The organism is Neisseria sicca, from assembly GCF_017753665.1.
In the GTDB taxonomy this organism is placed as follows: domain Bacteria; phylum Pseudomonadota; class Gammaproteobacteria; order Burkholderiales; family Neisseriaceae; genus Neisseria; species Neisseria flava.
In genome coordinates, this window is the sequence record NZ_CP072524.1 from 633,944 (window position 1) to 1,095,316 (window position 461,373).

Here is a 461,373-nt window from a genome sequence, read left to right on the forward strand (position 1 = left end):
AAGAAGTATTGCACCGCCGCGTGGTCGGTCAAGACGAAGCCGTGCGTGCCGTGTCCGACGCCATCCGCCGCAGCCGCTCAGGCCTTGCCGATCCGAACAAGCCTTACGGCAGCTTCCTGTTCCTAGGCCCGACCGGCGTGGGCAAAACCGAGTTGTGCAAAGCCCTGGCAGGCTTCCTGTTCGACAGCGAAGACCACCTCATCCGTATCGACATGTCCGAATACATGGAAAAACACGCTGTTGCCCGCCTGATCGGCGCGCCTCCCGGTTATGTCGGCTACGAAGAGGGCGGCTACCTGACTGAACAAGTGCGCCGCAAACCGTACAGCGTGATTCTTTTGGACGAAGTGGAAAAAGCCCATCCCGACGTGTTCAACATCCTCTTGCAAGTATTGGATGACGGCCGCCTGACTGACGGACAAGGCCGCACCGTGGACTTCAAAAATACCGTCATCGTCATGACTTCCAACATCGGCAGCCAGCACATCCAACAAATGGGTACGCAGGATTACGAAGCCGTGAAAGAAGCGGTGATGGAAGAAGTGAAAGCCTACTTCCGCCCAGAAATGATCAACCGTATCGACGAAGTGGTCGTGTTCCACGGACTGGATCAGGAGAATATCCGCAACATTGCGAAAATCCAGCTCAAAGGCTTGGAAAAACGCCTAGAAGCGCAGCACCTGCACCTGAAAGTGGACGATGCCGCCTTGGATTTGATTGCCAAAGCCGGTTTCGACCCCGTGTACGGCGCACGTCCGCTCAAACGCGCTATCCAGTCGGAAATCGAAAACCCGCTGGCAAAAGCACTGCTCGAAGGCAAATACGCGCCCGAAAGCACGATTCATGTGAAAGAAGAGGGCGGCAAGCTGGTGTTTGCCTGATTTGAGCGCAGTTTGAGATAAAGTAATGAAAAAAGGTCGTCTGAAAACCTGATTACGGGTTTTCAGACGACCTTTCGTCTTAGGGTTTCGATATTTCACATCGGCAACGCGGTTTTATAAATTTTGCAAACGCTCGACCGAAGGGGCGTAGTAATATGCGCCTGATACAGCAGTAGAAAGATGCTTGAGCAGAAGGTCGGTTTTGCCGTCGGCATCGCCGAACATGTGCAAAAGCTGTACTTCGATGTTGTGCAGGGTGTGGCAGTAGGCAGTGAACATCAGGCCGTGTTCGCCGCTGATTTTGCCGAAGGGCAGACTGCGGCGGACGATTTTCAGACCCACGCCGTTTTCCTTCAGGTTGACGCGGCCTAAGTGCGAATCAGGCAGGCGAACGTCTTTGCTGAATTCTTCGTTGGCTTCTTTGCTGCGGCCGACGCTGGCTTCTTGTTCGGCAACAGGTACGGCATCCCATTTTTTCAGGTCGTGCAGGTATTTTTGCAGCAGGACGTAGCTGCCACCGGCATCGGGTCGGCCTTCGGGGATAATGGCGACATCGCGGACGTTTTCATCGCCTTGCGGATTTTCAGTGCCATCGACAAAGCCGTCCAGTCCGCGGTCTTCATACAGGCGCAGACCGTGTTCTTCGGTGGCGATGCTGATGCTGTCGCCGAACGCGGCAAAGACGGATTGGGCGAGCGCGTAGGCGGCGTTTTGGCGGTAGGCTTGGATGTGGATGTAAATATCGTGTTGGGTCGAAGGGGCAAGGCCGTTGCCCATGACGGGAAAAGGCTTGATTTCGCTGCCTTCTTCCGCGTGTCCGAACGCTTTCCATGCGTCGCTGCCGAAGGCGATGGTCATGCCTAAAATATCTTCGGGAAAGCGGGTTTTGAGTTTCTCCAAGGCTTCAAGCGAGCTTCGGCAGGTGGTTTTGATGTCGTCGTAGCGTCCGTCGCGAATGTCGGCTTCGATAAATATGCCAGCTTGGGCGTGGTCGGGAATGATGGCGGTTTGGGGGTGGTTCATTGCGTTTCCTTTCGGATTTTATGGAGTTTTTCAGGCGGTATTATAGCACTTAAGGTTTTCAGACGACCTCGTCTGAAAGGGGGATTATGATAGAATCCGCCGTTTGTGTTTTGATTTTCAACAGGTTCGCTTTATGTTTGGCACGATGTTTCTGATTATGATTGTATTGCTCCAACTTTTCACGTTCGGGCTGGGGCGTTCGTTGCAATGGCTGTTCGCGCCGGTGGTCGGGAAGGCGGGCAGGCGTTGGCTGATGGGCGTGTCGTATTTCGTGACCAACGGCTTGCTGGCGGGGCTTTTGTTGGAGTTGGGACATTTTATGTTCCGCATGATGGCGTTTTGGATGGTGTTGCTGCTGTTTGTGATGTATGCGGCACTGGCGACGTTTCTCCTGTTTCTGCTGTTGCGCAAATTCGTGGCAAGCCGGTCGCTGTCGCGCAGCCTGCGGCTGTTTGCGCCTCTGTTTGTGTTCGGCTTGATCGGCTTTGGGCTGTACAACGCCTATACGCCCGTCGTCCGTCATCAGACCATCGTGATTGATAAGAAAATGGACAAACCGCTGCGCATCGGCGTGGCAAGCGACCTGCACTTGGGGATTTTGTTCGGCGCGCGGCAACTGGATAAGCTTGTCGACATCATGAACCGCGAAAAAGTCGATTTAATCCTGTTGCCGGGCGATTTGATGGACGACAACGTCGATGCCTACCGCAAAGAGAATATGCAGCCGCATCTAGGTCGTCTGAAAGCGCCGCTGGGCGTTTACGCGACTTTGGGCAATCACGATATGTTCGGCGACAGCGCGCGCATCCGTCATGACCTCGAAGCGGCAGGCATTACCGTACTCGGCAATCAAGTGTTGCAACACGATGCGTTCCTGCTCGTCGGCCGCAATGATGATTTGGATCACGACCGTCCGTCTGTCGCGCAGTTGCTGGAAAACCACAATACCGACCAGCCTGTTTTACTAATGGACCACCGCCCGACCGAAGTCGAGGCGCACGCCACGCTGCCTATTGACGTTCAAGTTTCCGGCCATGTCCACAACGGTCAAATCGCGCCGGCAAACCTGATTGTGCGTACTTTATACCGTCTTGCCTACGGCTACGAGGAAATCGGCGGAAGACACTTTTTTGTTACGTCCGGCTACGGTTTCTGGGGGATTCCGCTGCGCTTGGGTTCGCAGTCGGAAGTGTGGGTGATTGATGTGAAGGGAAGTAATTTATTGAAATGAAGATATAAGGTGTATGAAAAAGGTCGTCTGAAGCAAAATTCGGACGGCCTTTTTTATGACTTATGGGCAAAAAAATCTATTTGGGCTATAATACCATCAAACTAAATCAACTCTGCGGATTGGTTTTCGTTCGCGAAAAATCTGCAAAATACTCAACACATTACTTCAATAAATAATCAAGGATGAGCATTATGGGAATCATTAGTCTTATTTTCATCGCCGTGATATTGGGCTTTCTGCTGATTAATTTCAAACAAAAGCTCAGCCGTTGTAAAAAAGATTACCAAGAATCTTTCGTTGCATTGCGTATCGCTTTGGCGTGTAGGCACCAGGCAGTCAGACATGTTTTAGATGCGTCAAAAATCTACTTGGGGCGCGAAGGTGGCGATATGGATAAAGGTTTGTTGTCCGCCTGTGGCGATGCAGAAGCGGTATTGAGCCAGGCATCCAAATCTTTTTCGCCGGAATCGCTCTCCCGCCTGTGCAATGCGGAAGCAGAATTAAACAAATTGCTCCGAAGCTTGCAAGAAGCTTTGGAAAAAAACTTAAAACAACGACCCGACGAAGGGTTGAAAAGCCAGCTTGAAATGCTGGATGCGGCTGAAAACGACGTTGTTTCCACGCGCCGTGCTTACAACCGTTCCGCAGAACGCTACAACCGCATACTGAGAAAGTCCATGAGCGGAATTATTGCGAAAGTATTGGGTTATCATGTCAAAGCAAGCCTGATTAAATTTGAAGACAACAATGGCCCTCAAATGAGCAAACATTTACTCGCACGCTCGTAATCCTTGTTCGAAAGTATGACGAGTTTGGATGGGAACCCCTTTATTGTCATCATCCCTCGTGCAATAAAAAGGTCGTCTGAAAACCTGGAACATGGTTTTCAGACGACCTTTGTTTTTCAAAACGGAATCAACCGCCGCATGCGCCGCAGCAGCCGCCTTCGCTGTGGCCGCCGCGTTTTTCTTCGTTGTTGACTACGGGCAGCTCGACTTCTTCAGATTGTTCTTTTTTGTCTTCGGGCAGGTCGTTGACTTTGATTTTGTTTTCTTCTGACATTTTAGGCTCTCTTTAAAAAAGGGTGGAAAGGTGTGCCAAGATACCATCGGGCGGCGGATAAACCAAGTCGGATTTAAGATTTTTTGCGATTCGGTTTGATGAATCGCAAATCGTGCCGGGTTAGGATGGTTGATGTGCGGCTGATATGATGACGGGACGCTTGTTATAGTGGATTAACTTTAAATCAGGACAAGGCGACGAAGCCGCAGACAGTACAAATAGTACGGCAAGGCGAGGCAACGCCGTACTGGTTTAAAGTTAATCCACTATATCGCGTCCCGCTTGGGTTTTCAGACGGCCTTTGGGCATCAGTTCAGGCGGTTTTTCTTACCGAACCAGACAAAACCGATCGCACCCAAAACAATCATCGGAACGCTCAACCATTGTCCCATCGACAAGCCCAAGGTGAGCAGGCCGAGATAGTCGTCGGGCTGGCGGGCGTATTCGGCGATGAAGCGGAAGAAGCCGTAGCCGCCGAGGAAGAGGGAGGCGACTTGTCCGGTCGGACGCGGTTTTTTGGAGAAAATCCATACGACGATGAAGAGGCAGATGCCTTCCAGCGCGAATTGGTAGAGTTGCGAAGGGTGGCGCGGCAGCATGTGGTATTGCTGCATCCATTCTGCCCAAAGCGGGTTGCGCACGGCGGCATTGAGGTCTTCTGCGCGTGCTTGCGGGAAGCCCATTGCCCAAAAGGCGTTGATGTCGGTAATACGGCCCCAGAGTTCGCCGTTGATGAAGTTGCCGATACGACCGGAAGCCAAGCCCAGCGGAACGAGCGGCGCAACAAAATCCATGGTTTTCAAGGTACTGATTTTGTGTTTGCGGCTGAACAGCCACATGGCGATGACGACGCCCAAGAAGCCGCCGTGGAACGACATGCCGCCTTCCCAGACTTTGATCATGTCAAGCGGATGTTCGAGGTAGTATGAGAATTTGTAAAACAGGATATAGCCGAGTCGTCCGCCGAGTATGACGCCTACAACGCCCCAAGTCAGGAAGTCGTCGAGCATTTCTTGGGTAAAGGCGGTGTTGCCTTGCTTGATGCGGCGGCGTCCCAGCCATAGGAAAAGCATAAAACCGACGATATAGCTGAGGGCATACCAGCGGATGGCGACTGGTCCGATACTGATTGCAATGGGGTCAAACTGCGGATGTATCATCATGATGTGTGTTCCTTATTGGAAGGGCGGTTTATGTGTTTTTAGCCCGACAAAGGTCGTCTGAAAATCCCGATTTGAATTTTCAGACGACCTTTTGTGTGATGGGGAGAAATAATTATCGTAAATCATCGACAACGTTCAAGACAGCCGACAACATGGCTTCGCCCAAGCGCAGGGAGCGTTGACCGTTCCAGCCGAAGTCGTCGTCGGGCAGGTTGGCGTTGTCTTTAAACGGCATTTCCAGCGTATAGGCGAGGCAGTCGAAATGGTTGCCCACCCAGTTGGTCGCGAGCGTCATGTTTGCCTGACCGGGTGCGTCTTTTTCATAGCCGTATTCGTCTTGGAAGTCGGGGCTGGCGGAGAGCAGGGCGGCTTTGAACTGCGTTTCCAGCGCGGCGATGCGCGGATTGTAGTTCGGCACGCCTTCCGTACCGGCGACAAAGACAAACGGCAAGGCTTCGTCGCCATGAATGTCCAAGAACAAATCCACGCCGGTTTCCAGCATTTTTTCGCGCACGAGGAATACTTCCGGGCTTTTTTCCAAAGTCGGGGTTTCCCATTCGCGGTTGAGGTTCGCGCCGGCGGCATTGGTGCGCAGGTTGCCCAAGACCGAGCCGTCGGGGTTCATGTTCGGCACGATGTAGAAAGTGGCGCGGTCGAGCAGGATGCGCGCGGTCGGGTCTTGCGGGTCGAGCAGGCGGCCGAGCAGACCTTCTATAAACCATTCCGCCATCGTTTCGCCCGGATGCTGGCGCGCGATAATCCAAATTTTCATGTCGCTTTCGACTTGGTTGCCGATGGTCAGCAGATTGATATCACGGCCTTGCACGGTGCTGCCCAAGTCGTCGATGCGGCAAAGCCCGCTGCCTTGCGCGTCACCCAAGAGGTTTAAATGCTGCTCGTGGGAATAGGGTTCGAAATAGGCGTAGTAAACGCTGTTGGACAAGGGCGTATGGTTGATGGTCAACACGCCGTTTTCGTATTCGGTCGGGACGCGGAACCAATTTTGCCGGTCGTAAGAGGCGCACGCCTGATAACCTTCCCAGCCTTCGGGATAGGCCGAATCCGCCGCGTTTTCAAAGTGCATTACGCAATTTTGATACGCCGCACCTTGCAGGCGGAAATAAAACCATTGGGCGAAATCGGAAGCGTTGTCCGGACGCAGCTCGAGGCGGATATTGGCGGGGTTGGTCAGGTCTTTGACGACGACGGAGCCGGCATCAAATTGAGTGCTGATTTTAATCATGGGAGAGTCCTCGGTATATCGGGCAAACCGGATAACCGTTGTTTGAGAAAATGTTTGGGCGATACCGTATCCGTCGGCGACGGCAAACCGATATGCCCGAATCCGTTGATTCTACCATTCCGATGGGCGCATCCTCAACCGATAAGGGTTGCGGAATGTTGTTTCAGACGACCTTTGACGTTAAGATAAGGCAGTTTGGCTTTAAATCATGGCAAGACGGCAAAGCCGAAGAAACTAGCGGAGCCGATTTGTACCGATTCCAAGCGAATCCGCTATAATGATTAAATTGTTAATAATGAGGCACGATTATGAGCGAATCCCACTCCATTTCCGCAGCCGACAAAGCGCGCATTTTAGCCGAAGCCCTGCCGTATATCCGCCATTTTTCCGGCTCCGTCATCGTCATCAAATACGGCGGCAACGCCATGACCGAGCCTGCTTTGAAAGAAGGCTTCGCCCGCGATGTCGTCTTGCTCAAATTGGTGGGCATCCACCCCGTCATCGTCCACGGCGGCGGACCGCAAATTAATGAAATGTTGGAAAAAATCGGTAAAAAAGGCGAATTCGTACAAGGCATGCGCGTGACCGACGGCGAAACGATGGACATCGTAGAAATGGTGTTGGGCGGTCATGTCAACAAAGAAATCGTCTCGCTGATTAATTTACACGGCGGACGCGCGGTCGGTGTCACCGGACGCGACAACCACTTCATCAAAGCGAAAAAACTGCTGGTCGATACGCCCGAGCAGGCAGGTGTGGACATCGGACAGGTCGGCACGGTCGAAAGCATAGACGTACGCCTGATTGAAGGCTTGATTGAACGCGGCTGTATCCCTGTTGTCGCCCCCATCGGTGTCGGCGAAAAAGGCGAAGCGTTTAACATCAACGCCGACTTGGTCGCAGGCAAACTGGCGGAAGAGTTAAACGCGGAAAAACTGCTGTTGATGACCAATATCGCCGGCGTGATGGACAAAGAAGGCAACCTCTTGACCAACCTTACGCCAAGCCGTATCAACGAATTAATCGCAGACGGCACGCTCTACGGCGGTATGTTGCCCAAAATCAGCTCTGCCGTCGAAGCGGCAAGCAACGGCGTTAAAGCGACACATATCATCGACGGCCGCCTGCCCAACGCGCTTTTACTGGAAATTTTCACCGATGCGGGCATAGGCTCGATGATTTTGGGCGAAAGTTCATAACGACCCGCAGATGAGTCAAGGCTTGCCGAACAGCAGGCCTTGTAAATGCCCGAATACTAAATACACAAAAGGTCGTCTGAAAACCTGTTTCAACGTTCATAGAGAATGCTGAAACGGATTTTCAGACGACCTTTTTGCCATTTTCAATCCTATTGAGGCTGCACGTTGAAAGGCATATCGATTTTCTGCCATTGCGCGCTTTCGTAGTCGAGCGCGGCGGCGATTAGGGGGTGTTGTTCGAGCCAGTTTTGGCTGATGCGCAGGATGAAGCCTTTGCCGGTTTCGTCGGCGCGCAGTTGGGTTTGCGGCGGCAAATCCAAAGGCAGGCGGGCGCGGCAGAAGAGTGCGGCGAGGCGCAGGGAGAGGACGGCGTACCAAAGCATTTCGCTGCTGCCGACGATGTCCGCCATTTTTTTCATGTCGCCGCGGTGTCCGATGACCAGTTGCGCGAGTATGGTTTGCTCTTTACGGGAGAATCCGGGCATATCGGCGTTTTCGAGGATGTAGGCGGAGTGTTTGTGGTAGCCGGTGTGGGCGATGTCGAGTCCGATTTCGTGCAGTCTGCCTGCCCAGCCGAGGTATTGTTGCCATTGGGCAAGGTCTTGGACGGTTACGTTTTTGGCGTGGCACAGGCTGTCCATAAAGGCTTGCGCGGTTTCGGCGACGCGTTTGGCTTGGTTGAGGCTGACGTGGTAGCGGTTTTGGAACTCGGCGGTCGTCTGATCACGCATGTCTTCGTTCAAACCGCGTCCGATCAGGTCGTAGAACACGCCGTCGCGCAAGGCGGCTTCGGTAACGGTCATTTTAGTGAGTTCGAGCTCTTCAAACGCTGCCATCATGACCGCCAGTCCGCCAGCGAACACTTCCACGCGTTCGGGTTTGAGGCTTTCGAATTTGGCTTTTTTGACGGAACCGGCTTCAATGATGCGGTCGGCAAGATGGCGCATGCCTTTGTAGGTGATATCGGCTTCTTGTGGAAACTCGGCGGCGATGAGGTCGCGGATGGATTTGGCGGTGCCGGATGTGCCGATGGCGAAATCCCAGCCTGTGCGCTTCATCATTTTGCTGATGCGCTGGATTTCGTTGCGTGCGGCGGAGATGGCGGCTTGGAAATCTTTGGCGGTGATTTTGTTTTGGAAGAAACGCAGGCTGTACGTGACGCAGCCTAAGGGCAGACTCTCGGTTGCGAGCGGGTGCAGGTCGGAGCCGATAACAAATTCGGTTGAGCCGCCGCCGATGTCGATGACGAGCATTTTGTCGCCGTTGGGCGGAAGGGTGTGAACGACGCCGGTGTAAATAAGACGGGCTTCTTCACGGCCGGCAATGATTTCGATGGGGAAGCCCAGTGCGGCTTCGGCTTTAGGTAGGAATTGGGCGATATTTTTTGCTACGCGGAAGGTATTGGTCGCCACGACGCGCACTTGTTCGGGTCTGAACCCGCGCAGCCGTTCGCCGAATTTTGCCAAACAGTCCAAGGCGCGTTCTTGGGATTCTTCGCTGAGGTTTTTATGTTCGTCCAAACCGGCGGCAAAGCGCACCATTTGTTTGAAGGAATCAATGACTTTTAGTTGTCCGTTGTTGTTTTCGCAAACTTGGAGGCGGAAGCTGTTGGAACCTAAATCGACGGATGCCAGGACGTTGGTAGGCGTAGTGGTCATGAAAAAATACCGGTGGATAAACGAAGGTCTAATGTTACTCTGTCCCGCCGTTGATTGACAATATCGCAAATCAACTTTAAACCGCCGCAATTCTGCTTCAGGTCAATCCATTTATAAATGATGCACGCTGCCTTTGATTCTGCACGGAGATATTCTTATAATATCCGCTTTGCAAACGTCAAAAGGTCGTCTGAAAACGAAAATAGGTTTTTCAGACGACCTTTAAACCGACTAAACGAATGACACTACACATGAAAACGGAAAACCTTATCCTCACACCCGAATCCCCGTCCCGCCGCCGCTTTTTACTGGCAGGCGGCGCATTGCTGCTCAGCCCTGCCGCTGCGCTCGCCGGCGCGCAACGTGAAGAAACGCTTGCCGACGATGTCGCTTCGGTCATGCGCAGCTCTATCAACAATGTCAATCCGCCGCGTCTCGTGTTTGCCGATCCAAACGAAGGCGAACGCTGGCTGGCGGCGATGTCCTCCCGCCTTGCCCGCTACGTTCCCGATGCGGCAGAACGCCGCCGCCTGCTGGTCAACATCCAATACGAAAGCAGCCGCGCGGGCTTGAATACCCAAGTGATTTTGGGTTTGATCGAAGTCGAGAGCGCGTTCCGCCAATACGCCATCAGCGGCGTCGGCGCGCGCGGGCTGATGCAGGTCATGCCGTTTTGGAAAAACTATATCGGCAAACCTTCGCACAACCTGTTCGACATCCGCACCAACCTGCGCTACGGCTGCACCATCCTGCGCCATTACAACAATATCGAAAAAGGCAACATCGTCCGCGCTTTGGCGCGCTTCAACGGCAGCTTGGGCAGCAACAAATATCCCAACGCCGTCTTAGGCGCGTGGCGCAACCGTTGGCAGTGGGGTTGAACCGCGGTTTATAGACGGCTGCGGTCTGTGCAAATGCAAACCCTTTTGAATCCTGTATAATCCGCACATCTATCAATTTCAAAATTTCAGACGACCTCTGAATCCTACGGGGTCGTCTGAAAAACCGTTTATGGCAAAAGACAACCGCATCCAAATGTTCCCGCACGAATGGCGTGCCAGCACCACCCTCTCCGGCGTTTACGCACTGCGTATGTTGGGGATGTTCTTGGTTCTCCCCGTTTTGTCCTTATACGCCGCCTCATTGCCCGGCGCGGAAAACAACAAAACCTTGGTCGGTCTGGCAATGGGCATCTACGGATTGACACAGGCTTTGCTGCAACTGCCTTTGGGCATCGCCTCTGATAAATTCGGACGCAAAAAAACCATTTATGTCGGACTGATTGTCTTTGCCGCCGGTAGTTTTCTCGCCGCCGCCGCCAACTCATTGCCCATGCTGGTTGCCGCGCGCGCCATTCAAGGGGCGGGCGCAGTCAGTGCCGCAGTTACCGCGCTGCTTGCCGACTTGACCCGAGACGGCGTGCGTACCCGCGCAATGGCGATGATAGGCTTAAGCATCGGCTTGACCTTTTCCGTCAGCCTTGTGGTTGCCCCAATGATTGCCGACATTATCGGCGTTCCCGGATTGTTTATGCTGACCGGTATCCTGACCGTCATCAGTATAGGCGTTGTCGCTTGGATGACCCCCGATCCCGAAGTATCCAAGCTGCACGAAGACACACAGGCGCAGCCCTCGCGCATGGGCGAAGTCCTTCGCGACCGCCAGCTTCTCAATCTCGATTTCGGCATTTTCGCGCTGCATGCCGCACAAATGGCGTTGTTCACCGCCCTGCCTTTTGCCATGACGCAGCTTGGTTTGGAAAAAATCCAGCATTGGAAAGTCTATCTGCCCTCGACCATTACAGGGCTGGTGATTATGATCCCCCTCATCATCATCGGCGAAACCCGCAATAAGCTCAAACAAGTCTTCATCCTCGGCATCGCCTGCATCGCCGCGGCGCAAATCGGCTTATTGTTCGGCATGCACTCGATTTGGCTGATTACCGCCTATCTGATTGTTTACTTTATCGGCTTCAACGTATTGGAAGCCAGCCTGCCGTCCATGGTGTCTAAGATTGCGCCATCCGATTTGAAAGGCACGGCAATGGGCGTTTACAATACCATGCAGTCCGTCGGGCTGTTTGTGGGCGGAGCAAGCGGCGGATGGCTGTTCCAACAATATGGCTTTGCAGGCGTTTTCACCTTTTGCAGCGCGTTGATGCTGCTATGGCTGGTCATCGCCGTACTCGCGCCCGCGCCCAAACCCGTCAAAAACCTCAGCTATCCCGTCAGCCCCGCATGGCAGGAAAAACACGATTCGCTCTACCAAGCATTGTCCCAAGTCGAAGGCGTCGAAAGCATTACCTTCAGCGCAGACAAACAAACCATTTACATCAAGGCGTTGCAAAAAGGATTTGACCAAGAGGCCGCCGAAAACATCATCACAGGAGTTTAAAAAATGTCATTAAACAAAGTCATCCTTATCGGCCGTCTCGGTCGCGACCCCGAAGTCCGCTACATGCCCAACGGCGAAGCCGTCTGCAATTTCAGCGTCGCCACCAGCGAAACTTGGAACGACCGCAACGGTCAACGCGTAGAGCGTACCGAATGGCACAACATCACCATGTACCGCCGCCTCGCCGAAATCGCCGGACAATACCTGAAAAAAGGCAGCCAAGTGTATCTGGAAGGCCGCATCCAAAGCCGTAAATACCAAGGCAAAGACGGCATCGAACGTACCGCATATGACATCATCGCCAACGAAATGAAAATGCTCGGCGGCCGCAACGACAACAGCGGCGGCGCACCTTACGACGACGGCGGTTACAACCAAGGCGGCTACCAACAACAAGCGCCGCAACAACAATACCAAGCCGCCCCGCAAAACCAAGAGCCTCCCGCAGCCCCCCGCCGCCAAGCTCCCGCCGCACCGGCTGCTCCAGTTGAAGACATCGACGACGATATTCCCTTTTGAATTCTGTATACTTGAATTTTGTAAAAAATAAATCATCAAAACCCAGAGAAACCTTATATAGCAAGGTTTCTCTTTTTTTACACATATTTTGACTTTTGTTATCTTCTTTGTTAGTATTTATATATATTAACTCTGTAAATTTAGTAGATATGTATAGACTAGAAACAATCCTGTTTTCAAATGGAGAACGCTTTTCCCTGTTAGTTAATGAGAAAACTGGTATACCTGATTTTTATTCAACCCTATGGGTAACAGTAGAACTACGTAATCAATCCGCAGTAAATACCATTAGAAATAAACTAGGAACCATACAATGGCTAATGAACTGGGAAAAAGAGAATAATCTTGTTATTAGTGATCTAATTCATAAAGAGATACTCTTAACAGAAAATCAATTAGAATCTCTTATTCAACATATGAGACTAAATGTAAAAAAGCAAAAAAATGTAATTAGTACAAAAAAAAGTGTGTCAATGAAAGGTCGAACTCAATTTATTGATATTTACTCGTCTGTATCCCTTAGTCACCAATATAATAGGCTAACAACACTTTCAGAATACATATTATTTCTATCTAAAGTAATAAGTGTATCTAACGAATATATCAAAAAATTAACAAAATTACTTACGCTAATTAAAGGAGTAAGACCTAAGAATCATAAAGCATTATCTATCAAACCAGAAAGTGAGTTACCCGATGGATTGTTAGATGAGTTTATGTCTATTGCGAACTTTTCAAACCCTAATAATCCGTTTCAAGATATCGGAATAAGAAAAAGAAACCATTTAATGTTTATTTTACTGAAAGAATTAGGAATTAGAAGAGGAGAACTATTATCACTTCAAATACCATTTATCGATATAGGGACTGCTAAACCATCGGTTACAATAAAGCGAACGCATGATGATAAATTTGACACAAGAAAAATTCAGGCAGTTAGTAAAACTAAAGAAAGGCGCTTGCCAATATCACAAAAGATAGCTCAACTACTTAATGATTATATTATGAATTATCGTTCTAAAGTTCCCAATGCGAATACACATCCATATTTGTTTGTAACTCATCGAAAAGGAAAAACTCAAGGGAGTCCAATTAGTACAAGTTCTTTTGACAACGTTATTGTACCAACGATGAAAAAGGTAGATCCAAGATTCTCTATTATTCATCCGCATATTTTTCGTCATGAATGGAACTTATATTTTTCACGAAAAGTAGATAAGAATAATAAAAATTTAAATCATGATTCTTCCCATAAAGATTTTATCTCCCCTGAAAAAGAGGCAAAAATAAGACAGCATCTCATGGGGCATACGTCAGAAAAATCAGGTAATTTCTATAATCAACGTTATATTAGAGAAAAAGCTAACAAGATATTATTAGAACTTCAAATTGAGTTTCAAAAAAAGGTTGATGATTATGAATCATAATAAAATTATTAGACAATCTAGAGATGGATATGTATTTGATGAAAACGAAAATTCTTGGCATATAAGCAAAGAAATAAAGATTAATTTTTCTAAACACATATTAGGAATTAATAAAAAAACATTAGAAGGGTTTAGAAAGACATTAGCAATATATGCCGAAAAATATTCAAGTTATCACGTATCTCACATGTACCAACAGTTCCAACGATTAGTAATTTCAACTAGATTAGAAAATATTAGCGTGCCAATAATCTTGGATTGGAAAAATAAATTAGGAAAAGAACGTGAATGGTATTTAGGTTCATTAAAAGGTTTTTTGCTCTCGTGGTACGAGTATGGTTATTATGGAGTTGATAAAGCTGTTGCATCTCTACTAGAAAGCTTTACTTTGAGTGGAAATGATAAAGGTAAATCGGTAATAATGAGATGCCCTTATACGGGAGCATTTACTGAAAATGAAATTTTAGCTTTAATGACAGAGCTGGCTAGACTTTGGAAAGAAGATCTTATTTCATTTGAAACATATACATATATCCACTTACTTCAAGCTACTGCAAGAAGACCTATTCAAATACGACATTTAAAATTTGAAGACTTGAAAAAAGAAGCTTCTCAAGGAACATGGAATTATTTCCTAAATATACCTAGTGCTAAAAAGAGAGGTGGGTTATTTAGAAAAACATTTAAAAAGATTGCTATTACAGAGGACTTGTATTTAGTTCTCTTAAACTTTTTAGAATATCAGTATAAAAAATTGCTTAGCCTAGTTGATGAAACATTTATATCAGATTATAAAATGAAATTACCAATGTTTATTGATTGGCGTTTTCTGAAGAATAATATAAAAAATAGGAATTTTGATCTTTCATTATTAGAATTAGATATTTTTCATTACTCGAGCTCTTCATTAGAACTAAATGTATTACGAAAATTCTGTATACATCAAAAAGCTGTTTCAGAGCGAACAGGTGAAATTATTCATGTTAATGCAAGACGTTTTCGTCATACAAGGGGGACTAACCTAGGGAGAAAAGGAGTTGGTGCAGCGATTATAGCAGAACTACTAGATCACTCAGATACACAAAATGTGAAAGTCTATACTGAAAATACAGCGGATACAGTGCAATATATTGATCGCGTTATGGGTGCTGAAATGGGAAAACTAGCCCAAGCATTCGTTGGCAGAATTATTTCTAATTTGAATGAAAGTGAGAGAGGATTTGATCCAACATCTTTAATAACTAATAACGGAGTAGATACTATAGGCGCATGTGGGACGAATGATTTTTGTATAACTGGTTATGAGACTTGTTATTTATGTCCTAAATTTAGACCTTTGGTTGATGGTCCACATCAACAAATATTAAATAAACTGTATAAAGAGAAAGAAGAACGTTTAAGAAGAACTAAAAGTATAGATTATGCATCTTCTAAGGATCGTATTATATTGGCTGTTGAATATGTTGTTCAAGCGTGTAATGAAATGAAAAAAAATATGGAGGCTCATTAATTATGAATAATACAATTTTTTTCCAAGTACATGAGAATCCAAAATCCAGTTTAGAAAATTTTATCACTTTCTGTAGAAACAAACTTACAGCTTTCGGAAGTGATTGTTGGGACAATAATCAATGGAGAGATACCTTTAATCTTCACAACATTCAAGTTCGTTTTTCCACAGATAGGGTTAAATCTACATCCTATCAATATGAGCCGTTATCTGAACCATTTATTGATTTTGCTAAAGCATACATTCGTTATGTTTACTCTCAGCAACCAGTTCGTCAATTATCACGGCATCTTGAGTCATTACGTATGGTTGAAATGGCTTTATACAATGTAAAAGACAATTGCGATATATTACAACTCGATAATTTAGTCATTAATGAAGTTGAAACCCTTGTATTGAAAAAATATAAAAAAGATACTGAATCAGTCAATAAATTAGGATATCAACTTGAGAAGTTATTTGATTTTTGTCGTGAAAATGGTATTACTCCAAATTTGTCTTTATGGAATAACCCATATAAACGTCCTAGAGATTTAACGATATTGCTTGATGAAAGAGGAAAAGAATACCGTTCAAGTAAAATGCCAACAGATGAAGAAATGATGTTGGTAGCCAAACTCTTTCATGATGCACCAAATTTAGATAAAGAAACTGAGTATTATACAGCAGTTATGGCTCTACTTATGGTTGCTCCATCTCGTTGTTCTGAGTTGATGTCTTTATCTGTTAATTGCTTAGAATGGGAAGAAGATAGCCTAGGAAATAAGCAATTAGGTATTCGATGGATACCTGCAAAAAATGGAAAAGAGGGTTTGAAATGGGTTCCTAGTAGCATGCAAGATGTGATTATTGAAGCAGTCAAACGTTTAACAGATATAGGAGCTTTAGCAAGAAAAGCAGCAAAGTTTGCGGAAGAAAATCCGAACACGGTAATGATATCACCAGATCAAGGTATGCAAGTATCCCATTATTTACCTCAAAAACCTTTAACTGAAATAGAAATAGGTAAGGTTTTAGAAATTAATGGAAAGCATGGGATTAAAACTAAGTGGTTTGAAAAGTTAATGAAAGAAAATAGTGGTGTTATAACTCCCAATGTTTTAGGGAAATACTTATACGAAAAATATACCTCAAAATTCAATTACTGGCCATATATTGATAAAAATAAAAACGTTAAAGCTTCTGAAGCCTTATTATTATTCAGAGAAAATGAATTTCATGATAATTTTCTCCCTAAAAAATTTTCTTTTATATTACCAACAGTAAATCTTATTAATGATAGATTCTGCTATTCTGATACACGCCCTAAAACATCATTATGGGAAAAGCATTGTATAACTACTTCGAAAGGAGAGTTTGTTAGATTGCTATCACACAATGCAAGGCATTGGTTAAGTACAAAAGCTGAGAGAGGTGGAATGGATGAATTAACTTTAGCGAACTGGGCAGGGAGGGCTAGAATTGCAGATAATAAGGCTTATGATCACAGGACAGAAGAAGAAAAAAGTGAAGCAGTTCGGAATTTACTTATTCCCGAGGATGCTTCACTGTTAGATAAAATTCATTTAAATCTTCCAGTAACCTATGAAGACTTAGGAAAAAATAGAATTGGAATTGCAACTATAACAGAAATAGGCATTTGTGAGCATGATTATGCAATGTCGCCATGTTCTCGCCATGGGGATTGTGAAACATGTAAAGAACTCGTTTGTATTAAAGGATTAGAATCATCTTTAGAAATATTAAAGCTTAGAGAAATTCAACTTACAGAACAATTTAATAAAGCGAGAGAGCATCATAAATTAGGTGTTTTTGGTGCAGATCGGTGGATAAGTAATTTGGGATGGAGATTAACACATATAAAAACTAAAATTGCATTTCTAGAAAATAGGGAAATTCCAAATGGATCATTATTACGAATTCCTGATGAGTATGACCCTTCCCCAGTTAAATTAGCTTTACAGGAAAAAGGAATGGATGTAGACATTCTAAAACCAGAAACGGCTAAACTTGATGATGATTTATATAGGTTAATGGAGATGTAGTATGCCTAAAATTCTTATTACAGAAGAAAATTTGGAAGATATCATTATGTTGATTAAAACCTGGGAGGGGAAGTTAACATGGAATTTACTTTGCTCTAAAGTTTCAGAGTTATTGAATATTAAGAGTATTGAAAGACAATCACTAGCTAATTATCCAGATATACAAGAGGCATTTAGTAAACAAAAACAGAAGCTTAAAGAAAAAGCAAAAGCTAACCCAGAACCGAATGTAACAATGGATTATCTGCAAAAGCAAGTTAAGAATTTAAAAGCTCAGGTACAACGTTTGGAAGAAATTAATGAGCGATATAAACAGCAATTTATTGTATGGCAATATAATGCATATATGCATGGTATGACCCAAGTTACTTTAAATAAGCCTCTTATTGCTGTTAACCGTCAACGTAGGTAATTTATAGGATGTAAGGTAAATTATTTTTACTATAGTAGTCTCTACAAAAGATCGTCTGAAAATCAATTTTCAGACAATCTCTTCACACCTATTAAACTTCTTGATGGGTAGAGTAGAAGACAATTTTCGTCAACATCTACTTCTTCCGGGCAGAGAGATACAGCAGTTTAATGGCGCGTCAAACACTATTATACTGAACTACTTTCCGCTCAAGCCCGCACCGCAGCTTGCAGCAGCCTCCACTAAATCTTAATTTTGTTAACAATATGGATTCGCTCAGCTTCGCTCACGTCTTGCCGGAGACAAGCACGCGGCCATGTATGCAAAAATTTAAGACTGCTGCATGATCATTAATCCCAAAGGTATTCCAAAAATAATTGTCCAAACTGGTTATCGGAACAGGAGCGCGATTGAAGTGTAACGCGAAATTTCAGGCAATCTGCATACCTCGCAATGACTGTGGCTGTCTAAACCCCGCCATTTCAGGAATGAACCATGCCCAACACCCCCATCTCATCCGAACATCCCCACGACAGCACCCTATCCCCCTGCATGCTCACCGACTGGACATTCACGTGCTACCACACGCCCGGTAAATCCGAGTATGCCGTGGTGTACGGCACAGTCGTCCAAGATGGTTCGGGACGTTTTACCGCAGGCAGCCGAATCCGCACCTCGCCCGTTACCCTATGGGCGGCACCGCTGGCTCATACGCACAACTCGGTATATTGCCTGCCGGAAGGTGCAGGTTGCTTTTGCGACCTGCCTGCAACCTTGCAGCCTGCCATCGACTGTTTGGGTATCGACCCTGCCGAAGCGGCCGTTATCCTGCAAAACGCCTTCATGCAGCCTGCACATACCTTGCCTGAAACCGCCTGTTTCGGCGTTCCGGTGATGCAGCCGGCAGGACAGGGCGATTGTCCGGTCGTCATGGAACGCCACATCGCCGAATTGCCGTTCTACCTGTTTTGGCGGGACAGCAGCATCGGTTCGGCCCAAAGCCTGATAGACGGACAAGCCGCCGTGTTTCTGCACGATTGGAACGCATTCTGCCGACGGTTTGTTCGTACCGGCAGACACCGCGGCCAAACCGGCCACACAGGCGACAAAGCCGCAGATGGCCAATACAGCTATTTCGGCCTGCCGATTGTGCATACGCCAGGACAAGACAATGCCCCTGCCGTACCGGAAGCCGACATCGCCAAACTACCGTTTTACACCTATTGGCACACCGCCTGCGCTTCCGATGTGCACCGGTTAGCAGACGGCAAACGCGTTGTGCCCCTTGCCGATTGGGAAGCCTTCTGCCAACGGTTGGTATTGACCGGCAGATAGGCGGGCAAAAAAAGTGCAGGCTGCTTTTTATCGCCCCAACTCCGTTTCAGACGACCTCTAAAGCAGCCTGCACCTTATTTTTCATTGTCAGATGACCAGAAACCGAGTATCCCATGCCTCAAACCTATTTCACAGCCGACTGGCACTTCTCCCATCCCAACATCGCCCGATACTGCCCGCAATTTCGCCTGCAAAGCGATAACGCCGACGAGTTGAACGAATACCTGATCGACTGCTGGAACCGCGTCGTTACCCCGCAAGACACTGTGTACAACCTCGGCGATGTCTGCTTTGCCAAAAAGCCCGCACACATCGAAGCCGTGCTGCAACGGCTTAACGGGCAACACCATTTGATTTACGGCAACCACGACTACCTGATTCGGCAAAACGAAGCACATTTCCTCAACACGCGCAAAGCCGACGGCCATCCGTTGCTCTCGTCCGCCAGCCATTACCTGCGGCTCAAACTGCCCGAAATCGGCAATACCGCGATTTTGTGCCACTATCCCTTATACGAATGGGACGGCATCCACCACGGCCTATACCACCTCTACGGCCATCTGCACGACCGCATGGCCGCCGTCAAAGGGCGTGCCCTCAATGTCGGCTGGGATATGCACGGCCGTTTCCTGACCGAACAAGATATTGACAGCTTCCTGCGCGACCTCCCTGCCGTTCAGTATTTCGACGACAAGCAAAACGTTATTGTCGGCAACAGCACGGAAGATGCGGCTGCAAAAGTTCGGGCGAGATTGACAGCATTGAATGAATGAGCTTTTATTTTAGAGATGAATTTTCAGGTAGCCTTGAATAGTGCAGGCTGCCTGAAAAACAGTCGGCAAAACAAAAGGACGGGTTTTCAATCCGTCCTTTTTGCATCAGCAATACCGCCAAGTGTCCCGCATGAAATGAATGATCTCGTTTAACGGCACAGGCGTAAGCGTAAACTGCTTGTCCCTCCTGTTGTGTAGGAAAACGTTGCGTTGTTTACACCACAGGTTGAGAAAAATAAGCCTGCAAGACCTCAAACGGCGTATCGCCGTTCAAACTGCGGTGCGGCTTCACAGTGTTATAGAAATTAACAAAGCGGCACAACTCCTTTTGCCGATGTTCCGGACTGTCAAACGACTGTTTCTCATGCCACATCTCCATCAGGGTACGGATAACCCGTTCCGCCTTACCGTTGGTCTGCGGACGGGCAACCCGGGTAAACTTTTGACCAATCCCGTTCTCGTAACAGGCTACACCGAAAGCATGGTTGGCCGAGCCTTTATATTCCGTACCGTTGTCGGAGTAAACGCACTCAATCAGGTATGGGCAGGGACCAATCAGGTGTTCGGTCAGAAACTTGGCGGCACTGTCTGCGGTTTTGTCCGGCAAAATGGCGGCGTATAGCTCCCTTGAAAAATCGTCGATAGCGATAAACAGGTAATCCCGCTTATCGGTGGCTTTCTGCCCTTTGAGCAGCGGCAGCCGTTTGGTATCGAGATGTACCGGCTCTCCAGGGTAGGATTTATTGTAGCGTTTGGTCTGCCTTTTGAGTTTTTCCTGAATGCCGCGTTCTACCTTGGCCAGGCGTTTCATTCCGTACTTTGCCTGTTTGAAACGGTTGTTGGTACTGGTTTGGGGTTTGAGCAGTCTGCCTCTTGCGGCTTTAAGTGCGCGGTAAATAGTGATGCGGCTGACTTGGTAGTGGCGTGCCGGGGAGGTGACGCTTTCCTTCCCCTGCGTGTAGGCCAGCCAAATGGCTTGGCGGTGGTGCGGGGTGAGACGGGTGTTTTTGTGCATGTTCATGTTTCAGTATTCTCCTGGAAATACTGTAAACAACGCTACTAGTTTCTACAAATAAGGGATCCGGGCCGCCTTTTAGGCGGCAACAGGCACACTTAGCCTGTTAGCCGCTTTCAACAGGTTCAAACACATCGCCTTTAGATGGCTTTGCGCACTCACTTTAATCAACCCGAAATAGGCTGCCCGGGCATAGCGGAATTTACGGTGCAGCGTACCGAAGCTTTGTTCGACCACATAACGGGTTTTCGATAAATACCGGTTACGCTTCGTTTGATTTTCCGTCAGCGGACGGTTACGGTGGGCTTTGCGCATAATGCCGTCCAACAACTGATGTTCTTTCAGATGTTGCCGGTTTTCCTTACTGTCATAGCCTTTATCGGCATAGACGGTCGTACCTTCGGCTATCCCTTCCAGCAAAGGTGACAGGTGGTTGCACTCATGGGTATTGGCGGGGGTGATGTGCAGTTTCTCAATATAGCCTTCCGCATCGGTGCGGGTATGTTGTTTGTAACCGAGTTTGTATAAATCGTTTTTCTTTGTCCAACGGGCATCTTTATCTTTGCTTGGTGTGGTTTGGCCGCTGACGTGTCCTTCCTCATCAACTTCTATGGCCTGACGCTGTTTGCTGCCGGCAGTTTGAATAATGGTGGCGTCAATGACGGCGGCGGATGCTTTCTCTACTTTTAGGCCTTTTTCGGTCAGTTGTCGGTTAATCAGTTCCAGCAGTTCGGACAGGGTGTTGTCTTGCGCCAGCCAGTTGCGGTAGCGGCATAAGGTGCTGTAATCGGGGATGCTCAACTCGTCAAAACAGCAAAACAGGTTGAAATCGATGCGGGTGATGAGGCTGTGTTCGAGTTCGGGATCGGAGAGGCTGTGCCATTGTCCGTAGAAGCGCAAGAGCGACGCGAACGAATGAAAAAACAGTTCGCCGACTAAAATATAGATGTAGAAACCTTAAAAGGCCGTCTGAAATACTATTTGCACTCATTCCCGATTTGCCGCAACGGATGTTATCGGGCGGATTGGCAAAAGCGGAATTGCCCGCCGTCCGCACAGGCTTGGGATTCATCGATCGCAAGCTCGGCGGCTTTCTCGAACTGGGCTGGTATGCTTATCAAATGAAGCTCATCGGCACAGGCAACACCCCGCAGCCGAAACGCTCCGCGTGGGCGGAACTGTTCCGCCTGCTGAAAAACATCCGCCAACACCGCCTGCGTTCCGAACGGGCGTAAAAAGTGCGGTGGAATTTTTGCAATTTTTCGCTTAAATTCCATCGCTTGCAGCTACAAAAGTGCGGTCTATTTTACGAATTTTTCTTTATATTCCCCAATAGTAATCTGCGCCCTTCAAATTCCTTGCCGGCAATTTCCAAAGCGAAGCGTTCTTTGTCGGCGTCGCGTACTTTGTCGTGTATGGCACGTAATTCCTGCACGCTAGCACCCAATGCCTTGACGATTTCATCGCCCATTTTCATGGAAGAATAGAAGGTTTCGCGCACTACGAAATCCGCTTCCGCTTTCACTAGGGCCAGCGCATTGCGTCTGTCCCAGGCGCGCACGAACACCTTGGCGTTCGGGTTGATATGATGAATATTTTCCACAATTCTGACCGCACTTTCTCCGTCGTCCACGCATACCGCTACGATGTCGGTGTGTTCTACGCCGCAGGCATGCAGCACGTCGGCGCGGGTGGCTTCGCCGTAATAGACTTTGAAACCGTATTCGCGTGCGACGTTGATGGTGTCGGGATCGTTGTCCAGAATGGAAATGGTGGCACCGTAGGCTAGCGGCATTTGGCTGACCACCTGCCCCATGCGCCCGAATCCGATAATCAGCACGTTGCCGTTGAGTTCGTCCGCATGTTCTTCCACATCATCCACTGCCGCAGCTGCGCGGGGTTCTTTGAAATAGCGGTCGAACAGCATAACGCTGAAGGGTGTCATAATCATGGAGAGCACCACGATTGCCGTCATATTCGCTAGCACTTCCGCATTAATCGCCCGTTGTACGGCAGCGGAGGCGAGTAATACGAAGGCGAATTCACCGCCCTGCGACATCAGTACGGCGCGGTGTATCGCGGTGCGATGGCTTGCTTTGGCAAAACGCGCCACTCCATAAATGGCAAGGCATTTCAAGATAATCATCAGTACAGTGGCGGAAAGAATTACCTTCCAGTTATTGAGCACCGTTGCCACATCCAGCGACATCCCGACAGCTAAGAAAAACAGCCCGAGCAAAAGGCCTCGGAACGGTTCGATATCCGCTTCAAGCTGATGACGGAAGTCGGATTCCGACAGCAGCACTCCCGCCAGAAACGCACCCATCGCCATAGACAGACCGCCCAGCTCCATTAAATAAGCCGCACCGAGTACCACCAGCAGCGCGGCGGCAGTCATCACCTCGCGTGCTTTGGATTTTGCCAGAATTTTAAACAGCGGATTGAGCAGCCAAATACCTGTCGCAATCAACGCTGCCAAAGAAAGCGCGGCAACACCGATTTTCTGCCATAGCGGTACGGCATCGGCAACGGCATTGGGATTATCGGGTGCTAGAAATGCTACAATCGCCAGCATGGGCACAATCAGCAAATCTTCAAACAGCAAAATGGAGACAATGCGCTGACCTTGCGGTGTGCTGATTTCATGACGTTCGTCCATAATCTGCATGACCATTGCGGTGGAGGTGAGTGTAAAACCTACCGCCGAAATAAACGACATCACTAAAGAAAAACCGTAAGCCAGCCCGATTTGGGTAAGGAACAGACTGGAAAACGTCACCTGCAGGGTACCCAAGCCGAAAATCTGATTACGCAATTTCCATAAATGCGACGGCTTCATTTCCAGCCCGATCAAAAACAGAAACATCACCACGCCGAATTCCGCAATATGCAAAATAGCGTGGGAATCGGTAACGAGCTTTAATCCGAAGGGTCCGATAACCAGCCCCGCAGCCAAATAACCCAGAATCGAGCCTAGACCTAAACGTTTAAATAACGGCACGGCAACTACCGCCGCCCCCAATAACACCACCACGTGCAATAAATCGCCGTCAGCTGCTTCTACTGCCATAATTCCTGCCTTTGTTAATTCATAAAAATTTTTGTATTATAAAGGAAAATCGCCGTAACACAAAAAAGTCGTCTGAAAAATGGATTCAGACGGCGTTTAGCATTTCAGGCAGCCTGAAACCCCCAAATCTCACACCGCAAAATGCGGTATCACGTTTTCGGCGAAATCCTGAATGGTTTCCAGCGCGCCGCGCCGTGTGGGTTTTAAGTTCACGGTAATGTGTGCCACGCCGTCGGCCTGCTGTTTCTGCCAAAACTCGACGATGCTTTTGGCGCCGCCGCGCAGGTAGATGTTATTGTAGAACTCGGCGGGCGCGTTCGGGTCTTCCAAGAGTTCGACGAAATTCGCCACGCCAAAGGGTTTCCAGGTTTCGCCGTCGCCCAATTCTTTGAGCGTGTTGACGATGTCGCCCAGTTTTTCGGGGGCGATGCCGTACCAAATCCATGCGTCGCTTTCGCGGGCAATCCATTCCAGCTCTTGGCGGGCGCGGCCAATGGCGAGCATCGGCAAACCGTGTGCGGGTTTGGGCACCAAGTCCAAATTGCCGCTGAATCTGCCGTAGTGTTCGCTATTGAACGCGGGGAATTTTTCCTGCGTCAGGCGGCGGATGATTTGCCACGCTTCGCGGTAGCGTTCGGCGCGGTTGTTGAAATCGGAGGCAAAGGCGGGGTATTCGGTGGGGCGGTCGCCGCTGGCCAAGCCGAGCAGGAAGCGGCCGCCGCTGATTTGTTCCACCGACGCGGCTTCTTTGGCGGTGAGCACCGGTTCGCGCAGCGGCGACACATAGCCCGCCGAGCCGAGCGCAACGTTTTGGGTGAGCGCGGCGAGATAACCCAGCGTTACCGACGGGTCGTAAATCTGCGCGACATCGCCAAAACTCGGGTCGTAAAACGGCACATCGCGCACCCACAGCGTGGCAATGCCGCTTTGGTCGGCGGCTTTTATCACGGTGGCGAAGTCGTCCATTTCGGGCACGGGGCTGTCGGGATAGCCTTTGAAGGGCGCAATCAGGCCCAATGTGAGTTTGCCCGGTTGGAAAGTGCGGGCGAAACCGCGATGGTTTTGCAGGCGTTCGGGTAATTTCAGCGCAGTCATTGTTTTGCTCCTTGTGATGAGTTTTTGCACGGGATGAAGTATATTTGTTTTATTCGGGAATGTGCTTCCCTAATCTCGGGCAAGAAAATACCAAATGTAGGTCGGGCATTGATGCCCGACATTTTTAAATTTACCTGTATTTGTCGGGCATAAATGCCCGATCTGCGCAAGAAAAATTTATGGAACTCAACAATCTCAACGATATGACCGCCTTTGTCGCCAGCGTAAAAAGCGGCTCGTTTACCGCCGCCGCCAAACAACTCGGGCTCACGCGTTCCACCATCGGTAAACGCATCGCCCGCCTTGAAGCGCGGTTGAACGTGCGCCTTTTGCAGCGCAATACGCGCAACCTTGCGCCCACCGACGAAGGGCGGCTGTTTTACGAGCGCTGCACCGCCGTGTTGGAAGAGCTGGAAAACGCCGAGCAATGCCTCGCCCAACGCAGCATCGAGCCGCAAGGCCGTCTGAAAATCAGCGCGCCGCTGGTGTTGGGCAAAACCATCTTGCCGCCGCTGTTGGCGGATTTTCTCCACCGCTATCCGCAAACCAGCATCGAACTCTCGCTCACCGACGACTACGCCGACCTGATTTCAGACGGCTACGATCTCGCCCTGCGCAACGGCAATCCGCCCCAATGCGACAGCCTGATCGCCCGCACCGTCGGCAGCCAGCAAATGCTCACCTGTGCCGCCCCCGGCTACCTCGTTCAACACGGCACGCCGCAAAGCCCCGACGATTTGGCACGCCACCAATGCCTGCATTTCCTACACGGCGGCCGCGTCAGCCGCTGGCGTTTTCAACAAAAAGGCAAAGAAACCGCCTTTCAGGGCTGCGGACGCTTCAGCGCCGACAACGGCGAAGCCCTGCTGGAACTCGCGCTGTCCGCATTCGGCATCGTGCAACTGCCGCATTATCTGGTGCAAACCGCCCTCGATTCAGGCAGCCTGAAAAGCGTTTTATCCGATTTCCAACCCAAACCCGTGCCCGTGATGGCGGTGTACCCCAGCCGCAAACAGCTCTCGCCCAAAGTGCGGGCGTTGGTGGATATGATGGGGGAAGCGTGGGGGAAGGCCGTCTGAGATGCCGCCGGCCATTCCAAAAAAGCTGCCTGAAAAACAAAAAAGGCCGTCTGAAAACCTAATTCCGGGTTTCAGACGGCCTGAGACCTTTGCAAAATCCCCCAAAATCCCCTAAATGTCTTGGTGGGATTTTGGGGGATTTTGCAAAGGTCTCATGTAAAAATAAATCGATAAGGTCTATAATTGGCGCGCAATCCATCATTTCACAGAGACAAATTATGCACACACAAAATCTTATTATCGGCTTTGGCAAAGCGGGCAAAACGCTGGCGGCAGATTTGGCGAAACACGGGCAGCAGGTCGTGCTGGTGGAACAGTCGGCGCAGATGTACGGCGGCACTTGCATCAACATCGGCTGTATTCCCAGCAAAAAACTGATTGTCGAGAGCGAGCAGCGCGGGCATAACGCCGACAAAGCGGCAGTGTTTGCGGCGGCGATGAACGCGAAAAACACCCTGATTCCGAAATTGCGCGCCGCCAATTTCGCCAAACTGGACAATCTGGACGGCGTAACCGTGCTCAACGCGCGCGCCGAGTTTCTCGACGATCGCACGGTCAAACTGACTGACCCAGACGGCGGCGAGCAAACCCTTACCGCCGAACGCATTTTCATCAACACCGGTGCCACCCCGCGCCGCCTGGGTGTGGCGGGCGAAGACAGCCCGCGCGTACTGGACAGCACCGGTGTGCTCGCGCTGAACGAACGCCCGCGCCGCCTCGTCATCATCGGCGGCGGCTACATCGGCTTGGAATTTGCCTTTATGTTCCACGCTTTCGGCAGCGAAATCACCATTCTCGACGGCGGCGACCGCTTCCTGCCGCGTGAAGATCACGACATCGCCGAAGAAATGCTGCGCGTATTAAACAGCAAAGGCATCAAGGTGTTGCAAGGCGTGAAGATTGAAGCGTTCCGCGACAATACGGCGGACACCAGCGTCATCACGTCGCAAGGCGAATTTACCGCCGACGCGGTGTTGGTGGGCGTGGGGCGCGTGCCGAACACGCAAGGATTGGGCCTGACAAACGCGGGCATCAAAACCGACCAGCGCGGCTTCATCCTCGTTGACGACCATCTGCGCGTGCAAGGCAAAAACCACATCTGGGCGATGGGCGACGTGGCGGGCAGCCCGATGTTCACCTACATCTCGCTCGACGACTACCGCATCGTGCGCGAACAGCTTTTCGGCGACGGCAAACGCAACCGCGCCGACCGCACCCCGTTCCCGACCGCCACCTTTACCGAGCCGCCGCTCGCTCATATCGGCTTAACCGAAACCGCCGCGCAGCAATCGGGGCGCGAGGTGAAAGTGTTGAAACTGAAAGCCGACGCAATTCCGAAAGCCAAAATCCTCAACCAAACCGACGGCCTGCTCAAAGCCGTGGTGGACGCGCACAGCGGCGAAATTCTCGGTGTAACCCTGTTCTGCGCCGAAGCGCACGAGATTATCAACCTGTTCAAAATGGCGATCGATCACCGCATCCCCGCCACCTACATCAAAAACCAAATCTTCACCCACCCGACCATCGCCGAAGGGCTGAACGATTTGTTCGCGGGCTGCTAAAAAACTGGTTGTAAAACGACCGCACTTGATACGGAAATGCCGTCTGAAAGCGATTTCAGAATCGGTGCGGGTATGTTGTTTGTAACCAAGTTTGTAGAGGCCGTTTTTCTTTGTCCAGCGGGCATCTTTATCTTTACTCGGTGTGGTTTGGCCGCTGACTTGTCCCTCCTCATCAACTTCTATGGCCTGACGCTGTTTGCTGCCGGCGGTCTGAATAATGGTGGCGTCAATGACGGCGGCGGATGCTTTCTCTATTTTTAGGCCTTTTTCGGTCAGTTGGCAGTTAATCAGTTCCGGCAATTCGGACAGGGTGTCGTCTTGCGCCGTCGGTTGCGGTAACGGCATAAGGTGCTGTAATCGGGGATGCTCAACTCGTCAAAACGGCAAAACAGGTTGAAATCGATGCGGGTGATGAGGCTGTGTTCGAGTTCGGGATTGGAGAGGCTGTGCCATTGTCCGAGCAGGACGGCTTTGAACATGGACAACAGGGGATAGGCGGGACGGTCGCGGTGGTCTCGGAGATAACGGGTTCTTTGACGGTTCAGGTACTGTTCGATCGGTTGCCAATCAATCACCTGATCCAACTTCAATAGAGGGAAGCGGTCGATGTGTTTGGCAATCACGGCTTGGGCGGTTTGCCGGAAGAAGGTGCTCATGGAAAATCCTCTAAATGTCTTGGTGGGAGTTTAGGGGGATTTTGCAAAGATCTCGGTGTATAGGAAGGAATTTGGCGGTAAAGTATTTGCGATATTCCTTATGCTTTTATCAAATTGCTGTTCAGAGCTGCTATGGAGCGTTTTGATGTTGATTGGCATATCGCTTTGCAGCCATTTTGTCATTGCGCGATGACAAAACGATAGCGAAATAGTGACAAAATGTGCGCGAGATTATAACGCCGTGTAAAAAATAAGATCTAAAATTTGGTCTTTTTCACTTTATTTTTACATATTTATGCGATAAATTGAAATATTAAAATCAACTAATTGATTTTGAGCGATTATACAATTTACATTTTTCTATAATATAGAAACAACCCTTTTAAAACAGAATTACATAAAAGGTCGTCTGAAAATCGGTTTTCCGGTTTTCAGACGACCTGTTTATTTTATATATCGCAAGTTGACCCAAATTGAGAGCCCGACAGCCTTCTGCATTGATGCATAATACTGAACATGATCTTGCACGTTCTACTTATTTATAGTGGATTAAATTTAAACCAGTACGGCGTTGCCTCGCCTTGCCGTACTATTTGTACTGTCTGCGGCTTCGTCGCCTTGTCTTGATTTAAATTTAATCCACTATATAAACAAAAAGGGTAAGTTTAAGCCGGTTCTGGTTTCGGTTTCGTTACCTTGTCCTGATTTAATCCTAATCTATCCCATATAATCTTAGATTGATTTCGAATAGGAAAATACATTTGCACCAAAATTGTTTCAATGTAAAACCATTTAAGCAGAAAGTTTTAGGATGCTTACTTGTGAAGTTGAGGCAAATGAAAGCTACTTGGGTTATCATTGAAAATCATAAAAAGCAGTTGCAGAGCAGTTGGGAAAGTTGTCGTGTTTAGATTTTGGGAGTGAGACAGTGAGTTATACAGCTTCACCAAACACAGCTAACTATCTTTTTTTATCAATTTTAACGCGTTATCTAGGATAGTATTTATGAGCAAACAGGTAACCTACAACCAACACCCCGAGCAGCAAGCCCGCGACATCATCGATCAAAAATTGGAGCAGGCAGGCTGGGCGATACAGTCGGTGAACCACTTTAATCCCAATAGCAATTTGGGTGTGGCAGTGCGTGAATATCCTACCGACAGCGGGCCGGTAGATTATCTGTTATTTGTTGATCGAGAGCCGGTTGCCATTATTGAGGCTAAAGAAGAAAACTTTGGTCATAAGCTCAATACGGTTGAAGAGCAAAGCGCGCGCTATGCCGACAGCAAACTCAAACATATTCCGCAAGCGGATATTGCTTTTTTATATGAAAGCACGGGTGTGATTACCCGTTTTACCAACCGCAACGATCCCGCCCCGCGTGCCCGTGAAGTATTCAACTTTCACCGCCCCGAAACGCTACAAAAATGGGCAAGCGAAGGCAAAAACACCCTGCGCGCCAAACTCAAGGCTATACCGCCACTCAATCCTAACCATCTGTCTGCGGCGGCGTTAGGATTGCGCGATTGCCAATTAACCGCCATCGAAAATATGCAAGATTCCTTGGCAAAAGATTTACCGCGCGCCTTGATTCAAATGGCCACAGGTGCAGGCAAAACTTATACCGCCATCAGCATTATGTATCGTTTGCTCAAATACACAGGCAAACGCCGCATCTTGTTTTTAGTCGATACCGTCAATTTGGGCGAACAGGCCGAGCAGGAAATGTTAGTTTTTACCCCGTCTGACGACAACCGCAAATTTACTGAACTCTACAACGCTCAAGTGATTAAATCGCCGCACATTCCCAACGGCGTAGAAGTCTGCATTTGTACCATTCAGCGCATGTATTCGCTATTAAAAGGGGAAGAGCTGTCGATACCGGATGACAGCATGGAATTGGAAGAATGGGAAAACCGCTTAAAAGAACCATTGCCTGTTGCCTATCAACCGGATCTGCCACCCGAATTTTTTGATTTTATTTTTATCGACGAATGCCATCGCTCCATTTACAACCTGTGGCGGCAAGTGTTGGATTATTTTGATGCTTATCTGATCGGCTTAACGGCCACACCGGACAACCGCACTTTTGGTTTTTTCAATCAAAATGTCGTCAGCGAATACAGCCACGAGCAAGCCGTTGCCGATGGCGTAAACGTAGGCAATGAAGTCTATCTGATCAATACCAAAATCAGCCTGGATGGCGGCAAATTCAAAGCCGAAGAGCTGGTCGAACACCGCGAACGCACCACACGCCGTAAACGCTGGCAGCAACAAGATAGCGATGAGGCCTATACCGCCAAGCAACTCGACAGGGATGTTGTCAATCCAAGCCAAATCCGCACCATTATTCGGACGTTCCGCGACCAATTGCCGGTGATATTCCCAAATCGTCAAGAAGTGCCCAAAACCTTGATTTTTGCCAAAAACGACAGCCACGCCGACGACATCATCAAAATGGTGCGGGAAGAGTTCGGGCAAGGCAACGAATTTTGCAAAAAAATCACTTACAAAGCCAAAGACGATATTGTGGGTGAAAACGGCGAAATCATCGAACAAGGCGAAGAACCCAAAACCGTCTTAGCGAATTTCCGCAACAGCTACAACCCGCGCATTGCCGTTACCGTCGATATGATTGCCACGGGAACCGATGTCCGCCCGCTCGAATGCCTGCTGTTTATGCGCGATGTCAAAAGCCGCAACTATTTCGAACAGATGAAAGGGCGCGGCACACGCACGCTTGATAAAGAGGGCTTGCAAAAAGTCAGCCCTTCCGCATCTTCAGCCAAAACCCATTATGTGATTGTCGATGCCATCGGTGTAACCAAATCCCTCAAAACGGCAAGCCAGCAATTAGACACCAAGCGTTCCGTCAGCTTCTCCGAATTGTGCAAAGCCGTCGTCTTCGGCGGCGCATTTGATAGCGACAGCATTAGCTCATTGGCGGCACGCCTTGCCCGTTTAAACAAACAGCTTGATGACGAACAACAGCAGCAAATCACCGCCATTACTGGCGGCGTCCCATTACCGCAATTGGTCAAAGACCTGTTTCACGCCATCAACACCGACGAAATCCATCGGGCAGCTTGCGAGCAAGAAGGCATTTCCATTGATGAGATGCCGTCTGAAAAAACCGTTTTACAGATACAAAAACAACGCGTCAAAGCCGCCGCACGTCCGCTTTCCATGGAACTCATCACCACATTGGACGAAATCCGCAAACAAAACGAGCAGAAAATTGATGCCGAGATTGATGAAGTCATCCACGCAGGCTGGGCGGAAAATGATGAAACCCTGACCCAAGATTTTGCCGAATGGATACGCAGCAACAAAGACGAAATTACCGCCTTGCAGATTTTCTATAATCAGCCTTATCAACGCCAAACCTTAAGCCTAGCGATGATTAAAGAGCTGGCAGCCGCCATTAAAAAAGCCAAACCGAAATTGGCATTTAGTCACATCTGGCAGGCGTACGCGCGTTTGGATAACGTCAGCGAACAGGTAGAAAGCGAACTCACCGCCTTAGTCAGCCTTGTTCGCCGAGTGATTGGCATTGATGACAAAATCACGCCGTTTACCAAAACCGTGCGTAAAAACTTCCAAACATGGACGTTTGAACACAACCGCCGCGCCGACAAACCGCTGACCAAAGAGCAAATACGATGGCTGACCATGATTCGCGACCACATCATCACTTCCTTTGTCATCGAAGAAAACGACTTTGAACTTACTCCGTTCAACCAACACGGCGGCTTAGGGCAGGCTTATGATGTATTGAGTGAAATTGCGGCCAACGACCAAGACTTTAACACCCTATTAGACGAGATTAACCGACAATGGACAGCATAAAAATAACCACAGAACAGCAGTTGCCAGAAGGGTGGGAATACGTTCCTTTTAATATGTTTTTTAATGTCGTATCTATAAGTGATAAAAAAATCTCTCAAAAAGAATATCTTGATAACGGGAAATACCCTGTAATTGATCAGGGAAATTTATTTATTGGTGGATATTCAAACGATGAAAGTTTGATCTTAAAAATAAGCAGTCCTGTAATAGTCTTTGGCGATCATACAAAATGTTTTAAATACGTTTCTTTTCCATTCGTTGCTGGTGCTGATGGAATCAAAGTTTTAGAGCCCCAAAATGGTATCTATCCTAAATATGCTTATTATTATTGTTTATCAATAGATTTGACTGATCGAGGCTACTCTCGCCATTTTGCGTTTTTAAAAAAATGCCAATTTTTAATAGCCCCTATTGAAACCCAACAAGCCATCGTCAATAAAATCGAAAACCTGTTTGACGAAATCAACGAAGGCATAGGTCGTCTGAAAACCGCAGCGCAACAAATTCAACAATACCGCCAATCCCTGCTCAAAAACGCCTTTAACGGCGAGCTCACCAAAGAATGGCGCAGCAAGCACGCAGATACCTTGCCGTCTGAAAACGAACTGCTCACCCAAATTCAGACGACCCGCGAAAAACACCACGCCCAACAGCTTGCTGACTGGCAAACAGCCGTCAGCCAATGGGAACAAAATGGAAAAGAAGGGAAAAAACCGAGCAAGCCCAAAGCACCGACACAAGCGGTCAAGTTTGAAGAAAATTTTGCAGATTTGCCGAGGGGGTGGGGGGTAGTGAAATTAGACAAAATTGTGAAATATATTACTGATGGGGATCATCAAGCACCACCAAAATCATCTAATGGCATTCCGTTTATCACTATTTCTAACATTGATAAAAAAGATTTCAGCATTAATTTTTTTGATACTTTTTTTGTTAACGAGGATTATTACAATCAAATATCCGAGTTAAGAAAACCAAAAAAAGGTGATATTTTATATACTGTTACAGGTAGTTTTGGTATTCCGGTAATGGTGAATTTTGATAAAAAATTCTGTTTCCAGCGGCATATTGGTCTAATCTCACCCTTAGAGCAAATATCTGCTCAAAGATGGTTATTTTATATTTTGCAGAGTCCACAAGTCTTTAAGCAAGCTGAACAATTATCAACTGGAACAGCTCAAAAAACAGTTGCATTATCTAGTTTGAGAAATTTTGAGATTCCATATTGCTCTCTAGTAGAACAAACCCAAATCGTTGCCATTTTAGAAAGCAAACTCACCGCCTGCGACCAACTTGCCGCCGAACTTGCCAAACAACTCAAACAAGCCGAGCTGCTCAAACAGGCCGTCTTAAAAGCGGCTTTTTCAGGTAATCTTTTGAATAAATAAATTAAAGAGAAAACGAATATGACCACAACGCAAAACCACACTTCAAATGCCATCGTCCAAAAGGTTTGGAGTTTCTGCCATATGCTGCGCGATGACGGCGTGAGCTACGGCGACTATTTGGAACAAATTACTTATCTGATTTTTTTGAAAATGGCGTTTGAATACAGCCAGCCACCCTACAATCGTGATGTCGGCATTCCGGAAGAATACAACTGGCAAAGTCTGACCGATCGCACGGGCGCGGAATTGGAAAGTCATTATCTCGCTTTGTTGCGCGATTTAAGTATGCGCAAAGGCTTGCTTGGTCAAATCTTTGCCAAGGCGCAAAACAAAATCCAAGACCCTGCCAAATTATCCCGTTTGGTGGCGATGATTGATGAAACCAAATGGACGCGCTTGGGTGTGGATGTAAAAGGCGATATTTACGAAGGCATTTTGGAAAAAAATGCCGAAGATACCAAATCCGGCGCGGGGCAATACTTTACGCCGCGTGCTTTGATTCAAGCAATTGTCGAATGCGTCCGCCCGCAGCCGGATACTCTGATTGCCGACCCGGCAGCAGGCACCGGCGGCTTTTTATTGGCGGCATACAGCTATTTGGAAAAACACGCCAATCTAAACACCGACCAAAAAGAGCGGTTAAAAAAAGGGACGTTTTTCGGCAATGAAATCGTCGCCAATACCCGCCGTTTGTGTTTGATGAACCTGTTTTTACACGGCATCGGCGAAATGGACGGCGATAGCCCGATCAGCTCCGATGACTCCTTGGTTGCGCCAAGCGCACGCAAAGTGGACTTGGTTTTAGCCAATCCGCCATTCGGCAAAAAAAGCAGCATGACCATTACCAATGCCGAAGGTGAAGCCGAAACCGAAGATTTTGTCTATAACCGCCAAGACTTTTGGGCAACCACTTCCAACAAGCAAGTTAATTTCTTGCAGCATATTTACACTATGCTCAAAAACAACGGGCGGGCTGCCGTGGTCGTACCCGATAATGTGCTGTTTGAAGGCGGCGCAGGCGAAACCGTGCGTAAGAAACTATTGCAGATGACAGATTTGCATACGATTTTGCGTTTGCCAACAGGTATTTTCTACGCCCAAGGCGTGAAAGCAAATGTGTTGTTCTTTGATAACCGCCCCGCACAGGAAAAAGCCGTTACCCATGAAGTCTGGGTGTATGACTACCGCACCAACGTGCATCATACGCTGAAGAAAAAACCGATGCAGTTGGCGGATTTGCAGGATTTCATTACCTGCTATTGCCCCGAAGACCGTTCAAAGCGCGCAGAAACCTATCATGCCGAAAACAATCCCGACGGACGCTGGCGTAAATTTGGTATCGATGAAATCAATCAGCGCGAAAAAACCAGCTTGGATATTTTCTGGCTGAAAGACCATTCTTTAACCGACTTGGACAATCTGCCCGCCCCCGATATTTTAGCCGATGAAATCATTGAAAATATCGAAGCGGCTTTGATGAGTTTTCGAAGCGTTGCCGAGCAGTTGGCGGATTAGTCAGACCATCAATTAATAGACTAAGGCAACTGCCGAATCTCATTACAACTTCAATGATTTTGTGAATTAGCTTGCTAAGTAGAGGTATAAAAGGTCGTCTGAAAATCGGTTTTACCGATTTTCAGACGACCTTTTCCTTGTGTGTCGCAAATCAGGTATAACTTAGCTTGCACATACCCGTTTAAAAATAAGGTTATCTCATCCTTCTGAACCGCATGGCTACAAACTGTTTGACACAATTATCCAAAAGATATAATATTTCTTATATATGATTTTTATTATATATTTTTATTTTTAGATGAATCACTCTCAAACAAGGAGCAATTAAATGAAACGTAATTTAGGTACTTTGGATCGCACTCTCCGTATTATCATTGGAGTAGCCTTAATCGCCGCCGCTGCAACAGGTCAAATCGGCTGGTGGGGTTGGTTGGGCATCATCCCGCTGGCTACCGCCTTGATAGGAAGCTGCGCGTTGTATAGCTTATTGGGCATCAATACCTGCCACATCAACAAAAAATAAAGAAGGCAAAATATGAGTAAAGAAGGACAACTTCCACGAATTACTCCTGCTAAAGCAGCAGCGAAAATCCGTGAAGGCGCGATAGCGGCAGACATTCGCAGCCAAGCAGAATATCGGGGTGGGCATATCGGCGGCGCATTGTCCCTACCACCGGAGCGGCATCGCGACAAACTGCCCGACAACGCTGCGCCCTGTCTGATTTTTTATTGCTTGGGTGGCAAACGCACGGCGCAGGCAGAAGCAGCATTGGTGGAACTTGGTCGGGGACGCGAGTGCTACATTCTTGAAGGCGGTTTACAGGCATGGAAAGCTGCCGGTCTCCCCATAGTTGCCGAACACGCCGCGCCGGACATCATGCGGCAGGTGCAAACCATCGCGGGCGGGTTGGTTCTGTTCGGCGTGTTGGCAGGTTGGCTGGTGTCGCCTTGGTTTTATCTGATAGATGCGGTAGTTGGCGCAGGCCTGTTGACAGCCGGTTTAACCGGATTCTGCGGCATGGCACGACTGCTGGCTAAAATGCCATGGAACCGTTAAACAGAGGTCGTCTGAAAGTTGCCGCTGCGGCAGTTATGACTGATAATGCGACCTTCACATTTGCCGAAAAGGGCAAACCATGACCACTGCCGATAATCAACCGCCCTACGAAGAAGCCACCGCTTTCCTTAAGCTACTGGCAAACCCCAATCGCCTCGCCGTACTGTGTAAGCTGCACGAAAGACCGCACAATGTAACCGAATTGGCTGAATCATCCGGTCTCCCTCAAGCGGCGATGTCCAGTCAATTAGCCCTGTTGCGCGAGGCCGGATTGGTGTCTTTTGAAGTGAACCACCGAGAGCGGCAATATTACATTGCCGATTCACGAGTTAACGAGATGATACAGCTGCTGTATTCTCTTTTCTGTGCAGGAAAAGATTGAAATATGGTTGTACCACCTTGGAGAGACTATTCGGAAAAATTAAGCTAAAAGGTCGTCTGAAAATTTTTCAGACGACCTTTTTGTTGTGTTTAGTAATCTACCCTTTGCACTATTGCCTAATGCCTAATGAACCTGAGACCTTTGCAAAATTCTCCAAATCTCCTAAACTCCCACTAAGACATTTAGGGGATTTTCTATGAGCATCTTCTTCCGGCAAACCGCACAAGCCATGATTGCCCAACATATCGACTGTTTCCGACTGTTAAAGTTGGAGCAGATGATTGATTGGTAACCGATCGAGCAATACCTGAATCGACAAAAAAACGTTATCTCCGAGACCATCGCGGCCGTCCCGCCTATACCCTGTTGTCCGCATTCAAAGCCGTCCTGCTCGGACAACGGAAAACAGCCGAAAATCTGTGTTGGAATTTTAACTGTTGGGTAAAAAGGGTTATAGTGGATTAAATTTAAATCAGGACAAGGCGACGAAGCCGCAGACAGTACAAATAGTACGGCAAGGCGAGACAACGCCGTACTGGTTTAAATTTAATCTACTATATTTCGCAAAGGTCTTGGCTATTCTTGAAAATACCAGGTCGTCTGAAACGCTATTTGAGATTTCAGACGACCCTTATATTTTATAGCTTCAATCATTTTTGTCTAAATGATAAATTTGGGCAACAGCCTCTACAAGATCACTGTCGGTTGAGCCTGCTTTATTGAGAGTTCGGGTAGGGGAATGGAGCAGTTTGTTGGTCAATTGGATAGAGAGGCGTTCAAGGACTTCTTCGGGGGATGTACCTTTCGCCAGTTGCTTCATTGCATTTTCCAGCACTTGTCTGCGGGCGCGTTCGCCCTCATCGCGAAGTGCGCGGATAAGCGGAACGCTTTGGCGGCTTTTTTGTTGTTGGATAAATTCGCCGACTTTTTCTTCAACCATGGCTTCGGCGGCCGCGGCGGCTTTTTGCCGTGATTCTTTACCGCTTTGGACGATGTTCATCATATCGTCGACGGTATAAAGATAGGCATCTCCAAGTTCGCCCACTTCTGCTTCGATGTCTCTGGGGACGGCCAAATCCAATAGGAAAACAGGCATGTTATGGCGTTGTTTCAAAGCGCGTTCAACCATGCCTTTGCCGACCAATGGCAGCTGGCTGGCAGTTGAAGAAACGACGACATCGTATTCGTGCAAAATTTCAGGTAGGTCGGTCAGCAGGCGAGGTTCTGCAGTAATACCGAGTTTGTCGCACAATTCTTGCGCACGGGGCAGGGTACGGTTGGCGACGGTAATCAGTTTGGGGTTTTTCGCGGCAAAGTAGGTAGCCACCAATTCAATCATTTCGCCTGCGCCAATAAATAAAACATTCAAATCGGCAATATCGGGGAAAATTTGTTCCGCCATTTTGACCGAGGCGGATGCCATAGATACGGAATTTTCACCGACGGCGGTATCGGTACGGATTTCTTTGGCTACTGAGAAGGTTTTTTGGAACAGCGCATTGAGATGTGAATTGATGCTTTCCTGCTCTTGGGCGATACGGACGGCATCTTTGATTTGCCCGAGGATTTGCGGTTCCCCCAATACCATGGAATCCAGCCCGCAGGCTACGCGGAAGGCGTGTCGGATGGTTTCGTTGTTGTCTAAAGTGTAGAGATAAGGACGGATTTCTTCGATAGGGAGATTATGATATTCGGCGAGCCATTCAATAATCCGCTCGGTATCGCCGACGCAATAAAGCTCGGTACGGTTGCAGGTGGACAGAATGACGGCTTCGTCAGCAGCCGGACTGTGTGCCAAAGCACGAACGGCATCGGGGAGATGCTCGGCGGCGAATGCTAATTTTTCGCGTATGCTCAGGGGCGCAGTTTGATGGTTGAGTCCGACGGCGGTGAGTTGCATGGGGAGGGTGTTTTGCGGAATGGTGTGTGTCGGGCGGTATTATAGCCCAATTCAGGTATGAAATGAACGGATAAAGAGGAGCGGATAGGTGGCGATCGTCTGAAATTTTATGTGTCAGCGGTTTTAAGTTTTCAGACGACCTGTTCATCTCACAGATAAAAATGTTTGCCGTTGTTCGGGTTGCTTGCTTTCAAATCGTTCAACATCCGTTTGAAATCCAAGTCGTATTGTCCGCTTAATTTTTCCGCGCGTTTTTTCAGCTTGTCGAGGTTTTGTTCTTTCGGGCTGCTTTGAAATGCCATTACTGCCATATTGCCGTGGCTTTCGGCGGGCAGTTCCAACACGCGGCCTTCGAAGACGTTGAGCAGGCGTTCGACGAAGCGTTGGTAGCGTTTGTCGCCGCTCCACCAGTTGGTCACGAACACGCCGTCGGGCGAGAGGGCGCTGCGACAGTCTTGGAAGAAGGGTTCCTCCACCAGCGCATCGATGATTTGTTCGCCGTCGAAGCCGTCCACCAAAATCACGTCGGTATTGTGGCGGAACACTTTGATGTATTCCGCGCCGTCCGCTTCGACGATTTCGAAGTTTTCCCCTTCAAACGGCAACTCGAACAGGCTGCGTGCGACGGCGATGACCTGCGGGTTGATGTCCACGGCGGTTTGCTTGGTGTCGGGTAAATAACTATCTATCCAACGAGCGAACGAGCCGCCGCCCAAACCGATTTGGGTGATGTGTTTCGGCTTTTCTTCAGCAAACAGAAGCCAGCCCATCATTGCGCGACTGTACGACAAAACCAGTTCGGCGGGATGGTCGAGGTTCATCGAGCTTTGGATGGTGTCGCTGCCCAGATGTAACGAGCGGATGTTGCCTTCTTCAGAAATGCCGACTTCGGGCAGGTCGGACTTGGCGGGGCGCAGGCGGCGGTAGGGGTGTCGTGGCATGGTGTAGGACGGATGGAGGGGAAAGGGAAGTATTTTATCAGAGTGTCGTCTGAAATGCTTTTTGTGCGGTTGTTTTTCAGACGACCTGGCGGTTATACGTCTGAGTGGCTTGGTTTATATATGGGGTAATCATTACGCCTGAAATAAATTTCTTTTTAAATCAGATATTTTTTATAAAAATTTACTTTGTTGGCAACAAGTTCTTGCCAAGCGGGGCAGTTAACGGCATAATTCGGCTTCTTTGCCGGTATAGCTCAGTTGGTAGAGCACCTGACTTGTAATCAGGGGGTCCCGAGTTCGACTCTTGGTGCCGGCACCAGTTTATCACTGAAGGTGCCGCAAGGTATTTCAGTAAGCCGGTATAGCTCAGTTGGTAGAGCACCTGACTTGTAATCAGGGGGTCCCGAGTTCGACTCTTGGTGCCGGCACCAATCAAACAGCCCGATTGTGAAAGCAGTTGGGCTGTTTTGCGTTTGCCGTTCGGACGGTAGCGGTATGGTGGCAGGGCGGCGGGCATTTCACTATAATAGCCCGTTTCCATTTAAAAGGTCGTCTGAAAAAGGCGGAACACATTCCAATGATTACTGTGAACACACTGCAAAAGATGAAGGCGGAAGGCGAAAAAATCGCCATGCTGACCGCCTATGAATCCAGCTTTGCCGCGTTAATGGACCATGCCGGCGTCGATGTTTTGCTGGTGGGCGATTCCTTGGGTATGACCGTGCAGGGACGCAAATCCACGTTGCCCGTCAGCTTGCGTGATATGTGTTACCACACTGAAAATGTCGCGCGCGGTACGGAAAACGCGATGATTGTCAGCGACTTGCCTTTTGGTGCGTATCAGCAGAGTAAAGAACAGGCGTTTGCCGCCGCTGCCGAACTGATGGCGGCGGGCGCGCATATAGTCAAACTCGAAGGTGGCGTTTGGATGGCGGAAACCACCGAATTCCTGCAAATGCGCGGCATTCCCGTCTGCGCCCATATCGGCTTGACCCCGCAGTCCGTGTTTGCGTTTGGCGGATATAAAGTGCAAGGGCGAGGCGATAAGGCGGAGGCCTTGTTGGCAGATGCGAAAGCACATGACCAAGCGGGCGCAGCCATTGTATTGATGGAATGCGTGCCGGCGGAATTGGCGAAAAAAGTAACTGAAACTGTCTCTTGCCCGACCATCGGTATCGGCGCAGGTGTGGATTGCGACGGACAAGTTTTGGTTATGCACGATATGCTCGGCATTTTCCCGGGGAAAACCGCTAAGTTCGTCAAAAACTTCATGCAGGGTAAAGACAGCGTCCAAGCTGCCGTTGAAGCCTATGTTCATGAAGTCAAAGCCAAAACCTTCCCCGCTTCAGAACATTCGTTTGCTTGATACCCTCAACTGAAAAAGGTCGTCTGAAAAGGTTTTCATCGTGAAAACCGAATTTCAGACGACCTTTGTTTGTCCGTGTTCCCAGCGTATAATCGGCGCGTGATTTTCGGGCTGGCAAAACACAGCGGCTGTGCGCCGCAATCCCGAAAAAGATAAAGGACATTTTCCACCATGCAAATCATTCATACCATTAAAGAATTACGCGAATGGCGCAAAAACGCAGGCAGCGTTGCCTTTGTTCCGACTATGGGCAATCTGCACGAAGGCCATCTCGCCCTCGTTCGCGAAGCCAAAAAACGCGCCGACAACGTTGTTGTCAGCATATTCGTCAACCGCCTGCAATTCGGGCAGGGCGAGGATTTCGACAAATACCCGCGCACCTTGCAGCAAGACGCCGACAAACTTGCCAACGAAGGCGTAGCCGTCGTGTTCGCGCCCGACGAAAAAGAGCTGTATCCCAATGTCGAGCAACGTTTCAACGTCGAACCGCCCAACCTTCAAAACGAATTGTGCGGCAAATTCCGTCCTGGGCATTTTCGCGGTGTCGCTACTGTCGTGAGCAAACTGTTCAACATCGTCCAACCCGATACCGCCTGTTTCGGCAAAAAAGACTACCAGCAGTTGGCGATTATCAAAGGCTTTGTCGAAGACCTGAATTTCAATATTGATATCGTTCCTGTCGATACCGGACGCGCCGCCGACGGACTCGCGCTTTCCAGCCGCAACCAATACCTCAGCGAAGCCGAACGCGCCGAAGCCCCGCGCCTGTACCGCGAATTGCAGCGTGTTGCTGCCGAACTCAAAAACGGTAATCTTGATTATGTCGGATTGGAAACGGAAACCGTCCGCCGACTGACCGAGGCAGGCTGGCTAGTCGATTACGTCGAAATCCGCCATGCAGAAAGCCTCGCCGTCGCACGCACCGGCGACAAAGCCCTTGTCGTCCTCGCCGCCGCCCGCTTGGGAACGACGCGTCTGATTGATAATTTGGAAGTCAGCTTGGCTTGATTGTTGGCATAGAAAAAGGTCGTCTGAAAACCAAATGTGTTTTCAGACGACCTTTTGTTTGCTTTATCGCTATATTTTGGAATATGGATAGCCGATATTATTCGACGAAACTAGATTTTAACAAAATAGATCTTGAGACTTAAAAAGTATAGTGGATTAAATTTAAATCAGGACAAGGCGACGAAGCCGCAGACAGTACAGATAGTACGGCAAGGCGAGGCAACGCCGTACTGGTTTAAATTTAATCCACTATAAATAAAAGAGCCGATTTAGTCCTCTATTTTTTATAACCTACCTGTTCACAGCCTGTATTGCCGTTTTTGCTTGTTGACTTGGCTTTAGCAGATTCTGCATCGGTACATTTGTAGGCATTGCCCAAACTATCCATCCAAACGGAAAGTTTGTAATCAGTACCGGTTTTCGGAGTAGCGAAAAGATAATAAGCCCTGCTGTTTTTAGCGTCCTTATTTTTCATTTCACCGCTGAAGTCGTATTTGGCAGCGACCTCGGGCGCAGCTTTGTAGGCCTTAACCAATCCCGTATCTCCCTCAATTTCATCTTTTATTTTAAGGGTAGGATTTTTGACTAATTCGGTTTTTAAGGCATTGTTAATAGCAAGCAGTTCCGTATGCGCTTGAGATTGATAGCCGCGTTCGATGTAATGGATATAGGAAGGGTAAGCGATGGTACTGAGGATGCCGATGATAGCAACGACAATCAGCATCTCAACCAGCGTAAACCCTTGAGATTTAGTGATAGACGTATTCATGATTTTATCTATTTATTTTATTCGTTGGCTACATAAGATTGTAGTATAACCACCGTATTTTCGTTTTCCCCCCATGCTTTGGCGGTAACGCGGTAAATGGTACGGTTGTCGGTAGAATTGGTGCTTAGGTATTCGATGATATAACGCGCATCTTTTTTCGCACCACTATTTACACCTGGATATTTTATTCCGTTAATATCAATGTATTTTGTTTCTTTTTTATTGTCTTCTCGAATCCATGCTTCATCTTTTGAACTACCACTGACGGTAATTGTTCCTGAAGCAATAGTGTAGGTTCCCGCTGTAACATTAGCAGCTTTACACAATCCTTCGGCACAATCATCAGTAAATGGTTTTTTACCGTCTTCGATTTCATAAATGTGGTTCTCACCTTCACGCAATGCTGCTTCCGCAAGCGTAGTAGCAAACTTGTGGTCGGCATCATTAGTACTGATTCGCTGCTCAGTGTTGTAGGACTGGGTCGCGGTAACGACGAGCAGGGCGATGACGATCATGATCATCAGGACAATGAATAATGCGAAGCCTTTTTGTGCAGAGGCTTTAGCAGGATGGTTTAAAGTAATCGGTCTGCGCATTTGTTTCCTCCGCGTACAGTCGCGTTGATTCGATAGATTTGGACTTCATTTTTATCATTGTTTTTGCCTACATTGATACTGTTACCTCCGTTCAACAGGATCTCGATGGAGGCAGGTGTTTCTTTATTGGAAAAATCTTTAGTATATTTGAATTTTTCGTCTTTTTCCTGACTTGTTCCCTGATTTTGTGCATTTCCAGTAGTGGTGGTGGGGGTAGGGGCTGATGCAGCCTCACTTCCTTCAAAAGTCTCAGGGCATCCTTCAGTATAAAAGTAATGGATGTCCATATTTTTTATTCCCTTGATCAGCAACTGCGGATTACTCCATGTACCGTTGTCAGCCAGTTGGAAACGGTACAAACCTTCTTGCCCGTCTACCGTACCAACAGCATAAGCATTTACCTCATGTTTCATGATTGAAATATTGCCAGCTTGAGAACCATCTGTTTTTAAGAATTTTTTACCATCGGTAATTTGCTCTCCTGGTTTGGTAATATTTGTGCAACTGCTCGCTACTGCTGTTGCCGCGGTTGGTGATGTGGCATCTATACCATATTGGAAAATCAGTGCTTTACCGCTCTGTGCAAAACCAGTCGCACCTAGAGCATTTGTTTCTCTAACGGCAGGAAGGGTTTGTCCGTTCTTGAGCGTGAAGAACTCTTGGGAACCAAAGTCTTCAATAACAGCTTTAGCATCATATGCCGACATATTGAAACAGCCGAAGTTTCCCGCCATACGGGCATCACGTACGATCTGATTAGATGCGTTACGCAAATCCTGCTGAACATTTAAGCGCGCTGTGGCAGCAGTATTCAAACTGCGTGCAGTGAAATAGCCTGAGCTGACGGCCAGCAGGACTATCATGCTTAATGCGCTTGCCACAAGGAATTCAATCAGGCTGAAGCCTTGCATACCTGCTTTTACCGGAATGTGTGGGCGGTTTTTATTATTCATTATCTTTCCCTTACGCGTACTTGGTAGGTGTAAACAATAGAGTCTTCGTGTCTTTTTATGCCGCTTGCTGCTTTGTCGCTTTCTGCATCTTTAAGCCATAACACTTTAATAACAGTATCAGCATCTGCCTTTTTGTCACAATGAGAATTAAATGATCCATCATAAGTAGGTTCTTTATTAGAACTGTCTTGGCAGATTTCATAATGAAATTCGGATTCAGGTAAAGCAGCACGCAAGGCTTGATCGAATTGTGCGATTTGTGCTTTTGCTAAACTTTTTTTGCTCATGCTGGTTGTGGGATCTAATTTTTCGTTTTTGGGATTATCACTAGAGCCGGCAGTAATGTAGTCATCAATGTATGTTTTACAAAATCCACGCTGACTATTGTTACGAGTGCATTCTTCCAGCCTTGGATTAATCAGCATACCTTCAACTAAGTTTTGAGTGAGCTGGGATACGATGGTTTGCCCTTCCGCTTCGCGTACGCTGGAAACGGTACGCAACTGGATGGCGAGCAGGGCGAGTACGCCGATTGCGAGGATGAACATGGCCACCAAGACTTCAATTAAAGTCATACCTGCTTGGTTAGGTTTGTAAAAATCTGAATAACGGGTTTTGGCGAAACTCGCTTTGCTCGTTTTCAGACGACCTTTTGTATGTAATGTTATGTATTTCATAGGATGGTATTTTTATTTTTTGGGTTCGGGACTTTGAGATTCTGAATATTGGCAAAGGGGGCGCGAATCTGATTTGGCGCAGATTTCGACGCGACCACTGCTGTCGATAAGGACGATACTGGCGCGGGATTTTTTGGTTTCTTCGGTCGTTGCGGCTTTATCAGTCATACTAATCTTGATATAACCGTCGGCGTATTTGAAAGTCGTTGATTTATCGAGTGTTTTAGAGGTGGTATAGCCGAATGTGCCGTTGGGCATAAATGACCAAAATACGGCCTCACCGTCATCGGCATTATCTTTTCCAAATGCGACGTGTTGGAATGTATGGGAAACTTTGGCAGGGTCGGTACCATTGAGGACTATGGAGCGCAGGGAGATATCGCTTGTGTCATTCTTATAGGCTTTGTCTCGGTTTTTATCGGCATAGGCGAGCAGGCCGCTGCTTTTTTGGCTGTTGTCGCATGTACCGTCAGCCAGACCGTGTTTTCTAATTTTTACGGGACAGACATAGACAGGGAGATTGAGACGGACTGCTTCGGCTCGTGCGAAACGCAAGAGGTTTGCCACCTGCTCTGCCTGACTGGCAGCGCGGCGGGAGGCAATCCATTCGCTCATATTGGGAAGGGCGATAGTGGCCATGATGGCGGTAATAGCAATCACGACCAACAATTCGATTAAGGTAAAACCTTTTTGTTGTGCGTACATGAGTGGTAAAAACGTCTAGAGTTAAGTAATGTGTTTTATCATCCGGCTTAGAATGTTTTTATCGCCGGTAATTATGCGGTTTGGCTCATTCTAAACGATATTGGGATGAATTGCCTAATAAAATATGAAATTTGCTTGGTTTTTAGGCTGATTTGTCTCAATCTTCCATCAATGCGGATTCGGGAATGTAGGCTGCATTGTCGAATTTGGTAAATTGCCCCATCCAAGTGAGGAATACTTTCCCGACAGGACCGTTACGGTGTTTACCGATAATACATTCCGCGAGACCTTTCATGGGCGATTCTTGGTTATAGTATTCGTCGCGGTACATAAACATAATCAGGTCCGCATCCTGCTCGATGGCACCGGATTCCCGCAAGTCGGACATCATTGGGCGCTTGTCGGTGCGCTGTTCTACGGTACGGCTCAACTGCGACAAGGCAATGACGGGCACTTGCAGCTCCTTCGCCAAGGCTTTGAGGGAGCGCGAAATTTCGCCGAGTTCTGAGGCGCGGTTGTCCGAACGTCCTGATCCTGCCATTAATTGCAGGTAGTCGATAACGATTAAGCCCAATTTTCCGTTGAACTGGCGCGCAAGACGACGGGCGCGGGCGCGCAATTCGAGTGCGGTCAAGCCCGGTGTTTCATCAATATACATAGGCGCATCGGAAAGCTTGACCACAGCTTCATTCAGACGACCCCAGTGTTCATCTTCCAATCTGCCCGTTTTCAAAACGCTCTGATCAAGCCTGCCCACCGAACCCAGCATACGCATCACCAGTTGCGCGCCGCCCATCTCCATCGAAAATACGGCGACAGGCAGCTTGCCCTCTACGGCAACATGTTCCGCGATATTGATGGAAAAGGCAGTTTTACCCATAGAGGGACGACCTGCCACAATAATCAAATCACCGGGCTGGAGACCTGAGGTTTTTTTATCCAAGTCGATAAACCCTGTTGACACACCGGTAACTTCATCCGGATTATCGCGTGAATAAAGCATGTCGATGCGCTCGACTACTTCCTTCAAAAGCGCAGGCATTTCGAGAAAGCCCTGTTTGGATTTAGCCGTACTTTCTGCAATTTGGAACACCTTGTTTTCCGCTTCATCTAAAAGCTGCCCGGCATCCCTGCCTTGAGGATTGTAGGCACTACGGGCAATTTCAGTACCGACTTCGGCAAGTTGGCGCATGATAGAACGCTCGCGCACGATTTCGGCATAGCGGCGTATATTCGCAGCGGACGGCGTGTTTTGCGCCAAAGTAATCAGGTAATTGAATCCGCCCGCCGCCTCTAGTTCCTCATTGCGCTCCAAACTTTCCTGAACGGTAATCACGTCGGCAGGACGGCTTTCATTAATCAGATTGGCGATGGTGCGGAAAATCAGGCGGTGTTCGTGTCGGTAGAAGTCTTCACCGGTAACTACATCGGCGATTCTGTCCCAAGCCGAATTCTCAAGCAAAAGACCGCCCAAAACGGATTGCTCCGCCTCCATAGAATGCGGCGGCAGCGACAACGCGCTGACTTCGCGGTCTTCAGACGACGTATCGGGATAATCGTTCATGGCGGCAATCCTAAATGAATGGAAATTGGAATCTGCTATTATAGCGCAGCGCAAGTTTAATTGGTTTTCCTGATTTAAAGCAGGTAAAATAACGATGCTGTTCGGTTTATCCCGAGCAGCGGACACTACCAAAATACAATCATATAAAATAATTTAGGAGCACTAAAATGGAACATAAGCTGCCACAACTGCCTTATGAACTGGACGCATTGTCCCCGCATCTGAGCAAAGAGACTTTGGAGTTCCACTACGGCAAACACCATCAAACCTACATCACCAATCTGAACAATCAAATCAAAGGTACCGAATTTGAAAACCTGCCTTTGGAAGAGATTGTGAAAAAATCTTCAGGCGGTGTGTTCAACAACGCAGCGCAAACTTGGAACCATACCTTCTACTGGCTGGGTTTCACGCCTAAAGGTCAAGGCAAACCTTCCGGCGAACTGGCCGCCGCCATCGACGCCAAATGGGGCAGCTTCGAGAAATTCCAAGAAGCATTCTCCGCTTGCGCGGCAGGTACTTTCGGCTCCGGTTGGGCATGGCTGGTGAAAACCCCTGCCGGCGAATTGGATTTGGTTTCCACTTCCAACGCGGCCACTCCGCTGACCACTGAAAACACTCCGCTGCTGACCTGTGACGTATGGGAACACGCCTACTACATCGACTACCGCAACAGCCGCCCCAACTACCTGAAAGGTTTCTGGGAAATCGTCAACTGGGACGAAGTCGCCAAACGCTTTGCTGCTTAAATAATCGGTTGATATGAAAAGGTCGTCTGAAAACTTGGATTTGGGTTTTCAGACGACCTTTTGTTGTTGCTTATAATTTCCCCGTTATTTTAGAAATGTTTAAAATGGACGAAACTTCAAAAACTTGGATTAGTGGCTGGCAATAAGAGGAATGGCAGCACAAGTTTGGTAACACGATATATGCCTACTTGATTCTGCCATAGGCAACCGAAGCAGATGCAACTTGTTTAAACACTTTATAAACGGATTTTAAAAAATAAACGTCGTCTGAAAGACTGTCTCTTTCAGACGACGTTGATGTTTTATCGTGGATTAACTTTAAACCAGTACGGCGTTGCCTCGCCTTGCCGTACTATCTGTACTGTCTACGGCTTCGTCGCCTTGTCCTGATTTAAATTTAATCCACTATACAACTGTTTAAACACTTTATAAACGGATTTTAAAAAATAAACGTCGTCTGAAAGACTATCTCTTTCAGACGACGTTGGTGTTTTAAATATTGATTAAAACGGAGTCATTAAGCCAAGCCTTTTTTCTCCAGATAGCTTTCGTAATCGCCCAGATAGTGCTCGTAACCGCCCTTGCCGTCCAGCTCGATAATCTGTGTGGCGAGCGAGGAGACAAACTGGCGGTCGTGCGACACGAAAATCAGCGTACCGTTGTATTTTTCCAGCGCCATGTTCAGCGATTCGATGCTTTCCATGTCCATGTGGTTGGTCGGTTCGTCCATAATCAGCACATTGGGTTTCAGCAGCAGGAGCTTGCCGTAGAGCATACGACCTTTTTCACCGCCGGAGAGAACTTGCACTTTTTTTACTACGTCGTTGCTGCCGAAGAGCAAACGCCCCAAAGTGCCGCGGATGACTTGTTCATCGTCGCCTTCCTGCCCCCATTGGCGCATCCATTCGCTCAGGTTCATATCGACATCGAAGTCGTTTTCATGGTCTTGCGGATAATAGCCGACGTTGGCTTTTTCCGCCCATTTGATGGTGCCTGCATCAGGGGCGATACCTTCGGCGTATTCGGGTTTGAACGCGCCGGCAAGGAGTTTCAGTAAGGTAGATTTACCCGCGCCGTTGGGGCCGATGATGGCGAGTCGCTGACCTGCTTCAAGGATGAAGCTCAGGTTTTTGAACAACTGGGTTTCAAAGCGTTTGGCGAGATTTTCGACTTCTACCGCCTGACGGTGCAACTTGGCTTTTTCATCGGCTTCAAAGCGGATATACGGGTTTTGGCGGGTGGAAGGCTTGACTTCGACCATTTCGGCTTTGATTTTGTCTGCCTGTTTCAGACGACTGGTTGCCTGACGGGCTTTGGATTTGTTGGCAGAGAAGCGAGCGACGAACTCTTGCAGCTCTTGCAGTTTCTCTTTTGCCTTGGCGTTGTCTTTCAGGGCGCGTTCGCGCGATTGGGCGGAGGCGAGCATGTAGTCGTCGTAGTTGCCCGGGTAGATGGTGATGGTGTTGTAGTCCAAATCCGCCATGTGTGTGCAGACTTCGTTCAAGAAGTGACGGTCGTGCGAGATGATAATCATGGTGGAGTCGTATTGGTTCAACACGCCTTCCAGCCAGCGGATGGTGTTGATGTCCAAGTTGTTGGTCGGCTCGTCAAGCAAGAGAACATCAGGTTTGGAGAACAGGGCCTGCGCCAGCAATACGCGCAGCTTGAAGCCCGGGGCGACTTCCGCCATGGTCGCATTGTGCAAATCTTCGGAAATGCCCACGCCGCTCAACAGTTCGGCGGCGCGCGCTTCGGCGGTGTAGCCGTCGTACTCGGCGAACTTGGCTTCCAGTTCGGCGGCTTTCATGTAGTCGTCTTCGGTGGCTTCGAGGTTGGCGTAAATCGCGTCGCGTTCGGTCATCGCCGCCCACATTTCGGTGTGCCCCATCATCACCACATCCAGCACGCGCATGTCTTCGTAGGCAAACTGGTCTTGGCGCAGCTTACCCAAGCGCACGCCGTTTTCAATCGCGACTTCGCCCGCTGTCTGTTCCAAATCGCCGCCGAGGATTTTCATGAAGGTGGATTTGCCCGAACCGTTCGCGCCGATCAAGCCGTAGCGGTTGCCTTCGCCGAACTTGACGGATACGTTTTCAAACAGCGGCTTCGCGCCGAACTGCATGGTAATGCCGTTGGTAGAAATCATTATTGGTAAAACCTTTATAAATATAGATAAACAGGGTGTTATAATCGCCGGCGATTGTAGCATATTTTGTATAGGTCGTCTGAAACGGGGCGGAGGAAATGGAAACCGAAAAAATCTATTACGCCGTGATTATTCTGTTGTGCGCCGCATCCATGCTGCTCAGTCCGTTTTTCTACATCCGCCGCACACGTTCGGGCGCAGAATTACGCCACGCACCTCGGCAATGGAAGCCGATTATTATTGCCAATTTGGTGATGATCATTGCTTTGGTGGTGTGGTGGATATGGTTTTGATGATTTGATGAAAGGTATAACAATGAATAAATTGATTTTAAGCACATTACTGCTCGCATTTTCAGCCGTAGCAACAGCATCTCCCGTATTTGAATGTATCGACAAATCGGGGCGTAAAACCTATACGCAGACCGGCGGCAAAAATTGCAAACCGGGCAATATCGGCAGACCTTCGGTTTATACCTCCGCCGCACCGTCTGCACACTCGGCATCAGCAAGCGCTGCTTCAAGAAACTCTCCTTCCGAACAAATGCCACCTCCACCGGCAGGTGCAACGCCCAGCTCATCTTCGGCGCAAAATGAATTGGCTCAGGTACAGAAAAATCTGGAAGAGGGCAAACAGGTTCGTTATGGCAACGAGCGCAACTACGCCCGCTATCAAGAACGGATTAAGAGTCTGGAAAATCAAGTGAAAGCTGCGCAGGAGCGGGTTAATGCAGCAAATAGCATGGGCGGAGAAGGTGAGATGATGCCTGAGTATTGATGGAGGAAAAGATGTCAATAAAAAGGTTGTCTGAAATACCGTTTTCAGACGACCTTTAGGTTTGTTTTAACGAGGCATGCCGCGTTCCCATGCGCGGCGGGCGCGTTTGCAGGCAAGCTGTTCTTTCCAATTCATGTAGCGTGCTTTAAAGCGGGCTTTCATGAAGTCGTCGAACTTGCGCTGTACGGTCAGGTTCCACAGGCTATGCGCCTTAACCGACCAGCTTTCATCCCATGCGCGCAGGGAGATGGAGAATGAGCCGTCAAGGTATTTCATCCAATGCCACCAGCCGGTCGGCATGAACAGGGTGTCGCCGTATTCAAGGAAGCATTCGATGCCTTCGATGCCTTCAAGTTCGGGGAAACGTTCCGTATCGGGATTGTCAACGTGGTAGTCTTCCAGCGCGTAAGTGGCGAAAGGAATGCGGAACAGACGCTCTTTCCATTTGTAATCGAACAAGATGATGTGTTTCTTGCCGAAATGCGTGTGGAAGATGTGCGCCATATCGATGTCGTAGTGCAGGAAGGTTTCCGAGCCTGCACCGCCGAAAAACAGGGTAGGGTATCGGTCTAAGAATCCGCCCATCAGCTCTTTGGGGAAAACGTAATCGTTCAGCAAGGCGGGAGCGTGTTTGATGGGGTCAAATAAGAAAATCCGCAAATCCGTCGGCTCGCGTTTGATCAGATCGATATAGTCGCTGAAGCGCATTTCTGTGCTGGCGGCGTTAATCGGCGCGGAAGGGTCGGCTTTGGCGCTGTTGTACAAGGGAACGACGATATCGCCGACGGTTTCTTTCATATAGTCCAGCGACCATTTGTCGCGGGCGGGCCAGTTGCGGGTCAGTCCTTTGATCACGACAGGACGGCGGGGCTTGAGATAGTTTTGATAAAAATCTTCGCGGCTGATGTTTTCTACAACATCAATCGGAGTAAGTTTGAAACCCATAAGCAAATCTCTTTTTGGAATGTAAGACTGATTTTAAGTGGATACCTCGGAAGGTGGCAAGCGATGTTTCAGACGACCTGATTCGAATCAAAAATCGTGGTTGTGATATTATGGCGATATAAATATTCCGTCCGAAACGCTTATGAACGATGCAGACGATTATTTGGGCAAAATGCCTTTTTTCATTGTATTCCTCGACCCGCTGCACACCGACTTCCACAGCAGCGGCAAGCCTCTGAACGAATACATCGCCCGCCATCCGCTGATGCACGACAAGCTGCACCGCCCCGCTTTTGCCGCCAAAGTGTTGGAAATGGCGGCAAACAGCAGCAATATGCGTGTATTTGTCCGCAAAGCGGATGCGCTGATTAAGCATCCGCTGCATTATATTGTCCGTAACGGCGTTTTCCGAACCGAAGAGCAGATGTGGGCGTTTATCAATTCGCCCGAAAACATTGCCGCCGTCAAACAACCCTAAAAGGCCGTACCCCCATGCTTTTGTTTATTGATAACTATGACAGTTTCACCTACAACATCGTCCAATATTTCGCCGAACTCGGTCAGGAAGTCGTCGTCCGCCGCAATGACGATATTACGCTTGAAGAAATCGAAGCTTTGAAACCGCAATATCTCGTTATCGGGCCGGGTCCTTGTTCGCCGAAAGAGGCGGGCATTTCCGTCGCCGCCATGCGCCATTTCGCCGGCAAGCTGCCGATTATGGGCGTGTGCCTCGGGCATCAGACGATAGGCGAAGCGTTCGGCGGGGATGTGGTGCGGGCAAAAACGCTGATGCACGGCAAAGTTTCGCCCGTGTTCCATTTGAACAAAGGCATGTTTAAAGATTTGCCCGATCCCGTTACCTGCACGCGTTATCACAGCCTTGTCATCGCCCGCGATACGCTGCCCGATTGTTTGGAAGTCACCGCATGGACGGAAGATCAGGAAATCATGGGCGTGCGGCACAAGGAATACGCCGTCGAAGGCGTGCAGTTCCACCCCGAAGCCCTGTTGACCGAACACGGACACGATATGTTGAAAAACTTTTTGGAAGAATTTAAAGACTTCCAAGCGTCCGCTGCTTAAACCAAACGTCGTCTGAAAACTTTCAGACGACGTTTGACGTAAAAATACCCGTAAAAAGGATTGAACCATGATTACACCGCAACAAGCCATCGAACGCTTAATCAGCAACAACGAATTGTTTTACGACGAAATGACCGACCTGATGCGCCAGATTATGAGCGGGCAGGTGCCGCCAGAACAAATCGCCGCCATCTTGACCGGATTGCGGATTAAAGTCGAAACCGTATCGGAAATCACCGCCGCCGCCGCCGTCATGCGCGAATTTGCCGCCAAAGTGCCGCTGAAAAATTCAGACGACCTCGTCGATATTGTCGGTACGGGCGGGGACGGTGCAAAAACCTTCAATATTTCCACGACTTCCATGTTTGTCGCGGCGGCGGCAGGCGCGAAAGTCGCCAAACACGGCGGGCGCTCCGTTTCCTCGTCCAGCGGCGCGGCGGACGTGATGGAGCAGATGGGCGCGGTATTGAACATTACGCCTGAGCAAGTCGCCGAAAGCATCCGTCAAACAGGCTTGGGCTTTATGTTCGCCCAAAACCACCACAGCGCGATGCGCCACGTCGCGCCCGTGCGCCGTTCACTCGGGTTTAGAAGTATTTTCAATATCTTGGGACCGCTGACCAACCCTGCCGGCGCGCCAAACCAGCTCTTGGGCGTGTTCCACATTGATTTATGCGGCATCCTGTCGCGCGTATTGAAACAGCTTGGTTCCAAACACGTTTTGGTCGTGTGCGGCAAAGGCGGTTTGGACGAAATCACGCTGACGGGCAAAACCCGCGTTGCCGAGCTGAAAGACGGAGAAATCCGCGAATACGACATCAGCCCCGCCGATTTCGGTATCGAAATCCGCCGCGATTTGGACGAAATCAAAGTCGCCAACGCGCAAGAGTCTTTGGAAAAAATGGATGAAGTGTTGAGCGGCAAACATGGTGCGGCACGCGACATCGTCCTGCTCAACGCCGCCGCCGCGCTCTATGCCGGCAATGTCGTGCCTTCGTTGGCGGACGGTGTCAAAGCCGCCGAAGCAGCCATCGATTCAGGCAAGGCAAAAGCGAAAAAAGAAGAATTTGTCCGCTTTACGCAGCAATTTGCCAAAGAGTAAGCAAAGGTCGTCTGAAAACGGGAAGCCAGTTTTCAGACGATTTTTTATAGCAACTCTCGAATATTCGGATATTGATAAGGCGTTTATTTATGTTGATGCTTCCTTCAAATCGTCTGAAACCGTTTTTTCAGACGACCCATATCCTCTTAAATCAGATTTAACTATCGGATTTTAATGATAATTGGGAATGTGGTTGCATTGAAGGCGGGGGCGGTTTGTTATATAGTGAAATAAAAAAACAGACCGGATGATTGAGTCGGGGCGTTTTGCGTGCTTTATATAGTGGATTAACTTTAAACCAGTACGGCGTTGCCTCTCCTTGCCGTACTATCTGTACTGTCTGCGGCTTCGTCGCCTTGTCCTGATTTAAATTTAATCCACTATAAAATAAGAGTTGGTTGGCATTTGTATCGGGCAGGGTTGGGATGATGCGTTGACGGTTGACGGCAGCGTCCGCAGACAGCCTGATATTTCAGAAGATTTTTGTTTCATTTGAGTCTTGGATATTTGTCCTATGACAACAATACAGGCAGATGAGGTGAAGATAATGAACGGTGTAACCAGTGCGCAATTTATTTCCGCAGGCATTCATTTTTATCCCAGATGCGGCTACAAGCGGCTGTCCGAGCAGGCGATCGCGGAGCATTTGAATTCGAATTTGGAAACGTTCAACAGGATGTTTGCCGATAAAGACGAATTTGTGAAGGCGATGTTGATTGAGTACAGCAATCGGGCTTTGGGGCGGGTGTCGTTCGATTTTGCCCAAAATATCGAAGATACGGAGCGGCTGTATCAGATTGTCTGGCGGCTGGCGGTAACGATACGCGAGCATTTGGCGTGGATACACAGGATGCTGCTGGACAGCGAAGAAGGCGTGGATTTGATTACCAAAGCGTTGAAAAAGCAGCATAAGATGCTTGCCTGCGGGATGATTCGGCATATCAAGAAGTGCAACGGCAGGGAAGATGTGCCGGAATTGGAATTGTTGAACCAGTTTGAGTTTCTCAACGGCGCGGTTATTTCGCCGATGATTATGAACACGCGCTACCGTATGTTGGGGATACTGACCGAGGAGATGAACGGGCGGCATGACGATTTGCTGACTGATTCGTCCATCCACCAAAGGATAGATTGGGCGTTTGCCGCGCTGTTTCCGCAATACCGTCCTAAGGCTCGTCCGTTTTGACGATTAAGGTGTAACGCAACATGAAAAAAGCTGTTATTGCTTCTCTTGCCGTCGCGCTGGTTGCGGGCGGCGCGTGGTATGTCCTTCAAAACCAAAAAGAAACTTTGCCCGCATGGATTGCGCAATCCAACGGGCGGCTGGAGTTGAACCGCATTGATGTCGCCAGCCTGTATCCGGGGCGGGTGAAGGCGGTACTGGTGGAAGAGGGCGCAGACGTGAAAGAGGGCGATATTCTGGCGGAACTGTCGTCTGAAACCAGCAACAGCCGTTTGGAAGAAGCGCGGGCGGCGGAATTGCGGCAAGAAGAGGCGGTTGGGCGCGCCAAAGCTGCCGAAGCGCAGATGAAACAGACGGTTGCGCGCGCGCAGGCGAATGTGGACGCGAACAGGCAGCAGCTGCGCGTGGCGAAAATGGAGCTGGATAATGCACGCAAATTGCTTGCCGACCAGCTGGTGTCGCAATCGGAAGTTACCAAGCGTCAGGCGGATTATGAGCGTGCTGTCGCGGCGGTCAAAGCGGCAGAAGCGGCGCGGGACGAAGCGCGGGCGACGGTGGCGCAAAGTGCCGCCGCACAAGCGGAAGCGCGCGCCGGTGTCGAACAGGCGAGGGCGGCAGTCAAAGCGGCCACATCCGCCAACGATGATATGAATATCCGCGCACCGATAGCCGGCAGGGTGGAATACACCATTGCGGAAGCGGGCAACGTGGTCGCGGCGGGTTCGAAAGTGGTCAGCCTGCTTGATCCTGCCGATGTTTCGATGAATATTTTCCTGCCGACCGACAGCATGAGTCGTCTGAAAGTCAATGACGATGCGCGTATCCGTTTGGACGGCATTGACGCGGTGTTCCCCGCCAAAATCAAATTTATCGCGACGGACGCCCAGTTTACGCCCAAGTCGGTGGAAACGGTCGATGAACGCGCGAAGCTGATGTTTAAAGTGAAATTGCAAGTGCCGCGTGAGACGGCGGTGAAATACAACCGTCTGCTGAAAGGCGGACTGACGGGCAACGGTTTTGTGAAAACCGACGACAAAGGGGCATGGCCCGCCGAGCTGGCGGTGAGGTTGCCGAATTAGCATCTGACGGATTCGGACGGCCTTGATATGAAAACAAAGGTTTATGGCTAAAAGAGGTCGTCTGAAAACGGGATTTTGCTTTTCAGACGACCTCTTTCCCTTTAAGCATCACCACTATAAAAAGAACACATATCTGGAAGCGCAGACCAACGCGTCTCCATCAAATCAGGACAAACAAAATGAAAACCAAAGCATGGCGCATTGAAGAAGGTGCGCCTTATCCGATGGGCGTGTCGCTGACTGAGGAAGGGGCGAATTTTGCGCTGTTTTCCATTCATGCCGAAAAAGTCGAGCTGTGCCTCTTTGACAAGGGAGGGGAAACCCGTTTGGAAATGCCTTCGCGGCGCGGGTCGGTGTTTTACGGCTTTGTGCCGGAAGTCGGGGCAGGGCAGCGGTATGGTTTTCGTGTTTACGGACGCGCTGATTCGCCGGGCGGCTCGTGTTTCAATCCGAACAAATTGTTGATTGACCCGTATTCCAAAAAAATCGACGGCAAACCAAGTTACAAGGATGATGAGGAAATGGCATGGTTTCGTCCGGAAGACGAGCGGGACAATGCGGCGGTGGCGCCTAAAAGCGTGGTGGTGGGCGACGATGATTTCGATTGGGGCGACGACCGCCGTCCGAACCATCCGTGGGGCAGGACGATAGTGTACGAAGCCCATGTGAAAGGCTTTACCAAGCAATTCCCCGATTTGGAACACGCGGGAACGTATCAAGCGCTGACCGATCCGCGCGTGATTGATTATTTGAAAACTTTGGGCGTTACCGCCGTCGAGCTGCTGCCGGTACACCAGCATTTGGACGAATACCACCTGCAAAAAATGGGCTTGAGCAATTATTGGGGCTACAACACTTATTCCCATTTTGCCGTCGAGCCGTCTTATGCCGCCGATGCCGAATGCGCAGCGGAAGAGTTGAAGCAGGCGGTCAAAGCCTTGCATCAGGCGGGCTTGGAAGTGATATTGGATGTCGTGTACAACCATACCGCCGAGCAGGATGAAAAAGGCCCGATGCTTTGCCAGCGCGGCATAGACAATGCTTTGTGGTATTGGCTGAAGCCCGACGGCAGCTATGAAAACTGGTCGGGCTGCGGCAATACGTTGAACATCGTCCGCCGCGACGTAACCCGTTGGGCGGCGGACAGCCTGCGTTATTGGGCGGAAACATTTCATGTGGACGGTTTCCGTTTCGACTTGGGAACGGTATTGGGGCGGGAACCCGATTTTCAGGCTTACGGACGCTTTTTTCAGGTGGTTTACCAAGACCCCGTGTTGGCATGCTGCAAACTGATTGTCGAGGCGTGGGACATCGGCGAAGGCGGCTATCACTTGGGCAATTTCCCGCAGCCTTTTGCTGAGTGGAACGGACGTTTCCGCGACGATATGCGCGCGTTTTGGGTGTGGGAAAGCGGCAATTTGGGTGCGTTTGCCGAACGTCTGGCAGGGTCGTCTGATATTTTCAACCACAGCGGTCGCCATCCTTCTGCCAGCATCAATTTCATCACCGCGCATGACGGCTTCACACTGCACGATTTGGTCAGTTACAACGAAAAACACAACCATGCCAACGGCGAAGACAACCGCGACGGGCATAACGAAAACATCAGCTACAACCACGGCATCGAAGGCGAAACCGAAGATGCGGCGGTTTTGGAAGACCGCTCCTACACCGCCAAAGCCTTGCTTGCCTCGCTGTTCCTTGCCAACGGTACGCCTATGCTGCTGGCGGGCGACGAGTTCGGCAACAGCCAACAGGGCAACAACAACAGCTACTGTCAGGACAACCCGATAACTTGGCTGGATTGGCAGCAGGCGTATGAAGCATTGCGAGGCTATACGCGGGACTTAATCCACCTGCGTCAAGAAATTAAATTACTGGGCGATGACGTCTGGTGGGAAAAAGAGCGCGTCGGCTGGCTCAATGCGGAAGGCGAACCGATGAGCGAGCTTTGTTGGCACAATCGCAGCGCAAAAGCCATGCAGATCGTTTTGGACAATGAATGGCTGCTGTTGATCAACGCCAAACGTAGTCAACAAATATTTAACCTGCCTCAAGGAAGTTGGCAGCTTTCTTGCGTACCATCTGAGAAGTTTAATTACAATCAGGACGGCAAACTGACAGTTGAACATATGGGTATTTGGATTTTGCAGCGTAAAAATACATCGCCGAATATATGACATATGTCAGTAATAGGATGTTTTTCAGAGAAACCCTATTATTTACACTGCCTCAGTTATAATGCCGAAGATGAGTAATAAATTTACCTGATTGACTTGCTTAACGGAACATAAAGGCATACGGCTTTTCAGACGACCTCAGACCGTCATAAATACACAAACCGATAAATTCCCCGCTTCATCACCCCATCCTCAACAGAGAAAGGCTATCATGGCTAAGAAAAAACAACCCATTTCAGGTTTTGATTATGTCATGCCGAAACCGGATGCCGAAACCATCCGCAAGTCGATCGTCTATAAATTGATTTTCATTTTGGGCGTCGATCCGAAAGAGGCGACCGAACACCAATGGCTCAACGCCGCCATGCTTGCCGCGCGCGACCTGATTGCCGAAGATTTCCTGCAAACCCGCCGCGCCCACATCGACAATGGCAAACGCATGGTTTACTACCTTTCCATGGAATTTCTGTTGGGACGCGCCTTCGTCAACGCTTTGATTAACGAAGGCGTTTATGCCGAATTTGAAGAGGCGTTCAAACAATTGGGCAAAGAGTTTGCCGATGTCTGCGAACAAGAACAAGACCCCGGCTTGGGCAACGGTGGTTTGGGTCGCTTGGCTGCCTGCTTCCTCGACTCGCTCGCCACCTTGCGTATTCCCGCCATGGGCTACGGTATCCGCTATCAATACGGTATGTTCAAACAAGAAATCGTGGACGGTCAGCAAGTCGAAAAACCCGATTTGTGGCTCGACCAAGATTTGGCATGGCAGATCGGCCGTCCGAACAAACAATATGCCGTCAGCTTCGGCGGACAAGTCATCAATATGGGTGATAAAAAAGAATGGCATCCGAGCGAAGAGATTTCCGCGATGGCATACGATGAAATCATCCCCGGCTACGGCGGCGACATCGCCAACCCGTTGCGCCTGTGGACGGCACACGCCGGAAACCGCTTCGACTTGTCGGACTTCAACCGCGGCGATTACGCATCCGCCGTCCGCGCGCAAAACAGCGACGAAAACATCTCGCGCGTCCTCTATCCGAACGACTCCACCGACAGCGGCCGCGAACTGCGCCTGAAACAGGAATATTTCCTTGTTTCCGCATCCGTACAAGACATCGTGGCGCGCCACAAATGCCGTTTCCCCAGCATCAAAAACCTTGCCGACAAAGTCGCCATCCACCTGAACGATACCCACCCCGTGCTGGCGATTCCCGAGCTGATGCGCATCCTGATTGACGAAGAAGGCATCGCGTGGACCGAAGCATGGAATATGTGCTGTAAGATTTTCTCTTACACCAACCATACCCTGATGAGCGAAGCCTTGGAAACTTGGCCGGTTGATTTGATGGGCCGTCTGCTGCCGCGCCATTTGGACATCATCTTTGAAATCAACGCCTACTTCCTGAACGCCCTGCGCGCCATCGGCAATTTCGACGACGACTTTGTCCGCCGCGTATCCATCATTGATGAGACCCACGGCCGCCGCGTCCGCATGGCATGGCTGGCAGTCATCGGTTCGCACAAAGTCAACGGCGTGGCGAAAATCCACTCCGACCTGATGACCACTTCCATCTTCGCCGACTTTGCCAAAGTGTTCCCCGAACGCTTTACCAACGTAACCAACGGCGTAACCCCGCGCCGCTGGATCAACATTGCCAACCCCGAGTTGACCCGTTTCCTCGACAAACATTTGGGCGAACAAGACTGGCGTCTGCATTTGGACAACCTGACCAAGCTCAATGAAAAAGTAGACGATGCGGAAGTACAGGCAGAATTTGGTGCCGTGAAAAAAGCTGCCAAAGAACGCCTCGCCAAATACATTGAAACCGAATTGGGCATCAAAGTAAACACGGACGCGCTGTTTGACATTCAAATCAAACGCATCCACGAATACAAACGCCAAGCATTGAATTTGATGCACATCGTCGACCGCTACAACAAAATCTTGGAAAACCCGGATTTCGACTGGCAGCCGCGCGTCTTCATCTTTTCCGGTAAAGCCGCATCCGCCTACTACATGGCGAAAAAAATCATCCGCCTGATTAACGACGTAGCGAAAACCATCAACAACGACGAACGCATCCGCGACCTGATTAAAGTCGTCTATATCCCGAATTACAGCGTCAGCCTCGCCCAAATCATCATCCCCGCCGCCGATTTGCACGAACAAATCTCGTTGGCAGGCACGGAAGCTTCCGGTACCAGCAACATGAAATTCGCCCTCAACGGCGCGCTCTGCATGGGTACGCTGGACGGCGCGAACGTCGAAATTCTGGAAAAAGTCGGCGCGGACAACTGCTTTATCTTCGGTAACACCGTCGAGCAAGTGGAAGAAATCCGCCGCAACGGTTACGACCCGTTAAGCTACATCGAGCGCGACAACGACCTGCGCCGCGTCGTCAACCAAATCAGCAACGGTACGTTCTCACCGGAAGAACCGAACCGCTACAACGACGTCCTGCAACCTTACGGCGATTTCTATCAACTGATGGCAGATTTCCGCAGCTACATCGACACGCAATACAAAGCGGACGAACACTACCGCGATGTTGCCGCGTGGCGTAAATCCGCTTTGATCAACATCGCCAATATGGGCTTCTTCTCGTCCGACCGCTCCATCGCCGACTACTGCCGCGATATTTGGTACATCAAGCCGCTGACTTTGAAAGAGCTGCCTAAACACCAATAAAGTGGATATCGATTAAGCAGTAAACAGGAACAGCCGATATGGGAAAATATCGGCTGTTTTTTATTGTGTAATATTTTAAGAGAGGCTCATAATATTATTCTTTTCCAGGAGGATAGGTGAGGATAGGTATTTAGATATAAAATAATTATAAATAAATTGATGTGTTATCCCAAAAGCCTTGATTTGCCCACTCTTTTGACGAACGGCCATTTTTTTGGATTAATGTTAGTTGTATAAATTCAAACACTTATTTACAATGTGCAGTTTTGGTTTAAACTGCTAAACCTATATTTCGAATTATCCGAACAATAAAAATTTCAAGGAACATTTATGCCGTTGCTGTCGATTGAATTCGCAGTATTTTTTATTGCTTTTCTGCCTCTTTATTGGGCATTTTTCCGTATGCCGTCGGTGCAGAATGTTTTGCTTCTGCTGGCGGGTATGGGTTGGCTGTATCACTTGAATCCCATCTTTGCCGCCGTGATTGCCTGCTATTCGTCCTGTGTGCATCTGCTCGGTCTTTTGATGTCGTCTGAAAAGGAAAACGTGCGGAAATTTTGGCTGGGCTTCGGAGTAGCGTCGGCTCTGGCGGTATTGTGTTTCTTCAAATATTTCGACTTTTTCCGCCCGTTTATCCGCCAATACACGGGGCAGAGCGAGATTGTCGATATCTTGATGCCTTTGGGGCTGTCTTATTACACGTTTCAATCTTTGGCTTATTTGGTGTACTGCTGCCGCCATCCGATGGGCGACCGCTTTGCGTGGCATGAGTTGCTGCTGCATTTGAGCTTTTTCCCGACGATTACTTCCGGGCCGATTATCCGTGCGGCGGCGTTTAAAAGCATAGACGGCGAACAGGCGGGGGCTTTGGAACAGATTCGGACTGCCGAACCGCGCGCATTGGTGCGACCCGCGCTGGCGGTGTGCTTGATTTTGCTGGGTATTGCAAAGAAATGGTGGCTGGCAGGTGCGCTGGGAGACGGCTGGGTATCGCCCGTTTTCGAGAATCCCGCCCAGTTTGACGGCTGGGGCGTGTTGTCGGGTGTGTACGGCTATACTTTCCAGCTTTTCTTTGATTTTTCAGGCTATTCGGACTTGGTTATCGGGATGGCGATGCTGCTCGGTTTCCGCCTGCCGAAAAACTTTGCCGCACCGCTGCGCGCATTCAATATCCGCGACTTCTGGAACCGTTGGCACATCAGCCTTTCCACTTGGATACGCGACTATATTTATATTCCGTTGGGCGGCAACAAACACGGCTTCATCCTGACGCAGTTCAACTTGTTGCTGGCGATGGTATTGTCGGGCGTTTGGCACGGCTACGGCTGGAATTTCCTGCTTTGGGGCGCGCTGCACGGCGTGGCATTAATTTTGCTTAACTGCGGCGACAAAATATTCGGTCGGGACGGTTCACGTCGTCTGAAAATCTTGCGTCCGCTTGCCTGGTTTGTCACTTTTCATTTCGTCTGCTTCACTTTCGTCGTGTTCAACACCGGCAGCCTCGCCGATACGCAGATGGTGTTTGATGCCTTATTTGCCAACGAAACAGGTTGGGCTGCGCCGAATCAGGCGGATATCCTGCTGCTTGCCGCGTTTGGTCTGATGATTTTGCTCTACCCGTATTTGCTTCGCCTGTTTGACGGCGCAGTGGCGGCATTGGAAAAAATGCCGATGTGGCTTTGGTTTATACCGCTGACGCTGGCGCTGGTGTTGATTATCGTATTGGCGCCGTCGGGCATTCCGGGCTTTATTTACGCCGACTTTTAAAAGGACATTCAGAATATGAAACGCTTTATTTCCCTGTTTGCTTCCCTTTTGGTTTGCACTTTCGGCGCGGCGTGGTTCAGCCAAGACTCCATCAATGCCTATTGGCAGCAGACTTATCATCAGGCTTCGCCGCTGGAACCGCTGTCCGAATATGAATGGTGGCGCACCGGCGCACAGTTGCAACAAAACGCTTACGCTTTTTCAGACGACCTCAAAGCACGTTTGGCAGGACAGCCTACGCTTGCCGAACCGGAGCCTCAAATCGCTCAAAACGACGGGGCGTCTGAACAAGATGCACTCAATGCGTCCGAACCGCATGAAAAAAACCGTCCCGCCGACGGACGCCAACCTCAAACGGCACAAAACGGCGGACAGCCTGACACGCACCGTCTCCCTATCGCCCCGCCCGCCAATATCGTTCTTGGACAAGGCGACAAGGTCTTTTTTGCGGGCGACTCGATGATGCAGGGCGTTGCGCCTTTTGTCGAAAGAAGCCTGAAAAAACAATACGGTATCCAGTCGGTGAATCTAAGCAAACAAAGCACCGGACTGTCCTATCCCAAGTTTTTCGACTGGCCGAACACCATCGAGCAGACGCTTAAACAACAAACCGATATCCGCCTTTTGGTCGTCTTCCTCGGTCCTAATGACCCGTGGGACTTCCCGAAAGGCAAAAAATACCTGAAATTTGCCTCGCCCGAATGGTCGGAAGAATACCTCAGCCGCGTCAACCGCATCCTGACCGCCGCCGAGCAACACCATGTCCAAGTCATTTGGATGGGCATTCCTTATATGAAACAGGCAAAACTTAACAAGCAAATGCGATATCTCGACAAACTTTTAGCAGACGAGATCAGTCCAAAAGCCTTGTGGATACCGACCGACAAGCTCCTCAGCAACGGCTCGGACACCTACGCCGACTCGGTCAACATCAATGGAAAAATCATCCGCTACCGCAGCAAAGACGGCATCCACTTCTCTGCTGAAGGACAAAAACTGCTCGCGGATAAAATCATGGAAAAAATCGTTTTTCAGACGACCCCTGAAATGAACGGCGAAGAACGCACGGAACAATTATCCGCACGTTAAGCCCGTATCGGCAACAAAAGGACGGCGTTTTGTTTATCCAATGCCGTCTTTTTCGTTACAATAGCCCTCCGCCGCGTCAAAAGACGTCGTCTGAAAACCACACACAGGAAACTCATGAACATCAAAACCCTGTCCGTATCCCTTACCGCATTGTGCCTGTCTGCCGCCGCACCCGCTGCCGATATGCTGCTGGAAAATTACGGCAGCAGCCGTCCCACATGGCTCTCCAAGCTCAAAAAACTCGACCGCAGCTCGGACGGCAAATTCCGCATCCTCCAAATCGGCGATTCACACACCGCCGGCGACCTTTTCACCGAACAACTGCGCCTGCGTCTCCAACAAAAATGGGGCGACGGCGGCATAGGCTGGGTTTACCCCTCTACCGTCAAAGGTCAGCGCAGCTCAGCCGTCCGCTATGACGGCTCGTGGCAAACCGTCAGCAGCCGCAGCGTTTCAGACGACTTCCCCTTAGGCGGCATCATCGCCAAAGCCAACGGCAGCAGCGTTACCATCAGCGCCAAAGACGGCAGCAGCGGCGAAAGGCAGATTTCCGTTTTCGCCAAACCCGTCCTGCCCGAACAAACCCTGTCGTTCAACGGACGCGAAGTTCCCGCCGGAAACAGCGGCTGGCAAATCATCCGCAGCAACAGCCTCCTTCCGCTGACCCTCAGCAGCTCCATGCCTTGGGACATCGGCTACATCAATATCGAAAATCCCGGACGCGGCGTAACCGTTTCCGCACTCGGCATCAACGGCGCGCAACTGACCCACTGGTCCAAATGGCGTCCCTCTTGGCAGGATGACCTTGCCCAAACCCGCGCCGACCTCGTTATCATCGCCTACGGCACCAACGAAGCCTTTGCCCGTGATTTGGACATCACAGCCACCGAACAAAGCTGGCGCAGCTACATCCGCCAAATCAAACAAAGCCTGCCCGACGCGGGCATCCTGATTCTCGGCGCACCTGAATCCCTTAAAAGCACTTCAGGAAGCTGCGGCACACGCCCAACCACTTTAAGCAGCATCCAACAAATGCAGCAGCGCATTGCCCGTGACGAAAAAATCATGTATTGGTCGTGGCAAAACGCGATGGGTGGAGAATGCAGCATGAAAAGCTGGATGAACCAAGGTCTTGCCGCCAAAGACGGCGTCCACTTCTCAGGCAAAGGCTACCGCCAAGCCGCCGACCGTCTCGCCGACAGCTTGATACAAATGGCGGATTAAACAAAAGGTCGTCTGAAAAGTTTTCAGACGACCTTTTGCTATATCAAGCTATCGTTGTATTTTCATTTAAGGCTGAAAACCGTAGGCAAAACAGAAAGACCTTCACTTGGAATTTGAGCTTAGCACCACCATAGTGAGTACCGATCCGAATCTTGGTTTGAACGATGGGTAGGTCGTCTGAAAGCAGATTTCAGACGACCTTTGCTTGAAAAATGCAGGTTTTTCGGCTTCCTTTATCCGATTCGGAATAAGCGTTATAAGAAAGTATTCTTTGTGTTTGCCGTAATTTCACTTAGAATGCTGCCCTCGCACACTTTTTCTTCAGGAGAAGATTATGTTGAAAAAATTCGTACTCGGCAGCATGACCGCATTGGTTTTGGTAGCCTGCGGCGGAGAGGGCGGCAGCGCGTCTTCTTCTGCTCCCGCCCAATCTGCCAACGCTTCCGGTTCTTTAATCGAGCGTATCAACAATAAAGGTACGATTACCGTCGGTACCGAAGGCACTTACGCGCCGTTTACCTACCACGACAAAGACGGCAAGCTGACCGGCTACGATGTGGAAGTTACCCGCGCTGTGGCGGACAAGCTGGGCGTGAAAGTCGAGTTTAAAGAAACGCAATGGGATTCGATGATGGCGGGTTTGAAGGCGGGACGTTTCGACGTGGTGGCAAACCAAGTCGGTCTGACCAGCCCCGAACGCCAAGCGACATTCGACAAATCCGAACCTTACAGCTGGAGCGGAGCGGTTTTGGTTGCGCGTAACGACAGCAACATCAAATCCATTGACGACATTAAAGGCGTCAAAACCGCGCAGTCTCTGACCAGCAACTATGGCGAAAAAGCCAAAGCCGCGGGTGCGGAACTCGTACCGGTGGACGGTTTGGCGCAATCGCTGACCCTGATTGAACAAAAACGTGCCGATGCGACGTTGAACGATGAGTTGGCAGTTTTAGACTATCTGAAGAAAAACCCGAATGCGGGCGTGAAAATCGTTTGGTCTGCGCCTGCCGATGAAAAAGTCGGTTCCGGCTTGATTGTCAATAAAGGCAATGACGAAGTCGTGGCGAAATTCAGCACGGCAATCAACGAGCTGAAAGCTGACGGCACGCTGAAAAAACTGGGCGAACAATTCTTCGGAAAAGACATCAGTGTTAAATAATTTTCTTGCTTCGCTGCCGTTTATGACGGAAACACGCGCCGACATGATTGTCAGCGCGTTTTTGCCTATGGTCAAAGCCGGTTTTATGGTGTCGCTGCCGCTGGCGGTGGCATCGTTCCTGATCGGGATGGTGATCGCCATCGCCGTGGCTTTGGTGCGGATTATGCCTGCGGGCGGCATCGTGCGGAAAATCCTGCTGAAACTGGTGGAAACTTATATTTCTATCATCAGGGGGACGCCGCTGTTGGTGCAGCTTGTGATTGTGTTTTACGGGCTGCCGTCCGTCGGCATTTTCATCGATCCGATTCCTGCCGCCATCATCGGCTTCTCGCTTAATGTCGGCGCATACGCTTCCGAAACCATACGCGCGGCGATTTTATCCGTGCCGAAAGGGCAGTGGGAGGCGGGTTTCTCCATCGGCATGACCTATATGCAGACTTTCCGCCGCATCGTCGCGCCGCAGGCATTCCGCGTCGCCGTGCCGCCTTTGAGCAACGAGTTTATCGGCTTGTTTAAAAACACCTCGCTCGCGGCGGTGGTAACGGTAACGGAATTGTTCCGCGTCGCTCAGGAAACGGCAAACCGTACCTACGACTTCCTGCCCGTCTATATCGAAGCCGCTTTGGTTTACTGGTGTTTCTGCAAAGTGCTGTTCCTGATTCAGGCGCGCTTGGAAAAACGCTTCGACCGCTATGTCGCCAAATAAGGGAAAGCCATGATTAAAATTCGCAATATCCGCAAAACCTTCGGCGAAAACACCATTTTGCGCGGCATCGATTTGGATGTGGGCAAAGGGCAGGTGGTCGTCATCCTCGGACCTTCCGGCTCGGGCAAAACGACGTTTTTACGCTGCTTAAACGCGCTGGAAATGCCAGAAGACGGGCAAATCGAGTTCGACAACGAGCGACCGCTGAAAATCGATTTTTCCAAAAAAACGACAAAGCACGACATTTTGGCTCTGCGCCGCAAATCCGGCATGGTGTTCCAACAATACAACCTTTTCCCGCACAAAACCGCGTTGGAAAACGTGATGGAGGGTCCGGTTGCCGTACAAGGCAAACCTGCTGCCCAAGCGCGCGAAGAAGCGCTGAAATTGCTGGAAAAAGTCGGCTTGGGCGACAAGGTTAACCTTTATCCCTACCAGCTTTCCGGCGGTCAGCAGCAGCGCGTCGGCATCGCCCGCGCATTGGCGATTCAGCCCGAGCTGATGTTGTTTGACGAACCCACTTCCGCGCTCGATCCTGAATTGGTGCAAGACGTATTGAACGCCATGAAAGAATTGGCGCAAGAAGGTTGGACGATGGTCGTCGTGACCCACGAAATCAAGTTTGCGTTGGAAGTCGCCACTACCGTCGTCGTCATGGACGGCGGCGTCATTGTAGAGCAGGGCAGTCCGAAAGAATTGTTCGAACACCCTAAACACGAACGCACGCAGAAATTCCTGCGGCAAATCCGTAAAGATTCGGCGGATTATCGACATTAAGCCGTTTCGTTACATCAAAGGTCGTCTGAAAACAGGCATAGTGAGTTTCGTTAACACTATTCGCCGTTTTCAGACGACCTTTTTTCCATCATGGATTCACGTTGAAGCGCTACGGCATCAACGGACGGCGACATATAGTGGATTAACTTTAAACCAGTACGGCGTTGCCTCGCCTTAGCTCAAAGAGAACGATTCTCTAAGGTGCTGAAGCACCAAGTGAATCGGTTCCGTACTATTTGTACTGTCTGCGGCTTCGTCGCCTTGTCCTGATTTAAATTTAATCCACTATAATGCTGTTTTCGCTATAAAATACCGCCTTTCCCATTTTTCCGCCCGTCCCTTACCATCATGATTGAAATCAAGAACCTCACCCTGCAACGCGGTTTGAAAGTCCTGCTCGACAAAGCCAACGCCACCGTCAATCCCGGTCAGCGCGTCGGTTTGATCGGTAAAAACGGGACGGGCAAATCCAGCCTGTTTGCCTTAATCAAGGGTGAAATCACTCAGGATGGCGGCGATGTCTCGATTCCGAAAAATTGGCGGATTGCTTCCGTTTCCCAAGAAACCCCCGACTTGGACATCTCCGCGTTGGACTACGTTTTGCAGGGCGATGCCGAGTTGCAGGCTTTTCAGACGACCTTGGCGCAGGCGGAAGCGCAAAATGACGGCATGAAACAGGCGGAATATCATGCCAAATTGGAAGAAATCGACGCTTATACTGCGCCGGCCCGTGCGGCGAAATTGTTGAACGGACTCGGTTTTTCACAAGAAGAACACAGCCGTCCCGTCAAATCCTTTTCCGGCGGCTGGCGTATGCGCCTGAACCTTGCGCAAGCCTTGATTTGCCGCGCCGATCTGCTCTTACTTGACGAACCGACCAACCACTTGGATTTGGAAACCGTTTTGTGGCTGGAAAACCATCTTGCCTCTTTACCCTGCACGCAAATCATCATTTCCCACGACCGCGATTTTCTCAATGCGGCCACCACTCAAACTATTGAATTGTCGCAGCAAAAACTCACGCAATACGGCGGCAATTACGATTTTTACCAAACCGAACGTGCGCAGCGTCTCGCGCAGCAACAAGCTGCTTATGTCAAACAGCAGGCGCAAATCAAACATCTGCAATCGTTTATCGACCGCTTCAAAGCCAAAGCCACCAAAGCCGTTCAAGCGCAAAGCCGCATGAAGGCATTGGCGAAGCTCGAGCGCATCGCTCCCGCGCATCTGGACAGCGAGTTTTCCTTCGAGTTTTACAATCCCGACCATCTGCCCAATCCCTTGCTGAAGCTGGAACACGCTGATTTGGGGTACGAAGGCAAAACCGTCCTGCACAACATTACCCTGTCGCTGGAAAGCGGTGCCCGCTACGGGCTATTGGGTGTTAACGGCAGCGGTAAATCTACGTTTATCAAAGCCTTGGCAGGAAAAATTGATTTGCTCTCCGGCAGCATCATCCGTTCCGAAAAACTCAATATCGGTTATTTTGCCCAACACCAACTCGATACCATCCGCGCTGACCAAAGCCCTGTTTGGCACATTCAACAGCTTTCTCCCGAAGTGCGCGAACAAGAAATCCGAAATTTCCTCGGCGGCTTCAACTTTGTCGGCGACATGGCGTTGCAGAAAACCGAACCTTTTTCCGGCGGAGAAAAAGCCCGCCTCGCCCTCGCCATGATTATCTGGCAAAAGCCAAATCTGCTGCTGCTTGACGAGCCGACCAACCATTTGGATTTGGATATGCGCCACGCCTTGACGCTCGCGTTGCAAAGTTTCCAAGGCGCCTTAATCGTCGTGTCGCACGACCGCAGCCTGCTCGAAGCGACTACCGACAGCTTCCTCCTGATTGACAAAGGTCGTCTGAAAAACTTTGACGGCGATTTAAACGATTATCGTCAATGGCGGTTGGCGCAAGAAAACGCCACAGCAGCGCCTGCGGCTTCCGCACAAAGCCAAAACCGCAAAGACACCAAGCGTATCGAAGCGCAAATCCGTCAAGAAAAAGCCCGACGCGGTAAGCCGATACAACAGAAAATCGACAAAGCCGAAAAAGAAATGGCGCAGCTTTCTGAAATTCAAACGGTATGTGAAGCATTTTTGGCACAAGAAGAAGCCTATTCGGACGAAAATAAAACAAAATTACAACAAACACTCACACAGTTAACAGAAATTAAAGTAAAATTAACACAAATAGAAGAAAACTGGCTTTTGTGGCAAGAAGAGCTGGAGCAAATCCTGACGGAAATCGACGAAGAATTTACACAACTATAAATATCCCGTTGCCCGAGTTTCCGTATCTGCCTTCAGAAGCTGATAAAAATATAGTTTGGCATAGTGATTTAATATTGCCGGACTGCATAAAAACAAAAATAGGTCGACTGAAAACTCAAACTACGGAAAACATATGCGTTCACGAATCAAGCAAGGAGCACTCATCGTTGCATCCTCCCTCATTTTGGGCTTATCCCTTCACACTGCAGCAGCCGTCTTCAGTTGCCATTCAGGCAATAGTAAAACCTATACATCCGAACCTTCGGGAAACTGCACAGGTGCAGACCTGCCCAAAATCAGCAGCCATCAAGGTGGCGCATACCGTCTGAAAATCAACAAATTAAGCAGCGATACCGAAGAAAAAGCAGCCAGACCCAAAAAGACGCGTTCAAAAGAAAAATCGCGGGAAAAAGCGCAAGAGCAAGATGCAAAGAGCAAAAACGCCAAATCACGCGCCAAAAAATCGGATAAAGCCGCACAAACGTCGTCTGAAAACGAGTGAAGCAGTTTTCACTAAAACGAATAAGACGGTTTGCACAGTTTCAGCTTTAAAAGCCAGCCGTCCTATTTGAGAGAATAAGCCAGGATTGTTATACTATTACATTTGAATACAATATTTATCGAACAATTACTTATTTCACATTACGACATTACCATGAAACAATCACTCTACGCATTGGCAGCTTCATTATTGATGCTTCCCGCCGTATCCGGCGCACAAGCCTCCCCCAAGATCTATACCTGTACAGTCAACGGCGAAGTTGTCTATACTTCCCGCCCATCGGGAAATTGCCATTCGGCAGATTTACCGACCATAGGCAAATACAGCAGCTCGCGCTACGACGCTCCTGCTTTTGAAATGTCGGAACCTGCTGCTGAAGCTCCGTCGAAACGAGCCGGTAACGCAAAACCCGCCCCTAAAAATCCCGCTAAGGCAAATCCCGCGCCTGCGCCCATTCGTCCTGCTCCTGAAGTTGCTGCAACGCCTGCGCCCAAGTCTTCCGGCAGCACTAGCCGCCGTTCGATTTTGGAAACGGAATTGAGCAACGAACGTAAAGCGTTGGGTGAAGCGCAAAAATCTCTGGCTCAAGCCCGCGTAGCCAAAGGCGGTCATGTCAACCAACAGGAAATCACCAGTCTGCAAAGCGCGGTGCTCGACCGCCAACAAAACATCCAAGCCCTGCAAAGGGAATTGGGGCGAATGTGATAATTTAGATAACCGGGTAGAAGCTTTAAACTAAATATAAGAAGGACATTACACTTGTCCTAAATGAAGTTCTATGAAATAAATCCACGAACACAAAAGGTCGTCTGAAAACGGATTTTTCGGTTTTCAGACGACCTTTTCGATTTTTTTGCTTATTTAAGGATACGCAATATAGGCGTAAGCCGAGTGGTTGTGTATTGACTCGAAGTTTTCGCTCTCGACGATGAAGCTTTCGATGCGTCCGTCGGCAATCAGCGCGGTGGCTACGTCGCGCACCATGTCTTCCACGAATTTCGGGTTTTCATAGGCTTTTTCGGTAACGTATTTTTCATCGGGGCGTTTGAGCAGGCCGTAGAGCTGGCAGCTTGCCTGCGCTTCGACGCAGTCGATGATTTCCTCGATACCGACTTCGGCGTTGGCGGTCAGGCTGACGGTAACGTGCGAACGTTGGTTGTGCGCGCCGTATTGCGAGATTTCTTTGGAACACGGACACAAAGAGGTCACGGGCACCATCACTTTCAAATTATGGCTGTATGCGCCGTTTTTGATTTCGCCCGTCAGGGTAACGTCGTAGTCGAGCAGGGATTGGATGCCGGAAACAGGGGCGGATTTTTTGCGGAAGAAGGGGAAGGAAACGCTGATTTTGCCGGAATGGGAGTCTAAAAGCGCAACCATTTCGGCAGTCAGTTTGTGCAGCCTGTCGAAATCCAAAGCCTCGGTTTGTTGCTCCATCAATGCCACGAAGCGCGACATATGTGTGCCTTTTTGGTCGGCGGGCAGGAAAACCGTCATGGTTAGGCGGGCGACGGTGGATTGGCTGCCTTCGGCGGTATTTAAAGTAATCGGGAAGCGAAGGTCTTTGATACCGACCTGGTTAATCGGCAGATTGCGTAAATCGCGGCTGGATTGCACGTCTGCAATGGCGTTCATGCGTTGTTTGTCCTTAATTGTCGGATTGCTGGGATGTGTGTCGTTTGGAAACGGATTCATGCCGTCCGTTTTGCAAATGCGAGATTATATCACTTGCAAACCGTGTCCGCATTGATTGTTTCTATTTTTCGGATAGTGATAAAATCCTGAATTATTCATATCTTTACAAGGTTGAGCCGAGATGAAATTCGCCACCAAAGTCATCCATTCCAGCTACGATTGCGACGAACACAACCGCGCGCTGATGCCGCCGATTTATCAGAACAGTATGTTCGCGCTGCACGAAATCGGCGAGCAGGTTCCCTACCGCTATTCGCGCCTGAGCAATCCGACCCGTCAGGTTTTGGAAGACACGGTTGCCGATTTGGAACGCGGGGCGGCGGGTTTTGCCTTTTCCAGCGGTATGGCGGGCATCGATGCCGTGTGGCGCACATTCCTGCGTCCGGGCGATACCATCGTTGCCGTGGCCGACATTTACGGCGGCGCGTATGACTTGCTGGTTGACGTATATAAAGCGTGGGGCGTGAACGTCGTTTTTGCCGATTTGGGCAACCCCGACCGCTTGGACGAGTTGCTTGCCGCGCACAATGTGAAACTGGTTTGGCTGGAAACCCCGTCCAATCCGCTATTGAGATTGGTGGACATCAAAGCGCTTGCCGCCAAAGCCCACGCCGCCGGGGCATTGGTCGGCATCGACAACACCTTCGCCACGCCGTATCTGCAACAGCCGCTGGAGATGGGCTGCGACATCGTGTTCCACTCCGCTACCAAATATCTTTGCGGACACTCCGACGTATTGATGGGCATCGTCGCCGTCAAAACCAAAGAACTGGCGAAACCGCTGCACGACATGATGGTGCATGCCGGCGCGATTGCCGGCCCGATGGACTGCTGGCTGGTGTTGCGCGGCATCAAAACGCTCGCCTTGCGCATGGAGGCGCACTGCAAAAACGCGCTTGACATCGCCCGCCGCCTTGAAGCCCATCCCGCCGTGGAAAAAGTGTTCTATCCCGGACTGCCGTCTCACGAACATTACGAACTGGCGAAAACCCAAATGCCCAAAGGCATAGGCGGCGTGGTAACGGTTTACCTCAAAAACGATACGCGCGAAGCGGCAAACAGCGTGATTAAAAACATGGATATGGTCAAAATGGCGTCCAGCCTCGGCGGTGTCGAAAGTCTGGTCAACCATTGCTATTCCCAGTCCCACAGCGGCGTGCCGCATGATGTGAAAATGGAAATGGGCATCAAAGTCGGCCTGCTGCGTTTCTCCATCGGTATCGAAGACGCAGATGATATTTGGAACGATATTTCCAAAGCTTTGGATACGACGCTGTAAGATAAAGAGGTCGTCTGAAAAGTGCGTAGCGGGTTTTGCTAAAGCGGTTTCAGACGACCTTTTAGCTGACCCCACGTTAGAAAGGCAAAATCATGAAAACCCTGATCCCCACCCTTATGACCGCAATCATTCTGACCGCCTGTACTTCGCCTGCTGAAAAACCGCAGCAGTCCCAACCTGTCACGTCGTCTGAAAAACCATCCGAACCGCGTCAAGCGTCAACGTCGGCTTTGGCGGCGAAATGGTTTGTGGTTTCTTTCGACAAATTCACCGAAAAAGATTTGGCGGGCAGAACGGCTTTTTTGGATTTGAGCAAAATGCCCAAGGCGCATGGCAAGATGGGTTGTAATCATTTAATGCTTCAAGCAAAAGAAGTCGGTTCGGGCAAAATCAATTTCGGTCCGATTGCGACGTCGATGATGTTGTGTGAAGACATGAAGCTGGAAGAGGCTTTCTTGAACATGAGAAGCGTGTGGAACTATCGTTTCGACGGCGCTGATTTGATTTTGGAGCAAAACGGCAAAACCATGCGCCTGCGCCGTCAGCCGTAAATTTTGAGTTTTATAGTGGATTAACTTTAAACCAGTACGGCGTTGCCTCGCCTTAGCTCAAAGAGAACGATTCTCTAAGGTGCTGAAGCACCAAGTGAATCGGTTCCGTACTATCTGTACTGTCTGCGGCTTCGTCGCCTTATCCTGATTTAAATTTGATCCACTATAGTTCGGCTTAAAGGTCGTCTGAAAACCGGACAACCAGGTTTTCAGACGACCTTTCGCCAAGCGAACGGGTATAATATCTCCTGTTTCCATCCCGCACACACAAGGATCCCCATTATGGCAGCCTCGCCCGAAGCAAAGTTCACCGAAGAAAAAATCCTGTGGATCAAACACCATACGCCCAAACTGATGACTTTTGCCATCAGCCGCCCTGAATCCTACCGCTTCTCGGCAGGACAGTTTTCGCGGCTCGGGTTTCGCGACGGCGAAGGCTTTATCTGGCGCGCGTATTCCGTCGTGTCCGCCGAATACGCCGACACGCTTGAATATTTTGCCGTTTTGATCGAAGGCGGCCCCATGTCCGCGCGATTTGCCGTGATGAAAGAGGGCGACACCATACTGCTCGACAAAACCGCTACGGGCTTCCTCCTGCCCGAACGCTTCCCCGACGGCAAGGACTTGGTCATGCTCTGCACCGGTTCGGGCATCGCGCCTTTCCTTTCCATCATCGAGCAGCCCGAAATCTGGCAGCGTTTCGAACGCTTGATTTTGGCGCACTCGGTTTCTTTCGCCGATGAACTGATTTTCAGACGACGTGTTGAAGCGTTGAAAGACCATCCGCTGATTGGCGAATATTTCCACAAATTCCGCTTCGTCCCCATTACCACGCGCGAGGAAACCGAAGGCGCGTTGAGCGGCAAGCGCATTCCCGAGCTGCTGAAAGACGGCAGCCTCGAAACATACGCGGGATTCAAGTTCACCAAAGCGGATACGCGCTTTATGGTCTGCGGCAATCCCGCCATGGTCAAAGACACATTCCAAGCCCTGATGGACTTGGGCTTCGCCATGCACCGCAACCGCATCCCCGGCGAAATCATGATGGAAAACGGGTTTTAAGCCCTTTGAAAAAGAAAGGATTTTCCTTGTCCAAACGCAACATTTTCCCCGTTGACAAATCTTTGGAGCAACCCGAACGCGTGATGCTGGTCGGGGTGATGTTGAGCGCGGATTATTCGGGCGCGAACGAAGTGCGCGAGCGGACTTTTCAGACGACCTTGGACGAGGCGGCGGAATTGGTCGCGGCGGCGGGCGGCGAGCTGGTGTTGCGGGAAACTGCCAAGCGCGACAAGGCGCATACGGCTTATTTCGTCGGTACGGGAAAGGCGGAGGAGCTGGCGGCGGCGGTGAAGCTGCACGACATCGGCTTGGCGGTGTTCAACCATGAATTGACGCCGACGCAGGAGCGCAATTTGGAAAAAATCCTGCAATGCCGCGTCCTCGACCGCGTGGGTCTGATTTTGGCGATTTTTGCCAAACGCGCCCAGTCGCAAGAGGGTAAATTGCAGGTGGAGCTGGCGCAGTTGAACCATTTGAGCGGGCGGCTGGTGCGCGGCTACGGGCATTTGCAGAGCCAGAAGGGCGGTATCGGCTTGAAAGGGCCGGGCGAGACGCAGTTGGAAACCGACCGCCGCTTAATCGGGCAGAAAATCACGGCATTGAAAAAACAGTTGGCGCAAGTGAAAAAACAACGTGCCACGCGCCGCAAATCGCGGATGGAAGGTCGTCTGAAAACCTTTGCCATCGTCGGCTATACCAACGCGGGCAAATCCAGCCTGTTCAACCGTCTGACCAAGGCGGACGTGTTGGCGAAAGATCAGCTTTTTGCCACGCTGGATACGACGGCGCGGCGTTTGTTTTTGTCACACGAGGCGGGTGTGATTCTGACGGATACGGTTGGTTTCGTCCGCGATTTGCCGCACAAGCTGGTGTCGGCGTTTTCGGCGACGCTGGAGGAAACGGCTTTGGCGGATGTGTTGCTGCACGTCGTCGATGCGTCCAATCCCGATTTCGAGCGGCAGATGGACGATGTGAATGTGGTTTTGGAAGAAATCGGCGCGGATGAAGTGCCTCAGCTTGTCGTGTACAACAAAATCGACCTGCTGCCGGAAGGCGTGCGCGATGCGGGCGTGTTGCGGGACAATTCGGGACGCGCCGTCGGCGTGAATATTTCGGTGACGAAAAGTCTGGGCTTGGACGCTTTGCGCGAGGCGATGATTGAACGGGCGTTGGAAAACGGCGGAAAGGGGTCGTCTGAAAACTGCGAAGCCGAATAAAAACAAGGTGTTTTGACTGTCGTTGTTTCTGTATATAGTGGATTAAAATTGCAATGATACGGCGTTGCCAACGCCCTTATGTACTACCCGTACACGGCGGGCGTTGACGCCTTGTCTCATTTTTATTTTAATCCACTATAGAAAGGGCGGCGGGTCAAATTTCGATTTCGATCATCGTTTGCCGCCGTGTGTTTCAAAAGGTCGTCTGAAAAATAAAGGCCGTTTGGAAAACAAAGATAAATCAGGGAGGGTTTATCTTTATTTCCAAACGGCCGTTTAAAGGGTTTACCGCTTAGAAAGGAAGGAGGCGGCGTTTTTTCATAACGTTTTCGTAAATCATCCATGCCGCCAAGCTCAGGTAGGCGACGCTGGACAGGATGCCGATAACGGCAAAAATAGGTAGCAGGCGGTCAATCATGATGTTTTCCCGAGTAAGTAGTTAATGGAAATTTTTGTGTAAAAGCGTAATGTTTTGTATTTTTTACCGCACTGTTTGTACGGAATATGCGCATAGTATGCAGCTTCAAATTGAGTCGGTCAACAAAAATGTAGTACGTTTTTTCAAAAAAGTTCCATTTTTACATTAAAATAATCGGTAAATTCGCACGATATGCGGTATCAGAACGTAACCGTTCGTCTGTTGATGAGCGGTTATATTATTGAAAAATATAAATAAAAGTAATAAAAATATGCAAATTGTTTTAAAATAAACGTTTTGTAAAATATTTTTAAAAATCTGCTAAAAAGCGACACTTTAATAAAGTTTACATTTCTAAACATTTTAAATCCAAGTTTGAAACGGCAAACCATCTGCCGGCACACCATTAGGCACATATTATGAATCAAACGGAAAGAACCTGTTTCCATTGCGGTCTGGAAGTCCCCGAACACCTCCATTTGACCGTCCGCTACGAAAATGAAGACCATGAAACCTGCTGCGCGGGTTGTCAGGCGGTGGCGCAGAGCATTATTGATGCAGGTTTGGGCAATTATTACAAACAGCGTACCGCCGACGCGGAAAAATCCGAATTGCCACCGCCGGAAGTGTTGTCGCAACTGAAATTGTACGATTTGCCCGAAGTGCAGGCGGATTTTGTCGAGGTCGGGGAAGGGGATGAACGCGAGGCGGTGTTGATGCTGGGCGGCATTACCTGCGCGGCGTGCGTATGGCTGATTGAGCAGCAGCTTTTACGGACGGCGGGCGTGGTGCGCGTGGATTTGAATTACAGTACGCACCGCTGCCGCGTGGTGTGGGACGAGGGCAAAATCGCGCTGTCGGATATTCTTTTGAAAATCCGTAAAACGGGTTATACCGCCGCGCCTTATGATGCGCAAAAAGTCGAGGCGCAGGCGCAGAAAGAGCGCAAACAGTTTATCGTCAGGCTGGCGGTGGCGGGTTTGGGCATGATGCAGACGATGATGTTTGCCGTGCCGACGTATCTTTACGGCGGCGACATTGAGCCGCTGTTTTTGGAAATCCTGCACTGGGGCGGCTTTTTGATGGTGCTGCCCGTCGTGTTTTACAGCGCGTTGCCGTTTTACCGCGGCGCGTGGCGCGATTGGAAAAACCGCCGCGTCGGCATGGATACGCCGATTGCGATTGCGGTCGTGATGACCTTTGTCGCGGGTATTTACAGTCTCGCCGTCAACGCGGGGCAGGGGATGTATTTCGAGTCCATCGCCATGCTGCTGTTTTTCCTGTTGGGCGGGCGGTTTATGGAACAAATCGCAAGGCGCAGGGCAGGAGATGCGGCGGAGCGGCTGGTGAAACTCGTTCCCGCGTTCTGCCACCGTCTTCCGTCTTATCCCGACAGCGAGGAAATCGAAGAAGCGGCGGTTGTACAGCTTCAGGCGGGCGACGTGATCGTCGTCAAGCCCGGCGAAGTTATCCCAGTGGACGGCACGGTGTTGTCCGGCGAGAGCGAAGTGGACGAAGCCATGCTGACGGGCGAAAGCCTGCCCGTCGTTAAAAGGTCGTCTGAAAACGTTACCGCAGGCACGCTCAACACGGGCAGCCCGCTTGTTATCCGAACCGACCGCACCGGCAACAACACGCGCCTGTCGCACATCGTCAAACTGCTCGACCGCGCGCTCGCCCAAAAACCGCGCGCCGCCGAGCTTGCCGAGAAATACGCCTCCAGCTTCGTGTTCGGCGAGCTGCTGCTTGCCATCCCCGTTTTCATCGGCTGGGCATGGTATGCCGACGCGCAAACCGCCTTGTGGATTACCGTCGCGCTGCTGGTCATTACCTGCCCGTGCGCACTATCGCTTGCCACGCCGACCGCGCTTGCCGCCTCCACAGGCGCGCTTGCCGACGACGGCGTGTTAATCAGCGGCAAACAAAGCCTCGAAACACTCGCCCAAATCGACGATGTCGTGTTCGATAAAACCGGTACGCTGACCAAAGGACAACTTTCCGTCAGCCGAATCATCCCCTTAGGTCGTCTAAAAACAGAAGAAGCACTCGCCGCCGCACAAGCCCTAGAATATCAATCCGAACACCCCATTGCCCGCGCCATCTTGAACCACACGCTTTCAGACGACCCCGCCCCTGCGCCCGAATACACAGTCTCCCAACGCGTCAACCGTATCGGACAAGGTGTCAGCGCGCAAATGACCTATAAAGGCGAAACCCAAGTTTGGGCATTGGGTCGCGCCGATTTCGTCGCCGGAATAGCCGGTGTGTTGCCTGACGAAGCCGCCAACATCGAACACGCAGGCAGCATGGTGTTTCTCGGCAACCAAAGCAGTTTTCAAGCCGTCTTCCTGCTCGAAGACCAAATCAAAAACAGCGCCGCCGCCATGCTCAACATCCTCAAACAACAAGGCATCCGCACGCACCTACTCAGCGGTGACCGTACAAATGCCGTCGCACAAGTTGCGCAGGCACTCGGTTTGGACACCTACCGCGCCGAAGCCTCGCCCGAAGACAAGCTCACCTATGTGGAAGACTTGCAGAAACAGGGCAGAAAAGTCTTGATGGTCGGTGACGGCATCAACGACGCCCCCGTCCTCGCCCAAGCCGACGTATCCGCCGCCGTCGCAGCAGGCGCAGATGTCGCACGCGACGGCGCCGATCTGGTCTTGCTCAACGACGATTTGAACATCCTGCCCGCCACCATCGCCCAAGCCCGCCGCACACGCGAAATCATCCGCCAAAACCTCGCCTGGGCAAGCGCATACAACATCATCGCCGTCCCGCTCGCCGTCTTAGGCTACGTCAAACCCTGGATCGCCGCATTAGGCATGAGCATCAGCTCGCTGTTTGTCGTGGGCAACGCGTTGAGATTGTTGAAGAAAAGAAAATAGTTAGTTAGTGAAGAAAGAGGTCGTCTGAAAAACCGGATTTTGGGTTTTCAGACGACGTTTTTTATTTGGTTTTTTTAAAAATGGATTGGGCGATGGTTTTTCGTGGGCAAAGCCCACGCTACAGTTGGATTGTGGATGGAACGTGTGGTTTGTTTGAACACATGAAGAAAGGTCGTCTGAAAGCCGGATTTTGGGTTTTCAGACGACGTTTTTATTTGGGGTTTTAAAGACAGGTTGGGCAGCGTTTTTCGTGGGCAAAGCCCACGCTACGATTGGGTTGTAGATGGAATGTGTGGTTTGATTTGAACGCATGAAGAAAGGTCGTCTAAAAACGGGAAATCTGTTTTCAGACGACCTTTATTGCAACTTATTCAAACAAAACTTATTCCGCCAATTCGGTTTGCTGGTGCGACATGAGTTCTTGTCCGACATTGGTCAGGAGGTTGAGGTAACGCTCGTACTGCTTGAGGATGTCGGCGATGAGTTCGCGGCGGTTCATGTATTGCACGTCGTAGCCGCTGCGGCCGTCGAAGAAGTAAGTGTAGGGTTCGTAGGTCGTGTTGTGGCGGATATGCGGGAGGTGGCCGTCTTTGATAAGCTGTTCGGACACTTCGCGCTTGATGGTTTTAATGCCGTACATGAAGTCGCGCAGGGACTCTTTGTGGATGGTAAATTCGACGGCAGGCTCTTCGCGGTCGAAGTGGGTTTGGATGTTGACGCTCAGGCCGTATTTGTCGGACAGCTCCTCGCCCAGTTCGCGCATGGCGGGCAGGGCGGTAGTTTTGAGGAATTTGAGGATGTCTTGTTCCTGCGTTTGGTTCAGCATACGCTCGAGCCTGTCCTGCCAGTTGTCGCCGCTCCAATAGACGCTGGAGGGGGTGACGGCGGTCGTGAAGTATTTGTGGTCGGCGTTTAATCCGCGCCATAGGCTGAAACACATGATCAGCATGAGCATGGCGAAAGGCAGGGCGACGATGAGGGTCATGGTTTGCAGGGTGGGCAGCCCGCCGAAGCGTAAAAGGACGATGGCGGCGGCAGACATCAACAGCCCCCACATCACTGCCTGCCAGCGCGGGGCGGTCAGGCTTTTGTCGCGGGATGCGATGTTGTTGAGAACGTAAATGCCGGAGTCGGCGGAGGTGATGAAGAAGAGGGCGATGACCATGAGGCTGACAAGCCCTGTGAGGGTCGGCAGGGGGAGGTATTCGAGGAAGCGGAAGAGGAGTTTTTCAGGCGTGCCGGTCAATGCGCCGAGTGCGCCTGCTGCGGTGTGGTCGTTAATCCAGATGGCGGTGTCGCCGAAGATGGTGAACCAGATGACGCAGAACAAGGAAGGAACTGCCAAAACGCCAAAAATAAATTCGCGTATGGTGCGTCCGCGCGAGATGCGGGCGATGAAGAGTCCGACGAAAGGCGCCCAAGAACACCACCATGCCCAGTATAAGATGGTCCAGCCGCCGAACCATTCGGTGTGGTTTTGTTCGTAGCTGTACGTTTTGAAACTGAGTTGTATGAGGTTGCTCAGGTAAGTACCGAGGTTGTCGTTGAAGGCGGAGAGCAGGTGGAGGGTCGGGCCAGTAGCGAGGACGAAGACCATCAGTACAAAAGCAAGGGTCAAGTTCATCTCACTCAACATTTTGACGCCTTTACCTATGCCGGAGGCGGCGGAGGCAACCGCCAAACCCATGACGGCGAAAATCACGATGGTTTGTACGGAAAAAGTGTTTTCGCTTATCCAGCCGATTTGTGCCAAGCCCGCACCCAACTGCGCCGCGCCGAAACCGAGCGTGGTGATGATGCCGAACAGGGTGGCGACCAGCGCGAGTATGTCGATAATGTCGCCTGCCTTACCGTCGATTTTCTCTTTTAGCAGCGGATAAAAGCAGGAACGCAGGGAAAGCGGGAGTTTGTAGCGGAAGGCGAAATAGGCGAGCGCCAACGCCATGGCGGCGTAAACCGACCAGGCATGTACGCCCCAGTGGAAGAGGGTGTGGAGCAACGCATCCTGCTGCCTTGCGCCGCTGCCGCCTTCGGTAATTGGGGACAGATAGTGGGTGAGCGGTTCGGCGACGCCGAAAAACATCAACCCGACCCCCATACCCGCCGCGAACAGCATGGCGAGCCAAGACCAAAAGCTAAATTCAGGCTCTTCTTCGTTGCTGCCCAGCTTGATGTTGCCGAAGCTGCTGACCGAAAGTGCGAGCAGGAAGAAGAAGAAGGCTGAAAACGCCAAGATGTAAAACCAACTGAAGTTTTTGAAAATGCCCGTTTTGGCGGCATTGAGGACGGTTTCAGCCTGCTGCGGAATCAAAAGTGCGATGCCGATGACCAGCAGCACGAAGGACAGCGTAACGGAAACGACGAAGGGATTGAACGAAGAGCGGTTGCGTAAGAAATGAAATAAAGACAAACCTTGACCTCCTTTGAGATGGTGAGGCAGGCGGATACGGGCGCAAGGCTGTATATGGTTGATTAACAAAAACTGGGAATAAAACATGGTCTGTCGGACAGAGTCCGAGACTTTCCCGATTTTTGGTAATCCACTATAAAACGCAGACAAAAAACGAATGGCGTTTAAACCGTCCTGCCGGATGAAAAAAACAAGGGGAAAAGGGAGTAAAAACGCACAGATGAATGAGCCGTAATGAGAGCCGGATGAGACAAAATGGATGATGATTATTTCTTTGTTTGAAGGAATAATAACAAAATCAGGGGATTGTTTCAAATTGGGAAAGGTTTTGCGAAATCTCAGTAAGATTTTATTGCCGATAAAAACAGGTGGAAGGTCGTCTGAAAGCTGTGAAGTTGATTTTCAGACGACCCGTCCATATGCCGCTGCCTCTCAAAATCGGGTATGATTCCCTCTTTAAATCAGGAGCCTGACTATGCAGACCCAAGCCGTTATCCGCCATATTGCCGACTGGCTGAAAAACTATGCCGCCGCCGCACACGCCAAAGGGTTTGTCGTCGGTGTTTCCGGCGGTATCGATTCCGCAGTCGTTTCCGCCATCGCGGCACGGACGGGGTTGAAAGTCCTTCTACTTGAAATGCCCATCCGCCAAAAAGCCGACCAAGTCAGCCGCGCGCAGGAACACATCCGCCGGTTGGAACAGGCGTTTTCCAACGTCAGCGGGATGCGTGTGGATTTGACGCCGACTTTCGATACCTTTGCCGCCGGTGTCGAGGTCGATGAAACCGAGTTCCCCGCCAAACAGCTCGCGCTTGCCAACGCCCGCAGCCGCCTGCGGATGCTGACGCTTTATTATTATGGGCAGCTAAACGGTTTGCTGGTTACCGGCACGGGCAACAAAATCGAAGATTTCGGCGTAGGCTTTTTCACCAAATACGGCGACGGCGGCGTGGACATCAACCCGATTGCCGATTTGACCAAAACTCAGATTTATCAAATTGCCGCCGAACTGGACATCGCTGAGTCCATCCAAAAAGCCGTGCCGACCGACGGACTTTGGGATACCGAGCGCACGGACGAAGAACAGATGGGCGCAAGCTATCCCGAACTGGAATGGGCGATGGGCGTTTACGGTACGCACCGCCCCGAAGAATTTGAAGGCAGGCAGCGCGAAGTCTTGGAAATTTACACCCGCCTGCACAAAGCCATGCAACACAAAGTCAATCCGATTCCCGTCTGCAAAATTCCCGAAGAGATGCTGAAATAAGCAAAAGGTCGTCTGAAACCGGTTTTCAGGCGACCTTTTCAAAACAAAGAGGGTTGAAATCGTCAAATATTGCTCCAAAATATCGAATGTGCTTACAGCAGGTTGCATAAATTACCCGAACTTATCAAACCCGCCGTTTTGTGTAAAAATACTGCAATGGAAAAAATTACTCACCAAAATCTACATCCTCTACTTTCCAAAAGCCTGACCGATACCGATTTCGTCCTTATTCTCAATGCCTTAATCAAATTCCTGCGGCGCGGCGGCAAAAAACAGGCGGAAGAACGTTTTGACCTGATTATCGCCACGCTCAAACAAGACGAAGCACTCGCAAAAAACTTCAGCGGTCGTTTTTACCACTGGCTTTCGCAAGTCCATATCTATCCCGCGCTGATCAAACTCGGCATCTTCTCGCGCCACAGTTTTACCCGCGAGATGGGCATACGCATATACGAACGCTTCAGCCCGTCCTATAAAGACTTCGCTAACCTGCGCGAAGTATTCCTCTATCTTTTCCATTCGGAAAACGACGACAGATGGCTGCAAACCCTCAGCATCCGCCAATGGTTGAGCTTGTACGACCTTATCCGCACCAGCGTCGATCCCACCTTACTGCAAAACGCCTGCCGCCAGTTGGTTGACGCTCGCCTGCGCGCCATCGAAATGCTCGCCATTTGGATTGCGTCCGAAGCCCTCGAGCCCGACCTTATCCGCATCGCCCCGCGCCTGCTCGAAGCCGATTCGCCCTTCGTCGCCCTCCAACGCGAAACCGCCAAAATGGTCGAACACTACCGTAACGACACCAGCCCTTACGACACCGCACACCTCGAAGTCATGTTCGACCAGTGCAGCAAGCAAATTGACTATCTGCGTCGCAAAGGAACGGGCGCAGGCTCAGGCTCGTCCGTCAAAGTCGCCCACCTGCTCGAACGGCTCCAGCAGACCATAGGTCGTCTGAAACTGCTCACCGACATCCAAACCGATGCCGGCAACCGCAACCGCCTCACCATTACCCTGATGAATTCCCTCATCTACGCCGCGGTCGAGCAATACAGCACCCGCCATCTGCGCCGCAGCAGCATCCGTATGCTCGCCCGCAGCATTACCGAAAACAAAAGCCACCACGGAGAGCATTACATCACCCGCAACCGCAAAGAATATTTCAAAATGTTCTACTCCGCGGCAGGCGGCGGCGTCATTATCGCCCTAATGGCGCTGTATAAAATCCATATCGGCTCACTCGGCTTCAGCCCCTTCGTGACTTCTTTTTTAGCAGGGCTAAACTACGGCATAGGCTTCATGATCATCCATATGCTGCACTGTACCGTCGCCACCAAACAGCCTGCCATGACCGCCGCCAGCTTCGCCGAACAAGTCGATCTCAACGAAGGCGGCAAAGCAGTGGACAACAAACTCGCCAAGCTCCTTATCGACGTATGCCGCTCCCAAAGCGTCGCCGTCTTCGGCAACGTTTCCATCGCCATCCTTTTGGCGTGCGCCATATCGTTCGGCTATGCCCATCTGTACCAACAGCCCATACTCGATGCACACACCACCGCCTACCAGTTCAAATCCATAGACATCATCAATCATCCGACCCTATGGTATGCCGCTATTGCGGGCTTGTGGCTGTTCTGTTCCGGCATCATCGCAGGCTTCTTCGACAACCGCGCCGACTATCTCAACCTGCGCCAACGCCTGCCCTTCAATCCCTTATTGCGCAAAATCATGCGCCCCAAACCCCGCCGCGTACTCGCCGCCTACATCCACAAACACTACGGCTCGCTGGCCGGCAACTTCATCTTCGGTATGCTCTTGGGCATGACCGGCTACTTCGGACACCTCCTCGGCCTGCCGCTGGACATCCGCCATGTCGCCTTCTCCTCCGCCAACCTCGGCTATGCCGCCGTCAGCGGCAATGTCGGCTTTGGTACATTTATGCTCGGCATTTGCAGCGTCCTCGCCATCGGCTTGGTCAACCTCATCGTCAGCTTCACCCTCGCCCTCTTCGTCGCCCTGCGTTCGCGCGGCACGAAAATCGGCAGCGTCGGCAATTTGTGCAAAAGTTTCTGGCAGCAGATTAAAGCCAACCCGCTGATATTGTTTTTCCCAGTGGCGCCGGTTCAGACAGATAAAGACGGCGGGAAAGATACTGCCAAAGAGGGTGAGGACAAACACTAGCTTGTAAGAACAGCCTTGCCTTTATTCTTACTCAAGTCTTCCATTTGAATGGATACAAAAAGGTCGTCTGAAAACCAAAAATCCGGTTTCAGACGACCTTTCTTTATTTCAATACGCTTATTTTTCCATTTTCAAGCCGAAGTGCAGGTAGGCGCGTTCGGTCGCCATTCTGCCGCGCGGGGTGCGTTGCAGGAAACCTTGTTGGATAAGGTAGGGTTCGATAACGTCTTCGATGGTGTCCGTGGATTCACCGATGGCGGCGGCAACGTTGTCAAGACCGACGGGGCCGCCGCTGAATTTGTGCAGGATGGCTTCGAGGAATTTTCTGTCCATGACGTCCAAACCTCGCGCGTCGACATCCAGCATGCTTAAAGCGGCATCGGCGACGGCGGCATCAATGACGCCGTTGTTCTTCACATCGGCAAAATCGCGAACGCGGCGCAGCAGGCGGTTGGCGATGCGGGGTGTGCCTCGGCTGCGTTTGGCGACTTCCATCGCGCCTTCTTCACCCATGTCGAGTTGCAGTAATTGGGCGGAACGGCTAACAATCGTGGCAAGATCCTGATTTTGATAAAACTCCAAACGGGCAACGATACCGAAGCGGTCGCGCAGCGGGTTGGTCAGCATACCTGCGCGGGTGGTTGCGCCGACGAGCGTGAAGGGCGGCAGGTCGATTTTGACGGAACGGGCGGCAGGGCCTTCGCCTATCATGATGTCGAGCTGGTAGTCTTCGAGCGCGGGGTAGAGGATTTCTTCGACGACAGGGCTGAGGCGGTGAATTTCGTCGATGAACAATACGTCGTGCGGCTCAAGATTGGTCAGAAGGGCAGCAAGGTCGCCGGCGCGTTCGAGGACGGGGCCGCTGGTTTGGCGCAGGTTGACGCCCAGCTCTTTGGCGATGATGTGCGCCAATGTGGTTTTGCCCAGTCCGGGCGGGCCGAAGAGCAGAGTGTGGTCTAGGGCTTCGCCGCGTTTTTTGGCGGCTTGGATGAAGATGGCGAGCTGTTCTTTGGCTTTGTCTTGTCCGATATAGTCGTCCAGCGTTTTAGGGCGCAGGGCGCGCTCGAGCAGCTCTTCCTGTGGGGAGATGCTTTGTGCGGTGATGATGCGCTGGGGCTGGGCGGCGGTCAGGTTGTCGGTTTGCAGCATGGGTTTTCCGGTGGGTTCGGGGTCGTCTGAAAAGCGGTTTGCTGTTTTCAGACGACCTTTTTGAAAGGGATTCAGCCGCGTGTTTCGCGCCAAACGAGGTAATCGCGCAGGGGCGGCATGGGCGGGTTGATGCAGTGGGGGCAGATGCCTGTGGTGTCTTCGTCGTCGCTGTCGATGTGGTAGGCGTTGGGGTCGAAGCGCACTTGCTGCATCACCGCCTGCGCCAATGCCTGCGCCTGAACGACATCGAAGCTGAATTTTTCAAGGATTTCGTTCAGCAGGCGGATTTCGCCTTCGCTGAATTCTACGCTGTGTTTGAGGATGAGGCGTTGGTAATCTTCGTTGTTGATTTTGGGCAATAAATCGGTTTGTAGGGTCATGGTTTTTATGTTTGGAACGGAATGACTGAGAAGCAGATTATAGCGGATATGGCAGCGGCTGTTTCAAAGGTCGTCTGAAAGTTGACGGGCTTTAGCGGATGCTGGGATAAACCTGTTCAATTCAGTATTGATTATCTGAGCATCACGGCTGTCAAAAAAATCGCCGATAAGTATGGTTTTTTCCTGATAATCGAAAGACCATGCGCCTTATTTGCATTTTTGGATATGTAAGATATTGGGGATATCGTTTTTTGGTTGTTTTATACCATTTTGGTAGTAGTTTTTGTTTGGGTACTTAGCTTCCCTTCCTCTTGCAACAGGAGCTTTGGGAATATTGTCACGAAACTGCCATTCGGAAATTTCTGATAGCGGAAAACTACGCCAACGTCCAATGGAGAACAAGGTGTATCCATGAGACAGGGTATGGTTACGGATCTTGATGTTTTCACGTACGAAAAGTTGCCAGAGAAGGCTGTAAACCAGTGAGCCGACTAGGTAGAAAGTAAAAAGTATATGGATAAGAATTATTATTGGATCAGTGAAATAATGCTCTTCAAGGTAAAACGGCGCGATGCATGTAATAGCAAAGGAAAATATAAGAAATAGAGCGGTAAAACCGATTTCCTGAGAGTCATGTACAACACGAGCAGACACAGTAATGCCGTCGGGCGCGCGTTCGATTTTATAACGTGAAGATGTCATTAAGAGCTTCCTATTTTTCTGTCTGATACGCTTTTTGCAAAGGAGTAATTTCTGCCAACCGCGCCCGGTCGATTTCTTCGGCGATAAGGTGGGCTTTTTCCTGCGCGCGGCATTCGGCGGCGATTTTGCCTGAATCCACTTGGTTGGCGGCTTCGAGCAGGGCGAGCCAGTGCGCGCGTTGCGGGTAGGGGGCGTTTTCGCGGTTCAGACGACCTTGTTTGTCGGCAATGCTGACGTTCAGGGCGGCGGCGAAGCGTTCGGGTCGTCTGAAAGCGTCGGTTTTTTGCAAAACCTTCAGAATGGTTTTGCTTTTGAGCTGCCCGACTTGGTGGAACATGATGTGCCAGCGGCAGACAAGTTCAGCAAGCTCGGCGCAGTGTCTCGGCACGCGCAGCTTCTGATTGACTTCACGCACGGGTTCGACGCCGGCGAGGTCGTGTCCGTGGTGTTTGGGCAGGATGTCGGGCGGGGTTTTGGCTTTGCCCAAATCGTGCAGCAGAGCGGCGTAGCGTTCGGGCAGGCTCAGCCCCATATCGGCGGCGCGTTGCAGCGTCATCAGGGTATGGATGCCGCTGTCGATTTCGGGATGATAGTCGGCGCGTTGCGGCACACCGAAGAGGGCATCGACTTCGGGCAGCAAGACTTTGAGCGCACCGCATTGGCGCAATACTTCAATCATCCTTCTGGGATTTTTTTCCATCAAACCTTTCGCCAACTCCTGCCAGACGCGTTCGGCAACCAAAGCATCCGCTTCGCCGTTTTCCACCATCTGCCGCATCAGCTTCATGGTTTCTTCGGCGATTTCAAACCCGTAGCGCGCGGCAAAGCGGGCGGTACGCAGGATGCGGACGGGGTCTTCGGCAAAAGCGGGCGAAACATGGCGCAAAATACCTGCCGCCAAATCCTGTTGTCCGCCGAAAGGGTCGATGATGAGGTCGTCTGAATTCTGCGCCATTGCGTTGATGGTCAGGTCGCGGCGCATCAAATCCTGCTCCAGCGTAACGTCTTTGTCGGCGTGGAAACTGAAACCGGCGTAGCCCTTGGCGGTTTTGCGCTCGGTACGGGCGAGGGCGTATTCTTCGTGGGTTTCGGGATGGAGGAACACGGGAAAATCTTTGCCGACCGGCTGGAAGCCCTGTGCCAGCATGGTTTGTGCGTCAGCGCCGACGACCACCCAGTCGCGGTCTTTGACGGGCAAACCTAAAAGATAATCGCGGACGGCGCCACCGACGAGGTAGGTTTTGATGGTGTGTGTTTTCTGAGTCATTGAATTGGTCTTTGGTAACAATCAGAATGTCTTGAAGCATGGTCAGATGGGCATTCTGTCTGCCATCATGTGAATAAAGGTCGTCTGAAAAACGGTTTGGCGAAATTCGCTCTTTATTCTAGCGAAACGCATTGCACTCGTTTTCAGACGACCTTATGGCAAAACGTAAGGTTTATTTTGCCGCTTTGTTGCCGTCGACAATCTTCAGTCCGGCTGAAACCAGGCTGCCGATGTCAGCCACGTTGGCAGGCATAATCAGAGTTGTGCTTTCTTTTGCCAAATTGCTGAATGCTTCGACATATTGCTCGGCAACTTTCAGGTTGACGGCTTCGGAGCCGCCTTCTGCGCGGACAGCCTCGGCGATTTTGCGGATGGCGTCGGCGTTGGCTTCGGCAACCAGGCGCAAGGCTTCGGCTTCACCTTGTGCGCGGTTGATGCGGGCGATTTTTTCACCGTTCGACGCGTTGATGGCGGCTTGCGCTTCACCTTCAGACTGTTGAATTTCCGCTTCGCGCTGACCGCTGGCAAGGTTGATTTGCTCGATTTTGCGGCCTTCGGATTCGGCGATACGGGCACGTTTTTCACGTTCGGCGGTAATTTGCGCCTGCATAGAACGCAGAATTTCTTGCGGCGGAACCAAGTCTTTGATTTCGTAACGCAATACTTTCACGCCCCATGCGCCTGCCGCTTCGTCGAGCGCGGAAACGACGATGCTGTTGATTTCGTCGCGCTCTTCAAACGTTTTATCCAACTCCATGCGACCGATAACCGAACGCAGCGTGGTTTGGGCGAGCTGGGTAATCGCCATGATGTAGTTGCTGGAGCCGTAGGAAGCGAGTTTTGGATCGGTTACTTGGAAATAGATGATGCCGTCAACGGTAAGCTGAGTGTTGTCGCGGGTAATACAAACTTGGCTGGGAACGTCCAAAGGCACTTCTTTGAGCGAATGTCGATAGGCGACGCGGTCAACGAAAGGAATCAGGATGTTTAGACCGGCAGTCAAAGCGTTGTGGAATCTGCCGAGGCGTTCGACGACGTAAACTTCCTGTTGCGGCACCACGATAAACGACTTGAAGCCGAAAATCACGACGACAATCAGCAGGATGACGGGGAAGCTGTATAGAAATTCCATTGTTTTTCCTTTTAGATCACAACAGGGCGGATTACTGAATCAATTCAAACGAATGAGTAAAACATTACCGTTTTTACCGGTAATCACGGCGGTAGAGGTCGTCTGAACGGCATCGGCATTTTCAGCCTGCGCCTGCCAGCGCGTCCCCCGATAAGAAACTTCATAACAATCGCCGTGAAGGCGCTGGAGGATATGAACGGTCTGTCCGATGTCCAAATCATCATTCAATTCTTGGCGGGGCGCAGTTTTTTTGAACTTGCCGTGTACCAGCCAGATACCGGCGGCGGACAAAACAGCTGCCGCAGCAACGGCAATCGAAGTATCACCAGTCAGCCAATACACCAAACCCGCACCAAACAAAGCCGCGCTGACCACCAAGAGATACACGGTGCCGACAAACAGCTCGACAATCAGGACGGCGGCAGCGGCAATAAACCAAGCGGTCATGCGGGATTCCTCTCATTATCAATGTGTAGGGACAGGGTTCATCATAGCCGTATCGCGGGAAATATTCAAACGGCTTTGACTCGGGAAAGGTCGTCTGAAAACGGGGAAGGTCGCTTTCAGACAACCTTTACTTCACATGAGCCTCAATCCTCTTTTTTCTCCAACGCGGCAAAGGCGGCCTTCATGGTCGGGTTTTTGCGCACCAGTTTTTTGACGGTAAGGTCGGTCGCTTTGTTGTTAGCAAGGCGCAGGTTGTTTTCTGAAGAGAGCAGGGCTTCTTTGGTTTTTTGCAGGTGGCTGATGGTTTTATCGATTTCGTCAATGGCGGTTTGGAACTTTCGGCTGGCGAGTTCGTAATTGCGGGCGAAGTCGGTTTTGAACTTGTCCAAGTCTTCTTCAAAGTGTGTGATGTCGATGTTTTGCGCGCGCATTTGTGCCAATTCTTGTTTGTATTTCAATGAATTGAGCGCGGCGTTGCGCAGCAGGGAGACGATGGGGATGAAAAACTGCGGGCGCACGACATACATTTTCGGATAGGCGTAAGACACATCGACGATGCCGTTGTTGTAGAGGTCGCTGTCGGCTTCCAAAAGTGAGACGAGGACGGCGTATTCACAGTTTTTTTCTTTGCGGTCTTTGTCCAACTCTTTGAAAAAGTGTTCATTTTTCTTTTTGGTGGCGGTTTCGTCGTTTTCGTTTTTCATCTCGAACATGATGGAGATGATTTCGTTGCCTTCTTCGTCGGTTTCGCGGTAGATGTAGTCGCCTTTGCTGCCGGTTTTGGCGTCGTTGTCCTTGCCGAAGACGGCTTGGGGAAAGGCGGTGGTGCGGATGCGGTTGAATTCGGTTTCGCAGTGCTGCTCGAGGCTTTCGCCTATCATTTTGGTGGACTGTTTGGCTTTGAAGTCTTTGTAGAAGGCGATGGTTTCGTCTTTTTGTTTGAGTTCGGCTTCGTATTTTTCGCGCAGGCTTTGTTTTTCCAACTGGTTTTCTTTGGTTTGCAGCATGAGCTGGGTGTTCAGATTGCCCAATTCGCGTTCTTTTTCGGCAACGGCTTTGGTGATTTCTAGCTCTTTTTCCATGTTTTTCGCCGTTTCCAGCGATTTTGCCTGCGCTTTCAGTTCTGCAATTAATTTGTCTTGCTCGGCGATTTGCGCTTTCAGACGACCTTCGATTTCGGCGGCGGCAAGTTTGCTGTCTTTTTCGTAGGCGTTGATTTGGTTGGACAGGGCGGCGATTTCGTGGTTTTTGTCGGCTAGGATTTTGTCGAACTGATTTTGCGCCTGCGCTTGGGCAAGCTGCATATCGCTTTGAAACTGCATCTGCGCCTGTTGCAGGCGTTCGTGGATTTCGGTTTGAAATTCTTGGGTGCGGACTTGGTTCAGGATGTCGGCGTAACTGGCTTCGTTGACGGTAAACGCGGTATGGCAGTGCGGGCATTTGATTTCGTGCATGGCGGGTTTCCCTTTTGTTTGAGAGTGGGATTTTAGCAGAAAGGTCGTCTGAAAAAGTTTTAGCAAAACTCGCTGCGCTCGTTTTGGCGAAACCCTCACGGGTTTTCAGACGACCTCGTCGCTTTACATTCAATCGCAAGCTGCGTTGCCGACATCAAGGCAGAAATCGTGAAACTCGTTGAGCGTGCTGCGGTGGCCGATGCTGATGATGATGCTCTGCGGCAGTTTGTGCTTTAAGGCGCGATAGAGCAGGGCTTCGGTCGGTTCGTCCAAGGCGGCGGTGGCTTCGTCGAGCAGGATGACTTTGGGCTGCGAGAGCAGGGCGCGGACGAAGGCGACGCGTTGCAGTTCGCCGGGGGAGAGCTTGTGTTGCCAATCGTCGGTTTTGTCTAGTTTATCAATGAGATAACCTAAGCGGCAGGTATTCATGGCTTCGGCTAGTTCGGGATGCTGTTTGTCGATGTTGGGATAACAAATCGCGTCGCGCAGGCTGCCTTGCGCCGTGTACGGGCGTTGCGGCAGGAAGAGGATGTCTTGATGCGGCGGACGGCTGACTTTACCGCTACTGCCGAACGGCCAAAGCCCCGCCAGCGCGCGCAGCAGCGAGGTTTTGCCGCAACCGCTCGGGCCGCGTATCAGCAGGGAATCGCCGCTTTTGAGGTTGACGTTGATGCCGCTCAACAGGATTTCGCCGTTGTGGCGGAACAGGGCGACGTTTTCCAGCGAGAGGTCGTCTGAAACTTCGGTAATGTCGGGTTGCTGCGCGCTGTGTTGTTCTTCCGTACTCAGCAAGAATCCGTACAGACGTTCCAGTCGGGCGCGGTAGGCGGTGAATGTGTTGTAGAACATCCGAAAGAAGGACAGGGCGTTTTGCAGTCGGGCGAAGGCTTGGACGGTCTGCTGGATGTCGCCGATTTTGATTTGCCCGGCAAACAGGCGCGGGGCTTGCAAAATAATGGGGAAGAGCTTGATTCCGTTGGTAAACATATCATTAAAGCCGCTTAAGCAGACGCTTTGGCGGGCGATGCGCCAACGGTTGCGGATGATGGCCTTGAAGCGGTCGGCAAGCTGGTCGTGTTCGTGTTGTTCGCCGCTGTAAAACGCCACGCTTTCGGCGTGGTCGCGCACGCGGATGAGGGAGTAGCGGTAGTCGCCGTTGAGCTTTTCGTTTTCATAGTTGTAACGAATCAACGGGTTGCCTATCCACATGGCGATAAAGGTCGCCAAAATTACAAACATATAGACAAACCAAACGATGCCGTGCGGAATGTCGAAGCCGAACACGGTCAGGATGCCCGCCAAGCCCCACAAAACAACGGCAAACTCCAGCGAGGTAACGACCGAATTGACCATGCCGCGCACAAATTCTATGGTCGAGGCGATGAAATCCTGCGCGTCTTGTTGGATACGCTGGTCGATATTGTCCGGCGCATGGCGGCGCATTTGCAGGCGGTAGTAGTTTTTGTCGGCAAGCCAGCGCGTCGTCAGCACTTCGTTGAGCCGCTCCGACCATTTAATCGCCAAGCCTTGATCAAGGAAGTCGTTGACGACGTTGTTAAACGCCCGCACCAACACCACGCCCGCGTTCATCGCTGCAAACATCCAAAACGCGGAGGCGTTTAAATCCTGCATCGAGTCGTAAAGCCCTTTGGACATGAAGGTACTCAATACATTCAGCCGCACTTCGGTTAACAGCAGCGCAATCATCGCCGTAATCAGCAGCAAGACTTTGACCGCGCTTTTCGGCGTCAGGCACAGCCGCAGGATATAGGCGAACTCGCGCCCGAAGCGCGTTTCGCGTGCCAAAAACAGAATCACCGCCGATGCGGCGGCGACCATCAATAAGGTCTGTAACAGCCAAGACGGCGTGGAATAAAGCTCGGTTTGCCATTTTTGCATGTGCGTTGTCTCTTGAGGCAGGCAGTGGGCAGGGGTCGTCTGAAACCCTGATTCTCCGCTTAATAAAATAATTTACAATTACTATGGATAAAGTTTTGATTGATGTTGTATTTTTGTTTTTACAAATAGTTAGCATCACTTTTTATAGAAAGGCAGAATGTTATCAAATATAATTCCGCAGCAAAATTACTTTGTGATTTTTAACGCTTATTGCAATAAAAATAACCCACCTCAAAGATAGAAGGAATCTATGAATAGCAAATTAGCCCTGATGCCGCTTTTGATTATGAGCGCGTTTTCTTATGCCGCCGATGAAGCGACACCCGAAGCCCCTATGCAACAGCAGTTGCAGGAAGTCAATGTCCGCGCCGACGCCAAACGCGTCAAAGCCGCCCGCTCTTACTCCATCGCCAGCGACGGCGACTTGCGCGACCGCGTAAATTTGGGCGTATTGGGCAAAGCTAATGCCTTTACCGCGCCGATTACCGTCGTCAACTACGACGAACAAGCCCTTAACAACACCGAAGCGCGTACTTTGGTGGATGCCGTAGCGAAAAAAGACGCTTCCGTTTGGCAGTTCGGCGGCGAAAGCAACACATTGACCGGCCTGTATTTCCGCGGTTATCAGCTTGATGCGCGCCAATTCAGCGTCAACGGTTTGGCGGGCATGTACGGCACGCAAGGCACAGCCAGCGTGCAAGTCGGCTCCGCACAACTGATTAAAGGCGCGTCCACCGCCGTAAACGGCATGGACCCTGAAGGCGCGGTATCCGGTTCCGTCAATATCGAGACCAAAAAAGCTGCAGATGAAGGCAACCGTAAAATCGGTTTGGGCTGGTTCAGCAACAACCGTGCTCAAGGCACATTCGACTTGGGTCAACGCTTCGGCGAAAACAAAGAATTCGGCGTGCGTGCCAACGGCAAGCTGCGCCACGGCGATACCCCGCGCCACGGTTACAGTGAAGACAACAAAGAATTTGCCTTGAATGCCGACTACCGCGGCGAAAAACTGCGCGTGGCGTTCGATTCCATCTACGCGAAACGCAAAACCAACGGCGGCCGCGCGCGTATGCAGGATATTCAAAACGCCAGCGGCCGCTTGTTTGACGCGCCTGAAGGCAAAGTGAATCTGGCGCCGAGCTGGCAGGCTCAAAACACGCGCGGTCAGACCAATATGCTGACCTTCGAATGGGATGCGTTTGAAAATGCCCAAATTACAGGCGGTATCGGCTACAACAATGCGCGCTATTATGGTAATTTCGCCTCTCCGACCGTTACGAGCAGCGGTTTAACCTACAATTCAGGTCGCGCACGTTTGACCGACCAGCGTTTCAAAACGCTCAGTATGAATCTGACTGCACGTGGCGAATTTGAAACCGGTCCGGTAAGTCACAACTGGAGTGCCGCATTTGACCGTATCGACCGCAAACGCACCACTTATCAAGGTGCACGTCAAACACGAAGCAGCGTTATCGATCCGAGCCTTGATATTCCAACTCAATTGGCAAAATTGGATTCCAACTTAGGAACGGCATGGAGTGCAACGCCTTCAGTGGATACCGTGATCAAAGTAAATAGTTTGGCGGTATCTGACACGCTGGGTTTTGTCGACAACAAATACCGCCTCACTTTGGGCGGACGTTTCCAAGCCGTCGAGCAGAAAAACAAATTAAACGGCCGCAAAGCGGATGCGAGCCGTTTCAGCCCGATGTTGATGGCGGCATGGGTTCCGCAGCCTGATTTGGTAGTTTACGGAAACTATATGGAAGATTTGGAGCCGTCCGACATCCGTACCGATGATGACGGTCATGTCACGATGGCAGATCCGCGCGTCAGCCGCCAATTTGAAGTCGGCGTACGCAAAAACTGGGGCGACTTTGTAACCACTTTAAACGCGTTCCAAATCAAACGCCCTGGCTACTGGCGTGGCAACACGACTTCAGGTACTGATTTCGCAGCGCGCAAAAATGCAGGCTTGGCTTATAGCGGTTCGGAGCAAGGCATGGAGCGCAGCCGCGGTATCGAGTTCAATACCTATGCCAACTTGTTGAACAAAACCCTGCGTCCGACTTTCGGTCTGATGTATCTGCAATCAACCGTAAAAGATTATCCGAATTTCGCTGACAATTTGGTTAACGGCGTACAAGTCGCCAACCCGCGCGTGATTGCCAAAGCAGGCGTGGAATGGGACACCCCGTTTGCCAAAGGCTTGACTTTAAACGGCAACGTTTCGTACTTCGGCAAGTCTTACCAAGATACGCAAAAACAATACGCTTTCCCGTCCTATACCTTGGTTGATGTAGGCGCGCGCTACAAAACCAAGCTGGGCAAAAACACCTTGACCGTCAGCAGCTCGGTAGAAAACCTGTTCAACAAAAACTACTGGCAGGTACAGCGCGGCCAATACGACCGCAGCTTCGCCGTCGTCGGCATGCCGCGTACCTACTGGCTGAAAGCGGAATTGGATTTCTAATATCGAACAGGCCAACCGGCAAAGATGAAGGTCGTCTGAAAATCCCCAATCAGGTTTCAGACGACCTTTTTGTATCGTGTCTGCATTTTATGTGCGGCAAAATGAAACGCGCTATATTTTGCTGGCTTATCCAATCATCAGGTTTTCGGCAGGGTAACGCCGGTTTGCCCCATGTATTTGCCGTTGCGGTCTTTGTAGGAAGTTTCGCAGATTTCGTCGCTCTCAAAAAAGAGGACTTGTGCCACGCCTTCGCCAGCGTAGATTTTGGCGGGCAGGGGGGTGGTGTTGGAAAACTCGAGGGTAACATAGCCTTCCCATTCCGGCTCGAACGGGGTGACGTTGACGATGATGCCGCAGCGGGCGTAGGTGGATTTGCCCAAGCAGACGGTTAGGACGTTGCGCGGGATGCGGAAGTATTCGACCGTGCGCGCCAGTGCGAAGGAATTGGGCGGGATGATGCAGCAGTCGTCTTCGACGGTAACGAAGTTTTTCGGGTCGAAGTTTTTGGGGTCGACGATGGTGCTGTTGATGTTGGTGAAAATTTTAAATTCGTTGGCGCAGCGGATGTCGTAGCCGTAGCTGGACGTGCCGTAGGAGATGATGCGCTGTCCGTTGGCTTCTTTGATTTGGTTCGGCTCGAAGGGGTCGATCATGCCGAATTCTTCGCTCATGCGGCGTATCCATTTGTCGGACTTGATGCTCATAATTTTTTCCTTGTTTCTTGCGGTTTTCAGACGACGTCTGCGGGGAGGTCGTCTGAAAATGCGGGACGGGGTTATTTGGTTTTGGGCAGGTTCACTTCTTTAATGATGCCGTTTTCGCATTTCATGATGAAGACGGGTTCGCCGTTTTGCGAAGCGGTGAATTTGCCGTGTGCCAGGCCTTTTTTGAACGTGCCTGACAGTACCATGTTGCGGAACTTGGTGCTGTTGGAATTGAACGGCTCGATGAAGGTTTCGCGGTTGAAGGCGACGGTGTAAACGCCTTGTCCGTCGAATTTGCCGTTTTTAAACGCGCCGGTGTAGCTGCGTCCGTCTTGGCAGCGCCATGTGCCTTTGCCGGCGGGTTTGCCGTCTTTGCCGACATCGCCGTCGTAGGTGCAGCCCGGTTCCTGATAGGAAGTCAGGACGGCGGCTGAGGCGGGGAGGGTAAGCATAATGGCAAGCGGCAGGAATGCGAAGTGTTTAAACATAAGGTTGTCCATTGGATTTAGGTTTCAGACGACCTTTTATCGTACAAAGGTCGTCTGAAAAATTAGTCTTGCCAGCCGCCCAAATAGGAAACCAGCTCTTCCAACATGGTGCTGACGGATTCCGCCATCAGGATTTGTGCGGCGAAGGCAAGGCTGGCGGCATCGTCGCCGTTGCTCTCGGCTTCTTCCTGCAATACGTCGAGGTATTGGATGCGCTTGAGCGTGAAGTCTTGCGTGAGGATGAAAGCGATTTGTTCGCGCCACACCAAGCCGAGCTGGGTCACGGTTTTGCCGTTTTTGACGTGTTGAACCACTTCATCGGCGGTCAAATCTTGTTTGGATACTTTGACGACGGGAACAACATCGCCCACGCCTTTGAGTTCGCAATCGCTGTCCAATTCAAAACCGCCTTCGCAATGCCCTCGCAACAGCCATTCGGTCATCAGGGAAGAGGGCGATTGCTTGGTATTCGGCAGCGAGGCTTCCAAACCGCCCAAGGCTTCGCGCAGCTTGGTCAGGATGTTTTCCGCTTTGGTGGAAGCCGCATTGTTGACGAGCAGATAGCCGTGGCGGGTGTTGAACACTGCTTCAGTGCGGCTGCTGCGGGTAAATGCGCGGGGCAGCAGATCGTCTGTAATTTGTTCTTTAAGCTCTTGTTTTTCCTTGCGGCCGACATTGCGGGCTTCATTGTTTTGGATTTCCGCAATCTTTTCTTCCAAAATATCGCGGATGACGCCGGCAGGCAGGACTTTTTCTTCTTTTTTCAGGGCGACGCGCAAAGTAAAGTCGGCAGGGAAAACGAGTTCGGGAGAGAACGAAACCGGTGCGGCAAAACCTTCGCTGGACCAGTCCAAACCTTGGCAGCGGGTAAATTCAGCCTCTGCAAGTTTGTCGGCAAGTACGTCCGCTTCGGGCAGCTTTTCTTTGTTGAGCGGATAAAAACTGATCTGCTTGAACCACATGGTTTGTTTTCCTTTTCATTAAAAGCGACATTATACAGGCAAAGCCGATACAAAGATAAGGAGCAGAAGGGTTGTCTGAAACCAGTTTGACCATAAAAAACGCCTAACCCGTTGACAGCGTTTTAACGCTTATGTATAGTTCGCAACTCGGTTACGCGCCCATCGTCTAGAGGCCTAGGACACTGCCCTTTCACGGCGGCAACCGGGGTTCGAATCCCCGTGGGCGTGCCAGATTTTCAATAAACCTTTACTAGAGAATAGTAAGGGTTTATTTTTTATCTTTGGGAATGGATGGGGTTGGGTGTTGGCTGTTTCATGCAGTCATTTTAGCAGGGCATTTTCTACATATTTAGAGACCTTTGCAAAAAAGCCCTTCCCCCGACAGCCGAAACCCAAACACAGGTTTTCGGCTGTTTCTGCCACTAATTGCTCCTGATTTTACCCAAATACCCCCTTAATCCTCCCCGGATACCTGATAATCAGGCATCCGGGCCGCCTTTTAGGCGGCAACAGGCACACTTAGCCTGTTAGCCGCTTTCAACAGGTTCAAACACATCGCCTTCAGATGGCTTTGCGCACTCACTTTAATCAGCCCAAAATAGGCTGCCCGGGCGTAGCGGAATTTACGGTGCAACGTACCAAAGCTCTGTTCGACCACATAACGGGTCTTCGACAAATACCGGTTACGTTTGGTTTGCGCTTCCGTCAGCGGACGGTTGCGGTGGACTTTGCGCATAATGCCGTTTAACAACTGATGCTCTTTCAGATGTTGCCGGTTTTCCGCACTGTCGTAGCCTTTGTCGGCATAGACGGTCGTACCTTCGGCTATACCTTCCAGCAAAGGCGACAGGTGGTTGCACTCATGGGTATTGGCGGGGGTGATGTGCAGTTTCTCGATATAGCCTTCCTCATCGGTACGGGTATGTTGTTTGTAACCGAGTTTGTAGAGGCCGTTTTTATTTGTCCAGCGGGCATCTTTATCCTTACTCGGTGTGGTTTGGCCGCTGACTTGTCCTTCTTCATCGACTTCTATGGCCTGACGCTGTTTGCTGCCGGCGGTTTGAATAATGGTGGCGTCAATGACGGCGGCGGATGCTTTCTCTATTTTTAGGCCTTTTTCAGTCAGTTGGCAGTTAATCAGTTCCAGCAATTCGGACAGGGTGTTGTCTTGCGCCAGCCAGTTGCGGTAGCGGCATAAGGTGCTGTAATCGGGGATGCTCAGTTCGTCAAAGCGGCAAAACAGGTTGAAATCGATGCGGATGATGAGGCTGTGTTCGAGTTCGGGATCGGAGAGGCTGTGCCATTGTCCGAGCAGGACGGCTTTGAACATGGACAACAGGGAATAGGCGGGACGGCCGCGGTGGTCTCGGACGTAACGGGTTCTTTGACGATTCAGGTATTGCTCGATCAGTTGCCAATCAATCACCTGATCCAACTTCAATAGTGGGAAGCGGTCAATGTGTTTGGCAATCATGGCTTGTGCGGTTTGCTGAAAGAAGGTGCTCATGGGAAATCCCCTAAATGTCTTGGTGGGAATTTAGGGGATTTTGGGGAATTTTGCAAAGGTCTCCGCTCATCTGAGTTCTTAGCAACGAATAATCATGTAGGAAATCGTCGCGTTGTTTACACTTTTTCTACGGCGGACAGCTTTTGTTTTTGCTTGAATGATTCTTAGGCAGCTATCCGGCATTATCAAGAACAGAGCGGGTTTCCCGTGTCTATCGACATTCTTGACAATGCCGGATAGCTGCTCAAACGGGTCTTCAAGCAAAAGCCAAAAGTGTAAACAACACTGTTGATTTCTACAGATAGCCGTCTGCTTTGCATTTCACAATGTTTTTGAACATTTTCAGACGACCTTTGTGCTTCGATTTACAGCCATTGTGCCAAAGATTCGGTATCCAAGTCCCATTGCCAGATGCCGTTGTCCGTGCCGTCCAATCCGCGCAGGAAGAGGTATCGGATGGCGATTTTGGGTAACGGTTTGCCGCGCAGTTTGAAATAGCGGGCTACGGCGATGGCGTAGATGAGCGCTTGCAGGTAGTAGTGGTGGTCTGCTACGGCTTCGTTCATGGCTTGTTGCGTATAAGCTTCGGCGTTGTCGCCCAGATGGTTGGATTTGTAATCGATGATGCACACGAGGTCGTCTGAATCTTGGCAGACCATGTCGATGAAGCCGTTGAGAAAGCCTTGTACATCTTGGAAATCCAATCTTTCTGCGGCTTCGATACATTCCGGCGGCAGTGAACTGTTTTCGCGGGCAAACCAGCGGCGCAGGTCATGGAGTTTAAAGTCTTCGGTGTAGAGGGTGAATCCCATTTCAGGAAGGCGGCGTTCGGGTGGGATTTCAGACAGGCTTTGTGCAGAAAGGCGCGTTTTACGGCAGGTGTCGAGCATTTGTTTGACGGCATCTGTCCAGAGTAGGTCGAAGCCGTAGCGGGTCAAGGTTTCGGCTATCAGGTTGCTTTGGTTTTCGGCGCTTTGGGCAAAGTCGAATTTTTCCAACATTTCATGCAGACAGACGCCGGCGTTGGCGCCGCGCGGGAAATGGTGAATGTCGGCATTTGGGAGGTCGTCTGAAACGGGGAGGGTGTTTTCAGACGACCTTTCTGTTTCGGCGGCGGTTTCTGCGGGGTCGAGGGCGGGTTGTAATTCTTCGCGCTCGTCGTCTCGGGTTTTGACTTGGCGGCTGAGGCCGGTAAAGCTGGTATGTCGGATAAACTGAAATCCGCGGGCGGGGATAACGGCGGCTTGATAGAGGTCGTCTGAAAGTTGGCGGTTTTGCGCGGCAGCGGGTTGCGGCGCGTCTTCGGAAAAGCTGAAGTCGGTATGTTCGGGGGGATTGTTGAGGAAACGCAGCCAGTTGTTTTTCAGCATTTGTAGCTCGCCTAGGGCTTTGTTTGCTTTGCGCTCTTGGTCATAGGCTTGGCGGGTATCCGCCCGATTGCTGTCGGCGCTGCCTTCAAGCAGGTAGGCGAAAGGGGAATCGGCGGTATCGCCGCAATGGGCGGCATAGAGGACGAGCTGCTCTTCGGCGCGGGTCAGCGCAACGTAAAGCAGGCGCAGGCGTTCTGCCATTTCTTCGTCGGCAAGGTGGATGCGGTCTTCATCGTTAAGTTGCGTTTTGGCAAGCAGTTCCGTGGTGTGGGCGGCGGAGTGGAGGATTTGCCAATCGGCGGGCTTCATGTCTTTCGCGTCCCAAACGAAAGGGCAATAGACCAAAGGATATTGCAAACCTTTGGAGGCATGCATGGTCACGATTTTGACCAGTGCTTCGTCGCTTTCAAGCCGTAAAAGCCCTGATTCGCCGACGGAACGGTCTTGCGCCAGACTGATTTGGTCGTTGAGCCATTGGTGCAGGGCGGCGGGGCTGAGGCTTTGTCCTTCTTCTTCGGAGAGGCATTCTAAAAGCTGATGGAAATTGGTGAGGCCGCGCTCGTCGCCACGTGCAAGCAGTCCGGTTTCGATGCCGTGCAACGAGGAGAAGTATTGCAACGCGGCATAAATCCCGCTTTTCCGCCAAATGGCGACGGATTCGGCGGCGGTGTTTATCCAGTTTAATAATTCGGCTTCGTTGCGGTTGAGTTGATACAGGGCTTGCGCGTCGTAGCCGAACAATGTGCCGGATAAGACGAAGCGTAACGAGCCGATTTGTCCGGGATTTAGCCAGTAATCCAACAGCGCGGCAAGGGCGAGGGCTTCAGGCGTGGTGAAAACCGATTCCCTTGAGAGCAAAACGCTTTGTATGCCGCGCGTTTTCAACGATTTTGCTACCATCACTCCTTCGTTAAACGTCCTGACCAAGACGGCAATGTCGCCCGAAACGACCGGTCTGTCTTTGAATTTCAGACGACCTTCGGCAGCTTCGTTGAGCGTGTGGGCAATTTCGTCGGCGCAATATTCGGATGCACGGCGGCGCAAGATGTCTTTGTTGAGCACTTCGTCGTCTTTGCCGTTTAGCCAGCGTATCTGTATGGCGGTGCGGGGCGGCGAAAGCCGACTTTCGGAACGTGCGGCGCCGACTTCGGTATAGTCGATGCCGTCCAAGACGAAAGGGCGGTTTTTGCAGCGGAACAATGCGCCTATGCCGTTAATCAGCTTGGCATGGCTGCGGTAATTGGTCGCCAGTGTGTAGCTGTGTTGTGCGTCGGCTGCGGCTTGCAGATAGGCGTAAATGTCGGCGCCGCGAAAGCTGTAAATTGCTTGCTTGGGGTCGCCGACTAGGAATAAAGGCTTGTTTTGGCTGATGAAGATTTTTCGGAAAATCTCGTATTGCAGCGGGTCGGTGTCTTGAAATTCGTCAATCAAGGCGATGCGCCAGTTCTGCGCCACCGCCTGAGCCAGCGAGTCTGCCTGCGGGTTGTCGGTCAATGCGTCGTAAACATCCAGCAGCAAATCGTCGAAACCACGTTCGCGCTTGGATTTTTTCTGTTCGCTCAGGCTGGCATTAAGATGGTCGAGCAGGTCGAGGTGGAGCAGGGTAAGCGTCTCTTCTTCGGCTTGCGCAATGGCAGCCGAATCTGCGCCGAGATTCGCCAATATCTGCAAATCGGCAAAGGCGGCAGCATCGGGCGTATTGCCTTTTTTGACTTTGGACGCTAAAGCTTCTACGGCAAACATGGGCAGCTTTTCTGACGTCGTTTTGCCAAAAGAAGGAAGGGCATCGGATTGGGCGGCGGATTGGAGTTCGAGAAAGACGGTTTTGAATGTTTTTTCACGATATGAGTTGCTATCCAATATCGGACGAATGCGCCAGAATGTTTCTTCCAAAGCATCCAGTTTGGAACGTACTTTTTCCCATGTTTTCCGAAAGTTTTCCTGCGCGGCGACTAAGTCTGTTTCAGGTCGTCTGAAAACCAAATACGGACGGCTGACGAACTTTTGTATTGCCGCCAGCATGGTTTGCGGCGTTTGGCGGTGTTCAAATACCAGCTTCGCTAGAATGGGATCATTGACGATGCGGTCGCGCCAAAAATCTTGGGCAGGAATCAGCAGGCGGTCACGGTTGTCTTCGGTCAACTCGACATCCATAGGCGCGCGGCACAAAAACGCATAATCGCGCAAAATGCGTTGACAGAAACCGTGAATGGTATAAATCGCGGCGTTGTCAAATTGTCCGATGGCGGCTTTGAGGCGGACAATCAGTCGCGCCCGACTTTCTTGAGCCAATGCCTGTTTGAGCAAGCCGGTCAAAAACACATCACCCAGATGATTATCTCGGCAGTATGTTTCGAGGTCGTCTGAAAGATTGTCTGTATCTTCCACGCTTTCCAAAGCCTGCAATACTTCGTCCAAACGCGCGCGCAAACGGGTTTTCAATTCCGCCGTCGCCGCTTTGGTAAAAGTAACGGTCAAAATGCTTTCGACCGGCATCTGCTCAAGCACGACCAAGCGCGTGAACAACGCTGCAATGCCGTAGGTTTTGCCCGTACCGGCAGAGGCTTCAATCAGATTGGTGCCTGATATGGCGATGCTTAAAGGATCGAAGGCTGGAATGGGGGCGTTGGCAGGCATGGTAAAAGGAGAATGAGTTAAGGAATAACAGGATACAGAGATAATTTTGCTCTTGCGCTTTAGATTGGTTCCCAATCTTCACCGTTTAAATCGGCTATATTTTTCGCTATTGCCGAAGCGTTGTTGGATTTGTTGTCCGACTTGCCGAGACGGACAATATTGTTCTGTCTTATCATCAGGTAATTTTATAGTGGATTAACTTTAAACCAGTACGGCGTTGCCTCGCCTTAGCTCAAAGAGAACGATTCTCTAAGGTGCTGAAGCACCAAGTGAATCGGTTCCGTACTATCTGTACTGTCTGCGGCTTCGTCGCCTTGTCCTGATTTTTGTTAATCCACTATATTCTGTGTATACGATACCAAAATGCTTGGTATTGGAGCATAACATTGGAATTGAAAAAAAAAGGTCGTCTGAAGACAAGTATTTTCCTAAACGGAGAAATGATTTTCAGACGACCTTTTTAAGCAGAGGCTTTTTTCATCTGAGTACGGTGGTTATTTACCTATACCCGTGCCGCTTCCAATGCCTGCGCCAAGTCGGCAAGCAAATCATCGATATGCTCGATGCCCACGCTCAGGCGTACCATATCGGGACTGACACCCGCTGCGGCAAGTTCGGTATCGTCAAGCTGGCGGTGGGTAGTGGTGGCGGGATGGGTGGCAAGCGATTTGGCATCGCCGATATTCACTAAGCGCAGGAAGAGTTGCAGTGCGTCGATGAATTTTGTACCCGCTTCGCGTCCGCCTTTAATGCCGAAACTCAGCAAACCGGAGGCTTTGCCGCCGTAGTCGCGGTCGATTAAGTTTTTGTACGGGCTGTCAGGCAAGGCAGGATAGTTTACCCATTCGACCTGCGGGTGTTTCTTTAAGAATTCGGCTACTTTCAAGGCGTTTTCACAATGACGCTCCATACGCAGGGCGAGGGTTTCCAAACCTTGCAGCAGTAAAAATGCGCTGTGCGGCGATAGGGCGGCACCGGTATTGCGCAGCGGGACGACGCGGGCGCGGGCGATGTAGGCGGCCGCACCAAAATGCTCGCAGTAGTTTACTCCGTGGTAAGACGGGTCCGGCTGGTTGAAGGTTCGGTCAAAACGCGGATTGCCTGCCCATTCGAATTTGCCGCCGTCGATAATGGCACCGCCAATCGTTGTGCCGTGGCCGCCGATATATTTGGTCAAGGATTGGATAACGATGTCGGCACCGTGTTCGATGGGGCGGAACAGCGTGGGCGTAGCGACGGTGTTGTCCACCATCAGTGGCAGCCCTTGAGCGTGTGAGGCTTGGGCAAATGCCTGAATATCGACGACATTGATGGCGGGATTGCCGATGGATTCGCAATACACCAGTTTGGTTCGGCTGTCGGTATTGGCGGCGATTTCTTCGGGTTTGGCAGGATCGATAAAGCGCACTTCTATGCCTTGGCGCGGCAGGCTGTGGGCAAAGAAATTGTATGTGCCGCCGTAGAGGGTTTTGGTTGCGATGATGTTGTCGCCTGCTTCAACCAATGTTTGAACGGCATAGGTAATTGCCGCCATACCGCTGGCAACAGCCAATGCGGCAATGCCTCCTTCCAAACGGGCGACACGTTCTTCCAAAACGGCGGTGGTCGGATTCATGATGCGGGTGTAGATATTGCCCGCAACATCAAGGTTAAACAGGTCTGCGCCATGCTGCGTGTTGTCGAAAGTGTAGGAAGTGGTTTGGTAAATCGGGACGGCAGCGGATTTGGTGGTCGGATCGGATTGATAGCCTGCGTGCAAGGCGATAGTTTCCCGTTTCATATGAATATCCTTGTAGTGAATTAAACGTTAATAAATAGAGGCCGTCTGAAAAAACGTAGATTGTTTTTCAGACGGCCTGTTTCTTGCTTTATTGCGGTGTATTGTCTTCTGTCGTTACGTTTGACTCGGTAGTGTTTTCTTCATCTGAAGCTGACGCGTCTTCCGGCTCTTCCGCTACCCGCTCGAGGCTGACCAGTTGCTCGCCTTCGTCCAGATTAATCAGGCGCACGCCTGCTGCGGCGCGGCCGGTTTCGCGGATTTGTTCGACTTTGGTGCGGATGAGGACGCCGCCACTGGTAATCAGCATCAGGTCGTCGGTTTCGCCAACCAAGGTTGCGGCGACCAAATCGCCGTTGCGCTCGCCGGTGTTGATGGCGATATTGCCTTGTCCGCCTTTGTTTTTGCGGCTGTAATCGGCAATCGGGGTACGTTTGCCGTAACCGTTGGCGGTGGCGGTCAGCACTTGCAAATCGCTTTGTGCGGCTTCTGGTGCAAAGGTAATCAGGCTGACGATTTTGCCGTCGGCAGGCAGGCGCATACCGCGCAGGCCACCGCTGCCGCGACCGGACGGACGCACGCCGTGTTTGCCGCTTGGCAGGGCATTTTCGTTGTCAGCGGTTTCGTCTTCGAGGTCGTCTGAAATTTCGGTTTCGATATCGGCATCTTCTGCTTCGTCGTTACCGGATTTTTCCCAGTATTCGTTGAAACGGATGGCTTTGCCCAAGTTGGAGAACAGCATGATGTCGTCCGAGCCGCTGGTTTGCGCGGCGCCGACGAGGTAGTCGCCTTCTTTGAGCGCGATGGCTTTGATGCCTTGGCTGCGGACGTTTTTAAAGGCTGAAAGCTGGACTTTTTTCACCATGCCTTGTGCGGTGGCGAAGAAGACGTATTGGTCTTCGGGGAACTCGCGCACGGCGAGGATGGCGCTGACTTTTTCGCCTTCTTCCAACTGGATGACGTTGTTAATCGGGCGGCCGCGGCTGTTGCGTCCGCCTTCGGGCAGCTTGTAAACCTTAATCCAGTGGCACTTGCCGAGGTTGGTGAAACACATCAAATAGTCATGCGTGTTCGCAACGAACAGGGTTTCGATGAAGTCTTCATCTTTGGTGGCCGCCGCCTGTTTGCCGCGTCCGCCGCGACGCTGCGCCTGATAGTCGGTGGTCGGCTGGGTTTTGATATAGCCGCCGTGGGTCAGGGTAACGACCATTTCGCGTTGCGGAATCAGGTCTTCATCGGCAATGTCGCCGCCGAACGGGTTGATTTCGCTGCGGCGCTCGTCGCCGAAATTGGTTTTGGTTTCTTCCAATTCTTCGCGGATGATTTGGGTGATGCGTTCAGGTTTCGCCAAAATGTCCAAAAAGTCGATGATTTTTGCCATGATGTTTTTGTAGTCGCCGACGATTTCTTCTTGGTCGAGGCCGGTCAGGTTGCGCAGGCTCATGCGCAGGATGGCGTCGGCCTGGATTTCGCTCAGATAATAGCCTTGTTCTTGTAAGCCGAGGTTGGCGGGCAGGCCTTCGGGACGCGCCATGCGCAGGTCGAGGTCGGTACGGCTCAGCATGTCTTCCACCAAATCGCTGCGCCATGCGCGGGAGAGCAGTTTTTCTTTGGCTTCGGGCGCATCGGCGGATTCTTTAATCAACCGAATCATCTCGTCGATATTGGACAGGGCGACGGCTTTACCTTCGGCGATGTGGCCTTCATGACGCGCTTTTTTCAGGCGGAACAGGGTGCGGCGGGTAACGACTTCGCGACGGTGGCGTAGGAATTCCGCCAAAATCTGTTTCAGGTTCAACAGGCGCGGCTGACCGTCAACCAAGGCAACCATGTTGATGCCGAAGCTGTCTTGAAGCTGGGTGAGTTTGTAGAGTTGGTTTAAAACGACTTCGGCGTTTTCGTTGCGTTTCAATTCGATAACGACGCGCATACCGGATTTGTCGGATTCGTCGCGCAGGTCGGATACGCCTTCCAACGTTTTTTCGCGCACCAGTTCGCCGATTTTTTCCACCAGCTTGGCTTTGTTCACCTGATACGGGATTTCGTCGATGATGATGGCTTCGCGTTCGCCGTTTTTGCCTATGGGTTCGATATGGGTTTTACCGCGCATGACGACGCGGCCGCGGCCGGTTTTATAGCCTTCGCGCACGCCGCTCAAGCCGTAGATGGTTGCGCCGGTCGGGAAATCGGGGGCTTGCAGGATGTTGATCAATTCGTCGATTTCGGTTTCGGGTTCGTCCAAAAGACGCAGACAGGCGTTGATAGTGTCGGTGAGGTTGTGCGGCGGGATGTTGGTCGCCATACCGACGGCGATACCGGACGAGCCGTTGACCAAAAGCGCGGGGAAGCGGGTCGGCAACACCAGCGGCTCGTGTTCGCTGCCGTCGTAGTTTGGGCCGAAATTGACGGTTTCTTCTTCGATATCCGCCAGCATTTCATGGGCGATTTTCGCCATGCGGATTTCGGTATAACGCATCGCCGCGGCGCCGTCGCCGTCAACCGAACCGAAGTTGCCCTGACCGTCGATTAAGACGTAGCGCATCGAGAAATCCTGCGCCATGCGCACGATGGTGCCGTAAACCGCGAAATCGCCGTGCGGATGGTATTTACCGATGACGTCGCCGACGATACGCGCCGATTTTTTGTAGGCGGCGTTCCAGTTGTTTTTCAGCTCGTGCATGGCGTAAAGCACGCGGCGGTGCACCGGCTTCAAACCGTCACGCACATCGGGCAGCGCGCGGCCGACAATCACGCTCATGGCGTAATCGAGATAGCTTTTGCGCATTTCGTCTTCAAGGCTGACGGGCAGGGTTTCGAGTGCGAATTTATGGTCGTTGCGTATAGTTGCGTCGGTCATGGTTTTCTTTATTTCGTATGGCAAAAATTAGCTCGAATTTTAGCATAAAAACGGCTTGGACAGGGCGTTTTGCAGCGTAATGCGGCGAATCCAGGCAACTTGCAGAACGATGGTTGTAAAATAGACAAAAGGTCGTCTGAAACTTTTCAGACGACCTTTTGTCTTGGATTGCAAACGATGCTTAAGCGCGTTTGCGGAATTCGCCGGTACGGGTATCGATTTCGACTTTGTCGCCGTTTTCGATGTAAGACATCACTTGGATTTCAGTGCCGCCGACCAGACGTGCGGTTTTCATCACTTTGCCGGAAGTGTCGCCTTTAACGGCAGGCTCGGTGTATTCGACTTCGCGTACGATGATGGTGGGCAGCTCGACAGAAATAGGGTTACCTTCGTAGAAGGTTACTTCGCATTGGTCTTCCATACCGTCAACGATGAATTTCAACGCGTCGCCGATGTTGTCGGCTTCGATTTCGTATTGGTTGAATTCTTCGTCCATGAAGACGTACATAGGATCGGCAAAGTAGCTGTAAGTACAGTTTTTGCGGGACAGGATGACGACGTCGAATTTGTCGTCGGCTTTGTAAATGGTTTCGGAAGCGGCACCGGTCAGCAGGTTTTTCAGTTTCATGCTGACTTTGGCGGAAGAGCGGCCGCCTTTGATGTATTCGGTTTTTTGAACGACCATAGGATCGTTGCCGACCATGAATACGTTGCCGGCGCGCAGTTCTTGTGCTGTTTTCATGTATTGTCCAATCAAATCGGTTGTAAATAAACGCGCTATTTTAGCGTATTTTTTTATACTTTGAAATAAAGGCAGCGAGTTTTTCAGGGGCTGACGGCTGCTCGAAAAGACAACGGCTCCACTCCCCTGCGCCTTGCCGCCAGTCGTTTTGATGTTGTTGCAGGATTTGCCAACATTCGAGGCGCTGCGTTGCGGATAATGCCTCTCCGCCGTTGAGGTCGTCTGAAAGGCGGCGGTGTGCCGAGGCGGTTTCGGGCGTGTAGAAGCCGTGTGCCTTATCCCAAAAGGCGTGGAGTTTGTCGAGATGGACGTTTTCATCTTGCGGATAGATGTGCCAAAAGAAGGGTTTGCCCGCAAGCTGGGCGCGCACGAAACTGTCTTCGCCGCGTATCACGGCGCAGTCGGCTAGGTGTAACAGTTTGTCGAAATCCTGTTGCGGCACGAAAGGGATTTTGACGAGGCGGACTGAGGTCGTCTGAAAAACATCGCCGTCGTTTTGTAGCGCATCTTGCGGAATAACGCCGCTTTGTTTGAGGCTGTCGATAATTTGCGTACCCGCCAGCAGTAGGGTCAGCGGGCTGCCTGCCTGTTGCCACATGTCCAGCCACTTCGCCCAAATATCGCTCCGATAGCCGAAAAGCAGCCATTCGGGCGCGTTTTTCTCCGGCAGCATCAGCCGCCGACGCAGGGCTCCGGTATCGAAACGGACGGCATCACGGTAATCGCGTTCGCGTATCAGCCCGCCGCTTTTTTCGCTGAAACCCATAAACCAAAAATATTTTTGAACGCCCTCCTGCAGCGAAGGCATCAGATGCAGCCTTTCATTGCTTTCTTCCGCGCTCAAATACTCCCAATTCAGCCAAAGCGGTTTGTGTTGGCGGATGATGTGCAACACATTTTCGGGCAGATCGCAGGCAAAAGTTTCGATAACGATATTGGGAACAGGTGCAGCATCGATGTCTGCTGCATCGGAACGCCAAGTGCGGACATGAATATCCTGATAAACGCAGGGAACATCAGGCAAATCTGGGCAAAGCGCACGCAAGGCGGACACATCGTCCGTCCACAAATGCACCTGCCAACCGAGTTCACGATGCAAAACACGGGCAAGCCGCAGGGAAACGCCGATGTCGCCGAAATTGTCGATGACGTTGCAAAAAATCCAACAAACAGGAAAAACGTGTGTATTCATAAAAGACTTGAGGTCGTCTGAAATCGGTTTCAGACGACCTTTTCAAAACTAAAACGCGCCGAAATAGTGGAATAAATACACAATCAGCAAAACGATTGGAATAAACAGCAGCATGGTTTGACGTTTCAAATCAAACTCTTGTTTAAGATGATGCTTGATGGTGTCGAGAAGGACGAATTTGAACAAAAACGTCGCTTCACAGGCAAGAATGATGCCGTTGATTAAGTGCTGCGCCTCGTCTTCGGGCGGATTGACGACGAAAATAGCAAGCGTGATTAAAGGTATCAGGCAGATGATAAGCCAGCGGATGATAAGGATTTTGGACATGGTGTGTAATCAGTTCAAAATAATTGGAAGAGGGCGGTTATTTATGTCTGATTTCCCAACACTGATGGATTTTCTTGTTGCGGAAATCGTCGGGGACGGATTGTTTGGAAATGTCTTTGACGGCGTATTGTTCTGATACCGAGTCGTCCAAGGCGAAGCTGCGCAAGTTGTTGGAGAAGTACAAAATGCCATCTGAAGCGAGCAGGTCCATCGCGCCGTCAATCAGTTTTTTGTGGTCGCGCTGGATGTCGAGGATGTCGAGCATCTTTTTGCTGTTGGAGAAACTGGGCGGATCCATGACGATGAGGTTGAACTGTTTGCCTTCGGAGGCGGCGTTTTGCAGGTATTGGAACACGTCGGCGCGGACGATTTGGTGTTGTTCGGGGCTGATGCCGTTGAGTTCAAAATTGCGTTTCGCCCAATCGAGATAAGTGTTCGACAAGTCGACAGTTTCGCTGGATACCGCGCCGCCGGTGGCTGCATAGACGGTGAAGCTGCCGGTGTAGGAAAACAGGTTGAGGAAGCGTTTGCCCGCTGCGGTTTCGCCGACTTTTTTACGCGTGTTGCGGTGGTCGAGAAAGAGGCCGGTGTCGAGGTATTTGTCGAGGTTGACCCAAAACTTGCGGCCGTTTTCGGTGATGACGAAATCGTCGCCGGTTTTGCCGGTTTTCTCGTATTGCTGCAAGCCTTTTTGGCGTTCGCGGCGTTTGAGGTGGATTTGTTCGGGCGCAAAACCGGTAACGAAGGCGACGGCTTCCAATACTTCGGCAAGCCATGCTTCGTATTCTTCGGGCTGCATCAGCCAGCCGGTATCGTATTCCTGAAGGTGGATTTGGTCGCCGTAAACATCGACGGCAAAAGGGAATTGGGGGATGTCGCGGTCGTAAATGCGCCAGGCTTTGATGCCGTTGCGTTTCGCCCATTTCATGAGATGTTTGATGTTTTTGCCCATGCGGTTGGCGAAGGGAGTTATGTCGGTCATGGTTTCAGACGGCCTGAATGAGTATTGGGAAAGGTTTGGATTTTAACGCACTTGATGCCTTTTTGCTTGACCGTTATCCATAAAATCGATATTATCCGCCGTTCGCCTTTTTATACGAAGCCATCGTCTTCCAACCTAAACCGCCGTTTCGGGTGCGTTTCTTTTATTGCTTGCTTATTTGCCAAGCCTTTCTGTGCAGGTTGTCGTCGATGTTAACCACAAGCAAGATGCTTGCGACAACCCTGTAACTTCACATTTCCCGTATCGTTACTTTCCTTTGCTTCAGGTCGTCTGAAAACCGTTCAGACGTGCGCGTTGTTGTCTTTTTAGGATAGCCATGTCTATTAAATTTGCCGATTTGAACCTTGATAAAAACATTTTGTCCGCCGTAAGCAGCGAGGGTTACGAAAGTCCGACGCCGATTCAGGCGCAAGCCATTCCGTTTGCTTTGGAAGGCCGCGACATCATGGCTTCGGCGCAAACCGGCTCCGGCAAAACCGCCGCCTTTCTGCTGCCGACTTTGCAGCGGCTGACCAAGCGCAGCGAAAAATCGGGCAAAGGCCCGCGCGCGTTGGTGTTGACGCCGACCCGCGAATTGGCGGCACAAGTCGAGAAAAACGCGCTGGCGTACGCTAAAAATATGCGCTGGTTCCGCACCGTCAGCATCGTCGGCGGAGCATCTTTTGGCTACCAAACCCGCGCCCTGAGCAAGCCGGTTGACCTGATTGTCGCCACTCCGGGCCGTCTGATGGACTTGATGCAAAGCGGCAAAGTCGATTTTGACCGTTTGGAAGTGCTGATTTTGGATGAAGCAGACCGTATGTTGGACATGGGCTTTATCGACGACATCGAAACCATTGTCGAAGCCACTCCGACCGACCGTCAGACTTTATTGTTCTCCGCCACTTGGGACGGTGCAGTCGGCAAACTGGCGCGCAAACTGACGAAAAACCCTGAAGTCGTCGAAGTCGAGCGTGTGGACGACCAAGGCAAAATAGAAGAGCAGTTGCTGTACTGCGACGATATGCGCCACAAAAACCGCCTGCTCGACCACATCCTGCGCGACGCCAACATCGACCAATGCGTGATTTTTACGTCCACCAAAGCCATGACCGAAGTCATCGCCGACGATTTGTACGAAAAAGGTTTCGCCGCCAACTGCCTGCACGGCGACATGCCGCAGGGCTGGCGAAACCGCACGCTGATGGATTTGCGCAAAGGCCGCTGCAAAATTTTGGTTGCCACCGACGTTGCCGCACGCGGTATCGACGTGCCGACCATTACCCACGTTATCAACTACGACCTGCCGAAACAGGCGGAAGACTACGTTCACCGCATCGGCCGTACCGGACGGGCAGGGCGCACGGGTATTGCGATTACCTTTGCCGAAGTGAACGAATACGTCAAAGTGCACAAAATCGAAAAATATATCGACCGTAAGCTGAACGAAGTAACCGTCGAAGGCATGGAGCCGACCCGCAAGCGCAAATCCGCAGGCGGCAAACCGAAAGGCAAAGGCGGCTGGGGCGATAGAAAATCCGGCGGCTGGCGCGGCGATAAGAAACCGGGCAAAGAAGGCTTTGGTGGCAAATCACGCAGCGAAGGTTTCAAAAAAGAAGGATTTAAGAAAGGCGGCGAAGGCTTTAAAGGTAAACGTAAAGCCAACGATTCTTTCGGCTCGAAACCAAGCCGTCCAGCGAAAAGAGGCTGATGCTAAAGTCAAATCAATAGCGGATATTAAGCAGTATTGATACCTCGTTGTCCGACAAAAAAGGTCGTCTGAAAATTGATTTCAGACGACCTTTTTATTATGATGAAACGGAGGACGGCAATGGCCTGAGATAGATGGTTTCAATGATGGCATAAAAAATTTATACCGGCTCATGCGCCCATTGAGGAAGCGTGGTTTTCTGTTTGCAAAATGCAAATAACCGCTGTCCGCTGAATTTCTCAAACATCAGTTCCACACCGCTTTGCAAGCGCAGAATCAGGGCGGAAGGTGTATCTATTTTGATAAAGTCAATGCGGTGCTGTACCAGTTTTGCAATAGTCGAATACAAATCAAGCTTGTCTGCATGATTGAAAAACCAGGGATTAAGACTTAACCAGCGTCCGCCGTTTAATGGCTCTCCAGGTTGGAAATCAGCACGGATTTGAGTAAGGCAGTCGTCTGAAAAATGCAGCTCAATATTGCCATAAAGCCAGATATTCCATCCTTTTTTCACTAAAAGCCCTTTAGGAACACATTCGGGGGCGGGAAACATTTGTAAAATCATTTCTGCAGTTTGTCCGATTTCCAAATAATCAAATCGGCCCGTGGTCAGAAAGTCAAACATATCGACAGAAATCGGAAAGTGGTAACGCATGGCAAGCTTCAGACGAGGTAGGAAGGATGGCGTTATATTAGTTCAAAAGTTAAATGCAATCAATTCTTATTTCTATTTTTATTTGTTTTCACTATTTGAGGACATTTTATTTTTTGTACAATTTAAAATTAAGAAACTTTCATCAATACCGTCATTTCCGCATAGGCAGGGATATGAAAGTTTGAAGTAGCAGCAAACCCTGAATATTTTCATAAAATCAAGTTGTTTTCGCAGGGAAGGTCCAAGCTACAAATAAAAGAAGGTCGTCTGAAAATTTTCAGACGACCTTTTGTTTCCATTCAGGGCAATTAACGGCTGCGTTCGATAAAACGGTAATAGGTTTCGCCGTCTTGGACGTAACCCAATTCCACACGGGCAATTTCAGAAATCGCTTCTTGACCGTTCGCCAAATCATCGACTTCCGCAGCAAGGAACTGGTTGCGCAAAGTGAGCGTCTGGTTTTTCTCCTCCTGCACGGAAAGTTGTTCCTGCAATTCTTCCGTATGCCCGATACTGCCCTTTCCAAACCAAAGGCTGTATTGGCAGTAAGCGAGCGCGATGGATAAAACAACAGTTACCCACTTCATACATCAATACCTTTTCTTATTTGCCCAGTTGATAGAATGCGGCTTTGCCGGGGTAGTAGGCAGCTTCTGCCAATTCTTCCTCGATGCGCAGCAGTTGGTTGTATTTCGCCATGCGGTCGGAGCGGCTCAATGAGCCGGTTTTGATCTGCATACAGTTGGTAGCGACTGCCAAGTCGGCAATGGTGCTGTCTTCGGTTTCGCCCGAACGGTGGCTCATTACACTGGCGTAACGGCTGCGTTTTGCCAAGTCAACCGCTTGCAAGGTTTCGCTCAAAGTACCGATTTGGTTGACTTTGACCAGCAATGCGTTTGCCACGCCTTTTTCGATGCCTTCGGCAAGGATTTTCGGATTGGTTACGAACAAGTCGTCGCCGACCAGTTGTACTTTGCTGCCGAGTTTTTCGGTGAGGAGTTTCCAGCCTTCCCAGTCGTTTTCATCCATACCGTCTTCGATGGAAATAATCGGGAATTCGTTAACCAAGCCTTCAAGGTATTCGGCAAATTCTGCGCTGGTGTAAGAACGGCCTTCGGCTTCCAAGTGGTATTTGCCGTCTTTGTAAAACTCGCTGGATGCGCAGTCCAAAGCAAACAAGACATCATCGCCTGCTTTGTAACCAGCAGCTTCGGTTGCTTCAACCATCAGTTGCAGGGCTTCTTTGTGGCTGTTCAGATTAGGTGCGAAACCGCCTTCATCGCCAACAGTAGTCGGGAAACCTTTGCCGTCACACAGTTTTTTCAGCGCGTGGAAAATTTCGGCACCGCAGCGCAGGGCTTCGCGGAAAGATTTCGCGCCGACAGGCATAATCATAAATTCTTGAATGTTCAAGCTGTTATTGGCATGTTCGCCGCCGTTGATAACGTTCATCATCGGAACAGGCAAAGCCATAGGACCGGCGCCGCCCAAGTAACGGTAAAGCGGCAGACCTGAATCTTCGGCAGCCGCGCGGGCAACAGCCATAGAAACTGCCAAAGTAGCATTCGCACCCAAATTGCCTTTGTTTTCAGTGCCGTCCAGCTCGATCATGATTTTGTCGATGTAGGACTGTTCGTTGGCATCGATACCGATCAGTGCTTGGGCAATTTGGTTGTTGACGTGTTCAACTGCTTTCAATACGCCTTTGCCCGAGTAGCGGGATTTGTCGCCGTCGCGAAGTTCCAAAGCCTCTTTTTGACCGGTAGACGCACCGCTCGGTACGGCGGCACGGCCCATTACGCCGGACTCCAGCAATACATCGCATTCTACGGTGGGGTTGCCGCGTGAATCCAAAATCTCGCGGGCAAAAATATCAACGATTGCACTCATGAATATTCTCCAAATGAGGATGAAAAAAGAAAAGTAGCTTTGTTACATTTCAGACGACCTATGATTGCCGCTGAAAGTATATCAATGGCGATTATACCGATAGCGATACCAGAATCGCGATGAAATCGACTGTAAGTTTGTTTCACGTCAACATCGGTTTGCACAAAAAATAATATCTGCTCAAGCAGCCTCGCATTTTAACAGTTTTTGAAGTTTCAGGGCAGGGGAGCTTACCGAGAATGCTTTGTTTTAGACAGAGAGGCTGTCTGAAAACGATTCGAATGAGCATTTAACCAGCCGATAATATTCAATATCTTTTCGAATTTTGGGATAAATGAGGATGTTTTTAAGGGGTTGGAGAGCAGCATTGTCTAATCTGTGATAGCCGCTGCTTTCAATAATGCGAACCATATTTGAGAGATTATTTAAAGCCCTTACGCCGAGAATGACTTGTCCTTTCTCTCCATTTTCTAGGAAATAAACAGGATATTTGGGAACAGGTATATTGGCAACTTTGTTGGAAAAACAAAATCGCTATCAAAATTTCCGGGCATTTATCATCGTGTAAAAAAATAACAAAGTTCTTGCAAAATTTTGTCAAGGTTGGCATTTAAATGCTATAATGCCGTGCATCTTGCACAAACTGAAAGACTGAGCATCATGCGTATCGTAGAAAAAGCCTATACTTTCGACGATGTTTTGTTGGTTCCTGCACATTCAACCGTGCTGCCACGAGACGTTAAACTTCAAACCAAGCTCACCCGCGAAATCACGCTCAACCTCCCCTTACTTTCCGCTGCAATGGATACCGTTACCGAAGCACGCCTCGCCATTTCCATGGCGCAAGAAGGCGGTATCGGCATTATCCATAAAAACATGACGCCCGAAATGCAGGCGCGTGCCGTTTCCAAAGTGAAACGCCATGAGAGCGGCGTGGTGAAAGACCCTATTACGGTTGCGCCAACGACGCTTATTCGTGAAGTATTGGAAATGCGCGCACAACGCAAACGCAAAATGTCCGGTCTGCCCGTCGTTGAAAACGGCAAAGTGGTCGGTATCGTTACCAACCGCGACCTGCGTTTTGAAAACCGCCTCGACCTGCCCGTTTCCGCCATCATGACCCCGCGCGAACGCTTGGTTACCGTTCCCGAAGGCACAAGCATCGACGAAGCGCGCGAACTGATGCACGAACATAAAGTCGAGCGTGTTTTGGTCTTGAACGAAAAAGACGAGCTTAAAGGCTTGATTACCGTAAAAGATATTTTGAAAACCACCGAGTTTCCAAATGCCAACAAAGACTCCGAAGGCCGTTTGCGCGTAGGCGCGGCTGTCGGCACAGGCGGCGACACCGAAGAGCGCGTAAAAGCCTTGGTCGGAGCGGGAGTCGACGTCATCGTCGTCGATACTGCACACGGTCATAGCCAAGGCGTTATCGAGCGCGTGAAATGGGTGAAAGAAACCTATCCGCACATCCAAGTCATCGGCGGCAATATCGCAACCGCCAAAGCCGCTTTGGATTTGGTCGCAGCAGGAGCAGACGCCGTCAAAGTCGGTATCGGACCGGGTTCGATTTGTACCACCCGTATCGTTGCGGGCGTAGGCGTGCCGCAACTGACTGCCATTCACAACGTTGCCGAAGCCCTCAAAGGCACCGGCGTTCCACTGATTGCCGACGGCGGCATCCGCTTCTCCGGCGACATCGCCAAAGCCTTGGCAGCGGGCGCATACAGCGTCATGCTCGGCGGCATGTTTGCCGGTACGGAAGAAGCACCGGGCGAAATCGAACTCTACCAAGGCCGCTCGTACAAATCTTACCGCGGCATGGGTTCTCTGGGTGCAATGAGCCAAGGCTCCGCCGACCGCTACTTCCAAGATAAAACCGACAGCACCGACAAATATGTCCCCGAAGGTATCGAAGGCCGCGTTCCCTACAAAGGCCCGATTGTGAACATTATTCACCAACTGACCGGCGGCCTGCGTTCCAGCATGGGCTATTTGGGCTGCGCCAATATCGCAGAAATGCACGAAAAAGCGGAATTTGTAGAAATTACCTCCGCCGGTATGAGCGAATCCCACGTTCACGATGTTCAAATTACCAAAGAAGCACCGAACTATCACCGCTAAGGTAAAGTGAAAAAAGGTCGTCTGAAAGTTTCAGACGACCTTTTTTATTGTCTGAATAATGCCCTAAAAATCAGATTGCTTCACCGTTCTGCTTAGCCTCCAGAAGCTCCCAGCGTTCCAATTTTTCCAAGAGCAGTGTTTCGATTTCTTCGGCACGGTTTTGCAATGCGCCGGCTTTTTCGTAATCTTTGAAAATTTCAGGATCGGAAAGTTGCGCGTTGATTTCCGCCTGTTCGGTTTCCAAGGCGGCGATTTCGTCGGGCAGGGCGTCGAGTTCGCGTTGTTCTTTGTAGGAAAGTTTGACCGTGCGGTTGGCTTTGGGTTTGGCTTTTTCCGGTTCTGCGGTTATTTTCGGCGCAGCGGTCGTCTGAATTTTCTCTTCGCGTGATTTTGCGTCGATATAGTCCTGATAGCCGCCGATGTATTCTTTCAGACGGCCTTGTCCTTCGAAAACAATGCTTTGGGTAATTACGTTATCAAGGAACATACGGTCGTGCGAGACGAGGAATACCGTGCCCTGGTAATCGCGCAGCAGGTCTTCGAGCAGCTCTTGGGTGTCGATGTCCAAGTCGTTGGTCGGTTCGTCCAAGACCAGGATATTGGCGGGGCGGGTAAAAAGTTTTGCCAGCAGGAGGCGGTTACGTTCGCCGCCGGAGAGCGATGAGACGGGGCTTTGCGCGCGGGCAGGGTGAAACAGAAAATCTTCCAGATAGCTCATGACGTGTTTTTTCTTGCCGCCGATTTCGACGTAATCGTTGCCTTGTCCGAGCGTGTAAAACACGGTGTCGTTTTCGTTCAACGCGCTGCGGAACTGGTCAAAATAGGCGACTTCCTGCTTGCTGCCGATGCGGATTCTGCCGTAGGTCGGCTGCAATTCGCCCAGAATCAGCTTGAGGAAGGTGGTTTTGCCGATACCGTTTGGGCCGATTAAGCCGATTTTGTCACCGCGCTGCAAGATGGCGGAAAATTTGTCCATGATGACTTTGTCGCCATAGGCAAACGAGGCGTGTTCCAGCTCGGCGATGATTTTGCCGCTTTTCTCTCCGCTGTCGAGCTTGAAATTGACCTGTCCTTGCACGTTGCGGCGTTCGGCACGTTGGCGGCGCAGTTCTTCCAAACGGCGCACGCGTCCTTCGTTGCGGGTACGGCGTGCTTCGATACCTTTGCGTATCCACGCTTCTTCCTGCGCATGGAATTTGTCGAAGAGGCGGTTGTGTTCCGCTTCTACTGCCAACTCTTGCGCTTTTTTCTCGCTGTATTTGGAGAACGAGCCGGGATAGGAGCGCAGAATGCCGCGGTCGAGTTCGACGATGCGCGTAGCAATATTGTCCAGAAAACGGCGATCGTGGGTAATCACGACCAGGCTGCCTTCAAACGCTTTCAGCAGGTTTTCCAGCCAGATAATCGCGTCTATGTCCAAATGGTTGGTCGGCTCGTCCAGCAGCAATACGTCGGGCTTCTGCACCCAAGCCTGCGCCAGGGCGACGCGTTTTTTCTGCCCGCCGGAGAGGTTGCCGATTTTTTCGTTTTCCGGCAAGCCGAGTTCGCTCAAAGTCTGCTTCACCGCCGCATCCAGCTTCCAGCCGTCCTTCGCTTCGATTTCAAGCTGCAATTCATTGAGTTCTTTTAATAAAACGTCGTCTGAATTGTGTTCCAAATCATGGCTGACGCGGTGGTAACGGCGCAGCAAATCGCGGATTTCGCCCAAGCCTTCGGCGACGGTGTCGAATACGGTGGCTTCCTTGTCGAAAAACGATTCCTGCGGCACATAAACGATTTTGAGGTTGTTTTGAACGATAATCTGCCCGTCGTCGAGCTTCTGCACGCCGGCGAGGATTTTCAGAAACGAAGACTTACCCGCGCCGTTGCGACCGATTAGGCCGATTTTTTCACCGCTGTCGAGTTGGAAGGAAGTTTTGTCGAGCAAGGCGACATGGCCGACGGTAAAGGAAGCGTTTTCTACGGATAAGATGTTCATAAGGCAGATTGAGAAAGATGAAAGGGTATGGATTTTAAACGATTTTGAAGGTTTCTTTGAAATCAGGCAAAAAGGTCGTCTGAAAAACGAAAATCCGTTTTCAGACGACCTTTTTTATATCAGGCTTCGGGTAATTCCATGTCTAAAACGGTTTGCTCCTGCTTGGCGCGGAAATCGGCAAGTTTTTGCGCCAGCTCGGGATCTTCGTTGGCAAGCAGCGAGATGGCGAACAGGGCGGCGTTGGCGGCGCCTGCTTCTCCGATGGCGAAGGTGGCGACGGGAACGCCTTTGGGCATTTGCACAATGGAGAGCAGGGAGTCTTCGCCTCGCAGGTATTTGCTGGGTACGGGAACGCCCAATACAGGGACGGTGGTTTTGGCGGCAACCATGCCGGGCAGGTGTGCTGCGCCACCCGCACCGGCGATGATGGCTTTGATGCCGCGTTCGCGGGCGGTTTCAGCGTATTCGAACATTAAATCAGGGGTGCGGTGTGCGGACACGACGCGGGCTTCGTATTCGACGCCGAACTCTTTGAGAAACTGCGCTGCCTGCTGCATGACGGGCCAGTCGCTGTTGCTGCCCATGATGATGCCGATTTTGGCCATATTTGCTCCTATTGTATAAAACATTATTCAATGAATGATTTCAGACGACCTTCGAATAGGGGGGAGATCGTCTGAAAAGTTATCGTTGCTTGATACTGATAGCGGCGCGTTTGGCAGCTTCGCTATCGGGATAGCTCTGTATCAGCTTGCGCCATGTGTTGCGGGCGATGTCTTTCTGTTGCAGTTTGTATTGGCATTGTCCGATGCTGAAGAGCGCGTCGGGGGCTTGCGGGCTGCTGCGGAAGCGGTTGGCGTAGCGTCCGCCGATTTCGATGACGGATTCGCAGTGGCCCATGCGCTGTTGGCTTTGCAGCAACAGATACATATTGCGGCGCGCAATATCGCTGCCGTTACCGCCGTCGGCTTCCTTCAGAATGGCTGCCGCCGCCCGGTAATTCTCGCTGCGGTAGTATTTGGATGCACGCTCGTAAAGACGGGTTTCGTTTAGGGTAAGCGAATCTGTTTCGGTCGGCGCGATACCGCCGTTCTCCAGATAATGTTTTTTGAGCTTCTGGTCGTCCAAGCGTTGAGACACGGTTTTCTTAGCAGGACGGGAGTGGATTTTGTTTTGCTGCTCGATTTGCTGCAAACGAAGGTTTACTGCCTCCATTTCCCGCTCAATGCGTGCAACCTGTACGCCCAAATGGTCGATTTGTGTCTGTTCGTCGAGCTTGGGATAGGGGATGGATACTTTCTGCGGGCTATCGGGAATATCCGGCAGCGAAAAAGTGTCGTCTGAAGACGGGGATGAAACGGAAGTACAGGCGGCGGTAAAGGCAATGGGGAGCAGTCGGATAAGCAGGTTTGTTTTCATCGGTTTATTTTTTCAATAGAAGGGTCAATCCGTCGCCGACGGGTAGGGTAATGGGAACGATACGTTCATCTTCGGGCAAGCTGCGGTTGAATGTTTGCAGTATTTTCAAGCTGGGCGGGGAGTGTTCGTCGCCCTCATGCAAGACCCGGCCGTTCAGCAAAACATTGTCGATGGCGATAATGCCTCCCTTACGTACAAGCTTCAGGCAACGTTCGAAATATTGCGGGGTAGGGGGCTTATCCGCATCTATCAGGGCCAGGTCGTAACTTTCCGCTTCGCCTTGCGCTATCAGGTCGTCCAAAGTCAAAAGGGCAGGTTGCAGGTACAGCGAAATTTTGTGTTCCACCCCTGCCGCCCGCCAAGTTTCGCGCGCTATGTCGGTAAATGTTACGTTGATGTCGCAGGCGGTAACTTTGCCATGCTCGGGCAATGCAAGCGCGACGGCGGTGCTGCTGTATCCTGTAAACACGCCGATTTCCAAATATTTTTCGACACGGATAAGCTGCGCCAACCAAGAAAGTAGGGCGGCTTGTTCGCGGGCAATGGCCATATTGCCTAATCGGTGTGAAAGCGTGCGCTCGCGCAATGCGGCAAGGACGGGATGCTCCGCTTGTCCGATGGTATTGAGGTAGTCCTGTAGTCCGGCAGGTGTGTTGGATGTGCGGACGGTCATTTCGGCACGATCAGTCTTGATAGTATGTGTAGGGTTTTTTGGCGACTTTGGCAGCCTCAAACTCTGCCTGCTCTTGCGGATTTAATTCGACATCCCAAAGCAGGTGGCGGTTTTCTAGGCGTTGCGTTTCCAGTTGCGGATTGTCTTCGATAAGTTTGTCGAGAAACTGGGTGGCTTCGGATTTGTAGTGGTACATTTTGTACGCTCCGTGGGGATAGGGTCGTAAAAGACGGGTTTTGTTATGCGGTGATATTATAGCGGATAATCCTAATGCAAAGGTCGTCTGAAAACGCATTTTGTGTTTTCAGACGACGGCGGATTCGCATTTGAAGTGCAACTTTCCCTAACAGGAAAAGGCCAGTATGCGGTAGCATACGGCCTTTCCTGCAAGAAAGATTGCCATGAGCTACACACAACTGACCCAAGACGAACGATACCATATCCAATACCTGTCCCGCCACTGCACCATCGCCGAAATCGCCAAACAGCTTAACCGACACAAAAGCACCATCAGCCGCGAAATCAGACGGCACCGCACCCAAGGGCAGCAATACAGTGCCGAAAAAGCCCAGCGGCAAAGCCGGACTACCAAACAGCGCCAGCGAAAGCCCTATAAGCTTGATTCGCAGCTGATTCAACACATCGACACCCTTATCCGCCGCAAACTCAGTCCTGAACAAGTATGCGCCTACCTGAGCAAACACCACCAAATCACGCTCCACCACAGCACCATTTACCGCTACCTCCGCCAAGACAAAAGCAACGGCGGCACCTTGTGGCAACACCTCAGAATATGCAGCAAACCCTACCGCAAACGCTACGGCAGCACATGGACCAGAGGCAAAGTGCCCAACCGCGTCGGCATAGAAAACCGACCCGCTATCGTCGACCAGAAAACCCGCATCGGCGATTGGGAAGCCGACACCATCATCGGCAAAGGACAGAAAAGCGCATTACTGACCTTGGTCGAACGCGTTACCCGCTACACCATCGTCTGCAAATTGGATAGCCTCAAAGCCGAAGACACTGCTCTGGCAGCCGTTAGGGCATTAAAGGCACATAAAGCCAGAGTGCACACCATCACTATGGATAACGGCAAAGAGTTCTATCAACACACCAAAATAGCCAAAGCATTGAAGGCGGAGACTTATTTTTGCCACCCTTACCATTCTTGGGAAAAAGGACTGAATGAAAACACTAACGGACTCATCCGGCAATATTTCCCCAAGCAAACCGATTTCCGAAACATCAGCGATCGGGAGATACGCAGGGTTCAAGATGAGTTGAACCACCGGCCAAGAAAAACACTTGGCTACGAAACGCCAAGTGTTTTATTCTTGAATCTGTTCAAACCACTGATACACTAGTGTTGCACTTGAAATCCGAATCCAAGGACCTTTTTTCAGATGACCTTAAAAGAAGTAATTCGCCAGCAGCAAACCGAATGCCAAACTGAACACCATGCTCAAGAGGCCGGGAATCATAAAGCTGTGGTTGAAAATAAATTTGCCGATTTTGGTCGAACCCGTGCTGTCAAAATCAATCGCCGCGATAATCGGACCGTAGTTCGGGATGAAGAAATAGCCGTTCACCGCGACAAACGTGCCGATGATAATCGGAGCGGGAATGCCCAGCGAAATACCGATGGGGAACAGCGTTGCAACGGTCGCCCCTTGGCTGTTGACCAAGACGGACAAAATGAACAGGGCAAACGCAAAAGTCCACGGCGCGGTTTCGACCAAATGCGACACGGTTTCTTTGACTTCGGCCAAATGACCGTGCATCAATGTGTCGCCCAGCCATGCCACGCCGAATACGGCGATAACGGCGCGCATCCCCGCATGGAACACCGAGCCTTTGGTAATCGCGTTACCATTCGGTTTGCAAAGCAGGATAATCAGCGCGGCAGCGGAAAGCATGACGATTTCGATGGTGTGCGCCATGCCCATCAGTTTAGCCCCTTCTTCCGTTTGGAAGGTCGGGCGCAACTCCGGTACGGCACCCATGACCACCACCAGCAACGCAGCAGCAAGGAAAATCCCGACTGAAAGTTTCGCCTCTTTGCTGACGGGCGCATTGGATACTTCAACCGAATCTTTTTCATTGGCTTTTACATATTCCGGGTCTTTCAGCAACGCCTGATAATGCGGGTCGTCTTTCAACTCTTTGCCGAGCTTGTTGACGAATACGCAGGCGAGACCGATACCGAGAATAGTTGAAGGAACAGTCACTTTCAGCACATCAGCCATGGTAATGTGTTGAGGCTCAAGGTAGGTAACGCAGGCAACGACCGCGGCCGCAATCGGGCTGGCAACAATGGCAAATTGTGACGCGATGACCGCCATCGTCAACGGGCGCGACGGGCGGATACCGTTGCGGCGGCTGACTTCGGCAATAACGGGCAATACCGAATATGCGACATGTCCTGTACCTGCCAATACGGTAAACAGGTATGTGACCGCAGGCGCGATGAAGGTAATGTATTTCGGATTGCGGTGTAAAACGCGGGTGGCGATTTTAATCATGTAGTCCAAGCCGCCGCTTGCCTGCATCGATGCGGCGGCAGAAACGACCGCCATAATCATCAGCATCACGTCAATCGGCGGACTGGTCGGCTCAAGATGAAAACCAAAGGCCAAAACCGCCAGCCCGACACCGCCGAGTACGCCCAAACCGATACCGCCGACCTGCGCGCCGATTAAGATACACACCAGTACGATGGCGAACTGGATAAAAAACATTGTGGACATGAACACTCCGTAATTTGAGGATATAAAGCAAATATCAGCTTCAGGCTAGTCACACCAATACCGATGGAGCAAATATTCAATATTTTCAACAGACAAAAAGACAAAAAGAGGATGAAGTCATTTGCCTATAAAATACAAAAACTTCATCTTTTAATATGGTAGGAATTATAAATCAGGCAGATTCGCTTAACAATATTTTACTGTAATAAAAATACATTTATTTCACTTGACCAGCGCTTTTCAGACGACGTTTACGGATATTATGCTGTATGATTCGCCAAGTTCTTTCATCATTACGTTAAACTCATTTCACTCTATAAAATGACAATATGAAATCCATCTTCATCTGGCTGGTAATATTAGCGGGCGCGCTTGGTCTGTTTTATTACCAGCAAAATCGCTATTTCTTTTCAGATGACCTTATCCACCCGCAAGCCGGTCAAGACCGTTCGTCCGTAGAATCTTTAAGCGGCTTGGGTTACCTTAATTTTTTGCGTGCCGCTGCCGGTTTGAATTCTCTGTCGAATTCCCCGGTATTGGAACGCTCAGCCCGAAGGCACGCCAAATATCTGCTGATCAATCCTGAAGACGGCCATGACGAAAAACATCGAAACAATCAATTTTACACAGGGTACAAGCCCTCCGACCGCGCCCGCAAGGCCGGCTATTATTTCGATGGGGTTCATGAAAACATCAGCACGGGCGAGTACCGCCATCAGGATGGATTTAAAAACACACTTGTCCTGCACGAGCAAACCGATGCCCTGATGACAGCCATTTACCACCGTTTTTCTTTGCTTGATCAAAATATTGACGAAGCGGGCGTAGCTGTTGAGCATGGCAACGGAAAAACCGCCGTCGTCGTCAATCAGGGCAACCGGGAATTCAATCATTGGTGTTCGTTAGGGCGATCTTATCCGGAAGCAGGCCGCCGTTTCTATAAAAATTCTTGTTTCAATGGCTCTATCGTTTACGCCGACGAAATTAAAAATCAAACAAAATTAGCGTATATCGCTTATCCGAAGGGAAATTTTGCCGCGCCGGATTTTTACGGCGAACATCCTGATCCCATGCCCGGTTATGAATTTACCGGAAATCCCGTCAGCATTGCATTTTCAGACGATGGGGGCGAAGTCAAGATGCTGTCGTTCAAACTTTATCAAGGCAAAAACGAAATCGACAAAACCAAAATTTTGGATAAATACACAGATCCAAACGGACAGTTGACCGACAAACAATTCGCGCTTTTCCCACTATCGCCGCTCGAATACGACACTGCCTACCGCGCCGTATTCGAATACAGTCAAAACGGTAAGAAACAGAAAGCAGAATGGACATTCAAAACCAAAAAGCCCGATTATCCTTATTTTGTCGTTAATGGCGGAGAAACGCTTGCCGTCAAACCGGATAACATTTATTTCATTCATTGGAAAAATCACTGGTGTCTTCGCGAGTGCGAAAAAATCACATTCCGCCCGCGAGGTGATGCAAAGCTTGAGGTTTTGGAACGCAAACCCGGAGGCTTCCTCGTGCGCCTCAAAGGAAAAACCGGCACAGCCGTGCGCCTGATGCCGAATGAAGAAACCGAAAAAGCAGTTGTCCTGCTTATCGAGTAAGCCTGATAAAGCAAAAGCCAAAAGGTCGTCTGAAACAGGCGTTTCCGTTTCAGACGACCTTTTATCGAAATTAACCTGCAAAACTGATAGAATGACCCGACTTCAAGTTCAGCAACCCTTGCGCAGCCACGAGCCGTCATCACAAAATCAATGCCAATACCCGCTAGGCCTTCATTTCTATCGCTTTAATGGTTTCGGCGTTTTTAATATTTGCAGGACTGATGATTTACCTTTGGGCTTAATCGGGCAGACGAGGATAAATTTGATACGCCTGTCCCTTTATTTATTTAATTTTGCTGTTTGCTGCGGCCGGGGGCGTTTTTTCCATCAGAGTTGCGTGGCTGCGTAAAAAATCCGGAGTATGACCGTGAACGAAAACAACCTCATTCCGACGGAAATCCGTTTGTCGAAAGACCGTGCATCGTTGACGCTGCGTTACGATGCTGATGAAAAACCACTTTCCGCAGAGTTTTTGCGTGTTTATTCGCCCAGTGCGGAAGTGCGCGGACACGGCGTAGGGCAGGAGGTTTTACAAACCGGAAAGGCAAGCGTTACCGTTGCTGATTTGGAGCCGGTCGGTAATTACGCCTTGAAAATCACTTTTTCAGACGGCCACAACAGCGGTTTATACGACTGGGCCTATCTGCACAAACTGGCGCACAATTACGACGCGCTGTGGGCGGACTACCTGCGCCGTATGGAGCTGACTGGTGCGTCCCGTATTCCTTCTCCTGACGATTTGAATGCCGAACCGAAATCCGGCCATACCTGCGGCAGCGGAGGTTGTGGCGGAAGACATTGACGAAAAGGTCGTCTGAAAATATGGAGATGCAATTTTTAGGTACCAAAGCAGGCTGCGCACGACGTTTTAAGATGGGACAGGCGAAAAATATATTTCCTGCGTCGAAAATGCTTGGCGATTTCGACGTATTCAATATCTGAATTCACATTATTTTAATTTTAAATTTATCAAAAGGCAGGCAACATGAGCGACCACAAAACCCATTTTGGTTTCAGTACCGTAGATGAGAACGAAAAGGCAGGCAAGGTAGCCGAAGTATTCCATTCGGTAGCGAAAAACTATGACATTATGAACGATGTGATGTCCGGCGGTCTGCACCGTGTTTGGAAGCATTTCACCATCAATACCGCACGCTTGAAAAAAGGCGACAAAGTATTGGATATTGCCGGCGGTACGGGCGATCTGTCTCGAGGCTGGGCCAAACGAGTGGGAAAAGAGGGCGAAGTCTGGCTGACTGACATCAATTCTTCGATGCTGACCGTCGGACGCGACCGACTGCTCAACGAAGGGCTGATTCTGCCCGTATCGCTGGCTGATGCTGAAAAATTACCGTTTCCCGACAACTATTTCAATCTTGTTTCCGTCGCCTTCGGTCTGCGCAACATGACACACAAAGATGCCGCGCTGAAAGAGATGTACCGTGTGTTGAAACCGGGTGGCACGCTGCTGGTATTGGAGTTTTCCAAAGTCTATAAACCGCTGGAAGGCGTGTACGACCTGTATTCCTTCAAGCTGCTGCCGGTTATGGGCAAACTGATTGCAAAAGATGCCGACAGCTATCAATATCTGGCTGAATCCATCCGTATGCATCCCGACCAAGAAACTTTGAAACAGATGATGCTGGACGCAGGGTTCGACAGCGTGGACTATCATAATATGAGCGCAGGGATTGTAGCATTGCATAAAGGCGTGAAATTTTAGGGAATAAAATTCTAAGATATCCATAAACAAAAAAAAGGCCATCTGATAATTAAGATGGTCTTTAAAATACTACTATCGAATAAATTTGACATAATATACATTATGCGAATTTATACATTATGCCTTACTTTGTAAATGTCCATCCTGCATGGTCATTACTCTTTCAAACCGCGTAGCAAGCTCATCATCATGAGTAACAACAATCAGACTTGTATTTAATTCTGTTTTCAGATCCATCATCATGTCCAAAATGTTTTGGGCATTTTTCCTATCTAAATTACCTGTCGGTTCATCAGCCAGAAGGCATTTGGGGCGTGTAACTAAGGCTCTTGCGATAGCAGCGCGCTGTCTTTCACCTCCTGACAGTTCGCTTGGACGATGTAATATCCTTTGTTTCAATCCAACTTTTTCGAGCATATCGGCAGCTTGTGTTTCTGCTTCCGCTTTGTTTTTTTTGCCGATTAAAAGCGGCATCATTACGTTTTCAAGTGCAGAAAATTCAGGCAGCAAATGATGGAACTGGTAAACAAAACCCAGATAATTATTGCGCAATTCTCCCAGTTGTCTCTGAGACATATCGCTTATGTCTTGATTCATCAGGGTAATTTTCCCCTCTGATGGTTTGTCCAAACCGCCTAAAATATGTAAAAGGGTTGATTTACCGCTACCTGACGAACCGATAATACTGATACCTTCTCCTTCTTTTACTTCAAGATTCAGGTTTCTCAATACTTGTACGTTTAATGAACCGTCCCGGTAACTTTTTCCGATATTTGTGCATTTCAATACTATATTGTTATTCATATCGTAAGGCCTCCGCCGGTTGTGTTTTGGCTGCACGCCAACTTGGATAAAGTGTGGCAAGGAATGCCAATCCTAAAGAAATACAGGAAATAACCGCCACATCCCGCATGTTTACGTCGCTGGGCAAATAGTCGATAAAATAGATTTGCGAGTTGATAAGGTGAACACCGAAAATTTTTTCAAAGAATGCAACGATTTTGCCGACATTCCAACCGAGTAATACGCCGCATACCACGCCGATAAGCGTTCCAAAAAAGCCTGCAAAAGCCCCTTGTACCATGAAAATTTTCATAACTCCTGATGGCGCAAGACCCAATGTGCGCAAAATGGCAATATCGGCTTGTTTCTCCGTTACCGCCATCACTAAGGACGATACCAAATTGAAGGCTGCAACGGCGATAATCAACGTCAGGATGATGAACATCATGCGTTTTTCCAACTCTACTGCTTCAAAGTAGCTGCGGTTATTGAACGTCCAGTCTCTAACCCAAATTGAATCTTTTTTGGAAGGCGGGATTAAATTTACAGTAAACGAGGGAGCATTTTGCGGATCAGCCAGTTTCAGGCGCAGCCCGCCGAAATTTTCACCCAATCTATACAATACTTGGGCATCTTGGATATGCGTCATCGCCAGGGAATTGTCTACTTCATATACGCCTGTTTTGACTAAGCCTACGACGTTGAACTGTTTCAGACGAGGTACGACGCCTGCGGGGGTAACATTGCCCTCAGGGGTGATAACGGTAACTTTTCCTCCGACTTCCGCGCCTAAAGCTTGAGCCAGGCCTTCTCCTAAAATAATATCGAAGTTACCGGGTTTCAGACTGTCGAAACTGCCCGCAGGCATATCTTTTCCATAATCTACAACATTCTTTTCTTCGGATGGTAAGATACCGCGGATTTGAACCCCTCTAACTTCCCCCGCATTGGCAAGCAAGGCTTGATCGGATATGTAAGGCGCGCTTGCCAGCACTTCTTTTTTATCTTTGACGATTTCACGAAGGTTTTGCCACCCTAACCCATTGCCATTATCGTAATAACCGATTTCAGCATGAGGGGCGACATTCAGTAACTGCCCTCTGATTTCCTTTTGAAAACCGTTCATTACAGACAGTACGGTAATCAGAGCGGTAACGCCTAATGCAATACCGATAATTGAAATCATGGTGATAAACGACATGAATCCATTGCGTTTTTTCGCCCTGAGATAGCGAAGTCCGATCCATGTTTCCAAAGAAACCATCCGAATGCTCCAATGTATGTTGAAAATCGAATATTGTACCGTAAAATACCGCCCTAGTCCGAGTCATTCCGATAAGCCGACATCCGTATGTAAATGCCGACGGTCAAATTGCCAAGTACCGTAAATTTCGCCCTGAAGCTTGCATAATCCGTCATATGGCCTTATTCTGAGCAAACGGTACACACTACCGATATTAAAAAAGGAAACAACCTCATGAAAATCAGTAAAATTTTGGTTTTGCCCATCATTGCTGCCGGCTTGGCTTTGAGTGCCAATTCATACGCAAAAGAAATCAAAATTAGTTCAAATAACACATCTTACTCTGATGCAGACGTCCAAAAACTGGCTGCGACTGCAGTCGGGATGGGTGTTAAAGAGCCTGTCAGCCTGAATGCGGGTAGCGGGATTGTTACCGTATCCGGCAACAGCGCGACAACCTGTACATTTAAAGTCGGCAGCGGTTCGTCTCCGCAAATTCAAGGCGTAAGCTGTAAATAATTTATCCGATTGATTTCGTTACATCATTTTTTCATAACAAAGGTCGTCTGAACATTTTCAGACGACCTTTGTCATTGTTAGCGTTGATTGCCCTACTCTTCCATCGAATCGGTTTTCAACATACGCCGTTCATATACTGCCTGTGCCAAAGTACCAGCATCGACGTATTCAAGCTCTCCTCCTAAAGGAATGCCTCGCGCAAGGCGGCTGACTTTATAGGGCAAAGGTTTGAATAGTTCTGCCAACACATAGGCCGTCGCATCACCTTCGGCGGTAAAGTTGGTTGCAATAATGATTTCTTCAACTTTGCTGTTTTGTAGGCGTGCAACCAGTTTGTCTAAAGAAATATGAGAAATATCCATACCTTGGGCAGGACTGACCTGTCCCATTAAAACGAAATAAAGTCCGTCATGGCAATTGGCGGTTTCCATATTGGAAACATCGGCAGGCATATGTACTATCATCAGCCTGCAGGGATCACGGTTGGCATCCGAACAAATCTCACATAAATCACTTTCGCAAAAATTGTTGCACATCCGGCAATGCTGAACCTGCAACAAAGCGTATTGTAAAGCCTCAACCAAATTTTGGGCTTCCTGCCGTTTATGCTGCAAAAGTTGATGTGCCATCCTTTGTGCAGACTTGGGACCGACATTGGGCAGAACTTTCAAAGCGTTAATCAGGCGTGTCAACGCATCGGGTGATTTACTCATTTTTTCAGACGACCTTTGAGGGATTTGTAAACGAAACGGTCGGGAATATCCGACCGTTTGCTTAAAATGTGCCGTTTTATTCGGCAGAATTATCCAGTTTTTGCGAACCTTGAACCTGCTCAATCTGCTTACTCAGATATTGCAGCAACCGGCTGAATATATTGGCAGATTGATTTTGTACCAAAGCCTGTTTGGCAGCGGGAATTTGTGCAGAAACATTTTCCGGTGCAGCAATGCTTTGAACTTCCATAATAACCGGCGAAGGCAACCCTTCCAACAAAGCAAAAGCCGGTTTGCCATTCGCAGGGCGGGCTTTGATCAATTCGTTGTAGGCTTCGGGCGGCATGGATTTTCGAGCGTCCTGTGCTGACAACTGCTCAACGGGCGACCATTGTAAATCTACGTTCTTTCCTGCTTTCAAGTCCGCCAAAGTTTCTTGCGCTTTCTTCTCGGCAAGTTTTACCGATTCGCTACGGATATAGGCAGTCTGAACTTTATCTCTCGCTTCGGTAAATCCGGCTGTTTTTTCTTCACGGACTTCTTTGGCGCGAATGACCCAAACAATATTGTTGTCAATATTGATAATGTCTGAATTGTGTTTTTTCTTCAAGACATCTTCGCTGAATGCCGCGCTAATCAACGCATCGGGCATACCTGCCGCTTTGGCATCGGCCTGCGTCAGCCATTGATCGGAAGTTTCGATTTTCAAACCTAGTTTTTTCGCCGCCTCATCTAAGGAATTCGGATGGTTAAAAGCTTCTTCAGCAAGCTTTTCTTTGGCGGCATTAAAATCGGCGGAGGCTTTTTTAAGTTTCAAAGCAGCCTCAATGCGTGCTTTTTCTTTATCGAACTCAGGCTTGGGGGCATTTTGTGGCAATGCGGCAACTTCTTCGTCGAATACTTTTTTGACCTCATCCGCACTGACGCTTTGTTTCTCCGCCAAATGAGCTGCATTAAGGGCAACGTATTCAAGCTTCACGGCTTGGGGAATCAGATAATCTTTTTTATGCGCTTCATAATAACGTTGCAAAGTGGCATCATCCGTTTTGACTTGTGCCGCAAATGTTTCCGGTCTGAATGTAAATGAACGGATGGTACGGTTTGACTGAGTCAGCTTAATCAGCTGCTCTGCCTGAGAATCGCTGATAATTGCCCCGTTTTGAACCAAGTTAATCAAATTTTGCAAGGCAAACTGCTCGCGCAAATCATCAATAAATTGGTCTTCGGATATATGGCGTTGGCTCAGATATTGCGTAAACAATGCTTGACTGAATTTACCGTTGGCATCATGAAATGCCGGATCATCGACAATAGCCTGTTTAACCTGATCCATAGACACATCTATGCCCATCATCTTTGCGCCCTCTTTCAGATAGGCACGCTGAACCAGCCCGCTAAATATGGCTTCGCGGCTTTGCCCGCCGCCTGCGGCCTGATCCGCCTGTACGGCATTATTCAAGGTATAGTCGCTTATTTTTTCGCTGCCGACCTTGACGATATAGTCGGAGCCGGAGTTTCTCGCAGTTTCAACACCAAAGCCGATAAAGGTCAACGCAATCAGACCCAGTAGGATTTGGGCGGGAGTTTTATATTTTTCAACGGTATGGAACATATTGGTTTGAGGGCGTAATGGTTAATGGCAAACGCGCATTGTAGCGTTTTTTCAAGGACTCCGCATCTTTCAGACGACGTTTTATTCCGAAAAAATCTTCTGATAGTTTTCGACAGAAAATCCGACGTAAACCCTACCCTCTTTACGCAAAACCGGACGCTTGATCAAACTTGGATTTTCCGCCATCAATCGAATCGCCCCGTCCGGATTATTTTCGGTAGCTTGACGGTCGGTATCGTCAAGTTTGCGCCATGTCGTACCACGTTTGTTGAGCAGGATTTCCAAAGGAACCTGTTCCAGCCATTGACGGATAACTGCCTCGCTTGGGGCGTTTTTCTTAAAATCGGAAAATTCGTACACAATATTATTTTCAGCCAACCAGTTGCGTGCCTTTTTAACAGTGTCACAATTTGTGATTCCGTATAATTCAATCATGCTGTTTCTTTCTTGCTGATGCTTGGTAAGCTCTCATTTTACTACATTCCCCAAGTGAAATAAGCTAGAATACCTATCCGCAATCCCTTAATCGGGAAACAGGTTACAGAAGGATTCCCTATGCAAAGCCGTTTACCTTTTTTCAGCGTCATCCGTGTCAGCGGAGAAGATCGCGCTTCATTTCTCCATGGCCAACTATCCAATGATATTAACCACTTACCTATAAATCATGCCTGCTACGCGACTTACAACACACCTAAGGGGCGTGTTTTGGCGAATATGGTTGTATTAAACCGAGGAGAAGATTTATTGCTGGTTATGGCGGCGGATTTGGCTGAATCTATCGTGAAACGGCTACGTATGTTCGTATTGCGCGCCAAAGTCGAATTTACCCCCCTACCCGATTTTGCCGTTGCAGGTATGCTCGATGAAAGCTGCCCTGCTACCCCGCCCGACTCACCCAGCCTTTCTTTCGAGGCATTACTGGAAAACGGTGTATATACCATTCCCCTGCCCCATAAAGGTCGTCTGAAAATCGGTGAGGCGTCGCTGCTGCCCGAATATGATGCCCAAGCCGAAAATGCGTGGAATCTGCACGAAATCCGCAGCGGCTATCCATGGATTTCTGCTGCGACCAAAGAAACCGCTGTTGCGCAAATGCTCAACCAACACATCATCGGCGGCGTACATTTCAAAAAAGGCTGTTACCCAGGTCAAGAAATTATTGCGCGCGCCCAGTATCGAGGCCAAGTAAAACGCGGGCTGGCGGTATTGAGCGGAGATTCATTGGAAGCAGCAGGTATAGGCGTGGTTTCCGAAGGTGCGGAAGCCGGACAAATCATCAACACTGCGCTAACTGAAAATGGCAGCTTAAGCCTTGCCGTCATCAAGTTTTCCGCAGCGCAATCTCCTCTTACTGATGCAGACGGTAACATATTGAAGCAGCAAAAACTTTTCTTTTTCGTTTCTGAAGAATAGCCCGTCCGCGATAACAAGGTCGTCTGAAATCTTTCGGAATAAGGTTTTAGACGACCTTTTATCTCCTCCTTACATCCCGTTTCGACGGCTGTTATATAATTCTCCCACACACACTCCCCTACTCTTTCCCCATGAAACTCAACCCCCAACAGCAAGCCGCCGTCAAATACCTCGGCGGGCCTCTGCTCGTGCTTGCCGGCGCCGGCAGCGGTAAAACCGGCGTGATTACGCAAAAAATCAAGCATTTGATTGTCAATGTCGGCTATCTGCCGCATACCGTCGCCGCGATTACCTTCACCAATAAAGCCGCCACGGAAATGCAGGAGCGCGTCGCCAGAATGCTGCCCAAATCGCAAACGCGCGGGCTGACGATTTGCACGTTCCACTCTTTGGGTATGAAGATTCTGCGCGAAGAGGCGAACCATATCGGTTACAAAAAAAACTTTTCCATCCTTGATTCCACCGACAGCGCAAAAATCATCGGCGAACTCTTGGGCGGCACGGGAAAAGAAGCCTTATTCAAAGCGCAGCATCAGATTTCCCTGTGGAAAAACGATTTAAAAACGCAGGAAGACGTGCTTCAGACGGCCTCAAACGCTTGGGAAGAACAAATCGCGCGCGTGTATGCGAGCTATCAGGAAACTATGCAAAGCTATCAGGCAGTGGACTTCGACGACTTAATCCGCCTGCCCGCCGTGCTGTTGCAGCAAAACAGCGAAGTGCGCAACAAATGGCAGCGGCGGCTGCGTTATCTGTTAGTTGACGAATGCCAAGACACCAACACCTGCCAATTTACGCTGATGAAGCTGCTGACCGGCGCGGAAGGCATGTTTACCGCTGTCGGCGACGACGACCAGTCCATCTACGCTTGGCGCGGCGCGAACATGGAAAACCTGCGCAAAATGCAGGAAGATTATCCACAAATGAAAATCATCAAGCTGGAGCAAAACTACCGTTCCACCGCGCGGATTCTCAAAATCGCCAACAAAGTCATTGAAAACAATCCCAAGCTGTTCACCAAAAAACTTTGGTCGCAGTTCGGCGAAGGCGAAATCGTCAAAGTCGTCGCCTGCCAAAACGAGCAACACGAAGCCGACTGGGTCGTCAGCCAAATCGTCAAGCAGAAGCTGGTCGGCGGCGACAAAACCCAATACGCCGATTTCGCCGTGTTATACCGTGGCAACCATCAGGCGCGGATTTTTGAAGAAGCATTGCGCAGCGCGCGCGTTCCTTACCAACTCTCCGGCGGGCAGAGTTTTTTCGACAAAGCCGAAATTAAAGACGTTTTGTCCTATTTGCGCCTGCTTGCCAACCCCAACGACGACCCCGCCTTCCTGCGCGCCGTTACCACACCCAAACGCGGCATCGGTGATGTAACGCTGGGCAAGCTCAACACCTACGCGCACGAACACGAATGCAGCCTGTATGAAGCTGCGCAAAACGAAGAAGCCCTTGCTTTGCTGAACAACACCAACCGCCAACACTTACAAGCCTTTATGGATATGTTCGGCAGCTACCGCGCCAAAGCCGAAACCAGCGAAGCAGGCGAACTCATCAACGGCCTGCTCAAAGAAATCGACTACGAAAACCACCTGCTTGCCAGTGAAGAGGGTAAAGCTGGCGAAATCAAATGGCGCAACGTGAGCGACCTGACCGGCTGGTTGGAGCGCAAAGGCGAACAAGACGGCAAAAACATCATCGAACTTGCCCAAACCGTCGCCCTAATGACGCTCTTGGAAGGCAAAAGCGAAGAAGAAGTCGATGCCGTCAAACTCTCGACCCTACACGCCTCCAAAGGCTTGGAATACCCCTACGTTTTCCTCGTCGGCTGCGAAGAGGGCATCCTGCCGCACAACGACAGCATCGAAGAAGAAAACGTCGAAGAAGAACGCCGCCTGATGTACGTCGGCATCACCCGCGCCAAACGCCAGCTTACGCTGACCCACTGCGTCAAACGCAAAAAACAAGGCACATGGCAGTTCCCCGAACCCAGCCGCTTCATAGACGAAATGCCGCAGGAAGACATCAAGATTTTAGGGCGCAAAGGCGGCGAACCGATTGTGAGCAAGGAAGAAGGCAGAAGTCATCTGGCGGGGATGCTGGATATGTTGGCGGCGAAAGGGAAAGGCTGAAACGAGAGATGGACCAGCAAAAGGTCGTCTGAAATAGGTTGCACATGGTACGCTTCTTTAATTTGTAGTGTTCCGGATTCCTCCTGTCAGCCTGAAAGGACAACAAATCTGTGTAAGCCTCAATAATTCAAAAGCAGCGTTGTCGAATGTAAAATACATGGCTATAATCCGCACTACAAGTTTTCCGACGGATAGCGAAAAGTCTGTCTTTCGGCTGCTCTTTTCAATTAAGGTTTTATTAAATAATGTCTTTGTTGGTTAAGGAAAAATACTAACCTTTCTTAACTGTATAGAAGATTGAAAATAATGAAATTTTTTAACCGAGTGCAGTCGGAAGACTTGCCCCACTAATCGGGGATAAAAATCAAACGGCCTTGATGGTTCATCCCATCAAGGCCGTTTTTACGTCATGTGTATTTTCAAGGTTTTTTCGATATTGAATTAAGCGCAAAACAAAACAGATTCGAGTGCGTCAAATCAAGCTGCTAGCGCATCAAATGCTCAACAAATGCCCAATAAGTCCAGATTTCCACCCTCTCCTTTTACGCTCCAAATCCATCATATCAAATCAATCCCGCTTACCGGATTGGAGGCATTTTCATATACGGTAATCAAACACTTTCCCACTTTCATCAAACACAATTTCCAAATAAGGTTTATCGACATAAAGAGGTCGTCTGAAAATCTGCCATTTCATTTTTCAGGCGACCTCTTGTTAGTACAACTCAAAAACCTCGTTATTGCCAACAAGGTTCTCAAGCTATCTTACCCGACGCGGTAAAACGCCAAGCTGCCCAAAAGGTTGGGGAAATGTTTGACCTGTTTGTTGCCCGTCATGACCGCGCGCTCGAGGACGCGGATTTTGTTTTTGGCACACAATAAATCAAAGTCTTTGAGCGTACACCAATGGATATTCGGCGTGTCGTACCAATGGTAGGGCATGCGTTCGGAAACCGGCATATGACCGCCGATGGCGATTTGGAAGCGGTTGCGCCAGTAGCCGAAATTCGGGAAGCTGACAATCGCCTGTTTCGCCACGCGCATGAGGCAGCGCAGGATTTTTTCGGTGTTTTGCATGGCTTGGATGGTTTGGCTCAAGACGATAACGTCAAAGGTCTGGTCGCCAAATTCAGCCAAACCCTGCTCCAAATCGGCTTGGATGACGTTCACGCCGCGCGACATGGCGGCGATGACGCTGTCGGTGTCGATTTCGATGCCGTAGCCACTGCATTTTTTGTGTTCCACCAAAGCTGCCAGCAATTCGCCGTCGCCGCAGCCCAAGTCCAAGACGCGGCTGCCTTCGGGAATCCAGTCGTAAATCAACTGCAAATCGTCGCGCAAATTCATGATCGGCAATCCTTATCCACATTGTTCATATAAGCCGCTACGGCGCGCATATAGGCTTCGTCTTCCATCAGAAAGGCATCATGGCCGTGGTTGGATTTGACTTCGATATACTGCACCGGCTTGTGCGCGGCAATCAGCGCTTTGACCAGCTCTTTGGAACGCGCGGGCGAGAAACGCCAGTCAGTGCTGAAGCTGGCGACAAAGAATTTCGCTTTCACATTTTGCAGGGCGCGGGTCAGGCTGTCGCCAAAATCCGCCGCCGGATCGAAATAGTCCAAAGCCTTGGTCATAAGCAGGTAAGTGTTGGCATCAAACCGTCCGACGAATTTGTCGCCCTGATAGCGCAGATAGGATTCCACTTCGAATTCAACGCCAAAGCCGTATTGATAGCCGTTTGAACGCAAATCGCGCCCGAATTTTTTACCCAAACCGTCTTCGGCAAGATAAGTAATGTGTCCCATCATGCGGGCAATCCGCAAGCCCCGTGCGGGAACGGTATTGTGGCTGCGGTAATGTCCTTCGTTGAAATCGGGATCGGTCAAAATCGCCTGACGCGCTACATCATTAAACGCGATATTTTGCGTCGAGAGTTTCGGCGCAGACGCAATCACTAAGGCATGGCGCACGCGCTCCGGATAGGAAATCGTCCACTGCAAAGCCTGCATGCCGCCCAAGCTGCCGCCGACAACCGCCGCCCATTGTTCGATGCCGAGATAGTCGGCAAGCGCGGCTTGGGATTTTACCCAGTCCTTCACCGTAACTACCGGAAAATCCGCGCCGTATTCCCTGCCCGTTTCAGGATTGATCGACAAAGGCCCGCTGCTGCCGTCGCAGCCGCCCAGATTGTTCAAACCGACCACGAAAAAACGTTCCGTATCAATCGGTTTGCCGGGTCCGACCATATTGTCCCACCAGCCTGTGTATTTATCCTCCGCCGAATGCCTGCCCGCAACATGATGGTTGCCCGACAGCGCATGGCAGATTAAAACCGCATTGTTTTTTTCGGCATTCAGCTCGCCGTAGGTTTCAATCATCAGATCGAAACGAGGCAAAGTTTTACCGTTTTCCAAAACCAGCGGCATCTCAAACGGAATTTTTTGGGGCGTTACAATGCCCACCGAGGCATTTTGACTCATATCCTGTTCCAACAAATGCGGCGAAAAGCGTTATTATATAGCAAACGGCATGACTTTTTGACACGGTCGGACAAGCAGCCTGATGCGCTGAAACATCCTTCCCCATGCCGCCGCAACCGAACCATACTTTTTCAGACGACCTCCTCACTTCCCGATATGATAGGCAGACTTTTCCGCATATTCTTCTTTTTCGCACTTGCCGCGCTGATTATCAACCGCCTCTTCAGCCGCAAGCAAAAACGCGCCCTGCGCGATGTCACCAAAATTAGCGCATGGGTGCTGCTCGGCGCAGCTACAGCAACGCTGTTTTGGTATCTGGTCATGCTGTATTTCAAACACATTCCGGATTCTTATTGACGGATGTTGATAGCCAGACAAAAGGTCGTCTGAAAACCCAAATTCAGGTTTCAGACGACCTTTTCACGCATATTGTAGTGGATTAACAAAAATCAGGACAAGGCGACAAAGCCGCAGACAGTACAGATAGTACGGAACCGATTCACTTGGTGCTTCAGCACCTTAGAGAATCGTTCTCTTTGAGCTAAGGCGAGGTAACGCCGTCCTGGTTTAAAGTTAATCCACTATAAAAACACGGGGGATTACGACATTACCAAAGCGGCTGTCTCAACTCAACGTTTAGAATCCGACTTCTCCTTAAACTCCGTTCCGACGAACATCCGTTTCGGATTGCCGCGTTCCACCTGATAAAGCTGGCTGTGTTGCGCGCGGGCGTAATTGCCGGTCTGCCCAGCATGATGTTCCGCCAGCTTTTGCGCCAGCAGGGTCAAAGCCAATTTTTTGTTGGCATGCTGGCTGCGTTCGCTCTCAACGCGCACGGAAATACCGCTTGCTTTATGAGTGGCGCGGACGGCACTTTCAGTTTTATTGACGTGCTGCCCGCCTTTGCCACCCGAACGGCAGGTTTGAAACTCAATCTCGCTTTCAGACGGCATTTCAGGCATGTCAGGCATACGGAAAACGCCGATATACCAGTTTTTGCGCGGATGTTTCGGACGGACGGGGCTCGCGCACACCCATTGGAGCGAACCTTGCCAACGCTGTGCCAAAGTTTCGGCATGATTGCCGTCCACTTTAAGCATCGCAGACATAATGCCGTGTTTATCAGCGGTTTCGGAGATGATTTCCACTTCGACACCTTCCGCCTGCGCCTCGGCAAGCAGCCCGCCCAATACGAAACGGGCAAAGATGCGGCATTCGGCAGGTCCTTGAGCGGTAGAAATTTGTAGATAAATCGTTTGTAAATTTTGCTTCATATTTATTCTCCGCATCCGCCGCTGGTTTTGTAAGTTAAAACGGGTTTGAACCGGGCGACCAATTCAATCAGACCTGCGTTTTTCATGGCTGAAATGACGCTGTCTATGCTTTTATAAGCCTGCGGAGCTTCTTCAAAAATCAAAGCCTTATCCTGACAAACGACCACGCTGCCGAAGGCGGTTTGGCGCAGGCTGTCGGCGGAATATTTGTGCGACAGGCGACCTTTGCATTCGCCGCGCTGCCACTTCCGTCCTGCGCCGTGTGCCAATGTGTTCAGCGAAATTTGGCAATCTTGGGTCGGCAGAACCAGATAGCTGTAATCGCCGCGCGAGCCGGGTATCATGACCAGACCTTTATCGGCAGGCGTTGCGCCTTTTCGGTGCAGCCAGCCGGTTTGCCCCGCGATTTCGGTTTTCTCAAGGAAATTGTGATGCACGTCGAGCAGGCATTCACCTTCCGTGCGCCAGCGGTCGAGCATTCTGGCGGCAATCAGACGGCGGTTTAGACCGGCGAACTCAAGGGCTGCCTGATGTTCGGCAAGATAGTCCGCCGTAGCCTCGCTGCCTTCCGCCAAACCTCGATGACCATAGGCTTCGATGTGGCGTCGCAAAATTTGCTGCCCCAGTCCGCGCGAACCGCTGTGTACCAACAGTTGCAAACGGTCTGAATCAAAGTCAACGGGAAGCAAGTCATCGCGGTAAAAGGTTTCGACGGTTTGCAATTCGGCAAAATGATTGCCGCCGCCGATAGTGCCGACTGCGAGGTCGTCTGAAAATGGAAAATCAGATGCGGCTTCTCCGAGTAAGGCTTCTTGTTCGTCTTGGCTCAAAGGCGTATCGATGTTGCCAAGCTGCTTGGCGAGTTTGGCGGGTTTAAGCTTGGCGGCGGATAAATTGGTTTGCCAAAACGCCATGCCGCAACCGATATCGTTGCCGATGAGCGCAGGGTAAAAATGGTGTTCGCTGAAAAATGCCGCACCGACGGGATAACCGCGCCCCGCGTGCAGATCAGGCATACCGGCTACGCGCAACATGTGCGGCAGCTTGGCGGTGGTTTCGAGTTGAGCGACGGCGTTGCCTTCAATCCAGGTTTCTGAATCAGCGATGATGTGAATATGATGGGGATGTTGATAATTGCCCATGTGTATGCTTTCTTTAAAACGGACAGATGGCAAAACGAGTCCAAACCGACGGCTTAAAAGATAAACGTGGTTTGAAAATATACCGACTGCCGTCTGAGGTCTTCAGACGACCTCTGTCCGATTGATGGGAAAGCAGCCCAAAGCGGGCGATAGGGAAAATGCGGGAACGCGTTGTCCGAAAATCAGACCGACGCTTGGGCTGCAAAGAATGTGATTGAGCGGATTGAAGTATTGCGTGTCATGGCTGCTCCTTTCTTTGCATGTGAAAATTGAAAACAGGCGGATTATAGGGGAAATGTTTGAAGCATTGCAATAAAACTGCGTTTTTTAGCATAACCGCTCTAGCAGCATAGGTACAAAACTTCGAATAGACAAAACGGTACATTTGAAACACGTTTTGATGCAATGCCTGAAAACTTACCCCAAAAGTTACCCCATAAATGGTAAAAACCCAAGCATACGCCAGCATAACCAAGGCAATAAAAAAGCCTTAAAACCGTTAATGCTCAAGGCTTTATGCGTATTACAGGATACTGCTGAAAATTGGGTATGGTGGAGGTGGGGGGAATTGAACCCACCTAGCCCGTAACCAGTAGTATGTGTATAGACAAACGCCCTTGATTTAGGGCGTTTTTTATCTGTTCATATATAGTCAATTAAAATCAAAATAGGACACTAGCGCATCGTCAAATCGGGCGTAATCAGACAAAACGGTTCTCAGATACCGCTTAATATTCGCCCACACCTTCTCAATCGGGTTGAGCTCAGGTGAATAAGGTGCAAGAGGCAATACCTTATGGCCCAATTTTTCCGCCATTTCCCGTAAGACACCCATACGGTGAAATCGTGCATTATCTAAAATAATCACCGATTTCTGAGTCAATACGGGCAGTAGGCATTGCTGAAACCACGCTTCAAAAAAGACTCCGGTCATCGTATTTTGATAAACCATCGGAGCAATCAGCCGGTTGCCAACTTATGCGGACACCAGAGATAAGCGTTGGTATCTTTTTCCACTTATCTGCGCTTTCACTATTTGCCCTTTCAGGCTGCGGGCATAGGGGCGGAACAGGTAGCGGTCAAATCCTGTTTCATCCAAATAAACACGTTGGTAGTCGGAAAATTCGGCCAGCTGTGTCAAATAATGCGTTACTTTGGCCGGGTCTTGTTCTTTGTAAGTGGTGGTCTTTTTTTGCGCGTCATCCCCATCTGTTTGAGCGCATAGTAAACGGCGGCTGGCGTACAATCAAAATGTTTGGCGATTTCATGCAGATAGGCATCCGGGTGTTGCCCAACATATTGAGCCAGTTTTTGCCTATCCAATTTGACGGCATTTAGACTGGTAACTTGATGTTTTAGGCTGCCTGTTTGTTTTTTAAGGCGAATCCACAGGTAAAGCGTGTTTCTTGACAGGTTAAACGTTGCTGCGGTTTGGCTGATGTTTTTGCATTGTTCGTAATAGTTTAAAGCTTTGTTTCTTAAGTCCGCAGAGTATGCCATGGTTAGACCTTCAAAGTTGAGTATTGTACTATTTTGTTTTTAATTGACTATACTACTGGCTGCGGTCATTTGTGCCACGATTTGTGCCAAACCCAACGAGGGTATTCCCAATCGATACTCAAATCGACCAATGCAAGAAAAAAACTCAAGAACTCGGAACCAGTGTGCTACAGATTTTCCGCGACAAACATATCAAAGATACCAAGCAGCGCAAACTACTACAACACGAACTAACTGAACTACTACACCGTTGGTATACCGTCTTTTTTGAGCTGACTGAATCCGGATAAGCCGACTCAGACAGCAACTTTCTACTTAAACGGCTGTCTGGCAATGGTGAACGGAAACAAACCTTGTTCATTGGAGCTCGATAAACTCGCTTTTGCACCAAGTATCGAAAATCTCTGCCACCGACATTAATAGCACCTTAATTAGCATAAGTAATTGTGTTACCTATATTTTATTAACATTAACAAATTCAATTCTTATTACCTTCTACGCAAATTTGTCTCTCTGAGACCTTTGAAAAATACTCCTCTTCCTCATTTCCCCCCAGCAGCCGAAACCCAAACACAGGTTTTCGGCTGTTTTCGCCCCTAATTGCGCCTAATTTTACCCAAATACCCCCTTAATTCTCCCCGGACGCCCCATAATAAGGCATCCGGGCCGCCTTTTAGGCGGCAACAGACACACTTAGCCTGTTGGCCGCTTTCAACAGGTTCAAACACATCGCCTTCAGATGGCTTTGCGCACTCACTTTAATCAGCCCGAAATAGGCTGCCCGGGCGTAGCGGAATTTACGGTGCAGCGTCCCAAAGCTTTGTTCGACCACATAACGGGTATTCGACAAATATCGGTTGCGTTTGGTTTGCACTTCCGTCAGCGGACGGTTGCGGTGGGCTTTGCGCATAATGCCGTCCAGCAACTGATGCTCTTTCAGATGTTGTCGGTTTTCCGCACTGTCGTAGCCTTTATCGGCATAGACGGTCGTACCTTCAATGCCCTCCAGCAAAGGCAACAGGTGGTTGCACTCATGGGTATTGGCAGGGGTGATGTGCAGTTTCTCGATATAGCCTTCCTCATCGGTACGGGTATGTTGTTTGTAACCGAGTTTGTAGAGGCCGTTTTTCTTTGTTCAACGGGCATCTTTATCTTTGCTCGGTGTGGTTTGGCCGCTGATTTGTCCTTCTTCATCGACTTCTATAGCCTGACGCTGTTTGCTGCCGGCGGTCTGAATAATGGTGGCGTCAATGACGGCGGCGGATGCCTTCTCTACTTTTAGGAGACCTTTGCAAAAATAGTCTATTAACGAAATTTGACGCATAAAAATGCGCCAAAAAATCTTCAATTGACTAAAACCTTCCTAATATTGAGCAAAAAGTAGGAAAAATCAGAAAGGTTTTGCATTTTGAAAATGAGATTGAGCATAAAATTTTAGTAACCTATGTTATTGCAAAGGTCTCTTTAGGTTTTTTTCGGTCAGTTGGCGGTTAATCAGTTCCAGCAATTCGGATAGGGTGTTGTCTTGCGCCAGCCAGTTACGGTAGCGGCATAAGGTGCTGTAATCGGGGATGCTCAACTCGTTAAAGCGGCAAAACAGGTTGAAATCGATGCGGGTGATGAGGCTGTGTTCGAGTTCGGGATCGGAGAGGCTGTGCCATTGTCCGAGCAGGACGGCTTTGAACATGGACAACAGGGGATAGGCGGGACGGCCGCGGTGGTTTCGGAGGTAACGGGTTCTTTGACGGTTCAAGTACTGTTCGATCGGTTGCCAATCAATCACTTGATCTAACTTCAATAGCGGGAAGCGGTCGATGTGTTTGGCAATCATGGCTTGAGACCTTTGCAATAACATAGGTTATTAAAATTTTATGCTCAACACCATTTTCAAAATGAGGAACCTCCCTGATTTCTTCCACTTTTTTCTCAATATCAGAAAGGTTTTAGTCAATTGAAAATTTTTTAGCACATTTTTATGCGTCAAATTTCGTTAACAGACTATTTTTGCAAAGGTCTCGGCTTGTGCGGTTTGCTGGAAGAAGGTGCTCATGAGAAATCCCCTAAATGTCTTGGTGGAAATTTAGGGGATTTTGGGGGGATTTTGCAAAGGTGTCTCCCTCTACCCAACCTCAAATTCTCTGCATTAGAATAGTATATTGATCAAAAGGAGAACACATGACTACCTACTTCGTCTCTCGTCATGCAGGCGCGATTGAATGGATAAAGCAACAACCACAATGGCAAATAGATGAATTTACCTCACACCTGGACGCAACAAGAATTCAAGCGGGCGATGTGGTTTTAGGAACGTTGCCCTTGGACTTGGCTGCAGAAGTGTGCCATCGCGGTGCCAAATTTTATTTTTTAATTTTGCCCCAGCAGTTTGCAGAACGAGGCAACGAGCATACTGTAGCAGCCATGTCTGCCGCAGGCGCAACCTTGCAACGGTTTGAAGTCAAAAAAATCACCGAATAATTTTTCAGGCTGTCTAAAAAATCTCAATCAAGGAGAGTGCAATGAAATACAAACGCAGAGTTTTAGTCGCTGTCACCGGTATGTCGCCACAAATTTTAACCGAAACCGTCTACGCCCTGTATACGCAGCAAAATTGGCTGCCTGATGAAATTTTTGTACTGACCACACAAATTGGTTATAACAATATCATGCGTACTTTGATTGGTGAAAATGGCTTTTTTGCGCGTCTTTGCCAAGACTACAAGCTGCCTGAAATTCAGTTCGGCGAACGGAATATCCATGTTATCCACGATGCCGACGGCGAAAAACTGAGTGATATCCGCACACCTGAAGAAAACAATTTAGCAGCAGATATGATTGTGAATTTTATCCGCCAACAATGCGCCGATGATAAGACCGAGCTACACGTTTCCATCGCAGGCGGACGAAAATCTATGGGATTTTATATTGGTTATGCACTATCTTTGTTTGGTCGTCCGCAGGATAAACTGTCGCACGTTCTAGTCACCGAAGGATTTGAAAACAACCCGCTTTTTTTCTATCCGACCCATTACGACAACTATATTTCCAAAAAGCCGTACGACCCCACTTGCATAGAAACCATTAACACGCGTGAAGCCAAAGTAATGCAGGCAGAAATTCCGTTTGTACGCATGAGTTACGGTTTGCCAAATTTGGCGCAAAATAATGTGAGCTACTCCGAAGCAGTACAGCTCTTACAAAACAATTTAAAAGCTGACCGCATCATTTTAAATATCAAAGATTGCACCATTCAACTTGGGCAGGACAAACCCATTAAAATAGCCGACAAACGTTACTTTTTTGCCTATACCGCATTAGCGCGGTTTCATTTGCAAAATAAAAGCATCAAGCTGATAAACCAAGCAACCTGCTATGACAACATTAAAAACAACAAATGGCAGCTTGGCGTATATCCCGAACTGGATGATTTTCAAACATGCTATTGGGACATCATGCAAATCAACGAACCGTCTCTCAAAAATGCTCCGAATCGTCAAGATCTATTAGAGCAGGCACGCAATAGCGCCTTGCAAAGTTTGCGCGAACTACCTTCCAAACTCCGCACCATCTTAACGGAGAACTTTTCAGAATACGTTGCAGAACAATACGGCGTATTTAGCACAGGTACACGAAAAACAACGCCAACATACTATTTAAAAATGCCGGCAGAAAAAATTGAAATTGTAGGGTCATAAAAAAAATAATTTTTTAAACCGTCTACCCTATTCCTACTTTTATATGGAGTCTTACATGTCCCAAACCATCATTGCCCTAAGCACCGCAGAGCAACTTGCTGCCGCTACTCCCAAAAAAGAACAACAGGCAGTAACAACCTTTCCTCAACAAATGCAAACTAAACAGTCCAGTAATCCGCCTGGTAACATGACAGACTACACACTATTGTTTGAAATATTCAAATTCGCCGCCTGGGGCTTAGACAACAAAGACTATCAAGAAAAAGTAAACGAACTGCTTTACCTTGCGGCACAACGTGGTACTGAATTGTCAAACTCCGCTCAAAAAAACAAGAAACAGGGCGAACACGCCTATCAGCTGACGCAAGAATTAGAAACCCTATTCAAAAAAGACAACCAGACAGCTCTAAACGCTTGGTTTAATGAGCAGCAAGCCCGTCCCGAACTAAGCCAACGCATCAAAAAACACTTAGCCATCAAACTGGACAAGCTCAACAAGAAAAAAGACAAGAGAAAATCCTTCACGCCCACACAAGGCTGCCTGGTACGCCCTCCCCAATTTACCCAACATCATCCCAACAGCCTGCGCCACCTGCCCCAACATTCCAACTGGGAAATCGTCATTGACGAAACAGGCATGGAATTTGAGCGAGCGGAGGATTTATCCATCGACGACTACAGCTTAGGCCGCTATGTCGCGCTTGCCATTCCGCAAGGCAGAGCCAAATTGGACAAACTGCCCGAAACATTCCACGCCGCTGAAGAAAAGCCCGAGCTGCTGGACAAAGTCATCAACAACATCCTCTCACAGCCGGTAGGCGTATTGGGCATTACGGCCAAAGACCCGCTTTCATTCAACCGCCCGCGCTGGTTTAGCGGTGTGTACCGTTTACTGCAACTTGCCTTGCGCCTGCTGCCGCTACCCAACGAAGGCAGCAAGCAGGTACACGTATTTATCGAACAACGCGGCGGCTTTAATGCCGACACCGACTTGCAGGTTTTAAAACAACTGCTGTTAAGCGAATTGCAAAGCATAAACGAAGCCCGTTTCAGCCAGCTGCACCTGTCACTGGAAATCTCCCCCAAAGGCAAACACCCCTATCTCGCCCATGTTGATGCACTGGCGCACTGCTGGGGCGGTTCGTCTGCCAAACAACGTTTGATAAAAGCCAAATTCAAAGGACATTGTTTCCTTACCCCGGAAAGCGGTGATTTAGAGCGCATTTATGCCGCACTCGACGGCAAAACCGCCCTGTCGTCGCACGACTGGTTTCAAGCAGTCTGCGCCCTGTCCGGCGAACCCGAACACAGCCTCTTACGCGAAGCCATGCAGCAATTGGGCGAACGCTGTCGAACACAGCCCGAAATCTGGCAAAACTACCTACAGACAGTCCGCCATCGCCTAAACGAAAAAGACTACCATCCCCAAGCCTTAGATGAAATCTTAGGCTGGCTGCAAACCTACGCCCCGGCAGAAAACAAACTGCCGCCACTATTACAACTGCGTTTTCAAGCAGCCCGGCTTGCCGCCGACAACCATCAGGGCAGAATGCGTCTGGAAGCCATACAAAACCTGCTTGATTTGGGCAACCAACTGAAATACGAAGCCGCACCCGAAGTCGCGCAGGTATACAACCGCCTGGCGGTAGCCACCACCAACATATACGAATTCGACTACGCCGAACAAATTCTGCAACACGCGCTCAAACTGCCTGAAATCGCCGTCGGTCGGCAGCAATACGGCAGGCTTCTATCAGGCATGGGACAGATACACGCCTTCTCGGGAGAACACCAAACTGCCGCATCCTTTTTTACCCAAGCACTTGAAACATTTGAAAAACTATCCGACCCTGCTGCAGCACAAAAAGACATCCGTCAAACCCGCCTATACCGGCTGCACAACGCCCTGGACGCAGGCGAAACATGGGAAAACATACAGCCGCTCGCCACATCTGTTTTCGGCAGCGATTTAGACAAAGCCGCCAACAAATTTTCAATCAGCCCGGACGACCGCTTTACCCATCATGCCTTATTGCGCCTGCTTGCCGCCTATCCGCAGCAAACCGCATCCGCGCAAAAAACCTATTTGTACAATCAAGCCCACTGGCAAAGCGAAGCAGGACACCCATGGCAGCTTATCCACCTGTGGCGCGGCTGGTTGGCGCATTTTGCAGGCAACGACATCATTGCCACCGAAGCCTTTAACCATGCCCTAGACGAAGAAGCAGACGGCCTGACCCTGCAATGGATTGCGCTGACGACTGCCGTATTGGCAGAACGGCTCGAACTGGGCAAATCCAGCCCCTACTCCATTGCCGCCGAAGCTGCTCGTCTGAAAACCGCGTTCCCCCAAGCGCCGCACGCAGCCTTACAGACCTTGCAGAAAAGCGAAGCACAACCCGAAAAACTGCTTGCCGCGCTGAAAGCCTGCCTGCCTTTTAACTTTAAATAAAAAAGCACGTATCGACACAACACGCCCTTTTTCAAACAAACCGAATCCCCCAAACAAAGCGAGACCGCCATGTCCCAAATTCCACACTACTTCATTATCCTTTCCGAACACAACATCGCCGAATACCGCGCCTGCCTCGATTTACAGCCCCAAAACGTCCACCTCATCGTAACCGAATGGGTGGCAAGTAAAAACGCGCACACCCGCTTCAAAACCACGCTCGAGCAAAGCGAGCAATTTCAAGGCAAGATCCACGAAATCGGCTTTCAAAGCGGCAGCGAACTTATCGGCGAACGCGCCGAAGAAATCCAAAGTTGGCTGGACGCCGTCTTCAAAGCCTACTGCGCCGAACACCACATTTCAAACAACGCCATACTCAACATCACAGGCGGCACAAAAATCCTGTCCCAACTGCTCGCCGCCCAAACCGGCATATGGCAGGAGCTGCACTACCAAGCCTTCCAACGCGACAGCAACCAAATCTACATAGACCGCCTCAATCCCGACAACCTGGTATTTCTGGGCGAAATCGTCCTATCCAATCAATTCTCCTTGCGCGATGGCTTGAAACTCTATGCCGACGAAATCGGCAAACATAGCCCCAACCCCATTGCCAAACATCCCGACAGCCTGCCCCTTGCCCACATGCGTTTTGCCGCCCAAAGCATGCAGCAGCCTGAAAACGGCAACCTGTTCCCTGCCATTATTCCTGTATTGAAAGAAGCATGGACACAAAAATATCCCAAAGACCAAAAAGAAATCCTGCTCGAATGGCAAAAGTTCGGGCTTGCACAACCCGACGAACTCAAACCCTTCCTTCAAAGGCTGATCAACCTGATTGACCCGCAAGACCGCATCCGCCTAGACGAAAAAGGACTGATCCTACCCCTCCAATACAACAAAAAAAGCCAAATAGGCCGTCAAATTCACTACTGGAACAAATGGATAAGCGGCGACTGGTTTGAACAACTCATTTACACATGGTTTAAAGAAAACGGCGTAAAAGACGAAGAACTGGAGACAGGCTTGCAACTGATACAAGGAGAAAGTCAGGGCAACGAAACCGACATTTTGCTGTTCCGTAAAAACCAACTGATTTTTTGCGAACTCAAATCCGATTTAAGCTCCGAAAGCAAGCTGGCAGACCCGCTAAGGCAAGTGATCGACCAAAGCCTCAACATGGGCAAAGTACGCCGCGTCCTGATTTTGTCGCCCGTCATTCAAACCAATGCCGGTTGGCAAAAATGGACGGAATTCGAGCGCAACTGCGCCGCCAAAAACATCCAAATCATCATCGCCCGCGACAAAGAAGCGCTGAAAGCCCTGACAAGCTGACATCGAAGTCTCTTGACCATGGAAACGTCGTCTGAAAACGTTAAAAAACATTGTGAAATGCAAAGCAGACGGCTATAATCCGAAACACAAGTTTTCCGACGGATAGCAAAAAGTCTGTCTTTCGGCTGCTCTTTTCAGTTAAGGTTTTATTAAATAATGTCTTTGTTGGTTAAGGGAAAATACTAACTTTTCTTAACCATATAGAAGATTGAAAATAATGAAATTTTTTGACCGAGTGCAGTCGGAAGACTTGCCCCACTAATCGGGGATTAAGACGTATAACCTAAATACGTAACCTTAACATCATGTCGGAAGACTTGCCCCACTAATCGGGGATTAAGACATTATGTCCTATGCTATTTTGACTCATATGCTGGCGTCGGAAGACTTGCCCCACTAATCGGGGATTAAGACTATTTACCTTTCTGCCTTGCGGCATTAATCCTTTGTCGGAAGACTTGCCCCACTAATCGGGGATTAAGACAATGGCTATGATTTCATTATTGCAGAGTTTTGGTGTCGGAAGACTTGCCCCACTAATCGGGGATTAAGACGTAGACACTTGGTTGAACAGAGCAACTGCAACAGTCGGAAGACTTGCCCCACTAATCGGGGATTAAGACTGATAATCATGATTTGAATAGCCAAAGAGAACCAGTCGGAAGACTTGCCCCACTAATCGGGGATTAAGACTACTGCTTCCCTGTCTAAAGGTATTCTTGTTTTAGTCGGAAGACTTGCCCCACTAATCGGGGATTAAGACACATGCACATACTTCAACAAAAACATCGGATTGCGTCGGAAGACTTGCCCCACTAATCGGGGATTAAGACTCCCAGCGGTGAATTAATCAAAGATGTAACCAAAGTCGGAAGACTTGCCCCACTAATCGGGGATTAAGACTGCTGCCTGTTTATGCATAAGCAGGAAAGTTTTGGTCGGAAGACTTGCCCCACTAATCGGGGATTAAGACGGCGGACGAGAACTGTTTGGCGGACTATATGGCGTCGGAAGACTTGCCCCACTCATCGGGGATTAGGACTCGGGTTCTTGGGTGCAGCCATACAACGCCATTCGTCGGAAGACTTGCCCCACTAATAGGGGATTAAGACAGCCATTAATTCCATGTGATTTTCTTGCCCTTTATGTCGGAAGACTTGCCCCTCTAATCGGGGATTAAGACCCAGCGCGCATTGGTGCTTTAATACCGTTTTTAGTCGGAAGACTTGCCCCACTTATCGGGGATTAAGACCGCGACCCAAACGGGCATAGGCTTCGTAAGGTAACGTCAGAAGACTTGCTCCACTAATCGGTCTTTCAAGCTTTTCAGACGACCTCAAACCAAGGTCGTCTGAAAATATTGGAAATCCTACCCCACTCATTGGGGATTAAGACGCAATCAAATTAACAAAAGTATCGGTTTAATTGTTTGCCCCATTCATCGGGGATTAAGACATGTAGGCTTTACAGGCAAACTCTTCCAGTTCAGTCAGAAAACCTGCCCCACTCATCGGGATAAAAATCAAACAGCCTTGATGGTTCGTTCCATCAAGGCTGTTTTTGCGTCGGGTGTATTGTCAAGCTGCTTGGATAATGCGGTATTGCCCGTTGCCGAATACGGTTTCCTTGCCCAAGTGCAGCCATTGCCCGATATACAGCATTTGCGAGAAGGCGGGCGAAAGGCCGGTCAGCTGCCATGTACCGATTGCGCCGCTAAGGGGTGTAATCTGCTTTTGACGGTTGGAAAAACGGCGGTGTTCGTGCCATGAAAGCCGGGGCGGGACGCCTTGTCCGCCGATTTGGGCGGACAGCTCGGCAGCGTTTGCATTGTTGCCCCAGTGCAGATGGGCAAGCGTCAGATAGCGGCGCAGGAGCTGGCGCAGGAAAACCGCCTGCGTCAGTTCGGTTTCCCGCAAAATCCTGCCTTTTTGCTGAATACGCAGAGGCGTCAGCAGCTGAATATGCGCTTGGGAGGGATAGCGTTCGGGCAGCCTGATATGGTTGTCGTGCAGCGCGATGGGGCTGCCGCGTTCGCTAATCGTCAGAAAACTGCCGTCCGCCTGCTGTACCGCAATGCCGCTCAATTCGCCCTTGCCCGCATTTGCCCCCAACCCTTTGGCAAAAGCCTGGGCAAAGACGGCGGCAATCAAAGGCAGGCTGTGCCGCGCCCTGCCGAACAGCACCAAATCAAACGCATACCCCGCGCCCGCCGGAAAATGCGTGGGCGCAACCAGCGGCGTTTCAATCAAATAAGGCGGCGGCGGACTTTGGCGCACGCTGCCGGGCAAGTCGGCACAAGGCGCCGGCTCGAAAATCTGCGCATAGGGGCAATCGGAAAGATGCGGCGTTTGAGGCGTGTCGCAGGTACAGGCAGCAGCCAAAAGCGCATGCCCGAACACACCGCGCAAGGTCGAAGCCGCATAGGACGGCAGCTGCAAATCATGCCTCAGCGTGAAATGCAAACGATAACGGGCTATGGGCAATTCCGAAGGAAGATTAAGCGGATTCATGGCAGACAGACAAATAAAAAATGGCATGATACGGCGTTTCAGACGACCTGAAAATGCGAAATAGAGAGAATGAAAACAATCCTACCCTTCGGGACAAGGATGCAACCGCCAAAATAGCGAAACGAGCTGATACGGAAAAACAAATTTGTGTTCTTAGTATTTCACGCCGCATAAGCCTAAAATTCACTTCGTTGTTTTCGACAACGTTGCTTTTTCTTTATTAGTCCCAATGCGCCAACACTATCTTTTTGCTTACGACATCACTTGCCCCCGCCGCCAAGCACGCGTACGCCGTTTATTGCAAAGCTATGCGGTAGGTATGCAGAAATCCTTATTTGAATGCTGGCTGACCGCAGACGAATTAATGCAACTTAACGGCAAATTGAGTGAATTATTGGATTCAAATGATACGCTGCATTATCTCGCCTTAAGTCAGTCAGACAATGAATGGCTATTTAGCACAACCAAACCGCTTCGCTACGATGTTTTTATGGTGGTTTAGTATTTGAAACCGCCTACAACATTACACAAACAACAACACGGAAAGGAAAAAAAGATGCAAAACCTAGACACGATTTTTGTAACCGTCAAAGACATTGCGCAAAAAAATCCGAAACTTGCCGCAATAGTCTGCCTATTCGGCATCGCCATAAGCGCAGTCGTCACCGTCAACGAAACATCAACAAAATAAGGAGAAAACCATGTGGCTAGCAATTTTGAAATGGGCTATTAAATTTTGCATCGGCAAGATTGTCGACAGGATATTCGCCTCCCTCATGCCTATACCCGTATAGCTTCAATCCGAAAGGCAAATTCATGACCACGCTCTACCTGGACCGCAAAAACCTTACCTTGCGAGCAGACGGCGATGCTTTAGTGTGTTACGAGAACGATGGACGTATAGCAACCGTACCGCTCAAAGTCTTACAGCGAGTCTGCATACGCGGGGATATAACCCTATCGGCAAAGGTTTTAAGCAAATTGGGCGAAGCTGGCGTCGGCGTACTCATATTAAATGGGCGGCAAAACCGCCCTGCCCTCATGCTGCCCAACTGGAAACTGGATGGAAAAAGACGTGTCGCGCAATACGCCCTGTCGCAGGATAAGGCAGCAAGCCTTGCCGCCGCCCGAAACACTGTTGCCGCCAAACTATCCGCACAACAGCAGCACTTGCAGCAAATGGCATGTTCGGACAATCGGAATGCAGCTTGCCTGAACAACCACAGCCAAGCCCTGGCAAACCTTGTCGATGCCATTTCAAGCAGCCCCGACATTGCCGCATTGCGGGGCATAGAAGGTGCTGCCGCCGCACGTTATTTCAGCGCATGGGCAAGTGTACTGCCCGAAAACTGGCACTTTACAGGACGCAACAAACGTCCGCCGCGCGACCCGCTCAACGCAACCCTGTCCCTCGCCTACACCCTGCTGCACTTCGACATCGTCAAACATCTCTACCTAAGCGGATTAGACCCCTTTATCGGCTACTACCACCAGCCCGAACACGGTCGCGAATCCCTTGCCTGCGATTTATTGGAACACCTGCGCAGCCTATGCGATGTCTGGGTGCTTTCCCTGTTTTATCAAGAAACCCTGACACCGGAGGATTTTTCAACCACCGCGCAAGGCTGCCTGATGAGCAAAAACGCACGCATCAAATTTTATCCAGCCTACGAAGCAACCGCCAAGCAATGGCGGAGCCATATCCACCAGCTTTGCGCCGACTATCTAGCCATCCTCTCCCAATACAGTGGACAGCCTGAAATCCAATTAAGCGGACTTACCACCTTAGAATAAAAATGCGCCACCTCATCGCCTACGACATCGCCGACCCTCGCCGCCTGCGAAAAGCACACCGCTATTTAATACAGCACGCCATCCCTCTGCAAAACAGCGTTTTCCTGCACATCGGCAGCAGTGATCAAGCAAGGCAATGCTTTGAAACACTTTGCAAAATGCTCAACGCCAAGCAGGACAATTTACGCTGCTATCCCCTGCCCAACGGTAGCATAATTCATGCACTGGGCAAACCAGCCTTGCCCGAAGGCATCATCTTGGGCGGCGTGGGCAAACTGTAAGCGCGAAGCCGCCTTTCAGACGACCCCGAACTCACACAAACCCTCCGCCAACAAAAACAGCCTTGATGCAATATCAAGGCTGTTTTGCTATGTAGAAACGTCGGAATATTTGTCGGATTCAAGAATCCGACCTACGTTTTCAGACGACCCAGGCTTGAGGTCGTCTGAAAAGATTGAAAGACCGATGCGAGGGGCAAGTCTTCCGATCAACGGTTTATGTCTATTCGTCGGAAACACCGTTGTCTTAATCCCCGATACGTGGGGCAAGTCTTCCGACGTAGGACAAGCATCACCGAGCGGCTCAAAAAGTCTTAATCCCCGATGAGTGGGGCAAGTCTTCCGACCTGAGACCGACACCTACAAGGAAGTTCCTATGCAGTCTTAATCCCCGATTAGTGGGGCAAGTCTTCCGACTTACTGAGATTTGCGGGACGTCAGCACTTAACGTCTTAATCCCCGATTAGTGGGGCAAGTCTTCCGACTTAACCAATTAGGTGTAATGGATAAAGGATCATGTCTTAATCCCCGATTAGTGGGGCAAGTCTTCCGACGTATGCGTGTGCATGACCAATACGGCAATAAAGTCTTAATCCCCGATTAGTGGGGCAAGTCTTCCGACGCCATCGCTGCTGAAAACGGTATCAAGCCGACCGGGTCTTAATCCCCGATTAGTGGGGCAAGTCTTCCGACTGTACCAACCCCTGATGAATGGGCGGAATACGTGCGTCTTAATCCCCGATTAGTGGGGCAAGTCTTCCGACCAAGCACGACTGGTGGTTCTGGTTATTGGCTAACGTCTTAATCCCCGATTAGTGGGGCAAGTCTTCCGACGAAAAACACGGCTATACTACACTTGATTCATTTGTCTTAATCCCCGATTAGTGGGGCAAGTCTTCCGACCATTTTGCGAGCGTAATAATGTGCATAATTGCTTAAGTCTTAATCCCCGATTAGTGGGGCAAGTCTTCCGACTCAAAGACTTGGCTGAAAGCGAAAAAATCGGTTCAGTCTTAATCCCCGATTAGTGGGGCAAGTCTTCCGACTTATAAAGAGGCTGCAAAACGCGGTGAAGTTGGTGTCTTAATCCCCGATTAGTGGGGCAAGTCTTCCGACCTATCAAGTTGCGTCCTAAACGTGAGCAGTCTCAGGTCTTAATCCCCGATTAGTGGGGCAAGTCTTCCGACTTATCAACTCTCTATTGAAGAATCTCCCGTTCATGTCTTAATCCCCGATTAGTGGGGCAAGTCTTCCGACTAAGCATACCGATGTTTACCGCGTGCTGACCACGTCTTAATCCCCGATTAGTGGGGCAAGTCTTCCGACAGATCCACGTCGTCTGGTAGATGGTGAATTAGGTGTCTTAATCCCCGATTAGTGGGGCAAGTCTTCCGACGAATGCCCGAGTGGGGGACGGGGTGTCAAGATTAGTCTTAATCCCCGATTAGTGGGGCAAGTCTTCCGACTGCATTGTGTCGCTGTATCGTTCATAATAATCTCTGTCTTAATCCCCGATTAGTGGGGCAAGTCTTCCGACATATGGCATTGGAAATATCAAACCGCCTGAAAGAGTCTTAATCCCCGATTAGTGGGGCAAGTCTTCCGACATCAAATGCTGATTGTAAGGGAAGATTGTGCGCGTCTTAATCCCCGATTAGTGGGGCAAGTCTTCCGACAAAGCAACCCGTTCATTTTGAAGCCGGAAGAATAGTCTTAATCCCCGATTAGTGGGGCAAGTCTTCCGACGCATAAGTGGTGGAACTCTCTCCCTTTGCGGCAAGTCTTAATCCCCGATTAGTGGGGCAAGTCTTCCGACAAAACTGAGCCGCTTTTTGTCAGCGGCTCAGTAAGTCTTAATCCCCGATTAGTGGGGCAAGTCTTCCGACTGGGACGCACCGACCAAAGAACAATGGGACAGCTGTCTTAATCCCCGATTAGTGGGGCAAGTCTTCCGACTGCACGCAGTCAAAAAATTTCATTATTTTCAATCTTCTATATAGTTAAGAAAAGTTAGCATTTTTCCTTAACCAACAAAGACATTATTTAATAAAACCTTAACTGAAAAGAGCAGCCGAAAGACAGACTTTTCGCTATCCGTCGGAAAACTTGTGATACGGATTATAGCCGTGTGCTTTGCATTCGACAACGCTTTTTAACCGTTTTGCGGCTTTAGGTCGTCTGAAAAGCTTGGGCTTCGATAAAGCCGAAAATCTATTCGCCGCGCAGCTTCGCCAGGATGGGTTTCAGCTCTTTGCCGCGCTTGTCGGTCAGCCATTTCGCGTATTTTGCCATCATCTTTTTGACGGCAAACGCGTCAGCAATTTCTTTTTTCTCTGCCGCGTTGAAATCGGGGCTTTCTGCGGCGGTTTGCAGGGCTGCCTTCCATTCTTGATAGAGTTTGTCGTGTGCTTGGTTGCCTATGATCTTGTTTGGTTGCTCCTCCATTCGTTCTTGCCATGTTTGGATAAACTGTTGATGCGCTGGCATGGCGGCAAGCTCGGCGGCTTTTTGTTGCGCGGCCAGGGCTTGGTTTTGTGCATCTTGAATGTTGCGGATGCTTCGTTGTGCTTCTTCGGCTGCTTCTGTGAAATAGCCGTAGCCGGATGCGGTTTTGCTGCCTGCGCCTTGTGTCTGCAAGGCTTGAAACAGTAGGTTTTGGGCGTATGCCGCCCATGCCTGCGCGCCCGGTGCGCTTTCGATGACGAAATAGAAGCTGCCTTGTGTGGCGATTTGCTGATTGGGGATGGGGGATTCCATTTCGTCGGCTTCGGGTTGTTTGCCGTTGTAGTATTCTTGGTGGTGGGTGGTGATGATTTCTGCGGCAAAGGGCGGGGTGTTGGCGGGGATGAACCATGCGTCGTGCCAAACAAGTGCGCCTGACTTCAGGCTGCCTGAGTCGCTGTCGTCGCCGAACAATACGGTCAGGTGGGCTTTATCCAGTCCGAGGCTTTCGGCATGGCTGCGGGCGATGCCTTTGACGGAGGAGCCTGCGATGAGGGGCATGCCGTAGGTGTGGCTGGTGCTGATGCCTGTTTCCAGTACGCCTGCGCTGTTGAGACCTGTATAGAGCCTGCCTGAAATGCCGGCGGCAAGTGTGGCGAAGCGGTCGGTATCGGAAGTGGCCTGCACCCAGCGTGTGAAGGCGAGTGCGTACAGGCTGTCTTTTTTGGGAGTGGGAATTTTGACGATTTTTTGAATCAGCTCTGCTTTGGCTTGTTTGTTGTCTTTGTCCCACTCGGTCAGGCCGCGCTGCATGAGCAAACCGGCATGCGCATCTTTTAGGTCGTCTGAAATGAGTTTTTTCAGGCTTTCCCGCATGAGTGATATGGTCATGATTGTCCCCCTTGTTCGTCTTTGGGTTTGGGCAGCAGGGCTTGGGTGTAGCGTTTGAGGCTGGAGGCGGCTTCTATGGCTTGGCGCGTGAGGAGTTGGTAATGCGATAAGTCTGCTTCTAAGATTTTCTTGTGCAGGCTGTCTTTATTTTCGCCCAACAATTCGGCAATGTGCGCCAGTAGGAGCAGGTGCTCTTCTTTGCCTTTGGCTTGTAAGAAGCCGATGGCTTGGGCAAGCCCGGATTGCAGGATCATGGTGGGGAAATTCAGCGCAAGCGTGCGGTATTCTTTGACTTTTTCGTTTTTCTCTTTGACTCTTTGAATCAAGCCTAATGCGCGTTGGGCGTATTTTTGCGAGCGGATGTGTTGCATGTTATTCCCCTTTTGTCAGGTCGTCTGAAAGTACGAGACGACACAGGCCGCGTCCGACTGTATGTTTGCCGCCGATTTGGATTTGGGTTTCGCCTGCGGGAATCAATGCGGAGAGTTCGTCTGCGCTTTTGGCGTTGCGGCTGTGGCGCGATTTGTCAATGGCTAAAATGCCGTACAACACGCTTTCGGCAGGCAAGTTTTCTTCCGACCAGAGCGCGCCTTCTTTGACGATGCGTGTTTCGCGGTCGATTCTGATGCGCATGCGGATTTCGGTTGCGGTATCGGCTAAGAAGGAGAATGTGCTGTCGGGCAGGATAATGAAGCGTTGGCAGAGCTGTTCGCGCCATGCTTCGCTGTTTGCCGTGTTTTCAGGATAAACGGTGGCGGAAATGTGTTCTGCCCATTGTTTGGCTTCGGTACTGGTTTCGCTGCCGATGTCCAAATCTTCCAGCGCGATTTGGCTGCCTGAAACGCGCAATACGGTGTTGTCCGGTACGGAGGCGCTATCTTTTAAAACGGGTACTTTGGGGCCTTCCGGCTGCAACCCGCGTACATCGCGCGCATAGCGTTGCAGGATAAAGGGGCAAGTGGCAAAGGCGACTGTTCCTGCAAACGAGCGGATCGGAAGCAGCAATAGATGTGCATCGCCAAAGGCGGCGGCGCTGGCGTGAATATTTTCTTTGTCGGCTTGGCTGTCTGCGCCAAACAGGGCTTGAATGTCGTCTTGGTTTAAGTGCCATTTTTCTTTGGCTTCATCACGCAATACGCCTTTAAGCGCGCTGCCGGGGACGAGCGGCAGATTGGTGGCGCGGCTGCGGGCGATAGGCAAGTCGACAGCACCGATGCCTTGACCTGTGCCGACGTGGAGGGCGGATAAGGCATGTAGGTGAAAAATGCGGGTGTTCATTTTGGTTTCCTCGTTTTGTAAATATGAAATAGGTTGTCAGGTCGTCTGAAAATCAAATGCTCTGCCACGGGGCGATCAAGCCGATGCCGAAGCCGTCGCGACGGTCTTGTTCGTTGTCGCTGAATGCCTGCCATTGGGCTTGGGCGAGTTCCGCCGGGTTGCCGCTTTGTATTTCAAACCAATACACTGCGCCTGCCGAAACGGCTTTTCGCATGGCTTTCGGTGCATGCTGCTGCAAATCCCAACCTGAAACGGGCAGCCAACGGTCGATAGCGGTGGCGCGGAGTTTGACTTGCAGGTTGGTATGCGGGAGTGTGCCTGTTAAGGTTTGGCTGTCCAACCAGCCGGGCAGCCAGCCTTTTTCAAACAAGGCAGGCGTCAGCAAGGTGAGCGTCAATCCGTTTGTATATGCGTATTCGGGCTGTTTGAATACGTCGTCTGAAATTTTATTCAGTCGCGACAGTCTTCCTTCTCCGCCAAAACGCACTACGCTGTTATCTTGCAAATCGGCTGCCGTACGAATGACGAAACCATAGCGGTGGCTTTCCCAGCCCTGATGATGCTTCCGCGCAGATTCGGCAAAGTCATAGGCGGCTGTCTGGAACAAACGCCCGTCTTCGGCTGCAAGTGTTTCTCGGTTTATGCCGACATGGGTACGCGTTTCGATCGGCAGCGATTGTGCGCCGCGTTTGTTTACGTCTTCATGCGTTAATTTTCCGCCGTTTTGCCAAGCCAGCAGATCCGCCAAATCCCAATACGTTGCGCCGCTTTGAGGTTTGCCTTTGATGGGCGACTGGATTTGTACAGGCAATAAATCGACATGTGGGAAATCCGCCGCTGTATCGCTGCCAAAGGCTTGAGGCGCGAGACGGACGAGTTCGGTTTGATCTGTCTCTTTGTTTTTCAAATACAAGGCGTTGGCTGGTTTAGGCAATAGGATTTTCAGGTCGTCTGAAATGTCTTGTTTCGCTAAAAATGCGCCCTGTACGACAATTTGGCGCAATTCATCAACTTGTACGTCTGACAACTTGGCTCGATTGCCTTGGGTTTTGCCGTCCCAATCGCAACCGTTTTGCCGCATGATTTGCGTGCGTACCAAGCCTGCGGCGGCGGAGGGTAAAGGAAATTGAATATCATCGGTATCCGACTGCGCTCCAAACGGTTTGCCACTACGAAATACCAACGGCGCAAGTGCGTCTAAAAAATAGCTGTTCATGATTGCGCCTCCTGTCCTAAATCGTTTTGTGTTTTGGCGGCAAGCCAGCGGGCGATGATGAGTTCGGTTGCCAGTACATTTAATGCATCTGCGTCTGGACGCGCATTCAGTCGTCTTTTTAAGGCTTCCTGAACTTCATCGTCCAATTTTCCTCCCTCCATATCGCGTGCCTTGTCCAACATACGGGCAAACTCGGCTTGGCGGATATTTTGATGTAATTCGGATGATAAATCGTTAGACGGGGAAAAATCGATCCGCATAAAAATATCTCGGCTGTCGTAAGCAATTCGGCTGCTGATTTTTTTCTCCCGATACCATTTTTTCCATTTTTCAAATGCTGCCAAACCTGCTTCATCACTCCATTGCACACGCCAATCGCTGTCTGAGCCTGAACGTACAGACAGGGTAATCCCCAATCCATTGCGCTGTTGATCGGCAGAATAATTGTCGCCTTTTGCCACTTTTTCCGCGTGTTTTGCCAAACGGCGTACATTGCCGAGCGGCGTACTGATGTGGCAAATCGCCAAACCGACGGACAATGTGGGCGTTTTTTCTGCTTTCAAAACATCTGACACTTTTTTCAGGCAGGCTGAAAATGCTTGCCGCAACGCGTCCGCGCAATCAACCGCCTTATCCAATGCGACAAAGCCTAATACATCGTCGCCGCCCGCATAAACACATTGCGCCCGGAAATCGCGCATTTTCGCAGGTACACTTTCAGCAAAGGTTGACAAAGCCTCGGTAATCGCTTGATGCTCTCCAATCGTTTTCGCACGATCCAACAACTCGCCCATGCGGTCGCCGTCTGCCAGCAACATCGCCCAGTAGCTGCATGGTTCGCCATATTTGTGCCAAATCGGTTTTAGGGCATTTTTCAAATTTGATAATTTTTCTGATGCATCCGCATTGTTTTTATTGTCTGACAAAGCAGCATCCAACCGGTTTCGATACAGCAGCTGCGCATCAAACGGAAAATCTGCGTAAATGTCTTGATTGCCCTTTACACGAGTCGCTAAATTCAGCGCAATTAAAGGTTCGTAAGCATCGCAAAGTTTGCTTAACTCATTTTCAGGCAAACCTTGCAGCCAAGCATCTGCGGCTACACGGGTAACGGGCGTAAACTGTTCGCTATTGCCGCCCAAACGCTTCACAATTCCTGCACAATCCAACTGCTCCGACCGGCTCAAACCCAGCTTGCGCCTTACTACATCAGACAAGTCGGCATCGCCGTTGGCTTTTTCCAGCAATACGGTTTCACGTGCACCATCCAGTGAGGATTTGGGCAGCATAAAACGCTCATCCCAAGCATTACTTGCGCCGGTAGATGTGAAATCGCGCGTTGCTTTACGCGCCGCTAAACCTGATGCAGCACGTTGGCTTGCATCTGAATAACCTTTTTCAGTTATCCGCGCCCATGCAGCCTGGATTTCCAAATAATCATTAAGTTGCATCTGCCAAATTTCATTGCGCAAGGTCACATTCAAATCCTGTGGCGCCTGCAGCTCCCGCAGCGCCTGTCGTGCTATGGTTTCAAACCGTGACTGTGCTGCCGCTTTAGCCTGTTCGACCAAATCGCGCACGTCTGCATCATCAGCCGCATCAACCTGTACTTGAATTTTGTTGCCGACTGAAAAATTATCGTCCATCCGGTCGCAAGGTTCTAAACGGTCTTTGGTCGCCTCGTCCACAAACGGAAACACCATCTGCGCTCCAGCTTCAAACAAACTCTTTGCAGCAGCCTTCGCCATTTCCGACAACAGCCAAGAACCGCTCCATAGATCACGACTCCGCCGAGCCGAAGCAATGAATTCCTGTACAGGACCGATGGATAGGGTTAAAACGTATTGAGTCATTTCGTTTTCTCCAAAATCTGTTTTACTTCTGGACTACTGTTCGGCAACATAATCACCATGCCATGCCATTGACCACTATCATAAACGGGGCGGCTGAATATGGTTGCCAAATGTCGTGAATATTCATCATTACGTCCAAGCAGTCGGCGAAACTCTGTTTTATCTTTACGTCGTGTTTCTTTCCATTCATTGATTGCATCGATCCAAGCATCTTTGACTTTTTTATCGCTACCTAAAAACAAAATTTTGCAACCCAATTCACGCATTTCTTCAGTTGGAACCAGTTTTATACCTTCAGCCTTAAAAGCACCGCAACCACGCCGAGTGCGCCCACCTAGCCCTCCTAAAGTTACCCACCAGCGTAAAGTTTCCAAAACCTGCTGCTTATCTGTTTCGTTTGTCTTTTCACTCAAACGCCATTGCACAATCCATTGCAAGCCTTCTTTGCCCAATTTCATTTCAGGTAGTCCTGTCTTCGTCTTGCGTGCTGTAAACAACGCATAGCCTAAAGGATCGTTTAAACCTTTTGCATAATCAGAAAGTGAAGCTTCTTTCAGTTTGTTTTGTATCTGTACACGTAAAAATACTAAACTTGCCGCAGCCTCTTCGCCAATACCCCCCCATAAACGAAACTCTGCTTCACGCAACCTTTTCCCGCTCAAATTCCATTTTTGCTGAGCCAACAATCGCCACCAAAAACGCAGTTGCCCGCGAATTGCGGTTACGCGCACGGGCAATTTATCATCACTTTCACGCGCCACTACACCACCACCATGCAAAGGTGTAACCAACTCACAGTAAATTTCCTGCCATTCTTCCTTGCTTTCAGGCAATTCTTTGGGCGGTTCAAAACCGGGGATCAGCAAAGCCATTTCTTTATCCTTTATTATTTAATCAATAAGTTGTCTTTATAACAGAACCAGTAAAACTTTTCATCACGCACAAATTTGTCAGGTCATGTTCCAATATGCTTGGTATGCCGACAAACCCGCCTTATTCCTTTTTTGTTAATCCGCCATACAAGGGATTTTAATTGTGATTTACTATAAAATGATGCTTTCTTAAAGGAAGATACCCCTTCCAAATGTTTCAACACACAAGGCTGCACATAAGGCGCCGCCCTACCAGAAGGGGTTACGCCCCTCCCAAACAAACCCAAATCCTACCGCCCCGAAGGACGGGGTTTCAACCATTAAGGAAATTCTGATGAATCCGCAAAACGAAACGGCCATTTTGTCTTTTTGGCACAAGCTGGAATTTTTCACGCCTTTCGATGCAAAAATCCAAGAGGGAAAAGATAAAACAAACAAAACCCTTACGCTTGACCAATTATCCAAACTTGCCGTCGGCGGACAAAAAAACCTATCTGTTACCCAACTGCTGAAATCCGAATATCCCAATCAATATCTCGTTTGCTCAAAAATTTATCTCAACTTGTTTGATTTTGGCTGTTTGAGCAAAAGTATTCAAAATCTGCTGCAAGAACAGTTGAGTGAAAATGAGCAATATACCCAAGAAGCCATGAGCGCCGATAAAGGCGAAACGTGTTATGCCAGATTACCAATCAACGACACAGGCGAGTTCGACCCCGCAAATATAGAAATCTCAACCGCGCCTTGGGCAGTGGGTTTTAGTATGGCGAAAGGTTTGGACAGTTTGAATTTTGAAGCGTTTGAAACAGATTGCAGCAAGCTGTTGGAGAAGCTGGACGAATTGTGCAAACAGCATTTAGCCGTGCAGAAAATTGAACAGCCCGAAGTAATACGGGCCGTACTGTCTCCCGCCTTGCTGCTGGACATTGCAGGCCGCCTGAAAGAATGGGCATACGGTTACTGTCCCGAACCTATGCCCACAATCCGTATCATTTCCGAATGGCAGGAACAACCGAAAAAATCCTCCGATAAAACGCCAAAAGATCAAAAGCACGCCGAAAGAAACGGACAAAATCATAAAAGCGATGAAGACGTCGATAACTTGCCCGATGAAGAAATCGGCATTTTAAACAGTTTCTACGCGCAGGACATCCACAGTATCATCCGTCAAATCGGTGAAGGTCAAAGCAGCGCGGCATTGTCGGCTTATCTCGGCACGAAACCCGACCGGCCCGCAACCGATTTGTACGGCACGGAAGGTAACAAAATCATTTGGCGGCATTTACGCCCCAAATATTGGAACAGGGGGCGCTGGTTAAGTGAGCCGCAGCACGGTTTAAGCCTGATGCAGCAGTTTGCGGTAAATACATTCTTTCTGGAAGGCGAACAGCCGGTTTTTTCGGTAAACGGCCCGCCGGGAACAGGGAAAACCACTTTGTTGCGCGATATTTTTGCCGAAAACATCGTGCGCCGGGCCACACGGCTGGCCGAATTGGCAACGGCGAAAGATGCTTTTTCGGGTACTGAAAAAGTAAACGGCTCAACCGTTTCCCGCCTCAAGCCGGAATTGGCGGGATTTGAAATGATTGTGGCATCATCCAACAATGCCGCGGTGGAGAATATTTCCCGCGATTTGCCGAAGAAGTCATCACTGGGTGCAACCTATTGTACAGGCAACCATCCGAGCTATGTTTATTTGGACAAAATTGCGCGCAACCTGTTTGCCAAAAATAAGCAGAAATACGATGCCCTGCCGCCTGATGACGATACTTGGGGATTGTTTTCTTGTGCCTTGGGCAAAAAAGGCAATCGGGAGAAGGTACGGCAGGGATTGTTTTTCGTCCCCCAAAATCATGACGAATGCAAAGGATACGATGAAGCGCTGCACCAAAGCATTTGGAAATGGCGCAGCGGTTATCAAGGTATTTCGTTTGCCCAAGCACAAGAAAACTTCAAACGGCAACTCGATATTGTCGAGCAGAAATTGAATGATTTGGACGACTATTTCATTCTGCACGAAGAAACCGTCTTAAATCCCGAAACAAACCAAGCCGCATTGCAACAACAGTACGGCACATGTGCCAAGTCCGTCCAAACCGAAAAGGAAAAACTGAATGACGCCCGGCAGACACGGATAGAAACCCAAACGGCCGAACTGCAAGGCATTCCGGTTCATTCGGACTTTATCCTAGCCGTATCCGATGCGAAAAGCAGGCTGCAAGCCGCAACCCAAAAGGTAAGCATGCCTTTAACGGATGAAGACGGCGAACAGCGCGCCTATTGGCAGAATCAAATCGAATCGCTGAAACACAGTTATCCAGGCTTCTTCATGCGCCTGTTTAAGCGCAAACAGTGCAGGGAGCATCGGGAACGCCTGGCGTATTGTTACGAACAATTGTCGCAACTGCATTTGGCCGCCGACAAACGCAAAAAATCAGCCAAGCAGGAATATGAACATTGCACACAGGCGGTGCAGGCTGCCCAAGCGGCGCTGTTGCAAGAACAAAAACGGGTGTACCAAAAAGAAATAACCGCTGCCGAAAATGCCGAAAAAGTGGCAGAAGGACGTTTGAAAGCGGCACAGCGGCAATTGGAACAAGTCGGCATACGGCTGGCACAGCGGCAAGAGAAATGGAATGCCTATCGGCAATACCAAAACCGGTTTGCACATATCAGGCTGCCTGAAAAATACGATGAACTGCAAAACGATGACTTTCAAATCGCGGGTTTGTGGCAGGACAACGAATTAAACGACGCCCGCAGCCGTTTATTCGGCTGCGCCTTGCAGTTGCACGAAGCATGGCTGGCGGAAGTCGCCATTAACGGCGGCGGGTTTGGCAGAAACCTGGTCTTAATCAGCAAATTCCTGCAAGGCAGTGCCGGATTGAACAAAGAACAAACGCTGTTGATTTGGCAGAGCCTGTTTATGGTGATTCCCGTGGTATCCAGCACTTTTGCATCGTTTGCACGGCAGTTCCGCGATGTGGGCGCAGGCTGCTTGGGCTATTTGTTTATAGATGAAGCCGGTCAGGCGGTTCCGCAGGCGGCAGCGGGCGCAATCTGGCGTGCCAAACACGTCATGGCGGTAGGCGACCCCATCCAAATCGAACCGGTCTTTACCACACCGCCGCCATTGGTTCGTACCCTGGAAAGGATTGCCGCCCTGCCCGACTGTGCCAATGTCTCGCCGACCGAGGTTTCGGTACAGATATTGGCAGACAGGTGCAATGCCTTTGGCGCATCCGTTTTGCGCAAAGGAGAATCGGATGCCACATGGATAGGAAGCCCCCTGCGCGTCCACCGCCGCTGTGCCGACCCCATGTTCGGCATCGCCAACCAAATTGCTTACGACAACAAAATGGTTTTCGGCAATACCGATCCTGCCAAACGCCTGCCGCCCAAACAGGATTTTTATTTGGGAAGCAGCAGCTGGGTTCAGATAGCCGGTGAAGCGGCATCGCGGCAATTTGTTCAGGAACAGGCTGATTTGGTGATACGGATGCTGACCGAAATTGTGCGGCATTCAGGCGGCCTTCCCGATTTATACATCATTACGCCTTTCAAGCAGATTAAAACCGAATTGTGCAGGCAGATTGCCGGCAATGCCGCATTAAAAACCATAAAAGGCCTGCAACAATGGTGCAGGATGCGCATCGGCACGGTACATACTTTTCAAGGTAAAGAAGAAAAAATGGTTTGGCTGGTTTTAGGCTGCGATGCAAAAACGGACGGTGCGGCACAATGGGCGGCAGGAAAACCGAATCTGCTGAATGTGGCGCTTACCCGTGCCAAGCATTATGTGTTTGTGATTGGCGATAAAGACCTTTGGGCGGGCAAAAAATATTTTGATGTTGCTGCAAAAAATCTGCCGCAAATCGATGCGCGGGAATTTTATTCACGGGCGGAACAGCTCTCAGACGGCTAGGCCCCGCACAACGAAATCTCAGCAAAATTTCCTTAATGATTGAATGCGGGATAGGCAGGGCCGCCTGTTTATCTATCTTAAGCAATTAATATTAAATGTTTCAACCCACAGGGCTGCACATAAGGCGCGGCCCTGTGAAATAAAAAGGGGCTGTACTAGATTAGCAGATATGTTACCCTCAAAATAGGTATGGTAGTGAGCATCAGGATTGCCATATTCTATTCACTCCATGTTCTTTTTCTGACGGCATAAAACGGATTGAGTGACCCTATCCCCAAAATCAACGGGTGGGCGTTGTGTGGTACTTCGCGGCGGCAATATATCCGCTCCTTTTCTGTTTCCAGTATCAGGCAATCGCCTCAATTCCCTTGTTCTTAACGATAGTAAGCAGCTTTAAAGCCGCGCCGCTTGGCTTTTTGATACCCCGCTCCCATTCGGAAACTTGGTTTTTGCCGATGTTTAGATACATGGCAAAAGCGGCTTGAGATAATGCTTCACGCTCTCTGATTGCCTTGATGTCTTCGCCGCTCAATGGTTTGATTTCGGTCAGGCATGATTTGTCAAAATCGCGCATTGTTTTTTTGTCAATAACACCGATGTCGTGAAGTCCCTGCATGGTTTCATGTATTGCTGCGAAAATCTCGCTTTTGTATTTCATGGCTGTATCTCCGTGAAAGTGCCGTTTGATTTGGCTTGTTCTATGTCGGTTTCCGTCATTGCCAAGATGATGGCGGCGGCTTTCTTTAATTCTGCAAGTTCTTTATCTGTGATGTTTTCTCGGTCGTTCTTGGCAAAGGCAGTCATGAAAAACGCCCGTTCCCCACGCCTGAAAAATATCAGACTACGATAACCGCCGCTTCTGCCTTGTCCTTGCCTAGCTATGCGCTGCTTGATAACACCGCCGCCTAAATCTGCGTCTATCACTCCTTTACCTGCCCGCTCTACCGCTTCTATCAGATCGGAATCGCTGATTTTGTGCTTCTTGGCAAATTTCGTTATCCACTGGTTTCTAAATATCCGCATGGTTTTCTTTCGTAATGCTTAAGATGATAGTTTATTCTGCCGTTTCCTGCAATATGCCTGAATGTGCTTTCAATTCATCAAGATAATCAGCCCATGCCTGCACCATATCGGCGCGTTGTTCTAAATATTTCGCATGGTTGTAGGCTGCTCTTGTCGTGTTGGGGTCTTTGTGGGCTAGTTGCCTTTCTACCCAATCGGCGTTATAGCCCATCTCATTCAATATCGTGCTAGCTGTATGTCTAAAGCCGTGCTGTGTGGTTTTTTCCAAGAATCCTAAACGGTCTAATGCTTTCCGTATTGCCCCTTCGCTCAAGGGCTGTTTTTTGCTGGTGTTGTAAAACACATATTCATAATGCCCCGTTACGGGTTTCAAGCCGTCAAGTATTGCTAAGGCTTGGCGGCTCAAGGGGACAATATGGTCTATCTTGTTTTTCATGTTTACGCCGTCTTTATAGTATTGCTGCGCCTCCCAATCAATTTCACACCAGCGCAATAAACGCAATTCGGCAGGGCGGGCAAACACATAAGGGGAAAGCTGCAATAGGGCGCGTGTTTGCGGAAAACCTGTGTAACCGTCAAAAGCCCGTAACACTTCGCCTAGCTTTTGTGGGTCTCTAATGAAGCGGTAATGTTTCTGCTCCACTTTTGCCAATTCCCCCCGCAATTCGGCGGCGGGATTGAACAGGCTCAAGCGAAGTTTCACGGCATATTTGAAAACTTGATTTACTACGTCATAAACTTTCTGTACCTTGTCATATTTCCCCGCCGATTCCAGCCTCTGCAACAGTCCTAAAACCTCAAGCGGCATGATTTCGTCTATTTTGCGTGTTGCAAGGTCAGGGAAAATATGAAGCTCAAGACTGCGGATAACTCTTTGTGCATGGTCGGGCTTCCATTTATTCGGCTTCGCTACTTGGTCGCTGTGCCATTTGCGCGCAATAGCCTCAAATGTGTTTTTTTGCCGCTCTGCCTGCCTCTGTACTTTGTCTTGCTGGTGTAGCTTAGGGTCTATCCCTTTTGCTATCAGTCCGCGCAATTCTTCGCGTTTTTCTCTTGCTTCTTTTAAGCTGATTTCAGGATAGACACCCAGTGGCATTTCATCGCGTTTGTTGTCGCTTGGTCGGTAGTAACGAAAACGCCAGTATTTGCCGTTTCCCCTTGCTTGAAGATATAACCCTCCACCGTCTGATAATTGATTCGGCGGTTGTAGTTTTTTGCATTGGCTATCTGTAAGCGGTAGCGTCTGTTTAGGCATTTTTAATCCAGTTTGGGGTAACTTTTAAAAACTCATTAAGCCATTGTTAATAATTGGTTTTATGGATTTTTTGGGTAACTTGTTTAAAAAAATAGGACTAATCTGCCTACTTTTTGGGCTTGTTTTTTGGGTAACTCATGAAAAGTTACCCTATAAATTGCGAAAACTCAATCATACGCCAGCATATTTAAGGTAACAAAAAAGCCTTGAAACCGTTAAGGCTCAAGGCTTTATGCGTATTACAGGATACTGCTGAAAATAGGGTATGGTGGAGGCGGGGGGAATTGAACCCACCTAGCCCGTAACCAGTAGTATGTGTATAGACAAACGCCCTTGATTTAGGGCGTTTTTTATCTGTTCATATACTACTGGTTGCGGTCATTTGTGCCACAATTTGTGCCAAACCCAACGAGGGTATTCCCATTGATACTCAAACCAACCAATACAAAAAAACAAACCGCTCGGTGCCAAGTCTCGGGTCGGTCTTTCAGACGACCTTCATTATTGCTTTGGCCGTATTCGGTCTGTTGCATCAACTGTCCGGCAGCATCGTAGCCGTAGGCAGTAATTTTGCCGTCCCAGCCGGTTTCTTGGATCAGGTTGTCGGTCGGGTCGTAATCGAGACGGTAGGTTTCGCCGTTTTCGTTGGTGAGGACGGTCAGACGGCGGGCTTTGTCGTAGGCGTAGGCGAAGGTATGGCCCAGCGCGTTGGTGCGTTTGAGCGGCAGTCCGTCCACTGCGAGTTCGTAGGCGGTTTTGGCACCGAGTCCGTCGATGTGGGCGGTCAGACGGTTGAGGCGGTCGTATTCGAAGGTTTCGTGACTGCCGTCGGGATAGTCGGTACGGACGGGGTTGCCTGCTGCGTCGTAATGGTGGCGGGTGGTATGGCCCAGCGCATCGGTAACGGTTTCGAGATCGCCGTATTCGGTGTAACCGAAACGGGTGGTTTCACCGGTACAGTCGGTAAAGCAGACGAGCTGGTCGAGGGTATCGTATTGTAGGCGTCGGGTTTTGCCTAAGGCGTCAGTAATGGTTTCGGGCAGCCATTGGGCGTTGTAGTCGTAGCTGGTGGTGTAACCGGCGGGGTCGGTGATGCTGATGAGGTTGCCGCGTCCGTCGTAGGTATAGGCGGTAATCCTGCCTGCGGGATCGTTGACGGCAACCGGCAGGTTGAGGGTTTCGTGGTAGTCGATTTGGGTGCTGCTGCCGTCCGGCGCGGTGATGGCGATGACGTTGCCTTCGGTATCGTAGAGATAGCGGGTTTCGCGTCCGAGCGGGTCGCGTTCTACGGTAATGCGGCCGTAGTCGTCGCGTTCGCTGTCGCTGCGTTGTCCGTCGGCGTCGATGCGGTAGACGAGTTCGCGGTTTTCGTCGAAACCGTACACTTCCGTCCGCCCCAATGCGTCGGTAACGACGGTATGGTCTTTGCGGTAGTCGAACGTCCATTCTTCGCCGAGGTTGTTGCTGCTTTTAAGCACTTTGCCATCGGTGTCATAACGGTCGTATTCGTAGCGGGATACCAGTCCGTCGGGCTGGCTGTGTTCGACCATGATGTGGTTGCGGTAGGCGAAACCGCGCAGTTTTTTGCCGTCGCGTCCGTAAACGGCGGTCAAATCGCCGTAGCCGTCATAGTCGTAGCGCACCAGTTCCTTGCCGTTGAAGGTGACGGAAGTGAGGCGGTGCGCCGCCGTCGGGGGAGGCGATTTGGCAGAGGTCGTCTGAAAGTTGGTTTTCAGACGACCTCTATGTCAACTGCTAATGAGATTGTTAAAGAACAAATGTTTCAGACGACCTCAAAGAAGATAGTGAGGTCGTCTGAAAAACAGAAACCGCGTGCGTGCTTACCGCACACACCCTACGTCAGGACTGAAGGTTTTGTCCGGGCTACGGCTTGCTATGATTCACTAATAGCATCTATCCATTTATTTTCCAATAACCATTTTTCAACATCATATAAGAAATTAGGGTTAATTTTTTTAAGTATAGGAAATTGTCTTTCTTTTTTCTTCATGGTTTCAAAAAAATATCGATAAAACTCCTTACCTAGTATCTTTCTTTGTGCATCTATATCTTTTTTAATAGGTATAAAATCTTCTTCATAAACAACAATGTCAAATCCAAGGGCATTATAATTATCTTCTTTTGAATATCGAGATTTAGATTTCCAGCCGCTATCTTTTTCTAAACACCTGAAACATAACACTAAATCAAAAGGAAATTCAGTATATTTTTTCAGAATAGGCTGTAAGCCATTCTCTATTTCGCTATCTAATATACTAACTTTACTCCATTTTGGAGAGTCACTCGTAGTTCGTATTTCCATATTCATCTCCTTATCTTAAAAACAAAATAAAACTAATGCTTACATTTATTTCCCGCTGGTAATTTACCCCTTCTCTTAATATATTTAATAATTTTCAACCTTTCCCAACGTTGCATAGCCTTCTTAGGCCCCTTCATGACTCTTATATATTTTAAATTATTTCTATCTAACCATTTTTGAGAATACCGACGCTGAACACCTTTTACAATATTTTTTGTTTCCCCAATTTTCCAAATATCTCCTTTTTTCAACCATATCTTACCCACAGGCTTACGTTTACCCCATTCCATTACAGGGTAAAAACCATCTTTTCTTGCAACAAGATAATAAAGTTCTTTGAGTCCTAAAGGATCAATCCAACTTTGTGTATTGGGGGAAAATTGATAGAAATTTTCTCCTCCTACCAAACCTATCACGTCTTGGCTTACAAAACGTCCTGTGTCTGAATCGTAATAGCGGAAATAGTTATAGTGGAGTCCTGTTTCAGAATCATAATACTGGTTTTGAAGTCTGAACGGCTGATGCGCATCCTTGTAAACCCGCCCGTCCTTTTTCAGACGACCCCAGGCGGTGTATTCGCCGTACCATAACAGATTGCCGTGGATGTCGGTCATCTCGCGCGAGATGCCGATTTGGTCGTTGTGGAAATAGGCGAGGTATTGCGCTTCGTCTTGGTTGTTGCTGAAGACTTGGGCTAAGGGTTCGTAGCTGTCTTGGTCGGTGTAGATATAGGTGTAGCTGCCTTTGTAGGTGTATTCCTGCAATAGGCGGCTGCCGTCCCAGACGAAATGGGTACGTTTCGGAGCGGTACTCGTCCAGGCGAGTTTGTCTTGGCGCTCTTTGGAGAGGCGGCGTCCGAACGGGTCATAGGCGTATGTCCAGATCTCGGTATTGCCGGCGGGCTTTTTGATTTCGGCGCGGACGAGTTGGTTTTCTAGGTCGTATTGGTAATATTGGTTTTCGCCATTGGGCAGCTGGCGGTAGATCAAATTGCCCAATGCGTCGTAGGTGTATTCGATGCCGTTGTATTCTTTGAGGCGGTTGCCGCTGACAGGGTTAAGGTGTGCAGGTGATTTCAGACGACCTTGAGTTTTGGGGTCGTCTGAAATCGGAGCGGTCGTTTTGCCCTCTCCCCGGCCCTCTCCCACGGGAGAGGGAGTAAATGTGCAGGCTGCTTTTGAACCGTTTTGGAGCTTTGAAAGCAGCCTGCACTTTTTCAGGTAGCCCGAAGGGGGTGTGGGCAGCACATACCTACCTTGCGTCGGGACTGAAGGTTTTGCCGGGCTACGGCTTACTGATTAATATTTCACTGCCACTAACGATATTTTTTTCTCGGGTCTTTGAAAGTTCCTATAAACTTCAAATCATTGTAAAGTTTACCTGGATTTTCTTCATAAAATGTTGCATTAGAATAGTAATATAAAGAATTACCTTCATTTATTCCTTTCTCTTTTGCTACTTTCACAATATCTTTTATAACTTTATTGGAGTGTGCCCCAACTTCTTCTGCTAACACTTCAACTGGCACAATTTCTCCATTATCTGTCTGGAATGCCACAAAATAATCAGAATCAATAAATGAAACTCCAAAATCTGCAAAAGCTGGACAATGAGAATCTGAGTCCTCCATTCCATCTGTATATTCATTAAACTCATCAGGTGTTTTAAAAGATGTCCCCATCCACACAGAAATCATATCTTTAGTTGTTATATCAATCATATTAATAGACTGTAATTCAAAATGTTCTATATTCTTATTAATCCCAATAACTGTCTAAATTATTCAATTCCTTCCACTCTTCCAAAGAATAAAGAAAAGGCAAAGAAAAGTTTTCCAATATTTTTTCTTTTAAATTTTCTGACACCATAAATGCTCCTGAATAATTATGATTGGAAGACAATAAAATATCCTTATCCGAATTAGTATATGCCTCCAGCGAAAAACCTTTTTCATCTCTTCCTAAATCCGGGTAAACAATTTCATTCTCAATTTCCCAGCTAACTATTCTTACCAAATAATAGATTTTATTCGTCAATAGCTCGCCTTTTGTATTGACAATAATTACCTTGCTCATACCAAAATCATGATCAAACCCGTATTTTTTAATAAATTCCAAAAAACGCGCTGACATGATAAAGAAATCATTATATGGAAGAAAATCAAAAGTAACACCTCTTGCTTTCTTTAAGCAGACATAAACTTTTTCAGGCATTGGAGGAATTTCTTGTCCCTTTACGAACCAACTCCATGGAAAGTCAAAATCAGGATGCGTTTTTTTAGGGTTAAACTTCTCTGATATACCTAGAACACCACTACTTACACGTGGTAACCCCATTTTTTCTGCTTTATCCATGCTTTGTAGGGCATATCCCCATACTAGTAATTTTTTCATAATATCCTCCTAATCTAATCGTTTAGGCGAGTTGGTAGATCCGCATCCTCCAACGGATAAAGACTTACTTAAGCGTTTTTTCAACCTTTTTTGTAAATTCTGTACACGTTTTCGTGCTTGTGCTGCTGTAATCTTTCCTTGTTGGAATTCGCCTCTTATTTTTTGCAACTCGCGACTTACACTATCATTGTAGTTCTTATGAGACCCTTGATGGAAAAATTCTCTAAGTGCGCCTCGAGCATCCGCTTCGGTTGAAGGCATATACAGACCATTAGTCCAACTATCTCTGCCTAATCCTTTGCCTTTCATGCCGATACTGTTAAAAAATGCTTTGTTTTCTTTCCAAACTGCCTGTGGAATTAAATGGTGCGTCTGCCAAGAAGAATCTGGGCGGAACATTCCCTGAGATTCCATGCTTTTACGCAAGCGATAGCCACTCTCTCCCAAAGGATCAACCCATTCTTGAGTATTGGGCGCAAATTGATATAGGTTCTCCCCACCAATTAATTTAATCGGGTCCTGATTCACAAACCGCCCGGCCTCAGGCTCGTAATACCGCATCAGGTTGTAGTGCAGCCCGGTCTCTTCATCGAAGTATTGGTTCTGCAATCTGAACGGCTGATGCGCATCCTTGTAAACCCGCCCATCCTTTTTCAGACGACCCCAGGCGGTGTATTCTCCGTACCATAACAGATTGCCGTGGATGTCGGTCATCTCTCGTGGTATGCCGATTTGGTCGTTGTGGAAATAGGCGAGGTATTGTTTGCCGTCTTTGGCGTTGTCAAAGACTTGCGCCAGCGGTTCGTAGCTGTCTTGGTCGGTGTAGATATAGGTGTAGCTGCCTTTGTAGGTGTACTCCTGAAGCAATCGCGTTCCGTCCCAGACGAAGTGGGTGCGTTTCGGGTCGGTGCTCGTCCAGGCGAGTTTGTCTTGGCGTTCTTTGGAAAGCCTTCTGCCGAACGGGTCGTAGGCGTAGGTCCAAATTTCGGTATTGCCGGCGGGCTTTTTGATTTCGGCGCGGACGAGTTGGTTTTCTAAATCGTATTGGTAATATTGGTTTTCGCCGTTGGGCAGCTGGCGGTAAATCAGGTTGCCCAATGCGTCGTAGGTGTATTCGATGCCGTTGTATTCTTTGAGGCGGTTGCCGCTGCTAATGTTGCTGCCCTTCCCTTCGGCCGCTTTGTCGGAAAGGATGTTGTGGGCGGGGTCGAAGGCGAAGGTTTCGCTGCGGCCGCTTTGGCTGTTGCGGGCTTCTTGAATGCGTCCGATTTTGTCGTAGATGTAATTGAGTACGCCGCTTCTTTGATCGGCGCTTTGGATCAGGTTGCCGGCTTTGTCGTAGGCGCAGCAGCGGTTAAGTACGTTACAACAAAGGTCGTCTGAAAGTTGGTTTTCAGACGACCTCTATGTTAACTGCTAATGAGATTGTTAAAGAACAAATGGTTCAGACGACCTCAAAGAAGGTTTTGAGGTCGTCTGAAAAGTTTTAGTAATTTTTGTCAGACGGCCTCACAGTGTTGATTACGTGTATGCTAGGAGCACCTATTACTCATGTAGACTACACTTGTTAAATAAAAAATAAGATTCAAAGTTCGTTATATTTTAATGGTAAGCATAAAGATTCCATAAAGCTTTTAGCTTTTTCAGAAACAAAAACTCCTAATCTATCCCCTGTACCATGATAAAAATCCGATTCATTATCAATAACATAATCCCATTCTTGAGGAGATTTTTTATGAAAACTAATAAAATCATTAGCTTTTATCCACCACAAATTTGGCATTTTGTCTGCAATTGATTGATTGTGCCTACCTTTATCAATTACATCATCAATGGAGTAATATTTTTCAAAATAATCTTCTGAAAGATTTTTCCAATCACACTTAATAATTTTATTTTTGACTGCAAGAATTGCAGTAAATCCAGTTAGTCCTGAAGTAAATAAAGAATCTTTAATTTTCTGGGAAACTATCAAGCTTCTATTCGATACATAGGCCTCTGGTACATCAGGACCTAGTCGATCAATATATATTTCAGGGCTAGGAACATTTCTAGTTTTTTTAGAGGCATGTCCTTCCCATAAAATATGAGCAAAATCGCCGTAAATATCAGTTTTTTCAGAAAATGAGGAAAGATCGCTATAAACTTCAAATAATTTCATAATTATTACCTTTTACAAAAAATCTATTATTTTTTTCCAATTATAAAGGCAGTTGGCCCATTTCGTTTATATTTTCTAACATAATTTCTAGTTGCTCTAGGAATGTTGTGTTGTTTCATCATAACTTGTATTTGATCCATTATGTCAGATAATTTGAAATTAGGATTATTACTAAACCAAGTTTTCCATTGCTGGTTCCAACCTCTCCTATGTATATCATCATGTTTTTTTGCATCAATACGTACTATTTGCTGATCTATAAATTGCCGTCTTGCCTTTTTACTTTTAAGTCCACATTGTTCTAATTGAGCTACAAAATCTTCATCTTTAAGCATTTCTTGAGGAACAGTATGATGATCTCGCATCGCATTAGGCCTTTGTGATCTTAAGCGGTGGTTTGGCTTTCTATCCAAACCTAAAGGATCTAGCCAATCTTGCCCATTAGGAGCGAACCAATAAAGATTTTCTCCGCCAGCTAATCCAATCGGGTCCTGATTGATGAATCTACCAGTGTTTGGCTCATAGTAACGGAAGAAATTATAGTGCAGCCCGGTTTCTTCATCATAATACTGGTTCTGCAATCTAAACGGCTGATGCGCATTCCGATAGACGCGTTCATCCTTTTTCAGACGACCCCAGGCGGTGTATTCGCCGTACCATAAGAGATTACCATGGATGTCGGTCATCTCCCTCGGTATACCGACTTGGTCGTTGTGGAAATAGGCGAGGTATTGCTTGCCGTCTTTGGCGTTGTCAAAGACTTGCGCCAGCGGTTCGTAGCTGTCTTGGTCGGTATAGATATAGGTATAGCTGCCTTTGTAGGTGTACTCCTGCAATAGGCGGCTGCCGTCCCAGACGAAGTGGGTGCGTTTCGGTTCGGTGCTCGTCCAGGCGAGTTTGTCTTGGCGTTCTTTGGAAAGGCGTCGTCCGAACGGGTCGTAGGCGTAGGTCCAGATTTCGGTATTGCCTGCGGGCTTTTTGATTTCGGCGCGGACGAGCTGGTTTTCTAAATCGTATTGGTAATATTGGTTTTCGCCATTGGGCAGCTGGCGGTAAATCAGGTTGCCCAATGCGTCGTAGGTGTATTCGATGCCGTTGTATTCTTTGAGGCGGTTGCCGCTGATAAGGTTGGGGTTGGCAGGTGATTTCAGACGACCTTGAGTTTTGGGGTCGTCTGAAATCGGAGCGGTCGTTTTGCCCTCTCCCACGGGAGAGGGAGCAGATGTCGGGATGTCGAGGATGTTGTGGGCGGGGTCGAAGGCGAAGGTTTCGCTGCGGCCGGTTTGGCTGTTGCGGGCTTCCTGAATGCGTCCGATTTTGTCGTAGATGTAATTGAGGACGCCGCTTCTTTGGTCGGCACTTTGGATCAGGTTGCCGGCTTTGTCGTAGACATAGCGGCGGTTGACTGCGCCGCCGGCCAGCGGGTTTTGTTTGCCGCTCCAGACGGTACGCTGGCTTTTCAGACGACCCATGGGGTCGTAGTCGTACAGGCTGCTGATGCTGCCCTGCGTCCTTTGGATTTCTCGGTGCAGTTTGTCGCGTTCGATGTCGCTGACGACTTCGCCGTCGAGGCTGATTTGGTGCAGGTGTCCGCTGCCGTAGTACAGGTAATCGATATGGCGGCCGTCGGGCAGGATGGTGCGGATGCGGTTGCCTAACGGGTCGTATTGATAGCCTACGGTGGCGCTTTGGCCGTTATGGACGGTGGTTTCGCCGATGAGGCGGTCGAGTTCGTCGTAGGCGAGTTCGACGCTGCTGTGTTGGTTGCGGGCTTTGGTCAGGTTGCCGGTAATCGGGTCGTAGTCGAAACGGGTGCGGCTGATGCCTTCGTCTTTGCTTTGTCCGTTGCGGCTGGAGACTTTGCGGCTTTGTTTTTCGATCAGTTGGCCGAGGATGTTGCGTTTGAAATGGTGGATGTGCCAAGTTTCGGGACGCTCTTTCAGACGACCTTCATTATTGCTTTGGCCGTATTCGGTCTGCTGCACCAGTTGTCCGGCGGCATCGTAGCCGTAGGCGGTGATTTTGCCGTCCCAGCCGGTTTCTTGGATCAGGTTGTCGGTTTGGTCGTAATTGAGACGGTAGGTTTCGCCGTTTTCGTTGGTGAGGACGGTCAGACGGCGGGCTTTGTCGTAGGCGTAGGCGAAGGTATGGCCCAGTGCGTTGGTGCGTTTGAGCGGCAATCCGTCCACTGCGAGTTCGTAGGCGGTTTTGGCACCGAGTCCGTCGATGTGGGCGGTCAGACGGTTGAGGCGGTCGTATTCGAAGGTTTCGTGACTGCCGTCGGGATAGTCGGTACGGACGGGGTTGCCCGCTGCGTCATAGTGGTGGCGGGTGGTATGGCCCAGCGCATCGGTAACGGTTTCAAGATCGCCGTATTCGGTGTAACCGAAGCGGGTGGTTTCGCCGGTACAGTCGGTAAAGCTGACGAGTTGGTCGAGGGTGTCGTAGTGTAGGCGTCGGGTTTTGCCTAAGGCGTCGGTAATGGTTTCGGGCAGCCATTGGGCGTTGTAGCCGTAGCTGGTAGTGTAACCGGCGGGGTCGGTGATGCTGATGAGATTGCCGCGTCCGTCGTAGGTATAGGCGGTAATCCTGCCTGCGGGATCGTTGACGGCAACCGGCAGGTTGAGGGTTTCGTGGTAGTCGATTTGGGTGCTGCTGCCGTCCGGCGCGGTGATGGCGATGACGTTGCCTTCGGTATCGTAAAGATAGCGGGTTTCGCGTCCGAGGGGATCGCGTTCTACGGTAATGCGGCCGTAGCTGTCGCGTTCGCTGTCGCTGCGTTGTCCGTCGGCGTCGATGCGGTAGACGAGTTCGCGGTTTTCGTCGAAACCGTACACTTCCGTCCGTCTCAATGCGTCGGTAACGACGGTATGGTCTTTGCGGTAGTCAAACGTCCATTCTTCGCCGAGGTTGTTGCTGCTTTTAAGCACTTTGCCGTCGGTGTCGTAACGGTCGTATTCGTAGCGGGACACCAGTCCGTCGGGCTGGCTGTGTTCGACCATGATGTGGTTGCGGTAGGTGAAACCGCGCAGTTTTTTGCCGTCGCGTCCGTAAACGGCGGTCAAATCGCCGTAGCCTGAATCGACTTCAGCAAACGGCAGCCGTGCGCCGCCGTCAAGGGAGGCGATTTGGTAGAGGTCGTCTGAAATTTGGTTTTCAGATAACCTCTATGTTAACTGCTAATGAGATTGTTAAAGAACAAATGATTCAGACGATCTTAATAAAATATTGAGGTCGTCTGAAAACAGGTTATCTCTACTCAACAACCCAATCGATTCCTGATTAAACAAACTGCCAAGTTTGAGGTTCGTAGTAACCGTATCAAGTTGTAATGTAGATAAGTCTCCTAGTTTCCTTACACTAATATATCCGTAATCGTAGAGAGGAAATCTAAAATAATACCTAAATATAGATCTTAAAATTCAATGTAATCATCATTATCCATGTAATAATTTAGAGCATCAATAAATTGATCTTTTGTAAAATTTGGATACCGTTCATCTAAGTCATCGTAAACATCCATAAATACATCCCCACTACATAAAATATCTAATCCATTTTCGTTTACAAAATCAGGAAAAACTTCTTTTCCATCCATTATTTTTGGGCCGTTATCCAAATAACAAACCGTCTCTAAATCAAGAATACTCTCATCTTCATCAGAAGAAATATATATGTATGGAAATTTGGCAAATTTATCAGTATCATCATCATTGAATAATCTAGCACAATCAATAACTTCTGATATACTAATTTTTCTTCTATAAAATTTATCTAAATTCATTTTTTGTTCCTTCTATGATTAAATTAACATTTACCTAATGGTTTACCAGTGCGACCGTTTAATTTTCCTCGTCGACCTGGTCTACCACCTCCCCATATACTTCTTCCGCCTTTTCTTTGTGGGTGATATAGACCATGATTTCTTCTATGGTCATTATAATCAACCAGTACCAACCTTTTTGTACCCTCATGATGATGCCACGTTAGTCCCTGTTTATTTTTACCTTTTCCCCAATTGGGACTTGAACTCATATCTCCAGATTTCATCCATTCTTTTAATTCAGGATAACGATTAAGCATATCCCGTTTAAATGATGGATTAGATTCCATTTTTTTAATAAATGCCTTATTTGCATCATTAAATTGCACAGCATCACTTGAATATCTAATTCCTGAATCTAACTTATGGTCAAAGAAAATATGGTATTTCCCATTATTAGGTCGAGTAGCTAATCCTAACGGGTCAACCCAAGCCTGTACACTCGGAGCAAACCAATAAAGATTATCCCCACCCCACAACCCAATCGGGTCCTGATTCACAAACCGCCCGGCCTCTGGCTCGTAATACCGCATCAGGTTGTAATGCAGCCCGGTCTCTTCATCGAAGTACTGGTTTTGCAATCTGAACGGCTGATGCGCATCCTTGTAAACCCGCTCGTCCTTTTTCAGACGACCCCAGGCGGTGTATTCGCCGTACCATAAAAGATTGCCATGGATGTCGGTCATCTCCCTCGGTATGCCGACTTGGTCGTTATGGAAATAGGCGAGGTATTGTGCTTCGTCTTGGTTGTTGTAGAAGACTTGGGCTAAGGGTTCGTAGCTGTCTTGGTCGGTGTAGATATAGGTGTAGCAGCCTTTGTAGGTGTACTCCTGCAATAGGCGGCTGCCGTCCCAGACGAAGTGGGTGCGTTTCGGGTCGGTGCTCGTCCAGGCGAGTTTGTCTTTTCTTTCCTTACTCAGTCTTCGCCCGAACGGGTCATAGGCATATTCCCAAATCTCGGTATTGCCGGCTGGCTTTTTGATTTCGGCGCGGACGAGCTGGTTTTCTAAATCGTATTGGTAATATTGGTTTTCACCGTCGGGCAGCTGGCGGTAAATCAGGTTGCCCAGTGCGTCGTAGGTGTATTCGATGCCGTTGTATTCTTTGAGGCGGTTGCCGCTGCTAATGTTGCTGCCCTTCCCTTCGGCCGCTTTGTCGGAAAGGATGTTGTGGGCGGGGTCGAAGGCGAATGTTTCGCTGCGGCCGGTTTGGCTGTTGCGGGCTTCCTGAATGCGTCCGATTTTGTCGTAAACGTAATTAAGGACGCCGCTTCTTTGGTCGGCGCTTTGAATGAGGTTGCCGGCTTTGTCGTAGGCGTAGCGGCGGTTGACGGCGCCGCCGGTCAGCGGGTTTTGTTTGCCGCGGGGTGTTTGTGTGCCGTTCCAAACGGTACGCTGACTTTTCAGACGACCCATGGGGTCGTAGTCGTACAGGCTGCTGATGCTGCCCTGCGTCCTTTGGATTTCGCGGTGCAGTTTGTCGCGTTCGATGTCGGTAATGACTTCGCCGTCGAGGCTGATTTGGTGCAGGTGTCCGCTGCCGTAGTAAAGGTAATCGATAGGGCGGCCGTCGGGCAGGATGGTGCGGATGCGGTTGCCCAACGGGTCGTATCGGTAGCCTACGGTGGCGCTTTGGCCGTTGTGGACGGTGGTTTCGCCGATGAGGCGGTCGAGTTCGTCGTAGGCGAGTTCGACGCTGCTGTGTTGGTTGCGGGCTTTGGTCAGGTTGCCGGTAATGGGGTCGTATTCGAATCGGGTGCGGCTGATGCCTTCGTCTTTGCTTTGTCCGTTGCGACCGGAGACTTTGCGGCTTTGTTTTTCGATCAGTTGGCCGAGGATGTTGCGTTTGAACCGGTGGATGTGCCAAGTCTCGGGACGCTCTTTCAGACGACCTTCATTATTGCTTTGACCGTATTCGGTCTGTTGAACCAGCTGTCCGGCGGCATCATAGCCGTAGGCGGTGATTTTACCGTCCCAGCCGGTTTCTTGGATCAGGTTGTCGGTTCGGTCGTAATCGAGACGGTAGGTTTCGCCGTTTTCATTTCAGACGACCTCTATGTTAACTGCTAATGAGATTGTTAAAGAACAAATGGTTCAGACGACCTCAAAGAAGGTATTGAGGTCGTCTGAAAAACAGAAACCGCGTGAGTGTGTACTGCACATACCCTACATCAGAACTGAAAGTTTTGTCTGGGCTACGACTTACTAAACGGTTTTAGGCTATTTAGGCTTGCATCTATTTATCTATATTTCTTAATATCCTGTAAGGTAATTATATTATTTCTTAAATCATCTAAAAATAACAATTGAATTTCATATTCACGTTTTAAATTTTCCTCCTCTATTTTGCCATCTTCAGAGTATGGGAAATTCGCTAAAGCATCTTTCCAGTTAATTACGTTTTCAGCACATGCAGCAAAGTAATAACTATCAGATGATTTTTGTTGTATACCTAGTAACATATTTCGAATCGAAGCTAATAATTCTATAGTTCCTTGTGTTTCTACCATATCATTTAATGGATCATCATCATCCCAATTTATATCTTCTATAGCTTTTTGAGAGATTCCAATATTTATTTGGGAGAAATCATACCAACCAGCTTTAATGATAGCATCACAGAGTTGGTAGTTCACATTTGAATTAGTTATTTTAGTCATATTTTCTTTTATTTTTTTCTCAATGATCAGTGCATTACAGCACCAAGCTGCAAATTTACATTTCTTTTGTAGATCCATTTGATCTAAAAGAGATTGTACTTTTTCAATATGTAATTCTATATTCATAATTCATCCTTTCATCAATCATATACACCACCAGCACCGTCAACACTTGGTTTACATCTTGAACAAGGTGCATTTCTTTGTTTACTGCCCCAAGAAATTCCTTTTCGAGTAACTTTTGTGTCATCTGGTATATTTCGCATGATTGATATTTTTTACAACATATTTTGATAAGGCGAATGTTCCGCTGTGGTCTTCTTTACTTTGGGCTTCCTGAACGCATCCAATTTTATTGTAGACGTAATGGAGCGTGCCACTTCTTTTGTCAGTATTTTGAATCAGGTTACCTGCTTTGTCGTAAGCGTAGCAGCGGTTAATTACGGCACAACAAAGGTCGTCTGAAAGTTGGTTTCAGACGACCTCTATGTTAACTGCTAATAGATTGTTAAAGAACAAATGGTTCAGACGACCTCAAAGAAGATGGTGAGGTCGTCTGAAAAACAGAAACCGCGTGCGTGTGTACCGCACACACCCTACGTCAGGACTGAAGGTTTTGTGCGGGCTACGGCTTGCTAGAAAATTACTTTTTCACAGCACGAATTTTTTTCAACCCATTCTCCAAAATAGTAACTTTCTCGGGAGGAGTTCCCCTATCCAAAGCATTCCACCAGTTATTTACTGGTTTAACGAATAATTGAAAACCTTCATCCGTTAAATTTGATTTCTTAATAATTAAATCATTTTTTACTGATCCATCTTGATTAAAAGGATTTATATTTACCAACAAATCATTTTCTATTAAAAATTTCATCAAAGACAAAGACATTTTTTTTATTGCTTCTTGGTAATCAACATCTTTACTTCCTGAAATAAATGCATCAAAATCAAATAAAACTATATCATTTACTTCCATAAGATTCCTTCCGCACACACCCTACGTCAGGACTGAAGGTTTTGTGCAACGGCTTGCTTTTCACGCTTTTAAATTCCGGTGGTGAATTTTTTGAAACTCATCCGAAATAAAATCTCCAAATTCTGCAAACGATTCAATAGGTAAATTAAAAATTTCTGGTTTACGACGAATAAGAAAACTTAAAATATGATAATGGCTATTGGGTGTTTCAAGCAATTCAATGCTCTTAAGTATTTTTTGCCTAGCATCCTCTTCATCTATTTCTTGCTCGATGGAAAAGTCTGCATTGTGAGCCAATCCCATAGCAGGATTAATGGAAGTAATTTCACTTGGGGTTGGATCTTGGTAATCGGGATCTTGAGCAATTATCCTCCAGTCTGACTCTAGCTTTGATTCAAATAAGGTATGGCAGTCTAAAACGGTTTTGAATAGAATTGGGTAATTTCCAGCATTTTTATAATCGAATGGCTCAACTGGGCTTGAAGTAAACAAATCAAAAATTCCTACAGTGGCACCAAGCTTATTTTTAGCGATTATTCTACCGTAACCGAATAATTTATCAGCTATTTTAAAACAAAATAAATCACCATTCTTAAGATATCTATATAAAGTTCTGTTTTTTTCCCAATTAAAGATTTTCATAATACTTTTCCTTTTCTATAGCATAGAATGTTAAATTATTGGAAGATTTTTACAACCATTTTTGAGAATATGGTCTCTTCCTGCAACCATTGCTTTTTGTCTTTTGGCATCACGGGTCTTATTCTCAACAAATGAATGACATTTATTTCCTCTGGTTTTAGTTTTTTTAGGATTAAAATTACTTTTCTGACCTTTTTTAAGTTTTTTTCCTGTCAGTGTTCCATGTTGTCGAATACAGCCTTCCTCATATCCACGGGCGGTTTCGTAATCCAAATCGCTATATAATTCTACTAAGCGTTCTGTTCCAACTAATCTTCCTGATTTCCTGTGTTGTTTTGCACGCGTCTTTATATTATCCGTAATACCGATATAAAAAGGTTTACTATCCCCTGGCCTATACAATCCATAAACAGAATATTTTTTTAATCCCAATGGATCTAACCAAATTTGAGCATTGGTGGCAAATTGATAAAAATTAGCTCCACCATCTAACCCAATCGGGTCCTGATTCACAAACCGACCGGCCTCGGGTTCGTAATACCTGAACAGATTGTAATGCAGCCCTGTCTCTTCATCGTAATACTGGTTTTGCAATCTGAACGGCTGATGCGCATCCTTATAAACCCGCTCATCCTTTTTCAGACGACCCCAAGCGGTGTATTCGCCGTACCATAGGAGATTGCCGTGGATGTCGGTCATCTCCCTCGGGATACCGACTTGGTCGTTGTGGAAATAGGCGAGGTATCGCCCTTCGTCTTGGTTGTTGTGAAAAACTTGGGCTAAGGGTTCGTAGCTGTCTTGGTCGGTGTAGATATAGGTGTAGCAGCCTTTGTAGGTATACTCCTGAAGTAATCGTGTTCCGTCCCAGACGAAGTGGGTGCGTTTCGGATCGGTGCTCGTCCAGGCGAGTTTGTCTTGGCGTTCTTTGGAAAGGCGTCGTCCGAACGGGTCGTAGGCGTAGGTCCAGATTTCGGTATTGCCTGCGGGCTTTTTGATTTCGGCGCGGACGAGCTGGTTTTCTAAATCGTATTGGTAATATTGGTTTTCGCCATTGGGCAGCTGGCGGTAAATCAGGTTGCCCAATGCGTCGTAGGTGTATTCGATGCCGTTGTATTCTTTGAGGCGGTTGCCGCTGATAAGGTTGGGGTTGGCAGGTGATTTCAGACGACCTTGAGTTTTGGGGTCGTCTGAAATCGGAGCGGTCGTTTTGCCCTCTCCCACGGGAGAGGGAGCAGATGTCGGGATGTCGAGGATGTTGTGGGCGGGGTCGAAGGCGAAGGTTTCGCTGCGGCCGGTTTGGCTGTTGCGGGCTTCCTGAATGCGTCCGATTTTGTCGTAGATGTAATTGAGGACGCCGCTTCTTTGGTCGGCACTTTGGATCAGGTTGCCGGCTTTGTCGTAGACATAGCGGCGGTTGACTGCGCCGCCGGCCAGCGGGTTTTGTTTGCCGCTCCAGACGGTACGCTGGCTTTTCAGACGACCCATGGGGTCGTAGTCGTACAGGCTGCTGATGCTGCCCTGCGTCCTTTGGATTTCTCGGTGCAGTTTGTCGCGTTCGATGTCGCTGACGACTTCGCCGTCGAGGCTGATTTGGTGCAGGTGTCCGCTGCCGTAGTACAGGTAATCGATATGGCGGCCGTCGGGCAGGATGGTGCGGATGCGGTTGCCTAACGGGTCGTATTGATAGCCTACGGTGGCGCTTTGGCCGTTATGGACGGTGGTTTCGCCGATGAGGCGGTCGAGTTCGTCGTAGGCGAGTTCGACGCTGCTGTGTTGGTTGCGGGCTTTGGTCAGGTTGCCGGTAATCGGGTCGTAGTCGAAACGGGTGCGGCTGATGCCTTCGTCTTTGCTTTGTCCGTTGCGGCTGGAGACTTTGCGGCTTTGTTTTTCGATCAGTTGGCCGAGGATGTTGCGTTTGAAATGGTGGATGTGCCAAGTTTCGGGACGCTCTTTCAGACGACCTTCATTATTGCTTTGGCCGTATTCGGTCTGCTGCACCAGTTGTCCGGCGGCATCGTAGCCGTAGGCGGTGATTTTGCCGTCCCAGCCGGTTTCTTGGATCAGGTTGTCGGTCGGGTCGTAATCGAAACGGTAGGTTTCGCCGTTTTCATTGGTGAGGACGGTCAGACGGCGGGCTTTGTCGTAGGCGTAGGCGAAGGTATGGCCCAGCGCGTTGGTGCGTTTGAGCGGCAGTCCGTCCACCGCGAGTTCGTAGGCGGTTTTGGCACCGAGTCCGTCAATGTGGGCGGTCAGACGGTTGAGGCGGTCGTATTCGAAGGTTTCGTGACTGCCGTCGGGGTAGTCGGTTGAGATTGTTAAAGAACAAATATTAAATATTTCAGACGACCTCAAAGAAAGTATTGAGGTCGTCTGAAAAGCGGAAACCACGTGCGTGCGTTCCGCAAATACCCTAATATCAGGACTAAAGCTTTTGTACGGGCTATGACTTGCTTAATAAATTTATTGAATATTCCAATTAAAAATACTTAAATGGATAAACATTAAACAAATTATTACTTATACTATTTACTGAATTTATAAACTCAGTTTTTATATTATCCGTAAGTGTCTCTCCCTCATCTAATAGGTGTTCTAAATCTCGGTATAACAAAGCCAACTGGATAAATTGTGGGAAACCTATCCCTAAATTTGTAAATCCAGATTTGGTATACTCTCCAGCATCATGATTATAATGAAAAATGGTATTATCTATTTTATTTAAAAACCATCCATCTCCCTGTCCCGCTTGTCCAATACCCCAAAAACACCTTGATATTTCGGAATAATTACACTCTAAGTATCTATTTTCATTTAAAGCCTCTTCATAATTAAAAAGAGAAATATCAGGTATTATTTCTACTTCCTGATACTTAGCAATAAATAACAAATAGTTATTATCCAGCTTAGGAAGTTTATCTAACTTTTTAATTTCTACTTTACGTTTAATACATATATTAAAAAAATCATCGGGAAATAATTTTAATTTGAACATAAAAGTATACTCCATAATTTTTTTGGATAGAAAGATATTTTCTTCAATATTTTCCTAATCCTTTTATTATTGTTTTTTAGATATTGTAGCCTTACCGTCATTATTTTTTAAATTTAGTAAACTACAACTTCACAATCAGATTCTCCAAAAATATACTCAATATATTCATTTAATTCTTTATCAGGTCGATATATTATAATTAGATTTTTAATACCATTTTGATAAATTTTTTGATTTTCTTGAAAATAAATAACTAATTTATCAGAATAAATTTCTACCTTTTTGAAGCCACCTACCCCTGAATATTGTTGACTATTAATTTCATAATAATAGTATTCTAAGTCATCAACTTCTCTTTGCAAGATTAAGTAATTATCAGGATTAGGTTTTTCACTATCTGCAAATGCAATAGTAAGAATATCATCTTCTATTTTGTAATACGTATTTCTTGAAATAATTTCCATAAACAATTCCTTATCATATTGTTTCTTAACATTTTCTAGGTGGAGGTGTTTGTCGTTTTTTTCCAGCTGGGCGAGGTGCTTTACGAGTTCTTTTTTTACTTTTTCCTGCTTCCCATGGTTCAGTCCCTGGAGCTTCATAAATTATCCTGGCCCCCGTTTTTTCATGTGCTCTATTCATAGCCCCTTTACAACTAGGACATGCTGGGTACTCTCCTTTAATTCTCACTGTATCTCCAGGCTTCAAGTGCGGCGTTAAATCTCGCATCGCTCTATTTTCTGTATGAGTGGCCAAAGTTGATCTAGGAAAACCTAATGCCTTTTCCTCTGGAGTCATACCTCCACTTTGATAGGAACGTGGCTGCCCCACAAGATTACCCTTACTATCAAAATGACTAACAATTGCATTATGTGTACCTTTCCCAGAACCGAATTTTGCTAACCCCCAAGGGTCAAGCCACATAGCCGCATTCGGCGCAAACTGATACAGATTCTCTCCACCCAACAGTCCAATCGGGTCCTGATTCACAAACCGCCCCGCCTCAGGCTCGTAATAGCGCATCAGGTTGTAGTGCAGTCCAGTCTCTTCATCGAAGTATTGGTTCTGCAATCTGAACGGCTGATGCGCGTTCCGATAGACGCATTCGTCCTTTTTCAGACGACCCCAGGCGGTGTATTCGCCGTACCATAAGAGATTACCATGGATGTCGGTCATCTCGCGCGGTATACCGACTTGGTCGGTGTGGAAATAGGCGATGTATTGTTTGCCGTCTTTGGCGTTGTCAAAGACTTGCGCCAGCGGTTCGTAGCTGTCTTGATCGGTGTAGATATAGGTGTAGCTGCCTTTGTAGGTGTACTCCTGAAGTAATCGCGTTCCGTCCCAGACGAAGTGGGTGCGTTTCGGTTCGGTACTCGTCCAGGCGAGTTTGTCTTGGCGTTCTTTGGAAAGCCTTCTGCCGAACGGGTCGTAGGCGTATGCCCAAATTTCGGTATTGCCGGCGGGCTTTTTGATTTCGGCGCGGACGAGTTGGTTTTCTAAATCGTATTGGTAATATTGGTTTTCGCCGTCGGGCAGCTGGCGGTAGATCAGGTTGCCCAATGCGTCGTAGGTGTATTCGATGCCGTTGTATTCTTTGAGGCGGTTGCCGGCGGTAAGGTTGTGGTTGGCAGGTGATTTCAGACGACCTTGAGTTTGGGGGTCGTCTGAAACCAGGGCGGTCGTTTTGCCCTCTCCCCAGCCCTCTCCCACGGGAGAGGGAGTAGATGTTGGGATGTCGAGGATGTTGTGGGCGGGGTCGAAGGCGAAGGTTTCGCTGCGGCCGGTTTGGCTGTTGCGGGCTTCCTGAATCCGTCCGATTTTGTCGTAAACGTAATTAAGGACGCCGCTTCTTTGGTCTGCACTTTGAATCAGGTTGCCGGCTTTGTCGTAGGCGTAGCGGCGGTTGATGGCGCCGCCGACCAGCGGGTTTTGTTTGCCTCGGGGTGTTGGTGTGCCGCTCCGGACGGTACGCTGGCTTTTCAGACGACCCATGGGGTCGTAGTCGTACAGACTGCTGATGCTGCCCTGCGTCCTTTGGATTTCGCGGTGCAGTTTGTCGCGTTCGATGTCGCTGATGACTTCGCCGTCGAGACTGATTTGGTGCAGGTGTCCGCTGCCGTAGTACAGGTAATCGATATGGCGGCCGTCGGGCAGGATGGTGCGGATGCGGTTGCCTAACGGGTCGTATTGATAGCCTACGGTGGCGCTTTGGCCGTTATGGACGGTGGTTTCGCCGATGAGGCGGTCGAGTTCGTCGTAGGCGAGTTCGACGCTGCTGTGTTGGTTGCGGGCTTTGGTCAGGTTGCCGGTAATCGGGTCGTAGTCGAAACGGGTGCGGCTGATGCCTTCGTCTTTGCTTTGTCCGTTGCGGCTGGAGACTTTGCGGCTTTGTTTTTCGATCAGTTGGCCGAGAATGTTGCGTTTGAAATGATGGATGTGCCAAGTCTCAGGACGGTCTTTCAGACGACCTTTATCGGTACTTTGGCCGTATTCGGTCTGTTGGACCAGTTGTCCGGCGGCATCGTAGCCGTAGGCGGTGATTTTGCCGTCCCAGCCGGTTTCTTGGATCAGGTTGTCGGTTTGGTCGTAATTGAGACGGTAGGTTTCGCCGTTTTCGTTGGTGAGGACGGTCAGACGGCGGGCTTTGTCGTAGGCGTAGGCGAAGGTATGGCCCAGTGCGTTGGTGCGTTTGAGCGGCAATCCGTCCACTGCGAGTTCGTAGGCGGTTTTGGCACCGAGTCCGTCGATGTGGGCGGTCAGACGGTTGAGGCGGTCGTATTCGAAGGTTTCGTGACTGCCGTCGGGATAGTCGGTACGGACGGGGTTGCCCGCTGCGTCATAGTGGTGGCGGGTGGTATGGCCCAGCGCATCGGTAACGGTTTCAAGATCGCCGTATTCGGTGTAACCGAAGCGGGTGGTTTCGCCGGTACAGTCGGTAAAGCTGACGAGTTGGTCGAGGGTGTCGTAGTGTAGGCGTCGGGTTTTGCCTAAGGCGTCGGTAATGGTTTCGGGCAGCCATTGGGCGTTGTAGCCGTAGCTGGTAGTGTAACCGGCGGGGTCGGTGATGCTGATGAGATTGCCGCGTCCGTCGTAGGTATAGGCGGTAATCCTGCCTGCGGGATCGTTGACGGCAACCGGCAGGTTGAGGGTTTCGTGGTAGTCGATTTGGGTGCTGCTGCCGTCCGGCGCGGTGATGGCGATGACGTTGCCTTCGGTATCGTAGAGATAGCGGGTTTCGCGTCCGAGCGGGTCGCGTTCTACGGTAATGCGGCCGTAGCTGTCGCGTTCGCTGTCGCTGCGTTGTCCGTCGGCGTCGATGCGGTAGACGAGTTCGCGGTTTTCGTCGAAACCGTACACTTCCGTCCGTCTCAATGCGTCGGTAACGACGGTATGGTCTTTGCGGTAGTCAAACGTCCATTCTTCGCCGAGGTTGTTGCTGCTTTTAAGCACTTTGCCGTCGGTGTCGTAACGGTCGTATTCGTAGCGGGACACCAGTCCGTCGGGCTGGCTGTGTTCGACCATGATGTGGTTGCGGTAGGTGAAACCGCGCAGTTTTTTGCCGTCGCGTCCGTAAACGGCGGTCAAATCGCCGTAGCCTGAATCGACTTCAGCAAACGGCAGCCGTGCGCCGCCGTCAAGGGAGGCGATTTGGTAGAGGTCGTCTGAAATTTGGTTTTCAGACAACCTCTATGTTAACTGCTAATAAGATTGTTAAAGAACAAATAATTCAGACGACCTCAAAGAAGATAGTGAGGTCGTCTGAAAAACAGAAACCGTGTGCGTGCATACCGCACACCCTCTACGTCAGGACTTAAGAGTTTATACAGGCTACGGCTTGGATTTAAGCGAGCGACAGCTTCTCAATCCTCATTAGCAAAAAATTCATAAGTATCTATCTCCTCTTTTACGAAGACTATAACAACTTTACCTTCAGGTATCCTTTTTTTGGACATGCCACCTATGGAAATACCTAAAGTAGGAAATGTAATATATGCTTTTCCATCAATGCAATCATATTCTTCTTTTAATTTTTTAATATTTTCAGGCTCAAAAAGATTTAAATTATCAAATATTGGATTCAGATGTTTACTACAAATAATGCTAACTAATTTATTATTTTTATATTCTAATGTGCAGGCATCTCTATATTCAGAAGTAATTTTAAGAATGTTATCTTCTATAACCTTTGCTGCCTTTCCATATTTAGCAATAATTTGCTCCATCGTATTTCCAAGTTGAAAAAAACGATTACCTAAATCTATGCCTTTAAAAGGAATAATTTTAACTTCATTCACTTGCATTTTCCAATGACCTTTCTTAGTTTAGATGCTTGATATTTAGTGATTAATTTCTGTCTAACGGCTTCTCGCACCATCCTTCTCAATCTCTTATCATATTTATCTATAAATTTCCTCTTAGTCTCAATAATATCCATCTCCATAGCCAAATCCCATCGACCTTGAAGGATAAATTGTCTTTGTTGCGCTCTCCAACGACGAGCAGTAGTTGAACTCCCTGTACTTGACATGCCTCTATGATCTGCTTTATCCATATGATACGCAGGTGCAGAACCATAAGATGGTCTATTTGGTAAATCTTTATATGCTCCCCAAGCTGGAGAGTGATTAGTTTCTCCTCCTTTATGGCTCCCTCTCTCTCCTCTGTAAGTTCCTCTACGTGCTAAACCTAAAGTATCAATCCACCCAATAGAATTCGGTGCAAACTGATATAAATTATCTCCACCAATTAATTTAATCGGGTCCTGATTCACAAACCGCCCGGCCTCAGGCTCGTAATAGCACATCAGGTTGTAATGCAGTCCGGTCTCTTCATCAAAGTATTGGTTTTGCAGTCGGAACGGCTGGTGCGCATCCTTGTAAACCCGCCCGTCCTTTTTCAGACGACCCCAGGCGGTGTATTCGCCGTACCACAACAGATTACCATGAATGTCGGTCATCTCGCGCGGGATGCCGACTTGGTCGGTGTGGAAATAGGCGAGGTATTGTTTGCCGTCTTTGGCGTTGTCAAAGATTTGTGCCAGCGGTTCGTAGCTGTCTTGGTCGGTATAGATATAGGTGTAGCTGCCTTTGTAGGTGTACTCCTGAAGTAATCGCGTTCCGTCCCAGACGAAGTGGGTGCGTTTCGGTTCGGTACTCGTCCAGGCGAGTTTGTCTTGGCGCTCTTTGGAAAGCCTTCTGCCAAACGGGTCGTAGGCGTATGTCCAGATCTCGGTATTGCCGATTGGCTTTTTGATTTCGGCGCGGACGAGTTGGTTTTCGAGGTCGTATTGGTAATATTGGTTTTCGCCATTAGGCAACTGGCGGTAGATCAGGTTGCCCAGTGCGTCGTAGGTGTAGCGGCGGTTGAACACAATACAACAAAGGCCGTCTGAAAGTTGTGCTTCAGACGACCTATATGCTGACTAGTAATGAGGTTATTAAAGAGCGAATATTTCAGACGACCTCAAAGAAAGTATTGAAGTCATCTGAAAAAGCAAAAACCGCTGGTATGCGCACCACACATATCCTACATCAGGACTGAAGGTTTCATGTTAATTATTAAGTATTTTGAATAAAGAAAATACCTGCTTGACTTCCAGATAGAAGTTTTTTCTTAACATTTTGGTCATAATAAAAATAACCAATACCATTCTGAAAAATATGTAACTTTTTATCTATATCTTCTTCTAATAATTGCAAGCAAAAATTAAACTTAGGAGGAGGATATATTATATCTTGCTCAAAATAAGGATTACCAAAAATTTTGGATACATCCAATCCCATCCCATTATCTTCAAAGAATAAATGTTCAATTTCATTGAATTTCGCATCGGCTTCTTTATCAACTTCATCAAGTCTTTCAAAAAATTTTCTTTCCAAAGAAATACTTCCTAAATCTTGCTTGCCGATATCTTGTTCCCTTTCATAAAGAACAGCACAACTAAAACCATCATTTAGTAAAATTAAATCATCCTGACAATTAACAGTATATTTGGATGAAATAGAGTCTTTTACTCCTCCCAGTGCATGCTCCTCTATGGAAATAAAAACAGAGATATAATAATTTCTACGAGGGAATACATTTTCAGGTAAAAAGTCAGAATAAAGAGTAAACAGATGCGTTTGATAGGCATCAGAATTTGGAACTTTAGGCCATAATTCTAACGGAATATGTTCAGCTCCTCCTCCAATATAACCAATACTATGTGGCGTTTTGGAAGAAGTAAAAAGTAATTTTGACATTTAAATTTCCTTAATAGCATTTATGTTTTTTAGCAAATTTTATTGCCTGTTTACGCATTTGTCTTAGTTGATTTTGTGTAATAACTTTTTTATTTTCAACTAAGACCTCCTGCATTGCTCTATACATAATTCTAATTTCGTCTTTACCACGTTTAAAATAATCATTCCTTCCCATTCCTTTTGCAGCCCTTAGCCGAGCTTCTGCATCATGAACCGCTCTATGTAGATCTTTTGTAAGCCCCATTGCCGGATTACCTTTAGCTCCTTGACGATTGGTAATTGTCGTTAAAGGGCTATCCTTAAGAAAGGCATTTCGTAACATTTCATGAGCATCAAGATTGTCTCCTACATGTTTTTTTGAGCCATAGGGAGCAACACCCCCAAGTTTAACTAAACCCCATGGATCAATCCAATCCTGAGTATTCGGTGCAAACTGATACAGGTTATCACCACCAAAAAGCCCAATCGGATCCTGATTCACAAACCGCCCGACCTCAGGCTCGTAATACCGCATCAGGTTGTAATGCAGCCCGGTCTCTTCATCGAAGTATTGGTTTTGCAATCTAAACGGCTGATGTGCGTTCTTGTAAACCCGCTCATCTTTTTTCAGACGACCCCAAGCGGTATATTCGCCGTACCATAAGAGATTGCCGTGGATGTCGGTCATCTCCCTTGGTATGCCGATTTGGTCGGTATGGAAATAGCTGAGGTATTGTTTGCCATCTTTGGCGTTGTCAAAGATTTGCGCCAGCGGTTCGTAGCTGTCTTGGTCGGTGTAGATATAGGTATAGCTGCCTTTGTAGGTGTACTCCTGCAATAGGCGGCTGCCGTCCCAGACGAAGTGGGTGCGTTTCGGTTCGGTACTGGTCCAGGCGAGTTTGTCTTGGCGTTCTTTGGAAAGGCGTCGTCCGAACGGGTCGTAGGCGTATGTCCAAATCTCGGTATTGCCTGCGGGCTTTTTGATTTCGGCGCGGACGAGTTGGTTTTCTAAATCGTATTGGTAATATTGGTTCTCGCCGTCGGGCAGCTGACGGTAAATCAGGTTGCCCAGGGCGTCGTAGGTGTATTCGATGCCGTTGTATTCTTTGAGGCGGTTGCCGCTGATAAGGTTTGGATTGGCAGGGGATTTCAGACGACCTTGAGTTTGGGGGTCGTCTGAAATCGGGGCGGTCGCTTTGCCCTCTCCCCGACCCTCTCCCACGGGAGAGGGGGTAAATGTGCAGGCTGCTTTTGAACCGTTTTGGAGCTTTGAAAAGCAGCCTGCACTTTTTCAGGTAACCCGAAGAGACTGAGGTCATTTGAACAGAAACCGCGTGCGTGCGTACCGCACGCACCCTACGTCGGGATTGGAGGTTTCATGCGGGCTACGGCTTGCTACCTATGAATTTGAAAATTTTATGTAGACCACGGCTTTCTGACACTTTATGCAAATACAGCTTGCATTTTAAAGGTTATCCAACATTCAGACCTACAGAAAAGGTATTTAGACAGACTACGTTCTTACTTAAATTTCAAAAGGTTCCTGCTCAACCAAATCCACATAATTAGGATCCTCTTCTTTTTGGGGTGCTCCTATCCAGCCACCTTTTTCCTTTACATAGGCTGATTTCCTATAAGAAAATTTTTGGATAATTCTAGAAATATCTTTATCTAAAGCTTCTTTTGTATTCCAGGTATTTGAGCATTCTCCACAACCAAAAAAATCCTCATTATCACCAGTAATATGCGCAACCCAACCAGTACAATGTTGCGTTGGACACCTAATAACAAAATCCTCTACTGGTATTTTTGATTTTAAATAAGAATCTTCGGTATAAGCCGTACTGTTATGGCATACAGGGCACTCTACCATAACAACTTTTAATCCTGTTTTCATCATTTGATTAACAAAATCTTTATCATTCTGAGTTAATTCAGACTTATTACCACAGTATGCACAAACTATAAACATTATTTCCTCCTAATTTAAACCATATGGGTTATGACCGGGCTCATACCAATGCAACATCTTATTATATTTTTTATGATAATCAGCCTTCATTAATGTAAGATTAGAATATCTATTGTTTCCACCACGGAAAAGAGGTTTTTTATGGTGAACAACAAAACCATCTGGCACTTTACCTTTCTTCATTTTTTCGATGTCATCATCAGTACACCCAAAGGTCGTTTTAGTAGCCTCTGGTGTTCTTGCTAGTTTTTTGAGATAACGCTCCCTCACTCCTCCTGATCTATCAAATCTCGCTCTTAATTGTGCAACCTCCGCTACACTTCTAACCCTATATCTATTTTTAGCCAACCCCCAAGGATCTATCCAGCCTTGTATATTAGGCGCAAACTGATACAGGTTCTCCCCGCCAAACAACCCAATCGGATCCTGATTCACAAACCGTCCGGCCTCAGGCTCGTAATACCTGAACAGATTGTAATGCAATCCAGTCTCTTCATCGAAGTATTGGTTTTGAAGTCGGAACGGCTGGTGCGCGTTTTTGTAAACCCGCTCGTCCTTTTTCAGACGACCCCAGGCGGTGTATTCGCCGTACCACAAGAGATTGCCGTGGATATCGGTCATCTCGCGCGGTATGCCGATTTGATCATTGTGGAAATAAGCGATGTATTGCGCTTCGTCTCGGTTGTTATGGAAGACTTGAGCTAAGGGTTCGTAGCTGTCTTGATCGGTGTAGATATAGGTGTAGCAGCCTTTGTAGGTGTACTCCTGAAGTAATCGCGTTCCGTCCCAGACGAAGTGGGTGCGTTTCGGATCGGTGCTCGTCCAGGCGAGTTTGTCTTGGCGTTCTTTGGAAAGGCGTCGTCCGAACGGGTCGTAGGCGTAGGTCCAGATTTCGGTATTGCCTGCGGGCTTTTTGATTTCGGCGCGGACGAGCTGGTTTTCTAAATCGTATTGGTAATATTGGTTTTCGCCATTGGGCAGCTGGCGGTAAATCAGGTTGCCCAATGCGTCGTAGGTGTATTCGATGCCGTTGTATTCTTTGAGGCGGTTGCCGCTGATAAGGTTGGGGTTGGCAGGTGATTTCAGACGACCTTGAGTTTTGGGGTCGTCTGAAATCGGAGCGGTCGTTTTGCCCTCTCCCACGGGAGAGGGAGCAGATGTCGGGATGTCGAGGATGTTGTGGGCGGGGTCGAAGGCGAAGGTTTCGCTGCGGCCGGTTTGGCTGTTGCGGGCTTCCTGAATGCGTCCGATTTTGTCGTAGATGTAATTGAGGACGCCGCTTCTTTGGTCGGCACTTTGGATCAGGTTGCCGGCTTTGTCGTAGACATAGCGGCGGTTGACTGCGCCGCCGGCCAGCGGGTTTTGTTTGCCGCTCCAGACGGTACGCTGGCTTTTCAGACGACCCATGGGGTCGTAGTCGTACAGGCTGCTGATGCTGCCCTGCGTCCTTTGGATTTCTCGGTGCAGTTTGTCGCGTTCGATGTCGCTGACGACTTCGCCGTCGAGGCTGATTTGGTGCAGGTGTCCGCTGCCGTAGTACAGGTAATCGATATGGCGGCCGTCGGGCAGGATGGTGCGGATGCGGTTGCCTAACGGGTCGTATTGATAGCCTACGGTGGCGCTTTGGCCGTTATGGACGGTGGTTTCGCCGATGAGGCGGTCGAGTTCGTCGTAGGCGAGTTCGACGCTGCTGTGTTGGTTGCGGGCTTTGGTCAGGTTGCCGGTAATCGGGTCGTAGTCGAAACGGGTGCGGCTGATGCCTTCGTCTTTGCTTTGTCCGTTGCGGCTGGAGACTTTGCGGCTTTGTTTTTCGATCAGTTGGCCGAGGATGTTGCGTTTGAAATGGTGGATGTGCCAAGTTTCGGGACGCTCTTTCAGACGACCTTCATTATTGCTTTGGCCGTATTCGGTCTGCTGCACCAGTTGTCCGGCGGCATCGTAGCCGTAGGCGGTGATTTTGCCGTCCCAGCCGGTTTCTTGGATCAGGTTGTCGGTCGGGTCGTAATCGAAACGGTAGGTTTCGCCGTTTTCATTGGTGAGGACGGTCAGACGGCGGGCTTTGTCGTAGGCGTAGGCGAAGGTATGGCCCAGCGCGTTGGTGCGTTTGAGCGGCAGTCCGTCCACCGCGAGTTCGTAGGCGGTTTTGGCACCGAGTCCGTCGATGTGGGCGGTCAGTCGGTTGAGGCGGTCGTATTCGAAGGTTTCGTGACTGCCGTCCGGGTAGTCGGTACGGACGGGGTTGCCCGCTGCGTCGTAGTGGTGGCGGGTGGTATGGCCCAGCGCATCGGTAATGGTTTCGAGATCGCCGTATTCGGTGTAACCGAAGCGGGTGGTTTCGCCGGTACAGTCGGTAAAGCAGACGAGCTGATCGAGGGTGTCGTAGTGTAGGTGTCGGGTTTTGCCTAAGGCGTCGGTAATGGTTTCGGGCAGCCATTGGGCGTTGTAACCGTAGCTAGTGGTGTAACCGGCGGGATCGGTGATGCTGACGAGGTTGCCGCGTTCGTCGTAATCGTAGGCGGTAATCCTGCCTGCGGGATCGTTGACGGCAACCGGCAGGTTGAGGGTTTCGTGGTAGTCGATTTGGGTGCTGCTGCCGTCCGGCGCGGTGATGGCGATGACGTTGCCTTCGGTATCGTAAAGATAGCGGGTTTCGCGTCCGAGGGGATCGCGTTCTACGGTAATGCGGCCGTAGCTGTCGCGTTCGCTGTCGCTGCGTTGTCCGTCGGCGTCGATGCGGTAGACGAGTTCGCGGTTTTCGTCGAAACCGTACACTTCCGTCCGTCTCAATGCGTCGGTAACGACGGTATGGTCTTTGCGGTAGTCAAACGTCCATTCTTCGCCGAGGTTGTTGCTGCTTTTAAGCACTTTGCCGTCGGTGTCGTAACGGTCGTATTCGTAGCGGGACACCAGTCCGTCGGGCTGGCTGTGTTCGACCATGATGTGGTTGCGGTAGGCGAAACCGCGCAGTTTTTTGCCGTCGCGTCCGTAAACGGCGGTTAAATCGCCATAGCCGTTGTAGTCGTAGCGCACCAGTTCCTTACCGTTGAAGGTGACGGAAGTGAGGCGGTTGACGTAGAAACGTTCGTCTTCGGAAATAAATACGTCCCGTTCCCCGGCCGGGTCGAAATCGGGATCGTTGTCGTGCAGACGGATGGAGGAGAATACAGGTTGGAAGTGTCGGCCGCTGCCGTCGTAAATACTGTGCGGCAGCCCGTTGTCGTCGTAGCAGAGGCGGATATGGCGGCCGTTGCGGTCGAGTTGTGCGACCAGTTGGAAAATGCCGCAGCCGGAATCGACTTCGGCAAACAGCAGCCGTGCGCCGCCGTCGGGGGAGGCGATTTGGTAGAGGTCGTCTGAAATCTGTGAAAAGAAGATTTGTTCGTAAGGATCAAAATAGGCGTCATCCAGACCGTAGGGATCTTCTTCGGCGGAAGCAGGTCTTGGTGCAGCCTCTTCTTCATATAAATCGTCTTCATCATCGTCGGCTGCTGAATAAGGCTCGTCCGCTTCGTCACTGATATCCGGCAACGGAATTTCCCTGCCCTGTTCATCAATATAAAGGAATCCGTCGGCAGTACGGACAAGACGCATGGAGAACGGCAGCGACCACCCCTGCCCCAACCAGCCGTTTCCTATTTGGTCGGAATAGTAGCTGCGCTGCCAAACAAGTGGAAGCGGGGAATCGAAAGCAAAGTCGGTCTCGGTATCGTCAAATAGGACTTTGATACCGAGCACTGCATTTACGGGGTTACCAACATTTGTGGCAGCAGCTACCTTACAAGGAATACAGTGGCCATGACCCGAGGTAACCACCCCGCCATCGAAGCCCATACCCATGCCGCCGCTAAAACCACTGACCATTTTACGGGAAGGCGGCTTGGGGCCCGGCTGACCGGGTATCATGGACGCAAGGGAAACCAGTTCGGATATGGCATCAACTGCATCGGCTGCAGCAGAATCAGGCGCAACTATGGAAAGGGCAGTGGAAGCAACATCGGCAACCATTTCTATCACATCGACCGGTCCTGCGGCATTGGTCAGCGGCTCGGGTGGATTGGCAGAGCCTTGAGACACCATGGCTGGTGCGGCTGGTTTAGGAATGAGAACACCGAAAGTGTTACCGAAAGAGGCCATGCACTTACTCCCTCCGTCGAGCTTCTATTGCTTTTAAAATGAAAAACCTGAGATCTCCACAGGTTTGAAGATTAAGGCAAAATTAATTTCTGATATTTTAAAATGGGTTTGTTTTCGCTGATTATAACAAACAACATACAGCAAATAAATTGTATTATACGACAGTAAAATAATAAAAAATGTTCCGTAAATATCTTTTTTACATAACTTAATTACCTTACCTATTATTTTAAATAGAAAAAAATATATTAATACATAAACCAAAATTATGGTAAAGTATATATACGCATCAGCCATATTGGATATGGTTTAAGGCAAAGGCATAATTAATACCTTAAGTAACTTTATCTTTTGTTAATTTTACACTGCGCGATTGTTATTTATGCAGCAAATAGAAACCTACTTTTTCGGAAAATTAAATCAATCTCGTGATTTTATTGTTTCTGACAATCTCCAAGCTAACGATAAAAACTTTTGGGATGGATGGTTTGGTCGTTGTACCAACCAAGATAAGTTAATTCCATTTACCCGAAAGGTACTTTTCGCATCTCGTATTTGGCTGTTTTGTATTAAACTGCCTGCGAACATAACCTATACAGGTATAACTGCCCTTAGCTCCGACCAAACAGGTCGACAATATCCTTTTATATTATTTCAAAAGCCTTACACTCCTTCCGAACAGTTAAAATCTATTAATTTCTTTTATAAAAATATAGATTTTTTTAACCAAACATTGATTAATGGTAAATGTGTTTTAAAAGATTGCTTAGATACAATTCACAAACCTACCAATCCGCTATCTGAATCTTTCCTCATTTTTTTATCCAAAACAGATAACATCGGTAGCTTTTGGATGGAATGCGAAAGTGGTAACCATATAGAAAGAGACGGGGAGCCGACGTGCTCTCTGTTTAATAAAATATTTGGATTATAAGTAGATGAGTACATTTCCTCTATGGGCTGAACCAATTTCCGCCGACACCCCTGAAGGGGTAAATATTGAATATGATAGCCGCTTTTTAGAGCTTCAAAGCGCTGCCGAAGGAAAACCGGAACGTCAATATGGTGACACCATCATTCCTGCTGAAGAACCTGATTGGGCTACAGTAGAGAAGCTATGTAATCAACTGCTGGCTGAATCAAAAGACCTCCATGTTTTAGCCTATTACACACAGGCTCTTACCGCAAAACACGGGCTGGTTGGCTTTTGCGCTGGCTGCGAAGCCATCAAAACCAATGTGGATCTATATTGGAAATCCCTATATCCCAAACTCGAAGATGAGGACGGCGAACCCGACCCGTTTTATCGAATCAATGCATTAAGTGCATTCACGACACTTGATGGCATCGCCAAAGAAGTATTTTCAGCCAAATTATTAGTAAATGGCCTGACCCAACAGCCTATTACCGTTAAAGAAGCAGTTTCTGTCTTGCAAGGCAATGACCCTCAAAGTTATCCGGGCGGCAAAGAACGTTTGATGCTCGATATTAGGGTAAGTGCTGATACCGGCAAACCGGAATTGATTGCCTTAATCCAGGCATTAGACCATCTGAAAGATATTCAAAACACTTTCTCGACCCAGCTGCAAGACGAACACTCACTCAATTTTGAAGTGATTCAAAAACCGCTCACCCTGATCCACAAAGCCATCAATTACAACGATGGAAGTACCCCGCAGCTGCAACAGGCTGAACAAACAGAACAACCCGCTGAAACACCCGTTTTGACCGTTGCCCAAGAGCAATCAACCCTTCAAGAAGCGGATGCTTGGCGTCGTCTGAATATCAAAAATCGTGCTGATGTCGATTTGGCTTTGGAAAAAATCTGTATCTACTTCGAAACGCTGGAACCCAGCCACCCTGCCCCACTATTTATCCGTAGGGTACAGCGACAAATGAATATGAACTTCTACGACATCATGAAAGATATTAGTCCTGAAAGCATTGCCAATCTGGAAGTTTTGATCGGGAAGCAGGACGAAGAAACGGGAACTTCCAACGAATAAGCTAGTCTATCCGCAATATTTAAAGTTCGTTTAAATAAACAACTTTTATCATTTAAAGGTCATTGAATATGTCACGAAACAAATCATCCGGACAAAAATTTATTGCCCGCAACCGGGCACCTCGCGTACAGATTGAGTACGATGTAGAACTTTACGGTTCTGAGAAAAAAATTGAGCTTCCATTCGTTATGGGTGTGATGGCAGATTTGGTCGGTAAACCCGTAGAGCCGCTACCTGAATTGGCCGAACGTAAATTTTTGGAAATTGACGTAGATAATTTCGATGAACGCATGAAAGCCCTCAAACCGCGTGTCGCATTTAATGTCAAAAACACGCTTACCGGGGAAGGCAACTTGAATGTAGAACTTGAATTGGAAAGCATGGATGATTTCTCTCCGGCAGCAATCGCCAAAAAAGTAGGTCCTTTAAACGAACTCCTACAAGCGCGTACAGAGCTTGCCAACCTGCTTTCATATATGGATGGTAAGAGTGGTGCTGAAGAATTAATCGGAAAAGTCTTGGGAGACAGCGAGCTGCTGAAAAGCCTTGCAGCTGCGCCTAAAGCGACACCCAAAGACGAGCAGTAATTTCAGATGAAATCAATAAAGTGAGCGTGAATCATGACTGAAAAGCAATTAGATATCCAAGGGGATAGCGGCGCGAAAAGCGTATTTGCCGCAAATGAATTTGAACAGCTGCTGCAAAAAGAATTCAAACCCAAAACCGAAGAAGCTAAAAGCGCTGTAAATAATGCTGTGGCGACACTGGCCCAACAGGCCTTACAAAATGCCATTACTATTTCAGACGACACTTATCAAACTATCGAAGCAATTATTGCCGAGCTCGACAGAAAACTCTCTGAACAGATTAATCTGATTCTGCATCATGAAGATTTCCAAAAGTTGGAAGGCGAATGGCGCGGCCTGCATCATTTGGTTACCAACACCGAAACTGATACTTTATTAAAAATCAAGGTATTGCCCATTTCTAAAAAAGAAGTTGCCCGCAACTTAAAACGCTTCAAAGGCACTGCTTGGGACCAAAGCCCCCTATTCAAACGCGTTTATGAAGAAGAATACGGTCAATTTGGTGGCGAACCTTTTGGCTGTTTGATTGGCGACTACTATTTTGACCACTCTGCACCCGATGTAGAAATGCTCAATAGTCTTGAAAAAATTGCTGCCGCCGCACACTGCCCATTTATTGCCGGCGCATCTCCCAAATTAATGCAGATGGAGTCTTGGCAGGAATTGGCCAATCCTCGTGATTTAAGCAAAATTTTCCAAAATGCCGAGTATGCCCCATGGCGCAGCCTGCGTGATTCCGAAGATTCGCGTTATATCGGTTTGGCCCTGCCACGTTTCTTGTCCCGTCTGCCTTACGGTGCCACGACAAATCCTGTCGATGAGTTTGACTTCGAAGAAGAAACTGAAGGCGCGGATCACAACAAATACACATGGGCCAATGCGGCTTATGCAATGGCGGTAAATATTAACCGTTCATTCAAATATTATGGTTGGTGTACCTCAATCCGCGGCGTGGAATCCGGCGGTATCGTTGAAAACCTTCCCTGCCACACATTCCCGACGGATGACGGAGGCGTGGATATGAAATGTCCAACCGAAATCGCCATCAGTGACCGCCGCGAGGCCGAATTGGCAGCATTGGGATTCATGCCGTTGATTCACCGTAAAAATACCGACTTGGCCGCGTTTATTGGTGCTCAATCACTGCATAAACCGTCTGAATATTATGATCCGGATGCTACCGCCAACGCCCGGTTGTCTGCGCGTCTGCCTTACCTGTTTGCGTGCTGTCGTTTCGCGCACTATCTGAAATGTATCGTACGCGACAAAGTCGGTTCGTTCCGCGAGCGTGAAGACATGGAACGTTGGCTAAACGAATGGATTATGAATTATGTAGATGGAGACCCGATTAACTCCACTCAAGAAACAAAAGCCCGTAAACCGTTGGCCGCTGCCGAAGTGGTTGTGGAAGAAGTTGAAGACAATCCCGGATATTACACTTCCAAATTCTTTCTGCGCCCGCACTACCAACTCGAAGGCCTTACCGTTTCATTGCGCTTGGTTTCCAAACTGCCTTCGGCTAAACAGGAATAGTCGGGTTTGGTTTATTTAGGTGGGCATGCTCATGCCCTGTTGTTGAATCCCTTAATTTTTTAACCTTTTAACAAGGAGAGTAAAAACATGGCTATTGATATGTTCATGAAAGTTGAAGGTGTTAACGGCGAATCAAAAGATTCCAACCACAAAGACTGGACCAACATCGAAAGTTTTGACTGGGGTGCCGAGCAACCTGGTTCGATGACCAGCGGTGGTGGCGGTGGTGCCGGTAAAGTCAATTTCAATGACTTGACCGTAGTTGCCGCTATTGATAAAGCCGCTCCGACCATTCTGAAAAACTGTGCTACCGGCCAACACTTGAGCAAAGTAGAAATTTCCGTATGCAAAGCCGGTGGTGAACAGATCGAATATTCGCGCACCACTTTGGAAGATGTCTTGGTAACCGGCGTAAAATTCATCGGTGTACAAGACAACGATGCGCTGAAAATGCGTTATTCATTCCAAGCTGCCAAAGTGAAAAACCAATATTGGGAACAAACCGATAAAGGTTCTAAAGGCGCTGAAGTTCAAATGGCCTTCAACATCAAAGAAAACAAATCCGCATAACCACTATGCGCATTTAACTGCAGAAACCTGGCTTAAAAGGCGTTTTAAGTCAGGCTTTATTACAATAAATTTACTTTTCAGACGACCTCCGTCCTCCTGAAAAGTTAATCGGGTTTCAACTATTACACACTTTATACAAATAAATAAGGAGTTGCTGGGATGGATTTGAAGACTAAATTAACGGACATGATTGAGCTTGTACGTTCAAATCCTGACAATCAGGAACATCGTTTGGCATTGATTCAATACCTCTGTCTGAGTGCCAAATGGGAACAGGCTTTAAAGCAAATCGGGCAATACCAAAAACTGTTTCCCGATACTCAAAAGCCTCTGATGCTCTACCTTATTGAAAACATTTCTGCCGAAATGCGTCGTCAAGCAGTCTTGGAAACACAGCAAAAACCCAAAACTCTGGAACAGCACGCCAGCAAACTCGATATTCTTCAAAAACAACTCTCTTTAGTTGCTCATGTTGCAGAGAAAAAAAACTCTGCCCTCACTGCCGACTACGAAGCCTTATCCGACTGTATCAACGGTACACCAGCGCACATCACTTATCTTCTAGCAGATAAATCGGTTGCCGAAACCGACAGCAACTGGATTATGGATGGCGACGTACGTACTGCTTTTGTTTATGAATTCTTCTATCAAGGCCACTACTATTGGCAAACTTGGGACTCTATTGAAAGTATAGCTTTTAAAGCACCAAGCTCGTTGCTCGACATCATCTGGAGGTCGTCTGAAATCAAATTTACCGACGGCGAATGCATTCAATGTACCAGCCCCGCCCGCTATGCCGTTTTACCGGACGCAGAAACCGAATGGTCGGATATGTTGATGAACTGTTCGCAAACAGACTGGATAGAAGTAGCCGAACAGCTCTTTACAGGCATGGGTCAAAAAACCCTGTATACCGACAGCCATGATTTTGGTCTCTTGGATATTCGTAATATCAAATTCGGACAACAGCGTTAAACCTTACCCATCCTCCGACTACCGCAATCAATCATGTCGCAATTCAGAAACCAACTGCTGCCTTCTTTGTTTGACAGACTGACAGATGAAGAACCGCGCAAGAAAAAAGAAGCACGCCCAGATCAGGTCATCAATCTTGATCAATATCGGCAGGCTGTTCTGCGCGATATTCTTTACTTACTGAATACCTGCAACATGCAAGCGGAAAGTATGGAGAAAGATCTGCCTGTCAATGTACGCTCTTCCACACTCAATTACGGCATACCGCCCCTGTCGGGAGTGAATTTCTCCGACATAGAATGGCAGAACGTAGAACAAAACATCAAACAAGCCATCATCGACTTCGAACCACGTCTCGAAAGCAAAACCCTGCAAGTTATCGTAAATACCGTAGACGATGATGACGATGCTTTACACAACAAACTTATTATTGAAGTCAAAGGTTACCTGAAACTCAATCCTTATCCCAAAGAGTTCCTGCTACGAACCAGTATGGATGTTGAGACCGGGTTGTTTGACTTGTTAGATGGGGGAAATAGGTCTTGAATAACAAGTTATTGTCTTACTACAATAAAGAACTGACCTTCCTGAAGGAAATGGGCAGGGAATTTGCACAGCAATACCCCAAAATCGCCTCCCGCTTGGCACTGGATACAACCGACATCCCCGACCCTTATGTCGAAAGGCTATTGGAAGGTGTAAGCTTTCTTACTGCCCGCACCCAGCTCAAGCTGGATGCGGAATATCCCCGTTTCGTACAAAGAATCTTAGAAGTCGTTTACCCTGACTTCATCAATCAGAAACCGGCGGCAGCTATTGTCAATTTGGAACCTACCGGTCAATACAACGCCGACGTGATCAATCTACTGGAACGTGGCAGAGTATTGCGCTCATTACCCATCGACGAATTCAAAGTAAGTTGCCCGTTTTCCGTAACCAAAGCCACTGAAATCCTACCTTTACGCATAGAAAAAGCCAAATATACCGATTCGCTCGGCTATTTACCAAGTACGCTTCCCGCGCTCAAAGCATCTGCCGGGAAAAAAGTGCAATCTGCCTTACGTTTGGACTTCTCGCTCAGCGTACCGGGCGCATGTTCGGAAATGTTGCCGGATGAATTATCTGTGTTTTTAGGTACGGAGCTTTCTAAGTCATCTGCACTGCTGTTTTTACTGGCCTCAGAATGCGTAGGCGTCGTTTGCCACAGTTATGAGAACCCCAAACAATGGTATTACCCGTTGTCCTCCAAACCGGAACATCGGGGATTTCGGGAAGATGAAGCCTTATCGTTTAATTTGGACAAATCCGTCAGTGCATTCAGGATTATGCAGGAATACGCGCGTCTGCCGGAAAAATTCCTGTTTATCGCTCAAAAAGATATCAAACAGGCTGTCCGTCAGGCTGAGAATGACGGACATTTACCCAAAGTGCCCGAACATTTGGAAGAAATCGTAAATGATAAGGGCGTCAATAAAAAAATCATTACTTACCGCAAACGCTATTTCAGTCTTTCATTTTTATTCAGCAACAAAATACCTGAATTGACAGAACTGATCGGCGTAGAGGATTTTTCTGTCAATGCGGTGCCGGTGGTGAATCTATTCAGAAAAAAAAGCTCCCGCTTTCCTGTAAATATCCAAGATCAGGAACACCACGTCATCATCGACCGTACGCAGCCTTTGAATTATGAAGTCTACGCCATCGAACAAGTAAAAGGTTTTGACACCAACAACCGTCAAACCGTTGCATTTTCTCCGATGTACAAAGCGCCGGATATGGGACTCTTCCCCGAAGCCCAAACTCAGCATGCTTATTTTTCAGCACGGCGTGCAGACAGAGTTCCATCAGAAAATTCTGTTAAAAATGGCTTCCGTTCTTCCTACTTGGGCAGTGAAGTGTTTTTGTCTCTGGCCGACAATCGGGATTACGCCTTCAATTCTGGCATACAACATCTTTCCGTAGATGCTTGGTGTACCAGCAGGGATTTGCCACTGATGATGCCGCGCGACGGAGAGTCTGATTTCCTGATTGAAGGCTTCCTGCCGGTTAACTCTATCAAGCTGATTTCTAAGTTAACACGTCCTCAAGCGGCTGTGAGTGAGGATCGAACGCTTTGGTCGTTTTTAAACCAATTAAGCTTGAACTATCTGTCATTATTAAACATCGACCAAGAAGATGCACCCGTCACCTTAAAAGAGCTTTTAATGGTGTTTGTTTCTTCCGAAAATGATTTGCTGAAAAAACAGATTGAATCGATTACACGTGTTGAGACTTCCATTGTGAACAAGGTAGTCCGTCATTACGGAGTTGCAGCACCTGTTCGAGGCATCAAAATCACGGTTACGCTGGATGAAGCGCAATTGGGCGGTATCCATCCCTTCCTATTCGGCTCGGTTTTAAACCATTACTTCCAACGTTTGGTGTCGATTAACTCATTCATACAGCTTCAAATTGACACGCTCCAACAAGGACATATGGCTACTTGGCCGACTGCTGTTGGAGAGAGGGTAATCGTATGAGTCCGGTTAACGCTCAAACAGATTTTGGCGACGCATTGGACGATACATGGGACGAAAAACTGACTGGCTTTTTAAACAAAATCGCCTCCCAGCCCTATAAATACGATTATTTTTCACTCTTGCGCCAGCTTGAATCCGTCAAATTTGTTACTGGCGGAAAATTATTAGGCAAAGCCGTCAGCCCCAAAATGGAGAAAATAAGGATTCGCCAAGAGCCATCACTTATTTTTGCTCCGCGCAACATCCAATCGGTTGCCCTATCGCCGCGTTATGTGGAAATTTCCATCAACGGATTCGGTTTGTTCGGTCCATCCGGCCCCCTGCCCTTGCATTTGACTGAATATGCCTATGAGCGTCAACACCAACACGGCGACCGAACATGGACCGGTTTTGCCAATATGTTGCAACACCGTTTGGCTGTCTTGTTCTATCGGGCATGGGCCAACGCTCAAAGCATTACTTCTTTAGACAAAAATGCTGAAGACCGTTTTGGGAAATATATCGCCAGCTTTAATGGGCTGGATACACCGGCCATACATAACAAAGGCTTAATCCACGAATTTGCCAAGCGTTATTTTGCCGGCCTACTGATGAAGCAAAGCCGTTCGACAGCCAATCTTCAACAATTACTCAACCGTTATTTCAAAGTCCCCGTTACCATTCAAACCAATGTCGGATACTGGGTTGAGGTTTCGGAAGAAAAAACGCAAATCGGCATCATGGGCAACTATACCTTGGGAGATGGCTTGCTGCTGGGTGACAAGCTTTATGATGTTCAAAGTAAATTCCGCATCATCATCGGTCCGCTTAACCTGCCCGCTTACCGATCATTCTTCAAAGACGGTATCAATACCGCCCGTTTACGCGAGTGGGTACGGCTGTTTGCCGCAGATGAATATGAATGGGATATACAGCCTGTTTTAATGCAAAAAGAAATACCGCTCATGGACTTAGGTGGACAAACACAACTCGGCTTAACAACTTGGCTGGGAAATGTTTCCCGTGATGCTGAAGACTTGATCGTCAGCAACCATTAAACAGCTTTTTCAGACGACCCCTTTGTCGGAAAAAGCTTCTTTCAAACTATTTTTAGACATACTTGGAATAACTCAATTAAGGACACATCATGTCAAACATCAGCCGCAGCGTATTATTTGGCAAGTTGAATACCACCTTGTATAAAACTCTGGAAAATGCCTACACCTTCTGCCGTCTTCGTGAAAACAGCTACGTTGAGTTGGTTCATTGGCTTCATTCTCTTCTGCAAACCGAGAAAACCGACATCTTCTGTCTGATCAACAGTTTTAATTTAGACGAAGCCAGAGTCCGCAAAGATGTATTAACAGCAGTTGAAAAACTTCCCGCCGGCTCGACTGCCGTTATCGATTTTTCCGAACATATCCAAACCCTTGTCGAGCAAACTTGGACATACAGCTCGCTCAAATTCGGTACCGACAAAATCCGTACTGCTCACATTTTCTATACCATTCTCGAAAATAAAACTTTACAGAGCATTGTGGCCAATATTTCATCCGAGTTCCTCAAAATCAAACCTGAAACATTGGCAAACAACATTGTCGCTATTACTGCGAACTCTGAAGAAAATCTCGATGTTACCCAAAACGCCTTATCTTCGGAGCCTAATGCTACCCACAAAGAAAGTGCCTTGGCCAAATACGGCAGCAATCTCACTGAAAAGGCAAAGAATGGCGAAATAGATCCTCTTACCGGTCGCGATGCCGAAATCAGACAAATGATCGACATCCTGATGCGCCGCCGTCAAAACAATCCGATTCTCACAGGTGAAGCTGGTGTCGGTAAGACAGCCGTAGTCGAAGCATTGGCATTGCGTTTGGCTGCCGGAGATGTTCCGCCTGCATTGAAAGACGTTCAATTAATCCTGCTGGATATCGGTTTGCTCAAAGCCGGTGCCAGCGTCAGTGGAGAATTTGAATCACGCCTTAGAGCGGTTATGGACGAAGTGGAATCCAGCCCGACTCCCATTGTGCTCTTCATTGATGAAATCCATACCTTGATCGGTGCTGGCGGCGCAGCCGGTACGGGCGATGCAGCCAACCTGCTCAAACCTGCACTGGCCCGAGGCAAACTGCGTACCATCGGCGCGACAACATGGGCAGAGTACAAAAAATACTTTGAAAAAGACCCTGCCTTAACCCGCCGTTTCCAAGTGGTGCAAGTGGATGAGCCCGACGAAAACAAAGCCATCAACATGCTTAGGGCATTGAATGCTTCTTTGGAAAAACACCATAACGTGATTATTCTCGATGAAGCAATTCAGGCAGCCGTGAAACTTTCCCACCGCTACATCCCTGCACGCCAACTTCCCGATAAAGCTGTCGGCTTGATTGATACTGCCTGCGCACGAGTTGCAGTCAGCCAGCATGCTGTTCCCGGCAGTATTGAATTTTTGCGGAAGAAATCCGAGGCATTAAAACTTGAACAAGCAAATTTGGAACGTGAGAAAAAACTCAGTTTCGATTCTGAAACACGGATAACCAATATCGGCAAAGAATTAACTGAAGTCGAAGGTCGTCTGAAAAAATTAGAAGACAGATGGAAATCTGAAGCAGACTTGGTTACTGAGCTGTTAGAGGTACGTGAACAAATCATGCAAGCGGAAGAAGGAACGGCTGAGAAAGAAACCAAGCAGCTGCATACCCGCCAAAAAGAGTTGGTTAACAAACTGAAAAAACTGCAAGGCATCCAACCGCTGGTTATGCCCTTAGTGGACAGCCGTACCGTTGCCGACGTTGTGGCTGACTGGACAGGTATTCCCGTTGGCAAAATGATGAAAGACGAAGTTGAGGCCGTCTTGCAACTTGCCGATACTTTAAACAAACGCATCATTGGCCAACGACACGGTTTGGATGCAATCGCCCGTCGTATCCAAACATCACGTGCGAATCTGGATAACCCCAACAAACCTATCGGCGTTTTCATGTTGGCAGGTCCTTCCGGCGTGGGTAAAACCGAAACGGCATTGGCTCTGGCTGATACATTGTACGGCGGTGAACAAAACGTAATTACCATCAATATGAGTGAATATCAGGAAGCTCATACCGTATCCACCCTGAAAGGCGCGCCCCCGGGCTATGTCGGTTATGGTGAAGGCGGCGTACTGACCGAAGCCGTGCGACGCAAACCTTATAGCGTCATCTTGCTTGATGAAGTAGAAAAAGCACATCCGGATGTGCATGAAATCTTTTTCCAAGTATTCGACAAAGGCTGGATGGAAGATGGCGAAGGCCGTTATATCGATTTCAAAAACACCATTATTATCCTGACCACCAATGTGGGCACAGATTTGATTATGGATATGTGTGACGACCCTGAAATGCTGCCTACTCCAGAAGGTTTAACCAAAGCCTTACGCGCCCCTATGCTGAAAACTTTCCCTGCCGCGCTATTAGGCCGTATGCAGGTGATTCCTTACTATCCGCTATCTGACGATATGCTCTCAAAAATTGTGGAATTGCAATTAGGCCGTATCGTAGATCGAATTAAAGATAACCACGGTATCGACCTACACTACACGCCTGAAGTGCTAAAACTGATTACTTCGCGCTGCACAGAAGTTGAGTCAGGTGGTCGCATGATCGATGCGATTCTGACCAATACTGTTTTACCGCAAATCAGTCGGGAACTGCTTACTTGTGCAACTCAAGGCAAACAAGTTTTAAGCGTAAATATTGATGCAAGTAATCATGACTTTACTTATCAATATAAATATAAACTTCGCAAGAAAAATACCTTATAATTCCATGCTAAATCAGAAAATTTAGTCTTTCTAATTAAAATACACCCATTTATTCCCCTGTTATTACATATTTCATTGGAAGTATTTATTGTTTGTACCAATATTTATCAATCTAAAGGCGAATTAAGATGCATAAACAACTAATAAAATATATATCATTCTTAATGATATCCTTAATGGTAAGCTCATGTGCTTCCGACCATAAACCCCCTAAAGAATCTGATGAGAGTGGGGAAAAAATTGATGTACAAATCATAGTTTCTCCTGATTCGAACCCTAATATAATTGGCCAACCTTCTCCCATCAGACTGGATTTATATCAATTGTCTTCTGACGGGGAGTTCAAAAAATCAAATTATTTTGAACTTACCAACAATGCCAAAGAAAATTTAGGTGAAAAATTAATCCAGCAGAACCAATTCATGCTACATCCTGATACGGTTACCATATTGCCAATTAAAATGGATTCCCACCTGAAATATTTAGGTGTAGTCGCGAGTTATCGAGATTTGGATAACAGTCAATGGCAATTGGTATTGTTAAAACAGAAAAAACGATGGTATCAATTCGGCAAGCATTATTTTTATGTAAATATTGGTAAAAATAAATTAACTCAATTATCAAAGTCAGAAATGAAGGATATGTTAAAAGAATACAAAGAGCGACACCCTGACAATAAACAAATTAAAGAAAATGGAAAAATTCGTAAATACGATAATGACCTTAGTAAAGGTATTTTCCGTGAAGAAAAATAATAACTAAAAAATTAAGGATGAAGACATGGCAATAGAAGCGAAAGTAGTCTGGTCAGAGGGTATCTTTATTACTCCTCAACATTTCCAGCAATTTGAACGTTATCTTGAATCCGGCCTACGCCAATTAGCCGTTTCTCAAGAGGGGCATTTTTGGGGATTCTCTTCGCTGGTATTAAATTCAGACAGCCTCAAACGGGGGGTAATTAGTATTAGTGAAGCAGAAGGGGTTTTTCCCGATGGCTCTGTATTTTTGTTCTCGCAAAAACAGCTCGAAAATCTGACTCTAAAAGTTCCTGCAAATATTAAAGACACCAAAATCTGCCTAGCTGTCTCTCTGCCTTCTTCTGTAAATAATGAGATTTATTTTCCAAATCAGGACTCTTCAGACTCATGTCGCTACAAAGCTTTTAATAAAACTCTAGCAGACACTACAAATACTGAATTAGATGGTCGTCAGGTAACACTAGCAGATCTTAATCCGATGTTAGTTTTAGAAAACGACTTAACCAGCGGACAAACTGCCCTGCCCATTGCTCTCATCCGTTCCAGCTCTGCGGACTTTGAAATCATTCTGGACGAATCATATATTCCGCCTTGTCTCGGAAGTCAAAAGCAACAGCATCTAAAGGCTTATATTTCAGAGATCTATGGTTTATTGATGCAAAAAAGCAATAGCTTGGCTAATGCTGTGAATGATCCTAATACCGGCGGCTCTGTTGAAGTTATGGACTTCATGATGCTTCAAACCATTAATCGATATTTGGCATATTTGCATCACGAAAATGAAGGCGCACGACAAACACACCCTGAACAATTATTTATTAATTTATCCAAACTATGTGCTGATTTAATGACCTTCCTGCCTTCTCGCAAAGTAGGTGATATCCCAGTATATGAGCATAATGACCTAACCTCATGTTTCGGTAAGTTATTTTTCAATTTACGTAAATCATTATCTATCGTACTTGAACAACGAGCGATTAGGATTCCGCTTGATATGCGTGATGAAGCGACTCGCGTTGCTCAAACACCAGACCAAAGTTTACTGGACAAAGCTTCATTTGTTCTTGCGATTAAAGCCGATATGCCGAACGAAGCACTGCGCCAAAAAATTCCTAGCGTAGTAAAAATAGGTACCGTGGAAAAAGTAAAAGAATTGGTTGCTTACCACCTGCCTGGAATTAGGGTGCACGCTTTATCTGTTGCACCAAGAGAATTGCCATACCACAGCGGTTATGTCTATTTTGAATTGGACAAAAAGCACGAGTTGTGGGACATGTTTGATACTTCATCAGGCATGGCCTTCCATTTAGCCGGTAATTTTCCGAATTTAGATGTTGAATTTTGGGCAATTAAGTCTTTAAGTTAATTTAGTTTAATTTGGAATTTCATTATGGATAACCAGAATAATGCTGCACACAGCATCGCAAATATTTATAACCCTTTGATTGAGGCTGCCAAACCAGTTTTTATCTTAGTCAATGCGATGCAACAAACTACCAGTCAATTGTCTACTGACAGTTTGATCAACAAATTTTCTATCCTAATCAATAATTTTGAAGAAAATGCTGAAAAAAATGGAGCAAGGTACGACGCTATCCAGGCCGCAAAATACTGCCTATGTACTTTCGTAGATGAATTAGCTGTTCGTGCGGGTTGGGCAGATGAAACTTGGTCCAAAAACAGCCTGCTAGTATCTTTCTATGACGAAACATGGGGAGGAGAGCGTTTTTTTGAGATTATTCAAAATCTAAAGCAGGATCCGGATAAAAATATTGATTTATTAGAGTTCATGTACTTATGTTTGCAATTCGGCTACAAAGGCAAGTATCAAGTATTAAACAGTGGCGAACTCGAAATTGACAAGATTAAGAGAGATTTGCTTGCCTTAATTCACAGCAAACGGCCGGATCAAACTGCTGAGCTTTTCAAACACAATCCAATTATTACCAATACCATCCAAAGAAAACAGAGACTTACTATTCCTTTATGGGTAGTAGGTGTTTTAGGAGCTGTTGTCTTGGGAATAGGCTACTTTGCTATGCAATGGTCTTTAGGTAATGATTTTGATACCGCCAGTACAAAAGTCAATAATCTCAAACTTCCTCCTGTCACAGCCAAACAGCAAGAAACACAAGGCACCATTCGGTTACGGCCTTTATTGGAAAATGAAATCGCCAGAAAGCTAGTCTCTGTGGAAGACTTCCAAGATAGAAGTACGGTTACTATTTTAGGTGATGGTCTTTTTGAGTCTGGTTCAGCGCAAATCCAAGACCAGTATTACCCTGTCCTAGCTAGAGTCAGCCAAGCTTTGGATAGCGTAGAAGGACAAATCGTAGTGACCGGATATACTGACGATAAACCTATTCAGAGTCTGAACTTCCCATCTAATTGGCATCTCTCTCAGGCTCGGGCAGATGCAGTAAAAGAAATTTTATTGAATTACATCAAAAATGGTGGAACACGTATTCGTTCCGAAGGACGTGGCTCGACCGATCCTGTTGCGCCAAATAATACTTTGGAAAATAGAGCTAAAAACCGAAGAGTTGAAATAACCCTATTCACAACGGGAACCGGCCCTAAACTGGGGAGAGCAGTGGAAGTAAAAACCAATACTTCAACTACTCAGCCAAACAGTGATGTAAATACACATCAATAATCTGAAATTGGATTGATACGGAAAAACAAATATGAAAAAAATTCTTTATTTTCTAGGCTCCCGTTCTTTATGGGTAATGTTGGGTATCGCCGGTCTGATTATATTGGTATGGTTTATCGGCCCACTGATTTCCATAGGTGAAATTCGTCCCTTAGAAAGTAAGGTCATTCGCCTTGCTGTGTGTGTCGCCATTGTCGGCATTTGGTTGGCTAAAGCTATATTTCGCCAATATCGTGAGTCACGCCGCAACGCTGCCTTACTGAAGGAAATTCGCGCAGCGCAAGAACCTATCTTAAAAAATGCAAGTGATGTTAGCTCAATGAGCCGTCAGTTTGCTGAAATGGATAAAGTACTGAAAAACGCTAAATTCTCCAAATCTAAAAATAGTTTATTGGCGAGATTGGAAGAAGGTCAGTATCTTTATCAAATGCCGTGGTATGTTGTTTTAGGTGCTGCCGGCTCCGGTAAAACAACAGCGTTAAAACGTTCCGGTCTCAACTTCCCCCTAGAAAGCACTTTAGGAACATCTGTAAGTGGCTTGGCAGGAACGCGTGATTGCGATTGGTTTTTATCGGATGAAATTGTACTTCTCGATACTGCGGGCAGATTGTCTTTACATGACAACCACAGTAATAAAGACTCCAGCGACTGGGAAGAATTTGTCTCTCTGTTGAAGCGTTACCGCCCCAAACAACCTATCAACGGTGTATTGGTTACCGTAGGAGTAGATGATCTTTTAGGAGGTAAAACCAATATTCCCGAAATTTCTGCAGAGCTTCGCAAAAGAATCCATGAGATGCATACTAAATTAGGTATACATTTCCCCGTTTATCTCATGATAACTAAACTGGATTTACTGCATGGTTTTGACAAATTCTTTGATCATCTGACTGAAGAACAAAGAAATCAATATCTGGGAATTTCTCTTTCTGATACGGAAGGAATGGAAACTCCTATTGCCACTGCTTCCAACGCTTTATCAGAAGTTGTGGATAAATTGCGCTCCTCTATGCTGGGCACTATTCACCAATTGGAATCTTCTGAAGATAAAGCCGCAGCTTTTGCTTTTCCTGAAGAATTTGAACGTCTTAATCAGGCGGTACTTTCTCTATTTAAAGAGCTATCTAAATCTTCAAAATTTGAACAACCTATTTCCTGGAGAGGTGTTTATTTTTCAAGCGGCACCCAAACGGGACAACATTTCAATCCTATCTTGGATGGCTTGCAAAATGATTTCCAATTATCGAAAAAATACTTGGATTCAGACCGAACCAAAACTCAAAACAACGAGCGAAGCTTTTTCCTGAACAGACTGTTTTCTGACGTTATCCTTAGCGAAGCAAACTTGGCTGGAGAAAATAAATCTTGGTTTGTCAAAAAACAAATGCTCTATTGGTTAGGCATTGGAGCCATTGTCACCATAGTTGCTGCTTGCTTAGCCATGATGCTAAACAGTTACTCAAATAATCGCTCATATCTTGATCAGGTTGGCGATAAAGCAACCAAACTGGGTCAAGAGGCCAAGCAATACACTGAAGCACCCGATCTGCTTAAAGCGGTAACATTTGCAGAAAATGTCAAAGATACGACCAGCAGCAAAGAGATTCCTGATCTGTCTTCCCCTCCCCTCAGCTATCGTATGGGTCTTTACCAAGGCGGGCAAATGGAAGATGTAGGGGAATCTGCCTACCGCAGAATCCTGCAAGACAACGTGATGCCTTTGATTAGCTTTAAATTAGATGAACTTCTGCGTACAACCAGCGGCTCAGACGGAGTTAATGGCTACAATGCTTTAAAAGCTTATCTGATGATGTATGACAAAGACCATTTTGATGCCGCTTTTATGCAAAACTGGCTGATGACTAATTTGTCTAAAGCAGAATCTTCAGGCATGAGCGACCAACAGAAAAAATCTGTTGAAAAAGCTTTAAACCAGATTCTTTCCAAGCAAAGCATTACTCCTAGCGTACCCTATGATGAAGCATTGGTTGAACGTCGTAGACAAGAAATTGCCCAAAGAGATATTGCAACTATGGTGCTGGAGGATACCATCAATACTGTTACTCTCTCAGGCAAAGAAGGAATCACACCTGTTTCTCTTTCAAGTATGGGCGGCGTGCAAAGCCACTTATTATTCCGTCGTAAAACTGGTAGAGCTTTAAAAGAGCCTATTAACTTCATTTATACCAAAGAAGCCTACATTACCAAAGTATTACCTGCTATGGTTAAATCGGCAGAACAATTTTTTAATGAAGACAACTGGGTATTGGGTAGCTATGCCTCACAAAGCCAAAGTAAAGCTACTGTTCTTTCTGATGCTCAAAAGCTTTATTTCAGCAATTACATCAAGGCATGGAATAACTATTTGTCTGATTTGTCATTGGTTGTACCTAAATCATCTCGAGAAAGTATTCAGATTGCCAAGCTTTTGTCAGAGAAAAATTCACCCTTGGTTAACATTATCAAAGGTATCAGTGACAACACGACGCTCACCATTGATAAAAAGATAACCGATAAAGCAGACAGTAAAATTGCCGACTGGTTAAATAGAGCAGGTCTGTCAAAGCTTTTAGACGCTGAAGGAGAGGCCAATGTGAAAAATGAATTGGCTGCTTTGAAACTGGCCACTCCTGTTGATGATGCTTTTGCAGATTTCCATAGCTTAACTGAAACCACAAACGATCAACCTCCGGCTATTAACAGCGTTACTGAAGCCATTAATGATCTGTACGTTTATTTGGTTGCCGTTAATGTTGCAGTTGAAAAAGGCGTAGATTTACCTCCTGATGATCCGTTTGTGAAATACAAAGCTGAAGTAAACCGGCTTCCTATGCCCTTCCGCCCAATGTTAGACAGTTTTTCTGAGATTATTTTGAAAAACACCGACAAGATTGTCGATGAAAAACTTATGTCCACCTTGGAAAAACAGTTGGCAACCGTAACAAACAGTTGCCAAGAAATACATCAACAGGGCTACCCTTTTGATAGAGGTTCTGAGACCAATGTTGCCTTGGAAAGCTTCAGCAATATATTTGGTCCAAACGGCATGTACAGCAAGTTTACCAATTTGTCAGGGGAGGCCGCCGTATTGGCGCGTTCAGAGAAACTGGAAACATTAACGGCCAAAAACAGCGCATTTAAAGACCGTTTTTCCAAACTGAACGACATTGCAACAATCCGACAAGGATATTTCGACAAAGGATCTGAAACGCCTACTTTTGACTTTACAGTCAAGGTCTTGCTCCTTGATTCCAGCCTGGAAAGTGTGAATGTTTCTTATGCAGGGAAAAGCTATGTATACAGTCATGGCCCAGTCAATCCTGCAACCTTTACCTGGCCTTCAAAAGAAGAAAATGCCTTGGCAAAAATCGATGTTTCCTCTCCGCAAATCAATAGTGCGGGTATCAGCTCAACCGGACCATGGTCGATATTCCGTCTGATTGAAAAAGGAAAAATCATTCGTCAAACAGGAAACACTACCGTTGTCGAATACAACATCCAAGGCAAAAACGTTGTGCTTGAATTTACTACTTCTACAGCCTTCAACCCCTTTAATTTAAATAAATTAAGGAATTTTCAGTGCGTTTGAAGGTCGTAGTACGAATGTAAGCAGGTCGTCTGAAATCACATATTCCAACAAGTTTCTGCCACAGTCCTGTGTGTGATTGAAAAATAGAAAATCTGACACTGAAGCGAAATTGGTTTTTAATGTAAACAAGGAATTTCCCGAAATGAATAGAACAGTCGTTGCTCATACACCTTTGGGATCACAACTATTATTCAAAAAAATGCTTGGAACCGAATTTGTTTCAAACCTTTTTGAGTTTAATATCACTTTAGTTTCCAAAGATTCCAATTTACAAGGCAAAGATATTATCGGTCAGCCTATAACATTGGAAATTGATACAGAAGCAGGCAGTCCGCGCTATTTGAACGGTTTGGTGACTGACTTCGGCTATATCGGCGAAGATGAAGATGAAGAAGACTATCATGCCTATACCTGCACAGCCCGTCCGTTTATGTGGTACCTCACGCAGAACACCGATAGCAGGGTATTTGTCGATAAGTCTGTTCTGGATATTACCAATGAAGTCTTGTCCCCGTTCGGATTCCCTTTCCAAGTAAAATGCCAAAAAAGCTATCGTACAAGGGGCTTTTGTGTCCAATATCAGGAAAACAGTTTTGACTTCCTGAGCCGCCTATTTGAACAGGAAGGCATCTACTATTACTTTACCCACAGCAACGGTTCGCACGAGCTGGTTATTGCTGATGATGTCAGTATTCTGGAAGCCATCTCTTCTCCTAACATTCCTTACCATTCCAAAAATACTGCACCCGGAGCACCCAACATCGCCTATATCGACGTATGGGAAGAACGGGATGCCTTGAAATCCAGCCAGTTCGTGACTCAGGAATACAATTATAAAAACGCTAAAGTTCCGATGAAGTCCTCCGATTCGGTTCACGATTTCAGTTCTGTTCCTATGGAACATTATGATTTTTATACCGGCTTTAGCGATGTTTCCGAAGCGCAAAATTACAGTCAGGTACGCAGTGAAGATCTGAAAAGCCAAACCAAGATCATTACCGGTTCAGGCACTGCATTGACAGTGGCTCCGGGTTATACATTTACACTGAGTAAGCACCCGCACTCGTCATCCAATACCGAATACACCATTCTGAAAGCAGACTATGATTTTGAAGAAGCCGGCTATACTACCGGCGATCGTATCGGCAAATTCAGAATTTCATTCCGCGTATTGCCCAAATCCTACCCATACCGCCCTCCCCTTAAAACGCCAAAACCCAAAGTTTTAGGCACACAAGCGGCGACAGTAACAGGTCCTGCCGGAGAAGAGGTTTATACCAACGAGTATGGCGATATTAAAGTCCAGTTCCATTGGGACCGCTACGGCAAAATGGATGAAAACAGCTCCAACTGGGTTCGCGTAACACAAGGTTCTGCCGGCGCGGGATATGGTTCTATCAACACCCCGCGTATCGGTGAAGAAGTATTGGTTGACTTCATCAACGGCGATGCCGACCGACCGATTGTATTGGGTCGCCTGTACAACAGCGCAATGTCACCACCATGGGGCTTTCCTGCTGCGGCCAAGCAGTCAGGTATCAAAAGTAAGAGCTTCAACTCTCCACTTGCCAACTTCAATGAACTGATGTTCAACGATACTGCCGGTTCCGAGATGGTCAATTTCCAAGCGCAAAAAGACCTGACCTCGCTGGTTAAAAATAACGAAACCCGCAACGTTAACAACGACCGTACCACCACAATCGGGAACAATGAAACCGTAACAGTAGTGGGCGATCGGGCCAAAACCGTCCAAAAAAACGAAACGGCTTCAATTACCCAAAACCGTACCAAATCGGTGGGTCAAAACGAGACCTCCAGCATTACCCAAAACCAAAGTATTAGTGTTGGTGACAACCAAAGTACCAGCGTAGGTAAAGACCAAAGCGTCAATGTGGGTAAAAACCGCAGCCGTTCTGTTGGCTTGAATGAAAAAGTAGGCATAGGTCAGAGCCAAGCGTTGACTGTCGGACAAGATCAGAACGTTGCTGTCGGCAAAAACCAAGCGCTGACCGTCGGTGCCAACCGCAACAAGACTGTTGTTGCCAACGAAGTCAGCAGTATCGGCGGCAACAAACAGGAAACCGTCAGCCTGAACGGTATGAACAATGTCGGCATCGGTCAGATGACCAACATCGGTGCCGGCTATATGCTGAACGTCGGTGCAGGCTGGATGACTAATGTCGTCGGTGCAGAAATGCATAGCGTCGGCTTGGTGATGGGTCTCAACGCCGGTATGAACATCGGTCTCAATGCAGGTCGAAACATCACCCTGTCCGCAGGCAAGAAAATTACCATACAAGTCGGCAGTTCTATGATTCTGATTGATAAAAACAAAATCAGCATCGTCAGCAAATCAATCAAGATCGTCGGCACCAAAGTAGTGGATATCGACGGCAAAAAAGTCGACATCAACTAGAGAAGATGCGCCATGTTCGAGTTGCAGAACTTTACCTGCTTTCATACGCAGCAGTTTAAAAACATCGACCAAACAGATCGGGCTTATGATGTAATAGTCGCCAAAGTCAGCTACGAGTTTGAAATTGACCCGGAAACAGGAAAAACGGAGCTTGCGTTTGCCCGTAAGCAAACGCCACTTACGTTTGCCGATACCTATTACGGCGATCCTTCACAAACCTCGACTCAGTTTGAAAGCGACTTCAGCCTCTACAAGCCCAAAACCGACTTGGTTGTCAATGCCACCGCCTATGCACCCGACGACGTTCCCTCTCGGCAATTTACCGTATCCGTAAGTATCGGCGATTACCAAAAAAGCCTGGCGCTTACCGGGGAACGTTACTGGGTGCGGGAGGCGGCAGGATGGTCTTTGAGCGAACCCGACCCCATCCTTTCCCTGCCTATCCGCTATGAGTTTGCCTTTGGCGGCAGCGCAGTCGAAGACGACCACACAGGCTATCAGCAGAACGCCATCGGTATCGGCTACTATCCGAAGGCCGAACTCAAAAAAAACGGGTTCAAGCGGACACTGAAAGCGCATCAAATCTACGACCCCGCACACCCCGTGCGAGATCCGTCCGATAAGGCCGCGCCCGAAGGCTTTGGCTTTATGCCCCGTTATTTCGCACTGCGAGCCAAACATACCGGCACTGCCGATGCGCAATGGATAGCCAACCGTGCCCCACTACTGCCTGAAGATTTTTCTATGGCTTATTGGAACGGCGCCCATCCCTCGCTGCAGCTTCCCCATCTGAAACCCAACCATATTTACGAACTGACCTTTACCGGCATGGTGCATTCCTTCCAAGCACCCAACCAACGATTTACCGTTGATTTGCCGGTAGAAACTGTGTTCGTCCACGCCCATACGGCAACCAACTCGTCACTGTGCAAAGATATGGTATTGGACACCATCCTCGTCGATGTAGAACAACGCCGCATTGATTGCAGCTACCGCACATCTTTTCCGGAGGAACTGGAAATTGCGGCATGCCAGCTCAGATTCATCGCCCGACACGAACGGGCAGATCAAATCGCGGCCGCCCAAGCTTGTCGGGATTCACAGGATGAATTTATCCCAATCCCACCATCTTTGGCAGCACACACATAAACCACAAATAGGTCGTCTGAAACTCTAAACCCTTACTCATCCAGCTTTCAGACGCCCCCATCCCCCAACAGGAGCAAGCCGCCATGGCATTCAATAAAATCGCCCGTAAAAGCAGCGACTTCAGGGTCGTCTTTACCGTCCCCGATTTCTGCTGGCCGCCCCCTCCTGCTCCACCAGTCGCACCGCCCATCCCCTTCCCTCTCTTCGCCGACCTGGGCGGCGCCAAGACCGTCGCCAAAGACGTACGCCTCAACCGCAAGCCCGCCTTCGTCTTCAAGGCCAGTAAAACCAATCGCACTACCGGTGACGAACCCGCCATACCCGGCCGCAAAGGGGTGTTGTCGCGTACCGCCACCAAACCGGCTTGGCCGATGATGCATTCTTCTTCGGTTAAAATCCGCAAGCGCTATATCATTCGCGCCGGCGACATGTTCCACATGAACAACAAGTTCAAGAAGAAACTGCCGCCCAAACCCTGTATTTCCTGCAAAGCCGCCGCCGCTGCCGGCCGCCCGGTGAATCCGATACACGGGCTGAAGTTTTTGGAGAATGAAACCGACTTTGCTTTTGAAGGCATCCTGCCGCTGGTGTGGAGCCGCAGCTATTATTCCGACCAAGACGGTACCGGCTGGCTCGGCGAGGGCTGGAGCGTGCCGGGCTGCCAACGCATCATCCGCGATGCGTCGGGATTGGCCTATATCGACGATCAGGGCCGTCTGTTCCCGCTGCCGGAAGTCGATGAAGACGACGAAGAGCCGGTATTGTTCGAGAGCGAACAGATTTGGTTCAGTAAAAATCCGGACGGGCATTATGTCATTGCTTCGCTGGACGGTTCGATAGCGCTGCGTTTTGCGCCTTTGGTGGTGGCGGAAGACGGTTCGGACGAAGACGCCACCCTCTTCCCGCTGGTGGCGGTGGAAGACGCCAACGGCAACCATCAGCGTTTCGTCTATCATCCGCTGACCGGTCTGCCGCAATACGTCATCGACGGCAACGGCCGGGTGTTCTCGCTGAATTTCGGCAATGTCGCGGACGGGCAGTCGCCTAAAATGCGGCTGCTGTCGGTTTCGTTGTTGGAAGGTTTGCCGGTCTTCGGCGAAACGGTCCGGGTCGGCAGTCCGCTGGTCCGCTACGAATACAACGGCAGCGGCGACCTGATCCGCGTCATCGGCCGCGACGGCGCGGTCAAACGCAGCTTCGGCTATAAAAACAATCTGATGGTGTCGCACACGGATGCGGCAGGATTGGTATCGGAATACGAATACGACCATTACACCCCGACCGGCAAGGTGTTGCGCAACTGGACTTCTTTAGGCGAGGAATGGCGTTTTACCTATCACGACGGCTATACCGAAGTAACCGACGTGTTGGGCCGTACCGAGCAATATCATTACGACTACAACAACGAGTTGACCAAACGGGTGTTTGCCGACGGCAGCGCCGTATTGATGGAACGCGACAGTTTGGGCCGTCTGCTCAGCCACACCGATGCAATGGGGCGCGTTACCCGCTATCAGTACAGCAACGAGGGACAGGTTGAAACCATCGTCCGCCCCGACGGCGCCATCCTGCATTTCGACTATGACGACTGCTACCGCCTGATCCGTAAAAGCGATGCGGAAGGCCGTTATGACGGCTATACCTACGACGAAGCGGGCAACCTGCTGACCCATACCGACCCGCTGAAACATACCACCCGTTTCGAATACGCCGACAACGGCCTGTTGCTGTCGGTGACCGATCCGAACGGCAGCAGTACCGCCTATCACTACAATGAAAACCGTCAGCCCGACCTCATTACCGACTGCTCCGGTTACGAAACCAAACTGGCCTACACCCCCGAAGGACAGTTGGCGCGCATTACCGATGCGCTGGGACAGCACACCGAATACCATTACGACGCCGACCAAAACCTCACCCTCGCCCTCTATCCCGACGGCAGCAAAGAGACCTTCGGCTACGATGCCGCAGGTCGTCTGAAAACCCATACCGACGGCGAAGGCCATACCACTTCCTACGAATACGGCCAAGACGGTCTGCCGACCCGACGCACCAATGCCTTGGGCCATACCTTCGGCTACCATTACGACAAAGCCCGCCGCTTAGTCGGCCTCACCAATGAAAACGGTGCGCGCTACCGCTTTGCCTACGACGTCCTCGACCGCCTGATTGCCGAAAGCGGCTTCGACCATAAACTGACCGGCTACCGCTACAACGCCGGCAACGAGCTGGTCGAGCAGCGCGAATTCGGCGACGACGCCTCCCTTGCCGCCAAACTGATGGCGCAGCTGGGCGGACAGCCCGTCCCCAAAAAAGACGCCGCTCCGCTTTCAGACGACCCCGGCAGCCAAACCCCGCTGCGGATTACCGAGTTCAAACGCGATGTATTGGGACGACTGATCCACACCCTCGCCCGCGATAACGACAAGGTTCAGGAAACAGTTTACCAATACGACCCGAACGGCAACCTCGTCCGCGCCGCCAACCGCCACAGTATCACCTGCTTCGACTACAATGGAAACGGCCAACTCATCGCCCAACACCAATGGAAGGTGCCGTCTAAAGAAGAGAACGCCCGAAACGGCCTGCCCGAAACCGACTGGCGCGATGCGCAGTACGATATGCTGTACCTGCCCGTTACCGAAACCGTCCGCTACCACTACGATTTCAACGGTAACCGTACCGCCACCGTCCTGCCCGACAGCAGACAAATCAACTACCTGTATTACGGCAGCGGCCACCTGCACCAAATCAGTCTCGACGACGAAGTCATCACCGACATCGAACGCGATCAGCTGCACCGCGAAATCTTCCGCACACAAGGTAAGCTCGCCAGCCGTTACGAACTCGATCCCTTAGGCCGTCTGAAAAGGCAAATCGCCACCCTTAACGATTTGACCGAAGGCGGCAAAGGCAAAACCAAAGTAGCGGCGGCTTATGCCGTCAAACGCAGCTACGGCTACGACCGCACCGGCAACCTGACCCACAGCACCGACCAGCGGACGGGCACGACGCATTTCGAATACGACAGACTGGGCAGGATTACCCAAGCGGGCAACGAAGTATTCGCCTTCGACCCTGCGCACAATATCCTTTCAGACGACCTCAATGCCGTCCCGGACAACCGCCTGAAAACCTACAACGGCACGACCTATTACTACGACGAGCTCGGCAACCTGATCCACCGCGAACTGGCCGACGGCGAAGTGCAGAACTATTTCTACGATCTGCACGACCAACTGGTTAAAGCCGAAATCTTCAAAAAGGACGGCACGAAAGAAACTTGGGCGTACACCTACGACGCCTTGGGCAGAAGGATAGGCAAAGGTCGTCTGAAAAACGAAGAAGTTTCAAACGACCTCGAAAACCACACCCGCTTCGTCTGGGACGGCAGCCACCTCTTGCAGGAAATCCACCCGGACGGCAGGTATACCTATATCTACACTGACCCGGATTCCTACGAGCCCTTGGCGCAAGTCCGCGATTGGGCAACCGAAGACGGCGAAAGCCGACAACAAATCCACTACTTCCACTGCGACCAAATCGGCATCCCGAGAGAAATGACCGATAAAGACGGCAACCTCTTGTGGTTCGGCAACTACACCGGCTGGGGTCGTCTGAAAGAGGAAACCCGAGTAACAGATAGCGCATACCAGCCCTTCCGCCTGCAAAACCAGTATGCCGACCGTGAAACGGGGCTGCATTATAACTTCTTCAGGTATTATGAACCTGATGTGGGGCGGTTTGTGAACCAAGACCCGATTAGGCTATGGGGTGGAGAGAATTTCTATCAATTTGCATTTAACGCAAAAGTTTGGTTTGACCCATTAGGTCTATTAAATATACAGTTTGGAAATAATCCTAATCAAATTTATCACGCCTTTAGGCATACTGATGATTTAGGATTAGATAGAGAATTAGTAAAAAAAGCAGTAATAGCTGATTTATCTAAATGTGCTAATCAAGTACCAAATGGAAAACCTTTTAATCAAAAAATTACAGTAAATGGTATAGATCTCCAATATACAGCATTTAAATTAAAAAATGGTACTTTGAATGTAGGGAGGATACATGGCATTTAATAAACGCCCTCTTACCAGTAATGAAGCTAATCTACTCAAAATTTTATTGGCTAATAAAAAGCCCCAATATAATAATTTAAAAACCTCTTTTACTAATAATGTTATTTCTCTCGATGATGGGGGAATGGGTAGCATTTTATTTTTGAATGAGCATAATGAAAAAAACAATCTAGAAATTATAGCTCTATCAGAATATCAGTTTAATGATGAAGATGATGTCCCTGTGTTGGCAACGTTATATTCTTATAGCGATGGAAGATTATACGAACTAGATATATGGAAAGTAGATTTTAGTCCATTGTTAGCCTATCCAAATGAAGAATAGCAAGCCGTAGCCCGCATGAAACCTCCAATCCCGACGTAGGGTTTGTGCGGTACGCACGCACGCGGTTTCTGTTCAAACGACCTCAGTCCCAACGCAGGATGGTCAATTGCTGCACACGCACTCCCTTCAGGCTACCTGAAAAAGTGCAGGCTGCTTTTCCACGAACTGGTCGAGCAGCGCGAATTCGGCGACGACGCCTCCCTCGCCGCCAAACTGATGGCGCAGCTAGGCGGACAGCCCGTCCCCAAAAAAGACGCCGCCCCGCTTTCAGACGACCTCGACAGCCAAACCCCGCTGCGGATTACCGAGTTCAAACGCGATGTATTGGGACGGCTGATCCACACCCTCGCCCGCGATAACGACCAAGTTCAGGAAACCGCTTACCAATACGACCCGGACGGCAACCTCGTCCGCGCCGCCAACCGCCACAGCATCACCTGCTTCGACTACAACGAAAACGGCCAGCTCATCGCCCGGCACCAATGGAAGGTGCCGAGCAAAGAAGAGAACGCCCGAAACGGCTTACCCGACACCGACTGGCGCGATGCGCAGTACGATATGTTGTACCTGCCCGTTACCGAAACCGTCCGCTACCACTACGACTTCAACGGCAACCGTACCGCCACCGTCCTGCCCGACGGCAGACAGATCAACTACCTGTACTACGGCAGCGGCCACCTGCACCAAATCAGCCTCGACGACGAAGTCATCACCGACATCGAACGCGATAAGCTGCACCGCGAAATCTACCGCACACAGGGTAAGCTCGCCAGCCGTTACGAACTCGACCCCTTAGGTCGTCTGAAAAAACAAATCGCCACCCTCAACGACCTGACAGAAGGCGGCAAAGGCAAAACCAAAGTCGCAGCGGGCTATGGCCAAACCGCTGTCAAACGCAGCTACGGCTATGACCGTACCGGCAACCTGACCCACAGCACCGACCAACGGACGGGAACGACCCGGTTTGAGTACGACAAACTAGGTAGGATTACCAAAGCCGGCAGCGAACTGTTCGCCTTCGACCCCGCACACAATATTCTTTCAGACGACCTCAATGCCATCCCCGACAACCGCCTGAAAACCTACAACGGCACGACCTATTACTACGACGACCTCGGCAACCTGATCCACCGCGAACTGGCCGACGGCGAAGTGCAGAACTATTTCTACGACCTGCATGACCAACTGGTTAAAGCGGAAATCTTCAAAAAAGACGGTAGCAAAGAAACTTGGGCGTACACCTACGACGCCTTGGGCAGAAGGATAGGCAAAGGCCGTCTGAAAAACGAAGAAGTTTCAGAAACGTCATTCCCGCATGATTTAAGCGGGAACGACCTCGACAACCAAACCCGCTTCGTTTGGGACGGCAGCCACCTCTTGCAAGAAGTCCAACCGGACGGCAGGTATACTTATATCTACGCCGATCAAGATTCCTACGAGCCTTTGGCGCAGGTACATAACCGGATCAACGAAGACGGCGAAAGCTGCCAACAAACCTACTACTTCCATTGCGATCAAATCGGCATCCCGCGCGAGATGACCGATAAGGACGGCAACCTCTTATGGTTCGGCAATTACACCGGCTGGGGTCGTCTGAAAGAGGAAACCAAGGTAACGGATAGCGCATACCAACCCTTCCGCCTGCAAAACCAGTATGCCGACCGTGAGACGGGGCTGCATTACAACTTCTTCAGGTATTATGAGCCGGATGCGGGGCGGTTTGTGAATCAGGACCCGATTAGACTATTAGGGGGGGTTAACTTTTATCGGTTTGCGCCGAATGTTCAAGAATGGATTGACCCGTTGGGGTTGGCTTTATCACATGTGACATTCCCTTCAAGTCAAGTAATTAAAGAAGTAACTATTTACATGCAGGGTAGTCGCGGAGCCGATTTCAAAGCGGCTAATGCTGAAGCCGGAATACATGGAGCAAGAGGAACAGCAACACAAGGTGCACATCGTGCAAAATATGGTGATGTTACTTGGCATCATGTAGATTATGATTCTCAAAGTAACAGGGCCAAAATGCAATTAGTTACAAGGAAAGATCATGAGGCCAAATTTCCACATGCTGGTTCAGTTAGTGATTTTGAAAAAGCTCACGGAGTAAAATATGAAACACCAGAAGCTAAGAAGAAAGCCAGTAAATTGACTAAGCGGCATAAAAAGAAATTAGGACGATGCTGATTAATTATTTAATTTAAAGAGGTTTATTATGACTTTGAAAGAAATAGTTTTTGATGAAGATTATCAGATGGTTATTAACATACCAGAAGAATCCAACCCCGTGACCTTAATTATATCGGATGAACTTGACGCCGCCTATGAACCATTGAGCAATAGTTTTCAAAAGAAAATTATTGAATTCATCAATAAATCAAATATTTGGTATTCGTTGGCTCATCAGAGAATAAATAAGGAATTTTCTAAAGATATTGCTTCTCAATTAATGAATATTTATATTCTATCTGAGGAGGATGATAAAAATACTATTTTTGGTTTACTTTATCGTATTGAAGAAGATGTGGAGCATGGAAGAGGTATAAAGATAACTGATGATATGAAAATTATAGAATACGGTATTGGAGATATTGCTATTTATTGAATAAGTACTTGTAAATCATAACTGCATAACTAAAAATAGTATTGTGATAATTTTGTATGTAGCCAAAGCAGACCGTAGCCCGCATGTAGGGTGCGTATCCCAAGGCACGCACGCGGTTTCTTTTTCCAATGATTTATTCAGGCCGTCTGAAAAAACTTTTCAGACGGCCTGAGCAATGATGTTTTTGTTCTTTAACAATTCAATTTTCCTAGGTGCCGCCCATCCCCTTCCCGCTCTTCGCCGACCTGGGCAACGCTCAAACCGTCGCCAAAGACGTCCGCCTCAACCGCAAGCCCGCCTTCGTCTTCAAGGCCAGTAAAACCAACCGCACCACCGGCGACGAACCCGCCCTTCCGGGCCGCAAGGGTGTGTTGTCGCGCACCGCCACCAAACCCGCCTGGCCGATGATGCATTCTTCTTCGGTTAAAATCCGCAAGCGCCACATCATTCGCGCCGGCGATATGTTCCACATGAACAACAAGTTCAAAAAGAAACTGCCGCCTAAACCCTGTATTTCCTGCAAAGCCGCCGCAGGTGCCGGCCGCCCGGTCAATCCGATACACGGGCTGAAGTTTTTGGAGAGTGAAACCGACTTTGCTTTTGAAGGCATCCTGCCGCTGGTTTGGAGCCGCAGCTATTATTCCGACCAAGACGGTATCGGCTGGCTCGGCGAGGGCTGGAGCGTGCCGGGCTGCCAACGCATCATCCGCGATGCGTCGGGATTGGCCTATATCGACGATCAGGGCCGTCTGTTCCCGCTGCCGGAAGTCGATGAAGACGACGAAGAGCCGGTATTGTTCGAGAGCGAACAGATTTGGTTCAGTAAAAATCCGGACGGGCATTATGTCATTGCTTCGTTGGACGGTTCGATAGCGCTGCGTTTTGCGCCTTTGGTGGTGGCGGAAGACGGTTCGGACGAAGACGCCACCCTCTTCCCGCTGGTGGCGGTGGAAGACGCCAACGGCAACCATCAGCGTTTCGTCTATCATCCGCTGACCGGTCTGCCGCAATACGTCATCGACGGCAACGGCCGGGTGTTCTCGCTGAATTTCGGCAATGTCGCGGACGAACAGTCGCCTAAAATGCGGCTGCTGTCGGTTTCGTTGTTGGAAGGTTTGCCGGTCTTCGGCGAAGCGGTCCGGGTCGGCAGTCCGCTGGTCCGCTACGAATACAACAGCAGCGGCGACTTGGTCCGCGTCATCGGCCGCGACGGCAAGGTCAAACGCAGCTTCGGCTATAAAAACAATCTGATGGTGTCGCACACGGATGCGGCAGGTTTGGTATCGGAATACGAATACGACCATTACACCCCGACCGGCAAGGTGTTGCGCAACTGGACTTCTTTGGGCGAGGAATGGCGTTTTACCTATCACGACGGCTATACCGAAGTCACCGACGTGTTGGGCCGTACCGAGCAATATCATTACGACTACAACAACGAGTTGACCAAACGGGTGTTTGCCGACGGCAGCGCCGTATTGATGGAACGCGACAGTTTGGGCCGTCTGCTCAGCCACACCGATGCGATGGGGCGCGTTACCCGTTATCAGTACAGCAACGAGGGGCAGGTTGAAACCATCGTCCGCCCCGACGGCGCCATCCTGCATTTCGACTATGACGACTGCTACCGCCTGATCCGTAAAAGCGATGCGGAAGGCCGTTATGACGGCTATACCTACGACGAAGCGGGCAACCTGCTGACCCATACCGACCCGCTGAAGCATACCACCCGTTTCGAATACGCCGACAACGGTCTGTTGCTGTCGGTAACCGATCCGAACGGCAGCAGTACCGCCTATCACTACAATGAAAACCGTCAGCCCGACCTCATTACCGACTGCTCCGGTTACGAAACCAAACTGGCCTACACCCCCGAAGGACAGTTGGCGCGCATTACCGATGCGCTGGGACAGCACACCGAATACCATTACGACGCCGACCAAAACCTCACCCTCGCCCTCTATCCCGACGGCAGCAAAGAGACCTTCGGCTACGATGCCGCAGGTCGTCTGAAAACCCATACCGACGGCGAAGGCCATACCACTTCCTACGAATACGGCCAAGACGGTCTGCCGACCCGACGCACCAATGCCTTGGGCCATACCTTCGGCTACCATTACGACAAAGCCCGCCGCTTAGTCGGCCTCACCAATGAAAACGGTGCGCGCTACCGCTTTGCCTACGACGTCCTCGACCGCCTGATTGCCGAAAGCGGCTTCGACCATAAACTGACCGGCTACCGCTACAACGCCGGCAACGAGCTGGTCGAGCAGCGCGAATTCGGCGACGATGCCTCCCTCGCCGCCAAACTGATGGCGCAGTTGGGCGGACAGCCCGTCCCCAAAAGAGACGCCGCCCCGCTTTCAGACGACCTCGACAGCCAAACCCCGCTGCGGATTACCGAGTTCAAACGCGATGTATTGGGACGGCTGATCCACACCCTCGCCCGCGATAACGACCAAGTTCAGGAAACCGCTTACCAATACGACCCGGACGGCAACCTCGTCCGCGCCGCTAACCGCCACAGCATCACCTGCTTCGACTACAACGAAAACGGCCAGCTTATCGCCCAGCACCAATGGAAAGTGCCGTCCAAAGAAGAGAACGCTCAAAACGGCCTGCCCGACACCGACTGGCGCGATGCGCAGTACGACATGCTGTACCTGCCCGTTACCGAAACCGTCCGCTACCACTACGACTTCAACGGCAACCGCACCGCCACCGTCCTGCCCGACGGCAGACAAATCAACTACCTGTATTACGGCAGCGGCCACCTGCACCAAATCAGCCTCGACGACGAAGTCATCACCGACATCGAACGCGATCGGCTGCACCGCGAAATCTTCCGCACACAGGGTAAACTCGCCAGCCGTTACGAACTCGATCCCCTAGGCCGTCTGAAAAGGCAAATTGCCGCACTCAACGAGCTGACGCAGACCGAGACTGCTAAAAATGCAGTAACATCGGTCTATGCCGTCAAACGCAGCTACGGCTACGACCGTACCGGCAACCTGACCCACAGTACCGACCAACGGACAGGAACGACCCGGTTCGAGTACGACAAACTGGGCAGGATTACCCAAGCGGGCAGCGAACGGTTCGCCTTCGACCCCGCACACAATATCCTCGACATCCCGACGGAAAAGGTCAAACCATACCCTGCCCCCTCTCCCGCGGGAGAGGGTCGGGGAGAGGGCAAAACGACCGCGCCGCTTTCAGACGACCGTTCCATCATCACCGACAACCGCCTGAAAACCTACAACGGCACGACCTATTACTACGACGACCTCGGCAACCTCATCCACCGCGAGCTGGCCGACGGCGAAGTGCAGAACTATTTCTACGACCTGCACGACCAACTGGTTAAGGCGGAAATCTTCAAAAAGGACGGCACGAAAGAGACTTGGGCATACAGCTATGACGCCTTGGGCAGAAGGATAGGAAAAGGCCGTCTGAAAGACGGAGAAGTTTCAGGTAGCCTCGAAGATGAAACCCGCTTCGTTTGGGACGGCAGCCATTTACTGCAAGAAATCCACCCGGACGGCAGGTATACCTATATCTACGCCGACCAAGATTCCTACGAACCGCTGGCGCAAGTCCGCGATTGGACAACCGAAGAAGGAGAAAACCGCCAAGAAACAAACTACTTCCACTGCGACCAAATCGGCATTCCGCGCGAGATGACAGACAAAGACGGTAATTTACTGTGGTTCGGCAACTACACCGGCTGGGGTCGTCTGAAAGAAGAAACCAAGGTAACGGATAGCGCATACCAGCCCTTCCGCCTGCAAAACCAGTATGCCGACCGTGAGACGGGACTGCACTACAACTTCTTCAGGTATTATGAACCTGATGCAGGTCGGTTTATCAACCAAGACCCGATTAAATATTTGGGGGGTGCAAATTTTTATACTTATGCATTTAATATCACGAGTTGGGTAGATTATTTAGGATTAAATCCTTTTAAAATTTATTCGCGTTTGCGACAAATATTTAACAAAGTAAATAAAAGAAGTAAAAAACCTGATAAACGCGACCAAGAATATCAATTAGCAAAAAGATTCTGTGATACTCCTGTTCCACCTCAAGCATCCAGATGTGCAACCCTAAGTGCACAAATTAATCATGCCAAAAGATGTATTGAGTTATATACTAATTGGGATAGAAAATGGCAGCCTGGAAGACATACAATCAAAATAAACGATTGGAAAAACAGATTAAATGTTTTAAAAGAAAAAGCAAAAGCTGAATGTTCTAGATAAAATTGTTTGGAGAGTAAATATGAATAATCTTTTAACAAAACTTTTTTTGAAATACCAAGACTACCCTAGTTTTTTTAGTAGTAATCCTATCACCTCAGTACATGACTTAGGTTCTATGGGAGAAACATTATTAAATTTAGCAGTTAATTCTCAATCTAAAAAAGATGTTATCTTGCTAATAGAAAATGGAGCTAATGTCAATCAACAGGGCGAATTAAATTTTACTCCTATTCAAAATGCTTGTCTTCACGGAAATATTGATATTATTGAAATTCTTTTAAAGAATGGTGCTAAAACAAATATAAAAAATGAGTTTGGATATGACGCAAAGCATTATGCAACGGAAGAATATCATGATAAAAAAAAATCTAAAGAGATAATGAATTTATTGAGAAATTATAAGTAATTGATTAAATCATATTAATGGCGAGCCAACAAAACCGTAATAAGGTCGCTGCATTACAACTTCTTCAGGTATTATGAGCCGAGAATGTTCAAGGATGGATTGATCCACTGGGGTTATGGGGAGCACTTTTAGCTCGAGTAATACCAGTAGTTATTAGTGCTATCTCCAAATTAGCATCAAAGTTAAAATGCGGAAAGTGTGCTGCTGCAATACCTAGAACAGTTTCATTTAGCGGCAACCAATTTCAGAAAAAATTTAAACATGCTTCTGATTTTGGTATTAGAGGTAATTACTCAAAAGCTAACGTAGAAGCATTTAAACAAGCAATAGAAAAGCATATCCAATCTTCTAGTACCTCAATAATTCAAGGCACTTATAGAGGAGAGCCAGTGGTTCACTTCCTTAACAAATCTAATGGGTTAAATGTTATAACCAAAAAATCTGGCGATTTTATAAGTGGTTGGAAATTAAATCCCAGTCAGTTACAAAATGTAGTTTCTCGAGGAGCATTATAATATTATGGAAATTAAAAAAGAGTCTAACGACTATATTATTAAATTTAACAAACATGAAGTCTTAGTTTTTTTTGAATGGCTTGTTAAGTTCGTTGAAAATAATGAAATTATTGATGAAGCTGAGCAAAAAATACTATATGACTTAGAATGCTTATTAGAATCCACATTAGAAGAACCTTTTATGGAGAATTATAAAGATCTAATACATATAGCTAAAAAATCTATTATCAATAATTAGCAAGCTGTAGATTGAGACGAGCCTCAACAAATTGGTTAAAGTCCAAATCTTCAAAAAAGACGGCACAAAAGAAACTTGGGCATACAGCTACGACGCCTTGGGTAGAAGGATAGGCAAAGGCCGTCTGAAAAACGGAGAAGTTTCAGACGGCCTCGAAAACCAAACCCGCTTCGTTTGGGACGGCAGCCATTTGCTGCAAGAAGTCCGCTCGGACGGCAGGTATACTTACATCTACACCGATCAAGAATCCTACGAACGAAATAACATGAATTCTATTTTTAAATTAAATGAAAAATTGGAAAACTTACCTTCTATTTTAAGTATTGAAGATGAATTATTTTTTATTGATAGATTACAAACGTTACCTATTGATGAAATTAAAAAAAATAAAGAAATATTTAAGAGAATTATCTTAGCTATACAAGAGTCTCATCAAGACAACGGTATATTTGAGATAACTGATGAAAATATTAAGATTTTCTTTGAATTTGTTATCTGGATTAGAAATTTAAAAAAACTATATAACCTTGATTTTGAGAAATATATAGATGGGTTAGATACAAATTTTGATGGTTCAAAACAAATTTGATCCTCAAATGAAAAAACTATACAGCAAGCCGTAGCCTGCATACATATAGAGTGCATATCCTAAGGCACGCACGCAGCCTCTTGTTCCAATGACTTATCAGGTCGTCTGAAAATCTTTTCAGACGACCTGAGCAGGGTCGTCTGTTCCCGCTGCCGGAAGTCGATGAAGACGACGAAGAGCCGGTATTGTTCGAGAGCGAACAGATTTGGTTCAGTAAAAATCCGGACGGGCATTATGTCATTGCTTCGTTGGACGGTTCGATAGCGCTGCGTTTTGCGCCTTTGGTGGTGGCGGAAGACGGTTCGGACGAAGACGCCACCCTCTTCCCGCTGGTGGCGGTGGAAGACGCCAACGGCAACCATCAGCGTTTCGTCTATCATCCGCTGACCGGTCTGCCGCAATACGTCATCGACGGCAACGGCCGGGTGTTCTCGCTGAACTTCGGCAATGTGGCGGACGAACAGTCGCCTAAAATGCGGCTGCTGTCGGTTTCGTTGTTGGAAGGTTTGCCGGTCTTCGGCGAAACGGTCCGGGTCGGCAGTCCGCTGGTCCGCTACGAATACAACGGCAGCGGCGACCTGATCCGCGTCATCGGCCGCGACGGCGCGGTCAAACGCAGCTTCGGCTATAAAAACAATCTGATGGTGTCGCACACGGATGCGGCAGGTTTGGTATCGGAATACGAATACGACCATTACACCCCGACCGGCAAGGTGTTGCGCAACTGGACTTCTTTGGGCGAGGAATGGCGTTTTACCTATCACGACGGCTATACCGAAGTCACCGACGTGTTGGGCCGTACCGAGCAATATCATTACGACTACAACAACGAGTTGACCAAACGGGTGTTTGCCGACGGCAGCGCCGTATTGATGGAACGCGACAGTTTGGGCCGTCTGCTCAGCCACACCGATGCGATGGGGCGCGTTACCCGTTATCAGTACAGCAACGAGGGGCAGGTTGAAACCATCGTCCGCCCCGACGGCGCCATCCTGCATTTCGACTATGACGACTGCTACCGCCTGATCCGTAAAAGCGATGCGGAAGGCCGTTATGACGGCTATACCTACGACGAAGCGGGCAACCTGCTGACCCATACCGACCCGCTGAAGCATACCACCCGTTTCGAATACGCCGACAACGGTCTGTTGCTGTCGGTAACCGATCCGAACGGCAGCAGTACCGCCTATCACTACAATGAAAACCGTCAGCCCGACCTCATTACCGACTGCTCCGGTTACGAAACCAAACTGGCCTACACCCCCGAAGGACAGTTGGCGCGCATTACCGATGCGCTGGGACAGCACACCGAATACCATTACGACGCCGACCAAAACCTCACCCTCGCCCTCTATCCCGACGGCAGCAAAGAGACCTTCGGCTACGATGCCGCAGGTCGTCTGAAAACCCATACCGACGGCGAAGGCCATACCACTTCCTACGAATACGGCCAAGACGGTCTGCCGACCCGACGCACCAATGCCTTGGGCCATACCTTCGGCTACCATTACGACAAAGCCCGCCGCTTAGTCGGCCTCACCAATGAAAACGGTGCGCGCTACCGCTTTGCCTACGACGTCCTCGACCGCCTGATTGCCGAAAGCGGCTTCGACCATAAACTGACCGGCTACCGCTACAACGCCGGCAACGAGCTGGTCGAGCAGCGCGAATTCGGCGACGATGCCTCCCTCGCCGCCAAACTGATGGCGCAGTTGGGCGGACAGCCCGTCCCCAAAAGAGACGCCGCCCCGCTTTCAGACGACCTCGACAGCCAAACCCCGCTGCGGATTACCGAGTTCAAACGCGATGTATTGGGACGGCTGATCCACACCCTCGCCCGCGATAACGACCAAGTTCAGGAAACCGCTTACCAATACGACCCGGACGGCAACCTCGTCCGCGCCGCTAACCGCCACAGCATCACCTGCTTCGACTACAACGAAAACGGCCAGCTTATCGCCCAGCACCAATGGAAAGTGCCGTCCAAAGAAGAGAACGCTCAAAACGGCCTGCCCGACACCGACTGGCGCGATGCGCAGTACGACATGCTGTACCTGCCCGTTACCGAAACCGTCCGCTACCACTACGACTTCAACGGCAACCGCACCGCCACCGTCCTGCCCGACGGCAGACAAATCAACTACCTGTATTACGGCAGCGGCCACCTGCACCAAATCAGCCTCGACGACGAAGTCATCACCGACATCGAACGCGATCGGCTGCACCGCGAAATCTTCCGCACACAGGGTAAACTCGCCAGCCGTTACGAACTCGATCCCCTAGGCCGTCTGAAAAGGCAAATTGCCGCACTCAACGAGCTGACGCAGACCGAGACTGCTAAAAATGCAGTAACATCGGTCTATGCCGTCAAACGCAGCTACGGCTACGACCGTACCGGCAACCTGACCCACAGTACCGACCAACGGACAGGAACGACCCGGTTCGAGTACGACAAACTGGGCAGGATTACCCAAGCGGGCAGCGAACGGTTCGCCTTCGACCCCGCACACAATATCCTCGACATCCCGACGGAAAAGGTCAAACCATACCCTGCCCCCTCTCCCGCGGGAGAGGGTCGGGGAGAGGGCAAAACGACCGCGCCGCTTTCAGACGACCGTTCCATCATCACCGACAACCGCCTGAAAACCTACAACGGCACGACCTATTACTACGACGACCTCGGCAACCTCATCCACCGCGAACTGGCCGACGGCGAAGTGCAGAACTATTTCTACGACCTGCACGACCAACTGGTTAAAGCCGAAATTTTCAAGAAAGACGGCAGCAAAGAAACTTGGTCGTACACCTACGACGCCTTGGGCAGAAGGATAGGCAAAGGCCGTCTGAAAACAGACGACAGCCTAGAAGACGAAACCCGCTTCGTTTGGGACGGCAGCCATTTACTGCAAGAAATCCACCCGGACGGCAGGTATACCTATATCTACACCGACCCGGATTCTTACGAACCTTTAGCACAGATTCGCAATTGGACAACCGAAGACGGAGAAAACCGACAACAAACCCACTACTTCCACTGCGACCAAATCGGCATCCCAAGAGAGATGACCGATAAAGACGGCAACCTCTTGTGGTTCGGCAACTATACCGGCTGGGGTCGTCTGAAAGAGGAAACCAAGGTAACGGATAGCGCATACCAGCCCTTCCGCCTGCAAAACCAGTATGCCGACCGTGAAACGGGGCTGCATTACAACTTCTTCAGGTATTACGAGCCTGATGCGGGTCGGTTTGTGAATCAGGATCCGATTGGGTTGATGGGTGGAAGCAATTTTTATAACTACTCCCCAAATGTACAAGCTTGGGTAGATTTATATGGATTGTCATCTGGTTGTAATGACGGAGATGAAAAAGATAGCAAACTAATTAACCAAAAAGAATTAAAACGGATTTTAGATAAAATAGGTACAGATCCACATGCATTTAAAGCTGATTATGTTGGCAAACGAGCTGTATCTCATTATGATGTTTATAAACAAAATAAAACTGGAGAACTTTTATTAAGAAGAAAAAATTCTTCTGAATTTATTAGAACAGGAATTGGCTGCGATGATGATTTACCTCCTCCTACTGCACCAGAAACAAAATGTTCATCAACACAAGCAAAAAAACGATCTGATAACAAAAATTATTGGTATATTGCTGGTCTTGCAGTTGTTGCTGCTGTAGCTATAGTCAGCCCCTTAGATGGGCCTTTTGGTGATGCAGCTGCTCTTGGTGCTTTGGGTAGTGCTTTATCGCAATAAAACAACATAAGGTTTCAATGATGCTGAATAATTCAATTGAAGTAACATTTTATATGGAATCAAATGATTACATCAACATGAAAGAAATAGACAAAATACTTAATATTAAAAATGCTGAATTTTATAGCAAGGGAGATTTATTTACCTCACCAAATAAAAAGGTCCAATTTATAATTGAACAGTCTTACTATTCTTTTGGCATAGATAAAGAGGAAAATTTAAAGGAAAAAATTAATAAAATTATAAAAAAAATAGAAAGCATAAAGAAGAATTTAAATTACATATTTAAAAAATATAAACTAAATAAAGAGCTTATAATTTACAGCTGGGGTAACGATGAGGCCACTCGTGAATATAAAATCTCCTTAAATCAAATTCAATTATTATCTGAGTTAGGTATAGAGTTAAAAATCATTCATTATAATTTTTAGCAAGCGTAGGTTGGGTCGAGACCCAACAACAAGCCGTAGTCGGCATGAAACCTCAAATTCCGCCGTAGCGTGGGTGCGGTAATCATGCTGTTTCTACTTTTCAGACGACCTCAATCCTTTTTCGAGGTCGTCTGAAATATAGTCAATTAAAATCAAAATAGGACACTAGCGCATCGTCAAATCGGGCGTAATCAGACAAAACGGTTCGCAGATACCGCTTAATATTCGCCCACACCTTCTCAATCGGGTTGAGCTCAGGTGAATAAGGTGCAAGAGGTAATACCTTATGGCCCAATTTTTCCGCCATTTCCCGTAAGACATCCATACGGTGAAATCGTGCATTATCTAAAATAATTACCGATTTTTGAGTCAATGCGGGCAGTAGGCATTGCTGAAACCACGCTTCAAAAAAGACTCCGGTCATCGTATTTTGATAAACCATCGGAGCAATCAGCCGGTTGCCGACTTGTGCGGACACCAGAGATAAGCGTCGGTATCTTTTTCCACTTATCTGCGCTTTCACTATTCGCCCTCTCAGGCTGCGGGCATAGGGACGGAACAGGTAGCGGTCAAATCCTGTTTCATCCAAATAAACACGTTGGTAGTCGGAAAATTCGGCCAGCTGTGTCAAATAATGCGTTACTTTGGCCGGGTCTTGTTCTTTGTAAGTGGTGGTCTTTTTTTGCGCGTCATCCCCATCTGTTTGAGTGCATAGCAAACGGCGGCTGGCGTACAATCAAAATGTTTGGCGATTTCATGCAGATAGGCATCCTGGTGTTGCTCAACATATTGAGCCAGTTTTTGCCTATCCAATTTGACGGCATTTAGACCGGTAACTTGATGTTTTAGGCTGCCTGTTTGTTTTTTAAGGCGAATCCACAGGTAAAGTGTGTTTCTTGACAAGTTAAACGTTGCTGCGGTTTGGCTGATGTTTTTGCATTGTTCGTAATAGTTTAAAGCTTTGTTTCTTAAGTCCGCAGAGTATGCCATGGTTAAACCTTCAAAGTTGAGTATTGTACTATTTTGTTTTTAATTGACTATATTTCTTCCGTAACAATCTAAGCCAAAACCGCCTACGAATACGGCCAAGACGGTCTGCCGACCCGACGCACCAATGCCTTGGGCCATACTTTCGGCTACCATTACGACAAAGCCCGCCGCTTAGTCGGCCTCACCAATGAAAACGGTGCGCACTACCGCTTTGCCTACGACGTCCTCGACCGCCTGATTGCCGAAAGCGGTTTCGACCATAAGCTGACCGGCTACCGCTACAATGCCGGCAACGAACTGGTCGAGCAGCGCGAATTCGGCGACGACGCCTCCCTCGCCGCCAAACTGATGGCGCAGCTGGGCGGACAGCCCGTCCCCAAAAAAGACGCCGCCCCGCTTTCAGACGACCTCGACAGCCAAACCCCGCTGCGGATGACCGAGTTCAAACGCGATATATTGGGACGCTTAATCCACACCCTTGCCCGCGACGGCAGCGACAGAGTTCAGGAAACCGTTTACCAATACGACTTGGGCGGCAACCTCGTCCGCGCCGCCAACCGCCACAGCATCACCTGCTTCGACTACAACGAAAACGGCCAGCTCATCGCCCAGCACCAATGGAAGGTGCCGTCCAAAGAAGAGAACGCCCGAAACGGCCTGCCCGAAACCGACTGGCGCGATGCGCAGTACGATATGCTGTACCTGCCCGTTACCGAAACCGTCCGCTACCACTACGACTTCAACGGTAACCGCACCGCCACCGTCCTGTCCGACGGCAGGCAGATCAACTACCTGTATTACGGCAGCGGCCACCTGCACCAAATCAGCCTCGACGACGAAGTCATCACCGACATCGAACGCGATCAGCTGCACCGCGAAATCTTCCGCACACAAGGTAAGCTCGCCAGCCGTTACGAACTCGATCCATTAGGTCGTCTGAAACGGCAAATCGCCACCCTCAACGATTTGACGGAAGGCGGCAAAGGCAAAACCAAAGTAGCGGCGGGTTTTAGCCAAACCGCCGTCAAACGCAGCTACGGCTACGACCGCACCGGCAACCTGACCCACAGTACCGACCAGCGGACAGGGACGACCCGGTTCGAGTACGACAAACTGGGCAGGATTACCCAAGCGGGCAGCGAACGGTTCGCCTTCGACCCCGCACACAATATCCTCGACATCCCGACGGAAAAGGTCAAACCATACCCTGCCCCCTCTCCCGCGGGAGAGGGTCGGGGAGAGGGCAAAACGACCGCGCCGCTTTCAGACGACCGTTCCATCATCACCGACAACCGCCTGAAAACCTACAACGGCACGACCTATTACTACGACGACCTCGGCAACCTGATCCACCGCGAACTGGCAGACGGTGAAATGCAGAACTATTTCTACGACCTGCATGACCAACTGGTTAAAGCCGAAATCTTCAAAAAAGACGGCACGAAAGAAACTTGGGCATACACCTACGACGCCTTGGGCAGAAGGATAGGCAAAGGTCGTCTGAAAGACGAAGAAGTTTCAGAAACGTCATTCCCGCATGATTTAAGCGGGAACGACCTCGAAAACCAGACCCGCTTCGTCTGGGACGGCAGCCATCTACTGCAGGAAATCCACCCGGACGGCAGATATACCTATATCTACACCGATCCCGACAGTTACGAACCCTTGGCACAGGTCCACAACCGGACCAACGAAGACGGAGAAAGCCGCCAACAAACCCACTACTTCCACTGCGACCAAATCGGCATCCCGAGAGAGATGACCAATAGCGAAGGTAATCTGGTTTGGTTTGGGGATTATTACGGTTGGGGTAAACTGAAGAGCGAAACGAACGTAACGGAAACGGCGCACCAACCCTTCCGATTGCAGAACCAGTATTGCGACCTTGAAACTGGGCTGCATTACAACTTCTTCAGGTATTATGAGCCTGACTGCGGAAGATTCATCAATCAGGATCCAATTGGACTAGGCGGGGGAGATAATTTATATGGATCAACACCCAATGCACAGGGATGGATTGATCCGTATGGATTATTTTGGGGACTAGTAATTCGCATTGGTGGAATTATTATTTTAGGAATAGGTAAACTCATTGCAAAAGGAGGAAAAGCTGTTAAGCAGTGCATTGGAAAATGCGGTGAAAAAGCCAAAAAAACACTAAAAAAAGGTAAGGGACCAATTAAAAATATTGATGAGGTAATGGAAAATCCTAATATTTTAAAAGGGCATACTCCAGAAACATTTTTAAAAGAAATTGGAGGCACTCCAAAAGGATGGAAGCAAGACGTAATGCGTAAAACTCGTGGAGACAATAAAGGATTTACATTAAGAGAATTAAACTCACGGGGTAATGAATTTACTGATCGTTACATTCAATACCACCCAGGGAGCCCTAGACATTATGAGGGAGCACCTTATTGGAAAGTATCTTCTGGTAAAGGTGGAACGCAAAGATTTCCTGCAGAATAATATGAAAGGTTGATAATGAATATTTATGATGAAATTATCCCCGCGAAGAGTTTAGGGGGAATCAGATTAAAAGACAATATTAAAAATTACTCTAGTATCATTAATGAATATAATTTAAATGGAAAATTAAAATTTTTTCAAACTAATATTTATTCATGCAGATATATATTTACTGATATACCAATTGAAATTAACGTAGATATTACTTCAGGAGAAATTTATAAAATTTCTGCATTAGAAGGATATCAAGGCAAATTTAGAACTATTAAAATAGGAATGCCTATTAATGATATCTTAAATTCTAATTTAGGTTTCTATTATGATGAATGTGAAGAAGCTTTTTTTTCAAAAATTATTGAAGGAATTGCACTGGAAGTTTCTGAAGATGATCCTCCGTTCGAAGAAGCTATCAAAATGAATATAAAATATATCTCTGTTTTTGATCCAACTGCATTTGATAAATAAATTTGATTAGACGTTTAATATTAATTCTGATTAAACAGGAATTCAAATAGTCGTCCTATGGTGGGTTGAGACCCAATGTTCCAGTAAGGTCGCCTGAAAATTTTCAGACAACCTTTCCCTATACATATTCCGTTCCTGCTTCGACTACAACGAAAACGGCCAGCTTATCGCCCAGCACCAATGGAAAGTGACGTCCAAAGAAGAGAACGCCCGCAACGGCCTGCCCGAAACCGACTGGCGCGATGCGCAGTACGACATGCTGTACCTGCCCGTTACCGAAACCGTCCGCTACCACTACGATTTCAACGGCAACCGTACCGCCACCGTCCTGCCCGACGGCAGACAAATCAACTATCTATATTACGGCAGCGGCCATCTGCACCAAATCAGCCTCGACGACGAAGTCATCACCGACATCGAACGCGATAAGCTACACCGCGAAATCTACCGCACACAGGGTAAACTCGCCAGCCGTTACGAACTCGACCCCTTAGGTCGTCTGAAACGGCAAATCGCCACCCTCAACGACCTGACGGAAGGCGGCAAAGGCAAAACCAAAGTCGCAGCGGGCTATGGCCAAACCGCCGTCAAACGCAGCTACGGCTACGACCGCACCGGCAACCTGACCCACAGTACCGACCAACGGACGGGAACGACCCGGTTCGAGTACGACAAACTGGGCCGGATTACCCAAGCGGGCAACGAAGTGTTCGCCTTCGACCCCGCGCATAATATCCTGTCGACCGCAACCAACGATGCCGTCCCAGACAACCGCCTGAAAACCTATAACGGCACGACCTATTACTACGACCACTTCGGCAACCTGATCCACCGCGAACTCACCGACGGCGAAGTGCAGAACTACTTCTACGATCTGCATGACCAACTGGTTAAGGCGGAAATCTTCAAAAAAGACGGCAGCAAAGAAACCTGGTCCTACACCTACGACGCCTTGGGCAGAAGGATAGGAAAAGGTCGTCTGAAAGACGGTCAGACAGTTTCAGAAACGTCATTCCCGCATGATTTAAGCGGGAACGACCTCGAAAACCAAACCCGCTTCGTTTGGGACGGCAGCCATTTACTGCAAGAAATCCGCACGGACGGCAGGTATACTTATATCTACGCCGATCAAGATTCCTACGAGCCTTTGGCGCAGGTACATAACCGGACCAACGAAGACGGCGAAAGCTGCCAACAAACCTACTACTTCCATTGCGATCAAATCGGCATCCCGCGAGAGATGACTGATAAGGATGGTAAGCTCTTGTGGTTCGGCAACTACACCGGCTGGGGTCGTCTGAAAGAGGAAACCAAGGTAACGGATAGCGCTTACCAGCCTTTCCGCCTGCAAAACCAGTATTACGACCGTGAGACAGGGTTGCACTATAACTTCTTCAGGTATTATGAGCCTAATGCGGGGCGGTTTGTAAATCAGGATCCGATTGGGTTGATAGGTGGGGATAATCTGTATTTATTTGCACCTAATACAATGAAATGGAATGATCCATTGGGACTAATGAACAAATGTGGTAATTGTTCAAAAACTGGAGTGGACATAAACCTTGTTCAAGATAAAGCAAAAACTTACGTTGATAACATCCCAAGAGAAAATTTCCCCAAAGGTGATTTTTTAGTGGGAGCACATGGTAATAGTAGTATTGTAGCGACCAATGGACCCAACCAAAAATTGTTTACTCCAAAACAGTTAGCAGAGTTAATTAAACAACATCCCAAATATTCTGAAGGAAAACCAGTAACATTAGTTGCTTGTCAAACAGGGAAAGGAGCCAATTCATTTGCTCAAAAATTGGCTAATGAATTAAAAGCACCTGTACGTGGCGCAACAGAAAATGTTAATGCAGTTACAGGAAAAGCAATAAATGGAGGTAAATATGTTACATTTAAGCCATACAATCCTTAAAATTATTTTTTTAAGTATTTTTCTAACATCTTACAATAACTCATACAGTAAGGATAGAGACATGAAATCTAATGCTAACATTTCGATAAATGACAGTATGTATATTTCTAAAACTGAGCTGGAAAAATTAAAGATTGATGCTTCCTCTGGCAATAGTCAAGCAGCGTCAAAATTAGCTAATTATTTTGCTTTTTATGAATTTAACAATGATAAATTTATATTTTGGTTAATTCGATCAGCCGAATTAGGTAATACTCAAGCACAATATGATTTGGCCTATATATTCTTTGATCATTACCAAGACAGTAAAGACAAAAACAAATTAGACGAAGCGGAAAAATGGGCTCTACTTGCTCAAAAAAATGGAATGTCTATTACTAACCTACTCACTGATATACATAATGAAAAGCAGAATTTCAAAAATAAACATGAAAACAGATAGTTAAAACAAAAACTAACCAAACTAGTGTATAAATCCCTGAGTAAACGTGGGATGAATCAAGATCCAATAACCTAGCAAGGTTGTCTGAAATTTTTCAAACAGACTTGGTTTCGGATTTCAAGTACAACACTAGTAAACCGTAGCCCGTATGAAACTTCCAATATAGAATCTGGGCATCTGGAAGAGGTGAAAATAGGAAAATGTTAAAAATTAATGAATTGAATTCATATCTTAAGAGTAAAGGTGTACCAGAAGATAGTTACTCAATCAATGAAGTAAATGATGAATCATTATGTATTGTTGAAGAAAATAAAAAATGGCATATATTCTATTCTGAAAGAGGATTGAGAACCGAAGAATATTGTTGCCAAGATGAACATTTGGCAATTCTATATTTTATAAATCGGTTATCAAAAATGTTAAAATTTTCTTTCGAATGAAAAAAACAAACTGTAGCCTGTATGAAACTTTTAATTATGGTATGGGGTATGTGCGTAACATACATGCAGCTTCTACTTTTTAAGCGACATCTAAATCTTCTTTGAAGGCGTCTGAGCTATCGATTCTTTAACAATTTCATTACTGATTGATGTAGAGTTCGTCTGAAAACTTACTTTCAGGCGACCTCTACCAAATTTCTCTCTTGTTGGTTACACCACAAGCTACGGCTACAACGCCCCCTCACCACTAAACTGATGGCGCAACTGCATTGCCCCAAAAGACGTCACCCCGCTTTCAGACAGCCTCGACAGCCAAACCCCGCTGCGGATTACCGAGTTCAAACATGATGTATTGGGGCGCTTAATCCATACCCTTGCCCGCGAGAACGACAAAGTTTACGAACTCGATCCATTAGGTCGTCTGAAAAAACAAATCGCCACCCTCAACGACCTGACGGAAGGCGGCAAAGGCAAAACCAAAGTCGCAGCGGGCTATGGCCAAACTGCGGTCAAACGCAGCTACGGCTACGACCGTACCGGTAACCTGACCCACACGACCGATCAAAGAAGCGGAGCTACGCATTTCGAATACAACAAACTCGGGCGGATTGCCAAAACGGACAGCGAACTGTTCGCCTTCGATCCCGCGCACAACCTCCTCAGCACCCAAACAAATAACACATCTGATTCCGCAGCAACACCACTTTCAGACGACCTTAAAGCCGTAAGTGACAACCGTATTCGGGAATACAACGGTACCAAATTCTTCTACGACGGCTTCGGCAACACCATCCACAAAGAGCATCTGGACGGTACCACACAAAACCTGTATTACGACCTGTTCCACCAACTTGTGAAAACGGAAACATTCAGACACAATCCGAACACGGGGGAATGGGAAAAAGAAACATGGGTGTATGATTACGATGCCATGGGACGCAGGATAAGGAAAGGCTGTCTGAAAGCAGACGGCAGCCTCGGAGACGCAACCGAATTCATCTGGAGCGGCAGCCGCCTCTTGCAGGAAGTGTATGACAACGGTCGTTACACCTACATCTACACCGATACGGACAGCTACGAACCTTTGGCTCAGATACACAACTACACCAATGAAGAAGGTGAAAACCACCAAGATATAAATTACTTCCACTGCGACCAAATCGGTATTCCGCGCGAAATGACCGATGAGGATGGCAAATTGTTATGGTTTGGTAAATATGATGTTTGGGGCAAACTGGTTAAAGAGACCAACATAACAGGCAGTGCGCACCAGCCGTTCCGCCTGCAGAACCAGTATTTCGACCGTGAGACGGGGCTGCATTACAACTTCTTCCGTTATTATGACCCCACTATCGGACGGTTTGTGAATCAGGATCCGATTGGGTTAGCCGGCGGGGAGAATTTGTACGGGTTTGCACCGAATGCGGCAGTATGGTCAGACCCGTTGGGGCTGGAGCCTATGGATATAGGCAAATACATTCCCGATGAGTATCGTCCGAAGCAGGGTTGGAAACCACCGTTTGAGATACCGAGTTATGAAGATGTGGATGCGTTGTCACAAAAATACCTGAGAAAGTCACTGAACGAAATACTGGAAGATGCTATGGTAAGTATGGCCTCTGGTGGCATGCGGGCGCCAAAGGTCAAAATGACGAAAATGACGCCCAAACCGCAAACAAAAATGCCGCAAAAACCAAACTGCGGAGTGGGCAAATGTACCGTTAAACGCGACGCGCAAGGGAAATACAGGGACAGCAAGGGCAGGTATGCCAATGACCCAAACAAACTGGACACCAAGCTGACACGACCGTCTTTGCGTTCGCAGACCGAGAAAGATGTTCACGGACGTTATACGAAATTACCTGATGGTTCGTATATGAATAAAGATACATTTGAAGTCGTCAAACCGCCTATACATATCGGCCACAAATACGGTTGGGAGAACAGGCGGATACTGAAGGCGGCGGACGAATTGGGTATGTCGCAGCAACAGGTTAATGACTATGTCAACGCCAGGCCGCAGAATCTTAAGCTGGAAAATGCAAAAGATAATCTAAGCCATAAGTTTGAGAAACCTGGAATTGATGAACTGCAAGATATCAAACGTGATATGAGGAAATTTTTAAATGGAAAATAAATTACCCCCTGAGACTCTTGGCGAAAAAATTGTTGGTGCAAACTGGGAAGGCGATATAGCTTTTCTGCAAAAGATGGCGGATACAGGCCAATTTAATCCGTTACATATCACCGAATCAGAACAATGGAATTATTTACACCGTGCCAATTTAATCAACCCATCCCCAGTAGAAACTGTCAAGTTTTATCTGGACAAAGGCGTAGAGGTAAACGCACAGGATGTTTACGGCATGACGCCGCTGCACTACGCAATGCGTGCGAAAAATGGCGATGCGGCAATGGCATTGCTGGAAGCGGGGGCCGACCCGAATATTCCGAATATAGACAACACCATTCCTTTGGCAATGATAGGCGGAATGCCGGAGAGGTTGGACGTATTGGAGAAAATGCTTCAATGCGGTGCGAATGTGCATTACAAGAGCGGCAACAGCGGGCTGGAAATTTTAGAATTAATCAAAACGTATTTTTCGGAAGAAGAAGCGTTTAAAACCATTATTGCAATAATGGAAAAGTATGCCTGATTGGCAGCCTGCGCAGGTACGGTTAGCCGCCCAAATCGGCATAACCGTACGCACGCCTTTTCCTTCCTTTTGGTCGTCTCCTCGCTTTTTCAGACGACCTTTCCCTAGCCGTCACGCTCGATCAACTGCCCGCCTTTGGCTACGATGCAGTAGCCGTAGGTTAGGTCAAGACACAACGAAACCGCAAGGTCGTCTGAAATCAATTTTCAGACGACCTTGCCCTATTTGTAAACCTTTCCCTACCTCAACCACAACGAAAACATCCAAATCAGCCTCGACGACGAAGTCATCACCGACATCGAACGCGATAAGCTGCACCGCGAAATCTTCCGCACACAAGGTAAACTTGCCAGCCGTTACGAACTTGACCCCTTAGGTCGTCTGAAAAGGCAAATCGCCACCCTCAACGACCTGACGGAAGGCGGCAAAGGCAAAACTAAAGTAGTGGCGGGTTATAGCCAAACCGCCGTCAAACGCAGCTACGGCTACGACCGTACCGGCAACCTGACCCACAGCACCGACCAACGGACGGGAACGACCCAGTTCGAGTATGACAAACTGGGCAGGATTACTAAAGCCGGCAGCGAACTGTTCGCCTTCGACCCCGCGCACAATATCCTTTCAGACGACCTCAATGCCATCCCCGACAACCGCCTGAAAACCTACAACGGCACGACCTATTACTACGACGACCTCGGCAACCTGATCCACCGCGAACTGGCCGACGGCGAAGTGCAGAACTATTTCTACGATCTGCACGACCAACTGGTTAAAGCTGAAATCTTCAAAAAAGACGGCAGCAAAGAAACTTGGGTGTACACCTACGACGCCTTGGGCAGAAGGATAGGAAAAGGTCGTCTGAAAAACGAAGAAGTTTCAGACGGCCTCGAAGAGGAAACCGGATTCGTTTGGGACGGCAGCCATCTGCTGCAAGAAATCAACTCGGGCGGCAGGTATACCTATATCTACGCCGACCAAGATTCCTACGAGCCGCTGGCACAAGTCCGCGATTGGACAACCGAAGACGGCGAAAGCCGACAACAGACCCACTACTTCCACTGCGACCAAATCGGTATCCCAAGGGAGATGACCGATAAGGACGGCAATTTACTGTGGTTCGGTAACTACACCAGCTGAGGTCGTCTGAAAGAAGAAACTCGAGTAACGGATAGCGCATGCCAGCCCTTCCGATTGGGTTGATGGGTGGGGAGAATCTGTATCAGTTTGCACTGAACGTACAAAGATCGAACGACCCTAAAAACTTGGCAGTTTTTGCAATACCTCTTATTGCTCCTGAATTGATTGTGTTAAGTAAAGCTGCACTTGTAACTTTAGGTATAGGTATTATTTATGAAAAAGGGAAAAAAGTGCTTGATACAGTAATGATGGCAGCAAATGGAAATCAAGTTGATACTGGAGTTGCTAATCAAGTTTATGAAAAAATAAATGAGTATTTTCAAAGCACAGGAAAAAACCAGATAAATGTGAGGTATTACAAGGATTAATTGATTGTGGACAATTATCTGCCAAACAAGCTAAATCTACTCAAAAAGCTTGGGGATGTCGCCATTCTCGGCATTCGAAAGATAGGAGTAACAGGAAAAATAATATGGCAAATAACAGAATTTCAAGTTTTGACGCTTTTTTAGAATGTAAAGATCTATCAATTAATGACTTATTAGAAAAACTACTACATTCTAATACTATTATTCAATATGAAGCAGCAAAAAGACTACAATTTTTTCAGTATAAAGAGATTATTGATATAATCAGAAATATTCTCTTAACAAGTCGATATAGTGAACATAGAGAAATTGCAAATTTTATCTTGGGACAAATGCAAGAAAAACTTAGCACCACGGAATTGAAAGAGATTTTCTCCATATTAATTCACTCTATTCAAAATGATAAAAGTATTAAAGTAAAATCATCTGCAATATCTTCCTTAGGACATCTATTTAGAAAATATAATCTAGGAGAAGAAGAATTTCGTACTGTGGAAAATAATATTAGTTCCATTTGGAATATAAATAGATATTCTATAATTATTTCTATTGCATTTAGTTCTGCATATTTCCCAAAAAGAGATTATATAAAAGAATATCTTATAAAAAATTTAAACAGCAAGCATCACAAAATTATCTCATGGGTATTGTATGGATTAAAAGGAAAACATTATAAATCAGAATCAATTGAAAATTTACTAATACATAAACTAAGCCAATTTAATGAAAAATCTTGTATTTACAATGAAATTATTGCATTTTTAATTTCAATTAGTTCTAAAAAAGTTATCCCTTATATTGAAAAGACACTATTCACTCAAAATAAAATCGATGATGAAATTTATACTGAACTTAAAAATAATTTATCGGATGAATTTGCGGAATTAAGAAAAAAATTATTAGAAGAATTTAAATAGTTTCTTGACGTACGCCTCAACATCAAACCTGCTTTCGTCTTCAAAGCCAGTAAAACCAACCGCACTACTCACGATAAACATCGATGATCCCCCCATTCTCTAAAGATGATAGAGATTTCTTATTTTGCCATGGATGGAATACATAATGGAATACTTAAAACTATTAACAAAGTTAGCAAAAACTGAAAAATCATATCAGTATGATGAAATAATTAAATTACTTAAGCATCCTGTTGAATTTGAGGAAATTCCTTTGATTACTAGAACTGGAAGAGAAAAACCATTTTTGAAAATGCTATCCCCAAAACAGTTGAATTTGTTCTTTTTAAATACTGCAATATTTTACATTAATAATATAAATTTAATGGCAAAAGATATTTTGATAGATAACGATTTATCAATATGTATAACATACCCGGATATAAGTTCTGAATTACATAATCTATATAGTTTTTATATACCTAACATCTGTATTTATAGATCGAAATATGAAAATACATTTAAAAATTATCCAGTCTTAAATTTAGAAAATTTCTCATGGTTACATGAAAATTCATCTGATTTTAATCATAAAGACATTTTTAACATTGTTTACTCTAAATTTGATGACGGTTTTGGCCATGAAATTTTTAGGATATTTTTATTAAAAAAGGAGGATATTTAAAACAAGCGTAAATAGAATTAGCCTCCTCCTAACGCATACATTAAGGTTTTATGAACCCCTAAACCCTCACTCACCCAGCTTTCAGACGACCCATCCCCAACAGGAGAAAACCACCAACAAACCCACTACTTCCACTACGACCAAATCGGGTTGCCGCGCACCAACCCTTCCGATTGCAAAATATCCTTGTCCACACTTACATGTAGCTACTGCCAAAATGGATAGAATTCTTATTCAAAAAAGAAATAATGGGAATGGTGCATTTTCTTGGAACTCCTACAAAGATAATGTAACCGTACAACATAGGAAATAGTATCATGACAACTTTAGAAGATAAAATCTTTACTTTAAAACAGAATAATTTAATAAAAAAAATGAAAGAAATTCATTTTTTAAATCATTTAATTTCAGATTCTGAAAAAATTATTCCATATCCACTCTCATGTGAAATAATAAATCGTACTTTTACCCCCTATAGAAATATAGAATTATCAAAAGAAACTTTTAGTTTATCGATAAAAAATGAAATATTAAATTTTTTTGCACCAGAGGAAAATGATATTATATATGTATACTTTTATGGTGGAATAAATGATTCAGCTAAAACACCAATAGAATTATTCCCTTTATTTATTATTAAAAGAAAGAGTATTAGCAATTGGCTAGAATTAATAAACAAACCTAATTTTTATTGTTTAAAAATATTTTGTAATAAAATAGATAAAGTTATAGATATATCTCTACTCGACAATGGGGAAGATGTGTTATCTATTTCTATTGGAGTGAACGCTTAACTTTAAAAATAAATAAACTATTCCAGCAGAAGCAGGCTTTGTATAACTTAAAGGTGGTTAGCATGAAAGAATTATTAGAAAAACTTGAAAATAATCGTTTTATTTATAAGGTCAGAATGGATCTTGAATTCGATGTAAAGGACTATCAAGAATTATTAAAAATTTTAAATGAAATAAAGCATTATACTCATAATCATAATCTAATTGAAAAAAGACTAGCATCTCTTTTATATGAAATACCGAAATTAACACATATTTGGTATCTCAATTTAAAAGACGATCCAAATAAAAATACATCTTCTATTGTTAATCAACTTGAAGATGCATGGATAGAGTTAGATTCAATAATTGGAGAAGAAATTCTTGGTCAAGGACAATAAATTCCTTCTAACAAACACAGATTGTGGCCAAACATAACAAACAGTACTCATAGGTTAGGTCGTGTTCCACCAAATATCAAGAGTATCTGAAATCAATTTTCAGACGACCTCGAAGAGGAAACCGGATTCGTTTGGGACGGCAGATATACCTATATCTACACCGTTCCCGACAGCTACGACCCCTTGGCGCAAGTCCACGACTGGACAACTGAAGATGGCGAAAGCTGACAACAAACCCACTACTTCCACTGCTACCAAATCGGCATCCCGAGTGAAATGACCGATGGTGAAGGCAACCTGGTTTGGTTCGGGGATTATTATGGTTGGGGTAAACTGAAGAGCGAAACGAACGTAACGGGAACAGCGCACCAACCCTTCCGATTGGGTTGTGGGTGGAGAGAATCTGTATCAGTTTGCACCTAATACCTAAGTATGGGTCGATTGGTTAGGTTTAGCTGGACTTGATATGAATTTATTCCCAGCTAATGAAGACATACACTCTTACGTTCAAAAAGTTGCCAATAAATCGAATACTTTCCAAGTAGGAGGGCATGACAATCCTTCGTTGATGGTAGATGGGGCTACAGGTGAAAGATTAGATGCTAAAAAATTAGCAGCGAGAATTAAAAAAATCCTAACTATAAGTCAAGTATGACGGTTGAGATTTTATCCTGTAATACAGGAAAAGGAGCAAACCCTCTCGGACAACAACTTGCTAATGAATTAAATACTACAGTTAAAGCACTAAATGAATATCTTTGGTTTTCAAGTAACGGAAAATTAACACCGATGAGAATCAACACCTTTAATATCATGTAAACAACATCCAGAAAGGAATGAGAAAATGACTAATTGCATATCAACAGGTAGTATTTATTGGATTTCAGATGAAGAAATTCATATTCTCGAAGAGAAGGCCACTAATGGAGATAAAAACTCAGCATTTAAATTGTATCAATATCATATGTTTGTATCTTTAGATCAAGATTTGGAATTTAAATGGCTAGAGATAGCGGCAAAAAATGGACATCCAATTGCCCAATTCAATTTAGCTGATTTATTTTTCACACAAGGCAATAAAGAGAAAGCCATATTTTGGGCTAAAAAGGCATATAGAAATGGTGCCAAACTACCAGACGAATTAAAAATATTGATAAATATCAATTAATTAATAAGATTTAGCCGATTATCTTTACAAACCTAAAACTTCTGGAGGAGGAGGATTAAGAAAAGAAGCCAATAAATTTCTTAGAAAATTGAAAAAAGCAGGTAAGAAATGCCCTTAAATTTTTAGGAGAATTTAAATGAAAAAAAATGGATACGTTAATTTTAACTTTTTAGATTGTAAACCCAATATAAATAATATATTAGTTGGGCTAGATTTAGACTATTCAAATAAAGTGATAGCGCCAGATGGTCATGAGTTAGCATTGGTTGCTTTTATACCAATTGAAAATCTATTAACAATTGCACCTCAATTAAAAACAGATTTTCAGGATAAGGAATATAAAGATAAAGCAATTTACGTTTTTTCTTATTATGATGAAGAAGATTATTTTCTTGACTACATTACTGAAATTGACGATGCTATTCAAGGATACACGAGAGTTATCATCGGAGATAAACATCAGTTCAAGTTTAACCTAGATAAATTTTATCCAATTAATCCTATTGAGAATTTAGATGAAATGAGTTTTTTAGGAGGACGACCTGAATATTTACAGCAAGAGAGTGATGATTTTCTAGAAAAATATATTTTCATAGGTCAAATCTTAGGAATGGATCTACCTGAAAAAGTAAATGAAATTTTTTATCTAACTGAGAACATCGGATATATTTTTATAAATCGAGATCTATCTGGTGGATTATTCTTCGTACAAACAACTTAAACAAAACTAAAAAGGACATGACTATGAATGAATTTTACATGTGGGTTGTTCAAGGAAGCAGAGCAAGCTTCCCATCGGCTATCTTTTCAACTAAAGAAAAAGCTGTTCAATGGATAGAAAAATATAAAATTAGTGGAATGTTATCAAAGCACCCTATTGATATATCTATATACGATTGGACAATTATGAAAGGATTCTTCAAACCCAAAAGAGATAACCAAAAAACTCCCGACTTTATACAAAGCTTCTCAACTGTATATATTGAGGATTCTCAATATGTTGATGGAATTGAGGTAAATTAAAACACCAAAATTACTAATACAATCGACTAGCAAGATAAAATTGAATCATGTAGTAGCCGTAGGTTGGGTTAAGACACAATACACCTGCAAGGCCGTCTGAAAGACAAAGAAGTTTCAGAAACGTCATTCCCGCATGATTTAAGCGGGAACGGCCTCGAAAACCAAACCCGCTTCGTTTGGGACGGCAGCCACCTCTTACAGGAAGTGTACGCGGACGGCAGGTATACCTATATCTACACCGATCAAGATTCCTACAAGCCTTTAGCGCAAGTCCACGATTGGACAACCGAAGACGGCGAAAACCGCCAACAGACCCACTACTTCCACTGCGACCAAATCGGTATCCCGCGTGAGATGACCGATAAAGACGGCAACCTCTTATGGTTCGGCAACTATACCGGCTGGGATTGTCTAGAAGAGGAAACCAAGGTAACGGATAACGCATATCAGCCCTTCCGCCTGGAAAACCAGTACGCCGACCGTGAAACGGGACTGCATTACAACTTCTTCAGGTATTACGAGCCTGATGCGGGTCGGTTTGTGAGTCAGGATCCGATTGGGTTGTTGGGTGGAGAGAATCTTTATTGGTTTGCTCCGAATGTACAAAGGTGGATTGACCCGCTAGGGCTTGCTCCTATTCCAGCACCATCTTCTCTTCCTGGCTTTCCAGGTGCTCAAAGAGCAAAGCCTAAAACTCCTGTGCAAGGAGGAGGAGGATTAAGAAAACGTTGGAGGCTTCCTGGAGGCTGCATTCTAGAATGGGACTCTCAACATGGAGAAGTTGAAAAATATGATAAACGAGGAAAACACCTTGGCGCATTTGACCCTAAGACTGGCAAGCAATTAAAAGACCCTATTAAAAACAGAAGGATAGAACCGTGAAAAAAATCATAAGATTTATATCAAAATTCGAAAAAAATGGAGAAAAATTTATTGAAGTCATAAATTTTAAGAATGAACCACCTCTTAATTTTCTACAAAAAATTTTTCATGAAACTAGCCCGATGTATGAAGAATATTGGATATCAAATGAAGTTGCAAAAATAATTGAACCTTATTTATGCGAGAAATTAGACATAAATAATTATGACTACTTCTTGTCTTGCGAAGAAGATAATATTTAAGCAAAATTCAAAAATCATATTTATAGATAGCGCATACCGTCCTTCTACTTGCAAAACCAAAATGCCGACGCTGCATTACAACTTCTTCAGGTATTATGAGCCTGATGCCGGTCGGTTTGTGAATCAGGATCCGATTGGAATAATTGCCTCAGAAAATCTTTATGCATTTGCACCAAATATTCAAAGGTGGATGGATATTTCAGGTGCAATGGCGCAAGTTGCAGCAGGATGTGCTATAGGAGCCCCTTTCGGTGGCCCAGTCGGATGTGCTGCAGGAAGCACAATTGCTCTGGCAGCAACCGCTGTATTAGCAGTAGGGGCTGCTATCTCAGCAGCAGTAGCCACGTCAAACTCAACATCAACTACCACATGTGGTACCTGTAACTCTCCTAAACCTAATTGCCCTCCGGATGTTTTCAAAAGACTTTCTGATAATGTCAATAAAGCCAAAGATGTTGTTCAAAAGCTTGGAGGATGTAAACCAGGAATGGATCCTAAAAATTTATCAAAACGATCAAAGGCTTGATTGAATTTAGCACTCGCTCGTTCTATACGCGAGCAAACATGTTGGGGTGGAGGTGATGCTGGCCATCAAGAAGCAATGGCTGCCGCATGGAGAAATCACTATAAGAGACCTTTGCAAAAAAGCCTTTCCCCTGGCAACCGAAACCCAAACACAGGTTTTCGGCCATTTCCTTCCCCCCAATACCTCCTGATTTTACCCAAATACCCCCTTAATCCTCCCCGGATACCTGATAATCAGGCATCCGGGCCGCCTTTTAGGCGGCAACAGACACACTTAGCCTGTTGGCCGCTTTCAACAGGTTCAAACACATCGCCTTCAGATGGCTTTGCGCACTCACTTTAATCAGCCCGAAATAGGCTGCCCGGGCGTAGCGGAATTTACGGTGCAGCGTACCGAAGCTTTGTTCGACCACATAACGGGTCTTCGACAAATACCGGTTACGTTTGGTTTGAGCTTCCGTCAGCGGACGGTTGCGGCGGGCTTTGCGCATAATGCCGTCCAACAACCGATGCTCTTCCAGATGTTGCCGGTTTTCCGCACTGTCGTAGCCTTTGTCGGCATAGACGGTCGTACCTTCGGCTATACCTTCCAGCAAAGGCGACAGGTGGTTGCACTCATGGGTATTGGCGGGGGTGATGTGCAGTTTCTCGATATAGCCTTCCTCATCGGTACGGGTATGTTGTTTGTAACCGAGTTTGTAGAGGCCGTTTTTCTTTGTCCAACGGGCATCTTTATCTTTGCTCGGTGTGGTTTGGCCGCTGACTTGTCCTTCCTCATCGACTTCTATGGCCTGACGCTGTTTGCTGCCGGCGGTCTGAATAATGGTGGCGTCAATGACGGCAGCGGATGCTTTCTCTACTTTTAGGTTTTTTTCGGTCAGTTGGCAGTTAATCAGTTCCAGCAATTCGGACAGGGTGTCGTCTTGCGCCAGCCAGTTGCGGTAGCGGCATAAGGTGCTGTAATCGGGGATGCTCAGTTCGTCGAAACGGCAAAACAGGTTGAAATCGATGCGGGTGATGAGGCTGTGTTCGAGTTCGGGATCGGAGAGGCTGTGCCATTGTCCGAGCAGGACGGCTTTGAACATGGACAACAGGGAATAGGCGGGACGGCCGCGGTGGTCTCGGACGTAACGGGTTCTTTGACGATTCAGGTATTGCTCGATCAGTTGCCAATCAATCACCTGATCCAACTTCAATAGTGGGAAGCGGTCGATGTGTTTGGCGATCATGGCTTGTGCGGTTTGCCGGAAAAAGGTGCTCATGAGAAATCCCCTAAATGTCTTGGTGGGAATTTAGGGGATTTTGGGGAATTTTGCAAAGGTCTCTATAAATGTAAAAGTTATCTAATATAATGGAGATAAATATGCCCTTCCTGAAAATTCCCTATAGAGATTATCCTAAAGAAGGATTGTTCAAAAACTTTTATCGAGAAAACATCTATAAAATAGAGGAATTTAAAGATGAATTTAAGTATTACGAATATACCCCAATAGAGAAAATTATTATTGATGAACATAATTTAGTACCATTCATCTTTTTTTCACCAGAAGGAATAAATTATTTAATGCCTAAAATTATTGATAGCATCAGCAATGGTATTAGAAATGATGATATTCCAGTAAATATAGAAGAATTTATTATAAATATACCTACCGCAGAAAACATCACCCATGCTTTAAATCTCTTAAAAAAAAGATGAGCTTATAATTCTAAAAAAGTATTTAGAAAAAATATTATTTGGGGACTCATCAAATTTGATACAGCAAATAGGTGAACATTATTTATTCAGAAGTATTGAATATCTCGAAAAGTTATTAAATAATTCCTAAATCTACTTATTATTTTGTTAATCGCATACATAAGCTAAGGTTTCTAGAAAGGTAGCCGTAGGTTGGTTAAAGATCTAACAATCTTGCAAGGTCGTCTGAAATACATTTTCAGACGACCTGAAGCAGACCGAGACAGGTAAGAACACAGTAGTATCAGCTTATGCCGTCAACAAACCCACTACTTCCACTGCGACCAAATCGGCATTCCAAGAGAGATGACCGATAAAGACGGTCTGTTGCTGTGGTTCGGGGATTATTACGGCTGGGGTAAACTGAAGAGCGAAACCAACATATCCGGAACTGCTCACCAACCCTTCCGATTGCAGAACCAGTATTGCGACCTCGAAACTGGGCTGCATTACAACTTCTTCAGGTATTATGAGCCTGATGCGGGGCGGTTTGTGAATCAGGATCCTATCAAATTGAAGGGGGGAAATAATCTTTATCAATTCGCTTTTAATACTCAAATTTGGATTGATTTATTTGGCTTAAGTGTAACGGGTGCTGTATTAACTGGATTAGGTACAGATGCCGCAGTATTAGAGCCAACGGATGCAGCTCCTCAAAAATGGGTGGGCTGGGGAGTTGCACTTACTTTAGCAGTCGTAGCTGATGCAGGAATATGGGTATATTCAAAAGTACAAGCAAATTCAAAATCACAAGCGGCAGAAAGACAACGTGAATATGAGATAGCAAAGAATTTTTGTGATACTCCACCACCACCTGGAGAAAATAAATGTGCAACTTTGCATAAGCAAATTGAACATGCAAAAAAGTGTATTAAGCTTTATGAAGAATGGGATAAAAAATGGTTACCTGGCAGACATGCTCAAAAAATACAAGAACGTAAAAACAGATTAAACAATCTAAAAAAAGAGCATAAAGAAAATTGCGTCACAAGTAATAAATAAAATCCAGATATTAAATTTATCAACTTAGAACTATAGGTATTGTTAATGGAAAAAGAATTATTATGTATTTTAAAAAAATATGAAACGCATCCTGATTTTTTGGGTGACACTATTGAAGATGTAAATCAAGTAGGAGGTATGGATGATACAGTTTTACATATTGCAGCCAGAAATAATTCTTTAAATGATGCTCTTGTATTTCTTCAAAATGGGGCATTGATCGATCTTAAAGGAGACTTAGGATATACCCCCCTACATTATGCATGTATGTTTGGAAATATAGAAATGGTGAAATTACTCCTTGACAATGGATCTGATAAAAATATACAAAATGAATTTGGGGAAAATGCCGTTAGAATTGCAATTAACTCATCCAGCGAAAATAAAGAGAAGATAGTAAAACTATTAAATAATTTTAAAAAACGTAAATAAAAAATAGATTATAAATCAATCTTGGTGGGCTATAGCATGCATGAAACCCCTAATCTTTACGTAGAGAGTGTATGCAGTACGTACGCACTCGGTTTCTGCTTTTCAGACGACCTTGATCCTTTCTTGAGGTCGTCTGAAATATTTATTCCTTAACAATCCAAGCCAAAACCGCCTACTAATACGGCCAAGACGGTCTGCCGACCCGACGCACCAACGCGCTGGGGCATACCTTCGGTTACCATTACGACAAAGCCCGCCGCTTAGTCGGCCTCACCAATGAAAACGGTGCGCGCTACCGCTTTGCCTACGACGTCCTCGACCGCCTGATTGCCGAAAGCGGCTTCGACCATAAGCTCACCGGCTACCGCTACAACGCCGGCAACGAACTGGTCGAGCAGCGTGAATTCGGCGACGCCCCCCCTCGCCGCCAAACTGATGGCGCAGCTGGGCGGACAGCCCGTCCCCAAAAAAGACGCTATCCCGCTTTCAGACGACCTCGACAGTCAAACCCCGCTGCGGATTACCGAGTTCAAACGCGATATATTGGGACGCTTAATCCACACCCTTGCCCGCGATAACGACAAGGTTCAGGAAACCGCTTACCAATACGACCCGAACGGCAACCTCGTCCGCGCCGCCAACCGCCAAAGCATCACCTGCTTCGACTACAACGAAAACGGCCAACTCATTGCCCGGCACCAATGAAAGGTGTCGTCTAAAGAAGAGAACGCCCGAAACGGTTTGCCGACAGCCAAAGCGGTTACGGCGCGGAAGAGATTGCCAATGTGCTGGATCAGCTGGCGTTTGCCTACCATTTTTACGGGCACACAGGCGAGGCATACCGGCAGAACTTGGCGGACAACGGCATCACCCTGTCGGTCAAAATCAAAGAATTGGAATTTGACCGACAGGCAAGTTGTCGGAAGGCTGTATGTTGATTTTGGAAGTGGAACAGAAGAAAGGGGACAAGCAGTTTACGCTTTCGCCTGTGCCGTTAAACGAGATCATTCATTTTATGCAGGACACTTGGCGGTATTGCTGATGCAAAAAGGACGGATTGAAAACCCGTCCTTTTGTTCTGTCGGCTGTTTTTCAGGCAGCCTGCACTATTCAAGGCTACCTGAAAATTCATTTCTAAAATATAGTGGATTAAAATAAAAATGAGACAAGGCGGCAACGCCCGTCGTGTACAGATAGTACATAAGGGCGTTGGTAACGCCGTATCGTTGCAATTTTAATCCACTATAAAAGCTCATTCATTCAATGCTGCCAATCTCGCCCGAACTTTTGCAGCCGCATCTTCCGTGCTGTTGCCGACGATAACATTTTGCTTGTCGTCGAAATACTGAACGGCAGGCAGATCACGCAGGAAGCCGTCAATATCCTGTGCGGTCAGGAAACGGCCGTGCATATCCCAGCCGACATTGAGGGTGCGTCCTTTGACGGCAGCCATGCGGTCGTGCAGGTGGCCGTAGAGGTGGTATAGGCCGTGGTGGATGCCGTCCCATTCGTATAAAGGATAGTGGCACAAAATCGCGGTATTGCCGATTTCGGGCAGTTTGAGCCGCAGGTAATGGCTAGCGGACGAGAGCAACGGATGGCCGTCGGCTTTGCGCGTGTTGAGGAAATGTGCTTCGTTTTGCCGAATCAGGTAGTCGTGGTTGCCGTAGATCAAATGGTGTTGCCCGTTAAGCCGTTGCAGCACGGCTTCGATGTGTGCGGGCTTTTTTGCAAAGCAGACATCGCCGAGGTTGTACACAGTGTCTTGCGGGGTAACGACGCGGTTCCAGCAGTCGATCAGGTATTCGTTCAGCTCGTCGGCGTTATCGCTTTGCAAGCGGAATTGCGGGCAGTATCGGGCGATGTTGGGATGGGAGAAGTGCCAGTCGGCGGTGAAATAGGTTTGGGGCATGGGGTACTCGATTTCTGGGGATCTGACAATGAAAAATAAGGTGCAGGCTGCTTTAGAGGCCGTCTGAAACAGGGTTGGGGCGATAAAAAGCAGCCTGCACTTTTTGTCTGCCTATCTACCGGTCAATACCAACCGTCGGCAGAAGGCTTCCCAGTCGGCAAGTTTCACGGCATGCGAGCCGTCTGCTAACCGGTGCACATCGGAAGCGCAGGCGGTGTACCAATAGGTGTAAAACGGAAGTTTGGCGATGTCGGCTTCCAATACGGCAGGGGCATTATCCTGTTCTGGCGTATGCACAATCGGCAGGCCGAAATAGCTGTATTGGCCGTCTACGGCTTGGTTGTCTGTGTGGTCAGTTTGGCAGCGGTGTTTACCGGTACGGACAAACCGGCGGCAGAATGCGTTCCAATCGTGCAGAAATACGGCGGCTTGTCCGTCTATCAGGCTTTGGGCGGAACCGATGCTGCTGTCCCGCCAAAACGGGTAGAACGGCAATTCGGCGATGTGGTGCTCCATGACGACCGGACAATCGCCCTGTCCTGCCGGCCGCATTACCGGAACGCCGAAACAAGCGGTTTCAGGCAAGGCATGTGCAGGCTGCATGAAGGTGTTTTGCAGGATAATGGCCGCTTCGGCAGGGTCAATACCCAAACTGTCTATGGCAGGCTGCAAGGTTGCGGGCAGGTCGCAAAAGCAGCCTGCACCGTCCGGCAGGCAGTACACCGAGTTGTGCGTATGGGCCAGCGGTGCAGCCCATAGGGTAACGGGCGAGGTGCGGATTCGGCCGCCTGCGGCAAAGCGCCCCGACCCATCTTGGGCGACTGTGCCGTACACCACGGCATACTCGGATTTGCCGGGCGTGTGGTAGCGCGTGAAGGTCCAGTCGGTAAGCTTGCAGGAGATGAGGGTGCCGTCGTGGAAATGTTCGGATGGGATGGGGTTGGCGGGGGTGTTGGGCATGGTTCATTCCTTGAAGGGCGGTTTCAGGTAGCCTCAAACATAGGCCGCAGGCACGGCAACCAAATTCTCCGCCAACCAGATTTTTTGCGGGTACTGGTTGATGATCGTGCCGTGGGCGATGCCCAATTCGTTTGCCGGCAGCGTGTTGCGCAGCAGGTTGAAAGCGGCGGCCATTTTTTTATTGGGATTGGCGGTGGCTTTGATTTCAACGGGGTACAGCATCTGCTGGTGTTCGATCAGTAGGTCGATTTCTTTTTGATTGGTGTCGCGGTAAAAATAAATCGGCGGTTCTTGGCCTTGGTTGTGGAAGGATTTGATGATTTCGCCCACGACAAAAGTTTCAAAAAACTGCCCGCTCTTGGCTCCGTTTTGAATGGTTTCCGGCGTCAGCCATTTGGTCAGGTAGGCCATCAGACCGGTGTTCAGCATATAGACTTTCGAGGTTTTGATGGCGCGTTTGAGGTGGTTGTTGCCATAGGGTTGCAGCAGATAGACGATGCCCGATGTTTGCAGCACGGTGAGCCAACGCTTGACGGTATCCACCGATACGCCGATTTCCTGGGCCACGCTGCTGTAATTCAATAATTCCCCGCTGCGGGCTGCAATAGCAATCATGAACCGAGTGAAATCGCCGCTGCTGCCTACATTGACCAATTGGCGCACGTCGCGTTCGATATAGGTGGCGACATACGACGCATAGTAAACCTGCCAGTTGGTTTCGGGCTGCTCGTATAAGCGCGGCATATCGCCGCGGTGGATAATCTGCCAGATATTTTCGTGTTCGGGCAAACTGGATACGGGGTTTCGGTCGGCCAAATAGCCTTCGTCCGGCACAAAGGCCGTCTGAAAATCATCGCCGCGCATTTCGCGCCACGACAATCCGTTTAATTTCAATACCGCAATGCGCCCGGCCAGGCTTTCGCTGACGTTTTGCATCAACTCAAAAGCCTGCGAATCGGACAGCAGATACAGGCCGTTCTGCTTGCGCCGGTCTATATCCATTTTCACCTGGGGGAACAGCTCGGGGGCGTATTGGACTTCGTCCACAATCAGCGGCGGCGTGTGGTTCAATAAAAACAGTTGCGGCTCGTTTTTGGCTTGGTCGAGCAGCAAGGGATCGTCTAAGGTAAGGTATCCGTATTCGGGCGCAATGTGCTGAAGCAGCGTGGATTTGCCGACCTGCCGCGCACCAGTCAGCAACACGGCGGGAAATTGGGCGGACAGCTTTTGCAGAACGGGTTGCAGGTGACGTGGGTAATACATAACAAAATCCAGTTTAATTTAAGACATAATCTTAGGTTAAACTGGGTTTTTGCGCAATACTTCTTGATTTTGTGTGGTAATGATGCCGTAGGCTGCACCGCGAAACAGCCGCCATATACACTCCTCGTTATACAGGCGGACATAGTCCTCGGGTGTGATGCGCCACTCATTCTGGCTATTGGGCAGGTCATCAACAATGGAGACCGGGCTGCATGAAACGGTAGATTCTCCAGCTGTACAAAAGTTACGTAAAGAGTTGACATCATTGAGCAATCAGCGAGAACAACAGGAAGTAGCTGCTGATGGTGACGCCTACAGGTACGCTACCCAGACTGAAAAAGAACCGCTCGTTCCAGTTAGGCAAGCTGACCGACAAAGGCACGTCTGTACAACTGCTGAAACTAGAACATGCTCTTTCGCAGCTACAGAGCATTTTTGACGTGGTTCAGATGGCGCCAAGGGGGTGAGCTTATGGAGTACGGCACACAAGCCTCCCTGCTTCAACCAAACTCAACAGAACAGCAACGGATACTACGTTCGATCTGTGTCGACATCAATGTAGTCTTGGAAACGGTACAAGGAACCCAAAATCCTTCCCATAATCTACTACACCCAGCCAAAGATATTCAGTCCCGTCCTTCCCAAACGCCATCGGTATCTCGACCCCCAACTACAACCCTGACGACTATTGGTGGAATCAATATTAACCAAACCGCCAGCTAATAAAACAAGCCGCCCTGATTTGGGTGGCCTTTTTGTCATCGGGTGGAGAGATACATCTCACGAATCTGCTCTTAGGTGGGTTTGGTTAAACCCCATGGTCATTGACACAGTGCAGGATGAATTTATTGCTTCGGCAAACATAACGCTCCATCCACCAACTTGCATATATTTCCATGTCGGCGTATTCGACCATTTCCCTTTTTATCATCAGCCCACCTACCAACCCGACGGCCATCGAGCCAAACCCGATGGGAGAAAACAAGCTTCGCCCTCGCTCGGTTGAGACCGAGCTCAGAGTATGCCGACGGGCTTCTTATCGAATCCCATCTCGCCAACCCAAAGGCCATCGTGTCAAACCCGATGGAAGAAAACCATTTCAAAATTCCAAAATCACCGATGTATATATACTATATATGATATATATATTCTTATAATAGGTATTTATATTATATATATAAATATAAGTATGCGCTTTAAACAAAAAAAGCAATCTCTATAACACATCTTAACTCCACTTTCCCCAGACCTATAATTTCAAAAAATTTGGGAGGTAAAACAATAAAAGTTTTACCTCCCGAGAAAAATTTTTCCGGAATCTTCATATATCGCTCATATTTTTTCAGAGTCTCTTCCTCCAAACGGTCGAGCAACAGTGAGCACATAACCAGCCACCAGCCGCGCCTGCCCTTCCAGCTGCGTATCAATCGCCATATCCTCGCGAACCATCAGTAGGTGCATGACAAAATCGTAGTGCCATTCGCTGTTGTGGTGGATGCCGTATTCCAGACTGCCTGAAACGGTTTGCCCGTCTTCGGCCAGCACAAGGTTAAATTCAGCTGTGGCGTTTTCCAGCGGGTAGATGGCGAGGTTTTGATTTTTTCGGACATAAGAAAAGCCTTTAAACGTTGATTAACCCTAAGATAAAGAGTAGGTTTAATTGTCGTTTAAAGGCTAGGGGGAAAACCGCTGTATCCATGCCCATTCTTCGTTGTACAGGCGGACATAGTCCTCAGGCGTGATGCGCCGCTCGTTTTGGCTGTTGGGCAGGTAATCAAAAATATAGGCGAAATCGGCCACGGAAACCTGCGCCAGATTGCAGTTTTGCTCAAACTGTTTGGCGCTGACTTGGTGCTGCCTGAAATTGCTGAACAGCGTGCCGCCGACAAAGGTCCAGCCGTTGATTTGCACTGTTTTGCCCGCGCGCAGATAAGGTTCGTCGCGCAATTGCAGGCGCACATCGCTCATGTTTTCATGATAATAATCGTGATTGCCAAGCACAAAAACATAGGGCTTGCCCGCCTCGTTGCAGGCTGCCTGAAACTGCCGCATGGCGGCCAAACCGTTGCCGAAATCGCCGGCGTGGGCAATCACATCGGCTTCGGGATGAAGGGCATAGGGGCTGCCGTGGGTGTCAGAAAGGAGCTGTATTTTCATATAGATATGGTTTCAGGTAGGCTGCAACGGGAGATGGGAAACGGTTCGCCGGTATTGTATCATTCCATCTGAAACCGTTTGACACGATTGGCGCCGAGTATCGGCGTTGATGGTTCACGCTCATCAATCATTCATAGAAAGTCCTCTTAATGCCGACACGCACCGTCCAACTCAACTACATTTCCGATATCCATCTGGAATGGCTGTTCGACAAACGCGGGCTGCTGCAAACCGATGTACTGGACGCAATCTACCGCCCCCTGTTCCGCTGCAATAAGCAGCCTGCAACGCAACACAATCTGTTGATGATTGCCGGCGATTTGACCGAGGCCAGGAAGTTCCACTATTTCGTGCCGTTTCTGGAAAGCGTGATTGCCGACAACGGCTTTGACCGAGTGTTTTATGTGATGGGCAACCACGAATATTACGGCGATGCCCTACATAAGGCAGTCGGACGAATTCAGGTGGCTCTGGAGGGCAGCCCGATGCTGAAGGCGCACATGAGCATCCTGCATAATCAGTGTGCGATTCTCGACAACGGGCGCGTGCAGATTATTGGCGCACCGTTTTGGTATCAGGTGGCGCATGGGGACGAATATGCGGTGGCGCAAAGGTTGAGCGATTACCGCTACATCAAGGTCAAACGTGGCAATCGTTACGCCAAGCTGTTGTACCGCGATGTGCTGGCGGCACATCATCAAAGCGTTTGCTTTATCGAAGACACGCTGCGTGCCAGCCCGTCCGGCGTGCAAAACATCTTGTTCACCCACCACCCGACCAGCCGCCTGTTCGGCGATGCCGACCTGGGCTACGGTACGGTACTGCCTGCACAGTGGGCGGAGGATGCGGAAATCGGGCTACCTGAAAAGCTTGCAGCCTGCATTCACGGCCACGCCCACCAACACCTGCCCGTTTGTTATGCCAACGAATACGGCATTCCAACGGTGAGCAACACCATCGGCTATTATCAGGAAGAGTTTAAGCCCGACAGCCCGGCGGGACAGCAGCAAATCAAAGACGGGCTGCCGTTTTTGATGGTGTGAACCAGGCAGCACATCAAAGCGACAAGAGGGATAGTTTGCCATCCCTCTTTTTTTTCTGCATCATCAAATCAAAATCAACCGTGTCATTGATACTTTCGGCTGCTGCCTGAAGGCTGAATGGAGCCGTTATTCTGCATGCTCAAAGATACCGATAGACGGAAATCTATCTATTCTATTGATAATATTAAATAATCCATTGACTCATTGAATAAAAACAAATATTGCGGGTAATGAAAACAGTATCAACGACGGAAGCATCTACAACGGACCCAGGTACTCTCCGGTCTTTAGGGGAGTGCTGCCGGTCGTTGGTATGCATCATCACCTCTTGCTTAGGTTTTATCTTTCACTGAGTGAAAGAACCAGGTCCTTGCAATCATCTTTCAGCCAAGCAAAGCTGTCTGCCTCAATACCCCTTTTGATTGCGGACTTGGTCTCGGCAATATGCCCATTGCCCATCGGTATGATTTTCTGCATCGATGCAGATATGCTGTGAGCAAACCTTAAAGTGACTTTAACCCGGCATGCATCCCAGTCGTTGCCGGTGGTGGTACAGATATCGTTTGCACCGATGTGCGGACCTGATTTTGTCAGCCACCGATAAACCAGGTCCGGATAACGCCAGCGATACCTACATCGGCGCACAGGATATTGGAACCCTGTCCGCTCAATCGGTGCTTGATTAGGCTCAACAGATGGGAAAGTGTGCCTGACCAGGTTCTCCGTTTAGTGAGTTTTACTAAGCTCTCGGGCATAAACCTCTTAAAAAAATATCAATTCATTGATATTTAATGTTATTTTTAGTTTATATTAAAAACCATGCTGCGCTCATCATTAACAGAACCTAGTTCCATTACATGAATACACTTGCGGCCATCGTACTTTTTATAGGGATAATCAGCTACGCCAATCCAAAATGACCTGTTATCCACTCAGTGAACCAGGGCTTTTCCAAGTTTCAAACCGCCATATGGTTTGCCGATATTCATCCTACTTTGAGAATGAGCTGAAAAAATTTTAGGGCTTTTTGCTGCTAATATAGTTGGTACCGATATAGGCAATAGATACGTACCTGACATTGTTGCTTATCCCAACGGTAAATCACTCGCCCCGACGCAGTGTGGAACACAATCTGCCGTGGACAATGGATTAACTAAGCCGCTAAAAGGCGAACTTTAACTTTGGAGAAAAAAATGCAAACAGAAAGCCGACTCAGGTTGCCTGAACTACCACATGGTTGGTTACGGTACTACGGCCACTTACTACAAGTCCTAATTACTCATATGGAGGATTGAATATGTTGAACCAAATCCAGTTAAAACGTTACGCCGAGTTGTCAGGCTATACAGAAAAGGCTTTAAGGGACAAAATCAGCACCGGCGTTTGGGTAGAGGGACTCCACTACTACCGTGCACCCGACCGCCACATCTTAATCAACGTAAAAGAGGTAGAAAAATGGCAACGAAACGAATGCCAACCGGCTTAGTTATTCGCGACCGTAGTATCAAAATATGGTTCATGTATCAGGGTAAACGATGTTGGGAAAGCCTGCCGCTTAAGCCCACCACCGCCAACATCCGGCACGCCACCAAACTCCGGGAAGAAATATCTACCCGAATCGCCATCGGCGTATTCGATTATGCCGAATTCTTCCCCAACTCCAAACGGGCGGAAAAAACGGAGCGCAGCCCCACTTTCCGTGAGATGGCCGAAGCCTGGCTAGCCACCGTTAACCAGCTATCCCACTCCACCCTATCCCGCTATCGCGGCATGCTCAACAGCCACGTCCTGCCCAAAATTGGCGACATACCGATAGACCGCATTCAATACAGTACCCTAGCCGGGCTGCTGGCTACCTTAGACTGTAGCGCAAAAACTCGCAACAACATCGCCACCGTTATTCGGCAGCCGTTTGTTCTTGCGCTCCGCGACGGTAGGATAAAAGACAACCCCGCCCAGCATCTGGCCAATGCCAAAGTGCAGAAAGAGCCGCCTGACCCGTTCACGCTCGAAGAAGCCGAAGCCATTCTAGGCTACCTGAAAAATGAACCTGTGTTTCACAATTACTTCGAGCTGGCCTTTTTTAGCGGTATGCGTACCAGCGAGCTCATCGCTCTCACTTGGCAGGACATCGACTTCCAGAGGCAGTGCGTGCGCGTGAACAAAGCATCCGTGGCTGGCAAGCTGAAAAGCACCAAAACCCACAGCTATCGAGACATCGAGCTCAATAGCCGCGCCTTGGAAGCTTTACGTAGGCAATGGCAAAGAACAGGACTCGCAAGCGGATACGTTTTCATCAATCCGAAAACTGGCAGCCCATTTGAGAACGACAAAGTGCCGTGGAGACCTTGGCAGCACGCCATAAAAATAGCGGGGGTAAGGTACAGGAAACCCTACAACACCCGCCATACATTTGCTACACTCAACCTCATGGCCGGAGCCAACCCCATGTGGGTAGCCCGTCAGATGGGACACAGCACTATGAAAATGCTACTTGAAAACTATTCCCGCTGGATTGACTTGGCCGACAAGCAGCGTGAAAAGTCCAAAATCGAGCAGCTTTTTGGTGGGAAATGTGCCAATGGTGTGCCAAAAAACACAGAAATGGAGATAAGTACAGGATACTTATCGGATATCTTGGTGGAGGCGGGGGGAATTGAACCCCCGTCCGAAAGTCCTCTACAGAGCGTTCTACATACTTAGTCGTGTCTATTTAAAATCTCGTTCCTATCATGCCGACCGACAGGCCTTCTAGGAACCAGTTACCTTAAATCTTATTTCCCGCCAAGTAACCCGGCGGAAAACCAGTCAATGTAGAATGACGTTGCGGTAGCTAGCGCTACACAGCCCATTGACCAACTGCTGCAACGGCAGGCCTTAAGCGGCCAGTGCGTAAGTTTCGTCGTTTGCGACTATTTAGATTCAGTGTTTTACGGGAAATCTGAGACCCCGGTATGCCCGCATCTGCTTTGCAACCCCCGTCGAAACCAAGATCGCCCCCAGATGGGAAGCGTTAATTATACGCATATCAGGCTGTTTTGCCAAGCAGAACGGGCATAACAAAGGTCGTCTGAACACGCAAATCATGCTTTCAGACGACCTTTCGTCTTATTCGATTATTGCCGGTAAGTCTGCAAGAAGCGTTCGAGTTTGCCCATGGCTTCTTCGATTTGGTGGGTGTACGGCAGGGTAACGATGCGGAAATGGTCGGGGCGTATCCAGTTGAACCCGGTTCCTTGGACGAACAAGACTTTTTCGCGCACAAGCAGGTCGTAGATGAATTTCATGTCGTCATGAATGCCGTACATTTCGGTATCGATTTTCGGGAACATATACATCGCGCCCATCGGTTTGACGCAGGAAAGTCCGGGAATTTGGTTAATCAGTTCCCACGCTTTATTGCGTTGCTCCAACAGGCGGCCGCCGGGCAGGATGAATTCGTTGATGCTTTGATAGCCGCCCAAAGCGGTTTGGATGGCGTGTTGCATGGGCGTGTTGGCACACAGGCGCATGGAGGCGAGCATATCGAGACCTTCAATATAGCCTTTGGCATGTTCTTTCGGGCCGTTGAGCACCATCCAGCCTTGGCGGAATCCGGCAACACGGTAGGCTTTGGAGAGGCCGTTGAAGGTGATGGTTAACAGGTCGGGCGCGAGCGCGGCGATGTGGTGGTGTACCGCGCCATCGTAGAGGATTTTGTCGTAGATTTCGTCGGCGAAGATGATCAGACCGTGTTTGCGCGCCAACTCGGCGATTTCGAGCAGGATTTCTTTGCTGTATACCGCGCCGGTGGGGTTGTTGGGGTTGATGACGACGATGGCTTTGGTTTTAGGCGTGATTTTGGCTTCCATATCGGCAAGGTTGGGAAACCAGTCGTTTTCTTCGTCACACAAATAATGGCGCACCGTACCGCCCGCCAAAGTGGCGGCTGCCGTCCACAGCGGATAATCGGGCGCGGGAATCAGGATTTCGTCGCCGTCGTTCAAAAGCGCCTGCATGGACATGGTAATCAGTTCGGACACGCCGTTGCCGATATAAACGTCGTTTACCGTGATGTCGCGCAGGCCTTTGGTTTGGTAATAGTGAACGATGGCCTTGCGGGCGGAATACAGCCCCTTTGAATCGCAATAGCCCTGCGCGGTCGGCAGGTTGCGGATCACGTCCACCAAGATTTCATCGGGCGCTTCAAAGCCGAACGGCGCAGGGTTGCCGATATTGAGCTTGAGGATTTTATGACCTTCTTCTTCGAGTTGCAGGGCTTTTTTGTGTACCGGGCCGCGGATGTCGTAGCAAACGTGGTCCAGCTTAGACGATTTGGGAAATTTCTCCATGATGTGTGTTCCGTAAAATTGTTAACAATGGGGGTAAATGTACTCCGTTTACAGGCGGAAAGAAAGTATTTTATGCAACTGAGAATAGGTCGTCTGAAACCGCATTTCAAATTTCAGACGACCTTTGTTACAACCCTATTCCGCTTTCAATACATACTTCCCGAAATATAGTAAACTTGCCGTCAGTTTTCCCTTCCTCCTTCCTATCATGTTTCCCATTATCCCCACCGACCGCGCCGCTGCCGAATGGCGCAACGAAAGCACGCAAAAGCCGCCCAAGCAGGCGGTTTATGTGCATGAAAGCAATGCCGCCGATATTCTGAAAAACGCCCACGCCCACACGGCAACCGTTTGGACGGGCGATTTCCACAACGCCAAGCAAGTGTTGGCAGCGATGAAAAAGCGCGTCCGCAGGTCGTCTGAAAAAACAAAAAACGCGTCTGCCGATATTCAGACGACCTTCCACGCCCACCGCATGAAGCAGGCGCAGCAAAGCCGCGTGTTAAATATGCTTGCCGTCGAAATCGGCGCCGGTTTTCAGTTAAACAACCCGCGCGCGCCCGACGTCCGCTCCGCCCTCGCCGATGTGTACGCTGAGCCGAATGACGCGCCGTTTTTGCTGCCGCTCAACCAGCTTTTGGGCTTTATCGGCGCGCACGAATGGCACAAAAAAGGCATAGACATTCCGCAGCTTGACGGCAAAATCCACGTCCCCTTCGGCGTGTTCTCGCCCCTGCGCGGCGAATATTTGGACTTAATCGCCCAAGCGCCGTTGAATCCCCATATTCAGACGGCCTTCGACATCGGCACAGGTTCCGGCGTTATCGCCGCCATCCTTGCCAAACGCGGCATTCCTGAAATCACCGCCACCGACACCAACCCCAAAGCCATCGCCTGCGCAACCGCCAACCTCGCCCGCTTGGGGCTGGACAAACAAGTCGCCGTCCAAGCCATTGATTTGTTTCCTGAAGGGTGCGCCGACCTGATCGTCTGCAACCCGCCGTGGCTGCCCGCCAAACCGACTTCCGCCGTCGAAACCGCCCTCTACGATCCCGACAACGCCATGCTGACCGCCTTCTTAAACGGCGTGCGGCAACATTTAAACCCGCAAGGCGAAGCGTGGTTAATCATTTCCGATTTGGCAGAACATCTGCACCTGCGCGACCGAGATTTTCTAGAACAATGTTTTCAGACGACCTCTTTAGAAGTGGTCGATATTCTGAAAACCAAACCGCGCCACCGCAAAGCCGCCGACGAATCCGACCCGCTCGCCTTCGCCCGCAATCAAGAAACCACATACCTCTATCGTTTGAAAACAAAGTCCTGATATACAATCAGGTCGTCTGAAACCCACACCCGCCATTCCCATGCAACTGATCAAATACCTCCAATCCCAAGGCATAGGCAGCCGCAAACAATGCCAGTGGCTGATTCAAAATGATTGTGTCGAAATCAACGATACGGTCTGCAACGATACCAAAGCCGACATCGATCCCGCCGAAGTCCAAACGATGCGTATAGACGGCGAAGACATCGTCGTCGTCCCCATGCCCTATTTTTATATCCTGCTCAACAAGCCTGCCGATTACGAAACCTCGCACAAACCGCAGCAATACCCCAGCGTTTTCAGCCTTTTTCCCGGTCATATGCGCAACATCGATATGCAGGCGGTCGGCAGACTGGATGCCGATACGACGGGCGTTTTGCTGATTACCAACGACGGGCAGTTCAACCACCGCGTTACCTCGCCGAAACACAAAGTACCCAAAATCTACCGCGTTACTCTGAAACATCCTGCCGATGACAGCCTGTGTGAAACGCTGAAAAACGGTGTCCTGCTGCACGATGACAACGAAACCGTCCGCGCCGCCGAAGCCGTTTTGGAAAACCCGACCACCCTGCTGATGACCATTACCGAAGGCAAATATCATCAAGTCAAACGCATGGTCGCCGCCGCCGGCAATCGCGTCGAACATCTCCATCGGGACGAATTCAACGGACGAACGGTAGAAAATTTAGCCTCAGGGGAGTGGAAATTCATCACAGTTTGAAAATTTAAAAGTTTTTTCAAAAAAATTTAACCATTATGATTTTTTTATTTGTTTAAAAACATTATGATATGATTGTTAAGATGATATTAACCAAACTTAACGCCATCATTCGTGAACTATTATATAATTCGCGTGTCTGAGTAACACTTGCTTCGAGAGAAGTGAGTAAGTGAGTAAGACGTTTTCCCCGTAATGTGTTTGGCCATCTATACTTTTCCCCTTAGTATAGATGGTTTTTTTTATCTGCGATTCTCTCAGCCCTTCCTACCGTATAGCTCCCTTCCCTTAATCAGGCAAATAGAGTGGACTGGTAAAACAAATTATTTTATTCACAGACCGATGCCGAATGCCTGTTTCCTTAGCTGGATATAGTTCCGGGTAACGGTTAAGCGAGACTGGCCATAAAGCAGCGAAAGCAGAGAAAAATTTACAAGACATGGAAAGAAACTTGGATAATGCCGCAACCGTTTCCTAAAACCAATATAAGGAGATAACAATGGGGCACAATATGATGACCACTCAAAAATGGTATGAGCATATTACTAATGTAATCATAGGCAATACTGCTAATTTCAATAACGGTTGCCTTGACTCTATAGATTATGTAGATGAAAAAAAAGGCGTTCCGCTTGCAGCTATGCAACATATTTTCATGGACGTTAGAGCTGCAGCTTCCCATGCCTATCTATTTGAACATGATCTTAAGAAATTCAAGCAATATGCTTATGTTGCAGGAAAGCTGGGAGTTTTGCTGAGTGTAAATTCTACAGACCCTGAACCCTTCTTCTTTCCCTGCGATATGCTCAACATTCAAAATCCGATGTTTCTGATGCTGATGAGCGACAGCCCGCAGCTGCTTGAGTTTCTGGTGCGCAATATCGACAACATCGCCAACGATACAGAAGTCTTCGTAAACCGCTACGACCTCAACCGTCATATGATTTACAATACTCTGCTGATGGTGGAGGGTAAGCAGCTTGAGCGGCTGAAACAACGTAGCGAGAAAGTCTTGGCGCACCCCACCCCTAGCAAATGGCTGCAAAAGCGGTTGTACGATTACCGCTTCTTCCTCGCTTTCGCCGAACAGGATGCAGAGGCGATGAAAGCTGCCTTAGAGCCGCTTTTCGATAAAAAAACCGCGCGTATGGCTGCCAAAGAAACATTGTCCTATTTCGATTTCTACCTGCAGCCGCAAATCGTTATCTACGCCAAAATTGCATCCATGCACGGTTTCGATTTAGGCATAGACCACGAAATCGGGCCGAGGGATTTGATTGTTTACGATCCGCTGCCGGCAGACGAATACCAAGACATCTTCGATTTTATGAAACAGTATGACTTGTCTTACCCGTATGAATATCTGCAGGATTGGATAGATTACTATACGTTCAAAACCGATAAGCTGGTATTTGGTAACGCGAAGCGAGAGTGAGCCGGAAACCTCTGAGCGCCTGTTTTATAGATTTCAGTTTTGCGAAGTACTTATTCAACCCTACAAACAGGAGGTCATCATGTTAATCAAAAAAGGCTTGCTTTCTACTTTGTCCATTGCACTGATAATGGGTTTTTCCGCCCAAACTGCCGATGCAGACACCCACAAACGCCGCCATCCGCGAACTCAAGCCGAACATGGTAAACTGCATCCCGCCTGCAAAAAGTACCTTGACCGCCGCGCTGCATGGTACAAATACAAAGGCGACCGTGCCGAATTGAAAGAAAACCGAAAAGCCCGCAAAGCTTTCCGTCAGCTACACTATAAAGAACAACGCATCCAATGCCGCGCCGCTTACGAAGCATTTGATGATTTCGATCACGGCAAATTCCGCCGTTAACAATCATATCGGTAAAGGTCGTCTGAAAACGGTTTACTATTTGAGAAAACCCGTTTTTAGACGACCTTTTGTTATATTCCCGGAATACAGTTTCCCCTATAATTCCGACTTTCCAGCTCCCATACTGCCTCCCGCCCCATGACCACGGACTTCGACATCCCCCTTTTCCTTAAAAACCTGCCCAATCTGCCCGGCGTGTACCGTTTTTTCGACGAAGGCGGCAACGTCTTATACGTCGGCAAAGCCGTCAACCTCAAGCGTCGCGTGTCCGGTTATTTCCAGAAAAACGACCATTCCCCGCGCATCGCCTTGATGGTGAAACAGGTTCACCACATCGAAACCACCATCACCCGCTCCGAAGCCGAAGCCCTGATTCTCGAAAACAATTTCATCAAAGCCCTGTCGCCCAAATACAATATCCTCTTCCGCGACGACAAAAGCTATCCCTACCTAATGCTCAGCGGACATCAATATCCGCAGATGGCGTATTACCGCGGTACGCTGAAAAAGCCGAACCAATACTTCGGCCCCTATCCCAACAGCAACGCCGTGCGCGACAGCATCCAAGTCCTGCAAAAAGTCTTCATGCTGCGCACCTGCGAAGACAGCGTGTTCGAACACCGAGACCGCCCTTGTCTGCTGTACCAAATCAAACGCTGCACCGCGCCCTGCGTCGGACACATCAGCGAAGAAGACTACCGCGACAGCGTGCGCCAAGCCGCCACCTTCCTCAACGGCAAAACCGACGAACTGACCCGCACCCTGCAACACAAAATGCAGACCGCCGCCGCCAACCTGCAATTTGAAGAAGCCGCCCGCTACCGCGACCAAATCCAAGCACTCGGCATCATGCAGAGCAACCAGTTCATCGACAGCAAAAACCCGAACAACCCCAACGACATCGACCTGCTCGCGCTCGCCGTTTCAGACGGCCTCGTCTGCGTACACTGGGTCAGCATACGCGGCGGGCGGCACGTCGGCGACAAAAGCTTCTTCCCCGACACCAAAAACGATCCCGAACCAAACGGGCAAGACTACGCCGAAGCCTTCGTTGCCCAACACTATCTGGGCAAAAGCAAACCCGACATCATCATCAGCAACTTCCCCGTCCCCGACGCATTGAAAGAAGCCTTGGAGGGCGAACACGGCAAACAAATGCAGTTCGTGACCAAAACCATAGGCGAACGCAAAGTCTGGCTGAAAATGGCAGAACAAAACGCACAAATGGCAATAGCCCAACGCCGCCTGCAACAAAGCAGCCAGCAACACCGCATCGACGAGTTGGCAAAAATCCTGAACATGAATTCAGACGACCTCAACCGCCTCGAATGCTTCGACATCAGCCACACCCAAGGCGAAGCCACCATCGCCTCCTGCGTCGTGTACGACGAACAAAACATCCAACCCTCGCAATACCGCCGCTACAACATCACCACCGCCAAACCCGGCGACGACTACGCCGCCATGCGCGAAGTCCTCACCCGCCGCTACGGCAAAATGCAGGAAGCCGAAGCCAACGGCGAAAGCGTCAAATGGCCGGATGTCGTATTGATTGACGGCGGCAAAGGACAAATCGGCGTCGCCGTATCCGTATGGGAAGAACTCGGGCTGCACATCCCCTTGGTCGGCATCGCCAAAGGCCCCGAACGCAAAGCCGGCATGGAAGAACTCATCCTCCCGTTTACCGGCGAAACCTTCCGCCTGCCGCCCAACAGCCCCGCCCTGCACCTCCTGCAAACCGTGCGCGACGAATCACACCGCTTCGCCATCACCGGCCACCGCAAAAAACGCGACAAAGCCCGCGTTACCTCGTCACTCAGCGACATCCCCGGCGTAGGCAGCAAACGCCGCCAAGCCCTGCTCACCCGCTTCGGCGGCCTGCGCGGCGTCGTTGCCGCCAGCAAAGAAGATTTGGAACAAGTCGAAGGCATCAGCAAGGCATTGGCGGAAACCATTTACGAGCATCTGCATTAAAAGATGGGGTTAAATAAAGCAAGAGGTCGTCTGAAAAGTTTTCAGACGACCTCTTGTTATTCTCTATACCACATCAAAAACAATATTTTTTTAAAACCTTATTAGGAATATATTGATAAATATCCTGAAATTCTTTCTTTACCGCGGCTGAGGCAGGATTCAGCTTCTCATTCCGTACCAATTTTATTTTATCTTTGGTGACTTCCGACAACGAAGCAGCGGTATAGCGGTATTCCCGATGCGAACCTGCCGTCAAACGGTCTCAAGTAAATTCATACCGGTATTTATCCTGTCCCATTTCCCCATAAAAATCAACATCCATCCTGCAACGTCTTTGCGGTTGGGCAAGCAATACCAACTCGCTTCCCTCCGGACTCAATTCAAAATCCGTCAAATCCCTTTCATAAACTTTTTTCCATTGGGAATGATGACTTTGAGCAGCCAGCAAACCAGAGCTCAAACATAAAACTGAAACCAATAAACCCTTAGCAACATTCATATGATTACACCTAAATCTGAAGAGCCTATTATTAAAGCAAAGAACTAAAAATAATATAATTGGGTTTCAATCGACTCAATCCCGCTCATCAAACAAGCCGACATCGAATAAATCCGGCTCGCTTATACGAGTGCGGCAATCGATTTTATAGTGGATTAAAATAAAAATGAGACAAGGCGGCAACGCCCGTCGTGTACAGATAGTACATAAGGGCGTTGGTAACGCCGTATCGTTGCAATTTTAATCCACTATAATACCCTCATTCACCCGACAGCAACACAGCAGAATTTCGCCGGACGCGACAAAGGCGAGCGGGAAATCGTCGTAGGACGACGCCCTGCCGTCCAATATTTTGACGCGGCAGGAACCGCAATAGCCGCTGCGGCACTGGTATTCGACCTCGTGGCCGGTGCGCTCCAAGCCCTCCAATAAGGTTTCGCCCTCTTGAAGCTCGAAGGTTTTGTCGTGTGTACTGATGAGTGCCATTGTTATCTGTTTAAGCGGGAAAGGTCGTCTGCACGGTGTAACCGAAATCTTTGATTTCGCTTCTACACCTGTTCAGACAACCTCTTGCTATACATTACCCTACCAAATCCCCAACCAGTTTTCTTCCGATTTGGAGTTTCCGCGTCCTTCTTGTGCCTCGCGTTCACCCCTTCGGAAATCCCACGGAGCTTGCGGATTTTTACCGCTCCACAAACCTTTACGTTTTTGTTTTGCCTGCTTTTGGCCGGCGGCGTAATCGGCATAGGCGGTTTTGCTTTGCTGTTTTTTGGCATAGCTGTCGTAATGCCATGCCGCTCCGTCGCGCAGCTGCATAAGGTTCAAATCGGTTGTTCCAACGGATACCTGCGCAACTTCGCGTTTGTAGCGGTCTTTTTCGAATACGCGTACTTTCACTTTTTTGCCGTCGGCTTTGTCAATCAGGTTGTCACGCGAACGCGTACCGTATGCCTGATTAATCTCGGGCGCGTCGATATACGCCATGCGGATTTTGTGTTTTGCACCGTCTTCGTCGATGACGTGAAGGGTATCACCGTCGTGGATTTTGGCGATTTTTCCGTGATAAGTATAAGGGGCTTTTTTGTGTATGCCGGTCTTGCTCTGTTCGTTTTCAGACGACTTTGGCCTGATTGTATCGGTCAGTAGCGCACCGACGGACTCTAAGCCGAAATGACGGCTGTCTGTAATATCGGAAACAATCTGAACGCTTGATCGAATAAGTTCGGTATCGCGTGAGCCGTAACCCAATGCGCCCAATACGGACAGGAAAACGGGCAGCCATTTGAGCATGGTAGTGATCTTCATAATTTGAGAATGATAAGGTCGTCTGAAAACCGAAATTGGTTTTCAGACGACCTTTGCTGTTTATTACCTTTAATTTTGTCCGGGTTTGATGACTTTGACGCCCTGCTCTGTGCCCAGGATCAACAAATCCGCGGCGTTGCGCGCGAAGATGCCGTTTTCGAGAACGCCGGTGATGCGGTTGATTTCATCTTCCATAGTCAGCGGACGGTCGATATTCAAGTCATAGACATCGACGATTTGATTGCCGTGGAAAGTAGTGTAATCCAAGCGCAATTCAGGTTGTCCGCCCATTGCCAAAAGTTTGCGCGACACCAGCGAACGCGCACCAGGCAATACTTCTACGGGCAGCGGAAATTTGCCCAAACGCGATACATATTTGCTTTCGTCGGCGATACAGATGAATTTGTCAGACGCACTGGCGACGACTTTCTCGTTCAGATGCGCACCGCCACCGCCTTTAATCATTTGCAGCATATGGTTCACTTCGTCCGCGCCGTCAACATAGACGGCCAGCCCCATCACATCATTCAGCGATACTTCGGGGATGTCGTATTGCGCCATCAATTCGCTGGACTTTTTAGAAGTCGAAACCGCGCCTTTGATTTTTTTGCCGCTTTTGCCCAACGCTTCGATAAACATATTCACAGTCGAGCCGGAGCCGATGCCGATGTATTCGTTTTCAGGTACGAATTCCACCGCTTTCTCGGCGGCAATGCGTTTCAATTCATCTTGAGTAGCCATGAGTTCTCCTTAATGGGATGTGGGTCAATAGGATTATCTTAACATTTTCATGCCGTTTGTGCTTGCCTGCTTACGCTTTTTCCAGTAACACCGCCGCCTGCGCCTCGATGGCTTCCATGCGACCCAGATAACCGAGCTTTTCGTTGGTTTTGCCTTTAATGTTCACATAGGTCGTCTGAATGCCCAAATCGGTGGCAATGTTGGCACGCATGGCGGGAATGTGCGGCGCGAGCTTGGGCTTTTGCGCGATGATGGTCGTGTCCACGTTCACAACGCGCCAGCCTAAAGCCTGCACGCTCTTATACGCTTCACGCAACAATACGCGGCTGTCGGCATCTTTAAACTCGGCGGCGGTATCAGGGAAATGGCTGCCGATGTCGCCCAAACCCGCCGCGCCGAGCAATGCGTCGGTAATCGCGTGCAACAGCGCGTCGGCATCGGAATGTCCGAGCAGGCCTTTTTCAAACGGAATGTTTACGCCGCCGAGAATCAAATCGCGGCCTTCGACGAGTTGGTGGACATCGTAACCCTGTCCGATACGGATATTCATGTTTTGTCCTTTTTTTCAATGTCAGGTCGTCTGAAAAATAGTTTTCAAACGACCTGACAGATGGGTGTCAAATTTGCGCAGCCTTTTGCCTAATTTTCCGTCAGATACCGCTTGAAACTTTTTCGACCGATACAAGCAGTAAAATAAATCGTTGAAAGGTAAGTCATGGATACTGTTTCGCGATAAGGATTGATTCAAATCGGAAAAAAGGCAGGAGGTTTTCAGACGACCTCCTGCCTGTAATATACCGAATCAGCGCTCGATTTGCGATACGTCGCGCACCGCGCCTTTGTCGGCGGAAGTCGCCATGGCGCCGTAGGCACGCAAGGCGGCGGAAACGTAGCGGTCGCGGTTTTCCGGCTTCCACGCTTTGCTGCCGCGCGCTTCCATTTCGGCGCGGCGTTTTGCGAGTTCTTCGTCGGACACTTTCAGGTTGATGCTGCGGTTGGGGATGTCGATTTCGATGGTGTCGCCTTCGTGCACCAAACCGATGGCGCCGCCTTCCGCCGCTTCAGGCGAAGCGTGGCCGATGGACAAGCCTGATGTGCCGCCTGAGAAGCGTCCGTCCGTCAGCAAGGCGCAGGCTTTGCCCAAGCCTTTGGATTTCAGATAGGAAGTCGGATACAGCATTTCCTGCATACCCGGGCCGCCTTTCGGACCTTCGTAGCGGATAATGACGATGTCGCCGGCGACGATTTGGTTGCCCAAAATGCCTTCGACGGCGGCTTCTTGGCTTTCAAACACGCGGGCGCGGCCGGTGAATTTGAGGATGCTCTCGTCCACGCCTGCGGTTTTCACCACGCAGCCACGCTCGGCGATGTTGCCGAAAAGTACTGCCAAACCGCCGTCTTGCGAGTAGGCGTGTTCGACGTTGCGGATACAGCCTTTTTCGCGGTCGAGGTCGAGGGTTTTCCACATGCGGTTTTGCGAGAACGCTTGGGTGGTGCGCACGCCGCCGGGTGCGGCTTTGAAGCGTTCGATGGCGTGGGTGTTTTCGCGATTGGTGACGTCCCATTTTTCAATCGCGTCTTTCAGCGTCGACGCGTGGATGGTGTACACGTCGGTGTGCAGTTTGCCCGCTTTGTCCAATTCTTTCAGGATGGCGAAGATACCGCCGGCGCGGTGCACATCTTCCATGTAGTAGTCGTGGTTATTGGGCGCGGTTTTGCAGATACAGGGCACGACGCGGCTCAGGCGGTCGATGTCGGCCATTTTGAAATCCACACCCGCTTCGTTGGCGACGGCAAGCAAATGCAGGATGGTGTTGGTGGAGCCGCCCATGGCGATGTCCATGGTCATGGCGTTTTCAAACGCTTTTTTTGTGGCGATGCTGCGCGGTAGTACGGTTTCGTCGTCTTGCTCGTAATAGCGTTTGGTGATTTCGACAATCATGCGGCCGGCTTCGAGGAACAATTCTTTGCGGCCGGCATGGGTGGCGAGGTAGGAACCGTTGCCGGGCAGGGACAGACCGAGCGCTTCGGTCAGGCAGTTCATGGAGTTGGCGGTGAACATGCCGGAGCAGGAGCCGCAGGTCGGGCAGGCGTTTTGTTCGACTTCTTCGACTTGCTGGTTGCTGACATTGTCGTCCGCCGATTCAATCATGGCGTCAATCAAGTCCAAGCGGCGTTCGGGCTGGATGTTTGCCACGCCGATGACCTTGCCCGCTTCCATCGGGCCACCGGAAACGAAGATGGTTGGGATGTTCAGGCGCATGGCGGCAATCAGCATTCCCGGAGTGATTTTGTCGCAGTTGGAAATGCACACCAGCGCGTCGGCGCAGTGGGCGTTGACCATGTATTCGATGGAGTCGGCAATCAAATCGCGGCTGGGCAGGGAATACAACATGCCGCTGTGTCCCATGGCGATACCGTCGTCGATGGCGATGGTGTTGAATTCTTTGGCGATTGCGCCCGCTTTTTCGATTTCGCGGGCAACCAATTGGCCCATGTTGTGCAGGTGGACATGGCCAGGGACGAATTGGGTGAACGAGTTGGCAACGGCAATGATGGGCTTGCCGAAGTCGGTTTCCATCACACCGGTGGCGCGCCACAATGCGCGTGCACCCGCCATATTGCGGCCGTGAGTAGAGGTTTTGGAGCGGTAGTCTGGCATTTTGCATTCCTTTATTTATATGATGAGGCCGTATCTAACAGGCAGGCTTCGCATTCTGAAATGCGCTGAAATGATTGCCTGCGACCTATAAAAATAGTTTGGTATTTTATACCAATTATGTTTGGCAAAGAACTGCTATTTTGTAGTAAAACTAAGCAGTATTTGCTTGTCCTGTGTTTGCTTCAATAATAAACAGAAGGTCGTCTGAAATGCTTCTCAGACGACCTTTCTAACTTTTCACAAGAAAAAACTTAGACACATATCATGTTCAAATATGGGTCATTGCCCTTATGATTTTCAGCTTTACGCTTTTTCTTTTTGGCGCATTTTTTCCGCCATCATTTCATGCAGCGTTTTTTTGGCAGGTTTCATCGGAACGCGGTTATCCGTCCAGCCCAGTTGCTTGCTTGGTGTCAATGCACGGAATTTGGTAGCCGCCCAACCGAAGGCGCGGTAAGTTTTGCTGCCGCTGAAAATGCCGTTGAATGTACGCCATGCCATTTGTTCGCCGAATGTATGCGATGCGCCTTGTCCGCGGATAGGATGCGGTACGACCTCGGTCGGCGAACGTTGTGCCTCGACACGCAGACGCTGCATCTGCTCGGTAATCGGGATACGCACCGGACAAACTTCCACACACGCGCCGCACATGGTACAGGCGGTCGGAAGGTCGCGGGTGGCATCCAGACCCAACAAGTGCGGAGAAATAATCTCGCCGATAGGGCCGGGATAGGTTGTGCCATATGCCGCGCCACCGATACGGGTATAAACCGGACAATGGTTCATACACGCGCCACAACGGATACATTGCAAGGTGCGGCGCATTTGATCTTCGGCATAGGCTTGACTGCGGCCGTTGTCGAGCAGAACCAAGTGCATTTCCTGCGGGCCGTCTAATTCTTCACTACGGCGTGGGCCGGTAATCATGTTGAAATAGGTGGTAATGTTCTGACCGATGGCAGAACGTGGCAGCAGGCTGTACAAAGGAGGAACGTCCGACAGCTTGGCTACAACTTTTTCAATACCGGTAATGGCGATATGCACGGGCGGAACGGTGGTACTCAAGCGACCGTTGCCTTCGTTTTCAACCAGACATAGTGTACCTGTTTCAGCAACAGCAAAGTTTACGCCGCTCAAACCAACATCGGCAGTGCTGTAAATATCGCGCAGTGCTTTACGGGCGAAGCCGGTCAGTTGGTCTACGTCGTCTGTTAACGGCGTGCCAAGATTTTGGTGGAAAAGTTCGCTAACCTGTTCTTTGGTTTTGTGGATAGCAGGCATCACGATATGGGTCGGTTTTTCGCCTGCCATTTGGACGATAAACTCACCCAAGTCGCTTTCCACCGCTTTAATGCCTTTTGCTTCAAGATAATGGTTCAGCTCGATTTCTTCGCTAACCATCGATTTGCCTTTGACCATCAGCTTACCGTTTTTGACAGCAATGATGTCGTGGATGATTTGGCAGGCTTCGGATGGAGTTTCCGCCCAGTGTACTTTAACGCCCAACTTAGTCAGGTTTTCTTCCAATTGCTCCAGCAGGGCGGGCAATTTAGACAATGAACGCTGACGGACGTGTTCGCACAAATCACGCAGGTTTTGCAACTCTTCTTCGTCGGACAAAACGGCTTTGCGCTTGGTCATCAGCATATCCATCGCGGTACGCAGACTCTTACGCAAAGGCTTGTCTTGAAGGGAAATTGCGGCGTTTTGTTTGAAAGTTTCCGGCTTCATGTGGAACTTGATGGTTTGCGTAGTCATGCGTTTTCCTCCAAATCGGCAGGGGAAATGTGGTCAGGCAGGATGGCGAGAATGACCAAATCACGCGGACCGTGCGCGCCGTAAGCAAGCGTTAGCTGGATGTCTGCGGTTTTGGACGGGCCGGAAATCAGGAAAACATTGGTCGGCATACCGTTTTCCACCAGTTTTTCGCCTTCGACGGCATTATGGAATTCGTTATACATTTTCGCCGTATCAAACAGGCAGAAATGCACGGGCGGAACAAGGCTTAAAGTACGCGGTTCTTCGGGGCTGGAAAACAGCATCAGTGTACCGGTGCGGGCGATGCCACATTGCGAGCCGCTAAAGCCTGCATCGATGTTCGCGAAAAACTCAGTTTTCCAAGTATCGATTTCGCGCTCGAAAGCAATCGGTTCGATATTGCTGTCCACCAGCGCGGCACGGGCGATTTGTCCGTGTTCGGTCGCCAACGGCAGCAGGATGTTTTTCAAACCTTTGCCTTCGGCTGCTTGACGGAATACTTGCGGCCAGCTGGTTTTGGTCACCCAATAAATTTCGGTTTTGACAGCGCGCATAGCGGCAGCCCAATGTTTCAGGCGCTCAACTTCGCTGTCCCAAGAAACACCCATTTCACGGTAATAATCAAAAACCGCAGGCTCTTCCATCGGCAATGCGTCGGCTTTTTTCAGTTTTGCCAAAATATTTTCGCGCGCGCTCATGCTTTGCCTCCGGTGCGTTCCAACAAGAAGGATGCGATGTGTTTCGGACGCGGCATGTTCGGCTCGTCCTTAGCGATTTTGCCGCCGATGTTCATCATGCAGCCGCAGTCCGCGCTGATGATTTCGGTTGCGCCGGTTTCTTTCAGCGCGGCGACTTTGTCGGTTACCATCGCGCCGGAAATATCCGCTTGTTTGACGGAGAATGTACCGCCGAAGCCGCAGCATTCGCTTTCGTGATCGTGAACGATACGTTCAACGTTTTCCATGCCATCAATCAACTGCCATCCTGAAATATGGACATTCATTTCTCGGCGGGCGGCGCAGGAAGTGTGGACGGCGACTTTGACCGGCTCGCCTTTGTCTTCAGGCTTGTAGCCGATGGCAAGCAAGAAATGAGTAAACTCAATGATGCGGTTGGCACAATCCACCGCTTTGGATTCGTATTCTGTATTTTTAAACAGGGTAGGCCAGTGATGTTTCATCATGCCGCCGCATGAGCCGGACGGTACGACGATCGGCCAGTTTTCGGGGAAGAGGTCGAGTTGCGCTTTGGCGACATCAAACGCCTCGGTCGGATGACCGGAAGAGTAGGCGGGTTGGCCGCAGCAGCTTTGCGCCATCGGGTAATGAACCCGTATGCCTTGCTGCTCGATTAAAGTAATGGCATCCATGCCTGCTTCGGGCATGAAAAGATCGAGGACGCAGGTGCCGAAGAAATAAACATCGGTCGGCTTGCTGTCGAATGTAGTGATTTTGGGTGGAGTGATTGCGCTCATTTTTTCGTTAACGGGAGTACCCGTTTTTCTTTGTATAAATAGATGGCTACTTTAAGTAATTGCATGTAGGCGGTCAAGTATAATTTTAAAAAATAATATTGGAATCGGATGACTGCTAAGACCTAATACCCGCATATATTGAATCGTCTTCATATATGCTAATTATTATCATTATAATTAATATCTAATATATTCATAATTAAACAATACCCGAAATAAATTGCTTATGAACTCACTGCTGTCATAACGACTGTCATTCCATCACTCAACTTCAAAGGTCCTTGGATTCGGATTTCAAGTGCAACACTAGTGTATCAGTGGTTTGAACAGATTCAAGAATAAAACACTTGGCGTTTCGTAGCCAAGTGTTTTTCTTGGCCGGTGGTTCAACTCATCTTGAACCCTGCGTATCTCCCGATCGCTGATGTTTCGGAAATCGGTTTGCTTGGGGAAATATTGTCGGATGAGTCCGTTGGTGTTCTCATTCAGCCCTTTTTCCCAAGAATGGTAGGGGCGGCAAAAATAAGTCTCCGCCTTCAATGCTTTGGCTATTTTGGTGTGTTGGTAGAACTCTTTGCCGTTGTCCATGGTGATGGTGTGCACTCTGGCTTTATGTGCCTTTAATGCCCTAACGGCTGCCAGAGCAGTGTCTTCGGCTTTGAGGCTATCCAATTTGCAGACGATGGTGTAGCGGGTAACGCGTTCGACCAAGGTCAGTAATGCGCTTTTCTGTCCTTTGCCGATGATGGTGTCGGCTTCCCAATCGCCGATGCGGGTTTTCTGGTCGACGATAGCGGGTCGGTTTTCTATGCCGACGCGGTTGGGCACTTTGCCTCTGGTCCATGTGCTGCCGTAGCGTTTGCGGTAGGGTTTGCTGCATATTCTGAGGTGTTGCCACAACGTGCCGCCGTTGCTTTTGTCTTGGCGAAGGTAGCGGTAAATGGTGCTGTGGTGGAGCGTGATTTGGTGGTGTTTGCTCAGGTAGGCGCATACTTGTTCAGGACTGAGTTTGCGGCGGATAAGGGTGTCGATGTGCTGAATCAGTTGCGAATCGAGCTTATAGGGCTTTCGCTGGCGCTGTTTGGTAGTCCGGCTTTGCCGCTGGGCTTTTTCGGCGCTGTATTGCTGCCCTTGGGTGCGGTGCCGTCTGATTTCGCGGCTGATGGTGCTTTTGTGTCGGTTAAGCTGTTTGGCGATTTCGGCGATGGTGCAGTGGCGGGACAGGTATTGGATATGGTATCGTTCGTCTTGGGTCAGTTGTGTGTAGCTCATGGCAATCTTTCTTGCAGGAAAGGCCGTATGCTACCGCATACTGGCCTTTTTCTGTTAGGGAAAGTTGCACTTCAAATGCGAATCCGCCGTCGTCTGAAACTCGTCGCTTAAAAGTACATTGCTCAAATAATATTCTAAAACTGAATCAGATTTACAATATTATTTGCCAATAGCTGCCTTTTGCTACCCTTATCCTCTTTCAGACGACCTCCTTTCAAATCAGTTACAATTTATCCCTATGAACACAACCGAATCAAACGTTTTGGAAACGCCGCCCGTCCGCCCGTCCCGCTGGCTGCCCCTGCTTTTGGCGATTGCGATTTTTATGCAGATGCTGGACGCGACGATTCTGAACACAGCCCTGCCCGAAATCGCCAAAGATTTCCAAGTATCGCCGCTCAATATGCAGCTGGCGGCGATTTCCTATACGCTGACCGTCGCCCTGCTGATTCCTTTAAGCGGCTATTTGGTGGACAGGTTCGGCACTAAAAACGTATTTTTCGGTTCAATCGGCATTTTTATGCTCGGATCGGCATTGTGTGCGGCGGCAGCCAATCTGCCCATGCTGGTGATGGCGCGGGTGATTCAGGGCATAGGCGGGTCGATGTTGGTACCCGTGCCGCGCCTGACGATTTTGCGCGTGTACGACAAATCCCAACTCTTAAACGCCATCAATTATGCCGTGATGCCCGCGCTGATCGGCCCGATATTCGGTCCTTTGGTCGGCGGCTATTTGGTGGAATACGCATCTTGGCATTGGATTTTCCTGCTGAATCTGCCGATAGGGCTGCTCGGCGTCTTGCTGGGCTGGCGGATTATGCCCGATGTCAAAGGCAAAAATACGGTTCTGGACTTGAGCGGCTACCTGACTTTCGCTTCGGCGGCGTGTCTCTTGATGTTGGCAGTGGAAATGGTGTCCCATTCTGGCGCAGTTTGGTTTTCGCTCTTGCTCGCCATCGGCGGTACGGCATTCGCCCTGCTCTACTACCGCCACATGAAAACCGCCGCCAATCCGATTTACGCGGCGGATTTGTTCCAAGTCCGCACTTTCCGACTGGGTTTGACAGGCAACCTGTTCAGCCGGCTCGGCATCAGTTCCATCCCCTTTTTGCTACCGCTATTGTTTCAAGTCGCATTCGGATTCGCCGCCAGCGTATCCGGCTGGCTGGTCGCCCCCGTCGCTTTCGCCTCGCTTGCCGTCAAACCGCTCATCAAGCCCCTGATGTCGCGCTTCGGCTACCGCAACGTGTTGATTTGGAACACGCGCTTCCTCGCGATATTGATTATGCTGCTAGCCCTACCCGATGCGGACACGTCTTTAATCGTCTGGATTGCATTGCTGCTCCTGATTGGTACTTGCAACTCCATCCAGTTCTCCGCCATGAACACCCTGACCATCGCCGACCTGCGCGCGCACCAAACCGGCAGCGGCAACAGCCTGATGGCAGTCAACCAACAACTCGCCATCAGCCTCGGCATTGCGCTCGGCGCGCTTATCCTGCAAAACTGGTCGCAAAGCAGCTTCACCGCAGGCAACCTCCACCTTTCATTTCGCCTTACCCTCCTTTCCATCGGCTTGATTACACTCATCTCCAGCACCATATTCAGCCGCCTGCACATTTCCGACGGACGCAACCTAACCGACTGAACATTTCCCAAAACCGAAAAGGTCGTCTGAAAGATATTCCACGCCTTTACCCGCAACACCCATTCGGCAAAGCAACTGACGGAAACAGTAAAAACTGCACCTGAACATCAGTCAAAATTCAATACAGACATATCCAAACATTACCCGCCAACACCTACCTAACAATCAAAAAACAGCCCGAAAATTTTCAGACGACCCATATTCTTCATAGGAAGCCGCCACACTAAAAAGACAAGCAAAGCAAAAAATGCTATGCTTAATGCTTTCAATCTGTGTGTCTGAAGCAATGAAAAAGTATCTTATCCCGGTTGCTGCCGTAGCCGTAGCAGCCGTACTTGGCACCCCCTACTACCTCGGCATCAAAGCAGAGGAAAGCCTTACCGCACAACAAAAACTCTTACAAGAATCCGGTTTTCTAACCGTAGAATCGCATCAATACGAACGCGGTTGGTTCAGCGCAACGGAAACCACCGTTATCCGCCTGAAACCTACTCTTCTTCAAAATACGCAAAAATACCTGCCCGACAACCTGAAAACCATCCTGCAAGAGCCGATTACGGTTATCAACCACATCAGCCACGGACCGTTTGCCGGCGACATAGGCACTCAGGCGCACATCGAAACCGAGTTCAAATATCACCCTGAAACTGAAAAAGCATTATCACGCTTTTTCGGTAAACAAACTCCGGTAACGATGAGCAACACCATCTATTTCAGCGGCAGCGGCAAACTGGATTTGAGTATCCCCGCTTTCGATTACGAAGAGCTTTCCGGCATCAAGCTGAACTGGAAAGGTCTGAGCGGGCATACCGACTATAAAAAAGATTTCCAAAGTTATAGCCATGACTATCTGGCTCCCTCCCTTCAAGTCAAACTGGCGGACAAGGGCGACATTTCTCTGGAAAACCTACATTTCCAATCTGAAACCACAAGCGGCCTCAACAAACTGTCTTTAGGCAAAAGCAGCACTACGCTGGATAAATTCCTGCTCCAGTGGAAAGACAACATCGATTACAACATCAAACTGAATGAATTGGTGAACTTGGTTACCAATCTGCAAATCGGTGCGTTTATCAATCCGACAGGCAGCATCCCTCCGTCAAAAATCGAAGTCAGCAAACTGAAATTTGAAACCGATACTCACGAAGCGGACAAATTCATCAACAGCGAAGGCCGCTTCCAATTTCAAGACCTGACTTACGGCGATGAAAAATACGGCCCATTGGACATCAATATTGCCGCCGAACACTTGGATGCCTCCGGCCTTCTTGCGCTGAAAAATAAATTTGCCGAAATCGCAGATAAAAAAATGAGCGAAGAAGAAATCCAAAACTCCTTGATACAGACCGCCAAGAACGAGGCTTCAAGCCTGTTTACCAATAATCCTATCTTGAATGTTAAGACCTTCAAATTCACTATGCCTCAAGGCGATGTCGATGTCAGTGGCAAACTGCTGTTTAAAGGTCTGGCAACAAAAGATTTGAACAGCCTCAGTGATATGCTGAAAAAAACCGAAGCCGGATTTGACATGGCGGTTCCCCAAAAACTGCTCGAACAACTGGCAATCAGTCAGGCACGCAGTATTTTCAGCGTCAATCCCGACGACGAGGCAAATGGGCAGGCAGGTATCGAAGACGTTACCGAAACCCTGCGCCTAATGGTGGACAGCACCATCCGCAGCATGGCGGACGAAAAATATCTGGCGCTGGAAAACGGTACAGTCAAAACCAAGATAACTTTGCAAAACAACGAATTGAAGCTTAACGGCAAAGTCCTGAAAAATGATCCTGAACCGGATTTTGATGATACGGATATGGTTTCCGAACCATCCCATCCATAAACCGAAAGGTCGTCTAAAAATTCAGACGACCTTTTTTCTTAGCAGGTTTAATTTATAGTAAATATACAAAATAAGAATGACTCTTTCGTTATTCTCTCTAGGCAAGAGGACTCTGATTTTTAGAAATATTCAAAAATCGCCCTAATTTCGAATTTCCAAACTCCCTCCCCGCAAAAATGACTAGATGGAAAGTCCTTATATGAACCTGTTATATCAACACAGCCTACAATTACAGCCAATATCAAAAAGGTCGTCTGAAAACTCTTCAGACAACCTTTTTCTCATCAATCCGCTTTTAACGGAACAACCCCAATGCCTTAACGAACACCATCACCACGCCGTAAACCAGCGGGACGCCGACCAAAGTCCAACGCCACCAAACCGAAAAACCGCCTGCCGCGACTTTTTCCTGCAACAAGTAGGCATCGGAAACAGCAGTTTCGTCATCGGGGTTACCACTGTGCGCCGCTGTTTTGATGTCGGTTTCGTGGTGTTTTTCATGGACGGACTTGACGGCAAGGTTACACAGCAAACCGACAATCAACAATCCTGCCATGATATACATGGTTACACTGTATGCCTGCGCGGCAGGAACACCGCTGTCGATTTGGCTTTGGCGGATGTAGTTCACCAAGACCGGACCGATCACGGCAGCGGTTGACCAAGCCAGTAAAATACGCCCGTGAATCGCGCCGACCTGATAAGTGCCGAACAAGTCTTTCAAATAAGCCGGAATCGCGGCAAAACCGCCGCCATACATGGAAATGATGACGCAAAATCCAATAATAAACAAAGCCTTGTTTCCGCTCTCGCCAATGGACGGAACAGCAAAATACAGCAGCGAGCCGAGTACAAAAAAGATGGTGTAGGTATTTTTACGTCCGATTCTGTCGGAAACGCTGGACCACAAAAACCGTCCGCCCATATTGAACAAACTCAAAAGGCTGACGAAACCTGCCGCCGCCCCCGCGCTGATTGCCGCTTGTTTACCGACCGACGCTTCTGAAAACAGCTCCTGAATCATGACCGAAGCCTGCCCCAAAACGCCGATACCGGCAGTTACATTCAGGCACAACACCCAAAACAACAGCCAAAATTGCGGCGTTTTCATCGCTTGGGAAACATTAACATGATTGGTGCTGACCAGTTTGTTTTTAGTTTTAGGCGCGACATAGCCTTCAGGCTTCCAACCCTCCGTCGGCACGCGGATGGTGAATGCGCCGAACATCATCAACACGAGGTAAAACAGTCCCAACACAACAAAAGTCGGCGCGACACCGACCGAAACGTCGTCTGAAAACGCATTCATCAACGATACGGACAAAGGCGAAGCAAGCATCGCACCGCCGCCAAATCCCATAATCGCCAAACCCGTCGCCATGCCCGGTTTGTCGGGAAACCACTTCATTAAAGTGGACACCGGGCCGATATAGCCCAGCCCCAAGCCGATGCCGCCGATCACGCCGTTGCCCAAATACAGAAGAAACAGATTATGCGTACTGACGCCGAGTGCCGACACAAAAAAACCCAAGCTGAAACAGCACGCCGCAACAAACATCGCCTTGCGCGGTCCGACACGCTCCATCCAAGTGCCGAACAACGCGGCAGACGCGCCCAGCATAGCCAGCGCGATACTGAAAATCCAGCCCACAGTCGTCAGCTTCCAATCCCCGGCTGCGGATTCGGTAATGCCGATAAGCTTGGTCAGCGGCGCGTTAAACACGGAATACGCATAAATCTGCCCGATGGCAAGATGCACCGCCAAAGCGGCAGGCGGCACCAGCCAACGGTTAAAACCCGGCTTGGCAATCGTCGCCTCACGGTCTAAAAATTTCATAAAAGCCTCTTGATATCGAATGAAAAACAGCGTTCTCCGCGAGGAAAACGCCTTAAATTGTTGACAATATTGTACCACGCTTCCGCATGGGCTTTACTCCGCCTAACATGAGTTTTTTGAGTAAGAAAGAGAAAAATCATTCATAATATGCACTTACTCCCACCTAATCATGCACGCTCCCACATGACTTTTATCGCCCTTACCAATATTTTTCTGATTATCTTATTTGTTTTCACCATGCTGTTCGTTCGGTGGCGCAACCATAAACTCAAGCAGGCATACCTCGCACGGCTTCTGAAACAGCCTGAAACTTTCGAATGGCTCTCACGCAATCTGAGCGGCGATGAAGTCAAAGATATTCAAGCAATCCTCACACATTTCGGTTTGCCATTACAAGAATCCAAACAACTCATTAATATTTTCCACAGTCAAAATCCCGGCAAAATGTATAGTGGATTAAAATAAAAATGAGACAAGGCGGCAACGCCCGTCGTGTACAGATAGTACATAAGGGCGTTGGTAACGCCGTATCGTTGCAATTTTAATCCACTATAACACCTATTTTCAGACGACCTCGACTTTCCTATTAAGCAACCATTCAAGCCCAAATCCCTCCGCTTGAAAAATATTTTGCTATTGACTACATTTTTGTGTTAAATAACGTAATCTGTCACTAAACAATAATATCTCATTATGGCAAACATTAAACTCAAAACACATATTTCTTACATCCTACTCGCTTCCGCATTGCTTTCCGGCTGCCATACTTATCAGGTAGACCAAAGCCGTCGCAGCAAAATCGCGCAATTTGCCATCAACCACCCTGTTGCGGCGCAAGTGATCGGCGTTGAAGACAAAAACTCGACCAACCTGACCAGCAACGCCGCACGCTTTGCCACCCGGACCGGTTTAGACGACCGTGCCAACGGCGAAGGACGCGGGACGCAGGTCAATGCCGTCCGTCAAGCCCTATGGCAAGCCGCTATTTCCTCCCAATTTGACAGCGAAATTGCAAACAGGGCTGGCAATGCCTATCTGACCGATATGGAGATTCGAGAGGGCAAAACCGATTATTACAGCCGTTTTCTTGCCGACCAAGCTGTTGATCAGCGCAACAACCGTATCGGACGCAGCATCGGCAGCGGCAAGCCCGGTGCGGACATGAAAGCACTCCTGCAAAGTGTTTTGTTCTACTACCACAAGGTAGGTCTGTGGACCGCCTCCGAAGTCAAAGCTTCCGGCCGTAAAGTATGGAGAATCAGCCAAGAAAAATTAAGCGAAGCAGAATATCGACGCGCTTTGAAAAACATCGCTCCGCTGAACACCAACGGAATGGTGCCGAACGAACAAAACCTCAAAACGGATACGTTCAAAGAAATTAAAAAAACGGTCAAAGTGATTACCAAAGTCGAAGACTGATTCGTATCAACATTCTATCTACTGCTTCAGTAATCTCCCAAAACGGCGTAAACTGTCGCAAACCCATTTTCAGACGACCCCTGCTTGCAAAGAGGTCGTCTGAAAACATTTCTCCTGCCGATTTAGCTGTTTTCAGAAGGACAAAGGACGATTATGAACTTCCCACCGCGTTACGTTTCCGCCACCCGTATGCGCCGCATGCGCAAAGACGACTTCTCCCGCCGCCTGATGCGCGAGTATACCCTGACCGCAGACGATTTGATTTATCCCGTTTTCGTACTCGAAGGCAGCAACCAAGAAGAAGCCGTCCCCTCCATGCCCGGCGTGAAACGGCAAAGTTTGGACAAATTATTGTTCACCGCCGAAGAAGCCCTCAAGCTCGGCATCCCCATGCTGGCACTCTTCCCCGTCGTTACCCAAAATAAAACCGAATTGGCGGAAGAAGCTTACAACCCCGAAGGACTCGTGCCGACCGTCGTACGCACCCTGCGCGAAAAATTCCCCGAACTCGGCATCATGACCGACGTCGCACTCGACCCCTACACCATCCACGGGCAAGACGGACTGACCGATGCAAACGGCTACGTCCTCAACGACGAAACCATCGAAGTTTTGGTGAAACAAGCCTTGTGCCATGCCGACGCAGGCGCGCAAGTCGTCGCTCCGTCCGACATGATGGACGGCCGCATCCTCGCCATCCGCGAAGCCCTTGAAGACGCGGGACACATCCACACCCGCATCATGGCGTATTCCGCCAAATACGCTTCCGCTTTTTACGGCCCGTTCCGCGATGCGGTCGGCAGTTCCGGCAACTTAGGCAAAGCCGACAAGAAAACCTACCAAATGGACCCCGCCAACACCGACGAAGCCCTGCACGAAGTCGCCCTCGACATTCAGGAAGGCGCGGATATGGTGATGGTCAAACCCGGCCTGCCCTATCTTGACGTTGTCCGCCGCGTCAAAGACGAGTTTGGCGTACCGACCTACGCCTACCAAGTTTCAGGCGAATACGCCATGCTTCAAGCCGCGATTCAAAACGGCTGGCTGGACGGCGAAAAAGTCATACTCGAAAGCCTACTCGCCTTCAAACGCGCCGGCGCCGACGGTATTCTGACTTATTACGCTCTCGAAGCGGCCAAATTGCTTAAAAAATAAAACGCAAATAACGGCATAGGTTTTCCTGTAAACTATCCCAATGCCGGACATTGTAAAGCCAGCAAGAAGCTGATTGAAAAGCAAAAGGTCGTCTGAAAATGTTCAGACGACCTTTCTTGAATACACTTTCCCGATAACTAATTTACCATTCACGATCGACCCTTGTTAATTTCAATACTGCCAACATATCCACCATCATGCCAAAGGACGCAGCTTAGATTTTCAAGTAAAATCTACCTCGTCTGAAACACACTCAATCTCAAAGTAAGGAAAACATCATGAGCAACCATCACAAACTCATCATCCTCGGCTCAGGTCCTGCCGGCTACACCGCCGCCGTCTATGCCGCCCGCGCCAACCTCAAGCCCGTCATCATTACCGGTATCGAACAGGGCGGACAACTGATGACCACCACCGAAGTCGACAACTGGCCTGCCGATGCCGAAGGCGTACAAGGCCCGGAACTGATGGCGCGTTTTCTTGCTCATGCCGAGCGCTTCGGCACTGAAATGATTTTCGACCAAATCCACACCGTTGATTTGCAAAACCGCCCCTTCACCCTCAAAGGCGACATGGGCGAATACACCTGCGATGCGTTGATTGTCGCTACCGGCGCATCTGCCAAATATCTGGGGCTGCCCAGCGAAGAAACCTTTGCGGGCAAAGGCGTATCCGCCTGCGCGACCTGTGACGGTTTCTTCTATAAACAACAAGACGTGGCAGTCGTCGGCGGCGGCAATACTGCCGTAGAGGAAGCCCTTTACCTCGCCAACATCGCCAACACCGTTACCCTGATTCACCGCCGCGACAGCTTCCGCGCCGAAAAAATCATGGTGGACAAACTCATGCAGCGCGTTGAAGAAGGCAAAATCATCCTCAAGCTCAACAGCAATCTGGATGAAGTCTTGGGCGACGAAGGCGGCGTTACCGGCGCCCGTCTAAAACACAATGACGGCACTACCGAAGACATCGCCGTCAAAGGCGTTTTCATCGCCATCGGCCATAAACCCAACACCGATATTTTCAAAGGCCAGCTCGATATGGACGAAACCGGCTACCTAAAAACCAAAGGCGGTACGGGCGACAACGTCGGCGCGACCAATATCGAAGGCGTATGGGCGGCAGGCGACGTCAAAGATCATACCTACCGCCAAGCCATCACCAGCGCGGCCTCAGGTTGCCAAGCCGCACTTGATGCCGAACGCTGGCTCGACCGCCAAGGGTTGTAAAACAACTCTGTACTGGGTAAAAGTAGCCCGATTAACTCATTTCAAACGGACAGGCTGCGAACCCGATGTCCACATGGCATTATAAAAAGTAAAGCATAAGAAAAGGTCGTCTGAAAGATTTTTAGCGAAACCCGCTATATTCATTTTCAGACGACCTTTTTGTTTAAATCAGGATGTTTCAAACAGAGCAACCACATTACAACCCTCTAATTCTGACAACCGTCATTCCTCTTTCTACTTATAACAATAAAACTATACAAACTGTACTTCCTCGCCTTACCTGTTTTGTAACAGTCATAATAAAATAAAAACGGCAGCTTTAATAAGCTGCCGTTTTCCATATTTATGATTTATTTGCCGAGTCTTCAAAAGACTCAATTGGAGCAGATTCCTGAGCAACTGTTTCCTGATGTTCAGACTCTGTTTGAAGTTCGGATGGTTCCGCATTATCCTGACGTATATTGTGGCTATAATCTTTAGGTGGGCTAGGCTGTTTGCCTGCCATAATTTCCAACACTTGATCACGATCGATGGTTTCCCAATCCATTAAGGCTTTGCACATGGTTTCCATTTTATCGCGGTTTTCATCAAGGATTTTGTAGGCCACCTGATATTGTTCGTCCAAAATACGGCGTACTTCAGCATCAATATCTTGTTGCGTTTTTTCGGAAATGTTTTGAGAACGGGTAACGCTGCGTCCCAAGAACACTTCACCTTCATTCTCTGCATAAACCATTACGCCCATTTTATCGCTCATGCCGTAACGGGTTACCATTTCCCGCGCTATTTGCGTAGCACGTTCGAAATCATTGGACGCGCCGGTGGAAATACGGCCGACGAAGATGTCTTCGGCAATACGACCGCCGAACAAGATGGAAAGCTGGCTCAGCATTTGGTCTTTGTACATGCTGATACGGTCGCGTTCGGGAAGCTGCCAAGTCAAACCGAGCGCACGGCCGCGCGGCATGATGGTTACTTTATGAACGGGATCAGTAAACGGCAGGCTTTCGGCAACAATCGCATGACCTGCTTCATGGTAGGCAGTCGCACGTTTTTCGTCTTCATGCATTACCATGCTGCGGCGTTCGGGACCCATGTAGATTTTGTCCTTGGCATCTTCGAAATCGCTTTGGTCGACTTTGGTTTTATTCCGACGGCCTGCAAACAGGGCGGCTTCATTAACCAAGTTGGCCAAATCCGCACCGGAAAAACCGGGAGTACCTCGGGCCAAAGAACCCAAATCGACAGATGCATCCAAAGGCACTTTTTTTGCGTGTACTTTCAAAATCTGTTCACGACCACGGATATCGGGTAGTGGAACCACCACTTGTCGGTCGAAACGGCCGGGACGTTGCAAGGCGGGATCTAATACGTCCGGACGGTTTGTTGCGGCAATGACGATAACCGTCTGGTTGCTTTCAAAGCCGTCCATTTCTACCAAAAGCTGGTTCAAGGTTTGTTCGCGCTCATCATTACCGCCGCCCAAGCCAGCACCGCGCTGACGGCCGACAGCGTCGATTTCGTCAATAAAAATGATACAAGGGGCGTTTTTCTTCGCTTGTTCAAACATATCGCGCACGCGGCTTGCACCGACCCCGACGAACATTTCAACAAAGTCAGAACCTGAGATGCTGAAGAACGGTACGCCTGCTTCGCCTGCGATGGCTTTTGCCAGCAAAGTTTTACCTGTCCCTGGGCTGCCCGCCAGTAAGATACCGCGCGGAACGCGTCCGCCCAAACTTTGATAACGGCTTGGAGCTTTCAGGTAATCAACGATTTCCTGCACTTCCTCTTTTGCCTCATCACAACCGGCAACATCGGCAAAGGTAACTTTGTTGGCATCTTTGTCCAGAAGGCGGGCACGGCTTTTACCGAAAGAGAATGCACCACCCTTACCGCCGCCACCGCTTTGCATACGCATAAAATAAAACCATGCGCCAATCAACAACAATACCGGCAACAGGCTGTAAAACAGGCTGGCGAGCATGCTTGGTTTTTCTTCGGGGATAACGTTGACGCGGACTTTATTGTCCAAAAGCGTTTTAACCAAATTATCGTCCAAAGGCGCATTGGTGAAGAAAGAGGTTTTATCGGTACGCTCGCCTTTAATCAGATAACCGCTGACGACTGAGCCTTCGATATTGACATTGGCTACTTCACCGTTGTTCACCTGTTGGATAAATTGAGAGTATTCGATTTGCTGCTTGTTTTCCTGCTTGCTGGTCAGAGCGTTGAATGCGGCCATCAGACCGACGCACAAAGCAACCCAGAGCAGAATTGACTTAAAGGTATTCCCCACTTAGCCAGGCTCCATGATATAAAGATAAACGAAAGAAAGATTTTAAAACACGCTGCCTGTATTGTCAGCGTTTATTTTTTCCTAATAAATAAATCTCACTGGAACGATTGCGCGATGCCTCGGGCTTGCGCGTCTGCACCGTTCCGAAGATTTCGCGCATGGCTGCCATATATTCCTGATAGCCCGCTCCCTGAAATACCTTCACCAAAAAGCTGCCGCCCGTTTTTAAATGATTGACGGCAAAGTCCAAAGCCAGTTCGCACAAGTAAAAGCTGCGGGCTTGGTCGGTTACGGCGTTACCCGACATATTGGGTGCCATATCGCAAATTACAAGGTCTAGCGGACGGCCGTCCAGCAAGGTCTCAAATTGCGCCAATACTTCGTCTTCTCTGAAGTCCCCCTGAATAAAAGAAACACCTTCTATTTCATCCATAGGCAGGATATCCAATGCGAACACGCGCCCTGAATTGCCGACCAGTTTTGCCGCGACTTGCGACCAGCTTCCCGGCGCGCTGCCTAAATCCGCCAAAACTGTGCCGGGTTTGATTAATTTGTCTTTTTCGTTGATTTCCAGCAGTTTATATGCGGCGCGGGCGCGATAACCGTCTTTTTGCGCCATGTGGACGTAATGATCGTTTACGTGTTCGTGAAGCCAGGCTTTTGATGATTTTGAACGTACTGCCATAATTTATTTGATGATATAGAGAAACGCCGTATTGTACGTTATTTTCCCCCGAGATTGCGCCAAATCGCGTACAATGCCGCATTATTCTTTCTTTTCAAGCATTAGAACATGACTGACAGTAAATTAAGCACCAAAGAAATTTTGGAATTGAAAGCCCGCGCCCATCACCTTCATCCCGTTGTAATGGTTGGACAACAAGGTTTGACCGAGTCCGTTATCAAAGAAACCGATGCCGCCCTGACAGCGCATGAGTTAATCAAAGTCCGTGTATTCGGCGACGACCGCGCCGAACGCGTTGAAATTTGCAATGCGTTGTGCGAAGCCGTCGATGCGCAACTGGTTCAGCATATCGGTAAGCTGTTGGTGTTGTGGCGTAAAAACTTGGAGGCTTAAGAAAGCGTTTGGTTCCAAACAATGAGAGTTCGTCTGAAAAACTATCAAGGCTTTCAGACGACCTTCGTTTAATAAATCTTGCAATCAGTATAGAAACAACAGCAGAATATTTATCCCCTGATATAAACCTGATATAAAAGGTCGTCTGAAAAGCAGAATCCGGTATGAACTGACCCCAAAATCTTGGACACTCATAAAAGCCTTTTCAGGCGCTCTGTGCAAGCTGGGTTCTGTATGCGACAGGACTCAGCTTTTTCAATTTCAAACTGCAACGCTCCCGGTTGTAGTAATCCATATAATCATCTATCTGTTTCATCAATTCGTCCACCGTCAATTCTCCTGCACGGTAGAAACACTCCGTCTTCAGCACCGCAAACTTCAGCACCGCAAAGAAGCTTTCCATCGGTGCATTGTCCCAACAGTTCGCCTTTCGCGACATGCTTTGCACCATGGAATGCTCCGCAAGCAATTCCCTATACCCCGCCGTACGGTACAGCACACCTTGGTCGGAATGCAGCATCGTTCCCTTATCAGTCAGACGGGGTGCGGCTTTTTCGAGCATTTCCTTCACCATTTCGCTGTTAGCATTGCGGCTCATGGCGTAGGCGACGATTTCTCGGTTGAACAAGTCCAAGATTGGCGAGAGGTACAGTTTGCCGTCGCTCCCTTTGAGTTCGGTCACGTCGGTCAGCCATTTTTCGTTGGGCTTTCGGGCTTTGAACCGGCGTTTGAGGAGGTGTTCCGATATTTCGCCCATGGCGGGATGGCGGTAGGCTTTTTTCGCCCGTATTTTGGCTTTCAGCCCCATCTGTTTCATCAACCGAGCTGCTTTTTTGCGGTTCCAATCCAATGCTGCGGCAATGCGCCTTTGCCCGTAGCGTCCTTTATGCCGTTCGTAGATTTCGGCGATAAGGGCTTTGTCGGCTTCATCGGGGTCGGGTCGGTCTTGGTGATGGTAGTAAAAGCTGCTTTTGGGCAGGTTTGCGATGTGCAGCAGGTATTTGAGCGGGTGTTGCGCCCTCAGTGCTTGGACGGTTTGGCTTTGTCCTTTTCGGTCCGCTTTGGGCTGAGGGCTTTTAACTCCTTTAGGTAGGCAACCTCTGCGCGCATATAGCACAACTCTTCGATAAGCTCTGCCTGTGTTTTTTCGTTGTCGGGTTTGTCGGCGATGAAGGGGTTTTTGCGGTGTTCGGTCATGGTTTTGGATTGTGGATGTTCGAGTGCGCCGATGCCGCCTTCCTGATAGGCGCGTATCCATCGCCGCAGGTGGGTTCGGGAGATGCCGTAGTGGTCTGCGGTACGCTGTTGGCTGCGTATGTGCAGGTAGTGGAGTACGGCTTGGTATTTGAAGTGTAATGTATATTTGCTCATAAAAAACTGCACCTTGTGAGTTGGAGGGGATGTGTCCAACTTTTGGGGTGCAGTTCAAAGTTTCAGACGACCTTCTTTATTGTCTATATGGCAAAATAGAAACAGAATGAGACCTTTGCAAAATTCCCCAAAATCCCCTAAATTCCCACCAAGGCATTTAGGGGATTTCTCATGAGCACCTTCTTCCAGCAAACCGCACAAGCCATGATCGCCAAACACATCGACCGCTTCCCACTATTGAAGTTGGATCAGGTGATTGATTGGCAACCGATCGAACAATACCTGAATCGTCAAAGAACCCGTTACCTTAGAGACCACCGCGGCCGTCCCGCCTATCCCCTGTTGTCCATGTTCAAAGCCATCCTGCTCGGACAATGGCACAGCCTCTCCGATCCCGAATTCGAACACAGCCTCATCACCCGCATCGATTTCAACCTGTTTTGCCGTTTTGACGAACTGAGCATCCCCGATTACAGCACCTTATGCCGCTACCGTAACTGGCTGGCGCAAGACGACACCCTGTCCGAATTGCTGGAACTGATTAACCGACAACTGGCCGAAAAAAAACTAAAAGTAGAGAAAGCATCCGCCGCCGTCATTGACGCCACCATTATTCAAACTGCCGGCAGCAAACAGCGTCAGGCCATAGAAGTCGACGAGGAAGGACAAGTCAGCGGACAAACCACACCGAGTAAGGACAAAGATGCCCGCTGGACAAAGAAAAACGGCCTCTACAAACTCGGTTACAAACAACATACCCGTACCGATGAGGAAGGCTATATCGAGAAACTGCACATCACTCCCGCCAATACCCATGAGTGCAACCATCTGTCCCCTTTGTTGGAAGGCCTAAGCGAAGGTACGACCGTCTATGCCGACAAAGGCTACGACAGTAAGGAAAACCGGCAACATCTGGAAGACCATCGGTTGTTAGACGGCATTATGCGCAAAGCCCACCGCAACCGTCCGCTGACGGAAGCGCAAACCAAACGCAACCGATATTTGTCAAAGACCCGTTATGTGGTCGAACAAAGCTTCGGTACGCTGCACCGTAAATTCCGCTACGCCCGGGCAGCCTATTTTGGTCTGTGTAAAGTGAGTGCGCAAAGCCATCTGAAGGCGATGTGTTTGAACCTGTTGAAAGCGGCTAACAGGCTAAGTGTGCCTGTTGCCGCCTAAAAGGCGGCCCGGATGCCTGATTATCGGGTATCCGGGGAGGATTAAGGGGGTATTTGGGTAAAATTAGGAGTAATTAGGAGCGTAAATAGACGAAAACCTGTGTTTGGGTTTCGGCTGTCGGGGGAAGGGCTTTTTTGCAAAGGTCTCAGAATGTTCTGTTTTATCTCAATCCGTTATGTTCGGAATGAAGCTGCATCCTCCTGTCCGCTTCGGCTGACAAAACGCCTTTGACCATACGGAAGTGGGAGGCGGCTTTTTCCATATCCGTGCCATTCGGCAGCTTGATTGCGATGCCATTGAAGTTTCTATATTCATAAACAATCTTTGCCCCATATTCGCGGACTGCGTTCATAAGCCTTTCCGAACCGGTTTCGGGGTCATAAAAAATAATCAGGGTATTCGTAGCTTCTGTCGTTTCTAAAAGTGAAGATGATGAATGCGGCTGCCTCTCGGGATGCAGTATGCTGGTTGACGTACAGGCAGCAAGCGTAAAGGCAGGCAAAACGACATAAATCAAATCGCGTTTTTTCATAATATTTCAGATTTTTGATGAGGCATTGTTTCGACAATATATCCAAAGTCGGGACAACTGAAGAATATTGCAGGACATGTCGTCTGAAAACACAAAACCTGTTTTCAGACGACCTTCCCCTTGATAAAGATAGATAAATACGCGGTAAATTTTGCTTTCTGCACAATCCGACGCACTAACCTGCCAGTTGCGGGAAAATGGATTTCAATCCGGCAACGATGATTTCTACGGAGACGGCGGCAAGCATCATGCCCATGATGCGGTTGAGGATGGTTAGTCCTGTCGTGCCCAGTTTTTTGCTGATTCTTCCGGCGACAACGAGGATGGCGTAGCAAATCAGACTGACGAGGAAGCCTGCTGCAAGGATCAAAGCAATATCGCTGTAATTTTTGGCGGCTGAGGCGTAGATGATGACGGTGGAGATACCGCCGGGACCGATGGTGATGGGGATGGCAACGGGAACGACGGCGATGGCTTTGGCGTTTTTCTGGATGTGTTGTACAACACCCTCTTCCTTGTCTCCACCGATATTTTGTTTGGCAGGGTTGTCGTTGCCGTTCATCATGGAGATGGCGATGAGCAGTACCAAAATACCGCCGCCGACTTGGAAGGAGCCGACGCTGATACCCAATATTTTCAACAACATTCCGCCCGTTAAGGTGAAGACGGTAATGACGATGAAGACGGCGAGTGCGGCAGTGCGGGCGATGCGGCGTTTTTCTTTGGTGCTGTGATCCTGTGTCAAATCGAGGTAAATCGAAAGCGCGCTGAACGGGTTGATCAGTACAAGGAAGGCAACCAAAAGTTTGCCGATTTCTACACCTAATTCCATTTTTTATTCCCTTATTGGTTTTTTGTAGAGACGTTTACGTCCGCTTTGTCGTTGAATTCGTAGCGGCGTTTGGTTTTGTGCTCGCTGGAAATACCCATGAGCAGCGCAAGTACGGTCATGATGGAGAGTGTTGCAGTGCCGCCATAGCTGACCAACGGCAGGGGAACGCCGACAACGGGCAAAATGCCGCTGACCATGCCCATGTTCACAAAGGCGTAGCAGAAAAAGGTCATGGTCAATGCGCCGGCAAGCGTGCGGCTGTAAAGCGATTGGGCTTTGGCGGCAATCAGCAGTCCGCGCGTCAGGATAACGAGGTAAACCAGCAGCAGCAAGATGTTGCCGATCAAACCGAATTCTTCGCCATATACGGCAAAAATGAAGTCGGTCGTGGACTCTGGAATGTAATCCAAATGCGTTTGTGTGCCATTGAGCCAGCCTTTCCCCCAAACGCCGCCCGAACCGATGGCAATCATGGACTGGATGATGTGGTAGCCTGCGCCCAAAGGGTCCTGCGTCGGGTCAAACAGCGTCAGGACGCGGGTTTTCTGATAGTCGTGCATCCCGTAGTTCCACAAAAGCGGCAATGCAGCAACAAAGGCAATGATGGCGGCAAAGATGACTTTCCACGGCAGACCTGCGAAAAAGACAATGAAAATACCCGATGCCATAATCAAAACCGCCGTACCCAAGTCAGGCTGTTTCAAAATCAGCGCAACGGGGATGAGGATTAAAAGCATGGCGATGGCGTAGTGAAACCATTTCAGACGACCTTCGTGCCGCTGGAAGTACCAAGCGACGGTCATGGGCAGGACGATTTTCATGATTTCGGACGGCTGGATGCGCGTGAACCCCAGTTCCAACCAGCGTGTAGAGCCATTGACGGTCACGCCTGCGACTTCGACGGCGACAAGCAGCAACACGCCAATCAGGTACATCGGCAGCGCAACCTTTGCGGCATCACGCGGCTTGAACGAGGCGACAAACCACAGCAGGGCGAAGCCGAAAACCGTATGCAGGGTTTTGTGTTCAAGCTGGCCGAAATCCTGCCCGTCCGCCGAATAGAGCAAAAACAGGCTCATGATGTAGATGGCGAGCATGGGGAAAAACAGCCACGGGTCTATCGGAGCAGATACGGTGCGCTTGATTTTTGCCCACATTCCGACCGTTTCATTCATGATTTGCTTCCTCCTGTTTCAGACCGTAGGCTTTTTGGAATATGGTCGGCGGTTGGGGTTGTGTGCGGTGTTGTTGCGGTTCGGGCATTCCGCCTGCATCGGGGTCGTCTGAAAACTGCTGCGGCTTGACGTTGAGCATATAAAAATCGGTCAGGCTGCGGGCAAGCGGTGCGGCGTAGGCACCCCAGCCGCCGTTTTCCAGAATCACGGCAATGGCGATTTCAGGTTTTTCCAAGGGGGCAAACGAGATAAACCACGCATGGTCGCGGTGTTGCTCGCGCAAGGCTGCGACGTTGTAACGACCGCCCTGCTTGATTTGCACAACCTGTGCCGTACCCGTTTTGCCGCCCATGCTGTAAGCCAAACCGCCGCCGATGCGGTGTGCCGTACCGCCCGGTTTCAAGACTTTCTCCATTGCCTGTTTGACGTATTCGAAATTGTCTTGTTTGAACGGGATTTTGTATTCTGGATTCGGATTGATGCGCGTGATTTTGCGTTTGTCGAAATCCAACAACTCTTTCACCAAATGCGGCTGGTAAACCACGCCGTCATTAGCGAGCGAAGCGGTGGCATGTGCCATTTGCAGCGGGGTGTAGGCGTTGTAACCCTGCCCGATGCTGACCGAGACCATCTCGCCTGCGCGCCATTCTTTGGCGGTAGGATCGGATGATTTGGCAAAGCGTTTCGCCTTCCATTCACGACTGGGCAAAACGCCCGTATATTCGCTGGGCAGGTCGATGCCGGTTTTTCTACCGAACCCGAATTGCGCTAAATACGGCGACGCTTTGTCTATGCCCATTTCGTAGCCCAAGCGGTAGAAAAAAGTATCGGACGACACCTGTATCGCCTTGCTCAAATTCGCCGAACCGTGACCGCTGCGTACGGAATCTCGGAAGACGTGGCGGCTGCCGGGAATACTCCACGCTCCGGGCGCAGGGACAACCGTCGTTTGGGTAATTTTGCCGCTTTCCAGTAAAGCCATGCCCATAAACGGCTTAAACGTTGAGCCTGGCGGATACAGACCTTGCGTTACGCGGTTGACCAACGGCTTTTTCCAGTCATCATTCAAGGCTTTCCACGTTTCGCTGTCGATGCCGTCGATAAAGAGGTTGGGATCGAAAGATGGTTTGGAAACGAATGCCAACACCGTACCGTCTTGCGGATTGATGGCAACAATCGCCCCGCGCCTGTCTCCCAATATTTTATCCGCCTCTTGCTGCATGCGGATGTCCATGCCCAAACGCAAAGTTTGCCCCATGCGTGAGGGTACGTTTTTCAAGACGCGCACAATATTGCCGTAAGCGTCTTTTTCCACTTCTTGATAGCCGGGCGCGCCATGAAGCTGCGGTTCATAATATTTTTCCAGCCCCGATTTGCCGATGTGGGTGCTGCCGCGATAGAGCGCAGTCAAGCCTTCTTCTTCCAAAATTTCCTGATCTTTGTCGCTGATGCGTCCGATATAACCTAAAAAGTGTGAAGTCAGCTTGCCATAAGGATACTCGCGGAAAGTGCGCGAATTGACTTCTACGCCTTTAAATTCATTCAGATGCACGGACAATTTCGCCGCTTCTTCATCTGTCAGGCGCAGCTTGAGCGGGATGTTTTCAAATTTGCGGTAGCTTTCGCGATATTTGTGGAAACGCTTCAAATCAGTAGGCGTAATATCGACATACTTCCGCAGTGATTCGATGACATCTTCCATCTTGCCTTCAATGCGGCTGGGGATGACTGCCAGAGAAAACACGGGATAGTTTTTTGCCAACGGTACGCCGTTGACATCTACGATTTCGCCGCGAACGGGCGGGGTTGGAATTAATGTGATGCGGTTGCTGGATGCCTGTCCGGAAAAATCGTCATGCCGAAACACCTGCAAATAGACAAACCGCGCCACCAATGCGGCAAACAAAACCACAATCAGGATAAACGCCACCAGCAGACGCAATAAAGAATCGGCTTGCGCCGCCTTTGCAGTCTGTGTTTTACCGCTACCGCCATTTTTCAGACGACGTTTCATAGTATTCAGTATGGACATGGTTTCACGTTATCTGTTGGCGCGATAGAAATTGGTCAGCATCAGCATCAACTGGCTCAAGAAAGGCCAAAGCAGCGCACCAGTCAACGGCGCAATGAAACTTTGCCAAGTAATGATTTGGTTGTTGAGGAACAGACGCGCCGCCACCAATACCGCCTGATGGCAGAACAATGCTGCCAATACCGCCCCGATCTGCATGATGTGGCCGTAGAGCATGATTTGACGGCGCGTGTTCAATACGAAATACACCATGACCGTATAAGACAATGCGTGCAGCCCCAAAGTCGCTGCCGTTGCGGCATCTACCATCAAGCCGAGTAAAAACGCAATGCCCATGCCGACACGTTGGGGATGGTGCATCGACCAATAAAGCAGCATCAGCGCGGTCAGTTCCGGCAACCAGAAAAAACCATCAAAGGGAAAAGGCATGAAATCGACAAGCATGGTTACGGCAAAACTTGCCGCAATCACGCCGACAGGCATGGCACGGTAGGAATCGTCAAAATCGTTCATGAATGATTTATTGAGAAGAATGGGAAGAAGACAGAACCAAAACAAAGCGGCTGCGGCGCAAGGCGGCAAACGGGGTCAGTTCTGTGTCGTAATAAGGCGTACCGGACGCGCGGACGACTTTATCCACGCGCGCTACGGGAATGCCTGCCGGATAAATGCCGTCCAAACCGGAGGTAATCAAAACATCCTGCGGCTTCAAATCCGATCCTGTCGGAAAATAGCGCAAATCCAAACCCACGCCGTTGCCGTAGGCGAGATTGCGTTCGCCCGTCCGCTCAACGGCAACAGGGACGATACTTTGCGCAGCCGCCATCAGCTCGACTTCCGCGCTGTTTGCGTGAACTAAGGTAATTCGTCCGATTAAGCCGTTTTGGTCGATAACGGCATCGCCTGCCATTACCCCTTCGCCAATGCCTTTATTGATAATCAAACGCTCGGACAACGGGTCTTTGCCACTGGACAATACTTCAGCGCCGATGACACTGCTTATGCCTTTTTGTTGCAAGCCGTATAGCTTTTTCAGCTCCTGCAATTCGCTCAAGTTAACCTTGTCACGTTGAAGCTGGATTTTCAGACGACCGTTTTCCTCCAAAAGGAGACGGTTTTGTTCCAACAGCTCGGTTTGTGATTGAGATCGGTTGGAAAAATATTGATAGAGACGGACCGGCTGGTTTGCCAACCATTGCACCGGATAAAGAATCTCCGCTGCAGCCGTGCGCACGGGTTGCATCAGGTCGAAACGACCATCCGCCACCATAATGCCTGCACCCAGTAAAAGATACGCAATAAAACGAGGCAACAGCTTTTGGCCCTTTGCCTCGTCAAACCGTAAAGAAGAATGTTCCATTTCAGCCTGCCTTACGGGTTATCCACAAAAACGGCATTCCATTTGCCGATGTAATCCAAGGCTTTGCCTGCGCCATAAGCCACACAGTTCAAAGGCTGGTCGGCAATGCCGACAGGCAGTCCCGTCGCATCTGCCAAAACCGTATCCATACCGTGCAATAGTGCGCCGCCACCCGTCAGCATAATACCCCTGTCGGCAATATCACCCGCTAACTCCGGTGATACTTGTTCCAATGCAAGGCGTACGGCGCGGATAATCTGATTAACCGTTTCGCTCAGAGCTTCGCGCACTTCCTCAGAAGTAACAGCCAACGATTTTGGGGTTCCTTCCGCCAAGTCTCGACCTTTAATCCGCATTGCGGTTTCCGTTGAAAAGCCATAGGCAGAGCCAATCGTTTTCTTCAACTCTTCAGCCGTCGCTTCACCAACCAGTACACCGCGATGACGGCGCAAATAATGCACGATGCTTTTATCAAATTCATCACCGGCAGCGCGGACGGATGCGGAGTAAGCCATACCGCCCAAAGACAAAATACCGATTTCCGTTGTGCCGCCGCCAATATCCACTACCATTGAGCCGACAGTATCCTCAACCGGCAGACCCGCACCCAAAGCAGCCGCCATCGGCTCCTCAATCAAATGAACAGATGACGCCCCTGCCGCAAATGCAGAATCCAAAATCGCTTTGCGTTCAACCTGAGTCGCACCACCCGGCACGCAGATCACTACGCGCGGAGGTACGACTGAATGACCTTCCGTGGCCTTTTTAATCAGCATGCTTAGCATACGCTCGGCAATCGTAAAGTCGGCAATCACTCCGTCCTGCATAGGCCGGACGATTTCAATATTGCGCGGCGCACGCCCCTGCATTTTCTTGGCTTCCGTACCCACGGCGACAATCTTACTTTTACCGCCCGTACCCGATTGAACCGCCACCACAGACGGCTCGTCCAAAACAATGCCTTTACCGCGCACATAAATCAACGTGTTCGCCGTACCTAAATCAATGGCGATATCGTTGGAGAAAAAACGGGATAAAAAACGAAACATAAAATACCTGAATATCGGCCCAGCACCGATTTTATTTAATTGTTATTCAAAATATTAAAAACATGGGAACAGCACCTTTTCAGACGACCTCCCCACTTCCCGTATGAAACGCATGGCGAAATCACACGCCGTTTGAGTAGTTTTCGGTTATAATTCCTCGTTTGATCGAAGAAGAATGCAATGATACCCCAAATAAGGGGGTGCCTGCTATCAGACAAGGATTTTTTATGGCTCTAAGCTTAACCGATGTGGAAAAAATTGCCAAACTCTCACGCCTTTCACTGACCGAGGAAGAAAAAGGCAAAACCCTCTCAGAATTAAACGACATTTTCGCTATGGTCGAAAAGATGCAGAGCGTGAATACCGACGGTATCGAGCCGATGGCACACCCCCACGAAGCCGCCCTACGCCTGCGTGAGGATAAAGTTACCGAAACCGACCATGCCACCGAATATCAAGCCGTTGCACCTGAAGTGCGTAACCGCCTGTATATCGTGCCTCAGGTAATTGAAGAATAATTTTTCAGACGACCTCATTATATTGAAATGTAAAATCTAAACTTGGGTCGTCTGAAACTCGTTTCCTTTTTCCTTCGAAATTTCAATCACTGTTCAGCCTACGTTTTCGACAACACTTTCCCGAATATTTGCCTGAAAACAGAAACCGTCTTAATTAGGAATCATGGCGCAATGACCCAATACACCCTCAAACAAGCCAGCCAGCTGCTGCAATCCAAACAAATCTCCGCCGTCGAACTGGCAACCGAATACCTCGCCGCCATTGCTGCGCAGAACCCGGCTATCAACGGCTACATCACCCTCGACCAAGACAAAACCCTCGAAGAAGCCCGTGCCGCCGACGCGCGTATCGCGCAAGGTACCGCCACCGCGCTTACCGGCGTACCCATCGCCTACAAAGATATTTTCTGTCAAACAGGTTGGCGCAGTGCGTGCAGCTCCAAAATGCTGGACAACTTTGTCTCCCCCTACACTGCCACCGTCGTTCAAAATCTGCTTGACGAAGGCATGGTAACGCTCGGTCGTACCAATATGGACGAGTTTGCCATGGGTTCGACCAACGAAACCTCGTTCTACGGCGCAACCAAAAATCCGTGGAATCCCGAACACGTTCCCGGCGGTTCGTCTGGCGGTTCCGCAGCCGTCGTTGCCGCACGACTTGCCCCTGCCGCGCTCGGTTCGGACACTGGCGGCTCTATCCGCCAGCCCGCATCACACTGCGGCATCACCGGTATCAAACCTACCTACGGCACGGTTTCCCGCTTCGGCATGGTTGCCTACGCCTCCAGTTTCGACCAAGCCGGCCCGATGGCGCAAACCGCCGAAGACTGCGCGATTTTGCTTAATGCAACGGCGAGCTTTGACGAGCGCGATTCCACCAGCTTGGAACGCAGCAAAGAAGACTACACCCGCGATTTGGACAAACCGCTTAAAGGCATAAAAATCGGTCTGCCTAAAGAATATTTCGGCGAAGGCGCGGATGCCGATGTGCAGGCTGCTTTGCAAAACGTCATTGACCTTTTAAAAGCGCAAGGCGCGGAAACCATCGAAGTCTCCCTGCCCCAAACCGCCCTATCCATTCCCGCTTACTACGTCCTCGCTTCCGCCGAAGCCAGCACCAACCTTTCCCGCTACGACGGCGTGCGCTACGGCCACCGCGCCGCCCAATTCGGCGACCTTGAAGAAATGTACAGCAACACCCGCGCCGAAGGCTTCGGCAGCGAAGTCAAACGCCGCATCATGATTGGCACTTATGTGTTGTCGCACGGCTACTACGATGCCTATTACTTGAAAGCCCAAAAACTGCGCCGCCTCGTTGCCAACGATTTTCAGACGGCATTCGCGCAATGTGATTTCATCCTTGCCCCAACTGCGCCCACCGCCGCCCCCAAACTCGGCAGCGACATCCACGATCCCGTGCAGATGTACCTTTCCGACATCTACACCATCGCAGTGAATCTGGCAGGATTGCCCGCCCTGACCCTGCCCGCAGGTTTCAGCGGTAACGGACTGCCCATCGGTGTGCAATTTATCGGTAACCACTTCTCCGAAGCCAAAATCCTCGGTGCAGCGCATCAAGTGCAGCTGGTGAGCGATTGGCATACAAAAACCCCTAATGGAAAAGCATGATGCCGGAGCAGTTCGTTTTTCCTGACTTCAAAACCGTGTATAAAAACGCTCCAAAATTTCAAATCCAACATTTGAAATTTACCTTGCGCAAGTTGTTTGCACGGAGGCAGATTAAGGATTTTGAGACCTTTGTCAATGCTTCCGCACTACGTCGTGTTTTTTTCCAAAAGCTGCCACAAGATGCCTATCCTTTGATTCATGCCTTTATTGATAAGCGTTTTGACAGACAGCGCAGACTGCAAGCTATGAAAGAAGACCTGTTGGCAGCCGAAAAACTGTTCGGACAGGAAACACTTACCGGTATGGAGACTCGCGAATTCCATATCGTCTTAGCACATCTTTCAGACGACCTGACTTTGTGGCTGAACCGGAACGATAATTGCGTGGATGAAGGAATGTGGTCGCTATCCTTGCGCGATAACGAAGGAAAACGTCTCTACATGGCAACCTTCGCTCTAGTTGACGGTAAACCGCTGGTCGCTTCTATCCAAGGCCCCGCAGGGGAAGAAGCCAAAAACCTTGTCCGCAGCCTGACCAAACAACTCCACGGCCTGCGCCCGCAGCAACTGATGGTAACCGCCCTGCAATATTTTTCGGCATCACTCAAGTTGGGTGGCGTCATCGGCATTGCCCAAGAGCATCAGGTCAAACTGCGCTGGCGACTGAAGAAACGGGTCAAAATGAATTACGACCTGTTTTGGCAGGAAAACGGCGCAACGCTCGAAAGCGACGGCTACTGGCATCTGCCGCAAACCCCGCCGCGAAAAGACTTGGCGGAAATCGAAAGCAAAAAACGATCGATGTACCGCAAACGTTACCAAATGCTGGATAACATGGCGACTGAGATGCAGGCTTGCTTTCAGAAGACTTGATACCGGGCTTTCAGACGACCTGTTGTCTCTACAAACCAAAACAGGTCGTCTGAAAACAGCTGACCACTTTATATTATTGACATCAAAAGAAAGAACCTCTTATGACTTGGGAAACAGTAATCGGCTTGGAAATCCACGTCCAATTAAACACCCAATCCAAAATCTTCAGCGGCGCATCAACCGCATTCGGTGCGGAACCCAATGCGCACGCCAGCGTGGTGGAATGCGCGCTGCCGGGCGTGCTGCCGGTAATGAACCGAGAAGTCGTTGAAAAAGCTATCAAATTGGGCTTGGCGTTGGATGCGAAAATCAACCAGAAAAACGTGTTCGACCGCAAAAACTACTTTTACCCCGACTTGCCCAAAGGGTATCAAATCAGCCAGTTGGATTTGCCGATTGTAGAACACGGCAAACTGGAAATCGTGGTTGGCGACGATGTGAAAACCATCAACGTCACCCGCGCGCACATGGAAGAAGACGCGGGCAAATCCGTGCATGAGGGCTTGAACGGTGCAACCGGTATCGACCTGAACCGTGCCGGTACGCCGCTGTTGGAAGTCGTATCGGAACCCGAAATGCGCTCCGCCGCCGAAGCCGTTGCCTACGCCAAAGCCTTGCACAGCTTGGTAACATGGCTGGACATCTGCGACGGCAACATGGCGGAAGGTTCGTTCCGCGTCGATGCCAACGTATCCGTGCGTCCGAAGGGCCAAGCGGAATTCGGCACGCGCCGCGAGATTAAAAACCTCAATTCTTTCCGCTTCTTGGAGCAGGCGATTAATTACGAAGTAGAAGCGCAAATCGAGATTTTGGAAGACGGCGGAAAAGTACAGCAGGCAACTATGCTGTTCGACCCGGAAAAAGGCGAAACCCGCGTGATGCGTTTGAAAGAAGACGCGCATGACTACCGCTACTTCCCCGACCCCGATTTGCTGCCCGTCATCATTTCAGACGACCGGTTGCAAAAAGCCAAAGCAGAAATGCCCGAGCTGCCAAAAGAAATGGCGGCGCGTTTCGTGGCGGATTATGGCGTGAGCGACTACGACGCGCGCCTGCTCACCGCCAGCCGCGTGCAGGCTGCCTATTTTGAAGAAGCCGCCAAAGCCAGCGGACAAGGCAAGCTGACTGCCAACTGGATGAACGGCGAACTTGCCGCCACGCTGAACAAAGAAGGCATGGAACTTGCCGACAGCCCGATTACCGCCCCACGCCTCGCCGCTCTGGTAGGCAAAATCGCCGACGGCACATTAAGCAGCAAATTGGCGAAAAAAGCCTTTGAAGCCATGTGGGCAGAACCTGAAGCCTCCATTGCCGAAATCATCGAAAAACACGGCTTGCAGCAAATGACCGATACCGGCGCGATTGAAGCGATGGTAGACGGAGTGCTGGCAAACAATGCAAAAGCCGTGGAACAATTCAAATCCGGCAACGAAAAAGCCCTGAATGCGATCGTGGGACAAGTGATGAAAGCCAGCAAAGGCAAAGCGAATCCCGCACAAGTTCAAGAACTGATTAAAGCCAAACTGGCTTAATCCGTTATCACACAGGTCGTCTGAAAGCAAAGTTCCAACGAAGGTAAAACGGGAAACAAGCTTTCAGACGACCTTTTAACTTAATCTATTCAAACCACACCAAACCATGACCCACACCATTACCCTACCCGACCAAACCACCTTTACCGCCAACGACGGCGAAACGGTTTTAGCCGCTGCCGCCCGTCAAAACCTCAATCTGCCCCATTCCTGCAAAAGCGGTGCCTGCGGGCAATGCAAAGCCGAACTGGTGAGAGGCGATATTCAAATGGGCGAACACTCTGAACAGGCCTTATCCGAAGCAGAAAAAGCCCAAGGCAAGATTTTGATGTGCTGCACCACCGCGCAAAGCGACATCAGCATCAACATTCCCGGCTACAACGCCAATGCCCTCCCCGTCCGCACCCTGCCCGCCCGTATCGAACGCATTGTTTTCAAACACGATGTCGCCCTCTTGAAACTTGCGCTGCCCAAAGCTCCGCCGTTTGCCTTCTACGCCGGGCAATACATTGATTTACTGCTGCCGGGCAACGTCAGCCGCAGCTACTCCATCGCCAATTCGCCCGACCAAGAAGGCATTTTGGAACTGCACATCCGCAGGCGCGAAAACGGCGTCTGCTCGGAAATGATTTTCGGCAGCGAACCCAAAGTCAAAGAAAAAGGCATCATCCGCATCAAAGGCCCGCTCGGTTCGTTTACCTTGCAAGAAGACAGCGACAAACCCATCATCCTTTTGGCAACCGGTACAGGCTATGCCCCCATCCGCAGCATCCTGCTCGACCTTATCCGCCAAGACAGCAGCCGCGCCGTCCATTTCTACTGGGGTGCACGGCACCAAGATGATTTGTACGCACTCGAAGAAGCGCAAGAGCTGACAGGTCGTCTGAAAAACGCCCGCTTCACCCCCGTCCTATCAAAAGCCACTGAAGGTTGGCAAGGCGAAAAAGGATACGTCCAAACTGCTACCGCAAAAGATTATCCCGACTTGAGCGGTTACGAAGTTTATGCCTGCGGTTCCGTCGCCATGACCGAAAGCGCGAAATCCGTGTTGACCGCACAATGCAGCCTGCCTGAGACAGCCTTCTATTCCGACGCTTTTTCTCCGGCACAATAACCCTGTTTTCTTTCCCCTCTGGTTTATTACAGCCAGACAAACGTCATCAAGGTCATCTGAAAAAGAAGCTTGAAGCTTTTCAGATGACCTTTAATTCAATTCTTTTTAGACAAAAAGTATAAAATTAATCCAGTTTTAAAAAGTAAATTCGTGTTTTTAGAAAAATAGATTGTCGTTTTGTCTAAAATGCGTATAATTCCCTTCCAAAGCAAACCATAATTTCGATAAAGTTTGGACAAGGAACATCATGCAATTAGACATTGACCGCTTAGTTGCTTATTTCGGCGGCGTGAATGCACTTGCCGAAGCGTTGAAACAGCACGATCCCGAAAATGCCGCAACAACCGCTGCCATCTATAAATGGCGCACGCGCGGATCGCTGCCTTTGGCGCAACTGCAAAAGCTGACCGCGCTGGCGGAAGCGCAAGGCAGACCGCTGGATTTAAATGCTTTTTTACAAAAAAACGAATCTCTGGAGAGAACAGAAATGACACAGACCAACCGCGTAATTATTTTCGACACCACCATGCGTGACGGCGAGCAGTCGCCCGGTGCATCCATGACCAAAGAGGAGAAAATCCGCATTGCCCGCCAGTTGGAGAAAATGGGCGTGGATGTGATTGAGGCGGGTTTTGCCGCCGCCAGTCCGGGCGATTTCGAATCGGTCAATGCGATTGCCAAAATCATCACCAAATCCACAGTCTGCTCGTTGGCGCGTGCCGTTGAAAACGATGTGCGTAAGGCAGGCGAAGCCGTTTCCCCCGCGCCGAAAAAACGCATCCATACCTTCATCGCCACCAGTCCCATCCACATGGAGCACAAACTGAAAATGAAGCCGCAGCAGGTCATCGATGCGGCGGTCAAAGCGGTGAAAATCGCCAAAGAATACACCGACGATGTGGAATTTTCCGCCGAAGACGCCGTGCGTTCGGATTTGGACTTCCTCGCCAAAATCTTTACGGCGGTTATCGAAGCGGGCGCGACCACCATCAATATTCCCGATACTGTCGGCTACTCCATCCCTTCCGTGTGGTACGAGCGTATCAGCAACATCATCAAAAGCGTACCCAACGGCGACAAAGTAGTCTGGTCGACCCACTGCCACAACGACTTGGGTATGGCGGTTGCCAACTCGCTGGCCGCTGTTCAGGCAGGCGTGCGCCAGGTGGAATGCACCATCAACGGCTTGGGCGAACGCGCGGGCAATGCCAGCCTTGAAGAAATCGTGATGGCGTTGAAAGTGCGCCATGACCTTTTCGGCTTGGAAACCGGCATCGACACCACACAAATCGTGCCGGTATCCAAACTGGTGTCCACCATTACCGGCTATCCGATTCAGCCCAACAAAGCGGTGGTCGGCGCAAACGCCTTTGCACACGAATCAGGCATCCATCAGGACGGCGTGTTGAAACACCCCGAAACCTATGAAATCATGACTGCCGAATCGGTCGGCTGGTCAACCAACCGCCTGACCTTGGGCAAATTGTCCGGCCGCAGCGCGTTCCGCAGCAAACTGGCGGATTTGGGCATCGAGTTGGAAAGCGAAGAGGCGCTGAACGCCGCATTTGCCCGCTTCAAAGAACTTGCCGACAAAAAACGTGAAATCTTCGATGAAGACCTGCACGCGTTGGTGTCCGACGAAATGGGCAGCATGAACGCCGAAAGCTACAAATTCATCTCCCAAAAAATCAGCACCGAAACCGGCGAAGAGCCGCGCGCCGACATCGTGTTCAGCATCAAAGGCGAAGAAAAACGCGCTTCGGCCAGCGGCTCCGGCCCTGTAGACGCGATTTTCAAAGCGATTGAGAGCGTGGCGCAAAGCGGCGCGACTTTACAGATTTATTCCGTCAACGCCGTAACGCAAGGCACGGAAAGCCAAGGCGAAACCAGTGTGCGGCTGGCACGCGGCAACCGTGTCGTCAACGGACAAGGCGCGGATACCGACGTTTTGGTCGCCACTTCCAAAGCCTACCTCTCCGCCTTGAGCAAACTGGAATTCGGTGCCGCCAAACCGAAAGCGCAAGGCAGCGGTACGATTTGAACTTAAATAGATTGATTTGAATTTAAAAAGCAAAAAGGTCGTCTAAAAACCGAAGTTTGGGTTTGAACTGCACCCCAAAAGTTGGACACATCCCCTCCAACTCACAAGGTGCAGTTTTTTTATGAGCAAATATACATTACACTTCAAATACCAAGCCGTACTCCACTACCTGCACATACGCAGCCAACAGCGTACCGCAGACCATTACGGCATCTCACGAACCCACCTGCGGCGATGGATACGCGCCTATCAGGAAGGCGGCATCGGCGCACTCGAACATCCCCAATCCAAAACCATGACCGACCACCGCAAAAACCCCTTCATCGCCGACAAACCCGACCAAGAAAAAACACAGGCAGAGCTTATCGAAGAGTTGTGCTATATGCGCGCAAAGGTCGCCTACCTAAAGGAGTTGAAAGCCCTCAGCCAAAAGCAGACCGCAAAGGACAAAGCCAAACCGTCCAAGCACTGAGGGCGCAACACCCGCTCAAATACCTGCTGCACATCGCAAACCTGCCCAAAAGCAGCTTTTACTACCATCACCAAGACCGGCCCGACCCCGATGCAGCCGACAAAGCCCTTATCGCCGAAATCTACGAACGGCATAAAGGACGCTACGGGCAAAGGCGCATTGCCGCAGCATTGGATTGGAACCGCAAAAAAGCAGCGAGGTTGATGAAGCAGTTGGGGCTGAAAGCCCTTATACGGGCGAAAAAGCCTACCGCCATCCCGCCATGGGCGAAATATCGGAACACCTCCTCAAACGCCGGTTCAAAGCCCGAAAGCCCAACGAAAAATGGCTGACCGACGTGACCGAACTCAAAGGGAGCGACGGCAAACTGTACCTCTCGCCAATCTTGGACTTGTTCAACCGCGAAATCGTCGCCTACGCCATGAGCCGCAATGCTAACAGTGAAATGGTGAAGGAAATGCTCGAAAAAGCCGCACCCCGTCTGACTGATAAGGGAACGATGCTGCATTCCGACCAAGGTGTGCTGTACCGTACGGCGGGGTATAGGGAATTGCTTGCGGAGCATTCCATGGTGCAAAGCATGTCGCGAAAGGCGAACTGTTGGGACAATGCACCGATGGAAAGCTTCTTTGCGGTGCTGAAGTTTGCGGTGCTGAAGACGGAGTGTTTCTACCGTGCAGGAGAATTGACGGTGGACGAATTGATGAAACAGATAGATGATTATATGGATTACTACAACCGGGAGCGTTGCAGTTTGAAATTGAAAAAGCTGAGTCCTGTCGCATACAGAACCCAGCTTACACAGAGCGCCTGAAAAGGCTTTTATGAGTGTCCAAGATTTGGGGTCCAGTTCAAACCGAAGTTTGGGTTTTCAGACGACCTTTTTCATGACTGCACGTTGCACCCCGAATATCGATACCAATACCAACGCAAATCCTGCCAGCGATTTCGCGTCCATGCTTTGTCCTAAAAACAGCCAGCCCAAGACAAATGCTGAGACAGGACTGAGTAGTCCCAGCGACGAAACCGCAGCAGGCGAAAGTTTGGCAATTCCTCTGAAAAACAACACATAAGCCAACACGGCACCAAACAGGCACAAATACAGATAGCCGCCGATATTGGCGGGGCTTAACGATTCAAGCGGCGGTTCGGCAAGCAGGGCGACGGGCAGTAAAAACAAGCCGCCGATAAAAAGCTGCCAGCCGGTAAACGCCAACACGGGCAACGAAGTGCGGCGGTGTTTCGACAAATACACGCCCAACGCCATCGCCGCCGCGCCCGCCAATGCCGCCAAAATCCCCATCCCGTCATAGCGCGCCTGCGGCGACAAAACCAAGAGCGCAATCCCCAAAACCCCTGCCGCCGACCAAGCCCAAGCCGCTTTGGGCGGCATGGTTTTACCGATTAACCAAGTGAACACCAGCACCATCAGCGTCTGCGTCGAACTCAATACCGCCGCCAGTCCGCCCGGCAAGCGATACGCCGCCACAAACAGCATAGCTTGAAAAAAGCCGATGTTCAAAAAACCGAGCAAGACAACGGTCGCCCATTCGTCGCGTTTGGGTATGCGCCGCGTCCACGCCAACAGCAAAAGCCCGGCGGGTAAAACACGGATAAGCGCAGCAGTAAACGGCCTGTCTGGTGGCAGAAATTCGGTGGTTACGAGATAAGTGCTGCCCCAAATCAGCGGGGCGAGCGCGGTGGTCAGGATGGTGGCGGTGCGACTGGGCATAGTGGGGGCTTTTGTGTATGGTGTTTTGGATAGTAGGCTGGGATTTTTGGTATAGTGGATTAAATTTAAACCAGTACGGCGTTGCCTCGCCTTGCCGTACTATTTGTACTGTCTGCGGCTTCGTCGCCTTGTCCTGATTTAAATTTAACCCACTATAAAACCGCTTGAATCTTTTTTGGGATTGGACAATTCAGATAAACCATCCAATCTAAAACTCCAAAACATGCTCTACCGCGATTCCCGGCAAACCCACTCCGTAACAGTTTAATCAGCAGTCCCACTTATTCCGTCAGCGCCGCATCCACTGCCGAGAGCGCATGGATGGCGGTGCTGTCGAACACGGGCAGCGGGCTGTCGGTTTCGTTCACAAGCAGGCAGATTTCGGTACAGCCGAGTATCACACCCTGCGCGCCTTCGTTTTTCAGACGACCTATCACGTCGTAAAAGTAGCGTGCGGATTCGGGGCGGATGCGGTTCAGACACAGTTCGTCAAAAATAATGCGGTGGATTTCGTCTTGTTCGGCGGCGGTCGGAGCTATGGTTTGTACGCCCTGCGAACCCATGCGCTCCGTATAAAAGCCGTCGCTCATGGTAAAGCGCGTGCCAAGCAGGCCGACGGCGGACAAGCCCTGCCGTTTGATGGCGGCGGCGGTGGCATCGACGACGTGCAGCAAGGGGATGCCGGCCGCCTGTTCGATGGCGGGGGCGACTTTGTGCATGGTGTTGGTGGCGAGCAGCAAAAAATCCGCGCCGCCCGCTTCCAGCTTCCGCGCGCTTTGCGCCAACACGTTTCCCGCCGCCGCCCAATCGCCGCTTTTCTGCAAACGGACGATTTCTTCAAAATCCACGCTGTCGAGCAGGATTTTGGCACTGCGGTTGCCGCCCAAACGGCGGTTGGTCTCGCGGTTGATGATTTGGTAGTAGAGCACGGTGCTTTCGGGACTCATACCACCGATGATGCCTATGGTTTTCATGTTTTCTCCTGAAATTTAATAAATATAGTGGATTAAAATAAAAATGAGACAAGGCGGCAACGCCCGCCGTGTACGGGTAGTACATAAGGGCGTTGGCAACGCCGTATCATTGCAATTTTAATCCACTATAAAGTCTGAAAAGCTCAAGACAAGAAAGCACATTCTACGGCTGTTGCGGCATTTCTTTTTCAAAACGGAAGAAATATTCAAAGGCTTCATCTTGCCCCGCTGCTTGCGCTCTAGTGGTATCGGGGTGGTGCGGATTGAAAAACTCCACGATTTTAAAGCCACATTTATTGACGTAGAAATGGATATTGCGCTTCTCAAAATAAGGCGTATGCGTTTCCCAGACGCGTACTTCGGGGTGCAGCCGCTCTATCGCCCGCCACGCTTTCCCGCCCAAGCCGCTCCCGTGTTTCTGCGGGAACATAAATAGCAAATCCAACGAACCGCGCTCCGTTTCAGCATTGACGACAATTACCGCGCCGCCTGCTTTTTCGCCGTCGGCAACAATGTGATAGCTCTCTGCTTTGGGTGCATTCATGGATTCTTCGATTTCTTCTCGGCTGATAACTTCTTCTCCGTCGTCCAAATCGTCTGCCATCGCCAATCTGAACGACTGCTGCAAGGCGCGGATAAACTCGTCTTTTTCGTGTTCTTGAACGGGGATAAGGGTAATGTCGGATATATGTTCTCTTGTATCTAATGTGTGAAGTTAACCAATCCTAGCGTGTCAGCAGGAAGCTGTCGTCTATCAGCCGCCACACATTTTCTGCGGGCGTTTGCGCCAATACGATGCTCAACCAGTGTTCTTTGTTCATGTGGTAGGCGGGCAGGATGCCTGCCGTCGCGCGCCATGAGCCGATGTGTTCGGGGCGGCATTTGACGTTGACGATTTCCGTCAGACCGCCCTCGCCCATATCGAGTTTTTCAGACGACCTCTACGATCCCCGGCAAACCCACTCCGTAGCGGTTTCATCAAAAGCCCCACTTATTCAGCCCGCGCCGCATCCACTGCCGAGAGCGCATGGATGTCGGTGCTGTCAAACATGGGCGGGAGGCTGTCGGTTTCGTTCACAGGCAGACACCTTTTTTGCTTTGAAAGATGCATCCAAAGTATTTTACTTCCTATGCTTGGTATGAATAAGCGCAGATAAATCATAGCCTTGCTCTTTTGCACGCTGCAAATACGCTTGATATACCGCTTCATCCATATTCGGTGTGCGTGACAATATCCACAAATATTTCCTATCGGGCTGTCCTACCATCGCATATTGGTAATTGCTGTCCAAAGCCATCACCCAATAAGGTGCCTTGCCTACAGGTAGCCATCGAATCGCTTTGGGCAGAAAAGTCACGCTCAACTTGGTGTTTTCGGCGTTCTGCACACGTGCCAGCCCTTCCGCCGACGACCAAGTTCCATCCGCCTTCAAACAACGGTTGGTCACGCTGATAGTGTCCTTGCTCTTAATCTTATAAAACGCCGTCACATCCGATACACAATGACTTTGGTAAGGCATAGGCAATCGCGCGATTTCGTACCACTGTCCTGCATAACGCTGCACATCTAATTTCGGAACGGTTTGCAGCGGAGGCAAACTTTCCGACTGTGCGTAAGCAGCAAAACACATAGCTCCTAATAATAACAATCCTTTGATTTTCATCTTGCACGCTCCTTTAAAAAAAAATCAGCATATATCATTTCGACAAAGACAACACGCCAATTTGAGTAAAAATATTGGAACACTTACCGGATAAACCGGAGGCTTATTGACAACAATGTTTGGCAAGCCATGTTCTGCGGCTTGGTGGCTTTTTTGATTGTTGCCGGTCGGTGCGGCAACGCCGGTCATTGATACGCGTACTTCTGCGCAGATTTAGTCAGTATTTATATGTGGATGTTCATCATCAGCCTGGACGACTTGCCGCGATTAGTTGAACAATATTCCAAACTGAAAGACTTCGGGCAGCGGGTGGCATTGACTCAAGAAGGAATAGTATAGACAGGGGTCGTCTGAAAAATTTTCAGACGACCTCTCACTTCTCCTGTTTCTTCAACAACACACACGCCAAAATCAGGCTGGTGGCGGCAAAGGCGGCGATGGCGGCGTATTCATGCAACAGGTCGGCAGTGTGCAGCCCTTTGGTAAAGCTGCCGACGCTGACGGTGTAGTACCACGACGACGGGAAGGTTTTGCCGATAACCAGTGCGCCGCCTTCCATGGTGGACAGCGGGTAGAGAAAGCCGGAATAGGTTTGCGCGGGAATCATGGTGATGATGGCGGTGGCGAAGATGGCGGCGAGCTGGGAGCGCACGAAGCAGGAAATCAAAAGTCCCAGCGCGGTACTGGCGGACACCATCAAGAGCGTGCCGACGGCGAGTCCGGCAAACGAGCCTTTGAGCGGCACGCCGAACAGGTAAATAATCATCAGCATCATGGCGGCAAAATTGACCATACCGACGGCGATATAGGGAAGCTGTTTGCCGATCAGATATTGCGCCACGGCAGCGGGCGATGCGTAGAAATTGGCGATAGAGCCGATTTCGCGTTCGCGCACCACGCCGACCGCCGACATCATGGCGGGTATCATCATCAACACCAGCATCATCACGCCCGGGGCGATGGCGTTGATGCTGTCGAAATCCTGATTGTACATAAAGCGCGGTTCGATGCCGGCGGGGGCTTTGAGCGAAACGGGCAGCCCGCTTTCGGCGATGCGGTCTTTAGTGTAGGCGGTGATCAGGCTGCCGATGTAGCCGCGGATGTTGGTGGCGTTAAACGGCATGGAGCCGTCCACATAGAACCCGACTTCAGGTTTGAGCCCGCGCGCCAAATCGCGCCCGAAACCGCTCGGAATATCGATGACCAATATGGCGCCGGAGCTTTTGAGCACGGTGTCGATTTCGGCTTCGGACTGTATCGGCGGCTGTTGGAGGAAGTAGCGCGAACCGTCGAAATATTCGACCAGCTCGCGGCTGGCGGCGGTTTGGTCGCGGTCGTAAACGGCGAATTTCAGATTACGTACGTCAAACGAAATCCCCCACGATACCGACGCCATGATAATCAGCGGACCGAACACGGCAAAAAACAGGCGGATTTTGTCGCGCAGGAGCTCTTTGGCTTCGCGGCGGGCGAAGGTCCAAATCATGGAGAAGCGGTATTTGAAGCTTTGGGTGTTTGGGTTGTCTCGTAGTGTGTGTGAACTTGGTTCACGCACATCGTTTTGGGTTTCAGACGACCCTGTATCTTTTCCTTGAAGGTCGTCTGAAAATTCAGAATACCTGTCATCCGATTCCCCTTCCACGTGCGTGGCTTGCGCCACACACCCTACGGCCGGAGTTTCCTTCGGCAGGGTGTGTGAACTTGGTTCACGCACGCCGTTTTGGGTTTCAGACGACCCTATATCTTTTCCTTGAAGGTCGTCTGAAAGTTCAGAATGCCTATCATCCGATGCCACTTCCGCGTGCGTGGCTTGCGCCACACACCCTACGGCCGGAGTTTCCGCCGGTAGGGTGTGTGAACTTTGTTTACGCACGCTGTTTTGGGTTTCAGACGACCCTGTATCTTTTCCTTGAAGGTCGTCTGAAAGTTCAGAATGACTGTCATCCGATGCCACTTCCGCGTGCGTGGCTTGCGCCGAATACCCTACGGTCGGGGTTTCCGCCGGTAGGGTGTGTGAACTTTGTTCACGCACGCCGTCTGTATTTTGGCGAAACTCGCGCTGTTCACTTTCAGATTGTGCAGCCTCCTGACGGGACGACCTTTCCTCACCTTCCCCGCCTTCCGCTTCAATCAGATACTGCACAAACGCTTCTTCCAAATCCGGCGCATTCTGCCTTGCCGCCAGTTCGGCGGGCGTGCCCACCGCCAACACGCGGCCTTTGTGCATAAAGGAAATGCGGTCGCAGCGGGCGGCTTCGTTCATAAAGTGGGTGGAAACGAAAATGGTGATTTTGTCTTCGCGGGAGAGTTTCAGAAGATGCCGCCAGAACATATCGCGGGCGGCGGGGTCGACCCCCGAAGTCGGTTCGTCCAAAATTAATACTTCGGGGTGGTGCAGGCAGGCGGCGGCAAGTTGCAGGCGTTGTCGGATGCCCAACGGCAGCGATGCGGGCGCGGTGTCGGCAACGTCCGCCAAATCAAACTGTTGCAGGGCCTCTTCCACCGCCGCCGCGCCTTTAGCACCCATTTGGTAGAGTCTGGCATGCAAATCCAGATTGCGGCGCACGCTCAGTTCCTCATACAGCGAAAACGCCTGCGACATATAGCCGACGCGCATTTTCGTATCCAAGCCGCCCGCGTCTATCGGCTTGCCCAATAGCGTGGCGTCGCCTTCGGTCGCTTCCAACAGGCCGGTCAGCATTTTCATGGTGGTGGACTTGCCGCAGCCGTTGCTACCGAGAAAGCCGAAAATCTCGCCTTTTTGAATGGTGAAGCTGACATGGTCCACGGCGGTGAAATCGCCGAAACGCTTGGTCAGCCCGTGCGCTTCCATCGCAGGCGGCGCATCGGGATCGGGAACGAACGGCGTGATTTCCAAACCGCCCGAACCCTGCTGTTTCTCCGGTGGCAGCATTTTGACGTAGGCCTCTTCCAACACGTCGGTGCCGTAATCCGCCAGCACATCGGCGGTAGGCTTGTTTTCCAGCAGCCTGCCCGCGTCCATCGCCAGCAGCCGCTCGAAACGCTGCGCTTCTTCAATATAGGCGGTCGCCACAATCACGGTCATGCCCGAGTGTTCACGCCGCAAATCGTCCACCAGCGCCCAAAACTGGCGGCGCGACAAAGGATCCACGCCCGTGGTTGGTTCGTCCAAAATCAGCAAATCCGGGCTGTGCACCAGCGCGCAGCACAAACTCAGCTTCTGCTTCATCCCGCCCGAAAGTTTGCCCGCCGCCCTGCCGGAAAACGGCGCAAGGCGGGTCGCCTCCATCAGCCGCGCAATCTGCCGCGTGCGTTCCTGCCCGTCCAAACCAAACAGCCGCGCATGAAAATCGATATTCTCATACACCGACAAGGTAGGATACAGATTGCGCCCCAAACCCTGCGGCATAAAGGCGATGCGGTGCGACAAATCCCGCCGCACATCCTTGTCCGCCATATCGCCGCCCAACACTTCCACCCGCCCATCCTGAATCACCTTCACGCCCGCCATCAGCGAGAGCAGCGTCGATTTGCCCACCCCGTCCGGCCCGATCAAACCGACCGTCGCGCCCTTCGGGATGTCCAGCGACACATCGTCAAGCGCAAGAGTCTTGCCGTAGCGGTGGGAAAGGTTTTGGATGGAAACGGTGTTCATGATGTGGCCTTTTTTGCAGAAAACGGGATTTCAGACGACCTGTTCGTCACGGCTGATTCCATCGGGCTTACGGCTTAAAAGCTCTGCCGACGCCTCACCCGCAGGTATGTATCCGCTTCATCAGTTACCTACCCGAGGTCGTCTGAAAAAGCGGATAACAGCCTGATCAAAGAAATTGAATATGCCTGAAAATTTCCCTATACCGTGAAACATAATGAAAGGATACAACGAACAAAGGTCGTCTGAAAACCTTGTCCATAGGCTTTCAGACGACCTTTCCCTTATATCCTATCTTACAAATGCGGGTTCATCAGGTTTTCGGGCGACAGGATGCGGTCGAGTTCCGCTTCGCTCAAGAGACCGCGTTCGAGTACGACTTCGCGCACGCCTTTGCCAGTTTGGGCGCAGATTTTGCCGACCAAATCGCCGTTGCCGTGTCCGATATACGGGTTCAGATAAGTAACCAGACCGATGGAGTTGAACACATAGCGTTCGCAGATTTCGCGGTTGACGGTGATGCCTTTGACGCATTTCTCGGCGAGGTTTACGGCTGCGTTGCCCAAGAGGGAGATGGTTTCAAACATACATTGCGCGATGACCGGCTCCATCACGTTTAATTGCAACTGCCCCGCTTCGGCGGCGAAGGTTATGGTGGTGTCGTTGCCGATGACTTTGAAGCAGACTTGGTTGACCACTTCGGGAATCACGGGATTGACTTTGGCGGGCATAATCGACGAGCCTGCCTGCATTTCCGGCAGGTTAATCTCTTTCAAACCGGCGCGCGGGCCGGACGACAAGAGGCGTAAGTCGTTACAGATTTTCGATAATTTCACCGCCGTGCGCTTCAATGCGCCGTGTACCATCACATACGCGCCGCAGTCGGAAGTCGCTTCAATCAGGTTTTCAGTCAGTTTGCAATCCAAGCCGCTGACTTCGGACAATTTTTTCACCGCCAAAGCCGCGTAGCCTTTCGGCGTGTTCACACCCGTGCCGATGGCGGTCGCGCCCAAGTTGACTTCCAACAACAAGGCGCGCGTGCGGTCCAGATTCAGAATCTCTTCTTCCAGCAACACTTGGAAAGATTGGAATTCCTGCCCCGCCGTCATCGGTACGGCATCTTGAAGCTGGGTGCGCCCCATTTTCAAAACATCTTTAAATTCATCGGCCTTGGCGGCAAATGCGTCCTTCAGCAACGCCAGTTTTTCCAGCAGGCCGCCGACGCTGTAATACACCGCCAGCCTGAAGCCGGTCGGATACGCGTCGTTGGTGGACTGGCTGGCGTTCACATGGTCCATCGGGTTAACGATGTCGTAGCGACCTTTTTCGTAGCCCAACACTTCCAAAGCAAGGTTGGCGATGACTTCATTAGTATTCATGTTGACCGAAGTCCCCGCGCCGCCCTGATACACGTCGGACGGGAATTGGTCGAGGCAGCGGCCTTTGAGTAACACTTCGTCGCAAGCCTTTTCAATGGCAGCGGCGATTTCGGGTTTTACTGCGCCCAATTCGCCGTTTGCCTGCGCGGTTGCTTTTTTCACCATCACCATGCTGCGGACAAACTGCGGCACGTCGGAAATTTTTTGATTGGAAATTTTAAAGTTTTCCACCGCGCGCAAAGTATGGATACCCCAATACGCCTCGGCGGGAATTTCGCGGTCGCCCAGCAAATCGTGTTCGATACGGACAGTCATTTCTCTTACCTTCTCATTCGTTGGTTTATCAAGTATATGCATATGCAGGCGGAACATTAGACCGTTTTGCATGGGTTGTCTAGCTGCAAATGCGCCGTTGTTATCAAAGCAGGAAAAACACTCCCACCCGAAAGGTAAAAGGTCGTCTGAAACCTTTTTCAGACGACCTTTTTACATGCTTACATACCGATAAGTCCCCGTATCTGCGGCCAGTAAAACAAACAGGCGATGGCGCAGACGGCGACGCTGATGCCTGCGGCGTTGATGCTGCTGATTTTTTCTTTAAACGCCATCGCGCCGACCAGCGTTCCCAAAACAATGACACCGATGTTCATGCCTGCGAAGACCAGCGTCGGGTTGTCTTTCATCATTTGGTGGGCAGTGATGTAGGTAACGATATTGGCAAAATTCAAACCTCCCAAGACGATACCGCCGATAATGCCTTCTTTCGTCCATTTGGTCGATTGGGAGAAAAGATAGCCGAACATCAAAATACCGGCGAGGCTGAAGGCGACCAAGAGGTTGCCGGAAAACGCCGTACCGCTTTTGGCGAGCTGTTTGAAGAGGATGTCGATGATGCCGTAGCCCGCCCAAACACCTGCGAGCAGCGTGATTTGCGTGCCCAATCCGCTCGATTTCTTGCCGCCGTCGGCTTTCCACAACAGGCAGAACAAAGCCACAAACGCCAAAACAATGCCTATCAGCCGCCCTTCGGTCAAGGCTTCGCCAAAAATGACGAACGCGGAAATAATCGGCAATATCAAAGACAAACGCTGCGCCGCATCAGACTTGACGATACCTGCCGCGTCAACCGCCTTGCCCATAATCACAAACACCGAAGGCAGCAGCACGCCCAACGCGCCAAACAGCCACCAAGTCGGCAAAAAGGCTTTCGGGTTGCTCAAATCGGGTTTCAACACCCAAGCCGTCAGCGCTACTGCGACGATGTAGTTTACCGCCACCGCCTGCGCGACGTCGATTTTGTTCTTACGCGCCAATTTGAGCAATACCGACACAGACACGCTGCACAGTATGCTTGCCAATAAATAAATCATGTTTTTCCTTTGATTGAGTGTGTCGGATGCGAGGACAAATTTTCAGACGACTTTCTTTGTGTCCTGTTTTGATATTTAGTTTCCCGCAAACGAGCCATACAAAAATTTCAGACGACCCCTAAATGCCAAGGTCGTCTGAAAGCAAAGCGGCAATTGCGCTTAGAACCAAGTATCCAAAGGCATACGCTTGTTATTCGTCAGCTTGATAAAACCTGCCGCCAGTCGGTAAGCAAACCAAACCGATACCAAAAACAGCAGCACGTAGCCGATGCCGATAAACGCGGTGATTTTGCTCAATATAAATCCCACCAGACCGCCCCAGAAGGTTTTAATCAGATAGTCTGCGTGGTTATTATAAACCGAGTCGCCCATGTCGCCTCGTTTTACATACGCCAAAATGATGCCGGCAACCGGCATGACGAAGGTGGCAAAACCTAACGCAAACAGGGCATACATCGCCATTACGTAAGTACGGTCGCCGTCTTGGCGCGGCGCTTCCGCCGTATGCTCGCTACCGGTCTGCTGGCTGGCGGCCTGCCCGCCTTTACCGCTGAATTCACGGAGCGACTCGTCGTACCATGCCCGACGTTCGGGATCGACCAGCGTATCGTAAGCCTGACGGATTTCCTTAAAACGCTCTTCCGCTTCGGGATTGCCGGGATTACGATCGGGATGGTATTTCATTGCCGAATCGCGATAGGCTTTTCTGATTTCTGCAATGTCCGCATCCGCCGAAATGCCGAGAATTTCATAAAAATTACGGTTTTCCATATTAGGGTATGCCTCTTTGGTTTGTGTTTGCCAAAGCCCGATACCGTGAAATCACGCTAACAGGCTGTTTGACAGAATGAAAACAGATATAAAATCAGGCATTGTGTTCTTTTTATAAAACCTTCAAATTTGCCCGAATCTGCGTTTCCCGACTTAAAACCGTTTTGCATCCCTTTAGACGGCGACCTGTACATCCTGCGGATTCAAAGCCCGCAAAGCCTGCGGACTGACACCGATAATAAATCCGCGCTTGCCGCCGTTGATATAAACTTTCTCCAAATCCCAAATACTTTTTTCAACATACACAGGCAACCGGGTTTTCATACCGAAGGGCGTCGTCCCACCCACCAGATAGCCCGTCCATTTGTTTGCCTGTTTCGGATCGGCAGGCTCGATGTGTTTCATGCCCAAATCGCGCGCCAGATTTCGGGTGGAAATCTGCTTGTCGCCGTGCATCACGACAACCAGCCCTTTCTTCGCTTCGTTTTGCAGCACGATGGTTTTGACCACCTGATGCTCGTCCACACCGAACAACTGTGCAAACTGCCCTGTCCCGCCGTGTTCCTCATAAACATAAATATAAGGCTCAAAATCAATTTTATGTGTACGCAGGAAACGGACGGCAGAAGTAACCGGATAATCGGTATTTTTGCTCATGATGCAGTTCCAATATTATTCAGACGACCTAAAACCAATATGACAATGACGCGTAAAAATAGTTTCCGCATCTTTTCAAAAACAACAAAACAGCCCGCCTGCTGTGGCAGACAATCAAGCTGAATGTTACCATAAGCCCCTGCCCAATATCCGCCATCCTGTTCCGACAAAATCGGAAAACCGAAATCCGACAACAGGACAGAATGCCCCGCATGCCACAACCTCAAGGAATATCAAATGAATATCCGATACCTCGGTACCACCGAACGCTACTCCGAAGCCGTCTGCGCTGGAGGATTCGTCTTCCTCTCAGGCATGGTTCCCGAAAATCCCGAAGCCGATGCCAAAGCCCAAACCGAAAACGTCTTGGCGCAAATCGACCATTGGCTCGAAGAATGCGGTTCCGACAAGGCACACATCCTCGAAGCCACCATCTTCCTGACCGACATGAACGACTACGCCGCCATGAACGAAGCCTGGGATGCCTGGACAGCCCCCGGCCGCGCCCCTGCCCGCGCCTGTATCGAAGCCAAACTCGCCAAACCGGAATGGGCGGTCGAAATCAAAGTATCCGCCGTGTGCAAGTGATTGGATTGAGCAAGGGGTCGTCTGAAAACCGCAGTCGATTTTTCAGACGATTCTTTTCATAAAAAATGCAACGAAAGCAGAGTGATTGGATTGACGGTAAATCGGTTATCAATACAAAAAGGTCGTCTGAAAACCCAAGTTTTCAGACGACCTTTTACAATCAAACCCTTATGCGAACGGATGATGCAAAACGATGGTTTCTTCGCGGTCTGGACCGGTGGAGACGATGGCTACCGGTGCGCCGCAGACTTCTTCGATGCGTTTCAAATATGCTTTGGCATTGGCAGGCAATGCGTCATAGCTTTTCACGCCGAAAGTGGATTCGCTCCAGCCGGGCATGGTTTCGTAAATCGGTTTGCAGGTTTCTACCGCATCGGAACCGCAAGGCAGGATGTCAGTTTTGCTGCCGTCGGGCAATTCGTAGCCGACGCAGATATTGATGGTTTCAATGCCGTCCATTACGTCCAGCTTGGTGATACACATACCGGAAATGCCGTTGACTTGGATGGAGCGTTTCAACGCGGCGGCATCAAACCAACCGCAGCGGCGGGCGCGGCCGGTTACGGAGCCGAATTCGTGTCCGCGTTCTGCCAAACCTGCGCCAACTTCATCAAACAATTCAGTCGGGAACGGACCTGAGCCGACGCGCGTGGTATAGGCTTTGACAATACCCAAAACATAATCCAGCATTTGCGGACCTACGCCCGCGCCTGCGGAAGCGGCTCCAGCGAGACAGTTAGACGAAGTAACGAAGGGGTAAGTACCGTAGTCGATGTCCAACAGCGTGCCTTGTGCGCCTTCAAACAGCAGTTTTTCGCCGTTTTTGTTTTTCTCGTTCAACACGCGGGATACGTCGGTAATCATCGGCGTAATGCGCGGCGCGACTTTTTCGATAACCGCCATCACGTCGTCTGCTTTCACCGGCTCGGCATTGTGCAGATGTTGCAGTTGAACGTTGTAATAAGCGAGGATGGCATCCAGTTTTTCACGCAGTTTTTCAGGATGCAGCAAATCGACGACGCGGATGGCGCGGCGTGCCACTTTGTCTTCGTAGGCAGGGCCGATGCCGCGGCCGGTTGTACCGATTTTGCCTTTGCCGCGCGAAGCTTCGCGGGCTTGGTCGAGCGCAATGTGGTAAGGCAGGATCAGCGGGCAGGTCGGCGCGATTTTCAGACGACCTTCAACGTTTTTCACGCCTGCTGCGTTCAGCTCGTCAATTTCGCCCAACAATGCTTCGGGGGAAACGACAACGCCCGAGCCGATGAAGCAGTCCAGACTTTCATGCAGAATGCCGCTCGGAATCAGGCGCAAAATGGTTTTCTTGCCGCCGACGACCAAAGTGTGTCCAGCATTGTGTCCACCTTGGAAACGCACGACACCGCTGGTTTCTTCCGCCAACCAGTCAACGATTTTACCTTTGCCTTCATCGCCCCACTGGGCGCCGATCACTACAACATTTTTAGCCATAGCCATATAACCTATTAATATTAAAAAATTATCGTGAATCAACTTCAAACCAAGACGGCTTTGCGCCCTGCCCTGATTTGCCTTTAATCCGCTATGAATGGGTATTTAAAGTTTCTCAACCTGCCAAACGCCGTCCGCCTTTTTCAGACGACCTGTAACCTCTTCCGAAGCGTTGTGTCCGATACCGTAGTCGATAACGATACACTGCCCTTGTTCACGCAAGGCTTCGACTGCTTCGCGCGCCGCTTCGGCATCGTCCGCATCAACCAAGACGACGGGCTGCCGCTCAATGGCGGGCAAACGTCCGATAAAGCTGCGCAAGTCGAAACTGAATCCCGTTGCCGGACGCGCACGGCCGAAATATTCGCCCAATCCGTCATAACGCCCGCCCCGTGCGACCGCGTCATGGAAATTGGAACCGTATGCCGCATACAGCAAGCCGGTGTGATAATTGTCGACGCGCAGTTCGGATAAATCGATATGGACTTTCTGATTTGGAAATGCGTCGCACACTGCCTGCAATTCGTCCAACGCGCTGCCGACTGCCGACAAATCCGGCAATCGTTCGCGCGCCGCGGACAACACTTCCCGTCCGCCATACAGACGCGGCAGCAGCGAAAATGCTTTCGCCCACATGCCGTCCAGCTTCCAAGCCTTAACCTGCGCTTCAACCGCCTCGGTATCTTTATCCTGCATCAACGCAAGCAGCGTTGCGGACTGCTCCGCATCCAAATGCGCCGCATCGGACAAAGCGCGGAATACGCCAATGTGGCCCAGCGACAGCAAAACCTCGCCTATATCGGCAAGCTTCATGCTTTTGAGCATCAGGTCAATCAGTTCGATATCCGCCCGGATGTCGGCGAAACCATACATCTCCGCTCCCGCCTGCAAAGGTTCGCGCATATTGAGCAAACCTTCCGGCCGCGCGTGCAACACAGGGCCTGCGTAACACAATCGGTTAATCCCTTGATTGGCGGACAAAAGATGCGCATCGATACGCGCCACTTGCGGCGTAATGTCGGCGCGGATGCCCAACTGCCGACCGCTCAGCTGATCGACCACCAAAATGGTTTTCAAAGACAAACCCGCGTCAATGTGCGTCAGCAGGGAATGGCTGTATTCCATCAGCGGTGGCTGTACCAGCTCGTAACCGTGCACTCGGAACAAAGTCAACAACTGCTCTCGCGCGCTTTCCAACTGTCGGGCGTTGGTCGGCAACACATCGGCAACATGTTCGGGAAGCTGCCAAGATTGCATGGGAATCTACCTTCTATCTGTTTTTGTAAACGCAAAGGGCTGCTTGAATTTAAAACCAGACGGACACACAGCCCGCTTCTCGAAATACGCCGCGCAAACGATGCAGCGTTTCCAACAAATCTGATTTTAAATTCAAACAGCCCCTGAATGACGGCTTTAAACCGCCGAGTTATTAAAAGCAAACTTTACCATACAAAACAGTTTTGTGCAGCCTGTTTTCATACAAGCGTCGTCTGAAAAATAACGGGCGATCCTATTCGCAATGAAGATTGCTTGTTTTCTCTTTGAACGAATCCATCGCAATTTGACACATACGTTGCCGTTGTCCCAAATCTGCCGCAGGCAACGCTTGGAATAAAAATTTCGTATTGTTGCGTTGGAAATCGGCTTTCTTGCCTGCTTTTTTATAGCATACATCTGCGCGCGCGAAATATTGGCGGCAGATTTCCGGCAATTCTTCCAATGATAAAGGTTTATGCTTATGCATCCCATGCGCTGACACGGTCAGCGGAGATACTGCAAAAACCGCTACCGCAACAAATTTCAAACTTTTTTGAAACCAATAATTTTTCATAATAAAACCTTAAAATCTATATCTACATGATGATTTTGCTTTTCGCAAAATCCGCTACATTTGTTTTCAGACGAACTCAAAGCTAACTCAACCAAGTTGCGCCAGTTGTCCGCGCATTTCGGTAATCACCGTTTTATAGTTCGGCTTGCCAAAAATGGCCGAACCTGCCACAAAAGTATCGGCACCCGCCGCCGCAACGGCAGCGATATTGTCGGTTTTGATGCCGCCGTCCACTTCGATGGCGATGTGCCGCCCGCTTTGCGCTTCGTACCGATCTAACATCGCCCGCACCTGACGGATTTTTTCAAGGGTGTGCGGGATGAAGCTTTGTCCGCCGAAACCGGGATTGACCGACATCAACAATACCATGTCCAGCCTGTCCAATACGTTTTCCAAAACGTAGGCGGGAGTTGCCGGATTCAATACCAATCCTGCCTGACAGCCCGCATCTTTAATCAGGCTGAGGCTGCGGTCGACATGGCGGCTGGCTTCGGGATGAAACGTGATAATCGACGCCCCTGCTTTGGCAAATGCCTGAATCAGATCGTCAACGGGTTCGACCATCAGATGCACATCAATCGGCACGGTGGCATAAGGCTTCAACGCCGCGCAGACCATAGGGCCGAAAGTCAGGTTCGGCACATAATGATTGTCCATCACGTCGAAATGGATCAAATCGGCTCCCGCTTCGATAACTTTCGTTACTTCCTCGCCCAAACGGGCAAAATCGGCGGATAAGATACTGGGCGCAATACGGAATTTTTGTTTCATAGAAATCCAGTCGGATGGTGTGGTTTGATAAACGGATAATTTTTCGTATTCTACCACCAACGCCTCACGTAACACTAACTATGCATTGTTAATATTTAACAAAAGTAAGCATATGCATAAATAATTATAGGTTAAGGATATGTTTTGTCAGAAATAAAATAAAGATATGAAGTTAACAAAAGTTAACTGGAGGGATACTGCCTTTCACACGCTAATCGGGTATATTTGCGCGGTTACGGAAACTAGGAAAACGCTGTGTCTGTCGGATTCAAATCTTATTTACCCCTCTGTGCATTATCGGTTGCGCTGCTGACGGCTGTCGGTCAAGCGCACGCCGGCCCCCAATATATCAAGCTGGACGATTTTCAAGCAAATTGCGACATCCGCTCCCTTAATCTGACGCAAGACCAACACAATGCTTTGCGCCGTATCCGTAATGATTACAAACAGGCATCGGACAAGGCATATCGCAAACTCGTCCGCACAGACCGTAACCGCCGCCAAGTCATTATGAAAATCCTTGCGGCAGATAATTTCGATCAAAACAATGCCCGCGATTATGTCGAAACCCGCTACTTGTCGAGCATGGATTTCGCCGTGGAAGAATTGGAAATCCAACACCGCTTCTACCACCTGCTCAATCCTCGCCAACGCCAGATTTGGCTTTCTTCCTGCCTTCGCTGACATATCGCTTTCCTGATTGGTCCGTACAAAAAGGTCGTCTGAAATCCTGTTTCAGACGACCTTTTAAACGATATGGCGATTCAAAGCGATGCGGCCGGAAGCAATTGAACCGGAAAAGGCTTTCCCTACCCTTATCCTCCCGCAGATTTCAGTACGGCAGACCTATTTCCCAAAAACTCAATCCAAAACCCGTTGTTCCGGCAAACGCCCTGCCCAATCGCACGCAAACTGCCAAGCCGAACGTCCCGAGCGGTTACCGCGCATTTGCGCCCATTGCAATGCCGCCTTGTGTGCCGTTTCATCAAAATCCACGCCGAAATCATCCAACCAATTTTCAACCGCTTGGAGGTAGTCGTTTTGATCAAACGGATAAAAACTCAACCACAAACCGAAACGGTCGGACAGGGAAATTTTTTCTTCGACAGCCTCTTTTTGATGGATTTCGCCGCGTATACCCGTTGTCCCGATATTTTCATCCATATATTCAGGCATCAGGTGGCGCCGGTTGGACGTCGCGTACACCAACACGTTGCTGCATCTTTGCGACAAACCGCCGTCCAATGCGGTTTTTAGGGCTTTGTAGGTTTCATCACCGGTTTCAAACGATAGGTCATCGCAGAATACGATGAATTTTTCGGGACGGTCTTTCAACAAGGAAAGCAGCGCGGGCAGACTGACCAAATCGCTCTTATCAACTTCAATCAAGCGCAGCCCTTGGTCGGCATATTCGTGCAACAGGGCTTTGACCAGTGAGGATTTGCCCGTTCCACGCGAGCCGCTCATCAAAACATTATTCGCAGAACGGCCTGCCAAAAACTGCTCGGTATTGCGTTTGAGCTTTTCGGTTTGCGTCCCGACGGCAGCCAGACGGTCAAGCGGGAATGTATGCGGGTTTGGCAGGCTCTCCAAAATCCCTTTTTTACCAACGCTGTGCCAACGGTATGCCAAAGCGTTCCAATCGGTTTTACCAGGTTCTTCGGGCAACACCAAATCAAGACGGTTCAAAACGGAATAGGCTTTTTGCAAAAAGGCGGCGAGTTTCATATATATCCCTATTGTCCTGTTGTGGCAGGATTTTGCTGCGCCATCACGCGCATCACGGTATCGACAACGGCTTGGGTTTGCGGATCGATTTCGATATTGATGATGTCGCCCTCTTTCCGGCTGCCAAACAAAGTGCGCGTTAGAGTTTCCGGAATCAGGTGGACATTGAATTCTGTTTCGGTAACGTCGCCTATGGTCAGGCTGCAACCGTCCAAGCCGACAAAGCCTTTGCTCAAAATATAGGGTTTGAGTTCAGTCGGCAGTGCAAACCATACTGTGCGGTTAAACTCGCTGCGTTCTATCCGCGTAATCTGCGTAGTCGTCATGATATGCCCACTCATGACGTGTCCGCCGATTTCATCGCCGAAACGGGCGGCACGTTCGAGATTAACCGTATCGCCTGTTTTCAGACGACCTAAATTGGTCTTTTCCAAGGTTTCTTTCATCAAATCAAAGCTGACCGTATCGCCGTCGATTTGGGTGATGGTCAGGCAGCAGCCGTTGTTGGCGACGGATGCGCCGATTTGCAGATGCTCGGTCATCCCATCGGGCAGCTTGACGACATGGGTACGGAAATCGGCGGACGGTTCGCGGATGGCGATGATTTCGCCGATACCTTGGACGATACCTGTAAACATGGAAAATTCTCCAATCGGTTTATTTGATGCGTTTGAAAACCAAATCCCAAACGCCGTGCCCCAAACGTTTGCCGCGGGCTTCAAATTTCGTTTCGGGACGGTAGTCGGGCGTGGGCGCGTAATCGGCGGCGGTATTTTGCAAATTGTCAAAACCGCTCAACACTTCCAGCATCTGCTGCGCGTATTCTTCCCAGTCGGTCGCCAGATGGATATAGCCGCCGACTTTCAACTTGGGCAGCAGTTTCTGCACAAACGGCGTTTGCACCAAGCGGCGTTTGTTATGGCGTTTTTTGTGCCAAGGGTCGGGAAAGAAAATGTGGATGCCGTCGAGCACGTCGTCTGAAAGCATATTTTCCACCACTTCGACCGCATCGTGCCGCATCACGCGGATATTGCCGATGTGTTCTTCTTCAATCAATTTCAGAATGTTGCCGACGCCGGGACCGTGCACATCAATCGCCAAAAAGTCGGTATCAGGCAGGCGCTTGGCAATTTCAACAGTCGCCACGCCCATGCCGAAACCGATTTCCAACACCTTGGGACGGTCGCTGCCGAAACGCTGATTCAAGTCCAACACGGAATCTTGGTAATCGATGCCGAATTGCGGCCACATCGTATCAATGGCACGCTGCTGCGCCGCAGTCATATGCCCTTGACGCAACACAAAGCTGCGGATGGAGCGTTTGTGCGCTTCAGGAACGGTGGAATCCAGAGTTATTTCGTTCATAAATTATTTCTTGTATCTGATAAAACTGGGGAAAGGTCGTCTGAAAATTCTTCAATATGGTTTCAGACGACCTCTGAATGTATGGGGTCAACCGTTAAACGGTTCGGTTTATCGTTGATAAACAAGCATAAGCCAAGCTGCTGACAGTATCAATCCTGCCGAACTCGTTTGTTTGCTGTTTTAAAGCATGACTAAATGGCTCACTTGGAGCTTAGGCACGCATTCTTGTTCATCCACTATAATCCACTATTCTGTTTGACGAAAAGGTCGTCTGAAAGATTCAGACGACCTTTGACTGATAAATGTAATATCAGCAGTTTAATTCAACTGACTGAATACACTTATTTTTTCTTTTGAGCCGGCAGGTCGGTACAAGTACCCAGCGCCACTTCGGCAGCCATACCGATGGATTCGCCCAAAGTCGGGTGCGGGTGGATGGTTTTACCGATGTCTGCCGCGTCACAGCCCATTTCGATTGCCAAGCAAATTTCGCCGATCATATCGCCGCCGTTCGGGCCGACGATACCGCCGCCGATAATACGGCCGGTTTCAGCATCAAAAATCAGCTTGGTAAAGCCTGAATCGCAACCGTTGGCAATCGCACGGCCAGAAGCGGCCCACGGGAAGTTGGCTTTGGTGATTTTGCGGCCGGATGCTTTGGCAGACAATTCGGTTTCGCCAACCCATGCCACTTCGGGAGCGGTGTAAGCCACGCCCGGAATCACGCGTGCGTCGAAGTAAGCTTTGTGTCCGGCGCAGTTTTCAGCAGCAACGTGGCCTTCATGAACAGCTTTGTGTGCCAGCATAGGCTGACCGACGATGTCGCCGATGGCGTAGATGTGCGGCACATTGGTACGCATTTGTTTGTCGACTTCGATGAATCCGCGGTCGGTTACGGCAACTCCTGCTTTTTCAGCGCTGATGAGTTTGCCGTTAGGCGCACGACCGGCAGCAACCAATACGGCATCGTAGCGTTGCGGCTCTTTCGGCGCGTTCGCTCCTTCGAAGGTAACGTAAACGCCGTCTTCTTTCGGTTCGACTGCAACGGTTTTGGTGTTGATCATGATATTGTCAAAACGGTATTCGTTTTGTTTTTGCCATACTTTCACCAAATCGCGGTCGGCACCTTGCATCAAACCGTCCATCATTTCAACGACGTCAAGGCGTGAACCTAAAGTGCTGTAAACCGTACCCATTTCGAGGCCGATGATACCGCCACCGATAATCAGCAGCTTGCCCGGTACTTCTTTCAGAGCCAAAGCACCGCTGGAATCGATGATGCGCGGATCTTCAGGGATAAACGGCAGCTTGGTTACGCGGCTGCCCGCTGCAATGATACAGTTTTTGAACGCAACGATTTTTTTCTCGCCAGTAGGCGTAGCTTGCTCGTACACGTCGCCGGTAGTCAGCGACACTTCCAAGTGATGCGGATCCAAGAATTGACCGTCGCCTTGGATAACGTCCACTTTACGGCCTTTTGCCATACCTGCCAAACCGGTAGTCAGGCGGGAAACCACGCCGTCTTTATAGCCGCGCAGCATTTCGATGTCGAGTTCAGGCTCGGGGTATTTGATGCCGTTGGCAGCCAAGTGGCGCACTTCGTCGATAACGGCAGCGTTGTGCAACAAGGCTTTAGAAGGGATACAGCCGACGTTCAAGCAAACGCCACCCAAGGTTTTGTAACGCTCGACGATGGCAACTTTCAGACCTTCGTCAGCAGCTGCAAATGCAGCGGAGTAACCGCCAGGACCGCCACCCAATACGACCACGTCGTACTCTGCATCGGCAGAACCGCCAAATTGCGCGGCTTGCGGAGCAGGAGCGGCAGCTTTAGGGGCTTCTTGCGCAGGGGCGGCAGCAGGTGCTTCAGCTTTAGGAGCGGCAGCCGCGCCTTCGGCTTCAACGACTACAATCAAGCCGCCTTCGGAGATTTTGTCGCCGACTTTGACTTTGACTTCTTTGACGACGCCCGCAACTTCGGCAGGCACGTCCATCGTCGCTTTGTCGGTTTCCAAGGTAATCAGGGTATCGTCAACGGCGATGGTGTCGCCTACGTTCACTTCAACCGCGATAATATCTACATTTTCGTGTCCGCCAATGTCGGGCACTTTCAATTCAACTAAGCTCATGTCTAATCTTTCTGAATGATATTCGGACTTCTGTTTTCAGACGACCTGTCGGATTATTTACCGAAGGTCGTCTGAAATACGCTCGGATTACAGGGTAATGCGGCGGAAGTCTTTCAACAGGTTCGCCAGGAATACGGTGAAGCGCATACCGGCGGCGCCGTCGATGACGCGGTGGTCGAAGGACAGGCTCAACGGACACATCAGGCGTGGAGCGAACTCTTTGCCGTTCCAAACCGGTTTGATTTGGGATTTGCACACGCCCAAAATAGCGACTTCAGGTGCATTCACAATCGGAGTGAAGCCTGTACCACCGATGCCGCCCAAGCTGGAAATGGTAAAGCATGCGCCTTGCATTTCTTGCGGTTTGAGCTTGCCTTCGCGGGCTTTTTTAGACAATTCGGTCAGCTCTTGGCTGATTTCTTTCAGACCTTTTTGATCTACATCTTTGATGACGGGAACAACCAAGCCGTTCGGCGTATCGGCTGCGAAACCGATGTTGAAGTAGTTTTTCAGAACCAGATTGTCGCCGTCCAAAGAAGCGTTGAATTCAGGGAAGGCTTTCAGCGCGGAAACGGAGGCTTTGATGATGAATGCCAACGGAGACAGTTTCACGCCTTCGCGTTCCCATTCTTTGTTCAACTGTTTGCGGAATTCTTCCAATTCGGTCATGTCCGCTTCTTCGTGAACGGTAACGTGCGGGATGACTACCCAGTTGCGGGAAAGGTTTTGACCGGAAATTTTCTTAATGCGGGACAATTCTTTAACTTCGACATTGCCGAATTTAGAGAAGTCCACTTTAGGCCACGGCAGCAAGTCTAGACCGCCACCCAAAGATGCGCCGGCAGCAGCAGGTTTCGCCGCACCGCCTTGCATTACAGATTTTACAAAGGCTTTAATGTCGTCGCCCATGATACGGCCTTTCAAGCCGGTACCTTTGACTTGACCCAGATCTACACCCAATTCGCGCGCCAGTTTGCGTGCGGAAGGACCCGCGTGTGCTTTGGCGAAAGCGGCTTCGTCGATTTTGGCAGCGGCAGGTGCAGGTGCGGCAACAGGAGCCGGAGCGGCGGCAGGCGCAGCAGCCGGAGCAGGTGCAGCTGCCGGTGCTGCGGCTTGAGCAGGCGCGGGAGCGGGAGCGGCGGCAGAACCGGCGGTTTCCACTTCGATAATGGCAGTACCTTCGGATACTTTGTCGCCGACTTTCAGGAATACGGCTTTAACGACACCGGCGGCAGTACAAGGTACGTCCATAGTCGCTTTGTCGGTTTCCAAAGTAATCAGCGTGTCGTCTTCGGCAACGGTGTCGCCAACTTTGACTTCAACGGCGATTACATCTACACCAGTATGACCGCCAATGTCGGGAACGGCTACTTTAACGGTTGCACCGCCTGCGGGAGCGGCAGCGGGTACAGCGGCAGGCGCAGGTTGTGCTTCAGCCGCAGGAGCCGGAGCGGCTTCAGCAGCGGCAGCACCGGTTTCAACGGTCAGAATCACACCGCCTTCGGAGATTTTGTCGCCAACTTTGACTTTCACTTCTTTCACAACGCCTGCTGCATCGGCAGGTACGTCCATAGTGGCTTTGTCGGTTTCCAGAGTAATCAGGGTGTCGTCAACGGCGATGGTGTCGCCCGCTTTGACTTCTACTGCGATGATATCGACGTTTTCATGACCGCCGATATCGGGTACTTTGATTTCTACGATACTCATTTGAGTTCCTTTGATGATTTCGGTTTGAGGTCGTCTGAAAAACAGTTTCAGACGACATCACTTATGTTTTCCGGCACGGATAACCATTTCCAAGACAGCTTTTCTGCGCTTCGAACCTTTTGCACGACTTACGCCCGCAGCCCGGTAATTCAAGGTTTATCCGTTATACAAACCGTCAACGTATTCTTGATTCAGACAACCCCGCAAGCAAATTGACTTTGAGGTCGTCTGAAAACAGGATTAGCGTTTCCAGCTTGGCGCCACGTCGGCATTGATGCCGTATTTTTCGATGGCTTGTTGAACGGTTTCTTTGCTGACTTTGCCTTGTTCTGCCAATGCGCTCAATGCTGCCACGGCAACGTTGTAGCGGTCCACTTCGAAGAAGCGGCGCAGGTTGGCACGGCTGTCGGAACGGCCGAAACCATCGGTACCCAAGACATGGTAGTCGTTCGGGATGTAAGCGCGGATACGGTCGGCATAGCTGCGGATATAGTCGGTAGCGGCGATAACCGGACCGTCATGACCTTGCAGTTGTGAGGTAACGAAAGGTACTTTTTCAGCTTCCAACGGATGCAGGCGGTTGAAACGTTCTACTTCGATGGCATCGCGGTGCAGCAAGTTGAAGGACGGGCAAGACCAAATGTCTGCTTCTACGCCGAAGTCGGCTTTCAGCAATTCGGCACCGGCAATCACTTCTTGCAGGATGGTACCGGAACCCATCAATTGAACTTTCTTGTCGCCTTTACCGCCGGCTTTCAGCAAGTACATACCTTTCAGGATGTCTTGTTCCACGCCTTCGGGCATATCCGGGTGAGTGTAGTTCTCGTTCATCAAGGTGATGTAGTAGAACACGTCTTCATGGTTGACGTACATACGGCGCAGGCCATCATGTACGATAACGGCTACTTCGTATTGGAAGGTCGGATCGTATGTTACACAGTTCGGGATCAAATCGGCTTGAATATGGCTGTGGCCGTCTTCGTGTTGCAGGCCTTCGCCGTTCAAGGTCGTACGACCGGCAGTACCGCCCAACAGGAAGCCGCGCGCGTGCATATCGCCAGCAGCCCATGCCAAGTCGCCGACACGTTGGAAACCGAACATAGAGTAGTAAATGTAGAACGGAATCATCGCGAAGTCGCTGTTGGCATAGCTGGTCGCTGCAGCAATCCAGTCAGCCATCGCACCAGGCTCGTTAATACCTTCTTGCAGGATTTGACCGTCAACAGACTCTTTATAGAACATCAGTTGGTCTTTGTCTTGCGGGGTGTATTGTTGGCCTTTCGGGTTCCAAATACCGTATTGGCGGAACATGCCTTCCATACCGAAGGTACGGCTTTCGTCAGGAACGATAGGTACGACGCGTTTGCCGATTTTTTTGTCTTTCAGCAAAGTAGACAGAATGCGGACGAAAGCCATGGTGGTTGAGAATTCACGGTCGCCGCTGGATTTCAGTTGAGTCTCAAATACTGACAATTCAGGCACTTCCAGAACTTCTTGGGTAGGCTTGCGTTGAGGCAGGTAGCCGCCCAAAGCTTCGCGGCGTGCGTGCAGGTATTTGTACTCTTCACTGTCAGGAGCGAAAGTCAGGTAAGGCAGATCGCCACTGTCGATTTGCTCGTCGGTAACAGGAATGTCAAAGCGGTCGCGAAATTGTTTCAGAGACGCTTTGTCCATTTTTTTGGCTTGGTGGGCAACGTTTTGACCTTCACCGGATGCACCCATACCATAACCTTTAATGGTTTTCGCCAAAATTACGGTAGGTTTTCCGTCTGCATGGTTAGCTGCACGGTCATAAGCGTTGTACACTTTTTGAGGGTCGTGACCGCCGCGGTTTAATGCCCAAATTTCGTCATCGGTCATATCGGCGACCAATGCTTTCAATTCAGGGGTATTGAAGAAATGTTCGCGCACGTACGCGCCGTCTTTGGATTTGTAAGTTTGGTAGTCACCGTCCAAACATTCTTCCATGCGTTTGCGCAGGATACCGTCTTTGTCTTTTGCCAAGAGGCGGTCCCAACGGCGACCCCAAATGACTTTGACAACATTCCAGCCTGCGCCGGCAAAGTTACCTTCCAATTCTTGGATGATTTTGCCGTTACCGCGGACAGGACCGTCCAAACGTTGCAGGTTACAGTTGATGACGAAAATCAGGTTGTCCAAACCTTCACGTGCTGCCAATGCGATGGCGCCTTGTGATTCGGGTTCGTCCATTTCGCCGTCGCCGCAGAAACACCATACTTTACGGCCTTTGGTTTTTGCCAGACCGCGGGATTCCAAGTATTTCAGGAAACGGGCTTGGTAAATCGCCATAATCGGACCCAAGCCCATAGATACGGTCGGGAATTGCCAGAAATCAGGCTGCAAGTGCGGGTGCGGGTAAGAAGGCAGACCATGTCCGTCTACTTCCTGACGGAAATTGTTCAGTTGGTCTTCAGTCAGACGGCCTTCAACGAAAGCGCGGGCATAGATACCTGGAGAAACGTGGCCTTGGAAGAATACCAAATCACCTTCTTCGCCTTCGCCTTTAGCTTTCCAGAAGTGGTTGAAACCCACTTCGTACATGGTTGCGGCAGATTGGAAAGATGCGATATGACCACCCAGCTCCAAATCTTTTTTACCGGCGCGCAATACGATGGCGGCGGCGTTCCAGCGCACGAATGCACGGATGCGGTGTTCGATGTTTTGATCGCCCGGAATGCCTTTTTCGTCTTCAACCGAAACGGTATTCAAATACGGGGTGGTTGTGCCGTGAGGCATACGGACGCCTTTGTCGCGGCTGTATTTAACCAGATGTTCCAACAGGTATTGTGCGCGTTCGCTGCCTTCGTATTCTAGAACTGAGCTTAACGCGTCCAACCACTCTTGGGTTTCAATCGGGTCAACATCGTGTAATTGGGTGGACATAGTATCTATCCTTATGTTGAGTGTTATTCAATGACGGAGGGTTATACCCCTAATGTTTTCGTTTGCGAAAATTGATGTACAAAAACGAAAAATTTCTAAAATCAAATCAAATAAAATTAGATAATCTAAATTTTTTCAATCAGTTAAAAACTGGATTAAAAACAAAAGACGCACTGGTGAATTTATTTGAATCTGCTTCGCTTCGAATCGTATCAGCAAACGGTATAACTAGCAAATTTCAATTTAATATATTCAAAAACAATCAAACTTTCCCCATTTAATTTTCTTTTTTAACACAAAAACGAAAATTAAATGAACAAAACCGAAATAACCTTTTAACCGTTTTTGAAATAGCTTTGCTGCTATATTTCAGACGACCTTTTTACCGCTCCTCCGAATGCCGGCGTTTGATAAGGATGCGGACAGCGCCGTCATTACCCTCGCGAGGTTCGATATAGGCAAGAACATCCGGATGCTGCATCAGCCAACGGCGCGTCATATTTTTTAAAACAGGTTTATAACCTGCCGAACCTAAGCCGCTACCGTGGACAATTTCGGCACAAACGCCGCGCTTTTGGACAAACACGATAAATTCATTTAATACCTGTTGTGCTTCTTCTTGCGTATAGCCGTGCAAATCAACATCAGCAACGACGGGATAATGGCCGTTACGCAAGCGTTGCAGGTCGTTTTTACCTTGCCCGTTCTTACTGAACGAAGCAGGCGGCTCATCCCAACCGCCGCTGCCGATATAAAAATAATCTTCTTCATCTAATGAAGATACTTCTTTCGGACGCGGCTTTATCGGCGATTTATCGCGCGGAGCAGAATAATATTGCGAAGTTTGTTTCAACGGGGTTACCGTCCCGACCATGCTTGCAAAATCCGCATTTTCGGCTTCCTGCTTTTTAGCTGCCGCTTCTGCTGCAGCCTTTTCTTCCGCTTCTTTTTTCGCCTGTTTTCCTAAGGCCTGAAGGGTAGATTGGAAATCTGTTTTCATAAATGGATACCTGAAACGCTAAATGATTTTCAGACGACCTCTTTTACAAACAAGGTCGTCTGAAAATGGGAAAATAATTTACGGTTCTATCTAACTAAAGATATTTCCGCATTAATTCGCATTCGACTTTGACTTCCCGATTCAACTGCAATACCGCAGAACCCAAAGACTCATAACGGTTGATGCGGTAAAAAGGAACAGAATTGAGCGAAGCATAAAGTTTTAAAAAACTCAATCCGGCATGGTGCGCCAACTCTTCGGCACGCCTCAGCAAAGCCGTACCCAAACCTTGATTGTGGAAAATCGGATGCACATAAAGCGCGTCTAATTGCGCTTCCTTAAAATCGACTTGAAAAAATCCACGGATGGCCCCTTTGTATTCCACCACCCACAAAGCCTTATCCGGATCGTCGATGGTATGGCGGTAGCTTTCAGTATCCAATAGCGCCTCCCATGCCTGAAGCACGTTTTCGTCGTAGCTTCGAATGCAGGCAAATTGGGCGGCATGAAGATGGGCATTATGGATGGCTTGGCAATCTTGTACTGTGGCGGGACGGAGTATGGTCAACAGGCTCATGATTCGGTACGTTATATCTAGCTTTCAGACGACCTTGATTGATTCTGAGGTCGTCTGAACATTCTAAAAATTAGCAAATTATAAACTTTGATGCAGTTTAGCCGCCACTTCAAAAGCAGTATCGGCATCGGCAGACAAAACGGTGAAATGCCCCATTTTGCGCCCTTTCCGCGCGGCTTTTTTGCCGTATAGGTGCAGGTGTGCATTCGGATGGCTTTGCAACGGCAGCCAATTCGGTTCGCCGCCGTCTTCTTGCCAGACGTCGCCCAAAATATTCGCCATGCAGCATGAAGAAAGCAGCTTTGTATCGGCGGGCGGCAGATTGCACATGATGCGTACCTGCTGCTGGAACTGGTCTGCGGCGCAGGCATCCAGCGTATGGTGGCCGGAATTGTGCGGGCGCGGGGCGATTTCGTTGACGACCAATTCATGCGTGTCGCCGACGACGAATATTTCCACCGCCAACACGCCGACATAATCCAATTCGTCCGCCAAGCGTTGCGCCATCTGCCGCGCCTGTTGTTGCACGTCGGCACTCAGCCGCGCAGGAACGATGGAATAAGCAAGGATGCCGTTTTCGTGGATGTTTTCGGCAGGGTCGAAGGTTTGCACGTTTTCATCGTTCAGACGGCATACGATAACGGAAATTTCGCCGCGTAAATCCACCATTTTTTCCAAAACACAATCCACGCCGCCGTGTTCGGCAAACGCGGCTTTGAGTTCGTCCACCGTTTTGACGCGGATTTGACCTTTGCCATCGTAGCCCAAAGTAGCCGTTTTCAGGATGCCGGGCAGGAATTGTGCGCTTTCTTCGCTGATGTCGTCTGAACGGCAAATCGCTTGATACGGCGCGGTTTGCAGCCCCGCTTTGCGTATCCACGCTTTTTCCTGAATACGGTTTTGCGCGATGGCAACGCAGTCGCCGCTGGGGGAAACGTTGGTATGTTTTGCCAGAAAGCGCATCGCGTCGGCATTGACGTTTTCAAATTCAGTGGTCACCGCCGCGCATTTTGCCAACTCGTCCAAAGCGGCTTGATCGTCAAACGGCGCGCACAAATGGCGGTCGGCAAATTCTGCCGCCGGCGCGTTCGGATCTGGGTCGAGAACGGTTACTTTGTAGCCCATGGTTTTGGCGGCAACGGTAAACATTCTGCCTAATTGACCGCCGCCGAGAATGCCGAGCATGGCGGGCGGGAGGATGGTGGATTTGTTCATAACTCTAACCTTGCCTGCGAATTGTGAATTTAGGATTTTCCCAAGAAATGCTCATAAGATTTTCTTTGTATTTTTTAGATAGATATGCGTTTATTGGCAACCGGTTTGGCATATACTTTATTATAAAATTAAGATTTTTTTTATATTTCTCACAAAATGCTTTTTGTTCTGCACCAAATTGGTTCCAATCTTCTTTGTCAAGGCAGTATGCTTCTCCACTTTCTATTTCATCATTAGGATTCTTGATGACATAACTATCTTTTATTTTAGGTAAAAATTCATTTTTTAATAAACTTAATTTCTCTGAAAAAGGATTGATGCAAAGAGAAATATTAAAATTATCTATATTTAGTGACTCTCTTATTATCTCTTCCAAATTGAAAATATCTAAATTTTTACTTTCAGCTACTATTACACAGTCAATTGAATTCCTTCTAATAAATTCATTATAGTGGTAAAAATAGCATTTTTTTACTGTCTTTTTATCCCAATTTATAATATTAGCCAAACCATATAGAGAATTAAGAAGCTGCTCACTATAAGTATCTGAATCATAACCAGCAGCTACAAAAAGGAGAATATTAAAATCACTAGAAATATTTATATTTGATTGACGAATTTGCTCATTAGCACTTCTTATAATAGTATTAATGCTTTCGGTAGTACGAGAGGATGATGGAGTTATATGTACCTTTCCTTGTTCTAGTTTTTCTTCTCGCTCCTTATTAGCCTTAGAGTCATATTGTTTTAATTTAACTTCAACTAAAATATCTAACTTTTTATTCTCCCCTCGATAATTAACAAAAAAATCAGCAGACTTTTCAGCACTATTATCTATTTCTTTATTACCATTAGGTAACTCAAACCCTAAACATTTCAATATGTTCAATCCAATTTGAGAAGACAATTCCATTTTATTAAACCCTTTTAAAATTAGAAAGTTATCAGATAGGCAAAATACTTTTAAAGAAATCTGAATCTACCTATCCAACCCTTCCTGCACCATCTGCGCCGCCCGTACCACTGCTCGGGCTTTGTTTTGCGTTTCCTGCCATTCGGAGGTTGGATCGGAGTCGGCGACGATACCTGCGCCACTTTGGACGTAGAGCGTGTTGTTTTTCACTACGGCGGTACGGATGGCGATTGCCAAGTCCATGTCGTTGTTGAAACCCCAGACGCCGACGGCGCCGCCGTAGATGCCGCGTTTGCTGGGTTCGACTTCTTCGATGATTTCCATGGCGCGGACTTTGGGTGCGCCGGAGAGTGTGCCGGCGGGGAACGTGGCGGCAAGGATGTCCATGTTGGTAACGCCCTCTTTCAGACGACCTTCAACGTTGGAAACGATGTGCATCACATGGGAGTATTTTTCAATCACCATTTTGTCGGTTACTTTGACTTCGCCTGTTTTGCTGATGCGGCCGACGTCGTTGCGCCCTAAATCGATAAGCATGACGTGTTCGGCGATTTCTTTGGCGTCGCTTAATAAATCCTGCTCGTTGGCGAGGTCTTCGGCGGGGGTTTTGCCGCGCAGGCGCGTGCCGGCGATGGGGCGGACGATGACGTCGTCGCGTTCGCGGCGGACGAGGATTTCGGGCGAGGAACCGACAATGTGGAAATCGCCGAAATCGTAGTAAAAAAGATAAGGCGAAGGGTTGAGTGTGCGCAAAGCGCGGTAGAGGGCGAGCGGGCTGTCGGTGAATTCCATGCTCATGCGCTGGCTGGGGACGACCTGCATACAGTCGCCTGCGAAGATGTAGTCTTTGATTTTATCGACGCAGGCTTTGAACGGTTCTTCGCCGAACTCGCTGACGGCTTCGGTGTGTTTGCTGCCGAGCGAGAGCGGGATGGCGCAGCTTTGGCGCAACTGGGTGCGGATGTCTTCAAGGCGTTCGCGGGCGCGTTCGTAGCCGTCGGGCTGCGAGGGATCGGCGTAAACGATGAGGTAGATTTTACCGCTCAAATTGTCGATAACCGCCAACTCTTGCGACAGCATCAGCAAGATGTCGGGCGTGCCGAGCGGGTCGGCTTTGGCGGTGTTTTTCAGGCGGTGGGCGAAGTGTTCGAAATTGTAGATGGTTTCGTAACCGAAGTAGCCGACCAATCCGCCGGTAAAGCGCGGCAGACTTGGGATTTCGGGCGTTTTGAAGCGGTTGTGGAAGGCTTCGATAAAGGGCAGCGGATTGCCGTCGTGTTGCTCGACGATTTCGCCGTTTTGGTAAACATCGACATGTTTGCCGCTGGCTTTGAGATAGTGGCTGCAAGGTAGGCCGATAAAGGAATAGCGGCCGAAACGTTCGCCGCCGACAACGGATTCGAGCAGGTAGGTATAGGGGCGGTTGGCGAGTTTGAGATAGAGGGAAAGCGGCGTATCCAAGTCGGCAAGGAGTTCTTGCACGAGCGGGATGCGGTTGTAGCCTTGGGCGGCTTGGGCTTGGTATTCTTGTTTGCTGATCATTTCGGTTCCGTTGTGCGGGCGTTTTCAGGCGACCTTGCGAACGTGTAAAAGTCTTTGAAAAAGCTTGGAGCGACGTACTTGGCGGGCAGAAAAAACAAGCCCGCGCCATCGTCGCAAAATTGCGGAAAAGTATAACATTTTATGCGGATTGTTGACAGTTTTGGTTTTTCAGACGACCCCTCCCTGCCGTATAATGCCGTTTTCTGTTTCCGCTTCCCAAACGACCATCATGACCGAATCCATCCGCCTCCCCGCTGCCTCGCTCAAGCCCGCCACCGTCGCCCTGCCCGGCTCCAAAAGTATCAGCAACCGCACCCTGCTGCTCGCCGCCTTGTCCGACAACACTTGCGAAATCCATTCCCTGCTCAAATCCGACGATACCGACCGTATGTTGGAAGCCCTTGATAAACTCGGCGTTGAAATCGAATATCTTGCCGAAGGTCGTCTGAAAGTACACGGCACAGGAGGACGTTTCCCCAATCGGACTGCCGATTTGTTTTTAGGCAACGCGGGAACGGCGTTTCGTCCGCTGACCGCCGCGCTGGCCGTTTTGGGCGGAGATTATCATCTGCACGGCGTTGCGCGTATGCACGAACGCCCTATCGGCGATTTGGTCGATGCGCTGCGGATTGCCGGCGCCGATGTCGAATATCTCGGCAACGAACACTATCCGCCGCTTCATATCGGCGAACGCCAAGACCGCGGCGAGCGCATAATTCCGATTAAAGGCAATGTGTCCAGCCAGTTTCTAACCGCCCTCTTGATGGCGCTGCCGCTGACTGGGCAGGCATTTGAAATCCGTATGGTCGGCGAGTTGATTTCCAAGCCCTATATTGACATCACCTTGAAACTGATGGCGCAATTCGGCGTACAGGTTGCCAATGAAGACTACCGCGTCTTCAAAATCCCCGTCGATGCCCGCTACCACGCGCCCGAACATCTGCACGTCGAAGGCGATGCTTCCAGCGCATCCTACTTCCTCGCAGCCGGTTTGATTGCCGCTACGCCCGTCCGCGTTACCGGTATCGGCGCAAACAGCATACAGGGCGATGTAGCCTTCGCCCACGAGCTGGAAAAAATCGGTGCGGATGTGGTTTGGGGCGAAAACTTCGTCGAAGTCTCTCGCCCGAAAGAAAGTGCCATCCAAGCCTTTGATTTGGATGCGAACCATATCCCCGATGCCGCCATGACCCTCGCCATCGTCGCACTTGCCACAGGACAAACCTGCACGCTGCGCAACATCGGCTCATGGCGCGTCAAGGAAACCGACCGCATCGCCGCGATGGCAAACGAGTTGCGCAAACTTGGCGCGGAAGTCGTCGAAGAAGCCGAAGCGATTCACATCACCCCGCCTGAAACGCTGACACCCGACGCCGTCATCGACACTTACGACGACCACCGCATGGCGATGTGTTTCTCGCTGGTTTCCCTGTTGGGCGTACCCGTCGTCATCAACGACCCGAAATGCACCCATAAAACCTTTCCGACTTATTTTGAAGTGTTCTCATCGCTGACCGACGCGGTTTAAAGCGGGAGAACGTTTGCCCAAACAAAAAGGTCGTCTGAAAATATCGTTCCGCAATCCAACGCCGAACCGTTTTCAGATGACCTTTTGCTATAATCCGTCCGTTTCCCCACGCCCCTTTTGATATGAACACCCTAAAAGCCTTTGCCATCCTCGGCCCGACTGCCGGCGGGAAAACCGCCCTTGCCTTGAAAATCGCCGAAGCCCTGCCGGTTGAAATCATCAGTCTCGATTCCGCGCTGGTGTACCGCGATATGGATATCGGCACGGCAAAGCCGACCGCTGCTGAGCTTAATGCCGTGCCGCACCACCTTATCGACATCATTCCACCGACGGAGTCTTACAGCGCGGCAGAGTTTGTCGGCGACTGCGTGCGGCTGGCGGAGGAAATCCGTGCGCGCGGCAGGCTGCCTTTGATTGTCGGCGGCACGATGATGTATTTCCACGCGTTGACCGAAGGCTTGAACGACCTGCCCGAAGCCAATGCCGCCGTGCGCGCCCGGTTGCAGGAAGAAAAACAACAATACGGCTTGGCGCATCTGTATCAAAGCCTGCAAACCATAGACCCTGAAACCGCAGGTCGTCTGAAACCGAATGACAGCCAACGTATTGAACGCGCTTTGGAAGTGTACCGCCTGACCGGCAAGCCCTTGAGCGCGCATTTTGCCGAAAAAGCCGATTACACTCCGCCGCTCGACCTCTGTACCACCGCCCTGATTCCCGAAAACCGCGCCTTGCTGCACGAAAACATCGCCCGCCGGTTCACAAAAATGCTGGAACAAGGCTTCATCGACGAAATGCGCGCCCTGCGCCAAAAATATCCCGAACTGACCGCCGATATGCCCTCTATGCGCTGCGTCGGCTACCGGCAGGCATGGGATTACCTCGAAGACTTGACCGATTACGACACCTTTGTCGAAAAAGGCATTGCCGCCACCCGCCAGCTTGCCAAACGCCAACTCACTTGGTTGCGCAAAATCCCATTGGCGCACAGCATCGACCCCTATACCGACGGCGACCACGTTCAGACGACCTTGGCACTCGTCCGCCGCCATTTCCAAATCTAAAACGCCATGCTGACCCTGTTGACCACACCGCCCGTCGCCCCGCAAACTTTAGCCGCCCTGCAATCACTTGGCATCCGCAGTATAGAAGAGCTGCGCAACACGGGTTCTGTCCAAGCCTTCCTGTTGCTCAAGGCCGCCGGACTGACCGTTACCCGCAGCACGCTTTGGCAACTCGAAGCCCTGTTGCTCGGTATCAAGCCGCAAGACCTGCCGCAAACACACAAAAACGCTTTGGAGCAAGCCGTCAAAAACCATCCGCCCGTCGCCGTTTTTCCCACGTCGTCTGAAATGGAAACCTTCATGCGCGCCGCCTTGTCGCAGGCAGAACAATCCGCCCGCATCGGCGAAATCCCCGTCGGCGCGGTCGTCGTCTCCAACAACCGAATCATCGCCGCCGCTCACAACACCTGCGTCAGCGACCACGACATTAGCCGCCACGCTGAAATCCGCGCCCTTGCCGCCGCGGGCGCCGCCCTTCAAAACTACCGCCTCGACGAGTGCGACCTCTACATCACGCTCGAACCTTGCGCCATGTGCGCCTCCGCCATCATCCAAGCCCGCGTCCGCCGCGTCATCTATGGCGCGGCAGAACCCAAAACCGGCGCGGCAGGCAGCGTAGTCAATCTGTTTGCCAACCCACTGCTGAATAAACACACGGCAATCAAAGGCAGCATTTTGGAATACGAATGCAAAGCCGTTTTGCAGGAGTTTTTTCAGACGAGGCGCAAACAAGGTTGAAAAACTAAAAAGGTCGTCTGAAAATCACCCAAACCATCCTATCCCTTACACCCACTGTTAATCTGCTAAAATCCCGCTTTTACAACCCATCTCGGCAGCCCGAAAAATTTTCCGGCTGCCGCAAGCCATTGTCCCTACGCCATGACCTACCCTATCCCCAAACCCCGTGAAAAATCCCGTTGGCTCAATCTTTCGCAAGGCTCGCTGCCGCTGGCTTTGGCGCGTTATCTGCCGCATAAGCGGCTCAAAGTCGTGCTGACCCAAGATGCTGAACAGGCGTTGCACCTTCAGACGGCATGGCGGTTTTTCCGTCCGCACGATACGGCGGTGTTCCTACCGGACTGGGAAACGCTGCCTTACGAGCGTTTTTCGCCGCATCAGGATTTGGTGTCGGAGCGGCTCTCGGCGTTGTGGCAGATTAAAAGCGGCGCAGCGGACGTGTTGTTCGTGCCGGTTGCCACGGCAATGCAGAAGCTGCCGCCCGTGCCGTTTCTGGCGGGGCGCACGTTTTGGCTGAAAACGGGGCAGACTCTGGATATAGGTCGTCTGAAAAGCGATTTGGTGGATGCGGGCTACAACCATGTTTCCCATGTTGTCGCGGCGGGCGAATTTGCCGTGCGCGGCGGGATTGTCGATTTATTCCCGATGGGCAGCGAAATGCCCTACCGCATCGATTTGTTCGACGATGAAATCGACAGCATCAAAACCTTTGACACCGACACGCAGCGCACCATCTCCCCCGTTTCCGAAATCCGCCTGCTGCCGGCGCACGAATTCCCCACCGACGGCGAGGCGCAAAAAATCTTCCGCAGCCGCTTCCGCGAGGAAGTTGATGGCAATCCGAACGATGCCGCTGTGTACAAAGCCGTCAGCAACGGCCACTTCGGCGCGGGCGTGGAATATTATCTGCCGCTGTTTTTTGAAAACGAGCTGGAAACGCTGTTTGACTATATCGGCGAAGATGCGCTGTTTGTCTCTTTGGGCGACGTTCACGCCGAGGCAAACCGCTTTTGGAGCGACGTCAAATCGCGTTACGCGATGGCGCAGGGCGACGAAACCTATCCGCCTTTGCTTCCACAGCATTTGTATCTCTCTACCGATGTGTTCGCAGGTCGTCTGAAAAACTACGGTCAGGTGCTGCCCGATGTTTCTGGCAAGGAACACACCCTGCCCGACCTTGCCGTCAACCGCCAATCCGACGAGCCGTTACAGGCATTGAAGGATTTTCAGACGACCTTTGAGGGGCGGATTTTGCTGTGTGCCGAAAGCTTGGGACGGCGCGAAACCATGCTCGGTTTCTTGCAGCAAAACGGTTTGAAAGCCAAACCTGTATCCGACTGGCAGGGCTTTTTATCGGCACATGAGCCGCTGATGATTACAGTGGCGCCGTTGGCATACGGGTTCAAACTGGGCGGGCCGCAATCCCCGAACCAACAACAACCCACTCCCGCCTCCGAGGGAGAAGGCAAAACGGTTGCTGACCAAACCGAATTTTCCGCAGCCGCAACAAACCCTCTCCCTAGCCCTCTCCCTCAGGAGAGGGAACAAAGTGCCGCCGCCGTTTCAGACGACCTGAAAACCGAAAGCAGCCTGCACCCCGTCGAAAGTAGTCTGCACGGGCAAATCCGACAGCAACCTGCTCCCTCCCACGTGTGGGAGGATTGGGGAGAGGGCAAAGCGGTTGCCGCTCAAAGTGCCATCGCCGTCATCACCGAATCCGAGCTCTACCAATACGTCGCCCGTTCGCGCGTCCACAACCGCCGCAAGAAACACGCCGCCGTTTCAGACGGCCTGTTGCGCGACCTTGCTGAAATCAATATCGGCGATCCCGTCGTGCACGAGGAACACGGCATCGGGCGCTATATGGGCTTGGTAACGATGGATTTGGGCGGCGAAACCAACGAAATGATGTTGCTCGAATACGCGGGTGAAGCGCAGCTTTATGTACCTGTTTCGCAACTGCATTTAATCAGCCGCTACTCCGGCCAAGCGCATGAAAACGTCGCCCTGCACAAACTCGGCAGCGGCGCGTGGAACAAGGCGAAACGCAAGGCCGCCGAAAAAGCGCGCGACACCGCCGCCGAGTTGCTCAACCTCTACGCCCAACGCGCCGCCCAATCGGGACACAAGTTTGAAATCAACGAGTTGGACTATCAGGCGTTTGCCGACGGCTTTGGCTACGAAGAAACCGAAGACCAGGCCGCCGCCATCGCCGCCGTGATTAAAGACTTGACGCAGGCGAAGCCGATGGACCGCCTTGTTTGCGGCGATGTCGGTTTCGGCAAAACCGAAGTCGCCCTGCGCGCCGCATTTGTGGCGGTGATGGGCGGCAAACAAGTCGCCGTACTCGCCCCGACCACGCTTCTGGTCGAGCAGCACGCGCAAAATTTCGCCGACCGCTTCGCCGATTTTCCCGTGAAAGTCGCCAGCCTTTCGCGTTTCAACAACAGCAAAGCCACCAAAGCCGCGCTCGAAGGCATGGCGGACGGCACGGTCGATATCGTTATCGGCACGCACAAATTGGTGCAGGACGACATAAAATTCAAAAACTTAGGTTTAGTGATTATCGACGAAGAACACCGCTTCGGCGTGCGCCAAAAAGAGCAGCTCAAACGCCTGCGCGCCAATGTCGATATCCTCACCATGACCGCCACGCCGATTCCGCGCACCCTCAGCATGGCGCTCGAAGGTCTGCGCGACTTCTCGCTAATTACCACCGCGCCCAGCCGCCGCCTCGCCGTCAAAACCTTTGTCAAACCCTTCAGCGAAGGCAGCGTGCGCGAAGCCGTATTGCGCGAACTCAAACGCGGCGGACAAGTGTTTTTCCTGCACAATGAAGTGGATACGATTGAAAATATGCGAGAGCGGCTGGAAACCCTGTTGCCCGAAGCCCGCATCGGCGTGGCGCACGGACAACTGCGCGAGCGCGAGCTGGAACAAGTGATGCGCGACTTTTTGCAGCAACGATTTAACGTATTGCTCTGTTCCACCATCATCGAAACTGGCATCGACATTCCCAACGCCAACACCATCATCATCAACCGCGCCGACAAATTCGGGCTGGCGCAACTGCACCAGCTTCGCGGACGCGTCGGCCGCAGCCACCACCAAGCCTACGCCTACCTGCTCACACCCGAATACATTACCAAAGACGCAGAAAAACGCCTCGACGCCATCGCGGCGGCAGACGAACTCGGCGCAGGTTTCACCCTCGCCATGCAGGATTTGGAAATCCGCGGCGCAGGCGAAATCCTCGGCGAAGGACAATCCGGCGAAATGATACAGGTCGGCTTCACGCTCTACACCGAAATGCTCAAACAAGCCGTGCGCGACCTTAAAAAAGGCCGCCAGCCCGACCTCGACGCACCGTTGGGCATCACCACCGAAATCAAACTGCACAGCCCCGCCCTGCTGCCCGAAAGCTACTGCCCCGACATCCACGAACGGCTCGTTCTCTACAAACGCCTCGCCGTCTGCGAAACCGTGCAACAAATCAACGCCATACACGAAGAACTCGTCGATCGCTTCGGCCTGCCCGAACAACCCGTCAAAACCCTCATCGAAAGCCACCACCTGCGGCTCGCCGCAAAAGAATTGGGCATAGACGCCATCGACGCCACCAGCGAAGCCGTAACCGTTACCTTCGGCAAACACCACCAAATCGACCCGACAGAAATCATCCTGCTGATTCAGACAGATAAAAAATACCGGCTCGCTGGGGCGGATAAGTTAAGATTTACAGCCGAGATGGAAAATATCGAAGTCAGGATTAACACCGTGAAGAATGTGTTGAAGACTTTGAAAGAAAGAGTGGTAGCAAAGTAGAGTTTGATAAAGAAAAGGTCGTCTGAAAAATTTTCAGACGACCTTTTATCAAATGATGCGAAATATCACTTGTTGAACCTCGTGCGTGCCTCAGCCCCCACCTTCAGTTTTGGGCAGACTACGACTTGTATCGTTTGTTTATTTTTATAATTGCTGAAATTTCCAATAATCCCGTCCTTCAATTTTCCAATAACAAAATTCGTCCGGTATCAAATACCCAAAGTCCATTGCCTTAGAAAACCAACCATCATAGACATAATCTTCATGACATCTGTCCCAATCCATATGAAGGTAAACTTCCGTATCAAAATTAATATAAAACAACGGCAGTCTCGAAGAAATCTGATTGATTTTTAAGAAATCACTTTGTTGGCCAGAATCCGAGATAGGTTCATTGTACGACAACTTATTTTCGACAACGGAATATAACCTTACCGCTTCATCAGAAGTAAATCCCTGTAACATCAGTGCCATCAATTCATCTTTTTCCAGTACGACGACCGAATCTGATTGAAGATAGCTTTCGAAATTGTCCTTAGTTAATTGCCAGATACCATTTCGGTAGTTTTTATAATCACAATCATATTGCTCTTTAGTTATAACTCCCTCTTTTAAATAAATATCAAAAGATATTTTTGCATTCAACTCAAAATTTTCCTTATAATCAATCAAATAATATATCTTTTTCTTATGGACAAAAATGGATATACACTGAATGTACTCAAAAATGTTATCAAATAATTCAGATTTAAATTTCTCAATCTTTTCCATATTTGCCAAATTCCTTAATAACTTTATCTTCAGCAAGCCGCAGCCCGCATTAAACCTGTGCAGGTAAGGTGTGTGCGGTATACACGCGGGCTTTGAGTGTGATAAAAAAGATCGTCTGAAACAAGTTTCCGGCTTTCAGACGACCTTTTGTAATATTATCGGCAGCGGCTCAATGCCAACCTTAAACCTGCTCCGATTTCTTCAGGGCTGTTATCCAATGATAAAATTACATCGTCTGCATCAATGGCATCCCACGCTTCCAGCTTGACATGGCGGCTCGGGCTGATTTTCAGGCAGCCGTTGTGCAGCCAAATATCCACGCTCATCATGTTTTTAAATAGGGCGCGTCTGGTTTTATAGCCCAAGTTCCCACATAGGTTGGCAACCCAATTCTCATAGCGTTGCCGAAATTTTTCGGTATCAAAAAAATCTTGGTCTTCTGGACTGTCATAAACGAAAGTCCTGCTGTTTGTCAACGCCTGCAAGACCGTCGTGCCTAAAGTTTCATTGTCGGTATCCAATGGCAGGATATGGGGGGGATATAGGTGGTCTATTGCCGTTAACCCCAAACCTGAACATGTTTGAACAATCAGAGCTTCTTCATTAGCATAAAAAACTGCCCAATAATTTTGATCCTGTTTAAAAATCATTATTTGATCTCCGTAATTTTGACTGTAATATTTCGATTTTTGCCATACTCTACCACACGTTGCAACTGCAATCTTTGCTCCTTATTAGTTTGTGCAGCAAGCACGCCGTAGTCCGTATAAAACCTTAAGGCAGGTTGAGGAAGGCTTCATGAGCGAATAAAGAAGCAATGAAAAAGTCGTCTGAAACCTTTCCAGGCGACCTTTCAAATTACGGTAGAAGCTAATCAAAGATAAACGATTTCGCCGCTTCGTCCCCTGCTCTCTTCACTTGCCCACCAAACAAACTGGGGCAATACGTCTTCGTAATTTTTACGTTCGCTCTTCGATTCGCCGGGATGGGATTTGATGCGCTGCGGCGAATTAATCGGACCGGGGACCAAAACATTGGCACGCAGGTTTTCAAAGCGTTCCCATTCGTCGGCGGCCACTTTACACAAATAATTCAATGCGGCTTTGGATGCACCGAAACCGCCCCAGTAAGCTTTCGGGGTTTCGCCGTGGCTTTCGCCGACGAAGATGACGGACGCGTCGGGCGACTGCTTCAGAAGAGGAAGCAGCGCGCGGGTCAGCCCCATCGGTGCAACGGTGTTGATACGGTATTGGTTGACCCATTCGGCGACGGTTTGGAAATCCAAAGGCGAGAGCGCGTAAAAATAGCTGGCGCAATGGACGATACCGTCGAGTTTTCCCTGAATTGCTTCGCCGATGGTTGCGGCAAACTGCTCGAATTCTTTTTCTTCCGCGCCGATTAAATCGAAACAAATGGCAAACGGCTCGGGACAGCCTGCTTCAACAATCGCATCATAAACTTTTTCCAGCTTTTTTTGATGGCGCGCAACCAAAATAACGGTTGCCCCCGCTTCGGCATAGGCTTTGGCCACCTGTTCGCCCAAGCCTTGCGATGCTCCGGTTACCAGAATCGTTTTATTTTGCAATGTCGGCATAATTCTTCCTTGATTGTGAAATTTGAGGGATTTAAGGTATTTTAACGGTTTGCCGTGTCTTGTAAAGGCAATCGGAATAGGTCGTCTGAAACTCGGATTTGAGTTTCAGACGACCTTTATATTAATCCGAAATCTGCCGAACACCTTTCCGCCGCCGTCAAACCCGACTGTACCGCCGCTTCCAACGTAGCCGGATAACGCGGGTGCAGGTAGTCGCCTGCGGGATAGATATGCCGTTGGTGCAGCCAAGCAAAATCGGGAGGGCTGGAATCAGGCGTGCAGGCTGTGGTCGCGCGTTTTTCGGTGATGACGCGGACGGCTTCGGGTTCATTCAAATAAGGGCAGATGCGTTTCACGTCGGCATGGACTTTTTCTGCCCATTCTTGGCTTTTGAATGCACCGACATAATCGGAGACGCTAATGACGGCGGCGACTTCGTTTGTCGGCAAACCGAGTGCGCCCCGATACACCAGCCATTGCGCCGTACCGTCGGCAAATCCGGTCAGCGGCGCAGGCAGATGGACGGGAACGGCATAGCGCAGATAGACGGTGGTGATTGAGTGGTAGCGGAGGTTTTGATAGGTCGTCTGAATATAGTCGGGAGTATCTTCAGGGAAAAGATGGACGGCATGATACGGCGCAGTCGCAACAATAACGGCATCAAAAGCCTCCTCATTCACAACAACGCGTCCGTCAGGAAAGTTTTTCAGACGACCTACACGGGTTTCAAGACGGATGTCCGCCCCGAATTGCTTGAGTTTTGCCAACGCAGGCTCGGCGATAATTGCACCTAAATCGCGCTTGGGTAAAAGGTAATCGCTGCCTGGTTTGTCTGCCCACACGCCGTCAGACAACACATTGCATAGTATGCGCAGACTCGCGTGTTCCAACGGCGTATTGAGCGCACCCCACACCAGCGGCTGCCAAAACTCTGCAACCAGCCTGCGCGGGACATTGCGCTGCCGCAGCCATTGGGCGACAGCCAAATCAGCGCGCTTGCCGCGTGCGTAACGCTGCAACGCCACCATATCGGATAAGAACCTGATTTTCAGAGAAAACGAAATATTTTTAGCACGCAAGATGCCGGTCAAAATATGCAGCGGCGAAGGAAGATTGGTACTTTGAAACTGCAAACCTTCATACATATGCCATTGCAGGGGCAAACGGCAGAACGCGGCTTCAGGGTCAACACCGATGTGTTCCATCAGCGCCAATACGCCGTGATACGCACCGAGCAAAATATGCTGCCCATTGTCCAAAAAGCTGAATCCGTCAGCGTTTCCAGCCAAAGTACGCGCCCGTCCGCCCGCCTGCCGACCGGCTTCAAACACGGTAACATCGGCTCGACGCGCCAACGACACTGCGGCAGACAAACCTGCCCAACCTGCGCCGACGACGGCAATTTTCGGGCGAAGATGCGGAGTATTCATGGCTTAAATCCGAATAACCAGGTTTTCAGGGCAATGCGCTTTTTGCGCGGCGAAGGAATGGCAATTTTATAAGTCAGAACGTTTTGCGCGCCGTCGAGATCGATTTCGTTTAGCAGCGCGTAATAAATCGCCGCCATCACCAAACCGACTTTTTGGGATTTTTTATCGGCAGCAGGCAAGAGCGACATCGCCTCGCGATAAGTCTCGCGGGCGCGTGAAACTTGAAAGCGCATCAGTTCGGCAAAATTATCCGTCGGCTTACACTGCATAATCACACTTGCCGGTACGTCAAACCGCTGCATTTCCTCCATCGGCAGGTAAATCCGACCGTTGCGCGCATCCTCGCCGACATCACGGATAATGTTCGTCAGTTGCAATGCAAGTCCCATCTTATCGGCGTATTCCAGCGTTCGGTCGTCTGAAAATCCCAAAATCCGCGCAATCAGGCAGCCGACTACGCCTGCAACGCGGTGGCAATACAGTTTCAACTCTTCAAAACTACCGTAACGCGCCTGAACCAAATCCATCTGCATCCCGTCGATTAAGGCTTCCAATTCATATTTCGGCAGCTTGAATGTTTCCTTTATCTGCCGCAAAGCTTGATTGACCGGATGCTCCGGCATTATGCCGCAGAATACCTTGCCCAAATCGCCGCGCCACCAGTTCAATGTCGTCTGCGCCACATTCGGATCGGAACAGCCATCGACCACATCGTCCAATTCGCGGCAAAAAGCATACAAAACCGTTATCGCATCCCGCTTTTCCTGCGGTAGGAAACGGAAGCCCGATAAAAAACTGGAGCGGCTTTCTTCTGCCTTCTGACGACAATAATCAAGTCCTTGCACGGCGTGTCCTAAAAATTATCATAATAGTAAAATCGGATTTTATCGGATTTGGGGCAGTAGGGAAATTTCAGACGACCTTTATAAATAAACGGAATCCGATTATCGCAATTCCCTACCAAACCACTCAACTATCCGCCCGAAATCTGTTAAAATACCGACCTATCCTAATAAATACAGCATCAAAAGGCACACAATCATGGCTCTTTTGCAGATTTCCGAACCCGGCATGTCCGCCGCTCCGCATCAACACCGCCTCGCCGTCGGCATCGACTTGGGTACGACCAACAGCCTGGTTGCCACCGTCCGCAGCGGCAGCCCGGTTTGTCTGACCGATATTGACGGGCGCACCACCCTGCCCTCCGTCGTCCGCTATGGCGAAGGCGACGCCGTCGAAGTCGGCAAAACCGCCCTTTCCGCCCAAAAAACCGACCCGCTGAACACAGTCAGTTCCGCCAAACGCCTTATCGGCCGCACGCTTGCCGACCTCGCGCAGGACGCGCAATACCTGCCCTACCGGTTCACGCCCAACGAGCGCGTGGTCGAACTGAACACCCGCCAAGGTGCCAAAACGCCTATCGAAGTGTCGTCTGAAATCCTCAAAGCCCTCAAATCGCGTGCCGAAGAAACTTTAGGCGGCGATTTGGTCGGTGCCGTCATTACCGTTCCCGCCTATTTCGACGATGCACAACGCCAAGCCACCAAAGATGCCGCGCGTTTGGCGGGCTTAAACGTATTGCGCCTGCTCAACGAGCCGACCGCCGCCGCGATTGCCTACGGGCTGGACAACGCCTCGGAAGGCACGTTTGTCGTTTACGACTTGGGTGGCGGCACATTCGACGTATCCGTATTGCAACTGACCAAAGGGCTGTTTGAAGTCAAAGCCACTGGCGGCAACAGCGCATTGGGCGGCGACGATTTCGACCACCGCCTGTTCTGCCACCTGCTCGAACAAAACGACCTTTCCAAACTCAACGAGCGCGACAGCCAGCTTCTGCTTTCCCTTGTCCGCGCCGCCAAAGAACAACTGACCGGCCAAACCGAAGCCGTCGTCGAAGCCACGCTTTCAGACGACCGAAAAATCCATACCGTCATTACCCGCCAAGAGTTTCACCACCTGACGCAAAACTTGGTGCAAAAAACCATAGAGCCGGTCAAACAGGCCCTGAAAGACGCGGGCGTGACCAAAGCCGACATCAAAGGCGTGATTATGGTCGGCGGTTCCACCCGTATGCTGCACGTCCAACAAGCGGTCGCCACCTTCTTCGGACAAACCCCGCTGAACAACCTCAACCCCGACGAAGTCGTCGCACTCGGCGCCGCCATACAGGCGAACGTCCTTGCCGGCAACAAAACCGACGGCGAATGGCTGCTGCTGGACGTTACCCCCTTGTCGCTCGGTTTGGAAACCTACGGCGGCCTTGCCGAGAAAATCATCCCGCGCAATTCCACCATCCCCACCGCGCGCGCGCAGGACTTTACCACCTTCAAAGACGGCCAAACCGCCATGACGATACACGTCGTACAAGGCGAGCGCGAACTCGTTTCCGACTGCCGCAGCCTTGCCAAATTCACCCTGCGCGGCATTCCGCCCATGACCGCAGGCGCGGCGCGTATCCGCGTTACCTTCCAAGTTGACGCCGACGGCTTGCTGTCCGTTTCCGCCCAAGAACAAAGCACCGGCGTACAGGCGCAAATCGAAGTCAAACCTTCCTACGGCTTGGACGACGACACCATCACCCAAATGCTCAAAGACAGCATGAGCAACGCCGCCGAAGACATGGCGGCACGCGCACGCGCCGAAGCCGTCGTCGAAGCTGAAAGCCTGACCGACGCCGTCAACGCCGCCCTTGAGTTGGATAGCGATTTGCTGGATGCCGAAGAGCTTGCACAAATCCAGCAAGACATCGCCGATTTGCAAGGTCGTCTGAAAGACGGCAACGCCGAAGACATCCGCGCCGCCGTCGCCAAACTCAGCCGCAGCACCGACAACTTCGCCGCCAAACGCATGAACCGCAACATCCAACGTGCGCTGACTGGGCAGAGTGTGGACGATATTTGACGGCAAACGGTTTCAGACGGCCTCGAAAGACACAAAGGTCGTCTGAAAATCTAATATCCAAACCGACACGATTTCTTCTATGCGACTCTGGCACCAAACCCTCATTCCCCTGCTTCCCCGCGGCCAGCTTCTAGGGCAACACCGCGAATGCGCCGCACTTCGCGGAGCAGGCTGGGGCAGGCCGCACGCGACGGTGAATTACGTCTTCACCCATTCGCCTGACAAGCTCTATCTGTATCACGCGCTGATTATGGAAGAAATGGAAAAACGCGGTTACAAACCCGACCCGCTGTGGAAAGACCCGCTGTATCGCGGCAAAGCGGTTACCCCTTATCCCGCACACGATATCCAAGCTGCCGATTCGCCGATTTACCCCGAACACGATGATGCGTATCTGGACGAATGTCTGGAAAATTTAAAAAGCAAAGGTATCATGTTATAAATGGTTTCAGACGACCCCTTCATCGCAAAAGGTCGTCTTAAAACGACTGACAAACCCTACCCACTCATTACAAGAGACAATAAAAATGCCCAAAATCACCGTACTCCCACACGCCGTATTATGTCCCGAAGGCGCAGTCATCGAAGACGCCCCCGAAGGCAAAACCGTCCTTGACGTGCTGCTCGACCACGACATCGAAGTCGATCACGCCTGCGAAAAATCCTGCGCCTGTACCACCTGCCACGTCATCATCCGCAAAGGCTTCGACAGCTTGGAAGAGCCGACCGAATTGGAAGAAGACCTGCTCGACCAGGCATGGGGCTTGGAAGCCGACTCGCGCCTGAGCTGTCAGGCGGTTGTCGCCGACGAAGATTTGGTGGTCGAAATCCCCAAATACACCATCAACCACGCGCGCGAAGATCATTGATGCAAAGAGGTCGTCTGAAACGGATACAGCAATTTTCAGACGACCTCTGCCAAATTTTAACCAAACAAAAGGTCGTCTGAAAACTGCCTTACTGACCGTTTTCAGACGACCTTCCGTTAAAACTTTATTAAACCATTATTTGGAGCGGGAAACAACAAATTTCAAGTGAGAAATCTTCATTGACGAAGCAGCTTGGGCAACCGGGTAACGTTCCACCTCGCCTTTAACATTGAGCATACTGAGGCTACTGCCGCGGCGGCTAATAATGCTCTTAGGTTCGGGCTTCGGCGCAGGCTTGTTTTGCGCAGCGGCTGCCACGGATTTCGGCGGCTCGGGTACATAGCCCGCCAAGCCGAAGCGTTTGATGATTTCGTTTGCGGCATCTGTATAACGCTGTTTCGCTTCTTCGTTTTCCACCACCATGTCGTCAAGCGCGACAGACAAGTCGTTGCCGCAGCCGACGATGCGTTCCGCAATGCGCGAATACACCATCCAGCGTTTCAAACGCAAAGCGCCCGCATCTTCGCCAGGCGCGGCGGCATCCAAAGCAATCATGCCGTAACGCTTGCCATAACGCAGGCGCAGCGAAAGCCGATTCAGCCCTTCGCTCTCGTCCAGCATCTGATAAAGCTCGCGGATAAGCAGCAGCAAGCGGTCGAACACGCCCGCTTTGGCAAGATAATTGGGGTCATCGGAAGCGAGCGCGTAAATAAGTTTGGATAATTTGGCATTGAGTGTGTTATTCATCAATTTCCTCTTATTCATACTGTAATGGATTACTTTAAGAACCATTCCATATGATTTGGTTGCATGACAAAATGTAAATTTTTCTAAGTGAAAGTCAGCAAAATGTTTTAAGCGTCTGAAATGAAAATATTACATAGGAAAATACCATGTGCGATTTCGGAAGCATTTGGCATTGCAGACAAGCGCTTACCCAAGCCGCCTATTACCCTGTATGCCTCATCATTGCCTAAAACGGCTGAACAAAAACCTGCCGCTCGGTTTATAGAAGCATTAAAATACTCCTACAACTGAAACCTGAATCGAAAAATTCGGACACTCAAAAAGGAACGACATCATGAAATGGACAGACACCCAACGCATCGCTGAGGAACTCTACGACCTGCACGGCGACAGCATCGACCCGAAAACCGTTCGCTTCACCCAACTGCGCGACCTGATTATGGCGCTGCCCGACTTCGACGACGATCCCGCACGCTGCGGCGAACGTATCCTCGAAGCCGTACAACAGGCATGGATTGAAGAGGCTGAGTGAGGCAACATCATTTGTAAGCTAAAAACCAAGACGTCGTCTGAAAATTTTTCAGACGACGTTTGAATGGGTTGATAGCCAACTCAAGCGCGAAACATCTTATTGCTTTTGCGTTACCAACAAAAATACAAGCCATTGAAATCCATTTAATTTCAAAATATTCCCACACATCAGAATATGTATTTTCTCCCCAACCTATCCTCATATCAATAGAGACAAGCATAATGGCAGACACATTAAAATAATTCATAAACTTTCTGAAAATTTTGAATTTGACTCATACACAAGGCAAATTTATCATACAAGCCTGAAAACGTTTAAAAAAGACAACCGAGGTACACAGCCAATGAGTTACGCAAAAGAAATCAATGCGTTAAACAACAGCCTTTCCGACTTGAAAGGCGACATCAACGTTTCGTTCGAATTTTTCCCGCCGAAAAACGAACAAATGGAAACCATGCTGTGGGACTCCATCCATCGCCTGCAAACCCTGCATCCCAAATTCGTATCCGTAACCTACGGCGCAAACTCCGGCGAACGCGACCGTACGCACAGCATCGTCAAACGCATCCAACAGGAAACCGGCTTGGAAGCCGCGCCGCACCTGACCGGCATCGACGCCTCTCCCGACGAATTGCGCCAAATCGCCAAAGACTATTGGGACAGCGGCATCCGCCGTATTGTCGCCCTGCGCGGCGACGAGCCGCCCGGTTATGAGAAAAAACCGTTTTACGCCGAAGACTTGGTCAAACTCCTGCGCTCCGTCGCCGACTTCGACATCTCCGTAGCGGCATACCCTGAAGTGCATCCCGAAGCGAAATCCGCACAAGCCGACCTGATCAATCTGAAGCGCAAAATCGATGCGGGCGCAAACCATGTCATCACCCAATTCTTCTTCGACGTAGAACGCTACCTGCGCTTCCGCGACCGCTGTGTGATGTTGGGCATCGACGTCGAAATCGTTCCCGGCATCCTGCCTGTGACCAACTTCAAGCAACTCGGCAAAATGGTACAAGTAACCAACGTCAAAATCCCGAAATGGCTGTCGCAAATGTATGAAGGCTTGGACGACGACCAAGGCACGCGCAATCTGGTGGCGGCAAGTATCGCCATCGACATGGTCAAAGTCCTGTCCCGCGAAGGCGTGAAAGATTTCCACTTCTACACGCTCAACCGCAGCGAGCTGACTTACGCCATCTGCCATATTTTAGGCGTGCGTCCTTAAAGCCGAAAACGGTTTCAGACGACCTCAGAGGTCGTCTGAAAAATAAAACGCCGCCCCATCCGCCCTATTCTGATTTACAATACCGACCGATTCGGATTGAACCGGTCCTTACAAAATCCAACTGGAGAGTTCAACATGACAACATTACATTTCTCAGGCTTCCCGCGTGTCGGCGCCTTCCGTGAATTGAAATTCGCCCAAGAAAAATACTGGCGCAAAGAAATCAGCGAACAAGAGCTGCTTGACGTTGCCAGAGACCTGCGCGAGAAAAACTGGAAACACCAAGCTGCCGCCAACGCCGATTACGTTGCCGTAGGCGATTTCACTTTCTACGACCACATCCTCGACCTGCAAGTCGCTACCGGCGCGATTCCTGCCCGTTTCGGCTTCGACAGCCAAAACCTGTCTTTGGAACAATTCTTCCAACTGGCTCGCGGCAACAAAGACCAATTCGCCATCGAAATGACTAAATGGTTCGACACCAACTATCACTATCTGGTGCCTGAATTCCACGCCGATACCGAATTTAAAGCGAACGCCAATCACTACGTTCAACAACTGAAAGAAGCCCAAGCCCTCGGCCTGAAAGCCAAACCAACCATCGTCGGCCCGCTGACCTTCCTGTGGGTAGGTAAAGAAAAAGGCGCAGTCGAATTCGACCGCCTGAGCCTGTTGCAAAAACTGCTGCCCGTTTACGTTGAAATCCTGAACGCTTTGGTTGAAGCCGGTGCTGAATGGATTCAAATCGACGAGCCTGCATTGGCTGTTGACCTGCCTAAAGAATGGGTAGAAGCCTACAAAGACGTTTACGCCACTTTGAGCAAAGTAAACGCCAAAATCCTGTTGAGCACTTACTTCGGTTCCGTTGCCGAACACGCCGCATTGCTGAAAGCACTGCCTGTTGACGGCCTGCATATCGACTTGGTACGCGCTCCCGAACAACTGGACGCGTTCGCTGACTACGACAAAGTTCTGTCTGCCGGCATTATCGATGGCCGCAACATCTGGCGCGCCAACCTGAATAAAGTTTTGGAAACTGTCGAGCCTCTGAAAGCCAAACTGGGCGACCGCTTGTGGATTTCCAGCTCTTGCTCGCTGTTGCACACCCCATTTGACTTGTCAGTTGAAGAAAAACTGAAAGCCAACAAACCCGACCTGTACTCTTGGTTGGCATTTACCCTGCAAAAAACCCAAGAATTGCGCGTTCTGAAAGCCGCATTGAACGAAGGTCGTGATTCCGTTGCCGAAGAACTCGCCGCCAGCCAAGCTGCCGCCGATTCACGCGCCAACAGCAGCGAAATCCACCGCGCAGACGTTGCCAAACGCCTGACCGACCTGCCTGCCAACGCAGACCAACGCAAATCACCGTTTGCCGACCGTATCAAAGCGCAACAAGCATGGTTGAACCTGCCTCTGCTGCCGACTACCAACATCGGTTCTTTCCCGCAAACTACCGAAATCCGTCAAGCACGCGCAGCCTTCAAAAAAGGCGAACTGTCTGCCGCCGATTACGAAGCCGCGATGAAAAAAGAAATCGCCTTGGTGGTTGAAGAGCAAGAAAAACTGGACTTGGACGTATTGGTACACGGCGAAGCCGAGCGTAACGACATGGTCGAATACTTCGGCGAATTGTTGAGCGGTTTCGCGTTCACCCAATACGGCTGGGTACAAAGCTACGGCTCACGCTGCGTTAAACCACCGATCATCTTCGGTGACGTAAGCCGTCCTGAAGCCATGACTGTCGCTTGGTCCACTTACGCACAAAGCCTGACCAAACGCCCGATGAAAGGCATGTTGACCGGCCCCGTAACCATCCTGCAATGGTCTTTCGTCCGTAACGACATTCCACGCGCTACCGTGTGCAAACAAATCGCACTGGCCCTGAACGACGAAGTATTGGATCTGGAAAAAGCAGGCATCAAAGTCATCCAAATCGACGAACCTGCCATCCGCGAAGGTCTGCCTTTGAAACGTGCCGATTGGGATGCCTACCTGAACTGGGCAGGCGAATCCTTCCGCCTGTCCTCTACCGGTTGCGAAGACAGCACACAAATCCACACCCATATGTGCTACTCTGAGTTCAACGACATCCTGCCCGCCATCGCAGCTATGGACGCCGACGTGATTACCATCGAGACTTCGCGTTCCGACATGGAACTCTTGACCGCGTTCGGCGAGTTCAAATACCCGAACGACATCGGTCCGGGCGTTTACGACATCCACAGCCCACGCGTACCGACGGAAGCCGAAGTAGAACACCTGTTGCGTAAAGCCATCGAAGTCGTACCGGTTGAACGCCTGTGGGTAAACCCGGACTGCGGTCTGAAAACACGCGGTTGGAAAGAAACTCTGGAGCAACTCCAAGTCATGATGAACGTTACCCACAAACTGCGTGCCGAATTGGCGAAATAAGTTTGAACTAGCGTAATCAAAAGGTCGTCTGAAAATTTTCAGACGACCTTTTTATATGGTTTAGAGAATCAAGGGAAAAACATAGCGGATTAACTTTGAAGCAATACGGCATTGCCTCACCTAAGCTTCAGAAAGATGATTCCCAATGATGAGACAACAGATAAATCAGCTTCGTACTGCTTACGCTACCCACAGTTTCATTGCCATGTCCTGTATTTAAAGTCATTCCATAAAAGATGTTATTTACAAGCCGGCAAGCAGGCGGCGGATTTTTTCAACGGCAAGCTCGGTTTCCAAGCCGCATTCCGCCCCTTCCGTCCCTCCGCTGAGGCAGCGGATGTCGGTGATGCCGCAGAAGTGGGCGTATTGGATGCCCAGTTCGCGGGCGAGGACGGCTTCGGGCATTCCGGTCATGCCCAATACGTCCACACCGTCGCGGCGGTAACGTTGGATTTCGGCGCGGGTCGGCCAGCGCGGGCCTTGCAGGCAGCCGTAAACGGCTTGGGTGTATAAAGGCATTTGGTGCTGTTGCGCGTGTTCGACGATTTTTTCGCGCAGCCCGGCAGTGTAGGGTTCGAGAAAATCGGTGTGTACGACCGGTTCTTCCTGTCCTTCAAAAAAGGTGTCTTTACGACCGTAGGTGTAGTCGATCAAGTCGTCGGGCAGGACGAGTGCGCCGTTTTCAAAGCGGTCGTTGATGCTGATGACGGAGGAAACGGCGACGATGTATTCCGCGCCTATGGAATGCAACGCCCAGATGTTGGCGCGGTAGTTGATTTCGTGCGGCGCAACGGTATGGCCGAAGCCGTGCCGCGCAAGGAAGATGATGTCCTGACTGCCCAGTTTGCCACTTAAGACGGGGCTGCTGGTCAGTCCGTAGGGGGTTCGGATGATTTTGCGGTCGGTGATGTTCAGTTCATGCAGCTTGGTCAGGCTGCTGCCGCCGATGATGGCTAACATATGGTCCTTTGTGTAAGTGATTTTAGGGATTGAGTGTCGGAAAGAAAAAGGTTTGCAAAACAGCCATGAGAATGGAAAACAGGATTAATACCTTCATTTTTTCTGGAAAGCTGTATCCGTCATCTACGGGAAGCACTTCCCATATCAACATCGACAGGAAACCAGATATAAACCAAAGTGCAAAATTGTTCAACATGGCTGTCGAAGAAAGGCAGGGAGATCGTCTGAAAACCCATATCTGATTTCAGACGACCTTTTTGTCCTTTTACTTGTGTTTGTAAAAACGGCTGTGGAAATAAGCATTCACACCTTCGCGCAGCAAGACTAAGGTTACGGCGGCAAGCGGCAGACCGGCGAGCATGCCGACGAAGCCCATGAGTTGTCCGAAAGCCATCAATGAGAAAATCACCCAGAACGGCGACAGGCCGATGCGGTCGCCGACGATTTTTGGGGTAACGATAAAACTCTCGAGGAATTGTCCGATAGCGAACACTACCCACACCATAATCAGACCGTTCCATGTGCCAAATTGCAGCAAAGCGGCGACGGTTGCCAGCAAAAGTCCGGTAAACGCGCCCAAATACGGGATAAACACCAAAATACCGGCAATCATACCGATAGCGAAACCGGAATCCAGTCCGACCAGCATCAGCCCGACCCCGTACACCAGCCCCATAATCAGCATCACCATCAACTGCCCGCGCAGGAACTCGCCCAAAATTTCATCCATATTGCTGGTGATACGCGTATAAGTGTCGATAAAGCGGCGCGGAACCAACGCGCTGATGCCGTAAGACCAGCGTTTCCAGTCCAAAAGGAAATAATACAGCAAGAGCGGCAACAGTATCAGGTTGCTCATGCCGCTGATGACGTTGCCGCTTTGGCGCATCAGCGTCGGCATCCAAGCCTTGAGCGTGTTGCTCAATTCACCCGTATGGGATTGCAACCAGGCAATGACCGACTCCTGATCGATTTGCATATAATCACCTGCGGCATTGTTCAGCCAAGGCAATAGTTTGTTTTGCGTAAAATCGACGATTTGGGGAATGCGGCTGACCATATTGTTGAACTGGTTGATCAGCATAGGCACGATAATCAGCATCAGCGACAGCAGCAACAGCAGCGCCAATACCATCACGATCATGGAGGCTGGGGCGCGTTTAATCCGTTTTTTCTGCAACCATTCCACCAGCGGATTCAATACATAAGCCAATACCGCCGCCACAATAAACGGCGTCAGGATGTCGCCCAGCGCGTACAGCAGCCAGACAAAAGCCGCAATCACGCAGCCCATAATGATCCACGGCTTCATGCCGCGCGTTTTTTTCTGATACATAAAACCTTTCCATGTGTGTTTCAGCGGGAGCCGCCGCAATCGTTTTCAGACGACCCCTAGCCGTCCAGTATAACAGAATAAATGAGGTCGTCTGAAACCTCAGATTGTTTACAAAATCACCGAAAAATCCAAGCCCACGCCTGCAAAATAAGGTAAAATACGCCCCATCGTTTTTCCGTCCCAATCACGATTAAGGAACCCATTCATGAGCACTTCATTGAGCTACCGCGACGCAGGCGTGGACATTGACGCCGGCGATCAACTGGTCGAAAACATCAAACCTTTTGCCAAACGCACCATGCGTCCCGAAGTGTTGGGTGATTTGGGCGGCTTCGGCGCATTGGTCGAAATCAGCAAAAAATACAAAAATCCCGTGCTCGTCAGCGGCACCGACGGCGTCGGCACCAAGCTCAAACTCGCCTTCGATTGGGACAAACACGACACCGTCGGCATCGACCTCGTCGCCATGAGCGTCAACGACATTTTGGTTCAAGGCGCAGAGCCTTTGTTCTTCCTCGACTATTTCGCCTGCGGCAAACTCGACGTCGCCCGCGCTACCGACGTGATTAAAGGCATTGCCCAAGGCTGCGAAGAATCCGGTTGCGCCCTCATCGGCGGCGAAACTGCCGAAATGCCAGGCATGTACCCCGAAGGCGAATACGACTTGGCGGGCTTTGCCGTCGGCGTGGTCGAAAAAGAACGCGTCATCAATGGCCGCAGCATCAAAGCGGGCGACATCGTGTTGGGTCTGGCTTCCAACGGCGCGCATTCCAACGGCTACTCCCTCGTCCGCAAAATCATCGCGCGCGACAATCCCGATTTGGATGCCGAGTTCGATAACGGTAAAACCCTTCGCGAAACCATCATCGCCCCGACCCGCCTGTATGTGAAACCTATCCTCGCTGCTTTAGAAAAATTCACCATCAAAGGCATGGCGCACATCACCGGCGGCGGCATCACCGAAAACGTGCCGCGCATCCTGCCTGAAAACACCGTCGCCCAAATCGATGCCAAAGCATGGGAATTGCCCAAGCTGTTCCAATGGCTGCAACAGGCAGGCAATGTGGAAACGCAAGAAATGTACCGCACCTTCAACTGCGGCATCGGCATGGTGGTCGTAATTGCCGAAGAAGATGCCGACGCGGTGCAGGCATTCTTAACCGAACAGGGCGAAACGGTTTACCGTTTGGGTAAAATCCGCGAACGCAATGGCGACGAGCATCAAACCCAAGTGGCTTAAATCGAAAGCCTGAATCTAAATAAAAGGTCGTCTGAAACAGCCAAACCATCTGTTTCAGACGACCTTTTAAATTTTGTAACCCATTAATTGCAATATTTGGCAACATCTCCTTGATACCGCTTGACCAAATCATCACGATTAGCGACGCGCGCGCTTTCGGCAGACTGTTGGTTCATTCGTGCGATACGGCAGTTGTCTTCTTTGTTCTTACGGTTTTCTTCCTCAATTTTTTTATTTTGCTCCTCGATCAGTTTATTCTTAGCCAACATCCGCTCATTTAATTTAGCCTGTTGCTCTGCCAGCGTACCTTCGTCCGCAGCTTCGGATTTGGGTTTGACTGCCGCCTTGACGCTGTGCGTACGGATATTCATTACATTGGAGCGGTCAAGCTTGAGCCGGTTCGGCGTATCGGAATAGCTGTTCCCCTTGCCATTTTTCCACGTATAGACACTGTCTGCCGCCAATGCGCCAGAAGAACACAAAACTGCTGCCGCTAATACGGATAATGCAGAAAGTTTCATTTTCATTAAAATTCCCCTATTCAAATGATGAGCGATTAATTTGAAATGACAATATTGTACTTGATTTTAAATAATATGTCATAACAAGACGATTACTGTGTATCAAAAGCAAAAAAAATCGCCCCTTTAAACATTTAAGGGGCGCAAAAGGAACACAAACCACTACCAAAACTGTTACAAGGCAAATCCTCCTGATTTTAATTGATGGGTTGCCGGATAAAGTGCTTTCATCAAATCATGCGGTGAAAGCGATAAATCTCTGCTGCCTGTCGTCAGACGACCTTGCTTTGGGGTCAGCTCAAGCAGGCAAGTATCTTTAGCCTGGATAAACTTATTTTTCGTCTGCCGCAACCGGCGTTGTAAAGCGGAAACAACTTTTTCATATAAGCTGTCTTTTTTCTGTACTTCCCGGGTATTTGCCACCCAGCTCAGACGAATATCGCTGGATTCGTCTTCAATCAGCAAAATGCCCGCTTCTAATTGCTCTGCCTTATTCATACAAGGCAGCCAAACATAATAACGTCCGTCCAGCGTAATATAGAAAACATCATGAACTTCACAATCGTTGCAACATTGGGTTGCCAAAAGCGAGCGGATGGTTTGTTGATGCAGTCTCAGAATATCAAGGGAGACTTGCTTGAAAATACTTTCCGGCATTTCATTCTCCTTTCGTTCTGTTGCGCTGTTGTTTCGTTTCGATGAGTTGAATTATACGAGTATTTTTTAATTTTGCAAATGATAATTGTTACTATTTTATAAAATAGAAATAACACAATGATTTAAAAAGAAATTAATTTTTTAAAAGTTGAGTACTTTACTCAGGATTTAGTATCTATCAGCCTTTTGAAAGACAAACTGCTTTAGCTCGTCTGAAAATTGTCAGCAATTTCTACCTTTTCGTAACCATAAGACTGCTCATGCCCCACTTGTCTAAAATATTTGCCATCACCTAAACAACATCCCAATAAGGATACAAAGCAACTCCACTCTATACTTTCACCCCCTCCTTGAGTATGATACGAAACATTTTTTCATTCAGTCAGTCATTGGAGCATTTGATGAGACGCCAGATTATCCTTGATACCGAAACCACCGGCCTTTACGCCGAAAACGGCGACCGCTTGGTCGAGTTTGCAGGACTGGAAATGGTCAACCGCCAAATGACCGGAAGCTTCCTGCATCTTTATGTCCATCCCGAGCGCGATATGCCTGAAGAAGCCGCACGCGTACACGGGCTGACGATTGACGTTTTGGAAGAGAAAAACGCTCCGCCGTTTGCAAAGGTCGGACAGGAAATCAGCGAATTTATCCGTGGAGCGGAATTGATTATCCACAATGCAAAATTCGACGTAGGCTTCTTAAATATGGAATTCCGCCGTATGGGTCTGCCCTCCGTTGAAGAGCTTGGCTGCGAGATTACGGATACGCTGGCAATGGCGCGTGAAATGTTTCCTGGGCAAAAAGCCAGCCTGGATGCCTTGTGCAACCGCCTCTCCATCGATAAAAGCAAACGCGTACTGCATGGTGCTTTAATCGACTGCGAACTTTTAGGCGAAGTTTATTTGGCGATGACGCGCCAACAATTCGACTTAATGGGTGGAGAAGGTGAAGAAGAAACAAAAGAAGACAAACCTGTCATCATCGCCGAAACAAAACGTTCGTCGCGCTTAAAAATCATCAAAGCCAATTCTGAAGAGCTTGCAGAACACGAAAAATATCTCGACGCGCTAGGAGAAGCCTGCATATGGAGACGGACAGCCGCGGGAGAGAATGTATGAACAGACAGCACATCGCCCTGATTCCCGCCGCAGGGGTCGGCACTCGCTTCGGTGCAGGCAAACCCAAACAATATATCCGGATACACGGCAAAACCGTCTTAGAGCATACGGTTGCCATTTTTACACAGCATCCGCTTATCGACTTGGTCGCCATTGCTGTCTCACCTGATGATCCTTTCATTAATCATCTTCAGACGACCTCTGATAAGACAGTGATTTTCAACGTCGGAGGCAATACCCGGGCAGAAACCGTCCGTAATGGTGTGCAAACACTGATAGAAAAGAAGTTGGCGGATAACCACGATAATATTTTGGTTCACGATGCCGCCCGCTGCTGCCTGCCCCACGATGCCCTGTCACGCCTGATTCAGGAAGCCGGAACAAAAGCAGAAGGCGGCATTTTGGCCATTCCCGCAGCCGACACCATCAAACGTTCCGATACCGACGGACAAATCCTGGAAACCGTACCCCGTACAGACTTATGGCAGGCACAGACACCGCAACTTTTTCAAGCCGGATTATTGAATCGCGCCCTATCCGCCTCCGACTTAAACGGTATTACCGATGAAGCCTCTGCCGTAGAACAACTGGGCATAAGGCCTCTACTGGTACAGGGGGATATCCGCAATCTCAAATTAACCCTCCCTCAGGACGAATTTATTATACGGCTGCTTTTGAATACTTGAATAACCTCGACAAAAAGGTCGTCTGAAAACCAGAATTTGGATTTTCAGACGACCTTTTTTCGGTAAGCAGTAAAGCAACACTAGCAGGACCTCGAATAGTTTTGCTTCATTTCAAACAATGGGCCAACCAAATGCCCGCTGCCGTCAATATAAACGAACCGCCGACATGGAGGCATACGGATAATGCAGCAGCTACCCACCGCCCCTCCTGCATCATAGCCACAGTCTCAAGGGAAAAAGAGGACAATGTGGTCAGACTGCCTAAGAAACCGGTAATCAACAGCAAACGCCATTGAGGATCTGCGACCCATTCGGCACAAAATCCGATAAGCAAAGCCCCTATCCAGTTTGCGGCCAGCGTCCCCCAGCCCAAAATCGGTGCAGCGGGAAGCAGCAAACCAAATATCCAACGCAATACTGCGCCGACAACCGCCCCTAGGGCAACCGGAAAAATATTTAAGAAGTTCATAATCAAATTAAAGACAAACTGAAATTACCGTACGCAAGGTCGTCTGAAAATAAAAATACTGATTTCTCCAAGCTTTAACAGACATACTTGCTTAGATTGCAACCAAAGTTCAAATCGCTCTTACCAAAGGTAACGATAAAACTGAAATAAACGATGAGTGTTATAATAAGCAAATCGACACACCCGACAGGTCATCTGAAAAGGACTAATCGACATGCCCCAACGCGTCTTTATCGTACACGGTTTCGAAGGCAATCCGCACGGCAACTGGTTTGACTGGCTCTCGGCACAAGTCCGCGCCGCAGGTTTCCAAGCCGACGCGCTGGCGATGCCCAATCCCGAACGGCCGACGGTTTCTTCTTGGCAATTCGCCCTTGACCAACACATCGGCAAACCCGACGAAAATACTTTCTTAGTCGGGCACAGCCTAGGCTGCATCACCATTCTGCACTTCCTCAGCCGCCAACAGCCCGAAAAAATCGGCGGCTTGGTACTTACGGCAGGATTCGCCGATCCTTTGCCCCCGCTGCCCGCCCTAGACGGCTACATCAAAGGCGCAGCGCCGGAATTTGACATCCTGCGCAAAATTCAAATGCCCAAACACTGCATCGTCTCCGACGACGACACCCACGTTCCGCCCGAATTGACCTTAAGTATGGCGGAAAAACTCAAAAGCCCCGTTACCCACATTGCCAAAGGCGGACACCTGATGGCATCCGAAGGCTTCACAGAACTGCCGCAAGCTTGGGAAGTGTTGAAACCGATGCTCACGGGCTAGAAAATCAGCCGTCAAGCACTTCAAATTTCACATTACAAGGCATCTGCCCGCCACAAAACGAATCGACATTCTATCACTTGCAACACCTGAATCCCGAATCCATCATGTCAGTTAACCATTATGAAAATTTCCCCGTCGGCTCGCTCGTCATGCCGCACCGCCTGCGCAAGCCCACCCATGCCGTTTACGCTTTTGCGCGCACTGCTGACGACCTCGCCGATGAAGGCAATGCCAAGGCCGCTGAACGCTTGCGCGCTTTGGACGAACTCAAATCCGAACTTGACCGCATACAGCACGGCGAAACACCGTTGACCCCGCTAATGCAACGTTTGCAACGTGAAGCCATCGCTCCTTTCAAGCTGCCGCTGCAGCCGTTTTACGATCTTTTGTCCGCATTCAGTCAGGATGTTGTCAAATCCCGTTATCAGGATTTTGGCGACCTGATCGACTACTGCCGCCGTTCCGCCAATCCAATCGGACGCATTATGCTGCACCTTTACGGACAAACCGACGAAATCAGCATCGCCCAAAGTGACGGTATCTGCACCGCGTTGCAACTCATCAACTTTTGGCAAGATGTTGCCGTCGATTGGCAGAGAGGCCGTGTCTATATCCCGCAGGACGACTTGGAAAAATTCAAAGTAAGCGAAGCACAAATCGCCGAAGGCAAAGCGGATTTCGCGTTTCAAAGACTGATGTCGTATGAATGCAACCGCGCTTTCCAAATGCTCAAAGGCGGTTCGCCCTTGGGTAAAACGCTGAAAGGACGTTTGGGGTTTGAATTGCGGATGATTATTGTCGGCGGACAACTGATTTTGCAGAAACTGGACGGCTGCAAATACGATGTGTTTGCACAACGCCCTGTTTTGGATAAGAAAGATTGGCTGATTATTCTGAAACGGGCATTCTTGAAGAAATAAAGCGACCGGAGCAAGAGGTCGTCTGAAAAGCAGCTTGAAGGCTTCAAGGCTGTTTTCAGACGACCTCATCGCAGCCCTCTCATCAAATATGTATCTTGAAAAAATAGTTATAGTGGATTAGATTTAAATCAGGACAAGGCGACGAAGCCGCAGACAGTACAAATAGTACGGCAAGGCGAGGCAACGCCGTACTGGTTTAAATTTAATCCACTATAGTTACCTTAGCCCCGTTTATAGCAATAGTACATCGCCAACCTAATCAATAATTTCAAATCGTAAAAATCATTCTCTTTGAACTTGGCAAGGCAACGGGCAACGCCCTACCGGTTAAATCCTCCATAAGCTCATTGAATCAGGATATACATAAATCAAACGTCGTCTGAAAGCCTGACGGTTTTCAGACGACGGCGGATTCGCATTTGAAGTGCAACTTTCCCTAACAGAAAAAGGCCAGTATGCGGTAGCATACGGCCTTTCCTGCAAGAAAGATTGCCATGAGCTACACACAACTGACCCAAGACGAACGATACCATATCCAATACCTGTCCCGCCACTGCACCGTCACAGAAATCGCCAAACAGCTTAACCGCCACAAAAGCACCATCAGCCGCGAAATCAGACGGCACCGCACCCAAGGGCAGCAATACAGTGCCGAAAAAGCACAGAAGCAGAGCCGGACTATCAAACAGCGTAAGCGAAAGCCCTATAAGCTTGATTCGCAGCTGATTCAACACATCGACACCCTTATCCGCCGCAAACTCAGTCCCGAACAAGTATGCGCCTACCTGCGCAAACATCACGGGATAACACTCCACCACAGCACCATTTACCGCTACCTCCGCCAAGACAAAAGCAACGGCGGCACCTTGTGGCAACACCTCAGAATATGCAGCAAACCCTACCGCAAACGCTACGGCAGCACATGGACCAGAGGCAAAGTACCCAACCGTGTCGGCATAGAAAACCGACCCGCTATCGTCGACCGGAAAACCCGCATCGGCGATTGGGAAGCCGACACCATCATCGGCAAAGATCAGAAAAGCGCATTATTGACCTTGGTCGAACGCGTTACCCGCTACACCATCATCTGCAAATTGGACAGCCTCAAAGCCGAAGACACTGCTCTGGCAGCCATTAGGGTATTAAGGGCACATAAAGCCAGAGTCCACACCATCACCATGGACAACGGTAAAGAATTTTACCAACACACCAAAATAGCCAAAGCATTGAAAGCGGAGACTTATTTTTGCCGCCCCTACCATTCTTGGGAGAAAGGGCTGAATGAGAACACCAACGGACTCATCCGACAATATTTCCCCAAGCAAACCGATTTCCGAAACATCAGCGATCGGGAGATACGCAGGGTTCAAGATGAGTTGAACCACCGGCCAAGAAAAACACTTGGCTACGAAACGCCAAGTGTTTTATTCTTGAATCTGTTCAAACCACTGATACACTAGTGTTGCACTTGAAATCCGAATCCAAGGTCGTTCGATTTATGATCTATTGAAATGCCGGCGGTCAGCTTAAGCCGCAGCCTGCCGCCATTGTGCCAAAAGCTGCTTCAATACCTCAGGCTGATCGTGTCCATTGCGGATAGCGGCTTCCAACCATCTACAAGCTTCATCTGCATCATGCGCTATGCCCGTTCCGTTGAAATAAAGGCAGGCAAGATTATATTGCGCCATTGCATCATGGTTTAGTGCCGCTTTTTCGAACCATTCTGCCGCTTTGGCATAATTCTGAGCCGTACCGTGTCCGTTGTAATACATCATACCCAAATTGGTCTGCGCCTTTCCATGACCCAATAAAGCCGAACGTTCATACAGCCTCAATGCCTCTAAATGATCAGGATGGCGGTTCAAACCATAATGCGCGGCAAACGCCTGCTGATAAAGTTGCTCTGCTTCCTGCTTCTTCAAGGCTTTTTCTTTTGCTTCGGCATATTCCTCGGGTTTATTGCCCAATGCAATATCGGCAAGCAGTTTCTGATGTGCCTGGATATTTCCTTTATCCGCTGCCTGACGGTAATAGCGCCGTGCCTTGATAGGATCGGGAACCACACCCAGACCATAACGGTAAATATCGCCCAAAATCCTTAGGGCTTCGGAATGCTGCTGTGCGGCTGCTTTTTCCGCATACGCATGAGCCTTGCCGGTATTGCGCTCCACCCATTTTCCCAATAGGTAAATTTCTGCCAATCTTACCTGTGCGTCGCTGCTGCCGCCTCTTGCCGCAGCCTTCAAACGGTGTATGGCCTCTTGCGGATCAGTTTCCAGCAGTAAATCCGCCAACATGGTTTGTGCGGCAGCAATCCCGCTATCAGCGGCATGGCGCAGATGAATGATGGCAAGCTGCTTGTTCGGGTCGGTTCCCTGTCCCAATTTATATTGCAGTCCCAGCTGCCAATGTGCTGCAGGAAAATCCTGCTCCGCAGCTTGTCGGTAAAACAAATGTGCCTGAGCAAAATCGGGAGGCGAGGCATATTGATGGTGTTGCGCTAAAAAGTATAATGCCTGTGGATGATGCTGAGCGGCAGCCATGTACGCCCATTGCAACGCCTCTTCATGCCGCCCACCGTCATGCAAACTCCGCATCAGTTTAAGCTGGGCATGGATGATACCTTCTTCAGCCAGCTCCTTGTAAGCCGCCATCAATGTATTGAAAGGCATGCCTTGTGATTCTTGAATCTGGAGCAGATTGTATCGAGCATAAGGATGCCCGCTTCCCGCCGCCTGCTGCATCAGTCTGATACCTGCCTGCCTATCCGCCGAAATCCCTAAGCCCTGCAACAAACAGCCTGCCAGTTGAAACGCGGATTCCGCATGTCCGGCTTGCGCAGCCTGACGCAACAAAGGAACGGCTGCCTCAAAATCAGGAGGTGTCCTAGTCAGATGTGAAATTGCTTCCCTGTAAAATGTGTCAGCGGTATTCATTTTTATAATCCGATTTGTCTAAAATGCGCCGGATAATTAATTTTTCTTGTTTTATGCTATACAAGCCAACCGGCGGCCAAGTCGCGCAAGTTTATCAGAATTTCGCCTTCCTGTTTATTCTATTATAATAATCATCTTATTATCAGATATATAACACGGTGAAGTGTCGTCTGAAAAAGACGGTAAACTCGTTTATAATACGATTTTTCTTTCGGGCCGTTTTAACCATGAAAAAGGTTGAAAAAAACGTATTGGTGCTGCACAGCGCAAAACAGATGTTCGACTTGGTCGATAAAGTTGAGGACTATCCAAACTTTCTCCCATGGTACAGTAAAACCGAGGTCATAGAGCGTAAAGATAAGGAACTCAAAGCACGGCTGTTCATGGACTATATGGGTGTGCGTCAATCTTTTGCGACACACAACCACAACATTCCCGGCTCGGAAATCCGTATGGACTTGCTGGAAGGCCCTTTTAAAACCTTACGCGGTACATGGAAGTTTATCGATTTGGGCGGAGATATGTGTAAAATCGAATTTCGTTTGGAATATGATTTTTCCAATATGCTGCTTTCTACCGTCATTTCCCCCGTATTCAACCACCTTTCCGGTACGCTGGTCGACGCATTCGTCAAAGAGGCAGACAGACGCTATGCTTGAAATCGAAATTGTTTACGGAACGGCTGAAAAGCAGATATTACGCTCAATCCGCATTGAGCAAGGAGCAACCGCAAGGACGGCTGTGCTTCAAAGCGGCTTGGATAAAGATTTTCCTGAATTGGATTTGAATGCGGCTCCTTTGGGTATCTTTGGCAAAAGAGTCAAAGACGACGTTTTGCTGCGCGACCGAGACCGTATCGAGATATACCGCCCTTTACTGATTGACCCGAAAGAAGCAAGACGCAAACGGGTCGGCAAAACCCAATAAAATGCTTGAAAAGGTCGTCTGAAAACCGTTTGCTGTTTTCAGACGACCTCTCTTTGAGGAAACACAATGTCAAATAAAATCAAAATGATTGTAGGACTGGGAAATCCCGGTTCGGAATACGAACAAACGCGCCACAATGCCGGATTCTGGTTTATCGACGAATTGGCATGGCAATATAAAGCCACTTTAAAAGAAGAAAAAAAATTCTTCGGCTCAGTAGCCCGCATCAGCATATCCGGCTCAGACTTATGGCTTTTAAAACCGGCAACATTTATGAACCGCTCCGGTCAAGCAGTAGCCGCGCTGGCGCAATTCTATAAAATCAAGCCCGAAGAAATACTGGTCGTCCATGACGAACTGGATATTCCGTGCGGTAGGATAAAATTTAAATTAGGTGGAGGAAACGGCGGTCATAACGGCTTAAAAGACATTCAGGCACGCTTGGGAACGCCTGATTTTTACCGCCTGCGCTTGGGTATCGATCATCCGGGAGACCGAAATCTGGTTGTCGGCTATGTCCTGAATAAACCTAGCCCGGAACACAGGCAGCAAATTGATGAAGCCATCAATAAATCATTAAAAGCCGTTCCCATGCTGTTAGCCGGAGAATGGGAAGAAGCCGTACGTTTTTTACACAGCAAATGACTTTCAGACGACCTTTGAGAGCAAACAATGAATGAGCTTCTAGAATTAATTCAAACAGAATCTATCGGAACGGTAGAAGAAACACTGGACTTTTTCTTATACGAATGCAGCTTGGACGAAGCACCGACCATTGAAGAAGTCAAACTATGGCGTGATGAACTGGACAAACGGGGGGGTAAATTTATCCGTTTGTCCGCCATCTGCCAAAAATGGCTGGATGAGGAAATACAATGAAACTGCCTTTGAATAAGTTTACCTTGTTAGCAGCGGCTTGGTTTGCAGCAAGTATTTACGCATTACTTTTCAAAGAGTCCGGCAATGCTCCCCCTCCCTTCCCCAATTTCGACAAGGTTGCTCATTTCATTACATTCTTTGCACAAATATGGTTAATAGCCAAAATCTTTTTATCCGAGCAAAAACGCGTACCTTATAAAAAACTATTGATATTCGCCTTATTGTTTGCCTTCTTTAGCGAATGGGCTCAAGCAACGTTTACAACAACAAGGGAAGGTTCACTTGGAGACGGAATAGCGGATATGCTTGGCACGATGGCTGCCTTATGGTTTGCCAAAAAGGTAGAGAATGCGAAATTACAGAATCAAAAGCCTATCTGATGCCATATTCGAATACTGAAAACTTCTTAGGCAGTCTATAAAATAAAAAACCGATTCCCCATATGGAATCGGTTTTTTACAAGGGAAAATTACAGAGCATCTTTCAATGCTTTACCGGCACGGAATTTAGGAGTTTTAGCAGCAGCGATGGTCAGAGGCTCGCCAGTTTTAGGGTTACGGCCTTGACGCTCTGCGCGCTCACCAACGTAGAAAGTACCGAAACCGACCAGAGTGACGGTGTCGCCTTTTTTCAGAGCGTTGGTTACAGCATTAGTAGTGGCATCCAGAGCTTTTTGAGCGGCAGCTTTAGAAATACCGGCTTCTTGAGCAATTGCTTCGATCAATTCAGACTTATTCACAATCAGTCCCTTCCTATCGTTGAAAATAATGAAATGCCCGAATACTCGGGGCTTCGTACTTTTAAGTACCTTTGCGCTTTATAGCAATTCTGAAAATACTGTGTCAAGCAAAAAATGCGGAATTGCCCTATTTTACAGGCTTCCACGGCAAACCCGCATCTTTTGCAACACATTTTTTACAAAATCAGTGTTTGGTCGCTTTTGCCCTTGACTTAGGCTTTGCGGCTTCAACTTGCGTTTCTTCGGTACTTAAAGGCGCAACCCAAGGTGTCGGCTGACTTTCCAAGCCCAAAGTGAGGACTTCATCTATCCATTTGACCGGATGGATGGTCAGACCGGTTTTCACATTTTCAGGGATTTCTTCCAAGTCTTTGACGTTGTCTTTCGGAATCAGGACATGCTTGATACCGCCGCGCAGGGCTGCCAACAGTTTTTCCTTCAATCCGCCGATTGGCAAGACTTCGCCGCGCAGAGTGATTTCGCCCGTCATCGCCACATCGGCGCGCACCGGAATTTTGGTAAAGGCAGACACCATCGCCAAGGTCATGGCGATACCTGCGCTCGGACCATCTTTCGGCGTCGCACCTTCGGGAACGTGAACATGGATGTCTTTTTTCTCGTAAAAATCAGGAGCCAAACCCACTGATTCTGCACGGGAACGGACAACAGACCATGCTGCGGAGACAGATTCCTTCATCACATCGCCCAACTGGCCGGTACACTGAATCACGCCTTTACCTGGCAATGCCACAGCCTCGACGGTCAGCAATTCGCCGCCGACTTCCGTCCACGCCAAACCGGTAACCTGTCCGATGCGGTTTTCACTTTCGGCAACGCCGTAATCGAAACGGCGCACGCCCAAATAGTCATGCAGGTTTTTCTCATTGACTTTAACCGCCTTAGGCTTGGCTTTGCTGGTTTTCTTGGTTCCAGACGACCTCTTCTTATCTTCGTTCAAGGTAATCTGCATCACCACCTTACGACAGATTTTGGCAATCTCGCGATCGAGCGAACGCACACCGGCTTCACGGGTGTAATAACGGATAATATCGCGCACCGCGCTTTCTTCGACCACCAATTCGCCTTCTTTCACGCCGTTGCGTTTCATTTGTTTCGGCACGAGATACTGCATGGCGATATTGATTTTTTCGTCTTCGGTATAGCCGGACAAACGGATGATTTCCATGCGGTCGAGCAACGGGGTCGGGATATTCAGACTATTAGATGTGGCGATAAACATCACATCGCTCAAGTCATAATCCACTTCCGCATAATGATCGGCAAACTTGTTGTTTTGCTCAGGATCGAGCACCTCAAGCAACGCGCTGGCAGGATCGCCTCGGAAGTCGCTGCCCAATTTGTCGATTTCGTCGAGCAGGAATAGTGGATTCTTCACGCCCGCTTTAGCCATGTTTTGTAGGATTTTGCCGGGCATAGAACCGATATAGGTGCGGCGGTGTCCGCGGATTTCGCTTTCGTCGCGCACGCCGCCTAAAGCCATGCGAACATATTGGCGGCCTGTTGCTTTGGCGATGGACTCGCCCAATGAGGTTTTACCCACACCTGGAGGACCAACCAAACACAGAATCGGACCTTTCAGCTTGTCCATACGTTTTTGGACGGCGAGGTATTCCAAAATCCGCTCTTTGACTTTTTCCAAGCCGTAATGGTCAGCGTTCAACACCAAATCGGCTTTAGCAATGTCTTTGCTGACACGGGATTTTTTCTTCCAAGGCAGTTCGAGCAAAGTATCGATGTAGTTGCGCACGACAGTAGATTCCGCAGACATAGGCGGCATCATTTTGAGCTTTTTCAATTCGGACAGGCATTTTTCCTCAGCTTCTTTGGTCATGCCTGCTTCTTTGATTTTTGCTTCCAACGCATCCAGTTCGCCACGTTCGTCTTCTTCGCCCAATTCTTTCTGAATCGCTTTCACTTGCTCGTTCAGATAATACTCGCGCTGGGATTTTTCCATCTGGCGTTTGACGCGGCCGCGGATGCGTTTTTCAACTTGCATGATGTCCAGCTCGGATTCCAACTGTGCAAGCAGAAACTCCATACGGCCGATAATGCCAAAGGTTTCCAAAATCTGTTGGCGCTGCTCCAGTTTCAACTGCAAATGCGCAGCGATGGTGTCCACCAAACGGCTGTTATCATCGATACCGTTGATGGTATTGATGATTTCGGCAGGGATTTTTTTATTTAACTTGGCGTATTGGTCAAACTGGGTAAGCAGCGTGCGACGAATCGCTTCGATATCGGGATTGTCCGCATCCGCATACTCATCGACAGCTTCGACATGGGACAGGAACAACCCGCCGCTCTCTTCAATGGTCAATACTCTGCCGCGCCGGATACCTTCGACCAACACTTTCACCGTGCCATCAGGCAGCTTCAACACCTGCAAAACCTGCGCGACCGTACCCGTACGGTGCAAATCGGACGCCGTCGGATCTTCGGTGTTCGGGTCGATTTGCGCCAGCAAAAACACCGGATCGTCATTCGCCATTGCCGCTTCCAATGCTGCAATGGATTTCGGGCGGCCTACAAACAGCGGCAACACCATATGCGGATAAACGACGACATCGCGTAAAGGCAGGGTTGCCAGTGCGCTGTATTCCTCAAAATGTTTTTCTTTTGTCGGCATATTGTTCTCTACTTGGTAATAAATTCGGAGTGTGGCTTAAATTGGGATGGAAAAGCGTATTTCAAGACTTGAAAAAGCCGATGTACGCTTCTATTTTTATCGACAACTTTTTGCGATAAAATACACGCCATTCGAGGTCGTCTGAAAGGCTGGAAAACTTTCAGACGACCTCTCGGCATACAGCACATCAGGAGTCAGCCATGACCGACCAAACCTCACTAATCGAATTCCCCTGCCAATTCCCCATCAAAGTCATGGGCAACGCGCATCCCGAATTTGAAAAAAACATCTTGGAAACCGTCCGCCAACACGCGCCCGATACTGAACCTCACCACATCACCACCCGCCAGAGCAGCAAGGGCAACTATACCGGCGCGACTATCAAAGTAAACGTCGAAAGCAAAGAGCAATTAGACAAAATCTACCGCGCCCTGACCGATCACGAAATGGTGAAAGTAGTGTACTGATATGAAAATCGTGCATAAAGGCATGGTCGAGTACCAGCCGACTTTCGAAGCCATGAAAGTGTTCAACGCAGCCCGCGACGAACATACCGAAGACGAATTATGGGTGGTTGAGCATCCGCCCGTCTTCACGCAAGGCTTGGCGGGCAAACCGGAGCATCTCCTGATTCGCGACGACATACCCGTCGTCCAAATTGACCGAGGCGGACAAATCACCTACCACGGTCCCGGCCAGTTGGTCATCTACACCATGATCAACTTCAAACGCCGCAAAACCAGCGTCCGCAACATCGTTTCCGCACTTGAAAACAGCATCATCGCCACGTTGGCGGAATACGGCATCGAAGCGGCGGCAGACCCGAAACGTCCCGGCGTTTATGTCGGCGAGCGTAAAATCGCCTCACTCGGCTTGCGTATCAAAGACGGTTCCGTCTATCACGGTCTGGCATTAAACGTAAACATGGACTTAAGCCCGTTTACCCACATCAATCCCTGCGGCTATGCCGGCATGGAAATGACGCAAATCGCGGATTTTGTCCAACCCTGCCCCACCTTGGACGAGGTTGCACAAAAACTGACCGCACACCTCGAGACACAACTCACACCGAAAGCGAACAATTAATGAGCGAAATCAAAGTTGACGATCCCAAACGCGGCGTCAAACTCAAAGGCGCGGACAAAACCGCCCGCATCCCTATCAAAGTCGTCCCCCTTCAGGAAAAACTGAAAAAGCCCGAATGGATACGTGCCAAACTGCCGTCACGCAAATTCTTTGAAATCAAAGACATTTTGCGTGAGCAAAAAATGCACACCGTTTGTGAAGAAGCCTCCTGCCCGAATATCGGCGAATGTTTCAGCAAAGGCACAGCAACCTTCATGATTATGGGCGACATTTGTACCCGCCGCTGCCCGTTCTGCGACGTGGGACACGGCCGCCCGAATATGCTTGACCCCGACGAACCGAAAAACCTCGCAGAATCCGTCAAGGCTATGAACCTGCGTTACGTCGTCATCACCTCCGTTGACCGCGACGACCTGCGCGACGGCGGCGCACAGCATTTCGCCGACTGCATCAAAGCCATCCGCGAAACCAGTCCGAACACCAAAATCGAAATTCTCGTTCCCGACTTCCGCGGCCGCTTGGACATCGCACTGAAAATCCTTGCCGAAACCCCGCCCGACGTGATGAACCACAATTTGGAAACCCATCCGAGCCTGTATAAAAAAGCCCGTCCGGGTGCCAACTATCAGCACTCCCTCGACCTGTTGCGCCGCTACAAAGAAATGATGCCGCACATCCCGACCAAATCCGGCATCATGGTCGGCTTGGGCGAAACAGACGAAGACGTGCGCGAAATCATGCGCGATATGCGGGCGCACAATATCGAGATGATTACCATCGGCCAGTACCTCCAGCCTTCAGACGGACACTTGCCTGTCTTGCGCTATGTCACGCCCGACCAGTTCAAAATCTTTGAAAAAGAAGCATACGAACTGGGCTTCACCAACGCCGCCATCGGCGCCATGGTCCGCTCAAGCTACCATGCCGACGAGCAGGCTGCCGAAGCATTGCGCGAAAGTCATGGCGGCGGTTGCGGTCATCATTAATAACCGTCACTAATCAAAAAGAAAAAGGTCGTCTGAAATCGGTTTTCAGACGACCTCGCAATTTACACACTTTGAATTCAAAAGCGGCCTCATTGCAAAAATCAACTAAATCGCCCCTTAGTCCCTCTCGTTGGTTTTTAGACGACCCTAAAGCCTATGAACATCTCTCAACTCCCACTTTGGCAGACTCCCGAACAAGTCTGCGACATCTTACTTGCGCTGCCGGAAAAACAGCGCAACCGTGCCTTGTACGAACTCGTTTCCCTTTTTGATTATGAAAACCCACAAGGTCGGACGGAAGCTGAAAGTCAGCTTGCCACCTTGCGCCTGCTGTGGTATGACCCGCGTTTTCAAGGTTTGGAAAACATCAAACATTGGCTGCGCGATGTACTTGCTTTGGACGAAGTAAATGATTTATGGCTTGCGTTGCAGGGTGAAATCGAAACGCTGTTGGAAACGCTCCATCCTGAAACCTGCCGCACTTACGGGGAATACGGTGGTATGTTCAAAAGCGTGCAAACGCTCGAACCTTTTGTCGCACGAATGTTCGAGCGCGATACCGAAGCCTCGCGCAGAATGGCTTGGGACTGTTTGTATTGGAACAAAGAGCTCTGCCGTTTACGTCCCGATTGGGATGAATGGTTGAAAGAAGAAACCCGAAATCTGCATAAAAAATACGGAGAAAACAAATAACGGTCTCAGTTGAGTTAGTCTGATTGGCGGGCTTTCTGATTGAAAAACAAATCTGACCGTTTTGGCTCGCCCACATGGGAGAACAAACGGAGACCTTTGCAATAACATAGGTTACTAAAATTTTATGCTCAATCTCATTTTCAAAATTCAAAACCTTTCTGATTTTTCCTACTTTTTGCTCAATATTAGGAAGGTTTTAGTCAATTGAAATTTTTTTGGCGCATTTTTATGCGTCAAATTTCGTTAACAGACTATTTTTGCAAAGGTCTCAAACGGAGAGTTTGTACAAGAACGAATAGCAAACAATAAAAAGGTCGTCTGAAAATTTTCAGACGACCTTTTTTCATCTCATCAACAGCTTAGTTGAATCAATCCAGCTTTTTAAAATGGCGGCGGCGTTCCAGTTCACTCAGATAACGTTTGCGCAGGCGAATGGATTGCGGCGTGATTTCAACGAGTTCGTCATCGTCGATAAACTCGACCGCGCCTTCCAGCGTCAGCTTGATCGGCGTGGTCAGGCGTACGGCTTCGTCGGTACCGCTGGCGCGGATGTTGGTGAGTTTTTTACCTTTGAGCGGGTTGACCACCAAATCGTTGTCGCGGCTGTGAATACCGATAATCATGCCTTCGTAGATTTTGTCGTTGGGCGACACGAACATACGGCCGCGGTCTTCCAGATTCCATAAGGCATAAGCGACGGCTTCGCCTTGCTCTTGGGAAACCAGTACGCCGTTGTGGCGGCCGGGCATATCGGGTTTCACTGGCGCGTAGTCGTCGAATACGTGGCTCATCAGGCCGACACCGCGCGTCAGGGTCATGAATTCGCCTTGGAAACCGATCAAACCGCGCGCGGGAATATGGTATTCGAGGCGGGTACGGCCGTTGCCGTCGCTTTCCATATTGGTCAGTTCGCCACGGCGGCGGCCGAGTTCTTCCATTACCGCGCCTTGGTTGTCGTCGGGCACGTCCACAGTCAGGTTTTCATAAGGTTCGCATTTTTGACCGTCGATGTCGCGGTACACGACGCGCGGCTTGCCGACTGCCAGTTCAAAACCTTCGCGGCGCATGTTTTCCAACAAAATGGTTAAGTGCAATTCGCCGCGGCCGGAAACGCGGAAGACGTCGGCATCGGCTGTATCTTCAACACGCAGGGCAACGTTGGTCAGCAATTCTTTTTGCAGGCGGTCGCGGATTTGGCGGGAAGTTACGAATTTGCCTTCAGTACCGGCCAGAGGGGAAGTGTTGACCATAAAGTCCATCGTCAGCGTCGGTTCGTCTACGCTCAACATCGGCAAGCCTTTGGGATTGTCTTTGTCGGTAATGGTTACACCGATACCGATGTCTTCAATGCCGGAAATAATCACGATGTCGCCGGCTTCGGCTTCTTCAAGCGGTACGCGTTCCAAACCTTTGAAACCCAAAAGCTGGTTGATGCGGCCTTGGGCGATTTGCTGATCGTGATTCATCACAGCAACGACTTGGCCGGGTTTGATGCGGCCGTTCAGGATGCGGCCGATACCGAGGCGACCGGTGTAGTTGTCGTAGTCCAGTTGGGAAATTTGCAGTTGCAGCGTTTCGTCCGCGCTGCCGCTTGGTGCAGGTGTGTGTTTCAAAATGGTCTCGAACAGAGGGCGCATGTCGCTGCTCTCGTCGGTTTCTTCCAATTTGGCAAAGCCGGACAGGCCGGAAGCATAGACGATAGGGAAGTCCAATTGTTCGTCTGTTGCACCTAAGTTGTCGAACAATTCGAATGTTTGGTCGATAACCCAGCTTGGACGGGCAGACGGTTTGTCGATTTTGTTGATAACAACGATAGGTTTCAGACCCAAAGCCAAGGCTTTTTTGGTCACGAAACGGGTTTGCGGCATAGGGCCTTCTTGTGCGTCAACCAACAGTACGACGCAGTCAACCATGCCCAATACACGTTCCACTTCGCCACCAAAATCGGCGTGTCCCGGGGTATCTACGATGTTGATGTGGTAGCCTTCGTATTCGATGGCGGTATTTTTAGCAAGAATGGTAATGCCGCGTTCTTTTTCAAGATCGTTGCTGTCCATGACACGTTCTTCGACTTGCTGGTTGGAACGGAATGTACCGGACTGACGCAGCAATTGGTCAACTAATGTGGTTTTGCCATGGTCGACGTGGGCGATGATGGCAATATTGCGGATTTGTTTCATGATAATTTATAAGGTTTAGCTGGTTGCTTAAAAAAAAGATAACTGGCGATTATAGCACGATTCGCAAGTGATGACGGAATGGGTGATTCAAAAAAATCAGGCAAAAGCAGTTGAGAATAATTCATAATTAAATTTGATTGATTTTGCCAGATTATTTGCTTTTATTTATGGTTAACGAATGTAAATGTTTTTGAATAATGTAATGGATTCTTAATACCAATGTCAAAAAATTGTTATTAAAAACAGGTGGTTAATTTTTCAGACGGCCTTTTAGGCGGGTTAAATTTTTTGATAATTGTTTGTATTTTAAATAGAAAATTTGTCAAAAGTGCTACTTGTGCATACAATTACCTCATTCCCTAACAACACACGAATCTTCATTTCGTGATTATCAACTTTTAAAAGAAAGAGAAAGAATTATGCAAGGCAACCAAGCAGTTATTGATTACATGAACGAATTATTGTCTGGCGAGTTGGCTGCTCGCGACCAATATTTTATCCACTCTCGCCTGTACTCTGAATGGGGTTACACCAAACTGTTCGAACGTTTGAACCACGAGATGGAAGAAGAAACCACTCACGCCGAAGACTTCATCCGTCGTATCCTGATGTTGGGCGGTACTCCTAAAATGACCCGTGCCGAACTGAACATCGGTACCGACGTGGTTTCCTGCCTGAAAGCGGACTTGAACACCGAATACGAAGTGCGCGATGCATTGAAAAAAGGCATCAAACTGTGCGAAGAAGCACAAGACTACGTTACCCGTGATTTGATGATTGCCCAGTTGAAAGACACTGAAGAAGATCACGCGCACTGGCTGGAACAACAACTGCGCCTGATCGAACTCGTCGGCGAAGGCAACTACTACCAAAGCCAACTGTAATTAAGCGTATAAGGAGCTGAAAATGAAAGGCGATCGCTTAGTTATCCGCGAATTGAATAAAAACTTGGGCTTGCTCTTGGTTACCATCAACCAATATTTCCTGCATGCCCGCATTTTGAAAAACTGGGGCTTTGAAGAATTGGGCGAACATTTCTTCAAACAGTCCATCCGCGAAATGAAATCCGCAGACGATTTAATCGAGCGTATTTTGTTCTTGGAGGGTCTGCCTAACCTGCAAGAATTGGGCAAACTGCTGATTGGCGAATCAACCGAGGAAATCCTGACCTGCGATTTGACAAAAGAACAGGAAAAACACGATGCCCTCGTCGCTGCCATCGCCATCGCGGAACAACAGCAAGACTACGTCAGCCGTGATTTGTTGGAAAAACAAAAAGACATCAACGAAGAACACATCGACTGGCTCGAAACCCAGCAGGAGCTGATCGGCAAAGTCGGTTTGCCGAACTACCTGCAAACAGCGGCGCAAGAGGACTAAAACACAAACCACTGCCAAATATAGCAGTCCCTGCACCCATAAACGGCATATCTTTTCGGATATGCCGTTTTTCTTTACATCAAGCTCGTCTGAAAAACAGTATTTCAGTTTTTCAGACGACTTACCTTCTTCTAAAGAATATGTAACCCCATGAAACCCCAACCCCATACAAAAGCCCTGAAAACCGGACAAGTTTTCAGGGCTTAATTTTATATTCTACACTTGTTTACACGCTAAAGGCTTGAAAAATAAAATGTAGTTTTAAGTAATAACTGTTCTCATTGATGTAAGTCAAAAAAACATCGGGTATGCATTCACATCTCCGCCAATCGTTACACTTCATAGAGCTAAAGTGCTATTCTGCAAAGGTAAATTTCTTCTACCTATAAATTCTATCTGACAAATTAGGAGCTTGATATGTCAACCGATGTACAGCAACGCCCTGCCGCTTGGGAAGGTTTTGTCGGCGGTAATTGGGAAACCAATGTCGACGTGCGCGATTTTATTCAGAAAAACTACACGCCTTATGAAGGCGATGCGTCTTTCCTCGCGCCTGCAACCGAGGCGACAACCAAACTGTGGGCGGACGTGATGGAAGGCATCAAAGTCGAAAACCGCACGCACGAACCTTACAAAATCGACGCTCAAGTCGTGTCCGGCATTACCAGCCATGCACCAGGCTATATCGATAAAGATTTGGAAACCATCGTCGGTCTGCAAACAGACGAGCCTCTGAAACGCTCCATTATGCCGTTTGGCGGTTTGAAAATGGTGCAGGACGCGTGCAAAGTGTACAACGTCGAGTTGAACCCTGAAGTCAGCGAAATCTTCACCAAATACCGCAAAACACACAACCAAGGCGTGTTTGATGTTTATACGCCTGACATCCGCCGTTGCCGCAAATCCGGTGTGATCACCGGCTTGCCGGATGCTTACGGTCGTGGTCGCATCATCGGCGACTACCGCCGCGTGGCATTGTACGGTATCGACTTCTTGATGAAAGACAAACTCAACCAGTTCAACTCGCTGCAAGCCGATTTGGAAAACGGTGTGGATTTGGAAGAAGTTATCCGCCGCCGCGAAGAAATCAACGACCAATACAAAGCCTTGGGTCAAATGAAAGAAATGGCCGCCTCTTACGGCTACGACATTTCCGGCCCTGCGAAAAATGCGCAGGAAGCCATCCAATGGACTTATTTCGCTTACCTTGCCGCCGTTAAATCGCAAAACGGCGCCGCCATGTCATTCGGTCGTGTATCTTCGTTCTTGGACATCTACATCGAGCGCGACCTGAAAAACGGCGTAATTACCGAAACCCAAGCGCAAGAATTTATCGACCATTTGGTGATGAAACTGCGTATGGTTCGTTTCCTGCGTACGCCCGAATACGACCAACTCTTCTCCGGCGACCCGATTTGGGCAACCGAATCCATCGGCGGTATGGGTTTGGACGGCCGCACGCTGGTAACACGCACCAACTTCCGCGTGCTGCACACCCTGTACAACATGGGTCCGTCTCCCGAACCGAACATCACCGTGTTGTGGTCCGAACAACTGCCGCAAGGCTTTAAAGAATTTTGCGCCAAAGTGTCCATCGACACCTCGTCCATCCAATACGAAAACGACGATTTGATGCGTCCGGACTTCAACAGCGACGACTACGCCATTGCCTGCTGCGTCAGCCCGATGGTGGTCGGCAAACAAATGCAGTTCTTCGGCGCACGCGCCAACTTGGCGAAAACCCTGCTGTACGCAATCAACGGCGGTGTGGACGAAAAATCCAAAGACCAAGTCGGCCCGAAAACCGAACCGATTTTGGACGAAGTCTTGGACTACGACACTGTCTTTGCGCGCATGGACAAATTCATGGATTGGCTGGCAACCCAATACGTTACCGCGCTGAACATCATCCATTACATGCACGACAAATACAGCTACGAAGCCGCGCTGATGGCGCTGCACGACCGCGACGTGAAACGCACGATGGCTTGCGGTATCGCCGGTTTGTCTGTGGCCGCCGACTCGTTGTCTGCCATCAAATACGCCAAAGTCAAACCGATTCGCGACGAAAACGGTATTGCCGTCGACTTTGAAATCGAAGGCGAATATCCGCAGTTCGGTAACAACGACGACCGCGTGGACGACATTGCCTGCGACTTGGTGGAACGCTTCATGAAAAAAGTGGCGACCCACAAAACTTACCGCAACGCAACGCCGACCCAGTCCGTGTTGACCATCACCTCCAACGTCGTATACGGCAAAAAAACCGGCAACACGCCGGACGGCCGCCGCGCCGGCGCACCGTTCGGTCCGGGTGCGAACCCGATGCACGGCCGCGATGTCAACGGCGCCGTCGCTTCGCTGACCTCCGTAGCCAAACTGCCGTTCGAGTTTGCCAAAGACGGTATTTCCTACACCTTCTCCATCGTGCCGGGCGCATTGGGCAAAGATGAAAACTCCCGCGAACGCAACCTCGCAGGCCTGATGGACGGTTACTTCCACCACGAAGAAGGAGAAGTGGAAGGCGGCCAACACCTGAACGTCAACGTATTGACCCGCGAAACGCTGGAAGACGCGATGAACAATCCGGACAAATATCCGCAACTGACCATCCGCGTGTCTGGTTACGCCGTACGCTTCAACTCGCTGACCCGCGAACAGCAGCTTGACGTGATTACCCGCACCTTTACACAAACCATGTAAAGCAAAGGGTTTACAGTAAACCAAGCCGGGGGACGGATTATCCGGAACCCGGCTTGATTTTGCCTGAAGCAATGGTTTGATAATATCAAAATCCAGTGGATTAACTTTAAATCAAGACGACCGAAGGCGGTACAATAGAGTTATCATTAAAACCCATTTACCTATTTAAAAACAGCCCATAAACTTCCCACAACAGGGAACGCAATGCCCGCATATTAATCCAATAAGAAGAACCCTCTGCAACACAAAAACAAGTTTTCAGACGACCCCAATATCCGGTACATCAGACACCATGCAGACATCCATCGCCATCAACCCCGAAACGCCCGCTCCCGCCAAAGACCTCGGACACCGCCATTACAACGGCAAAGGCATCGTCCATTCCGTAGAATCCTGCGGCGCGGTGGACGGTCCCGGATTGCGCTACGTCCTCTTTCTGCAAGGCTGCCTCATGCGCTGCCTCTACTGCCACAACCGCGACACATGGGACTTGCACACCGAACAAGCCCAAGAAATAACCGTGCCCGAAGTCATGAAGCAAGTCATGTCCTACCGACACTACCTGCGCGCCACAGGCGGCGGCGTTACCGCCACAGGCGGCGAACCGCTCCTGCAATACGAATTCGTACGCGACTGGTTTACCGCCTGCCACGAACACGACATCCACACCTGCCTCGACAGCAACGGCTACGCCCTGCATTACGATTCCATCCTTGACGACCTGCTCGACCACACCAACCTCGTTATGCTCGATTTAAAACAAATCGACCCCGAAATCCACAAAGTCCTCGTCGGCATCCCAAACACCAAAACCCTCAAATTCGCCCACTACCTCGCCGAACGCAAACAGCCCGCACGCGTCCGCTACGTTGTCGTCCCAGGCTATACCGACGACGACCGTTCCGCCCACCTGCTCGGCGAATTCATCGCAGACATGGACAATATCGAAATGGTCGAACTCCTTCCCTATCACGAACTGGGTGCGCACAAATGGGCATTGTGCGGCGATACCTACAAACTCACCGGCGTACATCCGCCTCCCAAAGAAACCATCCTCAAAATCAAATCGATTTTGGAAAGCTACGGTAAAAACATTATTTATTGAGTTCAAATCCAAAAAAGGTCGTCTGAAAAAGAAATATTCGCTTTCAGACGACCTTTTAGCACTCTTAATACATCCAAACATACAACTCATAAATCATATAATTCAGATAGTTAACAACAATTTATTCAAAATATGAAATAAAACCGAAATAAAACTATACTTTTTCTTAATTTATGCGATAATAGCTAAACAAATTCTTAGCTACTTTGATAACATCCCTTACGAGAACAGCACCATGTCAGATGAAAAAAGCAAAGCCCTAGCCGCCGCCCTTGCCCAAATTGAAAAAAACTTCGGCAAAGGATCCATCATGAAAATGGACGGCAGCCAGCAAGAAGAAAACCTTGACGTCATCTCCACCGGCTCGCTCGGCGTAGACTTGGCACTCGGCGTCGGCGGCCTGCCGCGCGGTCGTGTCGTGGAAATCTTCGGTCCGGAATCTTCCGGTAAAACCACGCTCTGTCTCGAAGCCATTGCCCAATGTCAGAAAACCGGCGGCATCTGCGCCTTCATCGACGCGGAACACGCCTTCGACCCCGTTTACGCCCGCAAACTCGGTGTTAAAGTAGAAGAACTCTACCTCTCCCAACCCGATACCGGCGAACAGGCTCTGGAAATCTGCGACACACTGGTACGTTCCGGTGGCGTGGACATGGTCGTTGTCGACTCCGTAGCCGCCCTCGTTCCCAAAGCCGAAATTGAAGGCGAAATGGGCGACAGCCACGTCGGCCTGCAAGCCCGCCTGATGAGCCAAGCCTTGCGCAAACTGACCGGCCACATCAAACGCACCAACACACTGGTCGTCTTCATCAACCAAATCCGTATGAAAATCGGCGTGATGTTCGGCAGCCCCGAAACCACCACCGGCGGCAACGCCCTCAAATTCTACGCCTCCGTCCGCCTTGACATCCGCCGCACCGGACAAATCAAAAAAGGCGACGACGTTATCGGCAACGAAACCAAAGTCAAAGTCATCAAAAACAAAGTAGCGCCCCCGTTCCGCCAAGCAGAATTCGATATTCTGTACGGCGAAGGCGTAAGCTGGGAAGGCGAACTGATCGACCTTGGCGTCAAATATGACATCGTTGAAAAATCAGGCGCATGGTACAGCTACAACGGCGCCAAAATCGGACAAGGCAAAGACAATGTCCGCGTATGGCTGAAAGAGAATCCCGAAATCGCCAACGAAATCGACGCCAAAATCCGTGCCGCCGTGGGTATCAACGTTGATATTACCGAAGGCAAACTGGACGACACCGACGGCGAACGTCCGGAAGAATAAGCCTCTGCCTGTCTTTCAATAAAAAATATGAAAGGTCGTCTGAAAACGAATATAGCGGGTTTCGCTAAAAGTTTTCAGACGACCTTTCCGCACTCAACAGAAAACATAGCCTTAAAAATGATAGAAATGCCTACATCGCCATTCCTATAAAGGTAGGCATCTGGAAATTGGAAATTATGGTAATTTTCAAATGTTACTGAAACAAACATCCAAGGTCTGAATTTCCGCCATGCCTCTCCCTCACGCGGTTACAGAAAAAAATGACAACTTTGAGATTCATCTACTGTAATTTTAAAAATTTCAGGAATCCTGCTCGCTGTAACTTCTAATCTCCCTACACCTTCACCCTACACCCCGATTTCGCGCTTTCATATACTTTTTCCAGCAGCCCCAAGACTTCCGCCACTTGGCGCGGCTGCACCGCTGCGGGTGATTTACCTTGCAGCGCGTCATAAAGGTTTTCATAAAACGCCACATAATTTCCACTGACGCTTTCGATTTTTTTGCGGACGACTGCCCCGTCGATTTCTGTGTGCAGGATGCCCCATTCGTCTTCCGGTTCACGGCTCCACGCTCCGACGGGTTGCACGCCGCCGAGCAGCAGGGCTTCTTGGTTGTCGACGTTTTGTTTGACGTATGAACCGCGTTTGCCATGCAAAGTCATGAATAGCAAAGGTTCGCGGGCATATTTGCTTGCGGTCAGGGCGACTTTTTTGCCGTCGGCGTAATAAAGCGCGATATAGAAATTGTCGTCGCTGACCGCTCCGTCATGCTGATAGCGCACGTCGGCATAAAGCTCATCGGGCATCCCGAAAATATCAACCGCCATATCCATGAGGTGCGAACCCAAATCGTACACCAGCCCTACGCCGGCCTCGCCCGTTTCCTTCCAGCGTTTTTTGTTCAAGGCAGCCGCATAACGCTCGAAACGAAACTCCGCATCCACAATTTCGCCCAAAAGGTCGTCTGAAAGCAGCTTTTTGGCAGTCAGTGGCGCGCTGTCCCAGCGGCGGTTTTGGTAAACGGTCAGCAATACGCCCTGCCGCTCGGCGAGTTCCGCCAGTTCAAAGGCTTGCGCCGCCGTGGCGCACAATGGTTTTTCCACCACCACATTTTTACCCGCGCGCAAAGCCTGAGCGGCAAAATCGAAATGCGTCTGGTTCGGCGTGGTAATGACCACCAAATCGACATCGTCGCTAAGCAATTCCTCAAACGAACGCACAGTCTGCGCCTGCGGCAGGACTTTCTGCGCCCTATTGCCGCTGCGTTCAAACACGCGCACGACTTCAAACCGCGCATCCGCACGCCAAAACGGCAAATGGAACACCTGCGCCGACATGCCGAACCCCGCCAATCCGATTTTAATCTTCCGCATAGCCAAACTCCTTTTCAGACGACCTCAAATTGCCGTATATCCGTTATAATACCGCACTTATTTCACACAGGCCGTCTGAAAACAAAGTTGAAACGGCCGCCGCCGTTTAAGGAAAACCATGAGAAAACCGCAACGCGGCTATGCCCGCCAAGACCGTGTCAAAGAACAAATCATGCGCGAACTGGCCGAGCTGGTCCGCACCGGCCTGAAAGACCCGCGCGCAGGCTTCATCACCATCAACGAAGTCGAAGTCACCCGCGATTACAGCCACGCCACCGTGTTCTATACCGTCCTCGACGACAGCACCCGCGACATCACCGAAGAAGCCTTGGAACACGCCAAAGGCCACCTGCGCAGCGAATTGGCGAAACGCATCAAACTCTTCAAAACGCCCGAACTGCACTTCAAATACGACGAATCGCTCGAACGCGGCATGAGCATTTCCAGCCTCATCGACAAAGTAGCTGCCGAAAAACCGGTGGAAGATTAAAGGTAAAGGTCGTCTGAAAACGCCGCAGTAAAAGCGCGAGTCTGTTTTCAGACGACCTTTCGCCATCATTTCCCTCCACACACCCGCCACTTACCCTTCCCCATCACTATGACCGCAAAACCCGCCAAACGCCCCGTCAACGGCGTCCTCCTGCTCGACAAGCCCGAAGGCCTTTCCAGCAACACTGCCCTACAAAAAGCCCGCCGCCTCTACAACGCCGAAAAAGCGGGGCATACCGGCGTGCTCGACCCTTTGGCGACCGGACTTTTGCCCGTCTGCTTCGGAGAAGCGACCAAGTTCGCCCAATACCTGCTGGATGCCGACAAAGCCTACACCGCCACGCTGAAACTCGGCGAAGCCAGCAGCACCGGCGATGCCGAAGGCGAAATCATCGCCACCGCCCGCGCCGACATTTCCTTAGCCGAATTTCAGACGGCATGCCAAGCCCTGACGGGCAACATCCGCCAAGTGCCGCCGATGTTTTCCGCCATCAAACACGAAGGCAAACCGCTGTACGAATACGCGCGCAAAGGCATCGTCATCGAACGCAAACCGCGCGACATCACCATTTACGCCATCGATATTACCGAGTTTGACGCACCCAAAGCCGTCATCGACGTACGTTGCAGCAAAGGCACCTACATCCGCACCCTGAGCGAAGACATCGCCAAACACATCGGCACATTCGCCCACCTGACCGCCCTGCGCCGCACCGAAACCGCCGGTTTCACCATCCGCGAAAGCCACACGCTCGACGCCTTGGCAGAATTAAACGAAACCGAATGCGACGCCCTGCTCCTGCCCTGCGACGTTTTAGTGCGGCACCTCCTCAAAATCGAACTAAACGACCGCGCCGTAACCATGCTCAAATGCGGCCAACGCCCGCAGTTTATCGAGGACATCTCCGCCAACCAGCCCATCCTCCGCGTTTACGACAGAAGCGGAACATTTATCGGCTTGGTGGAATACCAAACAGAAATCGGCCGCCTCAAAGCCCTGCGGCTGATGAACACGGCGAAAGACTGAACGCTCTGATTCTGAATTGAAAATATAGAAATAGGTCGTCTGAAATATAGTTTTTAGACTACCTTCTCAGTTAAATTTCTCAAAATATTGGCAGATTTGAAACAACCGTTCCAACCCCATGAAAAAAATCGTCTGAAAACCTGTCATACCCGTTTTCAGACGACTTTTCGACTATTATCTCTATTGCCCTTGTTCCGTTTTCTTTTTACGCGGACGGCGGCGGCGTTTCTTTTTCACACCTTCATTACCCTGCGCACGAGCATGGTTTGTCGTCATTTCATTGCTCAAACCCTCATCGGCATGCTGGAAACTGTTCCACCATTCGACCGTTTGGCGGTCAATCTCGCCCACTTCGCCGCGCAACACCAGAAAGTCGTAAGCAGCCCGGAAACGCTGCTGCGCGAGCAGGCGGTGCGGACGGGCGCCGCGCATCTGTTCGAATTGCGGTTGGAACTGCCAGATTTCCCGCATGGTCGCGGCAAAACGCTGCGGTACGCCCCAACCTTTTTCAACATCGCTCCGCAGGGATTCGATAGCGTCTGTCAGTGCAGGCGCAGGCTTTTGCCCCTGTGCCAGATTCTGTTGCCAGCGTCGGTTGACATCCGGCCACAGTACGGCAGCCAAGACGAAGCCGACCGAAACCGATTTGTCCTGACGCAGCCGCTCGTCAGTGTTTTTCAGTGCAAGCGAAATAATGCGGTTTTCAGCCTTTTCCGCCGATTTTAACGCAGTTAAAAGCGGATGGATGTCGTCTGAAACACCCAAGCTGTTGAGCTTTTTCAAACATTCCCGCGCATGGCCGGAAAACAGCAGCTTCATGATTTCGTCAAATAGACGGGCGACAGGTTCGTGTTTCAGATGACCTGCATACTCCGGAATCGGAGCGGCAGTGGATTCCTCCACCGAAAAGCCAAGTTTGCCCGACAAGCGTACGGCGCGCAGGATACGGACAGGATCTTCACGATACCGCTCCGTAGCATCGCCTATCATAACCAGGCTTCTGGCGGCTATATCGTTGACGCCGTTATGGAAATCCAAAATTTCTTCGCGTATCGGATCGTAATACAACGCATTGCAGGTAAAGTCGCGGCGCATCGCATCTTCTTCTATGCTGCCATAAGTGTTGTCTTTCATAATCCTGCCGTGCGCGTTTTGCTGCACCTTGCCGCCGCCGCGGAATGTCGTTACTTCTATGGTTTCCGGACCTGTCATGACATGGACGATTTGAAAACGCCTGCCGATGATGCGGCTGCGGCGGAAAATTTTTCTCACCTGCTCCGGCGTGGCATCGGTGGCGACATCGAAGTCTTTAGGCTCTACGCCCAACAGCAAATCTCTGACCGCCCCGCCTACGATGTAGGCTTTGAACCCCTCCTCTTGCAAACGTTTGACGGTTTTTTCCGCTGCAAAACTGATCATATCCGCGTTGATGCGGTATTCTTCAGCAGGGATGATTTCCTTGCGAACCTCGGTTTGTCTGCTCTGTCTGCCGGACAAAACTTTGTTCAGCCATTTTTTCAACATAGTCCTGATACTCTTTCTTGTTATTCTTCTGCCTGCAAACGGAAGCCTCCGATGCCTGCGGGGCGTCATTATACCTTAAGTTGTGCAAACCTATGTCGTCTGAAGCCTTGCCGCCTCCGGCTGGCAGGCGCAGCGGTTTTAAATTACAATGAACCAAACTTATCCTTCCTGTACGATGATGAAAAAAACCAACGTATTATCCTTATTCCTCGTCCTTGCCGCGACCGCCTGTTCAGACGGGTCTTCCGACAGCGTTACCGACAAATTCAAAAGCGAATTCCGCAAAGGTTTTGTAGAAGGCGCAACAGAGCAATGCGTCGCCAAAGTACCGAAAACAAGCCTGCTTTCAGAAGAAACCGTACTTCAAGTCTGCACCTGCACTGCCGAAAAGATGGCAGACCGCATTTCGGTGAAAGATATGTCTGCCATCCTGTCGGGCAATATCAGTGAAAACGTCAAAGAACAAATCAAACAGAGCACCACGGACTGTTTGAAAGAAACTGTCGGATTGGACGGCAAGCGCGCCGCTTCAGACAGCAAATAAACACTCCCTCCTTCTTCAAACCTCGTCTGAATCTTTTTCGGACGTTTTTCAAAATCATTCAAGAAATCGAGTTTGACATGACCACATTCGCGCAATTCCTTCCAGAACATTTACAGCAAAACGCCCTGCCCGAACAATTAGGCAGCGTATTGGAATCCGTCATCTGTGCCTGCTGCGAAATCAGCGGAAAAGTCCGCCTGGGCGCGCTTTCAGGCGTTTTGGGCATGGCAGGTACGGGCAACATCCAAGGTGAAGACCAAAAGAAACTCGACGTTATCGCCAACGATATTCTCATCCGTATCTTAAAAGACAATCCGTCTGTTGCCGGTTTGGCAAGCGAAGAGGAAGACACTTTTGTCGCCGCCCATCCTGACGGACGCTATTTGGTTTTATTCGACCCGCTGGACGGCTCGTCCAACATTGATGTCAACATCTCCGTCGGCACGATTTTTTCTATTTTGGAGAAACCCGAAGGCGATTTGGAAACGGCGTCATTTTTGCAAAAAGGCCGAGACCAAGTTGCCGCAGGTTATGTTTTATACGGCCCGCAAACCCAACTGGTCTTGACCGTCGGACACGGCCTTTCCGTCTTTACTTTAGATGAGGACGGTAATTTTGTGATGACCAAAGAAAATCCGCGCGTTCCCGAAACCACCAAAGAATTTGCCATCAATATGTCCAACCGCCGCCATTGGCTGCCGCCCGTCCAACGCTATATCGACGAACTGCTGGCAGGTGAAACCGACAGTCGCGGTAAAAACTACAATATGCGCTGGGTTGCCAGCATGGTTGCCGAAATCCACCGCATCCTGATGCGCGGCGGCGTGTTCATGTATCCCCAAGACAAACGCGATCTCTCCAAACCGGGAAAACTGCGCCTGATGTACGAAGCCAACCCGATGAGCCTGATTTTGGAACAGGCAGGCGGAGCGGCTTTCGACGGACAAATCGACATGCTGGATGTCGAGCCGGTCGGATTGCACCAACGCGTCGCCGTCTTCATGGGCAGCAAAGAAGAAGTGGACTATATCCGCAAACTTCATCAAGCCTGATAGGTGTAAAAATTAAATGTAAAAAGGTCGTCTGAAATTACCGTGTATGTTTCAGACGACCTTTTCCCAACATTCTGAAAATCAGGATAAGCGGGAAAAAACACCTCCTTACCTTACTTCCGATTATCCATGCTTTATGTGAATTGCGCTGTGGATATATCAAATTAATGATTGATATAAAAGAAGAAAATATAATTGATTAAAAAACAGGCAGATAAAATTCCCAAAAAATAAGCAGAATTTGTCAAGCCTTTGCCAACCGCCGAACAGAATTTTTTGCCCCCATTTTTCAAACGCGTTACACTTCCTCCTCGTCTGTTTTCAGACGACGTTTCACTCCAACCGTGCCGCTGCCGTCATTGCGCCGACAGTCAGGCAGTCAGCGTCATTGCGACACTGTAAATACGAAAGAACCACTATGACCATCTCTCCCGTCGCCTTGCGCCGTAAGACCGAGCGCAAGCCGCATCCAACCGCGCGTTATTGGAAAAAATGCGATGTCGAAGCCCTGTTCGGACTTCCCTTCCTCGACCTCGTTTACCAAGCCGCCGAAATCCACCGCCAAAATTTCAACCCGCGCGAAATCCAGCTTTCCACCCTGTTGTCCATCAAAACCGGCGGCTGCCCCGAAGACTGCGCCTACTGCCCGCAATCGGCGCACCACAACACCAATCTGGGCAAAGAGCAGATGATGGATGTAGATGAAATCGTTGAAAAAGCCAAAATCGCCAAATCGCGCGGTGCAAGCCGTTTCTGCATGGGTGCGGCATGGCGCGGCCCCAAACCCAAAGACGTGGAGACGGTTTCCGCAATCATCAAAGCCGTCAAAGGATTGGGCATGGAAACCTGCGGCACGTTCGGTATGCTCGAAGACGGCATGGCGGAAGACTTCAAAAAAGCAGGTTTGGACTATTACAACCACAACCTAGACACCGACCCTGAGCGCTACAACGACATCATTCATACCCGCAAACACGAAGACCGCATGGACACCTTGGGCAAAGTCCGCAATGCCGGTTTGAAAGTCTGCTGCGGCGGCATCGTCGGCATGAACGAGACCCGCGCCGAGCGTGCCGGACTGATTGCCAGCCTCGCCAACCTCGACCCGCAGCCCGAAAGCGTGCCTATTAACCAGCTCGTCAAAGTAGAAGGCACGCCGCTGGCCGATGCCGAAGATTTAGACTGGACGGAGTTTGTCCGCACCATCGCCGTGGCTCGGATTACCATGCCGCACAGCTACGTCCGCCTGTCGGCAGGGCGCAGCAATATGCCCGAATCCATGCAGGCAATGTGTTTCATGGCGGGCGCGAACTCGATTTTCTACGGCGACAAGCTCTTAACCACCGAAAATCCCGACGAAGACGGCGACCGCCTACTGATGGAAAAGCTGAATTTGTATCCGCTGCGGTTTGAATTGGAAGAAGAATACGAAGCGGCGCAACAGGAAAGTGAAGCCCCTAAAATCAAAGTGGATTATTAATCGTTCTTGCCTATATTCCCAATAAACAAGGTCGTCTGAAAACGGGCTTCAACATTTGATTTCGTTGAAACAGATTTTCAGTCGACCTTTTTTTGCAAAGATGAAATAAGACTCAGGCATTATGCCGCCTTGTTTGTCTCCCATCTATTCCATTATAATTCGCCTTTGAAAAAACCTTCGTTTTCCTGTGGAATCGCTCTCTAAAAAGAGCAAATTCTTCCTAGATTCCCGCAAAAACAATATAGTGGATTAAATTTAAATCAGGACAAGACGACAAAGCCGCAGGCAGTACAGATAGTACGGCAAGGCGAGGCAACGCCGTACTGGTTTAAAGTTAATCCACTATACAAAGGTCGTCTGAAAGCATCGTTCAATGAAGCTATGTTTTCAGACGACCTTTTTGAACACGCAGACAGGCGGATTCAAACAAAAACATTACCGTCTCCTGTCATTCCATCCACACATCCAATACACACCACATCATGTACCGTCTTACCGCCTATCCCATCTCCCCGAAACAGGCCACCTTCATCGGCCTTTTTGCCGTCTGTTTTTGGAGTTCCGTCATTGGGTTAATCCGTACCTTGAGCCTGCACATGGGGGCGGTAGGCGGCGCAGCAGTCATGTACAGCCTTGCCACGATATTGCTGCTGCTGATTTTCGGCAAACCCGATTTGCGCCGCTTCAGCCGGAATTACCTTTTTTGGGCAGGTATCTTTTTTGTCGGCTGCGAACTGTGTCTGTCCCTTTCCATCGGATATGCAGACAACGCCAGACAAACCGTCGAAATCGGCATGGTCAATTATTTATGGTCGACTTTTACCATCATCGGCGCGGTCTGGTTCAATAAACAGCCGGCAAAATGGTGGATTGCCATAGGCTTTGCACTATCCTTCATCGGCATCGCCATCGTCTTGGGCGGGGAAGGCGGATTGTCCCCCGCCCATATTTACCGCAATGTCCTCGCCAATCCCGCAGGCTATATCATGGCGCTCTTGGACGCGCTGTTTTGGGCGGCATATTGCACACTGACCGCGCGGGTTAAGGCGCAGGGTAATGCCGTCGGCTTTTTCTTTTTCCTCGTTTCCTGCGTCCTGTGGGCAAAATATTTTGCAGGCAGCTACGGCAGCCTCAATTTCGATACCGAATCAGTCTTATACGCACTTGCTGCCGCATCCTGTATGGGTTTGGGCTATGCAGTGTGGAACATCGGCATCTCGCGCGGCAATATGACCGTTTTGGCAGGCGCATCTTATTTTATCCCCGTTTTCTCCGCCCTGATTTCATCCTTCCTGCTCGACGCACCGCTTCCTACGGAATTTTGGCAAGGTGCGGCGATGGTATGCATCGGATCGGCCGTATGCTGGTTGGCAACACAAAAGAAAGCATGACCGCACCTCTAAATCATAGAAATAAGATTTTCGGTTGAAACATATACCGATAAAAGCGTAACCGCCCCCGACCGTATCACATCTCAACACAACGTCGTCTGAAAACCGACATGGCAGGTTTTGCTCAAGCCGGTTTTCAGACGACGTTTTTCTTATCAAAGTACCAACTTATCTTTTGGGCGACAGTTTATCGACCAGACCTCCGTCAGCGAAGAATTTTTTCATGATTTCATCCCATGTACCGAATTTTTCGTTGGGACTGAAGGTTTCGATTTCGGGGAAATCTGCTTTGTGTGCGGCGAATACTTCGGCATTGCGCGGGCGAAGGTAGAGTTTGGCGGCAAGCTCCTGCGCGGGTTTGCTCCATAGATATTCCAAATATTCTTTGGCGGCTTCCTGCGTACCTTTCTTGTCGGCAACGCTGTCCACAACGGCAACAGGAGTTTCAGACAGAATGGTATAGCTCGGATAAACGATTTCAAACTGATCTTGGGTCAGTTTTTTGCTGACGTGATTCGCCTCGTTTTCAAAAGTAACCAAAACGTCGCCGATATTACGCTGACTGAACGTTGTCGTGGCAGCACGTCCGCCGTTTTCAAACACGGGCGTGTTTTTCAGGACGGATGCAGCAAATTCCTGCGCTTTGGCTTCATCGCCGTTGTTGGCTTTCAAACCGTAAGCGTATGCACCAAGGAAAGCATAGCGGCCATTACCGGAAGTTTTCGGGTTGGCGAGTACGATTTTGACACCGTCTTTCGCCAAGTCGTTCCAGTCTTTGATTTGTTTGGGATTGCCTTTGCGGACAAGGAAAACGGTTACGCTGGTATAGGGAACGGCATTGTCCGGCAGACGTTTTGCCCAGTCGGGTTTAATCAGCCCTTTCTGCGCCAACAAATCGATGTCGGAAGTCTGGTTCATGGTAACGACATCCGCCGCCAGCCCGTTGGCGACAGACAATGCCTGTTTGCTGGAACCGCCGTGCGACTGTTGGATGTCTATGTCTGCGCCCTTGTGTTTACTTTGATATTCTTTGACAAACAAAGGGTTGTATTCTTTATAAAAATCTCGTGCCACATCATAAGAAACATTCAATAGTTTCACACCTTTGCCGTCTGCCGCAGGAGAAGACGGTGAAGCGGTGTTTTGTTCGGATTGCGGCGAGCATGCCGCTAAAACGGCGGCAGCAAAAAGGGCGGTTGTGCGGACAGTCATTTTGTTCTCCAGATATTTGATGGGGACACTTTATACCGACGTTTCAGACGACGGAAATAATGTTTGCTTTCGGGTTTAGCGGTTTTGGTTATAAGTACCAAAATTCGGTCAAAGCCGTATTTTCAGACGACGTTTTTATCTAAACCACCCAAAAGAGGGCTACTCTATCCCAATATCCAAACACACGGCCTCTCCGCAATATGCTTTGCCTGCATCAGTCATATGCGCGGGTTTGTAGGCGGCGAAGGCGTAGGTCAGGTCAGCGCGGAAGGTGTCTTTGTCTGCTTCGCCGGTGTCGCAGTTCAGTCCGGTCGGGATGTCCAGCGCGATTTTGAAACCGTCGGCTTGGTTCAGCAGGCGGCAGACGGCGGCGGCTGTTTCGGGCAATGCGCCGCTGAAGCCTGTTCCGAAAATGCCTTCGATAACGAGGTCGTAACCTGTTTTCAGAGTGCGAAGCCTGCCTGTGGTACGGCCTTCCAGTTCGTCGGATCGGATAAAGCTGACGCCGTCTAAATGATTCAAACGCTCGTGATTCAACTGCGCCAGCGGCGACAGTTTATCTCCCAAGACAAAAACGACATCTGCCTGCCAATCCTTTTCGGACAACACGCGCGCGATGACCAAACCGTCGCCGCCGTTGTTGCCCTTGCCGCAAACGATTAACGCGCGTCCTGCTTTGGGAAAACGGCGCAGCAAATCAGCCGCGGCGGCTTGTCCCGCGTTTTCCATCAGTTGCTCGAAAGTCGTGCCTTTATCGACTGCTATTTGCTCGTGTTCGCGCATTTCTGCGGCGGTGTAGATTTTCATCATTCGCTCCTTTTCTCTTTACTGCCTATCAAACATCCAAATGCAAACCTTATCAATAGCCCTGCCCGACTTTCCCGTCAAATCATTCGCTTTTTTTGATTTGCCGCAAGAGGTCGTCTGAAAATCAGGAATTTGGTGGCTTTGGATTTGATTTTTATGTTAACAAGATTTATTATCAAAATAAAACAAAGTGATAAACAATTAAAACTACTTCTTTTGCGGGAACGGGCGTTGGAACATGCCTCTGCCTACCCTGTGTCTAATTCGTCTTTACTTGCTGTCTCTTTTTTCAATCGACAACGAAAGTAAAACACACTATGTCTGCCATACCTTTGTCAAAACTCAGTAAAGGCGCAGTCGCGCACATCGACTCCATCGTCCCCAATTCGACTTTCGGCGAACTCGACCCGCTGGTTACGCGCCGTCTTGCCGACTTGGGTTTTTCAAGCGGAATGCCGTTGCAGGTGATTGCCGTCGGCGGATTCGGACGCGGTCCGTTTGCCGTACGTTTGGGCAACCAGTCGCAATTCTCGTTGCGGCAGGAAGAAGCGGGAAAAATTATGTGCCATGTGATTGACGGCTGACCGCTGTACAGACAGGCGGGCTTCATGTTCTGAAAATGCGGCAAAGGCGGATTGAACCTGACCGCCCTATCCTTTTCAGACGACCCGGGTCGTCTGAAAGCGCCGTTTCAAAGCCTTTTCCCCAATCCAACGCCAAACTCATCACACAATCAAACAAGGAGAATAAATAAATGGAACTAAGCTATTTTGCCTTGATTGGCGCGCCAAACTGCGGCAAAACCGTTTTGTTCAACGGTTTGACCGGCGCACATGCCAAGGTTGCCAATTATCCGGGCGTAACGGTCGATAAGCGCGAGGGCGCCTTACTTGACGACAAGGCCGTTCGCATTATCGACCTGCCGGGCACATACAGCCTGCGCACGACCAGCCCCGACGAAGCGGTGGCGAAAGATGTCGCCGTAGGCAAGCTGGGCATTCCGCCCGACGCCATCATTGCCGTTGCCGACGCGACCAACCTGCGTATGACCCTGCGCATGATTTTGGAACTGAAAACGCTGGGACTGCCTATGGTGGTGTCGCTGAACATGAGCGACGTTGCCCGCAGAAGGGGCTTGAATATTGATGCGGCCAAACTGAGCGAGTTGTTGGATGCACCTGTTTTGGAAACAGTTGCCGTGAGCGCGTCGGGTGTACAGGCCGTGCGCGAAGCCGTGGCGAAGCTGCCGCGTAAACGCTCTTTCCCCGCCAACCCCGCTTCTGCCGAACGCACGCTCGAGGCGCTGGAGAGCGACAAACTTTATCAAGAAGTCGAATCGATTTTGGCACAGGTGGTGCGCACGGAAATGACGCTGCCCGCATGGCACAAAAAACTCGACGACATCGTGCTGCACCCCGTCTGGGGCATAATTATGCTGCTGTTTATCCTGTTTATGGTGTTCCAAGCGGTTTACACTTGGGCGGCACCGATTATGGAAGCCATCGAAGGCGGCTTTGCCGCGCTGGGCGAATGGATAGGCACCAACATGGAGCCGGGCATCCTCAGCGACTTGCTCGTCAACGGCGTCATTGCCGGTTTGGGCAGCGTGTTGGTGTTCGTGCCGCAGATTACGATTTTGTTCGCCTTCATCCTGCTTTTGGAAGACTCAGGCTACCTGCCGCGTGCGGCGTTCCTGCTGGATAACGTAATGGCGAAAAGCGGCCTGTCCGGACGCTCATTCATCCCGCTCCTGTCGAGTTTCGCCTGTGCCGTTCCCGCCGTGATGTCGGCGCGTACGATTAATGACCCGCGCGAACGCCTCGTTACCATCGCCGTCGCCCCGCTGCTGACCTGCTCCGCGCGGCTGCCCGTTTACGCGCTGATTATCGCCGCCGTCATTCCTAATCGCACCGTAGGCGGGATTTTCAACCTGCAAGGACTGACGCTGTTCATCCTCTATCTCGTAGGCATCCTGTCTGCCGCCTTGGCAGCGTATATCATGAAACGCTTGGCGCGTATGAAAGGCAACGTGCAGCAATTCCCGCTCTTGATGGAGCTGCCGACTTTCCGCACGCCCAACTTCAAACACATCATGACCAGCCTGTGGGACAGGGTAAAAGCCTTCCTCAAACGCGCCGGTACGATTATCTTCGCCCTTGCCGTAGTTTTGTGGGGCTTGGTAAGCTGGCCGCAACCGCCCGCAGGTGCAACAGGCGCGGCAATCGACTACAGCTTGGCTGGTATGCTCGGCCACGCTATCCAACCATTGTTCGCCCCGCTGGGCTTCACTTGGGAAATGTGTATCGCCATGATTCCGGGCATTGCCGCGCGTGAAGTCGTCGTTGCCGCACTGGGTACGGTCTATGCCGTCAGCGCGTCGTCTGAAGACGCCGTACAAAACGCGCTGATTCCGATTGTGCACAACAACTGGGGTTTGCCAACCGCCTTCGCCTTCCTGGCTTGGTATGTGTACGCCCCCATGTGTGCCGCGACATTGGCTGTGATTAAACGCGAAACCAAATCCACAAAAAATATGGTGATGATTACCGGCTATTTGTTCCTGATGGCTTACTTTGCCGCATTTGTGGTTTACCAAATTACTTCAAGGATACTATCGTCATGACTCAATATATTATCGTCGGCTTGATTATGCTCACTTGCATATTCTTCCTCTTGCGAAAATTCGTATTCAAACCGAAAAAACGCGATTGCAGCAGCGGTTGCGGCAAATGCGGCGGTTGCGGTTAAATATGGATAGCTAGGAAGCAGAAAGGTCCTTGGATTCGGATTTCAAGTGCAACACCAGGGTACCAGTGGTTGGAACAGATTTAAGAATAAAACACTTGGCGTTTCACAGCCAAGTGTTTTTCTTGGCCGGTGGTTCAACTCATCTTGAACCCTGCGTATCTCCCGATCGCTGATGTTTCGGAAATCGGTCTGTTTGGGGAAATATTGCCGGATGAGTCCGTTGGTGTTCTCATTCAGCCCTTTCTCCCAAGAATGGTAAGGGCGGCAAAAATAGGTTTTCGCCTTCAATGCTTTGGCTATTTTGGTGTGTTGGTAGAACTCTTTGCCGTTATCCATGGTGATGGTGTGGACTCTGGCTTTATATGCCTTTAATACCCTAATGGCCGCCCGGGCAGTGTCTTCGGCTTTTAAGTTCTTTAATTTGCAGATGATGGTGTAGCGGGTAGTGCGTTCGACCAAGGTCAATAACGCGCTTTTCTGATTTTTGCCGACGACGGTGTCGGCCTCCCAATCGCCGATGCGGGTTTTCCGGTCGACAATGGCGGGTCGGTTTTCTATGCCGACGCGGTCGGGCACTTTGCCTCTGGTCCATGTGCTGCCGTAGCGTTTGCGGTAGGGTTTGCTGCATATTCTGAGGTGTTGCCACAAAGTGCCGCCGTTGTTTTTGTCTTGGCGAAGGTGGCGGTAAACGGTGCTGTGATGGAGCGTGATCCCGTGGTGTTTGCGTAGGTAGGCACATACTTGTTCGGGACTGAGTTTGCGGCGGATAAGGGTGTCGATGTGTTGAATTACCTGCGAATCGAGTTTATAGGGTTTTCGCCGGTGCTGTTTGGTCAGCCGGCTTTGCTTCTGTGCTTTTTCGGCGCTGTATTGCTGTCCTTGGATGCAGTGCCGCTTGATTTCTCGGCTGATGGTGCTTTTGTGGCGGTTGAGCTGTTTGGCGATTTCGGCGATGGTGCAGTGGCGGGACAGGTATTGGATATGGTATCGTTCGTCTTGGGTCAGTTGTGTGTAGCCCATGGCAATCTTTCTTGCAGGAAAGTCCGTATGCTGCCGCATACCGGCCTTTTTCTGTTATGGAAAGTGCACTTCAAATGCGAATCCGCCGTCGTCTGAAAACCGGTTGCAAGATTGAACTGCACCCTAAAGGCCAAATACGCACTCTGGGCAGTTAGGGTGCAGTTTTTTATGATTCGAACCACGCAAGGAGTAATGGCATGAAAATCCCGCAAATTATCCGTTTCACTGATTTTTTACAACAAAACCCCACCGAAGCCGTGCGCACCGTGCTGCATCAAGACAAGCATGACAACATGGTGCTTTGGCAGATTCCGCCACAAACTATGCTGCCCGCCCACCGCCATCTGCGCGGTGCGGACATCTGGATTGTATTGCAGGGCGAAGCCGAGCTGGTGGACGACGCACAAAGCGGCCGCATCATCCGCGCAGGTGAGAGCGTGATAGTCGGCAACCACCAAATCCACGGTGCGCGTAACAACGGCAAAGAAGACTGCATTTTGATTTCGGTTATCAGCCCGAAAGCAGGATTTGAACAGGTATAACCTTTTTCAGACGGCACCAATCTATCGGAGGCCGTCTGAAAACAGATCAACCATAAAAATTTCAATATACCAAAAATGAAAACCCCATCAAACTGTGCCGCCATTTTCTCATCCTTATCGACAAGGAAACGGGCAAAGTGATGGGGTTCGGCCTTGGAAGGCGGACAGGAAAATTTGAAAACTCCATCAAAGGGAGCAGGCTCAACAACTGACAGACTGCCGTCTAAAAGGGAGCGGATTCGCATTTGAAGTGCAACTTTCCATAACAGAAAAAGGCCGGTATGCGGCAGCATACGGCCTTTCCTGCAAGAAAGATTGCCATGGGCTACACACAACTGACCCAAGACGAACGATACCATATCCAATACCTGTCCCGCCACTGCACCATCGCCGAAATCGCCAAACAGCTCAACCGCCACAAAAGCACCATCAGCCGAGAAATCAAGCGGCACTGCATCCAAGGACAGCAATACAGCGCCGAAAAAGCACAGAAGCAAAGCCGGCTGACCAAACAGCACCGGCGAAAACCCTATAAACTCGATTCGCAGGTAATTCAACACATCGACACCCTTATCCGCCGCAAACTCAGTCCCGAACAAGTATGTGCCTACCTGCATAAACACCACGGGATCACGCTCCATCACAGCACCGTTTACCGCCACCTCCGCCAAGACAAAAGCAACGGCGGCACTTTGTGGCAACATCTCAGAATATGCAGCAAACCCTACCGCAAACGCTACGGCAGCACATGGACCAGAGGCAAAGTGCCCGACCGCGTCGGCATAGAGAACCGACCTGCTATCGTCGACCGGAAAACCCGCATCGGCGATTGGGAGGCCGACACCGTCGTCGGCAAAAATCAGAAAAGCGCGTTATTGACCTTGGTCGAACGCGTTACCCGCTACACCATCATCTGCAAATTAAAGAACTTAAAAGCCGAAGACACTGCCCGGGCGGCCATTAGGGTATTAAAGGCATATAAAGCCAGAGTCCACACCATCACCATGGATAACGGCAAAGAGTTCTACCAACACACCAAAATAGCCAAAGCATTGAAGGCGAAAACCTATTTTTGCCGCCCTTACCATTCTTGGGAGAAAGGGCTGAATGAGAACACCAACGGACTCATCCGGCAATATTTCCCCAAACAGACCGATTTCCGAAACATCAGCGGTCGGGAGATACGCAGGGTTCAAGATGAGTTGAACCACCGGCCGAGAAAAACACTTGGCTGTGAAACGCCAAGTGTTTTATTCTTGAATCTGTTCCAACCACCGGTACCCTGGTGTTGCACTTGAAATCCGAATCCAAGGAACCTTAAAAGCGAACTTTATAGTGGATTAAATTTAAATCAGGACAAGGCGACGAAGCCGCAGACAGTACAGATAGTACGGCAAGGCGAGGCAACGCCGTACTGGTTTAAAGTTAATCCACTATAGTCAATTAAAAACAAAATAGTACAATACTCAACTTTGAAGGTTTAACCATGGCATACTCTGCGGACTTAAGAAACAAAGCTTTAAACTATTACGAACAATGCAAAAACATCAGCCAAACCGCAGCAACGTTTAACTTGTCAAGAAACACACTTTACCTGTGGATTCGCCTTAAAAAACAAACAGGCAGCCTAAAACATCAAGTTACCGGTCTAAATGCCGTCAAATTGGATAGGCAAAAACTGGCTCAATATGTTGAGCAACACCAGGATGCCTATCTGCATGAAATCGCCAAACATTTTGATTGTACGCCAGCCGCCGTTTGCTATGCACTCAAACAGATGGGGATGACGCGCAAAAAAAGACCACCACTTACAAAGAACAAGACCCGGCCAAAGTAACGCATTATTTGACACAGCTGGCCGAATTTTCCGACTACCAACGTGTTTATTTGGATGAAACAGGATTTGACCGCTACCTGTTCCGTCCCTATGCCCGCAGCCTGAGAGGGCGAATAGTGAAAGCGCAGATAAGTGGAAAAAGATACCGACGCTTATCTCTGGTGTCCGCACAAGTCGGCAACCGGCTGATTGCTCCGATGGTTTATCAAAATACGATGACCGGAGTCTTTTTTGAAGCGTGGTTTCAGCAATGCCTACTGCCCGCATTGACTCAAAAATCGGTAATTATTTTAGATAATGCACGATTTCACCGTATGGATGTCTTACGGGAAATGGCGGAAAAATTGGGCCATAAGGTATTACCTCTTGCACCTTATTCACCTGAGCTCAACCCGATTGAGAAGGTGTGGGCGAATATTAAGCGGTATCTGCGAACCGTTTTGTCTGATTACGCCCGATTTGACGATGCGCTAGTGTCCTATTTTGATTTTAATTGACTATATATCGGGTCTGCCCCATCCCATTCCTTCACAACAAAAAGGTCGTCTGAAAACCAAACTCCGGTTTTCAGACGACCTCAATCATTCCAAAACTTCAACCAACCTTATTTCAACGCTTCCAGCAGCTTCCCGTGTATCCCGCCGAAACCGCCGTTGCTCATCACCAAAATATGGTCGCCTGCTTCGGCATTTTTCACGATTTCGGCGACGAAGGCATCGAAGTCTTTGCCGACGTGCAGCTTGCCGCCCAAAGGCGCGAGGGCTTCGGCAACGTCCCAGTCCACACCGCCGGCGTAGCAGAACACTTGGTCAGCACCTTTAAGGCTTTCGGGCAGGGCGGCTTTCATGGTGCCGAGTTTCATGGTGTTGGAACGCGGCTCGAGGACGGCGAGGATGCGGGCATTTCCGACGCGCTGGCGCAAGCCTTCGATGGTGGTTTCGATGGCGGTCGGGTGGTGGGCGAAATCGTCGTAAACGGTGATGCCGTTCACCGTGCCTTTGATTTCCATGCGGCGTTTGACGTTTTTAAACGCGCTCAAGGCTTCGCAGGCCGTCTGAATATCGACTCCGGCATGACGTGCGGCGGCGATGACGGCGAGCGCGTTCATGCGGTTGTGTCCGCCCATCAAATCCCATGCGACGTGTCCGGCTTTTTTGCCGTCAAGCAACACGTCGAACGAGCCGTCGGCATTGACTTCGCCGACCTGCCAGCCGTGTTCGGTGCCGAATTTTTCTACAGGCGTCCAGCAGCCTTTGTCCAAAGTGTCTTGCAGGCTTTGCTGCTGTCCGTTGCAGACGATTAAGCCTTCGGACGGCACGGTGCGCACGAGGTGGTGGAACTGGGTCTGTATCGCGCCCAAGTCGGGGAAGATGTCGGCGTGGTCGAATTCCAGATTGTTCAACACGGCGGTACGCGGGCGGTAATGTACGAATTTGGAGCGTTTGTCGAAAAAGGCGGTGTCGTATTCGTCGGCTTCGATAACAAAAAACGGCGATTTGCTGTTCGGGTCTTGGCGCGGCGTTTGCGGCAGGCGGGCGGAAACGCTGAAGTTTTCCGGTACGCCGCCGATGAGGAAGCCCGGCGCGAGTCCGGCATATTCCAAGACCCATGCGAGCATGGACGCGGTTGTTGTTTTGCCGTGCGTCCCCGCCACGCCGAGTACCCAATGATGGTGCAACACGTTTTCCGACAGCCATTGCGGGCCGGAAATATAAGGCAGGCCGCGGTTCAAAATCGCTTCAACCACATCCATTCCGCGCTTGGCGACATTGCCGATCACGTAAACGTCGGCTTTAAATTCGTCCAACTGCGCGGCATCGAAGCCTTCGTGTACGTCTATGCCCAAGGCTTCGAGCTGGGTGCTCATCGGCGGATACATCTTCGCGTCGCAACCGCTGACTTTAAACCCCGCTTCTTTGGCAATGGCGGCCACCCCGCCCATAAACGTGCCGCCGATACCGATAATGTGGATGTGTTTCATGATAAAACCGTCTTTTGAATGAAATAATGGGAAAGCCGCCATTATAGCGGAGTTTGGATGCAGGGGTCGTCTGAAAAGCGAAGCTGTGGCAAGATGGGAAATATGAAGGATTTGAGCTGAAAAGGAGAATCTACATGCCCAAGCTGACGCCGAAAATGTTCGCTTTTCTGCAAGCGCCTCAAGCCGAAGCCGTTTTGCTGCGGCTCTACACCCAAGCCTTAAAGCAAAACAGACAGATGTTTTTTCATTTTCTGCCCAAGATTTTCAAGCTCTTGGGCAAAGGGCTGGATTGGACGGGGGAAAACGAAAGTTTTTACGAAGACAAATACATCCCCATCGCACCGCAACAAGGCAAGTTTTTGTATTTGTATATGCAGGCTTTGGCATCGGGTGCAAAAAATATTGTCGAATTCGGGACTTCCTACGGCATTTCGACGCTGTATCTTGCCGCAGCCGCCAGAGTCAACGGAGGGCGCGTCATCACTTGCGAATATCTGCCGCACAAAGCCGCAGCGGCGAGAAAACATTTCCAAGAAGCCGGTTTGGCAGACTATATCGAGCTTCGCGAAGGCGATGCGCTGGAAACCTTAAAAGACTTAGCCATCCGCCCCGATTTCGTCTTGCTCGACGGCTGGCCGGATTTGGTATTCCCCGTATTCAAGCTGCTGGAACCCAATCTTGCCGACCGCGCGGTCATCGCCGTGGACGATGTAGAAGGCTTTTCACCTGCCATGCAGGATTATCTCGATTACGTCCGCCGTCCTGAAAACGGTTATATTTCATCCACACTGAAACCTTACAAAGCGTTGGAATATGCGGTCAAAACAGGCAACCATACCGAAAAGGTCGTCTGAAAACCAGTTTCACCAAGATGAAACCGCCTTTTCAGACGACCTTCAATATGATTCAGTCCTCGTCCTTTCCGTCCAGCAGCAAAAACACCATCGTCGCAAACAGCATCAATACCGCCGTCAACACCATCGCCCTCGAATAATTGTCCGCCCCCGCCCTGCCCAGATAGGCGTAAATCAGGGTGGTCAGCGTCTGCCATTCGGGACGCGCCAAAAACAGCGTTGCCGCAAACTCACCGACGCAGGTTGCCGCCGCCAAAGTCAGCCCGCGCCTGAAAGCGGGTTTCAGCAATGGGGCGGTGATGTAAAAGGTCGTCTGAAAACGGTTTGCCCCCATAGTCCTCGCTGCCTCGCCATAGCCTTGCGGCAACGCATCCCACGCCGCCAAAACATCTTTGGCAACAAACGGATACGCCAACAGCGCATAAGCGGCAATCAAAAGCGGCAGCGATGCCGTCCATTGCGGATACAGCAGCAGCACGCCGAACGCCACACAGACCGGCGACACCATAAACGGCAAAAATACCGCCCCCCTCACCCACGCCGCGCGCCTTGCCAAGCAGGCATACGACACGCCCAATACCGCAGCGGCAGCGACCGCCGCTGCCGAAAAACGAACGGTGTTCCAAAGCGCCGCCAGCGTTTCGCCCTCGAGCAATACCCGCCAAGACCCTCCGGCAAGGGCGGCCTGCCGGACAACCGCAAGCAGGGGCATCAGGCAGCACACACACAACACCGACAATACCGCCGCGACCATCAGCCGTTCCGCCGCTGTTTCGGGCTTGCGCGGGCGCGGTGCGGCGTGTGCCTTATCCGCATCCGTCCGACGGCTCAACCGCGCATACAGCAACCCCGCCGCTGCGGTAATCCCCAACACCAGCCATACCAAGACGGAAGCCTGCGCCATATCCAATTCATACGCAATCAGCCGGTAAATCTCTACTTCCACCGTCGCATAGCGGTCGCCGCCCAACAGCAAAGCCAGTCCGAACCCCGAAAAACAATACAGGAAAACCAAACACAAACCGCCCGCCAACCACGGGCGCAATACCGGCCATTCCACCCTTAAAAACCGCTGCCAAGCCCCGCCCCCAAAGCCTGCGCCGTTTGCAGGCGCGCCTCGGGAACCTGCAAAAATCCCTGATACGCCGCGCGCACCAAAACCGGCAGGTTGAAAAACACATTGCCGTAAATCAACAGATACGGCGTATCCTGCCAGCCCGCCCAAACGGCACCGTTTGTGCCGAACAAAGCCAACACGCCCATACCCGCTACCAAAGTCGGCATCACGAAAGGCAGCATCAACAGCCTCAACACCAAAGCGCGTCCCCGGAAATCCAAACGCGCCAACACCCACGCCGCAGGCACGCCCAAAATCCCCGCCAGCACGCAGGTTGCCAAAGCCTGAAATGCGGTCCATAAGATAAGGTGCTGCATATAGTCATCGCGCAACACCCCGCCCCATGCACTCCCGTCGTAAAAAGCCAGCGCAACCAAAGGCGCGACGACCATCACGATAAGGAAGCCCAAAGGCAGCAGCGCGAGCAGTAAAGTGGAACTGAAAGAGCGGATGGAAGACATGGTTTGATGCTGTATGAAAATTAAAAAAATATAGGATTAAGTCGTCTGATAAAACGGTTTCAGCAAACCTGCCAAGCTGCTTTCAGACGACCTCTTTATCCAATACGGACTTTTACAATGCCTGAAACGCCTGTACTGCCGCCCAAATGATTTCGGGCTGCTCTTTAATCGCTTCATGGGCTGCAAACGGCACATTCATCAGATGCACATCGGGCAATTCGGTTTTCAGTTCTGCCCAATCATCGAAGGCAAGCAGAAAATCGGCTTCTCCGCGTATTGCCAAGACATTAGCTGTGATTTCACGGACGCTTTCGTTGGGATAACCGCTTGCACTTTCATCCAGCCACATGGCTTTCAATGCCGCAATCCATTTTTCGGCATCGGGTTCGGGATTGGCTGCCTGATAAGCAGCAAGCTGTTCCGACAGTTTTTCTTCTACAATATTAAGGTTCAGCGCTTCAAACATCGACCGTACGCGATTCAAGTGTTTTTGATGCCACTCTGCGCCTACCGTGATGATTTTCTCAACATTTTCATCTTCCGCACCAAGACGGTAAGCAGTTATTCCTCCGTCGCTGAAACCGAACAGACTGTAATTTTCCACGCTTTCGTTGCGCAGGATTTGGCGCACATCATCGGCTGCTTGAGCATAGGTCAATGCGGTAGTGCCAAGCGTGGAGCGTCCGTGTCCGCGCGTATCGACGGCAATCACGCGGTAGTGTTGCAACAGGCGCGGCAGCAACGGTTCAAAGTCGGCAATCGAGCCGAAACCGCCGTGAAGCAAGACCATGACGGAGGCGGCTTCCTTACCGCCGATTTGGTAGTGCAGGCTTGCACCTTGATGGTTAAAAAATTTGGACTGCATGGTTTACCTTTTCAATCTATCCGGAGTATCTGCATAGGAAACATCAAAAAGCTTTTGGATTCCAACACAGATATTGAACATTTGCAAAGGGCCGTCTGAAAACGGCTTAGGAGCTGTATCTCCGTTTTCAGACGACCTCTTTCTTTAAACTTTTGTGTTCTCGATCATCAGCCGATTCCTCAACCATCTGGCGGTAGGTGCGATTTCGCCTGCCAGCATACCGGCTTCCACGCCTGTCGAGTGTTTGATGACATCCGCTGCCGCGCCGTGCAGCCATACGCCGGCGCAAGCGGCTTGGAACGGCGGGATGCCTTGAGCGAGCAGGCTGCCGATGATGCCGCTTAAAACGTCGCCGCTGCCTGCGGTGGCAAGTCCGGCGTTGCCGCTTGGGTTGGTATAGACCGTGCCGTCGGGCGCGGCGACCAGTGTGCGGTGTCCTTTTAGGACGGTTACGGCTTGGAATGTTGCGCTGATGGTTTGGACGGCGGACATTCTATTTTGCTGAACGGCTTGGGTGGATGTACCGAGCAGGCGGGCGGCTTCGGCGGGATGCGGGGTCAGAACCAGATTACCGCGCTTTTGTGCTGCTTCGCGGGTTTCGGGGTTAGACCTTGCTAGCAAAGTCAGTGCGTCGGCATCAAGCAACAACGGTGCATCTTGATTGTGCGTCAACACGGTATTTAAGATTCGGTTGGCGGTTTCGCCCAAACCCATGCCGCAGCCGACCGCCCATGCGATGATGTCCTTGCGTTTCAGCAGGTCTTCGGCAGTCGCCAGCATGATTTCGGGGCGTTCGGGGATGACGGCAAAGGGCAAGGCGGTTTGATTGAAGCCCGCCCACACTTTGCCGCTGCCTTGATAAATCGCGGCGGTGGAAGCGAGGACAACGGCTCCGCTCATGCCCGATGCGCCGCCGACGACGGCGAGCGTGCCGTATGTCCCTTTGTGCGATTCCGCTTGGCGTGGGGCGAATACGTCGGGAAATTGCGAGGTCGTCTGAAAAAAATCGGGCGTATCGGGGAGCTTATAGGACGGGTTCATCATCAATCTGCCTGAGTTTGGGATAAAATAGCGGATGCGTGGCGAAAAGAGGATGTCTTTTATCGACTGTTGTTTTCACGATTCTACCGCCCCGTATAGGAACACTACAACCGCACAACAAGGAATATTTAATGAAACAAAAAGTCAAAGTCTGGGATTTGCCAACGCGCCTGTTTCACTGGCTCTTGGTCTTGTCGGTCGGATTTATGTGGTACAGCGCGCAGGCTGGCGGCGGGATGCTGGTTTGGCACTTGCGCTGCGGGCTGCTGGTGGCGGGGCTGATTGTCTTCCGCCTGTGTTGGGGCTTGTGGGGCAGCGATACGGCTCGGTTTTCGCAATTCGTGCGCGGTCCGTCGTCCATCCGCCGCTACCTGCAAGGCAACCTGACGGAAAACGAACAGCCCGGACACAACCCTTTGGGCGCGCTGATGGTCATCGCGCTGATTGTGGCGGTCTTGCTGCAAGTCACGACGGGGCTGTTTGCCGCCGATGAAAACACGTTTACCGACAGCGGCTATCTGAACCATCTGGTCAGCTCGGACACGGGCAGCCTGATGCGCAAAATCCACGTCAATTTCTTCAACCTGCTGGCGGCATTGGCAGGCTTACACATCGTTACGGTCTTGGCGTATAAGTTTTTGAAGAAAAAAGATTTGATCCGCCCGATGATCAGCGGCTACAAGTATATCGAGGGGCAAACCGTTACCTTGAAATTTGCTTCCGCCGCCAAACTGATTGCCGCATTGGCAGTGGCGGCTGTGGCGGTGGCTGCGATTTTGATGTTGAAATAACAATTTAAACAAATAGGAAAAGGTCGTCTGAAACTTTCAGACGACCTTTTGTCATTGGATTTATTGCTTTTTCAGCCCTTTGGCTTTGACGGTCGCAATGGTGCCGTCTATGCCTTTTTGCTTGATAAGTTCGCCGAACTGGTTGCGGTAAACCGTTACCAGGCTCGTTCCGTCCACGCGGATGTTGTAGATTTTATAGACAGGGCCGACCTTATAAAGCTGGTAGGCTACTTCGTATTTCGTCCCTTTTTTGGTGTGCAGTTCAGAAAATACGTCGAACTTATTGCCGTTGACCGTCATTTTCGGCAACAGCCTTACCTGCGCATCTGCCGCGCCGATTAAGGCGGAATGCGAATACATGGCTATAATCATGTCTTTAAAAGCGCGGATAAATTCCGTTTTCTGAGTAGCGGAGAATTCACGCCAAGGCGCGCCGACCGCCAAAGCGGAAATGCGTTCGTAATCCAGATAACGGTCTGCATACTGCTCGATCTGCTTGACCTTTTGCGCCTCGCTCAAAGAGCCGTTGCGCGCAATTTTCAAAACTGCATCCATATTCTGCTGCATCTGAGCCTGTGCGGGGTGTGTTTCAGCCGCCACATAAGGCGCGGCAACCACCATCGGGACAGATAATACAAAAGCGGACAAATAAGGATTCATCGTTATTCCATTAGATAAGAAGTAAAGCTACATTTTAAAACGCCCTGAGGCATAAACCGTTAATCAAATGTAAAAGCAGGAAAGATAACTATATAATCACCCTATCCGAATTTCTGAAATTCCCGCCATGTACGATGTCAACACACACGATGTCCGCCGTTTTTTCGCCCATGTCTGGCGACAACGCTTCACCCCCCTGCAACTGGACGGCCTGCAACAAAAAGCCCTGCGGATTATCGAAGCCCATCCCGAATACGCCCGCTATCTCGAAAATATCGAAGACTATCTGGACAAGACCTGGACGCCCGAAGAAGGAGAAACCAATCCCTTCCTGCATATGTCCCTGCATCTCTCCCTGCAAGAACAAGCAGCCATCGACCAGCCGCCCGGCATCCGCGCCATACACGGACAACTCTGCGTGCGCTATGGCGGCGATTGGGTACGTGCCGAACACGATATGATGGATGCGCTGGCAGAAACCATATGGGAAGCGCAACGCTACGGACGCGGCTTGGATGTCAATGCCTATATGACTCGGCTGCGCAAACTGGTCGGACTGGGGCAGGAAGAAACCGCCCGCATCAATCCGCACGAAGTCGGCGTGTCTGGCATTATCAGCGAAAGGGCTTGAGTTCATCTAGGTTAGAGAAAAGAATTTTCAGACGACCCTTCATGCCCGTTTAGTTATAAAATATTATCCATATTCAAAGTATTAACTCTATATATTGAATACACTGACATCAGTACAAAGGTCGTCTGAAACCTGTTTTCAGACGACCTTAACCCAACCTTTGCCCCGCCCAGCAATATCACTTTACCCCTCCATATACCCCTGCTCCCGCATCGAGCAAACTTCTTTTGCCGTAACAATAAAATGATCCAAAAGTGAGACATCAACCAATGCCAAAGCCTGTTTCAGACGACCTGTGAACGCAATATCTGATTGCGAAGGCGTAGCCGAACCGCCGGGATGATTGTGAGCGATAATCAGGCTGTCGGCGTATTCGTCCAATGCGAGCTTGACGATTTCCCTGATATAGACGGTATTTTCCGCCACCGTTCCGCGCGAAAGTTCGCGCATGGCAATCAGCCTGTTTTGGCGGTTGAGCAAAAGCGCGGTGCTGACTTCTATCTTTTCGTGCCCTAAATGCAGGCGCAGATAGTCGGCAACGGCTTTCGGGCTGGAAAGCGTGATGTTTTCCTGCAAATCCTCGCCCAAAATCCGCCTGCCGATTTCTTTGACGACGGCAAATTGGGTAAAACTCGCCAAACCCATGCCCTTGTATGCAGAAAGCGTTTTCGCGTCGGCACTCATCAGCTTGCCCAAGCTGCCAAACTCATTCAACAGATAACGCGCCAAATCCACCGCGCTCATCCCACGCGTACCCACCCGCAGCAAAATCGCCAATAACTCCGCATCGCTCAATGCGCCTGCACCACGCGCCAATAATTTCTCGCGCGGCCGCTCGCCTTCAGGCCATTGTTTGATACTCATGTTTTACCCCTTGCGTGAACATTCACGAAAAAATTTGTTTGAAAATCTGCTTGTTATTACAATTTTTACAACGAATGCCTATCAAGCAACTATTGTAAATATTTCATATTTTATTATATTTTGAATGAATATTTAAAATATAAGCATAATATTCATATAAATTAATTGCATAAAAACAACGCGCTCAACTTCGCTTGTAAAAGCGATTGCCTTTCCTTATTCACCCGTATGGATTGACCGCAGATTCAATCTGACAGGTTTCAAAATGTCCCGTTTAAATCAAATCCGCGGGAAATCAGCCCCTTCGGGCAATTTCGTATTGCCCCTGCGTGCCATAGGCTAATATAATAGCGAGTTCTGCGGAGGCGGTTTATCCTTGTATTTCCACCCGTTTCCCATCCATGCTGCCCGTGCGCTTCACAAGAGTTTCAGACGACGTTTCGACGTTGCGACTCCCGCCAGCAATCAAACAGCTTTTTATCACCCTTTCGAAAATCCGTTTTGCCGGTACTCGTCATTTTTATTGGAGTATTGCCATTATGACCGCAACCACTGCGTCTTCAGCCAAACCTTATCTCAAAATCCAAGGCTTGGTGAAAAAGTTTGGTGACAATTACGCTGTCGATAACATCGACTTGGATATTTATCAACATGAAATCTTTGCCCTTTTGGGCAGCTCCGGCAGCGGTAAATCTACGTTGTTGCGTATGCTGGCGGGCATGGAAAGCCCTAATCAGGGCAAAATCATTCTGGACGGTCAGGACATTACCAAACTTGCCCCCTATGAGCGCCCCATCAATATGATGTTTCAAAGCTATGCCCTGTTCCCGCACATGACTGTGGAGCAGAACATTGCCTTCGGTCTGAAACAAGACAAAATGCCCAAAGATGAAATCGCCGCGCGCGTAGAAGAAATGCTGCGTCTGGTTCAGATGACCAAATACGCCAAGCGCAAACCGCATCAATTATCCGGCGGTCAGCAACAACGTATCGCTTTGGCACGCAGTTTGGCAAAACGTCCGAAAATCCTGCTGCTCGACGAGCCTTTGGGCGCGTTGGACAAAAAATTGCGTCAACAAACCCAGCTCGAATTGGTCAACACGCTGGAACAAGTCGGCGTAACCTGCATCATGGTAACGCACGACCAAGAAGAAGCGATGACAATGGCGACCCGCATCGCCATTATGTCCGACGGTCAGTTGCAACAAGTCGGTACGCCTAGCGATGTGTACGACTATCCAAACAGCCGCTTTACTGCCGAATTTATCGGCGAAACCAATATTTTCAGCGGCGTTGTGATTGAAGACCATGCCGATTATGCCGTCATCGAATGCGAAGGCTTGGAAAACCACGTCCGCATCGACCACGGTTTGGGCGGTCCGAGCGAACAAGACATTTGGGTCAGCATCCGTCCCGAAGACATTGATTTGTACAAAGAAAAACCCGACCACTTAGGCAGCTTCAACTGGGCAAAAGGTACGGTTGAAGAAATCGCCTACTTGGGCAGCTTCGCGATTTACCACATCAAACTCGCCAACGGCCGCGTTGTCAAAAGCCAAGTCCCTGCACCTTATTGGTACGTGCGCAACATCACGCCGCCGACTTGGGACGAAACCGTCTATATCAGCTGGCCGGAAAACCAACCGACTCCGTTGTTCCGTTAATTTAAGGGGAATGAGATGAACCTTAAAAAACTGAAAAACAAACTGTTCCGCCGCCCGGGTCAGCGCGCGGTCATCGCCGTGCCGTATATCTGGCTTTTGGTGCTGTTTCTGATTCCGTTCGCCATCGTGCTGAAAATCAGCTTTGCCGAACAAGAAATCGCCATTCCGCCATTTACGCCGCTGACCAGCGTTGATGAAGATTTAGGTCGTCTGAACATCGCCATCAGTTATCAAAACTATGCCGATATTTTCCAGAATTTTTGGAATACCCTGAATCCGTTCGGCGACAGCGAAAACAGCAATATCTATCTGATGACCTACTGGTCTTCCATTAAGACCGCGCTGACGACGACCATCATTTGTCTGCTGATTGGTTATCCGACCGCTTATGCGATTTCGCGCGCCAATCCAGCCATGCGCAACGGTCTGCTGCTTGCGATAATGCTGCCTTTCTGGACTTCCTTCCTATTGCGTGTTTACGCATGGATGGGTCTTTTGGGACACAACGGCATCATCAATAATTTCCTGCTTAAAATGCAGATTATCGAAGAACCTTTAGACCTGTTTTACAACGCGTTCTCGCTGAACTTGGTCATGGTTTATGCCTATCTGCCGTTTATGATTCTGCCGCTTTATACGCAACTGGTGAAACTCGACAACCGCCTGCTCGAAGCTGCTTCTGATTTGGGTGCAGGACCAGTCAAATCGTTCTTCACCATTACCCTGCCCCTGTCCAAAACAGGCATCATCGCAGGCTCCATGCTGGTTTTCGTTCCCGCAGTCGGTGAATTTGTGATTCCCGAACTGGTCGGCGGTTCGGAAAACCTGATGATCGGTAAAGTCTTGTGGCAGGCGTTCTTCGACCAAAACAACTGGCCGCTGGCTTCCGCCGTCGCCGTCGTCATGGTCGCACTGTTGGTCGTGCCGATTGCACTGTTTCAGCATTATGAAAACCGCGAATTGGAAGAAGGAGCCAAATAATGCATAAATCGAAATTATCTTGGTTCCTGAAACTGATGCTGATGCTGTCGCTGGCGTTTCTATACATTCCGCTGGTCGTCTTGGTCATCTATTCGTTCAACGAATCCAAGTTGGTTACCGTTTGGGGTGGCTTTTCGACCAAGTGGTACGGCGCATTGCTGGAAAACGACACCATCTTGGAAGCTGCGTGGCTGTCGCTGCGTATTGCCGCCGCATCCTCGCTTGCAGCCGTCGTTTTGGGCACGCTGGCAGGCTACGCGATGGCGCGCATCAAACGCTTCCGCGGCAGCACCTTGTTTGCCGGTATGATTTCCGCGCCTATGGTTATGCCTGACGTGATTACCGGTTTGTCCATGCTGCTCCTGATTATTCAGGTGCAAATGTTCCTGCAAGGCAGCGAATTGCTGCAACTGTACTTCGACCGCGGTTTCTTCACCATTTTCCTCGGACATACGACGCTTTGTATGGCATACATTACCGTCGTCATTCGTTCGCGTCTGGTGGAGCTTGACCAATCGCTCGAAGAAGCCGCAATGGACTTGGGTGCGCGTCCGCTGAAAATCTTTTTCGTCATCACCCTGCCCTTGATTGCACCTGCCATCGCTTCAGGCTTCCTGCTCGGCATTACCCTGTCGCTGGATGATTTGGTGATTACCTCCTTCCTGTCCGGCCCCGGTTCTTCCACATTACCGCAGGTGATTTTCTCCAAAATCAAACTGGGTCTCGACCCGCAGATGAACGTGTTGGCAACCATCCTGATCGGTATCATCGGTACGCTGGTTATCGTCATCAATTACTGGATGATGCGCCAAGCAACCAAACGCGATCGGGAAGCCGCCGAAGCCTACCGTCAGGAAAAGCTCGCCGCCGAAAAAGCGAATTGACCCAATCAGACAGGCTGACCGCATCAATGCAAGGTCAGCCTGTTTTCTTCACACAACCTGTTTGACAACTTTTCAGACGACCCTCAACTACCCTCCAAAGGTCATCTGAAACCACACAAAGCATTACCCCATGATTCATCCCAATTTGAAAGAATACCTTCCCTCCTATTATTTCAGCACCATCAATACCCACGCCGCTTATCCCAAGCTTGAAGGTCGTCTGAAAACTGAGACCTGCGTCATCGGCGGCGGATTGACAGGACTTTGCACCGCACTTCCCCTTGCCGAAAACGGACGCGAAGTAACCGTACTCGAAGCCGCCCGCATCGGCTTCGGCGCATCAGGGCGCAGCGGCGGGCAAGTCATCAGCGATTACGCCTGCGGCATGGAAGAAATCGAAAAACAAGTCGGCTTGGAACAAGCCCGCTGGTTTTGGCAGCAATCCCTGCAAGCCGTCGAACTCGTTGACGAACGGGTTAAAAAATATCAAATCGCCTGCGACTGGCAGCGCGGCTATGCTACTGTCGCCATCCGCCCGCAGCATTGGGAAGAATTGCAACAATGGCATGAACACGCCCGACAACATTACGGCGCTACCCATTACCAACTCTGGGATAAAGCCACGCTCAAGCAACAACTTGCCAGCGATATGTACTTAGGCGCACAGTTCGACCCACATTCCGGCCACCTCCATCCGCTCAACTATACCCTGGGCATCGCCCGCGCCGCTGCCGAAGCAGGCGCGCAGATTTTCGAACAGTCCCCGATGACCCGTATCGAATCCTATCAAGGCAACTGGCTCGTCCATACCCCGGACGGCAGCATCGAATGCCAAAACCTCGTGTATGCCGTCAACACTTACGCCGGTTTGCATCAAAAATTCAAGCCGTTGGAAAAAAAAGCCATCGCCGTCAGCACCTTCATCATCGCCACCGAACCGCTGGGCGAACGCGCCAAAGAACTCATCCGCAACAACATGGCCGTCTGCGACAACCGCCACGTCCTCGACTACTACCGCCTCAGTTCCGACGGCCGCCTGCTCTTCGGCGGCAAAGACAACGAGTTCATCGACGACCCCGACCGCATGACCGAGCTTGTTCGCCAGGACATGCTCAAAGTCTTCCCCCAGCTTGCCGATGTCAAAATCGAACATTCATGGGGCGGCGAATGCGACATCACCACCAACCTCGCGCCCCACTTCGGCAGACTCGCCCCCAATATCTACTATGCACAAGGCTATTCCGGACACGGCATGGCAATTACCGGCATAGCAGGCCTTGCCATCGCCGAAGCCATCATGGGCGACGATGGTCGTCTGAAACCGTTTGAAAAACTCAAACACCCAAGCATCATTACCCAACCTTTCCTGCGCAAACTCGGCTCCTTCCTCGGCTCGAAATATTACCAATGGAAAGACAGCCGTTAAGTATTTGGTTAAGCTCAACCACACAAATAAAAGGTCGTCTGAAAACCCGATTCAGGTTTCAGACGACCTTTTCGATTCAAACTGCTATCGCATCAAATGCTCAACGAACGCTCGTGATTTTATAGTGGATTAAATTTAAATCGGGACAAGGCGACGAAGCCGCAGACAGTACAGATAGTACGGAACCGATTCACTTGGTGCTTCAGCACCTTAGAGAATCGTTCTCTTTGAGCTAAGGCGAGGCAACGCCGTACTGGTTTAAAGTTAATCCACTATAGATTCCCACCCTCTCCGTTTGTGTTCCAAATCCATTACATCAAATGAATCCCGCTTGCCGGATTGGAAACATTCTCATATACGGTAATCGAAACGATTTTCCCGCTTTCGTCAAACACAATTTCCAGATAAGGCTTATCAGGGCTGCGGTCGCGGTTGAAAAGGCGGAATACCCGTTGCGCTTCAAAAATCTTCCCGCGCGCTTTTAAATATTCAGGCAACCGGCTGATGTTTTGAAAACTGCCGCCAAACCCGCTGCCGTGTTTCTTGAGATATTCCGGCGTTGCTTCTATGCCGAAATTACGCGTTATTCTCAGCGGCTGATTTGAACCTTGGCTCGTATGACTGCCTATTGATAAAACCAAAGTATTCTGCTGCCTGAGTGCCTTCATCTCTTGAACTAGCGGTTCTATCACCTGCTCATCATAGCTTCGCTCCCCTTTTGCCATCTGATCAATAGCTTCTATCACTTTATTAACATTTTCAGGGTCATCCGCATCAATATCAGGAAACATTGCCTGAGTCAGAGGATCATCTCCGCCGGGAATACCCCAAGTCGCCGCCAGTTCTTTAGGGCTGCGTTCAAACAAACAACTGGAATCGATATTCTCGGCAACCTGACGGACAAAATCATCAATGCCGTCAATCTGATGCAGGTTGGTACAATTTGAAGAAGGTGCGCTTTCTACTTTGTTTATGTCCGTTTCTACGGTCTTATCATTTGTATTGGATTTCTCGGAAACAGAAGATAAAGGTGCAGAAACGACAGATTCTTTTACCTTATCCTGTTTGTCAGGAGAGCAAGCCACCAATAAGACGGCGACGAATAATAAGAAAAATTGGGATGTATTGTTTTTGATCATTCTATATTTCCAGTAATGTGTATTTAAAATATAAAAATCAGTTAGTTGATAGATTCAAATAAAAACACTCATATCCCTATTCGAATCCACTACCAATCTAATCAATTAAAGTTATTCCTGCTCATCAAACAAGCTAACATCAAACAAATCCGGTTCACTCATCCGAACGCGGCAATCAACCTTAATATCCTCATTTACCCGACAGCAACACGGCAGAATCTCACCGGGCGCAACAAAGGCGAGCGGGAAATCGTCGTAGGACACCCTACCGTCCAATATCTTGACACGGCAAGAACCGCAATAACCGCTGCGGCACTGGTATTCCACCTCGTGGCCGGTGCGCTCCAAGCCCTCCAATAAGGTTTCGCCTTCTTGAAGCTCGAAGGTTTTGTCGTGTGTACTGATGAGTGCCATTGTTATCTGTTTAAGCGGGAAAGGCCGTCTGCACGGTGTAACCGAAATCTTTGATTTCGTTTCTACACCTGTTCAGACGACCTCTGATGATGGAAATGCGGAAAAACCGCCGAATTTGATTACAGTTCGAAATCGCCCAAATCGTCCGCGCTGACTTCCGAATCAATCTGACCGATTAAGTAAGAAGAAATTTCCACTTCCTGCGGCGCAACCTGCACGTTGTCGGACGACAGCCACGCGTTAATCCACGGAATCGGGTTTTGGGTAGCACCTTCGAATCCGGCGGGCAAACCGACCGCCTGCATACGTAGGTTAGTAATGTATTCGACGTATTGCGCCAAAATTTCCTTGTTCAGACCAATCATCGAACCGTCTTTAAACAGATAGGCCGCCCATTCTTTTTCCTGTTCCGCCGCTTTTTTGAAGAGTTTGAAACATTCGTCCTGCAATTCGACGGCGATTTCCGCCATTTCAGGATCGTCGGCACCGGCGCGCATCAGGTTGAGCATATGCTGGGTGCTGGTCAGGTGCAGGGCTTCGTCGCGGGCAATCAGTTTGATGATTTTGGCGTTGCCTTCCATCAACTCGCGCTCGGCAAAAGCGAACGAGCAGGCGAATGAGACGTAGAAACGGATGGCTTCCAACACATTGACGCACATCAGGCAGAGATAGAGTTTTTTCTTCAACTCGCGCAAAGACACAGTAACGAGCTTGCCGCCGACATTGTGCGTCCCTTCACCTAACAGGTTGTAATACTGGGTGTATTCGATTAAATCATCGTAATAGCAGGCAATGTCTTCGGCGCGGGCGATGATGTATTTGTTTTGCACAATATCATCGAACACGACTGAAGGATCATTCACGATATTGCGGATGATGTGAGTGTAACTGCGCGAGTGGATGGTTTCGCTGAAGCTCCACGTTTCAATCCACGTTTCCAGCTCGGGAATGGACACCAAAGGCAAGAATGCAACATTCGGGCTGCGGCCTTGGATCGAATCGAGCAGGGTTTGGTATTTCAGATTGCTAATGAAAATATGTTTTTCGTGTTCGGGCAGATTGGCGTAGTCGATACGGTCGCGCGACACGTCGATTTCTTCCGGACGCCAGAAGAAAGATAATTGTTTTTCGATCAGTTTTTCAAATACTTCGTATTTCTGCTGGTCATAACGGGCAACATTCACCGGCTGACCAAAAAACATCGGCTCTTTCAGCGCATCGTTTTTGGTTTTGGAAAAGGTGCTGTATGACATGACTAGATGTTCGCAGGACATGGGGAACTCTTTTTAGATTAACTTAAAATGGTAATATTAATATTGTGAAATTTATCTCTTTTATCTAAAACATACTTACTTATCAATTATTTAAATCTTTAATATTTTCAATTAATTCAAAACTCTTATTAGCTAACTCTAAAATCCCCGTAAAACAGGTAACTTTTTTTGCAATTTCTCCCATCTTAGAAAGGAGATTCTTACCAGTTTCTGTATTGCTCATGAATTCTTTATATTCATGGTTGAAATACATATGACCAACAGTATTTTCTAGGACTTCGATAATAGCTTCAGAACCAGTAATTGCATATTGATCAATGGATTCAATAAGACGCAAAAGATATTTTAGAATAGAAGACTTAACATTGTCTTCTATATTTTCAGAAATTAATATGTCCTGATATATGCTTTTTATAGAATTATTTATTTCAATTAGTTCACTTTCATCAATTTTTCTCAAAAATGAAAGTTGATTTTTTTCAAAATTAGCATCAATAATCTTAACAGAAGAATAAAGATATGAAGTCATATTTTCATCTAAATAACAAATGACATCACCCCATTGTCTATCTAACTCTACCGATTTACCAAGAAAAAACAATATGTTTTCCATCCAATTCTGACAATGCTCGATATAGTCAGGTTCATTTACTTGGAAATAGTTATTAATCTCCTCAATTAAATTTATAACTTTGCTAATCGAAAATAGAATATTACGATCACTAGCTTCATCATTAGTTAAATTTAAAATCTCCATCCACGCACCTCTTGAAGTACGAAGTGATGAAACTCCTTTAGCTTTTTTAATAATTTTCAATAATCTTTGTGCTGGATTATCATAATAAGCATTAGACACTTTCTTCCATCCTTTGTTTTATTTTCAGACGACCTTTTAAACTCTAAAGATCGTCTGAAATCTCCCATTGTCAAATCTTACAAGCCCCACCAGCGCAGCCGTCATCTTGAATATCGGCCTGCGTATCGTCCGCGCCGTCTCGGGTGTTATGGTAGTACAGGGTTTTGACACCGTATTTATAGGCGGTCAGCAGGTCTTTGAGCATTTGTTTCATGGAAACTTTGCTGCCTTCAAATTTGTTCGGGTCGTAGGCGGTATTGGCAGAAATCGATTGATCGACGAATTTTTGCATTACGCCGACGAGTTTCAGGTAGCCTTCGTTGCCAGGAAGCTGCCACAGGGTTTCGTAGGCATCTTTCAGGGTTTCAAATTCCGGTACGACTTGTTTCAAAATACCGTCTTTTGATGCTTTAACGCTGACCAGGCCACGAGGAGGCTCGATGCCGTTGGTGGCGTTGGCAATTTGCGAGCTGGTTTCAGACGGCATGAGTGCGGTCAGGGTAGAGTTGCGTAGGCCGTATTTGACGATGTCGGCGCGCAGGCTTTCCCAGTCGTAGTGCAAAGGCTCGCTGCATACGGCATCCAAGTCTTTTTTGTAGGTATCGATAGGCAGTTTGCCTTGCGAGTAAACGGTTTGGTTGAACAGCGGGCATGCGCCGTATTCTTTGGCAAGGTTTACCGATGCTTTGAGCAGGTAATACTGCATGGCTTCAAAGGTGCGGTGGGTCAGACCAAGCGCGGAATCATCGCTGTAACGGACGCCGTTTTTCGCCAAATAGTAGGCGTAGTTGATGACGCCGATGCCGAGCGTGCGGCGGTTCATGGTCGCGGTGCGGGCGGCTTCGACCGGATAGTCTTGATAATCCAACAAAGCATCGAGTGCGCGCACGGTCAAATCGGCAAGCCCTTCCAGCTCATCCAAGCTGTTTAATGCGCCCAAGTTAAAGGCAGAAAGGGTACACAGGGCGATTTCGCCATTCGGGTCGTTGATGTTGTCCAGCGGTTTGGTCGGCAGGGCAATTTCCATGCACAAGTTGGACTGGTGAACGGGGGCGACGCGCGGGTCAAACGGGCTGTGCGTGTTGCAGTGGTCAACGTTTTGGATGTAGATGCGTCCTGTTCCGGCGCGTTCCTGCATCAGCGTGGAGAACAAATCGGTAGCCGACAAGGTACGTTTGCGGATGTTTGGGTCTTGCTCGTATTTCGTGTAAAGACGCTCGAATTCATCCTGGTCGGCAAAGAACGCGTCGTACAGACCGGGGACTTCGTTGGGCGAGAACAGCGTGATGTTGCCGCCTTTAATCAGGCGGGTGTACAGCAGGCGGTTGATTTGCACGCCGTAGTCCAGCTGGCGGATGCGGTTGTCTTCCACGCCGCGGTTGTTTTTCAATACCAACAGGCTTTCGGCTTCGATGTGCCACAAGGGGTAGAACAAAGTTGCCGCGCCGCCGCGTACGCCGCCTTGCGAGCAGGATTTGACCGCCGCTTGGAACATTTTGAAAAACGGAATGCAGCCGGTGTGTTGCGCTTCGCCGCCACGAATTTCGCTGCCCAAACCGCGAATGCGTCCGGCGTTAATGCCGATGCCCGCACGTTGGGAAACATATTTCACAATCGCGCTGGTGGTGGCATTGATGGAATCCAGACTGTCGTCGCATTCAATCAATACGCAGCTTGAGAACTGGCGCGTAGGCGTGCGCACGCCGCTCATAATCGGGGTCGGCAGCGATACTTTAAACGTAGAAACGGCGTCGTAAAAACGTTTGACGTAGTCCAAACGGGTCTCTTTCGGGTATTTGCTGAAGAGGCACATCGCCACCAAAATGTATAAGAACTGCGGCGTTTCATAAATCTGGCGGGTAACGCGGTTCTGCACCAGATATTTGCCTTCGAGCTGCTTCACGGCAGCGTAGGAGAAGGTCATGTCGCGGCTGTGGTCGATATAGGCGTTCAGCTCGTCAAACTCTTCGCGGCTGTAATCTTCGATGATGTGGCGGTCGTATTTGCCCGCATCGGTGAGTTTTTTAACGTGGTCGAACAGGTGCGGCGGTTCGAACTCGCCGTAAGCGATTTTGCGCAGGTGGAAAATCGCCAGACGCGCGGCGAGATATTGATAGTCGGGCGTATCCTGCGAAATCAGGTCGGCAGCTGCCTTGATGATGGTTTCGTGGATGTCGTCGGTGCGGATACCGTTGTAAAACTGGATGTGCGATTTGAGCTCGACCTGCGATACGGAAACGTTTTTCAAGCCTTCCGCCGCCCAAGTAACGACGCGGTGGATTTTGTCTAAGTCGAGATTTTCCAAACGTCCGTCGCGCTTGGTTACTTTCAAATCAGTCGGTGCATTCATCGTCAGTTTTCTCCATCCTGAAACACAAGATACAGTAGGTATTAATATCGAGTGGCACAATATAGTGTATTTTTCGTTGCTTATCTAGTCTTGACAAGGTCGCTGTTTTGAAATCGTGCTTTTCCCAATTTTCTTTCAGACGACCTCTTTCCCTATGATTCAAGCCTTACCGCGAAGACGTGTTTTTCGGCATCAAAACCCTCATACGGCTATGCGCTTATGAAATAAGGCAAATTCGGATTTGTGTTAAATTTTGAAAATATAATGGCATACAACATGATGAAATAAGTAACAAAGGTCGTCTGAAACCTTATTCCGGTTTTCAGACGACCTTTTAGATTCGCTCAAAAGCTTTGTCTTCAATCTTACAATGCGGCGGCGATTTCGTTGCGCAGTTTGTTTAAAAACCTGCCGTGGCGCACCCATTGGGCGGCGGCTTCGTGATCTTTCGCTGCAAAGGCCGTCCGCAAATCTTGATACAGCTTGTCTTGTTCGCCGCTGATTTCTTGATCCAAAGCGCGCAGGGCTTCGTTGTTTTGCTCCATTTGCGCATCCATCAGCGTTTCGCGCCATTCCATTTGCTGCATGAGAAATTCGGGTGCGAAAGAGGTATGCTCCGGCGCATCGGCATCAATGCCCTGCGCTTTCAGAAGGTACGCGGCGCGGTCGATGGGATTTTTCAAAGTACGGTAGGCATCGTTGATGGTGGAAGACATCATCACTGCCTGCTTTTGTTCAAAGGCGGAAGCGGACGCGAATTTGTCGGGATGGAAACGTGCCGCCAAGGTGCGGTAGGTTTGTTCTAAGTTTTCGGCGTCGATATCGAAAGCGGGTTCAAGCTGGAAAAGTGTGAAATATTGAGACATGGCGGAATAATTAATGTGAAATTTTCGGCAGAAACCTGATTTTGCCTTATAATCCGCCGACTCTTAACCCAAAGGACTGAATATGAGCAGTAAAGTGCAGCACAATAAAGGCAAAATACACGACAATGCTTTAAAAGCCTTAGTGAAATCTGATTTGTTCCGACACAAGGTCGAACGAAAAAGAAAAGGCAAAGGCAGCTACAACAGACAGGAAGCGAAAAAATGGCGGGACGGTTTTGATACTGTCCCGCCACTTTTTTGTCTTAAACGTGAAAGCTCTCGCCGCAGCCGCAAGAGTCTTTGACGTTCGGGTTTTCAAATTTGAAACCTTCCTGCAAACCTTCTTTGGTGTAATCGACTTGGGTGCCGTCCAGATAAACCAAACTTTTCGGGTCGATATAGATGCGGGCGCCGTGTTCTTCAAAAATCAGGTCGTCGTCGTTCACTTCATCGACAAATTCAAGGTTATACGCCATGCCCGAGCAGCCGCTGGTTTTTACCCCCAAGCGCACGCCCAAGCCTTTGCCACGCTTGGTCAGGTAGCTGTTGATGTGTTTGGCTGCGTTTTCTGTGATGGTAATCATGCTTCTTTCCTTATTCGCAATTATTGTCTTATTTTGCCTGCTTTCATTTTCAGACGACCTATTGCCTTTCAGGTCGTCTGAAAACGCTGTTTTGCCCACTCTATCGCGGCGGAAACGGCAGCTTTTGCCTGCGGACTGTTTTTCCAACAGGTCGAGCCGGTCAGTTTTGCTCCTTGTTCCAAAATGTCTTCCAAATCTGCTGCCGCCAGCGTGGCAACATCATCCAAACCCATTTGCTGCAAACGCTGCAATACGGTTTTGCCTATGCCTTTGACGGCAAGCAGGGATTGGGCTTCTTCATCGGTAAAAGGCATGTTGTCTCCTTTTATTTTGCAGGCGTATCGACTAAATATAAGCCTGCGGCTTATTGCCCTCTCCCTAACCCTCTCCCGCGGGGAGAGGGGATAGATTGGCAGGCAGTCCCAAATTTGGCGGCAACTTCCAAACGATTAAGTTTCTGTGCCCTCACCCTCTTCTTCACGAGAGAAGGCATGTCGTCTCCTTTGATTTTGCAGGCGTATTGACTAAATATAAGCCTACGGCTTATCGCCCTCTCCCTAACCCTCTCCCGCGGGGAGAGGGAATAGATTGGCAGGCAGTCTCAAATTTGGCGACAACTTCAAAAGGATTAAGTTTCCGTGTCCTTACCTTCTTCTTCACGAGAGAGGGAACAAGTCGTCGGTTTTGTTTTTCGGAAAACACTAGGGCTTTCAGAAATCCTACAAACGTCCGCCGACAAAGCGCCAACCGAATCGGGTTATTTGCTTTCCTGACGTTTGCGATAGTCGGCAACAGCCGCTTTTACCGCATCTTCAGCCAAGATGGAGCAGTGGATTTTTACCGGTGGCAGTTCCAATTCTTCGGCGATTTCGCTGTTTTTGATTGCCAGCGCGTCATCCAAGCTTTTGCCTTTGACCCACTCGGTAATCAGGCTGGAAGAAGCGATGGCGGAGCCGCAGCCGTAAGTTTTAAATTTCGCATCTTCGATGATGCCTTCGTCGTTCACTTTGATTTGCAGGCGCATCACGTCGCCGCAAGCAGGCGCGCCGACCATGCCGGTGCCGACAGATTCGTCGTTTTTATCGAAAGTACCGACGTTGCGGGGGTTTTCGTAGTGGTCGATTACTTTATCGCTGTATGCCATGATGTGGTTTCCTTAAAATATCGTGGTTTGTTGATGTTTTAGTCGTCTGAAAAAGACGATTGTTCTAAATTGTCTAAAATTAATCGTGCCAATAAACTGCTATCGGCATGGTATGCCTGAATACAGGCTTGAATCATTTGTTCGGCAGAGATATTTTGCCGATACAATAGATAATGCCTTCTCTGCCGTATTTGCTCATTTTTCCGCCATTCTTTGTTTGATGCCAGCCAAAGCCTCATCCAAACCGATTTTGCCTTCCACCAGACGCTGCATATCATGTATGGTCTCCAGGCTGATGTTCAACTGCTCCATCCGCCATGAGCCGATAATGGAATGCGTCGTTTGCGGCAAATGATGCTGTTCCTGAATTTGTAGGGACATGGGATTGCTTATTTTGCTTACGAACAATATTTCAGACGACCCCTGCCGTCTTTAGATTTTGCACGCGCCGCCTTCGCAGCCGTCGTCGTTTTCCAAATCGACGCCGCCCTCTACGGTAACGCCGTCAAAATCTTCAAGCAGGTTGTCGAGATTATCCAAATCTAAATCTTGTTCGTTCATGGTTTTGTATCCTTGATTTTAATGTGGTGGCTTTTAGGGCGTCTGAAAAGGTCTTTAAGGATTTTCAGACGACCTTTTTTATTTATTAGGTAGGTTTGGTTGTTAAACCCAACATTTCGGGTAGATTGATAGGTTTGTTGGGTTTTCAACCCAACCTACGCTTGCTGAAAACGGATGCTTTAGCTCAAATCAAATACCTGTATCGTCAAAACCGCTTCGGGCGGCAGTGCGCGCAGCAATTCGGGGCGGCGCAGTTCCAACGGACGGTAACCGTATGACTGCGTCAGCACGGTTTCGCCCTTGTCGTCTTCCATAAAAACAGGCGTGGAGTTTCCATGCGACGCATCGCCCTGCGGCGAGATTTTACCGTCTAGCAGCCACGGGGCGACGTGCCGCGCCTGCGTTTGGTACACATCGGGATAGCCGCCTTTGTTCTCGGTCTGCACGGCGCGTCCTTCTTTGCAAAGTTCATCCAGCCAGTCCAAACCGGAAACGCCACACTCCCACGAGGCAATGAGATGTGGCTCTTGCCTGTCTGCATCGCTGAAAACGCTTATCCACCAACCCAGCATAAATTGCTCTTTTCGTGATGGTTTTTTGAGTGCAGGCTGCTTTTAATGCGCCGCCCATTCAATCGAGTTCAAATCAATCCCGTCTTTGAACATTTCCCACAGCGGCGACAGTTCGCGCAGTTTGCCGATTTTGGATTTGATCAGTTCTGCGGCGAATTGCACTTCTTCTTCGGTGGTCATGCGGCCGAAGGTAATGCGCAGGGATGAGTGCGCCAGTTCGTCGTTGCGGCCGAGCGCGCGCAGGACGTAGCTTGGCTCAAGGCTGGCAGAAGTACAGGCGGAGCCGCTGGATACGGCGAGTTCTTTGACCGCCATAATCAGGCTTTCGCCTTCGACGAAGTTGAAGCTGACGTTCAAGTTGTTCGGGGCGCGGTGTTCGAGGTCGCCGTTGATATAGACTTCTTCGATGCCTTCGATGCCTTTGAGGAAGATGTCGCGCAGTTTGCGGTAGTGCGCCATGTCTTGCTCGAGTTCTTCTTTGGCGATGCGGAAGGCTTCGCCCATGCCGACGATTTGATGGGTCGGCAGGGTGCCGCTGCGGAAACCGCGTTCGTGGCCACCGCCGTGCATTTGGGCTTCGAGGCGGACGCGGGGTTTGCGGCGGACGTACAGCGCGCCGATGCCTTTGGGACCGTACACTTTATGACCGGACATGGACAGCAGGTCGATTTTGGCGGCCTCTACGTCAACAGGCACTTTGCCGCAGGCTTGGGCGGCATCGACGTGGAAGATGATTTTGCGTTCGCGGCAGATTGCGCCGATGGCGGGAATGTCTTGCACCACGCCGATTTCGTTGTTCACCCACATTACGGAAATCAGGATGGTGTCGTCGCGGATGGCGGCTTTGAGTTCTTCCAAATCAATCAAACCGTTTTCCTGCACGCCGAGGTAGGTTACTTCAAAGCCTTGGCGTTCGAGTTCGCGCATGGTGTCGAGCACGGCTTTGTGTTCGGTTTTGACGGTGATGAGGTGTTTGCCTTTGGTTTTGTAGAAGTTTGCCGCGCCTTTGATGGCGAGGTTGTCGGACTCGGTTGCGCCGCTGGTGAAGATGATTTCTTTGGGGTCGGCGTTAATCAGCGCGGCGATGTCGGCGCGGGCTTTTTCGACGGCCTCTTCTGCTTCCCAGCCGAATGCGTGGCTGTTGGAAGCGGGGTTGCCGAAGGTTTCGGTCAGATAGGGAATCATTTTTTCGGCAACGCGTTTGTCAACGGGGGTGGTGGCGGCGTAGTCGAGATAAACGGGGGTTTTGACGGTCATGGTTTGCTCTTTCTTTTTCTGTAATGTACTTAATGGATATGTGTAAATTGGATGACTTGGCTGCCGTCATCGCTGTTTTTCTGTTCGATGATGCTTTGCAGGGTAACGCTGCTGAGGTAATCGTTGATGGTTTTGTTCAGGTTTTCCCAAAGGTCGTGCGTCAGGCAGGGCGCGCCGTGGTGGCAGTTGGCTTTGCTGCTGCATTGGGTGGCGTCCAGCTTATCTTCGGCGGCGGAAATGATTTGGGCGATATTGATTTGTGCGGGAGGGGCGGCGAGGATGTAGCCACCGCCGGGGCCGCGCAGGCTTTCGACCAGCCCGGCACGCCGCAGTTTGCTGAATAGTTGTTCGAGATAAGAAAGCGAAATGCTTTGGCGTTCGCTGATGGCGCTGAGTTTGACAGCGCCGGTTTGCGCGTTCATCGCCAAATCGATCATGGCGGTAACGGCAAAACGCCCTTTTGTGGTCAGTCTCATGGTAGTTGCCTGTGTCGGCTTTTTTATAGTGGTGCGATTGTCTAATATCTGAGTGATTCAGTCAAGTATATTCAGACATCTTCCGATTGTTTGTTTAAATGGCTGGGCGAATTGATTTTTATCTCCCTAAAGATTTCTCTTTTTTATCTGAAACTTGAAGCTGAGGTCGTCTGAAAAGTGCTATTACCCTGCTTTTGGCAGGGTTAAAACCATTTGCTTTATAATTGCGATTGATATAGATTATCTAATTCATACTAAATCATTATGGTATTCCAAAAGGTCGTCTGAAAACGCCCTACCCGTTTCAGACGACCCACGCCATAGTATAAGCAACCCCTTAACAGAGGCAATCAACAATGAAACGCGATTTGAGCAAAATGACCTGCATCGAAGACCTGCGCCTTGTCGCCAAGCGCAAGATGCCGCGCATGTTTTACGATTACATCGATTCAGGTTCTTGGACGGAAACCACCTACCGTGAAAACACTTCGGATTTCAAAGACATCCGCTTCCGACAAAAGGTATTGGTCAATATGGAAGGTCGCAGCTTGGAAACCAAAATGATCGGTCAGGATGTGAAGATGCCGGTGGCGATTGCGCCGACGGGCTTTACCGGCATGGCGCACGCCGACGGCGAAATCTTGGCGGCGCGTGCGGCGGAGAAGTTCGGCATTCCGTTTACTTTGTCCACCATGTCCATCTGCTCGATTGAAGACGTTGCCGAAAACACCAGCGCGCCGTTTTGGTTTCAGCTTTATGTGATGCGCGACCGCGAGTTTATGGAAAACCTGATTAAGCGCGCGAAAGATGCCAAATGTTCGGCGTTGGTTTTGACCGCCGACTTGCAGGTTTTGGGGCAACGCCACAAAGACATCAAAAACGGTCTGTCCGCTCCGCCGAAACCAACCATCGCCAATTTAATCAATCTGGCAACTAAACCCGAATGGTGCATGAAAATGCTGAACACGGAACGCCGCACGTTCCGCAACATCGTCGGACACGCCAAAAACGTCGGCGATTTGTCTTCGCTGTCTTCTTGGACGTCCGAACAATTCGACCCGCGCCTGAGCTGGGACGACGTCGCACGCATTAAAGATTTGTGGGGCGGCAAGCTGATTATCAAAGGCATTATGGAACCTGAAGATGCGGAAAAAGCAGCGAAAAGCGGCGCGGACGCATTGGTCGTTTCTAACCACGGCGGCCGCCAGCTCGACGATACCGTATCCTCGATCAAAGCCTTGCCCGACATCGTCAGCGCAGTCGGCAGCGACATCGAAGTGTGGATGGACAGCGGCATCCGCAGCGGTCAGGACATCCTCAAAGCATGGGCTTTGGGCGCAAAAGGCACGATGATAGGCCGCGCGTTCCTCTACGGCTTGGGCGCATACGGCGAAGAAGGCGTTACCCGCGCGCTGGAAATCCTGTATAAGGAAATGGACGTCTCCATGGCGTTCACAGGCCATCGCAATATTCAAGACGTTGACGCAAGCATTCTGCAAAGCACACGCTGGCCGAATGACAAATTCTGATTGCTTTTAAACACCAAACCGGCGGTTAAACAGATATCGCCGGTTTGGTGTTTTGAGTTTGCAGAAGATAAGGTTTTCAGACGACCTTAATTGGGTTTCTCCTAAACTGACCGGTCGTCTGAAAGTTCTTACGCAATGCGTTGGCGCATTTGCTCGAAAAGGCATACAGTCGCCGCCATGGCGACGTTTAACGACTCGGTCTGTCCCAGCATCGGGATTCTGACGCTGCCATCGACTTTTTCCAAAATTTCCCGACTCACGCCGCTGCCTTCATTGCCGAAAACCCAAGCGCAAGGAGCGTTTAAATCCAGTTGGTACAAATCGGAAGGGTTGCGCCCGTCCAAAGCGGTCGCCCATATTTTGTCCTGATAAGTATCCAGCCATTGCAGTAGGGAAACGCGGCTGTATATATCCAGCAGAAAATGCGCCCCCATACCCGCACGCAATACCTTAGGCGACCAAATATCGACGCAGTCATTACCCAACACAATCTGCTTGACGCCCGAAGCTGCCGCACTGCGTAAAACCGTACCGACATTACCGGGGTCTTGCAGTCTATCCAACACCACGCAGTCGCCGCTTAAAGGCAAATCCCGTTGCGGCGGAATCCCTATCCAAGTCATCACATCATCAGCATCGTTCAGACTGGTAATTTTAGACAAGGCTTCGTTTCCGACCCAAGTAATACCATCTTCGTCCAAGCTGCTGATTAAATTTCGGATTTCAGGATGCGTGTTTTTACTTTCGGGCAAATACACTTGTTTGGGCGTGTACCCCGCCTCTAAATAGACCTGCGAAAGATGCACGCCTTCCAACACGGTTTGTCCATATTCCCGGCGTGCTTTAGATTGTGTCAGCAGCTTGGACAAATGCTTGAGCTGCTCGTTTTGCGCGGAGGTAATTGATTTCATGTGGCGCATTATATAGCGGATTCAAATAAAAAGGATACAGAAAGGCAGCCGCACGATACCGTTCGACTTTTTTCAAACCGTTTTTTCAGACGACCTCAAGATGCATCCGTTCAAAAATAAAACCCCTGCCCGAATAGCTCGGGAAGGGATTTCTCTACTTGATGGAAATCTGTATCTCTATGCAGTTTAATGAACGGCGGAGTCCTGTTGAACCTGCATTTCAGTTCGAACCGTAGTCTGACTCACACCTTTATCATTCTTTGCAGATTCAGGCATTACCACAGCGTCCGAAGCATTTTTCGCTGTCGGATTGGCGGCTACGGGTACGATATTTTCCTGCTGGTTTTTGGTTTCAACGGCTTTTTCCGCAACCATGCCTGCAGATTCGCCCTTCACTTGCGGACCGAATTGCCATACGGCGACGGCAACCGCTGCCACGCTGGCGGCGACGGCGAAGGATTTGAAGAAGGAACTGTTCGCAGCCTGTACTTCCTTAACAACAGGCATCACAGCGGCAACTTCGGCTTCATGACGCTGTTTGTGTTCTTCGCTGATTTCCGCAAGCGTAGCGGTAAATGCCGCGCTTTGCATGAAATCCGCATCACGCCCCGTACCTGCTTTATAGCGCATGCAATCGCCAATCAGATGGTACTCGTACCACGCTTCGGCAGCGGCATCGTCGGACAACAGACGATCAAGCATCTCTTCAGATACATCGTCGTTATCCATCAACATGGAGATATATTCGTGTGTTGTGTTCATAGTTATTACCATTATTATTACCACCTTTGATTTTCAGAAGTTTCCAGCAAAGGCCTCAAATCTTTTGCTATCACTTCCCGCGCCCTAAAAATACGGGAACGGACCGTCCCTATCGGGCAATCCATAATCGTGGCTATTTCCTCGTAAGACAAACCGTCCATTTCCCGCAAGGTAATGGCTTTGCGTAAGTCCTCGGGCAAATGCGAAATCGTTGATTCGACTGTTTGCAGGATTTCCCGATTGATCATCTCAGCTTCCGGCGTATGATAATCCGCAATCTGATCCGATAAATCCAAAATATCCCCGTCTTCATTGGCAGCCTCTGCACTGACGAACGGCAGCTTTCCTGATGTTACTAAGAAATTTTTGGCAGTATTGATAGCAATCCGATACAGCCAAGTATAAAACGCGCTCTCGCTACGAAAATTCGGCAAGGCACGGTAAGCCCTGATCATTGCCTCTTGAGCCACATCGTTGACTTCGTGTTCGTCTTTGACAAAACGGGAAATCAATCTAATGAGCCGACGCTGATATTTGGACATCAGCATCTCGAATGCTTTTTGTTCGCCTTTCTGCGCGCGCTCTACCAAGACCTGATCAATCTGGCGATCATTCATATTTTACCTTTTTATAATAACTGCATTATAAGCTATAAAGTAGTAAAGCGTGCTGTGCCAGTTAAAGACAGCTATTGCCGCATTTAGTTCCATTTATATCTCAAAAATTTTCCATAAACCGGTAAAAAACCGTCAATCCCTTGAAAATCGTGGCTTACCGTAAGGTTAACAATAGCAATGCAGTTTCCGTCAGTATTTGTGATAATCGGCCAGCATTTTCTGACGAACGGTACAATATGGTTTTCCTGCAACACTTTCTTAACGTTTTTATACAAAAAACCTACATTCATCATATCATCACTGCCCGCCGTCCGAATGATTCCTTCTTCTTCCAAGACCGATTCCGGCAATCCGTTGCGGTGCGGCACCAGAAAAAAGCCGTTTTCTTGGAGAATATCTTTCAGACGGCCTCTGACTTCTTTTCCCTTTATCCAATCCACGTCTGCGAACTGGTTTTGTTTCAATATGAATAAAAAATCCCGGTATAAACATACCGATGTTTCGCCGAACTGCCATTGTGCAGTTTCTGCTTCCAACAGTATCCGCGCGAAATCCGCCAGCTTTCTCGGAGAACTTTCCACAATCTCATTCTCTTTAAAAAACCGCCAAAGAATCCGGCTGCGGCGCGCTTCGCTGAATGTCTGCCAGCGGCTGACTTGGAAGCGTCCGCTCTCACAAACCATTTGATAATCTGCATCGACAACTTCGTCCAAAATCGCCAAATCGGTTTGCAAAGAACGAATGTTGGAACAAACATGACGGTCAAAATTCGGAATGCGCTCCCGCCAAACCGGCAACGCCTCGTAACGCATCCAATTTCTTAAAAAAGCTGTATCCGCGTTACTTTCATCTTCGATGTTCGGCAGGTTGCAGACAGCAGCGTAGTTTTCCAATTCTTTTCGGGAAAACGTCAGCAGCGGCCGCCAAATTTGCGTTTCCTCATCCAGCTTGCGCCATTGCGGCATAGCGGCAAGTGCTTTAATGCCGCCGCCGCGAACCGCCGCGAGCATGAATGTTTCAATTTGGTCATCCTGATGGTGCGCCAACGCGATGATGCCGGAGGGGTCGTCTGAAAACGCCTGATAACGCGCTTTCCGTGCAGCGGCTTCGATTCCCAAGCCGTCTTTTTTAACTTCAACTTTTACGCTTCTGAACGGCACATTCCATTCTTGGCATAAGCGTGTGCAAAACCCCAGCCAGTCATCCGCATTGCGGCTCAATCCGTGATGAACGTGCAAAGCGTGTACATTCAAACCAAGCTCTTCCCGCAAACACGCCAGCATATGCAGCAACACCACCGAATCCAAACCGCCGCTCAATCCGGCCGTTACCGTACAACCATCAGGAAGCGAACGCGCCGAAAGACGCAAGGTTTCCAACAAACTGCGGCATTGGGGCGGAAGGTTTTCAGGCGACGTCGGGTTCATATGGCGTAATCTATGCTGTCGGCAAGGCAAGTTCTTAGAAATGAAAAAGCAGGCAGGGGGGAGCTTCTGCCTGCTTTTCTACACATTAATTGTTTACTTATCCGTAAACTTACCGTAAGCCATAATCCGGTCGAAACGGCGCGCCAGCAAGTCCGCCATCGGCATATTTTGCGCCTCGTGCAACTCGGTTTCCAACACCGTTTTGACGTTTTTCATGGTCGTTTCAAAATCACGGTGCGCCCCGCCCAAAGGCTCGTTGATCACGCTATCGATCAAATCCAACTCTTGCAGGCGTTTGGCGGTAATGCCCAAGGCTTGCGCGGCATCTGCCGCTTTTTCGGCGGTTTTCCACAGAATGGACGCGCACCCTTCCGGAGAGATAACCGAGTAAGTCGAATATTGCAGCATATTGACGTAATCGCCGACCGCAATCGCCAGCGCGCCGCCGGAACCGCCCTCGCCGATAATGGTACACAAAACCGGCACACGCAGGCGGGTCAATTCGTACAGGTTGCGTCCGATGGCTTCGGACTGACCGCGCTCTTCCGCGCCGATGCCCGGATACGCGCCCGGCGTATCGACAAAAGTCATCACGGGAATATTGAATTTCTCGGCAGTCTGCATCAGGCGCAACGCTTTACGGTAGCCTTCAGGGCGCGGCATACCGAAATTGCGGCGGATTTTTTCTTTGGTATCGCGGCCTTTTTGATGGCCGATAACCATCACGCTTTGTCCGTTGAAGCGCGCCAAACCGCCGACGATGGCATGGTCGTCTGAATAATGGCGGTCGCCGTGCAACTCTTCAAAATCGGTGAAAATGGCTTGGATGTAATCTAAGGTGTAAGGACGTTGGGGATGACGTGAAACCTGCGAAATCTGAGCGGGCGTCAGCTTGTTGAAAATCGATTTGGTCAAGTCGTTGCTTTTCTTCTGCAATCTGGCGATTTCATCAGAAATATCGACGGCGGATTCGCCCTGCACAAAGCGCAACTCTTCGATTTTATTGGTTAATTCGGCGATGGGTTGTTCAAAATCCAAAAAAACTGGTTTCATAGGGTGAAGCTCTCGGTAGGGACGCTGCCGCTATCATACGCCAATCAGGCATATTTGGCAGCATTTCTCATTGAGGATATGCCGTGCAAGACGGCAGATAATCGGGCGGATGCCTTTTCAGACGACCTTTTACAACGATATAGTATATCTGCACTAAACAAATGAAGTGCCGTATCTTATGATAAACTTCCATTCAGTTCAATCATTTCAAACAGGCTATGAAAAACGACCACGACAATACGGCGATGCGGCTAGACAAATGGCTTTGGGCTGCGCGCTTTTTCAAAACCCGCGCGCTGGCTCAAAAACATATCGAATTGGGCAGGGTTCAGGTCAACGGCACCAAAGTCAAAAACAGCAAAAACATCAGCGCGGGCGACATCATCGACCTGACGCTCAATTCGCTGCCTTACAAAATCAAAGTATTGGCACTCAACCACCAGCGCCGCCCCGCCCCCGAAGCGCGTCAGCTTTACGAAGAAGACATGAAAACCGCCGCCGAACGCGAAGCGCAAAAACAGCTCGACCAAGCAAGCCGCATCAGCGCGGCGTATCCCGACGGCAGGCCGACCAAACGCGACCGCCGCCAACTCGACCGCATGAAGCGCGACAGCTGGTAGGATTCGGAGTTTGTCTTGGTGGAATCGTACTTTTCAGACGACCTTTATCAGGAAACAGGTACAGGTCGTCTGAAATCTTATCCGAACTAAAACAGGCAGGTTTTCCCTGCCTGTTTTTTCGTTTCTACAAAACCTTTATCCAAACGGCTTAGAATTTGTATTCCACCTGACCGCGCAAGACGTTGACGTCTTGTCTGCTTGAGCCGGCAGTCGGGGTAACTTGTTTGCCCGCCAAGTAAAAGCCTGACACTTTCCAGTTTTTCCAAGGAACGTAGGTCGCGCCGACTTGTACGCCTTGTACGTTTTTACTGTAGTCTTGTACGGAAGATACGCCCGAAAGCGCACCGACGTGGCGGTAATTCAGGAAGGCGTCGTAGGAATTGCGGACTTTCCAGTCGGCAAGTTTATAGCGGACTTCGGTGAACACGCCGTCGTTTTTGATTTTTTGCCCTGCGTCGTTATAGGCTTTGATGTTGGACTTGCTGACTGCCGCCATCCAACGCCAATCGTCGTTGAATTTGACATCTGCGCCGATTTCGCCGAAGACGGCGTTTTTCTTCGCGCCGCGCACGTCTATGTCTTTCATGTAGCTGACGGTTGCGCCGACGTTGATGTTTTCGTTAATCGGCAGGCTGCTTTGAATGGCGGCGAAGTGTTTGCGGCGGCCGCCTATGCCCCATACGTTGTCGTTGAGGCTGCCGGTGCGGCGGCCTGCGTAAATTTTGGTGGGCAGGGTTTTGTTGTCAAAGAAGATTTCGCCGCCGGTTACTTCGGTATCCCAGACACGTCCGTAGGAGGAAAATGCGCCGAATTTACCGACGCGGGCTTTGATGCCTTCGGTAATCGAGCCTTCGGCATACAGTTTGTTCACGGGAACATCATGGTCGCCGTTGAATTTGCCGGTTTTCAAGTCGATGTTGGGTTCGATTTGGGTTACCAGTTTCCAGTCTTTATAAAGTTTGGCGCGCAACCAGAATTCGGCGTTGAAATTGGTATTGGAGGCGTCGGGCGTGGGATTGGTGCTGCTGTTGTTGGCATTGATGTCTTTGGTGTCGGCGCGGACGCGGAATGTTCCGTTTACGGTCAGCAAATCGTTGAAAATGCTGATTTTATCTTCGTCTTTGCGGATGACGCTGCCCGAATTGACGTAATCGCTCGTCGTTGCCAATGCGGCGGCATCGCGCTCTACGCTAGCGGTTTCTGCAAATGCGGTGGGTAATGCCGCCAAGGCAGTGCATACAACGGCAAAGTTTTTTTGGATGTTCATGCCAATCTCCGATTGAAGGGTAAAAGGTATTTTTAACAAAAATTCCTAATCAATATTTGTTAGAAATTTACTAATTTTTGTAATCGAACGGCTGTAATCCTATGAAAGACGGCACAAACCGTCAAGAAGATTTAGAGTATTATGCTTATTTCCAAACTGATTTTGACGCATATCAATAGAGAAAGGTCGTCTGAAAACTTCCGGCAGCATCCGTTTCGTTTTCAGACGACCTTTAGGGTTTGATTCAAGCTTTCGGCACGAACATCGCGTCCAAGATGTCGCCCAATGCCGTGCGGCGGGTTTTGCGGGTCTCCACCGCCATCCGCCATTGTTCTTCATTTCCCCAAAAAACGAAGCGTTCCCGCGCGCGGGTGATGGCGGTGTAGAGCAGCGCGTTGTTCAAGCCTGACAGCGTGTCATCCCCGCCCTGCTCTATTTTTCTTGATGGCGGTAGCAGCCACACTTCCCGGTATTCCGAACCTTGGCTTTTATGCACGGTCATGGCGAACGCGGACTCAAACTGTGGCAGGCGGCTGATGGCAATTTTTTTGAAGCCGTCCGCATTCGGGAAATACGCCGCCAAACCATTTGCCGATTCCGCGTCGGGCATAATCAGCCCGATGTCGCCGTTGAACACTTCCAGCGTATAGTCGTTGCGCGCAATCATGATGATTTGTCCCGCGAACCACGGCGTATCCGCGCCCGCCCGATGTTTGCGTTGCAGATAACGGCAATACTCTTCGTTGAACGCCTCCGCGTCCTGCCGCCATGCCGCCAAAACGACCACATCCGCCGCGTGTCCGAACGCCAGCGCCACATCGTTTTTATCGACTGCCTGCCAGTATTTTTCGTGTTTACGGTAAAGCAGCTCCGCCTGCTGTTTCAGACGACCTTCGCGGATTTCCAACTCATCGGGGAACAAGGCAAACTGCGCCCAACCTTCCCCGCTCTTACCCGACACAACCGACCTCGCCAAGCAACCGATGCCGCTATTTGCGCCGAAACGGTGGCTGACCGTCAGTTGCGCGACGTTTTGCGACAAAACCGGCGGATTTTCCTCCACGGGGAAACCGTGTTCAGGCAGATAAATGCTCAGCTGATCCGCCGTCTCCTTATCCAAAACCGTCCGTCTCGACAACGCCGCCAATACCGCGCCGACACCGACCGAAGGCAGTTGGAACTCGTCGCCCAAAAAAATCACGCGGCAGCCCGACGGAATCGCACGCAGCAAGTGAAGCAGCAGGGAAACATCCAACATCGAAGCCTCATCCACCACCAACACATCCAAAGGCAGCGGGCGGTTGCCGTCAAACGCAGGCAGCATTTGCGGCGGGCGCAGCTTCAAAAGGCGGTGGACCGTCTGCCCTTCCAGAGCGGACAAATGATTGCGCACCACATCCGGCATCTCGAAACCGTCCACCGCCCGATGCAGCGCGCGCGCCATATGCGCCGCAGCCTTGCCCGTCGGCGCGGCCAGAGCGATACGCGGCAGGCGCGTGGCAGAGTTGGTACAAATCAGCCCCAAAAGTTTCGCCACCGTCGTCGTCTTTCCCGTACCCGGCCCGCCCGTAATCAGCATAAACGCCTGAAGCAGGGCAAGCCCCGCCGCATCCCGCTGCCCTGCGCTGCCTTTGTCGGCAAACCAGCCGGACAAGTTTTGCGACGCGCTCATCCAATCCACAGGCTCGACTTCCGCTTCTGCCAAACGCTTGATTTCAGCCACCAAATCATGCTCGAGCTGCCACATCCGCCCCAAAAACAACTTTCTGCCCTGCAACACCAACGGCGACGTGCCCTGCCCGACCGTCGGCGCCAATCCCGCCAATTCGTCCGCCTCGCCCTCATCCAGCCACACAAACGAGTGCCCGTTCTGCAAAGCCGCAAACAGCCGCAACACATAAGGCGTCAGCACCGCAGCATGCTCCGGTACGCAACGCTCCAGCAAATGCCCGGCCGCTTGAGCGGCGGCAAGGTTCAAATCATCGGCGGTATTCTCAGCCATTTTCGTTTCCCGTATTGAAAAAAGGTCGTCTGAAAATGGACATCCGGTTTTCAGACGACCTGTATTATATCGGACAAAACAAAAATTTCCGCGACGGCAGCCTGTCAGGACGGTTTACTTCCAGCGCAATCCCAAGGTCGTCTGAAAGCCCGGCAACAGTCCCGCTCCATTTGCGGATATAATCGCCCTTCCCTGTTTTCAGACGACCCCTGCCATGCTCAGCTACCGCCACGCCTTCCATGCCGGCAACCACGCCGATATGCTCAAACATTTCACCCTCTTCCTTACGCTGGAATATTTCAACCTCAAAGACAAACCGTATTGGTATATCGACACCCACAGCGGCGCGGGTTTGTATGATTTGCGCGGAGAGCAGGCGCAGAAGGTCGGAGAATACCGGCAGGGGATTGCACGGCTGCTTCAAGCAGATGCGCTGCCTTCGGATTTGTCCGACTTTACCGGTCGTCTGAAAGAAATCCTGCCCGATGAAAACCTCTACTGCGGCTCGCCCTGGCTTGCCCGCTTTCTCACCCGCGACTGCGACAAACTTCGCCTATTCGAGCTTCATCCTGCCGATTTTGCGCATTTGCAAAACAACATGAAAGAAGCCCGCCTGGGCAAACGCGGGCAAATCGCGCAAGCCGACGGCTATCGCGGACTGATTTCGCTGCTTCCCCCTCCGCCGCGCCGCGCCGTGGTACTGATCGACCCACCCTATGAGGAAAAACAGGATTACCGCCGCGTCGTCCAAACCCTGCAAGACGCGCTCAAACGTTTCGAGTCGGGCTGTTATCTGGTTTGGTATCCCTGCTTGAGCCGCGAAGAGAGCCGCAAGCTGCCGGAACAGTTGAAAAAACTCATGCCCGAAAATTACCTTCAAGCCGAGCTTTATGTCCACAAACCGCGCGAAGACGGGTTCGGTATGCACGGCAGCGGGATGTTCGTCCTCAATCCGCCCTATCTGCTGGCAAAAAAATTGGCGGATACGCTGCCCAAGCTGACGGAAATTCTGGCTCAAGATGATGCGGCGCGTTTCGTTTTAGACTATCAAATCAAATAAACCGGCAAAGGTCGTCTGAAAACTGGAAAACAGTTTTCAGACGACCTTCCCCTATCGTTTTCCGCTAAAATACCCGTCTCTTTTTCCTTCTTGACCGTCTTCAATGTCCCAGCGCAAAATCATCCATATCGACATGGACGCGTTCTACGCATCGGTGGAACTGCGCGAGCAGCCGCATTTGAAAGGGCTGCCCGTGGTCGTCGCGTGGGAGGGCGCGCGTTCGGTGATTTGCGCCGCATCGTATGAGGCGCGGCAGTTCGGGCTGCATTCCGCGATGTCGGTGGCGACAGCGAAAAGGCTGTGTCCGCAAGCGGTGTATGTGCCGCCGCATTTCGATTTGTACCGTCAGGTTTCCGCGCAGATTCACGCCGTATTCAGGCGCTATACTGATTTAATCGAACCCCTGTCGCTGGACGAAGCCTATCTTGACGTTACCCATAATTTCAAAAACATCCCTTACGCCAGCGAAGTTGCCAAAGAAATCCGCGCCGCCATTTTTGCGGAAACCGGCCTGACCGCTTCCGCAGGCATCGCGCCGAACAAATTTCTAGCGAAAATCGCGTCGGACTGGCGCAAGCCGAACGGGCAATTCGTCCTGCCGCCGCACAAGGTCATGGCTTTTTTGGAAACCCTGCCTTTGGGCAAAATCCCCGGCGTGGGCAAGGTAACGCTGAAAAAAATGCAGTCGCTGGGCATGCAGACAGCAGGCGATTTGCGCCGTTTCGAGCGCGGCGAACTTTTAAACCATTTCGGACGTTACGGCTACCGCCTTTACGATTTGGCGCGCGGTACGGACGAACGCCCCGTCAAAGCCGAACGCGAACGCCTCCAAATCTCCACCGAAATCACCCTGCCCGAAGACCTGTCGCTCGAACAAGTCGCCGGACACCTGCCCCACCTTGCCGAAGACCTGTGGCGGCAAATCGAGCGAAAAAACGTCGAAGCCAAAGGTGTAACCCTCAAGCTGAAAACCCATGATTTCCGCATCATCACCCGCTCCCTGACCTACTCTTCCGTCCTTCCCGACACCGACGCCCTGCTTTGCGCCGCGCAAACCCTGATGCAGCGCGTGCCGCCCCAGCGCGAAGACGCCTTCCGCCTGATCGGCATAGGCGTGAACCACCTCGTGCCGAAAGACCAGCAGCAATCGCTTTGGTTATAAAGAAATAGAAAAGCATTCTTTCCCCTTCACGCGAGACCGCCCGACAATAATGTTCCGAACAAACTTTCAGACGACCCCTTTTTGCCGCAAGAGAGGTCGTCTGAAAACAAAAATCAAGGAACAGCCAACCATGTCCCTCTTCCGTCCCCAGCTTTGGACTATACCGACGACAGGCGAAGCCGAACGGCGCCGGCTGCCCGAGTTGGTCGCCACGCTCGAAACCCGCCTCAAACACATCGCCCGCCGCTATCCGCAAGCCGTTTTCGCCTCCAGCCTTGCCGTCGAAGACATGATCGTTACCGACGCCATCTGCCGCCTGAAACTCCCCCTGCGCATCATTACCCTCGACACCGGCAAGCTCAATCCCGAAACCGCCGCCCTGATTACCGCCGTCAACGTCCGCTACCAAACCGAGCTGGAAGTCTTCCACCCCAATCCCGACAGCGCGCGGCAGTTTGAACAGGAATTCGGCGCAACCGCCATGTACGACAGCGTCGAGCTGCGCCGCCGTTGCTGTCACATCCGCAAAATCGAGCCGCTCAACCGCGCCCTGAAAAACGCCCCCGCCTGGCTGACCGGTCAACGCCGCAGCCAATCGGCAACCCGCAGCGAATTGGATTTCGAAGAAACCGACCACAGCCGCAACATCGCCAAGTTCAACCCCATTTTCGACTGGGAAGAAAACGACGTCTGGGCATACGCGCAAGCCTACGACGTTCCGCTCAACGCCCTGTATTTCCAAGGCTACCCGAGCATAGGCTGTGAACCTTGCACCCGCCCCGTCAAAGCAGACGAAGACATCCGCGCCGGACGCTGGTGGTGGGAAAGCAAGGACAGCAAAGAATGCGGGCTGCACAAATAACCCTTGTCAGGCAAGGCAAAAAGGTCGTCTGAAAAACCAAATTCAGTTTTTTTCAGACGACCTTTTTCATGAGGTGGCATTCCTTAAATTTTTCAAGTGTGAAAAACGGAAGTTTTCTATTTTAAATTATTATCCATTCCTAAAACGACAATATCGTTTTTAAAAAAATGAATTCGCTTTAACTTCATAGCCTTAAATTAATTAGCAAAAGAAGGCTTGACCTAATGATTTAATATGGCTATGGTTTAATAAAAAATAACAATATTCCACATACGCACCGCAATGCTTTTTTCCCTCCTCCTTACAGAAAGGATATTGCAATGCCCTGCTTGATCCGTACGTTGCCTCGTCTGACTGTCTTCCTGCTGTCCACCTTCGCAGCATTCTCTGCCGCCGCACACGGCAGCCACACCCATTGGGGTTACACCGGACACGACTCCCCCGAAAGCTGGGGCGAGCTTTCTGAAGAGTTCCGTTTATGCTCCACAGGCAAAAACCAATCTCCCGTCAACATTACCGAAACCGTCTCAGGCAGACTGCCCGCCATCAAAGTCAATTACAAACCGAGCGCCGTTAACGTGGAAAACAACGGCCACACCATCCAAGTCAACTACCCGGAAGGTGGCAATACCCTCAGCGTAAATGGTCGCACCTACACCCTGAAACAATTCCATTTCCATGTACCCAGTGAAAACCAAATCAAAGGCCGCACCTTCCCGATGGAAGCCCACTTCGTCCACTTGGACGAAAACCGCCAGCCTTTGGTATTGGCAGTATTGTACGAACCTGGCAAAACCAACGACCGCCTCGCACCTATATGGAACGTGATGCCGATGAAGGAAGGAAAGGTAAACCTCGACAAAGCTTTCGACGCCGGCACCCTGCTGCCGAAACGGTTGAAATACTACCGCTTCGCCGGTTCGCTGACCACACCGCCGTGCAGCGAAGGCGTATCGTGGCTAGTGCTGAAAACCTACGACCACATCGATCAGGCGCAGGCAGAAAAATTCACCCGCGCCGTCGGCTCGCATAACAACCGCCCCGTCCAGCCGCTTAACGCGCGTGTTGTCATCGAATAAACAGTAAAGCCGTAAACGAAAAGGTCGTCTGAAAACCTAAATTTGGTTTTTCAGACGACTTTTTTCGCTCTTCATCACAATGTTTCCGGAACAAAGTCATCGGCTTGGGTTTCAACTCAAGCCGATTTCGCCAGCAGCTCCGCTCAAAAATACCCCGCCTTTTTACGCTCTTCCATCGCCGCTTCCGACACGCGGTCGTCCATGCGCGTGGCGCTGCGTTCGGAAATGGTGGCTGCTGCGGTTTCTGCGATGATGTCTTCGGGCGTGGCGGCGGTGCTGGCTACGGGGCAGGTGCAGGAAATGTCGCCGACGGTACGGAAGCGCACGTCGCGGATTTGGGAAACTTCGCCTTCGCGTTTCGGCGTCAGCGGGGTAACAGGAACGAGCAGCCCGCCCCGTTCGACGACTTCGCGTTTGTGGCTGTAATAAATCGGCGACAGCGCGAGCTTTTCGCGGGCGATGTATTGCCAGATGTCGAGTTCCGTCCAGTTGGAGATGGGGAACACGCGCATGTTTTCGCCGCTAAAGAGCCGCGTATTGTAGAGCGACCAGAGTTCGGGACGCTGGCTTTTCGGGTCCCATTGTCCGAATTCGTCGCGGAACGAAAATATCCGCTCCTTCGCCCGCGCTTTTTCCTCATCGCGCCGCGCGCCGCCCATCAGTGCGTCAAAGCCTTGTTCTTCAATGGTTTCCACCAGCGTAACCGCCTGCGCGGCGTTGCGTGAATCGGATTCGCGGCGCAGGACGACCGTGCCTTTTTTGATGGAATCTTCGACGCTGCCGACCACCAGCTGTACGCCCGTGCGCGCCACGGTTTCATCGCGGAACTGAATCACTTCGGGGTAGTTATGTCCCGTATCGACGTGCAGCAGCTTGAACGGCAGCTTGAGCGGGCGGCCTTCGAGCTTGAACGCTTTGACCGCCAGCGCCAGCAAAACGACGGAATCCTTGCCGCCGGAAAACAGCAGCGCGGGATTTTTCGCTTCGGCGACGACTTCGCGGATGATGTAGATGGATTCGGCTTCGAGCCAGTCTAAGTGGTGGTTTTGAATAGACATATTGTTCTCTTTAGCAAAACTCGGATAGGCGGTACTCTAAAGAGGTCGTCTGAAAAACGGAAAGAATGGTTTGTTTGAAGCAAAGATGATTTCGTTATATTGGCGGGATCGTCTGAAAAGGGATTGCCGTTTTCAGACGACCTTTTTGCTGCGTGGCAACGGAAGCGGCGCATATAACCAAACTCGATAAGATAAGCAAAAACCATTCTTTCCGCCGAAGCCTGCGGGATTTTAAGATGGGCGGCACGATAGCTTAATAAGAGAACACGCCATGAACCATTATCCCCTGTTTGCCGATTTGAACGGCCGCCCCGTCCTGCTGGCGGGTGCGGGCAAAGTGGCGGAACGCAAAGCCGAAAGCCTGTTGCAGGCAGGGGCTGCGGTCAGGGTTGTCGCCCGCGAACTCAATCCCGTTTTCCAAAAATGGGCGGACGAAGGCAAAATCGAATGGCTGGGCAGCGAATTTTACGACGACGATTTGGACGACGTATTTTTCGCCGTCGCCGCCACCGACGATTACGCCTTCAACCGCCGCATTTTCCAAGCGGCGGAGCGGCGGGCTAAACTCTGCAACACCGTCGATACCGCGGATTTGTGTTCCTTCACCGTCCCCGCCGTCATCGACCGCAGCCCGCTCAAAATCGCCGTCTCCAGCGGCGCGACCGCCCCTGTTTTGGCGCGTAAGTGGCGGCAAATCATCGAAACGCTCATCCCGCTGCACACCGGTCAAATGGCGGCGCTCGCAGGCAAATGGCGCAACGCGGTCAAAGCCAACATCACAGGCACGACAAACCGCCGCCGCTTTTGGGAAAACCTGTTCGACAGCCGTTTTAACGCGCTCGCCGCACAGGGCAATCTTGATGCCGCCGAAGCAGAGCTTGCCGCGCAGCTTGACGGTTTCGGCGCGGCAAAAGGCGAAGTCGTCCTGGTCGGCGCAGGTCCCGGCGACGCAGGGCTGCTCACCTTGCACGCTTTGCAGGCGATACAGGCGGCAGATGTCGTGTTCCACGATGCCTTAGTTTCAGACGACGTCTTAAGCATGGTGCGCAAAGACGCGGACAAAATCAGCGTCGGCAAACGCGCAGGCTCGCACCACGTTCAACAAGAAGAAACCAACCGCCTCCTTGTCGAATACGCCCGCCAAGGTCTGCGCGTCGTCCGGCTCAAAGGCGGCGACCCCTTCGTTTTCGGGCGCGGCGGCGAAGAAGCCCAAGTTTTGCGGCAAGCAAACATCCCGTACCGCATCATCCCCGGCATCACCGCCGCACTGGGCGCGACCGCCTACGCAGGCATCCCCCTGACACACCGCGACTGCGCCCAAAGCGCGCTCTTCGTGACCGGACACAGCAAACACGACGGCCACCAGCCCGACTGGCGCACGCTCGCCCTCGACAACCAAACCCTGGTCGTCTATATGGGCACGCTCAAAGCCGCCGAAACCGCCGAAAAACTGATGGCGCACGGACGCAGCGGCGACACACCCGTCGCCATCGTCTCCAACGGCACGCTTCCGCACCAAAGCGTCGTGACGGGTCGTCTGAAAAACCTGTCCGAGCTGGCAGAAAACGCCCCGCGTCCCGCGTTGATTGTTATCGGCGAAGTCGTTTCCCTACGCGACGAATTGAAATGGTTTCAAGAAAATCCCGCGCAAAGCCGCCTTCACACGATGCACGAACAAGCCGCCTGAAGCGTTGTTCCAAATTATTTAAATAAACAAAAGGTCGTCTGAAAAACCAAATCCGGTTTTCAGACGACCTTATTCAAATCCTGATTATTTGCCTGAAGCCTTTTGCAACAAAGCGTACAACTCGTCTTTCAGCTTCAATTTGGCTTTTTTCAGCTCTTCAATCTCATCAGCACCGCTGGTAACAGGATTATTGACCAAACCTGTAATCTTATCGTCTAACTCATTATGCTCGTCAAACAGACGGGCGAAGTGGGCGTCTTCTTGTTTTAATTTGGAAATTAAATCGCGATATTCTGGAAACATTTTGTTTTCCTCTTTCGTTAATATGAATAAAACGGCGCAATGCCAAGAAAAGTATGTAACTGCCAGTAGTTTTATTATAACAAAGCTGCCATTTTTATCCAGCCCCTTGCCAATCAAACCCTGCATTGCATCAAATTTATCCGGCAGCCCGAAGCTGGAAAAATCCGATTTAATCAGAATAGAACAAATCCGATTTCAATCGTCTGAAAGACAGAGATTTGATGGATTAACGATTTCCTATTCCACAGATGATTTTTCAGACATAACCATCAAAAAGCAGATGGTTACAGGCGGTTTAAATCAGGAAAGCACCGTCTGGTCGACATATGGTTAGCTGAAGATGGCTGGGCCTGCGCCTCTACATCTGCTCCCTCGGCTACAGGTTTCAACACGCAGTCGCCTGAAGGCGGCTAGCAAAATCAATCGCCAGTACGGTAGAGGTCGTCTGTTTCAACACACAACCACCTGAAAGCGGCTGGATCTGTCCGTCCTGATGGGGTGTCAGAGCGAGCGTGGTTTCAACACACAGCCGCCCGAAGGCAGCTGGGGTCTGCCGTGTACAGGGTGCGCCACCTTCGCCTTGTTTCAACACACAGCCGCCTGAAGGCGGCTGGGTTGCAGGTTTAGCCATAACGGTTGAGCTATACGGTGTTTCAACACACAGCCGCCTGAAGGCGGCTGGGTATACACAGACATAGTGTTCGAAATGCTTTTTAAGTTTCAACACACAGCCGCCTGAAGGCGGCTGGGTGCCTTTATCTTCTTCCTTGCTCAAACTTACAGTTTCAACACACAGCCGCCTGAAGGCGGCTGGACGGTTGCGAAAACATATATTACAAAGGTTATGCGGTTTCAACACACAGCCGCCTGAAGGCGGCTGGTTGGTTTTTACAAAATCCTGATATTTTTCATCAGTTTCAACACACAGCCGCCTGAAGGCGGCTGGCTTTATCCCTGAACACTTTCAAGATGTATGCTTTTGGGTTTCAACACACAGCCGCCTGAAGGCGGCTGGCGGACGACTAATGATTTGCTGGATGTTTCATGGTAGTTTCAACACACAGCCGCCTGAAGGCGGCTGGCCGTCAACGGTGGCGAATGATGGGCGGGTGATCCGGTTTCAACACACAGCCGCCCGAAGGCGGCTGGTCATCAAGCGAACCGTCATTCTTTACAATCGGCTGTTTCAACACACAGCCGCCCGAAGGCGGCTGGGACAAAGCCGATGAAACGCCTGCTGATGATGCTGTTTCAACACACAGCCGCCCGAAGGCGGCTGGCAGCGGACGAGCTGGCAAAAGCGCAAGACGCGCTGTTTCAACACACAGCCGCCCGAAGGCGGCTGGCAAGCCCGAACAGTCTGTCTTTTGGAGCGACGAAGTTTCAACACACAGCCGCCCGAAGGCGGCTGGGACTAAACAGCCGCCTTTAAAGGACGTTTACGATGTTTCAACACACAGCCGCCCGAAGGCGGCTGGGCTGTTGATTCCTCACTCCCCGAATGTTGATTTTGTTTCAACACACAGCCGCCCGAAGGCGGCTGGGACCGCTGACGAAATCCGCGCCGAACTGGGCAAGTTTCAACACACAGCCGCCCGAAGGCGGCTGGGCAAGTGTTCATCAATTTCATGATGTTTTCCTTTACGTTTCAACACACAGCCGCCCGAAGGCGGCTGGGTCCGCTTTGGTCATAATGTAAATTAAAGGGCAGGTTTCAACACACAGCCGCCCGAAGGCGGCTGGTACAGCTACATCATGCCTGCCGTCATCTTTGGAAGTTTCAACACACAGCCGCCCGAAGGCGGCTGGTGGCCGTAATCAATGTTACGTCTATGGTATCTTTGGTTTCAACACACAGCCGCCCGAAGGCGGCTGGGATATGACGAAATCGTTTGCAACTTCGATACTCTCGTTTCAACACACAGCCGCCCGAAGGCGGCTGGGCACGAAGTCTTCAGGTTTGAGGTTTTGCCCCTGTTTCAACACACAGCCGCCCGAAGGCGGCTGGGTATCAACGAAAAAAGAGGCGAGCTTCTTAGAGAGTTTCAACACACAGCCGCCCGAAGGCGGCTGGTTTCTTTCAACACGGAAACAGAAAAAGACCTATTAGTTTCAACACACAGCCGCCCGAAGGCGGCTGGACGGCTATTTACGGGTGATTGTGGGATATAAAGGGTTTCAACACACAGCCGCCCGAAGGCGGCTGGAGCCCTATATTCACCGTGATACTGCCGATACTTGGTTTCAACACACAGCCGCCCGAAGGCGGCTGGTTAAGGTCGTCTGAAAACAGGTTTAAACAGGATTTAAGTTTCAACACACAGCCGCCCGAAGGCGGCTGGTTTCATATGATTTCTGCCCGAATCAAATCCTTGCGGTTTCAACACACAGCCGCCCGAAGGCGGCTGGCCGATTCCAACGGTTTGTATATCGTAATAAACCCGTTTCAACACACAGCCGCCCGAAGGCGGCTGGCAATGCTTTGGCAGGATTATTTAACAGATAGAAAGGTTTCAACACACAGCCGCCCGAAGGCGGCTGGGACGACAAGCCGAAAGAGGATGATAAGCCCAAAGTTTCAACACACAGCCGCCCGAAGGCGGCTGGACTTTCTTGCTTGTGCATAAACAGGCAGCAGGCAAGTTTCAACACACAGCCGCCCGAAGGCGGCTGGTAACGTTATTTTTAGGGAACAATCGCCAACGGGGTTTCAACACACAGCCGCCCGAAGGCGGCTGGTTTTTTGTTGCCCGTCGTTTAAGGGGTACTGCTATGTTTCAACACACAGCCGCCCGAAGGCGGCTGGACCAAAGCTATTAGCAAGGCAGAAGATAACGGCGTTTCAACACACAGCCGCCCGAAGGCGGCTGGAGCGACAACCCGCTATACCGCACCGAAACCATCGTTTCAACACACAGCCGCCCGAAGGCGGCTGGAGACCGTCAGCCGTTGACGGCTTACAACGATACGGTTTCAACACACAGCCGCCCGAAGGCGGCTGGATTCGGGCTTGGGCGACGTCCTCGAACTCAAAGCAGTTTCAACACACAGCCGCCCGAAGGCGGCTGGCTGTTTCATCCTCGCCGTATTCGGCGCGTAAGGTATGTTTCAACACACAGCCGCCCGAAGGCGGCTGGTCCTGATACCGAATACGAGCACCAATAAGACTATGTTTCAACACACAGCCGCCCGAAGGCGGCTGGTCGGTTTTTTGTTTCAAAGTCGGATTACGGAT

Annotated in this window: 400 protein-coding genes, 3 tRNA genes, 1 other RNA gene, 23 pseudogenes and 3 CRISPR repeat arrays (2 of these 430 only partly in view); of the genes and pseudogenes, 218 read left to right on the top strand and 209 right to left on the bottom strand. The window is 49.5% G+C overall.

Annotated elements, in window-relative coordinates:
* A protein-coding gene (gene clpB / locus J7445_RS03000; protein ID WP_070656708.1) for an ATP-dependent chaperone ClpB crosses the window boundary here: on the top strand, positions 1-881 show its 3' end. It extends 1,693 nt beyond the left edge of the window; 881 of the gene's 2,574 nt are visible here — the last part of the coding sequence; its start codon lies off the left edge, out of view; it ends in the stop codon at positions 879-881.
* Between the two features lie 114 nt (positions 882-995).
* On the opposite strand, the gene J7445_RS03005 is transcribed toward clpB, so the two are convergent.
* Positions 996-1,904: a Dyp-type peroxidase gene (locus tag J7445_RS03005; RefSeq protein ID WP_070656709.1), complete on the bottom strand. Its 909-nt coding sequence runs from the start codon at positions 1,902-1,904 to the stop codon at positions 996-998.
* 133 nt (positions 1,905-2,037) lie between these two features.
* On the opposite strand from J7445_RS03005, the gene J7445_RS03010 reads away from it, so the two are divergent.
* Positions 2,038-3,135 (top strand): metallophosphoesterase, encoded by a 1,098-nt coding sequence (locus tag J7445_RS03010; protein ID WP_070656710.1) that lies wholly within the window; start codon positions 2,038-2,040, stop codon positions 3,133-3,135.
* 191 nt (positions 3,136-3,326) lie between these two features.
* On the top strand, positions 3,327-3,923 hold the full coding sequence (locus tag J7445_RS03015) for a LemA family protein (RefSeq protein ID WP_070656711.1): 597 nt from the start codon (positions 3,327-3,329) through the stop codon (positions 3,921-3,923).
* A gap of 127 nt (positions 3,924-4,050) precedes the next feature.
* Here the strand turns inward: J7445_RS03015 and J7445_RS03020 are convergent, their stop codons facing one another.
* Positions 4,051-4,197: a hypothetical protein gene (locus J7445_RS03020; protein ID WP_003767024.1), complete on the bottom strand. Its 147-nt coding sequence runs from the start codon at positions 4,195-4,197 to the stop codon at positions 4,051-4,053.
* A 164-nt stretch (positions 4,198-4,361) separates the two neighbouring features.
* Here J7445_RS03020 and J7445_RS12425 point away from each other — a divergent pair.
* Positions 4,362-4,487: pseudogene (locus J7445_RS12425) on the top strand (IS5/IS1182 family transposase); the annotation flags it as partial.
* Between the two features lie 18 nt (positions 4,488-4,505).
* Here the strand turns inward: J7445_RS12425 and lgt are convergent.
* Entirely contained in the window at positions 4,506-5,360 is an 855-nt protein-coding gene (gene lgt / locus J7445_RS03025; RefSeq protein ID WP_070656712.1) for a prolipoprotein diacylglyceryl transferase, read from the bottom strand.
* Between the two features lie 112 nt (positions 5,361-5,472).
* Positions 5,473-6,603 (bottom strand): M14 family metallopeptidase, encoded by a 1,131-nt coding sequence (locus tag J7445_RS03030; RefSeq protein WP_070656713.1) that lies wholly within the window; start codon positions 6,601-6,603, stop codon positions 5,473-5,475.
* 92 nt (positions 6,604-6,695) lie between these two features.
* Between J7445_RS03030 and J7445_RS03035 the strand changes: the two genes are divergently transcribed.
* Both J7445_RS03035 and argB read left to right on the top strand, forming a co-directional pair.
* Positions 6,696-6,881, top strand: a complete 186-nt coding sequence (locus tag J7445_RS03035) for a pseudouridine synthase (RefSeq protein WP_070656714.1) — start codon at positions 6,696-6,698, stop codon at positions 6,879-6,881.
* 30 nt (positions 6,882-6,911) lie between these two features.
* Entirely contained in the window at positions 6,912-7,802 is an 891-nt protein-coding gene (argB, locus tag J7445_RS03040) for an acetylglutamate kinase (protein ID WP_070656715.1), read from the top strand.
* A 149-nt stretch (positions 7,803-7,951) separates the two neighbouring features.
* On the opposite strand, the gene ppx is transcribed toward argB, so the two are convergent.
* Positions 7,952-9,460: an exopolyphosphatase gene (ppx, locus tag J7445_RS03045; protein WP_070656716.1), complete on the bottom strand. Its 1,509-nt coding sequence runs from the start codon at positions 9,458-9,460 to the stop codon at positions 7,952-7,954.
* 251 nt (positions 9,461-9,711) lie between these two features.
* On the opposite strand from ppx, the gene J7445_RS03050 reads away from it, so the two are divergent.
* The 9 genes from J7445_RS03050 to J7445_RS03090 all read left to right on the top strand — a co-directional run bounded on the left by J7445_RS03050 (position 9,712) and on the right by J7445_RS03090 (position 19,875).
* Positions 9,712-10,341 carry a lytic transglycosylase domain-containing protein gene (locus J7445_RS03050; RefSeq protein WP_003756649.1) on the top strand — a complete coding sequence of 210 codons (630 nt, stop codon included), beginning with the start codon at positions 9,712-9,714 and terminating at the stop codon, positions 10,339-10,341.
* A 130-nt stretch (positions 10,342-10,471) separates the two neighbouring features.
* A complete protein-coding gene (locus tag J7445_RS03055) occupies positions 10,472-11,854 on the top strand; it encodes an MFS transporter (RefSeq protein ID WP_070656717.1) in 1,383 nt (460 codons plus the stop codon).
* Between the two features lie 3 nt (positions 11,855-11,857).
* Positions 11,858-12,373, top strand: coding sequence for a single-stranded DNA-binding protein (locus J7445_RS03060; protein WP_070656718.1), 516 nt, complete (start codon positions 11,858-11,860; stop codon positions 12,371-12,373).
* 95 nt (positions 12,374-12,468) lie between these two features.
* Positions 12,469-13,800 carry a site-specific integrase gene (locus J7445_RS03065; protein WP_244969497.1) on the top strand — a complete coding sequence of 444 codons (1,332 nt, stop codon included), beginning with the start codon at positions 12,469-12,471 and terminating at the stop codon, positions 13,798-13,800.
* Positions 13,790-15,310, top strand: a complete 1,521-nt coding sequence (locus J7445_RS03070) for a site-specific integrase (RefSeq protein ID WP_244969498.1) — start codon at positions 13,790-13,792, stop codon at positions 15,308-15,310. Before J7445_RS03065 ends, J7445_RS03070 begins: the two co-directional genes overlap by 11 nt.
* Positions 15,311-15,312: 2 nt before the next feature.
* The gene (locus J7445_RS03075; protein ID WP_070656720.1) at positions 15,313-17,355 is read left to right on the top strand and encodes an integrase; all 2,043 of its coding nucleotides are present in this window, start codon (positions 15,313-15,315) and stop codon (positions 17,353-17,355) included.
* A gap of 1 nt (position 17,356) precedes the next feature.
* On the top strand, positions 17,357-17,767 hold the full coding sequence (locus tag J7445_RS03080) for a hypothetical protein (protein ID WP_016688071.1): 411 nt from the start codon (positions 17,357-17,359) through the stop codon (positions 17,765-17,767).
* Between the two features lie 552 nt (positions 17,768-18,319).
* Positions 18,320-19,102, top strand: a complete 783-nt coding sequence (locus tag J7445_RS03085) for a hypothetical protein (RefSeq protein ID WP_029609556.1) — start codon at positions 18,320-18,322, stop codon at positions 19,100-19,102.
* Between the two features lie 113 nt (positions 19,103-19,215).
* Positions 19,216-19,875 (top strand): phosphoesterase, encoded by a 660-nt coding sequence (locus J7445_RS03090; protein ID WP_070495266.1) that lies wholly within the window; start codon positions 19,216-19,218, stop codon positions 19,873-19,875.
* Positions 19,876-20,089: 214 nt separating this feature from the next.
* Here J7445_RS03090 and J7445_RS03095 read toward each other — a convergent pair whose 3' ends face one another.
* Together J7445_RS03095 and J7445_RS03100 are read right to left on the bottom strand one after the other, a co-directional pair.
* Positions 20,090-20,896, bottom strand: a complete 807-nt coding sequence (locus J7445_RS03095) for an integrase core domain-containing protein (protein WP_209283133.1) — start codon at positions 20,894-20,896, stop codon at positions 20,090-20,092.
* A 72-nt stretch (positions 20,897-20,968) separates the two neighbouring features.
* Positions 20,969-21,778 (bottom strand): annotated as a pseudogene (locus J7445_RS03100) (IS5 family transposase); the annotation flags it as partial.
* Between the two features lie 122 nt (positions 21,779-21,900).
* Between J7445_RS03100 and J7445_RS03105 the strand changes: the two are divergent.
* The gene (locus J7445_RS03105) at positions 21,901-22,125 is read left to right on the top strand and encodes a hypothetical protein (protein ID WP_033002664.1); all 225 of its coding nucleotides are present in this window, start codon (positions 21,901-21,903) and stop codon (positions 22,123-22,125) included.
* A 71-nt stretch (positions 22,126-22,196) separates the two neighbouring features.
* On the opposite strand, the gene J7445_RS03110 is transcribed toward J7445_RS03105, so the two are convergent.
* Complete coding sequence (locus J7445_RS03110; RefSeq protein WP_244969499.1) at positions 22,197-23,891, bottom strand: monovalent cation:proton antiporter-2 (CPA2) family protein; 1,695 nt, start codon at positions 23,889-23,891, stop codon at positions 22,197-22,199.
* A gap of 198 nt (positions 23,892-24,089) precedes the next feature.
* Entirely contained in the window at positions 24,090-25,055 is a 966-nt protein-coding gene (locus J7445_RS03115; RefSeq protein WP_070540573.1) for a TIGR03571 family LLM class oxidoreductase, read from the bottom strand.
* Between the two features lie 179 nt (positions 25,056-25,234).
* Here J7445_RS03115 and J7445_RS03120 point away from each other — a divergent pair, with 179 nt between their 5' ends.
* Complete coding sequence (locus J7445_RS03120; RefSeq protein WP_019269929.1) at positions 25,235-26,134, top strand: LysR family transcriptional regulator; 900 nt, start codon at positions 25,235-25,237, stop codon at positions 26,132-26,134.
* Between the two features lie 218 nt (positions 26,135-26,352).
* A complete protein-coding gene (locus J7445_RS03125; RefSeq protein ID WP_049229542.1) occupies positions 26,353-27,696 on the top strand; it encodes an FAD-dependent oxidoreductase in 1,344 nt (447 codons plus the stop codon).
* 54 nt (positions 27,697-27,750) lie between these two features.
* Here J7445_RS03125 and J7445_RS03130 read toward each other — a convergent pair.
* Positions 27,751-28,352, bottom strand: a pseudogene (locus J7445_RS03130) (transposase); the annotation flags it as partial.
* 1,005 nt (positions 28,353-29,357) lie between these two features.
* Between J7445_RS03130 and J7445_RS03135 the strand changes: the two are divergent.
* The 7 genes and pseudogenes from J7445_RS03135 to J7445_RS03165 all read left to right on the top strand — a co-directional run.
* A complete protein-coding gene (locus tag J7445_RS03135) occupies positions 29,358-32,201 on the top strand; it encodes a type I restriction endonuclease subunit R (RefSeq protein ID WP_070656664.1) in 2,844 nt (947 codons plus the stop codon).
* Positions 32,189-33,589 (top strand): restriction endonuclease subunit S, encoded by a 1,401-nt coding sequence (locus J7445_RS03140; protein WP_070656665.1) that lies wholly within the window; start codon positions 32,189-32,191, stop codon positions 33,587-33,589. Before J7445_RS03135 ends, J7445_RS03140 begins: the two co-directional genes overlap by 13 nt.
* An 18-nt stretch (positions 33,590-33,607) precedes the next feature.
* On the top strand, positions 33,608-35,104 hold the full coding sequence (locus J7445_RS03145) for a class I SAM-dependent DNA methyltransferase (protein ID WP_070656666.1): 1,497 nt from the start codon (positions 33,608-33,610) through the stop codon (positions 35,102-35,104).
* Positions 35,105-35,432: 328 nt separating this feature from the next.
* Positions 35,433-35,627 (top strand): YgaP family membrane protein, encoded by a 195-nt coding sequence (locus tag J7445_RS03150; protein WP_070656667.1) that lies wholly within the window; start codon positions 35,433-35,435, stop codon positions 35,625-35,627.
* Between the two features lie 12 nt (positions 35,628-35,639).
* Positions 35,640-36,161, top strand: coding sequence for a rhodanese-like domain-containing protein (locus J7445_RS03155; protein WP_070656668.1), 522 nt, complete (start codon positions 35,640-35,642; stop codon positions 36,159-36,161).
* A gap of 79 nt (positions 36,162-36,240) precedes the next feature.
* A complete protein-coding gene (locus J7445_RS03160; RefSeq protein WP_070656669.1) occupies positions 36,241-36,543 on the top strand; it encodes an ArsR/SmtB family transcription factor in 303 nt (100 codons plus the stop codon).
* Positions 36,544-36,739: 196 nt separating this feature from the next.
* Positions 36,740-36,942: pseudogene (locus J7445_RS03165) on the top strand (transposase); the annotation flags it as partial.
* Between the two features lie 247 nt (positions 36,943-37,189).
* On the opposite strand, the gene hemA reads toward J7445_RS03165, so the two are convergent.
* Positions 37,190-38,443 carry a glutamyl-tRNA reductase gene (gene hemA / locus J7445_RS03170; protein WP_070656670.1) on the bottom strand — a complete coding sequence of 418 codons (1,254 nt, stop codon included), beginning with the start codon at positions 38,441-38,443 and terminating at the stop codon, positions 37,190-37,192.
* A gap of 149 nt (positions 38,444-38,592) precedes the next feature.
* Positions 38,593-39,384: a polyamine aminopropyltransferase gene (locus J7445_RS03175; RefSeq protein WP_019271718.1), complete on the bottom strand. Its 792-nt coding sequence runs from the start codon at positions 39,382-39,384 to the stop codon at positions 38,593-38,595.
* Positions 39,385-39,627: 243 nt separating this feature from the next.
* Here J7445_RS03175 and J7445_RS03180 point away from each other — a divergent pair.
* The 5 genes and pseudogenes from J7445_RS03180 to J7445_RS03200 form a co-directional block, all read left to right on the top strand.
* Positions 39,628-39,703: transfer RNA gene (locus J7445_RS03180), tRNA-Thr, on the top strand.
* 36 nt (positions 39,704-39,739) lie between these two features.
* Positions 39,740-39,815 (top strand) — tRNA-Thr (locus tag J7445_RS03185).
* Positions 39,816-39,961: 146 nt separating this feature from the next.
* Positions 39,962-40,750, top strand: coding sequence for a 3-methyl-2-oxobutanoate hydroxymethyltransferase (panB, locus tag J7445_RS03190; RefSeq protein WP_070656671.1), 789 nt, complete (start codon positions 39,962-39,964; stop codon positions 40,748-40,750).
* A 171-nt stretch (positions 40,751-40,921) separates the two neighbouring features.
* Positions 40,922-41,758, top strand: coding sequence for a pantoate--beta-alanine ligase (gene panC, locus J7445_RS03195; protein ID WP_019271720.1), 837 nt, complete (start codon positions 40,922-40,924; stop codon positions 41,756-41,758).
* A gap of 144 nt (positions 41,759-41,902) precedes the next feature.
* Positions 41,903-42,010: pseudogene (locus J7445_RS03200) on the top strand (IS5/IS1182 family transposase); the annotation flags it as partial.
* Positions 42,011-42,035: 25 nt separating this feature from the next.
* Here the strand turns inward: J7445_RS03200 and J7445_RS03205 are convergent.
* The 6 genes from J7445_RS03205 to dnaB form a co-directional block, all read right to left on the bottom strand.
* Complete coding sequence (locus tag J7445_RS03205) at positions 42,036-42,527, bottom strand: PilX family type IV pilin (RefSeq protein WP_029609877.1); 492 nt, start codon at positions 42,525-42,527, stop codon at positions 42,036-42,038.
* Between the two features lie 17 nt (positions 42,528-42,544).
* The gene (locus J7445_RS03210; RefSeq protein ID WP_070656672.1) at positions 42,545-43,123 is read right to left on the bottom strand and encodes a pilus assembly PilX family protein; all 579 of its coding nucleotides are present in this window, start codon (positions 43,121-43,123) and stop codon (positions 42,545-42,547) included.
* Positions 43,102-44,076 carry a PilW family protein gene (locus J7445_RS03215; protein ID WP_070656673.1) on the bottom strand — a complete coding sequence of 325 codons (975 nt, stop codon included), beginning with the start codon at positions 44,074-44,076 and terminating at the stop codon, positions 43,102-43,104. Before J7445_RS03215 ends, J7445_RS03210 begins: the two co-directional genes overlap by 22 nt.
* Positions 44,076-44,753: a type IV pilus modification protein PilV gene (pilV, locus tag J7445_RS03220; protein WP_186805565.1), complete on the bottom strand. Its 678-nt coding sequence runs from the start codon at positions 44,751-44,753 to the stop codon at positions 44,076-44,078. The genes J7445_RS03215 and pilV overlap by 1 nt, the downstream gene beginning before the upstream one ends.
* Before the next feature lie 12 nt (positions 44,754-44,765).
* A complete protein-coding gene (locus J7445_RS03225) occupies positions 44,766-45,458 on the bottom strand; it encodes a GspH/FimT family pseudopilin (protein WP_070656675.1) in 693 nt (230 codons plus the stop codon).
* A gap of 157 nt (positions 45,459-45,615) precedes the next feature.
* Positions 45,616-47,022: a replicative DNA helicase gene (gene dnaB / locus J7445_RS03230; protein WP_070491795.1), complete on the bottom strand. Its 1,407-nt coding sequence runs from the start codon at positions 47,020-47,022 to the stop codon at positions 45,616-45,618.
* A gap of 167 nt (positions 47,023-47,189) precedes the next feature.
* Here dnaB and J7445_RS03235 point away from each other — a divergent pair, with 167 nt between their 5' ends.
* The gene (locus J7445_RS03235; RefSeq protein ID WP_003777725.1) at positions 47,190-47,771 is read left to right on the top strand and encodes a superoxide dismutase; all 582 of its coding nucleotides are present in this window, start codon (positions 47,190-47,192) and stop codon (positions 47,769-47,771) included.
* 308 nt (positions 47,772-48,079) lie between these two features.
* Here J7445_RS03235 and J7445_RS12430 read toward each other — a convergent pair.
* Positions 48,080-48,190, bottom strand: a pseudogene (locus J7445_RS12430) (IS5/IS1182 family transposase); the annotation flags it as partial.
* A 98-nt stretch (positions 48,191-48,288) separates the two neighbouring features.
* Positions 48,289-49,917, bottom strand: a complete 1,629-nt coding sequence (locus tag J7445_RS03240; RefSeq protein ID WP_003742029.1) for an ABC-F family ATPase — start codon at positions 49,915-49,917, stop codon at positions 48,289-48,291.
* Positions 49,918-50,015: 98 nt separating this feature from the next.
* Between J7445_RS03240 and J7445_RS03245 the strand changes: the two genes are divergently transcribed.
* Positions 50,016-50,210 (top strand): hypothetical protein, encoded by a 195-nt coding sequence (locus tag J7445_RS03245; protein WP_003742028.1) that lies wholly within the window; start codon positions 50,016-50,018, stop codon positions 50,208-50,210.
* 22 nt (positions 50,211-50,232) lie between these two features.
* Positions 50,233-50,694 carry a DUF4124 domain-containing protein gene (locus J7445_RS03250; RefSeq protein ID WP_070656085.1) on the top strand — a complete coding sequence of 154 codons (462 nt, stop codon included), beginning with the start codon at positions 50,233-50,235 and terminating at the stop codon, positions 50,692-50,694.
* A gap of 66 nt (positions 50,695-50,760) precedes the next feature.
* Here the strand turns inward: J7445_RS03250 and J7445_RS03255 are convergent, their stop codons facing one another.
* Positions 50,761-51,639, bottom strand: a complete 879-nt coding sequence (locus tag J7445_RS03255; protein WP_070656087.1) for a cupin-like domain-containing protein — start codon at positions 51,637-51,639, stop codon at positions 50,761-50,763.
* A 142-nt stretch (positions 51,640-51,781) separates the two neighbouring features.
* Between J7445_RS03255 and J7445_RS03260 the strand changes: the two genes are divergently transcribed.
* The 3 genes from J7445_RS03260 (at position 51,782) to trpD (ending at position 53,824) form a co-directional block, all read left to right on the top strand.
* Positions 51,782-52,117, top strand: a complete 336-nt coding sequence (locus tag J7445_RS03260) for a hypothetical protein (protein ID WP_003767144.1) — start codon at positions 51,782-51,784, stop codon at positions 52,115-52,117.
* Between the two features lie 14 nt (positions 52,118-52,131).
* Positions 52,132-52,722 (top strand): aminodeoxychorismate/anthranilate synthase component II, encoded by a 591-nt coding sequence (locus J7445_RS03265; RefSeq protein WP_003767156.1) that lies wholly within the window; start codon positions 52,132-52,134, stop codon positions 52,720-52,722.
* Positions 52,723-52,789: 67 nt separating this feature from the next.
* Positions 52,790-53,824: an anthranilate phosphoribosyltransferase gene (gene trpD, locus J7445_RS03270; protein ID WP_070656089.1), complete on the top strand. Its 1,035-nt coding sequence runs from the start codon at positions 52,790-52,792 to the stop codon at positions 53,822-53,824.
* Positions 53,825-54,101: 277 nt separating this feature from the next.
* On the opposite strand, the pseudogene J7445_RS12435 reads toward trpD, so the two are convergent.
* A pseudogene (locus J7445_RS12435) lies at positions 54,102-54,209 on the bottom strand (IS5/IS1182 family transposase); the annotation flags it as partial.
* A 129-nt stretch (positions 54,210-54,338) separates the two neighbouring features.
* Here J7445_RS12435 and J7445_RS03275 point away from each other — a divergent pair.
* The 13 genes from J7445_RS03275 to J7445_RS03335 all read left to right on the top strand — a co-directional run bounded on the left by J7445_RS03275 (position 54,339) and on the right by J7445_RS03335 (position 71,158).
* On the top strand, positions 54,339-55,010 hold the full coding sequence (locus J7445_RS03275; RefSeq protein ID WP_070656091.1) for a TetR/AcrR family transcriptional regulator: 672 nt from the start codon (positions 54,339-54,341) through the stop codon (positions 55,008-55,010).
* A gap of 20 nt (positions 55,011-55,030) precedes the next feature.
* Entirely contained in the window at positions 55,031-56,086 is a 1,056-nt protein-coding gene (locus J7445_RS03280) for an HlyD family secretion protein (protein WP_070656093.1), read from the top strand.
* 179 nt (positions 56,087-56,265) lie between these two features.
* Positions 56,266-58,266 carry a glycogen debranching protein GlgX gene (glgX, locus tag J7445_RS03285; protein ID WP_070656095.1) on the top strand — a complete coding sequence of 667 codons (2,001 nt, stop codon included), beginning with the start codon at positions 56,266-56,268 and terminating at the stop codon, positions 58,264-58,266.
* Between the two features lie 211 nt (positions 58,267-58,477).
* Positions 58,478-60,958, top strand: a complete 2,481-nt coding sequence (locus J7445_RS03290; RefSeq protein ID WP_070656096.1) for a glycogen/starch/alpha-glucan phosphorylase — start codon at positions 58,478-58,480, stop codon at positions 60,956-60,958.
* A gap of 330 nt (positions 60,959-61,288) precedes the next feature.
* Positions 61,289-62,725 carry an MBOAT family O-acyltransferase gene (locus J7445_RS03295; RefSeq protein WP_070656098.1) on the top strand — a complete coding sequence of 479 codons (1,437 nt, stop codon included), beginning with the start codon at positions 61,289-61,291 and terminating at the stop codon, positions 62,723-62,725.
* A gap of 15 nt (positions 62,726-62,740) precedes the next feature.
* Entirely contained in the window at positions 62,741-63,814 is a 1,074-nt protein-coding gene (gene patB, locus J7445_RS03300; RefSeq protein WP_070656101.1) for a peptidoglycan O-acetyltransferase PatB, read from the top strand.
* Positions 63,815-63,928: 114 nt separating this feature from the next.
* On the top strand, positions 63,929-65,038 hold the full coding sequence (locus J7445_RS03305) for an SGNH/GDSL hydrolase family protein (RefSeq protein ID WP_049231418.1): 1,110 nt from the start codon (positions 63,929-63,931) through the stop codon (positions 65,036-65,038).
* A 334-nt stretch (positions 65,039-65,372) separates the two neighbouring features.
* Positions 65,373-66,197, top strand: coding sequence for an amino acid ABC transporter substrate-binding protein (locus J7445_RS03310; RefSeq protein ID WP_186805567.1), 825 nt, complete (start codon positions 65,373-65,375; stop codon positions 66,195-66,197).
* Positions 66,187-66,903, top strand: coding sequence for an amino acid ABC transporter permease (locus J7445_RS03315; RefSeq protein ID WP_039855727.1), 717 nt, complete (start codon positions 66,187-66,189; stop codon positions 66,901-66,903). Before J7445_RS03310 ends, J7445_RS03315 begins: the two co-directional genes overlap by 11 nt.
* Positions 66,904-66,912: 9 nt before the next feature.
* Positions 66,913-67,680: an amino acid ABC transporter ATP-binding protein gene (locus J7445_RS03320; protein WP_003742260.1), complete on the top strand. Its 768-nt coding sequence runs from the start codon at positions 66,913-66,915 to the stop codon at positions 67,678-67,680.
* 348 nt (positions 67,681-68,028) lie between these two features.
* Positions 68,029-69,951 (top strand): ATP-binding cassette domain-containing protein, encoded by a 1,923-nt coding sequence (locus tag J7445_RS03325; RefSeq protein ID WP_209283134.1) that lies wholly within the window; start codon positions 68,029-68,031, stop codon positions 69,949-69,951.
* Between the two features lie 133 nt (positions 69,952-70,084).
* Entirely contained in the window at positions 70,085-70,453 is a 369-nt protein-coding gene (locus J7445_RS03330; RefSeq protein ID WP_070656110.1) for a nucleolar protein, read from the top strand.
* A gap of 153 nt (positions 70,454-70,606) precedes the next feature.
* The gene (locus J7445_RS03335) at positions 70,607-71,158 is read left to right on the top strand and encodes a hypothetical protein (protein WP_070656111.1); all 552 of its coding nucleotides are present in this window, start codon (positions 70,607-70,609) and stop codon (positions 71,156-71,158) included.
* 156 nt (positions 71,159-71,314) lie between these two features.
* On the opposite strand, the gene folE2 is transcribed toward J7445_RS03335, so the two are convergent.
* Positions 71,315-72,088, bottom strand: a complete 774-nt coding sequence (gene folE2 / locus J7445_RS03340) for a GTP cyclohydrolase FolE2 (protein ID WP_036490819.1) — start codon at positions 72,086-72,088, stop codon at positions 71,315-71,317.
* Between the two features lie 181 nt (positions 72,089-72,269).
* Here folE2 and J7445_RS03345 point away from each other — a divergent pair, with 181 nt between their 5' ends.
* The 4 genes from J7445_RS03345 to hflX all read left to right on the top strand — a co-directional run bounded on the left by J7445_RS03345 (position 72,270) and on the right by hflX (position 76,257).
* The gene (locus tag J7445_RS03345; RefSeq protein WP_070656113.1) at positions 72,270-73,427 is read left to right on the top strand and encodes a trans-sulfuration enzyme family protein; all 1,158 of its coding nucleotides are present in this window, start codon (positions 72,270-72,272) and stop codon (positions 73,425-73,427) included.
* A gap of 92 nt (positions 73,428-73,519) precedes the next feature.
* Entirely contained in the window at positions 73,520-73,978 is a 459-nt protein-coding gene (locus J7445_RS03350; protein WP_070656115.1) for an META domain-containing protein, read from the top strand.
* 282 nt (positions 73,979-74,260) lie between these two features.
* Complete coding sequence (locus J7445_RS03355) at positions 74,261-75,040, top strand: ferredoxin--NADP reductase (protein ID WP_070656117.1); 780 nt, start codon at positions 74,261-74,263, stop codon at positions 75,038-75,040.
* Between the two features lie 26 nt (positions 75,041-75,066).
* The gene (gene hflX, locus J7445_RS03360; protein ID WP_070656119.1) at positions 75,067-76,257 is read left to right on the top strand and encodes a GTPase HflX; all 1,191 of its coding nucleotides are present in this window, start codon (positions 75,067-75,069) and stop codon (positions 76,255-76,257) included.
* Between the two features lie 292 nt (positions 76,258-76,549).
* On the opposite strand, the gene J7445_RS12335 is transcribed toward hflX, so the two are convergent.
* Complete coding sequence (locus J7445_RS12335) at positions 76,550-76,675, bottom strand: hypothetical protein (protein ID WP_003742273.1); 126 nt, start codon at positions 76,673-76,675, stop codon at positions 76,550-76,552.
* Positions 76,676-77,094: 419 nt separating this feature from the next.
* On the opposite strand from J7445_RS12335, the gene J7445_RS03365 reads away from it, so the two are divergent.
* Positions 77,095-79,566 (top strand): heavy metal translocating P-type ATPase, encoded by a 2,472-nt coding sequence (locus J7445_RS03365; RefSeq protein WP_070656121.1) that lies wholly within the window; start codon positions 77,095-77,097, stop codon positions 79,564-79,566.
* Between the two features lie 382 nt (positions 79,567-79,948).
* Here the strand turns inward: J7445_RS03365 and J7445_RS03370 are convergent, their stop codons facing one another.
* Positions 79,949-81,976, bottom strand: a complete 2,028-nt coding sequence (locus J7445_RS03370) for a BCCT family transporter (protein ID WP_070656129.1) — start codon at positions 81,974-81,976, stop codon at positions 79,949-79,951.
* Positions 81,977-82,451: 475 nt separating this feature from the next.
* Here J7445_RS03370 and nadE point away from each other — a divergent pair, with 475 nt between their 5' ends.
* Complete coding sequence (gene nadE, locus J7445_RS03375) at positions 82,452-83,243, top strand: NAD(+) synthase (RefSeq protein WP_209283135.1); 792 nt, start codon at positions 82,452-82,454, stop codon at positions 83,241-83,243.
* Between the two features lie 156 nt (positions 83,244-83,399).
* Positions 83,400-85,424: a site-specific recombinase gene (locus J7445_RS03380; RefSeq protein WP_209283136.1), complete on the top strand. Its 2,025-nt coding sequence runs from the start codon at positions 83,400-83,402 to the stop codon at positions 85,422-85,424.
* A 117-nt stretch (positions 85,425-85,541) separates the two neighbouring features.
* Here J7445_RS03380 and ruvB read toward each other — a convergent pair whose 3' ends face one another.
* From ruvB to J7445_RS03420, 8 genes are all read right to left on the bottom strand, one after another.
* Positions 85,542-86,573: a Holliday junction branch migration DNA helicase RuvB gene (ruvB, locus tag J7445_RS03385; RefSeq protein ID WP_070512247.1), complete on the bottom strand. Its 1,032-nt coding sequence runs from the start codon at positions 86,571-86,573 to the stop codon at positions 85,542-85,544.
* A gap of 71 nt (positions 86,574-86,644) precedes the next feature.
* The gene (locus J7445_RS03390; protein ID WP_070656123.1) at positions 86,645-86,953 is read right to left on the bottom strand and encodes a hypothetical protein; all 309 of its coding nucleotides are present in this window, start codon (positions 86,951-86,953) and stop codon (positions 86,645-86,647) included.
* A gap of 207 nt (positions 86,954-87,160) precedes the next feature.
* Positions 87,161-87,655 (bottom strand): hypothetical protein, encoded by a 495-nt coding sequence (locus J7445_RS03395; RefSeq protein ID WP_244969501.1) that lies wholly within the window; start codon positions 87,653-87,655, stop codon positions 87,161-87,163.
* Positions 87,656-87,665: 10 nt separating this feature from the next.
* Positions 87,666-88,901: a multifunctional CCA addition/repair protein gene (locus J7445_RS03400; protein WP_070656133.1), complete on the bottom strand. Its 1,236-nt coding sequence runs from the start codon at positions 88,899-88,901 to the stop codon at positions 87,666-87,668.
* Positions 88,902-89,094: 193 nt separating this feature from the next.
* Positions 89,095-90,054 carry an SPFH domain-containing protein gene (locus tag J7445_RS03405; protein WP_003743103.1) on the bottom strand — a complete coding sequence of 320 codons (960 nt, stop codon included), beginning with the start codon at positions 90,052-90,054 and terminating at the stop codon, positions 89,095-89,097.
* A gap of 39 nt (positions 90,055-90,093) precedes the next feature.
* Positions 90,094-90,501: an NfeD family protein gene (locus J7445_RS03410; protein WP_070613159.1), complete on the bottom strand. Its 408-nt coding sequence runs from the start codon at positions 90,499-90,501 to the stop codon at positions 90,094-90,096.
* Between the two features lie 143 nt (positions 90,502-90,644).
* Entirely contained in the window at positions 90,645-91,955 is a 1,311-nt protein-coding gene (locus tag J7445_RS03415) for a DUF2130 domain-containing protein (RefSeq protein ID WP_209283137.1), read from the bottom strand.
* Between the two features lie 129 nt (positions 91,956-92,084).
* Positions 92,085-93,854 (bottom strand): ABC transporter ATP-binding protein/permease, encoded by a 1,770-nt coding sequence (locus J7445_RS03420; RefSeq protein ID WP_209283138.1) that lies wholly within the window; start codon positions 93,852-93,854, stop codon positions 92,085-92,087.
* A gap of 250 nt (positions 93,855-94,104) precedes the next feature.
* Here J7445_RS03420 and J7445_RS03425 point away from each other — a divergent pair, with 250 nt between their 5' ends.
* Entirely contained in the window at positions 94,105-96,327 is a 2,223-nt protein-coding gene (locus J7445_RS03425; protein WP_209283139.1) for a TonB-dependent receptor, read from the top strand.
* Between the two features lie 137 nt (positions 96,328-96,464).
* Here the strand turns inward: J7445_RS03425 and dcd are convergent, their stop codons facing one another.
* The 3 genes from dcd to J7445_RS03440 form a co-directional block, all read right to left on the bottom strand.
* Complete coding sequence (gene dcd / locus J7445_RS03430) at positions 96,465-97,031, bottom strand: dCTP deaminase (RefSeq protein WP_003741335.1); 567 nt, start codon at positions 97,029-97,031, stop codon at positions 96,465-96,467.
* A 71-nt stretch (positions 97,032-97,102) separates the two neighbouring features.
* Entirely contained in the window at positions 97,103-97,519 is a 417-nt protein-coding gene (locus J7445_RS03435; protein WP_029609798.1) for an MORN repeat-containing protein, read from the bottom strand.
* A 62-nt stretch (positions 97,520-97,581) separates the two neighbouring features.
* Complete coding sequence (locus tag J7445_RS03440) at positions 97,582-98,481, bottom strand: recombination-associated protein RdgC (RefSeq protein WP_019270945.1); 900 nt, start codon at positions 98,479-98,481, stop codon at positions 97,582-97,584.
* Between the two features lie 155 nt (positions 98,482-98,636).
* Between J7445_RS03440 and J7445_RS03445 the strand changes: the two genes are divergently transcribed.
* Positions 98,637-98,712, top strand: a tRNA-Glu gene (locus tag J7445_RS03445).
* A gap of 268 nt (positions 98,713-98,980) precedes the next feature.
* Here the strand turns inward: J7445_RS03445 and J7445_RS03450 are convergent.
* The 8 genes from J7445_RS03450 to J7445_RS03485 form a co-directional block, all read right to left on the bottom strand.
* A complete protein-coding gene (locus tag J7445_RS03450) occupies positions 98,981-99,988 on the bottom strand; it encodes an IS5 family transposase (protein WP_209283140.1) in 1,008 nt (335 codons plus the stop codon).
* A 365-nt stretch (positions 99,989-100,353) separates the two neighbouring features.
* Entirely contained in the window at positions 100,354-103,995 is a 3,642-nt protein-coding gene (recB, locus tag J7445_RS03455) for an exodeoxyribonuclease V subunit beta (protein WP_070655734.1), read from the bottom strand.
* 502 nt (positions 103,996-104,497) lie between these two features.
* Positions 104,498-105,775, bottom strand: a complete 1,278-nt coding sequence (locus J7445_RS03460; protein WP_209283141.1) for an O-acetylhomoserine aminocarboxypropyltransferase/cysteine synthase family protein — start codon at positions 105,773-105,775, stop codon at positions 104,498-104,500.
* A gap of 88 nt (positions 105,776-105,863) precedes the next feature.
* The gene (gene gyrA / locus J7445_RS03465) at positions 105,864-108,629 is read right to left on the bottom strand and encodes a DNA gyrase subunit A (protein ID WP_209283142.1); all 2,766 of its coding nucleotides are present in this window, start codon (positions 108,627-108,629) and stop codon (positions 105,864-105,866) included.
* A 181-nt stretch (positions 108,630-108,810) separates the two neighbouring features.
* Positions 108,811-109,371: an elongation factor P gene (efp, locus tag J7445_RS03470; protein ID WP_002219406.1), complete on the bottom strand. Its 561-nt coding sequence runs from the start codon at positions 109,369-109,371 to the stop codon at positions 108,811-108,813.
* A gap of 40 nt (positions 109,372-109,411) precedes the next feature.
* On the bottom strand, positions 109,412-110,563 hold the full coding sequence (gene earP, locus J7445_RS03475; RefSeq protein ID WP_070539016.1) for an elongation factor P maturation arginine rhamnosyltransferase EarP: 1,152 nt from the start codon (positions 110,561-110,563) through the stop codon (positions 109,412-109,414).
* Between the two features lie 48 nt (positions 110,564-110,611).
* On the bottom strand, positions 110,612-110,890 hold the full coding sequence (locus J7445_RS03480) for a hypothetical protein (protein ID WP_070539015.1): 279 nt from the start codon (positions 110,888-110,890) through the stop codon (positions 110,612-110,614).
* A gap of 37 nt (positions 110,891-110,927) precedes the next feature.
* A complete protein-coding gene (locus J7445_RS03485) occupies positions 110,928-111,872 on the bottom strand; it encodes a class I SAM-dependent methyltransferase (RefSeq protein ID WP_070539014.1) in 945 nt (314 codons plus the stop codon).
* A 337-nt stretch (positions 111,873-112,209) separates the two neighbouring features.
* Between J7445_RS03485 and J7445_RS03490 the strand changes: the two genes are divergently transcribed.
* Positions 112,210-113,583 carry a DEAD/DEAH box helicase gene (locus J7445_RS03490; protein ID WP_070655731.1) on the top strand — a complete coding sequence of 458 codons (1,374 nt, stop codon included), beginning with the start codon at positions 112,210-112,212 and terminating at the stop codon, positions 113,581-113,583.
* A 160-nt stretch (positions 113,584-113,743) separates the two neighbouring features.
* Here the strand turns inward: J7445_RS03490 and J7445_RS03495 are convergent, their stop codons facing one another.
* The 4 genes from J7445_RS03495 to J7445_RS12440 form a co-directional block, all read right to left on the bottom strand.
* Complete coding sequence (locus J7445_RS03495) at positions 113,744-114,238, bottom strand: hypothetical protein (protein ID WP_070655729.1); 495 nt, start codon at positions 114,236-114,238, stop codon at positions 113,744-113,746.
* Positions 114,239-114,546: 308 nt separating this feature from the next.
* Positions 114,547-114,825 (bottom strand): cell division protein FtsB, encoded by a 279-nt coding sequence (gene ftsB / locus J7445_RS03500; RefSeq protein WP_003743241.1) that lies wholly within the window; start codon positions 114,823-114,825, stop codon positions 114,547-114,549.
* 16 nt (positions 114,826-114,841) lie between these two features.
* Positions 114,842-116,128: a phosphopyruvate hydratase gene (gene eno / locus J7445_RS03505; protein ID WP_003756747.1), complete on the bottom strand. Its 1,287-nt coding sequence runs from the start codon at positions 116,126-116,128 to the stop codon at positions 114,842-114,844.
* Between the two features lie 249 nt (positions 116,129-116,377).
* On the bottom strand, positions 116,378-116,632 hold the full coding sequence (locus J7445_RS12440; RefSeq protein WP_209283341.1) for an energy transducer TonB: 255 nt from the start codon (positions 116,630-116,632) through the stop codon (positions 116,378-116,380).
* Positions 116,633-116,788: 156 nt separating this feature from the next.
* Between J7445_RS12440 and guaB the strand changes: the two genes are divergently transcribed.
* Entirely contained in the window at positions 116,789-118,252 is a 1,464-nt protein-coding gene (gene guaB, locus J7445_RS03515) for an IMP dehydrogenase (RefSeq protein ID WP_003743246.1), read from the top strand.
* A 70-nt stretch (positions 118,253-118,322) separates the two neighbouring features.
* Here the strand turns inward: guaB and J7445_RS03520 are convergent, their stop codons facing one another.
* The 5 genes from J7445_RS03520 to J7445_RS03540 all read right to left on the bottom strand — a co-directional run bounded on the left by J7445_RS03520 (position 118,323) and on the right by J7445_RS03540 (position 122,518).
* The gene (locus J7445_RS03520; RefSeq protein ID WP_209283143.1) at positions 118,323-120,230 is read right to left on the bottom strand and encodes an ATP-binding cassette domain-containing protein; all 1,908 of its coding nucleotides are present in this window, start codon (positions 120,228-120,230) and stop codon (positions 118,323-118,325) included.
* Between the two features lie 119 nt (positions 120,231-120,349).
* Positions 120,350-120,835: a 5-(carboxyamino)imidazole ribonucleotide mutase gene (purE, locus tag J7445_RS03525; protein ID WP_003743250.1), complete on the bottom strand. Its 486-nt coding sequence runs from the start codon at positions 120,833-120,835 to the stop codon at positions 120,350-120,352.
* A gap of 79 nt (positions 120,836-120,914) precedes the next feature.
* Positions 120,915-121,649 carry a tetratricopeptide repeat protein gene (locus J7445_RS03530; protein ID WP_146736850.1) on the bottom strand — a complete coding sequence of 245 codons (735 nt, stop codon included), beginning with the start codon at positions 121,647-121,649 and terminating at the stop codon, positions 120,915-120,917.
* 4 nt (positions 121,650-121,653) lie between these two features.
* The gene (locus tag J7445_RS03535; protein ID WP_049225958.1) at positions 121,654-122,322 is read right to left on the bottom strand and encodes a class I SAM-dependent methyltransferase; all 669 of its coding nucleotides are present in this window, start codon (positions 122,320-122,322) and stop codon (positions 121,654-121,656) included.
* 10 nt (positions 122,323-122,332) lie between these two features.
* The gene (locus J7445_RS03540; RefSeq protein ID WP_003743254.1) at positions 122,333-122,518 is read right to left on the bottom strand and encodes a DUF3460 family protein; all 186 of its coding nucleotides are present in this window, start codon (positions 122,516-122,518) and stop codon (positions 122,333-122,335) included.
* Positions 122,519-122,723: 205 nt separating this feature from the next.
* On the opposite strand from J7445_RS03540, the gene J7445_RS03545 reads away from it, so the two are divergent.
* Entirely contained in the window at positions 122,724-123,689 is a 966-nt protein-coding gene (locus J7445_RS03545) for an IS30 family transposase (protein ID WP_209283144.1), read from the top strand.
* A gap of 45 nt (positions 123,690-123,734) precedes the next feature.
* Here J7445_RS03545 and J7445_RS03550 read toward each other — a convergent pair whose 3' ends face one another.
* Positions 123,735-125,063, bottom strand: coding sequence for an anaerobic C4-dicarboxylate transporter family protein (locus J7445_RS03550; RefSeq protein ID WP_070655516.1), 1,329 nt, complete (start codon positions 125,061-125,063; stop codon positions 123,735-123,737).
* Positions 125,064-125,401: 338 nt separating this feature from the next.
* Here J7445_RS03550 and J7445_RS03555 point away from each other — a divergent pair, with 338 nt between their 5' ends.
* From J7445_RS03555 to ubiE, 3 genes are all read left to right on the top strand, one after another.
* Complete coding sequence (locus J7445_RS03555) at positions 125,402-126,688, top strand: CAP domain-containing protein (protein WP_070655513.1); 1,287 nt, start codon at positions 125,402-125,404, stop codon at positions 126,686-126,688.
* A 361-nt stretch (positions 126,689-127,049) separates the two neighbouring features.
* Positions 127,050-127,490, top strand: coding sequence for a gamma-butyrobetaine hydroxylase family protein (locus tag J7445_RS03560; protein WP_070655511.1), 441 nt, complete (start codon positions 127,050-127,052; stop codon positions 127,488-127,490).
* Between the two features lie 183 nt (positions 127,491-127,673).
* Positions 127,674-128,411, top strand: coding sequence for a bifunctional demethylmenaquinone methyltransferase/2-methoxy-6-polyprenyl-1,4-benzoquinol methylase UbiE (gene ubiE, locus J7445_RS03565; protein ID WP_003743261.1), 738 nt, complete (start codon positions 127,674-127,676; stop codon positions 128,409-128,411).
* A gap of 117 nt (positions 128,412-128,528) precedes the next feature.
* Here the strand turns inward: ubiE and lolD are convergent, their stop codons facing one another.
* The gene (lolD, locus tag J7445_RS03570; protein WP_209283145.1) at positions 128,529-129,215 is read right to left on the bottom strand and encodes a lipoprotein-releasing ABC transporter ATP-binding protein LolD; all 687 of its coding nucleotides are present in this window, start codon (positions 129,213-129,215) and stop codon (positions 128,529-128,531) included.
* Positions 129,208-130,458 (bottom strand): lipoprotein-releasing ABC transporter permease subunit, encoded by a 1,251-nt coding sequence (locus tag J7445_RS03575; protein ID WP_060975213.1) that lies wholly within the window; start codon positions 130,456-130,458, stop codon positions 129,208-129,210. The genes lolD and J7445_RS03575 overlap by 8 nt, the downstream gene beginning before the upstream one ends.
* Positions 130,459-130,671: 213 nt before the next feature.
* Between J7445_RS03575 and J7445_RS03580 the strand changes: the two genes are divergently transcribed.
* The gene (locus J7445_RS03580) at positions 130,672-130,956 is read left to right on the top strand and encodes a hypothetical protein (RefSeq protein WP_016687900.1); all 285 of its coding nucleotides are present in this window, start codon (positions 130,672-130,674) and stop codon (positions 130,954-130,956) included.
* Between the two features lie 92 nt (positions 130,957-131,048).
* On the opposite strand, the gene recR is transcribed toward J7445_RS03580, so the two are convergent.
* The 3 genes from recR to J7445_RS03595 all read right to left on the bottom strand — a co-directional run bounded on the left by recR (position 131,049) and on the right by J7445_RS03595 (position 133,716).
* Entirely contained in the window at positions 131,049-131,669 is a 621-nt protein-coding gene (recR, locus tag J7445_RS03585; RefSeq protein WP_039409867.1) for a recombination mediator RecR, read from the bottom strand.
* 76 nt (positions 131,670-131,745) lie between these two features.
* Positions 131,746-133,281 (bottom strand): SurA N-terminal domain-containing protein, encoded by a 1,536-nt coding sequence (locus J7445_RS03590; protein ID WP_101809977.1) that lies wholly within the window; start codon positions 133,279-133,281, stop codon positions 131,746-131,748.
* 81 nt (positions 133,282-133,362) lie between these two features.
* The gene (locus J7445_RS03595; RefSeq protein WP_070655501.1) at positions 133,363-133,716 is read right to left on the bottom strand and encodes an ArsC family reductase; all 354 of its coding nucleotides are present in this window, start codon (positions 133,714-133,716) and stop codon (positions 133,363-133,365) included.
* Between the two features lie 120 nt (positions 133,717-133,836).
* Here J7445_RS03595 and ygfZ point away from each other — a divergent pair, with 120 nt between their 5' ends.
* Together ygfZ and rep are read left to right on the top strand one after the other, a co-directional pair.
* Complete coding sequence (gene ygfZ / locus J7445_RS03600; RefSeq protein ID WP_209283146.1) at positions 133,837-134,694, top strand: CAF17-like 4Fe-4S cluster assembly/insertion protein YgfZ; 858 nt, start codon at positions 133,837-133,839, stop codon at positions 134,692-134,694.
* Between the two features lie 131 nt (positions 134,695-134,825).
* The gene (rep, locus tag J7445_RS03605) at positions 134,826-136,826 is read left to right on the top strand and encodes a DNA helicase Rep (protein WP_209283147.1); all 2,001 of its coding nucleotides are present in this window, start codon (positions 134,826-134,828) and stop codon (positions 136,824-136,826) included.
* A gap of 765 nt (positions 136,827-137,591) precedes the next feature.
* On the opposite strand, the gene metW is transcribed toward rep, so the two are convergent.
* Together metW and metX are read right to left on the bottom strand one after the other, a co-directional pair.
* A complete protein-coding gene (gene metW / locus J7445_RS03610) occupies positions 137,592-138,173 on the bottom strand; it encodes a methionine biosynthesis protein MetW (RefSeq protein ID WP_003743445.1) in 582 nt (193 codons plus the stop codon).
* Positions 138,170-139,309: a homoserine O-succinyltransferase MetX gene (metX, locus tag J7445_RS03615; RefSeq protein ID WP_209283148.1), complete on the bottom strand. Its 1,140-nt coding sequence runs from the start codon at positions 139,307-139,309 to the stop codon at positions 138,170-138,172. The genes metW and metX overlap by 4 nt, the downstream gene beginning before the upstream one ends.
* Before the next feature lie 156 nt (positions 139,310-139,465).
* Here metX and J7445_RS03620 point away from each other — a divergent pair, with 156 nt between their 5' ends.
* Positions 139,466-139,666, top strand: a complete 201-nt coding sequence (locus J7445_RS03620) for a protein MIGRI (protein ID WP_180949610.1) — start codon at positions 139,466-139,468, stop codon at positions 139,664-139,666.
* Positions 139,667-139,938: 272 nt separating this feature from the next.
* Here J7445_RS03620 and prfH read toward each other — a convergent pair whose 3' ends face one another.
* The 5 genes and pseudogenes from prfH to J7445_RS03645 form a co-directional block, all read right to left on the bottom strand.
* Positions 139,939-140,583: a peptide chain release factor H gene (gene prfH / locus J7445_RS03625; protein ID WP_209283149.1), complete on the bottom strand. Its 645-nt coding sequence runs from the start codon at positions 140,581-140,583 to the stop codon at positions 139,939-139,941.
* Positions 140,584-140,585: 2 nt separating this feature from the next.
* Positions 140,586-141,725 carry an RNA ligase RtcB family protein gene (locus J7445_RS03630; protein ID WP_209283150.1) on the bottom strand — a complete coding sequence of 380 codons (1,140 nt, stop codon included), beginning with the start codon at positions 141,723-141,725 and terminating at the stop codon, positions 140,586-140,588.
* A gap of 642 nt (positions 141,726-142,367) precedes the next feature.
* Positions 142,368-143,225, bottom strand: a pseudogene (locus tag J7445_RS03635) (IS630 family transposase).
* 673 nt (positions 143,226-143,898) lie between these two features.
* Positions 143,899-144,507, bottom strand: a pseudogene (locus tag J7445_RS03640) (IS5 family transposase); the annotation flags it as partial.
* 186 nt (positions 144,508-144,693) lie between these two features.
* Positions 144,694-145,080 (bottom strand): annotated as a pseudogene (locus J7445_RS03645) (transposase); the annotation flags it as partial.
* 320 nt (positions 145,081-145,400) lie between these two features.
* Between J7445_RS03645 and csx16 the strand changes: the two are divergent.
* The 4 genes from csx16 (at position 145,401) to J7445_RS03665 (ending at position 150,704) form a co-directional block, all read left to right on the top strand.
* A complete protein-coding gene (gene csx16, locus J7445_RS03650; RefSeq protein WP_209283151.1) occupies positions 145,401-145,700 on the top strand; it encodes a CRISPR-associated protein Csx16 in 300 nt (99 codons plus the stop codon).
* A 41-nt stretch (positions 145,701-145,741) separates the two neighbouring features.
* Positions 145,742-146,917: a CRISPR-associated ring nuclease Csm6 gene (csm6, locus tag J7445_RS03655; RefSeq protein ID WP_209283152.1), complete on the top strand. Its 1,176-nt coding sequence runs from the start codon at positions 145,742-145,744 to the stop codon at positions 146,915-146,917.
* 55 nt (positions 146,918-146,972) lie between these two features.
* Complete coding sequence (locus J7445_RS03660; RefSeq protein ID WP_244969502.1) at positions 146,973-149,369, top strand: tetratricopeptide repeat protein; 2,397 nt, start codon at positions 146,973-146,975, stop codon at positions 149,367-149,369.
* A 69-nt stretch (positions 149,370-149,438) separates the two neighbouring features.
* Entirely contained in the window at positions 149,439-150,704 is a 1,266-nt protein-coding gene (locus J7445_RS03665) for a PDDEXK family nuclease (protein ID WP_209283154.1), read from the top strand.
* Positions 150,705-150,944: 240 nt separating this feature from the next.
* A CRISPR array of direct repeats spans positions 150,945-151,956; the repeat unit is 36 nt; unit sequence GTCGGAAGACTTGCCCCACTAATCGGGGATTAAGAC.
* A 325-nt stretch (positions 151,957-152,281) separates the two neighbouring features.
* Here the strand turns inward: J7445_RS03665 and cas6 are convergent.
* Complete coding sequence (cas6, locus tag J7445_RS03670; protein WP_244969503.1) at positions 152,282-153,241, bottom strand: CRISPR system precrRNA processing endoribonuclease RAMP protein Cas6; 960 nt, start codon at positions 153,239-153,241, stop codon at positions 152,282-152,284.
* Positions 153,242-153,443: 202 nt separating this feature from the next.
* On the opposite strand from cas6, the gene cas2 (J7445_RS03675) reads away from it, so the two are divergent.
* The 4 genes from cas2 (J7445_RS03675) to cas2 (J7445_RS03685) all read left to right on the top strand — a co-directional run bounded on the left by cas2 (J7445_RS03675) (position 153,444) and on the right by cas2 (J7445_RS03685) (position 155,289).
* Positions 153,444-153,716, top strand: coding sequence for a CRISPR-associated endonuclease Cas2 (gene cas2 / locus J7445_RS03675; RefSeq protein WP_070440466.1), 273 nt, complete (start codon positions 153,444-153,446; stop codon positions 153,714-153,716).
* 54 nt (positions 153,717-153,770) lie between these two features.
* Positions 153,771-153,905 (top strand): hypothetical protein, encoded by a 135-nt coding sequence (locus J7445_RS12340; RefSeq protein WP_267894567.1) that lies wholly within the window; start codon positions 153,771-153,773, stop codon positions 153,903-153,905.
* 125 nt (positions 153,906-154,030) lie between these two features.
* Positions 154,031-155,008, top strand: a complete 978-nt coding sequence (cas1, locus tag J7445_RS03680; protein WP_209283155.1) for a CRISPR-associated endonuclease Cas1 — start codon at positions 154,031-154,033, stop codon at positions 155,006-155,008.
* A 2-nt stretch (positions 155,009-155,010) separates the two neighbouring features.
* Positions 155,011-155,289: a CRISPR-associated endonuclease Cas2 gene (gene cas2 / locus J7445_RS03685; RefSeq protein WP_209283156.1), complete on the top strand. Its 279-nt coding sequence runs from the start codon at positions 155,011-155,013 to the stop codon at positions 155,287-155,289.
* A gap of 241 nt (positions 155,290-155,530) precedes the next feature.
* Positions 155,531-157,242: a CRISPR direct-repeat array (repeat unit 36 nt; unit sequence GTCTTAATCCCCGATTAGTGGGGCAAGTCTTCCGAC).
* A gap of 255 nt (positions 157,243-157,497) precedes the next feature.
* Here cas2 (J7445_RS03685) and cmr6 read toward each other — a convergent pair.
* From cmr6 to cmr1, 6 genes are read right to left on the bottom strand one after another with little or no spacing between them, the layout of a single operon-like run.
* Positions 157,498-158,619: a type III-B CRISPR module RAMP protein Cmr6 gene (gene cmr6, locus J7445_RS03690; protein WP_209283157.1), complete on the bottom strand. Its 1,122-nt coding sequence runs from the start codon at positions 158,617-158,619 to the stop codon at positions 157,498-157,500.
* On the bottom strand, positions 158,616-158,990 hold the full coding sequence (gene cmr5, locus J7445_RS03695) for a type III-B CRISPR module-associated protein Cmr5 (protein ID WP_209283158.1): 375 nt from the start codon (positions 158,988-158,990) through the stop codon (positions 158,616-158,618). Before cmr5 ends, cmr6 begins: the two co-directional genes overlap by 4 nt.
* A 1-nt stretch (position 158,991) precedes the next feature.
* Entirely contained in the window at positions 158,992-159,897 is a 906-nt protein-coding gene (cmr4, locus tag J7445_RS03700; RefSeq protein WP_209283159.1) for a type III-B CRISPR module RAMP protein Cmr4, read from the bottom strand.
* Between the two features lie 52 nt (positions 159,898-159,949).
* Entirely contained in the window at positions 159,950-161,113 is a 1,164-nt protein-coding gene (locus J7445_RS03705; protein WP_193618025.1) for a type III-B CRISPR module-associated Cmr3 family protein, read from the bottom strand.
* Entirely contained in the window at positions 161,110-162,966 is a 1,857-nt protein-coding gene (gene cas10, locus J7445_RS03710; protein ID WP_209283160.1) for a type III-B CRISPR-associated protein Cas10/Cmr2, read from the bottom strand. The genes J7445_RS03705 and cas10 overlap by 4 nt, the downstream gene beginning before the upstream one ends.
* On the bottom strand, positions 162,963-163,838 hold the full coding sequence (gene cmr1 / locus J7445_RS03715) for a type III-B CRISPR module RAMP protein Cmr1 (RefSeq protein WP_244969504.1): 876 nt from the start codon (positions 163,836-163,838) through the stop codon (positions 162,963-162,965). Before cmr1 ends, cas10 begins: the two co-directional genes overlap by 4 nt.
* A gap of 334 nt (positions 163,839-164,172) precedes the next feature.
* Between cmr1 and J7445_RS03720 the strand changes: the two genes are divergently transcribed.
* The gene (locus tag J7445_RS03720) at positions 164,173-167,763 is read left to right on the top strand and encodes a DEAD/DEAH box helicase (protein WP_209283161.1); all 3,591 of its coding nucleotides are present in this window, start codon (positions 164,173-164,175) and stop codon (positions 167,761-167,763) included.
* A 346-nt stretch (positions 167,764-168,109) separates the two neighbouring features.
* Here the strand turns inward: J7445_RS03720 and J7445_RS03725 are convergent, their stop codons facing one another.
* The 13 genes and pseudogenes from J7445_RS03725 to J7445_RS03785 form a co-directional block, all read right to left on the bottom strand.
* Positions 168,110-168,421: a helix-turn-helix domain-containing protein gene (locus tag J7445_RS03725; protein ID WP_070646835.1), complete on the bottom strand. Its 312-nt coding sequence runs from the start codon at positions 168,419-168,421 to the stop codon at positions 168,110-168,112.
* Positions 168,418-168,786, bottom strand: coding sequence for a type II toxin-antitoxin system RelE/ParE family toxin (locus J7445_RS03730; RefSeq protein ID WP_209283162.1), 369 nt, complete (start codon positions 168,784-168,786; stop codon positions 168,418-168,420). The genes J7445_RS03725 and J7445_RS03730 overlap by 4 nt, the downstream gene beginning before the upstream one ends.
* A 31-nt stretch (positions 168,787-168,817) precedes the next feature.
* Positions 168,818-170,041, bottom strand: a complete 1,224-nt coding sequence (locus tag J7445_RS03735; RefSeq protein ID WP_209283163.1) for a tyrosine-type recombinase/integrase — start codon at positions 170,039-170,041, stop codon at positions 168,818-168,820.
* 365 nt (positions 170,042-170,406) lie between these two features.
* Entirely contained in the window at positions 170,407-171,684 is a 1,278-nt protein-coding gene (locus J7445_RS03740; protein WP_209283164.1) for an RHS repeat protein, read from the bottom strand.
* Between the two features lie 251 nt (positions 171,685-171,935).
* Positions 171,936-172,364, bottom strand: a complete 429-nt coding sequence (locus J7445_RS03745) for a hypothetical protein (RefSeq protein WP_239650755.1) — start codon at positions 172,362-172,364, stop codon at positions 171,936-171,938.
* Positions 172,365-172,396: 32 nt separating this feature from the next.
* The gene (locus tag J7445_RS03750; protein WP_244969538.1) at positions 172,397-173,512 is read right to left on the bottom strand and encodes an RHS repeat domain-containing protein; all 1,116 of its coding nucleotides are present in this window, start codon (positions 173,510-173,512) and stop codon (positions 172,397-172,399) included.
* 167 nt (positions 173,513-173,679) lie between these two features.
* A complete protein-coding gene (locus J7445_RS03755) occupies positions 173,680-174,084 on the bottom strand; it encodes an immunity 22 family protein (RefSeq protein WP_070857907.1) in 405 nt (134 codons plus the stop codon).
* 37 nt (positions 174,085-174,121) lie between these two features.
* Positions 174,122-174,757, bottom strand: a complete 636-nt coding sequence (locus tag J7445_RS03760; RefSeq protein WP_209283165.1) for an Imm43 family immunity protein — start codon at positions 174,755-174,757, stop codon at positions 174,122-174,124.
* A 9-nt stretch (positions 174,758-174,766) separates the two neighbouring features.
* Positions 174,767-176,080, bottom strand: coding sequence for an RHS repeat-associated core domain-containing protein (locus J7445_RS12445; RefSeq protein WP_483407003.1), 1,314 nt, complete (start codon positions 176,078-176,080; stop codon positions 174,767-174,769).
* A 262-nt stretch (positions 176,081-176,342) separates the two neighbouring features.
* Positions 176,343-176,918 (bottom strand): hypothetical protein, encoded by a 576-nt coding sequence (locus tag J7445_RS03770; RefSeq protein ID WP_209283166.1) that lies wholly within the window; start codon positions 176,916-176,918, stop codon positions 176,343-176,345.
* Positions 176,919-176,944: 26 nt separating this feature from the next.
* Positions 176,945-180,073: pseudogene (locus J7445_RS03775) on the bottom strand (RHS repeat-associated core domain-containing protein); the annotation flags it as partial.
* 260 nt (positions 180,074-180,333) lie between these two features.
* Positions 180,334-180,702 (bottom strand): DUF7716 domain-containing protein, encoded by a 369-nt coding sequence (locus J7445_RS03780; RefSeq protein WP_004694758.1) that lies wholly within the window; start codon positions 180,700-180,702, stop codon positions 180,334-180,336.
* Positions 180,703-180,725: 23 nt separating this feature from the next.
* Entirely contained in the window at positions 180,726-182,477 is a 1,752-nt protein-coding gene (locus J7445_RS03785) for an RHS repeat-associated core domain-containing protein (protein ID WP_483407004.1), read from the bottom strand.
* On the opposite strand from J7445_RS03785, the gene J7445_RS12450 reads away from it, so the two are divergent.
* The gene (locus J7445_RS12450) at positions 182,373-182,810 is read left to right on the top strand and encodes a hypothetical protein (protein ID WP_425326071.1); all 438 of its coding nucleotides are present in this window, start codon (positions 182,373-182,375) and stop codon (positions 182,808-182,810) included. The genes J7445_RS03785 and J7445_RS12450 overlap by 105 nt on opposite strands.
* Before the next feature lie 170 nt (positions 182,811-182,980).
* On the opposite strand, the gene J7445_RS03795 is transcribed toward J7445_RS12450, so the two are convergent.
* The 15 genes and pseudogenes from J7445_RS03795 to J7445_RS03870 form a co-directional block, all read right to left on the bottom strand.
* A complete protein-coding gene (locus J7445_RS03795; protein WP_004520051.1) occupies positions 182,981-183,526 on the bottom strand; it encodes a hypothetical protein in 546 nt (181 codons plus the stop codon).
* A 14-nt stretch (positions 183,527-183,540) separates the two neighbouring features.
* A complete protein-coding gene (locus J7445_RS12455; protein ID WP_423227271.1) occupies positions 183,541-183,666 on the bottom strand; it encodes a hypothetical protein in 126 nt (41 codons plus the stop codon).
* A 377-nt stretch (positions 183,667-184,043) separates the two neighbouring features.
* On the bottom strand, positions 184,044-184,376 hold the full coding sequence (locus J7445_RS03800; protein WP_150540703.1) for a DNA polymerase III: 333 nt from the start codon (positions 184,374-184,376) through the stop codon (positions 184,044-184,046).
* Between the two features lie 60 nt (positions 184,377-184,436).
* Entirely contained in the window at positions 184,437-185,018 is a 582-nt protein-coding gene (locus tag J7445_RS03805; protein WP_125336293.1) for an Imm26 family immunity protein, read from the bottom strand.
* Between the two features lie 30 nt (positions 185,019-185,048).
* Positions 185,049-187,406: an RHS repeat-associated core domain-containing protein gene (locus J7445_RS12140; RefSeq protein WP_244969506.1), complete on the bottom strand. Its 2,358-nt coding sequence runs from the start codon at positions 187,404-187,406 to the stop codon at positions 185,049-185,051.
* A gap of 88 nt (positions 187,407-187,494) precedes the next feature.
* Complete coding sequence (locus J7445_RS03820; protein ID WP_209283169.1) at positions 187,495-188,010, bottom strand: hypothetical protein; 516 nt, start codon at positions 188,008-188,010, stop codon at positions 187,495-187,497.
* 113 nt (positions 188,011-188,123) lie between these two features.
* The gene (locus J7445_RS03825; protein WP_209283170.1) at positions 188,124-188,474 is read right to left on the bottom strand and encodes an Imm10 family immunity protein; all 351 of its coding nucleotides are present in this window, start codon (positions 188,472-188,474) and stop codon (positions 188,124-188,126) included.
* A gap of 25 nt (positions 188,475-188,499) precedes the next feature.
* A complete protein-coding gene (locus J7445_RS12460) occupies positions 188,500-190,719 on the bottom strand; it encodes an RHS repeat-associated core domain-containing protein (protein WP_483407005.1) in 2,220 nt (739 codons plus the stop codon).
* A gap of 93 nt (positions 190,720-190,812) precedes the next feature.
* A pseudogene (locus J7445_RS12630) lies at positions 190,813-191,532 on the bottom strand (DUF6531 domain-containing protein); the annotation flags it as partial.
* Positions 191,533-191,870: 338 nt separating this feature from the next.
* The gene (locus tag J7445_RS03845; protein ID WP_053090213.1) at positions 191,871-192,311 is read right to left on the bottom strand and encodes a hypothetical protein; all 441 of its coding nucleotides are present in this window, start codon (positions 192,309-192,311) and stop codon (positions 191,871-191,873) included.
* Positions 192,302-193,381 carry an RHS repeat domain-containing protein gene (locus J7445_RS12150; RefSeq protein ID WP_244969508.1) on the bottom strand — a complete coding sequence of 360 codons (1,080 nt, stop codon included), beginning with the start codon at positions 193,379-193,381 and terminating at the stop codon, positions 192,302-192,304. The genes J7445_RS03845 and J7445_RS12150 overlap by 10 nt, the downstream gene beginning before the upstream one ends.
* Positions 193,382-193,568: 187 nt before the next feature.
* The gene (locus tag J7445_RS03855; protein ID WP_146736938.1) at positions 193,569-194,252 is read right to left on the bottom strand and encodes a hypothetical protein; all 684 of its coding nucleotides are present in this window, start codon (positions 194,250-194,252) and stop codon (positions 193,569-193,571) included.
* Between the two features lie 10 nt (positions 194,253-194,262).
* Positions 194,263-195,453 (bottom strand): RHS repeat domain-containing protein, encoded by a 1,191-nt coding sequence (locus J7445_RS03860; RefSeq protein WP_244969509.1) that lies wholly within the window; start codon positions 195,451-195,453, stop codon positions 194,263-194,265.
* Between the two features lie 303 nt (positions 195,454-195,756).
* The gene (locus J7445_RS03865) at positions 195,757-196,203 is read right to left on the bottom strand and encodes a hypothetical protein (RefSeq protein WP_107863932.1); all 447 of its coding nucleotides are present in this window, start codon (positions 196,201-196,203) and stop codon (positions 195,757-195,759) included.
* A 9-nt stretch (positions 196,204-196,212) separates the two neighbouring features.
* Positions 196,213-200,337 (bottom strand): DUF6531 domain-containing protein, encoded by a 4,125-nt coding sequence (locus tag J7445_RS03870; RefSeq protein WP_244969510.1) that lies wholly within the window; start codon positions 200,335-200,337, stop codon positions 196,213-196,215.
* A gap of 382 nt (positions 200,338-200,719) precedes the next feature.
* On the opposite strand from J7445_RS03870, the gene J7445_RS03875 reads away from it, so the two are divergent.
* From J7445_RS03875 to J7445_RS04015, 27 genes and pseudogenes are all read left to right on the top strand, one after another.
* Positions 200,720-201,271 carry a TagF domain-containing protein gene (locus J7445_RS03875; protein WP_070655625.1) on the top strand — a complete coding sequence of 184 codons (552 nt, stop codon included), beginning with the start codon at positions 200,720-200,722 and terminating at the stop codon, positions 201,269-201,271.
* A 4-nt stretch (positions 201,272-201,275) separates the two neighbouring features.
* The gene (tssA, locus tag J7445_RS03880; RefSeq protein WP_070490935.1) at positions 201,276-202,343 is read left to right on the top strand and encodes a type VI secretion system protein TssA; all 1,068 of its coding nucleotides are present in this window, start codon (positions 201,276-201,278) and stop codon (positions 202,341-202,343) included.
* 68 nt (positions 202,344-202,411) lie between these two features.
* Positions 202,412-202,930: a type VI secretion system contractile sheath small subunit gene (tssB, locus tag J7445_RS03885; RefSeq protein WP_049254633.1), complete on the top strand. Its 519-nt coding sequence runs from the start codon at positions 202,412-202,414 to the stop codon at positions 202,928-202,930.
* Positions 202,931-202,963: 33 nt separating this feature from the next.
* Positions 202,964-204,463, top strand: coding sequence for a type VI secretion system contractile sheath large subunit (gene tssC / locus J7445_RS03890; RefSeq protein ID WP_070490937.1), 1,500 nt, complete (start codon positions 202,964-202,966; stop codon positions 204,461-204,463).
* A gap of 87 nt (positions 204,464-204,550) precedes the next feature.
* Positions 204,551-205,033 (top strand): Hcp family type VI secretion system effector, encoded by a 483-nt coding sequence (locus tag J7445_RS03895; protein ID WP_003761730.1) that lies wholly within the window; start codon positions 204,551-204,553, stop codon positions 205,031-205,033.
* 159 nt (positions 205,034-205,192) lie between these two features.
* Positions 205,193-206,008 (top strand): type VI secretion system accessory protein TagJ, encoded by an 816-nt coding sequence (locus tag J7445_RS03900; RefSeq protein WP_070490939.1) that lies wholly within the window; start codon positions 205,193-205,195, stop codon positions 206,006-206,008.
* A 33-nt stretch (positions 206,009-206,041) separates the two neighbouring features.
* Positions 206,042-206,554, top strand: a complete 513-nt coding sequence (tssE, locus tag J7445_RS03905) for a type VI secretion system baseplate subunit TssE (RefSeq protein ID WP_070490941.1) — start codon at positions 206,042-206,044, stop codon at positions 206,552-206,554.
* Positions 206,551-208,527, top strand: coding sequence for a type VI secretion system baseplate subunit TssF (locus J7445_RS03910; protein ID WP_070490943.1), 1,977 nt, complete (start codon positions 206,551-206,553; stop codon positions 208,525-208,527). Before tssE ends, J7445_RS03910 begins: the two co-directional genes overlap by 4 nt.
* Entirely contained in the window at positions 208,524-209,564 is a 1,041-nt protein-coding gene (tssG, locus tag J7445_RS03915) for a type VI secretion system baseplate subunit TssG (protein WP_070655623.1), read from the top strand. Before J7445_RS03910 ends, tssG begins: the two co-directional genes overlap by 4 nt.
* Before the next feature lie 89 nt (positions 209,565-209,653).
* Complete coding sequence (tssH, locus tag J7445_RS03920) at positions 209,654-212,305, top strand: type VI secretion system ATPase TssH (protein WP_070490947.1); 2,652 nt, start codon at positions 209,654-209,656, stop codon at positions 212,303-212,305.
* A 128-nt stretch (positions 212,306-212,433) separates the two neighbouring features.
* Entirely contained in the window at positions 212,434-213,060 is a 627-nt protein-coding gene (gene tssJ, locus J7445_RS03925; protein ID WP_070490949.1) for a type VI secretion system lipoprotein TssJ, read from the top strand.
* A 25-nt stretch (positions 213,061-213,085) separates the two neighbouring features.
* Positions 213,086-214,429 (top strand): type VI secretion system baseplate subunit TssK, encoded by a 1,344-nt coding sequence (gene tssK, locus J7445_RS03930; RefSeq protein ID WP_070490951.1) that lies wholly within the window; start codon positions 213,086-213,088, stop codon positions 214,427-214,429.
* Between the two features lie 24 nt (positions 214,430-214,453).
* Positions 214,454-215,719, top strand: a complete 1,266-nt coding sequence (gene tssL / locus J7445_RS03935; RefSeq protein ID WP_070490953.1) for a type VI secretion system protein TssL, long form — start codon at positions 214,454-214,456, stop codon at positions 215,717-215,719.
* A gap of 31 nt (positions 215,720-215,750) precedes the next feature.
* Complete coding sequence (gene tssM, locus J7445_RS03940) at positions 215,751-219,308, top strand: type VI secretion system membrane subunit TssM (protein ID WP_049226882.1); 3,558 nt, start codon at positions 215,751-215,753, stop codon at positions 219,306-219,308.
* Positions 219,309-219,450: 142 nt separating this feature from the next.
* On the top strand, positions 219,451-221,724 hold the full coding sequence (locus tag J7445_RS03945) for a type VI secretion system Vgr family protein (protein WP_070490957.1): 2,274 nt from the start codon (positions 219,451-219,453) through the stop codon (positions 221,722-221,724).
* Between the two features lie 12 nt (positions 221,725-221,736).
* Positions 221,737-222,873 carry a DUF2169 family type VI secretion system accessory protein gene (locus J7445_RS03950; protein ID WP_209283171.1) on the top strand — a complete coding sequence of 379 codons (1,137 nt, stop codon included), beginning with the start codon at positions 221,737-221,739 and terminating at the stop codon, positions 222,871-222,873.
* Between the two features lie 83 nt (positions 222,874-222,956).
* Positions 222,957-226,955 (top strand): DUF6531 domain-containing protein, encoded by a 3,999-nt coding sequence (locus J7445_RS12155; protein WP_244969513.1) that lies wholly within the window; start codon positions 222,957-222,959, stop codon positions 226,953-226,955.
* The gene (locus J7445_RS03970; RefSeq protein ID WP_070655617.1) at positions 226,945-227,280 is read left to right on the top strand and encodes a DUF6984 family protein; all 336 of its coding nucleotides are present in this window, start codon (positions 226,945-226,947) and stop codon (positions 227,278-227,280) included. The genes J7445_RS12155 and J7445_RS03970 overlap by 11 nt, the downstream gene beginning before the upstream one ends.
* 216 nt (positions 227,281-227,496) lie before the next feature.
* On the top strand, positions 227,497-229,467 hold the full coding sequence (locus J7445_RS03975) for an RHS repeat-associated core domain-containing protein (protein ID WP_244969540.1): 1,971 nt from the start codon (positions 227,497-227,499) through the stop codon (positions 229,465-229,467).
* Positions 229,468-229,495: 28 nt separating this feature from the next.
* The gene (locus J7445_RS03980) at positions 229,496-229,885 is read left to right on the top strand and encodes a hypothetical protein (protein ID WP_209283173.1); all 390 of its coding nucleotides are present in this window, start codon (positions 229,496-229,498) and stop codon (positions 229,883-229,885) included.
* Between the two features lie 212 nt (positions 229,886-230,097).
* Positions 230,098-234,147, top strand: a complete 4,050-nt coding sequence (locus tag J7445_RS03985) for a DUF6531 domain-containing protein (protein ID WP_209283174.1) — start codon at positions 230,098-230,100, stop codon at positions 234,145-234,147.
* Between the two features lie 19 nt (positions 234,148-234,166).
* On the top strand, positions 234,167-234,553 hold the full coding sequence (locus J7445_RS03990; protein ID WP_146736934.1) for an ankyrin repeat domain-containing protein: 387 nt from the start codon (positions 234,167-234,169) through the stop codon (positions 234,551-234,553).
* A 278-nt stretch (positions 234,554-234,831) separates the two neighbouring features.
* Entirely contained in the window at positions 234,832-235,068 is a 237-nt protein-coding gene (locus tag J7445_RS12465) for a colicin D domain-containing protein (RefSeq protein WP_425326078.1), read from the top strand.
* A gap of 4 nt (positions 235,069-235,072) precedes the next feature.
* The gene (locus tag J7445_RS04000) at positions 235,073-235,306 is read left to right on the top strand and encodes a hypothetical protein (protein ID WP_146736933.1); all 234 of its coding nucleotides are present in this window, start codon (positions 235,073-235,075) and stop codon (positions 235,304-235,306) included.
* Positions 235,307-235,331: 25 nt separating this feature from the next.
* Positions 235,332-235,562: pseudogene (locus J7445_RS12470) on the top strand (RHS repeat protein); the annotation flags it as partial.
* Between the two features lie 1,250 nt (positions 235,563-236,812).
* Positions 236,813-239,656, top strand: coding sequence for an RHS repeat-associated core domain-containing protein (locus J7445_RS04010; RefSeq protein ID WP_425326079.1), 2,844 nt, complete (start codon positions 236,813-236,815; stop codon positions 239,654-239,656).
* A 77-nt stretch (positions 239,657-239,733) separates the two neighbouring features.
* Positions 239,734-240,087, top strand: a complete 354-nt coding sequence (locus tag J7445_RS04015) for a DUF4279 domain-containing protein (RefSeq protein ID WP_209283176.1) — start codon at positions 239,734-239,736, stop codon at positions 240,085-240,087.
* A 142-nt stretch (positions 240,088-240,229) separates the two neighbouring features.
* On the opposite strand, the gene J7445_RS04020 is transcribed toward J7445_RS04015, so the two are convergent.
* A protein-coding gene (locus J7445_RS04020; RefSeq protein WP_209282820.1) for an IS630 family transposase occupies positions 240,230-241,077 on the bottom strand; the annotation gives its coding sequence in 2 pieces (ribosomal slippage) (positions 240,230-240,762 and positions 240,762-241,077; 849 coding nt in all).
* Positions 241,078-241,311: 234 nt separating this feature from the next.
* Between J7445_RS04020 and J7445_RS04025 the strand changes: the two genes are divergently transcribed.
* From J7445_RS04025 to J7445_RS12190, 19 genes and pseudogenes are all read left to right on the top strand, one after another.
* The gene (locus tag J7445_RS04025; protein ID WP_425326080.1) at positions 241,312-243,546 is read left to right on the top strand and encodes an RHS repeat-associated core domain-containing protein; all 2,235 of its coding nucleotides are present in this window, start codon (positions 241,312-241,314) and stop codon (positions 243,544-243,546) included.
* A gap of 15 nt (positions 243,547-243,561) precedes the next feature.
* A complete protein-coding gene (locus tag J7445_RS04030; protein WP_049228197.1) occupies positions 243,562-244,011 on the top strand; it encodes a hypothetical protein in 450 nt (149 codons plus the stop codon).
* A 133-nt stretch (positions 244,012-244,144) separates the two neighbouring features.
* Positions 244,145-245,932 (top strand): annotated as a pseudogene (locus tag J7445_RS04035) (RHS repeat-associated core domain-containing protein); the annotation flags it as partial.
* A gap of 61 nt (positions 245,933-245,993) precedes the next feature.
* A complete protein-coding gene (locus J7445_RS04040) occupies positions 245,994-246,374 on the top strand; it encodes an SEL1-like repeat protein (protein WP_209283178.1) in 381 nt (126 codons plus the stop codon).
* A gap of 792 nt (positions 246,375-247,166) precedes the next feature.
* Positions 247,167-248,951 carry an RHS repeat-associated core domain-containing protein gene (locus J7445_RS12345; RefSeq protein WP_342356186.1) on the top strand — a complete coding sequence of 595 codons (1,785 nt, stop codon included), beginning with the start codon at positions 247,167-247,169 and terminating at the stop codon, positions 248,949-248,951.
* Positions 248,941-249,471 carry an ankyrin repeat domain-containing protein gene (locus J7445_RS04055; RefSeq protein WP_209283179.1) on the top strand — a complete coding sequence of 177 codons (531 nt, stop codon included), beginning with the start codon at positions 248,941-248,943 and terminating at the stop codon, positions 249,469-249,471. Before J7445_RS12345 ends, J7445_RS04055 begins: the two co-directional genes overlap by 11 nt.
* A 264-nt stretch (positions 249,472-249,735) precedes the next feature.
* A pseudogene (locus J7445_RS12635) lies at positions 249,736-251,074 on the top strand (polymorphic toxin type 34 domain-containing protein); the annotation flags it as partial.
* A 6-nt stretch (positions 251,075-251,080) separates the two neighbouring features.
* Complete coding sequence (locus J7445_RS04080) at positions 251,081-251,893, top strand: hypothetical protein (protein WP_209283181.1); 813 nt, start codon at positions 251,081-251,083, stop codon at positions 251,891-251,893.
* 145 nt (positions 251,894-252,038) lie between these two features.
* Entirely contained in the window at positions 252,039-252,557 is a 519-nt protein-coding gene (locus tag J7445_RS04085; protein ID WP_209283182.1) for an Imm15 family immunity protein, read from the top strand.
* A 317-nt stretch (positions 252,558-252,874) separates the two neighbouring features.
* Positions 252,875-253,351 carry a hypothetical protein gene (locus J7445_RS04090; RefSeq protein WP_209283183.1) on the top strand — a complete coding sequence of 159 codons (477 nt, stop codon included), beginning with the start codon at positions 252,875-252,877 and terminating at the stop codon, positions 253,349-253,351.
* Between the two features lie 62 nt (positions 253,352-253,413).
* On the top strand, positions 253,414-253,731 hold the full coding sequence (locus J7445_RS04095) for a hypothetical protein (protein WP_209283184.1): 318 nt from the start codon (positions 253,414-253,416) through the stop codon (positions 253,729-253,731).
* Between the two features lie 276 nt (positions 253,732-254,007).
* On the top strand, positions 254,008-254,154 hold the full coding sequence (locus tag J7445_RS12180) for a hypothetical protein (RefSeq protein ID WP_244969517.1): 147 nt from the start codon (positions 254,008-254,010) through the stop codon (positions 254,152-254,154).
* A 43-nt stretch (positions 254,155-254,197) separates the two neighbouring features.
* On the top strand, positions 254,198-254,386 hold the full coding sequence (locus J7445_RS04105) for a hypothetical protein (protein ID WP_209283185.1): 189 nt from the start codon (positions 254,198-254,200) through the stop codon (positions 254,384-254,386).
* 189 nt (positions 254,387-254,575) lie between these two features.
* A complete protein-coding gene (locus J7445_RS04110; RefSeq protein ID WP_244969518.1) occupies positions 254,576-254,899 on the top strand; it encodes a tetratricopeptide repeat protein in 324 nt (107 codons plus the stop codon).
* A 136-nt stretch (positions 254,900-255,035) separates the two neighbouring features.
* Positions 255,036-255,620: a hypothetical protein gene (locus tag J7445_RS04115; protein WP_209283186.1), complete on the top strand. Its 585-nt coding sequence runs from the start codon at positions 255,036-255,038 to the stop codon at positions 255,618-255,620.
* Between the two features lie 23 nt (positions 255,621-255,643).
* Positions 255,644-255,922 carry a DUF7710 domain-containing protein gene (locus tag J7445_RS04120; protein ID WP_209283187.1) on the top strand — a complete coding sequence of 93 codons (279 nt, stop codon included), beginning with the start codon at positions 255,644-255,646 and terminating at the stop codon, positions 255,920-255,922.
* A gap of 204 nt (positions 255,923-256,126) precedes the next feature.
* Entirely contained in the window at positions 256,127-256,804 is a 678-nt protein-coding gene (locus tag J7445_RS12475) for a colicin E3/pyocin S6 family cytotoxin (RefSeq protein ID WP_425326072.1), read from the top strand.
* Positions 256,801-257,046 (top strand): DUF7683 domain-containing protein, encoded by a 246-nt coding sequence (locus tag J7445_RS04130; RefSeq protein WP_070655611.1) that lies wholly within the window; start codon positions 256,801-256,803, stop codon positions 257,044-257,046. Before J7445_RS12475 ends, J7445_RS04130 begins: the two co-directional genes overlap by 4 nt.
* Positions 257,009-257,572 (top strand): RHS repeat domain-containing protein, encoded by a 564-nt coding sequence (locus J7445_RS12190; RefSeq protein ID WP_244969519.1) that lies wholly within the window; start codon positions 257,009-257,011, stop codon positions 257,570-257,572. Before J7445_RS04130 ends, J7445_RS12190 begins: the two co-directional genes overlap by 38 nt.
* A gap of 253 nt (positions 257,573-257,825) precedes the next feature.
* Here J7445_RS12190 and J7445_RS04140 read toward each other — a convergent pair whose 3' ends face one another.
* The gene (locus tag J7445_RS04140) at positions 257,826-258,833 is read right to left on the bottom strand and encodes an IS5 family transposase (protein ID WP_209283188.1); all 1,008 of its coding nucleotides are present in this window, start codon (positions 258,831-258,833) and stop codon (positions 257,826-257,828) included.
* Positions 258,834-258,934: 101 nt separating this feature from the next.
* Between J7445_RS04140 and J7445_RS04145 the strand changes: the two genes are divergently transcribed.
* The 5 genes and pseudogenes from J7445_RS04145 to J7445_RS04170 all read left to right on the top strand — a co-directional run bounded on the left by J7445_RS04145 (position 258,935) and on the right by J7445_RS04170 (position 261,901).
* The gene (locus tag J7445_RS04145) at positions 258,935-259,270 is read left to right on the top strand and encodes a hypothetical protein (RefSeq protein WP_209283189.1); all 336 of its coding nucleotides are present in this window, start codon (positions 258,935-258,937) and stop codon (positions 259,268-259,270) included.
* A 294-nt stretch (positions 259,271-259,564) separates the two neighbouring features.
* Positions 259,565-260,311, top strand: a pseudogene (locus tag J7445_RS12195) (RHS repeat domain-containing protein); the annotation flags it as partial.
* 45 nt (positions 260,312-260,356) lie between these two features.
* On the top strand, positions 260,357-260,743 hold the full coding sequence (locus J7445_RS04155; protein WP_070656291.1) for an ankyrin repeat domain-containing protein: 387 nt from the start codon (positions 260,357-260,359) through the stop codon (positions 260,741-260,743).
* Positions 260,744-261,142: 399 nt separating this feature from the next.
* Complete coding sequence (locus tag J7445_RS04165; RefSeq protein WP_244969520.1) at positions 261,143-261,448, top strand: hypothetical protein; 306 nt, start codon at positions 261,143-261,145, stop codon at positions 261,446-261,448.
* A 195-nt stretch (positions 261,449-261,643) separates the two neighbouring features.
* Positions 261,644-261,901 (top strand): hypothetical protein, encoded by a 258-nt coding sequence (locus J7445_RS04170; protein WP_209283190.1) that lies wholly within the window; start codon positions 261,644-261,646, stop codon positions 261,899-261,901.
* A gap of 94 nt (positions 261,902-261,995) precedes the next feature.
* On the opposite strand, the gene J7445_RS04175 is transcribed toward J7445_RS04170, so the two are convergent.
* The 5 genes from J7445_RS04175 to J7445_RS04195 all read right to left on the bottom strand — a co-directional run bounded on the left by J7445_RS04175 (position 261,996) and on the right by J7445_RS04195 (position 267,035).
* Positions 261,996-262,655 (bottom strand): phosphoesterase, encoded by a 660-nt coding sequence (locus J7445_RS04175; protein WP_209283191.1) that lies wholly within the window; start codon positions 262,653-262,655, stop codon positions 261,996-261,998.
* Between the two features lie 111 nt (positions 262,656-262,766).
* A complete protein-coding gene (locus J7445_RS04180) occupies positions 262,767-263,615 on the bottom strand; it encodes a hypothetical protein (protein ID WP_209283192.1) in 849 nt (282 codons plus the stop codon).
* A gap of 33 nt (positions 263,616-263,648) precedes the next feature.
* Entirely contained in the window at positions 263,649-264,878 is a 1,230-nt protein-coding gene (locus tag J7445_RS04185) for an ATP-binding protein (protein WP_070656581.1), read from the bottom strand.
* Between the two features lie 1,332 nt (positions 264,879-266,210).
* A complete protein-coding gene (locus J7445_RS04190; protein ID WP_064106073.1) occupies positions 266,211-266,423 on the bottom strand; it encodes a hypothetical protein in 213 nt (70 codons plus the stop codon).
* A 129-nt stretch (positions 266,424-266,552) separates the two neighbouring features.
* Positions 266,553-267,035, bottom strand: a complete 483-nt coding sequence (locus J7445_RS04195; protein WP_234405116.1) for a metallophosphoesterase family protein — start codon at positions 267,033-267,035, stop codon at positions 266,553-266,555.
* Between the two features lie 149 nt (positions 267,036-267,184).
* Here J7445_RS04195 and J7445_RS04200 point away from each other — a divergent pair, with 149 nt between their 5' ends.
* The 3 genes and pseudogenes from J7445_RS04200 to J7445_RS12480 form a co-directional block, all read left to right on the top strand.
* The gene (locus J7445_RS04200) at positions 267,185-268,078 is read left to right on the top strand and encodes a metallophosphoesterase (RefSeq protein ID WP_070490969.1); all 894 of its coding nucleotides are present in this window, start codon (positions 267,185-267,187) and stop codon (positions 268,076-268,078) included.
* Positions 268,079-269,375: 1,297 nt separating this feature from the next.
* The gene (locus tag J7445_RS04205) at positions 269,376-269,564 is read left to right on the top strand and encodes a hypothetical protein (protein ID WP_003782610.1); all 189 of its coding nucleotides are present in this window, start codon (positions 269,376-269,378) and stop codon (positions 269,562-269,564) included.
* A 32-nt stretch (positions 269,565-269,596) separates the two neighbouring features.
* Positions 269,597-270,526, top strand: a pseudogene (locus tag J7445_RS12480) (tyrosine-type recombinase/integrase); the annotation flags it as partial.
* Between the two features lie 190 nt (positions 270,527-270,716).
* On the opposite strand, the gene ssrA reads toward J7445_RS12480, so the two are convergent.
* Positions 270,717-271,079, bottom strand: a transfer-messenger RNA (tmRNA) gene (ssrA, locus tag J7445_RS04220).
* A 115-nt stretch (positions 271,080-271,194) separates the two neighbouring features.
* Positions 271,195-272,409 (bottom strand): pyridoxal phosphate-dependent aminotransferase, encoded by a 1,215-nt coding sequence (locus J7445_RS04225; protein ID WP_070656577.1) that lies wholly within the window; start codon positions 272,407-272,409, stop codon positions 271,195-271,197.
* A gap of 208 nt (positions 272,410-272,617) precedes the next feature.
* Here J7445_RS04225 and J7445_RS04230 point away from each other — a divergent pair, with 208 nt between their 5' ends.
* From J7445_RS04230 to uvrC, 5 genes are all read left to right on the top strand, one after another.
* Entirely contained in the window at positions 272,618-273,736 is a 1,119-nt protein-coding gene (locus J7445_RS04230; protein ID WP_209283193.1) for a methyltransferase, read from the top strand.
* A 40-nt stretch (positions 273,737-273,776) separates the two neighbouring features.
* Entirely contained in the window at positions 273,777-274,460 is a 684-nt protein-coding gene (locus J7445_RS04235) for a 16S rRNA pseudouridine(516) synthase (RefSeq protein WP_070656573.1), read from the top strand.
* 496 nt (positions 274,461-274,956) lie between these two features.
* The gene (locus J7445_RS04240; protein WP_070656571.1) at positions 274,957-275,892 is read left to right on the top strand and encodes an immunity 49 family protein; all 936 of its coding nucleotides are present in this window, start codon (positions 274,957-274,959) and stop codon (positions 275,890-275,892) included.
* 79 nt (positions 275,893-275,971) lie between these two features.
* The gene (locus J7445_RS04245; protein ID WP_070656569.1) at positions 275,972-276,292 is read left to right on the top strand and encodes a stress response protein; all 321 of its coding nucleotides are present in this window, start codon (positions 275,972-275,974) and stop codon (positions 276,290-276,292) included.
* A gap of 138 nt (positions 276,293-276,430) precedes the next feature.
* Entirely contained in the window at positions 276,431-278,266 is a 1,836-nt protein-coding gene (gene uvrC, locus J7445_RS04250; protein WP_070656567.1) for an excinuclease ABC subunit UvrC, read from the top strand.
* Between the two features lie 262 nt (positions 278,267-278,528).
* Here the strand turns inward: uvrC and J7445_RS12205 are convergent, their stop codons facing one another.
* The 10 genes from J7445_RS12205 to J7445_RS04300 all read right to left on the bottom strand — a co-directional run bounded on the left by J7445_RS12205 (position 278,529) and on the right by J7445_RS04300 (position 287,980).
* Entirely contained in the window at positions 278,529-278,765 is a 237-nt protein-coding gene (locus J7445_RS12205) for a hypothetical protein (RefSeq protein WP_244969521.1), read from the bottom strand.
* Between the two features lie 240 nt (positions 278,766-279,005).
* The gene (yfaE, locus tag J7445_RS04260; RefSeq protein WP_209283194.1) at positions 279,006-279,251 is read right to left on the bottom strand and encodes a class I ribonucleotide reductase maintenance protein YfaE; all 246 of its coding nucleotides are present in this window, start codon (positions 279,249-279,251) and stop codon (positions 279,006-279,008) included.
* A gap of 99 nt (positions 279,252-279,350) precedes the next feature.
* Positions 279,351-280,073 carry a thermonuclease family protein gene (locus tag J7445_RS04265; RefSeq protein ID WP_070656565.1) on the bottom strand — a complete coding sequence of 241 codons (723 nt, stop codon included), beginning with the start codon at positions 280,071-280,073 and terminating at the stop codon, positions 279,351-279,353.
* Between the two features lie 69 nt (positions 280,074-280,142).
* On the bottom strand, positions 280,143-280,814 hold the full coding sequence (gene rpiA, locus J7445_RS04270) for a ribose-5-phosphate isomerase RpiA (protein WP_070656562.1): 672 nt from the start codon (positions 280,812-280,814) through the stop codon (positions 280,143-280,145).
* 70 nt (positions 280,815-280,884) lie between these two features.
* Complete coding sequence (gene ispF, locus J7445_RS04275) at positions 280,885-281,364, bottom strand: 2-C-methyl-D-erythritol 2,4-cyclodiphosphate synthase (protein WP_070656560.1); 480 nt, start codon at positions 281,362-281,364, stop codon at positions 280,885-280,887.
* Between the two features lie 252 nt (positions 281,365-281,616).
* Positions 281,617-283,476, bottom strand: a complete 1,860-nt coding sequence (gene ilvD, locus J7445_RS04280) for a dihydroxy-acid dehydratase (RefSeq protein ID WP_209283195.1) — start codon at positions 283,474-283,476, stop codon at positions 281,617-281,619.
* Positions 283,477-283,779: 303 nt separating this feature from the next.
* Positions 283,780-285,234 carry a LutB/LldF family L-lactate oxidation iron-sulfur protein gene (locus J7445_RS04285; protein WP_070656557.1) on the bottom strand — a complete coding sequence of 485 codons (1,455 nt, stop codon included), beginning with the start codon at positions 285,232-285,234 and terminating at the stop codon, positions 283,780-283,782.
* Entirely contained in the window at positions 285,231-285,932 is a 702-nt protein-coding gene (locus J7445_RS04290; RefSeq protein WP_019271229.1) for a LutC/YkgG family protein, read from the bottom strand. The genes J7445_RS04285 and J7445_RS04290 overlap by 4 nt, the downstream gene beginning before the upstream one ends.
* Positions 285,929-286,708, bottom strand: a complete 780-nt coding sequence (locus tag J7445_RS04295) for a (Fe-S)-binding protein (RefSeq protein ID WP_003743122.1) — start codon at positions 286,706-286,708, stop codon at positions 285,929-285,931. Before J7445_RS04295 ends, J7445_RS04290 begins: the two co-directional genes overlap by 4 nt.
* Positions 286,709-287,014: 306 nt before the next feature.
* Positions 287,015-287,980 (bottom strand): IS30 family transposase, encoded by a 966-nt coding sequence (locus J7445_RS04300; protein ID WP_209283084.1) that lies wholly within the window; start codon positions 287,978-287,980, stop codon positions 287,015-287,017.
* Between the two features lie 238 nt (positions 287,981-288,218).
* Between J7445_RS04300 and J7445_RS04305 the strand changes: the two genes are divergently transcribed.
* Positions 288,219-289,628: an MFS transporter gene (locus tag J7445_RS04305; protein WP_070656555.1), complete on the top strand. Its 1,410-nt coding sequence runs from the start codon at positions 288,219-288,221 to the stop codon at positions 289,626-289,628.
* A gap of 286 nt (positions 289,629-289,914) precedes the next feature.
* Positions 289,915-291,468, top strand: a complete 1,554-nt coding sequence (locus J7445_RS04310) for a YdgA family protein (protein ID WP_070656553.1) — start codon at positions 289,915-289,917, stop codon at positions 291,466-291,468.
* Between the two features lie 295 nt (positions 291,469-291,763).
* On the opposite strand, the gene J7445_RS04315 is transcribed toward J7445_RS04310, so the two are convergent.
* Positions 291,764-293,305 (bottom strand): L-lactate MFS transporter, encoded by a 1,542-nt coding sequence (locus tag J7445_RS04315; protein WP_019271233.1) that lies wholly within the window; start codon positions 293,303-293,305, stop codon positions 291,764-291,766.
* A gap of 183 nt (positions 293,306-293,488) precedes the next feature.
* Between J7445_RS04315 and J7445_RS04320 the strand changes: the two genes are divergently transcribed.
* The 4 genes from J7445_RS04320 to trxB all read left to right on the top strand — a co-directional run bounded on the left by J7445_RS04320 (position 293,489) and on the right by trxB (position 297,108).
* Positions 293,489-293,770, top strand: coding sequence for a hypothetical protein (locus J7445_RS04320; protein ID WP_019271234.1), 282 nt, complete (start codon positions 293,489-293,491; stop codon positions 293,768-293,770).
* Between the two features lie 228 nt (positions 293,771-293,998).
* A complete protein-coding gene (locus J7445_RS04325) occupies positions 293,999-294,724 on the top strand; it encodes a hypothetical protein (RefSeq protein WP_019271235.1) in 726 nt (241 codons plus the stop codon).
* Positions 294,725-294,877: 153 nt separating this feature from the next.
* Positions 294,878-295,879 carry a porphobilinogen synthase gene (gene hemB, locus J7445_RS04330; RefSeq protein WP_019271236.1) on the top strand — a complete coding sequence of 334 codons (1,002 nt, stop codon included), beginning with the start codon at positions 294,878-294,880 and terminating at the stop codon, positions 295,877-295,879.
* Between the two features lie 278 nt (positions 295,880-296,157).
* A complete protein-coding gene (gene trxB, locus J7445_RS04335) occupies positions 296,158-297,108 on the top strand; it encodes a thioredoxin-disulfide reductase (RefSeq protein WP_070656551.1) in 951 nt (316 codons plus the stop codon).
* Positions 297,109-297,451: 343 nt separating this feature from the next.
* On the opposite strand, the gene ftsH is transcribed toward trxB, so the two are convergent.
* Both ftsH and J7445_RS04345 read right to left on the bottom strand, forming a co-directional pair.
* Positions 297,452-299,407: an ATP-dependent zinc metalloprotease FtsH gene (gene ftsH, locus J7445_RS04340; RefSeq protein WP_070656549.1), complete on the bottom strand. Its 1,956-nt coding sequence runs from the start codon at positions 299,405-299,407 to the stop codon at positions 297,452-297,454.
* Positions 299,408-299,471: 64 nt separating this feature from the next.
* Positions 299,472-300,092 (bottom strand): RlmE family RNA methyltransferase, encoded by a 621-nt coding sequence (locus tag J7445_RS04345; protein ID WP_070497978.1) that lies wholly within the window; start codon positions 300,090-300,092, stop codon positions 299,472-299,474.
* A gap of 108 nt (positions 300,093-300,200) precedes the next feature.
* On the opposite strand from J7445_RS04345, the gene yhbY reads away from it, so the two are divergent.
* Positions 300,201-300,485: a ribosome assembly RNA-binding protein YhbY gene (yhbY, locus tag J7445_RS04350; RefSeq protein ID WP_016688281.1), complete on the top strand. Its 285-nt coding sequence runs from the start codon at positions 300,201-300,203 to the stop codon at positions 300,483-300,485.
* Between the two features lie 205 nt (positions 300,486-300,690).
* Here yhbY and J7445_RS04355 read toward each other — a convergent pair whose 3' ends face one another.
* Together J7445_RS04355 and J7445_RS04360 are read right to left on the bottom strand one after the other, a co-directional pair.
* Positions 300,691-301,602: an IS3 family transposase gene (locus J7445_RS04355; protein WP_209283196.1), complete on the bottom strand. Its 912-nt coding sequence runs from the start codon at positions 301,600-301,602 to the stop codon at positions 300,691-300,693.
* On the bottom strand, positions 301,506-301,856 hold the full coding sequence (locus tag J7445_RS04360) for a helix-turn-helix domain-containing protein (protein ID WP_209283097.1): 351 nt from the start codon (positions 301,854-301,856) through the stop codon (positions 301,506-301,508). The genes J7445_RS04355 and J7445_RS04360 overlap by 97 nt, the downstream gene beginning before the upstream one ends.
* A gap of 171 nt (positions 301,857-302,027) precedes the next feature.
* Here J7445_RS04360 and J7445_RS04365 point away from each other — a divergent pair, with 171 nt between their 5' ends.
* On the top strand, positions 302,028-303,035 hold the full coding sequence (locus J7445_RS04365; protein WP_209283197.1) for an IS5 family transposase: 1,008 nt from the start codon (positions 302,028-302,030) through the stop codon (positions 303,033-303,035).
* 160 nt (positions 303,036-303,195) lie between these two features.
* Here the strand turns inward: J7445_RS04365 and J7445_RS04370 are convergent, their stop codons facing one another.
* The 7 genes from J7445_RS04370 to mreB form a co-directional block, all read right to left on the bottom strand.
* Entirely contained in the window at positions 303,196-303,567 is a 372-nt protein-coding gene (locus J7445_RS04370) for a hypothetical protein (RefSeq protein WP_070654418.1), read from the bottom strand.
* A gap of 175 nt (positions 303,568-303,742) precedes the next feature.
* Positions 303,743-304,399 carry a MarC family protein gene (locus J7445_RS04375; RefSeq protein WP_003741339.1) on the bottom strand — a complete coding sequence of 219 codons (657 nt, stop codon included), beginning with the start codon at positions 304,397-304,399 and terminating at the stop codon, positions 303,743-303,745.
* An 11-nt stretch (positions 304,400-304,410) separates the two neighbouring features.
* A complete protein-coding gene (gene rodA, locus J7445_RS04380; RefSeq protein WP_101810009.1) occupies positions 304,411-305,574 on the bottom strand; it encodes a rod shape-determining protein RodA in 1,164 nt (387 codons plus the stop codon).
* On the bottom strand, positions 305,567-307,588 hold the full coding sequence (gene mrdA, locus J7445_RS04385; RefSeq protein WP_483407006.1) for a penicillin-binding protein 2: 2,022 nt from the start codon (positions 307,586-307,588) through the stop codon (positions 305,567-305,569). The genes rodA and mrdA overlap by 8 nt, the downstream gene beginning before the upstream one ends.
* Positions 307,589-307,615: 27 nt before the next feature.
* Positions 307,616-308,119 (bottom strand): rod shape-determining protein MreD, encoded by a 504-nt coding sequence (mreD, locus tag J7445_RS04390; RefSeq protein WP_209283199.1) that lies wholly within the window; start codon positions 308,117-308,119, stop codon positions 307,616-307,618.
* 7 nt (positions 308,120-308,126) lie between these two features.
* Entirely contained in the window at positions 308,127-308,966 is an 840-nt protein-coding gene (gene mreC, locus J7445_RS04395) for a rod shape-determining protein MreC (protein ID WP_209283200.1), read from the bottom strand.
* An 11-nt stretch (positions 308,967-308,977) separates the two neighbouring features.
* Positions 308,978-310,015 (bottom strand): rod shape-determining protein, encoded by a 1,038-nt coding sequence (gene mreB, locus J7445_RS04400; protein WP_209283201.1) that lies wholly within the window; start codon positions 310,013-310,015, stop codon positions 308,978-308,980.
* Between the two features lie 227 nt (positions 310,016-310,242).
* On the opposite strand from mreB, the gene gatC reads away from it, so the two are divergent.
* The 9 genes from gatC to J7445_RS04445 all read left to right on the top strand — a co-directional run bounded on the left by gatC (position 310,243) and on the right by J7445_RS04445 (position 319,007).
* Positions 310,243-310,533, top strand: coding sequence for an Asp-tRNA(Asn)/Glu-tRNA(Gln) amidotransferase subunit GatC (gatC, locus tag J7445_RS04405; RefSeq protein ID WP_209283202.1), 291 nt, complete (start codon positions 310,243-310,245; stop codon positions 310,531-310,533).
* Between the two features lie 171 nt (positions 310,534-310,704).
* Positions 310,705-312,162, top strand: coding sequence for an Asp-tRNA(Asn)/Glu-tRNA(Gln) amidotransferase subunit GatA (gene gatA / locus J7445_RS04410; protein WP_070654415.1), 1,458 nt, complete (start codon positions 310,705-310,707; stop codon positions 312,160-312,162).
* Positions 312,162-313,034: a VirK/YbjX family protein gene (locus J7445_RS04415; protein ID WP_070654419.1), complete on the top strand. Its 873-nt coding sequence runs from the start codon at positions 312,162-312,164 to the stop codon at positions 313,032-313,034. Before gatA ends, J7445_RS04415 begins: the two co-directional genes overlap by 1 nt.
* A gap of 101 nt (positions 313,035-313,135) precedes the next feature.
* Positions 313,136-314,566, top strand: a complete 1,431-nt coding sequence (gene gatB, locus J7445_RS04420) for an Asp-tRNA(Asn)/Glu-tRNA(Gln) amidotransferase subunit GatB (protein WP_070539031.1) — start codon at positions 313,136-313,138, stop codon at positions 314,564-314,566.
* Between the two features lie 106 nt (positions 314,567-314,672).
* A complete protein-coding gene (locus J7445_RS04425) occupies positions 314,673-315,680 on the top strand; it encodes a 2Fe-2S iron-sulfur cluster-binding protein (RefSeq protein ID WP_070654414.1) in 1,008 nt (335 codons plus the stop codon).
* Positions 315,681-315,927: 247 nt separating this feature from the next.
* Positions 315,928-317,721, top strand: a complete 1,794-nt coding sequence (locus tag J7445_RS04430) for a 2-isopropylmalate synthase (RefSeq protein WP_209283203.1) — start codon at positions 315,928-315,930, stop codon at positions 317,719-317,721.
* Between the two features lie 121 nt (positions 317,722-317,842).
* The gene (locus J7445_RS04435) at positions 317,843-318,193 is read left to right on the top strand and encodes a helix-turn-helix domain-containing protein (RefSeq protein ID WP_240600356.1); all 351 of its coding nucleotides are present in this window, start codon (positions 317,843-317,845) and stop codon (positions 318,191-318,193) included.
* A complete protein-coding gene (locus J7445_RS04440) occupies positions 318,097-318,525 on the top strand; it encodes an IS3 family transposase (protein WP_209283019.1) in 429 nt (142 codons plus the stop codon). Before J7445_RS04435 ends, J7445_RS04440 begins: the two co-directional genes overlap by 97 nt.
* Positions 318,456-319,007, top strand: a complete 552-nt coding sequence (locus tag J7445_RS04445) for an IS3 family transposase (protein ID WP_209283018.1) — start codon at positions 318,456-318,458, stop codon at positions 319,005-319,007. The genes J7445_RS04440 and J7445_RS04445 overlap by 70 nt, the downstream gene beginning before the upstream one ends.
* Positions 319,008-319,064: 57 nt before the next feature.
* Here the strand turns inward: J7445_RS04445 and J7445_RS04450 are convergent, their stop codons facing one another.
* The 6 genes and pseudogenes from J7445_RS04450 to J7445_RS04480 form a co-directional block, all read right to left on the bottom strand.
* Entirely contained in the window at positions 319,065-319,925 is an 861-nt protein-coding gene (locus J7445_RS04450) for an EamA family transporter (protein ID WP_209283204.1), read from the bottom strand.
* Positions 319,915-320,091, bottom strand: a pseudogene (locus J7445_RS12485) (IS5/IS1182 family transposase); the annotation flags it as partial. The pseudogene J7445_RS12485 and the gene J7445_RS04450, both read right to left, overlap by 11 nt.
* Positions 320,092-320,206: 115 nt before the next feature.
* Positions 320,207-320,899, bottom strand: coding sequence for an aspartate/glutamate racemase family protein (locus J7445_RS04460; RefSeq protein ID WP_101810019.1), 693 nt, complete (start codon positions 320,897-320,899; stop codon positions 320,207-320,209).
* Between the two features lie 163 nt (positions 320,900-321,062).
* Entirely contained in the window at positions 321,063-321,527 is a 465-nt protein-coding gene (locus tag J7445_RS04465; protein ID WP_244969522.1) for a GNAT family N-acetyltransferase, read from the bottom strand.
* Between the two features lie 97 nt (positions 321,528-321,624).
* On the bottom strand, positions 321,625-321,819 hold the full coding sequence (locus J7445_RS04470; RefSeq protein WP_244969523.1) for an MmcQ/YjbR family DNA-binding protein: 195 nt from the start codon (positions 321,817-321,819) through the stop codon (positions 321,625-321,627).
* A 201-nt stretch (positions 321,820-322,020) separates the two neighbouring features.
* Positions 322,021-322,563 (bottom strand): lipocalin family protein, encoded by a 543-nt coding sequence (locus J7445_RS04480; RefSeq protein ID WP_070654529.1) that lies wholly within the window; start codon positions 322,561-322,563, stop codon positions 322,021-322,023.
* Between the two features lie 216 nt (positions 322,564-322,779).
* On the opposite strand from J7445_RS04480, the pseudogene J7445_RS12490 reads away from it, so the two are divergent.
* Positions 322,780-322,902 (top strand): annotated as a pseudogene (locus J7445_RS12490) (ABC transporter six-transmembrane domain-containing protein); the annotation flags it as partial.
* Between the two features lie 34 nt (positions 322,903-322,936).
* On the opposite strand, the gene J7445_RS04485 reads toward J7445_RS12490, so the two are convergent.
* From J7445_RS04485 to ybaK, 5 genes are all read right to left on the bottom strand, one after another.
* The gene (locus J7445_RS04485; protein ID WP_209283205.1) at positions 322,937-326,200 is read right to left on the bottom strand and encodes an ABC transporter ATP-binding protein/permease; all 3,264 of its coding nucleotides are present in this window, start codon (positions 326,198-326,200) and stop codon (positions 322,937-322,939) included.
* A 293-nt stretch (positions 326,201-326,493) separates the two neighbouring features.
* Positions 326,494-327,891 carry an aspartate ammonia-lyase gene (gene aspA, locus J7445_RS04490; RefSeq protein WP_070654531.1) on the bottom strand — a complete coding sequence of 466 codons (1,398 nt, stop codon included), beginning with the start codon at positions 327,889-327,891 and terminating at the stop codon, positions 326,494-326,496.
* A 179-nt stretch (positions 327,892-328,070) separates the two neighbouring features.
* Complete coding sequence (locus J7445_RS04495) at positions 328,071-328,946, bottom strand: DMT family transporter (protein ID WP_070654533.1); 876 nt, start codon at positions 328,944-328,946, stop codon at positions 328,071-328,073.
* A gap of 159 nt (positions 328,947-329,105) precedes the next feature.
* On the bottom strand, positions 329,106-329,717 hold the full coding sequence (locus tag J7445_RS04500; protein WP_070654535.1) for a DnaJ domain-containing protein: 612 nt from the start codon (positions 329,715-329,717) through the stop codon (positions 329,106-329,108).
* A 174-nt stretch (positions 329,718-329,891) separates the two neighbouring features.
* Positions 329,892-330,374, bottom strand: coding sequence for a Cys-tRNA(Pro) deacylase (ybaK, locus tag J7445_RS04505; RefSeq protein WP_070654537.1), 483 nt, complete (start codon positions 330,372-330,374; stop codon positions 329,892-329,894).
* A 237-nt stretch (positions 330,375-330,611) separates the two neighbouring features.
* Between ybaK and J7445_RS04510 the strand changes: the two genes are divergently transcribed.
* Positions 330,612-330,962 carry a RidA family protein gene (locus tag J7445_RS04510; protein ID WP_016687444.1) on the top strand — a complete coding sequence of 117 codons (351 nt, stop codon included), beginning with the start codon at positions 330,612-330,614 and terminating at the stop codon, positions 330,960-330,962.
* 168 nt (positions 330,963-331,130) lie between these two features.
* Here the strand turns inward: J7445_RS04510 and J7445_RS04515 are convergent, their stop codons facing one another.
* The 4 genes from J7445_RS04515 to rpe form a co-directional block, all read right to left on the bottom strand.
* The gene (locus J7445_RS04515; RefSeq protein WP_070654539.1) at positions 331,131-332,429 is read right to left on the bottom strand and encodes an adenylosuccinate synthase; all 1,299 of its coding nucleotides are present in this window, start codon (positions 332,427-332,429) and stop codon (positions 331,131-331,133) included.
* Between the two features lie 105 nt (positions 332,430-332,534).
* Positions 332,535-333,686, bottom strand: a complete 1,152-nt coding sequence (locus J7445_RS04520) for an ATP phosphoribosyltransferase regulatory subunit (RefSeq protein ID WP_070654541.1) — start codon at positions 333,684-333,686, stop codon at positions 332,535-332,537.
* Between the two features lie 253 nt (positions 333,687-333,939).
* Positions 333,940-334,260, bottom strand: a complete 321-nt coding sequence (locus J7445_RS04525) for a hypothetical protein (RefSeq protein WP_003742528.1) — start codon at positions 334,258-334,260, stop codon at positions 333,940-333,942.
* Between the two features lie 87 nt (positions 334,261-334,347).
* On the bottom strand, positions 334,348-335,031 hold the full coding sequence (rpe, locus tag J7445_RS04530; RefSeq protein WP_019271339.1) for a ribulose-phosphate 3-epimerase: 684 nt from the start codon (positions 335,029-335,031) through the stop codon (positions 334,348-334,350).
* A gap of 255 nt (positions 335,032-335,286) precedes the next feature.
* Here rpe and J7445_RS04535 point away from each other — a divergent pair, with 255 nt between their 5' ends.
* Complete coding sequence (locus J7445_RS04535; protein WP_003767916.1) at positions 335,287-335,715, top strand: Spy/CpxP family protein refolding chaperone; 429 nt, start codon at positions 335,287-335,289, stop codon at positions 335,713-335,715.
* 177 nt (positions 335,716-335,892) lie between these two features.
* On the opposite strand, the gene J7445_RS04540 is transcribed toward J7445_RS04535, so the two are convergent.
* From J7445_RS04540 to trpE, 11 genes are all read right to left on the bottom strand, one after another.
* Positions 335,893-336,759 carry an ATP-binding protein gene (locus tag J7445_RS04540; RefSeq protein WP_070654542.1) on the bottom strand — a complete coding sequence of 289 codons (867 nt, stop codon included), beginning with the start codon at positions 336,757-336,759 and terminating at the stop codon, positions 335,893-335,895.
* An 8-nt stretch (positions 336,760-336,767) separates the two neighbouring features.
* On the bottom strand, positions 336,768-337,397 hold the full coding sequence (locus J7445_RS04545) for a riboflavin synthase (protein WP_070654544.1): 630 nt from the start codon (positions 337,395-337,397) through the stop codon (positions 336,768-336,770).
* 19 nt (positions 337,398-337,416) lie between these two features.
* A complete protein-coding gene (trmB, locus tag J7445_RS04550) occupies positions 337,417-338,124 on the bottom strand; it encodes a tRNA (guanosine(46)-N7)-methyltransferase TrmB (protein ID WP_070654546.1) in 708 nt (235 codons plus the stop codon).
* A 341-nt stretch (positions 338,125-338,465) separates the two neighbouring features.
* On the bottom strand, positions 338,466-340,253 hold the full coding sequence (lpdA, locus tag J7445_RS04555) for a dihydrolipoyl dehydrogenase (RefSeq protein WP_019271335.1): 1,788 nt from the start codon (positions 340,251-340,253) through the stop codon (positions 338,466-338,468).
* An 87-nt stretch (positions 340,254-340,340) separates the two neighbouring features.
* Positions 340,341-341,960 (bottom strand): dihydrolipoyllysine-residue acetyltransferase, encoded by a 1,620-nt coding sequence (aceF, locus tag J7445_RS04560; protein ID WP_070654548.1) that lies wholly within the window; start codon positions 341,958-341,960, stop codon positions 340,341-340,343.
* 240 nt (positions 341,961-342,200) lie between these two features.
* Complete coding sequence (gene aceE, locus J7445_RS04565; protein ID WP_070654550.1) at positions 342,201-344,864, bottom strand: pyruvate dehydrogenase (acetyl-transferring), homodimeric type; 2,664 nt, start codon at positions 344,862-344,864, stop codon at positions 342,201-342,203.
* A 382-nt stretch (positions 344,865-345,246) separates the two neighbouring features.
* Positions 345,247-345,864, bottom strand: a complete 618-nt coding sequence (locus J7445_RS04570; protein ID WP_019271331.1) for a Smr/MutS family protein — start codon at positions 345,862-345,864, stop codon at positions 345,247-345,249.
* A gap of 94 nt (positions 345,865-345,958) precedes the next feature.
* Complete coding sequence (locus J7445_RS04575) at positions 345,959-346,441, bottom strand: GNAT family N-acetyltransferase (protein WP_016687430.1); 483 nt, start codon at positions 346,439-346,441, stop codon at positions 345,959-345,961.
* A 78-nt stretch (positions 346,442-346,519) separates the two neighbouring features.
* Positions 346,520-347,656 (bottom strand): 5-(carboxyamino)imidazole ribonucleotide synthase, encoded by a 1,137-nt coding sequence (locus tag J7445_RS04580; RefSeq protein WP_209283206.1) that lies wholly within the window; start codon positions 347,654-347,656, stop codon positions 346,520-346,522.
* Positions 347,657-347,660: 4 nt separating this feature from the next.
* Positions 347,661-348,569: a hypothetical protein gene (locus J7445_RS04585; RefSeq protein ID WP_070654554.1), complete on the bottom strand. Its 909-nt coding sequence runs from the start codon at positions 348,567-348,569 to the stop codon at positions 347,661-347,663.
* Between the two features lie 66 nt (positions 348,570-348,635).
* Positions 348,636-350,111: an anthranilate synthase component I gene (gene trpE / locus J7445_RS04590; protein WP_070654556.1), complete on the bottom strand. Its 1,476-nt coding sequence runs from the start codon at positions 350,109-350,111 to the stop codon at positions 348,636-348,638.
* Between the two features lie 229 nt (positions 350,112-350,340).
* Between trpE and aroA the strand changes: the two genes are divergently transcribed.
* The 4 genes from aroA (at position 350,341) to mfd (ending at position 357,266) form a co-directional block, all read left to right on the top strand.
* Positions 350,341-351,639, top strand: coding sequence for a 3-phosphoshikimate 1-carboxyvinyltransferase (gene aroA / locus J7445_RS04595; RefSeq protein WP_070654559.1), 1,299 nt, complete (start codon positions 350,341-350,343; stop codon positions 351,637-351,639).
* A 122-nt stretch (positions 351,640-351,761) separates the two neighbouring features.
* The gene (gene miaA, locus J7445_RS04600) at positions 351,762-352,703 is read left to right on the top strand and encodes a tRNA (adenosine(37)-N6)-dimethylallyltransferase MiaA (protein ID WP_070654561.1); all 942 of its coding nucleotides are present in this window, start codon (positions 351,762-351,764) and stop codon (positions 352,701-352,703) included.
* Positions 352,704-352,718: 15 nt separating this feature from the next.
* Positions 352,719-353,441 carry a tRNA adenosine(34) deaminase TadA gene (gene tadA / locus J7445_RS04605; protein ID WP_070654569.1) on the top strand — a complete coding sequence of 241 codons (723 nt, stop codon included), beginning with the start codon at positions 352,719-352,721 and terminating at the stop codon, positions 353,439-353,441.
* A gap of 141 nt (positions 353,442-353,582) precedes the next feature.
* The gene (gene mfd, locus J7445_RS04610) at positions 353,583-357,266 is read left to right on the top strand and encodes a transcription-repair coupling factor (protein ID WP_209283207.1); all 3,684 of its coding nucleotides are present in this window, start codon (positions 353,583-353,585) and stop codon (positions 357,264-357,266) included.
* Between the two features lie 144 nt (positions 357,267-357,410).
* Here the strand turns inward: mfd and J7445_RS04615 are convergent, their stop codons facing one another.
* The 5 genes from J7445_RS04615 to hpnD all read right to left on the bottom strand — a co-directional run bounded on the left by J7445_RS04615 (position 357,411) and on the right by hpnD (position 361,906).
* Positions 357,411-358,037, bottom strand: a complete 627-nt coding sequence (locus tag J7445_RS04615) for a hypothetical protein (RefSeq protein WP_070654565.1) — start codon at positions 358,035-358,037, stop codon at positions 357,411-357,413.
* A gap of 155 nt (positions 358,038-358,192) precedes the next feature.
* A complete protein-coding gene (locus J7445_RS04620) occupies positions 358,193-358,687 on the bottom strand; it encodes a contact-dependent growth inhibition system immunity protein (RefSeq protein ID WP_070654567.1) in 495 nt (164 codons plus the stop codon).
* A gap of 224 nt (positions 358,688-358,911) precedes the next feature.
* On the bottom strand, positions 358,912-359,631 hold the full coding sequence (locus tag J7445_RS04625) for an SDR family oxidoreductase (RefSeq protein WP_003742488.1): 720 nt from the start codon (positions 359,629-359,631) through the stop codon (positions 358,912-358,914).
* Positions 359,632-359,747: 116 nt separating this feature from the next.
* Positions 359,748-361,061 (bottom strand): hydroxysqualene dehydroxylase HpnE, encoded by a 1,314-nt coding sequence (gene hpnE / locus J7445_RS04630; protein ID WP_209283208.1) that lies wholly within the window; start codon positions 361,059-361,061, stop codon positions 359,748-359,750.
* Positions 361,058-361,906: a presqualene diphosphate synthase HpnD gene (gene hpnD / locus J7445_RS04635; protein ID WP_209283209.1), complete on the bottom strand. Its 849-nt coding sequence runs from the start codon at positions 361,904-361,906 to the stop codon at positions 361,058-361,060. Before hpnD ends, hpnE begins: the two co-directional genes overlap by 4 nt.
* A gap of 196 nt (positions 361,907-362,102) precedes the next feature.
* On the opposite strand from hpnD, the gene hscA reads away from it, so the two are divergent.
* From hscA to fdx, 3 genes are all read left to right on the top strand, one after another.
* The gene (hscA, locus tag J7445_RS04640; protein ID WP_070654397.1) at positions 362,103-363,965 is read left to right on the top strand and encodes a Fe-S protein assembly chaperone HscA; all 1,863 of its coding nucleotides are present in this window, start codon (positions 362,103-362,105) and stop codon (positions 363,963-363,965) included.
* 79 nt (positions 363,966-364,044) lie between these two features.
* Positions 364,045-364,407: a TIGR02328 family protein gene (locus tag J7445_RS04645; RefSeq protein ID WP_070654396.1), complete on the top strand. Its 363-nt coding sequence runs from the start codon at positions 364,045-364,047 to the stop codon at positions 364,405-364,407.
* 85 nt (positions 364,408-364,492) lie between these two features.
* Positions 364,493-364,834 (top strand): ISC system 2Fe-2S type ferredoxin, encoded by a 342-nt coding sequence (gene fdx / locus J7445_RS04650; RefSeq protein ID WP_016686750.1) that lies wholly within the window; start codon positions 364,493-364,495, stop codon positions 364,832-364,834.
* A 135-nt stretch (positions 364,835-364,969) separates the two neighbouring features.
* Here the strand turns inward: fdx and J7445_RS04655 are convergent, their stop codons facing one another.
* A complete protein-coding gene (locus J7445_RS04655; protein WP_070654395.1) occupies positions 364,970-365,581 on the bottom strand; it encodes a hypothetical protein in 612 nt (203 codons plus the stop codon).
* 334 nt (positions 365,582-365,915) lie between these two features.
* On the opposite strand from J7445_RS04655, the gene iscX reads away from it, so the two are divergent.
* Positions 365,916-366,113 (top strand): Fe-S cluster assembly protein IscX, encoded by a 198-nt coding sequence (gene iscX / locus J7445_RS04660; RefSeq protein WP_003742471.1) that lies wholly within the window; start codon positions 365,916-365,918, stop codon positions 366,111-366,113.
* A gap of 7 nt (positions 366,114-366,120) precedes the next feature.
* Here iscX and J7445_RS04665 read toward each other — a convergent pair whose 3' ends face one another.
* Positions 366,121-366,360, bottom strand: a complete 240-nt coding sequence (locus J7445_RS04665) for a hypothetical protein (protein WP_070655557.1) — start codon at positions 366,358-366,360, stop codon at positions 366,121-366,123.
* Between the two features lie 96 nt (positions 366,361-366,456).
* Between J7445_RS04665 and metF the strand changes: the two genes are divergently transcribed.
* Positions 366,457-367,335 carry a methylenetetrahydrofolate reductase gene (gene metF, locus J7445_RS04670; protein WP_070655555.1) on the top strand — a complete coding sequence of 293 codons (879 nt, stop codon included), beginning with the start codon at positions 366,457-366,459 and terminating at the stop codon, positions 367,333-367,335.
* A 135-nt stretch (positions 367,336-367,470) separates the two neighbouring features.
* Entirely contained in the window at positions 367,471-369,747 is a 2,277-nt protein-coding gene (metE, locus tag J7445_RS04675; protein ID WP_070655553.1) for a 5-methyltetrahydropteroyltriglutamate--homocysteine S-methyltransferase, read from the top strand.
* A 243-nt stretch (positions 369,748-369,990) separates the two neighbouring features.
* Here metE and J7445_RS04680 read toward each other — a convergent pair whose 3' ends face one another.
* Together J7445_RS04680 and J7445_RS04685 are read right to left on the bottom strand one after the other, a co-directional pair.
* Positions 369,991-370,707, bottom strand: coding sequence for an S-methyl-5'-thioinosine phosphorylase (locus tag J7445_RS04680; RefSeq protein WP_070655551.1), 717 nt, complete (start codon positions 370,705-370,707; stop codon positions 369,991-369,993).
* 265 nt (positions 370,708-370,972) lie between these two features.
* On the bottom strand, positions 370,973-372,043 hold the full coding sequence (locus J7445_RS04685) for an AI-2E family transporter (RefSeq protein WP_019271313.1): 1,071 nt from the start codon (positions 372,041-372,043) through the stop codon (positions 370,973-370,975).
* A gap of 205 nt (positions 372,044-372,248) precedes the next feature.
* On the opposite strand from J7445_RS04685, the gene purM reads away from it, so the two are divergent.
* Positions 372,249-373,283: a phosphoribosylformylglycinamidine cyclo-ligase gene (gene purM / locus J7445_RS04690; protein WP_060975365.1), complete on the top strand. Its 1,035-nt coding sequence runs from the start codon at positions 372,249-372,251 to the stop codon at positions 373,281-373,283.
* A gap of 83 nt (positions 373,284-373,366) precedes the next feature.
* On the opposite strand, the gene J7445_RS04695 is transcribed toward purM, so the two are convergent.
* Together J7445_RS04695 and J7445_RS04700 are read right to left on the bottom strand one after the other, a co-directional pair.
* Complete coding sequence (locus J7445_RS04695) at positions 373,367-373,810, bottom strand: DUF4124 domain-containing protein (RefSeq protein WP_180949612.1); 444 nt, start codon at positions 373,808-373,810, stop codon at positions 373,367-373,369.
* A gap of 168 nt (positions 373,811-373,978) precedes the next feature.
* Positions 373,979-374,461 carry an NGO0322 family iron-responsive protein gene (locus tag J7445_RS04700; RefSeq protein WP_019271310.1) on the bottom strand — a complete coding sequence of 161 codons (483 nt, stop codon included), beginning with the start codon at positions 374,459-374,461 and terminating at the stop codon, positions 373,979-373,981.
* Positions 374,462-374,859: 398 nt separating this feature from the next.
* Between J7445_RS04700 and dnaQ the strand changes: the two genes are divergently transcribed.
* Positions 374,860-375,582 carry a DNA polymerase III subunit epsilon gene (gene dnaQ / locus J7445_RS04705; protein WP_101810061.1) on the top strand — a complete coding sequence of 241 codons (723 nt, stop codon included), beginning with the start codon at positions 374,860-374,862 and terminating at the stop codon, positions 375,580-375,582.
* Positions 375,579-376,268: a 2-C-methyl-D-erythritol 4-phosphate cytidylyltransferase gene (ispD, locus tag J7445_RS04710; RefSeq protein WP_070655543.1), complete on the top strand. Its 690-nt coding sequence runs from the start codon at positions 375,579-375,581 to the stop codon at positions 376,266-376,268. The genes dnaQ and ispD overlap by 4 nt, the downstream gene beginning before the upstream one ends.
* 106 nt (positions 376,269-376,374) lie before the next feature.
* On the opposite strand, the gene crcB is transcribed toward ispD, so the two are convergent.
* Positions 376,375-376,737, bottom strand: coding sequence for a fluoride efflux transporter CrcB (gene crcB / locus J7445_RS04715; RefSeq protein WP_070655541.1), 363 nt, complete (start codon positions 376,735-376,737; stop codon positions 376,375-376,377).
* 214 nt (positions 376,738-376,951) lie between these two features.
* Between crcB and J7445_RS04720 the strand changes: the two genes are divergently transcribed.
* The 4 genes and pseudogenes from J7445_RS04720 to J7445_RS04735 all read left to right on the top strand — a co-directional run bounded on the left by J7445_RS04720 (position 376,952) and on the right by J7445_RS04735 (position 379,895).
* Positions 376,952-377,515 carry an RBBP9/YdeN family alpha/beta hydrolase gene (locus J7445_RS04720; protein WP_070655539.1) on the top strand — a complete coding sequence of 188 codons (564 nt, stop codon included), beginning with the start codon at positions 376,952-376,954 and terminating at the stop codon, positions 377,513-377,515.
* Positions 377,516-377,619: 104 nt separating this feature from the next.
* A complete protein-coding gene (gene hpnC, locus J7445_RS04725) occupies positions 377,620-378,435 on the top strand; it encodes a squalene synthase HpnC (RefSeq protein ID WP_070655559.1) in 816 nt (271 codons plus the stop codon).
* Between the two features lie 99 nt (positions 378,436-378,534).
* Positions 378,535-378,648 (top strand): annotated as a pseudogene (locus J7445_RS04730) (IS5/IS1182 family transposase); the annotation flags it as partial.
* A 281-nt stretch (positions 378,649-378,929) separates the two neighbouring features.
* The gene (locus tag J7445_RS04735) at positions 378,930-379,895 is read left to right on the top strand and encodes an IS30 family transposase (RefSeq protein ID WP_209283210.1); all 966 of its coding nucleotides are present in this window, start codon (positions 378,930-378,932) and stop codon (positions 379,893-379,895) included.
* A 66-nt stretch (positions 379,896-379,961) separates the two neighbouring features.
* Here the strand turns inward: J7445_RS04735 and J7445_RS04740 are convergent, their stop codons facing one another.
* The gene (locus tag J7445_RS04740) at positions 379,962-381,371 is read right to left on the bottom strand and encodes a tetratricopeptide repeat protein (RefSeq protein WP_070654394.1); all 1,410 of its coding nucleotides are present in this window, start codon (positions 381,369-381,371) and stop codon (positions 379,962-379,964) included.
* Positions 381,372-381,598: 227 nt separating this feature from the next.
* Between J7445_RS04740 and J7445_RS04745 the strand changes: the two genes are divergently transcribed.
* The 5 genes from J7445_RS04745 to J7445_RS04765 all read left to right on the top strand — a co-directional run bounded on the left by J7445_RS04745 (position 381,599) and on the right by J7445_RS04765 (position 383,557).
* A complete protein-coding gene (locus J7445_RS04745) occupies positions 381,599-382,030 on the top strand; it encodes a type II toxin-antitoxin system RatA family toxin (protein ID WP_003742453.1) in 432 nt (143 codons plus the stop codon).
* Entirely contained in the window at positions 382,023-382,298 is a 276-nt protein-coding gene (locus tag J7445_RS04750; protein WP_049227709.1) for an RnfH family protein, read from the top strand. The genes J7445_RS04745 and J7445_RS04750 overlap by 8 nt, the downstream gene beginning before the upstream one ends.
* Positions 382,299-382,364: 66 nt before the next feature.
* On the top strand, positions 382,365-382,943 hold the full coding sequence (pth, locus tag J7445_RS04755) for an aminoacyl-tRNA hydrolase (protein ID WP_049227710.1): 579 nt from the start codon (positions 382,365-382,367) through the stop codon (positions 382,941-382,943).
* A gap of 27 nt (positions 382,944-382,970) precedes the next feature.
* Positions 382,971-383,177 carry a hypothetical protein gene (locus J7445_RS04760; protein WP_049227711.1) on the top strand — a complete coding sequence of 69 codons (207 nt, stop codon included), beginning with the start codon at positions 382,971-382,973 and terminating at the stop codon, positions 383,175-383,177.
* Positions 383,174-383,557, top strand: a complete 384-nt coding sequence (locus J7445_RS04765) for a VanZ family protein (protein ID WP_049227712.1) — start codon at positions 383,174-383,176, stop codon at positions 383,555-383,557. Before J7445_RS04760 ends, J7445_RS04765 begins: the two co-directional genes overlap by 4 nt.
* Before the next feature lie 89 nt (positions 383,558-383,646).
* Here the strand turns inward: J7445_RS04765 and J7445_RS04770 are convergent, their stop codons facing one another.
* Complete coding sequence (locus J7445_RS04770; RefSeq protein ID WP_003677477.1) at positions 383,647-383,916, bottom strand: HU family DNA-binding protein; 270 nt, start codon at positions 383,914-383,916, stop codon at positions 383,647-383,649.
* 184 nt (positions 383,917-384,100) lie between these two features.
* On the bottom strand, positions 384,101-386,563 hold the full coding sequence (gene lon / locus J7445_RS04775; RefSeq protein ID WP_209283211.1) for an endopeptidase La: 2,463 nt from the start codon (positions 386,561-386,563) through the stop codon (positions 384,101-384,103).
* A 200-nt stretch (positions 386,564-386,763) separates the two neighbouring features.
* On the opposite strand from lon, the gene J7445_RS04780 reads away from it, so the two are divergent.
* The 4 genes from J7445_RS04780 (at position 386,764) to J7445_RS04795 (ending at position 389,328) form a co-directional block, all read left to right on the top strand.
* Positions 386,764-387,030, top strand: a complete 267-nt coding sequence (locus J7445_RS04780) for an HP0495 family protein (RefSeq protein ID WP_209283212.1) — start codon at positions 386,764-386,766, stop codon at positions 387,028-387,030.
* 1 nt (position 387,031) lies between these two features.
* Positions 387,032-387,649, top strand: a complete 618-nt coding sequence (gene lipB / locus J7445_RS04785; protein ID WP_209283213.1) for a lipoyl(octanoyl) transferase LipB — start codon at positions 387,032-387,034, stop codon at positions 387,647-387,649.
* Complete coding sequence (lipA, locus tag J7445_RS04790; protein WP_019271297.1) at positions 387,649-388,635, top strand: lipoyl synthase; 987 nt, start codon at positions 387,649-387,651, stop codon at positions 388,633-388,635. The genes lipB and lipA overlap by 1 nt, the downstream gene beginning before the upstream one ends.
* Positions 388,636-388,791: 156 nt before the next feature.
* Positions 388,792-389,328: a hypothetical protein gene (locus J7445_RS04795; RefSeq protein ID WP_209283214.1), complete on the top strand. Its 537-nt coding sequence runs from the start codon at positions 388,792-388,794 to the stop codon at positions 389,326-389,328.
* Positions 389,329-389,696: 368 nt separating this feature from the next.
* Here the strand turns inward: J7445_RS04795 and typA are convergent, their stop codons facing one another.
* Positions 389,697-391,508: a translational GTPase TypA gene (gene typA / locus J7445_RS04800; RefSeq protein WP_019271295.1), complete on the bottom strand. Its 1,812-nt coding sequence runs from the start codon at positions 391,506-391,508 to the stop codon at positions 389,697-389,699.
* Positions 391,509-391,927: 419 nt separating this feature from the next.
* Between typA and bfr (J7445_RS04805) the strand changes: the two genes are divergently transcribed.
* From bfr (J7445_RS04805) to recA, 5 genes are all read left to right on the top strand, one after another.
* Entirely contained in the window at positions 391,928-392,392 is a 465-nt protein-coding gene (gene bfr, locus J7445_RS04805; protein ID WP_019271294.1) for a bacterioferritin, read from the top strand.
* A 22-nt stretch (positions 392,393-392,414) separates the two neighbouring features.
* Positions 392,415-392,888 carry a bacterioferritin gene (gene bfr / locus J7445_RS04810; RefSeq protein WP_003742426.1) on the top strand — a complete coding sequence of 158 codons (474 nt, stop codon included), beginning with the start codon at positions 392,415-392,417 and terminating at the stop codon, positions 392,886-392,888.
* 417 nt (positions 392,889-393,305) lie between these two features.
* Positions 393,306-395,591, top strand: a complete 2,286-nt coding sequence (gene pflB / locus J7445_RS04815) for a formate C-acetyltransferase (protein ID WP_209283215.1) — start codon at positions 393,306-393,308, stop codon at positions 395,589-395,591.
* Positions 395,592-395,883: 292 nt separating this feature from the next.
* Positions 395,884-396,696, top strand: a complete 813-nt coding sequence (gene pflA / locus J7445_RS04820; RefSeq protein ID WP_209283216.1) for a pyruvate formate lyase 1-activating protein — start codon at positions 395,884-395,886, stop codon at positions 396,694-396,696.
* A 235-nt stretch (positions 396,697-396,931) separates the two neighbouring features.
* Positions 396,932-397,978 (top strand): recombinase RecA, encoded by a 1,047-nt coding sequence (gene recA, locus J7445_RS04825; protein WP_209283217.1) that lies wholly within the window; start codon positions 396,932-396,934, stop codon positions 397,976-397,978.
* A 334-nt stretch (positions 397,979-398,312) separates the two neighbouring features.
* Here recA and J7445_RS04830 read toward each other — a convergent pair whose 3' ends face one another.
* The gene (locus tag J7445_RS04830; RefSeq protein ID WP_209283218.1) at positions 398,313-399,353 is read right to left on the bottom strand and encodes a Gfo/Idh/MocA family oxidoreductase; all 1,041 of its coding nucleotides are present in this window, start codon (positions 399,351-399,353) and stop codon (positions 398,313-398,315) included.
* Between the two features lie 118 nt (positions 399,354-399,471).
* Here J7445_RS04830 and rbfA point away from each other — a divergent pair, with 118 nt between their 5' ends.
* Both rbfA and truB read left to right on the top strand, forming a co-directional pair.
* On the top strand, positions 399,472-399,843 hold the full coding sequence (gene rbfA, locus J7445_RS04835) for a 30S ribosome-binding factor RbfA (RefSeq protein WP_045075456.1): 372 nt from the start codon (positions 399,472-399,474) through the stop codon (positions 399,841-399,843).
* Positions 399,844-399,951: 108 nt separating this feature from the next.
* Complete coding sequence (gene truB / locus J7445_RS04840) at positions 399,952-400,869, top strand: tRNA pseudouridine(55) synthase TruB (RefSeq protein WP_209283219.1); 918 nt, start codon at positions 399,952-399,954, stop codon at positions 400,867-400,869.
* Between the two features lie 180 nt (positions 400,870-401,049).
* On the opposite strand, the gene J7445_RS04845 is transcribed toward truB, so the two are convergent.
* The gene (locus J7445_RS04845; RefSeq protein ID WP_209283220.1) at positions 401,050-402,393 is read right to left on the bottom strand and encodes a polynucleotide adenylyltransferase PcnB; all 1,344 of its coding nucleotides are present in this window, start codon (positions 402,391-402,393) and stop codon (positions 401,050-401,052) included.
* A gap of 148 nt (positions 402,394-402,541) precedes the next feature.
* Here J7445_RS04845 and J7445_RS04850 point away from each other — a divergent pair, with 148 nt between their 5' ends.
* The 5 genes and pseudogenes from J7445_RS04850 (at position 402,542) to yddG (ending at position 406,860) form a co-directional block, all read left to right on the top strand.
* Entirely contained in the window at positions 402,542-402,937 is a 396-nt protein-coding gene (locus J7445_RS04850) for a hypothetical protein (RefSeq protein WP_209283221.1), read from the top strand.
* 77 nt (positions 402,938-403,014) lie between these two features.
* Positions 403,015-403,989: a class 1 fructose-bisphosphatase gene (locus tag J7445_RS04855; protein WP_209283222.1), complete on the top strand. Its 975-nt coding sequence runs from the start codon at positions 403,015-403,017 to the stop codon at positions 403,987-403,989.
* A 418-nt stretch (positions 403,990-404,407) separates the two neighbouring features.
* On the top strand, positions 404,408-405,469 hold the full coding sequence (bioB, locus tag J7445_RS04860; protein ID WP_107812588.1) for a biotin synthase BioB: 1,062 nt from the start codon (positions 404,408-404,410) through the stop codon (positions 405,467-405,469).
* Positions 405,470-405,706: 237 nt separating this feature from the next.
* Positions 405,707-405,817, top strand: a pseudogene (locus J7445_RS12495) (IS5/IS1182 family transposase); the annotation flags it as partial.
* Positions 405,818-405,951: 134 nt separating this feature from the next.
* On the top strand, positions 405,952-406,860 hold the full coding sequence (gene yddG, locus J7445_RS04865; RefSeq protein WP_209283223.1) for an aromatic amino acid DMT transporter YddG: 909 nt from the start codon (positions 405,952-405,954) through the stop codon (positions 406,858-406,860).
* Between the two features lie 168 nt (positions 406,861-407,028).
* Here yddG and J7445_RS04870 read toward each other — a convergent pair whose 3' ends face one another.
* Together J7445_RS04870 and J7445_RS04875 are read right to left on the bottom strand one after the other, a co-directional pair.
* A complete protein-coding gene (locus J7445_RS04870; protein WP_039406965.1) occupies positions 407,029-408,072 on the bottom strand; it encodes a sulfate ABC transporter substrate-binding protein in 1,044 nt (347 codons plus the stop codon).
* Between the two features lie 159 nt (positions 408,073-408,231).
* A complete protein-coding gene (locus tag J7445_RS04875) occupies positions 408,232-408,879 on the bottom strand; it encodes an NAD(P)H-hydrate epimerase (protein ID WP_209283349.1) in 648 nt (215 codons plus the stop codon).
* A 317-nt stretch (positions 408,880-409,196) separates the two neighbouring features.
* On the opposite strand from J7445_RS04875, the gene J7445_RS04880 reads away from it, so the two are divergent.
* The 3 genes from J7445_RS04880 to J7445_RS04890 all read left to right on the top strand — a co-directional run bounded on the left by J7445_RS04880 (position 409,197) and on the right by J7445_RS04890 (position 411,627).
* Positions 409,197-409,463, top strand: a complete 267-nt coding sequence (locus tag J7445_RS04880) for a FeoA family protein (protein WP_003742387.1) — start codon at positions 409,197-409,199, stop codon at positions 409,461-409,463.
* Between the two features lie 170 nt (positions 409,464-409,633).
* Positions 409,634-411,502, top strand: a complete 1,869-nt coding sequence (gene feoB, locus J7445_RS04885) for a ferrous iron transporter B (RefSeq protein ID WP_107812709.1) — start codon at positions 409,634-409,636, stop codon at positions 411,500-411,502.
* Positions 411,499-411,627 (top strand): FeoB-associated Cys-rich membrane protein, encoded by a 129-nt coding sequence (locus J7445_RS04890; protein WP_003756918.1) that lies wholly within the window; start codon positions 411,499-411,501, stop codon positions 411,625-411,627. The genes feoB and J7445_RS04890 overlap by 4 nt, the downstream gene beginning before the upstream one ends.
* 42 nt (positions 411,628-411,669) lie before the next feature.
* Here the strand turns inward: J7445_RS04890 and J7445_RS04895 are convergent, their stop codons facing one another.
* Entirely contained in the window at positions 411,670-412,647 is a 978-nt protein-coding gene (locus J7445_RS04895) for an IS30 family transposase (protein WP_209283224.1), read from the bottom strand.
* Positions 412,648-412,844: 197 nt separating this feature from the next.
* On the opposite strand from J7445_RS04895, the gene J7445_RS04900 reads away from it, so the two are divergent.
* The 3 genes from J7445_RS04900 to J7445_RS04915 all read left to right on the top strand — a co-directional run bounded on the left by J7445_RS04900 (position 412,845) and on the right by J7445_RS04915 (position 415,523).
* Positions 412,845-413,189 (top strand): cupin domain-containing protein, encoded by a 345-nt coding sequence (locus J7445_RS04900; protein WP_060975129.1) that lies wholly within the window; start codon positions 412,845-412,847, stop codon positions 413,187-413,189.
* 320 nt (positions 413,190-413,509) lie between these two features.
* Positions 413,510-414,487 carry an IS30 family transposase gene (locus J7445_RS04905; RefSeq protein ID WP_209283225.1) on the top strand — a complete coding sequence of 326 codons (978 nt, stop codon included), beginning with the start codon at positions 413,510-413,512 and terminating at the stop codon, positions 414,485-414,487.
* A gap of 188 nt (positions 414,488-414,675) precedes the next feature.
* A protein-coding gene (locus J7445_RS04915) for an IS630 family transposase (protein ID WP_209282820.1) occupies positions 414,676-415,523 on the top strand; the annotation gives its coding sequence in 2 pieces (ribosomal slippage) (positions 414,676-414,991 and positions 414,991-415,523; 849 coding nt in all).
* Between the two features lie 107 nt (positions 415,524-415,630).
* Here the strand turns inward: J7445_RS04915 and mpl are convergent.
* Positions 415,631-417,007, bottom strand: coding sequence for a UDP-N-acetylmuramate:L-alanyl-gamma-D-glutamyl-meso-diaminopimelate ligase (mpl, locus tag J7445_RS04920; RefSeq protein ID WP_209283226.1), 1,377 nt, complete (start codon positions 417,005-417,007; stop codon positions 415,631-415,633).
* Positions 417,008-417,141: 134 nt separating this feature from the next.
* On the opposite strand from mpl, the gene J7445_RS04925 reads away from it, so the two are divergent.
* Positions 417,142-417,861, top strand: a complete 720-nt coding sequence (locus tag J7445_RS04925) for an O-methyltransferase (protein WP_209283227.1) — start codon at positions 417,142-417,144, stop codon at positions 417,859-417,861.
* A gap of 52 nt (positions 417,862-417,913) precedes the next feature.
* On the opposite strand, the pseudogene J7445_RS04930 reads toward J7445_RS04925, so the two are convergent.
* From J7445_RS04930 to J7445_RS04940, 3 genes and pseudogenes are all read right to left on the bottom strand, one after another.
* Positions 417,914-419,439: pseudogene (locus J7445_RS04930) on the bottom strand (ABC transporter permease).
* A 112-nt stretch (positions 419,440-419,551) separates the two neighbouring features.
* Positions 419,552-420,304 carry an alpha/beta fold hydrolase gene (locus J7445_RS04935; RefSeq protein WP_070539903.1) on the bottom strand — a complete coding sequence of 251 codons (753 nt, stop codon included), beginning with the start codon at positions 420,302-420,304 and terminating at the stop codon, positions 419,552-419,554.
* Positions 420,305-420,448: 144 nt separating this feature from the next.
* On the bottom strand, positions 420,449-421,348 hold the full coding sequence (locus J7445_RS04940; RefSeq protein ID WP_209283228.1) for an NAD(P)H-hydrate dehydratase: 900 nt from the start codon (positions 421,346-421,348) through the stop codon (positions 420,449-420,451).
* 128 nt (positions 421,349-421,476) lie between these two features.
* Here J7445_RS04940 and J7445_RS04945 point away from each other — a divergent pair, with 128 nt between their 5' ends.
* The gene (locus J7445_RS04945; protein WP_209283229.1) at positions 421,477-422,136 is read left to right on the top strand and encodes a cytochrome b/b6 domain-containing protein; all 660 of its coding nucleotides are present in this window, start codon (positions 421,477-421,479) and stop codon (positions 422,134-422,136) included.
* A gap of 60 nt (positions 422,137-422,196) precedes the next feature.
* Here J7445_RS04945 and J7445_RS04950 read toward each other — a convergent pair whose 3' ends face one another.
* Complete coding sequence (locus J7445_RS04950) at positions 422,197-422,796, bottom strand: MlaC/ttg2D family ABC transporter substrate-binding protein (protein WP_209283230.1); 600 nt, start codon at positions 422,794-422,796, stop codon at positions 422,197-422,199.
* Between the two features lie 127 nt (positions 422,797-422,923).
* Here J7445_RS04950 and J7445_RS04955 point away from each other — a divergent pair, with 127 nt between their 5' ends.
* Positions 422,924-423,427, top strand: a complete 504-nt coding sequence (locus J7445_RS04955; RefSeq protein WP_209283231.1) for a DUF1841 family protein — start codon at positions 422,924-422,926, stop codon at positions 423,425-423,427.
* 183 nt (positions 423,428-423,610) lie between these two features.
* On the opposite strand, the gene radC is transcribed toward J7445_RS04955, so the two are convergent.
* The gene (radC, locus tag J7445_RS04960; RefSeq protein WP_070513609.1) at positions 423,611-424,291 is read right to left on the bottom strand and encodes a RadC family protein; all 681 of its coding nucleotides are present in this window, start codon (positions 424,289-424,291) and stop codon (positions 423,611-423,613) included.
* A 539-nt stretch (positions 424,292-424,830) separates the two neighbouring features.
* Here radC and J7445_RS04965 point away from each other — a divergent pair.
* From J7445_RS04965 to J7445_RS12500, 5 genes and pseudogenes are all read left to right on the top strand, one after another.
* A complete protein-coding gene (locus J7445_RS04965; RefSeq protein WP_029609631.1) occupies positions 424,831-425,955 on the top strand; it encodes an ABC transporter ATP-binding protein in 1,125 nt (374 codons plus the stop codon).
* A 15-nt stretch (positions 425,956-425,970) separates the two neighbouring features.
* Complete coding sequence (locus tag J7445_RS04970) at positions 425,971-426,936, top strand: ABC transporter permease subunit (RefSeq protein WP_003759903.1); 966 nt, start codon at positions 425,971-425,973, stop codon at positions 426,934-426,936.
* Positions 426,936-427,820 carry an ABC transporter permease subunit gene (locus J7445_RS04975; protein WP_209283232.1) on the top strand — a complete coding sequence of 295 codons (885 nt, stop codon included), beginning with the start codon at positions 426,936-426,938 and terminating at the stop codon, positions 427,818-427,820. The genes J7445_RS04970 and J7445_RS04975 overlap by 1 nt, the downstream gene beginning before the upstream one ends.
* Before the next feature lie 130 nt (positions 427,821-427,950).
* A complete protein-coding gene (locus J7445_RS04980; RefSeq protein WP_209283233.1) occupies positions 427,951-429,246 on the top strand; it encodes an NAD(P)/FAD-dependent oxidoreductase in 1,296 nt (431 codons plus the stop codon).
* A 120-nt stretch (positions 429,247-429,366) separates the two neighbouring features.
* Positions 429,367-429,429 (top strand): annotated as a pseudogene (locus J7445_RS12500) (transposase); the annotation flags it as partial.
* A 128-nt stretch (positions 429,430-429,557) separates the two neighbouring features.
* Here the strand turns inward: J7445_RS12500 and J7445_RS04985 are convergent.
* From J7445_RS04985 to hscB, 6 genes are all read right to left on the bottom strand, one after another.
* A complete protein-coding gene (locus J7445_RS04985) occupies positions 429,558-430,385 on the bottom strand; it encodes an NMB0938 family lipoprotein (protein ID WP_209283234.1) in 828 nt (275 codons plus the stop codon).
* A gap of 111 nt (positions 430,386-430,496) precedes the next feature.
* A complete protein-coding gene (gene yfaE, locus J7445_RS04990) occupies positions 430,497-430,799 on the bottom strand; it encodes a class I ribonucleotide reductase maintenance protein YfaE (protein ID WP_209283235.1) in 303 nt (100 codons plus the stop codon).
* Positions 430,800-430,918: 119 nt separating this feature from the next.
* Complete coding sequence (gene nrdB, locus J7445_RS04995) at positions 430,919-432,052, bottom strand: class Ia ribonucleoside-diphosphate reductase subunit beta (protein WP_209283236.1); 1,134 nt, start codon at positions 432,050-432,052, stop codon at positions 430,919-430,921.
* 103 nt (positions 432,053-432,155) lie between these two features.
* The gene (locus J7445_RS05000; RefSeq protein WP_209283237.1) at positions 432,156-432,929 is read right to left on the bottom strand and encodes a hypothetical protein; all 774 of its coding nucleotides are present in this window, start codon (positions 432,927-432,929) and stop codon (positions 432,156-432,158) included.
* A gap of 70 nt (positions 432,930-432,999) precedes the next feature.
* Positions 433,000-435,279 (bottom strand): class 1a ribonucleoside-diphosphate reductase subunit alpha, encoded by a 2,280-nt coding sequence (nrdA, locus tag J7445_RS05005; protein ID WP_209283238.1) that lies wholly within the window; start codon positions 435,277-435,279, stop codon positions 433,000-433,002.
* A gap of 365 nt (positions 435,280-435,644) precedes the next feature.
* The gene (gene hscB, locus J7445_RS05010; RefSeq protein WP_019271261.1) at positions 435,645-436,145 is read right to left on the bottom strand and encodes a Fe-S protein assembly co-chaperone HscB; all 501 of its coding nucleotides are present in this window, start codon (positions 436,143-436,145) and stop codon (positions 435,645-435,647) included.
* Positions 436,146-436,227: 82 nt separating this feature from the next.
* On the opposite strand from hscB, the gene J7445_RS05015 reads away from it, so the two are divergent.
* Positions 436,228-436,449, top strand: a complete 222-nt coding sequence (locus tag J7445_RS05015) for an alternative ribosome-rescue factor A (RefSeq protein ID WP_209283239.1) — start codon at positions 436,228-436,230, stop codon at positions 436,447-436,449.
* Here J7445_RS05015 and iscA read toward each other — a convergent pair.
* From iscA to iscR, 8 genes are all read right to left on the bottom strand, one after another.
* Positions 436,409-436,729 (bottom strand): iron-sulfur cluster assembly protein IscA, encoded by a 321-nt coding sequence (gene iscA / locus J7445_RS05020; protein ID WP_070539865.1) that lies wholly within the window; start codon positions 436,727-436,729, stop codon positions 436,409-436,411. The genes J7445_RS05015 and iscA overlap by 41 nt on opposite strands.
* Before the next feature lie 68 nt (positions 436,730-436,797).
* Positions 436,798-437,043 carry a recombinase RecA gene (locus tag J7445_RS05025; RefSeq protein WP_003742348.1) on the bottom strand — a complete coding sequence of 82 codons (246 nt, stop codon included), beginning with the start codon at positions 437,041-437,043 and terminating at the stop codon, positions 436,798-436,800.
* A gap of 443 nt (positions 437,044-437,486) precedes the next feature.
* A complete protein-coding gene (gene iscU, locus J7445_RS05030) occupies positions 437,487-437,873 on the bottom strand; it encodes a Fe-S cluster assembly scaffold IscU (RefSeq protein WP_070492570.1) in 387 nt (128 codons plus the stop codon).
* A gap of 195 nt (positions 437,874-438,068) precedes the next feature.
* A complete protein-coding gene (locus J7445_RS05035; RefSeq protein WP_070492571.1) occupies positions 438,069-438,254 on the bottom strand; it encodes an antitoxin VbhA family protein in 186 nt (61 codons plus the stop codon).
* Between the two features lie 51 nt (positions 438,255-438,305).
* Positions 438,306-438,434 carry a hypothetical protein gene (locus J7445_RS12350; RefSeq protein WP_049229053.1) on the bottom strand — a complete coding sequence of 43 codons (129 nt, stop codon included), beginning with the start codon at positions 438,432-438,434 and terminating at the stop codon, positions 438,306-438,308.
* Positions 438,435-438,613: 179 nt separating this feature from the next.
* Entirely contained in the window at positions 438,614-439,006 is a 393-nt protein-coding gene (locus J7445_RS05045; protein ID WP_070539862.1) for a hypothetical protein, read from the bottom strand.
* 42 nt (positions 439,007-439,048) lie between these two features.
* Complete coding sequence (locus J7445_RS05050; RefSeq protein ID WP_209283240.1) at positions 439,049-440,263, bottom strand: IscS subfamily cysteine desulfurase; 1,215 nt, start codon at positions 440,261-440,263, stop codon at positions 439,049-439,051.
* 29 nt (positions 440,264-440,292) lie between these two features.
* Positions 440,293-440,739: a Fe-S cluster assembly transcriptional regulator IscR gene (gene iscR / locus J7445_RS05055; RefSeq protein ID WP_003757728.1), complete on the bottom strand. Its 447-nt coding sequence runs from the start codon at positions 440,737-440,739 to the stop codon at positions 440,293-440,295.
* A 356-nt stretch (positions 440,740-441,095) separates the two neighbouring features.
* Between iscR and J7445_RS05060 the strand changes: the two genes are divergently transcribed.
* Positions 441,096-442,268: an alpha-hydroxy acid oxidase gene (locus tag J7445_RS05060; RefSeq protein ID WP_019271256.1), complete on the top strand. Its 1,173-nt coding sequence runs from the start codon at positions 441,096-441,098 to the stop codon at positions 442,266-442,268.
* Between the two features lie 128 nt (positions 442,269-442,396).
* Here J7445_RS05060 and J7445_RS05065 read toward each other — a convergent pair whose 3' ends face one another.
* The 5 genes from J7445_RS05065 to J7445_RS05085 form a co-directional block, all read right to left on the bottom strand.
* Positions 442,397-443,179 (bottom strand): TrmH family RNA methyltransferase, encoded by a 783-nt coding sequence (locus tag J7445_RS05065; RefSeq protein WP_101810662.1) that lies wholly within the window; start codon positions 443,177-443,179, stop codon positions 442,397-442,399.
* A 186-nt stretch (positions 443,180-443,365) separates the two neighbouring features.
* Positions 443,366-443,941, bottom strand: coding sequence for a sigma-E factor negative regulatory protein (locus J7445_RS05070; protein ID WP_244969524.1), 576 nt, complete (start codon positions 443,939-443,941; stop codon positions 443,366-443,368).
* 17 nt (positions 443,942-443,958) lie between these two features.
* The gene (gene rpoE / locus J7445_RS05075) at positions 443,959-444,558 is read right to left on the bottom strand and encodes an RNA polymerase sigma factor RpoE (RefSeq protein WP_019271253.1); all 600 of its coding nucleotides are present in this window, start codon (positions 444,556-444,558) and stop codon (positions 443,959-443,961) included.
* An 83-nt stretch (positions 444,559-444,641) separates the two neighbouring features.
* Complete coding sequence (gene tilS, locus J7445_RS05080) at positions 444,642-445,985, bottom strand: tRNA lysidine(34) synthetase TilS (RefSeq protein ID WP_209283241.1); 1,344 nt, start codon at positions 445,983-445,985, stop codon at positions 444,642-444,644.
* 93 nt (positions 445,986-446,078) lie between these two features.
* Positions 446,079-447,038, bottom strand: coding sequence for an acetyl-CoA carboxylase carboxyltransferase subunit alpha (locus J7445_RS05085; protein WP_039410222.1), 960 nt, complete (start codon positions 447,036-447,038; stop codon positions 446,079-446,081).
* Between the two features lie 218 nt (positions 447,039-447,256).
* On the opposite strand from J7445_RS05085, the gene J7445_RS05090 reads away from it, so the two are divergent.
* Entirely contained in the window at positions 447,257-447,658 is a 402-nt protein-coding gene (locus J7445_RS05090; RefSeq protein WP_019271250.1) for an RNA-binding S4 domain-containing protein, read from the top strand.
* Positions 447,659-447,806: 148 nt separating this feature from the next.
* Here J7445_RS05090 and J7445_RS05095 read toward each other — a convergent pair whose 3' ends face one another.
* The 3 genes from J7445_RS05095 to J7445_RS05105 form a co-directional block, all read right to left on the bottom strand.
* The gene (locus tag J7445_RS05095; protein ID WP_209283242.1) at positions 447,807-448,925 is read right to left on the bottom strand and encodes a hypothetical protein; all 1,119 of its coding nucleotides are present in this window, start codon (positions 448,923-448,925) and stop codon (positions 447,807-447,809) included.
* A gap of 244 nt (positions 448,926-449,169) precedes the next feature.
* Positions 449,170-450,927, bottom strand: coding sequence for an exodeoxyribonuclease V subunit alpha (gene recD, locus J7445_RS05100; protein WP_209283243.1), 1,758 nt, complete (start codon positions 450,925-450,927; stop codon positions 449,170-449,172).
* Between the two features lie 64 nt (positions 450,928-450,991).
* Positions 450,992-451,198: a hypothetical protein gene (locus J7445_RS05105; protein WP_141743156.1), complete on the bottom strand. Its 207-nt coding sequence runs from the start codon at positions 451,196-451,198 to the stop codon at positions 450,992-450,994.
* Here J7445_RS05105 and J7445_RS05110 point away from each other — a divergent pair.
* The 4 genes from J7445_RS05110 (at position 451,142) to cah (ending at position 455,090) form a co-directional block, all read left to right on the top strand.
* Positions 451,142-451,987, top strand: a complete 846-nt coding sequence (locus J7445_RS05110) for a 23S rRNA (adenine(2030)-N(6))-methyltransferase RlmJ (RefSeq protein ID WP_209283244.1) — start codon at positions 451,142-451,144, stop codon at positions 451,985-451,987. The genes J7445_RS05105 and J7445_RS05110 overlap by 57 nt on opposite strands.
* 103 nt (positions 451,988-452,090) lie before the next feature.
* Positions 452,091-453,149, top strand: a complete 1,059-nt coding sequence (gene dinB, locus J7445_RS05115; RefSeq protein WP_209283245.1) for a DNA polymerase IV — start codon at positions 452,091-452,093, stop codon at positions 453,147-453,149.
* 130 nt (positions 453,150-453,279) lie between these two features.
* Positions 453,280-454,011, top strand: a complete 732-nt coding sequence (locus tag J7445_RS05120) for a phosphoadenylyl-sulfate reductase (RefSeq protein ID WP_209283246.1) — start codon at positions 453,280-453,282, stop codon at positions 454,009-454,011.
* 320 nt (positions 454,012-454,331) lie between these two features.
* Positions 454,332-455,090, top strand: coding sequence for a carbonic anhydrase (gene cah, locus J7445_RS05125; protein WP_209283247.1), 759 nt, complete (start codon positions 454,332-454,334; stop codon positions 455,088-455,090).
* A gap of 143 nt (positions 455,091-455,233) precedes the next feature.
* Here cah and cysD read toward each other — a convergent pair whose 3' ends face one another.
* Positions 455,234-456,148, bottom strand: coding sequence for a sulfate adenylyltransferase subunit CysD (cysD, locus tag J7445_RS05130; protein WP_209283248.1), 915 nt, complete (start codon positions 456,146-456,148; stop codon positions 455,234-455,236).
* A 271-nt stretch (positions 456,149-456,419) separates the two neighbouring features.
* On the opposite strand from cysD, the gene cysG reads away from it, so the two are divergent.
* Positions 456,420-457,835, top strand: coding sequence for a siroheme synthase CysG (gene cysG / locus J7445_RS05135; protein WP_209283249.1), 1,416 nt, complete (start codon positions 456,420-456,422; stop codon positions 457,833-457,835).
* An 84-nt stretch (positions 457,836-457,919) separates the two neighbouring features.
* Here cysG and J7445_RS05140 read toward each other — a convergent pair whose 3' ends face one another.
* Positions 457,920-458,138: an HP1242/YdcH family protein gene (locus tag J7445_RS05140; protein ID WP_029609831.1), complete on the bottom strand. Its 219-nt coding sequence runs from the start codon at positions 458,136-458,138 to the stop codon at positions 457,920-457,922.
* A 1-nt stretch (position 458,139) separates the two neighbouring features.
* On the opposite strand from J7445_RS05140, the gene J7445_RS05145 reads away from it, so the two are divergent.
* Positions 458,140-458,472: a hypothetical protein gene (locus J7445_RS05145; protein WP_209283382.1), complete on the top strand. Its 333-nt coding sequence runs from the start codon at positions 458,140-458,142 to the stop codon at positions 458,470-458,472.
* A gap of 48 nt (positions 458,473-458,520) precedes the next feature.
* Positions 458,521-461,373: direct repeats of the CRISPR family, unit length 32 nt; unit sequence GTTTCAACACACAGCCGCCCGAAGGCGGCTGG (it continues 1,237 nt past the right edge of the window).

What these genes read in the sequence shown, in the direction of transcription:
- J7445_RS03005 (WP_070656709.1), bottom strand. Translation starts at nt 1,904, where the DNA reads ATGAACCACCCCCAAACCGCCATCATTCCCGACCACGCCCAAGCTGGC.
- J7445_RS03010 (WP_070656710.1), top strand. Translation starts at nt 2,038, where the DNA reads ATGTTTGGCACGATGTTTCTGATTATGATTGTATTGCTCCAACTTTTC.
- J7445_RS03015 (WP_070656711.1), top strand. Translation starts at nt 3,327, where the DNA reads ATGGGAATCATTAGTCTTATTTTCATCGCCGTGATATTGGGCTTTCTG.
- J7445_RS03020 (WP_003767024.1), bottom strand. Translation starts at nt 4,197, where the DNA reads ATGTCAGAAGAAAACAAAATCAAAGTCAACGACCTGCCCGAAGACAAA.
- lgt (WP_070656712.1), bottom strand. Translation starts at nt 5,360, where the DNA reads ATGATGATACATCCGCAGTTTGACCCCATTGCAATCAGTATCGGACCA.
- J7445_RS03030 (WP_070656713.1), bottom strand. Translation starts at nt 6,603, where the DNA reads ATGATTAAAATCAGCACTCAATTTGATGCCGGCTCCGTCGTCGTCAAA.
- J7445_RS03035 (WP_070656714.1), top strand. Translation starts at nt 6,696, where the DNA reads ATGCCCGAATCCGTTGATTCTACCATTCCGATGGGCGCATCCTCAACC.
- argB (WP_070656715.1), top strand. Translation starts at nt 6,912, where the DNA reads ATGAGCGAATCCCACTCCATTTCCGCAGCCGACAAAGCGCGCATTTTA.
- ppx (WP_070656716.1), bottom strand. Translation starts at nt 9,460, where the DNA reads ATGACCACTACGCCTACCAACGTCCTGGCATCCGTCGATTTAGGTTCC.
- J7445_RS03050 (WP_003756649.1), top strand. Translation starts at nt 9,712, where the DNA reads ATGAAAACGGAAAACCTTATCCTCACACCCGAATCCCCGTCCCGCCGC.
- J7445_RS03055 (WP_070656717.1), top strand. Translation starts at nt 10,472, where the DNA reads ATGGCAAAAGACAACCGCATCCAAATGTTCCCGCACGAATGGCGTGCC.
- J7445_RS03060 (WP_070656718.1), top strand. Translation starts at nt 11,858, where the DNA reads ATGTCATTAAACAAAGTCATCCTTATCGGCCGTCTCGGTCGCGACCCC.
- J7445_RS03070 (WP_244969498.1), top strand. Translation starts at nt 13,790, where the DNA reads ATGAATCATAATAAAATTATTAGACAATCTAGAGATGGATATGTATTT.
- J7445_RS03075 (WP_070656720.1), top strand. Translation starts at nt 15,313, where the DNA reads ATGAATAATACAATTTTTTTCCAAGTACATGAGAATCCAAAATCCAGT.
- J7445_RS03080 (WP_016688071.1), top strand. Translation starts at nt 17,357, where the DNA reads ATGCCTAAAATTCTTATTACAGAAGAAAATTTGGAAGATATCATTATG.
- J7445_RS03085 (WP_029609556.1), top strand. Translation starts at nt 18,320, where the DNA reads ATGCTCACCGACTGGACATTCACGTGCTACCACACGCCCGGTAAATCC.
- J7445_RS03090 (WP_070495266.1), top strand. Translation starts at nt 19,216, where the DNA reads ATGCCTCAAACCTATTTCACAGCCGACTGGCACTTCTCCCATCCCAAC.
- J7445_RS03095 (WP_209283133.1), bottom strand. Translation starts at nt 20,896, where the DNA reads ATGAACATGCACAAAAACACCCGTCTCACCCCGCACCACCGCCAAGCC.
- J7445_RS03105 (WP_033002664.1), top strand. Translation starts at nt 21,901, where the DNA reads ATGTTATCGGGCGGATTGGCAAAAGCGGAATTGCCCGCCGTCCGCACA.
- J7445_RS03115 (WP_070540573.1), bottom strand. Translation starts at nt 25,055, where the DNA reads ATGACTGCGCTGAAATTACCCGAACGCCTGCAAAACCATCGCGGTTTC.
- J7445_RS03120 (WP_019269929.1), top strand. Translation starts at nt 25,235, where the DNA reads ATGGAACTCAACAATCTCAACGATATGACCGCCTTTGTCGCCAGCGTA.
- J7445_RS03125 (WP_049229542.1), top strand. Translation starts at nt 26,353, where the DNA reads ATGCACACACAAAATCTTATTATCGGCTTTGGCAAAGCGGGCAAAACG.
- J7445_RS03135 (WP_070656664.1), top strand. Translation starts at nt 29,358, where the DNA reads ATGAGCAAACAGGTAACCTACAACCAACACCCCGAGCAGCAAGCCCGC.
- J7445_RS03140 (WP_070656665.1), top strand. Translation starts at nt 32,189, where the DNA reads ATGGACAGCATAAAAATAACCACAGAACAGCAGTTGCCAGAAGGGTGG.
- J7445_RS03145 (WP_070656666.1), top strand. Translation starts at nt 33,608, where the DNA reads ATGACCACAACGCAAAACCACACTTCAAATGCCATCGTCCAAAAGGTT.
- J7445_RS03150 (WP_070656667.1), top strand. Translation starts at nt 35,433, where the DNA reads ATGAAACGTAATTTAGGTACTTTGGATCGCACTCTCCGTATTATCATT.
- J7445_RS03155 (WP_070656668.1), top strand. Translation starts at nt 35,640, where the DNA reads ATGAGTAAAGAAGGACAACTTCCACGAATTACTCCTGCTAAAGCAGCA.
- J7445_RS03160 (WP_070656669.1), top strand. Translation starts at nt 36,241, where the DNA reads ATGACCACTGCCGATAATCAACCGCCCTACGAAGAAGCCACCGCTTTC.
- hemA (WP_070656670.1), bottom strand. Translation starts at nt 38,443, where the DNA reads ATGCAACTCACCGCCGTCGGACTCAACCATCAAACTGCGCCCCTGAGC.
- J7445_RS03175 (WP_019271718.1), bottom strand. Translation starts at nt 39,384, where the DNA reads ATGCCACGACACCCCTACCGCCGCCTGCGCCCCGCCAAGTCCGACCTG.
- panB (WP_070656671.1), top strand. Translation starts at nt 39,962, where the DNA reads ATGATTACTGTGAACACACTGCAAAAGATGAAGGCGGAAGGCGAAAAA.
- panC (WP_019271720.1), top strand. Translation starts at nt 40,922, where the DNA reads ATGCAAATCATTCATACCATTAAAGAATTACGCGAATGGCGCAAAAAC.
- J7445_RS03205 (WP_029609877.1), bottom strand. Translation starts at nt 42,527, where the DNA reads ATGAATACGTCTATCACTAAATCTCAAGGGTTTACGCTGGTTGAGATG.
- J7445_RS03210 (WP_070656672.1), bottom strand. Translation starts at nt 43,123, where the DNA reads ATGCGCAGACCGATTACTTTAAACCATCCTGCTAAAGCCTCTGCACAA.
- J7445_RS03215 (WP_070656673.1), bottom strand. Translation starts at nt 44,076, where the DNA reads ATGAATAATAAAAACCGCCCACACATTCCGGTAAAAGCAGGTATGCAA.
- pilV (WP_186805565.1), bottom strand. Translation starts at nt 44,753, where the DNA reads ATGAAATACATAACATTACATACAAAAGGTCGTCTGAAAACGAGCAAA.
- J7445_RS03225 (WP_070656675.1), bottom strand. Translation starts at nt 45,458, where the DNA reads ATGTACGCACAACAAAAAGGTTTTACCTTAATCGAATTGTTGGTCGTG.
- dnaB (WP_070491795.1), bottom strand. Translation starts at nt 47,022, where the DNA reads ATGAACGATTATCCCGATACGTCGTCTGAAGACCGCGAAGTCAGCGCG.
- J7445_RS03235 (WP_003777725.1), top strand. Translation starts at nt 47,190, where the DNA reads ATGGAACATAAGCTGCCACAACTGCCTTATGAACTGGACGCATTGTCC.
- J7445_RS03240 (WP_003742029.1), bottom strand. Translation starts at nt 49,917, where the DNA reads ATGATTTCTACCAACGGCATTACCATGCAGTTCGGCGCGAAGCCGCTG.
- J7445_RS03245 (WP_003742028.1), top strand. Translation starts at nt 50,016, where the DNA reads ATGGAAACCGAAAAAATCTATTACGCCGTGATTATTCTGTTGTGCGCC.
- J7445_RS03250 (WP_070656085.1), top strand. Translation starts at nt 50,233, where the DNA reads ATGAATAAATTGATTTTAAGCACATTACTGCTCGCATTTTCAGCCGTA.
- J7445_RS03255 (WP_070656087.1), bottom strand. Translation starts at nt 51,639, where the DNA reads ATGGGTTTCAAACTTACTCCGATTGATGTTGTAGAAAACATCAGCCGC.
- J7445_RS03260 (WP_003767144.1), top strand. Translation starts at nt 51,782, where the DNA reads ATGAACGATGCAGACGATTATTTGGGCAAAATGCCTTTTTTCATTGTA.
- J7445_RS03265 (WP_003767156.1), top strand. Translation starts at nt 52,132, where the DNA reads ATGCTTTTGTTTATTGATAACTATGACAGTTTCACCTACAACATCGTC.
- trpD (WP_070656089.1), top strand. Translation starts at nt 52,790, where the DNA reads ATGATTACACCGCAACAAGCCATCGAACGCTTAATCAGCAACAACGAA.
- J7445_RS03275 (WP_070656091.1), top strand. Translation starts at nt 54,339, where the DNA reads ATGACAACAATACAGGCAGATGAGGTGAAGATAATGAACGGTGTAACC.
- J7445_RS03280 (WP_070656093.1), top strand. Translation starts at nt 55,031, where the DNA reads ATGAAAAAAGCTGTTATTGCTTCTCTTGCCGTCGCGCTGGTTGCGGGC.
- glgX (WP_070656095.1), top strand. Translation starts at nt 56,266, where the DNA reads ATGAAAACCAAAGCATGGCGCATTGAAGAAGGTGCGCCTTATCCGATG.
- J7445_RS03290 (WP_070656096.1), top strand. Translation starts at nt 58,478, where the DNA reads ATGGCTAAGAAAAAACAACCCATTTCAGGTTTTGATTATGTCATGCCG.
- J7445_RS03295 (WP_070656098.1), top strand. Translation starts at nt 61,289, where the DNA reads ATGCCGTTGCTGTCGATTGAATTCGCAGTATTTTTTATTGCTTTTCTG.
- patB (WP_070656101.1), top strand. Translation starts at nt 62,741, where the DNA reads ATGAAACGCTTTATTTCCCTGTTTGCTTCCCTTTTGGTTTGCACTTTC.
- J7445_RS03305 (WP_049231418.1), top strand. Translation starts at nt 63,929, where the DNA reads ATGAACATCAAAACCCTGTCCGTATCCCTTACCGCATTGTGCCTGTCT.
- J7445_RS03310 (WP_186805567.1), top strand. Translation starts at nt 65,373, where the DNA reads ATGTTGAAAAAATTCGTACTCGGCAGCATGACCGCATTGGTTTTGGTA.
- J7445_RS03320 (WP_003742260.1), top strand. Translation starts at nt 66,913, where the DNA reads ATGATTAAAATTCGCAATATCCGCAAAACCTTCGGCGAAAACACCATT.
- J7445_RS03325 (WP_209283134.1), top strand. Translation starts at nt 68,029, where the DNA reads ATGATTGAAATCAAGAACCTCACCCTGCAACGCGGTTTGAAAGTCCTG.
- J7445_RS03330 (WP_070656110.1), top strand. Translation starts at nt 70,085, where the DNA reads ATGCGTTCACGAATCAAGCAAGGAGCACTCATCGTTGCATCCTCCCTC.
- J7445_RS03335 (WP_070656111.1), top strand. Translation starts at nt 70,607, where the DNA reads ATGAAACAATCACTCTACGCATTGGCAGCTTCATTATTGATGCTTCCC.
- folE2 (WP_036490819.1), bottom strand. Translation starts at nt 72,088, where the DNA reads ATGAACGCCATTGCAGACGTGCAATCCAGCCGCGATTTACGCAATCTG.
- J7445_RS03345 (WP_070656113.1), top strand. Translation starts at nt 72,270, where the DNA reads ATGAAATTCGCCACCAAAGTCATCCATTCCAGCTACGATTGCGACGAA.
- J7445_RS03350 (WP_070656115.1), top strand. Translation starts at nt 73,520, where the DNA reads ATGAAAACCCTGATCCCCACCCTTATGACCGCAATCATTCTGACCGCC.
- J7445_RS03355 (WP_070656117.1), top strand. Translation starts at nt 74,261, where the DNA reads ATGGCAGCCTCGCCCGAAGCAAAGTTCACCGAAGAAAAAATCCTGTGG.
- J7445_RS12335 (WP_003742273.1), bottom strand. Translation starts at nt 76,675, where the DNA reads ATGATTGACCGCCTGCTACCTATTTTTGCCGTTATCGGCATCCTGTCC.
- J7445_RS03365 (WP_070656121.1), top strand. Translation starts at nt 77,095, where the DNA reads ATGAATCAAACGGAAAGAACCTGTTTCCATTGCGGTCTGGAAGTCCCC.
- nadE (WP_209283135.1), top strand. Translation starts at nt 82,452, where the DNA reads ATGCAGACCCAAGCCGTTATCCGCCATATTGCCGACTGGCTGAAAAAC.
- J7445_RS03380 (WP_209283136.1), top strand. Translation starts at nt 83,400, where the DNA reads ATGGAAAAAATTACTCACCAAAATCTACATCCTCTACTTTCCAAAAGC.
- ruvB (WP_070512247.1), bottom strand. Translation starts at nt 86,573, where the DNA reads ATGCTGCAAACCGACAACCTGACCGCCGCCCAGCCCCAGCGCATCATC.
- J7445_RS03390 (WP_070656123.1), bottom strand. Translation starts at nt 86,953, where the DNA reads ATGACCCTACAAACCGATTTATTGCCCAAAATCAACAACGAAGATTAC.
- J7445_RS03395 (WP_244969501.1), bottom strand. Translation starts at nt 87,655, where the DNA reads ATGACATCTTCACGTTATAAAATCGAACGCGCGCCCGACGGCATTACT.
- J7445_RS03405 (WP_003743103.1), bottom strand. Translation starts at nt 90,054, where the DNA reads ATGGAATTTCTATACAGCTTCCCCGTCATCCTGCTGATTGTCGTCGTG.
- J7445_RS03410 (WP_070613159.1), bottom strand. Translation starts at nt 90,501, where the DNA reads ATGACCGCTTGGTTTATTGCCGCTGCCGCCGTCCTGATTGTCGAGCTG.
- J7445_RS03415 (WP_209283137.1), bottom strand. Translation starts at nt 91,955, where the DNA reads ATGCACGAAATCAAATGCCCGCACTGCCATACCGCGTTTACCGTCAAC.
- J7445_RS03420 (WP_209283138.1), bottom strand. Translation starts at nt 93,854, where the DNA reads ATGCAAAAATGGCAAACCGAGCTTTATTCCACGCCGTCTTGGCTGTTA.
- J7445_RS03425 (WP_209283139.1), top strand. Translation starts at nt 94,105, where the DNA reads ATGAATAGCAAATTAGCCCTGATGCCGCTTTTGATTATGAGCGCGTTT.
- dcd (WP_003741335.1), bottom strand. Translation starts at nt 97,031, where the DNA reads ATGAGCATCAAGTCCGACAAATGGATACGCCGCATGAGCGAAGAATTC.
- J7445_RS03435 (WP_029609798.1), bottom strand. Translation starts at nt 97,519, where the DNA reads ATGTTTAAACACTTCGCATTCCTGCCGCTTGCCATTATGCTTACCCTC.
- J7445_RS03440 (WP_019270945.1), bottom strand. Translation starts at nt 98,481, where the DNA reads ATGTGGTTCAAGCAGATCAGTTTTTATCCGCTCAACAAAGAAAAGCTG.
- J7445_RS03450 (WP_209283140.1), bottom strand. Translation starts at nt 99,988, where the DNA reads ATGAGCACCTTCTTTCAGCAAACCGCACAAGCCATGATTGCCAAACAC.
- recB (WP_070655734.1), bottom strand. Translation starts at nt 103,995, where the DNA reads ATGCCTGCCAACGCCCCCATTCCAGCCTTCGATCCTTTAAGCATCGCC.
- J7445_RS03460 (WP_209283141.1), bottom strand. Translation starts at nt 105,775, where the DNA reads ATGAAACGGGAAACTATCGCCTTGCACGCAGGCTATCAATCCGATCCG.
- gyrA (WP_209283142.1), bottom strand. Translation starts at nt 108,629, where the DNA reads ATGACCGACGCAACTATACGCAACGACCATAAATTCGCACTCGAAACC.
- efp (WP_002219406.1), bottom strand. Translation starts at nt 109,371, where the DNA reads ATGAAAACAGCACAAGAACTGCGCGCCGGCAACGTATTCATGGTCGGC.
- earP (WP_070539016.1), bottom strand. Translation starts at nt 110,563, where the DNA reads ATGAATACACACGTTTTTCCTGTTTGTTGGATTTTTTGCAACGTCATC.
- J7445_RS03480 (WP_070539015.1), bottom strand. Translation starts at nt 110,890, where the DNA reads ATGTCCAAAATCCTTATCATCCGCTGGCTTATCATCTGCCTGATACCT.
- J7445_RS03485 (WP_070539014.1), bottom strand. Translation starts at nt 111,872, where the DNA reads ATGACCGACATAACTCCCTTCGCCAACCGCATGGGCAAAAACATCAAA.
- J7445_RS03490 (WP_070655731.1), top strand. Translation starts at nt 112,210, where the DNA reads ATGTCTATTAAATTTGCCGATTTGAACCTTGATAAAAACATTTTGTCC.
- J7445_RS03495 (WP_070655729.1), bottom strand. Translation starts at nt 114,238, where the DNA reads ATGCGTTACCACTTTCCGATTTCTGTCGATATGTTTGACTTTCTGACC.
- ftsB (WP_003743241.1), bottom strand. Translation starts at nt 114,825, where the DNA reads ATGAAGTGGGTAACTGTTGTTTTATCCATCGCGCTCGCTTACTGCCAA.
- eno (WP_003756747.1), bottom strand. Translation starts at nt 116,128, where the DNA reads ATGAGTGCAATCGTTGATATTTTTGCCCGCGAGATTTTGGATTCACGC.
- guaB (WP_003743246.1), top strand. Translation starts at nt 116,789, where the DNA reads ATGCGTATCGTAGAAAAAGCCTATACTTTCGACGATGTTTTGTTGGTT.
- J7445_RS03520 (WP_209283143.1), bottom strand. Translation starts at nt 120,230, where the DNA reads ATGAACATCTTATCCGTAGAAAACGCTTCCTTTACCGTCGGCCATGTC.
- purE (WP_003743250.1), bottom strand. Translation starts at nt 120,835, where the DNA reads ATGGCCAAAATCGGCATCATCATGGGCAGCAACAGCGACTGGCCCGTC.
- J7445_RS03530 (WP_146736850.1), bottom strand. Translation starts at nt 121,649, where the DNA reads ATGAAAACAAACCTGCTTATCCGACTGCTCCCCATTGCCTTTACCGCC.
- J7445_RS03535 (WP_049225958.1), bottom strand. Translation starts at nt 122,322, where the DNA reads ATGACCGTCCGCACATCCAACACACCTGCCGGACTACAGGACTACCTC.
- J7445_RS03540 (WP_003743254.1), bottom strand. Translation starts at nt 122,518, where the DNA reads ATGTACCACTACAAATCCGAAGCCACCCAGTTTCTCGACAAACTTATC.
- J7445_RS03545 (WP_209283144.1), top strand. Translation starts at nt 122,724, where the DNA reads ATGAGCTACACACAACTGACCCAAGACGAACGATACCATATCCAATAC.
- J7445_RS03550 (WP_070655516.1), bottom strand. Translation starts at nt 125,063, where the DNA reads ATGTTTTTTATCCAGTTCGCCATCGTACTGGTGTGTATCTTAATCGGC.
- J7445_RS03555 (WP_070655513.1), top strand. Translation starts at nt 125,402, where the DNA reads ATGAAATCCATCTTCATCTGGCTGGTAATATTAGCGGGCGCGCTTGGT.
- J7445_RS03560 (WP_070655511.1), top strand. Translation starts at nt 127,050, where the DNA reads ATGACCGTGAACGAAAACAACCTCATTCCGACGGAAATCCGTTTGTCG.
- ubiE (WP_003743261.1), top strand. Translation starts at nt 127,674, where the DNA reads ATGAGCGACCACAAAACCCATTTTGGTTTCAGTACCGTAGATGAGAAC.
- lolD (WP_209283145.1), bottom strand. Translation starts at nt 129,215, where the DNA reads ATGAATAACAATATAGTATTGAAATGCACAAATATCGGAAAAAGTTAC.
- J7445_RS03575 (WP_060975213.1), bottom strand. Translation starts at nt 130,458, where the DNA reads ATGGTTTCTTTGGAAACATGGATCGGACTTCGCTATCTCAGGGCGAAA.
- J7445_RS03580 (WP_016687900.1), top strand. Translation starts at nt 130,672, where the DNA reads ATGAAAATCAGTAAAATTTTGGTTTTGCCCATCATTGCTGCCGGCTTG.
- recR (WP_039409867.1), bottom strand. Translation starts at nt 131,669, where the DNA reads ATGAGTAAATCACCCGATGCGTTGACACGCCTGATTAACGCTTTGAAA.
- J7445_RS03590 (WP_101809977.1), bottom strand. Translation starts at nt 133,281, where the DNA reads ATGTTCCATACCGTTGAAAAATATAAAACTCCCGCCCAAATCCTACTG.
- J7445_RS03595 (WP_070655501.1), bottom strand. Translation starts at nt 133,716, where the DNA reads ATGATTGAATTATACGGAATCACAAATTGTGACACTGTTAAAAAGGCA.
- ygfZ (WP_209283146.1), top strand. Translation starts at nt 133,837, where the DNA reads ATGCAAAGCCGTTTACCTTTTTTCAGCGTCATCCGTGTCAGCGGAGAA.
- rep (WP_209283147.1), top strand. Translation starts at nt 134,826, where the DNA reads ATGAAACTCAACCCCCAACAGCAAGCCGCCGTCAAATACCTCGGCGGG.
- metW (WP_003743445.1), bottom strand. Translation starts at nt 138,173, where the DNA reads ATGAATTTGCGCGACGATTTGCAGTTGATTTACGACTGGATTCCCGAA.
- metX (WP_209283148.1), bottom strand. Translation starts at nt 139,309, where the DNA reads ATGAGTCAAAATGCCTCGGTGGGCATTGTAACGCCCCAAAAAATTCCG.
- J7445_RS03620 (WP_180949610.1), top strand. Translation starts at nt 139,466, where the DNA reads ATGATAGGCAGACTTTTCCGCATATTCTTCTTTTTCGCACTTGCCGCG.
- prfH (WP_209283149.1), bottom strand. Translation starts at nt 140,583, where the DNA reads ATGAAGCAAAATTTACAAACGATTTATCTACAAATTTCTACCGCTCAA.
- J7445_RS03630 (WP_209283150.1), bottom strand. Translation starts at nt 141,725, where the DNA reads ATGGGCAATTATCAACATCCCCATCATATTCACATCATCGCTGATTCA.
- csx16 (WP_209283151.1), top strand. Translation starts at nt 145,401, where the DNA reads ATGACTACCTACTTCGTCTCTCGTCATGCAGGCGCGATTGAATGGATA.
- csm6 (WP_209283152.1), top strand. Translation starts at nt 145,742, where the DNA reads ATGAAATACAAACGCAGAGTTTTAGTCGCTGTCACCGGTATGTCGCCA.
- J7445_RS03660 (WP_244969502.1), top strand. Translation starts at nt 146,973, where the DNA reads ATGTCCCAAACCATCATTGCCCTAAGCACCGCAGAGCAACTTGCTGCC.
- J7445_RS03665 (WP_209283154.1), top strand. Translation starts at nt 149,439, where the DNA reads ATGTCCCAAATTCCACACTACTTCATTATCCTTTCCGAACACAACATC.
- cas6 (WP_244969503.1), bottom strand. Translation starts at nt 153,241, where the DNA reads ATGCCATTTTTTATTTGTCTGTCTGCCATGAATCCGCTTAATCTTCCT.
- cas2 (WP_070440466.1), top strand. Translation starts at nt 153,444, where the DNA reads ATGCGCCAACACTATCTTTTTGCTTACGACATCACTTGCCCCCGCCGC.
- J7445_RS12340 (WP_267894567.1), top strand. Translation starts at nt 153,771, where the DNA reads ATGCAAAACCTAGACACGATTTTTGTAACCGTCAAAGACATTGCGCAA.
- cas1 (WP_209283155.1), top strand. Translation starts at nt 154,031, where the DNA reads ATGACCACGCTCTACCTGGACCGCAAAAACCTTACCTTGCGAGCAGAC.
- cas2 (WP_209283156.1), top strand. Translation starts at nt 155,011, where the DNA reads ATGCGCCACCTCATCGCCTACGACATCGCCGACCCTCGCCGCCTGCGA.
- cmr6 (WP_209283157.1), bottom strand. Translation starts at nt 158,619, where the DNA reads ATGACCATATCACTCATGCGGGAAAGCCTGAAAAAACTCATTTCAGAC.
- cmr5 (WP_209283158.1), bottom strand. Translation starts at nt 158,990, where the DNA reads ATGCAACACATCCGCTCGCAAAAATACGCCCAACGCGCATTAGGCTTG.
- cmr4 (WP_209283159.1), bottom strand. Translation starts at nt 159,897, where the DNA reads ATGAACACCCGCATTTTTCACCTACATGCCTTATCCGCCCTCCACGTC.
- J7445_RS03705 (WP_193618025.1), bottom strand. Translation starts at nt 161,113, where the DNA reads ATGAACAGCTATTTTTTAGACGCACTTGCGCCGTTGGTATTTCGTAGT.
- cas10 (WP_209283160.1), bottom strand. Translation starts at nt 162,966, where the DNA reads ATGACTCAATACGTTTTAACCCTATCCATCGGTCCTGTACAGGAATTC.
- cmr1 (WP_244969504.1), bottom strand. Translation starts at nt 163,838, where the DNA reads ATGGCTTTGCTGATCCCCGGTTTTGAACCGCCCAAAGAATTGCCTGAA.
- J7445_RS03720 (WP_209283161.1), top strand. Translation starts at nt 164,173, where the DNA reads ATGAATCCGCAAAACGAAACGGCCATTTTGTCTTTTTGGCACAAGCTG.
- J7445_RS03725 (WP_070646835.1), bottom strand. Translation starts at nt 168,421, where the DNA reads ATGAAATACAAAAGCGAGATTTTCGCAGCAATACATGAAACCATGCAG.
- J7445_RS03730 (WP_209283162.1), bottom strand. Translation starts at nt 168,786, where the DNA reads ATGCGGATATTTAGAAACCAGTGGATAACGAAATTTGCCAAGAAGCAC.
- J7445_RS03735 (WP_209283163.1), bottom strand. Translation starts at nt 170,041, where the DNA reads ATGCCTAAACAGACGCTACCGCTTACAGATAGCCAATGCAAAAAACTA.
- J7445_RS03745 (WP_239650755.1), bottom strand. Translation starts at nt 172,364, where the DNA reads ATGGAAATACGAACTACGAGTGACTCTCCAAAATGGAGTAAAGTTAGT.
- J7445_RS03755 (WP_070857907.1), bottom strand. Translation starts at nt 174,084, where the DNA reads ATGATTGATATAACAACTAAAGATATGATTTCTGTGTGGATGGGGACA.
- J7445_RS03760 (WP_209283165.1), bottom strand. Translation starts at nt 174,757, where the DNA reads ATGAAAAAATTACTAGTATGGGGATATGCCCTACAAAGCATGGATAAA.
- J7445_RS03770 (WP_209283166.1), bottom strand. Translation starts at nt 176,918, where the DNA reads ATGAAATTATTTGAAGTTTATAGCGATCTTTCCTCATTTTCTGAAAAA.
- J7445_RS03780 (WP_004694758.1), bottom strand. Translation starts at nt 180,702, where the DNA reads ATGAATTTAGATAAATTTTATAGAAGAAAAATTAGTATATCAGAAGTT.
- J7445_RS03795 (WP_004520051.1), bottom strand. Translation starts at nt 183,526, where the DNA reads ATGAATATAGAATTACATATTGAAAAAGTACAATCTCTTTTAGATCAA.
- J7445_RS12455 (WP_423227271.1), bottom strand. Translation starts at nt 183,666, where the DNA reads ATGCGAAATATACCAGATGACACAAAAGTTACTCGAAAAGGAATTTCT.
- J7445_RS03800 (WP_150540703.1), bottom strand. Translation starts at nt 184,376, where the DNA reads ATGGAAGTAAATGATATAGTTTTATTTGATTTTGATGCATTTATTTCA.
- J7445_RS03805 (WP_125336293.1), bottom strand. Translation starts at nt 185,018, where the DNA reads ATGAAAATCTTTAATTGGGAAAAAAACAGAACTTTATATAGATATCTT.
- J7445_RS03820 (WP_209283169.1), bottom strand. Translation starts at nt 188,010, where the DNA reads ATGTTCAAATTAAAATTATTTCCCGATGATTTTTTTAATATATGTATT.
- J7445_RS03825 (WP_209283170.1), bottom strand. Translation starts at nt 188,474, where the DNA reads ATGGAAATTATTTCAAGAAATACGTATTACAAAATAGAAGATGATATT.
- J7445_RS03845 (WP_053090213.1), bottom strand. Translation starts at nt 192,311, where the DNA reads ATGCAAGTGAATGAAGTTAAAATTATTCCTTTTAAAGGCATAGATTTA.
- J7445_RS03855 (WP_146736938.1), bottom strand. Translation starts at nt 194,252, where the DNA reads ATGTCAAAATTACTTTTTACTTCTTCCAAAACGCCACATAGTATTGGT.
- J7445_RS03865 (WP_107863932.1), bottom strand. Translation starts at nt 196,203, where the DNA reads ATGTTTATAGTTTGTGCATACTGTGGTAATAAGTCTGAATTAACTCAG.
- J7445_RS03870 (WP_244969510.1), bottom strand. Translation starts at nt 200,337, where the DNA reads ATGGCCTCTTTCGGTAACACTTTCGGTGTTCTCATTCCTAAACCAGCC.
- J7445_RS03875 (WP_070655625.1), top strand. Translation starts at nt 200,720, where the DNA reads ATGCAGCAAATAGAAACCTACTTTTTCGGAAAATTAAATCAATCTCGT.
- tssA (WP_070490935.1), top strand. Translation starts at nt 201,276, where the DNA reads ATGAGTACATTTCCTCTATGGGCTGAACCAATTTCCGCCGACACCCCT.
- tssB (WP_049254633.1), top strand. Translation starts at nt 202,412, where the DNA reads ATGTCACGAAACAAATCATCCGGACAAAAATTTATTGCCCGCAACCGG.
- tssC (WP_070490937.1), top strand. Translation starts at nt 202,964, where the DNA reads ATGACTGAAAAGCAATTAGATATCCAAGGGGATAGCGGCGCGAAAAGC.
- J7445_RS03895 (WP_003761730.1), top strand. Translation starts at nt 204,551, where the DNA reads ATGGCTATTGATATGTTCATGAAAGTTGAAGGTGTTAACGGCGAATCA.
- J7445_RS03900 (WP_070490939.1), top strand. Translation starts at nt 205,193, where the DNA reads ATGGATTTGAAGACTAAATTAACGGACATGATTGAGCTTGTACGTTCA.
- tssE (WP_070490941.1), top strand. Translation starts at nt 206,042, where the DNA reads ATGTCGCAATTCAGAAACCAACTGCTGCCTTCTTTGTTTGACAGACTG.
- tssG (WP_070655623.1), top strand. Translation starts at nt 208,524, where the DNA reads ATGAGTCCGGTTAACGCTCAAACAGATTTTGGCGACGCATTGGACGAT.
- tssH (WP_070490947.1), top strand. Translation starts at nt 209,654, where the DNA reads ATGTCAAACATCAGCCGCAGCGTATTATTTGGCAAGTTGAATACCACC.
- tssJ (WP_070490949.1), top strand. Translation starts at nt 212,434, where the DNA reads ATGCATAAACAACTAATAAAATATATATCATTCTTAATGATATCCTTA.
- tssK (WP_070490951.1), top strand. Translation starts at nt 213,086, where the DNA reads ATGGCAATAGAAGCGAAAGTAGTCTGGTCAGAGGGTATCTTTATTACT.
- tssL (WP_070490953.1), top strand. Translation starts at nt 214,454, where the DNA reads ATGGATAACCAGAATAATGCTGCACACAGCATCGCAAATATTTATAAC.
- tssM (WP_049226882.1), top strand. Translation starts at nt 215,751, where the DNA reads ATGAAAAAAATTCTTTATTTTCTAGGCTCCCGTTCTTTATGGGTAATG.
- J7445_RS03945 (WP_070490957.1), top strand. Translation starts at nt 219,451, where the DNA reads ATGAATAGAACAGTCGTTGCTCATACACCTTTGGGATCACAACTATTA.
- J7445_RS03950 (WP_209283171.1), top strand. Translation starts at nt 221,737, where the DNA reads ATGTTCGAGTTGCAGAACTTTACCTGCTTTCATACGCAGCAGTTTAAA.
- J7445_RS12155 (WP_244969513.1), top strand. Translation starts at nt 222,957, where the DNA reads ATGGCATTCAATAAAATCGCCCGTAAAAGCAGCGACTTCAGGGTCGTC.
- J7445_RS03970 (WP_070655617.1), top strand. Translation starts at nt 226,945, where the DNA reads ATGGCATTTAATAAACGCCCTCTTACCAGTAATGAAGCTAATCTACTC.
- J7445_RS03975 (WP_244969540.1), top strand. Translation starts at nt 227,497, where the DNA reads ATGGCGCAGCTAGGCGGACAGCCCGTCCCCAAAAAAGACGCCGCCCCG.
- J7445_RS03980 (WP_209283173.1), top strand. Translation starts at nt 229,496, where the DNA reads ATGACTTTGAAAGAAATAGTTTTTGATGAAGATTATCAGATGGTTATT.
- J7445_RS03990 (WP_146736934.1), top strand. Translation starts at nt 234,167, where the DNA reads ATGAATAATCTTTTAACAAAACTTTTTTTGAAATACCAAGACTACCCT.
- J7445_RS04000 (WP_146736933.1), top strand. Translation starts at nt 235,073, where the DNA reads ATGGAAATTAAAAAAGAGTCTAACGACTATATTATTAAATTTAACAAA.
- J7445_RS04010 (WP_425326079.1), top strand. Translation starts at nt 236,813, where the DNA reads ATGGGGCGCGTTACCCGTTATCAGTACAGCAACGAGGGGCAGGTTGAA.
- J7445_RS04015 (WP_209283176.1), top strand. Translation starts at nt 239,734, where the DNA reads ATGAAAGAAATAGACAAAATACTTAATATTAAAAATGCTGAATTTTAT.
- J7445_RS04030 (WP_049228197.1), top strand. Translation starts at nt 243,562, where the DNA reads ATGAATATTTATGATGAAATTATCCCCGCGAAGAGTTTAGGGGGAATC.
- J7445_RS04040 (WP_209283178.1), top strand. Translation starts at nt 245,994, where the DNA reads ATGAAATCTAATGCTAACATTTCGATAAATGACAGTATGTATATTTCT.
- J7445_RS04055 (WP_209283179.1), top strand. Translation starts at nt 248,941, where the DNA reads ATGGAAAATAAATTACCCCCTGAGACTCTTGGCGAAAAAATTGTTGGT.
- J7445_RS04080 (WP_209283181.1), top strand. Translation starts at nt 251,081, where the DNA reads ATGGCAAATAACAGAATTTCAAGTTTTGACGCTTTTTTAGAATGTAAA.
- J7445_RS04085 (WP_209283182.1), top strand. Translation starts at nt 252,039, where the DNA reads ATGGAATACTTAAAACTATTAACAAAGTTAGCAAAAACTGAAAAATCA.
- J7445_RS04090 (WP_209283183.1), top strand. Translation starts at nt 252,875, where the DNA reads ATGACAACTTTAGAAGATAAAATCTTTACTTTAAAACAGAATAATTTA.
- J7445_RS04095 (WP_209283184.1), top strand. Translation starts at nt 253,414, where the DNA reads ATGAAAGAATTATTAGAAAAACTTGAAAATAATCGTTTTATTTATAAG.
- J7445_RS12180 (WP_244969517.1), top strand. Translation starts at nt 254,008, where the DNA reads ATGACCGATGGTGAAGGCAACCTGGTTTGGTTCGGGGATTATTATGGT.
- J7445_RS04105 (WP_209283185.1), top strand. Translation starts at nt 254,198, where the DNA reads ATGAATTTATTCCCAGCTAATGAAGACATACACTCTTACGTTCAAAAA.
- J7445_RS04110 (WP_244969518.1), top strand. Translation starts at nt 254,576, where the DNA reads ATGACTAATTGCATATCAACAGGTAGTATTTATTGGATTTCAGATGAA.
- J7445_RS04115 (WP_209283186.1), top strand. Translation starts at nt 255,036, where the DNA reads ATGAAAAAAAATGGATACGTTAATTTTAACTTTTTAGATTGTAAACCC.
- J7445_RS04120 (WP_209283187.1), top strand. Translation starts at nt 255,644, where the DNA reads ATGAATGAATTTTACATGTGGGTTGTTCAAGGAAGCAGAGCAAGCTTC.
- J7445_RS12190 (WP_244969519.1), top strand. Translation starts at nt 257,009, where the DNA reads ATGACTACTTCTTGTCTTGCGAAGAAGATAATATTTAAGCAAAATTCA.
- J7445_RS04140 (WP_209283188.1), bottom strand. Translation starts at nt 258,833, where the DNA reads ATGAGCACCTTTTTCCGGCAAACCGCACAAGCCATGATCGCCAAACAC.
- J7445_RS04145 (WP_209283189.1), top strand. Translation starts at nt 258,935, where the DNA reads ATGCCCTTCCTGAAAATTCCCTATAGAGATTATCCTAAAGAAGGATTG.
- J7445_RS04155 (WP_070656291.1), top strand. Translation starts at nt 260,357, where the DNA reads ATGGAAAAAGAATTATTATGTATTTTAAAAAAATATGAAACGCATCCT.
- J7445_RS04175 (WP_209283191.1), bottom strand. Translation starts at nt 262,655, where the DNA reads ATGCCCCAAACCTATTTCACCGCCGACTGGCACTTCTCCCATCCCAAC.
- J7445_RS04180 (WP_209283192.1), bottom strand. Translation starts at nt 263,615, where the DNA reads ATGCCCAACACCCCCGCCAACCCCATCCCATCCGAACATTTCCACGAC.
- J7445_RS04185 (WP_070656581.1), bottom strand. Translation starts at nt 264,878, where the DNA reads ATGTATTACCCACGTCACCTGCAACCCGTTCTGCAAAAGCTGTCCGCC.
- J7445_RS04195 (WP_234405116.1), bottom strand. Translation starts at nt 267,035, where the DNA reads ATGAAAATACAGCTCCTTTCTGACACCCACGGCAGCCCCTATGCCCTT.
- J7445_RS04200 (WP_070490969.1), top strand. Translation starts at nt 267,185, where the DNA reads ATGCCGACACGCACCGTCCAACTCAACTACATTTCCGATATCCATCTG.
- J7445_RS04205 (WP_003782610.1), top strand. Translation starts at nt 269,376, where the DNA reads ATGTTGAACCAAATCCAGTTAAAACGTTACGCCGAGTTGTCAGGCTAT.
- J7445_RS04225 (WP_070656577.1), bottom strand. Translation starts at nt 272,409, where the DNA reads ATGGAGAAATTTCCCAAATCGTCTAAGCTGGACCACGTTTGCTACGAC.
- J7445_RS04230 (WP_209283193.1), top strand. Translation starts at nt 272,618, where the DNA reads ATGTTTCCCATTATCCCCACCGACCGCGCCGCTGCCGAATGGCGCAAC.
- J7445_RS04235 (WP_070656573.1), top strand. Translation starts at nt 273,777, where the DNA reads ATGCAACTGATCAAATACCTCCAATCCCAAGGCATAGGCAGCCGCAAA.
- J7445_RS04240 (WP_070656571.1), top strand. Translation starts at nt 274,957, where the DNA reads ATGGGGCACAATATGATGACCACTCAAAAATGGTATGAGCATATTACT.
- J7445_RS04245 (WP_070656569.1), top strand. Translation starts at nt 275,972, where the DNA reads ATGTTAATCAAAAAAGGCTTGCTTTCTACTTTGTCCATTGCACTGATA.
- uvrC (WP_070656567.1), top strand. Translation starts at nt 276,431, where the DNA reads ATGACCACGGACTTCGACATCCCCCTTTTCCTTAAAAACCTGCCCAAT.
- J7445_RS12205 (WP_244969521.1), bottom strand. Translation starts at nt 278,765, where the DNA reads ATGAATGTTGCTAAGGGTTTATTGGTTTCAGTTTTATGTTTGAGCTCT.
- yfaE (WP_209283194.1), bottom strand. Translation starts at nt 279,251, where the DNA reads ATGGCACTCATCAGTACACACGACAAAACCTTCGAGCTTCAAGAGGGC.
- J7445_RS04265 (WP_070656565.1), bottom strand. Translation starts at nt 280,073, where the DNA reads ATGAAGATCACTACCATGCTCAAATGGCTGCCCGTTTTCCTGTCCGTA.
- rpiA (WP_070656562.1), bottom strand. Translation starts at nt 280,814, where the DNA reads ATGGCTACTCAAGATGAATTGAAACGCATTGCCGCCGAGAAAGCGGTG.
- ispF (WP_070656560.1), bottom strand. Translation starts at nt 281,364, where the DNA reads ATGAATATCCGTATCGGACAGGGTTACGATGTCCACCAACTCGTCGAA.
- ilvD (WP_209283195.1), bottom strand. Translation starts at nt 283,476, where the DNA reads ATGCCAGACTACCGCTCCAAAACCTCTACTCACGGCCGCAATATGGCG.
- J7445_RS04285 (WP_070656557.1), bottom strand. Translation starts at nt 285,234, where the DNA reads ATGACTACGCAAACCATCAAGTTCCACATGAAGCCGGAAACTTTCAAA.
- J7445_RS04290 (WP_019271229.1), bottom strand. Translation starts at nt 285,932, where the DNA reads ATGAGCGCGCGCGAAAATATTTTGGCAAAACTGAAAAAAGCCGACGCA.
- J7445_RS04295 (WP_003743122.1), bottom strand. Translation starts at nt 286,708, where the DNA reads ATGAGCGCAATCACTCCACCCAAAATCACTACATTCGACAGCAAGCCG.
- J7445_RS04300 (WP_209283084.1), bottom strand. Translation starts at nt 287,980, where the DNA reads ATGAGCTACACACAACTGACCCAAGACGAACGATACCATATCCAATAC.
- J7445_RS04305 (WP_070656555.1), top strand. Translation starts at nt 288,219, where the DNA reads ATGAACACAACCGAATCAAACGTTTTGGAAACGCCGCCCGTCCGCCCG.
- J7445_RS04310 (WP_070656553.1), top strand. Translation starts at nt 289,915, where the DNA reads ATGAAAAAGTATCTTATCCCGGTTGCTGCCGTAGCCGTAGCAGCCGTA.
- J7445_RS04315 (WP_019271233.1), bottom strand. Translation starts at nt 293,305, where the DNA reads ATGAAATTTTTAGACCGTGAGGCGACGATTGCCAAGCCGGGTTTTAAC.
- J7445_RS04320 (WP_019271234.1), top strand. Translation starts at nt 293,489, where the DNA reads ATGACTTTTATCGCCCTTACCAATATTTTTCTGATTATCTTATTTGTT.
- J7445_RS04325 (WP_019271235.1), top strand. Translation starts at nt 293,999, where the DNA reads ATGGCAAACATTAAACTCAAAACACATATTTCTTACATCCTACTCGCT.
- hemB (WP_019271236.1), top strand. Translation starts at nt 294,878, where the DNA reads ATGAACTTCCCACCGCGTTACGTTTCCGCCACCCGTATGCGCCGCATG.
- trxB (WP_070656551.1), top strand. Translation starts at nt 296,158, where the DNA reads ATGAGCAACCATCACAAACTCATCATCCTCGGCTCAGGTCCTGCCGGC.
- J7445_RS04345 (WP_070497978.1), bottom strand. Translation starts at nt 300,092, where the DNA reads ATGGCAGTACGTTCAAAATCATCAAAAGCCTGGCTTCACGAACACGTA.
- yhbY (WP_016688281.1), top strand. Translation starts at nt 300,201, where the DNA reads ATGACTGACAGTAAATTAAGCACCAAAGAAATTTTGGAATTGAAAGCC.
- J7445_RS04360 (WP_209283097.1), bottom strand. Translation starts at nt 301,856, where the DNA reads ATGAGCAAATATACATTACACTTCAAATACCAAGCCGTACTCCACTAC.
- J7445_RS04365 (WP_209283197.1), top strand. Translation starts at nt 302,028, where the DNA reads ATGAGCACCTTCTTCCAGCAAACCGCACAAGCCATGATCGCCAAACAC.
- J7445_RS04370 (WP_070654418.1), bottom strand. Translation starts at nt 303,567, where the DNA reads ATGAAAAAACGCGATTTGATTTATGTCGTTTTGCCTGCCTTTACGCTT.
- J7445_RS04375 (WP_003741339.1), bottom strand. Translation starts at nt 304,399, where the DNA reads ATGGAATTAGGTGTAGAAATCGGCAAACTTTTGGTTGCCTTCCTTGTA.
- rodA (WP_101810009.1), bottom strand. Translation starts at nt 305,574, where the DNA reads ATGAATGAAACGGTCGGAATGTGGGCAAAAATCAAGCGCACCGTATCT.
- mrdA (WP_483407006.1), bottom strand. Translation starts at nt 307,588, where the DNA reads ATGAAACGTCGTCTGAAAAATGGCGGTAGCGGTAAAACACAGACTGCA.
- mreD (WP_209283199.1), bottom strand. Translation starts at nt 308,119, where the DNA reads ATGAACGATTTTGACGATTCCTACCGTGCCATGCCTGTCGGCGTGATT.
- mreC (WP_209283200.1), bottom strand. Translation starts at nt 308,966, where the DNA reads ATGGAACATTCTTCTTTACGGTTTGACGAGGCAAAGGGCCAAAAGCTG.
- mreB (WP_209283201.1), bottom strand. Translation starts at nt 310,015, where the DNA reads ATGTTTCGTTTTTTATCCCGTTTTTTCTCCAACGATATCGCCATTGAT.
- gatC (WP_209283202.1), top strand. Translation starts at nt 310,243, where the DNA reads ATGGCTCTAAGCTTAACCGATGTGGAAAAAATTGCCAAACTCTCACGC.
- gatA (WP_070654415.1), top strand. Translation starts at nt 310,705, where the DNA reads ATGACCCAATACACCCTCAAACAAGCCAGCCAGCTGCTGCAATCCAAA.
- J7445_RS04415 (WP_070654419.1), top strand. Translation starts at nt 312,162, where the DNA reads ATGCCGGAGCAGTTCGTTTTTCCTGACTTCAAAACCGTGTATAAAAAC.
- gatB (WP_070539031.1), top strand. Translation starts at nt 313,136, where the DNA reads ATGACTTGGGAAACAGTAATCGGCTTGGAAATCCACGTCCAATTAAAC.
- J7445_RS04425 (WP_070654414.1), top strand. Translation starts at nt 314,673, where the DNA reads ATGACCCACACCATTACCCTACCCGACCAAACCACCTTTACCGCCAAC.
- J7445_RS04430 (WP_209283203.1), top strand. Translation starts at nt 315,928, where the DNA reads ATGCAATTAGACATTGACCGCTTAGTTGCTTATTTCGGCGGCGTGAAT.
- J7445_RS04435 (WP_240600356.1), top strand. Translation starts at nt 317,843, where the DNA reads ATGAGCAAATATACATTACACTTCAAATACCAAGCCGTACTCCACTAC.
- J7445_RS04445 (WP_209283018.1), top strand. Translation starts at nt 318,456, where the DNA reads ATGGGCGAAATATCGGAACACCTCCTCAAACGCCGGTTCAAAGCCCGA.
- J7445_RS04450 (WP_209283204.1), bottom strand. Translation starts at nt 319,925, where the DNA reads ATGCCCAGTCGCACCGCCACCATCCTGACCACCGCGCTCGCCCCGCTG.
- J7445_RS04460 (WP_101810019.1), bottom strand. Translation starts at nt 320,899, where the DNA reads ATGAAAACCATAGGCATCATCGGTGGTATGAGTCCCGAAAGCACCGTG.
- J7445_RS04470 (WP_244969523.1), bottom strand. Translation starts at nt 321,819, where the DNA reads ATGGGCGAGGGCGGTCTGACGGAAATCGTCAACGTCAAATGCCGCCCC.
- J7445_RS04480 (WP_070654529.1), bottom strand. Translation starts at nt 322,563, where the DNA reads ATGAAAATCAAAGGATTGTTATTATTAGGAGCTATGTGTTTTGCTGCT.
- J7445_RS04485 (WP_209283205.1), bottom strand. Translation starts at nt 326,200, where the DNA reads ATGAACACCGTTTCCATCCAAAACCTTTCCCACCGCTACGGCAAGACT.
- aspA (WP_070654531.1), bottom strand. Translation starts at nt 327,891, where the DNA reads ATGACTGTCCGTATCGAACACGATTTGCTGGGCGACCGCGAAATTCCC.
- J7445_RS04495 (WP_070654533.1), bottom strand. Translation starts at nt 328,946, where the DNA reads ATGATTTATTTATTGGCAAGCATACTGTGCAGCGTGTCTGTGTCGGTA.
- J7445_RS04500 (WP_070654535.1), bottom strand. Translation starts at nt 329,717, where the DNA reads ATGGAAAACCGTAATTTTTATGAAATTCTCGGCATTTCGGCGGATGCG.
- ybaK (WP_070654537.1), bottom strand. Translation starts at nt 330,374, where the DNA reads ATGAGCAAAAATACCGATTATCCGGTTACTTCTGCCGTCCGTTTCCTG.
- J7445_RS04510 (WP_016687444.1), top strand. Translation starts at nt 330,612, where the DNA reads ATGAATATCCGATACCTCGGTACCACCGAACGCTACTCCGAAGCCGTC.
- J7445_RS04515 (WP_070654539.1), bottom strand. Translation starts at nt 332,429, where the DNA reads ATGGCTAAAAATGTTGTAGTGATCGGCGCCCAGTGGGGCGATGAAGGC.
- J7445_RS04520 (WP_070654541.1), bottom strand. Translation starts at nt 333,686, where the DNA reads ATGCAATCTTGGCAGCTTCCCGAACATGTTGCCGATGTGTTGCCGACC.
- J7445_RS04525 (WP_003742528.1), bottom strand. Translation starts at nt 334,260, where the DNA reads ATGAAAAATTATTGGTTTCAAAAAAGTTTGAAATTTGTTGCGGTAGCG.
- rpe (WP_019271339.1), bottom strand. Translation starts at nt 335,031, where the DNA reads ATGAAACAAAAATTCCGTATTGCGCCCAGTATCTTATCCGCCGATTTT.
- J7445_RS04540 (WP_070654542.1), bottom strand. Translation starts at nt 336,759, where the DNA reads ATGAAACTCGCCGCCTTTTTGCAAAAAGCCTATTCCGTTTTGAACCGT.
- J7445_RS04545 (WP_070654544.1), bottom strand. Translation starts at nt 337,397, where the DNA reads ATGTTTACAGGTATCGTCCAAGGTATCGGCGAAATCATCGCCATCCGC.
- trmB (WP_070654546.1), bottom strand. Translation starts at nt 338,124, where the DNA reads ATGAACGAAATAACTCTGGATTCCACCGTTCCTGAAGCGCACAAACGC.
- lpdA (WP_019271335.1), bottom strand. Translation starts at nt 340,253, where the DNA reads ATGAGCTTAGTTGAATTGAAAGTGCCCGACATTGGCGGACACGAAAAT.
- aceF (WP_070654548.1), bottom strand. Translation starts at nt 341,960, where the DNA reads ATGAGTATCGTAGAAATCAAAGTACCCGATATCGGCGGTCATGAAAAC.
- aceE (WP_070654550.1), bottom strand. Translation starts at nt 344,864, where the DNA reads ATGTCCACCCAATTACACGATGTTGACCCGATTGAAACCCAAGAGTGG.
- J7445_RS04570 (WP_019271331.1), bottom strand. Translation starts at nt 345,864, where the DNA reads ATGAAAACAGATTTCCAATCTACCCTTCAGGCCTTAGGAAAACAGGCG.
- J7445_RS04575 (WP_016687430.1), bottom strand. Translation starts at nt 346,441, where the DNA reads ATGAGCCTGTTGACCATACTCCGTCCCGCCACAGTACAAGATTGCCAA.
- J7445_RS04580 (WP_209283206.1), bottom strand. Translation starts at nt 347,656, where the DNA reads ATGAACAAATCCACCATCCTCCCGCCCGCCATGCTCGGCATTCTCGGC.
- J7445_RS04585 (WP_070654554.1), bottom strand. Translation starts at nt 348,569, where the DNA reads ATGGAATTGTCTTCTCAAATTGGATTGAACATATTGAAATGTTTAGGG.
- trpE (WP_070654556.1), bottom strand. Translation starts at nt 350,111, where the DNA reads ATGATCAGCAAACAAGAATACCAAGCCCAAGCCGCCCAAGGCTACAAC.
- aroA (WP_070654559.1), top strand. Translation starts at nt 350,341, where the DNA reads ATGACCGAATCCATCCGCCTCCCCGCTGCCTCGCTCAAGCCCGCCACC.
- miaA (WP_070654561.1), top strand. Translation starts at nt 351,762, where the DNA reads ATGAACACCCTAAAAGCCTTTGCCATCCTCGGCCCGACTGCCGGCGGG.
- mfd (WP_209283207.1), top strand. Translation starts at nt 353,583, where the DNA reads ATGACCTACCCTATCCCCAAACCCCGTGAAAAATCCCGTTGGCTCAAT.
- J7445_RS04615 (WP_070654565.1), bottom strand. Translation starts at nt 358,037, where the DNA reads ATGGAAAAGATTGAGAAATTTAAATCTGAATTATTTGATAACATTTTT.
- J7445_RS04620 (WP_070654567.1), bottom strand. Translation starts at nt 358,687, where the DNA reads ATGATTTTTAAACAGGATCAAAATTATTGGGCAGTTTTTTATGCTAAT.
- J7445_RS04625 (WP_003742488.1), bottom strand. Translation starts at nt 359,631, where the DNA reads ATGCCGACATTGCAAAATAAAACGATTCTGGTAACCGGAGCATCGCAA.
- hpnE (WP_209283208.1), bottom strand. Translation starts at nt 361,061, where the DNA reads ATGAATACTCCGCATCTTCGCCCGAAAATTGCCGTCGTCGGCGCAGGT.
- hscA (WP_070654397.1), top strand. Translation starts at nt 362,103, where the DNA reads ATGGCTCTTTTGCAGATTTCCGAACCCGGCATGTCCGCCGCTCCGCAT.
- J7445_RS04645 (WP_070654396.1), top strand. Translation starts at nt 364,045, where the DNA reads ATGCGACTCTGGCACCAAACCCTCATTCCCCTGCTTCCCCGCGGCCAG.
- fdx (WP_016686750.1), top strand. Translation starts at nt 364,493, where the DNA reads ATGCCCAAAATCACCGTACTCCCACACGCCGTATTATGTCCCGAAGGC.
- J7445_RS04655 (WP_070654395.1), bottom strand. Translation starts at nt 365,581, where the DNA reads ATGAATAACACACTCAATGCCAAATTATCCAAACTTATTTACGCGCTC.
- iscX (WP_003742471.1), top strand. Translation starts at nt 365,916, where the DNA reads ATGAAATGGACAGACACCCAACGCATCGCTGAGGAACTCTACGACCTG.
- J7445_RS04665 (WP_070655557.1), bottom strand. Translation starts at nt 366,360, where the DNA reads ATGAATTATTTTAATGTGTCTGCCATTATGCTTGTCTCTATTGATATG.
- metF (WP_070655555.1), top strand. Translation starts at nt 366,457, where the DNA reads ATGAGTTACGCAAAAGAAATCAATGCGTTAAACAACAGCCTTTCCGAC.
- metE (WP_070655553.1), top strand. Translation starts at nt 367,471, where the DNA reads ATGACAACATTACATTTCTCAGGCTTCCCGCGTGTCGGCGCCTTCCGT.
- J7445_RS04680 (WP_070655551.1), bottom strand. Translation starts at nt 370,707, where the DNA reads ATGTTAGCCATCATCGGCGGCAGCAGCCTGACCAAGCTGCATGAACTG.
- J7445_RS04685 (WP_019271313.1), bottom strand. Translation starts at nt 372,043, where the DNA reads ATGTATCAGAAAAAAACGCGCGGCATGAAGCCGTGGATCATTATGGGC.
- purM (WP_060975365.1), top strand. Translation starts at nt 372,249, where the DNA reads ATGAGCACTTCATTGAGCTACCGCGACGCAGGCGTGGACATTGACGCC.
- J7445_RS04695 (WP_180949612.1), bottom strand. Translation starts at nt 373,810, where the DNA reads ATGAAAATGAAACTTTCTGCATTATCCGTATTAGCGGCAGCAGTTTTG.
- J7445_RS04700 (WP_019271310.1), bottom strand. Translation starts at nt 374,461, where the DNA reads ATGCCGGAAAGTATTTTCAAGCAAGTCTCCCTTGATATTCTGAGACTG.
- ispD (WP_070655543.1), top strand. Translation starts at nt 375,579, where the DNA reads ATGAACAGACAGCACATCGCCCTGATTCCCGCCGCAGGGGTCGGCACT.
- crcB (WP_070655541.1), bottom strand. Translation starts at nt 376,737, where the DNA reads ATGAACTTCTTAAATATTTTTCCGGTTGCCCTAGGGGCGGTTGTCGGC.
- J7445_RS04720 (WP_070655539.1), top strand. Translation starts at nt 376,952, where the DNA reads ATGCCCCAACGCGTCTTTATCGTACACGGTTTCGAAGGCAATCCGCAC.
- hpnC (WP_070655559.1), top strand. Translation starts at nt 377,620, where the DNA reads ATGTCAGTTAACCATTATGAAAATTTCCCCGTCGGCTCGCTCGTCATG.
- J7445_RS04735 (WP_209283210.1), top strand. Translation starts at nt 378,930, where the DNA reads ATGAGCTACACACAACTGACCCAAGACGAACGATACCATATCCAATAC.
- J7445_RS04740 (WP_070654394.1), bottom strand. Translation starts at nt 381,371, where the DNA reads ATGAATACCGCTGACACATTTTACAGGGAAGCAATTTCACATCTGACT.
- J7445_RS04745 (WP_003742453.1), top strand. Translation starts at nt 381,599, where the DNA reads ATGAAAAAGGTTGAAAAAAACGTATTGGTGCTGCACAGCGCAAAACAG.
- J7445_RS04750 (WP_049227709.1), top strand. Translation starts at nt 382,023, where the DNA reads ATGCTTGAAATCGAAATTGTTTACGGAACGGCTGAAAAGCAGATATTA.
- pth (WP_049227710.1), top strand. Translation starts at nt 382,365, where the DNA reads ATGTCAAATAAAATCAAAATGATTGTAGGACTGGGAAATCCCGGTTCG.
- J7445_RS04760 (WP_049227711.1), top strand. Translation starts at nt 382,971, where the DNA reads ATGAATGAGCTTCTAGAATTAATTCAAACAGAATCTATCGGAACGGTA.
- J7445_RS04765 (WP_049227712.1), top strand. Translation starts at nt 383,174, where the DNA reads ATGAAACTGCCTTTGAATAAGTTTACCTTGTTAGCAGCGGCTTGGTTT.
- lon (WP_209283211.1), bottom strand. Translation starts at nt 386,563, where the DNA reads ATGCCGACAAAAGAAAAACATTTTGAGGAATACAGCGCACTGGCAACC.
- J7445_RS04780 (WP_209283212.1), top strand. Translation starts at nt 386,764, where the DNA reads ATGACCGACCAAACCTCACTAATCGAATTCCCCTGCCAATTCCCCATC.
- lipB (WP_209283213.1), top strand. Translation starts at nt 387,032, where the DNA reads ATGAAAATCGTGCATAAAGGCATGGTCGAGTACCAGCCGACTTTCGAA.
- lipA (WP_019271297.1), top strand. Translation starts at nt 387,649, where the DNA reads ATGAGCGAAATCAAAGTTGACGATCCCAAACGCGGCGTCAAACTCAAA.
- J7445_RS04795 (WP_209283214.1), top strand. Translation starts at nt 388,792, where the DNA reads ATGAACATCTCTCAACTCCCACTTTGGCAGACTCCCGAACAAGTCTGC.
- typA (WP_019271295.1), bottom strand. Translation starts at nt 391,508, where the DNA reads ATGAAACAAATCCGCAATATTGCCATCATCGCCCACGTCGACCATGGC.
- bfr (WP_019271294.1), top strand. Translation starts at nt 391,928, where the DNA reads ATGCAAGGCAACCAAGCAGTTATTGATTACATGAACGAATTATTGTCT.
- bfr (WP_003742426.1), top strand. Translation starts at nt 392,415, where the DNA reads ATGAAAGGCGATCGCTTAGTTATCCGCGAATTGAATAAAAACTTGGGC.
- pflB (WP_209283215.1), top strand. Translation starts at nt 393,306, where the DNA reads ATGTCAACCGATGTACAGCAACGCCCTGCCGCTTGGGAAGGTTTTGTC.
- pflA (WP_209283216.1), top strand. Translation starts at nt 395,884, where the DNA reads ATGCAGACATCCATCGCCATCAACCCCGAAACGCCCGCTCCCGCCAAA.
- recA (WP_209283217.1), top strand. Translation starts at nt 396,932, where the DNA reads ATGTCAGATGAAAAAAGCAAAGCCCTAGCCGCCGCCCTTGCCCAAATT.
- J7445_RS04830 (WP_209283218.1), bottom strand. Translation starts at nt 399,353, where the DNA reads ATGCGGAAGATTAAAATCGGATTGGCGGGGTTCGGCATGTCGGCGCAG.
- rbfA (WP_045075456.1), top strand. Translation starts at nt 399,472, where the DNA reads ATGAGAAAACCGCAACGCGGCTATGCCCGCCAAGACCGTGTCAAAGAA.
- truB (WP_209283219.1), top strand. Translation starts at nt 399,952, where the DNA reads ATGACCGCAAAACCCGCCAAACGCCCCGTCAACGGCGTCCTCCTGCTC.
- J7445_RS04845 (WP_209283220.1), bottom strand. Translation starts at nt 402,393, where the DNA reads ATGTTGAAAAAATGGCTGAACAAAGTTTTGTCCGGCAGACAGAGCAGA.
- J7445_RS04850 (WP_209283221.1), top strand. Translation starts at nt 402,542, where the DNA reads ATGAACCAAACTTATCCTTCCTGTACGATGATGAAAAAAACCAACGTA.
- J7445_RS04855 (WP_209283222.1), top strand. Translation starts at nt 403,015, where the DNA reads ATGACCACATTCGCGCAATTCCTTCCAGAACATTTACAGCAAAACGCC.
- bioB (WP_107812588.1), top strand. Translation starts at nt 404,408, where the DNA reads ATGACCATCTCTCCCGTCGCCTTGCGCCGTAAGACCGAGCGCAAGCCG.
- yddG (WP_209283223.1), top strand. Translation starts at nt 405,952, where the DNA reads ATGTACCGTCTTACCGCCTATCCCATCTCCCCGAAACAGGCCACCTTC.
- J7445_RS04870 (WP_039406965.1), bottom strand. Translation starts at nt 408,072, where the DNA reads ATGACTGTCCGCACAACCGCCCTTTTTGCTGCCGCCGTTTTAGCGGCA.
- J7445_RS04875 (WP_209283349.1), bottom strand. Translation starts at nt 408,879, where the DNA reads ATGAAAATCTACACCGCCGCAGAAATGCGCGAACACGAGCAAATAGCA.
- J7445_RS04880 (WP_003742387.1), top strand. Translation starts at nt 409,197, where the DNA reads ATGTCTGCCATACCTTTGTCAAAACTCAGTAAAGGCGCAGTCGCGCAC.
- feoB (WP_107812709.1), top strand. Translation starts at nt 409,634, where the DNA reads ATGGAACTAAGCTATTTTGCCTTGATTGGCGCGCCAAACTGCGGCAAA.
- J7445_RS04890 (WP_003756918.1), top strand. Translation starts at nt 411,499, where the DNA reads ATGACTCAATATATTATCGTCGGCTTGATTATGCTCACTTGCATATTC.
- J7445_RS04895 (WP_209283224.1), bottom strand. Translation starts at nt 412,647, where the DNA reads ATGGGCTACACACAACTGACCCAAGACGAACGATACCATATCCAATAC.
- J7445_RS04900 (WP_060975129.1), top strand. Translation starts at nt 412,845, where the DNA reads ATGAAAATCCCGCAAATTATCCGTTTCACTGATTTTTTACAACAAAAC.
- J7445_RS04905 (WP_209283225.1), top strand. Translation starts at nt 413,510, where the DNA reads ATGGGCTACACACAACTGACCCAAGACGAACGATACCATATCCAATAC.
- mpl (WP_209283226.1), bottom strand. Translation starts at nt 417,007, where the DNA reads ATGAAACACATCCACATTATCGGTATCGGCGGCACGTTTATGGGCGGG.
- J7445_RS04925 (WP_209283227.1), top strand. Translation starts at nt 417,142, where the DNA reads ATGCCCAAGCTGACGCCGAAAATGTTCGCTTTTCTGCAAGCGCCTCAA.
- J7445_RS04935 (WP_070539903.1), bottom strand. Translation starts at nt 420,304, where the DNA reads ATGCAGTCCAAATTTTTTAACCATCAAGGTGCAAGCCTGCACTACCAA.
- J7445_RS04940 (WP_209283228.1), bottom strand. Translation starts at nt 421,348, where the DNA reads ATGATGAACCCGTCCTATAAGCTCCCCGATACGCCCGATTTTTTTCAG.
- J7445_RS04945 (WP_209283229.1), top strand. Translation starts at nt 421,477, where the DNA reads ATGAAACAAAAAGTCAAAGTCTGGGATTTGCCAACGCGCCTGTTTCAC.
- J7445_RS04950 (WP_209283230.1), bottom strand. Translation starts at nt 422,796, where the DNA reads ATGAATCCTTATTTGTCCGCTTTTGTATTATCTGTCCCGATGGTGGTT.
- J7445_RS04955 (WP_209283231.1), top strand. Translation starts at nt 422,924, where the DNA reads ATGTACGATGTCAACACACACGATGTCCGCCGTTTTTTCGCCCATGTC.
- radC (WP_070513609.1), bottom strand. Translation starts at nt 424,291, where the DNA reads ATGAGTATCAAACAATGGCCTGAAGGCGAGCGGCCGCGCGAGAAATTA.
- J7445_RS04965 (WP_029609631.1), top strand. Translation starts at nt 424,831, where the DNA reads ATGACCGCAACCACTGCGTCTTCAGCCAAACCTTATCTCAAAATCCAA.
- J7445_RS04970 (WP_003759903.1), top strand. Translation starts at nt 425,971, where the DNA reads ATGAACCTTAAAAAACTGAAAAACAAACTGTTCCGCCGCCCGGGTCAG.
- J7445_RS04975 (WP_209283232.1), top strand. Translation starts at nt 426,936, where the DNA reads ATGCATAAATCGAAATTATCTTGGTTCCTGAAACTGATGCTGATGCTG.
- J7445_RS04980 (WP_209283233.1), top strand. Translation starts at nt 427,951, where the DNA reads ATGATTCATCCCAATTTGAAAGAATACCTTCCCTCCTATTATTTCAGC.
- J7445_RS04985 (WP_209283234.1), bottom strand. Translation starts at nt 430,385, where the DNA reads ATGATCAAAAACAATACATCCCAATTTTTCTTATTATTCGTCGCCGTC.
- yfaE (WP_209283235.1), bottom strand. Translation starts at nt 430,799, where the DNA reads ATGGCACTCATCAGTACACACGACAAAACCTTCGAGCTTCAAGAAGGC.
- nrdB (WP_209283236.1), bottom strand. Translation starts at nt 432,052, where the DNA reads ATGTCATACAGCACCTTTTCCAAAACCAAAAACGATGCGCTGAAAGAG.
- nrdA (WP_209283238.1), bottom strand. Translation starts at nt 435,279, where the DNA reads ATGAATGCACCGACTGATTTGAAAGTAACCAAGCGCGACGGACGTTTG.
- hscB (WP_019271261.1), bottom strand. Translation starts at nt 436,145, where the DNA reads ATGTCTCAATATTTCACACTTTTCCAGCTTGAACCCGCTTTCGATATC.
- J7445_RS05015 (WP_209283239.1), top strand. Translation starts at nt 436,228, where the DNA reads ATGAGCAGTAAAGTGCAGCACAATAAAGGCAAAATACACGACAATGCT.
- iscA (WP_070539865.1), bottom strand. Translation starts at nt 436,729, where the DNA reads ATGATTACCATCACAGAAAACGCAGCCAAACACATCAACAGCTACCTG.
- J7445_RS05025 (WP_003742348.1), bottom strand. Translation starts at nt 437,043, where the DNA reads ATGCCTTTTACCGATGAAGAAGCCCAATCCCTGCTTGCCGTCAAAGGC.
- iscU (WP_070492570.1), bottom strand. Translation starts at nt 437,873, where the DNA reads ATGGCATACAGCGATAAAGTAATCGACCACTACGAAAACCCCCGCAAC.
- J7445_RS05035 (WP_070492571.1), bottom strand. Translation starts at nt 438,254, where the DNA reads ATGTCCCTACAAATTCAGGAACAGCATCATTTGCCGCAAACGACGCAT.
- J7445_RS12350 (WP_049229053.1), bottom strand. Translation starts at nt 438,434, where the DNA reads ATGAACGAACAAGATTTAGATTTGGATAATCTCGACAACCTGCTTGAA.
- J7445_RS05045 (WP_070539862.1), bottom strand. Translation starts at nt 439,006, where the DNA reads ATGCTGGGTTGGTGGATAAGCGTTTTCAGCGATGCAGACAGGCAAGAG.
- J7445_RS05050 (WP_209283240.1), bottom strand. Translation starts at nt 440,263, where the DNA reads ATGACCGTCAAAACCCCCGTTTATCTCGACTACGCCGCCACCACCCCC.
- iscR (WP_003757728.1), bottom strand. Translation starts at nt 440,739, where the DNA reads ATGAGACTGACCACAAAAGGGCGTTTTGCCGTTACCGCCATGATCGAT.
- J7445_RS05060 (WP_019271256.1), top strand. Translation starts at nt 441,096, where the DNA reads ATGAAACGCGATTTGAGCAAAATGACCTGCATCGAAGACCTGCGCCTT.
- J7445_RS05065 (WP_101810662.1), bottom strand. Translation starts at nt 443,179, where the DNA reads ATGAAATCAATTACCTCCGCGCAAAACGAGCAGCTCAAGCATTTGTCC.
- J7445_RS05070 (WP_244969524.1), bottom strand. Translation starts at nt 443,941, where the DNA reads ATGAACACAACACACGAATATATCTCCATGTTGATGGATAACGACGAT.
- rpoE (WP_019271253.1), bottom strand. Translation starts at nt 444,558, where the DNA reads ATGAATGATCGCCAGATTGATCAGGTCTTGGTAGAGCGCGCGCAGAAA.
- tilS (WP_209283241.1), bottom strand. Translation starts at nt 445,985, where the DNA reads ATGAACCCGACGTCGCCTGAAAACCTTCCGCCCCAATGCCGCAGTTTG.
- J7445_RS05085 (WP_039410222.1), bottom strand. Translation starts at nt 447,038, where the DNA reads ATGAAACCAGTTTTTTTGGATTTTGAACAACCCATCGCCGAATTAACC.
- J7445_RS05090 (WP_019271250.1), top strand. Translation starts at nt 447,257, where the DNA reads ATGAAAAACGACCACGACAATACGGCGATGCGGCTAGACAAATGGCTT.
- J7445_RS05095 (WP_209283242.1), bottom strand. Translation starts at nt 448,925, where the DNA reads ATGAACATCCAAAAAAACTTTGCCGTTGTATGCACTGCCTTGGCGGCA.
- recD (WP_209283243.1), bottom strand. Translation starts at nt 450,927, where the DNA reads ATGGCTGAGAATACCGCCGATGATTTGAACCTTGCCGCCGCTCAAGCG.
- J7445_RS05110 (WP_209283244.1), top strand. Translation starts at nt 451,142, where the DNA reads ATGCTCAGCTACCGCCACGCCTTCCATGCCGGCAACCACGCCGATATG.
- J7445_RS05105 (WP_141743156.1), bottom strand. Translation starts at nt 451,198, where the DNA reads ATGTTTGAGCATATCGGCGTGGTTGCCGGCATGGAAGGCGTGGCGGTA.
- dinB (WP_209283245.1), top strand. Translation starts at nt 452,091, where the DNA reads ATGTCCCAGCGCAAAATCATCCATATCGACATGGACGCGTTCTACGCA.
- J7445_RS05120 (WP_209283246.1), top strand. Translation starts at nt 453,280, where the DNA reads ATGTCCCTCTTCCGTCCCCAGCTTTGGACTATACCGACGACAGGCGAA.
- cah (WP_209283247.1), top strand. Translation starts at nt 454,332, where the DNA reads ATGCCCTGCTTGATCCGTACGTTGCCTCGTCTGACTGTCTTCCTGCTG.
- cysD (WP_209283248.1), bottom strand. Translation starts at nt 456,148, where the DNA reads ATGTCTATTCAAAACCACCACTTAGACTGGCTCGAAGCCGAATCCATC.
- cysG (WP_209283249.1), top strand. Translation starts at nt 456,420, where the DNA reads ATGAACCATTATCCCCTGTTTGCCGATTTGAACGGCCGCCCCGTCCTG.
- J7445_RS05140 (WP_029609831.1), bottom strand. Translation starts at nt 458,138, where the DNA reads ATGTTTCCAGAATATCGCGATTTAATTTCCAAATTAAAACAAGAAGAC.